A 455,014-nucleotide genomic window follows, 5' to 3' on the forward strand; every position below is an offset into this window, starting at 1 on the left:
TCGCTGAATGATCGCAAACTGGATATCCGCGTCGCGTCGTTCCAATCCGCTGCCCGCCACATGATCCGCACCGTAGAAGAGGACCCCCGCGATCTAACGGGCGCGCGCAAATATTTGGGCGTGTACCTAATGGGTGCCCGCGATGCCGCCGTCAAATTCGCGGACCTTTATAAACGGGCCAAAGACGAAGATGCGCGGTCCAGCTTTGAACAATTGCTGACGGATCTCGAGAGCAATTTCGCCGCCAAAACCAACAAGATGCTGAATGATGATCGCACGGACATGGATATTGAAATCAAAGTCCTGCGCGACCGACTGAAACGAGAGGGCGTAAAGCCCGAGTGATGGAGAACACCATGTCCCAAGACGTACGTACCAAAGCCGAAGCGACTTTGGCCGAAGTTGAAAAAGTAACCGCTGTAGTGCTGCCGGAACCGGGCACTGACATCGTCCCGCTGGAAACCGCAGACGAACCAACGGGCGCAGAAATCGCCAAACGCATGGGCGAACTGGATATGTCCGACACGAATTCGATCGTGCGTTTCGGGTCCGCCGCGCAGGCAGAGCTTCAGGATATTTCGCAATCGATGCTGACCGGCGTCCGCAACAAAGATGTCGGTCCTGCTGGCGATTCATTGCGTGACATCGTGACCACCATCCGTGGGTTTTCGGTGTCCGAACTGGACGTGCGCCGCGAACGGACGTTCTGGGAAAAACTGCTGGGCCGCGCTGCGCCAATGGCGAAATTCGCCGCGCGTTTTGAAACAGTTCAGGGCCAGATCGACAAAATCACCGAAGACCTGCTGCGTCACGAACACGTCCTGCTGAAAGACATCGAAAGCCTGGATGTGCTGTATGATAAAACGCTGACGTTCTATGACGAACTGGCGCTGTACATCGCCGCTGGCGAAGCAAAGCTGAAAGAGCTGGACGAGACCACCATTCCAGCGAAAGAGGCCGAAGTCGCCGCCGCGCCAGAGGAAGAGGGCGTCATGAAAGCGCAAGAACTGCGCGATCTGCGTGCGGCCCGTGACGATCTGGAACGCCGCGTCCACGATCTGAAACTGACCCGTCAGGTGACGATGCAGTCGCTGCCTTCGATCCGTCTGGTTCAGGAAAACGACAAGTCGCTGGTGACCAAAATCAACTCGACCATGGTGAACACCGTTCCTCTTTGGGAAACCCAGTTGGCGCAGGCCGTCACCATCCAGCGTTCCGCCGAAGCAGCCAAAGCCGTACGCGAAGCAAACGACCTGACCAACGAACTGCTAACCGCAAACGCAGACAACCTGCGCCAAGCGAACAAAGCGATCCGTACCGAAATGGAACGCGGCGTGTTTGATATCAACGCAGTGAAACAGGCGAATGAAACGCTGATCGCGACGATCAACGAAAGCCTAGCCATCGCGGACGAAGGCAAACGCAAACGCGCCGAAGCCGAAAAAGAACTGCAAAACATGGAAGCCGAACTCAAGGCAACACTTGCAAGTGCCAAAGCACGCGGCGATGCTGCGGGATATAACGTAGGCACTGCAACAGGCGAATAAATGACAATTGGGTGGCGGTCGGTTTTGCTGGGTTTGGCTGCGGTGTCTTTGACCGCTTGCGACCTATTTCCGCCCGCCCCCGATGACGTGCCCGCGCCCGAGGCTCGTCCAAATGAGTTAGTACTACCCGAACCAAAGCCGGCAGAGGTGTCTGATTATAGCCGTATGTTGGAACAGCGTTATGCGCGGCTTCAGCAAGATTTGCTGGTACAGGGCCTGATGCGTACCAACGGCGGTGGGATAGAGGCACCGTTCGATGCTGACGATTTGGTACGAAATTTTGTGCAGATCGCGCTTTTTGATGAATACAGCGCACAGTCGGGTCGCCTGCGTGCGCAGCAAACGGAATCGTCACTGCGCCGTTGGGAACAACCTGTGCGCATGTCAGTCAAATTTGGCGCTTCGGTAGGTGCCGATCGCCGCGTGACGGATAGGAATTACATCCGCGCCTATGGCAGTCGCCTGTCGCGGCTAACTGGCGTGCCTATCACCTATTCCCATGACGACGCCAATTTCCACGTTCTTATCCTGAACCACGATGATCTACGCGCTTCTGCGCCGCTGCTGCGGTCGATTATGCCGGGTGTCGAAGAAACGTCGATCGATTATGCCGTGAACCTGCCGCGCGATCAGCTGTGTTTGGTGATCGGAACATTTGGCCCTGACGGTGTGCGCTACCGTCGCGCGGTGGCGATAATTCGCGCCGAACATCCCGATCTGATGCGCCAGTCCTGCGTTCACGAAGAGCTGGCCCAAGGCATGGGGCTGGCCAATGACAGCCCAAGGGCGCGTCCTTCGATTTTCAACGACGACGAAGAATACGCCTATCTGACAACGCATGACGAACTGTTGTTGAAAATTTTGTATGATGATCGCCTATCAGTTGGCATGACTGCTGATCAGGCGACGCCAATTGTCCGCCAAATCGCAAACGAATTGCTAGGCGGATCGAGTTAATAACGAAGGAGCCATAGTTATGGGCATTCTGGATTTTCTGTCGGGTCAGTTTATCGACGTCATTCACTGGACGGACGATACCCGTGACACGATGGTCTGGCGTTTTGAACGCGAAGGCCATGAAATCAAATACGGTGCGAAACTGACCGTTCGCGAAGGCCAAGCCGCTGTATTCGTGCATGAAGGTCAGTTGGCCGACGTATTCGCGCCGGGTCTGTACATGTTGGAAACCAACAATATGCCGATCATGACGTCGCTTCAGCATTGGGACCACGGTTTCAAATCGCCGTTCAAATCGGAAATCTACTACGTCAACACAACCCGTTTTTCGAACCTGAAATGGGGCACGAAAAATCCGATCATGATCCGCGACCCTGAATTCGGCCCAACCCGTGTTCGCGCGTTTGGCACATACACAATCAAAGTGTCTGATCCTGCGTTGTTCATGACCGAAGTCGTCGGCACGGACGGCGAATTCACAATGGATGAAATCAGTTTCCAGATCCGCAATATCATCGTTCAGGAATTCAGCCGCGCGATCGCGGCCAGCGGTATCCCTGTTCTGGATATGGCCGCGAACACGGGCGACGTGGCAACATTGGTGAACAAAGCCATTGCGCCGACCATCGCGGCCTATGGTTTGGAAATCCCTGAATTCTACATCGAAAACATCAGCCTACCCGAAGCGGTCGAAAAGGCATTGGATGCGCGCACCAGCCGCGGCATCGCGGGCAATCTGGACGACCACATGAAATGGCGCGCAGCCGAGGCGATGGGCAATCCTGCATCCGGCGCGGGCCAAGCCATGGCGACTGGCATGGGCGCAGGCATGGGCATGGCCATGGGCAATATGATGACCGGCCCTTGGGGCGCTGTGCCGCAACAACAGCCGCAATATGCGCCTGCTGCGGCCCCTGTTGCGCCTCCGCCTCCGCCTGTTGAACACGTTTGGCACATCGCAGAAAACGGCGCGACCAAAGGCCCGTTTTCCAAGGCCGCTATGGGCCGCATGGCCGCTGCTGGCGAACTGTCGCGCGAAACTCTGGTCTGGACCCAAGGTCAGGACGGATGGAAAGCCGCAGCTGACACCGAATTGGCGCAGCTGTTCACCGTGGCGCCGCCGCCTCCGCCGCCACCAGCCATGTAATCAACAATCGGGGCGGCCACGGTCGCCCCACCCATTTTCAGACCGACCGAATTTCCATGACCGTAGAAGAACACCGTTTTCCATGTGAACAATGTGGCGCCGATATGCGCTTTGACCCAGGTGCGGATCAGCTGATCTGTGATTTCTGCGGTCACACCGAAGCCCTGCACCACGACACCCCCGCAGCGGTCGAAGCGATCCGCGAATTGGATTTCCTAGCGGCTGTGAAAAACGAACTGCCGCAGGCGGATATGGAAACGACCCGCGTCACGCGCTGTGACAATTGCGGGGCAGAGGTCGAATTCGACGGTGTCACCCACGCCGACGAATGCCCGTTTTGCGCGACCCCCATTGTGACCGACACAGGCACCCATCGTCACATCAAACCCAAAGGTTTACTGCCCTTTAGTATCGATGAAAAATCAGCCAAGGATTCAATGAACGCTTGGCTAGGGCGTTTGTGGTTTGCGCCCAATGGGTTGCAGGAATACGCGCGCAAGGGTCGCAAAATGAACGGTATTTACGTACCGTATTGGACCTATGACGCGGATACCAAATCCGCCTATGTCGGCGAACGCGGCGATTATTATTACGAAACGCGGACGGTCACGCGGAACGGCAAACGTGAAACGCAGCGGGTTCGCAAAACGCGTTGGCGGCGGAAATCGGGCCGCGTTGCACGGTTCTTTGACGATGTTCTGGTGCTGGCGTCCAATTCGCTGCCGAAAAAATACACCGATAATTTGCAGCCGTGGAACCTGTCTGAGTTGAAACCCTATAGCCCTGATTTTCTGGCCGGTTTCCGCGCCGAAGGGTATCAGGTGCAGCTGGACGCCGGTTTTGACGAGGCGCGCGAATACATGGACCGCATGATCCTTCGCGACGTGCGGTTTGACATCGGCGGCGACACGCAGCGGGTGCATAACGTCGATACAAAGGTCAGCGATGTGACGTTCAAACACGTTCTGCTGCCTGTGTGGTTGGCCGCCTATAAATATCGCGGCAAAACCTACCGTTTTGTTGTGAACGGCCAAACGGGCAAAGTGCAGGGCGAACGCCCGTATTCGGCATGGAAAATCGCCTTTGCGGTTGTTTTGGGGCTGATTGTGGCCGCTGCGATCGGATATGTTGCTGCGCAAAGCCAGTGATGGGTTGACTAAACGGCATTTTCGCGGCACCCAACTGCGCAACGTTATCGCTAACAATTGAGGCCCGAAATGATCCTGTGCTGTGGTGAAGCCCTAATCGACATGCTTCCGCGTACCTCTACCGAAGGCGAGGCATGTTACGCCCCCTACGCAGGTGGTGCGGTGTTCAACACAGCAATCGCCTTGGGTCGTTTGGGCGCGAATGTCGGGTTCTTTTCGGGCATTGCGAACGACATGATGGGCGAAGTTCTGATGAACAGCCTAAAAGAAAGCCACGTTGATACCTCGCTGGTGAACCTGTCGGACCGTCCGTCCACCGTCGCGTTCGTGAAACTGGTTGATGGCCACGCGACCTATGCTTTCTACGACGAAGGCACCGCTGGCCGCATGCTGTCGCCGGATGATCTGCCTGCTACCGTTGACGCTGATGCGATGTTCTTTGGTGGGATCTCTTTGCCAGTTGAGCCATGCGGTTCCACGTATGAGGCGCTGATGATGCGCGAATCCGCGACCCGCGTCACGATGATCGACCCGAACATCCGCCCGTCGTTCATCAAAGATGAAACCGCCTATCGTGCACGCATTGACCGCATGATGGCCGCTGCGGACATCGTCAAACTGTCGGACGAAGATCTGGCTTGGCTGGTTGGCGAAGGAGACATCGTCACCGCCGCACGTAAAATCATCGCCATGGGCGCGAAATTGGTCTGCATTACCGAAGGCGCAAAAGGCGCGCACGGCATCACCGCAGATCAGCATGTGTTCGTCGACGCAACGCGGGTCGAAGTTGTCGATACCGTCGGCGCAGGCGATACGTTCAACGCGGGCGTTCTGGCATTGCTACAAGACGCGGGCCTGCTGACCAAAGACGCCGTTGCCAACCTGTCTGAGGCGCAGATCGCCAGCGCTCTGTCACTGGGCACCCGTTCGGCGGCAGTGACCGTTAGCCGCGCAGGCGCAAATCCGCCTTGGGCTAAAGAGCTATGAGAGCGTTAATCCAACGCGTTTCCGAAGCCGCCGTTCGTGTGGATGGCGAGGTTATCGGACAGATCGGGCAGGGCATGCTGGTTCTGGTCTGCGCTATGGACGGCGACACCGATGACAAGGCGGCGAAACTGGCCGCCAAACTGTCCAAAGTCCGAATCTTTGCCGACGAAGACGGTCGTATGAACAAGTCTCTGATGGACATTGGCGGTAGCGCTTTGGTTGTCAGCCAGTTCACTTTGGCCGCTGATACGTCCCGCGGGAACCGCCCTGGGTTTTCTTCTGCGGCCCGTCCGGACGAAGGCGAACGCCTGTATGAACTGTTCAAATCAGAGGTTCAAAACCTAAATATTCCAATGGCTTGCGGTAAATTCGGCGCCGACATGAAAGTGTCTCTGATCAACGATGGCCCCGTGACCATTTGGATGGACGTGTAACGCGCCGCGCAAAAAATTCTTGCCAAACGCGAAAACGGCCTGCTAACAACCGCCCCATGATGATCCTAGTGAACAAAACCATGAAGACCAAGATGACCACCGCTCTTGCGGGGGATGTTTTGGTATGGGCTACGATCTAAACCAAACCAACCCCGCCGGAACGGTCGGGGTTGCACATCAAAATCACAGCATTCCCCGACGTTTCTGCCCGCAAAGCAAAGAGACCGACCATGAATGCCCCAGTTTCCCAATTTGTCCCTGAACCGCCCGTCGTCGCCATCGTCGGCGCAACCGGTGTTGTTGGCCGCGAAGTGCTGCAGTGCCTAGAGGATCGCGGCACCCCCGTTGCGTCGATCCGTCTGCTCGCCTCGGCTCGTTCGGCAGGTCAGACCCTGTCGTTCAAAGGCGCGCATTTGCCCGTCGAAGAAGTCGCCGACCACCAGTTCGACGGCGTGAACATCGTGTTTTTCTGCGCCGGCGCGACCGTGTCCCGCCGTTACGCGCCTGTTGCGGCCAAAGCAGGGGCCGTGGTGGTCGACAATTCGTCGGCGTTCCGCATGGACCCAACCGTTCCGCTGATCGTACCCGAGGCGAACGGTAGCCAGATCGTGCCGCACGCAGGCATCATCGCGAACCCGAACTGCGTTGCCGCCATCGCGACGGTCGTTTTGGCGGCGCTGCAGCGGTGCTGGTCGATCAGCCGTTTGAATTTGGTCACCTATCAATCTGCTTCGGGCGGCGGCGCGGCGGCGATGGACGAACTGCGCGATGCGACCAGTGCGAAACTGAACGGTGACGATTACGCGCCGAACGCCATGCCGCATCCCTATGCGTTCAATCTGTTCAGCCACAATTCTGATGTGGATGGCGAAACGGGCTACAATGGCGAAGAACTAAAGGTCATCGAAGAAACTCGCCGTATCCTATCGCAGCCGAAACTGCCGATCGGCGTGACTTGTGTGCGTGTCCCTGTTCTGCGCGCGCATTCGATCGCCCTGTCCGTGCGGTTCGACCATTTTGTGGACGTGGAACAGGTGCGCGCGCGTCTGGAAAATGCCCCCGGCGTGCGTTTGGTGGATGACCGCGACTCCAACCATTTTCCAATGCCGTCCGAAGCAACAGGCGAATATGACGTGCTGGTGGGCCGTATCCGCCGCGATCTGGGCGACCCAACAGGCCACACCATCGCGATGTTCATCTGCGGCGATCAGTTGCTAAAAGGTGCGGCGCTGAACGCGGTGCAAATCGCGGAAACCTTGTTGGCGCTGGGTGCCGCACAAGAGGCGGCCTAGGTCGCTGGGTATCTGGCGGCCAGATCGGTCGCCAGCGCCATATCCCACGCATCCAGCGGCCCTGTCGCGCCTTGTCGGTGGCGCAAACGGAACGCGGATAGGCGGGTGTCTGCATCCGCAGTGGGGTATCCAATCTGGGTCAGGGCCGTGTCAAAACGGGCCTGATCTGCGGCAATCGGGGCCTGCGCCTGCGCGCGGATCGCCAAACCTTGTCGTGCAAGCCGCGTCCAATCAAACCGCGCACCAGGATCGATTTTACGGCCAGGTGCCATGTCAGAATGGCCGATCACTCGTTCGGGCGGGATTGACCATCGGTTCATGATTTCAGGCAGCAGAGTTTCCAGCGCATCCATCAAAGGGGCCGAAAATGGGGCTGTGCCGATGTTTGACATTTCGATCCCTATGGACCGTGAATTGACGTCCGTGACCGATCCCCATGACCCTGCGCCTGCGTGCCACGCGCGTTGATCTTCGTCCACCAATTGGGTGACGGTGCCGTTGGGGGCGATCAGATAGTGGGCTGAAACTTCGCGTTCGGGGGTGCATAAAACGCGCTGAGCTGCATCGCAATCGGCCATCGCGGTGTAATGCAGCACGATGATATCAGGCACCGCGCCATCGCGGCGCGGCCCGAAATTAGGCGATGGAAATTGAACGATCAGTTGCCCGAGGCCGCAGCGCGGGCCGCCTGAATGAATGGGGCAGGGTTCCAGTCACATGCGAAACCGTCGCCGTCAGGGTCGATACCTTTGGGGTCACGTTCTGGGCCGCCACGCGATAGGAAATCGCTTTGGGCTTCGTCTGCGCTGGTGTATTTGGCGCAGTTGCGTTCAAAGCGGCCCTGGCCCGAATACATGAAACGGCTGTACCATTCCTGACCCAGACTGTTTGGCGCATTCAACGCGTATGCAATGATGTTTGGGCCGGTCGATTCACGGGTCGGCAAATCGGTTGGCTGAACAACTTGATATTGCGATGCGAGCGCTGCGCGTCGTTCCGCGTCAGACTCAATCGTTTCGCGCGATGTCACGGCAGCAAAGCTTTGTTCATCCGACAATCCCGGATGATTGTACAGCGTTGGCGCAGCGTTGGATGGCGATGCCTCTACGCCGCCTTCGCGGATGAAAATGGTCTGCCCGTCTGAGCTGCTTTCTGGTGTGATGCCGCCGCTGTAAACAGGGGCTGCAGCTGCCGTTGACGTGGTGGTCGTTGTAGCGGCAGGGGCCAAAGGTGCAGCGGTGACAGGAACGCCCGTTAGCGCGGCTTCGCGCTGGGCGCGTTCCCATTCTGCGTAGTCAGAGAAACCTGGACCATTGCTGGCGGGGACATCATTGGCCCCACAAGCTGAAAGAACTGCGAAAGCGGCACTCACCAACAATATACGTTTCACGCGGTCTCTCCGACACTTGGTTGTTTTGGAACCGTTACCACCACTTTTGCGGTTTTGCTACAAAACCAGCGGAATGTTCGACCGAATGCGCGATATTCAGCAAATCGGCTTCTTCCCATGGGCGACCAATCAGCTGCAGGCCCAGCGGCAGACCGTTCGACGACATGCCTGTTGGCACGGCGATACCGGGCAGACCAGCTAGGTTCAGCGTCACGGTAAAGACGTCGTTCAGGTACATTTCCACAGGGTTTGCATCGGACACTTCGCCAATCCCGAACGCAGGGGTCGGGGTTGCAGGAGCTAAAATCGCATCCACGCCATCTGCAAACACGTTTTCAAAGTCGCGTTTGATCAGCGTGCGGACCTTGCGGGCGCGGTTGTAGTACGCATCGTAGAAGCCGGCGGAAAGAACGTAAGTGCCGACCATGATGCGGCGCTGCGTTTCTGGGCCAAAACCTGCAGCGCGGGTTTTTTCGTACATTTCGTTGATGCCGTCACCAGCGCCCAGCGGCGCGCGTTCGCCAAAACGAACGCCGTCATAGCGGGCTAGGTTCGACGACGCTTCGGCCGATGCGATAACGTAGTATGCTGGCAGCGCGTATTTCGAATGCGGCAGGGATACATCACGCACTTCGGCACCTGCAGCGCGCAGCATTTCCGCGCCTTCGTCCCACAGTTTGGTGATTTCTTCGTTCAGGCCGTCCAGACGGTATTCACGCGGGATACCGATGACTTTGCCTTTGATGTCGCCGGTTAGCGCGGCTTCGAAATCAGGAACAGCCAGATCTGCGCTGGTCGAATCTTTCATGTCGTGACCTGCCATCGCGGACAGCATGATGGCGCTGTCGCGGACGGTTTTGGTCATTGGGCCAGCCTGATCCAGCGACGACGCATAGGCGATGATGCCCCAGCGCGAACAACGGCCATAGGTTGGTTTGATGCCGACGGTGCCAGTGAATGCGGCAGGCTGACGGATCGAACCACCGGTATCGGTGCCGGTCGCGCCGAGACATAGATCCGCCGCAACAGCCGCTGCCGACCCGCCCGAGGACCCACCCGGTGTCAGGTTGCGATCATCGACTTTCCAAGGGTTCACCGCAGGACCGTAGGCCGAAGATTCGTTCGACGAACCCATGGCGAATTCGTCCATGTTCAGTTTGCCCAGCATCACCGCGCCGTTGTCGAACAGTTTGGTGGTGACGGTCGATTCGTATTCTGGTTTGAAACCCTTGAGGATGCCAGATGCTGCTTGGCTATCGACGCCTTTGGTGCAGAACAGATCCTTGATGCCCAGCGGGATACCGTTCAGGGCAGGGGCGTCAGCATAGCCGCGTGCGTCTGCAGCAGCAGCCTGTTCCAGCGCGATTTCTGGCGTTTTGTGAACGAATGCGTTCAATGCGCCCGATGCGTCAATCGCGTCGATGCAGGCTTGGGTCAGTTCAACCGAATTTACGTCGCCTTTTTTCAGGGCGTCGCGTGCGTCGGCAATCGTCAGTTTGTTCAGATCGGTCATTATTCCACCACCTTCGGCACGGCAAAGAACCCTTCGCGCGCGTCGGGCGCGTTTTTCAGCACTGCTTCTTGCTGGTTGCCATCGGTTACCACGTCTTCGCGGCGTTTCAGGCGCTGCGGGGTCACGGACGTCATTGGTTCGATGCCGTCTACGTCGACTTCCTCTAGCTGTTCGATAAAGCCAAGGATCGCGTTGAATTCCTGTGCCAGCGCGGGCAGTGCGTCTTCTTCCACCTTGATGCGGGCCAATTTGGCTACGCGGCGGGCGGTATCCGTGTCGATGGACATGGGCCTCTCCGATATATTGGGTCGGTCACGCGTTTACCGCCCCGCGCCCCGCCCTGCAAGGCTGGCCGGCAAAAACGGACCGATAATCGCTGTATTTTCGGGCAGGTTGGCCGCGTTTGTTACGCAGCCAGACCTTTGTTACCCATCGCTAGGAATTTTTTGCGGCGGTTCGAACGAATTTCATCGCCCGATTGTCCGTCCATTTCGCCCAGCATCTTTTCGATCTCTGCACCTACGGCAGCAATCGCTGCGCCTGCGTCGCGGTGTGCGCCGCCCAGTGGTTCAGGGATGATACGGTCGATAACGCCCAATTCGTTCAGGTTCTGCGCGGTCAGGCGCAGCGCTTCGGCGGCTTCGCGCATTTTTTCTGCGTCCTTCCATAGGATCGATGCGCAGCCTTCGGGCGAAATCACGGAATAAACGGAATGTTCCAGCATTGCGACACGGTTTGCGGTCGCGAACGCAACAGCGCCGCCCGATCCACCTTCGCCGATGATGACCGAAACCATTGGGACCTTCAGCGACAGGCATTTTTCCGTGGAACGCGCAATCGCTTCGGATTGGCCGCGTTCTTCGGCGCCTTTGCCGGGATATGCGCCGGGGGTGTCGACCAGCGTCACGACAGGCAGGCCGAAACGGTCAGCCAGATCCATTAGGCGGATCGCTTTGCGGTAGCCTTCGGGGCGGGCCATGCCAAAATTGCGTTCGATACGGCTTTTGGTGTCGTTGCCTTTTTCGTGGCCGATCACAACAACCGCGCGGCCATTGAAACGTGCCAAACCGCCCATCACGGCGTTGTCTTCGGCAAAGTTTCGGTCACCCGCCAATGGGGTGTAATCGGTGAACAGCGCGTTGATGTAATCGCGGCAATGCGGACGGTCAGCGTGACGTGCGACCTGACATTTACGCCAAGGTGTCAGCGAACCGTATAGCTGTTTCAGCAGGTCTTCGGCCTTTTTATCTAGGCCTTGTGCCTCTTTTTCGACGTCCATTTCTGGGTTCGAACGGGCCAGAGCGCGCAGCTCTTCTGCTTTGCCTTCAATCTCGGCGAGTGGTTTTTCGAATTCGAGGTAAATCGTCATGTCTCGCCTCTTTTGGGGCTATTGGTCTTAGCGGGATATAAGGCCGCAATGTGGGTGTTTGCAACTCGGCTATCAAAAAAGCTGACCTTGGGGCACAATTTCTTTGAAAATCAATGTCGCGACAGGGCATGGTTTAGGCAGTTTTCAAATTTTGCACGTTGTCGGCTGCGGACCCAAGGGGGAAATTATGCGTCATCTGGTCAAACTTGTCTCTCTTTGTGTTGCAACCGCGCTGCCACTGAATGCGCAATCCATCCAGTTTGGTGATGATGCAAGCCAGTGGTCGAATGATGGTGAATGTGACGATCCAAGATTTCAAGGTGCGGGAATGACGACGACCCCGCTGCTGGATGACGACATAATGCACGATGCATCCGATTGCCGCGCGGCGTTTGATGCGGGGACGATCACATTGCGCAGCGGGTCGACCAAATCGGACGGTAAAAAGTCGGTGGACCTGATCGTGGATGGTATCAATTTCGGTACGGACAGCGGTGAATGGGCCGCAGATGGCGAATGTGATGATCGCCGGTTTAGTGGTCCGGCGCGTTCGGTATTGCTGTCGTGGGAATATCTGGGCACGGACGCGACCGATTGCGCCGCGGCGTATAATGCGGGTCTGGTTTACCTTTGGAACCCGATCGATGCAGCCGAAGCGACACAATGCAACATGATCGACTTTGGTGACGATTCCGGCGAGTTTCCTGATGATCTGGAATGCGACGATCCGCGGTTCGAAGGTCAAGGTTCGTCAATGGCACTGGGCATTGAAAACGCCTATGGCGATGCGACGGACTGTAAACGAATGTGTGACTACGGCATTGTTTTCTTGCGAGAATACCAGTGACGCCTAAACCAAGATTGTAAGTGATTTAAATCTGGTTTTTTTCACCCTTCTTTTACAGGTGAAATAAAATATGTCCCTGCGGCAACCGCGTGCTGACGCGAACGTAACGTTGCTAATAAGGGTAAATCGAGTGTTCAACATTTCGATAAAGGAGATGTTTCCACGTCATTTGGCGTGTCTGAAACATGAGGAGGATTCCGCTCAATCGGATCGCGTTGCTGCGGCCGAGAAAGCCATTTCTGATCAAGACCTATGGCGCGTATGCGGCATGATGGTCGCGACCTATGACCAAAACTCGGCTGCGGGCCATGACCTATCCGATCAATCGAATGTTGGCTGGTTATTGCTGGACAGGGCAGACGTGGATGATCCGCTGGACGTCGTCATGTTGCCTGGCGGGCGCTATGCAGTGCTGCGCCATGTCGGCCCCTACGGAAATCTAACGATTGCGTATGATTATCTATACAACGAATGGCTGGACGAAAGCGGCGAGACGCTGCGCAATGGTCCGACTTTTGAAATGTATCTGAACACGCCAGAGCAAGTGGCTCCAGAGGAACTGATCACATTGATCTATGTCCCTCTGGAAAGTGCGTGATTTACGAACCGGCGATCATTTCGGCCTGACGTACGATAACCTCGGCCTGTTTGATGGACGCGATGTCGACCAGACGGCCTTTGTAAACGGTTGCGCCTTCGCCGCGGGCTTTGGCGTCTTCCATTGCGGCTAGGATTTCGCGCGCTTCGGTGACTTTCGCCTCGGATGGGGTGAAGACTTCGTTCGCCAGCGCGATCTGTTTCGGGTGGATCGCCCATTTGCCAACCATGCCCAGCGTGGCCGAGCGTTTCGATTGAGCGATATATCCTTCGTCATCGGAAAAATCGCCAAACGGGCCGTCAACTGGTAGCAGGCCATGGGTGCGGCAGGCCGCGACGATAGCGGTTTGCGCCCAGTGCCATGGATCGGACCAGTATTTTTCGCCTTCGCGCAGCATATAGTAGTCTTCTTGCGTGCCGCCGATACCGGTTGTCTGCATACCCATCGACGCGGCAAAGTCAGCGGCGCCTAGGCTGATCGCCTGCATACGTGGCGACGAGGCTGCGATTTCTTCGACGTGGGCGATGCCTGCGGCGGATTCGATGATGACTTCGAAAGAAATCGGCTTGGTGCGGCCTTTGGCGCGTTCAATCGCGGTGACCAGCGCGTCTACGGCGTAAATGTCTTCGGCGCAGCCAACTTTGGGGATCATGATCTGATCCAGACGGTCGCCAGCCTGTTCCATCACGTCCACAACATCGCGGTACCAATATGGTGTATCCAGACCGTTGATACGGATGGACACATATTTGTTGCCCCAGTCGATGGTATTGATCGCCTCGATCGCATTGGCGCGCGCCATGTCTTTGTCAGACGGAGCAACGGAATCTTCTAGGTCGATGTTGATAACATCAGCCGCCGATGCGGCCATTTTGGCGAACAGTTTGGTGTTCGATGCTGGGCCGAACAGTTGGCAACGGTTTGGGCGGGCAGGGGCGGCGGGTTGGATACGGAACGACATGCGCGATTCCTTTCGGTAATGAAATTACGTTTCAGGTTGTTAATTGGTTAGGAAATTGCGCTGCGGTGCGCAAGGTAATTTTGCACATGCAGCAATTTAACGTCGCGAGGTAAATCGTCGCGGGCTTGACGGCGGGGCATCATTGACCCAAAACCAATCCGTCATTTTGAGGAGAAACGCCATGACCCGTACCGTCTACGTCAACGGTGAATATGTACCCGAAACCGAAGCCAAGGTTTCCATTTTCGACCGTGCGTTCCTGATGGCGGACGGCGTTTACGAGGTGACCTCGGTCATCGATGGCAAGCTGGTCGATTTCGAAGGTCACGCCGTGCGTCTGGAGCGTTCGCTGAACGAACTGGAAATGCGCAACCCAGTGACCAAAGACGAACTGCTGCAGATCCACCGCGATCTGATCGAAAAGAACGATCTGACCGAAGGCGGCATTTACTTGCAGATCACGCGCGGCGCGCCTGCTGATCGTGATTTCGCTTGGCCAAACCCTGACGAAACTCCATCGGGCATCGTGCTGTTCACATTCGCCAAAAATCTGGTGGAAATGCCATCGGTGAAAACCGGTATCAAAGTCATCTCGATCGAGGACATCCGTTGGGGCCGTCGCGATATCAAAACCGTTCAGCTGCTGTACCCGTCGATGGGAAAAATGATGGCGAAAAAAGCGGGCTGTGATGACGCGTGGATGGTCGAGGACGGTTTCGTGACCGAAGGCACGTCCAACAACGCCTATATTGTCAAAGGCAACAAAATCATCACTCGCGCCCTGTCGAACGACATCCTGCACGGTATCACCCGCGCTGCTGTCCTGCGTTTCGCAGCCGAAGCACAGATGGAAGTCGAAGAGCGCAACTTTACCATCGAAGAAGCGCAAGCTGCGGACGAGGCATTCATCACCTCGGCTACGACATTCGTTCAGCCAGTTGTTGAAATCGACGGCGCACAGGTTGGCGAAGGCGTCCCAGGTAAACTGGCCCTACGCCTGCGCGAAATCTACATCGAGGAAAGCATGAAGACTGCGGTCTAATTAGGCCGTCGCGGTCAGCAGAACCAAATCGTCCAGTGTAAGAGCGGAATAGCCTTGCACTGTGACGATCAAGGTTCCGTCAAACAATACGTGCGATCCGTCCTCGGTCACTTCGATTGTGATCTCGGGCGAATGTCCTGCCTGTAGGGTGATGGCGATCAAATCGTCCTCGGGTGTGAAATCAGTGATGGTGGTTACATCCGCTGTTTCACCTTCAGGAATTTCATCCTCGGCGCACATCAATACATTGAACAGGTCCTCGCCTTCGCCGCCAATGGCGACGGCACCCTGTTTCATATGGATCAGATCGTTGCCATCATCACCGTATAGTGTGCTGTCTGTGCCGCCACGGATCAGGTCATCGCCCGCGCCGCCGTGCAACGTATTCGCACCAAACACATCGATGACTTTGTCGTTGCCTTCGCCGCCGTAAATCAGGTCGATTCCAGCACCGCCATAGATAATGTCGTTACCATCATCGCCATGCAGGGTGTCGTTGGCGTTTCCGCCGTGGATTAGATCATCGCCGGTGCCGCCGTAGATGATATCGCAGCCTTCTTCGCCTTTTAGGTTGTCGTTTCCGTCATCACCGGTGATCCAGTCGGCGTTTTTGCCGCCCATGATGCGGTCATCGCCTTCGTTTCCGATCAGGATGTCATTTCCGGGGCCGCCAATCAGCATGTCGTCGCCTAGACCGCCGGTGGCTGTATCGTCACCTTCGCCTAAAAACAGGCAGTCGTCGCCTAACTCTCCGGTTAGGCTATCGTCACCGCCCCACGAGTAGGCGATGTCATCATCATCAGAGCCCACGGCATTGTCATCATCCGCGGGCATTTCATCCAATGGGGACATAGCCCCGCTGAACAGGGCTACGCCAACAGATGCAAGAAGCAAGGCGAGCAGCATTTTAGGTCCCAGACATTATTTGTCATGGTCCGTAACGGCGGCTCGGCGACATATTTTAGAGTCTTTTGAATCTGTTAGGTGCTGTTGGGGTAGGTCTCAGGACTCTTTGCCAACGTTTTCAGCAAATGATGTTTGGAACGCCTTTTTTTGTTCATCAGACGCCTCTGATTGGAATTGATCGCGCCACTGGTCGTACGGCATGCCGTAAAAAACCTCGCGGGCTTCGTCTTTGGTCATGTCGATGTCGCGTTCGTTTGCGGCCTCTTGGTACCAGCGCGACAAACAGTTGCGGCAAAAGCCAGCAAGGTTCATCATGTCGATGTTTTGAACGTCTGTCCGCTTTTCCATCAGGTGTTCACGCAAGGCGCGGAATGCAGCAGCTTCGATTTCGATGCGGGTTTGATCGTCCATTTTGACCTCTGTTCATATTTTTGTGCAGTATGACGTGACATAGCGGTGATGACATCAAAAGCATGATTTTGACACTCTTTCCAATACCACCGTTGAGAATGTCGAGATTTTGCGCAATAAGGCATTTAACTGACCGTTAGCGGTAGACGTTAGCGTTAACGGGTCAAAGTCAGATCTAGAGGATGAGGACTGTATTATGAAACGCCATCGCAACGTAAAAATCGTTGCCACGCTGGGGCCTGCATCCAGCACATACGAAGTTATCCGCGCATTGCACGAAGCTGGCGCAGATGTTTTCCGCCTGAACATGAGCCACGGCGAACACGGTGAAATCCGCGAACGCCACGCGATTATCCGTCAGGTCGAGAAAGACTGCGGCAGCCCGATCGGCATTCTGGCCGACCTTCAGGGGCCAAAATTGCGTTTGGGTAAATTCGCAAATGGCGAAGAAACCATCGAGGTCGGTCAGGATTTCCGCCTAGACCTGTCCGATGAGGACGGCGATGCGACCCGCGTTCAGCTGCCACACAAAGAAATCTTTGACGCGCTGAAACCTGGTGCGTCCCTGCTGGTGAACGACGGTAAAATCCGTCTGAAGGTCAAAGAATGCGGCGGCGATTTCGCAAACTGCGAAGTTGTTGTTGGCGGCGTGATTTCAAACCGCAAAGGCGTGAACGTTCCTGACGTTGTGCTGCCTCTGGCGGCTCTGTCCGAAAAAGACCGCAAGGATCTGGAATTCGTTTGTGATCTGGGCGTTGATTGGCTGGCACTGTCGTTCGTTCAGCGTGCTGCTGACGTCAACGAAGCTCGCGATCTGGCCAAAGGCCGCGCTGCGGTTCTGGCGAAAATCGAAAAACCAGCCGCTGTCGAAGCCTTCGATTCGATCTTGGAAGTGTCGGACGGCATCATGGTTGCTCGTGGTGATTTGGGCGTTGAACTGCCTGTATCGTCCGTTCCACCTATCCAGAAACGCCTGATCCGCAAATGTCGTGCAGCGGCCAAGCCTGTGATCGTTGCGACCCAGATGCTGGAATCGATGATCGAAAGCCCGATGCCAACCCGCGCAGAGGTCTCCGACGTCGCTAACGCGATCTACGAAGGCACCGATGCGATCATGCTGTCGGCAGAATCGGCCGCTGGTCAGTTCCCGATCGAAGCTGTTCGCACCATGGACAACGTTGCAAACGAAGTTGAGAACGACGGCAACTACGTCGAAATCATCGAAGCATCGCGCAAGGTTGACCATTCGACCGTTGCTGACGGTATCGTTGCAGCTGCGCGCGAAATTGCGGAAAAAACCGACGTAAAAGCGATCTGTTGTTATTCGCAGTCCGGCACCACCGCGCTGCGCGTTGCCCGCGAACGTCCGCGCGCGCCAATCATTGCGCTGACCACCGTGGAAACAACCGCACGTCGTCTGTGTCTGTCGTGGGGCATCAACACCGTCATGTCTGACAGCGTTGATCGTTTCAAAACCGCAGTTATCTACGCGATCCGCGCAGCAAAGGCCCAAGGCCTAGCTGAAGAAAAGGATCTGATTGTTGTGACCGCTGGTGTGCCATTCAACACACCAGGTTCGACAAACATCCTGCGTGTCGCACCTTGCGAGGAACGTTTGATTCACAGCGCGGATGCTGATTAATATACCCCCAATGTAATTGGTTAGGGGGCGCACTATGGACGCTGATCTGTTTTTAGTTGTCGGGCTGGTTTTGCTGGCTTTTGCGCTCCCTCCGATTCTTGGTGCTTTCTCCGAAGGCCGCGCCCCACGGGCTGCGGCCATCGTTGTTTTGGTGGGCGGCACGCTGGTTGTGCTGGCCGTCAACGAAAGGCCTTATGAAATTGCCGATATTCCGCATGCTTTTACGCGTGTTGTGGGCAGATTCATTAACTAGCCTATTGCCAAAATCATGGCGCGGTCCTATACGGCGCGCTCTAACCGCGTGACCGGCCACATGTGGCATGCCGAGTCGCGTTAAAACCGCACCCCGCTCAAGGAGACGGAAATGCCCAAGATGAAGACCAAATCGAGCGCCAAAAAGCGCTTCAAAATCACCGCGTCCGGCAAAGTAAAAGCCGGTCAGGCCGGCAAACGCCACGGCATGATCAAACGCACTACCAAGTTCATCCGTGATGCACGTGGTACCACGACTCTTTCCGCGCCAGACGCGAAGATCGTGAAATCCTACATGCCATACGACCGCTAAGGAGGCCTGATCAATGTCGCGCACTAAAGGTGGTACCGTTACCCATCGTCGTCACAAGAAAGTCCTAGACGCTGCTAAAGGTTATTACGACCGCCGCAGCCGTACTTTCAAAGTTGCACGTCAGGCTGTTGATAAAGCCAACCAATACGCAACTCGTGACCGTAAAGTTCGTAAGCGGAATTTCCGTTCGTTGTGGATCCAGCGTATCAACGCTGCTGTTCGCGCGTTCGACGAAACCCTGACCTACTCGAAATTCATCAACGGCCTGTCCAAAGCTGGCATCGAAGTTGACCGCAAGGTTCTGGCTGATCTGGCCGTTCACGAACCAGAAGCATTCAACGCGATCGCTGAAAAGGCTCGCGCTGCACTGAACTAAGTTCACGCAGACTGAATTTTCCGAAAGGCCGTCCCAATTTGGGGCGGCCTTTTGTCTTTGGACGTGTTGCTGTGCTTGCCCCTTTGCGCTGCACGGGTTAATCCCCTTGCGACCAGACTTTAAAGGGCGAAAACATGGACGACCTGAAAGCAAAATATCTGGACCAGATCGCCGCCGCCGCTGACGAAGCCGCGATCGAAGAGGTCCGCCTTGCCGCTGTTGGCAAAAAGGGTGAAATCAGCCTGAAAATGCGCGAACTGGGCAAAATGACCCCAGAAGAACGCCAAGTCGCTGGCCCTGCGCTGAATGCGCTGAAAGACGAAATTAACTCGGCTCTGGCCGCGAAAAAGGTCGCACTAGCCGACGCCGCGCTAGAGGCCCGTTTGGCCGGCGAATGGCTGGACGTAACCCTGCCGACGCGTCCGCGCCGCACGGGCACCATCCACCCGATTTCCCAAGTGACCGAAGAGGTCATGGCGATTTTCGCAGACATGGGTTTTTCGGTGGCCGAAGGTCCGCAGATCGAAACCGATTGGTATAACTTTGACGCGCTGAACATTCCGGGTCACCACCCTGCACGCGCCGAAATGGATACCTTTTACATGAAATCCAAAGGCGACGAACGTCCGCCTGTTTTGCGTACCCACACGTCGCCCGTGCAGATCCGTACGCTGGAAAAACACGGCGCTCCGATCCGCGTGATTGCGCCGGGCCGTGTGTACCGTGCGGATTACGACCAGACCCACACCCCGATGTTCAACCAGGTCGAAGGTCTGGCCATCGGCAAAGACATCTCCATGGCGAACCTGAAATGGACGCTAGAGGAATTCCTGTCCGCCTATTTCGGCAAACGCGTGAAAACCCGTTTCCGCGCATCGCATTTCCCGTTCACCGAACCATCGGCCGAAGTCGACGTGCAGTGCAAATGGGAAGACGGCAAAGTCACCGTGGGCGAGGGCGACGATTGGCTAGAGATTTTGGGCTCTGGCATGGTGCACCCGAAAGTTCTACAAAATGCAGGCATCGACCCGAACGAATGGCAAGGTTTCGCATTCGGCATCGGTATCGACCGTATCGCCATGCTGAAATACGGCATTCCTGATTTGCGCGCGTTCTTTGACAGCGACCTGCGTTGGCTGCGCCATTACGGCTTTGCTTCGCTGGACGTTCCGACGCTGCACGGCGGCCTGAGCCGCTAAGGAGATAAGACAATGAAATTCACACTCTCTTGGCTCAAAGAGCATCTGGAAACAGACGCGACCGTTGACGAAATCACCGACACCCTGACCGATCTGGGTCTAGAGGTCGAAGGCGTCGAAAACCCTGCTGACCGCCTGAAGGCGTTCAAAATCGGCAAAGTTGTCAGCGCCGAACAGCACCCTGACGCAGACCGTCTGCGCCTGTGCAAAGTCGCAACGGACGAAGGCGAACTGCAGATCGTTTGCGGCGCACCGAACGCCCGCGAAGGCATCACCGTGGTTGTCGCAAAACCGGGCGATTACGTGCCTGGCATCGACGTGACCCTGTCGGTCGGTAAAATCCGCGGCGTTGAATCGCACGGCATGATGTGTTCCGAACGTGAATTGGAACTGTCCGACGAACACAACGGCATTATCGAATTGCCTGCGGGCGAAATCGGCCAGCCGTTCGTTGATTATCTGGCGGAAACCGATCCTTCCAAGGTCGACCCAGTGATCGAAATCGCGATCACGCCAAACCGTGGTGACGCATTGGGCGTTCACGGTATTGCACGCGATTTGGCTGCTCGTGGTTTGGGAAAACTGAAGCCAGTGTCGGTTGACGCTGTCGAGGCAGGCTTTGAATCGGAACTGACCGTTTCGATCGACGAAGACACCACCGATGGCTGCCCTGTATTCTTTGGTCGTCTGATCAAAGGCGTGAAAAACGGCCCATCCCCGCAATGGCTGCAGGACCGTCTGACGGCAATCGGCCTGCGTCCGATTTCGTTTCTTGTCGACGTTACGAATTTCTTCTCGTACGACCTGAACCGTCCTTTGCACGTGTTTGACGCGGATAAGGTCGCTGGTAACCTGCGCGTTCACCGCGCGGCTGGCGGCGAAGAAATCGTTGCGCTGGACGAAAAATCCTACACCCTGCCTGCTGGCGCAATGGTCATTTCCGATGATAACGGCGTTCAGTCGATCGCGGGCATCATGGGCGGCGATGCAACGGGCTGCACCGAAGAAACCGTCAACGTGTTCGTTGAATCGGCATGGTGGGATCCTGTTCAGATCGCAAACGCGGGCCGTGCGCTGAAAATTAACTCGGACGCGCGGTATCGTTTTGAACGCACCGTTGATCCTGAATTCACCGGTCTGGGTCTGGAACATGCCGTGCGCATGATCGTGGACGTAGCAGGCGGCGAAGCATCCGAGGTTGTCGTTGCGGGCAAAATCCCGAACTTTAACCGTTCCTACCGTTTGGACGCGAAACGCGTGTCGTCACTGGTTGGTATGGACATTCCAGAAAGCGAACAGCGCCAGACGCTGACCGCGCTGGGTTTCCGTATGGAAGGCGAACAAGCGCATGTTCCGTCGTGGCGCTCGGACGTTCAGGGCGAAGCTGATCTGGTCGAAGAAGTGGCGCGTATCGCGTCCCTGACGAAACTAGAGGGCAAACCGCTGCCGCGGCTGACCACTGGCGTGCCAAAGCCGATCCTGACGCCTTTGCAGGTTCGTTCGTCGACCGCACGCCGCACCGCTGCGTCGCTGGGGTACAACGAATGTGTCACCTACACCTTTATCGATCAGCCCGCTGCGGCACTGTTCGATGGCGGGACCGAAGCGACCGAACTGGAAAACCCGATTTCCAGCGACATGAGCCATATGCGCCCTGATCTGCTGCCTGCGCTGCTGCGCGCAGCGGCCCGCAATCAGGCGCGTGGCTTCAACGATCTGGCCCTGTTCGAGGTCGGCCACGCATTCCACGGCGGCAAACCAGAACAGCAGCACCTACAGGTGTCGGGCGTTCTGATCGGCGCAACTGGCCCCAAAGACGTGCACGGCGCATCCCGCCCTGTCGACGTCTATGACGCCAAAGCCGACGCAGAGGCGATCCTTGCATCGATGGGCGCGCCAGAACGCGTGCAAATCCTGCGCGGCGGCCCTGCATGGTTCCACCCTGGTCGTCACGGCAAAATCTGTCTGGGCCCGAAAAAGGTTCTGGCGATCTTTGGCGAATTGCACCCGAAAATCCTGCGCGAGATGGACATCAAAGGCCCAGCTGTTGCCTTTACCATCTTCCCCGAGGAAATCCCGCTGCCGAAAAAGGCATCCGTTGCCCGCGCTGCGATGGATATTTCGGAACTGCAAGCGGTCGAACGTGACTTTGCATTCGTTGTGGATGCCGATGTTGAGGCGCTGACGCTGGTCAACGCGGCACAAGGCGCAGACAAAGCGTTGATTACCGAAGTGCGCGTATTCGATGAATTCATCGGTGGCAGCTTGGGCGAAGGTAAAAAATCGCTGGCGATTACGGTGCGTTTGCAACCCAAAGACGCAACGCTGAAAGACAAAGACATCGAAGCGGTCGGCGCGAAAATCGTCGAAAAGGTCACCAAGGCAACGGGTGGCGCCCTTCGCGGATAAAACAAAAGGCGGCCCAAGTGGCCGCCTTTTTCGTTAGCTTTGAGGGCGTTCGGCCCAGCCGGCGAATATTTTTTCCAGAGCTACAACGGCGTAGTACAAAACGATCCCCAACACGGCCAAGGCAATCAGGACCGCGAACATCAGCGGATAGTTCGCATTGGTTTCACCCGATTTGAACAACGCGCCTAAACCGCGCCCGTGTGGGGATACGATCTCTACCAGATTGGTGCCGATAAAGGCCAAAGTCACAGCGACCTTTAGCGCGCCAAAGAATTCAGGCAGCGTTTTCGGCAACGCGATTTTCCAGAAAATCGTGACCTTTGACGCGCCCAAGGCCCGCAGAATGTCGCGGTATTCAGGCTCTAACGTGGATAGGCCAATGCCGACCGACACGGCGATCGGGAAAAAGCTGATGAGGAAGGCCATTAGCACTGTGTTGAAATCGTGCTGACCGATAAACAACAGCGCGATCACGGGAACCAGCGTCGCCTTTGGGATTGCGTTGAATCCGACCAATAGGGGATAGAGCGCATCGCGCGCGATTTTGCTGAACCCCATCGCCATGCCCAGCAGCGTGCCAAACACAACGGCTATCAGCAGGCCCAGCACCGTGCGCCACAGCGTTTGCCAGCCCATGATCAGGAACAAATCCCAAAAACGGATGTAGGCGGCGGGCAGGTCCGATGGAGACGCCATTACGTAATTGGGCCAGCCATTGACCCAGACGATAAATTCCCAGAACAGGCCAAAAGCGACCAGCGCAAGGATAGGGACACCGATTTTTTGTAGCTTTTCCATCAGTGTGCCTCGCGTCCTTGGGCGATGCGGATTTGATCGCGCAAAATGTGCAACATATCCACGGCCTGTTTTTCGTACAGAATTTCGATGGTGCGGTCGGCGGGCAAATCCACGTCCAGCACGTATTGAGTGCGGGCAGGGCGGCCCGATAGAACGACCACTTGGTCACCCAAAAACACGCTTTCGCGCAGGTCGTGGGTGATCAGAATGCAGGTGAATGGCTCTTTGGCACGCAGGTCGCGCATGGTTTGCCACAGGTCTTCGCGGGTGAAATTGTCCAGCGCACCAAAGGGTTCGTCCATGATCAGCACGTCGGGTTTATGCACAATCGCGCGGCACAAGGATGCCCGTTGGCGCATGCCGCCCGACAATTCGCTGGGGCGTTTGTGTTCGAACCCTTTCAGGCCGACCAGTTCCAACAGTTCCATCGCGCGGGCGGTTTTATCGGCCTTGGACATGCCGTTTGCCACGATTTCCAGCGGCAGCATCACGTTTTCAATGATCGACCGCCATTCCAGCATGACAGGGTTTTGAAACGCCATGCCGACTGTTTTGCGCGGGGATTTCACCAATTCGCCGTGCAGCCAGACCTCGCCTTCGTCGGGTTTCATCAGGCCTGCGACCAGACGGGTCAGGGTGGATTTGCCGCAGCCGGATGGGCCGACAACAGCGCAAAATTCACCTTTGGGAACGGATAGGTTCAGCCCGTCCAGCACGGGTAAAGGCCCCGATTTTGTGGAATAGGCGTGCCGCACATCGCGGATGTCGATCAGATTTTCCATGGGAGCCTGCAGTGTAATTGCCCCCGCCGATGTTTCGGCAGGGGCTAGGTGTTTTATTCGACGGCAAATGCGCCTGTTGCAGGCAAATAGCTGCTGTCGAAATACAGCGATGCGTCTGGTTCGGACTGGAATTCATAGACCGATTTGGTCTGTTCAATCGCGTTCGCCATACGGTCCGCATCGATGCCGCCCAGACCGTTTTCCATGACGTAGTCGGTCATGACGTTGTCTTCGATCGCCATCATCAGGCGCTCTTTTTCCAGATCAAAGTCTGCTGCTGGGTTGCGTTCCAGAAGGGCAGTAACGGCCGCGTCAGGATCAGCAACAGCGCCGTTCCAGCCCATTGCGATGGACGAAAGGAAACCGCTGATAACTTCGGGGTTTTCGGCTGCGTAGTCGGTGTTCACGATGATCGCATTGCCGTACAGATCGACGCCGTAGTCGGTCATCAGCAGCACCGAAATGTCATCCTCTCGCACGCCCAGACGTTTCAGGTTCAGTGTGGACGAGAACGAGAAACCAGTAACCGACGCGACTTCGCCAGAGGCCAGCATAGGTTCGCGGGTTGGGAAACCAACGGGTTCGACGGTGATCGATTCCATATCCAATCCGGTTTCAGCGGCAAAGATCGGGAACTGAGCCCATGCACCATCAGGTGGCGGAGCGCCCAAAACACTGCCGTTCAGGTCGGCAGGTTCCGAAATGCCCAACGATTTGCGGCCTACGACAGCAAAGGGTGGCGCATCATAGATCATCATGGCTGCGGTCACGGGTGCGCCCGGGTTTTGATCCAGGAAACGCATCAGCGAGTTGATATCCGCGAAACCAACTGGGAAGGCGCCTGTTGCGACCTTTGGAATGGCGTCCAATGATCCAGCGCCTTCGGTGATTTCTACGGACAGATCATTCGCAGCGAAATAGCCAGCGTCGATCGCTAGGAAATAAGGGGCCGATGGGCCTTCGAATTTCCAATCAAGGGCAAAAGCAAGATCAGTTTCTGCCAGTGCGGGCGCTGCAACGCCTGCTAGGGCGGTGGCGGTAATTAGGGATTTGTGAAACACCGTTTGACACTCCGTTTGTTCAGTCGCGGACTGTCGTACTGTGATCAAGCATCAAAAGGTCGTCATGCTTTGCTGTGCTTGGTATCAGGTGTTTCCGTTGTTCTGATTAAATATTGGGCGAAAATTGTATACATGGTGCAAATTTAACCAATTGGTCTACAGTTCCATCCTGTATCTGTAAAAGCCGTCCATTGATGGCGACACTGGCTGAACGTTCAACGGGCTGTCGCCCAATAGATGTGCAGATGCGTTTGGGGACGTGTCAAACACGACCGTTGCGCCCAGTGGCACGTAGCCCCAAACCTTCGGGCAACGACGCGGGAGTGGTTCCGCCAGTCGCGCAGCGATCGCTGATTGAAGTGGTCTGCCCGAAGTCCAAATTTTTTGCGTGTCGGGCAGCATGGTAAAACCGCCACCGCCGTGCGCGCGGTAGCTGTTCGTAAGCACCACGAATTGATCCAAGGCTTGGACGCTTTTGCCTTCGTGGCATAGATTTTTGACCCGTTCGCCTGTGGGGCGTGACAAATCAAAGTCGTAGGTGACGCCAAACAAGGTATCTAGATTGTAGGAAACTGTTGTGTCGTCGAATAGCAACGTGTCGGTCGCGTTCGGTGTGACCAGTTTAAAATGCGCTGCGGATTGCTCTAGCCATTCTCGTAATATCGTGCCTGAAACCAGCAGCGCGACTGTTTGGTTTGGAAATGGATACAGCTGGGCGGCGTGTCGGTTGGTGGCGGGACCTGCATCAATGTCGATATAAGCATCTGGACCGCCGCGCCCGCCGCAGCGAAACGGCGATGTTGCTGAAAGGCGCGGCAGCTCGGCATAGTCCGACGCGTCCAGCGCCTCACGCGCTGAATCTAGTTGCGCCTGTGCGGTTATGAATTGGGCCAAATCTGGCTGCACGCGGGCGAAATAGCTGTGCAAGGGCCCTGTAAACGTGCCCAACTGTTTTTGCGTGAAAGCAAGGGTTTTCGCGTGACGATCTGCGACGATTTCTTTGATCTGAGTGTCAGCTTGTTCCGATGGGGTGATAAGATCGGCAGAGCCGCTTTCGGTTGCCCAACCCCGGTCGGATCGCCGTAAGTTCAGCGTAATGCGGCCAATATTTTTTCCATAGGCAGCAGGCAACGCTATCGGGGTGCGTCCGATTTTTCCTGCAAATGGAAGGTGCGTGTGGCCAGCGAAAACAGCGTCTATGCCGGAAATGGCCGCAATTGCGCTGGCAAAATGTTCGTGTGTCGTATCGACCTGCGTTTCGATCCCGCCATGGCACAGCGCGACAATAACCTCTGCCCCTTTGGATTTCAGCGACTGAACGGCAGTTTCTGCGGTTGATATTGGGGCGGTCGCATCAATTTTACCCGCCGTATGAAATTGATCCCACGTCAGGATCATCGCGGGCGTGAACCCCATGACGCCTATTTTAATCGGAAATTTGCGCCCAAACGCTGTGGTGATGACCCTGTCTAAAATCACTGCGGTCTTGAATGGCCAATCGCCACCGTCGACCCGGGTGATGTTTGTCGACACAACGGGAAATTTTGTTTGTTTATAGACGTTAACTAATGGATCGATGCCAAAGTTGAATTCGTGGTTGCCCAGCGTCGCGCAGTCATAATCCATCGCGTTCAGGCAAGCGATGGCGGGGTGCGGATGATTTTCATCGTCCAGCCAAAGGTCAGTTAATGGGGGGCCTTGGATCAGGTCACCGTTGTCAAAAAATAAACTGTTGCTAGTGGTAGAGCGTATGTCCCGTATCGTCGACGCAATATTGGCGAAACCAACAGTTGTTTCAGTATCTGAATAGTAGTCAAAGCTATTCAGATTCATGTGCAAATCCGACGTCGCGACAAGGGTGAGTTTCGCCTGAGTCGTTTGTGAGAATAATTTCATATAAGAATCAGCAATCGATAGAGCTCTTAATAAAACGATCGAAAGCTAATAAGTCGTAATGAGGTGCACAATTTGCCAAAAAGGTCAGGTATTTCATGAGTAGTTTTGCTTTCGCAGGTGTCGGATACGATCGCGCCGCCCATTTACGTAGCGACATAGAAACTCATTTGGCGGATCACGACAGCTGTAGCATTGTGTTATGGAAGGGTAAAGTTTTGTACGGTAGCGGCACGTTGGTGCGATTGCCCCTATCGCATCCTGTACTGAACGACGGCCGAAAACCCATTTTCATGGGGCTTGCGCCCAAGGCTGTGCTCGCCACGGATATTTCTGATTGGGAACCCGACGGGGGTGAGGCACCAGCAAGTGACGAATTCTGGGCCCCTGATGAACAACCGCATCCATTGGTTCCAGACGCAGCTTTTGTTGAGTTGCGATCGGTGATGACGCAGCTGTCAGCGTTGGATGCTGAATTGGCGGCGACAGCGAGGTCCATCACAGGCTGGCACCACAGTCACCGCTTTTGTTCGCGGTGCGGTGTTGCGTCTGAACCCACATCGGCAGGATGGCAAAGAACCTGTCCTGACTGTGGGGCGCATCATTTTCCACGCACCGACCCAGTTGTGATCATGTTGGTAACGCATAAAGATAAGGTTCTGCTGGGCCGCTCTCCGCATTTTCCGCAAGGTATGTATTCAACCTTGGCCGGCTTCGTAGAGCCTGGCGAAACCATAGAGGCCGCTGTTCGCCGCGAGGTGAAGGAGGAGGTGAATGTTGAAATCGGCAAGGTGACTTACATGGCTAGCCAGCCATGGCCGTTCCCATCGTCTTTGATGATCGGCTGCCATGCCGAAGCAACCACAACCGACATAACAAACGATCCCGAAGAAATCGAAGACGCCTTGTGGTTGAACCTAGACGAGATGCGTCAAGTATTTGAAGGTACACATAATATTGTCGCGCCTCCTCGCAAAGGTGCGATTGCGGAATGGATGTTAACAACTTGGGTTGCGCAATCTGGTGAATAATTTAGGTTCGCCAGATATCACTCATCGGACAAAGGGGTCAGTCGGTGCGATTTAGCTCTCGGGAAGATATCGAAGCGCCAATCGAGCATGTTTATGGCAAGCTGACTGATTTCTATGGTTTTGAACGGTCTGCAATGCGCCGCGGCGTAAAGGCCGAACGCGAAGATCCCTCCGCGCCTATCGGTGTTGGCACAATTTGGCACGTTCGTTTCAAATTTCGCGGCAAACCTCGCGCAGCGGACGTGGAATTGGTCAAGCTAGATGAAAATGACGGGTTTGAGATGTCCTTCAAATCCGGCGGCATCGATGGTTTGACGACTTTGGAATTGGTTCCGCTGTCGCCGCACCGCACGCGAATGATTTTAAAATTGGATCTATCGGCGAAAACATTGGCCGCGCGATTGTTGCTGCAGTCGCTGAAGTTGGCGAAATCAAACCTGACGCATCGGTTCAAAACACGTGTGGCCGATTACGCCGAAGAAATCGAAACGTCCTATACAGGCGTTTAACGCAGCGATTGGCGGATCGGCGCGGCTGGGAACACACCCATCAGTTTCACGTAGTCGGTGAAGTAATCCAATTCTTCCATCGCCAGTTTGACGTTAGCGTCGTCGGGGTGACCTTCGATTTCGGAATAGAATTCGGTCGCGGTGAATTCGCTGCCGACCATATAGCTTTCCAATTTTGTCATGTTGACGCCGTTCGTCGCGAAACCGCCCATCGCTTTGTACAGGGCGGCAGGGATGTTGCGGACGCGGAAAATGAAGCTGGTCATCATTTCCCCTGACCCACGGCGAGTCAGGTCGGTATCGCGCGCCATAACTAAGAATCGGGTCGTGTTGTTCGAATGGTCTTCGATCTGGCGGGCCAAAACGTCCAGTCCATAGATGTCGGCAGCCAGTTCGCTGGCCAAAGCGCCTTGGGATTTGTCGCCGCCTTCGGCTACTTCGCGTGCGGCGCGTGCGTTGTCAGAGCTGACACGACCAGTGATTCCATTTTCTTTTAGGAAATTGGAACATTGCGGCAGAATAACAGGATGACCGTGGGCATCTTTCACGTCGGCCACCGTTGCGCCTGGAACGCCCAATAGGTTCACGTGAACACGCACGAAAGCTTCGTCCACGATATGTAGACCTGATTTTGGCAGCAGGGCGTGAACGTCGGCGACGCGGCCGTAGGTCGAGTTTTCGACGGCAATCATACCCAAATCGGCGGTGCCAGAACGGACGGCCTCCATCGCGTCATCAAAGGTTGCACATGGAAATGGTTCGAAATCGGGGCGTGTTTCTGCACATGCCTGATGCCCATAAGCGCCCAGTTCACCCTGAAATGCGATTTTCTTTGTCATTTCCACCCCTCCAAAAAGGTCTTTTATGCCCCTTTGGGCAATAAGTCGCGGTTCTACAGCTTGCAAGACCGTACAAGAAACTAGTAGATAGCCGCGAAACTGTGAACGGAATGGAACGCGACATGTTCGACACAATGACAATGACCAAAGTGCTGGGCGGCGTTTGCGGCACTTTTCTTGTATTCTTGCTAGGTGGCTGGGCTGCCGACATCGTATATTCGGCTGGCGAAGGTGGCCACGGCGACGTAGCCACGGCTTACGTCATCGCATCGGAAGATTCTGGTGAAGTGGTCGTCGAAGAAGGCCCAAGCTTTATGGAAGTATACGCAACCGCTGATGCTGGCGCAGGCGAACGCGTATTCCGCAAATGTGCAGCTTGCCACGCTGTAGAAGACGGCGCAAACGGCACCGGCCCACACCTGTACGGTGTTGTAGACCGCGCTGTTGGTTCGGTTGACGGCTATGCCTATTCGGGTGCGCTGGTTGCTGTTGCACAACAGTGGGACCCAGAAACTCTGAGCGGTTTCTTGGAAAACCCAAAAGGTTACGCACCAGGCACCGCGATGTCTTTCTCGGGGCTGTCGAAGATCCAAGATCGTGCAGACGTCATTGCATATCTGAATTCGATCGGCGGCTAATTTAGCTGCACAGAATTTGACAGGCCGTCCCATTGGGGCGGCCTTTTTCGTTGAGATGACATCTGTTCACGGAAACTCAACTTGAAACTTTGGCATTCGCCCCGTTAGCTTGTTGGTAACACAGGGATATCAGGAGAATGCCATGTACAACCGCTCCGCTGCTGCCGCAGTCGCCCGCGCTAAACCGCGCAACAATGTTCTGGGTATGTTGGTTGGCGGAACGGCGCTGATCGTTGGTGTGATGTGGTCTGGGTCTGTTTGGGCGCAAGACGCGATCATCGAAAGCCATGCGATTTCGACCTTTGGATCGCCTGTTTACGCCGATCCTGATTTCCCACATTTGAACTATGTGAACCCAGATGCGCCCAAGGGAGGTGAGATCGCTGTTTGGAATACGGGCGGTTTTGACAACCTGAACCCTTATGCCACGCAAGAAGGCAAGCCAGCTTATCTATCTTCATCAATGTACGAATCGGTTCTGGTCAACACTGCTGATGATCCCGATGCTGTCTATTGTTACATGTGCACGACGCTGGAATATCCAGAATCCAAAGATTGGGTGATTTTCCACCTGCGTGATGATGTCGTGTTTTCCGATGGTACGCCAATGACGGCTTATGACATGGAATTCAGCCATAAATTGATGATCGAACAGGCGACCGAATCCTACCGATTTGCTGTTGCGCAGATGGTCGACAGTGTCGAGGTGATCGACGATTACACCATCAAATTCAATTTTGCCGCTGATTACCCGAAAAATTCGGTCATCGAAACGGTGGGCGCGACCCCGATCTTTTCCCAAAAATGGTACGAAGAATCCGGTGCCCGCCTGGATGAAAGCCGTATGGAAACGGGAATTGGTACGGGCGCCTATTTCCTATCCGACTACTCGATAAACCAGCAATTGATCTACAGCCGTAACCCGAATTTCTGGGGCGATGATCATCCGATCAACATCGGTCGGAATAACTTTGACACGATCCGCGTTGAATATTTCGACGACACCACCGCCGCATTCGAAGGTTTCAAGGCCGGCGAATTCACATTCCGTCAGGAAAATTCGTCGCTGTCGTGGGCCACGGCTTATGATTTTCCTGCGCTGAACAACGGCTGGGTTGTAAAAGAAGAATTGCCCGATGGCAGTGTTCCAAATGCGCTAGGGTTCATGTTCAACATGAAAAACCCGAAATTCAGCGACCTGCGCGTCCGTCAGGCAATTGCGCTGATGTATAATTTCACATGGACGAACACCGAACTGCAGTACGGTATTTTCCAACAACGCGAAAGTTTCTGGCAGAATTCGGATCTGGCCGCTGTGGGCGTCCCAACGGGCCGCGAATTGGAAATTCTGGAAACCGTTGCGGATCTGATTGACCCGTCCATCCTAACCGATGAAGTCACCATGCCGCACACCTCTGGCGACCGTCAGTTGGACCGCCGTAATCTGCGTCAGGCATTGGCCCTGATGGAGGAAGCAGGCTGGACCCCCGGCGATGACGGGATGCTGCGCGATGCGAACGGCAATAGCTTTGATCTGGAGTTTCTTGGTTATAGCCCTACCTTTGACCGCATTATGTTGCCTTATGTCGATAATCTGAAACGGCTAGGGGTAAATGCGGAATGGAACCGCGTTGACCCGCCTCAATACACTGAACGGACCCGTAATTTCGATTACGACATGATCTATTCAGGCTATACGTCTGGCCCGATCGAAGGCGAAGGCATCATTCAAAAATACGGCAGCGAAGGTTTGGGCGACGTGTTCAACCCAGCGTACTATTCGAACCCAGCTGTGGATCAGATCATTGAATTCGTGCGCAATGCCGAAACATATGAAGAAATGACGGCCTCGGTCCGTGCGATTGACCGTATCATGCGCCGCGATTTGTTCATCGTGCCATCATGGTATCTGGGTAAACATTTGGTCGCGTATTACGACATGTTCGAATACCCCGAAAACCTGCCACCCTATGCTCTGGGGCAGTTGGATTTCTGGTGGTATAACCAAGATAAAGCAGACGCTTTGGTCGCCGCTGGTGCATTGCGTCAATAAAAGGCAGATAAATGGGCGCGTATATTATCAGGCGGCTGCTATTGGTTATTCCAACGCTGCTGGGCATTATGATCCTGAACTTTGCGATCACGCAGTTTATGCCGGGTGGTCCGGTCGAACAAATGATCGCGCGCGCCCAAGGTCAGGGTGATGTTTTTGAAAACATCACTGGCGGGGTGGGCGACATTGAAACGGAAATGTCGAACGCCAATTCCAGCTACCCTGGCGCCCAAGGTCTGGACCCGCGCTACATAGCAGAGCTGGAAAAGCGGTTCGGTTTCGATAAACCACCGTTGGAACGGTTCCTAAACATGATGTGGAACTACCTCCGCTTTGATTTTGGAGAGAGCTATTTCCGCAAAATTACCGTGGTCGATCTGGTGCTGGAAAAGATGCCGGTGTCGATCACCTTGGGCCTGTGGTCCACGTTGATCGCCTATATGGTTTCGATACCTTTGGGCATTCGCAAGGCTGTGCGGGACGGGTCGAAATTCGACACTTGGACCTCAGGCGCAATCATTGTGGCCTATGCCGTACCTGGGTTCCTGTTCGCGATTTTCTTGGTCATCATGTTCGCAGGCGGCAGTTATTTTCGGATATTCCCGCTGCGCGGCTTGGTCAGTCCGAATTTCGAAGAACTGTCCATGTGGGGTAAGGTCGTTGACTACTTATGGCACATCACGCTGCCTGTTCTGGCGACCACGATTTCATCCTTTGCCGTTCTGACCTTGCTGACCAAGAACAGTTTTCTGGACGAGATTAAAAAGCATTATGTCATCACCGCCCGCGCCAAAGGTCTGGCCGAAAACCGCGTGATGTACGGCCATGTGTTCCGCAATGCGATGTTGATCGTGATCTCTGGCTTTCCTGCGTTGTTCATTTCGGTGTTCTTTTCAGGGTCGGTGATTATCGAATACCTGTTCAGCTTGGACGGTTTGGGCCGATTGGGATACGAGGCCGCGTTGCAACGTGATTATCCAGTGGTGTTTGGCACTCTCTACACGTTTTCTCTTATGGGATTGATCGTAGGGATTATCACCGACATCACCTATGTGTTCGTCGATCCGCGTATCGATTTCGAAAGCAGGGGGTAGGCCATGAAACTGTCCCCCCTGAACCAGCGCCGCTGGACGAATTTCAAACGCAATAAACGCGCGCTGTGGTCGCTGATCGTGCTGGGCACGCTGTTTTTCATCAGCCTGTTCGCCGAATTTCTGGCCAACGATAAACCGATTTTGGTCAGCTACCGCGGTGAACTGCGCAGCCCCGTCATGTCGTTCTATTCGGAACAGGATTTCGGCGGCGATTTCCGGACCGAGGCGATTTATTCGTCGATCGAAGTCAAATGCCTGATCGTCACAGGCGGATCGCTGGATTGTTGGGATGACCCCGAAGGCATCTATGAAACCGTCGAAAACGGCGGCACACCCGAGATTGAAGATTTCCAGCGCGGTTGGATGATCTGGCCCGTCATTCCCTATTCCTATGACACGATTGTCGACATCCCCGGCGTCGCGCCGGGTGCGCCAAATGACACCAACTGGCTGGGCACCGATGACACGAAACGCGATGTCAGCGCGCGCGTGATCTATGGGTTTAGGTTGTCGATCTTCTTTGCGATGATCGTTGTGACGATCAGTTCTGTGATCGGGATCATAGCAGGTGCGATACAGGGGTATTTCGGCGGCTGGATCGATCTGGTGTTCCAGCGTTTCATCGAAATCTGGGGATCAATGCCGTCGCTATATATGATGATCATCCTGATCGCGATTCTGGGCAAATCATTCTGGCTGTTGGTCTTTATGACCGTGTTGTTTGGCTGGACAGCGTTGGTCGGGCTGGTGCGCGCCGAATTCCTGCGGGCCCGCAATTTTGAATACGTCCGCGCGGCAAAAGCGCTGGGCGTGTCCGACCGCGTGATCATGTTCCGCCACGTGCTGCCAAACGCGATGATCGCAACGCTGACTATGCTGCCGTTCCTGATCACGGGCGCAATTGGTACGCTGGCATCGCTCGATTTTCTGGGCTTTGGTTTGCCATCGTCCGCGCCGTCGCTGGGCGATCTGACTATTCAGGCGAAACGCAATCCCGCCGCGCCGTGGCTGGGCCTGACCGCGTTCTTTACCTTTGCATTCATGCTGACGCTGCTTGTTTTCATTTTCGAAGGCGTGCGCGATGCATTTGATCCGAGAAAGACTTTCAAATGACGCTTTTGAACGTGTCGAACCTGACCGTTGATTTTCGTCAGGACAGTGTCACCACCCACGCCGTACGCGGCGTCTCCTTTAAGGTGGAAAAGGGCGAAACCGTCGCGCTGGTGGGCGAATCTGGGTCGGGTAAATCCATCACCGCGCTATCCACGGTGAACCTGCTGCCCGATAGCGCTCAGTTGGCGGGATCGATCACCTATAACGGCCAAGAATTGGTTGGTGCATCGGACAAGGTTCTGCGCGGCGTGCGCGGCAATGACATTAGTTTCATTTTTCAGGAACCGATGACCTCGCTGAACCCGCTGCACACGATCGAAAAACAGTTGGCTGAATCGATCGAATTGCATCAGGGCCTGCGTGGTCCTGCGGTGCGCGAACGGATCGTTGATCTGCTAGACCGCGTTGGTATCCGCGACGCGGAATCGCGGCTAACCAGCTATCCGCACGAATTGTCAGGCGGTCAACGTCAGCGTGTTATGATCGCGATGGCGCTGGCAAACGGGCCCGAATTGTTAATCGCGGACGAACCGACAACGGCGCTGGACGTCACCATTCAGGCGCAAATTTTGGACCTGTTAGAGGATCTGAAACGCGACAGCGCCATGTCGATGCTGTTTATCACCCACGACCTGACCATCGTGCGCAAAATCGCCGACCGCGTTTGCGTGATGAAGGATGGCGAGATCGTCGAAACCGGCCCGACCGATCAGATTTTCGCGAACCCGCAGCATCCTTATACCCAGATGCTCATCGCGGCAGAGGCGTCAGGGCAGGCGGCCCCAGTCCCTGATGATGCGCCTGTGATGGCCGAAACGGAAAACCTGCGGATTTGGTTCCCGATCAAACGCGGGCTGCTGCGCCGCACGGCAGGGTACGTAAAGGCCGTCAATGACGCGACGCTGACCGTGAGGGCAGGGGAAACGCTGGGCATCGTGGGCGAATCCGGGTCGGGCAAAACGACGCTGGCTATGGCGATCATGCGTCTGATCAACTCCACTGGCCGCATCGCGTTTGTTGGAAATGATATTCACGAACTGAACCAGAAACAAATGCGCCCGCTGCGTAGCGATATGCAGATCGTGTTTCAGGACCCGTTCGGATCGCTTTCGCCGCGGATGACCGTCGAACAGATCGTGACCGAAGGTTTGGACATCCATCGCGCGGGCGAAAAGATCGACAAAAAACAGTTGGTCGCTGATATCCTGACCGAGGTCGGTTTGGACCCTGCATTGATGTCTCGCTATCCGCATGAATTTTCGGGTGGCCAACGCCAGCGGATCGCGATTGCGCGGGCGATGATTTTGCGCCCCAAATTGGTTGTGCTGGATGAACCGACATCGGCACTGGATATGACGGTACAGGCGCAGATCGTTGATCTGCTGCGCGATCTGCAACAGAAATACGGGCTGGCCTATATCTTTATCTCGCACGACCTAAAGGTCGTTCGCGCGCTAAGCCATAAGATGATGGTGATGCGGGCAGGGGATGTGGTTGAAGCGGGCAGCGTTGCGGATGTGTTTGATAACCCGCAAACTGATTATACCCGCGAACTGCTTGCTGCGGCGTTCGAAGGCCGCAGCATCGCATAGTATCAGCTATCTTGGCCGATCATGAAACAGGTCATGTCGCGCGCCTGTAGGCGGCGGCAGGCCAGATCGGCCATTTCGCGGGTCATACCCATAAAATTCGCATCATACCCACGCGATCCTTCGACAACGCGGCGCAGGGATCCGTCGAGCGTCGCCATTTCGTTCAGCGCGATGCGGACTAGGATGCGTTCGGCTTCATAGCGGGAGCCATAGCGGCCCACGTTGATGCCCCAGTGGCGACCACCAGATGTAGACACGCGGGTGACGACCTCTGGCTGGGCTTTGGTGGCGGCGGCGACGGCCAGTGCCACTTCGTCTGCGTCAGTAGATGGGATCGCGACTGCGGTGACTTCGGCGACAACAGCAGGAGGGCGTGCAACAGGGCGGCTGGCAGATGCCAGAACAACCTGATCAGTGGTTGCCACAGCGACGGCTTGATCAGTTGCGTTTGCAACCTCCATCGCGGTTTCCAATGCTTGTTCAATGTTTCCCGCATCAGCCACGATAAGCGCTGGAGCTTCGGGTGCGGGCCGAGAAGTCGGGCGCGGCGATCGGGTGACTGCACCTGTGACGCGGATGGTGCGTCCCGCAGCACCGCTGTAGGTGGTCGTATTTGCGGACAACATCAGCGGCTCGTCTGCGGTGCTGCTACCCGGTTGGTAGGCGGGCAATGGTGGGCGCTGGATGCGTGCATTACGTGGAGCGCGGGAAAATCCCATATCCAGCAATTCGGCTGCACGGTTGTTGCGGGCGGTCACAGAGGATTCACCAAAGATGGTTGCAATAATGCGCACGCCATTGCGTTCGGCCGAGGCAACTAGGTTATAGCCAGCCGCCGATGTGAAACCTGTTTTGATGCCGTCAGCCCCGCGATAGGCGGCCAGAAAACGGCGGTTCGTGTTGTATACTTCGGCCATGCCAGCATCGGTCGAACGGCGCGAAAAGATGTTATAATATTCTGGGAAATCATAGATCATGTGACGCCCAAGGATCGTCATGTCACGGGCGGTCGACATGTGGCCCGATTCGGTCAGACCATTTGCATTGCGGAACGTCGTGCGCGTCATGCCCATAGACTGCGCCATGCGATTCATCCGGCGGGCAAAGGCCGCTTCGGACCCTTCTAGCGCGATACCAATGGCCGTGGCTGCATCATTGGCGGATTTCACGGCGGCGGCGCGGATCAGATACCGCAGGCGAATTTCTTGCCCCGTGCGTAGGCCCAATTTGCTGGGTGGCTCGGCTGCGGCTTCGCGCGTGATTGTCACAACCGTATCGGCGCTGATTTCACCACGTTCGATGGCCTGAAACGCGATATACAGCGTCATCATCTTGGTCAGCGACGCTGGATGCAATGGTGTGTTTGCGTTGTAGGAATCGATGATTTCACCCGTTCGGGCGTCCATCACCATCGTTGCTCCCGGACCTGCCAATGCGGACTGGGGGACGATAAAAGATAGCCACAATACTGCGCTTACGAATAGCCCAAAAGGGCCCCGAAATTTCGGACGACCTGCCACGGTTTGCCTCGTTCTGCCTCATGGCCCCGATCTATGCCGAGTGCCTATTGATTTTGTACAACCGTAGCACGCGTTCTGGTTTGCGAAAATACCTTATTTTTCAGGCAAATTGGGGCGTGGCTTTCGCGCATAACCATATGTTGTGGTCTCTTGCGCTTGTGCCTCTACATCCGCGAGGTGTAGGATTTTGCAAAGGCGGATTAGTGTAAACTGGCTATCAATTCGGGTAGCTGTCCAAGGCTTTCGATTTTGTAGAATCGGGGATGATCGGGTTCTTGTGCCAGCTCGTGGGCCCAGGTTGTTTCAAATGGCACATGCACACCCCAGGCTCCTGCGTCGATTGCGGGGATCACATCAGACCGCAAAGAATTGCCGACCATCATGACCCGCGCGGTATCAAATTGCGCAAAAATACGCTGGTAGACAGTGGCGGTTTTGTCTGACACGATTTCAACGACGTCGAAAAAATCACCAAGCCCTGATTGGGCCAATTTGTTTTCCTGATGCAGCAAATCGCCCTTGGTAATCAGCGCGATTTTCGCGTCCTCAGACAATGTTTCGATGACATCGCGAACATGCGGCAGCAATTCTACAGGATGATCCAGCATGTCACGGCCCATATCCACCAATTCGCGGATAACTGTCTGAGGAACCTTGTTATTTGTGACCTCTAGCGCCGTTTCGATCATCGACAGAGTGAACCCTTTGACGCCATACCCATAGAATTTGATGTTGCGTTCTTCGGCGGCGAATAGTTGCGCCTCTAGGGTTTGGGGATCGGCGTGATCAACCAGCAGTTCAAAGAAACGATCCTGCGTTAATTGGAAAAACGTTTCATTATGCCAAAGCGTGTCGTCAGCATCAAAAGCGATGGTCCAGCGTTGCGGCATAACGTGCTCCGACTATGTGGGGGTTTTCTTATAGGTCTTACCGACTATATAACGTGGTCAGACACAGCGACCAATGGTTCAGATGACAAAAGCTCCGCTACATATGATGGCAGATGATGCCGACGGTGATGATGGTGATATCGGCGTCAAACTAGACACGCGCCCGAAAACCAAACGTCCGCCGATGTACAAAGTTCTGATTCTGAACGATGACTACACGCCGATGGAGTTTGTGGTTCAGGTCCTGGAACGTTTCTTTGGAATGACTCACGCGCAGGCTTTTGAAATTATGCTGACGGTCCACAAAAAGGGCGTCGCGGTTGTCGGTGTTTATTCCTATGAAATCGCTGAAACAAAGGTGGCTCAAGTGATGGATTTTTCGCAACGCCACCAGCATCCGTTGCAATGCACGATGGAGAAAGAGTGACGCGTCCCGTCACCTGATTGATATGTCGAAATCTCGTCTTACCACGGCGCTGAACGAAGGCCTGTTGGACCTTCCTTCTGGCGCCATTCGCGTTATGCGCCCCACTGCGGGCTATGATTTGTCCGCATTGCCACGCGATGTTGTCCGCGTTGATACCGGATTTAAACCGGACGCTACCGTTTGGGAAAATGCAGGTTACGTCCTGTCATCCGAGGCTGCGCCAGTCACGCTTGTTGTGTTGCCTCGGGCCAAAAAACTGGCGCGAGCGATGGTGGCAGAGGCTGCGAAGCAGGGTTTGGTCATTGTCGATGGTCAGAAAACCGATGGCATCGACAGCATTTACAAAGACTGCCGCAAAGCGCTGGGCGATCTGCCGTGCGTGACCAAATCGCACGGCCGTTTGTTCTGGTTCGACGGCGCAAACCAATTCGCTGATTGGGCAGTTGCTGATCCGGAAAAGGGTCCGCACGGCTATTTCACCACGGCAGGCGTGTTTTCAGATGGCGAAATCGACCGTGGGTCAAAGCTGTTGGTGGATTGCCTCCCCGATAAATTACCCAAACGCATGGCTGATTTCGGCGCTGGTTGGGGGTATTTGTCTGCTGCCGTGCTGCAAAATCCCGCCGTACAATCCATTGATCTGATCGAAGCAGAGCAAGCGGCGCTAGATTGCGCGCGATTGAACGTGGTCGATGATCGTGCGTCATTCCATTGGGCTGATGCGACGACGTGGAAATCTGATGGCTATGCAGGCATCGTTATGAACCCACCTTTCCACACAGGAGGTGATGCGACCCCTGCGTTGGGCCGTGCTTTTATCGCGAATGCTGCGAAAAATCTCTTAGCTTCGGGCCAGATGTGGATGGTAGCGAACCGACACTTGCCTTATGAGGCGGCACTTCGCGAATATTTTCGCAATGTTGATGAAATTGGTGGCGATGGTGCATTCAAAGTGTTCCACGCAACTAGGCCGATCCGCTAACCGTCGATACGGTCAAGCTGGGCAATAGGGGATAAGACATGTCTTTTTCTATCGAAGGTAAAACCGCAATCGTGACCGGCGCTGCGAATGGTGTGGGTTTGGCGATTGGCCGCCATTTCGTCGAACAGGGTGCAAATGTGATGTTCGCTGACATGGACGAGGCTGCCTTGGCCCGTGAAGTCGTGTGCGAAATGACAGACGAAGGCCCGATGCGTATCTTCGCGGGCGATTTACGCAAAAAACTGGCGGTGAAAAACCTGCTGTCGGCCACTGTGGATGCGTTCGAACGTATCGATATTTTGGTGAACGCGGCCCGTCAGGTGCAGCACACCGATCCGCTGGACCCAGATGATGATACGGTATCGACGCTGCTAGAACAGAACATGTTCGCTGCCTTGCGTCTTAGCCAGGCAACTGCCCGCCGTATGATCAAGCAATCCGAAGGAAGCACCAAAGGCCCTGTTGGGACGATCATCAATCTGTCGTCCATTGCGGCCCGCCGTACGCACCCAGACCTGATGGCCTATTCGATCGCAACCGCTGCTGCGGATCAGGCAACGCGTTCATTGGCGGTCGCCTTGGCGCCCCAAGGCATCCGCGTGAATTCGGTCGCGTTCGGTAGCGTCATGAGCGCGAGCCTGAAAGGTGCGTTGAAGGAACATGACGAATATCGCGAAGATATTCTAAGCCACACGCCTCTACAGCGGATCGCGTCACCCAGTGAAGTTTGCGATGCGGTTCAGTATTTGGCGTCTGATGCGTCCAATTTCGTGACCGGACAAGTCATCACCGTGGACGGTGGCCGGACCTTGATCGATCCGGCCGGTTGTGCGGCGCACTGATTATTCTGGGTTCGCCGCGATACACTGCTGGATATTCTCCTGTAGGTTTTCATCAATCGCAGCGCGGCGTTCTAACAGCGAATGTAGCTTTGCCTCTTCGGCGTTCAGGTCGATGGCCACGGGTGTGCGCACTGTATGCGTGACGACTTCGTCACATGGGAAACGAATGGTTTCGCCGCTTTCTAGCGTACGTTCACAGCGTTTATTGATGACGTCGACTTCTTCGTGTTCGGCGATGGCGTAGCCGCGTGCGATGTTGACGCGCGTTTCAGCGATGAGCGCGTCAATTGTGCGGGCGTTTGCCGACACTTGAGAAATGCAGCGTTCTTGGGGCGTTGCACAAGCAGCTAAAGCAATGAATGGTACAAATAAAATGGCGCGGTACATCGTGACTCCGTCAATTGGTCACAGCGGTTGCTGTGGTTTTGCCCAGCATTCAATGGTAAGGGGCGTTGATATTCAATAACAGCCCGTAAACGAGGTTCAGATGTCCGATACGATGGTTCACGAAAAGGCAACGGCCTCTGATTGGTTCCGTAGTTTGCGCGATGAAATCGTAGCAGCCTTTGAAGCATTAGAGGATAGTCAGGAGACCGGCCCATTTGCCGATCAACCGGCAGGCCGATTTGAGGTCACCGAAACCAAACGCCACAGCGATGACGGCAGTGATGCAGGCGGCGGTTTGATGAGCGTGATGCGCGGCGGCCGCGTGTTTGAAAAGGTTGGCGTGAATGTGTCCACTGTTTACGGGACATTGGGTGTGGCAGCGCAGAAATCTATGGCCGCACGCGGTGTGGCTGGGGTCGAGGAAGACCCGCGTTTTTGGGCGTCGGGCATTTCGTTGGTTGCGCATATGCAAAACCCGCATTGCCCTGCGGTGCATATGAATACGCGCATGTTCTGGACCCCTGCAGCGTGGTGGTTCGGCGGCGGCTCCGACTTGAACCCGTGTATCGAATATGACGAGGACACTGCGCATTTCCACAACGTGCAAAAGGCCCATTTGGACCCGCACGGTGAAGAGTTGTACCCAGAGCTAAAGGCTTGGGCGGATGAATATTTCTACATCCCGCACCGCAACCGTGCGCGCGGCGTTGGGGGGGTGTTTATGGATGACCGCAACACAGGCGATTGGGCTGCGGATTTTGCACTGACCCAGAACATTGGCCGCGCCTTTTTGCCGGCGTATCTGCCGCTAATCGAAAAACGCCGCGTTCAGGATTGGACTGACGCCGACAAAGAGGCGCAGTTGGTCCACCGTGGTTTGTATGCAGAATATAACCTTGTCTATGACCGCGGGACGAAATTCGGCCTAGCCACGGGTCACGATGCGAACGCGGTTCTGATGAGCCTGCCGCCGCTGGCGAAATGGATCTAACCACCGCTATCTTTGAATTTGCTCTGGCGTCGTTTCTGATCGAACTGACGCCGGGGCCAAACATGGCCTATTTGGCAATTGTTGCCGCAACGGAAGGCCGCCGCTTCGGCTTTGCCGCGGTGGCAGGGGTCGCGTTGGGGTTGGCTATTGTAGGTGTGATCGCTGCCTTGGGCGTTGGTGCGATAATCACAGCGTCGCCATTCCTATATCAAGCGCTGCGCTGGGGCGGGGTGATCTATTTGTTCTGGCTGGCCTATGACGGCTGGCGGGATGCTGATGAAACGATTGAACATGCGGACCTAGGATCGCCCATGGCGCTGTTTTTTCGGCGGGGGTTGATCACCAACCTGTTGAATCCAAAAGCCGCCGTTTTCTATATCGCTGTTTTGCCGGGGTTTGTTGTCCAAGGGACAGATGTGTTGCCGCAAACGATTACTCTGTCTGCCGTTTATGTCGCGGTTGCGACTGCGATCCATGCGGCGATTGTTGGGCTAGCAGGCACAGCCCAAACGTTGCTGGAAGATCAGAAAAAAAGGGTGTTTTTGCGGCAGGCGTTGTCAATCGCGCTGGCGTTGATCGCGGTTTGGTTCGCGTGGAAAACCCGCTGATAAAAGGAACGGGGGCCAATGGCCCCCGCGTTGTTTTTGCCTCGCGCCTTTTGGGGCGCTCAGGCGCCAGAACGCACCGTGTCGATCATCAGTTGAACGTTGTCGGGGCTGGCGTCTGGGGTGATGCCGTGACCTAGGTTAAAGATGTGTGGGCCGCCTTTGAACGCGTCGACTACGGCGCGGGTTTCGCGGATCAGGTCTTCGCCGCCTGTGACCATATGCGACGATTTCAGGTTACCTTGAACACAGCCGCCTGTTTGGACGTTCGCCGCAGCCCATTCAGGCGTCACGCCGTCATCCAGCGCAATACAATCCGCGCCGATTGCAGCGTGCAGGCCGACGTATTTTTCGCCTGCGCCGCGCGGGAATGCGATCACGGGGGTGTTCGGGTGGCGCTGCTTCAGGGCGGCGGTGATTTTGCGGGCGGGTTCGACGGCGAAATCGATGAAGTCTTGACCCTGTAGGCTGCCTGCCCAGCTGTCGAAAATTTTGACGACTTCGGCGCCAGCGTCGATCTGTTTCGACAAGTATTCGACCGTTGCGTCGGTCAGCAGGTCGATCAGCGCGGAAAATGTCGCGCGGTCGGTGTTTTTCAGTGCGTGAGCGGGGCCCTGATCTGGTGTGCCGCGGCCAGCGATCATGTAGGTCGCAACGGTCCAAGGGGCGCCTGCGAAACCGATCAGCGTGGTTTCGGATGGCAGTTCGCGCGACAGGATGCGGACGGTTTCGTAGACTGGGTTTAGCACTTCGTCGATTTCATCGATCGGTTTCAGCGCTTCCAGCCCCGATTTGTCGGTGATGGTGGACAGGCGTGGGCCTTCGCCAGTGACGAACCATAGATCAGCGCCTAGAGCCTGAGGCAGAAGCAGAATATCGGCGAACAGAATCGCGGCGTCAAAACCGTAACGGCGGATCGGTTGCAGCGTAACCTCGGCCGCGAGTTCGGGATTGTAGCACAAGGACAGGAAATCGCCTGCTTGGGCGCGGGTTGCACGGTATTCAGGCAAATAGCGGCCTGCCTGACGCATCATCCAGATTGGTGGCGTCGGAAGGGTTTCACCAGCAAGGGCGCGCAGGATCGTTTTTGTCATTGGCTTTCCTTTTTGTGTGCAAAAGGGTGGTCGCTAATGACGCAGCCCAAGTCAAGCCATTGCCCGAACGAAATACCGCGACTAGAAAGCGCATATGACAGTGAATTTGCCCACACCCGCCCAACCGCTGAAAATCGGCACTCGGGGATCGCCCCTAGCGCTGGCGCAGGCCAATGAAACCCGCGACCGTTTGGCGACCGCGTTCAACGTCCCGTTCGAGGCGTTCCAGATCGTGGTGATCCGCACGACGGGCGATAACCGTGCGATGATTGATGCCGACCGTCCGCTCAAGGAAATCGGGAACAAGGGCCTGTTCACGAAAGAGATCGAAGAACAGTTGATCGCGGGCGATATCGACATCGCTGTGCATTCGTCCAAAGACATGCCAACGGTGCAGCCTGAGGGGTTGGTTCTGGATTGTTACCTGCCACGCGAAGATGTGCGCGACGCGTTCGTTTCGCTAAAGGGGCAGGGGATCGCGGATTTGCCGCAGGGCGCTGTGGTGGGCACGTCGTCTTTGCGGCGTAAGGCGCAGTTGCTGTATCGCCGTCCTGACCTGCAGGTGGTGGAATTCCGTGGTAACGTGCAGACACGATTGCAGAAATTGGCGAACGGTGTGGCAGAGGCGACATTCCTAGCCATGGCAGGTCTGAACCGTTTGGGCATGGATGATGTGCCTTATACCCCGATTTCGGTGGATGATATGTTGCCTGCGGTCGCGCAGGGGGCGATCGGGATCGAACGCCGTGAAGGCGATAGCAATGTCGCTGAAATGTTGGCGGCCTTGCATCACGAAGAAACGGGTATTCGGATCAAATGCGAACGCGCATTTATGGCGCGTTTGGATGGATCGTGCGAAACGCCGATTGGTGGTTTGGCGGAAATCCAAGATGATAAAATCCGCCTACGCGGAGAGATTCTGGCAACCGATGGATCGGCCGCATTCAGCGACGAAGGCACCGCCCCAATCGACGATGGCGAAAAGCTGGGCCGTGAATTGGCGGAACGCTTATTGGCCGCTGCGGGGCCGGATTTTCTGAAACGCTAATAAACGAAGGGGCCGCCAGACATCTGCGCGGCCCCTTAATTTTTCGTTGTGCAAAAAAATGTGCAGGTTGATGAAAAAACCTGATCAGACCCTCTTGACCCCGCTCTCTACTCAGAATATTTCGCCCTCACTTTCGGCGGTATAGCTCAGTTGGTTAGAGCAGAGGAATCATAATCCTTGTGTCCGGGGTTCAAGTCCCTGTACCGCCACCATTCCCCCCCCACTAGAAACAGTGACTGTTCGTGTTAGGCACGAAAAGGGCCATCCGCGTTTTGCTGTAGCGTTTTGCACTGGCTGTGTGCCCAGGACGCTTTGGGCTGCCAATTCGTACGCCTGTAGGTCCTGTGCGGGGTGATCCAGCCAATACCAGATCGCGATTAGACCACGGCGTTGTCGAATCCGATCGCGTTCAGCGCGTCCTGAATTGTATTCAGCGGTTTGTCTGTGTGGATAGAGATTTGTTTAGCGTCCATATCAAAATCAACTTTCGCGGTGCTGTCCAATGCCTCGATCGCGTTCGAAATGGACGTTTTGCAGTGGCCACAAGACATTTCGGGAACGGATAGTTTCATTTGTATCTCCTTTGTTTGCACGAACAGATAGTCGTTCCACCTACTGGAAGGTCAATAGGGCCTTGACGTTCCAGTAGCTGGAATACCTATGTAGAGGTCAAACGGAAAAATTGGACGACATACAGTCATGGAAAAAACGGTTCGTTTCGATGTCGAAGGCATGTCCTGCGCAGCATGTGTCGCGCGGGTGGAAAAGATCCTGAACAACAACGCTGGCATCGAAAACGCGGCTGTGAACCTTGCCACGCAGACCGTTCAATTTGAAACCGACTTGCGGGATCTAGAACCGGTCATGACTCAGCTAGGTGCAGCAGGGTATCCGGCCAAATTCGCATCTGCCGACCGTCCGATGCAGTCTGAGGTGCGAGAGTTAGAAGCCACCGAAGTTTGGCAACGTATCGTTTTCGCTGGGGCATTAACCATCCCTGTTTTTGTCGCCGAAATGGGGGGGCACCTGTTCCCCGTGATCCATGATTGGCTGCACGGCCTGCTGACAATGCGTGGTCTGTGGGTGGTGGAATTTATTCTGGCGACGGTTTTATTGGCAGTTCCTGGACGCGAATTTTTCCAAAAAGGCATCCCCGCATTGATGGCTCGTGCGCCCAATATGAATTCATTGGTGGCTTTGGGCGCTGGGGCGGCATGGCTGTATTCGACCTTGGCCACATTCGTGCCGGTGATATTTCCTGATGGGGCATTGGCTGTCTACTTCGAAGCGGCGATGATGATTGTTACCCTGATCTTGTTGGGACGCTATTTCGAGGCCCGCGCCAAAGGCCGTACAGGCGCAGCGATCGAAGCGTTGATTAAATTGCGCCCAGAAACAGCGAATCAGATCGTCGATGGCGAAGAAAAGACAGTTCCCATCGCAACAATACGTGTTGGTGATGTTTTACGCATTCGTCCAGGCGAACGGGTTTCGGTGGATGGCATCGTGATTGACGGCAATTCGCTGGTAGATGAATCGATGTTAACGGGTGAACCCGTGCCAGTGGTCAAAGACATTGGTGATGAAGTCATCGGTGGCACAATCAATGCAGACGGAACGTTTTGTATCGAGGTCCGTGCAACGGGCACTGATACGATTCTGGCGCGTATTGTTCGCATGGTTGAAAACGCGCAGGCTGAAAAATTACCGATCCAAGCCACTGTTGATAAGGTCGTAGGTGTGTTTGTGCCTGTGATCATGGCGATCTCGGCGCTGACTGCGCTGATTTGGTTATTATTGGGCGGTGGCCTGTCCCACGCCATGGTGGCGGCTGTGTCTGTTTTGATCATTGCATGCCCTTGCGCCATGGGGCTGGCGACACCAACGTCCATCTTGGTCGGAACGGGCCGCGCAGCATCGCTGGGCGTTTTGTTCCGCAAAGGCGATGCTCTGCAAAAATTGAACGAGGTCACAACCGTTGCGTTCGACAAAACAGGCACCTTGACCGAAGGCCAACCGCGCGTTGTCACCATTTACAGCCAAGACCGCCGCGAAGCCTTGCGTTTCGCTGCCGCAGTAGAGGCGATGTCAGAACACCCCATGGCCCGCAGTATCCTGCGCGAAGCCGCAGAACAGGGGATCGATATCGAACCTGTGAGTGATTTCAAATCCCATGCTGGTATGGGCGTCGAAGGCGTTGTTGCCAGCCGCCGCGTTTTGATTGGCGCGGATCGATTCATGCAAAGCCGTAGCGTGTCTATCGCGAACTACCAAGCCCGCGCAGCATCCTTGGCTCAAGACGGGCAAACACCGTTTTTTGTGGCCGTGGATGGTGAAATGTTCGCTTTGATTGGCGTCGCGGATCCCATCAAATCGGGCGCGCGTGATGTCGTAACGCAGCTGCAAAACCGCGGTATGCGCGTTGCGATGATCACAGGCGATAACGCCGCTACCGCTGATAGTATCGCGCGCCGTTTGGGGATTGATCTGGTCGAAAGCGAGGTCATGCCAGAGGGCAAGGTTGACGCTGTGATCGCCCTTCGTGGCAACGGCAGCATTGCGTTCTTTGGCGACGGTGTGAATGACGCACCTGCCTTGGCTGCTGCGGATGTTGGGATCGCAATGGGCACCGGCACCGATGTCGCGATCGAAACCGCTGATGTGGTGTTGATGCGTGGGGATTTGAACGGCGCGGTCGCGGCAATCCGGCTTAGCCGCGCAGTGATGCGCAACATTCGGCAAAACCTGTTCTGGGCCTTCGCCTATAATACGGCGCTGGTGCCTGTTGCGGCAGGTATTTTGTACCCTGGACTGGGGGTTTTGTTATCACCGGTTCTGGCCGCTGCTGCGATGGCCTTTAGTTCGGTATTTGTGGTGACCAATGCGCTACGACTGCGCAACTACACAGCGGGGCGTGCCGCATGAATATCAAAGACGCATCCAAACACACCGGCCTGCCGTCAAAAACGATCCGCTATTACGAAGATATTGGATTGGTAGAGCCTGCGCGACTGGCGAATGGCTACCGTGATTTTTCCGATAATGATCTAGAAAAATTGGCGTTCATCGGGCGTGGTCGGGCGCTGGGGTTCTCCATTGATGAATGCCGCAGTCTGTTGGCCCTATACGAGGACCGCACCCATACGCATTCCGAAGTGCGATCTATCGCGCGGGCTCACCTGAAACGGATCGATCAAAAGATAAAAGAGATGCAGCAGATGCGCGCAACTCTGAATGATTTGGTCAAACGATGTAACAATGATGACCGTCCCGATTGTCCAATCCTGCTGGGTTTGGCTGGCGATTAAATCGTGATTGTGACGGGGGTGATATCCACCTCTTCTAGGTTTGGCGTGTCGCCGATACGGTCGATCACTGCAAACAGCCCAGGTTCGTGCAGCGGCGTTAAAACGCCATGCCACGTCCCGCGGTGGAAATTGATCGCCTGACCCGCCGCGCTGACAAAGGCGACAGGATCAGCAGGTTTACCGCCCGCATCGGGCGCGACGATGATCAAAAACGAGTCCATAGACATCGGCACAAAGGCCTGTGATCCGTCGGGGTGGCGTTCCAAAAGATCGCAAACATACGGGATGTCGCGCGGGATAGCGCGGAACAGGCTAATGCCCGCCCGCCCGTCAGGCCCGAAATCCAGCTTTGCGCGGTCATGAAACCGCCCGCACATCCCGCGATTGATGATTTTATCGGGGTCACCAGCGGTTTCTAATACATCGCCGTAGGGCGCGAAATTTTCGGCCGTTAGGGGCTGCGCTTTGATCTGCATTTACAGGGTCAGTTCCACGTGTCGGTTGACGTCTTTGTACAGCAAGTAACGGAAATTCGTATCGCCTGTTGCGATGCATGCCTGCGGGCAGAATGCGCGTAGCCACATGAAATCACCGGGGCCAACATCGACCCAGCGTTCATTCAGCAGGTATTTTGCGGTGCCTTCTAGAACATACAGCCCGTGTTCCATCACGTGGGTTTCAGCAAATGGGATGCGACCACCCGGTTTAAAGGTGACGATATTCACATGCATATCGTGGCGCATGTCGTCTGGCGATACAAAGCGCGTGGTGCCCCAGTTTTGATCGTCGTTCATCCAGTTGATCGGAACCTCTTGGTCCGCAGTGACGAATGGCGATGGATCGTCATAGGGATCCGCATGAACATATTTGCGGCGGATCCAGTGAAATTTCAGCGGGACCGTACCTGCGTTGCGCAATGTCCAGCGGCTGCGCGGCGGGATATAGGCGTATCCACCTTCGCGCAAAATATGGGTTTGGCCTGCTACGATCAGCTCCATCGATCCTTTGGCAATGAACAAAACGGCTTCGGCATCGCGGTCGGGTTCGGGATTGTCGGACCCGCCATCGGGCGCGACCTCTACCGCGTATTGTGCAAAGGTTTCGGCAAAGCCCGTCATGGGCCGTGCGATGATCCATGCGCGGGTTTCAAACCAACGCGGTAGCAAAGACGCCGTGATATCGCGCATCGTACTGGCAGGGATAAAGGCATAGCTGTCTGTGAAATGCGCCCCGTTCGATGCGGGATCATCGGTCATTTCTGGCATGCCGCCCGGCGGGAAAGCATAAGTCGTCATGGAAGCAAAGCCTTTAGTCTGTGGTACGCGATCCGCTCGACCTGTTGGCAAGCGGTGCCGAATTCGACATCAGTGTCATTGTTCAGCCTATCTTTGAAAGCGGCTAGAATCCCAGATTTGTTATGGTCTCGGACTGCGATAATGAACGGAAAGCCATGTTTTTCGGTGTATTTGGCGTTCAATTCGGTGAATTCCGCGCGCTCGGCATCGGTTAGGGCGTCTAATCCAGCGCTGGCCTGTTCTGATGTGCTGTCGGCGGTCAGGCGTTTCGCTGCCGCCAATTTGCCCGCCAAATCGGGGTGCGCGGTCAAAACGCCCATGCGTTCATCGGATGTGGCCGAACGGAATATACGGCACAGCGCATTGTGCAGACCCACGGCTGTGTCATGTGCTGGCCCCAGTTCCAGATCAAACGCGCGGTCGGCAATCCACGGCGAATGTTCGAATATCCCGCCATACGCCCCGACAAAGGTGTCGCGGTCCATCGCCGTTGGGCGGTCGTAATGCACAGGCGGATGGTGTTCGCGCCAATGGTTGGCGATGTCGATACGGCGTGGGAACCAGACGTCATCAAACTGCGCGACATAATCCAGAAATTTGATCAGCCCAGCGATTTTACCCGGACGCCCGATCAAACGGCAGTGCAGGCCGATGGACATCATTTTTGCTTTGCCTGCCGCGCCTTCGGCATACAGAACGTCAAAGGCGTCTTTCAGATAGGTGTAGAATTGTTCACCCGTGATGTAGCCGGGCGCGGTGGCGAACCGCATGTCGTTCGCCTCTAGCGTATAGGGGATGACCAGCTGATCACGGCCGCCCGCGTCGATCCAATAGGGCAGGTCGTCGTCATAAGTGTCGCTGACCCAATCAAACCCAGCCTCGCCCGTTAGGCGCACGGTGTTTTCGCTGCATCGGCCCGTGTACCATCCTGTCGGGCGGCTGCCTGTGACTTCGGTATGGAGGCGGATAGCTTCGGCGATTTGGGCGCGCTCTTCGTCCTCTGGCATGTCTTTGTGTTCGACCCATTTCAGGCCGTGGGATGCGATTTCCCAATCCGCGTCGATCATCGCGGCAACCTGTTCAGGACTGCGCGCCAAGGCCGAGGCGACGCCATAGATCGTCACCGGAATGTCGCGCGACGTGAACAGATCGTGCAAACGCCAGAACCCTGCGCGCGCGCCGTATTCGTAAATTGATTCCATGTTCCAGTGGCGTTTGTTCGGCCACTGGGCCGCGCCCGCGATGTCGGACAGGAATGCCTCTGACTGGCCATCACCGTGCAAGGTGCAGTTTTCACCGCCTTCTTCGTAGTTCAGAACCATGGAAATTGCGACTTTGGCGCCGTTCGGCCATGCGGCATTTGGGGCACGGGGGCCATAGCCGATCATGTTGCGCGGATATCTATTCATGCTTGCCTCTTGAGCATTTGGTCAAAACTATGGTGTTGTGAAAGGCAAGGAAGTGCAAGGCGTCCCCGTATCTTTGGTGCGTACTGGATTATTTTCGTCCGTGCGTTCAGACCTTGAGTAATCAAAACGCTTGGAGACTAGGCATGACTGGCGGTTTTTTGACCACCCATGTGTTGGATACGGCCCTTGGCACCCCAGCCGAGGGTTTGAAAATCGAACTGTATGATTTGTCGGGCGATGCGCCCGCTTTGATCGCAACTAAAATTACAAATGCGGATGGCCGCACCGACGGGCCGATCCTACCGACCGAAGATTTCAAAACGGGCCAATACGAGTTGGTGTTCTACGCAGGCGATTATCTGCGCGGGCAAGGCGGCGAATTGCCCGAGCCGTTGTTTCTGGACCTGATCCCGATCCGGTTCGGCATGGCGCAGGATGACCATTACCATGTGCCGCTGCTGCTATCGCCCTTTGGGTTTTCGACGTATCGGGGCAGCTGATGATTTATCTATTCCTAGACTGGATCGAATTTGCGGTCCGATGGCTGCATGTCATCACAGCAATCGCGTGGATCGGATCGTCGTTCTATTTCATCGCATTGGATTTGGGCCTGCACCGCGACCGCAATCTGGCAACAGGTGCGGACGGCGAAGAATGGCAGGTGCACGGCGGCGGCTTTTACCACATCCAGAAATATCTGGTCGCGCCCGACTCGATGCCTTCGGACCTGATCTGGCACAAATGGCAAAGCTATTCGACATGGCTGTCAGGCTTTGCCCTGTTGTTCGTGGTCTATTATCTGGGCGGCGATTTGTATCTGGTTGATCCGTCCAAATTGGACATCCCCGTTTGGCAGGCAGCAGGCATTTCGGTCGCGTCACTGGCCGTGGGGTGGGTGCTGTACGACACAATCTGTAAATCGAAATTCGGTGATAACAACACGCGGCTGATGTTGCTGCTGTATGTCATTTTGGTCGTGATGGCGTGGGGCTATACCCAAATCTTCACGAACCGCGCCGCGCTGCTGCATCTGGGTGCGTTCACCGCTACGATCATGTCGGCGAATGTGTTTTTCATTATCATCCCGAACCAGAAAATCGTGGTCGCAGACCTGATTGCGGGCCGCACGCCTGATGCGAAATACGGCAAGATCGCAAAGCAAAGGTCGACGCATAACAACTATCTGACGTTGCCCGTGATTTTCCTGATGTTGTCGAACCATTATCCACTGGCGTTCGGTACGGAATATGCGTGGGTGATTGCGTCGCTTGTGTTCCTGATGGGCGTCACGATCCGCCACTATTTTAATTCGATCCACGCGCGCAAAGGCAACCCGCATTGGACTTGGGCCATTACGGTGATTTTGTTCATTTGCATCATGTGGCTGTCCACATCCGCGCGCTGGGATTACGAAACCGAAAGCGCGATGTCAGATACAGCCCACGATTACGCCATGGCGGCAGAGTTCGAGGACGTGACCAACATCGTTTTGGGCAACTGTTCGATGTGCCACGCGTCCGAACCCAGCTGGCCGGGGATCAACGTGCCGCCCAAAGGCGTCATTTTGGAAAACCCGCAGCAGATCGCGAACCACGCCAAACAGATCTACACCCAAGCAGGCGTTAGCCATGCGATGCCGCCGCCCTCGGCCAGTTTTATCTACCCCGAGGACCGCGCAACTCTAATCCGCTGGTTCGAAGGCGTCAGCGGCTAAACCGCCATTCGACCTCTTGGGTCCAAACGCCCCCCGCAGGCACGTTGATCTTTGGAAAGCGTGCCTCGTGCGGGGCGTTCGGCCAAAACTGCGGCTCAAACGCCAGACCTGCGTAATCCGCACGGCCCGTTTTCGACGATCCGCGCGCGTCATACACCTGAATGCCGGGCATGTCGGTGGCCATGACCATCGTCAGATCGCCGCCTTTGAACGTCAGTACATCCCGCAGATCGGTACGTCCGCGCGACAGGCAAAAATTGTGGTCCAGATCAGGTTCGCCCGGGATCACATCGCGCAAGCTGCGGAAATCATAGGGCGTATCTTCGACGCGTTCGATATGCGTCGGCAGGTTGTCATCATCGGTCGGCAAATATTCATCCGCACGGATTTGCAGCTGATGCCCCACAATATTTGGCGCGCCTGTCAGGTTCCAATAGCTGTGGTTGCAGATATTGATGATGCTGTCTTCGTCCGTTTTTGCGGTCACCTCTAGGCGTAGCACGTTGTCGGCCATAATAGCGAAATGCACCATAACGTACTGATTGCCGGGGAAACCAGCCTCTCCATCAGGTAGGCGGACAGACAAGGTTACGGTGTCTTCGGTCTGATCCTCAATCGTCCATAGCTTGCGCTGGCTGCCTGCTTCGGCAGAGTGCAGGATATGGCGGCCTTGGTTCGGGGTCAGCATGTGTTCAATGCCCGCGATCCGCGCCCGCGCGCCAGCGATGCGGTTACCAACCGGCGCAATGATCGGACCGAAATGCGCCATTGTGGTCAGGTAATCGTCCAGATTTTCGGACCCGATGGTCAGGCTGTGATTCACACCTTTCAAACGCACGTCCTGCAGGATCGCACCATAGGTCAGGATGCTGGCCGACAGATCGCCGTTTGTGATTGTCACGCGTTCAACGTTGCGGCCATCGGGCAAAGTGCCAAAGATCATTTGTTCATTCCTTTAAACACAGCCGTCAAACCGGCCAAGGTGGTGTCTGTCGTGGTCGAAACCGGCGCGGATTGCGCCGCCAGCGCCTGCGCATAGGCATCAGCAATCGGGCCGCTGCCGACAACGGTCACCTGCTGGCCCAGCCAATAGGCGCGGGCGGATTTCAGGTCGGTTCCCGTTAGAATGCCCAACGCTTGGCCCGCGCGCTGCGCTGCCGTCAGGTCCATCGCGTCCAGCGCAGCCAAATGCGCCATCATCCGTTCAGGGCGATCCAGCCCCAGCGCAACACCCGCGCTAAACGCATCCGCATCGGGGGCATCAACGGCATAGGGCGCGTAAATCTGCGGCAGGGCCGAGGATTGAAAACTGATGATTTCGCCCGCGCTGACGTGGATCCAATGTACCTGACCCGTGACCCAAATCATGACGCCATCCCAACGGTCGTCCATCGCGACCAACCCCGCAACAGCCGCCGTGTGCGGCAATTGCGCCTGCGGGTTGGTTTGGCGGACGCGGGGGAATGCCCCGTTTTCGGGGGTGGCTTTGCACGGCACATCCAGCACAGGCGCATCGGGCAGGCCTGCAATGACTTGCGGCCCTGTCCAGTCGCCGATCAGTTCCGCGGGGGTTGACCCTGTGCGGGTCTCAATTGGGCTATGCCCGTCCATTTTCCACGCGCGCTGCGTGGTTAAATCGATTGCGATCCATTGCATGTGTCACCTCTTTGGGCCTTTTCAATCACGAAAGACCCAAAGAGGCAAAGCCCAGTTTACGCCATCACCCGCGTTAGCGCCTGATCAACAGCATCTGTGATCGCATCAATGTCGTCCGCACCGGCAATTAGGGCAGGGGCGAATAGCAGCGTGTTATTGAACCCTGGCATCGACCGGTTCGACGCGCCGATAATCACGCCCTGTTTTAGACAGTCGGCCACAACCGCCATGACGCGTTTTTCGTCCATCGGTTCGCGGGTTTCGCGCGATTGCACCAGTTCGGCGCCTTGGAACAGACCCATGCCGCGGACTTCGCCGATGCAGGCGTGTTTATCCATCAGCGCCTTTAGGTTGTCGTTCATCCGCTGGCCCATCGCGGTCGAATTATCGCATAGGTTTTCGTCTTCGATGATTTTCATGTTTTCCAGCGCCGCCACAGGGCCAGAGGTACAGCCGCCAAACGTCGAAATATCGCGGAAATAGCCCATTTTGTCGGTGTCATCCTTGAACATGTCAAAGACGCGTTCGGTGGTCACGCAGCAGGAAATCGCGGCATAGCCCGACGCCACACCTTTGGCCATGGTCACGATGTCGGGCTGGATGCCGAATTGTTGGTACCCGAACCAAGTGCCAGTGCGGCCCAGACCGCAAACGACTTCGTCGATATGCAGCAGGATATCGTATTTACGGCAGATTTCCTGAACGCGTTCCCAGTATCCTTTGGGCGGAACGATGATGCCGCCGCCTGCGGTAATCGGTTCCAGACACAGCGCGCCGATGGTGTCGGGGCCTTCGTGCAGGATGACATCCTCGATCGCTTGGGCGGCGCGTTCACCGTATCCTTCGCCCGGATTGTCGGCCTGATATTCCAGACAGTGGGGGACCTCGACGAAACCGGGGGCAAAGGGGCCGTATTGGGCGTTACGTTCCTGTTGGCCGCCCGCCGATAGGCACGCGATGGTCGTGCCGTGATAATCGCGGTCGCGGTACAGGATTTTATGTTTCTTGCCGCCGTAATGTTTGTGCGAAATCTGGCGGACCATTTTGAACGCTTTTTCATTCGCTTCGGACCCAGAGTTTGCGTAGTAAACCCGCGACAGACCAGGCATTTTTCCGATCAAACGTTCCGCAAATTGCGCGCCCGGAATAGTGCCTTTGGCCCCCGCGAAATAGCACATTTTCACCAGCTGATCGCGCACGGCGTCCGCAATTTCGGTGCGGCCATAGCCAACGTTCACTGTCCAAACACCGCCCGACACGGCGTCCAGATGTTCCTTGCCGGTGATGTCCCAAACGCGCATGCCTTTGCCTTCGACAATGATCTGCGGGTCGATGGTTTCAAAGGGTTTGTGTTGCACCAAGTGGTGCCAAACATGGGCGCGATCGGCCTCGATGATTGTGGCGGGGTCATTCATGGCAAGGGACATTTTGGGCCTCGGCGGAATTTGATCATATTTCCGTCAGTTGAGCCAAAATAGACCACTTGGTCAAGCATAGAGTTGGTTTATTCGTCCGCCATCATGTCTTCGACCAACTCGGTCAGCTCTGCACGGGTGGTATCCCACAATTCGCGCATTTCGGGGGCTTTATCGCGCATTTTTTCGGCGCTTTGTGTTTTGCCGATCGTTTCCAAGGACCGAAGCAGGCTGCTGAAGCTGACTGTGCCAAACATCGACGAAGAACCCGCCAATTTGTGGATTTCAGCGATCATTTGAACGTCGTCTTCTGGTGGCGTTTCGACCAGATGTTCAACCATCGTATCGGTTTCCGTCACAAAGGTTGATATGAGGTTTGATGCCATCTGGGGGCCAAGGTCCTCAATCAGGTTCGCCAACATTTCGCTGTCCACGGCATCTACGGCAGTGGGCGCTTCGGGTTTTGGCGTTGGTGTTGCCTCTGGCGCCGCCGCCGTTGTTGGCGCGTTCAAAGTCGGCGCTGTTGGTGTCACAGAAACTGTGCGGGCCAGTTTGGAACGGGAAATGGGTTTGATCAGGACATCGTTCATGCCGGCTTCTTTGAACCGTTCGATATCTTCGGGCAGGGCGTTTGCAGTCAGCGCAATGATCCGCGAATTTCTGTTGGGCCCGTCCCCGTTGCGGATTGCGACACACGCCGCGATCCCGTCCATCCGCGGCATCGAGATATCCATCAGGATCAGGTCAAAATATTGTTCCGCCGCTTTATCCACGCCTTCGCGTCCATCATTCGCCAAGGTCACGCGGTGACCATCTTTGGTCAGCATTTCTTCGACGACCAATTGATTGATCTGGTTATCTTCGACCACCAGAATATCCATAGAGTTCGAGATCTCTAACTCTTTGCTTTCAGAGGTCGGCAGCAATTCGGTGGATTTGGATTTCGCCAAAATTGGCAAAGGAATGCGGAACCAGAAAAGGCTGCCATCACCTGGTTCGCTTTCGGCGCCGATGGTGCCGTTCATTGATTCAACCAGTCTCTTCGCAATCCCAAGGCCCAACCCAGTACCGCCAAATTCGCGGGCATAGGAGCTGTCCAATGTTACGAAATCTTCGAAAATGCGGCTGAGGTCATCATCATGGATGCCGATGCCAGTGTCTGAAACGCGGAATTCGACAACATCGCTATCGCCGATTTGTTCGGCTTCGATCATGACGGTACCGCCACGTGTGAATTTAATCGCGTTTGAAAGCAGGTTCATAATCACCTGACGCAGCCGTTTTTCATCGCCCAATACGATGGGGGACCCCAGATCGGATAGATTGCAATGGACTGCGGTGTCATTGGTCGCAGAAATGCCATGCTGGCTGTCGATGATTTCTGCGATCATCTGGGACAGGTCAAATGGGTTGCGTTCGGCCACAACTTTGTCCGAGTCGAGCCGAGCAACGTCCAGAACATCATTCACATGATGCAGCAGCAAGCGGCCAGAGGTTTCCATAATCTTTAGGAAATTCTGCTGTTTTTCGGTTAGGTCAGTGTCGTTCAACAACTCGATCGTGCCCAACATCCCGTTCAGCGGGGTCCGCATCTCGTGGCTCATGACGGCCATAAAGTCGGCTTTGGCTTTTTCGCCTGCCAAGGCTTCGTCGCGGGCAGCCAAAAGTTCGCGTTCGGCCGCAACCTGCGCCGAATTATCGCGCAAGAAGGCAACAAACAGGATGCCGTTTTTTGTATTTGCACGAGCGATCGAAAATTCGCATGGGAACAATTCGCCGTTTTTGCGCAGGGCATCCATTTGCACGCGGCCACGTCCGACAACGTGGTAGGTTCCGTCGCGCAGGTGCCGTTTCATTCCTTCTAGGTGCGCTTTGCGGTGCTTCAGCGGGATGATCATATCGACCAACGGTGCGCCTATCGCTTCGACGCGGCTATAGCCAAAGATCGATTCTGCAGAACCATTGAATTCAACGACTCTGCCAGCTTCGTTGATGACGATCACAGCATCTAATGTGGATGACACCATCGCCTCTAATCGGGCCGAGGCCGCGCTGATTTCGTCGGCGTTGCGTTGTGCGTAGCGGTACAGTTGGAACAGAACGATTGACAATATGGCCAGTGCCAAAACCAACGCCATGGTCAGCGCCGCAACCCGCATCAGCGTAAGCCAAACGACATGTCTACTGCTGTCAGATACGTTGGCAAAAAAGTCGATGCCGATTAATGCCATTTGGCGAATTGGTGTTCCAAGCGTTTCCAATTCGCTTTGTAATTCTGGCAAAGATTGGCTCAGCACCTCGTCTGGTGCGTCTATTGTCGGAATAAGGGCATTTAGGGTTGATGAAATTCCGCCCAAACGCGCCGCAAAGTCGATATCATTGCGCAGACTTTCGTAGGCTGTGCCGGTTTCGAACGTCGATAAACGGCTGTACAGAACATCAAACCGCAGCCTGATATTGGAAACGTCACCTGTTTCTTCGTGATCATCAATTGCGGATAAAAGGCCGAGGTATTCGACCTCGACCTGTGACAAAACCCATTGGATGTTGTCGGAATTTGCTGCGGCCTGTTCGTCAATCTTGCGGTTGACCTCTAGCGCCAGAATAGCAATTGCGCCAAAACAAATGATTAGCACGGCACCCAGAATGCTGAGCTTAGCCCATCCTAGGGGCCGCTTTTCTGTAATCAATGTTTGCAAGGCTAATCCTGCTATACAGGGCTATGACGCTCTACAGGTTCAATCAAGAACCTCTATCCTGTCAAGTTGCCAGATGCTCCGAGAATAGATGACTTCTTTTTGAAAGTCAGTTGAGCTGTCGTATGGGAATACTACCCAAAGGGGCCCTTTGTCGCGGACGCTCATCGTGTTTCCGTTATTCTCGTACGCGACCAAGGCGCCGCCGGGAAATACCTCGGCTGTAGGGATTTCAATTGCATAGTCATTGATAGCCGTAGCGCGGATCGATTCGCCGTTGGCGCCGACATATTCTAGGAATGCGTGCAGCTCGACACCGGTAAAGGTTTGTACCCCTTCGGTCCAAATCGTCGATGTTTCGATTGTCGTTGCGGGCAGGGCGCGCAGCATTTCAAGATCGAAAATCGCGGTGTCACCTGCGTTCGTGTTGGTGATGTCGCCGGAAACGGTTAGGAGCGTAACACCCTGAGGAGCCGCCATTTCTTGCGCTGTTGCGTTCGTCCCTATGGCAATCGCGATAACCGCAGCAGCGGTAGCAAAGGACCGTAGTCCAAAGGTGTGCGTGGTCATGGAATCAGCTCCTTGGTCAAATATTCACTCGCTACTTTTTGCACCATTCAGTCTATCATGCGACATCGCAAAGGCATACGGTTTTATACGAAAGTATAGCTTAGTGCGCCTTGTGATTACCCAGTTATACGTTCGTTAGGGTACGTCATCGCAAGGTTGTGCGGTATCCATTCTAAGGTAGCGTTAGGCGAACGCGAAATTGAATGGTGAGAAAAAATGTATAACGATAATTTACAGGGCACCGGTCAAGGTGCCAGATCGATTGGAACGGGAACTTTCGGACAGACCGGTCCAATCCGAAGAGAGACGGAGCCGACAATGCGAGTATTGATTGCAGACGACCACGATCTGGTTAGGGAAACGGTAGCGGCATTCCTTTTGGCCGAAGGCGTTGTCGAGGTGAAAACCGCCGCTTCGCTGGACGAAGCGCTATCCATCACCGACGAAACAGGCAGCTTTGACGTTGTTCTTTTGGATTACAACATGCCAGGTATGAACGGCCTGGACGGACTGACACGAATGAAGGACGCCAACGACGGACGCCCAGTTGCGATCCTGTCGGGCACAGCCACGCGGGATGTGGCTGATGCGGCGCTGAAAGCAGGTGCAGCGGGCTTTGTTCCCAAAACGCTGGCATCTAAATCGATGGTTACCGCGATCCGTTTCATGGCAGCGGGCGAAACCTATGCACCATTCGGGTTCATGCAAGAAGCCCCAGCAGCAGGCGATGGCCTGTTGACCAAACGCGAAACCGATGTGCTGCGCGGGATTTGCGAAGGTAAATCGAACAAAGAAATCGCGCGTGATCTGGACCTACAAGAGGTCACAGTGAAACTGCACGTTAAAACACTGAGCCGTAAATTGGATGCACGCAACCGTACCCAAGCGGCTATGATTGCACGAGATCGCAACCTGGTCTGATTTAGACGATCACCATTCACGCCACTCATGAACAAAAGGCGGGCCAAGCAGCCCGCCTTTTTTATTCGTCCCAATCGCCGAAACTATCGCCCAATTGGTCAAACAGTGCCGAGTCTGCAGATAGTGAATCCAAGTCGGCCACCTGAGGTGCGGCTTTTTTCGGTTTCGTAGGTTCCTTGGCCGTCTCTGGTTCTGGCGCAACTTCAGTTTCGGCCGATTGCTCTGCCTCTGGTTCAGGCGCTGTATCTTCGGTTGGTTTCGTGTCCGAAGTGTCGTCCGCGAACGGATCCCAATCGTCCAGCGCGCTTGCCTCTGCTGAAACGTCTGTCGTGGTGTCCGTTTTGGGCGCTGCTGCTGGTTCGTCGTCAGCGAATGGATCCCAATCATCGGACAGAACATCAACCTTGGCGGTTTCAGCTTCTTCTGGGGCGTTTGTTTCGGCCACCTCTGTCGTTTCGGTCGGGGTCGCGTCTTCAGTCGCGCCAGCGGCGGCGGGCTCTGCTGCGCTGTCGTCCATTTCGGCAAAGGGATCCCAATCGTCATTGGACATGTCCGCCGCTGGCGATGGGGTCGTAGGTTCGAAAGCCGCTGGATCAGGTGACGCAGTTTCGCCAGCGTCTTCGGCTAAGGCGTTGGTGACCTCTGCCGCGACTTCTTCGTCGGATGGCGCGTTTAGGTTGTTCAGATCGTCGAGTGCACCCACATCAATCGAAGCGGGCTCTTCGACCTCTGGTTCAGGATCATTCTCTGGATAAACGGTTTCTTCTTCCTCCGCGCCACCGAACTGCAACATCATGGTCGCATCGCTAAGGTCCAGCGACATCATCGACGCTTCTTTTTTCGGCTTTTCCGGCTTGGGCGGCGGCGCGGGCTCTGGTGCTGGTTCCGGTTCTGGAACAGGTTCTGGTTCTGGTTCGGGCAGTTTGGTTGGCTTAAAAGCAGGTGCCTTGGGCGGTTCGGTCACCAACAATTCCATCAGGATCGACCGCAGTAAACGGCGATCTGGGCCAGCATCTGCCATCGCATATTCGTTTTGCAGCAATTCCAATTCGGCAGGCGTGATAGGGTTTGACGCCTTGCGCACAACGGTTCTGGCCGCTTTTTTGCGTGTGGGGTTTCGCGGTAGATATTGGTCTTTCGGCATTTCGACTCCGGTTTCAGCGAAACTTGGCACAGGCTTTGCATGACATGGCCCGAAGGACGGTTTTCCCGTTGAAGGACCAGACAATGACAATGACGACAGGTTTACGAGAAGGTTTAGGTATCCACACAGAGGCGTTGGTTCTGCGTGGAAAACGCAATGATCTGCTGGCATCCAACATCGCGAACGCAGCGACCCCCGGTTACAAAGCGCGCGATATCGATTTTGACTCTGTTCTGGCATCACAAACCCAGATGGGCGGTAATCTGCGCACCAGCGCAGACCGTCACATGTCGATTTCGACTGTTCACGGGCCAGATCAGACGGGCTACCGCGTGCCGACCCAGCCATCTTTGGATGGAAACACGGTCGATATGGCCGTCGAACAGATGGAATTTTCCGAAAACACCGTCCGCTATCAAACCAGCCTTGAACTGCTGAACCGTCGCATCAGCGGCCTTATGAACGTGATCCGAGGTGAATGATGACCAATAGTCTGAATAATATCTTTGATGTCGGTGCGCGGTCCATGTCCGCGCAGATGGTGCGTATGAACACCTTGGCGTCAAACATCGCCAACGCAGGCAGCGTCGCATCTACCCCAGAGGAAGCGTATCAGGCACGTCGCGCCGTTTTTGAAACGCAGTATTCGGGCGCTGTGCGTGACATTGATACATTGTCCACGACACAAGCGACCGAAATCGTCGATTTGGCCCGCGACCCCGAAGCAAAATATCGCCCCGACCATCCAAAGGCGGATGAAAACGGGTTCATCTATCAATCCACCGTCAACGTCGAAGAAGAGATGGTCGAGATGATGGAGGCCAGCCGTCAATACCAGAACGTATTGGAAACAGTGTCCACCATGCGCACGCTCATGTCGCGCACGGTTACAATGGGCAAATGAGGTAAATCATGACCGAAGTCACAGCCACCACTGGTAACCCGTTTTACCTGAACCAGATCGGAGAGGTCACAACATCCGAAGCCAGCAACGGCATGCTGGCCCAAGAGGATTTTTTGACCCTTTTGACCACCCAGCTACAAAACCAAGACCCCCTGTCGCCTATGGATAACGCCGAATTCTTGGGCCAGATGGCGCAGTTTTCCACCGTTGAAGGTATCGAAGACGTCAATGCAGGGATTGAGGCCCTGACCGAAGCCGTATCGAACAATCAGGTTCAAACGGCTGCTGGTTTTCTAGGCCGGTCTGTCCTGGCCTCGGGCAATATCGCACGTCCAGGTAATGACGGGGCAGTGCGCGGCATGGCCGAATTGCAGGCCGCAGTTTCAGACGTCACCGTGACTTACACCGACCCAACCACAGGCGACATTCTGCATACCCAAGAATTGGGCGCCCATTCTGACGGTTGGATGTCGTTTGATTGGGAAGATGTCCCAACAGAAATCGCAGATAGCCGCAGCCCAGTGATGGTTACCGTCACTGGCACGTCGGAAACTGGCACGATTAGTGCACCAGTGTCCGTGTTCGCCCGTGTCGAAAGCGCATTGGGCGGCCCTGCAACGCCGAATATCACATTGCTGGTCGAGGATTATGGCGCTCTCGACAGCTTAGAAGTCAGCGCCTTCCGTTAATTATCAGCCTCGGAGAAGATAAAGATGAGTATGACCACCGCCCTGTCCGGGCTGATTGCCGCACAGCAGGACATTTCGACCACTTCGCACAACATCGCAAACGTGGGCACCAACGCGTTCCGCAAAAGCCGCGCGGAATTCCAAGATGACTACTACACCACACCGATGGATAGTTTCCGCACTGTGGTCGGTTCTGGTACCCACATGAGCCGAGTTGCCGTTCAGTTTGAACAGGGTAACTTTGTTGCGACGGGTCAGACGTTGGATATGGCGATCCAAGGCGCAGGTTTCTTTGCGGTTTCTCCGCAATTGGATTTGCAGGGTAAACCGACCGAAATTCAATACACCCGAAACGGTGCGTTCAGTTTGGACGCAAGCGGCCAGATCGCAGACAGCGCAGGTCGCCCATTGATGACGTGGCCAGTGGCCCAAGATGGGTCGATGCTGGATAGCAATACGTCGGCTTTGTCGCCTGTGCAGATCCCGCTCACACGCGGCGAATTTACAGCGACAACGGACATGACGCTGGACCTGAATTTCCCTGTCGATGATGCGATGCTGAACAACCAGGATGCGGTTCCGCCGACCAACGCGTTTGATCCAGATGATTCCACGACATACGCATTTTCGACACCAGTCCCAGTCATGGACGGAAACGGTGAATCGGTAGAAGCGCGCGCCTATTTCATTAAAACCAAATCGCCTGATCCTTTGGACGATACAACTGTTTATGAAATGCGCATGACCGTTGACGGCCTAGAGGTCCCATCGGCAAATGCACCAGCGACCGAAACGATTACCTTTGACACGCTTGGCCGTGTTACCGCGACATCGGGAACAATGGAATTTGGGGATGGTGCCGTCGAATACACAATCGACCCAAGCGCATCTAGCCTATCCGAAGACCCTTTTGCGGTGATGGCTGCAAATCATAATGGTGAAAACCCAATCGGCCTGTCGAACCTAGAGGTCGACCAAATGGGCGTCATCTGGGCGAACTATGGATCGGACGAACGTATCGCGCTGGCACGTGTTGCTGTTGCTAATTTCTCGAACCCACAAGGCCTGCGTCAGACTGGTAACGCCAGTTTCGAAGCCGCCGCTGAATCGGGCGAACCAATGCACACCGCACCAGGCGAAGACGGACTGGGTCAATTGCAGTCGGGTATGTTGGAACGTTCTAACGTCGATCTGACCGAAGAATTGGTAAACCTGATCACGGCTCAGCGGAACTATCAGGCAAACGCCAAGGCGATGGAAACATCGTCGTCCCTGATGCAGACCATCATGAACATCCGTAACTAATCGGATTTTCTAAGGTAAAGGAGACGCAGAAATGGATCGTATGATTTACACGATGATGAATACTTTGGATTCATCGCGCACTCAGCACACCATTTCTGCCAACAACCTTGCAAACATGAACGTGCCGGGTTTCCGGCGCGATTTGCCAACCTTTGAAGGTTCGGCACAGCTTCAGGATAATACGAGTTTTGAAAGCCGCCTGTTTCAGCTGGAATCCGAACGGTCTTCGTTTTCGAATGACACGGGTTTCATGGATCAAACGGGCGACCCGTTTGACGTCGCCATTATGGAAGACGGTTTTTTCTATGTCCGCGAAGGAAATGGAGAAGTCGGCCTAACCCGCCGTGGTGATCTGGCGACAGATGCACAAGGCCGATTGGTCAACGGTGCTAACGAACTGATGCTGAACGCGGGGTTTGAACCGATCGTCGTTCCGCCTTATCGATCCATCCAGATCACTGAGGTAGGGCAGGTCATCATCGAACCAATAGGCGGCGGCGAAGGCGAAAAGATCGAAGTCGGTCTGTTGGCCACAGTCGTGCCTGACGGCGAACAACTGTCCAAAAGCGAAGACGCCCTGATCCGCCGCGTCGATGGAACGGTGCCAGAACCTAATCAGATGGCGATCGTTCGGCAGGGCGTTCTAGAAGGATCGAACGTCAACGCCACCGAAGAATTGCTGGCGACGATTGATATTCAGCGCGGGTTCGAGATGAACATGAAAATGATCACCACCGCAAAAGAACTGGACGAGGCCGGCGCGTCATTAATGCGGCCCCCAGGCGAATAATTTCCTAAACAATTGGTGCCCCGTGCCGTAAGGTTGGCACGCCCTTTGCAGCATAGACATCAACAGAGCCACCGATGATGGAGCCTTACGATGTCTACCGATGCAATGCACGTCGCGAAAACCGGCCTGAACGCGCAGCAAACCCGCCTTCAGGTGATCGCCAACAACTTGGCGAACGTGAATACCACCGGTTTCAAACGCGACCGCGCCAATTTTGAATCCCTGCTGTATCAGGTCGAACGCCCCGGCGGCGACCAAACGTCAGAGGCGACAAACCTAACCTCGGCATTGGCCATTGGTACGGGCGTTCGTGTTGTAAGCACCGACAAACTCTACAGCCAAGGCGCATTGACCGACACGGGCAACGCGCTGGACGTGGCGATCAACGGGCAGGGTTTCTTTCAGGTTCTGATGCCTGATGGCCGCATTGGTTATACCCGTGATGGTTCGTTTTCCATGAACCAAGAAGGCACGCTGACCACCGCATCGGGTTATGTAGTGCAGCCTGAAATGCAGATCCCCGCAGGGGCATCGCAAATCAGCATCTCAAACGACGGCATTGTCAGTGTGATCATGCCCGGTCAGACCCAACCCGAAGAGGTCGGCCAGATCACTTTGGCCAACTTTGCGAACCCGCGTGGTTTGGAACCAATTGGCGAAAACTTTCTGGTGGAAACTTTGGCCAGCGGCGAACCAGTTGTCTCCGCCCCTCAGGCCGAAGGTGCAGGTCAGCTGACCCAAGGGATGCTCGAGGCGTCGAACGTGAACGTGGTGCAGGAATTGGTCGATATGATCGAAACCCAGCGCGCCTATGAAATCAATTCAAAATCAATCTCGGCTGCGGACGAAATGCTTCGCTACATGTCGAATAAAATGGGTTAATCGTCATGCGTATTTTGTCCCTAATTGCTGGTCTTTCCTTGGTCGCTGGATGCACATCCACCTACGTCCAAGAAGTCACATCCGCCAGCTACGAACCCGTTTATCCGGTCGAAGCATCCTATCAACCAGAGCGCAATCCAACAGGTGGTATCTATTCCGCTGCTGCGCAGGGTTTGTTTGTACAGGATCGCCGCGCATCCCAAGTTGGCGATGTTCTGACCGTCGAATTGTCCGAACGTTTTTCGGCGTCAAAATCGCAAAGCGCCAGCAATGGCCGTTCGTCGTCCTACAGCGCGGATTTGCCCGGTTTCTTGGGTGCATTGGACGATAGCGCGCTGACCACCAGTTCGTCGCAATCGTTCTCTGGCAATGGTGCTGCGGCGCAATCGAATTCGCTGCGGGGCCGTATGACGGTACAGGTCGCGCGAGTTCTGCCAGGTGGGCTGCTGGAAATCATGGGCGAAAAACGTCTGACCCTGAACACAGGCAACGAATATATTCGCGTCACGGGCATTATCCGCCAAGAGGATATTACTGCCGAAAACACAGTCGACAGTGATCGTATCGCCAACGCCGACATTCAATACGTCGGTGCCGGCCAGACCGCAGACACTGCACGTCCAGGTTGGCTGGGTCGTGCTATGACAGTGGCGGCGCCGCTATGATCCGCGCGCTGGTAATGATCGCGGCGCTGGTATTCAGCGCGGGCGCGGCCCAAGCGGACCGCCTAAAAGATATGACAACCATTTCCGGCGTTCGGTCAAACCCGCTGGTTGGTTACGGCATTGTCGTGGGTTTGTCGGGGACAGGTGACGGTAATTCGGGCCTGACCTTGCAATCCATGCAGTCGATGTTGTCGCGCATGGGGCTGGCGGTTGAGGTAGGTGACATCAATGCCAAAAACGCCGCCGCTGTGATGGTTACCGCTGAACTGGGCCCATTCCTGAAAGAGGGTCAAGAAATCGACGTCACCGTTGCGACCGTTGGTCAGGCGAAATCGCTGCAGGGCGGTACGCTGCTTATGACGCCTCTTATGGGCGCAGACGGCGAAATCTATGCCATTGCGCAGGGCAACCTGATCGTTGGTGGTTTGGGCGTGCAGGGCGCGGACGGCAGTTCGGTGACAGTGAATATTCCGACCGTTGGCCGTATCCCCAATGGTGCGTCTGTCGAACGTATGGTCGATAGCCCGTTTCAGGACGGTGACTATCTGATGATGAACCTCAACCGCGGAGATTTTTCCACGGCCGCTGCAACAGCCGAAGCCATTAACGAAGTATTTGGCCCAGACGTCGCTGTTGCGTTGGACGGCACCACCATTCGCGTCCGTGCGCCCGCCGATCCCGATCAGCGTGTGTCGTTCGTGGGGCTTTTGGAAAACATCGAAGTCACTCCAGATCCACCCGCTGCCAAAGTGGTCGTAAATTCCCGTACTGGCACCGTTGTCATCGGTGGAGAGGTTCTGGTCACGCCCGCAGCTGTCACCCACGGCGGTCTGACGGTCACGGTAAACGAAGATTACGATGTGCAGCAGCAGGCGACCGTTGCAATGAACGGGGACACCACTGTCATTCAGCCCGATGAACCCATCGTGACGCCGGACAGCCAGCTGTACATCAACGAAGACCCCGCAAAGGCATTTCTATTCGATCCTGGTGTATCGCTTGCATCGTTGGTCGACGCCATCAACGCTGTCGGCGCATCCCCTGGCGATCTGGTCGCCATCCTAGAAGCTTTGCGCGAAGCAGGCGCACTGCGTGCCGAACTGGTCGTGATCTAAGGAAAGTCCAATGGATATCAACGCACCTGCATCACTGTATTCCGTCAATCAAACGCAGGCCCCCAGCCTGAACAACAGCGGCCGCGCGACCGAGCAAGACCTACGCGACGCGGCAGACGGATTTGAATCGCTCTTTGTGACGATGATGCTCAAGGCGGGGCGCGCAGCCAGTTTCGGCGACGAACTGACGGGCGGCAAGGGCGTTGAAATGGCCCAAGGCCTGTTTGACAGCAAAGTCGCCGAAGTCACCGCAAACCGCACAAATCTGGGCATCTCAGATGCCATTTTCCGTCAATTCGGCGGACACACATACAGGTAACAGATAGATGCCCAACCTTCTTGATATCGGCACTTCGGCCCTGATGGCCTATCGCACGGCGCTGACGACAACAGGCGAGAACATCGCCAACGCAGCGACCGATGGGTACAGCCGCCGTGATACAGTCGTCAAAGAAATCGCTGGCGGTCAGATGACCGTAACCAGCCAGAATTCAGGCGGGCAGGGCGTTATTGTTGATCAGGTGCGCCGCGCATTCGACGGTTTTCTGGCCGAACGCGTTCGCACGACAGCGGGGGAATATACCTCGGCTGAAACATTCCAGACGATCAGCAGTGCGATCGAAGATCTGTTTTTGCCATCCGTCGGCGGGATCGCGACTGGTCTGGACCGTTTCTTTAGCGGCCTGTCCACCTTGTCGGGCAACCCTGCTGATACTGCGCTGCGTCAGGCGGCGATGGAATCTGCCAATTCTTTGGCCACGTCGATCGCGGATGTTGCGGTGGGCCTACAGTCGTTGCGCGCCGATGTTGTGACGCAGGCGAATACGGCAAATGATCTGCTGAATGAAAAAATGTCCGCATTGGCCGAATTGCAGGACGGTATGACGGGCGCATCCAACGACAACGGCGGTTTGAACCCGTTGATGGATGAACGCGACCGACTGCTGCGCGATATTTCGGAAATCGTTGGCAATAAGGTCAAATTGGACGAATTCGGCCGTGCCAAAGTGTACTTGGGCGACAACGAAGGTGGCCCAATCCTGGTCGATACTGGAGAAGCTGTACGTAGCGAGCTGGACACCGACGAAGACCTGCGCATGGTTCTGACCCGCGATGGCGTATCCAAAGAAAGCACACAAATCACAGGCGGCCTGATCGAAGGCTACCGCGCCGCCTTGGCAGCGATTGACGAAGCAGCGGTACAGCTGGACGCTTTTGCGCGCCGTATCGCGACCGATGTGAACACGCTGCATTCGTCAGGTTTGGATAAGAACGGTGATTTCGGTGGCGAGCTGTTTTCGATGGACGGCTGGGACGTAAAACCCGACTTGGTCAATCAGGGTTCCGCTTTTGTCGAATTTGCGGTCACGGATGACGAATTGGCCGGTGACCTACAAACTTTTACCCTGACCCGCGATGACGCGGCAGGTGAATGGATCGCCAAGGATCAAGCGGGGGATGAAATCGGGCGCGGCGCGTCTGTTTTGACATTGTCGGGTGTAACGCTGACCCTGACCGGAACCTTTGTCGATGGCGATCGTCTGACGATTTCGCCGCGTACGGGCAAGGCGATTGATATGAAGATGGCGCTGAATGATCCGGCTGAATTTGCCGCATCTGCCGCCAATCTGGTTGCGCCATTGGCCAGCAATTCGGGCACCGCAGATGCTGTTATGGCGCTGGTTCCCGCATCAGAACCTGCCGTTCCTGACCTATCGACCATTTTGCCGGTCTCTGGGTCGGGTGCTGACGCGGCGAATTTGCTGTCGTCGGGCGTTGTTGGCTATGTACCTGCCTCTGCATCATCTTTGTCGTTGGCGGCCATGGGGCAGCAATCGACGCAGGATTTTGTCGTATCAGACGCTCAGGCGGCATCGGCGACGGCTCTGAATTTTTCCATTGCGGGTACGGCGTATAGTTTTGATCTATCCGCTGTTGGCGCGGCAGATGCGTCCGATTTGGCGGCTGCGCTAAATGCTGGCACGGTACAAACCGCGGCGGGCGAAACATTGGCCGATCTGGGTGTTCATGCAGCGGGCACCTCAGGGGCGCTGTCGTTGTCGCTGGGTGTCGGCGATTTCGATGCGGCGGCAACGCTGTCATCGGGCGCAGGGGCGTCTTCGGGCGCGCTGATCCCTGCGCAATCGGGCGGCGGCCAGATCCAGATTTTCACCCGCAACGGCGTACAGTTGGCAGGTCCAGCGCTGGATGCAACTGCGGCGGCTGCTTTGTTGACCGAAGACAACGGTTTCTTTGATGGAGCCACCTATATCCGTGACTACCTGTATGGAGATGACGCGAATGGCTATCGCGGTCTGACGCGCAATGAACAGAACATTCCAGGGGCTCAGGCGGTTAATCTAACGCTTTCTGCGCCAATCACATGGACATCGCCAGCGCAGCGCCCGTTGTCGGACGCTGAAACGCTGTCGATCGGCTATATGCTGGGCGAAGATCAGGAAATTAATTTGCCTCAGGGCGCTTCGGCGGCGCGGGCAGCGGCGATGATCGCGCCCAATATCACAGGCATGTCTGTCGATGCGGATACCAGCGCGGGACTGACCATTAGCGCCGATGGCAATGTGTCCTTTGTCATAGAAGGCACGAATGTCGAACCATTGTCGATCAATGGTTTGGTGTCTGGCGGACGGATGGACAGCATCGCGGCGGCTATCAATGCGCGCACCGCTGCCACGGGCATCACCGCAAGTCTGGCTCAGGACGGATCGCGGATTGTTCTAAACCACCCAGACGGCGAAAACATTGCGATTTCGGCCTTTACCCATTCGGCAGGCGGCACGATGGACATCACCCCAGCGGGTGCAGATGGATTGCCCAGCGGCACAGCTACGACCATCGGGGCGGGCGTTGACGGCATCTCGGTCACTGGAACGCTGACGTTCAATGCGCCTACTGCATTTGGTTTGGGCTACGATTCCGTCATGTATAGTTCTGCCGTTGATACAAATGGCGGCGGGCTGGTGTCGCAGTCCTATGGGCAGGCTGGTGCAGTCCAGACATTTACCTTTAGCCCGATAGATGATTTTGACGCGGGCGCTGCATCGGTCGACGGCCTTACGGCCCAAGCGCCTAGCACGCAATACACGCTGAACATGTCGGGTCAAACTGTGACCTATGCTGGGGCTGATCCAGCGGCTGGACTTGCCGCAGCATTGCGCAGCGAAGCCCCTCAAGCCGCCATGACAGGCGCAGCATTGGCCAGCCTGCCGCCCGCCGGTGCGGCCACATCCGTGAAATTGGGCGAAGACACTTATGTTCTGCGTATGACGACCAGCGGTATCACCGTCTCTGGTCCTGAAGAGGGGCGTTTGACCGCCAGCTTTGACGGATCAAACCGCCTGAATATCTCGGTCAATGACGGCACGTTGGATGGCGCGGCATTGTATGTGCCGTTGGGCACATCTGGCGCGGGTGATTTCGGCATCGCACAATCGCAGTCGCCAACGTCAACCTTGACTGGTCAAACGATGGACCCCGCAGGGTTGCCTTCGTCGATGGATATTGATGTGAACGGCACGATCTACACCGTGCCTGTTTCGACAGGCGGTGCCGCAGTTCCGACGGGGTTCCCAGGATCGGCCGCAATGGTCGGCGGTCAGATCGAATTCACTTTTGATCCTGGCACGGGTCCTGTCAGCATCGAACCGTCGGCAGGCGCAACTGCGGCAGGGTTTGGCGTTTTGGGTATGACGGCAAAAGTGTCGGGCGATGAACTGACGTTCAAATCGTCCACTGGCGTTTCAATCGATGCTGATATCACGGTTACATCAGCCGCCAGCCAACGGATCACACTGGATGACCTACCCGAAGAAGATCTGATCATCGTCATGTCGGGTGCGACCCCGATGCGACTGGGCGGCGGGTACGAAGCGGGCGAATTGACTGGCTATTCGCCGTCCGTGCGCGTTGATGTCGCCGATGCCGAAGCTGGCGTTGTGCGACTGGTCGATAACGACACTGGTCACACGATTGCAGAGCGTACCCTAGATGACAGCAATGCGGCTGAATTTGGCACCGTCCAGTTTTCGCTGTCCGGATCGGCACAAGATGGTGACGGGTTCGTCATGATGGCGAATGAAGGTTTTATTAACGACAGCCGCAACATCAACGCGATGGCCGCATTGCGCAACGCTGATCCAACATCGGGCGAAGGCGGCTTTGGCCGTATCCTAGCGGCGCTACAGGCCCAAAAAGGAGCGATGGTTTCCGCAGCCGAAGCGCGCGTTGAAGTCACCGACGCCAACCGCGAAAGCGCTGAGCGCGTCTATGCCGACCGCACCGCCGTTGATCTGGACGAAGAGGCCGCGCGCCTGATCGACCAACAGCAGGCCTATCAGGCCTCTGCTCGTATCCTGACCGTGGCGAACGAATTGTTCGACACATTGCTAAATTCACTCTGAGGGTCCCATGAGTATCGGTAACGTCCTATTTACAGAATTCGCAACACGCGGTTTTGCCCGTGTGCAGGATGATATTTCAGAACTTCAGGCACTGATTTCGTCGGGTAAAAACGATCCTCGGTCTTCGGCTGATCAAATGCGGGCGGCTCAGCTGTCTGCGTTCAAAGAGCAAGAGGCAGCCGTTGCACACTTTTCAAATGCCGCTGAACAGGCATCCAGCCGTGTGGCGTTGTCGGATCAGGCAATCGGGGATGCGGCGGTCATCATGCGCCGGATGCAGGAATTGGCTATCACAGCGGGCAATGACACGCTGACCGGCGCTGGGCTTGCTGGTCTGCGGGCCGAGGCAGAGACGCTGCGGTCGTCGCTGGTAGAAATCGCAAACCGTGTTGATGGTCTGGGGCAGCCGCTGTTTTCGGGCTATTCGCCCAGCCCCGCGTTCACCGAAACCAAAGAAGGCGTAATTTACAACGGTGACGAAGGTCGGCCTTCGCAACGGTTGTCGGAAACCCTGACGTTGCCCGTCGGTGTGAATGGCAGTGAATTATTTGGCGCCGTCGATGGAGGGGCCGAAGGCATGTTCGACATGATCGACGGGCTGATCGCGAGCTTTGGTCAGGCCATGTACAACGCCCGCCCAAAACTAGAAGTCGCCGAAAAAGCCGAGTTAAAATTGAACGCGGATCGCACAGAAAAAACCGTGACGATGACGATTGAGGGGCCAACAGGCGCTGTCGAAGTGTCCGCGCCCGTTGTCGCGGGACTGCATGGACCGATGATCGACGCCATCAATGCGGAAACCGCAAATACGGGCATTACCGCATCGTTGGCCGATGATGGCGAAGGCATCATTTTAGAAGCCGCAGGTTACATGACCGTTTCACAGATGTCGCGCAGTGACGAACCGAATGCGCCAATTGGATCTCTTCAGCAGCTTCAGACGAACAGCGCTAATCTACAGGATCCGATTTTGATACGTACTCAGGACAAATCGCAGGACGCGATGATCGCAAATGTCGATCGCGCTCTTGATCATCTGGCCGAAAAACGTGCCGAGGTTGGCGCAATGGGCGCAACCGTGGATTCCCAAAAAGAAGCTTTGGATACCCGCAGCCTGAATATTGCCGAGGCGATTTCAGGATTAGAAGATTTGGATGTCGCGGCGGCTGTCACGCGATTGCAGTCTCTGTTGCTAACGCGGGATGCATCGCAGCAGACATTCGTGAAAATCACGCAGACATCGTTGTTCGATTACCTGCGTTAATTGGCGCGATGATTGCAGGGGTAGGGCATGATGAAATTCGTCCTGCCCCTTTTTATTGCAATCGCCGCGCCTGCAGCAGCATCTGTTCCTGATTGCGAACGGATCGCCCGTGAACATGCATCACGCGTTGGCGCGCCACCCGATTTGGTTGTTGCGGTGGCCCGCCATGAATCTGGCTACGATCCGAATGGCGTGGATAAACGTGCGTGGCCATGGGCCGTGAATTTCAATGGCGAAGGCCATTATTTCGACACCCGCCAAGAGGCGTTGGCGTTTATCACGCGTATATCCACAGCGGGGGCCGTGAATTTCGATGTCGGCTGTATGCAGATCAATTACCGCTGGCATGGGGACCAATTTTCCGATCTGAACCAGATGTTAGATCCTGATCACAATGTCGCCTATGGCGCTGATTATCTGGCATCATTGGCGGCAGAAACTGGTGATTGGCAATCGGCGGTTGGGCGATATCACAGTAGGGACGATACCCGCGCGACCGAATATGCCGCTGCCGTGTCGACGATTGCAGATTTCAGTCCCGCGGCGTCTGAATTTTCCGATCCGGGTCCACTAATAGGATTTGATGTGTCACAAACCGAAATGGCAGGTCCGCAGCACGTCCCACCACGCTTGCGCGTTCAGTGGGACAAGGTGCAACATTTCCGCGCGCTGCTTGCCCAGCGCTAAACGGTGTGCAGCTGTAGCCTTTTGTCTGGAACAGCGACCTGAATTTCCACCATGCATAAGGGCTCTTCGCCGACATTGGTGATGGAATATTCATGTGCCTTTGGGATCAGCATACGGTCGTTTGGTCCCAACGATCGTGGCAGCCCGTCAATTTGTGCCCGCGCGGCACCTTTGACCACAATCAACGTTCCGGTTTGTTCGCGGTGAACCCGAGGGGGCGTGCTGCAATCAGGCAATAGCGTGATCCAGCGGACGCGTGCGCCATCTTCGCTGCGTAAAACATCAACTGTTCCCCAATTTTGGTTTGCGCTGGCCAGAACAGGGGCAATTGGTTCGGCGTCCTCTGACGGGCGCTGCGGTGTTATGGGTAAATTCACCACATACCCAGCAGCCAATGGCCAAAGTTGCGTTTCGAAATCCAATTCGTCGGCATTGGCGTAGTCGGCGCCTGGAATGGTGATGTTTTGGCGTGTCCGCGAATTTTTGATGGACCGCCGTACAGCAGCCCGCAATGGCGCTGCAAAACGGCCGAAAAATCCACGCAACGTTTTCGCTGTCGTCAGAACCAAACCCGCTGAATATTGATACTGCTGTGTGGCAAGAGCAGCAGTGACCTGTTCCGGCGTTAACCCCTGAACAATCTGTTTGATGGGTTGCGCTGAAGTGGATGCAATGGTGCCTTGCGCCATTTCAATCAAGGTATCGCCGTCGCCCTTTGTTGCGCCCAGCGTGACGATTTCACCTGCTTGAACCATCGGCAGTGTGGCAGCGATCGATTTAATCAGGGTTTTGTTCATCGTCGGCAACGTGCCGTTCATTAAAATGACCAGAACAGCATCTGGATCGATCAGGCAGACATGTTCAACGACGGCACATATTGCAGCAGCAGATCCGCGATCCGATGGTAGCTGTATCAGTTCAGCGTCTGGTTCCGCAAAGGGTGTGGGATGAGCAATAATCGGTGCGTCAAACCCGTCAGGCCATGGCGTGTTTGTCGCTACATGTGGGTGCAGAATGACAGGGCGTAGAGATAGATCGAGCATATCTTTTTCAGTCGTTCGTTTCTGCCCCCGTAAACCTTAGATGGAGCTTTCTATGTAAAAAGTCGATTATTCATAGGCATAGGGTTCATATCCTCAGCGCTTGAATGGGTTACCAGTCCGATTCGGAGATTCGTCTAGAAACCTGATAAAAGACGACTAAACCTAAGGGTGATCCAAACCTACATATTGTGGACAGGTTTAAGTACACACATAGGCTGCACTGCCTTCGGGCAAGAATGCCGCCCCTATTGCGCAGGGCCACCTATACTTTCGCGTTACAAACTAACCCAGTTCACATCTCTCTAACGGCGGCGTGAGCGGGTAGTTTAGTCAATAAGTTGACATGGCGAGTGACGGTTACACGGAAGGGTTAAATATGACAACACATTGGGCTCCTATGGTTGAATTGGTAGAAACCGTTTCCGTTGGTAAATCAAAGGCTTGCGATATCATTGTTGGTGAAACGCCGATTATGCGTCATGTCAAAAATCATATCGAATTGATTGGTCGTTCTGATGCACCGGTTCTGGTTCAGGGTGAAACAGGTACGGGCAAAGAATTGGTTGCCGAAGCGCTGCATGCCGTATCCGGGCGCGACGGTCAGCTGGTTGCTGTGAACTGTGCAGCTATTCCAGCGGACCTTTTGGAGTCCGAACTGTTCGGTCACGAAAAGGGCGCGTTCACTGGTGCTGACAGCCGCAAGATCGGCCGTTTCGAACAGGCACATGGCGGCACGCTGTTTCTGGATGAAATCGGTGATATGCCCGCAGCGCTGCAGGTGAAACTGCTGCGTGTTCTAGAAACCCGCAAGGTCCGGCGCATTGGTTCGATGGAGGAAATCGACGTTGATTTCCGTCTGGTGACTGCAACCCACCGCGATCTGATTTCCGGTACCGAAGTTGATTTCCGCGAAGACCTGTTTTTCCGTGTCGCCGTGTTCCAGCTAGAGCTGCCAGCGTTGTCGCAGCGGACGTCGGATATTCCTTTGATTTTGGAACGGATGCTTCAGGACGTTGTGAAAAAAGACCCAAACATTGCGGTGCCGCATTTTGACCCGACCGCTGTTCGCGCGTTGGCTGCGCACCCATGGCGCGGAAACGTACGTGAATTGCGCAATACGCTGATCCGCGCGACGGTTCTGTTCCCAGGTCAGATGATCAACGGCGAAATGGTCAAGTCGTACCTTCTGAACGCGGCATTACCTGATCTGGCGGATGGCGTACGCGTCACTGATGCGACCCTGCCAGAGGCCCAAGGCCTGCCCGATCCCGAAGATTTCCGTAAACTGGGCGAAGACGCTGCTGATCTGGATGTACGCCGTTACCTGCGTGACATTGAAATCGCACTGATCGAGGCCGCATTGGATCGTACGTCGGGCTGTGTGAGCCGCGCAGCAGACGCGCTGCGCCTGCGTCGCACAACACTGATCGAAAAGATCAAAAAATACGGTCTGCAGCGCGATTAATCAGTCGCTATTCCAGCTTTCCACCATGTTTGTCAGGTAGTTTCCAGTGCTGTTTAGTTCGGAAATTGCCTGCTCCATCGCTGCGAATTTGGCAGTATAGCGCGCCTCTAGAACCGCGGCTTTTTCTTCCAGAATTTCCATTTCGGCATCTTGTTCAGCGACAATACCGTTGAAATACAATTCGCGTGAATCAATGGTGCCGTTGGTTTGCAGGGCTTCGTCCAGAAACAGCTGGATTTTAGAAACCATAGAGCGGCCAAAACCAACGTCAGCTGATTGCGCAGTTGCGGACGATGTCAGTTTGGCGCCGGCCATATTGCCCGTGATCGCGACAAAGCTCATTGTTCCGTCACTCAGCGCCGACGCAAGCAGCGGCGTGCCGTCCAACGTTGCGGTGGCTGTGTCAGGGTCGAATTCAAACCGGTAGGTGCCTGGCATCGTTGAATCGTTGGGGGTGCCGCTGATTTTTACGCCGGGATCATCTGAACGGAATGTGTTTTGGAAAACGGCCTCGAACGCGGCGGGTTTTGTGTCGAACGATTGTTCGAACAGCGGTTTGTTGATGTACAGAGACCCGTTCCGCGAAGTCTGGATGCCTAAATCGGACAGGTAAACGGGTTTGTCTGAATGCCCCGCAATCGGTTCGTTCAGGATTTTCTGAAAATCCGTAATCATGCGCTGAACGGTGCGATCGTTGTATAATTCGCCTGCTTCGCTGTCTTCGGTCGCATAGGCGGTCATGCTTTTCAAATTTGTCAGCGTTTCGTTGACCGAATTTACAAAAGCGTCCAGCACCTCTTGGGCCAAATCAGCGTCGCGGGACACAGATACGGTGGTAGCATATTCTGTCGGGCTATTCAGTGTCAGGGTTAGTCCATCGATGGCATCATCGATTGTGTTGGAGGGGCGGAAAATGGTCACGCCGTCCACTGTCAGCATAGCGTCTGCTGCGGCCTGAACCTGTTTGGTGCCGTTTGTCGTGGTGTTGTCGAAATTTTCCAAACCACCCGCAGCATCCGCGCTGGCAGTCATGCGAATGGCATTTCCTGCGCCTTCTTCGCTGACAACGCCCAAGGTGTATGTGCCGTCACCACGGTCTAGAACGCGGGCTGTCACACCGTCCAACGATGATAGCGCCTGTGCTAGTTCGTCCAGCGTTGCACCTTCGCCGATGGTAATAGAATTCGTTGTTTTGTCGGGATTGACGGCGAATGTCGTTTCATCGGCCCAGACACCGATTTCGATAGTCAATTCGCCGGTGCCAATAACGTCGTCAGGGCTGGTGAAACCGGTAAATTCCAACACCTGACGCTGCGCGATGTTTATCACATCGACAGAAGAGTTTTGTTCCTGAACTGCAGAACGATCCGTCACTTCGACCGAAATACCGCTGTTCGCGCTGGTCGCGGACAAAACGGATGTGCCTGACAAAATGTCAAGCGCGCCATCCAAATCTTCGAACATTGACCGCAACGTGCCATAGGCCGAGATTGAGGTTTCGGCGCTGGTTTTTGCGCGTTCTGCTGAATTCAATTTCGGCGCGATATCCGCTTGTACCAAGCTGGTCGTCAGGTCCGAAATATTCAGGCCCGATCCATTTTTATTCAATGCACTTAGATAATCCACGGCACTCACACCTTACAGTTGTTATCTAACGGAACGACAGGTTTTGCGAATTGTTTACTCGCCACTGTAGTTGATTTCGATTTCGATCCGGCGGTTTTCCTCGCGGCCCGCAGCGGTATTGTTGTCAGCAACGGGTTCGCTTTCGCCCTTTGACACGGCCAGCAGACGAGATGGGTCGATCAGGCCAGAACCGCCAAGTTCGCGAACAACGGAAGAGGCACGGCCTGCAGCAAGGCCCCAGTTGTCGGTGAATTGGCCACCCGACAAAGGCACGTTATCCGTATGGCCCGTCACGGTAATCTGGCTGTCGCCGCCCGCAGCGCCCAAGGCCAATCCCGCCATGATTTCACGGGCCTGAGCTGTTAGATCAGCCGAACCAGACGAAAACGCGCCGCCAGCACCAACGGTGATGAACACTTTGTCGTCTTCGCGCTGAACATCAACCAGACCTTGATCAATCTGTTCTTGTAGCGCGACGCGCATTTTGGCTTCGGCGATTTCTGCACGGCGGTTGGCGGCGGCTTGATCCCCAGATGTTGGACCATCGCCTTGACCACCAATCGCTTCGGCAAGATCGCCCATAACGTCGGATAGGCCAGTGACCTGTACGTCATTACCGGTTGCGCCTGCTTGTTCCATCGCTTGTGCGGCTTGCGCCATTTTTTCAGCAACTTCTTCGATTGGCTCGTCTGCGGTGCCTTCGGGGAATTTAATCGTGACTTGATCGCCTTCCATTTCGACCGTCAGATCGCTGCCCATTTCGTCCAGCGCTTCTTGCATGTCTTCCATCATTTCCTGCTGTTCAGGTGTTGGATCAGGCTGGTCGTTTTCAGAAACCTCTTGGGGTTCGGTGATGTCGGTATCTTCGCGGTCACGATCGGTTGTTTGCTGAGTCATCTCTTGCGTCACCGAAGGTTGCGGCGACGGCGAGAAATTCATTTCGATGATTTGCTGACCTTCTGGGGCTTCCATTACGGGCACCAGGCGTTGCACACCGAATGCTTCGCGCAGGGAGCCGGCGATCATTTTGAAACGTGGCTGGTTAAATTCAGCGAACGACAAAATCAGAACAAAGAATGCCATTAGCAGGGTTGCCATGTCCGCAAAGGTGGCCATCCAAGCGGGCGCACCAACAGGCGGACATTTCGGGCATTCCTGTTCTTCTTCCTCGGGCGGAGGCGGCGGCGGGGGAGGGGGAGCTGGTTTCTTTGCCATGGTTTATGCCGCTGCCGCCGCCATCTTCGCCTGATCTTTTGGCGCAAGGGCGGTCATCATGACGTCCTGAATGTTACGGCTGCTTTCGCCTTTGGCGATGCCGCTCAGGCCTTCGATTACCAGTTCGCGATAGGTGATTTCTTCGGCTGTGTAACCTTCCAGTTTTGTCAGCATCGGCGCAAACAAAACGTTCGCAAGGAACGCACCATAAAGCGTTGTCAAAAGCGCAACCGCCATCGCGGGACCAATCGCTTTTGGGTCAGCCATGTTACCAAGCATCAGAACCAGACCAACCAGCGTGCCGATCATGCCCATTGCAGGGCCAATGTCGATCCAGGCTTTTACAACGCCGTGGTTTGCCTCGTGGCGGGCTTTCATAGCTTTGATTTCTTTTTTCATCGCGGACGACATTTTTTCTTCGTCTGCGCCGTCGACCAGCATTTGCAGGCCTTTTTCAAAAAACTTGTCGGGCACTTCCTGACCTTCTAGGGCCATCATGCCGTCTTTGCGGGCAAGATTCGCCAGTTCGACCATTTTTTCGATCAGGTCTGTTTGGCTTTTGACAGGTGGCAAAAATGCTTTGGACATAGCGCCAAAGCTGCCTAGGAATGTGCCCATCGGCGCAGTGTACATAACAGCGAAAAATGTGCCGCCGAAAACAATCAGGATGGATGGCACGTCAATAAAGGGCGCAAGCCCCCCGCCCGAGATCATAGCCCCGACAATAAATCCAATCGCGCCAATTAGGCCGACGAGTGATGCGATATCCATTGCGTACTCCGCAGTTGTTCAACTGGGGTAACGGCAAGGTTCGTGCCAGTTTAGGAAAAAAATGAAACTGTCGCACAACCCCGAGGAATGGCACGGAAAAAAGAATTAGAAAAATATCACTATATATATGGGGGCGAAAAAACTGGGGTCTGAACCAAAGAAAATTCACATCGATGCTAAACAAATTCCTGAGAGGCCGTTGAGGAGGACAAGCGCTGCACAGCGCACCCCACAAACTGCCCAGTTTTCTAGGAGGCAACGATGACTACAATTAACACCAACATTGGCGCCCTAAACGCACAAGCGAACATGTCGCGCGTTAATGACGAATTCAACACTGCAATGACCCGCCTATCGACCGGTCTGCGCGTTAACGCTGCAAAAGACGACGCAGCGGGTATGGCAATCGGCGAAAAAATGACCGCACAGGTCATGGGTCTGAACCAAGCGATCCGTAACGCATCCGACGGTAAAAACCTGGTGGACACCACTGAAGGTGCACACGTTGAGGTGTCGAACATGCTGCAGCGTCTGCGCGAACTGTCTGTTCAGTCCGCAAACGACACCAACACCGCATCGGACCGTGGCTCGCTGATGGCAGAAGCCAAACAGCTGGTTTCGGAAATCGACCGCGTTGCAGAAACCACCACCTTCAACGGCATGAACATCCTTGACGGTACCTTCAAAGGCAAACAGCTGCAGATCGGCGCTGATGCTGGCACCAACATGGAAATCAACGTTGACTCGGCAAAAGCGACCGACATCGGCGCACACTCTGTAACATCGGAATCCGACATTGCTAACTTCTCGTCGGAAACCGTGACCATCTCGGGCCACCGTGGTTCGGAAAGCGTCACAACCGCTGCGACCGACTCGGCGAAAGATATCGCTGCACGCATCAACGGCGTAACTGCTGGTACCGGCGTATCGGCAACCGCAGAAACCAAAGCTGTTCTGGAAGGTCCAGAAGTTGGTGGTACTGCTGCTGCATCGACCGTTCAGTTCTCGATCAACGGTGTTTCGACCAAAGCAGTTGCTGTTCCTGCAGCAGACCCAGCTGGCGGCGAACGTCTGGCATCGCTGCGTGACGCAATCAACGACCTGTCCTCGCAGACTGGTGTGACCGCTGCGATCAACGACGACGGCAACATCGAACTGACTGACACAGACGGCGACGACATCGCAATCACCGGCTTCTCGTCCTCGACTGCTACTTCGTCGATGACCATCACCACTGGTGACGGCGCAGCGACTGACGATCTGGACGGCACCACCACGTCGGTGACAATGAAAGGTCAGGTAGAGATGTCTTCGACCCAGACTTTCTCGGTCGCGACTGACGCAACTGGTGCAGCTGCAACCGAAACATCGTTCATGGCGGTAGACACCGGTGTTGAACACTTCTCGTCCTCGCTGGACGCAGTGTCGGACATCGACATCACCACCGCTGAAGGTGCAGAGGCAGCGATCAAAGTGATCGACTCGGCTCTGTCGAAGATCTCGGACAGCCGTTCTGATCTGGGTGCGGTTTCCAACCGTCTGGACTCGGTTATCTCGAACCTGACCAACATCTCGACTTCGGTACAAGCTGCTAAGTCGCAGGTTATGGACGCAGACTTCGCTCAGGAATCGACCAACCTGGCCCGCGGCCAGATCCTGAGCCAGGCAGCGACTGCGATGCTGGCACAGGCGAACTCCTCGAAACAGGGTGTCCTGCAGCTGCTACGTGGCTAATAGGTCGTCGGTTTTTCGACAATATACGAAAGTATCTCTGCCGTCTCAGATGGCAGAGATTTTTTGTTTTCAATGGCTTAAAAGGTGTACGTCTTATTTCCGACACGGCGTTTCCGTCATTTTAGGCCTGTCAAATTGATTTTTTTCATTTTCTGCAGAATCGCGGCACCTTGAATGCAAGGAGAACGTGAACCATGCAGCTTTCTACATCTCAAATACTCAGTCAGCGCCAGTCGCTTGTCGTAACCGCCCAGCTTCAGCAGGCGATCCAATTGCTCCAGATGGGCAACCATGATCTGCTGTCGTTTATCGAAGAACAGGCCGAACAAAACCCGTTCGTCGAGGTCAAAGTTCCAGCCCAAGCGCCACTGCCCACCGGTGTTGCCGGCGCGCGAGGCGGGGACGATTGGGATCGTATCGCTGCGTTGGCAGAAGAGGGTCCATCCCTGTACGCCCATGCAACAGCCGAAGTTGACCGTTTGGGCCTATCGCCTGAACACCGCCAAGCTGCCGAAGCGTTTCTGGACGCATTAGAGCCGTCGGGCTGGCTGGGTCAACCGTTGGATCTGATCGCCATGGCTGGCGGCATCGATCTGGACACAGCAGAGGAAATTTTGGCGCAGCTGCATGGCGTCGAACCTGCTGGTCTGTTCGCACGTGATCTGGCCGAATGCCTGCGTTTGCAAGCAATCGAAAACGAAATTTTGACGCCGCTGTTTGATGCGGTCCTGAAAAACCTGCCATTGCTGGCTGCCGCCGATCTAAAAGGTCTGGCACGCGCCTGCGATACAGACATGGACGCCCTGCGCCCAGTTCTGCGCCAACTGCGCAGCTTGAACCCTAAACCCGGTGCGATTTTCGAAGGTTCGACATCGGGCCAACGTCCGCCAGACCTGATCGTGACCAAGGGCGACGACGGCTGGAACGTCGATCTGAACCGTTCGACCCTGCCAACTGTGCATGTTCGCCGCAATGAAACGATCAAACAGTTGCGCACCACCGAAGAAGGGAAAACCTACACCGAGGACCGCATCAACGTGGCGCGTTGGTTGCAGCGAGCGGTCGAACACCGCAACATGACCACGCTAAAGGTCGGTGCCGAGGTCGTAAAACGCCAGTCCGCGTTTTTGGAACATGGCGCATCGCATTTGCGTCCAATGATCCTACGAGAAATTGCAGATGCAATCGGCGTACACGAAAGCACCGTTAGCCGCGTCACAACCGGTATGTTGATCCAGACCCCGCAAGGCACGCTGCCGCTAAAGGCATTCTTTAACGCGGCGTTGGGCAACAAAGGCGACGAATCCAATTCCGCAGCCGCCGTGCGTCACAAAATCAAACAGATGGTCGCAGCCGAAAACCCGAACCGCCCATTGTCTGACGATACTATCGTTAAGATGATGAAAGAGGACGGCATCGATCTGGCGCGCCGTACTGTCGCAAAATACCGCGAGATGCTGAACATCCCATCGTCGGTACAGCGTCGTCGTCAGGCTGTTGTGTCTGGCGCGGCTTAATCCGCGATTTCCAATTCTTCCTCTGAAATCGGCTCTTGGGCGGCGGCATACACAAACCGCCCCCGAGGGTCGATTTTTCCGTATGCAGCATGTGCGCCTGCTTCGGTTGTGGCCGCGACAATCGCGTAGGGCTGCATACCCAGATTGATGCGGTCCAAACGGAACAAGGTTGTTCCTGTGCGCTGAATAATCACGCCACAAGCCACATAAATGAACGGGAATAGGACCCACCAGATTGCAGTGGCGATGGCAATAACAGCTACGATAGCGGCCGTTGGAACCCACAACCGATTTTGTAGCAGCCAGAAAGGCGGACACAGTAGAGCCATCATGCCAACTTCTAACGGTTGGATATCATAGGCACCGTCTGGACCCCGCAGGATTTCCCAATTGCGCATCATGTCTGGATCCGTACGGTCGTCGGTCCAGTTTTGGATGGCGGCGGTCAGCTCCCATTTGCCCAGATCAGGGTGCAGGGCCAAAACAGTGATATCCACCTCGCCACGGCGAAAGGTCAGCGCAACAGGCCGCCCGCCCGCGTGTGTAAACCGTTCGTTTAACGCGGCCGCATTCCCAACAAAGGCTTTGCCATTGATAGCGGCAAGCGTGTCGCCGATTTTCAGGCCGAGCGCCGTGCCTGCGGCCGTTAGTTTACGGCCTGTCAGGCGCAGAGTTTGCGGGGCGTTTGGTGTTTGATCTGTTTCGACGTCTGCCATGTGCGTTTACGGAAAACTATATGGGTTTGGTTCAGGTGCTGCACGGGTCGCCGCAGGGCGCGCCGCCGGACGCGACGTACCAGAGGACGTCGAGGATGACCGCGATGCGTTCGATGATGTGCTGCTAGATTGCGCCGCATTGCGGGTTGCCATCGCGGCGGCGGTTTGGGCTTCGGCCATGGCGACACGTAATTCACCGACCAATGTGGTCAGTTCGTCCATCGTTTCAGGCGGCATACCCGATGCGGATGCCTGCACCATACCTGTTAGCGTGAGTTCCAGGTCAGCAATCGCACCCATGATATCGTCGCGCAAGCTGGTCATCTGATCGGACATTTCATCGTTCATGCCAGATGCCATTTGTGGCTGAAACCCAGCCATTTCGGCGGCATATCCCGCGACATCAGTTGCTACGGTTGCGATCTCAGTCGATAGGCGGTCGCGTACTTCGCGGACCTCTGCGTTGATTTCGCGGACGATTGTGCCTTGTTGGTTGCCTGCTTGAACGACGACCTCTTCCAACGCGGCGGTCTGTGATAGCAGTTCGGCCAACAGTTGCGCCTGAAGTTCGGCGTTTTCGCGCAAGTCGCCCACGGATCGGAAATAGACCAAACCCGACAGGGTCATCGCGACAGCAGCACCTGCAAACGCACCCAGCGATAGGGCGGTCAGTTTTTTGCTGGTCGATTGGACCTTTTCTATGACCTTTTCGTTTTCAGTGCGGATCGCTTGGATGTCGTCGGCGGCATCATCCGCCAGACGGGCAGCGTCCAGTGCCTTGGTCATTGCGTCAGACAAAGCGTCTGTTTCGCTGGTTTCTGGCTCTTCGGCTTTGGTGGCGCGTTTGCCTTTGCGGGTTGTCATGTCAATCTCCGGATATCCTTTGTATCCACTACGGCAAAAACCGTGCCATCCTTAGCGGCGTAACCAGTCAGCGAACTGCTGCAAAGGGAACCGAATGGCCCCAAGCGCTGATAAAAATGCGCAAAGGAACAGCGTAATTTTGGCCAAGGTCGATCCTTGCCAGATCAGCGCCTCGGACGTGATCCAGACGGCCATGCCAGCGTAGACAAAGGTGGAAATCATTTCCCCCGTTGAACGGGTGCGATATTTGCGGTTGGACATCATTCATCATCTCCTTCCAATGGGCGGCCAAATTCGTTGAACCGCAGCTCTTCGGGTAGATCGACCTCTGGCACGTCGTCGGCATAACCGCCGCGATCCAGATGGTAGACATAGCCCAGCAGCGTCGCGACTGCGGTAAACAGGCGTTCATCAATTTCCATGCCAATTTGCGTGGTGAAATACAGCGCACGTGCCAACACAGGGATGCGGACGTTTTGGATGCCCGAACTGGCTGCGATGCGGATGATTTCATGGGCCATATGGCCTTTGCCCGATGCGATAACGACCGGAGCGGACATTTCGCCCGGAACATAGCGTAGCGCCACGGCAAAGTGCGTCGGGTTGGTAACGATCGCGGTGGCTTTGGGTACATCGGCCAGTGCGGCCCGTTCTTTGGCACTGCGGCGCGACATTTCCATTTGTTTCTGACGCATTTTGCCTTTGACCTCGGGGTTGCCGTTGGTTTCTTTGGCTTCGTCTTTGACCTCTTTCAGGGTCATCATCAGGCTTTCGCGCATCGAATACATCTGCCATCCCAGATCCAGCGCACCGATGATCGCCAGAACGACCGTAAGTCCCGCGAGCAAAATGGTCATATCTTGCAAAATGATGGACATGGCGGATCCAGCGTCGGCCGATGCTAGTTTGTCGATCCGCGGCAGCATTCCATACAGCAGACCGAACGCGACAGAGGCAAGGAACGCCACCTTCAGGACACTTTTGACCAATTCAACGACGGATTGTTTGGAAAACATCCGTTTGAACCCTGCAATCGGGTTGATTTTGTCAGGTTTGAAACCCAGCGCTTTGGGGGCAAACTGGATACCGCCAATGCCGGCTTGTAACAGCAAAACAGTTGCGCCGACGGGCAACGCCACGATCAGCGAGGCAGTCAGAAAATGCCGCCATGCTGTGTCCAACTGGACCAACATATAGCTGTCCAAATCGGCGCCGGCAGGCACTGCCAGATAGCTGGCCCAAATGCCGCCGATTGTAGACATGCTGTTTTGCAGAAGGCCGATCATCAGCGTGCCCATGGCAAGGCTGGCAAACACAAACATCTCTTTGGATGTGACGACTTTGCCTTCTTCTCGGGCTTGTTCGCGTTTTCGCGCGGTGGGTTCTTCGGTCTTTTCTTGGCCGTCTTCGTTCTCAGCCATTTGCGGCCTCCGTATAGATGTCGACCAGCATGTTCAGCCCGTCTTGTAGCAGGCGGTCGAATGCATCGGCCGTGCCTGGAACGGTTAGGAACAATAGCACCAGCGTTGCGCTGATAGTGATCGGAAAACCAAAGGAAAATACGTTCAACTGCGGCGCGGATCGGGTAAAGACACCGACCATCATGTTCAGCAGCAATAGGGTCGCCACTACGGGCAACATGATTTTCATGCCCAGCGTGAACATCTGCATTCCGGCGGTCAGGCCGCCCGCTATCAGCGCTGCAGGATTGGGAATGTCGCCAGGTGGCAGGTACAGATAGCTATCCAGAACGATACGAAACGCGACCAGATGGCTGTCTGTTGAGACAAAGATCATCAACAGAAACATACCGAAAATCTGTGCGATAACGGGGACTTGGGCGCCTGCGGATGGGTCCATTTGCGCGGCAAAGCCCAAACCCGCGGTGTTCGCGATACGGTCGCCAGCAAGCGCAGCAGCGGCGAACAGGATTGTTAGGGTCAAACCGCCCGATAATCCGATGATGAGTTCGTTTAGGATCAGGTGAAACGCGGCCAGCTGCGCGATTTCTGCGGCGGGTGGTACGTCAACGCGGCCCATCAGGGGCAAAGTCAAAACCATGGTCGCGACAATGCGGATCGGCAGCGGCACATAACGGCCACCAAATCCCGGTCCAGCCAGCAAAAACGCCCCGATCCGTAAGGACAGGAAAAAGAACTGAGTCATCCAGTCGATGATCAGTGTCAGTTCCAAACCTGGGATGACGGGCGTTTCCATGAGTATCAGTCCATCGACGCGATAGATTCAAAAACGAATGTGAAATAGTCGGACATGGTGGTCAGCATGAACCCTGACGACACCGCCATAGTCAGCATGACGATCACCAATTTGGGTACGAACGACAGTGTCTGTTCGTTGATCGATGTCGCGGCTTGCAGCACACCGATCACCAGACCCACGGCCAAAGCCACGGCTAGAACGGGGCCGCCTGTCATCAGCATATTCCAATAGGCGATGCGCAGGTGTTCGACGTTGGCGTCAAAGTCCATGTTAGCCTCCTAGGCTGTAGGTGGATGCAAGGGATGCGATGGTCAGGGCCCAGCCGTCGACCAAAACAAACAGCAACAGTTTGAATGGCAGCGACACCAGAACAGGCGAAAGCATCATCATACCAAGGCTCATCAGGATCGATGCGATGACAAGGTCGATCACCAGAAACGGTAGGAAAATCAGGAACCCGATCTGAAACGCCGACTTTAGTTCGGACGTCATGTAAGATGGCAGCAATACCGACCATGGCACGTCTTGGGGATCTTCGAACGGGCCAGCGCCGACCATGTCGGAAAACATCAGCAGGTCATTCTGGCGCGTGTTTTCGACCAGAAAACCTTTCATGATATCGCCGCCGATTTGTATCGCGGACTCGGGGTCCAAGGCGCCGTCCAGATAGGGGGAAAGGGCCGCTGTGTACACTTCGGACAGGATCGGGTTCATGATGTAGAACGTCAAAAACAACGCGAGCGCGATCAGAACCTGATTGGGCGGGGTCTGCTGCGTACCCATTGCCTGTCGAAGAATTGACAAAACGATGATGATCCGCGTGAAAGCCGTCATTCCCAGCACCAAAGACGGTAGAACCGTCAGCGCGGTCATTAGGATCAGGATTTGGAATGACAGCGAATATGTGGTGCCATCCGCGCCTTCGGTCAGCGACAGTGCTGGCAGCCCTTGGGGCAGGGCAGGCGACGCGATTAGGATCAGCAAAAGGGCAGGCAGAATGCGTTTCACGCTGCGTCCTCCGGTTTGGTGATTTCGGTTAGGACGGGCGCTACGCCTTTGGATTTTATGACGAAAAATTCGCGATCATCGACGCGCATAATCATGGCGCGGTCTTGCGGGGAAATCGCTGTCACTTCTTGGACGGTGATGCGTTTGCCTGCGCGGACTTTGGCGCCCAAACCCTGACGGTTTACGCGTACAAACACCCACGCAAGCGCGAGCAGTCCTAAAAACAGGACGATTGTCAGTATCTGATCTGGGCGTATGAAATCCATCGGCAGTCCTTTGGGTTGGTCTGCCGATATTCGTGCAAAAGATGTGCCAGTCTGTCCGCTTGCGCGTCAAACGCTTTCGGCACGTTTTTCCGGATCGATGATTTCGCCAACGCGAATGCCGAAACGTTCGCCGACGACCACGACTTCGCCTTTGGCGATCGCGGTGCCATTGACCAGTACATCCAGCGGATCACCCGCCAAACGGTCCAGTTCGATGATCGATCCTTCGGACAATCGCAGCAGGTCGCGGATGGTCAATTCGGTGCGACCGACTTCGACCGTCAGTTTGACTTCGATCGTTTCAAGTAGTTTCAGACTTTCGGCCGTTTCGACCGTTGCTTCATCCGTCATGGGTGCGGCCTTTCTGTAATTTGGTTGGGTCCAGTTTTTTCGTCAGGTGCAGGGCCGATTTGCCGGTCAGTTCGCCTGCTTGGGCTTCGAACAGGGGCATACCTTCGATGCGGACCTGAACGCGGTCATCTAAATGGGTTGGGACGATGTCCCCATCTTTGAGCGACTTGAGCTTGCGCAGCGACATCGTCGGCTCGGCCAACTGGGCGGTAACCTCTAGCGGGATCGACAGGATCGCGCGGGTCAGGCGTTCACGCCAAGATTTGTCATCCGCCACATAGTCCGATTGCATACGGCTGCGCAGTTGGCTGGAAATGGGTTTCAGTGTTTGCAGCGGATACAAAATATCGAAACTGGCCGGTTCCAGATCGGGCAGCTGCACCATGAACGAACAGTTCACGATCATTTCGTCGCCATCCACAAAGGCGGCGAATTGCAAATTCTCTTCGCGGCTAACCAGATTAAAGGTCAACGGCATCAAGTCGCGCCATGCAAGGCGTAGCGCCTGAATGAGGTTATCCGACACGATTTCGATCACCCGCTGTTCGGTCGCGGTGAATTCATTGCGCGATTGTTTCAGCGAACGGATCGCACCACCGTAATAGGCGTCGGTCAGCAGCGAAATGAACGACGGCGGGATGACCAGCAATTGGTTGCCGCGCAGTTCTTCGATGCGGTTGGTCGTCATCGACAGGAATGGGTCCTGGCTGTCGCGATAGTCGTCAAAATTACGGATTTCGGGCGGGAACGATGAAATCCTTGGCTGGAACCGCAGCATCGGCATGAAAACCGAACGAGCAATACGGCAAAAGCGGTCGTTGATCATGCGCAGGGCGTGGAATTCGCCAAGCAGCGATAGGTCATCCGATCCAAATTGATAAGATCGGTAGGATACGCCTTCTTCACCGTCTGGCGCATCCAGATCCATCAGGCCGCCGACAAGAGCGGCGACTTCGTTTGATGAAAGTTTACGCGGTGATTTCACTTGAGTGATCCCTATTGCAAGACGAACGAGGTAAAGAAGACGTCCTCGACACCGCCGAACCCTTCGAGCCCTTCGAGGCGGGCGTTGACGACATTTTTGATAGCCAAGGCCAGTTCATCACGGCCCGCTGCATCGGATACGGTTTCTTCGCTGAAATCGCCCATGATGTTCAGGATGTCAGACCGGATCGCGACCTTGTGGGTTTCGACGTTGGTCATGACCTGTTCGCCGTATTGGGTCGACATACCAATGCCGACCTGCATATAGCGGCGCGATCCCATCAGGTTCGTCGTGAGCGGTTCTTCCATCTGGTAGTAGGAAGTTTCGAACATCGCAGTTTCGGGCAATTCGCGTGGAATGCGTTCAGGCAGGCCGTCGCCTTCGCCCTCTCCTTCGCCTTCGGCGGCTTCGCCTTCGGTTTCGGGTTCAGGGGCAAGCAGCGACAGCGCATTTTGCGCAGGCGACATAGGGTTGGCGAAATAGAACCAACCACCAGCAAAACCAACACCAAGCAGAATGGCGGCAATAACCAGCCGCACGATCAGTTTGATGATCTTGCTGACAATACCCGGTTCTTTTGGTGCGTCTTCGGTTGCGTCGGCCATTTTGGTCCTCAGGCGATCAGATTAACAAGGCTACTAGATAGTTTTACGGTTGGGGCAGGTGCGTCATTACCATCACCCGATTGGCCATTGGCAAAGCCGTGGCCGTTTTGACCCTGACCCTGGCCGCCATTGCCGTCACGGCGCTGGCCAGCGCTGGCATCTTGGCCGGTAAGGGTCAGGCCATTTTTGGACATCATCTCACTTAGCCGCTGTTCGTTTTGGTTGAACAGTTTGGCGGCTTCGGATGTGTCCGTCAAAATCGTGACATGTGCGGCGCCGTCGCGGACTTCCATCCGGATCCGCAAACCACCCAAATTTTCGGGTGTGAGCGCGATATCAATATCGCCGCCGTCTTCGGTAAAGCTGGCTTCGATCTGGTTGGCCAGTTCGTCCATCCACGCTTCTTGGGTGGTGTCGATGGTCGCAGTTTCAGCCTGCGTTTCTGTGGCAGTTTCGCTCGTTAGCCCGGTTTGCTCGATAGGTTGGCCCGATGCGTCAACGTTTTGCGGTTGAGCGGGCTGCGCGGCCTGCACTTTGGTCGCTTCGGCCAGCATATTTTCAAACTTTGCCGTCGGCATTGTCGTGTCTGTCATGGCCGCGCCAGTGTGGGATGGACGCAGTGCAGCACGACGTTTTGCAGGCGTCACATCAATCGCGTCGCTGCTGTCGCTGTCCGAAACGGTTTCGGAATCTGAATTAGTTTGCGATGCAGGACCAATCGTTGGTTGGGGGTTCTCAGATGGAGTTGATTGGGCCTGCATCGCGCCCATAGGCGTTTTTGCCACACCCGAAGGTGCCGCAGAACGCCCTGCAACCGGTTTCGACGCTGTGCCAGATGTCTGGGACGCTGTTGCCTCTGCTTGCGCATTGGCGGCGACAATCTGGGCTGGTTGCTGTTGGGATTCGATAATTTGTTTTGGTTGGACGGCTTGCATTTCGGCAGCGTCGGTTGTTGCGATCTGGTCTGTCGCAGCATCGCTGTTTTCTAGATCGGTGATTTCGGTGGTGCCATCCGCACTCAGAGCCGTCGCGGCTGCTGCCGCAGCAACGGGTGTAGCCACAATCGCGGCTGGGATCATGGTCGCGGGGCCGTCCGTAGCGTCGGTTGTTTCCGCGCCTGTGTCGGCAATATCCAGTTCTGCACCTGGAATAACCTGCGGTTTGTCGGTGGACTGCGCGACGATTTTGACTGGCAGATTCACATTGGCCGCTGTGCGATTGAATAATGCGGGATCAATGTCTGCCTCGGCCTCTTGGGATTCCAAAAGAGCCAGAATTTCGGGCATGTCGGTCGGCAACGCTTCACCGTCCGCCGAAGGCGATCCATCGGCCAAATCAAATTCTGTCAGGCCGTCACCCAGTGTAGGCATTCCCAACAGATCGGCGGATTCACCAGTTTCACCGACAGGGGCGACTGTCGCCATAAGGCGATCAAAAAGGGCTGTTTGGCTGTTCGTTTTGCCAGCTTTGCCCGATGTTGCGGGAACAAGGCTGTTTGATTTTGAGTCAGCTATGTTGATCGGTTCCATGGTAAGCCTTTTTTCAATCGCTTCGGAGCATTGATTGCAAAGTCTGTGCCAACTATCGGCGCGGGACGGGGCGCGATGCCATTTCGCGCGCTTCGCGTTCGTCTTCTTCTTCGGCGCGGGCTTGTGCGGCCGCATTCACTAGGTATTGGGTCTTGTAATCTTGCCGCGCAAATTCTGTACGAGACTGTTCTAGCTTTTTGGAAAGCTCGACCTTGCGTTCGGATTGTACCGCGGCTTCGGCAGCGATTTTGGTGTTCAGCGATGATGCACTGCGCAATTGGGCGGCCAATACGGGGCCTTTGACCTGACGTTCATCCAAAATGGTGCGCAACCGTTCAGACAGCATTTCTGCCTGATTATGCGCTGCCGTGATATTGCGCAGCTCACGCATTTTTTCGGCTTTGGTGGCGGCCTCTTTCTTTGCCATCAGAGTGTATAGGTCACTACGATTGCGCATTTGCGGTTCCTGCTGGTTTTGTTAGGGCGATGGCGGCTTCGACGCTTTGGGCGTAGGGGGATGGATCGTGCGGGTCTTGGCGGATCAGGGCCTGCATTGCGGGCCATAGGCGAACGGCTTCGTCCAGATCGGGGTCTTGGCCTGGCGTGTAGCCGCCCATCAGCATCAGATCGCGGTTGTCCATGTAGAGCGAAATGAGCTGGCGGATACGTGCGCCAGCGGCCCGATGTTCTGGGGTGACAACATCGTTCATAACGCGGCTGATCGATTGCGGAATATCGACCGCAGGGTACAAACCCATCTGTGTTTGGCGGCGGGACAATACGATGTGGCCGTCCAAAATGGCACGCGCCGTATCAACGACGGGGTCGTTTGTCGTGTCATCACCATCTGCCAGAACGGTATAGATCGCAGTAATCGCCCCCTGTCCTGGCAAACCAGGGCCGGTGCGTTCAATCAAATTCGGGATCATCGAAACGACCGAAGGTGGATACCCTTTAGCGGTTGGTTGTTCACCCAGCGCCAGACCGATTTCGCGCTGTGCGTGGGCAACGCGGGTCAGGCTGTCCATAATCAACAGTACCTGTTTGCCTTGCGAACGGAAATATTCGGCAATTGCCGTCGCGCGGCGCGCAGCACGCAGACGCAGCAGCGGGGAACGGTCTGCGGGTACTGCGACCATGCACAGTTTGTTGGCCGCTTCACCTGCCATCAGGCTGCGGGCAAAGGCGCCAACTTCGCGGGCACGTTCGCCGATCAGGCCGACGACGACAACGTCAGCTTCGGTAAAGCGGGTCATCATTTCGATCAGCACGGATTTACCCACGCCAGATCCCGCGACAATGCCAACGCGCTGGCCTTGGCCAACGGTCAAGCACGCGTTCAGAATTCGCACGCCGACGTCCAACGGTTTGGTCACGCCTGTACGGGCCAGCGGGTTCATCACTTTGCCTGCAAGGGGCCATTCATCGGTGCAAAACGGTTCGGGGCGATCGTCCAAAGGATTACCTTCGGCGTCAATCACACGACCCAGCAGCGCATCGCCAACAGCGACCATACGCCCGCCATTACGTAATCGCACAGACGCCCCCGCGATAATCGCAGCGCCGGGGGTATCCAGAAACACAAGGTTACGGCCATCCGCGAACCCAATGATTTCGCCCTGCACAGGGTCACCTGTTTCCGCGTCGATTTCGCACAACGCGCCCGGAGTTGCAGGAAAACCCGAGGTTTCAACGATCAAGCCATCATATTTCAAAACGCGGCCTGTGATGTGCGTGGACATGGCATCAGCGTTGGCCACACGGCCCGCAATTTGCTGGATTAACGGGTTCATGTGTCGGACCCCGATGATTTTTTCGGTGCAGGATTTGCGGTTGGTGCGCGGCCACTGTTTTCGGCAGCAGCTTTTTCATTCGCAGGCTGGGCCGTCAGATCATTCGGGGCGATCACGTCCTCTAGCCGAACAGCATCGGACCGCACGATCACATCGCCGCGTCCCAAACCCAGATCAATCGACAGCATGTCGGGATCAATGGTTTCGCTGGTGCCGATGTAAGGTTCAATCGCTGCAAAATCGCCAGGGTTCAGGCGGATTTTGACAGAACGGATGCCTTGGGACACGCGGTCTGCGATGGCTTCGATCCGTGTTAGAAAGGGTAGGGGCATGATGTCGATTTCCATGCCTGCGCGTTCACTTGCCAAACGGCGGATTGCGATGTCCAACGTGTCGACAATCTGGGCGCTGTCTTCGGGGTGTAGTTCGGATAGGCGCGCCACGGCGCGTTCAAACGCGGCTTTTGCGTCTTGAAGTTGGGCGCGTTCTTCGTTGATTTCGCCCTCTAGCCGTGCGCGTTCTTCGGCGATGCCTTCGGCTTTTGCGGCAGCGCGGGCAGCGGCGATACGGTGTTCAACTTCGGCTTCGGGAATGCCTTGAACCAGCGCTTCGGTGACGGGGGCAATGTTTTCCGCGTCTTCGATAACAGTCGCGCTGTCGGCGATCGTTTTTGCCGCGAATTTAGTTGCATCCGCCGGTTCGCGAAAATTGCGTTCGACAAATCCCTGTTCCGCATTGGAACGGATCATTTCCAAAATATCGGCAGGGCGGATTTTGCGTGGTTCTGGCTGAGTCATAGTTTACACCATCTGTTCGCCGCCACGGCCTGCCAGCACGATTGTGCCTTCGTCGGCCATGCGCCGCGCGACTGCGACGATCTGTTTTTGTGCCTCTTGAACTTCGGTCAGGCGCACTGGGCCCATTGCCTCCATTTCGTCGCGGATGTTTGCGGCGGCACGGGTGGACATGCAGGACAGCAGTTTCGCTTGCAGTTCTTCGTCCGCACCTTTCAGCGCCAGAACCAGCAGTTCGGCTTCGACCGAACGCATCAGGGTCTGCATCGAACGGTCGTCGGATTTGATCAGGTTGTCGAAGACGAACATGTTGTCTTCGATCGACTGCATAAGCGTTTTGTCTTCTTTGCGCAGGTTGCCCAGAATACGCTGTTCCATGTCGGAACGGGTAAAGTTCAGGATGCGAGCCGCCGCCTTTACGCCGCCAATCTGGCTGGCGCGCATAGTGGACGATTGTTTGAACTTGCGCTGCATGACCTGTTCCAGATCCTTTAGCGGTTCTGGCTGCACGGTATTCAGTGCCGCGATGCGGTGCACCAGATCGCCCTGTAATTCGTCAGGCAGCAAACCCAGAACTTCGGCTGCTAGGCCATAATCTAGACAAGCAATAACCAGCGCCATAATCTGAGGGTGTTCATCCGCGATCAGCTCTGCGATTGCGCGGGCGTCCATCCAATCCAGAATTTCGATCGGTTTGTTGGTATCCATCGGGTTGATACGCGACAGCACGGATTGCGCTTTGTCATCGCCCAAGGCCTCGGTCATGATGTTCTGAATGTAGCCAGGCGCACCCAAACCAATGCCAGATTCTTTGCGCAGAGCGATCAGGAACTCTTCGATGATTTCGTCCAGCGTGTCATTATCGATATCATTGACTTGATACATGGCCGAACCCAGATGCTGCACTTCGCGCGGGGCAAGGTTGCGCAAGATGTCTGCCGCGGCCTTTTCGCCGAATAGCATCATCAGAACAGCGGCCTTTTGGGTTTTGGTGACTGAAGTTGTTGCCATGTTACGATACCTGGTCGATTTCGTCGGACATCATACGGTGCAGAACCGATGCGATACGTGCGGGGTCTTCGGCAGCGAGCTGTCGCATGACTTCGAATTTTTCGTCGCGGCTGACATCACCACCAATGGCGGCTTCGGCCAATTCCATGCGGCGGCTGTTCAGGCGTTTTTGGACGTCTGTCAGGCTTTCGCCTTCGCCGACTTCGATTGCGGTCGAACCCATTGGTTGTGCGGCTTCGATAGCGGTGTTGGCTGGAACAAGGACACGATCCAGAATTGGACGGACGACACCCAAACCGATCACAGCCAGTGCGACGACAATGGCGACTTGGCGCAGGACATCAGGTAACCACGTGACGCTTTTGATTGGGGAACCAGAGGCGATTTCCATCGGTTGGAACGATTGCGCCATGACGGTTACGCTGTCGCCGCGTTCTGCGTTAAATCCGATCGCGCTGCGGGCCAATTGTTCTAGGCTTGTCAGATCGGGGCCAGCTGCGCCTTCTTCGCCTTCGGCAGCAGGTTCGGCGTGGACCAGAACAGCTGCGCTGATGCGAACGACACGTGCGCCTGGGGCTTGAGTTGCGGTGACGGTGCGGCTGACTTCGTAGTTGCGCGTGGTCGATGTCGAACGATTGGTCGGACCCGTTGTTTCGGTGGCGGTGGTTTCTTCGCCATCAGCCAAAGTGTTCAACTCTGCCGCTGGAGGGGGAGCGTTCGATACCGCACCCGGAATGCCGCGCGCTTGTCCTTCGGAGGTTTCAGACAGCGACTCTTGTTCCGATAGAACGACCGATCCGTTCGGATCCAGCATTTCCGATGTGGTTTCCATGCGGGTGAAATCCATTTCGACGGTGACTTGAACGGACATGTTGTCTGGGCCGACGACTGGGGCCAGCAGCGATTCAATGCGGTTGCGATATAGGCCTTCTAGTTGGACGCGGTGTTCCAATTCGCGGTCCGACAACATCAGACCGGTTTCATCTGCGCCGCGCGACAATAGGCGGCCCATTTGGTCAACGACGGTCACATCCTGACGTGCCATGCCGGGAACAGAGGAAGACACCAGATTCACGATGGCATCGACCTGACCACGGTCCAACGAACGGCCAGCAGCCAGTTGCAGGAAAACCGATGCGCGGGGCGGGGCGGTATCGCGCAGGAATGCCGACCGTTCAGGCAGTGCCAGATGAACGCGGGCGCCTTGCACAATGCCGATTTCAGAGATGGAGCGGGCCAGATCGTATTCTTGGGCCTGACGCAAACGCGCGCCTTCGACACTGCGCGATGCGCCCATTGGCAGGTCGGTGATCATGTCGCCGCCTGTTGGCACGCTTTGTGGCAGGCCAGCGGATGCCAGCGCCATGCGGGCTGAATAATAATCTTTGGATGCGACCATGACATCGCCGGTGCCATTGTCGATTGTCACATCAATGCCAGTGGCGCGCAGGGTTTCGACGACTTGGGATTTGTCATTTTCTGCCATGCCTGGATACAGCGCCGTACGCGATGGTTCGGACAGCAGTGCCCAAGCCAGAAATCCAACCACCAGCATGCCGACGATCATGATTGCAGGCATAGCGCGCTGGATCGCGGGTTGTCGCATCATGACCCCGACGTTCGACAGCGCACCGCTGGCGGTTGCCGCGAGTGAACGGTTCTGATCGGTTGGGTTGGTATTTGCCACAGACATTTATGTTCGCCTTAAACGGGGGCGGTCGTTAGACCGGCATGTTCATGATGTCGCGATACGCGGACAAAGCTTTGTTTCGGACCTGAAGCGTCAGCTGCATCGAAAGCGATGAGACCTGTTGGTCGACCATCACGGATGCCAGATCATTTTCCTGGCCCAGTTCGAACGCAGTAGCGCTGGCACGCGCATTGGCTTGAGCCTCGTTCAGATCATCGACTGCGCCTTTTATACGTTCGCCGAAGTCGGGACCGTTGGCGGCAGGCGTTTGGGCTTCGGCTTTGGCCGATTGCAGCGCCTGAAGCGGGGAAGGTACAGAATTGATGCCAGAGATGCTCATTGGTCAGTCCTTAGACAGCGTGTGCCATTTCGGGCAGAACCAGCGTTTCGCCTGCGTCGATGATCAGATCGTCGGCGGTGATACGGCTATCTTCGCACAGAACCAGAGCGCGCTGGATGACGTTTTCCAATTCGCGGACGTTACCAGGCCATGCGTGCGACTGCAGCGCAGCCATTGCATCAGGGGTGATCATCGGCAGCGCCATATCCGATGGGCAGTGGCGTGCAGCCAGAACCATCGCCAGAACGGGCACGTCTTCGGTGCGCATGTTCAACGCTTGGGTTGCCAGTGGGAATACGTTTAGACGGTAGTACAGGTCTTCGCGGAAGTTACCCAGTTTCACCTCTTGCGGCATGTTGCGGTTCGAGGTGGCAACTACGCGGATGTCTACTGGTACTTCTTTTTGCGAACCGATCGGGGTCACAGCGCGTTCTTGCAGCACGCGCAGCAGTTTTGATTGCAGGCCCATCGGCATTTCCGACACTTCGTCCAGCAGCAGGGTGCCGCCGTCAGCTGCGCGAATGATACCTTTGTTGCCGGTCGATGCGCCGGTAAAGGCACCTTTTTCGTGACCGAACAGAATTGCCTCTAGCATGTTTTCTGGGATCGCAGCGCAGTTGATCGCAACGAATGGTGCGTCAGCGCGGCGGGACGATGCGTGGATCTGGCGGGCCAGAACCTCTTTGCCGGAACCGGTTGGGCCGTTGATAAAGACTGTTACGTCTGTTTTCGCAACGCGGCGGGCCAGATCAATCAGTTTACCGGTGGATGCGGTTGCCAGCGCCATTGCGCCAACGGTGCCGCCAACAACATTCGCCAGCGTCAGCAGCGGCGCATTATGTAGTGTCGGCGCGTCCGAGGCAGGCAGGGCGATACGGATCAGACGACCACCCATTTCCTGTGCCTCGGTGTAAAAGCCTGCATTCTCTGCCACGATGATGACGGTCTTTGCGCCGCATTTACGTACAGTGTCGATTAGACCGCGCGTGCCGCCCAGTTTTGCTTCGGTCGCGGCAGAGGCAACAACAACTTCTGCTTCGGCGCCTTCAATTGGGCCACATACAGAAGTTACGCGTCGACGCAGCAGCAGATCGTTTAGGGCTGGGCCTGCGGTGAAATCGTCTGCGATGATATGGATCTGCGTCATTTGCTGTCTCCTTGTTTCGGGTTCGAAACTGGAAAAGCAGGGACCGTGCCAACTTGATTAAAAAAAATGAAAATAAATTTAAAACCCCACTAAAATGGGGAAATTGGCTGCCGTTCTATGGGGTGCAGGACCAAGATGTCGGGAATCCGTCTGTTGTCAAAGGCAGGATTCAGGCATCTCGTTTTTTTCTGACACTTCTTTTGGGCAGGTACGAATTTCCAACCGTATGGTTTGGTATTCCGATTGGTGAAAAACCACGTTTTTTCAAGGTTTTTTACAAATACATACTTTAGGATACATCACATTTCGGCAGTTTGCTCCGTTCACAATCCCGAGACACTCGAAGGACCAGGGGCCGACATGCTTTCTAAAACATACCACCTTAAGTTCCCTAATCTTGATGCAGCACAAGTGGCAGCGCCATTCGTGATCGAGGCAATGGGTAATGCCATTCCTAGCTGCAACTTGAATGGGCTGAATGTCGTCATTTCGAAAGAAGGTGACGTCGCTATCAACGTATTCTTTGGAAACGTCGGTGACCTGAAATCGTTTGAGAAACAGCACGGCGGTTTCCTCGACTCTATGAAGAAGACGTTTTTGTTCAAATCCACCGGGTTTGACGGCGTTTGTATCTACAACTTTGAACGCGGAGATGACGAGGCCGCGTAAACCCATGTTCGGGTTGGCCCGCCTTTTGCAAGAGGCAGGGCGGATATGCCTCGGGTTCCTATCAGGGCCATTGTTAAGTTGTAATCAAGGACACGACGAATGAGCGCACAAGCAGAGACGACGAATGATACCGGACTGGTCCGGGTGTCGTCCGAAAAAATTGGTCGGCTTATGGATCTGGTCGGGGAATTGTCCCTATCAGTTTCGGAAACAGTACATTCCCCTGATCTTCAGGGGTTGGATCTGGCGTCGTTTGACGCAGCCGTACACCGATTGACGATGATCGTGCGCGAAGTTCAGGACGTGGCGACCGAACTGCGCCTTGTTCCTATGGACGACGTGTTCAAACGCTTGCGCCGTATGATCCGCGAATTGGAACGTCAGACCGGCAAAAAGATCGATCTGGTGATCGAAGGTGGCGACACCGCGATCGATAAAATGGTTGCCGATAAACTGTACGATCCTCTGCTACACGTCATTCGTAACTCTGCTGACCACGGTCTAGAGGGTCAGGAAGAGCGCGTCGAAAATGGCAAAAACCCCAAGGGCCGTATTCTATTGTCCGCATCCCAGATCGGGTCCGAGGTACGTATTGTTGTCGAAGATGACGGTCGTGGCCTGAACCGGTCCAAGATTTTGGGCAAAGCGCGTGAGCGTGGTTTCTTTGGTCCAGAGGAAGAGCCAGAGCCCTCGATGCTGTGGCGCGTCATTTTTGAACCTGGTTTTTCGACCGCTGACACCGTCAGCAACCTATCGGGTCGTGGCGTAGGTATGGACGTTTTGAACAGCACCATGACGTCGCTGCGTGGCCGTATCACGGTTGACAGCTGGGAAAATAAAGGCACGCGCGTTGCGCTGTTTATTCCTGTGTCGCTGGCATTCCTTGATTGTATCATCCTGCGTCTGGGCAAAACTTTGTTCGCAGTTCCGATCGACGTGGTGTCGGAAATTGCGCGTCCCGAAGGCGACGAGCTGATGAATGTATCGGCTGATAGCAAACGCGAGCTGTTGAAATTGCGCGGGTCGATGATCCCGATTGTGCGGCTCGATCAATTCTTTAACGAAGTGGATGCAGACGCCGAACGCAAACCGGTGCCACCCATCTTGGTCGTGTTCAACACAGCGACAGGATCGATCGCGATCCCCGTCGATGAAGTTTTGGACCGCCAGCAGGTCGTGATGAAACCGCTCGTCGGACGGCTGGCATCGGTTCGCGCCAGCTGGGGCTGTGCTTTGCTGGGAACAGGCGAAGTTGCCTTGGTACTTGATTGTGAACGTCTGGCATCCGGAGCAGCGAAATGATGCACGAAGAAGTCGGTTTCGAACAGATCCGTACATGGCTGAACCAGCGGTGCGGTATCAACTACACGGACCAGAAAAAAGATCTGTTGTTGCAGCGTTTAGGTCGCGTTCAGCGGTCGTTCGGTATCGAGCGTCTGGCCGATATGTCGCGCCGCCTGAACGACAGCCAAGAACACGATCTGCAATTGGCCGTGATGCACGCTGCATCGACCAACCACACGTATTTTTTCCGCGAACAGGATGTGTTGGATAAATTCCGCGACACTATTCTGCCGACCATTGCGAACCGTAACGAAATTCGCATCTGGTCTGCGGCCTGTTCTTCGGGTGACGAAGCGTACACTTTGGCCATCATCATCGCCGAAGCGTTGGGTATGGACGCGCTGCGCCGCGTATCGATTTTGGGAACAGATATTTCCGCGCCGGTCGTAGAACGCGCCGAAGAGGGTATTTTTGGCGCGCGCCAGCTGGAGCAGGTGCCGCACGAATACCTGCAGAAATATTTCAAACCAATCGGCATGGGCCAGTATCAGGTTATTGACGCTATTCGGAACCGTTGCACGTTCCGTCGTCTAAACCTTATGACGCGCCCATATCCGTTCAAAAATGACTTCCAAGTCGTATTTTGTCGCAACATTCTGTACTATTTTGACATCAAAGATCAGTCGGCAACGGTTGATGCGATCTATGATGTGACTGAACCGAATGGTTGGCTGATCACATCCGTGACCGAAAGCGTCCGTGATTTGTCTACCCGTTGGACCCCTGTTGGCACCAGCATGAGCCGCCGTCCTGGGGGCTCAGCATGATCGTGAATAAGAAAATTCGCGTTCTGATCGTCGACGATAGCGCGATGATCCGCCGCGTTTTGGCGATGGGCATCGAACGCGATCCCGAATTGGAAGTGGTCGGTTTCGCGTCGAATGGCGAACAAGCCTTTGACATGATGACGCGCCTACGTCCGGACGTGATTACGCTGGATCTGGAAATGCCGAACATGGACGGTCTGACGTTCATGCGTAGCTACATGAAAACGCGCCCCGTTCCGACGGTGGTTATTTCGTCGGCAACGACCGAAAACCGCAGCGTTGCGTTTCAGGCCGTCGAAGCGGGCGCCGTCGATATCATCTCGAAACCCAAAATGGGCACGAATGCGGGTCTTGCGGGTATGATGGTTGATGTTTGTAGCCGTTTGAAAGAGGCCGCAACATCGCGCCCCGGTGTCGATCGCGCAAAAATCCTGAACAAAGCTGTCAGTGGCAATGCCGCATTCGAAGTGCCGCGCGGCCGTGCCAGTGGCTGGATCCACGCAATTGGCGCGTCGACCGGTGGTATTCAGGCGCTGAGCTCTATGTTGCCTTTGTTCCCAGCGGAATCCCCCGGCATTGTGATCGTTCAGCACATGCCTGAAGGGTTCACAGCATCCTTTGCAGGGCGTTTGGACACCATCTGCCCAATGGAAGTCCGCGAAGCGCGCGATGGCGACGTTGTTCAGCCTGGTCGCATTTTGCTGGCACCGGGCGGGAACAAACACATGGTCCTGCTGAAGCACGGCGTTGGATACCGCGTTGCGCTGATTGACGGCGAACCTGTGTGTTATTCGCGCCCAGCGGTGGACGTTTTGTTCAAATCCGTCGCCAAATTGGCGGGCCGCCGCTGTTCCGCTGCGATCCTGACCGGCATGGGCCGTGATGGCGCCGAAGGCATGTTGGAAATCCGCAAAGCAGGCGGTGCGACATTCGCCCAGAACGAAGATTCTTGTGTGGTCTACGGCATGCCGCAGGCTGCGCATAACATGGGGGCGACTGATACGCTCCTGCCTCTTGAAACCATTCCGTCGAAAATGACCGAAGCCATGGCGCCGTCCGATAACCGGTCGCGCGCACCAAAGTTGTAACCGCGAGGACTTCACCATGAACCAAGCTGCAGAAGTAACCGAAGACGCCATGACCGCGGCAGCCGCCCGTGGTGAGGCCGCATTCAACGACGCTGATAACGTCGATGATATGTACCTTACGTTTGCCCTAGCCGACGAAGAATACGGCGTAGGCATCGGCGTTGTGACCGAAATCGTTGGCATGCAACGGATTATGTCCGTGCCTGATATGCCCCACTACATCAAAGGCGTGATCAACCTGCGTGGTAAAGTGATCCCCCTGATGGATGCGCGCCTGCGCTTTGGCATGTCGGAACGCCCCTATGACGACCGTACGGTTGTGATTGTAATGGACGTCGAAGACGCCTTGATCGGATTGATCGTCGATGGCGTTTCCGAAGTTTTGGAAATTCCACCAACTCAGGTGGATGCACACGGCCAATTCGGCAAAGGCGGCAAATCCGTCATTTCCGGAATTGGTAAAGTCGGCGACCGCGTGTCGATCCTGTTGGATACCGGTGTTCTGGTGTCTGACAGCGATGTGACCCTGCCGCCGGACCTGCTGTGAGGCTGAACCCATGAATGCAAAAAAGAACAACAAGACCGCAAAAGCGGACACTCCTGAGGCAAGCGCCAACACTCCTGAAAGGACCAATGAAATGGTTACTACTACGATGAATAAAGATGCCCAGGCAGTGATCGGTGGCCTGGACTCCGCTCAAATGCTGGACATGATGGGTACGCCCGTCACGATCGCTGACAAAGACATGGTTATCCGTTACGCAAACGAAGCAGCGGTCGACATGTTCAAGAAAATGGAAGGCGATATTCGTAACGATCTGCCGAATTTCCGCGCAAGCAAAATTGTAGGCACCTGCGTTGACGATTTCCACAAAGACCCATCCCACCAGCGTGGCATGGTCGGCGGTCTGGACGGCCGTTACGACGGCGCGCTGTCTGTTGGCGGTCACCACTTTGATTTCATTGCAGTGCCGCGTTTCGACGAAAACGGCGACCTGCAAGCTGTGATCGTTGAATGGTCCGACCAGACCGACGCGAAAAACGCAACCTCCGAAGCGTTCCGCATGGTCGAAGAAATCGAAAAAATGTCGAACGCACATGATGCGGGTGACATTGATGTTGTCTGCGACGAAGCCGCATTCTCTGGCGAATTCGCCAAAGCGCTGCACGCCGTGAACTACATGGTCAACCAGCACATCGAGACCAAGAAAAAAGCAATTGGTTTCGCCGTTGAATTGGGCAAAGGCAACTATGACGCCGAGCTGGAAACATTCCCGCGCAAAAAGGTCTTTATCAACGAAGCCATGGAAAACATGCGCACCATTTTGCGTGACAACGCGCATAACGTTGACACTCTGTTGACCGAAATCCGCCAGATGGCCGAAGCGCACGATCTGGGCGACATCGATCACATCGTCGACACCAGCAAACTGTCGGGCACCTTGGCCGACGTTGGTGGCCGCGTGAATGACATGGTGAACCAGCACATCGAGACCAAGAAAAAAGCGATTGGTTTTGCTGTTGAACTGGGCAAAGGCAACTTTGACGCTGAACTGGAACGTTTCCCACGCAAAAAAGCGTTCATCAACGATGCGATGGATGATGTTAAAGCCGTACTGCAGGACAACGCGAAAAACGTTGATGCGCTGCTGGGCGAAATCCGCAACATGGCCAAGTCGCACGATCTGGGCGATATCGACGTTGTTGTTGATACCGAAAAACTGACTGGCACATTCGAAGATGTGGGTCGCCGCGTGAATGACATGGTGAACCAGCACATCGAAACCAAGAAAAAGGCAATCGCCTTTGTTCTGGAACTGGCGAACGGCAACTTTGATGCTGAACTGGAACAGTTCCCACGTCAAAAAGCGTTCATCAACAACGCGATGGAACAGGTGCGCGGCAACTTTAAAAACGTTGTTTCGTCGGTCGAAGGCATCGCACAGAGCCTTGTTGACGGTAACTTTGACATCGATGTGAACCCATCCGACTTTAACGGTGCGTTCCGTGACGTGATCAACACCATGATGTCGATCAGCACCAACTTTAACGAGGTGATCGCAGAAATCGAACGCCTGTCGAACGGCATCGTTCAGGGCAAACTGGACACCACCGTGAACACCGCAGAATTCCGCGGGTCCTACGGTTCGATCATGCGAGCATTCGAAGCAGCCTTTACCAGCCTGAACGCTGCATTTGGCACCATCACCAGCCAGGTCAAACAGATCACGACCACTGTCGAACAGATGTCGCAGTCGTCGCAGGCCTTGGCAACCAACAGCCAGATCCAGTCGTCTTCGGTGGACGAGGTATCGTCCTCGACCGAAGAAACTGAAAGCCAAGTTAAATCGAACGCGACCGCAGCATCTGCTGCCCGCGATCTGGTGGTCGGCGCGTCGACTGTTGCGGCTGACGGTAAGGTCAAGATCGGTGAAATGGTTACCGCAATGGACGGTATCCGCGCATCGAGCCAAGATATCGCCAAGATCATCAAGGTCATCGACGAAATCGCATTCCAGACCAACCTGCTGGCATTGAACGCCGCTGTCGAGGCAGCACGTGCAGGCCAACACGGTCGCGGTTTCGCAGTCGTTGCCCAAGAGGTTCGCAACTTGGCAGGACGTTCCGCAAAAGCGGCACGCGAAACCAGCGAACTGATCGAAAGCGCATCGACCCGCGTTCAGGATGGTGTGCGTATCGCAGACGAAACATCCAGCGCGTTCACCTCGATCGTCGAAGACATCGAAAAGGTCCGCACTCTGGTTGGCGATATCGCAACTGCATCGGACGAACAGTCCCGCGGTGTGGCACAGATCAACGTGGCTGTTTCGGAAATCGCGAAATCGGCACTGGCAACCAGCCAGCAGGCAGATGAGCTGGCGGCGTCCGCTGCTCAGATGCAGTCCGCGACCGAAAGCATGCGCAACGAAGTTAACCGCTTTGACCTGCGTAGCACCGTCAGCTCAATGCCTTCGATGCCTGGCCTAGATGGCGTGTCGCCTGAAATGATGGCGCAGATCCAGCAGATGCTGGCAGCCCAAGGCAACGCCAACATGGCACCTATGGCACCAGCACGCACCGGCACGATGAACCGCAATAGCGATCGTGACGAACGCGGCTTTGGCAACTTCTAATCGAGTATTTGGGTCGGTGACGGCGTTATCGACCCAACCTTTTCTACAGGAGAAAACGAAATGACACACAACGTAATGATCGTCGATGATGCTGCGATGATGCGCTTGTACATCGCCAGCTTTATCAAGACCCTACCTGACTTCAAAGTAGCAGCGCAGGCATCCAACGGCCAAGAAGCCCTGGATAAACTGTCCGAAGTTCCGAACATCGACCTGATCCTGCTGGATATCGAGATGCCGGTCATGGACGGTCTGGAATTCCTGCGTCACGCGAAACTGAAAACCCGCGCAAAAATCGTCATGCTGTCGTCGGTTGCTGTATCGGGTTCGGCCCACGCTGCCAAAGCCCGCGAATTGGGTGCAGATGGCGTTGTTGCAAAACCATCGGGCACCGTTTCGCACGACCTAGAAGAAAAAGCAGGCGATGAACTGGCGCGCGTGATGCGCGAACAATTCGCCAACGCGTGATTTAGGCACGCTTATTGCTCTTTCTTTGCTGCCAACTACAACCTTGAAGTGAGATAGCTATGTCTGACGAAATGGACGAAATTTGGGCTCTCTATCTGGACGACGGTGCGCAATCGCTCGACCAGATGGAAAACGCTCTGCTTGCCCTGCAAGAAGGGGATGAAGCATCTGCTGGCGAACACGTCAGTGCCCTGTTCCGAGCTGTGCACACCTTCAAGGGCAACAGCCGCGTTCTGGGTCTGGCGACCGTCGAAAGCCGCGCACACCTGTCAGAAGATTTGATCGGTCTGGTCCGCGACGAAGGCGTGCCGCTGGACGAAGAAATCATCGATATCCTGCTGTACGCAGGCGATGTGTTGCGCGAAATGTTGGAACAGACGTCCGCCAATCGCGCAGACGTTGATGGCAGCAGCTCCGAAGAGTTGATGGACCAGTTGCGCGACAAGATCGCGCGCTGCAAAGGTGAAGACCCCGCAGCTGCGGCTGGTGGCGATGCTGCCCCAGCCGAGGCAGAGGAAGCCGTAGCCGAACCAGTCGCTGAAGCCGAACCAGAAACGGTCGCGGAAGACGCACCTGCCGAAGAACCTGTAGCCGAAGCAGAGCCCGAAGAGCCTGTGGCAGAAGAAGCTGCAGAGACAGAGGTTGCCGCAGAAGAGCCGCAGGCCGAACCCGAAGCGGTTGATGAGCCAGAAGAAGCTGCCGCAGAAGCAGTTGAAGAGGCTGAAATGCCGGTACAGGCTGCATCAAAACGCCTGATCGACGACCCCAGCTATCGCGATATTTTCAGCGGCATGTCCGAAGGCGCGATTGCGAAATTCCGCCAGTTCATGACCGACTACCCCGGTGATGTATCGGGCACCTACGCGGCTGCAAAGCGCGAGGCAGACAACCTGCATCACGCCGCCGGACAGATGGGTCTAGATGAATGGGCTGAAACGCTATCGGCGTTTATGGAGCAACCGGAATCCAATGCCGAAACAGGCGTCGAATTGCTAGCGGCCCTTGTTCTGCGCCTAGAAGAGTTGACCCGTCTGGACCTGACAGACGAGGTCATCACCGAAAACACCTCTGACGCGACATTCTTTGAAGCGATCAAGGATGCTTTGGGCATATTGTCCGATATCGGAACGAACTGGAGCGTTGGAGAAGAGCCAAACCCAGAGCGTGTTGCCACAGCCGCTGCGCACATCCGCGAAGTCAGTGATGGCCGCGGCCTTATCCGTGTTGGTGACGCCACCAAACGGATCGAAGAAGCAACCAACACCAAAGAATATCGCGCTGCCGAACTGTATCTGTATGAAGAACTGGCAGCCGTTGAAGGTGTATTGAAAGACGAAGCCGCTGCATCGTCGATCAGCCCGTCCGAATTGCTGCGTGCATGGTGTGCCGAACATGCCTTTGACACGCTGGCAGCAGTTGATGGCGCCCTGATCGGTCTGAAAAAAGGCGGCGAAGTCGATAAACATTACAGCGCGTTTTCGCGCAACATGCGCCTGATTTTCCACGCTTGTATCTATCACAAACTAGATACAGCTGGTCAGTTGGCTATGTCGCTGATCGACTTGTTCGGCCGCGTTCAAACATCGCATTCCGCGCCAGATAGCATCCTGATGCACATCGCGCGCGGGTTCACCGACACAATCGAATTGGTTTTCGACGCGTTAGAGCAGGGCGAAATTCCAGACACTGAAAATCTGGATATCCTGTTTGAACAGGCATCGAATGCGGCGTTCGCCCAAGAAGGCACAATGACCGCGACGGCGATTGAACGTCGCCTGCGTCTGCCTGATCGTTTCCACCGCGTTTTGTCGCCCGAAAGCGTGCGTGCAGCGTCTGCGTCGATCGAAGCGAGCCATCATTTCATTATTATCCGCACAGACATCAACAGCGATGTCGAATTGGCGGAAAAGTTTCTGGAATGGATCAGCGCGCCAAATATTCATTCGATCACCAACGTCACCGTTTTCCGTGACGAAGAAACGCTGTTCGATTTCTTGATCGCATCGCCTTTGGACGAAACCGAGGTTCTTTCGGCGCTGACCGAAATGGATCCGTCCGGTAAATTGCTATCCATCGACGAAGCGCTAGAGGACCACGCTGCCGAAGTATCGGAAGACGAAGGTTCGCTTGCTGGTGATGTGGATCAGCCAATCAGCCAAGGTCCAGGCCTGACCTCTGAAATGTTGGAAAGCATTTCCGAAGTCGCCGCAAGCCAAGCGATGGTGAACCATATGCTGTCTGATCTGGCGGAAACTGGATTGGCAGAAAGCGTCGAAGCCGCGCTGCGCATGGCAGACAAAGACCTTGAAGGTAGCAGTTCGACCATCCGCAAGGTGGTGTCTGAATTTACCTCGCGTCTGCAAGAGGCCGCGCAGGTCGAAGCGCAGTTGGTCAGCCAGATGGCGCATCTGCAAGAACAGACCGTTGCGATCCGTTCGCGTCCTTTGGATATGCTGATCCGCCCACTAGAGGCACTGGTTGGCACTCTGTCGCGTAAAAATAAGACAGAGGCGAAAATGACCAGCGCAGGCGGTCAGATGTCGATCGACGTGACGCTGATGGAACATTTGCGTAAAATGCTGCGCGTGTTGCTGACGGAACGTCTGTCCGACGATAAAGCGCCGCAGAACATCCACATGTCGTTCCATCGCGATGATGAACGCGTTTTGGTGACAATCGAAGACGATGGTCAGCCAATGGACGAAGCGGGCCTACGGACCCAGCTGGATATGCATCTGAAATCGACATCCAGCGATCTGCGCCTGATCGAGTTGCCAGGCAACAAAGGCATGCGGTTCCACATTTCGATGCCTTTGGCGATGGTCGTGCTAGAAGGCATGGTCGTGGGCATTGGCGGCATCCGGTATGTGATCCCTGTCGATACGATCCAGTCGATCGTGCAGCCACGCGAATCCGCACTGCGTCCGATTTCCGCTGCGAATGGCCGTATGGTGCTGCGTATGGAAGACGGCAGCATGATCAGCGTACATTGTATGGATGATCGCAAAGCCACCAGCATGCGTGATGCAGATGCCAACGGAAACCGCCGCGTGTTCGTGGTGCTGGGCGTTGGTGATAAAACACTGGCTGTGCCTGTCGACGAACTGCTGGGTCAGCAGCTTGTGCTGTTGCGTCCGCTGCGCGGGGTGCTGCGGCAGATGCGAAACCTGACCGGTATCGCGCTTTTAGCAGGGGGCGAGGTCGGAATGGTGCTTTCGACAAACTCTTTAATGTCAGATGCGGTCGAAGCGGCATGACTTTTGCAAACGGCGTCCTAGGGGCGCCGTTTTTCGTTGGCGTCCCAGACTAACATTTTTCTGGATCTGACGTTCTTTAACTTAACCACGAGGAAACGCGGACCCATGTCAGGAGAGGTGTCGAGATGACATTTGCAAACGCCAGATCGTCCTATCGAAAGGCCGAAACGATCAAACCGGTCGAACCTACCGATCCGCACGAAATCATTGGCGTGACATTGCGCGAACTGGAAAAATCCTTGCGGGTGATGGCAGCGGCCAAAGCCAATGGTGGGGCCTATCCTTCGCAGCACGTCAACCGCGCGTTTACCGCGATCTATATTCTGCAAAGCAGTCTGGATTTCGACAAAGGCGGAGAGATCGCAACCAACCTGTTCCGCGTTTACGAATTCTGCCGTCTTCAGGTCGCAGAGGCATTCGCCAAGAACCCTGATGCGCAGCTGGAACAAGGCGCAGAGCATATCGCAGGTATCCTGTCCGCGTGGGATGAAATCGGCGGACAGGCAAAGGCGCCGGAGTGATCCACATGGACCTGAAACGCGCTCATGTCGAACGTCCAGCCATGTTGGCCATCCTGATGGGTGGTTTAGGCCATGACGTTTTGGATGCCGCGAAAAAAGGCGAAAACGAACTGGTGATGGAGCTAAGCAATCGCCTACGTTACATGGCCGACCGTATGCAGGGTTGCGCCATGACCGAAGGTGATAAGGCGACGCTCAGACAGGCTCTGCTGGCCGCAGAGCGCACCGTACGCACCGCCGAGGACATCCTAAAAGATAAACTGCGTGGGCAGCGCCTGGGCGATAGAAACCGCCCTGCGTATCGCCGTACTGAATCGGTACGCCCCATGCCAGGTGGGCGGTCATGACCGCCTGCCGTCTATGCCTGTTTTTACGGGTGTTTCTGCCGTCTGCTGCTGCCCTGATATTCTTGATCGGGTTTATGCCCGACATCGCCACACCTTTTGGTGCAATAACGCCGACACCGATGACGATCGCAATGATCGTACCGATTGTCGGCGTTCCAGGTTTTTTCGTGAAATACTGGATGTGGCGGAAAACCCGGCACTAGGCCGGGTTATTTAGCGTCATTCAAATAGTCAGACACCGGAACGTGCCGCGTGGTTTCGCGCCCGTGGTCATCGAACGATGTGATTTCGATCATAACTGTACCCGCTTGCGGGGCAGGGGCCGGTGCAGGCCGAACGGGAACAGCGCGGGTAAGGGTGCGTGGTTGGGTATTCATGGCAGGCTCCTTTACTGGGTCACAGTCTCAGAGCAAATTTCATGCCATCATTGCATCGCGTAAGAGGTAATCAATACTTCGCGGACGGGGCTGGGGTCTTCGTCAGTTCCTACCTGTAGGTTCACCGCATGACGAACCATTGTGGGGATAAGGCGGCGCAATTGCTGTGTGTCGCGCGCCTGAAGGCCTGCCTCTTCGATCGCCTGAGTGATAACGGCATCTAAACGTCCATCGCGGTTACCGATGGATTCCCACAGACCTTCTGCGATTGGAGTGCCTTGATCCACCATGAAGGACAGGCCCACAGCGACCTTGCGATCAAATTGCGGAATGCTGACCGTCATTTGCGGATAGGCGATATAGTCTGGCGTCCCCATCGCGACAGGTTCCGTCACGGCGACCTCTGGTTCTTCGACCACAATTTCCGGCGCACCAGATAGCGTGCCGGACAGCCCCATGCCAAAAGGCACCATGACCATGATAAAGCCGACAAAGCTGATGATTTTGTTGCTGTCCATGATGGGTCCGAAATTGAAAATCTGTATATTCAGTTACGGATGAAATTGCGATTTTGTTGCTGTACCAAAGCCCAAATCGTCAAAATCAAAAGGATAGTTTTTTTGACAAAAACTATGCCATCGGAACTAACATAATCGCGCAAGTTGCCGTTTTGATCTGTAACAGGTTTACCCTTTATGGATCACGACCCGATGAATACTCCGACCAGCCGCGCATTGGTGCCGTTCAACAACACGCTACCAGCCCGCGCGACACAAACAGAAACCAATGCCCAAACGGCCTATGACCAGCACGAACCCGCGCCGGTTGATTTTGCATTGGTACGTCGGGAAACCCATTTGAAAGATAAGGCAGATGTTGAAAAATATTTGCCAGATATCTTGGGTCGCGCGTTGGCGCGGATTTGGATCGATAACCAGTTTCGCGACCGTTTCGCAGCTGGGCCAGTTGAAACTTTGGCCGCTTATGGCGTGTACCTGCCGCGCACCATTTCGATTGATTTTGTGACCGTCGGTACGCCGCGCCCGCAGATCGTTGTTTATGAACAGCGGTTCCCCGGCGCGCCGCGTCGCAAGTTGCTGTATTTACGTCTATCGATGGTTGCGGGGCGCTGATGAAACGGCTGTTCGTCATATCATCTGTAATGGCCTGTCTGGCTGCCGCCGCCCCTGCATCTAGTTTGCAAGAGGCGATGGATATGTATGCCGCTGGCGATCCTGCTGGCGCAGCTGCGGCATATAGCGAATTGGCACACGGCGGAAATGCCCGCGCGCAGTTCAATTTGGCGCTCATGTTCTATGCAGGCCAAGGCGTGCCGCAGAATTACAGCGATGCTTTTGTTTGGGCATGGCGGGCAAAACTGCAAGGCGTCCAGCAAGCTGAGGTGCTGATCGGGCGCGTTGTGGATTCTATTTCGCGCGACGAACGTACCGCATTGGTGGATGTTCTATCGGCGGAATTGGCACCAAAAATTGCGCAGGGCGACGCCAAAGCGATGCTTGCAATGTCCATAATCCAATCGGATTTGTTGCCGCGCCCTGATTTGGTGCAAACCTATGTGTGGCAATCGCTGTCTGTCGTGGCGGGACTGGATGCCGCTGCAACGCTGCGCGATGAAACGTTCCGCGGCCTGTCAGCACGCGATCAAGTCAAAGCCCAGACTGAGGCACGCGTTGCGTTTGATAACTGGTGCGAAACAGCAACCGTTCCACAACCTGCCTGCCGCGTAATCCGCTAACCCACAAAATGCGAAACCCTGTCAAATGACAGGGCCGCATTTAGATGGTCAAACTTGAAAAATTTTAGTGTTTGCGAAACCGTGCGATGGTTTCTGCATCTTCGACGCTCAGACCCAATTCGGTGCTGATGTGCGACGCGCTTTGGCCTGTGCGGGCCATTGCAATGGCTTCCTCGATCATACGTTCGCCGGCCAGCCAATCCATATCGGATTGCAGATTGCGGATGTCGTCATGGACGCGGTGGATCAGGTCCGCCTGATGGGCTTCGATCCGGTTTGCGACGCCTGACAGGCGTTCATCGATCTGTGCGATCAGATCCACGTTTTCTGTTGGGCTGCATGCGGCAGCCTTCGCTTTGCGAACACGCAGGGTGTAAAACGCAATCACGAAAGCCCCGAGCAGGGCAACGGCGGCGTATAGGACCGTCGGCGTCATCAATCCAGGCAAAGTCATGCCGTGCTCTCCGGTGTAGTCAAGAATTCAGTTCGAGGTAGCTTTCAAACAGGCTATCCGTGATCGCGTCCAGATCGATCGGATAGTCTCCATTCGCAATCTGTTCCTGCAACTTGGTCACCAAAGCCAATTCGATCGGCGGTTGCTTGAGCTCCTGAGGAACGCTCACAATCGCTGATTTGATTTCCATAGTGTCACCCGCCGGCGCGCCAGCAACTGGCGACGCTGGAACAGCCGTTCCGGCGGATTTATTACCTTTTAGACGTGCCGCGCTCGCGGCGTCGTCTGCAGCGCGCTTTAACTGCGGGGCGCCACCCGAGTTAATTGAGTCAACCATCTGAGACCTCCATTCGTGGCCAGTAACGGCAGGTAATTAAGGAATGTTAGGGCGTAGAATGACAGAGTTTTCGCCATTTACGATTCCGTTCACAATTTCCCCGGACGATAGATTTCGAAGCTCGATAACATCGCCCAACCTTCCATTTTCTAGTGCTTCACCAGGGGCAACCACTGAAATCGCCCCAACTGATACTTGTAGTGCAAGAGGCGTGCCGCTTTGGACCAGCCAGTCGGGTTCTAGGTGACGTAGGTGCAAAATTTGTTCGGCACCCAACGTGGATTTCAGTCTGCGACCGATAACCAATTGTGGATCAACAAAAATATCTGCCGCTGATCGTGTTGATCGGGGCACCAATGTCACGTCTGCAGGGCCGATCATTTCGCCGATTTGCATGGATCGTTTCAACGCAACGACCATCATCTGATCAACATCGGGCGAAACCGCACGGGTCGGGCGGTCGGCTGGTTGAAACTGCGGAGCCGGTAAATTTGTGCGCATCGCGCGGGTCCAGCGCGGGTTTGGGCACGAAATTTCTGCTGTCGCCCAACCGCCGTTTAACGGGGCGATAGATGGCGTCGCGTTACATGCTGGAAATGGGCGGATTGGGGCATTCGGGCGCGGGTTCTGAATACCTGTTGCGCGCATGGCATCGGCCACCAGCTCTGCGGCCTGAGTGCCGGATATGCCGCGACTGTAATCGGTTTGCGCCATTGCTGGTGATGCCAGCAGGGCAATGATCCATAACGCCCGCATCTGTTACAGACCTGTTTCCAAAAACCGCACGGGGCGGCCAACCAATTGCGATGCGGATACGGTTGGGTCCATTGGGCGCAAGGTTGCGTTACGGTTTGCGATCGATACGATTTCCAACATTTGGACGCTATGCCCATGGTCGGCTGTAAATGCGACGGCACCACGTGTCAGGCCCTGACGCGCACCAACATCGACCGACAGATAGTCACCGGACGCTGCTAGAACAGAGGTCAGCGGGGAACAGGATTGAATGCTAAGCAAATCATCGAATTCTTGTGCCAAACCTTGGGATAGATCAGTGATCATCTGACCACGCGTGCGCTGGGTTATGGCGGTTGCATTGCCTAAAACATTAGGGCCTGGGATTGGGGTTTGGCGAATAACATCGTGGCGGGTCACGTTGCCGTCGGAATGGACCAGCGCCAGCGCCATGGTCAATTGTGCGAAATTGCGGCGGCCTTGCGCCACGACATCAACGCGGATATCAGGGGCAAAGCCGAAATCACCCGAGGTCAGCCGAACGTCGCCTTGGGTCAGAACGGTGTAATCGCGGGCGGCACGGGCATCAGACAGGCCGACAGGCATCGCGCGGTCGGTGATCCGCAGCGTTTCGACCGCGCGGTGGCGATCCAATACACCATACAGCTGTTGCACCACGTCATAGGCCACCTGTTCCGTCCAGAACGGGGCATTCGGCGATACGGATATGCGCGGCTGGTACGTGATGATATGCAACCTGTTCGCCGCCTGACAGGATGTCAGTGCGTCATTGCCAACCATCGCCTGAATGCGCACGGTCCAAACGTGACCATTCAGAGATTGGTGAATGATATTGTGCTGTAACACGCGGCCCGTTGGGCGCACGATCAGCAGATCGCGCTCAATGCGGCCCATGTTAGCGACGCTGTGCGCCTTTATCGCGGCTCCGCCCGCCAAAGAGGCGTTCAGCAGCGCATCCATCAACGCGCGTCTGCGTGCGGATTCTGTGTCGTTACTGCCGGTGACAAATCCGAAACCTTCGGCTTCGACGCGAATGGCGTCTTGTGCCGAGGCCGTTTGGGCCAGCACCAATAGCGAAGTGATCAGGATCAGAAACCGGCGCAGCATCACAGGGCTCCTTGGGCGGCGCGAACGATATAAGCGACCGTGTCGGCGTCCAGCGCGAGTTTAACTTCGTAGCCGTCAGAGCCTTTGGGATTAATAGATACGGTACGGGCGCCGCGGATGGTGCCATCGACCGATGCAGACAGGGTATCGCTGATCACACGGGCCTGACCAACGGTGGTCGACGCGTTGATATGAATGCCATGTACCTGTTCTGTCAGGTCACGCAGCGCATCCAGACGTGCGGCGCGCAGAGCCATCAGACGTTTTTGATTTGTCGTTGCGCCAGGCTGATTTGCGATTTGGGCAAACCCCAGACCTTCGATCATAAATGGCATCGCGACAGTTGTATCCGGCGCGGTAGCGGTTGGTTGGCCGTCGGCGGTATGAACTACCACAGGGGCCGCGACGCGGGTTGGTTCTGCGATCGTTGTGCCCGCAGTTTCCAGTGTTTGCAGATCGTCACGCAGTTGCGCGATTTCTGCGCTGTAGGCGCTGGGATCTTCGGGCAGGGCGTCTTGGGCTGTCATGTTGGTATCCATGCAGGCCGCCAACAGTGGCGCAACGGCAAGGCCGATCAGCGCGGGGCGTTTGTACTGTCTTAGTGTCACGGGTTCGGCTCCTAGAGGGCGGGTTCGATTTGCCCTTGGGTCTGCAAACCCCGTGCCAAGTTTTCAGCGCCCTCAACCGTACAAACTGGCACGGCCTTTGCAGATCAACGTCCGAATGAAATCGACAATCGGACCTGACACCCAATGCGATCCCAGATCCTGAATACATCTAAAGGTTTATCATAATGGCGACAGTTGCGCGTACATCTATGTTGGGCCGTTTGGGCGACATGACATTGCCAATCGGCATCTTGGCGATCATGGCGATGATGGTTCTGCCACTGCCTGTTGTGCTGCTGGATACGTTTTTCGTGTCCAATATCGTTCTGTCCCTGTTGGTACTGATGGTAGCGCTGCACAGCTACCGACCACTAGATTTTTCTAGCTTTCCCAGCATCTTGCTGATCGCGACCGTTCTACGTCTGGCACTGAACGTAGCATCGACCCGCATCGTTCTAAGTGAAGGCCATTCAGGTAGCGCGGCGGCGGGTAAGGTGATCCAAGCCTTCGGTGAATTCGTGATCGCGGGGAATTTCCTTGTTGGTCTTTTGGTGTTTGCAATCCTTGTGATTATCAACCTTGTGGTGATTACCAAAGGTGCGGGCCGCGTATCCGAAGTGTCCGCACGTTTCACTTTGGACGCGATGCCTGGCAAACAGATGGCCATTGATGCCGACCTGAATGCCGGACTTTTGACACCCGAAGACGCCAAAGTGCGTCGGGCTGACGTCGCTGCCGAGGCAGATTTCTACGGTGCGATGGACGGTGCGTCGAAATTTGTCAAAGGCGACGCGATTGCCGGTATCCTTATTTTGGTCATCAACGTGCTGGGCGGCATCCTGATCGGCACCATCCAGCATGGCCTGTCGGCAGGGGATGCGGCGCAAACCTATATCCTGCTGTCCATCGGTGACGGTCTGGTCGCACAGATCCCATCCTTGCTGCTGTCGATTGCAACTGCGGTGATCGTGACCCGTGTATCGTCCAGCCACGACATGGCCGACCTGATCGGTAAACAGATGAGCCTGCGCCGCGCGTGGGTGCCTGTGGCGGGCGTTATGGCGCTGCTTGGTATGGTGCCTGGTATGCCGAATGTCCTGTTCCTGCTGGCTGCTGCTGGCGCTGGCGCTATGGCGTATTTTTCCCGTGAAGACGGGGATGAGGCGGTCGAAGGCGAAGTTATGCCAGGGGCTGCGCCTCAGGCGGGCGGCGCTGCGGCGGCTCCAGCTGGTGGTGATGAATCCAGCGAAGGTATCGTACCCGAAGACGTCACCGACAATGCTCCGATTTCGCTCCAGATCGGCTATGGCCTGATCCAGATGGCGGGCGGCGAAAATGGTGCGCTGGTGTCGCGTATCACTGGCATCCGCAAAGATCTGTCCAAGGCGATGGGCTTTGTCGTGCCGGGCGTGCGTATCCGCGATGACCTGAGCCTTCCGCCTAATTCCTATCGCATCCGTATAGGCCACCGCATTGTTGGCGAAGATCAGGTTTATCCTGACCGCAAGCTGGCATTGCCCGGTGGTGCATCGGTCCGCAAACTGCGCGGGATCGAAGTGAGAGACCCATCGTTCGGTATGGACGCCATCTGGATCCTACCGCAGCAGGTGACCGAAGCGGAATCCGACGACTATGTGGTTGTAGAACCTGAATCGGTGATCGCAACGCACCTAAGCCAAGTCGTGACATCCAACGCGGCGGACCTGATTGGCCCTGATGACGTTCAGGCGCTGCTGGATAACCTGTCCAAGGTAACGCCAACTTTGGTCACTTCGGTTGTGCCGAAACTGGTGCCTTTGCACACGCTGACGGCTGTTCTGCGTCATCTACTGGCGGGCCGTATCCCGATTTCCGACCTGCGCCGCATCTTGGAAGGTCTGGCCGAACTATCGGGCCGCAATCTGCCGCCTATTGAAATGGCCGAAGCGTTGCGCCCATCCCTGACGCCGCTTTTGTTGCAGCAGCTGGGGTCGATTACGCAGCCTTTGCCGCTGATCACACTGGACCCCGAACTAGAACAGATCCTGATCCGCGCCCGTCAGGCGGGTGATCTGGATGGTGGTCTCGTGGTGGACAATGGTCTGGCATCGACGGTGATCACGTCGATCTCCGAAGCTGCCGACAAAGCCGCAGGCGAAGGTCGCACACCTGTGATCGTGGTCGCCAGCCCGCTGCGCCGTTCGTTCGCCGCGTTCCTGCGCCCGCACATGCCTGATGCCATCGTGATTGGCATCAATGAACTACCCGATACCCGTCGAGTCGAGGTCGTCGCCGTTATCGGCGGTCAGGCCGGCATTCCCGCCCCTAATGGCGCCCGTTGAGTGAGGTAAACCATGTCTACTATTGTTGTACGCGCATCTGATACTGCCCTTGCCATGGACGAGGTCGTCAAACGACTGGGGCAAGACGCCTATATCCTATCGACCAAACAAAAAAACGGTCAGGTCGAGGTTCGCGCCACGACCGAAGCGCCCAAACGCCGCAAACCGCCGCGCATGACGCCAATGAACAAAACCTTTGGCGAGGTATTGGCGGAACGTTCAGGACAGCCCGTTGGCCCTGATCCGCGCGACATCCGTGATAACAACCCACACCAGCCAGCGTTCCGCCCGACAATGACGAAATCGTCTGGTGGATGGCCAGGTTTGGCGCCCGGGTTTGTGGCAGACCTGTGGGTCGAACTAGGCCAGCCCGCTGGCCAAGAGGACGGGTTCCTTAGCGACATATGCGGCGCTGTTCTGGATGAAAATTACCTTGCTGGCCGCACAGCGCGGACGCTGATCGTTGGCCCGCAGGGCGCTGGTAAATCCACGTTGGCGGCCCGCATGGCGACGTTGATGATGACCGAACGGACACACGTGGTGCCGCGCCTAATTGCCCCGCGCAAGGCACGTCTGATGTCCGAAGATCGTCTAACAGGGCAGGCGCGTTTGCTAGGGCTGAACGTCGAACGCCCATTGGTCAATGAAATCCGCCTACGCCCAGATTGGGGGCTGGTCGATCCAGCTGCTCCGCAAATTTTTGATCTGGATGTTACCTGTGCGGGATTGGCTGAAACGTTGATGATCGAAGGCCAAACCGAAATCATCCTGTGCTTGCCAACTGGGATGCATCCCGCGCTGTTGGCACGCCATTTGAAAGAGTGGTCCCATCTGAGCCCGCGCGTGTGTTTCACACGTGTCGATGAATGGGCACCGATGCCCGAAGAATTCTGCGCCATCGCGGCGGCTGGTCTGAAACTGTCCCTGTGGGGGCAGGGTGCAGGGCTGGTTGACGCTTTGCAGCGGCCATGCCGCGCGGACATCCGCGCCATCGCCAATGGATGGCTGACCCCAGTGTCAGGAGGCCGCTGATGACGAAACTACGTACCCAACCCGCCAAAAAGGGAGTACGCAAATGCTGCTAACCAAAGGCTATTCCGAACAGACCATTTCGCCTGATAAACTGGTCGCGGACCACATGCACATCGTGCGCAAAATCGCGTGGCATATGTATGGCCGCGTTGGCCGCATGGTCGAAGTCGATGATTTGTTGCAGGTCGGTTATATGGGCCTGATTGATGCCAGCCGTCGCTACAAACCAAAGGCGGGCGCGTCATTCGGGTCCTATGCCGCGATCCGCGTGCGTGGATCGATCGTGGACTTTTTGCGCGATAACGCCAGTGTTTGCCGCAGCACGATTGTGATGCAGCAAAAGGTGCGCGCGGCAACGGCCAAGTTGGAACAAGCGCTGATGCGCGCGCCCGAAAAAGAAGAAGTCGCCGAAGAGCTGGGGATCGAAGTTGGCCAGCTAGAGGAATGGGAAACCCGTTTCGCCGCCAGCCAAGTCAAATCGCTGGACGAGCTGTACACGGACCAATCCAAGCTGTTTTCGGACGGTGCGCATACGGTCGAAGACAAACTGCAAAACCAGCAGATGAAAGCGATGTTGCGTCGTGCGCTGGGCCAACTGCCTGAACGCGAAGCCTTGTTGTTGCAGCTGTATTACGTCGAAGAATTGAACGTCTACGAGATTGCCAAAGTGTTGGGCGTCACGACGGGTCGCGTCAGCCAAATCAAAAAGGCTGCCGTTGAACGCTTGCGTAAATTTATCGCAGAAATGGAAGAGGGCGAGTAATTCACCCGCCCTCTAAAATTCTACCGATGTGATCAGCGATCAAATGTTGAACGCCGGCATCACCATCGCGCCCGCAGCCAGACGTAGCGACCATTCTTTGATGTCATCGGCAAAGCGTTCGGATGCATTTGGAACGGCCGTCAGCAAAGCTTTAACAGCGATCTGCGACATGTCTTCTTCGCGGTCCAAGCCTTCGATATCCAGCTCTGTCCAATCGATACCGCCGACGCGGGTTTCGCATTTGTCGTCAGAAAAACGGATGAACCATTCAAATCCGAACAATTCAAACAGAACAGTGTTTTCACCGACCTGCGCATTGCGGCGGTGGATCATGTGCATCCGAATGTAATCATGCGTCGTATCGCGTGTAGCTGCGATGATTTCAGCGGCAATTTCGGACCAGCCTTCTTCGACTGTGTTTTTCAGGTGTGTCCATTCCAGATCGGTTTCCAGACGATACGCCAGCATGTTCAGGTCAGAAAGTTCACCGATCATGTAATCGGTACCGCCGATGTTCAGACGTGCCAGCGGTTCTGGTTCACCACCCGCATTCAGATAATCAGTGGTATCTTCTGGTTCGGCAACAGCGGGGCGCTGTTCGGTGCGGTCGGTCATTTCGCCGTCGAATTGGCCAGTGCTGAAACACTGCAGCAAATCTGTGGCTTCGTCAGTCAGGTTGAATTCAGTGCCGTTCAATTCAGCAAGCCCTGCAATACGCAATGCCGTTTGTTCAACAGGGGATGCCGTGCCGCGGGTTGCCATGCGCAACAGACCCATCAGGGTATGAGATGCAGCGCCTGGGTCGTAACCTCGCAGGGCGTTGATCAGGTCTAGAAAATCGCCCGTGGTATAATACCGATGGGGAACGTGCGGCTTTGTCGCGGCCGTTTCGGTCGAGGTTTGCATGGCGTCCCTTGCTAGTTGAGTTACTATCTGAAACCTAAACGTAGCGGGGCAGGTATTGTTTAGATGCCAGTGGAGTTTTCACGCATCGACTAGCCGTTTGGAACCAAACCCGTCCGAAAGAAAAGCGGCCCCGAAGGGCCGCCCGTTTAATTAAACCGAGTCTTTGTAATTTACCGATTTTATATCGTCGCCCGGCGCCGATTTTTCGCGGCGCACAATCAGGCGGTTGATCGCGTTGATATAGGCCTTGGCCGAGGCAACCACTGTGTCGGTATCTGCCGATTGGCCCGTAGCGATGCGGCCGTCCTCTTCCAATTTAACGGAAACGGTGGCTTGGGCGTCGGTGCCTTTGGTCACGGCGTGCACCTGATACAGGTCCAGACGTCCGCCGTGCGGGTAGATTTCTTTGACCGCGTTGAATGTCGCGTCAACAGGGCCATCGCCAGTTGCAGTGACCGATTTTTCGACGCCTTCAACGGTCATCACCAGATCAGCGGTTTGCGGGCCATCGGTGCCGCAGACAACGCGCAGGGATTTCAGTTTCAGGACGTCCTCGACCGTGTCGTTCTGACGGATCAGTGCAACGATGTCGTCGTCGAACACCTCTTTCTTGCGGTCGGCCAGATCTTTGAAACGGACGAACAGGTCGTTCAACTGGTTGTCCGCCATGGTGTAACCCAGCGTGTCCAGTTTCGCGCGCAGCGCCGCGCGGCCCGAATGTTTGCCCAGTGGCAACGATGTGCCTGCCAGACCTACGTCCTCGGGGCGCATGATTTCGAACGTTTCCGCGTTTTTCAGCATGCCGTCTTGGTGAATGCCGGATTCATGCGCGAATGCGTTTTTACCAACGATCGCTTTGTTGAACTGTACTGGGAAACCCGAAGCAGTCGCAACGCGGCGCGAGATGTTCATGATCTTGGTCGTGTCGATGCCAGTGCTGAACGGCATGATGTCGTTGCGCACTTTCAGTGCCATTACGACCTCTTCCAACGCGGTGTTGCCCGCGCGTTCGCCCAAACCGTTGACGGTACATTCGATCTGACGCGCACCGCCCGCAACAGCGGCCAGAGCGTTCGCAGTCGCCATGCCCAAATCGTTGTGGCAGTGGGTCGCGAAAATCACATCATCCGCACCCGGTACAGTTTCGATCAGACGTTTGATCAGGTCGGCGGATTCCGCAGGGGCGGTGTAGCCAACGGTGTCAGGGATGTTGATCGTGGTTGCGCCTGCTTTGATCGCGATTTCGATCACGCGGCACAGGTAATCCCATTCCGTGCGGGTCGCATCCATTGGCGACCATTGAACGTTGTCACACAGGTTGCGCGCATGGCTGACGGTTTCGTGGATTTTATCCGCCATTTCATCCATGGTCAGGTTCGGGATCGCTCGGTGCAATGGCGATGTACCGATGAACGTGTGAATGCGGCCGGAACCTGCGTCTTTGATTGCTTCAGCGCAGCGGTCGATATCTTTGAAATTGGCACGGGCCAGACCACAGATCGTCGAATTTTTCGAACGCTGTGCAATTTCGGATACGGCGCGAAAATCACCTTCGGAGGCGATCGGGAAACCTGCTTCGATCACGTCGACGCCCATGTCGTCCAGCATCTCTGCGATTTCCAGTTTTTCGTCGTGGGTCATTGTTGCGCCTGGCGACTGTTCGCCGTCACGCAAGGTTGTGTCGAAAATCAACACGCGGTCTTTGGTCATGTCTGTATTCCTTGTCTTTTCTTAGCTTTGCCCGACGCTAGAACACCCCTGAGCGGTCGCGCCGGAAGGCACGCTCAGAGGCTGCTAAGAAGTAGAAGGCCGCGCGAAGGCACAGCACGGCAGTTGCCGGCATCGGTGGTGATATGTGTCAAGCGCGTCATGGCGTCGGACTATACCCATGATTCCCATGATGAAAAGGCCGAATTGACGCGGTTTGAATGATTTTCTGTCTGGAACAGGGCGGGGCGGGCTCTATTTCCGCAACATGAAACGGAATCTGGTGATAGGCGCATCAGGCGGCATCGGCGCGGCCATGGTGCAAGCGATGGATGGCGACACGATTGGGCTGTCGCGGTCGGTCAATGGTTTGGACGTCTGTGATGACGCCGGCGTGGCGCGTTTGATCGGCGATCTTGACGGCCCGTTTGACCGCATTTTTGTGGCGGTTGGCATTCTGGCCCCAGAAGGAGCAGCGCCCGAAAAATCACTGGCAGCCATTGATCCAGATGTGATGGCGCGGGTGTTTGCGGTGAACACCATCGGCGTGGCGACTGTGTTGAAACATGCCGCACGGAAACTGGCCGCGAACGGGCGGTTGGGCGTTTTAACAGCGCGGGTCGGGTCGATTGGCGATAACAATTTGGGCGGTTGGCACAGTTACCGCGCGTCCAAGGCCGCCGCGAACCAGATCATCCGCGGCGCGGCGCTGGAAATGAAACGTACCCACCGCGACGCCGTCGTGTTGGCGCTGCATCCCGGCACTGTTGAGACATCATTCACCGCCAATTACAAAGCTAAGAAATTACAGCCAACGGAATCCGCACAGATGCTGCTGGACGTTCTGGATAGCGCCACCGAAACGGGTGGTTTCTATGACTACGCTGGAAAACCGATCCCATGGTGAAACTGGTTTTGGTGCTGGGGGATCAACTGTCGCCCGATTTGTCCGCCTTGCGCGAAGCGGACATCGATACAGACATCGTCGTCATGGCCGAGGTCATGGGCGAGGCGACCTATGTCAAACACCACCCAAAGAAAATCGCGCTGATCCTGTCGGCCATGCGGAAATTTGCGGCCCGTTTGCGCGATGACGGGTGGACAGTGGCCTATTCCGAACTGGATGATCCTGAAAATTCGGGGACGATCACGGGCGAATTGCTGCGCTATGCGTCGCAGTATGAAGCGGATGAAATCATCGCCACCGAACCGGGGGAATGGCGCCTGATTTCTGCGCTCGAGGATATGCCGATCCCTGTGCATCAGTTCGGTGATGATCGTTTCGTTGCTACCCATTCGGATTTTGAAACGTGGGCCGACGATCGCAAGGCGCTGCGGATGGAATATTTCTACCGCGACATACGCCGCAAGACGGGGCTGCTCATGGACGGCGACCAGCCCGAGGGTGGTAAATGGAACTACGACCACGACAATCGCAAACCCGCCCCCGATCAGGTCGATTTCAACGGCCCAATGAATTTCTCGCCCGATGAAACGGTGAACGCCGTTCTTGATCTGGTCGAGGCAAAGTTCGACGACCATTTTGGCGATCTACGCCCGTTCTGGTTTGCGGCGGATACAGAACAGGCGCGGCGGCAGTTGACCCATTGGGTCAAAGGCGGATTGCCCAAATTCGGCGATTTTCAGGACGCGATGCTGACGGGGCAGCGGTTTCTGTGGCATTCGATCATTTCGATGTACATCAACATCGGTCTGCTATCCCCGTTAGAGGCCTGTCAGGCCGCCGAAGATGCCTACCGCAACGGCGATGCCCCGCTAAACGCTGTCGAAGGGTTTATTCGTCAGATCATCGGTTGGCGTGAATATGTGCGGGGCATCTATTTCCTGCACGGGCCCGATTATGTGGACCGCAACGCGCTGGGTCATCACCGCGATTTGCCGTGGTTTTACTGGGGTGGCGACACAAAAATGCATTGCATTTCACAGGCCGTCGAACAAACCCGCACGGATGCCTATGCTCACCATATCCAGCGCCTGATGGTCACGGGTAATTTTGGCCTACTGGCGGGGATCGATCCGCATCAACTGCATGAATGGTATTTGTCGGTCTATGCAGATGCCTTTGAATGGGTCGAGGCGCCTAACACCATAGGGATGAGCCAGTTTGCCGATGGCGGCGTGATCGCGTCGAAACCCTATGTCAGTAGCGGCAATTACATCGACAAGATGTCGGACTACTGCAAATCCTGCGACTACAAGGTCAAAGATAAAACAGGCCCCGATGCGTGTCCGTTTAACCTGCTGTATTGGCATTTTCTGGATCGTCACCGCGACAGGTTCAAAGATAACCACCGCATGGGCAATATCTATCGCACGTGGGACCGCATGGACGAAGACCGCCAAAAGGCGGTCCTGTCTGATGCGGAAAACTGGCTGTCGAAACTGGACGCTGGCGACGTGATCTAAGGCCGTCAGGCCTTAGTTCGCTGTGGTTTCTTCGGTCGCTTCGCCGTCGGTGGTGTCTTCGGCGACGTATAAATCATCGTTCCATTCACCAGCTTCCACCTCGCCCGAGGCATAGGTCATCGTGCCTGCGCCCTGACGGCGGCCCGATACGAACATGCCTTCGTATTTGTCGCCGTTGGAATATGTCGCAACGCCAAAGCCCGCGATTTCGCCGTTTTGCCAATCCCCAGTGTAGGTAAAGGTTTCATCGGTTTCGGTCGCTGGGTTGTCGGGAATGGTGATTGTGCCTGTACCCGTACGCTGGCCGCCTGCAAATTCGCCATCATAGACGGACCCGTCGGCATAGGTGGCAATGCCTTTGCCTTCGCGTTGACCGTTGGCCCATTCGCCTTCGTAGGTGTAACCATCGCCGTAGCGCATAATGCCAAAGCCGTGGTTTTTGGCGGCTTTGAATTCGCCTTCGTAGACCAGACCGTTGGTGTAGGTGGCGATGCCTTGGCCGTCGATGACGCCATTGGCCCAGCCGCCTTCGTAGGTTGAACCGTCGGGATACGTAATTTTGCCAGTGCCGTTTGGCAGATCGTCAGCAAATTCGCCGACGTAGACCGATCCGTCGGCATAGGTGACTTGCGCCTGCCCCGACATCGCGCCGTTTTCCCACGATCCAACGTATACATATCCATCGGTGCCGCGGAACGTGCCCTGGCCGTGGCGGCGGTCGTCCGCAAATCCGCCCTGATAAATATCGCCGTTGGAATAGGTGACGGTGCCTGTGCCTTCGCGGCGGCCCGCGACCAGATCACCTTCGTAGATGTCGCCATTGGGTTGGACCAAACGGCCTGTGCCTTCGATCTGGCCCGCGACCCACGTGCCTTCGTACACAGTGCCGTCCGGCATGGTCAGCTTGCCTGCGCCTTCGCGGTCATCGCGCGCCAATTCGCCTTCGTAGACCGTGCCATCGGGGTAGGTGATGGTGCCGCTGCCGTCTTTGACACCGTTGACCCAAGTGCCGACATAGGAATAGCCGTTTGTTGCGGTCATCGTGCCCATGCCGTGGTGCATTGCGTTGCGGAATTCGCCTTCGTAGGTTACGCCATTTGCGTATTGGGCAATGCCCGACCCCGTGATGTTACCATCAACCCAATCACCTTCGTAGGTGCCGCCATCAGCAAAGGTGATTTTGCCGGTTCCGCTGGGTTTACCTTCGGTGAATTGGCCTTCGTAAACCGATCCGTTGGGGAAACGTGCGGTTCCCATGCCTTGGATGCGGCCATCGACCCATTCACCTGTGTATTCATAACCATTAGGCAGGCGATACGTGCCAATGCCCTGCTGTTTACCATCGACGAATTCGCCTTCGTAGACGCCGCCGTCCTCGTACTGTTTTGTTTGGATGTCCTGAGCCATGGACGCCCCTGCCATCAAGGCAAATGCAACCCCGCCTACCAGCGCAACGTTCCGAGTCATTGTGGTCTTCCCTGTTTCAGCACCGCAGACGTTAATCGACATGGGCATATCTTACAACGCTTTAGCTAGCTGTTGGCGTCAAACGGCTTTCCCTTGCCTGTGGTTCTGCTAAATCTAGGCCCAACTGATTGATAGGCTGCACATGACCGACACTTTCCGCATCACCATGGCCCAGTTGAATCCGACCGTGGGCGACATCGAAGGCAACGCCGCCAAAGCGCGCGCCGCGTGGGAAACCGCCCGTGATGCAGGCAGCGATATGATCGCGTTTCCTGAAATGTTTATCGCAGGCTATTCGACCCAAGATCTGGTGATGAAACCCGCGTTCCACGATGCTTGCCTAAGACGGATCGAGGCATTGGCCGCCGAATGCGCGGACGGTCCCATTTTGGCCATCGGCGGCCCGCTGAAACGCGATGACCGTCTGTATAATGCCTATTTCATCTGCAAAAAGGGCCAGATCGCGGCCGTGCAGCTGAAACATTTCCTGCCGAACTACAACGTGTTCGACGAAGTGCGCCAATTTAATCGCGGCGCTATTCAAGGCCCATATGATGCGGGTCCGCTGCGGATCGGATCGCCCATTTGCGAAGACGCATGGTTCCGCGATGTCGCCGAAACCATGTGCGAAAGCGGCGCTGAAATGTTGGTCGTGCCTAACGGATCGCCCTATTACCGTGGTAAATTTGATCGCCGCATGTCCCATATGGTGGCGCGCGTTGTCGAAAACGATGTGCCGATGGTCTATGTGAACACCGTTGGCGGCCAAGACGATCAGGCGTTTGACGGCGGATCGTTCGTTCTGAACCGCGGCGGTAAATTGGCGGTTCAGCTGCCCCTGTTCGAAGAATGCGTTGAACACGTTGATTTCACCCGCACCGCCGACGGGTGGGAGGCAACCCCTGGCCTTATGGCCGTCTATGGCGATGACTGGGAACGCGATTACCACGCGATGGTGATCACCTTGCGCGATTACATGCGTAAAACGGGGTTCAAAAAGGTGCTGCTAGGTCTGTCGGGCGGTATCGATTCCGCGCTGGTTGCGACGATTGCGGTTGATGCGCTGGGCGCAGAAAACGTGCGCTGCGTTATGCTACCGTCCGAATATACGTCCCAAGGGTCGCTGGACGACGCCGAAGATATCGCAAAACGTTTGGGCGTTCATTATGACTATGTCCCGATCAAAGAAGGCCGCGACGCGATCACCAATACTCTGGCCCCGTTGTTCGCGGGCCGCGACGCTGACCTGACCGAAGAAAACGTTCAGTCCCGTTTGCGGGGCCTGCTGTTGATGGCGCTGTCGAACAAATTCGGTGAAATGCTGCTGACCACGGGCAATAAATCCGAAGTCGCCGTGGGCTATTGCACCATCTATGGCGATATGAACGGCGGCTATAATCCGATCAAAGACCTGTACAAAACGCGCGTCTTTGAAACCTGCCGCTGGCGGAACGCGAACCACCGCCCGTGGATGGACGGCCCAGCGGGCGAGGTGATCCCAGTGTCGATCATCAATAAACCGCCCAGCGCCGAATTGCGCCCCGACCAAAAAGACGAAGACAGCTTGCCACCCTATGACATTCTGGACGCGATCCTAGAAGGTTTGGTCGATCAAGAATCCAGCGTCGCCGATCTGGTCGCACGCGGCTACGACTATGATACCGTCAAACGGGTCGAACACCTGATTTACATCAGCGAATATAAACGGTTCCAATCTGCGCCGGGTACGCGTTTGACAAAGCGGGCATTTTGGATGGACCGCCGTTATCCGATTGTGAACAGGTTCCGCGATAGTTCCATGTGATCACCGGATCGTGAATGTCGGTCACGGCTAAGTTAGGGCGCGGAACGGTTTCGCGCCCTTTCGTGTTCTCCTTTCAAATCAGCGGCACTGTCGTCGCTTTGAAAGGAGTTCGAAATGAAACCGATCAAAACTGCTCTTATGGGGTCTGCAATCGCGCTAATGGCTGCAGCACCTGCCACGGCTCAATCGCTATCCGCAACCGCAGCAACCGACCTGAATGTTCGTTCGGGACCAGGTGCATGGTATGAACCTGTAACTGTTATTCCAGGTGGCGAAATGGCAATGGTTGACGGTTGTTTGTCCAACGCTGAATGGTGCGAAGTTACCTACGATGGCGTGCAGGGCTGGTCCTATGCCCCTTACCTGACCATCAACGAAGGCGAAGAGTTCGTGACTCTGCCACAGGCAACGGTAACGACTGTTGAAACCATTGAAATGGTCGATGTTGAAGCCACCGAAGCTGAAGAAACCGGCGCTGGCCTTGCTGGCGGTGCGGTCGGCGCGCTGATCGCATATGGTTTGGGTGGCCCTGTTGGCGTGATCGCCGCAACGGGTATGATGGGTGCTGCCGCTGGTGCTGCGACTGTTGAACCAACGACAGAAACCATCACCTACATCGAAACTAACCCAGTTGAGGCTGTATGGCTGAACGGTGAAGTTGTTGTTGGTGCGGGTATCCCTGAAACCGTGACGACCTATGACACGCCAGAGGTCGCCTTTGACTATCTGAACGTCAATGGTCAGACCGTTGTGATTGACGCCGAAACCAACGTGATTGTCGACGTTATCGGCTAATGTCGCCTAATTAATTGACGAAACGGCGCGGGTTTTCCTGCGCCGTTTTTTGTTGTGAACCATCTGGTTTTGGATCAGACATCATGGGTGCAGAATGAAAGACATGCTATGACCTCGCACCGCGCCCCCATCACCGAAGCCGAAGCTTTTCTAGACGCTTATCCAGATGTATCGGCCATCGATATTGTGTTGACTGACCTAAACGGGATCGGGCGGGGGAAAATCATTCGCCGTCACGAACTGCTGCCGTTGTTCAAATCGGGCCGCGGGATGCCTGCGACCTTGTTTGCGCAGGACGTATCGGGCCACGACGTGGATGACGCGATTGATTGCGTGACAGGCGGCACGGGCGATAGCCGCTGTTGGCCCGTTGCGGGAACCTTGGGGTTTATGCCTGCCACAGGACGCGGGCAGGTTTTGTTGCAGATGGAGGCGGAAAACGGCGCACCGCACCCCATTGATCCGCGCGGCGCATTGCTGCGTCAGGTCGCGCGGGCGCAGGCCGCAGGTTTCACCCCCATGGGCGCGATGGAGCTAGAGTTTTATCTTATCGACCGCGACCGCGATGCCCATGGCCGCGTTCAACCCGCACGCGCTGCGATGACGGGGCGGCGGTTGTCGGGCACCAACTGCATGTCCGTCGATGAACTGGACGAAATGGCGCCGTTCTTTGACGATGTTTATGCGGGCGCTGCGGCGATGGATCTGCCGCTGGAAACCGTTATTTCCGAATATGCTGTGGGCCAATTTGAACTGACCTTGCGCTATCGCGATCTGATTTCCGCGGCGGATGATATTATCCGCGCCAAACGCCTGATCCGCATGACTGCGCGTCGATACGATATGGACGCCTGTTTTATGTCGAAACCTTTTGGCGAAAGCTCGGGTTCGGGCATGCATTTGCATTTGTCGCTGGCGGACGAAAACGGCGCGAACCTGTTTGCCGATCAGGGGGATGACCTGTCGCCGCTGATGCTGTCGGCGATTGGCGGCATCCGCGCGTCGATGGCAGATAGCATGTTGGTATTTGCGCCTGTTCTGAATTCTTGGCGTCGGTTCGCGCGCAAGGTCTATTCGCCCGCCACGAATACTTGGGCTGTCGAAGATCGCGGCGTTGCCCTGCGCGTCCCTGCAGGTAGCCCCAAATCCCGCCATTTCGAACACCGTATCGGCGGCGTGGATGCGAACCCGTATCTGGTTGCAGCCGTGACTTTGGGCGCTGCATTGGACGGGATCGAACGTGGCATCGGGGCAGGGGCCGAAGGTCCTGATGGCGGCGTGGACTATCCCACTCTACCAACCAGCTGGGATCAGGCGATTGATCTGTTCGCCGCATCCAATCCGATGAAATCCATTCTGGGCGCCGATTTGCACGCCACATATTCGGCAGTGAAAAAGGGCGAATGGGAAACACTCGCCCTTTGGGTCACGGATGCCGAATGGCAGCTATATGGGCCGAATTTATAACAGCTGGTAGCTGTGCGGCACGAAATGGAACCCGTTTTCCGATCGCGTGTCGATGTAACCCAGTCCGGGGAACGGCATGTGATAGCCCACAACAGGAATACGGTCTGCGGCTGCCATCCCCAAAATACGCTTGCGGGTTTCGGCGGCGGCAGTTTTGTCCATGTCAAAACGGACTTCCCATTCGGGGTGCTGTAGCGACCAGACATAGTGATTGGTCGTATCGGCCATCAGCAGCAGTTGGCTGCCATTCGATTCCAGCATGTAACCCATATGACCGGGCGTGTGCCCATGCGCAGCAACGGCAGTGATGCCTGACCGCACCGAACCACCATCCCCAAGGAATGTCATCTTTTCAGCCAGTGGGCGCACCTTTGCGTCAAAACCATCGTTCCCAGCTGCGGCCCAATGGTCATATTCGACCTGACCCGTGACATAGGCCGCATTGGCAAAGGTCACGCCAGCATCGCCCGACAAACCGCCAATGTGGTCGCCGTGCATGTGGGTCAGCACAACATGGGTGATGTCATCTGCCGAATAACCCGCCCCAGCCAAGGCCGAGGTGATCCCGTCAGCCGATAGGCCCGTGTCGAACAGGATAACTTCGGACCCTGTGTTCACGACCGTGGGGGTAAAGAAATTCACGCTGCGGTCGGCAGGGATAAAGTTTTCGGCGGAGGCCGCTTCGAATTCTTCGGCGCTGGCGTTCATGCCAAAGGTGCCTTGGGGGTTATCCATCGGGCGGCTGCCCGCCAGCAGGGTTGTTACCTCGAATTCGCCCAGATTGAATGTGCGGTGGGTGATCGGTGTGGGTTCAGGCGACGTCGCGTGCCCAGCGGCGGATGCGTTCATGGCAAAGCTCGCGATAGGTAGAGTTGCGCCAGTTAATAGCGCCTGTCGGCGTGTAATGGTCATTAATAGTCTCCCTATTTCAATAATTAAGTGAGATAGGGCGGCTGCTATGGCGGGTTAGTCAAACTATCGTGAGTGGATTATTCCCACCAGCGATCAATCGTTGCGATCTGATCATCGGTCCAACCGAAATGATGCGCAAATTCGTGGGTGGTGACATGGGCGACCAGTTCGGCAAAGGTCACGTCCCCGCGTTCGGCCCATTCATCAATGATCGGACGGCGGAACAACCAAACGGTGTCATCCACGCTTTCGGCGAACCCTTTTTGCGTCAGTGGCACACCGACATACAGCCCCGTCAGAGTGTATGGATCGTCCTCTTCGTCGTCCTCGGGCCAGTCATCGACGCAAATCGCGACAGCGCGGGCGTGTTCGTTAAACGGCGCAGGGAAATGATCGGCCGTTTTGCGGGCCAATTCGGCGATTTGATCGTTGGTGGGGGCGGTATAGTCCATAACCCCGATATGGACATTTATAGCCCAATATGAAAGAGGCAGAACGAACAGGAGATGAACATGACAACAACCCGTTTTGCCCCGTCCCCAACTGGCTGGATGCACATTGGTAACCTGCGCGCAGCGCTGATGAACTTTTGCATTGCAAAGCAACAGGGTGGTACGTTCATCCTGCGGATCGACGACACCGATCAGGAACGTTCCAAACAGGAATATGTCGACGGGATCATGGATGCGCTGGAATGGCTGGGCATCACCTATGACCGCGTTGAATATCAATCCAAACGTCTGGATCGTTACACCGCAGCCAAAGACAAACTGATCGAAATGGGTCGTTTGTACGAATGCTTTGAAACGCCGACCGAATTGGACCTGAAACGCAAGAAACAGCTGAACATGGGCAAACCGCCTGTGTACGACCGTTCTGCTCTGGCCCTGTCTGACGATGAAAAGGATCGCCTGCGCGAAGAACGCGGCGGATCGCACTGGCGTTTCAAACTGGACTGGGAACGCATCGAATGGACTGACGGGATTTTGGGCGACATTTCGATCGACGCATCGTCCGTATCCGACCCTGTTCTGATCAAAGATTCCGGTCAATTCCTGTACACGCTGGCGTCCGTTGTTGATGACACTGAAATGGGCATCACCAACGTTGTGCGCGGGTCCGACCACGTGACCAACACCGCAACGCAAATCCAGATGATCAAGGCGCTTGGCGGCACCGTGCCTACCTTTGCCCACCATTCGCTGCTGACCGGCCCACAAGGCGAGGCACTGTCGAAACGTCTGGGCACTCTGTCGCTAAAGGACATGAAGGGCGAAGGCGTCGAACCAATGGCGATCATGTCGCTGATGGCGCGTTTGGGCACATCCGACCCTGTTGAGCTGCGCGACACCGTGCAAGAGGTGATCGACGGTTTCGACGTGTCGAAATTCGGCGTGGCCCCGACCAAATTCGATGTCGAGGATCTGAAGCCTCTGACCGCGCGCATCAACGCTGCGAAACCGTTTGACGCCGTGAAAGCCGATGTTCTGGCGCTGGGTGTTCCCGAACATCTGGCCGAAACGTTCTGGTCGGTTGTCCGTGAAAACATCACGTTCCTGTCCGACATGCAGGACTGGTGGACCCTGTTCCGCGATGGCGCCCCTGCGCTGGTCGCTGAAGAGGACCGCGAAATGATTGACACCGCGCTGGGTCTGTTGGGCGAACCGCCATACACTGCAGACACTTGGGGCGAATGGACGTCCGCAGTGAAAGAGGCAACAGGCCGCAAAGGCAAGGGTCTGTTCATGCCGCTGCGCAAGGCCGTCACAGGCCGCGAACGCGGCCCGGACATGGGCAATGTCATGCAGCTGATGCAGGTGAAACCGCGCCTGTAATCAGTCCTGCGGCTGACCCAATTTCGCTAAATATTCGTTGACCGTCGCCGTCTGTGCGGCGGTCAATTTTCTTGCGCGGGGGTAACGCGGGTCGGCGCGGTCATTCAGGACCGGACCCCAATTGTGCGTCGTGTCAAAGAAATGCTGCGCACCTTCATCGCCGAACATATCCATGTACCCCTGAACGACGACATCCAGATACGACAACAGGATTGGATTGACCGAAGGCGCCTGATAATGCCGTGCCTCAACCTCATAAACGGCGGTCGGCATCTGCGCCCCGTCAATCAGGTGGGTCACGTCTTTGCGCTGATATCCCGACTCTCGTTCATCTAAAGCGACCCAATCTCCATGCGGTACCTGCGCTGTGACGCCCAGCAATACCGTTTCGTCGCATGGTTCCACCGATAGGAATGCGGGCTCTTGGATCGAGGTGTGACGCCATACACGCCGCCAACCCTTTAGCGTGGCGGTCTGTGGGTCGGGGTATTCATGAGTGGTCAGGTTAACAAGGCTGCCGTAGCCGAAAAATCGCGGGTGGGTCATTGGGGTCTCTTACTTGGTTACCCGTCATATAGAGTGGTCATGACCAATAATCGACCGTCAGTATCCTTCGCCTTTTAGGATGGCGCGGTAACTGTAGTAGGGTTTGATGTTTTGCCCTGGTTCGTCGATGTAATTGGGATCTTGTGGCACACAATGGTGACCGCAGATTTGATAAGCGATCATTTCGGATGAATCCACATACCACAGCCGCCCACCTGGGGTCGCGATCCATCCATCGATGCCAGATGCCTCGTCCGATTCCATATCGGTCGATGATGGCACTTCGGAATTATATTCGGGGCTATATGTGCTGTGGGTGTGGAATGACGCGATAACGTCGAATTTCGTAGGCCAGTGGGGCAGGGTGCATCCAGCTTCTGAACCGGTGCTTAAACGGCTACTGACCAAACGGCCTGCATCATTGCGTCCGATATAGCCGCAAATCTCCCTGTTCAGTGCAAAAGAACGCGGCTGAATTTTTTCGAAAATTTTGACGATATAGGCCTGTTCCTCGGCCACGGGGCTGATCGTTTGTCCAATCACTGGGTTGGCAAACGCGATCAGGCTAAAACAAATAGACGCAAAAAACTTCATGGGCACAGCATTCCTGCGCCCATGAAATAAATCAACCTAAATCAGATCAGCTGTAGATCGATTGCAGATTCGCGACCGTCGCGGCCGGACTGCAGTTCAAAGCTGACTTTCTGGTTTTCATTCAGACCCTGCAGACCCGAACGCTCGACTGCGGAAATGTGAACGAAAATGTCCTTGGAACCGCCATCAGGGGCGATAAAGCCGTAGCCTTTGGTAGTGTTGAACCATTTCACGGTGCCAGTGGCCATCGTGAGACTCCTTGTAGTAGTGTCCGCTCGCGGTATTGCAGCGGCTCGGCTTGTCAGTACTGGATCGAAGAACTGGGCCGAAAAAGGAGACAGTGTCGAAAAAGGTCGTAACTCGCAGGCTATAGCATGGCATGAAGTTGAAATTAATCAAGTAAAGCTTTTGACACTGTGGGTTGTGTCGGATCTTAACACATCTTATATCCCTTATGTTTCGCAAGCAGGAGAGCGCAAATGGCTGGAATGAAAATCACCTGTCTGGACTGTGGTCAGGTCAACCGCGTGCCTGAAGACAAATTGGGGGCCACTCCGAAATGTGCGACCTGCGGCAGCAAACTGATGAATTCCAAACCTGTCGAACTCGATCTGACGACGTTACAAAAGGCCGCGCGCAATGACGATGTGCCGCTGATTGTGGATTTCTGGGCGCCGTGGTGCGGGCCGTGTCGTGCGATGGCACCAGAGTTTTCAAAAACCGCCGCAGCGATGGCGGGAAAGGTGCGTTTGGCCAAGCTGAATACCGACCAACACCGTGCAGCCAATACAAAATATCGGATAAGCGGCATCCCGACGATGATCTATTTCGCCAAAGGCAAAGAGGTCAAACGCCAGCCAGGCGCAATGCGCGGGCCAGATATTATGCGTTGGATTAACGGATAATTAGAACGGAGCTTGTTCAGCGATCGTTTTGGCGCGGGTTGGTTTCATCTGATTAACAATGGCCCATAACGGCAGGGCGATGCCCAGCCCTAGATACAATGCGAACGCAGGCACAATCGGCAAGTGTAGGAAACTCATTGCGCCGATTGCCACCATGAGGCCCAGAAAGCTGCTGGTCAGAAAAAGAATGATCATTTGGCCTTGTCCTCTATGTTCATGGTGTACTCGTTAAAGGCGATAAGTATTGATATTCCGTTTTCAGATTGCAGAGTCGGTCGCGTATTCCTCTGGCGTGTAATCTATCCCTTTGGATCGCCTGAAATTCGATTTTGTGGATAATTTTTCGCACAGGCGTTAAATTTCGGGCCAGAAATGGTCGAATCGCATGTGATTTTGATAGGTAATATCTATCGTTTAACGGTTCTTTGATATTGATCGATCGGGTAATTGCGCGCATTTTGCGTCAAATTACCGGAGCTCCAGATGTCGCAGACAATCCAGACCGTTTCCGAAATCATCGCAAGGCATGCCCATCTAGAGGGCCCTTTACTGCCGATGCTGCATGATATTCAGGCCGAATTGGGTCATATCCCCGAAACCGCAGTGCCCGAACTGGCCGCCGCCCTGAATATTGGCCGCGCCGAGGTGCACGGCGTCATCAGTTTCTATCATGATTTCCGCAAATCCCCTGCGGGCAAACATGTGGTCAAAGTCTGCCGCGCAGAGGCCTGTCAGGCCGTTGGCGCGAATGCGCTGTCGGATCGGGCATTGGCTCTGCTGGGCGGCGATTGGCATGGTAAAACGGCGGGCGGTGTGACGATCGAACCGGTTTATTGTCTGGGTCTGTGCGCCTGCGGACCTGCTGTGATGGTCGACGGCCAACTAGAGGGCCGCGTCGATACGGCCCGTTTCGATGAAATCCTGAAAGAGGTCGGCGCATGAAAATCTACATTCCCCGCGACGCCGCTGCCAAAGCCTTGGGCGCTGACCGCATTGCTGCGGCTGTTCAGGCTGAAATCGCCGAACGCGGCATTGATGCGACCATCATCCGCAACGGCACGCGCGGCATGATCTGGTTAGAACCTTTGGTCGAAATCGAAACGGATCAGGGTCGTATTGGCTATGGTCCCGTGACTGTTGCCGACGTCAAAGCGATCTTTGAAGGTGACAGCGACAAATCACTGGGCGACGTCGAACAGCTACCGTTTTTTGCGGCCCAGACGCGTTTGACGTTTGCGCGGGTGGGTAAAATCGACCCGCTGTCGTTGGATGATTATCAGGCGCATGGCGGTTTGGCTGGCCTGCGCCGCGCTATCGCGATGACGCCAGAAACCATCGTAGACGAGGTGAAAACGTCGGGCCTGCGCGGACGCGGTGGTGCGGGTTTCCCGACGGGTATCAAATGGGACACGGTTCGATTGGCCCACGCCCCGCAGAAATACATCGTTTGCAACGCGGACGAAGGTGACAGCGGCACCTTTGCCGACCGCATGATCATGGAGGGCGACCCCTTTACCCTTATCGAAGGCATGGCCATCGCGGGTATCGGCGTCGGCGCGACCAAAGGGTTCGTGTATATCCGTTCAGAATATCCAGACGCCATCGAACAGATGAATGACGCCTGCGATATCGCCCGTAAAAACGGCGTTTTGGGCGACGTTCTGGGGTCTGGCCATCAGTTTGACATCGAAATCCGCGTCGGCGCGGGAGCCTATGTCTGCGGCGAAGAAACGTCGTTGCTGAACAGTCTAGAGGGCAAGCGCGGCACGGTACGGGCCAAGCCGCCTCTGCCCGCGCTCGAGGGGTTCATGGGCCGTCCGACGGTCGTAAACAACGTCATTTCGCTGGCGACCGTACCTGTGATTTTCGAAAAGGGCGCGCAGCATTACGCCGATTTCGGGCTGGGCCGATCCAAAGGCACCATGCCGATCCAGATCGCGGGCAATGTGAAATTCGGCGGGCTGTTTGAGATGGCTTTCGGCATGCCTTTGGGTGATCTGGTGAATGAAATCGGGGGCGGCACCGCATCGGGTCGTCCGGTCAAGGCGGTGCAGGTCGGCGGCCCGTTGGGTGCCTATATGCCCGTGTCCAAATTCGACACGCCGTTCGGGTACGAAGAGTTCGACCGCCAAGGCGGATTGATCGGCCACGCAGGGATCGTCGTCTTTGATGATACCGCCGATATGCTGGGCATGGCGCGATTTGCGATGGAATTCTGCGCGGTAGAAAGCTGTGGCAAATGCACGCCGTGCCGCATTGGGGCCGTGCGCGGTGTCGAAACCATCGACCGCATTGCGCAGGGCGATACGGACGCGATCGATCTGTTGACCGATCTTTGTGATACAATGAAAGACGGATCGCTATGCGCGCTGGGTGGGTTCACGCCGTACCCTGTGATGTCGGCGCTGCAAAACTTTCCCGACGAATTTCAATCCGCAAAGGAGGCAGCGGAATGAAGGACTTTATCATCCCATGGGGCGACGACCGTGATCTGGGAACCCCTGCGTCGAAATCCGATAAAACCGTCACGCTAAAAATTGACGGATTTGATGTGACCGTGCCTGCGGGTACGTCGGTCATGCGGGCCTCTGCGCTGGCGGGGATTGATATCCCGAAGCTATGCGCGTCCGATAATCTAGAGGCGTTCGGATCCTGCCGTCTATGCGTCGTTGAAATCGAAGGCCGCCGTGGCACGCCCGCGTCCTGCACCACGCCCGTTGCCGACGGTATGGTTGTCAAAACCCAATCGCCAAAGGTGCAAAAACTGCGCAAAGGCGTGATGGAATTATACATTTCCGATCACCCGCTGGATTGTTTGACCTGCGCGGCGAATGGCGATTGTGAATTGCAAGATCAAGCGGGCATCGTCGGTCTGCGCGACGTGCGGTATCATCCCAAACAAACCCATTTCAATGTGCGTCAAAACGGCGAAGCGAACCCTCAGTTCATTCCCAAAGACGACAGCAACCCGTATTTCACTTATGACCCTGCGAAATGCATCGTCTGTTCCCGCTGCGTCCGCGCCTGCGAAGAGGTGCAGGGAACATTCGCCCTAACCATCGAAGGACGCGGTTTCGACAGCCGCGTGTCTGCAGGCGCTGCGGGCGATGATTTCCTATCGTCCGATTGCGTATCCTGCGGCGCCTGTGTTCAGGCCTGCCCGACGGCGACGTTGCAAGAAAAATCCGTGATCGAAATGGGCACGCCTACCAAATCGGTTGTGACCACCTGCGCCTATTGCGGTGTCGGCTGTTCGTTCAAGGCCGAAATGCGCGGCGACGAATTGGTGCGCATGACGCCTTATAAACACGGCAAAGCGAACCGCGGCCATTCCTGCGTCAAAGGCCGCTTTGCCTATGGATACGCCAAACACAAAGACCGTATTCTGAACCCGATGATCCGCGACAGCGTCGATCAGCCGTGGAAAGAGGTATCGTGGGACGAGGCGCTGACCTTCGCCGCGACCAAGATGCGCGGATTGCAGGAAAAATACGGTCAGAAATCGATTGGCGTGATCACGTCTTCGCGCTGCACGAATGAGGAAACCTATCTGGTTCAAAAACTGACCCGTGCGGTGTTCGGAAATAACAACACCGACACTTGCGCGCGCGTCTGCCATTCGCCGACGGGCTATGGTTTGGGGCAGACCTTTGGCACCTCGGCCGGGACGCAAGATTTCGACAGTGTCGAAGAAACCGATTGCGCGATGATCATCGGTGCGAACCCGACCGATGGGCACCCCGTGTTTGCCAGCCGTTTGAAAAAACGCATCCGTCAGGGCGCAAAGCTGATCGTTGTCGATCCGCGCCGTACGGATATGGTGAAATCGAACCACATTCAGGCCGATCACCATTTGCCTTTGCGCCCAGGCACGAACGTCGCCGTTGTCACCGCCATGGCGCATGTAATTGTCACCGAAAACCTGATCGACCAATCCTACGTGCGCACGCGCTGTGACTGGGATGAATATCTAGCCTATGCCGATTTCGTCAGTGACCCACGCCATTCGCCCGAGGCAACCGAACTGCTGACCGGCGTTCCCGCAGAGGATCTGCGGGCCGCCGCGCGGTTATATGCGACAGTGGGGAAATCTTCGATCTACTACGGATTGGGCGTGACAGAACATTCCCAAGGATCGACCACTGTTATCGCGATTGCGAACCTTGCCATGCTGACGGGCAACGTGGGAATTAACGGGGCGGGCGTGAACCCATTGCGCGGTCAAAATAACGTGCAGGGGTCGTGCGACATGGGATCGTTCCCGCATGAATTGCCCGGCTATCGCCATGTGAAAAACGCGGACGTGCGCGAAGTGTTCGAAAACGCTTGGGGCGTGCCGATCGATCCTGAACCGGGTCTGCGTATTCCCAACATGCTGGACGCGGCCGTCGAAGGCACGTTCAAAGGCCTGTATTGTCAGGGCGAAGACATCCTGCAATCCGATCCAGACACCAAACATGTCGCTGCTGGTCTGGCGGCAATGGAATGCGTGATCGTCCACGATCTGTTTCTGAACGAAACCGCAAACTACGCCCATGTGTTCCTGCCCGGATCGTCGTTCTTGGAAAAGGACGGCACGTTCACCAACGCCGAACGCCGCATCAACCGCGTGCGCAAGGTGATGGCGCCGCCGAACGGCTATGCGGACTGGGAAATTACTCAGATGTTGGCCAACGCCATGGGCGCGAACTGGACCTATACGCATCCTAGCCAGATCATGGATGAAATCGCGGCCACCACGCCAAGCTTCGCCAACGTCAGCTATGAGGCGCTAGAGGAAAAGGGATCGATCCAGTGGCCGTGCAATGACGCGCACCCAGAGGGCACTCCGCTGATGCACGTTGACGGGTTTGTACGCGGCAAAGGCCGTTTGATCGTCACCGAATATGTGGCGACGGACGAAAAAACGGGGCCGCGTTTCCCTCTGCTGCTGACCACGGGGCGTATTCTGTCGCAATACAACGTGGGTGCGCAGACGCGCCGCACGGAAAACTCTGTCTGGCACGATCAGGACGTTCTGGAGATCCATCCGCACGACGCCGAATTGCGCGGGGTCAAGGACGGCGACTGGATCAAACTGGCGTCGCGTTCTGGCGAAACGTCGCTGCGGGCGCAGATCACGGATCGGGTCAGCACGGGCGTTGTGTATACGACGTTCCACCACCCTGATACGCAGGCCAACGTGATAACCACCGATTTCAGCGACTGGGCCACCAATTGCCCTGAATACAAGGTAACAGCGGTGCAGGTCAGCCTGTCCAATGGCCCGACCGATTGGCAAGAGGATTACAACGCCCAAGCGGCGGCCTCGCGCCGCATTTTGCCCGCTGCCGAATGACACGGGTGTTGCCGCAAGAAGTCCCCGTTGCGATCGTGTTTAACGGCACGACGCAGGCGGTGATGATGGCAACGCCCGATAAACTCGATGCCTTTGGGATCGGTTTCGCGCTGACCGAAGGCACAGTGACGCGCGGCGATGAAATCGAAACGCTAGAGGTCATCAGACACGCCAAAGGGTACGAGGTCCGCATGTGGGTTTCAGACGCGGCGGCGGATCGTATGGCAGAACGGCGGCGTTCGATGATGGGGCCTGTGGGCTGCGGTCTATGCGGGATCGACAGTCTGGATCAGGCCGTGCGCGATGTGCCGCGTGTGATATCGGATTTCGCCATGACCACCGAACAGGTCCGCGCCGCGACCGCTGATTTGCGTAATCACCAGCCGTTGCATGACCAAACCCGCGCGGTACATGGCGCAGCGTTCTGGCAGGGCGACATCATCGCCGCGTGCGAGGATGTGGGGCGGCACAATGCGTTGGATAAACTGATCGGCACCTTGATGCAGAGGGGCATCGACCCCGAACAGGGCGCGATTGTGCTGACCAGCCGCGTGTCGATTGATATGGTGCAAAAGGTCGCTATCTTAGGTGCGCCTATCCTGATCGCGGTATCGGCCCCAACTGCGCAGGCCATTGAAATCGCGGACAAATCGAACCTGACCGTCGCGGCATTGTCGCGGGGGGATCATTTTGAAACTTTCACTCACCCTGAACGGATACGCCCATGAAAACGGAAAAGATGGTTTATATGGTCAACCAGATCGCGACCTTTTTCGAAACGCAGCCGGGTGATGATCAGGCGGACCGCGTGGCGGATCATCTGCATGATTTTTGGGAACCACGCATGCGCGAACAACTGGCCGCGCATCTGGATGCGGGCGGCGAAGGTTTGTCGCCATTGGCCTACAAAGGTGCAAAGCTGCTATTCCAAAAAGCGTAAGCTATCGCCGTTGCGCTGGTTTGCATACATTTGTATACAAACCGCAAAGTCATTAGCCTAACGGATTTGTCGTGCCACTGAACCAGCCCAGCTCTGCCCTATTGAACGCTAGCTGGAAACGCATCCTGATTTCCCACGTGATAGGTGCCGCAGGGGGCGCGATTTTCTATTATTTCAGCCTGCCGTTGCCGTGGATGTTGGGCGCGATGCTGTTCACTTTTACCGCTGTTATGCTGGGTCTGCCCGCGCAGACGATCCACAAACTGCGCACGCCCGTGATCGCCATTATCGGTGTCATGCTGGGATCAGGTTTCACGGCCGAAATTTTGGCCAGCGCAGGTGGCTGGATCGTGTCGCTGGCGTTTCTGGCGTTTTATATGGCGGTCGCAGCGGCGCTGCTGGTGCCGATTTACACCCGTATCGGCGGCTATGACCGCAACACGGCCTATTTCGCGGCGATGCCGGGCGGCGTGAACGATATGGTCATCATTGGTGAGGCGATGGGCGCAGACGGTCGCCGCATCGCATTGGCCCATGCCGCGCGGATCGTGATCACGATTGCCGTCGTGGCGTTCTGGTTCCGCGTTGTTCTGGGGCTCGAGGTGTCGGGAAATCTGTCGAACGGGAATTACGACCCTATGGGGCTGTGTGATTTTCTGTTGATGACGGGCTGCGCGGTGTTTGGCACGATCATGGGCAAGAAACTGAAATTCCCCGCCCACGCGCTATTGGGGCCGATGGTTTTGTCGGCGCTGGTGCATGTGACAGACCTGACCCATTCGGTGCCGCCATCGTTGTTGGTTAATATTTGCCAAGTCTTTCTAGGCACCGCATTGGGCGTGCGTTTCGTCGGTACGCCAAAGGGAATGGTGGCGCGGTCCATGCGTCTGTCGTTCGTTGCGACGCTGATCACGCTGGCGTTGACCCTGATTTTCGCGGTCGCATTCCACACGCTGTTCGACCAGACGACCGAACAGGTCATTCTGGCCTACGCCCCCGGCGGTTTGACGGAAATGAGCCTTGTCGCACTGTCGATGGGCGCGGATGTTGCCTATATTTCGGTGCATCATTTGGCGCGAATAACGATGGTGATCGCCTTCGCGCCAATCATTTTGAAACTGATGCTGCGCCGCGGGATTTAACAGATCCGCGGCAGCTGTTCGCCCACCAGCATATCTACGATGCGGCTGCCGCCAAATGCGGTTTTCATGGTGACCATGGGCGTGCCTGCCTTGGCCCGTCCGATGATCGCGGCATCGCGGCCCGTGTCGACCGACCGCATCGCCGCCAGCGCCGCATCAGCGTGTTCTGGTGCCACGAACAGAACCAACGTCCCTTCGTTGGCCAGATACAGCGGATCAAGGCCTAGGATTTCGCAGGTGCCTTTGACCTCTGCGCGCAAGGGCAGGGTGGTTTCGTCCAATTCGATGGATAGGCCTGCGGCCTCGGCCATTTCGTTTAGGGAACTGGCGATGCCGCCGCGCGTGGCATCACGGCAGGCGCGGACGGGTACGGCGTGGCAGACGGCCTCCATCAGGTGGCCCAGTGCGGCGCAATCGGATTGCAGGTCGGACATCAGCATCATGTCGCCGCGCGCGGCCAGAATGGTTGCGCCGTGATCGCCCAACACGCCGTTCACAATGGCAACGTCGCCGTCCTGTATGCTGTCTGCGCGGATATCGCGATCGGCGGGGATGACACCCACGCCAGACGAGGTGATGAACACCTGATCTGCACTGCCGCGACCGACGACTTTGGTATCGCCGGTGACGATCTTAACGCCCGCTTTGTCCGCCTCGGCCTTCATCGATGCAACGATGCGGCGCAATAAGGCGATTTCGGTGCCTTCTTCGATGATGAACGCCGCCGACAGCCACAGCGGTTTCGCCCCACCAACGGCCAGATCGTTGACCGTACCGCAGACCGCGATTTTGCCGATATCGCCACCCGGAAATTCGACCGGAGTCACCACATAGCTATCGGTCGTAAACGCCAGTTTCGCGCCCTTTTCCAGCAGCGCATCAGACATCAAACGGGCCTGATCTTCGCTGCTTTCGGGTTCGAAAACGTCGGTGAAAACGGATTGGATCAGATCGCGCATCGCCTTGCCGCCGCCGCCGTGGGATAGGGTGACACGTTCGTCGCGTAGCATTTTGTTCATTCTGCTGCCTCCACCGCGCGGCGTCCGCCATATTGCCAATAAGCGGCACAAGCGCCTTCGGAACTGACCATCAGAGCGCCCAGCGGCATTTCTGGGGTGCAGCCATTGCCGAATTTCGGGCAGGCGGTTGGTTTGATACGGCCCGTCATCACGGCCCCGCATTCACAGCCGTCAGGTTCCTGAACGCTGCGCTGGCCCGCCGCGTACCCAATGCCAAATTTTTCTTCGGCGTCAAAGGCTTTGTACTGGTCGCGGATACGCAGGCCGGAACTGTCGATTTCGCCCAATCCGCGCCATTCAAACGATGGACGGCGTTGATATACATCGGCCATTGCGGCGATGGATACAGGGTTGCCGTGTTCGGGCACGATACGGGCGTATTGGTTTTCAACCTCGGCCCGTCCATCGCGGATTTGTTCCAGAACCATCAGAACGGATTGCAACAGGTCCAGCGGTTCAAAGCCAGCCACTACAATCGGTTTTCCGTAATCCTGCGCGATGAAATCATAGGGGTGGATGCCGATCACCATCGACACATGACCTGGCCCGACGAAACCGTCCAGTACCATGTATGGGTCGTCCAGCAGCACCTTGATCGGTTCCGGCACGGTGATGTGGTTACAGAAAACGCTGAAATTGGGTAGACCTTCGCGCGCGGCCTGTTGGATGGACAGAGCCGTGGACGGCGTGGTGGTTTCGAACCCTAGGCCGAAAAATACGACCTCTTTGTCTGGGTTGCGGCGGGCCAGTTCCAGCGCGTCGAGCGGGGAATAGACCATGCGGATGTCTGCGCCGTCGGCCTTGGCCTGCAGCAATGATTTACGGGTGCCGGGCACGCGCATCGCATCGCCAAAGGTGGTGAAAATCACGTTGTCCTTTTCCGCGATCTGAACGCATTCATCGACGCGCGACATGGGCAGAACGCAGACAGGGCAACCGGGGCCGTGGATGAATTCGATGCCTTCGGGCGTGAGGCGATCCAGACCATAGCGGAAAATCGCGTGGGTGTGCCCGCCGCAGATTTCCATGATGTGGATTGGTTTTTCTTTGGTCGCGCCGATTTCGGCGGTGACCTTTTCGATTTTCGACAGAAGAGCTTTGGCTGCCTGCGGGTCGCGGAATTCTTCTACGTATCTCATGCGAACGCTTTCGCCCCCTCTGCCATGTTTTCCAATTCCTCTTGAGCCTCGCCCAAATCGCGCAGAGCCTCTAGCGTTGCGGCGGCCTCATCTTCGTCGATGATCGCCATCGCGAAACCAACGTGGATCAACGCCCATTTGCCGACCAGATCAGCAGGGTCGCCCGTCAGAACAGGGGCATAGGACACTTCGCGTTTGACGCCCGACACATCGGCCATGGCCATCATGCGCGGCTCGTCGGTAATGGCCACCAATTGGCCGGGGATACCTAAACACATTGGCTAGTCCTCTTCTTGGGATTGGCGAGTTTGCGGGTTGATGCCATAGCGATCCAGTTTCGCCCGTAGACCCACGCGCGACAGGCCCAGTTCGGCAGCAGCGCGGCTTTTGTTCCATTTCAGGCGGGTCAGCGTTTCGCGCAGGATACGCATCTCGATCAGCTCTACGCGGTCTTTTAACGTGCCTTCGGCGGTCAAAACCTCTTCGGCGCGGCGGTCATCGCCGTCACCGGATGGGTCAGCTTGTAGGATGTTTCGCGAAATCAACTCAGGGCCCAAAATGCGATCTTGGGCGAAGATAAGCATGCGGGTGACTTCGTTTTCCAGTTCTTTCAGGTTGCCGGGCCAGTCGTAGTTTTCCAGAAACTCTAGCGCCTGATCGGACAGGCCATGCACGGGTTTGCCATGACGCTGTGCGGCTTCGAACAGTAGGTGCTGTGCCAGAACGGCAATGTCACCGGGGCGTCCGCGCAGGGGCGGGATGTTCAGTTCGGTGACCGACAGCGCGTAATACAGATCCGCGCGGAACAACCCATCAGCGACGCGGGCGCGCAGGTCCACATGGCTGCCCGTCAGCAGACGCATGTTCGTGGTCATGGTTTCGTGCCCGCCCAGCGGCTGAAACGCGCCTTCGGTCACTACGCGCAGCAGGTTCAGCTGCAATTCAGGCGACAGGGTTTCGATCCCGTTCAGGAATAGGGTGCCGCGATCTGCCTTTTGCAGTAGGCCGATTTTGTTCGACTGGATGCCTGCGATTGCACCGCGTTTGGCACCGAACAGTTCCAGTTCGATCATCTCGGGCGTCATGCCCGTGCAGTTCAGTTCGAAAAACGACCGATCAGACCGCAGCGACGTGTAATGCATCGCGCGCGCAATTTGGGTCTTGCCGCTGCCAGCCTCACCAATTAGCAAAACAGGCACATCAAATGATGCGTATTGGCGCGCTGCCGTCAAAATAGGATTTAAGGGCGAATTAGGCGCACGCAGTACGTTTTCGAAACCTAGACCTTCGCGCAGGGCTTTGCGCTGTTGTTCTAGGCGGCCCTCCATCGTTTGGCCCAGATATTTCTGTTCCAGCGACATGCGTTCGTTTTCGCGGGCCAGTTCAAACAGATGCGACGCGTTTTTTGCGGCCATCAGCAACTGGTCAGGATGCCACGGTTTGGTGACAAACTGATAGATGCCCGCGTCATTGATCGCGGCGATCATATCGTTGGTTTCAGTATAGCCGGTGATGATGATCCGCACGGTTTCTGGCCAGCGGTCGCGAACATCCGTCAGAAATTCCACGCCTGATTTTCCGGGCATGCGCTGGTCACAGAAAATGACCTGCACATAGTTGTCTTCCATCAGGGCGGCGGCCTCTTCGGCGTTGTTGGCGGTCAGACAATCGAAATCATCCTCTAGCGCCATACGCATCGCCGAAAGGCTGTGCGGTTCGTCATCAACCAATAGGACCGTGGGTAGGGTCATTCGGCTGCCCTCGGTTGGGATTTTTCAGCGCGGCGTGCGTTCAGCCAGCCAATCCATTGATCCATGCCTTCGCCTGTGCGGGCCGACACGGGAATGATTTCGATCGAAGGGTTCACGCGGCGCAGGTTTTCGACATAGAGGTCCAAATCCACATCACAATGCGGCGCCAGATCGACCTTGTTCAAAATCGCAACGCGGGCGGCGGTGAACATATCGGGGTATTTCAGCGGCTTATCTTCGCCTTCGGTCACGGACAGGATCGCGACTTTGCAATCTTCGCCCAGATCAAAGGACGCGGGGCAGACAAGGTTGCCGACGTTTTCGATAAACAGGAACGACCCGGTCGCAAGGTTCAAATGTTCCATCGCGTGACCAACCATGTGGCCGTCCAAATGGCAGCCTTTGCCAGTGTTGACCTGAATGGCGGCAGCGCCTGTTGCGCGGATGCGGTCGGCGTCATTGGCGGTTTGCTGGTCGCCTTCGATCACGGCCAGTGGGGCATCGCCCAAAGCTTCGATCGTTTTGCACAGAAGGGTGGTTTTGCCCGAACCGGGCGAGGACACAAGGTTGATCGCGAATGATTCCAGCCCTGCCAGCACGGCGCGGTTTGCATCGGCGTAGCGATCGTTTTTGGCCAGAATGTCGGTCTCGATCTCGATCAACCGTTCTTGGGACATGCCTGGCACTTCGACGCCAGCGGGGCCGTGGCCGAAATGGATGTCGCCGTGGTGGTGATGGTGGTGGTGGTGATGACCGTGATCATGGGAATGACCGTGGTCATGATGGTGGTCTTCGATTTTGGCGTCACCGCATCCACAAACAGTACACATCACTTTACCTCCAGATCTTTAATTCGCATTTCGTCCCCGCCTTGGGGCATAAGTTTCCCGCCGCCGCAGTCGGGGCAGGGGTCTAAACGGTGGTCGATTTCGACCTCTTTCATGCAGTCATAGCACAGCGCGCGGCCGGGCAGATCGATCATGATCAGTTCGGCGCCTTCGGCTACTGATCCACGCATCACAACGTCAAAGGCGAATGACAGCGCATCCTTTTCAACGCCCGCAAATTTGCCGATTTCAACGCGGACCTTGGTCACGGGGCGGTCTGTTGCGCCTTCGATCATGTTGCGGATGCCTTCGCATAGGGACATTTCATGCATGGTTGGCCTCTTTCACTGTGATTGGGGTGCAGGGGTCCAGAATGTCCATCAAAAGCGGCAGTTTGGATGGATCGGGCAGGATGTGCAGCGATCGTTCCAAAATACCGTCTGGGGTGGTCAGATGATCGGTCGGCGTGATCCGTTCGATATCCGTAATTTGATCGGTTTCGCACGAAATGCGCAATCCATAAACGCCACGCGGGGCCGTCACAATCGCTCCAAAGGGCGTATCGCGGTATTCGGGTTCGTGGTGCAGATCCAGCAGGCGGGCGGTGACGCGCCATAGTGGGCCGTGGCCGTAATGATCGGCGATGGCCTGCATCAGCGGGTGATCTGCATGGCGGCCCGCGACCGAATTTTCCATCGGGGCGCGACTGAATAGCATATCGTCCGTCGCGGGGTGTAGCAGGCCCGTATCGCAGGCGCGGTTGGGAAAAGCCGCATCAATGGCCGCAAAAATGGGCGCGAGGCCCTTGCTAGACCGCATCCAAGCCTGAAAGTCATCCAGTGTTTTCGGAATAGCGCCAATTGCGTGGGTTAGAATAACATCGGGTTTGCCAGCCCAAGTCGCGGGCATATCAACCGAAACGCCCAATCGCTGAGGTAGAGCTACATACAAGCGCAGCACGTGGTCGCGTAATGCTTCCTCTTGTGCGGTTTGGGAAAGTTTGGCGGGCACATCGGTGCCTGTCGCTATACGTGCCGCAATATCCTGCGCCCCGCGGCACAGGTTAAACAGGCGCGGCAGAACGGTCACCGCATCATGACGTGTTTTGCCCACAAACAACCGCTGCAATGGCAAAGGTTGCGGCGCGGCCACGTGATATGTGATGCGGTGATCCAGCATTTATTCAGCCTCGGCCGATAGACCCGCGGTGATCACCTTGCGGCGCGACGGGGTGGCGTCGATTTCGGTTTCTTCTTCCGGTGCCTCGGCTGCGGCGATTTCAGCCTCGCGGGCGGCACGGATGTCTTCGCGGCGGTCGGTTTCGGCGCGGTTTTCATCCTTGAACAGTTCGACCATCACAGCGCGGGCCACATCGACGGCCTGTGCCTGCGTGTTGAAATCACCCATCGGCGAAAACAGCGAACAGGCTTTGTACCCGCCCGATTGTTCGCGGACGTTATGGATGAATTCGTAATCGCCCGATGGGAAACCAATCGTTTCCTTTTCACCCGCGACCAGATTGGACCAATCTTCGCCCTCTTTCGGCAGTAGGAACAGGTTCATGAACCATGGCGTGATCAAGATGCCCAAGGGGCGTTCGTTCCAGTATTGGAACCCGACGGCCTGAACGTGCAGCACCTTGTTCACCAATGGAACGTCACGCATTTTGGCGTGCCAAACCTCGCGGAAATCGGATTCCAGACGTTTCGCCAATTCATCCAATTCGCGGGCCTGAACCATGGATTCCGCGCCTGGGTCCTCTAGCACCATGAACTGTTCCTTGGGTGCCGAACAGTTGGGGCAGGACCAGTCATCGGGCAGCGCGGTGAACGCTGTGCCCGGTTCGACCTGACGGTAATCGTCGCCATCTGCAGGATCGTAGGGCGTCCAGCAGATTTTGCATTCCATGATCGCTAGCGGACTGATTTTGTCAGTCGCGCCTAAGAAAGATCCCTCGAACCCGCTCATTTGATTGTCTCCATCACGTCGCGGATGCGTGCGTCGCTGTCGCGCAGGTCTTCGTCTGCGGCCAATGCGACCTCTGGCATGTCGGTGACTTCGAACGTGTCCAAAATCAGCGTGTCCATCGAGTTGTAGAACTGAACGCGCCAGACGTTTGCCAATGCCGTCGCGGTGACGCGGCAGTTGCCGTAGCCGCGCGACAGAACAGTGACCGCGCCTTCGCCCAGTGCGGCATCCAGCCATTCCAGATCAGGTTCGGTATGCGGCAGCAGGGTCAGGTTGATGACGTGTGGCACCATGCCTTTTTGATAGCTGGCGGATTTGTCGATCAGTTCGGCCAGCAGCGCAGGCGCGTTTGCGATGCCCGCAGGTTTCGGCGCAGCGGTCAACAGGGCAGGGCGGTGCGCGTCATGGGCGCGGGTCAGGGCCAGCGCTGGAATCGGAGCGACCTCGACACGGTTCACGCCTTCGCCCTTTAGCAGCCAAACGCCCGCAAAGAACGATTCCTGTGCGCGAACAGCAGGGATGCCGCGCAGACGCAGGGAAACTTCGCCTTCGCCCAATGTATCGGCGATAAACGCGCGGTTGGTGTCGTCAAAGCCCGACAAATCAAAGCTGTAGGACTGCATATCAACCGCGCATTTCGCGCAGGCCGCTGCCACCTCGTGCATGAATTGCGTGCCTGCCGCGACGTCGGATGCGTCTTTGAATTCAGGGGTATGCGGCGCATAGGTGCGCATATCCTGCGGCATGATCGTGTACTGCAGTTCGTCGTCTTCTGCTAAAGGCTGCGAACCAGGGCCAAAGCCGGTCGGGGGCATTACAAAGTTCGACATATCAGACTCCTTCAGGCTTGAGCGCTAGGATTTGCGGGATGCGGGTCATGTATTCGCTCCAGTCGCGAACTTTTGGGATCGATCCGATGACCTGACCATCGCGGTAGAAAACCAGCGAAGGCGTTTTGAACACGCCCGTTGCGGTTTTCGCGTCGGTTTCAAATGCGTCAGCGGTCACGGCGCAGTCGAATTTGCCCTGAAACGTCATTTTCAGTTCAGGCAGAACAACGGCCACATCAGGGGTTTCTAGGTTGCGGGTCGCGTCGCCTGGGATGAACACGCAATGCGCGCCTTCGCGGGATGTGAATTCGGTCAGGTCGTTTGCGTTTGACAAAACGGGATAGCCGAATTCGGTCGTCAGTCGGTCAATTAACGGATGGGTCATTGCAGCCTCATGCGGTGGTTTTGCCAGCGGCTGCAGCAGCCGCGAGATGTGGTGGGAGCTGTGGGCCGCGCGATTCCAGATCGGCGAACGCATCGCCCAGATCGCCGCCCGCCATTAGCGAGCGCAGGCCTTCCAGCGCGGCGGTGATTTTATGTGCTTCGTCTTCGGTGATGATTTCGCGGGCCGCGCCCAGAAACGTCAGCAGCCACGTGCCATCGGGCACAGGGCCGACCAGCGATAGATCAACGATTTCATGCAAATCGCCCGATTGGCACTGGGCCACGATACCGGTCGATCCGATGACCTGCATTGGTACGCCGACGCACATTATTTCGCGCTCAGCGTTAGGAAACGGTCATCGCCCTTGCGATAGGCCTCTTCTTCGGATGGGCGCCCATCCTCGTACGCGCTGCGCAGGATCGACGGATCAGCAAGGTTGGATTTGTCGCCTTCGCCGCGAGTCGGTGTGATCTGCAGTTCGGCCAGACGATCCAGCGCGATTTCGATCGCCGCAGGGATTTGCGCCGCCACAACGTCGCGTAGGCCGCCGCCGTAATCCTCGAGCTCTTCGGGTTGGCAACCGATCAGCAGCAGTTCGTCAGGGCAGTAGCCCATCAGTTGCGCCGTTGCGATCACGTCCTGAAACCCTGTCTGGTGCAGCGACATTTTCTTGGCGCCCATGAATGCGGGCACTTCTTCGTTTTTGACGATTTTCATTGTGCCGGGCGTCAGGCCGTAATCAACCGCGTCGAAAACGATCAGGACGTCGGCCTCCTCCAGAAACGGTAAAAGGTACAGGCCCTGCGTGCCGCCATCCAGTAGTTTCACATTGTCAGGAAAGGACCACTGGTCCGCCAGAGTTTCCACGCAGCGCACACCGAAACCTTCGTCGGCCCACAGCACGTTGCCAATGCCCAAGATAAGCACCTGTTGTGCCATATGTCCCCCCTAGTCGTTGCCTGTGACGGAATTTGCGTTTCCGCCCCTTGGTTTAACTGACAATAAAGTTGTCGGTTTTCCGGTGGCAGAAAAACGTACACTTATGAGAAAATTCGCTAACCCCCTGTCCAAATGGCACTTTTTTGTATGCAATGGGATGCCGCGTAGCAGCATATTGAGATATTAACTTTCATAATAGCTTCAAATTGAAAGGTTAGTTTGCACTATGAATGTAGCGCAACAAAAAACGGGCACCGAAGTGCCCGTTTGAATCGCCGATAACCTAATGGGAGAGTTATTCGGGACGATCGTCTTTGAATGTCCGTGTGCCAGAAATCATGGTCGAAACCATGGACTGGCGGGACATGATGTCTTCGCGGATGGCGACGTAGATGTGGATGATCATAAAGATGATGATGAACCACATGCCCAGATGGTGCACACTGTGCAGGATCTGCGTGTTACCGACCCAACCGATCAACCATCCCATGACGTTATGCGACAGCGAACCGGCTTGCGCGCCTTCGGCGTATAGCGCCCAGCCTGTGATGATCATGAACGACAGGCCCAGAGTCATGAAGAAAAACATCGCTACCTGTGCCAGCGGGTTGTGACCCACGTATTTCTTGGGCTCTTTTTCCAAGAACAGATACCAACGAATTTCGAACGCGATCTCTTTCCACCATTCTTTGTTAGTCAGCGGTAAATAAAACAGCTGTTTGGAATGGTGGTTGCCGACAATCGCCCAATAGATACGGCCGAAAAAGGCAACGGTCATGATCTGAGCCGCCGCAAAGTGACCGAACCGCATATAGCCCATGACAAACTGATACGTGGCTTCGGCGAAATTCATCGACGGCAGCGGCGACGCAATGAACCAACCTGTAAAGATCAGCACCACGATGCACAGCGCATTCAGCCAGTGCCACAGACGCACGGGCCATTCGTAAACGAATACGGAGGTGCGAACGCGGATGCTTTCGATGTCTTCGGCAGTCGCGTCACCGGTCAACTGCGAAGTGCGCAGCGGATCGACGTCACGGTTGGGGGTGTGAATGGACTGGTCTGACATGGATCACTCCTTTTGAAAGAAGGTGCGGATACCAAACAGAACAGCGGCCAATGCGATCACGCCCAGCCCGTGCAGCGGCGATAGGGTCCAGTGTGCAACGCCCGAAAGCGCTGCATCATGGCCCGAGTGTGCTGCCGCGGACGTCGCGGACAGCATCAGGATCGAGGTTGCGATTTTTTTCATGTGTACGGTCTCCTCTTACCGGACTTTGACGGTGGTCAGCTCTTCGCCGTCTGGCGACATCACGTGGGTCGAACACGCAAGGCATGGGTCAAAGCTGTGCAGGGTGCGCAGGATTTCGACGGGTTCTTCTGGACGTTCCATTTGGGTGTCCAGCAGCGACGCTTCGAATGCGCCGATGTTGCCTTCGGTGTCGCGTGGCGAACCGTTCCAAGTTGTTGGAACAACACACTGGTAGTTTTCGATGCGACCGTCTTTGATTTTGATCCAGTGACCCAATGCGCCGCGTGGCGCTTCGGTCATGCCAACACCGATTGCTTCTTTGGGCCACGTGCTTGGGTCCCATTTCGCAACGTTTGCTGTGCTTTCGTCACCGTTTTTGATGTTTGTGACCAGTTTATCAAAGAAGTGTTTCTGCAAACGGCCACAGTATTCCGATTCCAGCGCACGCGCCGCAGTACGGCCCAGCGTCGAGAACAGCGCGTCAAACGGCAGATCCATGGTGCGCAGCAAGCCGTCGACCTGATCTTTGATGTCTTCGTGGCCTTTGGCGTAACCGATGACGTAACGCGCCAGAGGACCAACCTCCATCGCGTGACCGCGCCAACGAGGAGCCTTGATCCACGAATATTTCGCAGCCTCGTCCAGCTCTTGGATGTTGGTGCGGGTGCCTTTGGTGTTCGGGCCCAGTTCGTATTTCGCTTGGGTCACGCCATCCCATGGGTGTAGACCTTTGCCTGGTTCGTCGTATTCATACCACGAATGGTCAACGAATTCCTGAACCTGTTCTGGGTCGCGCACGTCAACATCGTGAACTTCGTTCAGGTTACCGTTGATGATTGCGCCGCGTGGCAGATGCAGCTGATCCGGCGAGAAATCGTTCGGATTTTCAGGAATATCGCCATAAGCCAGACAGGCTTTGGACGACAGGCCGCCACCGTACAGCCAGTTTTTGTAGAAACCGCCGATGGCGATCACGTCTGGCAGATATACGTTTTTGTTGAATTCGATACATTTGTCGATGATCGAAGACACAAGGTTCAGGCGTTCCATATTGATCGCGCCAACCGCACCGGTCGAATGGACGTTGATCGGGCAAGGTACGCCGCCAACCAGCCAGTTCGGGTGAGGGTTCTTACCACCAAAGATGGTGTGAACTTTCACGATCTCTTTTTGTAGGTCCAGGGCCTCTAGGTAGTGGGTGGTTGCCATCAGGTCTGCCTCGGGCGGCAGTTTGTAGGCAGGGTTATCCCAGTAACCGTTTTTGAAAATGCCCAGCTGACCCGATTCAACGAATTGTTTCAGGCGGTTCTGAACGTCGCGGAAATAGCCCGGGCTGGACAGTGGGTGGTTTGGACCAACCATCTGCTGCAGTTCGGATGTCGCTTTGGGGTCAGCGCGCAGGGCGTTGACAGGGTTGACCCAGTCCAGCGCGTGCAGGTGATAGAAATGCACAACGTGGTCGTGGATTTCTAGGTTCAGCTGCATGATGTTACGGATGGAGTTCGCGTTGTCTGGGATTTCGATACCCAGCGCGTCCTCTACCGCGCGAACCGAGGTCAGCGCGTGCGTACCGGTGCAAACGCCGCAGATCCGTTCGGTGAACGCCCACGCATCGCGTGGATCGCGGCCCTTTAGGATCACTTCCAACCCGCGCCACATGGTGCCGGTCGATACTGCGTTACGGATAACGCCGTTTTCGTCAACGTTCACTTCGCAACGCATGTGACCTTCGATACGGGTCACTGGGTCAACGACGATACGCTGGCCCGTGTTGTCGATGTTAAAGCCGTTAGGAGTCGTGACCATGCCTTATGCCTCCTCTTTCTTGTCTTGAGTTTTTCGTTGGGCGGCTTTCAGCGCGGAAATCGCGGCATGGGCGGCAACGCCTGCGCCAACGACGCCAGCGGCAGCGGTGCCGATTTGGTCAGCGTTCTTTTCAATGCCGAATTGGGTCAGATCGGTGACGCGGTCGTAGAAGGACCCCTGATCCCAGAACCCGTCTTCGGAACAGCCGATACAGCCGTGACCCGATTGAATCGGGAACGACACGCCTTCGTTCCAGCGAACGGTCGAACATGCGTTGTAGGTGGTCGGGCCTTTGCAGCCCATTTTGTATAGGCAGTACCCTTTACGGGCGTTTTCGTCGTCCCATGTTTCGACAAACTGACCAGCGTCGAAATGCGGACGGCGGTAGCATTTGTCGTGAATACGCTGACCATAGAACATCGCAGGGCGGCCCTGACGGTCTAGTTCTGGCAGACGGTCAAAGGTCAGCATGTAGGTGATAACACCTGTCATAACTTCAGCGATTGGCGGGCAGCCTGGAACTTTGATGATCGGTTTGTCCGTGATCACCTTGTGAACTGGGGTCGCCTGTGTCGGGTTCGGTTTCGCAGCCTGAACGCAGCCATAAGACGCACACGCGCCCCACGAAATCACGGCTTTTGCGTGTTTCGCAGCGTGTTTCAGCTGTTCAACGAATGGCTTACCACCAACGATACAGAACATGCCGTCTTCGTTCAGGGGTGGGTTGCCTTCGACCGCTAGGATGTAGTTGCCTTTGTATTTCTCGATGGTTTCTTCCAGCGCGGCTTCGGCGTGGTGACCTGCAGCGGCCATCAGCGTTTCCGAATAGTCCAAGCTGATCATCGACAGAACAACGTCTTTGGCCAGTGGGTGTGCACCGCGGATGAACGATTCCGAACAGCAGGTACATTCCAGACCGTTCACCCAGATAACAGGCGTACGTGGTTTGGTTTCCATAGCATGCGCGATTTGCGGTACAAAGCTTGGGCCCAATCCCAATGCCGAGGCCGTCAACGAGCAGTATTTCATGAAGGAGCGGCGGGTAATACCCTGCTTACGCATCACTTCGTAGAACGTTTCAATTTGCGACAATTGTCCCTCCCGTTTGATTCAGGCCCCGTGGCGCGGACGCACTAAGGGCATTGTGTTTCTAAAAATGCGGGGGAGGCAGCGGTAAGAATACCGCATTGTGGCGGTTATCGCATACAATGGGATACAGTATTTAATTCAATGGGTTATGGGGGTGTTGCTGCGGCTGCAAGCGGTTGTTTGCTAACCGACTTTCTGTCTGGATGGTTAGATGGTTTTCGCCGCTGCAATCATTGCCTGACCAAAGGCCAACCCGCCATCATTGGCAGGGATACGGCGATGAATCAGAACGGGTAGGTCGTCCAAAGCATTGCAAACCATCTGCAAAAGCGCTGCGTTTTGAAAACATCCACCCGACAATGCGATTGCCTGTGCTTGGCCCGATTGAACCAAGTCTCGCGCCTGTGCGGCAAAAACCTTCGCCAGCCCCAGATGGAACCGTGCGGCAATTTTTTCGCGCGAGGTATCTGCGCGCAGGTCATCGTTGATCTGCTGCCAGATCGGCGCAGGATCAATCTGTCGGTTGCTGACCCGAAACGCATATCCGTGCTTTTCGGCTGGATCGATCAGTGCTTCTAGCCGCATCGCGGCTTCGCCTTCGAATGACTGACCCATCGGGCAGATCCCTAACACCGCAGCGACAGCATCAAACAGGCGTCCGGCGCTGGATGACATCGGCGCGTTCAGGCCCTTTGCCACCGCGTGGCGCAAAATATCCCTAGGCGCGTTGGGGAATAGATTATCGGCCCAGTCGGACAGCCCCGCCTGATCCAGCCGCACCATCGCGTTTCGCCATGGTTCACGCGCCGCCATATCGCCGCCCGCCAATGGCGCAGGGGAAAGACCGCCCATGTGGTCAAATCCACGATAGTCGCCCAGCAATATTTCACCGCCCCATAGCGTGCCATCAGGGCCCAGCCCTGTACCGTCCATGATCAGCCCAACGACTTTGCCGCCGTCCAGCGGCCATAGGTTTTCGCCCATGCAGGCCGCCATATGGGCGTGGTGGTGCCACACCTCGATCTGCTCTACGCTTTGGGTCTGCGCAAATTGGGTCGATCGATATCCCGCATGGGCGTCAACAGCCGCGAAAGCAGGGGAATGATCGAACAGGGCTGAATAATCCGCAACGGCCTTTTCAAATTCGATCCCGCATAGCAGATCGTCCAGGTCGCCCATGTGGTGACCCAACAAAGCCTGCCCGTTTTTCGTCAAACAGATCGCGGACTTCATCTGCCCGCCGTATGCAATGATGGGCTTTGATTGTTCAAAGCCGGGGGGGAGCGGAAATGTCCCCGGCACACGCCCTCGCGCGCGGCGCAGAACCATCGGCGGATCGGCCCGTTCGACGCTATCATCCAGCCGCCGCTGAATGTCACGGTTATGCATGACAAAGGCATCGGCAAATTGGCCTAGCTTTTCGCGCGCTTCGTCATTGCCGATGACCTGCGGTTCACCCGACAGGTTACCAGACGTCATGACCAGCGGGCGCTGGATCGCGTCCAATATCAAGTGGTGGAGCGGCGTATAGGGCAGCATCCATCCCAACTGCGTCTGACCGGGTGCAAGGCCGTCTGGCAGCGGCGCGGCCTTGTTCAACAACACAATCGGGGCGGCTGGGTCGCTGATCAATTCACGGGCTGAATCGCTGATCCGCGCATAGGTTTCGATCACGTCGATGGGTCCCATCAGCGCCAGTGGTTTGGTCGGGCGATGTTTGCGACGGCGCAATTCTGCAATGGCGTCGGGATTGGTCGCGTCACAACACAGGTGAAACCCGCCCAAACCTTTGATCGCGATGATTTGCCCGTCCAACAATCGGCGCGCAGCATCGGCGATTGGGTCCACTGCCGCTGGTTCGATCAAGACATGCGGCCCGCACGCAGGGCAGGCGATGGGCTGTGCGTGAAACCGCCTGTCAGCAGGATTGCCATATTCGGCGGCGCAATCATCGCACATGTCGAATGTTGCCATGGACGTTTGCGCACGATCATAGGGCAGCTGTTTCAATATCGTGAAACGCGGCCCGCAATGTGTGCAATTGGTAAAGGCATATCCGTGCCTGCGACCCGCGCTGCGGATTTCCGTGACGCAATCGGGGCAGGTGGCTGCATCCGGCGTTACGCGTGTTTCTGCACCTTTTGCGCCACTTTGGGCGATGGTAAACCCTTTTCCCAATGCCGCATCAATCTCTGACACCTCAACCGCGTCGATCCGCGCTAGCTGAGGAGTTTCCGCCCGTATCGCATTCAGAAACCCATCATCGACGCAGACGCAACGGATCAATACGCCTTCGGCATCGTTGCGCACGTCCCCTTCAATGCCAAAACGCTGGGCGAGCTGCCAGATAAAGGGCCGAAACCCGACGCCTTGGACTTGGCCCCGAATGCGGATTTGAAACGCCATCAGTGGACCGTGCACACCATACAAGGGTCAAAGCTGCGCACGATGTGCTGCACGGCGATGGGGGTTTCTTCGCCGTCGCCAACGGGCGCGCCGACCAGCGCCGCCTCTAACGGGCCGGGGTTGCCTGCCGCATCGCGTGGGCCGAAATTCCAAGTGGTGGGGGCGATGATCTGATAGCCCGTGATCTTGCCATTATCGAACTTTGTCCAATGGCCCAAGGCGCCACGGGCGGCTTCGACCAGCCCTTGGCCTTGGCCCGATTTAGGCATGTCCCAGTGACCCATAAAACGATCCTTTGGGTCAATTTGCGCGGCCAAATCCTCTAGCAACATTTGGGTGCGTGCGATTTCGATCAGGCGGCCAACAACGCGGGCCATGGCCGATGGACGATCTGCCAAATCACGGGCCAGCGGATTGCCATCGATGATCTGACGGGCAAAGGCCCCCGTTTCGATGGTCTGCCCGTTCAGTCGCGGAGCCTTACACCAGCTGTAGGCATCGTCGCGCATGTCCTCATCAGGGGCTGTGCGCCCATCAGCGGGGTGGGCCGTTTCGCCCAGCATCCACGCGTGACTGATATCTTCGGTGATTTGGGCGGTGTCGACGTCATGCAGTCCTCCATCCCACATACCCGCCGCAAAGGCACGTTTTCCGGGCAGAGGATAGGCGCCAAAGGACATGAAACGCCCAGGTCCCATTCCGATATCATCCAGCCCAGTATCTGCGGCTATTCTTAAAAACAGGCCCGCGTCCCCAGCCGTCCAGTCCATCAGGCTGTCGCGTGCGCTAAGCGCGGCAAACTGTTCCGTTGGCGCGCCGAACAAGGTGGTTTCCAGATATCGGCGGCAACTGCGTAGCGCGGTTTGAATGCGGACTTTGTCAGACAGGGTGGGCGCTTTGGTCACGCCGGCGGGTTGGATCGCCAATGTGTGGGGCCATTTGCCGCCCAATAGGCCGACGATATGCAGCAGTTCGGCGCGGGCAGTAACAGCGTCGCGGGCGGCGGAGCCCTGTTGTGCTGTGAACCGCGCGACGGCCTGATCGTGCCACGTGCGGTCCGCGTAAACGGGGCGGGCGAAATCGGGCATGAAGAAAAGGTTGAAATGGGTCAGGTGATCGGCAAGGTTTTCGACCGCATGCAGGATCGCCGCGATCAACATCCCCTGATCGGGCATTTCTGCCCAAGCCGCATCCGCCAGCGCAAATGCCGCCGCCGCCGATTGGCTGATCGAACAGATCCCGCAAATGCGCGGCGTGATGGTCAGCGCGTCGCGTGGGTCTTTACCCAGCATCATCATTTCAAACCCGCGAAACAGCGGCGAATTGGTGTAGGCCGCCGCGACTGCGCCATCGCGGACGTCTAGACGGACCTCTAGGTCGCCTTCGACACGGTTGAAGGGGCCAACAAGCAAATTTCGGTCGGTCATGATTTGGGTACACGCAAGGTTGGAGGCACGTCGATCCGGTCGCTTTCGGCGTTTGTGGCGATGCGGTTGGGTGTCGCGGCCTTGGACAGGGACGCCAGCGCCATGAACCACGCTTTGGGCATGTCGGTGGGCAGGCCCACGGGAATGCCCGCGATTTTAGGCGTTTCGGTAAAGCTATGGCGCGGTTCTTCGAATTCGGGGGCGGTGCAGTTAATGCAGGGATATCCGCCGCGCGTACACGATCCTGATCCGTTCCACGGGCGGATGTTGCAATCGCCCACGGCTTGGGTCCCAACACAGCCCAGATGTTCCATCATGCAGCCGATCTGGCTTAGCTCTCGGGCAGAGGCCTTGTATTCGTAGAATTCGTTTTTTGAACAGCCGTGATGCACCAGATGATCGGCAAATAAACGGGGGCGGCCCATTCCGTCCAGATCAGCGGCGGTTAGGCTGTTATCGGCCAGCATCAGGAACGTTTCGGTGACCCAATCGGGGTGCATCGGACAGCCAGAGATGTTGATGACGGGCAGCCCGCCGTGCGCACGGAAATCGGCGTCGAAAATCCCGCCCTGATGCGATCCGTCGAATTGCAGACCAACAGCATCGGACGGATTGCCGCCCGCCGTCGTCACACCGCCATAGGCCGCACAGCTGCCCACAGCCACCACGTGTTTTGCGCGCGGGGCCAGCGATGTCACCCAGTCCAGCAGGGAACGGCCCGTACCCGACAGCATTTGGTATTTGCCCGTGTTGCGCGGGCCGCGTGCGATCGCGCCTTCGACGCATAAGATATCAATCTGGGTGCGGCCCTGTTCGATGTCGTCCAATAGCGCGCGGACCTCGTGTCCCGTTTCGACGGACAGGGCAGGGTGCCAGACGAATTCGATTCCAGCCGAGCCCAGCAGATCGAACACATTGGGATTTTCCGCGCACAGCAGCGACATAGTGCAGCCGCCGCAGCCAGAGGCCTGAAGCCATAGGACTTTCATCAATTGCCCCCTTTTAGGCTCAGCCGGAAACAGGCGCCTTTGTCCGATGGGATCAGCGCCAGATTTCCGCCATGCTCTTCGGCGATTTTGTGGGAAATGGACAGGCCCAGCCCCGTGCCTTTGCCAACGGGTTTGGTGGTAAAGAACGGGTCGAAAATGGATTGCGCAATATCAGGGCCAATGCCGGGGCCGTTGTCTGCGACCTCGACAAATACCATGTCGCCGCGTTGGCCCGCACGAATGTGGATTTCGGCGCCGTCCATGCCTTCGACAGCGTCCAGCGCGTTTTGGACAAGGTTCATGATCACCTGTTGGATATGCCCGTCACGCCCCATCGCGGTCAGTTTTAGCGGCATTTCGGTGTGGATCGGTGCGTGGCTTTTCATGCCGCGCACGACCCAATGAGTGGCAACGCGGGTGGTTTCGACCAGATCAAAGGGCGCAAAATCGCCCGTGCCGTCCGCCGATAGCCTGCGCAAATCTTCGACGATGTCGCGCACGCGTTCCGCGCCATCACGGGCGCCATCAATCGCGGTGCGCATATTCGATAATTCGCGGCCCAGTCGCAGGTCTTGGCGCAGGGCGATCAGGTCCTGACGGGACGCGCCGTTTTCGACGGCTTCGAAATAGGTGACGAAACGGGATACGTATTTTTCCAGCGCGTGGGTGTTGGCGTAAACGAACGAAATTGGGTTGTTCAGTTCATGCGCAACGCCCGCCAGCAGTCGGCCAAGTGATGCCAGTTTTTCGTTGCGCACCAGATGGGTCTGCGCCTCTTGCAGGGCGCGGTGGCTGTCCTCAAGCTCTGAATACGCATGACGCAGTTCCCCAACGGGGCGACCAATCAGAACTGCGCCCAGACTTTTGCCGCGGTCGCCAAAACGGGGTGCGATGGACATGTCCAGCGGGGTGGGGCCGTCGGGCGTGGGTAGGTCAATTTCCGCGCGGGCGGCCATGCGGGTATGGATCACACTTTTGACGGCGTCATGCAGGCGCGGGTCATTTCCGATGGTCGATAGGGGCTGGCCCTGCACGTCGGCGGGGCGGATGCCCAACAGCGCCTCGAATGATCCTGCGGCCTGTTCCACGGTGCCATAGCGGTCAACAACGATCAAAACGTCCGATACTGATGCGAAAACGGACGCCATAAAGCTGCGCATTTCGTCCAGTTCGGCGTTTCGCGCCTCTAGCTGGGTTTGATAGTCGACCAGTTCCGCATAGGTCCTGTCGACAGCGCGCATCACATCCACCCATGTTTCGTCTGAAACATCGGCCATACCAGCAGAGATGGATGGATCGTGGGTCACGTTAGGCTCCTCTGGGTGACTAACGTAACCACTTTTGGTTGTTGATCAATCAGCTAGATCAGAAATCGGGGGTCACGCCCGGCAGATTCAGTTCTTTGATCAGTTCGCGCAATTCCTGACGGGCTGCCAGATTCGAAATGTTCAGGTTGGTCACACCCACATCGCGCAGGTCCAACAAAGTCAGGCCGCGCGGGAACAATTCGCGGAAAATCACGCGTTCATTGAAACCGGGCGCGGTGCGGAAACCGATGCGTTTGGACAGTTTCGCCAGCGCGGCTTCCATCTTTTGTTTGTTGACCATGGCCTGTGCGCCCAAGCGGTTGCGCACAACGATCCAGTCGATCGGTTTTAGGCCAGCCTGAGCGCGCAGCTGTCGGGCGCTCCAGACCATTTCGGAATAGACGGACGGGCCTGTGATGGTTTCTCCGTCCGATTTGATATGCGCCAGTAGGTCGAAATCAACAAAGCTGTCGTTCAGCGGCGTGATCAGCGTATCCGCCAGCGAATGGGCAACTTGGCTAAGCCGTGTGTGCGATCCAGGGCAGTCGATCAGGATGAAATCGCAGGACTGTTCCAGATCCGCGACCGCCATCGACAGGCGGCGGTCGAACGCGTTTTCACCTGGTTCCAGTTGGGATTGGTCTATTTCTGGCAGATCGCGATATTGCGGCATCGCCAAATCCAGGCCTTCGGATTCCGCGAATTTCGCGCGGTTATCCAGATAGCGGCCCATGGATTTCTGACGCAGGTCCAGATCAATCGCGCCGATTTTGTGCCCCATACGGGCCAGCGCTGTGGCCACATGCATGGAAACAGTGGATTTTCCGGCCCCACCTTTTTCGTTACCGACGACAATAATATGCGCCACGCGACTACCCCAATGTTGTTTGTTATCGGCACTATATGGCCGACTATGGGTAAGGAAAAGACGCCAAAGCGCGATTTCCTGTGGATGATTGCCCCATTGACTTGTGCAGTGAAATGCTGCATGTGCAGCACACGATACATGCCGACCCGCGTGAGGTCTGCGCCGATAAATAGGGCGCAACGCAGTATCCCAACAGGTTCCCAACATCACGCAAGGGGCCGCGCAGTTCCGGCATTATGGCATTCGGCCCGATGCGAGCGACCCGCGCAACTCTTGCAACGCCGGTTCGCCGGCCAATAGCGCCCGCATTGCGTGGCGCGGAACAGGATTATTATGGATTTCGATATGCTGGGGCTGGCCCCCCGCCTGATCAATAAACTTGCCGAAATGGGTATCACCGAACCGACCCCCATTCAGGCCCAAGCCATCCCGCACGCCATGAACGGCAAAGACGTGATGGGTCTAGCACAAACCGGCACCGGTAAAACCGCTGCTTTTGGTCTGCCTATGCTGGACGCGCTGTTGAAAAACGGCACCAAAAACAAACCCAAAACCGCACGTGCGCTGATTTTGGCCCCAACCCGTGAATTGGCGAAACAGATCGCCGATAGCCTTGCGGCGTTTTCCAAAGACACGCACCTGAAAACGGTTCTGGTCGTTGGCGGCGCTGGCATTTCGGGTCAGGCACGCCGTCTGGAAAAAGGCACCGCCGTTCTGGTGGCGACCCCGGGCCGTCTGCTGGACCTGATCGACCGCGGCGCTGTGACCCTGTCCGACACCGAATTTCTGGTACTAGACGAAGCCGACCAGATGCTGGACCTAGGGTTCATCCATTCGCTGCGCAAAATCGCGACCATGCTGCCAGCCGAACGTCAAACCATGCTGTTTTCGGCGACCATGCCAAAGCAGATGTCGGAAATCGCTGCCAGCTATCTGAACAACCCTGTCCGTATTCAGGTTAACCCTCCGGGCCAAGCGGCGGAAAAGATCGACCAGTCTGTCCATTTCATCGCCAAAGCGGCCAAAGTTGACCTGCTGATTGAACTGCTGGACCAACACCGCGATGAACTGGCGCTGGTTTTTGGCCGCACCAAACATGGCATGGAAAAACTGGCTCGTATTCTGGACAGCAAAGGCTTTGCCGTTGCCGCGATCCACGGCAACAAATCCCAAGGTCAGCGTGATCGCGCGATCAAGGATTTCAAAGCTGGCAAAGTGCGTATTCTGGTAGCAACCGATGTGGCGGCACGCGGCATCGACATTCCGGGCGTGAAACACGTTTATAACTACGAACTGCCAAACGTGCCTGATCAATACGTTCACCGCATCGGCCGTACCGCACGTGCGGGCGCGGATGGCGCGGCGATTGCGTTCTGTGCACCTGACGAAATGTCCGAACTGCGCGACATCGAAAAAACGCTCAAGGCGTCGATCCCTGTGGCGTCGGGTCGTCCGTGGGAAACGGACGAGCCTGCACCAAAACGCGGCGGCGGTCGTCGTTTCGGCAAAGGCGGGGGCGGCGGTGGCCGTGGTCGCGGCAAACCGCGTGACGGCAAACCCCAAGGCGCAGCGCCAGCGGCCAAACCAAACGGCGGTCAGCGTCGCCGTAAACCGCAGCAAAAACGCAGCAACGGATAAAATCAAAACGCAGGCCCCGCGGCCTGCGTTTTTTTATACGCCCAGACAAAACAAAAACGCCGCGCAAAACCTGCGCGGCGTTTCCGTTAAATCCGTAAGGAATGGGATTAGAAGCCCAGACCTGCGTATTTGTTTTTGAACTTGGATACACGGCCGCCCTGGTCCATCAGACGCGACGAACCACCGTTCCATGCTGGGTGCACGGATGGGTCGATGTCGAGAGCCAGCATTTCGCCTTCTTTGCCCCAAGTGGATTTCATCACAACGGTCGAACCGTCGGTCATTTTTACTTCGATGAAGTGGTAATCTGGGTGGATGTCTTTTTTCATCTCGCCGTCTCCTTACGCGTCTGCGCCGTTGTTCAGCGGCTTGTAATTGGTCTGCTCGGCAATACGTGCCGATTTACCGCGACGCGAACGCAGGTAGTACAGTTTCGCGCGACGTACTTTACCACGACGTACAACTTCGATGGTTTCGATGTTGGTCGAGTACAGTGGGAATACGCGCTCTACGCCTTCGCCGAACGAGATTTTGCGAACGGTGAACGAACCAGCAATGCCCGAACCGTTTTTACGGCTGATGCAAACGCCTTCGTAGTTCTGAACACGGCTACGCGAACCTTCGGTTACTTTGTAACCAACGCGGATGGTGTCACCCGCTTTGAAATCTGGGATGTTTTTACCCAGAGAAGCGATTTGTTCCGCTTCGATTTGTGCGATCAGATCCATCTGATGCTCCTATCAATGCTTGTGGTTAGTCCCACAAAGTTTCTTACGTCCCCAGAGCTCTTGGTCTTCTTTCGGGTTCACCGCAGTGCCCGCCAGAGGGTTCAGGTCGTGTTGCTTTGGTTCATTTCCCACCGCCAAATCCGCGCCCGAAGAAAACCGCGTAAGGCAATAGAAAAAGGTCTAGTGGAATCAAAGATACCCTAGACACCGCGCGTATAGGCGATTGGGGGGCAGGGGGCAAGGATTAGATGGGGAGTTTTCGGACTTGGGCTAGTTGCATTTCCACAGGGACATCAATTGCACGCAACTTGGAAATCCCAATTGATCGCTGTCCATTTTTTTGCATGGTGCTGCAGTTGTCCCAAACCAATGAACCTGGGCCGTTATAGGCCAATATAGCAGAGTTGCGCGGGGTCCGTTGGATAACGATTAGGTGTTGGGGTTCGTGTCTGAGAGCGACGCGATCTATTTGGGTGAACTTGATTTCAACCTGCACGCCCGATGGGCTGACTGCATCAAACCCTTTGTTCGATGCAGTGACCAAATCTAATTCAAAGGCATAAGCTGCGATTGCCTCGCCAATGCTGCCGACAAGGTGCCCATCAGGCCGAAAACTGCGACCTTCGAACATTTGTTCTAATTTTTCGCAGGCGCTATAGATCGCGTCCAATTGTTCTTTAACAATTGCCCAATCAGCGGTCATTTGGGGTCCGTAGACTTATAGCTTTCCCACATGTCAGGCCGACGTTCTTTGGTCAGGTCCTCGGCCTTCTCCCTACGCCATTTTTCGATGTTGCCGTGGTGGCCAGAGGTGAGGACTTCGGGGATTTCTAATCCGCGCCACGTTTGCGGGCGGGTGTATTGGGGGTGTTCCAGCAGGCCGTTGGAATGGCTTTCGTCCTCGATGCTTTCGGCGTTGCCCAGCACGCCGGGGATCAGGCGGACGGTGGCGTCGATCATGGCTTGGGCCGCCAATTCCCCGCCTGTCATGACGAAATCGCCTAGCGATACCTCTTGGATGCGGTAGGCGTCGATCACGCGTTGGTCGATGCCTTCGAAACGGCCACAAATCATGGTCAGACCGTCATAAGACGCCCATTCACGCGCCATCGCCTGATCAAACCGTTTGCCGCGTGGCGACAGGTAGATCAGAGGCATATTCCCGCGCGCAAATTGGCCCGCGTGCTGGATCGCGTCGTCCAGAACGTCGGGGCGGATGACCATGCCCGCGCCGCCGCCCGCAGGCGTATCATCGACGTTTTTATGTTTGCCGACCCCGAAATCGCGCAAATTGATCGTGCGCAGCGCCCATTTGCTGTCTTTCAACGCGCGGCCCGTCAGGCTTTCGCCCAGAACGCCTGGAAAGGCATCAGGCATCAGCGTGATGATTTGCGCCGTCCACGTGCCGACCCATTCGGGTTTTTCCGTCAACAGATCGGTCGGTTTCAGTGTCGGGCGAATAACCTTGCGGCCAAGAGCGCGGGGTTTTGGGGTATCGTCGGTCATGTCAGCGTCATAAGCAAAATTCAGGTCCTGCGCCAGCCGCCAAGCTGGGCCTTTTGTGCCAACGTATCTTTGGCATCGCGCAGGGCGTCATCGGATAGGTCAGATCGGTTGAGCGTTAGGAATTCGGACCACAGCGACTGCTCTGGCCCCTGATTGCCGCGCCCAACAGGGGTAAATCCCGTCAGATCGGTCCAGCCAAATAGGTTCAGCAGCGCCCCGCCCGGACCAAAGGCGTGGGTTTGGGAGTGTTCCAGCGGCAGGTCTGTCACGCAGTCGCCCAATGCGCCGCGCAGTTGGGAAAACACAGGGGCAAAATCCGTAGATGCGGCATAGCGGGTGCGATAGTCATCCCAGTCCAGCGTCAAACGCTGGCCTTTCAGGTGGTGACGGTAGGCTGAGAAAAGCCAATCATCTGCGCCGCGCGTTGTCAGAACGATTTCTAGGTGTTTGGTCTGGAACCGGTCCTTTAGAAATTCGGCGGTGTAGTCGATGATAACAGGCGCTGCGACATAGGTGTCGACTTTGGGCCAGCCGGGTAGGTGGCCGCACAACGCTTCGCAACTGATTAGAATATCGCGGTCATCGTCGGGCGTTTCTGCAAAAACGTCTGTCAGGCGGTCCACCAGATCGGCAAGCTCTAGCGGGTTACCCGTGCGTGAATAGCGGTGCGCGATCTGGGTCGCAGGTTTCATATGGCGCAGCATGAACAGATGCGCGCGTTCGTGGATCAGATCGCGGTTGAGCCAAAAGAAATGCTGGATCGAACTGGTGCCCGTTTTGTGAAATCCGGGGTGCAGTAAAATCCGGCGCGGTTTAGGCATCTGGGAACAAACCTTCGGGCGGATCGGCGATGATGCGGCCCGCGGTCAGATCCACAGTCGGCACGTTCGCCATGGTAAACGGCAGTAGGATCGTGGTTTTGTATCCTGCCTTGTGCACCTCTAGCAGATCGGTCGCGCCGTGGTTTTGCACCGCGCGCACTGCGCCCAGCAGGGTGCCGCCGGTGTCGAACACCTCTAGCCCGATCAGGTCGGCGTGGTAGAATTCGTCGTCAGGCAGCGTCGGCAAGACATGGCGTTCGGCATAGAGCGATGTGCCTTTTAACGCGTCGGCGTCCTCTTTCGTCACGATGCCGTCCATCCGTGCGGTCAGGCCGTTTTTGGTCATGCCAGTCAGGACGATCACGGGAAATGCGCGGCCGTCTTCGGTGTAAAGAGGCGTGTATTCGGCGATATCTTCTGGATTGGTGCAGTAGGATTTCAGGCGCACTTCGCCTTTGACACCAAAGGCACCAGCAATTGCACCAACGATCACACGGTCAGTCATGGTAGGCTCCTTGGCGAAATCTTGGGGTTAAGATTTGGCAAAACAGCCACAAAATCAATAGGAAACCGTTCGGCCCGCGTGGGGCCGAACGGTCTGTGCTGATTATTCTTCAGCAGCTTCTTCTGCAGCGGCAGCAGCTTTTTCAGCTTTTGCAGCAGCGCGTTCCTGTGCAGCTTTGCCTGGAACAGCTTTTTTCGGGTTGTTGCGCTCTTTCTTAGCAACAACGCCTGCAGCTTCTAGGAAACGCGATACACGGTCGGTAGGCTGTGCGCCTTGGTCCAGCCAGTACTGAACGCGTTCCATGTTCAGCTGAACGCGGTCTTCGCTGTCTTTTGCCAGCAGTGGGTTGTAGGTGCCCAGTTTTTCGATGAAACGGCCGTCGCGTGGCATGCGCGAGTCAGCTGCAACAACTGCGTAGTGAGGGCGTTTTTTCGAACCACCGCGAGCGAGACGGATTTTCATAGCCATGGGTTAATCTCCTTGAATGGCGTGGTAACGGCGCAGCGCCGTTAGGATTGGTGTTGTTTGTGGTGTTGGATCACTTCCTGAATGACGAAATTCAGGAATTTCTTAGCGAATTCAGGGTCCAGATCGGCCTGTTCCGCAAGGTCGGTCAACCGTTTGATCTGTGCCTCTTCGCGCACGGGATCAGACGGAGGAAGTTCGTTTTCAGCCTTTAGAACGCCCACCGCTTGGGTGTGTTTGAAACGTTCGGCCAAGGTAAACACAAGGATCGCATCCAGACGGTCGATGCTTTCGCGGTGGCCGCGCAGCAGAGCGGCAGCTTTTTCAACGGTGTCGGTCATTTACAGATCCTCTGGTTTCGGGTGGCGATACACCCAAACGGCTTTGCCTTCGGGTTGGGCGGCGGTTTCATCCAGAACTGCGCCTAGCTTTTCTGCCAGACGGGCGGAACGGGTGTTGCCGATGCCCACATAGCTGACCATCGTATCCCAATCCAGAACGCGCCATGCGTGATCGATGGCGGCGGCGGCGGCTTCGGTTGCGATGCCTGTGCCTTCTAGATTTGGATCCCAAATGGTCCAGCCAATTTCGTTTTCAGGCCAGTCACCCGGCGTCCATGGGCCGATCATGCCCAATGGGGTGTCGTCGCCTTTGCGGGTGACGATCCACATGCCATGGCCCAACATCGCCCAGTGACCGCATTCTGTCGCAAACATCCGCCACGCCCGACCATAGTCCAGCGGGCCGCCGATACCGGCAGCGCGGTCGGACATGAAAAATTCGATCGCAGTGTCGATGTCCGAAAGTTTGGGTTCGCGCAGAATAAGGCGCTGGGTTTCGATGGTTTCCATCGATTATTTCTTTTTCCCAAAGCCGGACAGACCGCCCGGTAGGCCGCCCATTCCGCCCATGCCAGGCATGCCGCCACCCAGACCGGGCAGTTTGCCGCCCAATGCTTTGGCCGCTTGTTCCATTGCCTTTGGGTCGTTCATGTCGGGCATGCCTTCGGGCATTCCGCCTTTGCCGAACATCTGTTTTACAGCCTGTTTCAGCGCGCCGCCTTTGCCCATTTTGCCCATCTTTTTCATGACGTCGGCCATCTGTTTCTGCTGTTTCAGCAGTTTGTTCAGTTCCGACACCTCTAGGCCTGCGCCTTTGGCAACGCGTTTTTTGCGGCTGGCCTGCATCAGTTCAGGGTTGGCGCGTTCTTTTTTGGTCATGGAATTGATCAGCGCGATCTGGCGACGCAGCATGATGTCGTCAAAGCCAGCCTCTTTGATCTTGCCAGCGTGTTTCGCCATGCCGGGCATCATGCCCATCAGGCTGTCCATGCCGCCCATCTTGATCATCTGTTCCAGCTGCATTTTCAGGTCGTTCATGTTGAAACGGCCTTTCTGGAACCGTTTCATCATGCGTTCGGCCTGTTCGACCTCTAGCGTCGCCTGCGCCTTTTCAACCAGCGCAACGATGTCGCCCATGCCCAGAATGCGGCCTGCGATACGTTCTGCTTCGAAGGTTTCGATCGCGTCCAGTTTTTCGCCCAGACCTACGAAACGGATCGGTTTGCCGGTGATCGCGCGCATCGATAGCGCCGCACCGCCACGGCCGTCACCGTCCATACGGGTCAGAACTACGCCCGACACGCCGATTTTGTCGTCGAATTCGGTCGCTACGTTCACGGCGTCCTGACCTGTCAGGCCGTCAACAACCAGCAGGGTTTCACGCGGGTTCACAACGTCGCGGACATCTGCGGCCTGTTGGATCAGTTCGGCATCGATGTGCAAACGACCCGCGGTATCTAGCATATAGATGTCATAGCCACCCAGCGACGCCTGTGTTTTCGCGCGTTTCGCAATGGCTACGGGGTCTTCGCCTTTGACGATCGGCAGGGTGTCGACGCCGATTTGCTGACCCAAGATCGCCAGCTGTTCCATCGCCGCAGGGCGGTTAACGTCCAGCGATGCCATCAGCACGCGTTTGCCGTCACGTTCTTTGAAACGTTTGGCCAATTTCGCGGTGGTGGTGGTTTTACCCGAACCTTGCAGACCAACCATCAGGATCGGCGCAGGTGGGGTGTCGACCTTTAGGCGGTCGTCGCCTTCGTCGCCGGACAGAACCGAAATCAGTTCGTCGTGAACGATTTTCACAACCTGCTGGCCGGGCGTGATCGATTTGGTGACCGCGCTGCCAGTGGCTTTGGATTCAACGGATTTGATGAACGACCGGACGACAGGCAGGGAAACGTCAGCCTCTAGCAGGGCAACGCGTACTTCGCGTAGGGCGGTTTTTACATCATCAGCGGACAGCGCGCCCTGTTTCGTCAGACGGTCAAAGACCCCGCCAAGGCGTTCGGATAGATTTTCAAACATGCCATGGCCCTCCAAAGACCTGTATAACTCACATGACCGACAGATAGGTGCCGACCGCTCAAACCACAATCGCGCCCATGGGCGCAACGCGCTGATGGACGGCGATCCCCCCATATAGGGAAGGGACCGGAAGACTCGGCTTCCGGGGGATTTGGGGGTCTGTTACGCCCGTATCACATTTGAGTCAAGCCAGCATGGGCTCTTGCGGGTGCTGGCAAAGCGCATAGATTAGAGCCAATTCAGAAAAGAGGCCGATTGTGATGGATCATTGGGACGAAGTGCGCACCGCATATCAAGTTGCGCGATTGGGCACGGTTAGCGGCGCCGCAGATGTTTTGGGCGTACACCATGCAACAGTCATTCGTCATATCGACGCGCTGGAGCAACGTCTGGGCGTAAAACTGTTTCAACGGCACGCGCGCGGATACAACCCGACCGAAGCTGGCAATGATCTGTTAAAGGTCGCCCAAGCCACCGATGATCAGTTTAGCCAATTGGGCGCGCGACTGCGCGGTCAGGGCGATGGCGTGTCGGGCGATCTGACTGTTACATCCTTGGCGTCTTTTTCCACGATGCTGACGCCAGTGTTGGTGAAATTCCAACAAGCTAACCCTGATTTGCGGGTGCGCTATCTAACAGGTGACCGTCTGTTCCGCCTGGAATACGGCGAAGCCCATGTCGCGATCCGCGCGGGCGCCGCACCAGATCAGCCTGATAACGTCGTGCAAAAGTTCATTAACCAACGGACCGCAATGGTCGCGTCCCAATCCTATATTGATCGCAAAGGCATGCCGACGTCAGACGAAGATTTGGTGAACCACGACTTCGTTAGCCACGACGACGACGCCAGCCGTGCGCCGTTCCATCAGTGGCTGATGAGCAAGGTGCCGTTGGATCGGATTGTCTATCGCACGATGGATAACCGTTCGATGCGCGATGCAATCGCGGCAGGGGCCGGCATCGGGTTTTTGCCGACATACGAAGTCCCGATGATGCCGGGTATCGTCAAAGTCATGGATGCACGCGACGAATGGTCGGCCGATCTATGGCTGGTGACGCATGTTGACTTGCACCGTACACCAAAGGTCAAACAGTTCCTGTCATTCTTGAAAGAGCAGGCTGGCACTTGGGACTAAAACTATCGGCCCAGATGCAGGGCCACGCCGCGATGTTGCTATTTTCGTTCGTCGTGGCGGGGTCTTTTTCGCTGGGCGGTAGTGTCGCGAATGATATCGCGCCAACGGCGTTCAATGCGATCCGGTTCTGGATCGCGGCGATTATATTAGGTGCGATAGCGATATATCAGGGCAACGCGGGTCGCGAACATTTTGCCAAACCGTGGCGCTATCTGGGCCTAGGGTCCATGTATGTGGCCTATTTCGTGCTGATGTTCGTGGGTCTGAAAACCGCGCCGCCCGTTAATGCGTCTGCTGTTTTCACGCTGACCCCGATTTTGGCGGCGATCTTTGGCATCTTTATCGTGCAGCAGGTCGTGTCGCGGCGGATCGCGATAGCTCTGGCCTTTGGCGGGGCGGGGGCGATCTGGGTTATCTTTCGCGGGGATATCGACGCGCTGATGGCGTTTCAGATCGGCAAAGGCGAAGCGATCTATTTCATCGGGGTTGTCAGCCACGCATTCTATACGCCCTTTGCCCGCCGATGGAATTTCGGCACGCCCGTGATCACGTATACGTTCGGCACGCTTTTGACTTCGGCGGTTTTGATCACGATTTACGCCTGGAATGATCTGATGGCGACCGATTGGGCCGCGCTGCGTCCGTTGGTTTGGGTCACGCTAATATATATCGCGGTGTTTGCGACGTCGCTTTCGTCACTGCTATTATTATTCGCCGCAATGCGCCTGCCGTCGTCCAAGGTGATGGCCTACACTTATTTGGTGCCGTCTTGGGTGATTGTGTGGGAAATGGTCCGCCACGGGTATCTGCCGCCTGTCATCGTGCTGGCAGGGGTGGGACTTACTCTGCTTGCGCTTCTGCTTCTTCTTCGGGAATGACGCCTTCGGACGCAAGGAACTGTTCGAACGCGTCCAAATCCAGTTCGTCCATCTGACCAAAGCCCTGCATCCAAACGCTAGCTTCGCGCAGGGCGTCGGGTTCCAGTTTGCACCATTTCACGCGGCCCCGTTTTTCCTGCGAAATCAACCCCGCATCCGCCAAAACGGTCAGGTGTTTGGAAATCGCGGCTAGCGACACGTCAAACGGTTCGGCTACGTCCGTGACGGCCATATCGTCCTCTAGCAGCATGGACAGGATCCTGCGGCGGGTAGGGTCGGCCAAAGCCATAAAGATGGTATCAAGTGATGCAGCCATAACAGCGATAAATGACACCCCGCGCAAAAGGTCAACCGATTGGTTGAATAACGCATTTGGGGCCCAATCAGGGCGTTTGGCGCGGCTTGACCGATTGTGGATAACCTTGGTGTTTGTGAAAGGTTATATTTATCAGTGGGTTAAGGTGCGACAATTTCGTGTTCACGGGTTGTTGACTCATTGCCCATCTCGCCATAGCAAGGCGCCAACCGAATGTGGGGCGAAACGTGACTACAGAACCTAAAGATCAGGATCGATTGAAGGCTCTGGAAAAACGGATCGAAGAGGCCAAGGCGGAAACGTCCGAAAGCCACCACATGAAGAAAGACTATTCCCAAGCGCAACACGCGTGGCGGATGGTTACCGAACTAGTGGCCGGTCTATTGATCGGTTTCGTCATCGGGTACGGATTGGACTACGCTTTTGGCACCAAGCCGATATTCCTGGTGATTTTCATTTTGCTGGGCTTTGCCGCCGGGGTGAAAACCGTGATTGGCTCTGCTCAGGAACTACAGACGCAACTGTTGGACAAAGAGTCCGGCAAAAACGGGGAAAAGTGACGTGGCAGACGCAGCACCAGGCGAAATCGTAATCAAGCCGTTTGACCAATTCATCGTGAAGCCACTGTTTGGCGGCACCGAAGTGCACTGGTACACGATCACCAATGTAACACTGTGGATGGCGCTGGCTGTTCTGTGCGTTGTCGGTCTGTTCGTTCTGGGCAGCCGCGGTCGTGCGATCGTACCATCGCGCAGCCAGTCGATCGGCGAACTGTTCTACGGTTTCATCTACAAAATGGTTGAAGACATCGCCGGCCACGACGGCGTGAAGTATTTCCCATACATCTTCACTGTTTTCCTGTTCATCTTCTTTGCGAACTTCCTTGGCCTGCTGCCAATGTCGTTCACGACAACCTCGCACATCGCAGTAACGGCTGTTCTGGGCTTTGGCGTGTTCATCATCGTGACCGTGATCGGTTTCGTGAAAAACGGCGCTGGCTTCTTGGGCCTGTTCTGGCCATCCGAAGCGCCAATGGCGCTGCGTCCGATCATCGCCGTGATCGAGGTTATTTCCTACTTCGTACGCCCTGTCAGCCACTCGATCCGTCTTGCCGGTAACATCACCGCAGGCCACGCAATGATCAAAGTGTTCGCAGGTTTCGCCGCTATCGCAGCTGTTGCTCCGCTGTCGGTTGTTGCTATCGCAGCAGTCTATGGCCTGGAAGTTCTGGTTGCAGGCATCCAAGCGTATGTATTCACCATTCTGACCTGCATCTATCTGAAAGATGCGCTGCACCCAGCGCACTAAGATAACCGCAAGTCTGAATTCACTATCCAGCCAATTCCATCGTAAGGAGATACAATCATGGAAGGCAATATCGCACAATTGGGTCAGTTCATCGGTGCTGGCCTGGGCGCAATCGGTTCCGGCTTGGCAGCTATCGGTGTTGGTAACGTTGCTGCAAACTACCTGTCGGGCGCTCTGCGCAACCCTTCGGCAGCTGCATCGCAGACCGCAACTCTGTTCATCGGTCTGGCATTCGCAGAAGCACTGGGCATCTTCTCGTTCCTGGTTGCTCTGCTGCTGATGTTCGCAGTCTAATCATCTGACGCATCCTTACGGTCGGGGCGCGCAGATCCTGCGCCCCCGATATTAACTAGGGTCCGACGGAGAGAGACGAGATGGCAGACACTACCACAGCGGTCGAACACGGTGGCGGCGCAGCAATGCCGCAGCTGGATCCATCGACCTTTTCGAACCAGATTTTCTGGCTTCTGGTCACGCTCGTCGTGATCTACTTCGTGCTGTCCCGCATTGCACTGCCGCGCATCAGCGCGGTTCTGGCAGAGCGGTCCGGAACGATCACTAACGATCTTGCTGCTGCTGAAGAGCTGAAAGCCAAAGCTGTTGAGGCCGAACAGGCATACAACAAAGCGCTGGCCGACGCCCGTGCAGAAGCATCCCGCATCGTTGACGAAACCAAAGCGCAAATTCAGGAAGACCTGAAAGCCGAGATGGCAAAAGCAGACGAGCAAATCTCTGCCAAAGCTGCCGAAGGCGAAAAGGCAATTGCTGAAATCCGCGCAAACGCACTGAATAGCGTTTCCGAAGTTGCCAAGGCTACGGCTGCGGAACTGGTCGCTGCGATGGGCGGTAAAGCTGACGACAAAGCGATTGACGCTGCTGTCGCTGAACAAGTGAAAGGCTGAGATTATGAAAAAGTTTCTGATCCCTGCTTTTGCTTTGATGGCGCAGCCTGCATTGGCCGCTAGCAAGAACCCATTTTCGGCAGATTTCTATTCGCTGTCGAACAGTGATCTGATCGTAACGCTGGCGTTTTTGCTGTTCGTTGGTGTTTTGGTCTACTTTAAGGTTCCTGGCAAAATCGGCGAAATGCTGGATGGCCGCGCTGACTCGATCAGCAAGGAACTGAACGAAGCCAAAGCCATTCGCGAAGAAGCTCAAGCCCTGCTGGCATCTTACGAGCGCAAGCAACAAGAAGTGCAGGAACAATCCGCACGTATCGTTGCAACCGCAAAAGAAGAAGCTGAAAAGGCTGCTGCTCAAGCGAAACTGGACATTGCTGAATCCGTTCAGCGCCGTCTGACTGCTGCACAAGAACAGATCGCAAACGCCGAAGCTTCGGCCGTGCGCGAAGTTCGCGACAGCGCAATCAACGTAGCTGTTTCTGCAGCACGTGACGTTGTGGCAAAGCAGATGACCGCTGCTTCGGCAAACAAACTGATCGACGACGCAATCGCAACCGTAGACGCAAAACTGCACTAAGGTTCGGTCGCTCCGATTTGAATGACCCCGTTGGTTCGCCCAGCGGGGTTTTTCGTTTGTTCGGTCCCATAAAAAAGGCCGCCCCAAAAGGGACGGCCGATGTTTTGGCGAAGGGTCTGATTAACCGTTCGGGATGATGACGATTTCCACGCGGCGGTTCTGTGCGCGGCCTGTTGGCGTCAGGTTGTCAGCTACAGGTGCGTCTTCGCCGCGGCCAAAGGCCTGAATGCGGTTTGCCGGCACGCCAGCGTTGATCAGAACCGAGGTCACAGCCTGTGCACGGCGTACAGACAGCTGTTGGTTATAGGATGCAGCGCCTGTGTTGTCGGTGTGGCCGACAACCTGAACGGTGGTGTTCGGATAGGCGTTGATCGAACGCGCAACGGTAAACAGGTCGTTTTGTAGCGCACCGGTTAGTGTGGCGCTGTCGGTTGCGAACAGGATGTCCTGTGGCATCGTCACGATCAGCTGTTCGCCAGTGTTCACGATAGACGCTTGGTTACCAAGTTGCGAACGCAGCTCTGCCTCTTGTTTGTCTAGGCTTGCGCCGCCAACAGCGCCCAAACCACCACCGATAGCAGCGCCCAAAATAGCGTTGCGGCGGCGTTCTTCGACGTTGTCACCAGATGCGATCCCGACGAGAGCGCCAAGGCCAGCACCAACAACAGCGCCGGTCTGGGTGTTACGGTTTGGGTTGTTTGGGTCGGTCATGGTACATGCCGAAACACCAACCAACGCTACGGTCGCAAAAGCAAGCGAAGTACGAGCAATCATAATAGGTCTTTCCAATCCAATCTGAGACGCAGGATTCCTGCGTCAATTGCCAAATCTATATGGTGCAAACGCGATTGTTATCCAATATCGCGCTGGTTTTACCCCCTGATTAGACGGTTTTCCGCCCATTGGACGCTTGCTTGATCCTGATGCTGGGGGCATACCCGATGGCATGGTTAAACAGCTTGATTACAAAACGATCCGCGAAATCTTTACTCGGTTTCAAGAGGCCGAGGCCGAACCGAAAGGCGAATTGGATCACGTGAACGCCTATACGCTGGTCGTTGCGGTGGCTTTGTCCGCGCAGGCGACCGACAAAGGCGTGAACCGCGCTACGGCCGAATTGTTCAAAATCGCCGATACCCCGCAAAAGATGCTGGAACTGGGCGAGGAACAGTTGATCGAACACATTAAAACGATCGGGCTGTATCGGAACAAGGCAAAGAACGTCATCAAGCTGAGCAAAATTTTGGTCGATGACTACGGCGGAGAGGTCCCAAATTCCCGCGCCGCATTGGAAAGCCTACCGGGGGTAGGGCGCAAAACCGCGAACGTTGTGCTGAACATGTGGTGGCATTATCCGTCGCAGGCCGTGGACACGCATATCTTTCGGTTTGGCAATCGGTCGGGCGTTGCCGTGGGTAAAGACGTTGTTGCCGTTGAACGTGCAATCGAAGACCACATCCCCGTCGATTTTTCGCTGCACGCTCACCACTGGATGATCTTGCACGGGCGGTATACTTGCACCGCCAGAAAACCCAAATGCGCGGCATGTCTGGTCCGCGATCTATGTATGTTTGAGGATAAAAACCTATGAAAAAGTTTCAGGTCGTCGGTATCGGCAACGCTATGGTTGACGTGTTGACCCGCGCCGAAGACGCATTTCTGGCCGATGCTGGCATTGAAAAAGGCATCATGCAGCTGATCGATATGGACCGCGCTGTCGATCTATATTCGCGTGTCGGCCCCGCCAAAGAGGTATCGGGCGGATCGGCAGCCAATACCATCGCGGGCATCGCGCATTTGGGCGGTAAAACGGCCTATGTGGGTAAGGTCAAAGACGACCAGCTGGGCGCGATCTTTGCCCACGACCTGCGTGCGCAGGGCGCTGTGTATGAAACCAAACTGGCGGGCAAAGACGCGCCGCAGGAAACGGGCCGCTGCATCGTGATCGTGACGCCAGACGGCGAACGGTCGATGAACACCTACTTGGGCGTGACCGAATTTTTGGAACCGTCGGACATCGACGAATCCATGATGGCGGACGCCGAATGGATTTACCTAGAGGGCTACCGTTTCGACGGTCCTGCCAGTCACGAAGCCTTTGCCAAAGCCATCGCAGCCTGCAAAGGCGCGGGCGGCAAGGTGTCGATCACTCTGTCCGATCCGTTCTGCGTCAGCCGTCACCGCGACGCGTTCCGCACCATGATCCAGAACGATGTGGATCTGTTGTTCTGTAACCGCGCGGAAATGTTGTCGATGTACGAAACCGATGATTTCGACGCAGCACTGGCGATGGCCGCGAAAGAGGTTGAAATCGTTGCCTGCACCGACAGCGAACATGGCGCGCATATCCTGTCGGGTGATCAGCGTTGGCTGGCCCCTGCGGTGCCGACCGATATTCAGGACGCGACAGGCGCGGGCGATCTGTTTGCGGGCGCCTTCCTGTGGGGTCTGACCAATGGTCATGATCTGGAAACCTGCGGCCGTATGGGCTGTGTCGCGGCAAGCGAAGTCATTAGCCACATCGGCGCACGTCCTGAAAGCGATCTAAAGGAATTGTTCACTAAGCACGGTCTATTGTGATTCCATCGCTCAGTTACTTGGTTCCGCCCTCGTCCGATCAATTCGGGCGGGGGCTTTTTCGTAAATAGGCTCTGGCACATGTGCGGGTGCGGGCCTACGTTCTGTGTAACGATTAGGAGTTTTCGATGACCAACCCACTGCTAGCTGACTGGAATACGCCATTTGGTTTGCCGCCCTTTGACCAGATTTCTGATGATGATTTCACGGCGGCGGTAGACGTCGCACTGGCCGATGCGCGTGCCAATTTCGCCGCGATCACCGCAAACCCTGATGTGACGTTTGAAAACACGATCGAAGCGACCGAAACCGCCACCGCAATGTTGGACCGCGTGATGGGCGCATTCTATGCGCTGGCAGGGGCCGATGCGAACGACAAACGGGAATCGCTGATGCGCGACTTTTCCCCGAAAATGTCCGAATTCTGGTCCGAGGTCACATCGAACGAAGCCCTATTCGCGCGGGTTCAACAACTGTGGGATCAGCGCGATGACCTAGACTTAACCGACGAACAACAGCGTCTGTTGTACCTGTCGCATCGCGGGTTCGTACGGGCGGGCGCGCAGCTGACTGGCGCGGATGCTGATCGGTTGAAAGAGGTGAAAACGCGTCTGTCCGTGCTGGGCACGCAGTTCACTCAAAACCTGCTGGCTGATGAACGGTCGTGGTTCATGCCCGTGTCTGAAACCCAAATCGCGGATATGCCCGATTACGTCAAATCGGCCCTACGTGCGGCGGGCAAGGACAAAGACCAGGATGGCCCTGTTGTGACCCTGTCTCGTTCGGTCATCGTGCCGTTCCTGCAAACCTGTCCAGACCGCGAATTGCGCCGCAAAGCGTATGAGGCATGGACGGCCCGCGGCGCCAACGGCGGGGAAACCGACAACCGCGCAATTGCTGCCGAAATTCTGGCCTTGCGCAAGGAACGCGCGAACCTGCTGGGCTACGTCGATTTCGCCCATTACAAACTGGAAACCGAAATGGCGGGCACGCCCGATGCCGTGCGCGATCTGCTGATGAACGTGTGGGAACCAGCCAAGGCCGCTGCCACCAGCGACGCCGCCGTTTTGGAAACCATGCTGCACAACGATGGCAATCAGGGCCCGTTAGAGGCTTGGGATTGGCATTACTACTCCGCCATTCGCCGCAAAGCCGAACATGATTTGGACGAGGCAGAGGTCAAACCCTATTTCCAGCTAGACCGCATGATCGAAGCGCAGTTTGCCTGTGCCAACCGTTTGTTCGGTCTGGAATTCGCCGCCGTTGACGGCCCGAAATACCACCCCGATGTGCGCCTGTTTGAAGTAACCCGCAACGGCGAACATGTGGCGCTGTTCTTGGGTGATTATTTCGCGCGCGGATCGAAACGGTCGGGCGCGTGGTGTAGCGCGATGCGGTCTCAGCAAAAATTGGCGGGGGATATCCGCCCGATTGTGATCAACGTCTGCAACTTTGCCAAACCAGCGGACGGCGAACCCGCGCTGTTGTCCTATGACGATGCGCGCACCCTGTTCCACGAATTCGGTCACGCGTTGCACCAGATGCTGTCGAACGTAACCTACGAATCCATGTCGGGCACCAGCGTGGCACGTGATTTCGTGGAATTGCCCAGTCAGCTGTATGAACACTGGTTAGAAGTGCCAGAGGTTCTGGCCGAATTCGCCGTGAACCCAGCAGGGGACGCGATGCCGCAGGATTTGCTGGATAAAGTGTTGGGCGCTGCGACCTATGACATGGGGTTCCAAACAGTGGAATATGTCGCCTCGGCCATTGTGGATCTGGAATTCCATTTGGGCGATCCGCCCGCCGATCCGATGCAAAAACAGGCCGAAGTATTGGAAAATATCGGAATGCCATCCGCTATCCGAATGCGCCACGCGACCCCGCATTTCGCGCATGTATTTTCAGGCGATGGATATTCCAGCGGCTACTACAGCTACATGTGGTCCGAGGTGATGGACGCAGACGCCTTTGCCGCGTTCGAAGAGGCCGGAAACCCGTTCGATCCCGACACCGCCAAATCGCTAGAGGCGAACATTCTGTCCGTTGGCGGCACGGTGGATGCAGCCGACCTATACACGCGGTTCCGTGGCCGTTTGCCGGGGGTAGAGGCTCTGCTTAAGGGCAGGGGCCTGGTCGCGGCGTGATGCGCCGTTGGATCATCGCCCTCTTCGTCGTTCTTGGCGTTGCGGCTTGTTCGCAGCGCCCTGATTTCGATGTCTTAAACCCGATTGATCCAGGCGATGCCGAAACTGAAATCGTGCGCGTCTACGTTGCCACGACCCGTGCCCGCGACGTGGATACGGGCCAATGGAACGGTAATCCGGACTATGTCGTGCGGCACATGTATTATGATGTTTCAGTGCCAGAAAACCGCGCGGACGGAGAGATTAATTTCCCATCCGATTTTCCCGATTTAACAAATGAATACGCCGTTGTCGGGCAGGGCGATCTGGATGCGGATACGTTTTACCGCGCTGTGAAAACCGCAAAGGCGCAAAGCGATACCCAAGAGGTTGGCGTTTTCGTTCACGGCTATAATGCACGGTTTCAAGAGGCGGTTTACAGGTTGGCCCAGTTGTCCGCCGATGCCGGCGAAGGCGGCGTTCCGATCCTGTTCACTTGGCCATCTGCGGGCAATCCGCTTGAATATATCGGCGATAGGCAGGCAGCGTTATTTTCCCGCGATGCCTTGGCCGATTTGATGGATGAATTGACCGATCAAACGGGGCAAACCATGGTCTTTGCGCATTCCATGGGTAGTTTTCTAACGATGGAGGCGCTGCGCACGTTGCGATTGGAAAACGACGCGGCGACGTTGGATCGTTTGAACATTATTATGGCCGCGCCTGATATTGATCCCTTTGTCTTTGCACAGCAGATGCAGACCGTTGGTCGGATGCGTGAACCGTTGGTTTTGTTGGTCTCGCCCGAAGATCGGGCATTGGGCCTATCGGCGCAAATCAGCGGTGGGCGTGATCGTTTAGGGCGGTTGGCTGTGGATGATCCGACGATTGCCTCTGCACCGTGGTTTGATCAGGTTGTGGTCATCGACATCACTGCAGTGAATTCTGATCCAATGGGGCACAGCCGTTTTATTAACGTTGCCAGCCTGTATTCAGATTTGCAGGGCAACGATACAGGTAGGCCGGATTTGTCGACCGGCACGGCCTTTGTGTTCAATCAATTCGGTGGCGGTGCGCTGCGGCAGGTCGTGTTTGGTCAGTGATGGCGTGTGTCGTCTGGATGGGGCTGCACGCCGATGGGGTCTTTGTGGATCAGCACATCAGCGTTGGGATGTGCCTCGACTATTTTGCGGCGCAAGGCCGCGCCGATGGCGTGGGCGTCTTCTAGCGACTGTTTACCGTCCAATTCGATATGCAGGTTCACGAAGACGCGGCTCCCTGCTTTGCGGGTTTTTAGATCATGAAACCCGTGTACACCTGCGAAATTGCCGGCGATGCCTGCAATAGAGGCAACCGTGTCATCATCAGCGGCGCGATCCATCAGGGCATCCCATGCACCTTTGCCGATTTTAACGGCGCCGCCGATCATAATCAGCGCGGCCAAAACAGCGACGACATTATCAATGTAGCCGATCCCGAACTGGCGATTGGCCCACAGCGCGATGATCGCCCCAATGGCTGGGATCAAATCGCCAATGTAGTGCAGGCTATCGGCGGCAACGACGCGGTTGCCCGTCCGTTTTGACACGAATGCCTGATAACTGACCAAGGCGACCGTCAAAACGATCGATAGAACCATCACAGACATGCCTGCCATTTCATTTTCAATCGCACCGCTGCTGCCTGACATGAACCGCACACCTGCGGCTGCCAAGATCGCAAAGGCAGACACGATGATGAATGCCGATTGCCCCAATGCGGCTAGATCTTCGGCGCTAGAATGTCCAAAGGCATGATCGTAGTCGGCAGGTTTTGCCGCATAGGCAATGGCAGCCAAACCGCCCATCGACATCAGCAGGTCTAAGGCGCTGTCGGCCAAAGTCGCTGCAATCGACAGCGACCCTGTCTGGCTAAGCGCCCATAGTTTTGCCAGCACCAAACTGACTGCGACACAGACGGAAAAGACCCCTGCAGACAGGTTTAATCGGTTCGGATTGGACATGGGCCGCGTCCTTTTTTCAGGGGGTATGTTTCAGACTTAGTCTAAAACTTCGTCTTCTCCAACGCCCCAAAGCGCGGTTTTTGGTGCCCATCCACGATAACCGCCTGTTCGAATTTTGCACCAATCCAATGTGCATTCGTCGATGCGGGCGACCACGCCGGATTCCAGCAATGCGTTCTGCGGGCTGGTTTCATCAGGGCGCGCGAATAGGGGCTGCATGTCCGTGTCTATGATGACGGTGCGTACGCCAGACAGCATGATGTAGTGAACCCAGCCGCCCATACCGTCACGGTCCACAACGCGGCGCCAGTTTTCATATTCGGCTGTGACGCGCAGCGGCATATCGCGGCGGGTGAACACCCAATCAATGCGGTGCGTGGTCGATGGACCGCGACGGACGTTGGCTTCGTTCGCTTTGAGCGACACAAATCGCGGCATCGGCAGGCCTGTGATGGGGCCAGTTTCCGTCCCGATTTCTAGATTTTCGGATTGGCCAACCGCAGGTAGTGCAAGAATAATCGCCAAAGCGGTCATAAAACCGCGCAAAACACTGAACATTCTGTCACCTGTATGATTGTTGCTGCGCTGCGGCAGGTTGCTGCTCTTGTATCGCGCCGATCATACGGGCAATCTGCCATTAACCGCAGCAATTGAAAAGCAGCAGAAAGGGCGAAGATGCCGGGTAAACAATTGAGTGTTGTTGTCACGCGACGGTTGCCCGAAGCTGTCGAGGCCCGCATGTCCGAATTATTCGATGTGCGTTTGCGTAACGACGACACTTGGCTGTCGCGGTCAGAGTTACTGGCGCGGGTCAGAGGTGTGGACATTCTGGTGCCGACCCTTACTGACACAATCGATGCCGAGGTTTTGGATGCGGCAGGGCCATCGTTAAAACTGATCGCCAACTATGGCGCAGGCGTTGATCACATCGACGTCGAAGGCGCGCGCAGCCGCGGCATCATGGTAACCAACACGCCCGACGTGATGACCGAAGATACCGCCGATATGGCGTTGGCGCTGATCCTATCGGTCGTGCGCCGCATCCCCGAAGGCATGGCGCAAATGCAAAAGGGCGATTGGAACGGCTGGTCCCCGACCGCGATGATGGGCGGGCGCATCGGTGGGCGCAAATTGGGTATCTTAGGTATGGGGCGTATTGGTCAGGCGCTGGCGCGGCGGGCGTCCGCTTTGGGCATGTCGATCTATTATCACAACCGCCGCCGACTGCGCACGGAAACCGAACAGGCGTTGGGCGCGACCTACTGGGAAAGCCTGGATCAAATGGTGGCCAATATGGACGTTATTTCGATTAACTGCCCCCACACCCCCGGGACGTTTCATCTGATGAACGCGCGCCGTTTGAAACTGATGAAACCGTCGGCTGTGATCGTGAATACCTCGCGCGGCGAAGTCATTGATGAAAACGCGCTGACCCGCATGTTACGCGCGGGCGAAATCGCGGGTGCCGGTCTGGATGTGTTCGAACATGGCACCGAAGTGAACCCGCGTCTGCGCGAACTGCAAAATGTTGTGCTGCTACCCCATATGGGATCGGCCACCGTCGAAGGGCGGATTGAAATGGGCGAACGAGTGATCCTAAACGCCTATACGTTTGCCGACGGTCACAGGCCGCCCGATATGGTTCTGCCCGAAATGATCTAACCTGAACAAAGTTGGAGGAGCGATGTTCACAGGAGAGGTAAAAACAGCCATAGACCGCGCGGTTCTATGTTGGCTGGCGACGGTTGACAATCAAGGTCAGCCAAATGTGAGCCCCAAGGAAATTTTCTGCGCCCCATCCGAAACAGAGCTCATGATCGCCGAAATTGCGAGCCCTGTTTCCCATCGGAACATCGGCCAGAACAGCAAGGTTTGCGTCAGTTTCGTCGATGTGTTTCGTCAAAAAGGGTACAAGGTGTATGGGGATGCGCGGCTGATTGCGGCGGATACGCCGGAATATGATGATCGCGCAGCGCCACTGATCGCGATGGCGGGGCCCAATTTCAAAGTGCGGTCGATCATTTTAGTCGATGCCATCCGCGTTTCGCCGATTGTCGCGCCGAGTTATACAAAATTCCCTGACACGTCCGAGGCGCAGAAAATTAAGGAAGCGTTTAAAACCTACGGTGTGCGGGCCGTTGATTAGGCCGACCCATTGGGGCGGGTCAAAATATAGGTTGCTGCCCCGATCAAACAGACCGCTTGGGCCGTTAGTGCCGTGGCGGGCAAGCGCAAATATAGGCTAAGCCCGAACGCAGCCGCCATCATTGATAATCCCATGGCTTTGTAGCGTGGGGCGATCGCACCGTTCTTGCGCCAATCCAAAATCATCGGGCCAAAGGTGCGGTGATTGATAAGCCATAGTTCCACCGTGCGGCTGCCTTTGCCAAATAAAAAAGCGGCTAAAATGATAAAGGGTGTCGTTGGGACAATTGGCAAGACCACGCCGATCAGCCCCGCGATCAACGCAAGCGACCCCAGCGCCATCCAGATCAGGCGCATCATAGGGTTTCGGGATAGGGGGCGGGGATCAACTGTCATACTAGACAGTATAGAACGGCCCCCGCATTTTTGCAGGGGCCGAAGTGTGCGATTTCGCAGGTATTAGTTCTGCAATTGACGCAGAAGGCGTTCGCCGGGCAAATCAGCGCCCAACACCTGCACGCGGGCGTCGCGCGCAAAGCCGTTGATCAAGGCGCGATAATACCCTTCGCCTGAATTGATGGCGCTACTGACCAAAGCGCCCGTTGTGGTTTGCGACGGATCGCCGACGGCAACCTGAATGGCGTATGTACCCAACAATGCGTCGCCATCGACAACACGGACGGAACCCGACAGGGTCGACTGGTCGCGCCCGAATGCTGTGGTTGTCGATCCCGCTACATTCAAACGCGCCACGTCTACAATCATCTGAACACCGCTAGGGTCCATTCGGTCCACGAATTCAGTTTCCAGAACGGTGCGTAGATCACCAGATAGGGCGCTGCTGTAATTCGCGGCGCGGTTGCTATCAAAAGCAGTGCCTTGAGTGTTCACGGTCACGCTGCTGAATTGCAGGGTTTGGCGCAATTCGCGTGCGATCGGGTTGCTGCTGGCTAGGGGCGTACAGGCGGAAATCGCAATGGCGGAGGCGAGGGCAAAGAATGCTCTGCGGTTCATTTATAAATACCTTTCTTATCTACCCGAGAGGGTAGTGCAGCATCCACAAATGACAAAAAGGCCCCACATACAATGGGGCCCTTTTCACGAACTATTACGATGCGTGTCAGACTAGCGGTAAACCTGATCTTCGGTCGGGAAGGCGCGGGATTTCACGTCCTCGGCGTAGCGTTTTACGCTGTCTTCGATCATCGGGCCTAACTGTCCGTAAACTTTGACGAATTTCGGGGTCCACGGGTTCAGGCCCAGCATGTCCTCTAGCACCAGAATTTGGCCGTCACAGTCAGCCGATGCGCCGATGCCAATGGTCGGGATGTCGATCTGTTTAGTGATCTTGGCGGCCAATGGTTCGACCATGCCCTCTAGAACGACGGCAAAGGCGCCAGCCTCGGCCACGGCTTTGGCGTCTTCTTCGTGTAGGGGCCAGCTGTCTTCTTCGCGGCCTTGAGTTTTGAACCCGCCCATGACGTGCGACGATTGCGGCGTCAGGCCGATGTGCGCCATCACAGGAATGCCGCGTTCGACCAAAAAGCGGATGGTTTCCGCCATGCGTTTGCCGCCCTCAAGTTTCACCGCGCCGCAGCCAGTTTCTTTCATGATTTTGGCAGCGTTACGGAAGGCGACGTTTGGGCTTTCCTCGTAGGTGCCGAATGGCATGTCGACGACGATCAGAGCCTTTTGCGTGCCGCGAACGACCGCTTTGCCGTGCATGATCATCAGGTCCAGCGGGACGCCAACGGTGGATTCCATGCCGTGCATGACCATGCCCAGACTGTCGCCCACCAGAATGAAATCCGCGAATTTATCGACGATGGCCGCTGTGTGCGCGTGATAGCTGGTCAGGGACACGATCGGATCGCCGCCTTTGCGGCGGGCGATTTGCGGCACCGTATTGCGGCGGATGGTTTCGGTCTGAGCGCTCATAGGGTGATCTCCCTTTGGTCAATAAGCATGATGGGATCATCTTCGGGTCCAAAAATGGCCGAGATCATAATCCCGATGGTCCCGTTCGGTTTGCCGTCGATAGGGGCAAGCGTCAGGGCCTGAACGATGTCCACGACCAGATCGCGGGCTCGTGGTTCGCGGGCGACGGTATCACGGATTGCGGTTTCAATCCCAGCGACATCATGCCCCGCCAGCGCAGCCGCATCAGCCGCAGCCAGCGATTGCGATAATACGACAGCCGCAGCGCGGTCCTGCGGTGTCAGGCGCATATTGCGCGACGACATGGCCAGCCCGTCGTCTTCGCGGACTGTTGGAACGCCGTGGACGGATAGGGGCATGTCTAGATCAATCGCCATGCGGCGGATAACCTGTAGCTGCTGGTAATCCTTTTCGCCGAAATAGGCGTTGTCGGGTTGCACGATATTGAACAGTTTGGTCACAACCGTGCATACGCCGCGGTAGTGCCCAGGACGCACCTGACCGTGCAGCATATTCGCCAGTTTCGTGGTTTCCACGATGGTTTCGGCGCCAGCAGGGTACATCACATCAACCGACGGCAGAAATAGGATATCAACGCCAGCGGAGGTCAGTAGGGCCTGATCGGCCTCTTCGGTGCGGGGGTAGTTATCTAGATCAGCCGATGCCCCAAATTGGGTCGGGTTGACGAAAATCGACACCACGACCGCGTCGTTCGCCGATTTAGCGGCGGCCACCAGCGACATATGCCCCGCATGCAGCGCGCCCATCGTTGGGACAAACCCCACGGTTTCGCCCGCACTGCGTTTCAAACGCACCGCCTGTCGCAAGTCACTGATCGTGCGGCAAATCTGCATTGTTCCCCCCAGTGTTTGGTGCAGGTTTATCCGCCCCGCCGCGATGCGGCAAGTTGGACGATCGGGGAATATCGCTAACGGTACGTCATAACCTGTCGGTTTTGTGCGTTTGTGTGTCGTCTGGTTCAATTGCGCCGCGCCGATTTGGGGCATTGTGGCCCCAAGTCCAATCGGGAGTCGCTTTTATGAAAACCCATGTTCGTGCTCTAGTCGTCGGTGGCGGCGCCATCGGCACTTCGATCGCTTATCACCTTGCCAAGGCTGGCTGGGACGATGTCATGTTGCTGGAACGGGACGAATTGACGTCCGGTTCGACGTGGCACGCGGCTGGCCTGTTGCCTTTGTTCAACATGTCCTATGCGACAACCCATATCCACAAATACTCGGTCGATCTGTATAAGACGCTAGAGGAAGAAACCGGCCTGAACGCTGGTTTTTCGATTTGCGGCAACCTGCGTATGGCTCAGACCCAAGAGCGCATGGATGAATACATGCTGTATTCGTCGGTCGCGGAAACTGCAGACGTTTACCACGAATTTATGACTCCTGCGCAGATCAAAGAACGCTGGCCTTTGGTCCGGACTGAGGACCTGAAAGGTGCGCTGTTCCACCCGCAGGACGGTTACATCAACCCCGCAGACGTCACCATGGCAATGGCCAAAGGTGCCCGTCAGCGCGGCGTTCTGATCGAACGTAAATGGCAGGTTGATGGCTACAAATGGGTTGGCGACCATTGGGAAGTCACTGTCACCAAAATGGGCGAACGCGGCGGTAACCTAGTTCCGACCGAAGAACAGACCGTGATCCACGCAGAACACGTTGTAACCGCGACGGGTAACCACGCGCAGCGCACTGCAAAACTGCTGGGCATCAAAATCCCTGCAATCCCTGTGGAACACCAGTTCATCGTGACCGAACCAGACCCAGAGCTGGTCGCCTACCGCGAAGCTGGCAATCCAGAGCACCCAGTTCTGCGCGATGCTGACGCGAAATGGTACGTTCGCGAAGAGCGCGGCGGCTGGATCCTAGGCCCGTATGAGCGCAACGCGCCTGCCTGTTTCCAATACGGCGTGCCTGATAGTTTCCGCGCGGACCTGTTCCCGCTGGATCTGGAACGTATCGAAGAAGAATACATGTCCATGATCCACCGTATTCCGTCGTCGGAAACGGTCGGCCTAAAAGACGATTTCAACGGCCCGATCTGCTATACGCCTGACGGTAACCCTCTGGTTGGTCCTGCACCGGGCCTGCGCAACATGTGGCTGGCCGAAGGGTTCAGCTTTGGCATTACCGCAGCGGGCGGTACGGGGTATTATCTGGCGCAAATGATGGTCGAAGGCGAAGCCGAGATCGACATGGCGTCGCTTGATCCGAAACGCTACGGCAGCTGGATGACCACCGAATACGGCGTGAAAAAGAACGAAGAGTGCTATGAGCACGTCTACATTCTGCACCACCCAGATGAGGAACGCGAAGCGGCCCGCCCATTGCGCACCGCACCAGCATATGACCGTCAAAAAGCCAAAGGCGCGCAATTCGGTCAGGTCAATGGTTGGGAACGCCCGAACTATTACGGCCCGCTGGATGCGCCTGAATCGTTCGACCATGACAGCCGTAGCTTCCGCCGCGGTGAATGGTGGCAGTACGCGATGGAAGAGGCGAAAGCCGTCCGCGAAACCGCTGGTCTGATCGACGCAACTGCGTTCACCAAACACATCGTCAAAGGCCCAGGCGCGACCCAATTCTTGGATTGGTTCACCTGTAACAAACTGCCCAAAGTGGGCCGTATCAACCTGACCTACGCGCTGACCGATGCGGGCACCACCCGCACCGAATACACCATCGTGCGTTTGGCCGAGGATGAATATTACCTTGTGTCCGCTGGAGCATGGACTGACTACGACGCTGATTTCCTGCGCAAAGCGGCAGAAGATAAGGCGCCTGAATTCGGCTACATCGAAATCCAGAACGTCACGACGCAGTGGGGCGTGTTCGCCATCGCAGGTCCAAAATCGCGCGACATTCTGAAAGAGGTTCTACGCGACGCGGACGTCGAAACGGCGCTGTCGAACAAACGGTTCCCATGGCTGTCGGCTCGTCAGATCGAACTGGGCATGTGCCCAGTGAACGCGATCCGCGTGGCCTATACAGGCGAATTGGGTTGGGAATTGCACCACCCGATCGAAATGCAGAACTACCTGTGGGATCTGCTGGTGCCTGTGCTGGAAAAACACGGCGGTAAACTGGTTGGCGCGCGTGCGCAAAACTGGCTGCGTCAGGAAAAATCCTACCGTGCGTTCGGCACCGAACTGGGCCGCGATGCGACCCCGCTAGAGGCTGACCTGCCGCGCTTTGTTGACCTGTCCAAGGAATTCAACGGCAAGGCCGCGATGGAAGCCAAAGGTATCCGTTCGAAATGCGTTACATTGCTGATCGACGGTCCCGCAGACGCCGACCCGTGGGGCAAAGAAGCGCTGCGTGATGCGAATGGCGATTACGCTGGTCGTCTGACCTCGGGCGGGTATTCCGTGCACTTTGGCAAACAGATCGGCATGGGCTACGTGAAACCCGAACTGGCCGAACTGGGCACCAAACTAAAGGTCAAAATCATGGGCGAACTGTATGACGCGGAAATCGTCGAAGACAGCCCCTATGATCCAAAGAACGCAAACATCCGCGTGGATGGCTAAAACGAAAAGGGCGCCCAATCGGGCGCCCTTTGATTTTGTACGGCTAGGGATCGATTAGGACGGAATGTCGCCTTCGATGCCTTCGACGTAAAAGAACATGCCAGCCAGATCGCCATCGTTTGCGACCTCACCTTCGGCCAACCAAACGGTGCCGTCTTGTTTGGTGATTGGGCCAGTGAACGGGTGGTAATCGCCCGTTGCGATCGCGTCGCGCATGGCTTCTGCTTCGGCTTTGTATTCTGCTGGAACGACGTCGGATACTTCGCCGATGCCAACCATGCCGGTGCCGATACCATCCCAAGTGTTGGTCGACGTCCAAGTGCCGTCGATAACAGCTTGAACGCGGTCGATGTAGTATGGTGCCCAGTTGTCGATGATCGACGAAATGCGCGGCATTGGGCCGTATTCTGCCATGTCAGCCGCCTGACCGAATGTGTAAACGCCACCAGCCTCTTTCGCGGCTTGATGCGGCGCGGTGGAATCGGTGTGCTGCAGAACAACGTCACAGCCCTGTTCAATCAGCGCTTTGGCTGCGTCTGCTTCTTTCGCTGGGTTCAGCCATTCAAAGATCCAGATGATCTTGAATTCGACGTCTGGGTTGACCTTTTTCGCGTGCAGATAGGATGCGTTGATGCCGCGAATAACCTCTGGGATCGGCACGGATGCGATGTAGCCGATTTTGTTGGTTTGGGTCACGCGGCCAGCCAGCGTACCTTGGATTGCGCGGCCTTCGTAGAAACGCGCCGAATAGACCGACACGTTATCTGCCTGTTTGTAGCCGGTTGCGTGTTCAAACACGGTGTTCGGGAAATTGGCCGCAACGTTGATGGTTGGGTCCATGAAACCAAACGAGGTGGTGAAAATGATGTCAGCACCCGAACGTGCCATTTGGGTGATCGCGCGTTCTGCGTCTGGGCCCTCTGGCACGGATTCTTGGTACATGAATTCGATGGCGTCACCGAAATGCTCTACCATTTCCATGGCCGAATGGTGGTGGTGCTGGGTCCAGCCGCCATCATTGATTGGGCCAACGTAGATGAAACCAACTTTGGTTTTTTCCTGTGCGCGAGCTGGCAGGCCAGTCACAGCAGCCATCGCTGCGGCAGCACCCGAGGCAAGTAGCGTTCTGCGTTTCATATTTCAAACTCCCAAGTAGGACATTGTTTTTGGTTTTTGATCCACCCGTCACGACGACGGATGAAAGGTTTTGCCAAGCGACGCAGCAGCGCCGCCCGATCGTAGACCCACCAGAACCGCGATGGTCGCAAGGTAGGGTAGCATGGACAGATACTCGACAGGGATAGTTTCCATGCCTAGCAATCTGAGCAAAGCGTAAAGCGCCGCAATTCCAATGATGGACAGGGGCACGATATTGTCACGAACATCGAAACGGGCCGTTTTGATGGCGCGGTAAATGGCGTAGCCGATGGTCAGGGCCGCGACGACAATGATTATCAGATCCAGCAGCGCCAGCGTTCCATCCGCCTGTAGGTTTAATTGCAGAACGGTCACGCCGCCAAACAGGTAGGCACCCGCAATTAGGCGCCAAGGTTTCCAGCTGGCGAACACAACGATGGCAAGCGCGATCCATCCGGCACCTGCGGTGATGCCGTCGATCCACTGGGGCACGCGGACGAGGCTGATGTAGGCCCCCGCCAAACCCGCACAGGCTCCGCCGAACACAATCGCTCCAACGCGGACCAGTCGCACGTGATATCCCAGCGCATGCGCCGCGCCGTGGTTTTCGCCGACAGCGCGTAGGATCAGCCCCGCGCGGGTGCGCGACAGGAAATACCAAACGCCCGCAACGATGCCGATGCTAAGGTACACAATCGCGTCGTGCTGGAACAGGATTGGGCCGATGAACGGGATGTCCGACAGCAGGGGAATGGGCAGTTTCGGCAGGCTAAGGTCTGTGGTGCCCACAGCCGATTGACCGATCAGCGACGACAGGCCCAGACCAAACATCGTCAGGCCCAGCCCCGTAGCGACCTGATTGGTCAGCAGGTATTGGGTTAACACGGCGAAAATCAGCGATACCGCCGCGCCCGCCAGTGCGGCACCTGTGAACCCCATGAACATGCTGCCGCTGTTGTGGCCCGCGATAAACCCGCAGACCGCGCCGACGATCATCATGCCTTCGACGCCCAAATTCAAAACGCCCGCGCGTTCGACGACCAATTCGCCGATTGCAGCCAGCAGGATCGGGGTAGACGCAACCATCAGCGCCGCAAGGATCAAGATTGGATTGATGTCCATTAGCGTACCTCTGCCCCTGCGAATTTAAAGCGATAGTTGGTCAATACGTCCACTGCCAATAGCGAAAACAGCAGCATGCCCTGAAACGTCAGGATCGCCGCCGAAGGCAGGTTCAGCGTCAGCTCCGCCGTTTCGCCGCCGATGTAGGTCAACGCCATCAGCAAACCCGCCAGTAGGATCCCGATGGGATGCAGCCGCCCAAGGAACGCCACGATGATCGCGGTGAACCCGTAGAACGACGGGAACGATCCCATGATTTGGCCTGCGGGGCCTGACACCTCGAACATACCCGCGACGCCGGCCAAAGCGCCCGACAATAGCAGGCAGCGCATGACCAAACGGTTCGCGTTGACTCCTGCGAACCCTGCGGCCCGCGGGCTTTGCCCTGCTAGGCGGACGTTGAACCCGAATTGGTGACGCGTGAACAGGATGTAGGCGACGATCACGGCAAAGACGGCGGTGATCGCGCCCCAGTGCATGCCTGTGCCTGCAATGACTTCGTTATTCGCGGCGGATGCGTATTGGCGCAGGTTGCGCGATCCAGGCATGCCGAACCCGTCGGGGTTGCGCAGCAAGCCTATTGAGAACGCTTTGATCAGAACCTCGGCCACGTAGACCAGCATCAGCGACACTAGGATTTCGTTGGTTTTGAAATAGACACGCAGGATCGCGGGGATCAGCGCCCATAACAATCCGCCCAGCAGGCCCGCGATGATCATCAGCGGGAAAATCAGCCAGCGGGCTTCGGTTGGGTAGAACGCAAGTGCAACGCCCGCGCCGCAGATCGCGCCGATGATGTATTGGCCTTCGGCGCCGATGTTCCAAATGCCCGCGCGGAAACCGAACGACAGACCAATGGCGATTAGGATCAGGGGGGCGGCTTTTTTGATCACCTCGGGGCGGTCCATATAGGCAAATTCGCCGAACACGGGGTCCCAAAAGATGGTTTTGATCGACAGGATTGGATCGTTGCCCAGAAACGCGAACAATCCCATGCCCAGAACGATGGTGATGACCACGGCTAGCAAAGGCGCGGCATAGGTCCAGAATTTCGACGGCTGCGGGCGTTTTTCTAGCTTAAGCATGTGCCGCCTCCTGTTCTGTTGCGCCGCCCAGCATGAGGCCGATTTTTTCCATGGTCAGACCTTGAGTCGGGACGGGGGCAGATAGGCGGCCTTCGTTCAGGGCGGCAAAGCTGTCTGCGATTTCCAAAATTTCGTCCAAGTCTTGGGAAATGACGACGACGGCGGACCCTTGATCCGCCAAATCTAGCAACGCCTGCCTGATAGACGCCGCTGCTGCCGCATCCACGCCCCAAGTCGGCTGGTTCACGATCAGAACCTTTGGGTTTTGCATGATCTCTCGGCCCACCACGAATTTTTGTAGGTTTCCGCCTGACAGCGCGCGCGCGGCTGTTTCGGTGCTGGGGGTGCGGACGTCAAATTTTTCGATGATCTGGGCGGCGAAATCGCGGGCTTTGTGCCAGTTCAGGAACCCGTTTTTCGACAGGTCCATGCGGGTGTTGCCCGTCATCAAAGCGTTTTCGGTCAGGGACATATCGGGGGCTGCGGCGTGGCCGTTGCGTTCCTCGGGCGCGGCACATAGGCCAGCGGCGCGGCGGGCGTTCGGTGGCAGGGTGCCGATGGGCTGGCCCGACAGGCAGACCATGTCGCCTTTGGTCTTGGTTTCACCCGATAGGGCCGCGACCAATTCGTCCTGTCCGTTACCCGCAACGCCGCCGATGCCATAGACTTGGCCCGCGCTGACGGTCATGGAAATATCGCGCAGCGCAGTGCCAAACCGATGGGGGGCAGGGGCCGACAGGCCGCGCAGTTCCAACACGGTTTCGCCCGTGCTGTCCGATGCCTTTTTGGGGGTCGACAACGCAAAGCCGACCATCATTTCGGCCATCGCGCTGCTGGTGGTTTCGCGCGGGTTGCAAGTGCCGACGACTTTGCCCAATCGCAGGATCGTCGCGTGGTGACACAAGGCGCGGATTTCATCCAGTTTGTGCGAGATATACAGGATGGATGTGCCTTCATCCGCCAGTTTGCGCAATGTGCCGAACAGGGTTTCAACTTCGCCCGGGGTTAGAACGCTGGTCGGTTCGTCCATGATCAGCAGTTTGGGGTTTTGCAGCAGACAGCGGATGATTTCGACGCGCTGACGTTCACCTGCGGAAAGATCGCCCACGATGCTGTCAGGGGACAAAGGCAGGCCGTAGTCATTCGATACGCTGGTGATCTGCGCGCTTAGGTCCCGCGGCGATGGCGGGTTTTCCATGCCAAGCGCGATGTTTTCGGCAACCGACAGGGCGTCAAACAGCGAAAAATGCTGGAATACCATAGCGATGCCCGCGGATCGGGCTTCTCGCGGGTTTTGCGGGGTGAATGGGGCGCCGTTCAGCGACATCGCACCCGCATCAGGTTTCACCAACCCGTAGATCGTTTTCACCAGCGTTGATTTGCCCGCGCCGTTTTCGCCCAGCAGCGCGTGGATTTCGCCCTTACCCACGGCAAAGCTGATGTCGTCATTTGCGACAACGCCGGGATAGGCTTTGGTCAGTCCTGATAGGTTTAATAACGTCACGCTGTCCCCGTCTTTGGTGTCGTTGTTGTCGCATTTTGCGCCAATAATGCAGCCCCGACCCCCAGTGCAATAGCCTGAGGATGTTTGCCCAGATTAGGGTCGCCAATCGGGCAAGCAATGCGCGAAATGGATTGTCGGTCATGGCCCAGCTGCATCAGTCGATTGGTGAACCGCGCCCATTTCGTCGCCGACCCTATCAGCCCCGCGGCGTCAAACCCATGGTGCAAAAGTCCATGGCAAAGCGCAAAGTCGATATCGTGGTCGTGGGTCAGGATAATATGTTCGGCATCGCGCGGGCAATTGGCGACCATACGGGCGGGATCAGCGGCGATGATCTGCATCACGCCGTCTGTGATGTGATCCGGAAAACGATCCGCCGAAATGTCGACCCAGTGGATTTTGAAATCAGGCAACGGAGCAAGGGTATTGATCAGAGCGCGCCCAACATGGCCCGCGCCCCAAACCCACAGATTGCGTACCGCTGGCGGGGCCGTTTCAATCAGCCAGTGATCTATCGAAATGGGTCGTTCTGTTGGCTGTAACCGTGTTGCTTTCTGCGCGATGCGCGGTGGGATCGGAGCGGCGCCTGATACGGACCTGACATACGGCAGGTTAGGTAGGGTTTGCGCGGTGAAAACTTCGGTCATTGTGGTGACGGACCCGCCGCAGCATTGGCCCAGTCGCGGGCCCAGCGGGTAAACATGTTCGGCGATGGTGCCATGGACCAACAGATCGCGGGCGCGGGCGATTGCGTCGAATTCCAGACGTCCGCCGCCAATGGTGCCTTGGGTTTTGTCGGCCCAGACATACATTGCGGTGCCAGCCTCGCGCGGGGTTGAACCTGCGACACGGGTGATGACCACACGGGCGACGGGGCCGCGTTCGGTGGCCTTGGTCAATGTGTCCAGATCAATCGCCATCGCGCACCTTTTGGACGGCTTTCAAAATGCGTTCGGGCGTGGCGGGGGCGTTCAGGTCGGGATAGGCGGCACCGCATGCTGCCACAGCATCCGACAACGCCAGCAGGGCAGAGATACCCAGCATAAAGGGCGGTTCGCCCACGGCCTTGGATCGATAGATCGTCGCCTCGGGGTTTTCGGTGTTCATCAGATCGACGTTGAACACCTGCGGGCGATCCGAACAGGCGGGGATTTTATAGGTGCTGGGCGCGTGGGTTTTCAAAACGCCTGCGTCATTCCATACCAGTTCTTCGGTCGTGAGCCACCCTGCGCCTTGAACATAACCGCCTTCGACTTGGCCTTTGTCGATGGCGGGGTTCAGGGACGCGCCAGCATCATGCAGGACATCCGCCCGAAGGATACGGTTTTCGCCTGTCAGCGTGTCGATCACCACCTCGGTTACGGCGCAGCCATGAGCGAAATAGAAAAACGGGCGGCCTGTGCCGGCGTCGCGGTCCCATGACAGGTCGGGCGTTTTGTAAAAACCCGTGGCCGATAGGCTGACGCGATTGGCATAACAGCGCTGGGCGGCGTCTTCGAAACTGATGTCTTCATCTGCCCATTTCACGCGGCCATTTTCAAACGTGACAGGTGCGCCGCCGTCCAAATGTTCGGCCATACGGGCGCGGATTTTGTTGCAGGCGTCCAGCACAGCCATGCCGTTCAAATCGGAGCCCGACGATGCAGCAGTGGCCGAGGTATTGGGCACCTTGGCCGTATCAGTCGCGGTGATTTTCACGCGGTCGGTGGTGACGCCAAAACGGTGGGCGGCGACTTGGGCGACCTTTTGAAACAGGCCTTGACCCATTTCCGTGCCGCCGTGGTTCAGCATAATCGACCCGTCGGCGTATAGGTGGACCAGTGCGCCTGCTTGGTTCAGGTGGGTCAGCGTGAACGAGATGCCGAATTTCACAGGGCTAAACGCGATCCCGCGTTTCAGGATCGGAGATGTGGCGTTCCAGTCTGCAATCGCCGCGCGTCTGGCCGCATAGTCGGACGTTTCCATCAACTGATCCGTCATCTGGTTCAGGATGAAATCTTTGACCTCCATATTATAAGGGGTCGTGTTGGGCTGCGCGGGGGTGGTGCCCATTTCGGCGTAGTAATTTGCGCGGCGTACCTCGACAGGATCGCGGCCCAGATGGTGAGCGATGTGGTCGATCACGCGTTCGATGCCCACAACGCCCTGAGGCCCGCCGAACCCGCGATAGGCCGTGGCCGATTGCATGTTGGTTTTCAAACGGTGCGAGGTGATTTTCGCATTCGGCAACAGATAGGCGTTATCGGCGTGCATCATCGCGCGATCCGCCACCGCAGCGGTCAGATCCTGTGCCCAGCCACCGCGCGTGTACTGATCGAATATGATCCCTTGAATACGGCCCTGATCGTCAAACCCGACCTCATAATCGATCCGGAAATCATGGCGTTTTCCCGTGATGGTCATGTCGTCATCACGGTCATATCGCATTTTGCACGGGCGGCCCGTTTGTGCGGCTGCCACGGCGCAGGCGACGGCCAGGGCGTTGCCTTGGCTTTCTTTGCCGCCAAAACCGCCACCCATCCGGCGGCATTCGACGCGGACACCGTGCATCGGCAGGCCCAAAGCTTCGGCCACTTTGTGTTGAATTTCGGTGGGGTGCTGGGTCGAACTATGGACCAGCATATCACCGTTTTCTTGGGGCAGAGCGGCGGCGGCTTGGCCTTCGAGGTAGAAATGTTCCTGACCGCCCATTGCAATACGGCCCGATAGTTTATGGCGGGCGGATTTGATGGCGGGTTTGGCTTTGCCTTTTTCCCACGTGCGCGGGCCGCCTTCGAAATAGGATTTCGCGGCGATGGCGTCATCATAGGACAGGATGGGCGTACGTTCCGCGATGTCGAATTTTGCCAGCCGCGCGGCCTTGCGCGCGTTCAGGTGGCTATCGGCGACGACCAAAAACACGGGCTGACCGATGTAATGCACGGTACCCGTGGCGAGCAGCGGTTCGTCATGGATTGATGGGCTGACATCATTTGCGTGGGGCAGATCTTCGGCGGTTAGAACTGCAACGACGCCAGAGGCGGCGCGGACCGCCGTTAGGTCCAGCGATTTGATCACGCCATGTGCAACTGGCGATTGGCCGAAACATAGGTGCAGCGTTGTGGGCGGCATGGGGATGTCATCGACATAACGCGCGGCGCCCGACACATGCATGGACCCGCTGTCATGCGGCAAAGGTTTGGTGACGGTCATACGCGTAGCTCCAACAAATTGGTGGGCACGCCTTGGGTCTGGGCGTAATAGCGGCGCAGCATGTTCGCGGCGGTGTCCAGTCGGTACTGGGCAGAGGCGCGCATGTCGGACAGCGGTGTGAAATCATCGGCGAATTTGGCGCAAGCGGCATCAATCGTGGCCTGATCCCACGGCTGACCAATCAGCGATTTCATGACGGTTTTCGCCAGTTTCGGCGTGCCTGCCATGCCGCCAAATGCAATACGCGCAGCGGTCACGGTGCCATCCGTTACGGTGATGTTAAAACACCCACAAACGGCCGAGATATCCTGATCAAACCGTTTCGACAGTTTATAGCACTGCAAATCGGGCGCGGATTTTGGGATCGTGATGCCTGTCACGAATTCTCCGGGGCGGCGGTCTTGTTTGCCGTAGTCGATAAAGAATTCCTCGATCGGCAATTCGCGGCGCACGTTACCGCGGCGTAGATGCAGCGTCGCACCCAGCGCGATCAGCGCAGGAGGGTTATCCCCGATGGGCGATCCATTCGCCACATTGCCGCCGATTGTGGCGGCGTTGCGCACCTGCACGGATGCATAACGGCGGATCAGTTCGCCGTAGCTGGGCAGGTGTTCGTCGATCACGGGGTGCAGGTCTGACATTGTGACGCCTGCGCCGATATGGATCGCGTCAGCGCCCACAGTTATCTGTTTCAGTTCCGCACATTTGTTCAGGAACACAGGCGTTTTCAGGTCGCGCAGTTGTTTGGTCACCCACAGACCCACATCGGTTGCGCCTGCGATGATGGTCGCATTTGGGTTCTCCATCAGGATCTGCGCCAGTTCATCGACGGTTGTCGGGGCAGGGGCCGCGTTTGTGGCCCATTCGCGGTCGGTGTCCAGCCAGTCGGGTTTGGGCGCGCCTGTCGTTGCCTCTGCCGCGCGGATGATCGGGGCATAGCCGGTGCAGCGGCACAGGTTGCCCGCCAAAACGTTGTCATGATCGGTGCGGCCATTGGCGTGACCAGCGACCATCGATGCGACGATGCCGGGGGTACAGAACCCGCATTGCGATCCGTGGTGTTCGACCATCGCGGTTTGCGCGGGGTGATTGCCGCCGAAACCTTCGACGGTGCGGATGGCCATGCCGTCGATCTGGGGCATGAATAGGATACAGGCGTTCAGCGCACGAACGCCGCTGGTGTCCAGCACCACGACGGTACAGGCGCCGCAGTCGCCTTCGTTGCAGCCTTCTTTGGTGCCCGTCAGGTGTTTTTCTTGTCGTAGCCAATCCATCAAAGTCAGCGTTGGCGGCGCTGACATTGTGACAGTCTCTCCGTTCAGAAGAAACGTAATGTTCATCGGTGAAACCCGCCGCCTTACCAAAAATCCGTCTTGGGCGTGTCCTGTCGTCGATGCGGCGTAGACGGCGGACCCCCAATTTGTCCCGTTGATCAAATCCCGACTGACCGCCCAAAGCAAGACCTGAACCCAAATTTCCCGCACGTTAACGCGCCATTTGCCGAAAAAATATGCATCACGACAAAGTTGGGGATGAATGTTCGGTCCCTGTTCCCCTAGGCGGCGGGATTGGATAGCTTTGGCGCATGACCGACTCTGCACGTTTTATCCATCTGCGCACCCACACCGAATATTCCCTGCTAGAGGGGGCAGTGAAGGTGAAAAAGCTGGCCGGTATGGTCGAACAGCTAAACATGCCTGCTGTGGCTGTGACCGATACGAACAATATGTTCTGTGCGCTGGAATTTTCCGAATACATGTCGGGGGCGGGCATTCAGCCGATTATCGGCTGTCAGGTGGATATGTGTTTTATCGAACCCGAACCCGGTAAACGCCCCGAAGACCCCGCGCCAATCGTTCTGCTGGCGCAGAATGAACGCGGGTACGAAAACCTGATGAAGCTGAACAGCGTCCTCTATGTGGATGCGGGTGGGCGGTTGCCTCAGGTCGAATTGGACGATTTGCGCCGCCATAACGAAGGCCTGATTTGTCTGTCAGGCGGCCCTGACGGCCCCGTTGGTCGTCTTCTGCGCATGGGTCAACGCGGCAAAGCCGAAGAATTGATGCAGGCATTCAAGTCGATCTTTGCCGATCGTTTGTATGTCGAACTTCAGCGTCACCCAGGCGAAGACGGCGCACCAGAGGCGGAACACCTGTCTGAACGCGGGTTCGTTGAAATGGCTTACGGCATGGATATTCCGTTGGTCGCGACCAACGATGTCTATTTCTATAAACCCGATATTTACGAGGCCCACGACGCGCTGATCTGTATCGCCGAAGGTGCCTATGTCGACCAAAACGAACCGCGCCGCCGTCTGACGCCTCAGCACTATTTCAAATCGGCCGAGGAAATGATCACGCTGTTCGCGGATTTGCCCGAGGCGATCGAAAACACCGTCGAAATCGCCAAACGCTGTGCGTTCAAGGCGTATAAACGCGCGCCGATCCTGCCCAAATTTGCCGATGACGAAGTCGCAGAGCTGCGCCGTCAGGCGAATGACGGTCTGCAAAAACGTCTGGCCGTGATCCCCCATGCAGTCACGCCCGAGGAATATCAGGAACGTCTGGATTTCGAATTAGACATCATCGAAGGCATGGGGTTCCCCGGTTACTTTCTGATCGTTGCGGACTTTATCCAGTGGGGCAAAGATAACGGTATCCCCGTTGGGCCGGGCCGTGGTTCGGGTGCGGGTAGTCTGGTGGCTTATGCGCTGACGATTACCGACCTTGATCCCCTGCGTTATTCGCTGCTGTTCGAACGTTTCCTAAACCCTGAACGTGTGTCGATGCCTGACTTCGACATCGACTTTTGCATGGATCGCCGCGAAGAGGTGATTCAATACGTGCAGGAAAAATACGGTCGTGACCGTGTGGCGCAGATCATCACGTTCGGTGCGCTGTTGTCCAAGGCAGCAGTGCGCGACGTTGGCCGCGTGTTGCAATTGCCGTTCGGGCAGGTGGACCGCCTGTCGAAAATGATCCCCGTCGAAGGCGTCAAACCCGTTTCTATCGAACAGGCCCTGATCCAAGAGGACCGCCTACGCGAAGAGGCGCGCAATGACGAAACCGTGGATCGCCTGCTGACCTACGGCCAAAAGATCGAAGGCCTGTTGCGGAACGCATCGACCCACGCGGCGGGTGTGGTTATCGCCGACCGTCCGACCGACGAATTGGTCCCGCTTTATCAGGATCCCCGTTCGGACATGCCTGCAACCCAGTTCAACATGAAATGGGTGGAACAGGCGGGTCTAGTTAAATTCGACTTTCTGGGTTTGAAAACGCTGACGGTTATTCAGTCGGCGATGAACCTGATATTCAAATCGGGTCGCCCATTGCATGTCGCTGCAGACGGCACGCAACTGTATGAACCTGCGCACGGTGCGGAAAACGAAATCAACGCCATCCCGTTGGATGACGAAAAGACGTACAAACTCTATTCCGCTGCGAAAACGGTCGCTGTGTTTCAGGTGGAATCGACGGGCATGATGGACGCGCTAAAGCGCATGAAACCAACATGTATCGAAGACGTCGTTGCGCTGGTGGCGCTGTATCGTCCGGGTCCGATGGAAAACATCCCCGTTTATTGCGATGTGAAACACGGCCGCAAAGAATTGGAATCCGTCCACCCGACGATCGACCACATTCTGGCCGAAACCCAAGGCATCATCGTTTATCAGGAACAGGTGATGCAGATCGCGCAGGTCATGGCGGGCTACAGCCTTGGTGGCGCTGACCTTTTGCGTCGTGCGATGGGTAAAAAGATCAAAGAGGCGATGGACGCCGAACGCCCCAAATTCGAAGAGGGCGCCGCCAAGAATGGCGTGGACAAGAAAAAAGCGTCCGAAGTGTTCGACCTCTTGGAAAAATTCGCGAACTACGGTTTCAACAAATCGCACGCGGCGGCCTATGCGGTGGTGTCGTATCAGACCGCGTGGCTCAAGGCGAACCACCCAGTGGAATTCATGGCGGGCGTCATGAACTGCGATATCCACTTGACCGAAAAACTGACCGTCTATTTCCAAGAGGTCAAAAAGGGTCTGGGCATCGAATATATCCCGCCCTGTGTGAACCGTTCGCTGGCAACATTCGATGTGGTCGATCAGAAACTGGTCTATGCGCTGGGCGCGTTGAAAAACGTGGGCGCGGATGCGATGAATTTGGTGGTCGAAGGGCGCGGTGATAAACCATTTGCGACTTTGTTCGATTTCGCACGCCGCGTGGATTTGAAACGAGTGGGTAAACGTCCGCTGGAAATGCTGGCCCGTGCGGGTGCGTTTGACCAGCTGGATAGCAACCGCAAACGCGTGTTCGAAAGCCTTGAATCCTTGGTCGGGTATTCTGCGGCGATCCACGAACAGAAAAATTCCAATCAGGTGTCGCTGTTTGGCGAAGCGGGCGATGATTTGCCCGAACCGCGTTTGGTCAACACCCCTGATTGGCTGCCCGCGCAGCGCCTGACCGAAGAATACAAAGCGATCGGTTTCTATCTGTCTGGTCACCCGCTGGACGATTACATGACTGCGCTGAAACGCCAGAAAATCCTAACGCTGGACGAAGTCACCGCCAAAGCCGCCAATAGTCCCGGCGTGATGCGTATGGCGGGCCATGTTGCGGGGCGTCAGGAACGTAAATCGGCACGCGGGAACCGTTTCGCCTTTGCTCAATTGTCGGACCCAACGGGCGCTTACGAGGTGACGATTTTTTCGGACACGCTAGAGGCTTGCCGCGATCATCTGGAAACGGGCAACCGCGTTGTTTTGAATGTCGAGGCAACGATGGAATCCGATCAGCTTAAATTGTTGGCGCGGTCCATTTCGCCGATTGATACTGTCGTCGCTGATGTGAACGAGGCCGCGCTGCAGGTCTATATCAACGAACCGCAAGCGATCACCTATATCTCGGCCGTGCTAGAGGACGCCCGCAAACAAAAACTGCGCGGCGCACGGGGGCCTGTCACACTGACGATTTTGAACGACGGTGACGAGTTGAGCGAAATTGACGTGGAACTGAACGAAGATTTCCCGATCAACCCCGAAATCAAAGGGGCGCTGCGGTCTTTGGATGGCGTGATGGACGTGGTCGAAGCATAGGCGCATCGCCGCCAAGTCACTGTCTTTGCACTGGACGGATATTGGGCGCGCCGTTATTGCGTGTGTATGAAAATGCTTCGTTTATCAGCACGTTTTGGCGTCCTCCTAGGCGCGTTCGCTTTGTCGGGTTGTCTGTCATTGAAACCCGTACCGACCGTTGATGACGTTGATCTACCTGATGTCCAATCCGAGGCGGCGCTGATCGAAACCGACGCGCCTGATACGGGTGCCATTCGTCGTGGGTTGTCGTCGATGTTCCGCGGCAATCGCGCACAAACGGTGGATCGCAATGTCGAACTCGTCGATCAAGGCGTGTTTCTGGAATACGGTGATGTCGCTGCGGTGTGCGGTCTATCGAACCGCGACCTTGGGCAGAAAGTCGAAACAAAGTCTGGATACACCCTATACGATGCTGGGGGTGATCCTGCATCGCCGCGTACCCATTATCTAACGGGATTTGCGGATGGCTGTGCACGTCAGTTCACGGCGGCTATGGTGATTTTTGCCGACGTCGGCACCCATGAATTTGTCCGTTATCAAAGCGCGACTGCAAATGACGACTATACCGAAACGGACAAAGCCTATGAGGTCATCAAGGCACGATTTTGCCGTGCAGGACATGGGGATCCGTGCGGGGCGAAATTAGACGCTTTGGCAGGTCGCACCACGTTTTTGACGCTCTACGAACGGTTCGGCACAAACCCGCATTGGATCAACATTTTGCTGTCTGATGGTGTTGTGTCTGCCGTGGATGCGCACGATCACTGATATTGCTTTTCTGTCGCAGATGAATGGCTGGCTTTGAACACGCTGCAATGTTACATTTCATTATCTTGATGTAATTTTGGGGCTTGAAATGTTTTCGACAAATGTAGGCAGTATCGACCGTATTCTTCGCATTGTTGTTGGGTTGGCGCTGTTGGCTGGCTTTTTCATGAACGCGGACGCGCAATATCGCTGGCTGTACCTGATCGGTATCGTGCCACTGGCGACGGGTCTGATGAAAACCTGTCCGTTGTATTCGATTTTCGGTATCAATACCTGCCCGCGCGGTTAATCCGCAGGGCTCGTTCGTTTTACCAATGCGGGGGACGTTGATCCGCCAGCGGAATACCGTCACCCACATCCAATTCGCGTTCTGCTTCGCGTTGCATCAACATGGCGACGCGGCGGGTTAGAACGTCGATCTCTTTGCCTTGGGATGCGACGACATCCGACAGTTCCTCGACCGTGCGGGTGAGGTGGGCAATTTTTTCTTCTAGGGCGGTTAGATCAGTCATGAATTCGCGATAGCATGTCCCGTTTCGTCATACCAGCGCGACATAATCAACCTATCCGTTGCCCTTGGGGCCTGTCCGCTATAAACGCGGGGGCGAATTCAAATCCCGAGGAACCAGATGGCCAAGGTTAAAAAACAACCCCGCCCAAAGGCAGTCACGCCCAAAGGCTTTCGTGATTATTTCGGTGCAGAGGTAACAGAGCGTTCGCATATGTTGTCTCAGATCGCCGAAGTGTATCATCGATACGGGTTTGAGGCGCTGGAAACATCGGCTGTGGAAACGGTCGAAGCTTTGGGTAAATTCCTGCCTGATGTGGATCGCCCGAACGAAGGCGTGTTCGCATGGCAAGAGGATGAAAAGGACTGGGTCGCCCTGCGTTACGACCTGACCGCGCCGCTGGCGCGTGTCGCGGCGCAGTACCGAAACGACCTGCCGTCGCCTTATCGCCGGTATGCGATGGGCCCCGTTTGGCGCAACGAAAAACCTGGTCCAGGCCGTTTCCGTCAATTTTATCAATGCGATGCGGATACCGTAGGATCGCCCACCGTTGCTGCGGATGCGGAAATCTGCGCGATGCTGTCGGACACTTTGGAAACCGTCGGCATCCCGCGCGGCGACTACATTGTGCGCGTCAACAACCGCAAGGTTCTGAACGGCGTGATGGAGGTCGCGGGCGTGCTGGACCCGAACGATCCAGACGCAATGGAAACCGAACGCGGCATCGTTCTGCGCGCCATTGATAAGTTCGACAAATTTGGCGAAGAGGGCGTTCGCCTGCTGATTGGCGCGGGCCGCATGGACGAAAGCGGCGACTTTACCAAAGGCGCGGGTCTGTCGGACGAACAGGCCGATATCGTTATGGGCTTCATGAATGCCCGCCGCGAATCTGGTGCGGCCACGGCTGCGCGTTTGCGCGAATTGGTCGGCGCTAGCAAAACTGGTCAGGACGGCGTGAACGAATTGGAAACCATCGCCGAACTGCTGGACGCCCAAGGATACGGCGGCGACCGTATTCTGATTGACCCTTCGGTCGTGCGCGGTTTGGGCTATTACACTGGCCCCGTGTTTGAGGCAGAGCTGACCTTTGAAATTCTAGACGAAAAAGGCCGCCCGCGTCAGTTTGGTTCGGTTTCTGGCGGTGGTCGTTACGACGATCTGGTGAAACGTTTCACCGGCCAAGAGGTCCCAGCAACGGGCGTATCCATCGGCGTTGACCGTCTGCTGGCCGCCCTACGTGCCAAGGGCCGCATGTCATCCGTGGAAACCGGCCCTGTTGTTGTCACCGTGATGGACCGCGACCGTATGGCCGATTATCAGGCAATGGTGGCGGAACTGCGCAACGCTGGCATCCGTTCCGAGGTGTATCTGGGTAACCCCAAAAACTTTGGCAACCAGCTGAAATACGCAGACAAACGCAACAGCCCGATCGCGATCATCGAAGGTGGCAGCGAAAAGGAAAATGGTGTTATCCAGATCAAGGACCTGATCCTTGGCGCTCAGATTGCGCAAAACGCGACGCTGGACGAATGGAAAGAACGCCCCAGCCAGTACGAAGTGCCGCGCGGCGATCTGGTCGCGAAAGTGCGTGAAATTCTGGAAAGCCAGAAACAATGACAGGCCTAGTTCAAACCAACGCTGAAGCCCTGCGCATACGTGCGCTGTTCGAGGCGAAGGGCGCGCAACTGGTAGAAACGGATATCCTTCAACCTGCGGAAACTCTGCTGGATCTGTATGGCGAAGACATCCGCGGCCGCGCCTATGTGACCCACGACGGGCTACGCGGTGAAATGATGCTGCGCCCTGATTTCACGGTGCCTGTTGTGCAATGGCATATGGAAACCAATGCCGAACCTGCCCGATACACCTATTCGGGCAAGGTGTTCCGCATGCAAGAAGACGACGACCGTCGCCCCAACGAATACCTGCAAGTCGGGTACGAAGTGTTCGACGGCAAATCGCCGTCCACCGCTGATGCCGAGGTATTCACGACGATCGCCGATGCTCTGTCCGGTTTGCCCGTACGTGCGGCGACGGGCGATTTGGGCATTCTGATGGCGGCTGTGCGCGGGTTGGATACAACCGACGCCCGCAAAGCGGCTTTGCTGCGCCACGTCTGGCGCCCGCGCCGTTTCCGCAATCTGCTGGACCGTTTTGGCGGCAAAACTCCTGCGCCTGCATCGCGCACCGCTCTGTTGGCCCAATCCGATCCGCTGGCTGGGGTCGAACCACATGGTCTGCGTTCAGTGGCCGAGGTTGAGGCCCGCATCACAGCTTTGCGCGCGGATGCCTCAGCTGCGCCGATTGCGTCGGAACAAATCCGTTTGCTGGACGAACTTCTATCGCTGCGCGAAACTTGCCCGAATGTGTTGTCGAACCTGCGTGATATCGCGGTCGATATGCCGTCGATTTCCGATGCCGTTTCCCGATTTGCGGAGCGTTTGGACGCTTTGTCTGCGGCGGGTGTTGATGTGGACACGCTGGAATACGAAGGCAACTTTGGCCGTACCACGCTGGAATATTACGACGGATTTGTATTTGGGTTCTATTCAACCCAGCGCCCCGATTTGCCCCCTGTGGCGACCGGCGGGCGCTATGACGCGCTGACTTCGGTTCTGGGCGGCGGCCGCGCTGTGCCAGCCGTGGGCGGCGTGATCCGCCCCGAAATCACCATCGCGCTAAAGGATCAGGCATGACCGTAAAATTGGGTATCCCGTCCAAAGGGCGGTTGATGGACAAAACTTTTGACTGGTTCGAAGAACGCGGTCTGACCCTGAAAAAGACAGGCAGCGAACGCGAATATTCGGGCGCTGTCGAAGGCATCGATGGCGTCGAATTGGTGCTGTTGTCGGCAGGCGAAATTCCGCGCGAATTGGCCGCTGGCCGCATTCATCTGGGCGTCACCGGGTCCGATTTGGTCCGTGAAAAGGTCCCTAGCTGGGAAACCCGCGTCATGGAATTGGCGCAGATGGGGTTCGGCGGTGCGGACCTGATCATCGCGGTGCCTAGCGCTTGGGTCGACGTGGATACGCTGGACGATCTGGACGCGGTGGCAGCGCAGTTCCGTAAAAACCACGGGTTCCGTTTGCGCATCGCCACGAAATACCACCGTCTGGTGCGCGATTACCTGCGCGAACACGGCGTTGCGGATTACCAACTGGTCGATAGCCAAGGCGCGACCGAAGGCACCGTGCGCAACGAAACCGCCGAGGCCGTGGCAGATATCACATCCACTGGTGAAACTCTGCGAGCGAACAACCTGAAAATCTTGTCGGACGCACTGGTGCATTCGTCGCAGGCGACGTTGTTCAAGTCGCGCGCGGCGGATTGGTCGGGTGACAATCGAAATACGCTGATGGCGCTCGAGAATATGCTGGGTCTGTAACGGGCCTAGCGGACACCGATTTCGGCCAGCGCAGCAGATAGGGACGGGGGCAGTTCGTCTTCGTCCTCTTTCGCCACACCCAGATCGGCGGGGGCGTCTTCGGGTTTTAGATAGCGCCACCCTTGAAACGCACGTTTCTGCGTCGGTTCCACGCGGATCAATTCAGGGTCCAGCACAATCGCGCAGCGGCGGATGCCGTCATCGCCTATGACTTCGTCCAGTCGCATAATTTTTTGGCGGGCGGTGATGACGCCTTTGATCACCCAATAGATCGACCCGCCATTCAGAATCTCGGCCTCTTTTTTTGGCCACATGCGGGTGACGTGCCGTGGCAAACCGTCTGGCATCCGCGCCGAAAAAGATTTTTGCCAACGAGCTAAGTCACTTAGCCCTTCGGTGCCGACCGACAGCTTGATCAGGTGGGTGATTTTGGTCATAGTGGGCCTCTCTTCAGCGTCCTTATGTAGTGTGCTTTTTCGGACGGGCAAGTGAATTTTCTACTACATTTAGCTTGCTGAATTGCGTCTGGCACAATATCCAGATGCGCATCCAACTATAGTCTATACAGCCAGAGGATTCGATCCATGACGCGTTTCGCCGTGCCTATCGCAGAACAGATTTGGGACATGAAGTACCGATTCAAGGATGCGGACGGCAAACCAATTGACGGAACCGTCGAGGATTCGTGGCGCCGTATTGCCCGCGCGCTGGCTGCTGTCGAAAAAGACCCCAAAAAGTGGGAAGATAAATTCTACTCCGCTTTGGAAGATTTCAAATATCTGCCAGCGGGCCGCATCACCGCAGGGGCAGGGACCGCGCGTTCCGTGACCCTGTTCAACTGTTTCGTCATGGGCACCGTGCCGGATTCGATGGGCGGCATTTTCGACATGCTGAAAGAGGCAGCCCTGACCATGCAGCAAGGCGGCGGCATCGGCTATGATTTTTCGACCATCCGCCCCAAAGGCGCATTGGTCAAAGGTGTGGCGGCTGACGCATCGGGCCCGCTGTCGTTCATGGATGTGTGGGACGCGATGTGCCGCACCATCATGTCGGCTGGTTCGCGCCGTGGTGCGATGATGGCCACCATGCGTTGCGATCACCCAGATATCGAACAGTTTATCACCGCGAAATCTGACCCAGCGCGCCTGCGCATGTTCAACATGTCCGTTCTGGTCACCGATCCATTCATGGAAGCGGTCAAAGCGGACGGCCCATGGGAACTGGTGTTCGACGACAAAGTTTACAAAACCGTTCAGGCCCGTGATCTGTGGAACCAGATCATGCAGTCGACCTATGATTTCGCCGAACCAGGCGTGATTTTCATCGACCGTATCAACGGCATGAACAACCTGAACTACTGCGAAACCATCGCGGCGACCAACCCCTGTGGCGAACAGCCTCTGCCGCCTTATGGCGCATGTCTGCTGGGGTCGATCAACCTTGCGCGTCTGGTCGAAAATGCGTTCGACAAAGGCGCACGCATGGACGTCGAAGCGCTGGATGATCTGGTCGCGACCGCTGTGCGCATGATGGACAACGTTGTTGATGCGTCCCGTTTCCCGCTAGAGGCACAGGCCCAAGAAGCCGCTGCAAAGCGCCGCATCGGTCTGGGCGTTACCGGTTTGGCGGATGCCTTGCTTATGGTTGGCTTGAAATACGGCACGCCAGAGGCAGCAGCACAGACCGAAGCGTGGATGAAACAAATCGCCCGCGCGTCCTATTTGGCGTCGGTGGAACTGGCCAGAGAAAAAGGCGCGTTCCCACTGTTCGACAAAGACAAATATCTGGCTGCTGGCAACATGATGCAGATGGACGACGATGTCCGCGCAGCGATTGCGGAACACGGTATCCGTAACGCTCTGCTGACGTCGATCGCGCCAACGGGCACCATTTCGCTGTATGCGGGCAACGTGTCGTCGGGCATCGAACCTGTGTTCGCCTACGCCTACACACGCAAGGTTCTGCAAAAAGACGGATCGCGCACCGAAGAGGAAGTCGTCGATTACGCCGTCAAAATGTACCGCGATAAATTCGGCGCGGATGCTGAACTGCCTGACTATTTCGTCAACGCCCAAACGCTAGAGCCTTTGGCCCACGTTCGCATGCAGGCAGCGGCGCAGAAATGGATCGACAGCTCGATTTCGAAAACCATCAACTGCCCAGAAGACATCGACTTTGAAACCTTCAAAGATGTCTACATGGAAGCCTATGAAACCGGCTGTAAGGGCTGCACCACCTACCGTCCAAACGACGTGACCGGTTCGGTTCTGTCGGTATCGGAATCGTCGGAAAAAACGCCGTCCGAGGCACCCCAGACCGCAACCGACGCCGAAGTCATCTATATGTCTGAACCGCTGGACCGCCCAGCGGCGCTAGAGGGCAACACCTACAAGGTCAAATGGCCAGACAGCGAACACGCCCTGTACATCACCGTCAACGACGTGGTGATCGCAGGCCACCGCCGTCCGTTTGAGGTGTTCATCAACTCCAAAAACATGGAGCATTTCGCCTGGACCGTTGCGCTGACCCGCATGATTTCGGCCGTGTTCCGCCGCGGTGGTGACGTGTCGTTCGTGGTCGAAGAACTGAAAGCGGTATTCGACCCACGCGGCGGCGCATGGATGAAAGGCAAATACGTCCCATCCATTTTGGCAGCTATCGGCGGCGTTCTGGAACAGCACATGGTCGCCATCGGCTTCATCGAAGGCGAAGGCATGGGCCTGAAAGTAGACCCACAAGCCGAAGCCGTCGCAGTCGGCGAACGCCCCAAAGGCAAACCATGCCCATCGTGCGGTGAATACGGAATGAAGATGGAATCGGGATGCAATTCCTGCCCATCCTGTGGTTACAGCAAATGTGGCTGACCTGAATTGGAATTAGAGCAGCCAGATGTCGTCCGACATCGGAATCAGGGTTTTGCGACAAAAGCTGTGTTTTTGAACCGGCCGCGGGCAGAGCCTGAAATCTGAACTGGAAGAACGAAAAAGGGCGGTGCCAAATGGCGCCGCCCTTTACTTATTCGTGATTTTGACGATTAGTCGGCCAGTGCTGCCTCAACTTCGGTTTTCAGGTATACTGGGCCGAAGTCGATACCATCGATGTTGAACGTGCTGACACCAGCATTGCGTAACTGGCGGGCTAGGGACTGCCATGTTTGACCTTTGGTCCGCGCCAGAATCCGCAATGTAATGAATTGCTCGTGAAAGGTGGAAGCGTCTTTGGTGGCGATATAGCGTTGAAGAATCTTTGTGCGTGGATTCCGCATCTCTGACGTAGAAACGTAGCCATGCTGAACCAGTCGATTAAGGTAGACTGGGTTAGCTATGCCCACGGTCTTGGCGAACATCTCAAGGGACATGGCCGATGGCTGTTCTTTCGCGAGGACTTGAGCCACTTCGTCATGGTAGACATGGATAGAGGCATAGCCTTCAAATTGGACGTTTCGCGCAACGAGCTGAATGCGACCGTCCCAAATAGCTTTTATGATTTCGCCGGGTCGCAACTGCAGACGCTGCGTAGCCTTGCCGATCGTTTCCCAACCATGTTGGGCTTGTTGAATGATCTCTCCTCCGACTAGGAGGCGGTACACCAAATCGCGCCCCTTGCGAGGATCCCAGATGTACTTTGTTGTGGCATCTTGCAGCGATGGCTGCACAATGCCGTCCTCAACAAGCAAGTTGAATTGCGAGCGTCCGATGTGGTGCATCTCATAAAATTGCTTTGCGGACACAAAGGTTAGCAAAGAGTCCATCATCGTCTTGGCGTTTTTGGCATCGAACACGGCCCAATTGTCAGGCAGGCCTGCATCGATCATGTTCGCGGCTTCCAACATCTTGCGTAGACGTCTGATATCGATTCCGGTTTCGTTGGCCGCAGTCCTGACAGAATGAAGTTTGCGTTCGGTGACTGGCGTACCGAGTAAATCATCTCCTGGCCCCAAGGGCCAACTCTCCATCAAGTGCCGTGCCAATACCTCGCGGTAGACCGCAAAGTCTGTGTCCTCAACATGCTCCCGTGACAGACGGTCGTACAGGACGGGGAAGACCGCCTTTGGGCCGAGGCGGGGTTCGGCGAGTTGGTTAAGCCTACGCAGCTCTTTGAGAATTGCCTCTTCGCCATGCCGCGCGGTTTCAAAGCCAAGGTGGTAGCAGGCCCATTCAGATCCCGGCCGCAGATCTGATAGGCGAAGGTCGTGCAATTTTAGAAGCGCTATGCCCAAAAGTCGGCAGAAAACGGCCGCGGCATGCAACGGGTGATCATCCAGCCACGTGGTTTCATGAGGTTGGCCAGAAAGTCTTTGATCGAACCAGATTTCAAAGGGTGTCGGATCCCGTCGCTCGAAAGGAGCATCATCGGCGATAATGCGATCCGCGATATTGGCAAACTGCGCCGCTGTGTCGTACCGCAGGCTGGGCGCGGCCTCTTTCCACAAAGTCTCAAGGGGACGCTTGTGGCGGATGCAAAGCGTGACGTGATGGACAAGCCAATGCGATCGAAACGTCATGGCGCGGTGCGCAGATAGAGCAGATTGCTGAACGTCGTCTTGCAGGCAACTTGGACAGCCGCGAACCTCGGAGGTCAGCGTCGGCCTTACAGGAAAGAGGTGACCGTTTATCTCGCGCTTGGTTTTGCCTTCAGGCAAAGGCGTCCAGCGGCCAAGAGCCGAACTTTCGATGCCAGTGATGGCTGCAATTTCATCCAGCGTCTTGGCATCTCCCCGCAGGACCCGGGCAAGTGGGACCCCTATGTCTTGCCCGAAATCCACGGCGGACACGCCCCCAGTCGCTGCAAGACGTGACACGATGGCGAAGGTCGGCTCGCGATCGCGAGCTTTCGTTTGCAGGGGAGAGTTGGCATGGTTTTGCTTCATGCTACTCAGGTATGAGCCGAAAATTGGTCTGTCAAATGCCCAATAGGGAGAAAAGCGCGCCGCTCATGAATTCGGCTGATTTGGGCGGGAAGCGGACATTCGCTGCATTTCAGTTTAATGGCCGCTTCCAATAGAGGCAGGTCGTGTAAGCTTTCATCTGTAGATAGGCAGTTTGCTGGACGCCTTCATTTCCTTGAGCGATAGGTTCGAACGAATACTGGTCACGCCAGGCAAGCGGCGCAGGGTGCTGTCAACGAAGGCGCTGTAGTCGTCGAGATCGCGGGCGACGACGATCAGCAGGAAATCGTCTGCGCCGGTGGTGTTGTGGCAAGCGAGAATGTTCGGTGTCACCTCGATGATGCGTTGGAATTCGGCGGTGGCTGCCTGATCGTGCTCCGAGCAGCTTAGCTGTACAAAGGCCATGACCCCGAGGCCCAGCTTGCGGCGATTGAGTTGGGCTTGGTAGCCTTCGATGATACCCGTCTCTTCCAGTTTCTTAAGTCGTCGCCAAGACGGTGTTTCGCTCATGTTCAGGTGTTCGGCGAGCTTGGAATTGCTCATGCGCCCGTCGCTTTGCAACAGTTCGAGAATTTGTGCGTTGACTGCGTCGATGGCCGGCATGGGAAGACCTTCCTCAAAAATTCCAGGATAAGAGAGATTACTGCCCAAAAAGTTCACAAATGGGGGCAGAATGGCAAGGCTATTTCTTGTCCACGTGATAGATTTCCCTCAACTCTCCAATTCAACCGAAAGACTCCGCCATGAAAGCTGTCCTGTTCGAGAAGTTCCAAGAAGCCCCGAAAGTCGTCACCGTCGCTGACCCGACGCCTGAACCACATGGTGTCGTGCTGAAGGTCGAGGCCACGGGTGTGTGCCGCAGTGATTGGCACGGCTGGATGGGGCACGATAGTGACATCGACCTACCACACATCCCCGGTCATGAACTGGCGGGGGTGGTCGAGGCGGTCGGCAAGGACGTGAAAAACTGGAAGGTTGGCGATCGGGTCACAGTGCCGTTCATCTGTGGCTGCGGGTCGTGCAGTGAATGTCATGCAGGCCATCAGCAAGTATGCCTACATCAGGAGCAGCCCGGCTTCACCCATTGGGGCAGCTTTGCGGAATATGTGCCGATCCATCAGGCTGACCTGAACGTGGTCGCTTTGCCCGAGACGATGGATTTTGCCACAGCCGCCAGTCTGGGGTGTCGGTTCGCGACGTCATTCCGTGCGGTGATCGACCAAGGCAAGGTAAGCGCGGGCCAGTGGGTTGCCGTGCATGGTTGCGGCGGTGTCGGCCTCTCGGCGGTGATGATCGCCAGTGCGGCTGGGGCGAATGTCATCGGGGTAGACCTTGATCCGGGTAAACTGGCGCTGGCCAAAGACCTTGGTGCGGTCGCAGTTGTTGATGGCAAAGGTGACGTGGTGGAGGCGATCCAAGAGATTACGAAGGGTGGCGCGCACGTCTCGCTCGACGCGCTTGGCCATCCTGCGACAATGACCAACTCCATCCTCTGCCTGCGGCCACGGGGCAAACATATTCAGGTCGGCCTTATGCTAGGCGATCACGCGGCCCCTGCGGTTCCGATGCCCAAGATCGTGGGCCAAGAGATCGAGCTGCTCGGCTCCCATGGGATGCAGGCGCATCGCTATGGGGCGATGCTGGATATGGTCGAAAACGGCAAGCTCGATCCCGCGCGGCTGGTCGGCGACAAGATTAGTCTGGAACAAGCACCCGACGCCCTGATGAACATGGACAAGTTCCAGTCCGTCGGCGCGACGGTCATCACGAGGTTCTAAGTCATGGAAAACATAGCATTCATCGGCGGCGGCAATATGGCGTCGGCCATCATTGGCGGTTTGGTGGCAAGCGGATGGGGGCCGTCTCGGATCACGGTTATTGACCCAATTGCAGAACAGCGGAAGTGGCTCGAACATGAACATGGCGTCCACACCACTGGGGACGTCGCGAGTGCCGAGCAAGCAGACATCATCGTGCTGGCTGTCAAACCTCAGGTCATTGCCGCTGTGGCTGCCCAATTGGACGCGGACCTCTCTGGCAAGCTGATCATTAGCATTGCCGCAGGTGTGACAATTGCCGCGCTGGAGGGCCACTTTGGCCCTGTGGCCATCGCTCGGACCATGCCCAACACACCCGCCTTGCTGGGACTTGGGGCAACGGGGCTATTCGTCAACGCGCGTACAAGCGAAGCACACCTCATGACCGCCCAGTCAATCATCGAGGCCTTCGGCATTTGCGTCACGGTCGATCGTGAAGAGCTTTTGGATGCCGTCACGGCCGTGTCAGGCAGCGGCCCCGCTTATTACTTCCTGATGATCGAGGAGATGATCCGCGCCGGAACCGCCCTCGGTCTGTCTGAGCAGGATGCCAAGGCGCTTACGCTTCAGACGGCCCTCGGCGCTGCCACGATGGCCATGCAAGGCGACGCACCAGAAGACCTCCGTGCCCGTGTCACGTCCCCTAACGGCACGACCCATGCGGCCATTGTGTCGATGCAGGAAAACGGCTTTGGAAACGTGATCGCAAAAGCCATGACCGCCTGCAAGAATCGCGCCGTCGAATTGGGGCAAAGCTGACCCAGTTATAGCGACTTACATTACACCAAAGCTGCCCTTCGACGTAGAAGGCGGTGAACGGCAGCTTTGGGCCGTCAGCGTCCGCCTTCCTGTTGCGACAGAGCGCGGGTCCCGCAGCGCCGCAGCAGCACCGCTTCGAGCCCGAACCGTCACTTGCGGAACGCGCGGCTCGACACCTGGATTGAGTTCTTGGATGGGTCTTTTGCATTGGCAAACTCATAGCCGTCAGCCCTGTGGATTTTGCCAAAATCAAGCCCGTCAGCCCTTGTTGCATCGCAAAAGGCTGACACGTCCTCAACGTCGAACACAAGTTTCACCAAGACTTGCCCTTCCTTCTGCTTTGACGCTGCCGGGTGCAAAAGCAGCGCCATGCCGGACGTTTGCGGCTTAAGCTCAACGATGCGGTCGCCCTCAGCACGCACTACCGAGAAGCCAAAAAACTTGGCGTAAAAGTCCGCCATTTGATCGATCTTGCTTGTGTAAATGACCAGTTGGCCGAGTGATGCTGACATTCTGCTTCCTATGGCACTCTCTGAATCTGACAACGTTATCACGGAATGAGACGACACGGCAGCTTTGTCCCGCACTTTACCATTTCGCAGATGGCTCGAATTTGCGGACGCAGCGAAAGACAGTAAAGTGGGTTGCGACCGCAGCATTTTGACCTGTCGCTGAAAGGCAGCTTTGGGCCGTTCGTGTCGGTCGGATTGAGGCCGTTGGGCAGGATTGTGGTGACGCAGCGAAGGTCTGGATTAGAGCCCAACTTGCCCATTCAAAATCCATGCCCTATTGGTGATTTAGATACTGATTGGAGCTGATGCATTATGTCCAAAATTTGGGTGGGCTATTCTGAAAGCCTGGGCTTTCGAGATTTGATCATTACGTACATCGATCCGTATTTTGGACCAGTTGAAGGGGATGATGACGAACCCGTCGGTCTGTTGGAGCTTGAGTTTGGGGCCTCACGAAATGGTCCAGGCTCTTTTGAAGTCTATGAAAAGACGCCAGAAAATGAAAACCAGTTTTGTTTTGACCACGTTCTGGCTTGGTTCCCATTTGAAGAAGTGCCCCTTGGCTTGCGCACCATCAATTGGAGTAAAACAAAAACTGTCTTCTTCATCATGAACGACAAAGAACCAAAACGAGCAACTGATGGGCGCGTTTGGATCACAGATGTTATGAACGTCAAATTCGAGTGGGAGTAAACGGCAGCTTTGTCCCGCGGAGCTGACCTTGGCGTGCCAGACCTTGCTGAACGATGCCACTAATGGCCGCTTTGGAGAAGCCGCGCTGTAGCGGAGCGAGCTTGGCGAATGTCAGGTAGGGGCCGCTCTCAACCTCAGTCCGACTGAATAGCCCCGCGTATTGTGGACGCATTCTTCGCTAACTTTGAGGCAAGGAGGCCATGATGGGCACAGGGAATTTCACAGTCGATTTCAAGCGCGATGCGGTCGCGCATTTCGCAGCATCGAATAAAATGGGCTTGAAGCGGTCCTGCGGCGGCGCGGCGGGACCCGCGCTCTGACGCAACAGGATGGCGGACGCTGACGGCCCATTGCTGCCGTTCAATTCGTCTGTTAACGCTGCACCGCAGCTAAGCTTATCCAACTGCATTTAAGGTATTTCGTTAAAGCCTCAGGATCGGCACATACTTGAGGGTATGGCTTTAGAACTCAACGTTCGCGTGGGCAGTTCTATCGTACTGTAGCGACGCGAATATTGTTTGTGCTACCGATCTGGCCGAATGGAACGCCAGATAGGACTACCATTTTTTCACCAGACTCTGGTTGCAATAGCTGTCGACATTCTGCCTTGGCTGTTTCTACCATGCTGTCGTAATCGACGGCTGAGGCTTCCAAGACAGATCGCGCGCCCCAGACCAACGCCATGCGACGTGCCACACATAGATCGCGGGTCATGATCACGAGGGGCAATTTCGGGCGGCGCGCAGAGACCCGCAGCCCTGTTAAACCGGTCATTGAATAGGCCGTGATGCAGACAGCATTCAAGGCGCAGGCCAGTGTCGCACCCGTGTCGGCAATCGCATCTGCATCGCTTAGGCAGGCTTCGCGCGATGAAGACATGGCCGCCGCGTAAAAACTATGCCCCTCGGTCGAGCGAATGATCCGATCCATCACTTCGACAGCTTCTGAGGGGAAGTCACCTGTAGCACTTTCGGCCGATAACATTACCGCGTCGGCGCCGTCGTAAATGGCCGTGGCCACGTCTGACGCTTCGGCACGGGTCGGTGTCGGGGAAGTAACCATAGATTCGAGCATCTGCGTCGCCACAATGACCGGGCGGCAGGCGCGTCGACACAGAGCGATGATTTCTTTTTGTCGAGCGGGCACGTCCTCAGGAGGTATTTCGACGCCAAGGTCGCCCCGCGCAATCATGATCGCGTCAGATTTATCAACGATCCCTTCAATTTCTTCCAGTGCGGAGGGCTTTTCTATTTTCGAGATCAAGCCAGCACGGCCGTCGATAATTGCAGTAATTTCATCAAGGTCAGTGGCTTTTTGCACAAAAGACAACGCCACCCAATCCACACCGTTGTCCAGCCCAAATTGAAGGTCGGCGCGGTCCTTCTCGGTCAGGACGGGCAAATCCAAGATACAATCAGGCAGGTTGACCCCCTTGCGATCGCTGACCTTTCCTCCCTCCAGAACTTCGGCCTCAATCCAGCCCACCTGCTTGTCCGAGATCCTGAGGCGGATCCGACCATCATCAATGAAAAGACGGTGGCCCGGTTCAATGGCATCAAAAATTTCTGGGTGCGGGAGGGGTAAGCATGTTTCGTCCTCAACCGTTTCCGATGGCAGGAAACAGACCTTCTCGTGCCGGTCCAGAATGCGTGATCCGCTTTTGATGCGTCCAAGCCTGATCTTTGGTCCCTGCAAGTCCTGCAAAATACCAATGGGCGCTCCAATTTCGTTTTCCAGCTTGCGTATGGCCGCAATTGTTGCGGCATGAATGTCATGTTCACCGTGGCTGAAGTTCAGGCGAAACGTGTCGACGCCTGCGTTAAACAGGTTGCGCAACATGAACGGCGAAGCGCTGGCTGGGCCAACTGTGGCAACGATCTTGGCACGTCTGGAACGGATCATGGGGTGTCCTTTGGGGTGGGTCGTTAGGAGATGTCAACGAACAAGCACAGCGCGAAAATCATTGACATTGGTAAGGGTTGGTCCGGTTCGGATCAGATCGCCCGTGGCGTCAAACAGGGTGTAACTGTCGTGTCGCACCAGATGGTGCTTAGGGCTCATGCCAACCCGTTGGGCCCGGGCCAGCGTGTCCGGCCCGATGATGGCTCCAGCTGCGTCTTCAGTGCCGTCGATACCGTCGGTGTCTGCCGCCAGCGCATGAATGTTGGCGTGCCCGTTCAGCGCGACCGCAAGGCTGAGAAGAAATTCGGTGTTCCGCCCCCCCCGACCAGGCTTTTTACCGCCGATTGAAACGGTCGTTTCACCGCCCGACAGCAAAATAGCCGGAGGGGATGAAGGCGCTTTTTGACGTGCGATCCATGTCGCCATCCCCGCCATTGCAATGCCCAATTCACGCGCCTCTCCTTCAAGGGCGTCGCCAAGGATAGTCGGCGCCAGACCAGCCTCGCGGGCGACACGGGCTGCGGCCTCAAGTGACAGTTGGGGCGTGGCGATAAGCCGGTAGTCCACATCAAAGGGTGTCTGCTCTTTTGTGGGCGTCAGCAGGATACTGCGCGCGACGTGGGGCAGATCCGGGCCAAGGCGGTCGACAATAGGGCTAAGATCTTCGCCCGCAGTCGGGTCCGGAACCGTGGGACCCGATGCAATTGCGGCTGGATCGTCGCCCGGGACATCCGATATTGCCAAGGTAACCAATTTGGCTGGATGCACCGCACGGGCAAGCCCACCGCCTTTGACTAGTGAAAGCCGGCGTCGAACCTTGTTCATGTCTTCAATCGTCAGTCCCGACGAAAGCAGCATTTTGTTGACGATGATCTTTTCATTCAAGGTCAGCGGGGCAACCGGCATTGGCATCAGCGAGGACCCACCCCCTGATATCAACGCGATCACAAGGTCGCCTTCGCCAGCCGCGGCCGCAGTCTCCATAATTTCGCGGGCGGCGGCCAGACCGGCCGCGTCAGGTACCGGATGGGCGGCCTCACGAACTGTGATCTTCTTAGTCGGCACAGCGTGTTCGTAGCGCGTGACGACGACGCCTGAGATGTCGACGTCGGGCCAGGCCGTCTCAAGAGCCTGGGCCATGGCTGCGGCGGATTTACCTGCGCCGACAACGATGCAGCGGCCTGTTGGTTTCTCTGGGAGGTGCGCGGCCAGAACAGCCGCCGGATCAGCAGCCTCAATGGCAGCCGCCATCATTCGACGCAAAAGCGCCGTTGCATCGTCATCGGTCATATGTCTGCCTTTAGATATTTTCGCCGCGGATCGCTTCGCAGACCGCATCAGTGACGTCCTGCGTTTTCGCCGTGCCACCCACATCGGGGGTCATGATACCATCGGCACAAACCTTTTCGACCGCCCGCATCAGGCGTTGTGCAGCCGCGCTTTCACCCAGATGTTCTAACATCTGGCTGGCAGTCCAGAACGTTGCGACTGGGTTGGCGATGCCTTTGCCCGTGATATCAAAGGCCGAGCCGTGGATCGGTTCAAACATCGAAGGAAAGCGGCGTTCGGGGTCGATGTTGGCTGTTGGCGCCACACCAAGCGAGCCCGCCAAGGCGCCAGCCAGATCTGACAAGATGTCTGCATGCAGGTTGGTGGCAACGATCGTATCAAGAGATTTGGGGTCTTTGACCATGCGCACGGTCATTGCATCTACCAGCATCTTATCCCATTCCACATCAGGGAAGTCCTTGGACACTTCCATTGCAATTTCGTCCCACATGACCATGCCGTGACGTTGCGCGTTGGACTTGGTTACAACGGTCAGGAACTTGCGGGGACGGGATTGCGCCAGCTTGAACGCATATCGCATGATCCGCTCAACCCCGACGCGGGTAAAGATCGAAACTTCGGTCGCGACCTCTTCGGGCATACCTTTGTGGGCACGGCCACCGACACCAGAATACTCCCCTTCGGAGTTTTCGCGCACAATCACCCAGTCCAGATCGCCGGGGCCTACACCCTCTAGCGGGGCGGAAATACCGGGCAGAATACGCGTGGGGCGCACGTTGGCGTATTGATCAAACCCTTGGCAGATCGGGAGGCGCAGCCCCCAAAGTGTCAGGTGATCCGGCACATCCGGCGCACCAACCGCGCCGAAAAATATTGCGTCGAACGCCTTTAGTTGTTCGGTCCCGTCTTCAGGCATCAGCGCGCCTGTGCGCTTATAACGCTCTGAACTCCAATCAAACTCAGTGACATCAAACGCAAAACCACCATCGCGGCGCGCAAGTGCCTCGAGCGCTTGGTGACCTGCGGCGATAACTTCCGGCCCGATACCATCAGCAGGAATTGAAGCGATCTTGTATGTTTTCATGGCGTTCTTCCGATCTAATAAGTTCTGCGCGACAACGGATTGACGATTGAGAACGAAAGCCACACGGTCTTCGTGTTGCCTTCGATCTGTGATGTCTGTCCGGCACCTGTCGTGAAGCTACCTTTCCTAAATCGTTGCGCTCAATCGACACAGGATTATATACTGATGTGAAATAGTGCTGTGGGGACCTGGCTTTGGACATTACGCAAATCAAAAGTTTTCTTGCCGTGGCCGAGACCCTTCATTTTGGCAGGGCAGCGCAGTCTCTCGATATATTGCCAGCCTCTTTGGGGCGTCAAATTCGTCTGCTCGAAGACAAGCTCGAGACCCGCCTCTTTGTGCGTACCACCCGGTCGGTCTCGCTGACGGAGGCCGGCAACAGCATTCTGGAAGACGCCAGAGCTTTGGTCGCGCAAGCCGAACGTCTTGAGACCAAGATCAGGGATGTCAGAAAGTCCGAAACGCCTGTCCTAAGGGTCGGTGCAATCGACAGTGCCGCAGCGGGGCTAATGCCGCAACTGCTAAAGATGGTACGCGAGGAGCTTCCGGATCTTGATATCCAGTTGTTCGAGCAAAAGACGATTCACCTTCTGCCCAAACTGTTGAGCGGGTCCATTGATATTGCGTTTTGTCGCCCACCAGATGTGCGCGATCAGCGGCTTAACTTTCGAACGCTGTTTTTCGAAACGGCCGTCGTTGCTTTGCCGGTGTCACACCGTTTGGCAGACAAAGACTCTATTGCGATTTCTGATTTGGCTGATGAACCACTTATCGTCCCCGATCGCCGGTCACGCCCGCATTCACACGACCTTACGATCAAGTTGTTCGTTGACGTCGGCTTGACCGCTCGGATCGCGCAGATCGCCGAGGAAAAGCAGACAATTGTTAACCTTGTGGCCGCAGGCACGGGGCTCGCGATTGTACCACGCTGGACGTCGCGATTTCAGGTGCCTGGCGTCGCTTTTGTGCCGCTTTCAATCCCGCAGGGTACGACCCGCTCAAAACTAATCTTAGCTGCGGCCTGGACACGTGGCACCCGCGACGAAAGGCGGGATGCCTTTCTTTCTATTCTCGATAAGAAGTTGCCCGAACTAGAACGCACTGCTTGATTGTATCAGTTTTGAATATAAATTCTGGCGCATAGCGATATGACGTGGTTCTTCCCATCATGCTGATAGATGCATTCCGTATCCGGAGGCGCATTGGAGGATATACCTTGGAGGAGGAACACCCATGAAATTCGCAACTTTTACAGCAGCGGCTCTTTGTGCTGCCATCGCGTTGCCCGTATCCGCGCAGGATCGTGACGGATGGCCGAACAGCCTGACAATCGGCACTGGTAGCCAAGGTGGCACATACTTTACTTACGGCAGTGGTTTCGGCGCCATGATCAGCGAAGCGCTGAACCTGAATGCCGGCGTCGAGATCACCGGTGGCCCTGTTCAGAACGTTACTCTGGTTGAGACAGGCGAACATCAAATGGGCTTCGTAACCCTTGGGCCCGCCGACGAAGCCCGCCGCGGCGAAAGCCCGCTGATGCCAGGTGTTCCGCATGAAAACGTACGTGCGCTGTTCCCGATGTACCAGACACCGTTGCAGGCGGCTGTCCTTGCTAGCTCTGACATTATGAGCTTTCAGGATATGGCTGGGCAGCGCGTTGGTGTTGGCCCTGCTGGCGGCACATCTGCAACCTACTGGACACGCTTCTTTGAAAACGCTGAAGGCTACGATGGCGTAACCATTTCCAACGCAGGTGGTTCAGATACAGCTGGGCAGCTAAAAGACGGCCTGATCGATGCTTTCGTTTATGCTGCGGGCTTGCCAACAGGTGCCTATGCACAGCTGGCTGTCGAGAATGACGTGCGCTTCATTTCAATGGATGAAGAGACATTGGATCAAATGATGCAAATCGTGCCTGCTATGGCTCCGTTCACCATTCCTGCAGACACTTATGAGGATCAGCCAGAGGATCTACAGACTGTATCCCTTTGGAACTTCGCCATCGCTCACCAGGACATGCCAGAAAGCTTGGCCTACGAGATTACAGCACTGGCCATGGAAAACCACGACCGTATGGTTCAAAACCACGCCGCCGCCCGTGAGACACTGGCAGAAAACGTCGTGAAGAACGCTGTTGTTCCCTTCCACCCCGGTGCTGTGCGCTGGTTTGAAGAGAACGGCTATGAGATCGCTGACGAACTGAAATAATCAGTTTTCGATCTGATTTTGACGCGGGCGGTTGAACTTTTTCCCGCCCGCGTTTTTCTTCCACCCCTTTTTCGGGCCGCCCAAAATGACAAACTCCCCAGACGCCGACCTATCTGTAATCGAACAGGAAACCGCAAAGGCAAAAGTAGATGAAGAGGCTTTGACAAGAAATCAACGGGACTTTGGAGGAACACGCAACATGGTCGTCGCTGGACTATGCGTCGCCTATTCCGTCTTTCACCTCTTGGTCATGAACGTCTACCCGCTTGAGACATGGGCCTACCGCCTTAGTCATGTGGGCGGCGGCCTGTTTCTTGGTTTTCTGCTGTTCGGTGCAACATCCATGTCAGGGTCTAGCGCTGAAAAGGCTCGCAGTCCTCTATCGCTTGGGCTACTGGCGCTGGCTGGCGCGGGTATCCTTTATGGTGCTGTCGCTGTTGCCGCGATCTGGATCAACGGTCGCGCTATGGGCAATGCCCTACCGCCTGCTTGGGCCATGTCGACGTTTGGGATTCCTTTGGTCTTGGGCTCCGCTCTGGCGGTCTTGCATGGATGGTTTTTCCCGCAGCGTGATCGTCGCCAGTTCGCAATCGCTGACATCCTTCTGGCCGTGGCCGCCGTTGTCGCGACCGCTTACCTGATCTTCTTCGCCCGCCAACTCCAGTTGCGCGCTGGTATGCCTATGGCCTTGCCCGGTGATATGTGGGCGGCTGTGACCGGCGTGATCCTGATCATCGAGCTGACACGACGTTTGGCCGGTATGGCATTGGTCATCATTGCCGGTGTTTTCGTGGCCTATGCCTTCCTTGGCCCATGGTTGCCCGGCATCTTTGAACACCGTGGCTACGACGCCAAACGCTTCTTTTCCTATATATACACCGACAACGGCATCTTGGGCGCGCCGATTGCGATTTCGTCGACCTATATCATCCTATTCGTGATCTTTGCAGCCTTTTTGCAAACCACCCGTGTTGGTGAATACTTCGTCAACCTCGCCTTTGCTGCCGCCGGTCACAAACGTGGCGGCCCTGCCAAAGTGGCGATCTTTGCATCCGGCCTGATGGGCATGATCAACGGCACATCCGCGGGCAACGTAGTGGCCACAGGGTCCCTGACGATCCCGATGATGAAAAAGGTCGGCTACAAGCCCCAGACCGCAGCTTCGGTCGAGGCTGCGGCCTCGACTGGTGGGCAAATCATGCCGCCGATTATGGGCGCTGGTGCGTTCATCATGGCTGAAATTACCGGTATTTCGTACATGGCCATTGTTTCCGCCGCGATCATCCCCGCCGCGCTGTATTTCATCTCGGTTTACTTCATGATCGATCTAGCCGCGCAAAAAGCGAACCTGAAAGGTCTGCCGCGTGACCAACTGCCAAAGTTCGGCGTACTGGTGCGTCAAATTTATCTACTGACGCCGATCATCGTTCTGATTTCCGCGCTTTTTGCGGGCTATTCCGTCATTCGCTGCGGCACGCTCGCCATGATGACTGCGGCTGTTGTGTCGTGGCTGACACCGCACAAAATGGGGCCAAAGCAGCTTTTCCACGCGCTGGACAATGGTGCGAGGATGGTTTTGCAACTTGTCGCGGTTTGCGCGACGGCAGGTATCATCGTCGGGGTCATCGCTTTGACAGGGATTGGGTCACGGTTCTCGACAGTCTTGTTGACGCTTGCGGATCAAAGCCAGCTTCTGGCGCTGTTCTTTGCGATGGTGGTCTCCATCGTATTGGGGATGGGGATGCCAACAACAGCCGCTTACGCTGTTGCGGCCAGTGTCATCGCACCGGGTGTAGTTAACCTTGGCGTCGAACCGCTTATTGCGCACTTGTTCATCTTCTACTTTGCAGTCATGTCAGCCATCACACCGCCTGTGGCTTTGGCAGCCTACGCCGGTTCCGCACTGGCGGGGTCAGACCCTGTTAAAACCAGCGTCGAGAGCTTCAAGATCGGTCTCGCGGCCTTCGTGGTGCCCTACATGTTCTTCTATTCTCCGGCGATGCTGTTGCAGGGCAGCTGGATTGAAATCATCCACATTGCCATAACAGCAGTGATTGGCGTCTATCTGCTTTCGTGCGCTGTGCAGGGTTGGCTGGTGAGACACGCCAATACCGCTGTCCGCGTCCTTGTGCTGGTCGCAGGGCTGTTCATGATCGCAGGCGGATGGTCGACGGACGCCATAGGCTTGGGCGTCGCAACCCTGCTGGTTGTCTATCAAAGGCGCAATGCGGCCACAAACGCGGCCTCGTGATGATGAAAGACTACAGAGGCGGCCAGCTGCGACTGCGGCTGCCTCAAGCTCCCAACAGCTTCAGATCTGAGCGACGAAACTGTCTTACCCAACTGGTATCTTCGCCTCTATTAGAGCGTCACTGAGGTGTCGGTACCGTCGACACCGGCGAGCAGACCATAGCAACAGTCTATTCTCCGCATAGCGGCGAACGACCGCTTTCCGCCCTAAGCTGACGTTCCCGCCGAGCGCGGCCAATGGCTTCCTTTGCTCCGAAGCATACCTCACAAATCTCACACGAGTTTATTCGCTTCCCGCTTTTCAGATTTTTTCTAACTGAGCTAAAAATTGGGAATTCGGCGTACTTCCCTTCATTGAATTGACGCAATTCGCGACGAGCTGAAGGTTATGCGCTGTATAGTGGCCATCGCTTTCTATGCGATCCGGACTCACACACCAGTCTCCTTTGGTGAGTGACATTTGAACTTGCGATAATGCACACATACCTTTTTGCCTATGATTAAGATCCTCCAAGTGATCCGCCATGGCATCAGCACTTTTAAAGCCAAACTCCTTCCACTTGCTAATTGTTGTTTTTTCTCTGCCTGCCTCCTGAGTTGTACGCTCAGCTCTATAGGCGATAGTGAGTAGCGCTTTGCGTAAACCTTCGGACCTGGCACCAGCAAAGCGTTCTTCATCAGGCCCCAATGCGGATGTCGGGACCTCGGTCATTTCTTCGGTTAATTCGAAGGAAACGGTCGCCCTTTCGCCGTTGCACGTTAATTTCTCATCAAGATGCCCGATGCGATAAATGCCAAGATAGCTATCCCGAGCCCTCGTTTCGACGCCATCTTCGACTTTCCCTTTTTGCACAACCGCGTAGCCATTTTCGAAAGCAGACAACCAACGATGATATTTTTTGCTGATTTTCTTAAATTCATCGAAATAAACAGGGGGGTCTTGGGTCCAGTCTACTCGAGAATTATAGCAGGCAGGAATTTCCAAGCCGTTTTCTGTTAGAACGGTCCAAGTTCCGCGAGAACCTTTCAACTTTGGCTGCTGGCGCCGAAAATCGCGATAGACGTTTGCTGCTTGGGTAAAGGCTGTCCAGTGAACGACACCGGCATCAATTGCGCGGTCTCGACCCTCAGCTTCGGTTAACCCTTGCTTCGTTGCTTTGATTAGAATTGCTCTCGCAGCTTCCACGGGCTCTGGAATAGTTGACGAAGATCTATAGGCTTTATGGCGCGTCTTTCGCCAAAAGTGCGAACCGCAGTCACCGTTGATCGTTTATCATCTTGAACAAGCTCGTCGATTGTAGCTTCGGAGTTGGCGTTGAGCGCGGCGAAGACCCGCTCGTTAATTGTAACTTTTGACACTTATTAATCCGTAAACAGCAATGAGGTTCTCGGATTAGAACATAAAACGACCAACTTTATTGGCGCAATCCGAAACATGCTTTCATTCTTATCTTCGTTTTGAACAGAATCTATTCTGAAGCGACTTACTGCTACTCATCGACAGTCCCGCCAACGGCGGTTTTTGCCTAAATTACTTGTTCCATTCAGGTCGCAGGAATGCCCGCTCACCGCCCAAAGCTACAGATTTTCTGCAATGCAAAAAGCGAAGGTCGCGTCTATTTTGAATGCAAAGGTTTTGACTTTTGCTAGGTTGGAGTTGTCATGAAACGTACGCCAGTACTATCCGCGGCACCTCCGCAGAAACATCTTGAAGCGCTGGCCAAATACTGTGCCACAGTGTGTGAGATAGAATGTTGTGGACTGGATGCGTGCGACTTTTCTCCGGTCCACATCGCCTCATATTATATGAGTAGAAATGTTCGTTCCCCATCACGTGTTGCGCAGGAAATCATTGAACAAGCCAAAACACTGAAATCAAATTTTGGATCAAATGGCGCGAGTGCTCGCGGTGTTGCTATCCATGAACTAAACGAGCGTATGACAGCTCGGAGAGTCGATATTTTGGCTGAAATGCTCGAGCGTCAAGTGGCTTTAGCGGAAAGCCATTCTCGAGACCGAGCAGACGGATGAGCGCGATCCAGTTTTCGTTTGGGAAGATCGCCGAGCTTCTGACGTTCTGAACGAAGATTGATTAGGCCCGTGACCTAAACGGCAGCTTCGGGCCGTCTGTTACGACGACCTAAGGCGTTCAGATATCCACCGCCTCTGCGATGGTCAGCGCATCTTCGAGTTCAACGCCGAGATAGCGAACCGTGCTATCCATTTTCGTATGGCCCAACAAAAGCTGAACCGCGCGCAGGTTGCCGGTTTTGCGGTATATCTGCGCCACCTTGGTCCGCCGCATGGAGTGGGTGCCATATGCGCTCGGCTCCAGGCCGATTGAGGTCACCCATTCACGCACTAGGTGAGCGTATTGCCTCGTAGAAATATGAAAGCGCTCGTGGAAGCGGCCCGGCCACAAGTGTTCCGATCCTAACATTAACGGCTCTTCGAGCCATGTTGCGACGGTCTTCCGCGTTCCCTCGGTGATCTCGAAGCTGACCGGTTTACGCGTCTTGCTTTGGACGATGTAAGCGCGGTGCTTGACCTGTCCGGCAGCATAGACGTCAGCGACCGTTAGTTTCACCAAGTCGCAGCCCCGTAACTTGCTGTTGATGGCAAGATTGAATAGCGCCAGCTCTCGGACTTTCTGCGCGACCTCAAGGCGAACCCGGATCGCCCATACATTTTTTTGGCGCAAGCGGTCGCTTCTGTCTGACGATCCGCCCCTTGTTCCAAGCTGGGCGACATGCACGACTGGCAGGCAGGTTTGTAGTTGTCATAGTGGTTACTCCCAGCCACCACGCCCACCACGTCTTCGGCAGTATGCCGATACCCGATCATACCACACTCGCCACGCTTAAAGGCGATCAAGTCGAACAAAGCGTGCCGCGGCGCCGTATGGCCGGTTTAAGCCCTTCTTGCAATGTGCTGCGCCGCGCGCGAATGACTGTTCTGGAGCCTACGCGCGCGGCGCCTTTTGGGCCACGAGGCAATAACTCATCGGGATCTGAGCCGCACGCCCGTCGTAGATGTCATATTCCGGCTCTCGGATGGTGTGCGCAAATTCCTTGAGTTCGTCGATGCCAAGCCCTGACCGCGCACAGGCGGTGACGATTTCGCCGAGCGGGTGAATGAACCAGTAACCTGTCTCGCCTTTGCCATGGTCCCTGCCGTCATAAGTGATCGCTTCCGTCACCTCCTGCGGGTGCCGCTCGAAATAGCTGAAGGCGGGTTCGAAGGGCGTGGCGCTCGCCGGATCGAAAACCTCGAGAAACGGATGCGTCTCGTAGATCACCAGCCGCCCGCCTGGTGCAAGAAGTCCGGAGGTGATGCGGAAGAATTCGGGCAAGTCCGGCATCCAATTGAGAACGCCGATTGTGATAAGAACTAGGTCAAATTGGCCGACGCCAGAAGGCAAGTCGTAGACATCTGCTTCAAGCAGTTGGAGATCTAGGTCGGCTGCATCCGCAAGCCGCTTTGCCTGGGCAAGAAAACCGCTTGCCTGATCGATGCCCATTTCGGGTCGGATGCCGAGCGAAGCAAGGGAAATCAGCTCACGGGCATTGTTGCAGCCGATCTGCACGGCGGACTTTCCCTTGAGATCAAGCCCTTCCAGTATGGCCGTGAGAAACGGGTCGAGCACCGAAAAGCCGGGTTGCGCCGCATGTTCAAGAAGCTGCTGCCACTGATCGCCTTCTCCGTGCAAAGGCGCCGAAGCGTTCCACGCAGCTCGGTTCGCTGCGGTGATCTCCTTACGAGTGATTTCTGACATCGAGCGCACCGTTGGTTAAAGCATTGATCTTGCGATAGCATATAGTAGACCTTCAAGAGGTCACGTTGAAAGGCAACAAAGTCCCGCACTGACGAAACAGTCGGGGGAGGGCAATTCGGGACACGGATCCTGAGTGTTGTCGTTCCTGGTCGCTCGACGGTGAAGGAAACCCTCAATGCCATTTTGCGCGAGCTGGGGCATCCTGCACGTGGTCGTCGGGACGAAGATTACCTGTCCGACTTGGTGATAAACTATCTCAGGGAATGTGGCGTTGCCGCAGTTCACCTCGACGAGGTCCAGGACAGTGGTCGTTATAAGACCAAGGACAGCGTGGATCCGTTCCTGAAAATCTTCCGCAACATGTTGCAGCACAAGGAATGGCCGGTCTGCTTGATCATGACCGCGACGCCGGAAGACAGAGAATTGCTCAATCGCGACAAGACCCTCCTGCGCCGGTTGAGGCCCATGGAAATGCGACCGATGACGTTCAAGGACGATGGCAAGGCACTGCGTGAAACCCTCGGGAAACTGTTTGAAGATGCTGATCTCACTGACCCCGGCATGCTTTCGATGGACGAGTTTGTCGGGATTCTGATCCACGCGTCCGCTGGGCGTTTCGGAGTGGCGGTGGAAATGTCCATCGAAGCGATTGGCGAATGCTTGGCGGAGGGCGAAAAGGAGATCGGACGGGGCATTTTGCAGATGCCTACGAAATGCGGATGGATTGCGACGAAGAGCTCAATCCATTTGTCTCGGAAAATTGGAAGCTCATCGACACCATGACCGCGCTTCAGCGGTACGAGGAAGAACGCCAGGTCAAGCGCCGTCGGAAGAGGTAAGTTTCGACACCGACTACAAACCAACTCGAAAAGGCCGCCCAATCGGGCGGCCTTTTTACTGTTTCGGTAGTCCTACGGTTGCGGCAAATGCCTATTCTGGGTCGCCTTTTTCGTGACGCAAGTTGCGAAATCCATGTCGGAAACTGCATCGTCAAATGTCGCGCGTTTACCTAAGTTATTGACTTTATTTATGCGGATTTTGCCTCAGTCTCGACTATCTATGTCGGACGACAAAATTAAAGCCCCTTCTATTTTTGAAGGGAATTTTATATATGAATAAGATACTTGAATTTCTGACAAAATAACTCAGATAATAGGGCATCTGAAGCTTATTGTTGCTAAATAGCGGGGTTAGCCCGTTGTTCAGTTAGGAAATTACCATGTCATCCATCGAAATTGATGAACCCTATATCGATCGGCAGCGCCATGAATTGCACCGCCGGACTTTGACCGTTGTGGATCGCATCGAACTAACACCGCATATGTTGCGGTTCACATTGACCAGCGAGGATCTGGGTAATTTTGTCAGTGCATCGCCAGATGACCATGTAAAGCTGTTCTTTCAAACCAAAGGCGGCGACCGCGAGATGCGGGATTATACGCCGCGGGCGTTTGATACAGAAAAACGCCAATTGGTTCTGGATTTCGCTGTTCACGAGGCAGGGCCTGCAACGGATTGGGCCCAAAAGGCTCAGGTTGGCGATACGTTGAACATCGGCGGTCCACGTGGATCTCAGGTTATCCGCAACGTGCGCAATTGGCTGTTGATTGGTGATGAAACAGCCCTGCCAGCGATTGGTCGCCGCATCGAGGAAATGGAAAAAGGCGACTCGGTGCATGCCATCATTGCGATACCAGATGCCGCTGACCAGCAGACGTTTGAAACTCAGGCGGCGCAAACGATTGATTATATTGTTCGTCCTGTCGATCAGGCCGCCGATGCTGAACCTCTGCTTAAGGCGCTAAAAGCCGTTAGTTTGGCTGCTGATTGTTTTGTGTGGATCGCGGCGGAATCGTTGGTGACGCGTACTCTACGGACTTATCTGTTAGAAAACGGTTGGCCGAAAAACCGGATCAAAGCAGCGGGATATTGGACCAAAGGCGTTGCCGATGCTGCGGAAAAATTTGTCGATTAAAAATAGAAAAGGCGGCCAAATTGGCCGCCCGTTTCGCGCATTTTGAAATGTTTTAGATCAGCGCAGCAGCGCGTGCTTCGATCTGGTCGCGGTTCATGCCCAGCGATGCCAGTTCGGTGTCAGTCAGTTCGTTTAGTGCGCGGCGCATTGCCGAACGCTGCAGTGCTTTACCGAATGCAGCAAAGCCGTTTGCCACTGCGGTGAAAACCGACGATTTGTTTGCGAATTCATTGGCGTTTGCGAAAGTAGCCATTGTCGTATCCTGACGTATCATCTGTATCAAACTATGCAGGCTGTTGCCCGCCGTTGATCCAAATATAGGGTGTCTAGGATCATGCCGCTACGCAGCATTTGGAAATGCCGTCATGCAGCAATTGCAAGCCGTTGCGCTAAAATGCATTGCCGCTATGCAAATCGGTCAGGGTTAGATCGCTGTCTAGCGCTATGAATTGGTCGATCGGCCTATCGATCGGATCGATAGGCAGCAATCCGATCGCCATGCGCGGATTGTCTGTGGCCATGGCAATGCACTCTGCCAGCGTGACATCTACGCTCTGGTGCAGATTGCGCAGCGCCGTGACCATATCCAAATGCGCCCCTGCCAAAGCGCCTTCGTCATTGATCAAACGACCGTTTTGAATAGTGATCCGTTTTCCGTAGAGGTCGAAATGATCTGGTCCACCGACTGTGGCCATCGCGTCAGAGACCAAGAACATTTTGTTGGCTGCGGGGCGGGCCGCGATGGCAATTTGCAACATGTCCCAGCTGACGTGGATTCCGTCGGCGATCAGTCCGCAATAGGCATTCGACAAAATCGCCGCGCCTACAATGCCGGGTGCGCGTGATTTCATCTGGGGCATTGCATTGAACAGATGGGTGAACACGGTCACACCGTGATCCATGGCATCGCGCGTTTGCTCTGCCGATGCGTTGGAGTGTCCGGCTGACAGGATAACGCCCAGTTTTGACAATGCGTCCAATTGTTCTGGGCTGGCCAATTCGGGGGCTAGTGTCAGCACCACCGTCACGCCTGCTTGCCTTAGGCGAACCAGCGTCGCCAAGGTCCGATCGTCCAGGGGGCGAATATAGTCGGCATTATGGGTGCCACGTTTTTCCACGTCAATGTGCGGCCCTTCGATATGAAGGCCTAATTGGTTGGGATCATCACGCACGGCAATTGCCGCATCCGCCGCGGCATCAATCACATCGGGGGTATCTGTGATGACCGTGGGCATGATCGCCGTTGTTCCCAATGTCGCATGGGCGGCTGCAATTTTTCGCAGGCCTTCTGGCGATGGGTCAGAATTGACCATGACACCGCCGCCGCCGTTGACCTGTATGTCATGACACCCAGGCATCAGGATGTAGGGTGATTGATCGGCGATACTGGTTGCCGCTGAAATTTCGCGGATGATCCCGTCAGTGACAGTGATCGCTTTGCCGGTTAGCAGCCGTCCTGCGTGATAGAAATATTTTGGCGTTATTACGGTCATGCGGCAGCTGCCTTTTGCGCTGCAATTGCAGCCCCGCGTGCGCCAGAACTGTCGCCGTGTTGAGCCAAGGCAATTGTTGGGGCAGGGATGTCTGCGAACCGCAAATCTTCGAATTGATCGTAAATCATGTCGATGACGCCAGCGATGCGTGATACGCCGCCGCCCAGAATGATCGCGCTGGGATCCAGCATGAACTGTGCGGTGTAGATACATTCCGCAGCAATATCAGCCCATATTTTCATGATCTGATCACATGACGAATGGTCGGAAATTTCAGGCGCAGCGATTTTGGATCCAGTTAGGTGCTTCGCCAGATTTTCTAGCCCACGACCAGAGATATAGGTTTCGTAGCAGCCCGATTTTCCGCAGCCGCACGGTAAGCTGGGCAAGCCATTGCGATCTAGCGCCCGTGCAGGCACGCCTATGTGACCGATTTCAACAGACAGTCCGTTGTACCGAAAAGCGGCGTCGCCGGATAGGACATACCCGCCGCCGATACCTGTTCCCATAATTAGGCCGAATACGGATTGCGCGCCGTGGCCTGCGCCGTGGTGGGCCTCGGACATGGTAAAGGCCATAGCATCGTTTAGAACGGGCAATGTTTTGCCCAATTTGTGATGCAGCGCATCCTGAATAGACTGCCCGTTACAAGGAATATTGGCTGCGTGACACGCGCCACTGCGCGGATCAATGACGCCTGGCATACAAACGCCAACGGGGATGTCTTGGCCAGCTTGGCCCCATAGCCAGTGAATCTGTTCAATCAGCGCGGCGACCATAGCGTCAAAACTATCGGTCGGGGTGTCGATACGGTGAAAGCTGTGGCTTTCGACCTGCGGGCCAGTAAATAGACGTGCTTCGATCTTTGTGCCGCCTAGATCAATTCCACCGCAGAACGTCGTCATGCTGTTGCCTTTGTAAAAACTGTTTTCGGCAATAGCATAGAATTTCGCGGTTGGTCAGGGGGATGCTGTCAAATGCGCGGCGCTGCGAGCGATTAAGCTATCGGTTGGGATCGGGATCGTTGGAAGCGGGCGGTTCGCGATGGTTTCGGCTTCGGCTTCGGATAGGCCCATCATACGCAATAATGCGGCGATGTAAGGTTCGGCATCAACGTGGCCGTTTTCTATCTGACGGCGCATGATTGATAGGCCTATCGCCTCTAGAATATCGATTGCGGTCTGTTCTGGCATTTCATTGAAACGACCCGTTTCTATTCCCGCGCGGATTACCTGCGGCGCTGTGGTGCGGATATAGCTGCCTTCGCCTAATCCGCGCGTGCCCAGTTTGGTCGAAAACTGCAAAAAGATAGGATAGTCCAACGCGATTTTCACGAACCCGCCCATGCCGATCGCCAGTTGTTCTGCTGGATCGGTTTTGGTGAGCGCAACTTGCGTCACGATCTGGATCATCTGTTGGGCAAGTTCCCGTTTGGCTGTTTCCAACAGTTCTTCGATAGACCGAAAATAGTTATAAAAACTACCGCGAGAGACACCAGCCTGTAGCACGATATGGTCTATCACTGTGTTTTCAGGCCCGCGTTCGGCAAAAACCAATGTCGCTGCATCAATCAGGCGATCACGCATTTTTTCGCGGCGCTTTTTGGTGGCTATCAGCCGCGCATCAATGCCTGTCCGATTTTTGATCATTGGGTGTCACCTCTTGGGGGATGTTAGACCGTATACCGCGCAATATAGGGCAGGCACGAACAAAAGGGTAATCAACGTGCCGGCAATGATCCCGCCCATCATGGCATAGGCCATTGGACCCCAGAAAATCTGGTGGCTGATCGGGATCAGCGCCAATGACGCGGCTGCTGCGGTCAGCAAGATTGGACGCGCACGGTGTTCGGATGCTTCGGTCACTGCATCCCATTGCGATTTGCCCAATGCGCGTAAATCTTCGATCGCTTGGACAAGGATAATGGAATTGCGGATCAGAATTCCGACCAATGCCAGAACGCCCAATATCGCGACAAAACCCAGCGGTGCACCCGATAGCAATAGCGCGGCCACGACACCGATCAGGCCCAATGGCGCAACCGCCAAGACGATGAACATGAGCCTAAAGCTTTGGACTTGGGCCATGACCAAGATCAGTAGGACCACCAGCATAATCGGCACCACAGCTATGATGGGGGCTTGGCTTTCGGCACTGGATTCGACAGGGCCGCCGACCTCTACCTTATATCCGTTTGGCAGGCTGGCCGCATAATCTGCCAATTGAGGCGCAAGCGCATTCACAATCGTGGCAGGCTGATCGTCCGTGTTAATCGCCGCGGATACGGTGATCGTTGGAACGCGGCCTTCTTGTTTGATCATGGGCGGTTCGGTTGTCCATTCCAACGTGGCAAAGGACGCCAGTGGCACCAGCGTTCCATCTGCGCCTGCAACTTGCAGGTTTTCCAGCGCGCTAAGGGTTTGGCGGGTATCTTCGGTGCCGCGAACAACGACATCAACCAGAGCAGTTCCATCCCGCAGTTGAGTGACTGTTGTGCCTTCGTACAAAGACAACAGCAGCGACCCTACGTCCGCTTTGGTCAATCCCAACTGCCGCAGTCGCGCCTGGTTCAGGTCGATCTTGATGGTTCGTGTTGGTTCATTCCAATCCAGCCCGATGCTAGCCAAACGGTCATCTTGTTCCATGATTGCGGCCAACCGACGCGCATGATCGCGCAGTTGATCATAATCTGGCCCTGCCACGCGGTATTGGACGGGTTTCCCAGATGGCGGCCCTAGCGAAATAAAGGTTGGGAAAAACTCAGCCGCCGGGTTGGCGTCAGAGTATTCACCTACCGCATCTGCAAGCGTGTTGCGATCGGCGATGCTGCCTGTCTGGATGACGATTTGTCCTGTCGATGGCGACGCAGTTGGCCCCTGTAGGGTTAAGACAAAACGTGGCGCAGGTTCGCCTACATAGGTTGTCCAAAACACCGGTTCTGGCCGTTCGGACAACCACGTTTCAAAATCGCGCATGGCATCGTCGGTGGCATTAATGCTGGCGTTTTGGCGCAGGGTGACGTCGACCAATACCTCGGGTCTGTCACCGGTCGGGAAAAACTGCTGTTCCACATATTTCATGCCGAATAGCGACAGGCCAAACGCGGCAGCAGTGATCGCAATGGTGAGCCATTTTGCACGCATGGCCCAGTTCAATACGCTGCGGAACATGCGGCGTAGTCGACCGGGTTCGTCCGTATGATGTTTCATCTGCGCTGGCAGGAACGCGACCCCCAAAATAGGGGCGAATAGAACGGCGACGAACCATGAAATGACCAATGAAACTGCGATCACCCAGAACAGCGAATTTGTGTATTCGCCTGCTTGGCTGTCGTTCAGGCCGATGGGAATAAAACCGGCCACGGTGACCAATGTGCCCGTCAACATTGGGAATGCAATCGACGTCCATGCATAGGATGCAGCTTTGGTCAGTGAATCGCCGACCTCTAGTCGTGAAATCATAGTTTCAATTGCGATCATCGCATCATCAACCAATAGCCCTAGCGCGATGATCAATGCCCCCAGTGAAATGCGCTGAAGCGTGATGCCCATTGCGTCCAGAATGACAAAAGTTACCGCCAGCACCAAAGGAATGGTCAGGGTCACAACAAATCCCGCCCGCATTCCCAAAGATACAAAACTCACCGCTAGAACAATTGCGACCGCTTCGATCAGGGCCTTAACGAAATGCCCGATGGATTCTTCGACAACATGGGGCTGGTCCGCGACGTGGTGTACGTCGATCCCGATGGGGAGGGCGGCGATTTCCTGTTCCATTAGAGCGTTTAACTCTGCCCCAAAATCCAAGATGTTTTCGCCGCCACGCATCCCGATTGTCAGGGCGATTGCCTGTTGGCCGTTGTATCGAAACAGCGAACTGGGCGGGTTTTCATAGCCTTCGATTACATTCGCAACATCCGACAGCGTGAAAAACGTGTCGCCTGATCGCAAAGGCGCTGATGCCAGTTGTGCGGCGTTATCAAATTGCCCGTTGATACGGATTGCGATGCGTTCGTGCGACGTATCAATCGTGCCGGATGGTACAATCTGATTTTGCGCGGCCAAAGTGTTCAGAACGGTTTGTGCATCCAGTCCCAGCGCGGCAAGGCGGCTATCGGAAAATTCAACAAACACCTTGCGTTCTTGCAGGCCGACCAATTCGACACGCCCCGCCGCGTCCAGCAGTTGAACGTTGTCGGCGATGTTTTCGACGTAGGTTTTAACCTCGTCCGATGTGTAGCCGTCCCACGTAAAGGCATAGATGTTCCCGAACACATCCCCGAAATTGTCGTTGAAAACGAAACCTTTGAATTCGGATGGAAATTCCCCGCGGATGTCGGACATCATGGCACGTACTTTGGTCCATGATTGTTCAATTTCTGCACCGCGAACAGTTTCCAGCAAATCAACGTAAACAACCGCATGACCCGCGTAAGTCACCGAACGGGTCGCATCTAGCGTGTCCAGTTGTTCCAGCTTTTTCTCAATGCGGTCTGTGACTTGGGTCAGGGTTTCCGATGCTGTTGCACCGGGCATGACGCCTGTGACCACCATGGTGCGGATGGTGAAATCGGGGTCTTCTTCGCGGCCCATTGACGTATAGGCGAATAGCCCTGCAACAGTTGATAGGATCATCAGAAACCAGACAAAGGATTTGTGGTTTAGCGCCCAGTCGGACAGGTTGAAACCTTTCATTGGATGCGGTCTCCGATGTGTTGGCCAATGCTGACGGATGATGCGCCGCGCGTGATAATTTCGTCGTTGATGTCGATACCTGCGGTGATTGTAATCCGATCCCCAATTTCGGTTGAAACTGTCACAGGTGCGAATTCGGCGGTGCGATCTGGTGTGATCCGCCAAACCCCTAATTGGCCGTCCAGCGTCGTTAGGGCCGACTGGGGTAGGGTAATTGTAGGCGTCTGCTGGGCCAGCGGGCGGGCAAGTACCAGTGCGCCGATGCGGTAATCTGCTGGAGGATCGATCAAAGTCAAACGCATGCGGCGGGTGTCTAATTTGCCTTCGGTCACGGGATCGACGCTACGCAATGTTGCACGGATTGGATCGACGCCAGGAACCTGATGCGTGATTTCAAATTGCGACGTAGTAGTCAGCGTTTCAAATAGCGGTTCTGGAACGTCGATAACCGCTTCGATCTCTGATCCGCCAGTGATGGACAGAACCGATGTCCCTGCGGCGATGTAGCTGCCTACTTCGGCGTTGGTGGTTAGGATAACGCCATCGACGGGCGCGGTTAGATTGCCATAGTGGGCCGCCTCGCGGGCCTGAACTTCGGTCGCGATGGCGTTGTTCAGCTGAGCTCGCGCAGCGTCAGAACTGGTCTGTAATTGCTCCAGTTGGGCCTGCGAATAGACGCCGCGATCAATCAACGCCGTCCCGCGTTCCAATTGCGCAGCTGCAAGATCTGCTGCCGCACGGGCGGATACAACTGCGGCGCTGGCGGCGTCTAGATCCTGTTGCAACGTGATTTGATCGAGGCTGGCTAATACTGAGCCTTGGCTCACACGGTCGCCTGTTTCGACAGATATTCGCGCCAATCTGCCCCCTGTACGGAACGCCAGGTCGATCTGGTCGCGCGGTTCAATTACCCCGTCAAAGCTGCGCATAATGGCAGAATCCGCGCGCACGATTTCAGAAATAACAGGCCGAGGCGCCGCGTTTTCCGTGTCAGCGACAACGGGCGTTGCCATTGCCAGCAACGCAGAAAGTAGAATAGGGCGGATCATTTGTCGGCTCCCGTCGTGATGATACGGCCATCGAATAGGGTGTGCGCACCGCGGCCCACGATCAGGTCGCCTGCGACCAGTCCATCGCTGATGTAAATAGAGGTTTCGTCGTAGCGTGAAATGCTGACTTGACGCGCGGAAACCGCATTGGTGTTCGGGTCCACAACCCAAACTGCAGGATTGCCTGCGGATAGGGCCAATGCCTCGGCTGGGACAATGAAATCGCCTGTGCTGGGAAATGTAACCTGAATGCGAACGAGCGTTCCAATCGCGATGTCGGTGTTATCTGGCAGCAAGGCGGTGACAGAAACGGTTCCAGCGCTGCTCACAACCGGAGAGATTTCGCTAATCCGTGCCGTGATTTCTGATCCACCGTCGATGGGTATGATGGTGACGGGTAGCTGCGATAGTTGGTCCAATCCTGCCGTGTCAGGCACATCAATCTGAACCTCTAAGCGCGAGTCCGAGGCCAATTCGGCAACGGTCGTGCCTGCACCCACTATTTCGCCTGCATTGGCAAAACGGTCTATCACGATGACGGCTTCGTCAGCTCTGATTTCAGTGTCATCTACCGCCTGTTGTGCCTTTGATAGTTCCGTTTCAGCCTGACGATAAGCGGATTGAGCTGCGATAAAGGCCTGTTGCGCCCGATCCAAATCCGATTGCGTGGCAGTCCCACGATCCAGCGACCCTTGAGTGCGGTCCCGCGTTGTTTCGGCTTGGGTTCGTTGCGCCAAAGCAGCCTCTAGGTTTGCAGTTGCGGCGTCACGTTGTGCCATCGCGGTCACATTTTCCAACCGCGCAATTAGATCACCCTGTTCTAGGTGGTCCCCGATTTCAGCCGCGATTTCGGCGATCATGCCGCCAGTTCGAAAGGACACGGGATAATCGTCTTGGGCTTGGACCGTCCCGACCAAACTGCGTTCGATTGTTTGGGCTGATTTTTGTACTTCAACGATTTCCACTAAAACCGGTTGGTCCGAAAATGCAGCAATAGGCAGCGTGAACAGCGCGCAAGTGGCGGCGATAAGGCGAAACATTTCAATTCCCGATTTGCTATTGGTCGCATCTGCAAAGGTTTTGACAATACTGTCAATAAAAAACTAAACTAAACTGTTTATTTTATTAATTATAACGCCTGAGGGTTGTTTGTCGCCGTGCGGCGCGCTTACCTAAGGCTGAGTATCAAAGGGGATTTCCATGACCAGTTTGTATGACCCTCAAAGTTACCAAAGTTTTATGACGGCCGATAACGTGCGGATTGCCTACAAAATTTCGGGCAAAGGTTTGCCTGTTTTGGCATTGGCGGGTTTGACCCGCGATGGTCGCGACTTTGATTTTATGGCGCAGGCGTTGCCGTTTGATTGTCAGCTGATCCGTCCCGACAGCCGTGGGCGCGGGGCATCAGGCTGGGCCGATCCGACGTCCTACACGATTTTGCAAGAAACGCAGGACGTCATCGCGCTCATGGATCATTTGGGCATCGAAAAGGGCGCTATCATTGGGACCTCTCGGGGTGGTCTGATTGCGATGGTCATGGCGATGATGGTGCCCGACCGGTTGGCAGGCGTGTTTTTTAATGACATCGGGCCAGAGCTGGACCCAATCGGCCTGTCCCGCATCGATACCTATCTGGGGGTGCAGCCAAAGGCGAAAACGCTAGAGGACATGGCGGTCGCTTTGTCGAAAACGAGTGGTTTTGAGGATGTGCCGATGGATCGTTGGCGCGATCAGGCCGCGCGTCAGTTCGAACAAACATATAATGGGCTGAAGCTAAGTTATGATCCTGATTTGCGGGTCGCCTTTGAAATGGGGCAGAGCCAGCCGCAGCCAGATTTGTGGCCCATGTTCGATGCCTGTTTAGGGCGCCCATTGGCGGTTGTTCGGGGAGAAAATTCGGATCTCATGTCGGCAGACACCGTTGGAAAGATGGCTGAACGATGCCCTGATCTGGTGACTGCGATTGCGGCAGGGCGTGGGCATGTTCCGTTTTTGGACGAACCGGAATCAACTGCGGCGCTGTCGGAGTGGTTTTCGCGATTTAACGGTCAATACTGACCGCTTTGATGACGGCGTGAACTGTCTGCCCAACTGTTAGACCCAACGCCGTCAAAGATCGTTGGGTGATCCGCGCAAGGAACGGTGCGCCACCTGTTTCCAATTGGACCAACGCGCCTGGTCCATCGCCTTTGCGGATGGCGGTGATCGTGGCGGGCAGGGTGTTTAATGCCGAAATCCCCGACAAAGGCGCGGTAGCAATCATGACGTCTTGTGCCGCGATCCTTAGGCGCAGGTCGGTCCCAACAGGCGCATCGCAATTGGGTACGATTAAGTTGGATGCTCCAATCGACAGCACCGTTAGTCCGTCGTCATCATGGGTCACTACGCGGGCTTGCATCACTGCGCCTGCTGACCGAACGCCAGTTGGGGTGACGGTTGGATCGGATAGAACGGTTTCAGCCGAACCAGCATGGGTCACGCGGCCTTTGTTCAGGACGACAACGGTGGTCGCGAGCCGCGCAACTTCGTTTGCGGAATGGCTGACGTATAAAATCGGTACTTTCGCATGATCGCGTAGTTTTTCGAAATAGGGCAGAATTTCGGATTTGCGGGCCTCGTCCAGCGCGGCAAGCGGTTCGTCAGCAAGAATAAGATCGGGGTTCGATAGAAGTGCGCGACCAATCGCGACGCGTTGTGCTTCTCCGCCAGAGAGTTTCGCAGGGCGGCGGCCTAGCAGGCTATCCAATCCCAGCATATCCACCACCGCGTCAATGGGTCCTGTCGGGCGGCCATAAGTCAGGTTTTGGCGGACGGTCATATGTGGAAACAGGCGCGCGTCTTGAAAAATATACCCGATTTTTCGTTTGTTGGGCGGTGTGTTGACGCCTGTTTTGCTATCAAACAGGACGCGCCCATCCACAACAATGCGACCGTTCTGCGGTGCCAGCAGCCCAGCAACGGCGTTGATGATCGTGGTTTTGCCTGATCCAGATGCGCCGAACAGGGCTGTCACGCCTTTTGGGGCATCAAATCGGGCAGCCAGATCAAACCCATCGAAGGCGTGGCGTATGTTGATCTGTACCGTCATTGGCCGCGCACCTTTCGGGCGATGATTTTCGACAAATACTCAGACAAAATCAGTGCCGTCATTGAAATAACAATCGCGATCGCAACCAGCCGTATCGCCGAACTTTCGCCGCCGGGCACCTGCAAGAATGAATAGATCGCTGACGGTAGCGTTTGTGTCTGGCCGGGAATGTTGGAAACGAATGTGATGGTCGCGCCGAATTCGCCCATTGCTTTGGCGTAACCCAAAACCGCGCCTGCTATGATCCCAGGAAGGGCGAGAGGCAGGGTGATTGTCGCAAACACGCGGGCGTTCCCAGCGCCCAATGTACGCGCCGCATGTTCTAGTTTAGGGTCGACAGCTTCGATTGATAACCGAATGGCGCGCACCACCAGTGGAAAGGCCATGATCGCAGCAGCCAATGCCGCACCCGTCCATTGAAAGGCAAATGTGAACCCGAAAGTTTGTTCCAGAAACATCCCAACAGGTGCGCGCCGTCCAAATGTCATGAGCAGCAGATACCCAGTCACAACAGGGGGCAGGACCAACGGCAGATGGACAAGGCCGTTCAGAACCTGTTTTCCGACAAATTCCCAACGGGCCAAGGCATGGGCGACGAAAATAGCGAACGGTAAACTTAGCAGCACAGCCCAAATTGCGACGCGCAAGGATAGCGCGACGGCTTGCCATTCGGCGGGGGATAACCACTCTGCCACTTAGTTCAGTACCTTAAATCCGTTTTCGGTAAATATGCGTGCGGCAGAGGAGCCGGTCAACGTATCGAAAAAAGCACGGCCATTTTCCGTCAGCAACGCGGCTGGATATGTAATCGGCGGATGGCTGTTTTCCGGAAACTTTGCGACCACGGACACGTCGGGTTCTGCCGCCGCGTCGGTTGCATAGACAACGCCAAAGGGGGCTTCGCCCAAAGCGACGAGCGCTAGCGCCGCGCGCACATTATCGGTTTGCGCAACATTGGGAGCGATATCGTCCCATAGTCCAAAATGTTCAAAGGCTGCTTTGCCGTATTGGCCAGCTGGAACAGCGTTGACCAGCGCCATGGCTAGTTTTTCGTTTCCCAATAGGATCGGAAGATCTGTAATTTCAATTGGGTCTTGGTTGCCACCTGCGACGATCACCAGTTCGTTTGATAACAGGTCGATCTGCGCGATCGAATAGTCTGATGTGGCGTTCATCCATTGCATGTTGGCCGAAATGAACACATCCGCAGGGGCGCCTTGGCGGATTTGCTGTGCCAATGCGCCCGATCCAGCGTAGGATACGATAACGACATCATCGTGTGATGCATTCCACTCCGCCACGATGTCATCCAGTGCGGTTTTCAAACTCGCCGCAGCAAAAGCAACAATGTTTTCGGCAGAGGCTGGCGTTGCCAATAACGCGAATGCAATGGAAATGGTGCGGATCATGGCCTGACTATTGCGCCCCGTCGGTCTTTGGGCAACCCGCAATACCCGTTTGCACCCAATCAATAAATAACCGCGCCGTCTGCGACATGCCACCAACTGGCGTGATCATTGTGTAGTGATCCCCAGTTTCAAAATGCCGTTTCGTTGCCATAGCCAAATCACCGCGATCCAACGCTGGCTGTGCGATGATATCAGGGACAATGGCCAAACCCATCCCCGCGATGGCGGCATCTACGACCATATCGAAATGATCCATCCGCGCCCCACGCAAGGCGCGGCGTGGGTCTGTGTCGTGGCTTTTGAACCAATCTAACCATAACGTCGGGCGGGTCGATTGTTGTAATAAGGGCAGGTTCAATAGCGATTGATCGTCCAAATCCGACCTGTCGCCTAAAATAAATGGGGCGGCTACCACAACCAATTTTTCTGGCATGATTGGTATGGTTTCAGCAAAGGGCGGTATATGCGATGTACGCATAATCGCTATGTCGATTGTATCGGTCGAAAAGTCGACTGGCGATAGACGCGCGGTTAGGTCGATACGAATGCCGCTATGTTGTTTTAGAAACGGCGCAAGTTTTGGCAGTAACCAAGCGCGTCCAAAACTGGGTAATGCAGCGATCCTTAGCACTGTTTCACCGCCGCCAAACGCCATGATGCCGACCGCTGCGTCATCTAATGATGCCAATATGGACTGGGCTTTGGGCAGAAATGCGTGCCCAGCAGGCGAAAGAGTCAGGCGTTTGCGTACACGTTCAAATAAAATCACGCCCAACCGTTGCTCTAGCGATGCAACACTGCGGGAGATCGCGCTTTGCGTCAGGTTCAAATTCGACGCAGCCATGGTTGTGGTGCCGTGCTGCGCGCAAGCGATAAAAGCACGTAATTCAGGAACGGATGGCGTGTAAGATTGGCGCATTTCATGAGTATAACTCATTAACTGGTGCTTTTAAATCGTTTGCTTGACCTTACGTGGCGGCGGTAGAGTCGGGCAAAATTGTTTGATAGGTAGGCACAGAATGACGTTGAAACCCAAAGATGCCCCAGATCTATCCAGCTTTGACTGGGCGGACCCGTTGCGCATGGATGCGCAGCTGACCGAAGATGAACGAATGATGGCCGAATCCGCCCGCAGCTATGCGCAGGCAAAACTGCAAACGCGAGTCACGGATGCCTATCTGACGGAAACCACGGACCCGTCGATTTTCCGCGAAATGGGGGAAATGGGGCTACTGGGCGTGACCATCCCTGAACAGTACGGCGGACTGGGCGGGTCGTATGTTGCCTACGGTCTGGTCGCGCGGGAAATCGAGCGGGTCGACAGCGGCTATCGGTCGATGATGTCCGTGCAGTCGTCGCTGGTGATGTATCCGATTTATGCCTATGGCACCGAAGAACAGCGCCAGAAATACCTGCCCAAATTGGCCAGCGGCGAATGGATCGGCTGCTTTGGCCTGACCGAACCTGACGCTGGATCGGACCCAGCTGGCATGAATACCCGCGCTGAAAAAATCGACGGTGGCTATCGCCTGACCGGATCGAAAATGTGGATCAGCAACGCGCCGATCGCCGATGTGTTTGTCGTTTGGGCGAAATCCGATGCGCACGGCGGCAAGATCAAAGGCTTTGTTCTGGACAAAGGGACCAAAGGCCTGAGCGCGCCCAAGGTGGATAATAAACTGTCCCTACGCGCATCGATCACGGGCGAAATCGTGTTGGACGGGGTCGAGGTAGGAGAGGATGCCCTGTTGCCCAACGTGGCTGGCCTAAAGGGGCCGTTTGGCTGTTTGAATCGCGCCCGTTACGGGATCGCGTGGGGCGTTATGGGATCGGCTGAATTCTGTTGGCACGCGGCACGTCAGTACGGACTGGACCGCACGCAATTTGGCAAACCGCTTGCGCAAACGCAGCTGTTCCAGAAAAAACTTGCGGATATGCAAACGGAAATCACGCTGGGTTTGCAGGCCGCATTGCAAGTTGGCCGCCTGATGGACACGGCCCAAGCCGCGCCAGAAATGATCAGCCTGATCAAACGCAATAACTGCGGCAAGGCGCTGGATGTGGCCCGCAACGCCCGTGATATGCACGGCGGAAACGGGATATCGGCTGAATTCGGCGTGATCCGCCACATGGTCAATCTGGAAACCGTGAACACGTACGAAGGCACGCACGACATTCACGCGCTGATCTTGGGGCGTGCGCAAACGGGCCTTCAGGCGTTTTTCTGATGCATCCGCTGCAAGGTATCAAAGTTGTGGAATTGGCTCGCATCCTTGCTGGGCCATGGGCGGGGCAGACTCTCGCTGATTTGGGCGCCGACGTCATCAAGGTCGAAAGCCCAGACGGCGACGACACCCGCCGTTGGGGGCCGCCGTTCGTGGAGGATGGAACGGCGGCCTATTACCACAGCTGCAACGCCGGTAAACAGGTCGTCCGCGCCGATTTTCGTACCGAAGAGGGGCGACAAACGGTGCTAGATCTGATCCGCGGTGCCGATGTTTTGATCGAAAATTTCAAAGTTGGCGGGCTGGAAAAATACGGGTTGGATTACGACAGCCTGCGCCGCATCAACCCGCGGCTAGTCTATTGTTCTATCACAGGGTTTGGTCAGGATGGACCATACGCGGCCCGCGCGGGGTATGATTTCCTGATCCAAGGCATGGCTGGATGGATGCATCTGACGGGCGAACCTGATGGGGCACCGCAGAAAACGGGCGTTGCCTTTGCCGATATTTTCACGGGGCTATACGCCGTGATCGGTATTCAGGCCGCATTGCATGCGCGCGAAACCACAGGGCAGGGGCAGTTTGTTGATATGGCCCTGCTGGATTGCGCGGTGGGCGTGTTGGGCAATCAGGCGATGAATTATCTGGTGTCGGGCCAATCGCCGCGCCGCATGGGGAATGCCCATCCTAATATCACGCCCTATGACGCGTTTCAGGTGTCGGATGGAGCGCTGATCGTGGCGGTTGGCAACGATGGTCAGTTCGAACGGTTTTGTGCCGTGGTCGGGTTGCCGATGGATGATCGTTTCGCCCGCAACGACGGCCGCATCACGCATCGGGCAGAGCTGAAGTCGAAAATCACCGCCCTGCTAGCCGACTGGAAACGCGATGATCTGCTGACCGCATTAGAACAGGCAACGGTGCCCGCAGGCCCCATCAATGACATTGAACAGGTGTTCAAAGATCCGCAGGTTCAGGCGCGGGGAATGCAGGTAACGCAAAACGGAATTCCGTCTGTCCGCACGCCCATCCGCCTGTCGGATACACCGCTGAGACGTTAACGGATTATCGGCTCTAGCGGGTCATACATCGGGGCGTCATCATCGCCCCACGCAACAGCGGCCAGACTATCAGGCTTGACCCGCATCCTTGCCATCTCGTCGCGGGTGACCCATTTGCGGTGGCTTACGATGCCTTCGGGATCGGTCCATTCGCCATGTGGATCGCCAGAGGCAATCGTGCAGCGGAAATAGATATCCACCTGATGAAACGGCCCGTTTGGGTCGTGAAATTCGTTAATGAGGCAAGGTTTGCCGACCTTCACGATCAGTCCGGTTTCTTCGTACACTTCGCGCGATAGGTTGGCGGGCAGGCTAGAGTGTGGTTCGGCCCCGCCGCCCGGAGCGCACCACAAATGATCGCGATTTTTCCACGCGTTTACCAACAGCAAACGGTCGTTATGTAGGATGATGGCGCGGGTCGCGATGCGTATGGACATTTTACCAGACTGGCGGGTTCGCGCCTAACGTACAAGCCTTGTTGCGATTGATTGCATGCAACCTGCGCCCTATGTGATCGGCATGAAATACTTTGCCTCGGCCATTGCTCTGTTATTCGCGACCCCTGCATCGGCGGACTGTGTGGTTTTACTGCACGGGCTTGCCCGATCCGAAGTGTCATTATTCGTCATGCAAACCGTGTTGGATGCCGAAGGGTACAAAACGGTTAACCGTGGCTACCCGTCGACCAGCAAACCGATTGATGACCTGTTGCAAGACGTAACAGACGATGTCGCGGCCTGCGGGGATGATACCGTTCATTTTGTGACCCATTCGATGGGAGGTATTCTGGTGCGTGCGTGGCTGGCGCAGAACACGGTGGAAAATATGGGCCGCGTTGTGATGCTGGCTCCGCCGAACCAAGGGTCTGAATTGGTTGACGTATTTGGCGACTGGCCGCCGTTTGAATGGCTGAACGGTCCTGCGGGCGAACAGTTGGGGACAGGGGCCGATAGCGTCCCGTTGGAATTGGGCACCCCAGATTACCCCGTGGGCATCATCGCGGGTTCCCAATCGCTGAACCCTGTTTATTCGGCCCTGATAGACGGCGAAGACGATGGCAAAGTCTCGGTCGAATCCACGAAACTTGACGGGATGACCGATCACATCGTTCTGCCAGTTACACATACGTTCATGATGAACAACGCCGTCGTGATCGCAGAAACGGTCGCCTTTATAGAAGAGGGCGCCTTTTTCAGAGAGGCGCCCATCTTAGGTGATGATTTTATCGTGGATTAATTGGCAGGGCCTGTAACGCGGTTCACGTGGCCCATTTTGCGGCCCGGTTTCGCGTCGGCTTTGCCATATAGGTGGATCGCGTCGCCCGATTTGGCGATTTCGGGAATGCCGTCTACGTCATCGCCGATCAGGTTTTCCATGACCACATTCGAATGGCGTTTGCCATCGCCCAGCGGCCAACCGGCAACAGCGCGGATGTGCTGTTCGAACTGATCCACGGTACATCCGTTCTGCGTCCAGTGACCCGAATTGTGCACGCGTGGTGCGATTTCGTTGACGATCAGGCCCTGACGGGTGACGAATAGTTCGACCCCCATAACGCCGACATAATCCAGTTTGTTCAGGATCTTACCCGCCAACAGAACCGCATCGGCGGTTTGCATGCCGGTCAGGTTTGCAGGCACGGTGGTCGTGTCCAGTATGCCGTTTTTGTGGACGTTTTCGCCCGGATCGAAACAGCAAACTTCGCCCGTTAGACCGCGCGCTGCGATCACCGATACTTCGTGGCTGAAATCAACGAAACCTTCCAAAATGGCTGGTGCGCCCGCCATATCAGCCAAAGCGGCCTCTGCGTCATCAGGCGACATGATCCGCGCCTGACCTTTGCCATCGTACCCGAAACGGCGGGTTTTCAGGATCGCAGGCGTGCCGATTTCGGCAATCGCTTCTGCCAGATCGGTGGCGTCATCAACGGCGGCAAAAGGCGCAGTTTTCAGGCCCAGTTCGTTCAAGAACGCCTTTTCCACCAGACGGTCCTGCGACACGGCCAGAGTTTTGCGGTTCGGGCGAATTGGTTTGATGGCTTCGATCACGTCCAACGCTTCGGTCGGGATGTTTTCGAATTCATAGGTCACAACGTCGACCGACTCCGCGAATTTACGCAGGGCATCGTGGTCGTCGTAGGACGCTTGGAAATGGTAGTTCGCAACGTGGCTGGCAGGGCAGTCGCCCGCAGGTTCAAAAATGCAGGTTTTGAACCCCAGACGGGACGCCGCGACAGACAGCATACGGCCCAATTGACCGCCGCCCAGAATACCGATTGTTGCGCCGGTTGTTAGCATATCACTCATCGACAGGCTCATCAGCGATAGAGGCGGACAAAGCTTCGCGCCATGCGTCCAGACGGGCGGCCAAATCGGCGTCTTGTAGCGCCAGAATACCAGCGGCCATCAGGCCCGCGTTGGATGCGCCAGCCGCACCGATTGCCATGGTGGCAACAGGGAAACCTTTGGGCATCTGAACGATGGAATACAGGCTGTCTACGCCAGATAGGGCGCGGGTTTGCACTGGCACGCCAATCACAGGCACGCGGGTTTTCGATGCCATCATGCCGGGCAAGTGGGCCGCGCCACCAGCGCCCGCGATGATCACTTGCAGGCCGCGGCCTGCTGCCTCTTTGCCGTAGGTCCACAGACGATCTGGCGTGCGGTGGGCGCTGACGATTTTCTTTTCATAAGAAATGCCCAGCTCGTCCAGAATATCGGCGGCCAGTTTCATGGTCGGCCAATCCGATTGGCTGCCCATAATGATACCGACAGAAGGTGTGGTCATGGCTAAATACCCGCAGTTAAATTGAAGCGGCACTATAGCGGCGCAGTGGTCAGGTGCAATTGCCCGACGCCCGCTTTAGGCGATGATATCGGGAAAAATACGGTCCTCTAGCGCGACAATTTTGTCTTTGAGGCCCAGTTTCTGTTTTTTAAGACGCCGAATGGTCAGCATATCAGCTGATCCCTTTTCTTCGAGCGCGGAAATCGCTTCGTCCAGGTCGCGGTGTTCGCGTTTCAGGACTTCGAGTTCGACCCGAAGAACTTCGGTTGTGTCCATCCGTGTGGATTTGTTCATTGGAATTCCTGGCTCGTCTTGCGCGGATACCAACCATCTTAGCAATTCCCATCGATTCCGCCTAGCCCTTGCGAAGCTGCGAATAGCCCCCCATATTAAATTTGTGGTCGCCGAACGCGGGGCCATTACCAGACGGTCGCTAATACAGGACGTGTCATATGACGAAATTAACTTTGGGGACGCACCCGTTTTTGCTGGGGTTTGAACAATTGGAACGATTGGTGGAACGCACAGCGAAATCAGGAAACGAAGGGTATCCCCCTTATAACATCGAACAGACCTCGGAACGGTCGTATCGGATCACTCTGGCGGTTGCCGGTTTTTCGGAATCCGATCTGTCGATCACGGTCGAGGATAGTTCGCTGGTTATCCGTGGACGTCAAAAAGACGAAAACGAAGGCCGCATTTTCCTACATCGCGGCATTGCTGCCCGCCAATTCCAACGGTCATTCGTTTTGGCCGACGGGGTCGAAGTAGGCGAGGCAAGCATGGAAAACGGGCTGTTGCATGTCGATCTGACCCGCAAAGTGCCTGAAACGGTGGTGCAGACCATCAAAATCAAAAGGAGTGAATGAATGAACACCAAATATGATTTTGAAAAAGACCAAGACCGCATCGTTTACGTGAAATCCGTAGCGGTCGCCGATCTGCCAGTCGAAGTTCAGGAACAAGCCGAAGGTCTGGATCATCTGTTCGCGGTTCACAAATCCGACGGTGAACAACTGGCGCTGGTGGCGGATCGCAAAATGGCGTTTCTGCTGGCGCGTGAACACGAATATCAGCCGATGACCGTGCATTAACCGCACCCTTTATCGCCGAATTTTTGAAAGCGTCCTGAAAATTCAGGGCGCTTTTTTCGACGGAAACGGTAGGCTGGATCGTATCAGCCCAAAGGAATTTTAGCCAAAGGTGTTTCTATGTCTCAGCCAGACCGTTTTTCGCGGCCGCAAATGATCCTGCATTGGGTCGTCGCCGTGTTGTTTTTGTTCAACTATTTTGTCTCTGACGGATTAGGCCGCGCAGCAGGGATGTATGCACGTGGCGAAGATTACAGCCAATATTTCGCGGCGATCGTGCACCCCTGGGTCGGGGTGGCGTTATTGGCCGCGGTTCTGGCGCGTATCGTTTTGCGGTTCACCGTGGGCGCGCCCGCCGAGCCGGAAATGCCAGCGTGGATGTCGTGGGCGGCGAAACTGACCCACGGCGCGATTTATGCGTCATTGCTGGTTTTGTGTGCCTCGGGCATCGCGCGTTGGTTTTTCGGCGTCCGTGACGCGGGCGACGTACACGAGGTGATGGTAAACCTCACCGTTACCCTGATCGTCGTTCACATCGGTGCGGCGCTGTATCATCAGTTTATCCTCAAGGATAATTTGCTGGCACGGATGCGCTAACGCAAAAGCCCCGACCGAAAGGCCGGGGCTTTTTATTTGGTGCTGGTTTCGGGCTTATTTGCCCGAGATGAGGCCCATGCTTTCCAGTTTCAGCAGAACCTGATGTGCGCAGTTGTCGACTTCGACGTTTTCGGTTTCGACAACCAGTTCTGCGTTCGTTGGGGTCTCGTATGGGTCAGAGATACCGGTGAACTCTTTGATTTTGCCTTCGCGAGCCAGTTTATACAGGCCCTTGCGGTCGCGGCGTTCGCATTCCTCGATCGTGGTCGCAACGTGGACTTCGACGAAAGCACCGTATTGTTCGATGTCTTCACGAACCGCGCGGCGGGTTGCGGTGTAAGGCGCGATTGGCGCACAGATCGCGATACCACCGTTTTTGGTGATTTCGGACGCAACATAGCCGATGCGGCGGATGTTCAGGTCGCGGTGCTCTTTCGAGAAGCCCAGCTCAGACGACAGGTTTTTACGAACAATATCACCGTCCAGCAGGGTCACAGGGCGGCCGCCCATTTCCATCAGTTTCACCATCAGCGCGTTCGCAATAGTCGATTTACCCGAGCCCGAGAAACCGGTGAAGAACACGGTGAAGCCCTGTTTCGAACGTGGCGGTTTGGTTTTGCGCAGTTCGGTCACAACCTCGGGGAAGCTGAACCATTCTGGGATTTCCAGACCTTCGGCCAGACGGCGACGCAGCTCGGTGCCCGAGATGTTCAGGATGGTCACGTCGTCTTTGTCTGCGATTTCGTCCGCTGGTTCGTATTGCGCGCGTTCCTGCACGTAAACCATATGTTTGAAGTCGACCATTTCGATGCCGATTTCTTCTTGGTGTTCGCGGAACAGATCCTGCGCGTCATATGGACCGTAGAAATCCTCACCAGCCGAGTTTTTGCCCGGGCCAGCGTGGTCGCGACCAACGATAAAGTGGGTGCAGCCGTGATTTTTACGGATCAGGCCGTGCCAGACAGCCTCGCGCGGGCCTGCCATACGCATCGCTAGGTTCAGCAGCGACATGGTGGTGGTGGCTGCTGGGTATTTGTCCAGAACCGCCTCGTAGCAGCGCACGCGGGTAAAGTGGTCAACGTCGCCCGGTTTGGTCATGCCAACAACAGGGTGGATCAGCAGGTTGGCCTGCGCTTCGCGTGCGGCGCGGAAGGTCAGTTCCTGGTGTGCGCGGTGCAGCGGGTTGCGGGTTTGGAACGCAACAACCTTGCGCCAGCCCATTTTGCGGAAATAGGCGCGCAGTTCGTTTGGCGTGTCGCGGCGACCGCGGAAATCATAGTGAACAGGCTGCTGGATGCCGGTGACAGGGCCGCCCAGATAGATTTTGCCAGCCGTGTTGTGCAGGTAGTTCACCGCAGGGTGGGCCAGATCGTCCGCGCCGAACACTTTTTCAGCTTCGCGCGATTTGTTTGGTTCCCATTTGTCGGTGACGGTCATGGTCGCCAGAATGACGCCCTCTTGGTCACGCAGAGCAATGTCCTGACCCAGTTCGATTTTCGATGCGAAATCTTCGGTCACGTCCAAGGTGATCGGCATCGGCCACAGCTGGCCGTCCGCCAAGCGCATGTTTTCGACAACGCCGTTGTAGTCTTCTTCCGACAGGAAACCTTTCAGCGGGTTGAAGCCGCCGTTCATCAACAGCTCCAGATCGCAAATCTGGCGCGGCGTCAGGTCGTGGCTGGTCAACTCGCCAGCTTCGATTTTCAGTTTCTGGGCAGAGTCGTACGATACATACAGCTCGGGGATCGGGGCTAGGTCCATCGTCATAATAGTGTTCCGGCGTTGAAATATACACTTGGCTGATTTGCGCCCGACCTACGCCCCCAATGCACCCTGTTTCAAGCCTAATTGCCAGATATCGACCCAAAAGGGATGCTGTGTGGGCAAAACGGCGCAATCTGGACTGTAAAAGCACGTTTTTCGATGCATCGGGAACATTTGTTCCGTCCTATCGCCTCTATTGGGAAATAGACCTGCAAAATCAGATTTTTTGTTTCGATATCGGAACGAAAAAGCGCCGCAAAATTTGCGGCGCTTCGGGTCGATGTGTCTGGAATGCTGTGAATTAGGATTCGAGTGCAGCCAGATAGTGTTCCGCGTCCAGCGCAGCCATACAGCCCATACCCGCCGAGGTAACGGCCTGACGGTATTTGTCGTCGGTCAAATCGCCTGCTGCGAACACGCCAGGGATCGAGGTTTCAGTCGTGCCTGGTTTCACTTTGACGTAGCCGCCGTTGTAGGTTTCCAGCTGGTCTTTGACCAATTCAGAGGCTGGTGCGTGGCCGATAGCTATGAACACGCCCTTGGCTGGCACGTCCACGATTTCGCCTGTTTTCACGTTTTTGGCTTTCACACCCGAAACACCTTTGGGGTCGCCTTCGCCAACGACTTCTTCCAACTGGTGGTCCCACATGATTTCGACCTTGGGGTGGTTGAACAGGCGGTCCTGCAGAACTTTTTCGGCGCGCAATGAATCGCGGCGGTGGATCAATGTCACTTTGGTTGCAAAGTTGGTCAGGAACAGTGCCTCTTCGACGGCTGTGTTGCCGCCGCCAACAACAACGATTTCCTGTCCGCGGTAAAAGAAACCGTCACAGGTTGCACACGCCGAAACGCCGAAACCTTTGTAGGCTTCTTCGGAGTCCAGACCCAACCATTTCGCACGTGCTCCCGTTGCCAGAATAACAGCGTCTGCGGTGTAGGTGGTGCCTGTGTCGCCTTTGGCAACGAACGGACGCTGTTGCAGGTCCAGTTCGCTGATCATGTCCATCACGATTTCACAGCCCATTTCGCGAGCGTGCTCTTCCATGTTGACCATCAACTGCGGGCCTTGGATCGCTTTTTCACCGGGCCAGTTTTCAACGTCGGTGGTGGTGGTCAGCTGGCCGCCAGGTTCCATGCCCTGTACCAGAATAGGGTTCAGCATTGCGCGGCTTGCGTAAACGCCTGCGGTGTAACCTGCAGGGCCGGAACCGATGATCAATACTTTGGTGTGGCGCGTCTCAGACATGGCAGCCCTCTTTTCATTATCTGTTTGCCCCGATATAGCCATGCGGCCCGAGTCCTGAAAGGGGGCAAAGGCAACTCATATCCATTCGTGATGTAAAATTCTCTGCGTAATGATCTTGCGCAGATGTGAAATAATGTTGCGCAGATGCGGCTTTGGTCGTAGTGTTTGCGAAACTTTCTTTTGGGGTAGGCAATGCCAGGCAGCAAACTCGACGAAATCGATCGTATGATCCTAGCTGAATTGCAGGCGGACGGTCGAATGACCAACGTTGAATTAGCCAAACGTGTTGGAATTTCCGCGCCTCCGTGCCTGCGCCGTGTGCGTACTTTGGAAGAACAGGGTTACATTCGCGGATATCATGCCGACGTCGATAGCCGCGAGTTGGGTTTCGAGGTGCAGGTGTTCGCGATGGTCGGCCTGCATAAACAGGCTGAATCCGATTTGTCGGCCTTCGAAGAAAAATGCCGTCATTGGCCGCTGGTTCGCGAATGCCACATGTTGAACGGTGAAGTTGATTTCATCCTAAAATGTGTGGCCCCAGATCTGCGTACATTCCAAAGTTTTCTAACGGGTGAATTGCTGACTGCGGACAACGTTGCGAACGTAAAAACATCGCTTGTCATCCGCGGTGCTAAGGATGAACCGGGCGTGCCTTTCGATGTATTGGAAGAGCGGCTGGCGCGCGACGCCTAAGCCGCTTTGGCTAACCTAGATTGGGCGGGTCCGAAATCGGACCAACGTTCGATATGGGGAAATAGCTCTAAAAATAGCGATAAACGCGGCCCTTGTAGGCCAAAGCTGTGCCGCGCCCCAGGGTGATAGCTGTGCAGTGCGATGCCTTGGGCATCGATGGCGCATTGCCTGTCGAACACAAGGTGAAACAGTTGTGTTGGGCGCATCGGTGTGATGTCGATGACGCCGCTGTCATCAATCAGATCATTTGCGGCTTTTTCCGAACCATCCGCTAGTCGTGCGGCGGGGCCCACCATTATGTCGTTTGATGGGCGCATCGGCCCGAGACTGTCTGCGGTAATACGGACCAGATGTTTTGTTTGGTTTTCTTGCGGAACGACTGTAATCGCGCCTTTCCAGCGCAGCTCGTGGAAATGCCCGTCAACATCGCGTACCTCATCTCCGGGCAGCAAGTCTTCGATCGCGACAGCGCCATAGCGAGTCGTTAACACCAATCCGCGGGCAAATGCCGAAAAGGCAGTTTCAAATATAGGGATTGCAGGCGCGAGCCGCTGAAAGGTTTCAATGTCACCAGAAGAGGTCAGATAGGCGACTTCGTAAGTGCGCATAAGAGGCCGGTTGCGCTGAAGTCGCCCGTCTTTCCGAGCGATCCGGTCCTGAGAAACCGGAGAGGTATGCTGATAACCGATAATGCGGTTGTCCGAGGGCGTGTACATGGGATCACCTAAATGGTTCACCCGCTGTCGGCCCCCACCGACAACATCGGGTCGCTTAACTTGCTGACAATGTGGCAGAAATTGGCCCGACTTGTCAAATCTGGCTTTGATTGCAGGCTTCTGGTGGATCAATCTAGGGCTGTGGGTGGCTATTGTTCTGCAACGGCGGGGTAATTGGCCACATTTGGACGCGCTCGGCCGCGAATCAATAAACGAAAAAAGGCGGCCAATGGCCGCCCAAGTTTCACGAGGGGAGAGTAATTGATTAAGCAGCGCGCGCTTTAGGGGCGGCCTCTTTGGCATTGCGACGGGCGATCATGGCTTCGCGGCGCAGTCCGCGTTCCCATGGCATACGAACGGTGGTGTCTTCGGATGCTTTGATCATGTTTTCCAACCAACGTTTGTTTTTCATCGCTCTGTCCTCTGCTTTGTTTGCTGTGCCGTTTGCGGCGTTGAGATTAATTTGCCCCCAACACGCGGCAGCACTAGGGCAGGAATATGCAAAACCGATAAAAATTCAGAAAATGCAGTGGGTATTTTCTAAGTCATTGAATTTTATTGATAATATTTAAATGTGGAAACAATGCGCCAACAAAAACGGGTATTGTTTTCGTCAAATAAGGCAGCTTTGCCCCAATTATAGCCGAATAACCGAAATCAATCGGCCATAATCTGCCTCTTGGTTATGGGTCGTTCTGCGGAAGCTGTAGAATCGTTCTGGATCAGAATAGGTGCAGTGCCGCGTCCATTCCGCATGGCCGACCCCTGCGTCCCGTAGGCGCATCAATCCAAAGGCGGGCAGGTCAAACATATACTTGCCGTCTTTTGTGCCATTCACAAAGAAACGGGTGTATTCGGGATCTTCATCGGCGAATTTGTCGAAAAACTCTTGTCCGACTTCATAGGCGCGCTGGCTGATGCTGGGGCCGATGATTGCGGTGATAGAGTCGCGTTTCGCACCAAGCTCCAACATCGCATCAACGGTACGGTCCAAAACGCCCGATAGCGCGCCTTTCCATCCGGCATGTGCCGCGCCGATGACGCCGTTTTCGGTATCGGCGAATAAAACCGGTTGGCAATCTGCGGTCAGGATCGAAATGGCGATACCCGGCGTTGCAGTGACGATCGCGTCTGCTTCGGGTTTTTCGGTCGTGAATTCAGTGATGGTCGCAACATCGGCGGAATGCACCTGATGGACGCCCACCAATGCGTCAACGCCCATGGCATCGGCCACGCGTGATCGGTTTATTGTGACGCATTCCATTTGGTCACTGCTGCCACCGCCACAGTTGAGGCCCGCGAAAACCCCCGATGATGCGCCACCCTTACGGGTAAAGAACCCGTGCATCACTGGGGCCAATCTGTCGTGGGTGATGATTTCCAGCGTCATAATTCTAAACCAGCAATAGCAGGGGCGTTGTTCGGCAAAATGCCAATCACTTTGAACAGGTCACCCATTTCTGCAGGGTGGGTCAAGCGTCGATGCGCCGCGATATGCGATTGCAGCTTATCGCCGCTCATAGTTTGCGCAAGGGCCTGCGCTCGGGCGGTAATACCTAGACGTTCCAGAAATACGCCTTGCGTTGATAGGCGCGTGTGACGGGCAGGTGAACAGGCCGCTGCAATAGTTTCAAAATCAACATGCGCTGTCAGGTCTGCCGAACCCGGTGCGGTCAATGGATCGATCGTTTCGTGATCCTTTAGCGCTTGGAACGTGTCACCCAATGACCGCCAATCACCGTAATCGATGATAATCGCAGCTCCACCGTGTTGTGCGATGCGGTTGCCAATGTCTTGCGTGATTGGCGCTGCACTTGGGCAGATTTCAACTAAATCGCCGTCTTTGGTGTCGTCTAAACGGTGTTCTAGCATGGCCAACGGGGCAGGGGATGACAGGCCGAATGCAAGCGCGCCATCGGTTAGGCCGACCATTCGTTCGCGCCAGCTATTTCCGTCGCGTATAAACTGACGGATCGGTAGGGCGTCGAAAAATTCGTTGGCAATTAGGAACAAGGGCGCATCCGGCAGATCAGCGGCGCGGGCATGGGACTGAACAACGGGCAGTCGCGCCGCTTGTGCTTCGGCTAGAACGGGCGATGCCTCTACCAAATGCAGATCCAACGCGTCGTGAAACCCTGGCACGGCTTTGGTCGCGCGCAGGACGTCGTGCATCAGCGTTCCACGTCCGGGGCCCAATTCTGCCAGCACGCCTTTGGGGCGGCCTTGGTCGATCCACGCTTGCGCCAGACACAGTCCGATCATTTCGCCGAACATCTGACTGATCTCGGGCGCTGTTACGAAATCACCCGCCGCTCCAAGCGGGTCGCGGGTGGTGTAATAGCCGTGTTCGGGGTGCAGCAACGCCTCGGTCATATAATCGGCGATGGTGATCGGGCCGGTGGTCGCAATCCGCCGTTTCAGTATATCTGTCAGAGCGGTCATTTGCGTGCCCTCAGGATCAGGGTCGCGCCAATTGCGATCATCGGGATCGTCAGGATTTGCCCCATGGTCAGGCCATAACCGCCCACCTGCAATGCCAATCCTAGTGGATTATCCACCGTTTGGAACTGCGCATCGGGCTGGCGGAAAAATTCCACGATAAAACGCGAGATGCCATACCCCGCAAAGAATATCCCCGTGACCAACCACGGTTTGCCCAATCCACCTTTGCGGAACACGGTCCACAGGATCACGCTGCCTAAAATCAGGCCTTCCAATGCGGCCTCATACAGCTGCGATGGGTGACGCGCACAGATGGGCAGCAGGCATGATTGCGCCGCTTCGCCTGGGAAAACAACGGCCCACGGCACGTCCGTGACGCGGCCCCACAATTCGGCGTTAATGAAATTGGCCAAACGGCCCAGCATCAGGCCAATTGGCGCGGCCATTGCCATGCAGTCTGCGACCGACCCCAGCCGCAGGCCTTTGACTCGCGCATAGATGGCGGTTGCGACGATAACGCCCAGAAACCCGCCGTGGAATGACATGCCGCCTTGCCAGACCTGCAAAATCTCTGACGGGTTCGCCATGTAATAGCTGAACCTGTAAAACAGCACGTACCCCAAACGGCCGCCCAAAATCACGCCGATGATGATGTAGGTCGACAGGTCCTCTAACTGTTTGCCTGTCATGGGCGGGTCGTATTTGCCCCACAGCGCAGGACGGGCCAGCGCGCGCAGGATCAACCACCATCCAATCGCGATTCCAACGATATAGGCCAGCGCGTACCAACGCAGCGCAAATTCGAATCCGAATATCGGGAATGAAATCAACTCAGGAGAGATATTGGGAAAGGCAAGTGCAGCAAACATGGGCAATGTCTGCTGCGCCAAATCGTTAGAGTCAACCTGTCATGGGGTTGTTCCTTTCGCGGCGACACTCCATATAGGTGACAACACTGATCGGAGGCTGACATGCAGACCCGCAATAAATTTCTGGACGATATGTCCCAATTGATGACCAACGCGATGGGCGTCGCCCAAGGTGCCAAGGATGAGGCGCAAAACGCGATGAAATCCATGTTGGATCGTTGGCTGGCCGACCGCGATTTCGTAACGCGCGAAGAATTTGACGCTGTCCGCGCAATGGCCCAGAAAGCCCGCGAAGAGAACGAGGCGCTCAAGGCGCGGCTCGACGCTCTCGAAGCCGATAAATAATTTCCCGCGCCGTCCGATCTGGGCGGCGTTTTTACATGGCGCATCATGTCAATGACTTCCTCTAAACCCGCTTTGCGGTACTTTACGCTTGCCTTTGCTGTGACCGCGGGCGGTTTAGTTCTATCTGCCTTTTTGGGGTGGTCCGTTCACCGCACTGTCAGCGGTATGTTGAACGTGTTGTTCATCACGGCGGTTCTGTCTGTCCTTGAAATATCGCTGTCCTTCGACAATGCGATCGTGAACGCCAACAAACTGCGGGATATGTCCCACAAATGGCAGCAGAGGTTTTTGACGTGGGGCATTTTGATCGCTGTCTTTGGTATGCGCATTGTTTTCCCGCTGGCAGTGGTCTGCATCGCCGCGAAAATCGGCCCTTGGGCGGCAATCGAACTGGCTTGGGCCCGCCCCGAACAATACGCCCACATAATGGAGGGCGCCCGCATCCCGATCAGCGCCTTTGGCGGCACGTTCCTGATGATGGTCGCGCTGTCCTATTTCTTTGACCCCGACAAAGATGTGAACTGGCTGCCCGGTGTTGAACGCCTGATGGTCAAAGTCGCGGGGGCGAAGCTGCTGGTCGTCACCATCGTGATCGGTGTGATTACCATCCTGTCGAACCTTTTCGATGACCGCACAGGGATCGTGTTCCTGCAATCGGCGATCTGGGGGCTGCTGACGTTCTTGTTGGTCGATGTTCTGGGGCAATATCTGGACAATCACGCCGGCAAAAAAGCCGTCGGTCAGGCCGGTCTGGGCGCGTTTTTGTACCTAGAGGTACTGGACGCATCGTTCAGTTTCGATGGCGTGATCGGAGCTTTCGCTTTGACACAGAACCTGTTCATTATCGCGATTGGTCTAGGCATCGGCGCGATGTACGTACGTTCGATGACGATCATGCTGGTCGAAAAAGGCACTTTGAACGAATTCAAATACCTTGAAAACGGTGCGTTCTGGTCGATCCTTGTTTTGGCTTTGGTCATGTTCGCCCACGTCGAATTCCACGTGCCAGAGGCTTTCACTGGCCTGATCGGCGCCGTTCTAATCGGCGCGTCGTTCTGGGCATCACTGCAGGCGAATAAACATGAAGCCTGATCGGATTGTAGATGCCATTGGCCTTTTGTGCCCGCTGCCCGTTTTGCGCGCGCGAAAGGTGCTGAACGACATGGCGGTGGGGGAAATCCTGCAAATCACCGCAACCGACGCGATGGCTCAAATCGATATGCCTTCATTCTGCCGCGAAGCAGGCCATGAACTACTGTCATGTACGGACACGGATCAGGGGCAGGTCTACCTAATCCGCCGCGGCTAAATCCTCGGGGGTGTTGAAATTGCGGAAATAGTCGCCCTCGAACCGCACCTCGGTCGCGCCGACGGCGCTGGCCCATTTCATCACGCGGCGATCCCCCGCGATTAACCGTTCGGCCAAATTCGCCGCTAAATCGGTTGGCCAAATGCCTATCGTCGGATGCGCCCGCCATTCATCACCCTGATACGACGCTGCATATGCTGGCCCTGTCCCCAAGCGCGCCGTCAGATCGCGCGGCAGGCGGATGGTGTCACCCGCAACCACCAGCACGTGCCGCGCCTGCGATGCCCATTGCATCGCAGTGTGAATGCCTGACAATGGCCCGCAATCGGCAATCGTATCAGGCACGACCTGCAATCCAAAACGGTCCCATTGCGGCCCGTGTTGCGCATTTATCGCGATGGGCCCCGCCATGCCGCGCAGATCGTCCAGAACCCAATCAATCAAATCCCGCCCGCGCCATTCCAGCAGCGGTTTATCCCCGCCGCCCATTCGGGTTGCGCTGCCACCGGCAAGGATCATGGCGGGTAGGGTCATCTTTGGCTTTCCAAATCGGTTTTGCGCTGGCATCGTGCCGCATGTATGCGAAAGGGACAATATGCTCGGCTACGTCATTGCAACGAAAACAGTCACCGCCAACCCGACTCTTGTTCATGTCGCGCAAGAGCTGACAGGCGATGGCGTGCGCGTTGCGGGGGCTTGCCAGATCAATGACGACCCTCAAGACGGATCGCCCTATCATATGGATCTGCATATAATCCCGTCGGGGCAGATCATTCGCATCAGTCAGGACCTTGGGCCGCTTTCTTCTGGTTGCCGTTTGGATGCCAGCGCATTGGAAGAGGCCGTTGGCATCGCTCAGTCGTCACTGGATGGCGCTACATTCCTGCTGGCTAATAAGTTCGGCAAACAAGAGGCCGATGGCCGCGGGTTCCGCCCCATTGTGGCCGAAGCACTGGCCCGCGATATCCCCGTTCTGATGGCGGTGCGTGATGAAACACTGCCTGCGTTTCACGAATTCACCGGCGGTATTGGCGAAGAGCTACCAAACGATCCTGCGGCGGTCCTAGATTGGGCCCGCCGCATTATTCGCGGTTAACCCGCCATTTTTTCATCGCGCAAACGTTGGGCAATCTGACGTTTGTTGATGACGGAAAACGTGATGACGCCAATTGTCACGATACCGATCATGATGGTCGAAAGCGCATTGATTTCAGGCGAAACGCCCAAACGCACAGCCGAAAAAATCTTGATCGGCAGGGTTGTTGCGCCTGGACCCGTAACAAAAGACGCGATCACCAGATCGTCCAGTGACAGGGTAAACGCCAGCAACCAACCCGACAAAACCGCAGGGAAAATGATTGGCAATGTCACCGATTTGAACGTGTCGAACGCGGTTGCGCCTAGATCAGCGGCGGCTTCTTCAATCGAACGGTCGAACGACATCAGGCGCGATGACACTACGACGGATACGTAACACATCGCGAATGTGGTGTGCGCGAGGATCACGGTCGTCATGCCCATGCTGCTGAACATGGTTTTGAACAGCAGCAACAGCGATAGACCCAAAATCACGTCTGGCATCACCAACGGCGCATAGGCCATCCCTGCAAACAACGTGCGGCCCATAAACCGTCCGCCGCGTACCAGAACATACCCCGCCAACGTGCCCAGCACAGTAGCTAGGGTGGCTGTCGCAACGGCCACGCGCAGGGTTACCCATGCTGCATCCAGAAACGCTTCGTTCGATAACAGTTCACCGTACCATTTCGTGGAAAACCCCGCCCATACGGTGACCAACCGGCCTCCGTTGAACGAATAGGCGATCAGCACCAGCATGGGGATGTACAAAAACGCAAACCCCAAAGTCAGCGACGTGATATTGAACCAACTTGGCTTTTTCATTGGTCCGCCTCCATCTGTTTTTGCTGGTTGCGTTGAAACAGGATGATCGGAACGATCAAGATCATAAGCAGAACTACAGCCACCGCCGACGCCAATGGCCAGTCGCGGTTGGCAAAGAATTCGTCCCACAGGACCTTACCAATCATTAGCGTATCCGAACCGCCCAATAGCGATGGGATCACGAATTCACCCAAGGCTGGGATAAAGACCAGAAAACAGCCTGCAATCACGCCCGGCAGGGATAGCGGCGCGGTGATCAGCCAGAACGCTTGGGCACGGGTAGAGCCCAAATCCTCGGCCGCTTCGATCAGGGACATGTCCAGTTTTTCCAGCGTCGAATAGATCGGCAGGATCATGAACGGCAGATAGGTGTAAACGATGCCGATATAGACCGCGATATTGGTGTTCAGGATGGTCAGAGGTTCATCAATAATGCCGATCCACATCAGCACCATGTTTAGGAAACCTTCTTTCCCTAGAATACCGACCCACGCGTATACGCGGATCAGGAACGACGTCCAGAACGGCAGGATGACCAGCATCATCAGGGTAGGGCGCCATTGTTCAGGCGCGCGGGCCATTCCGTAGGCCATCGGAAACGCGACCAGCAATGTCAGCATCGTCGAAATAACCGCGATCTTTAGCGACGATAGATAGGCCGTGTAATACAGCGGATCGAGCGTCAGGAAGGTGAAGTTGTCGAAATCCAACTGCCCAAAGAACGATTTGATCCCCGCCCAGCCGCTAGATGGGTCCAGCGTCGGAGTATAAGGCGGAATGGCAATCGCAGGGTCAGACAGCGATAGTTTCAGGACGACGATAAACGGGACCAGAAAAAACAGCAGCAGCCATGAAAAAGGTATGGCGATCAGGATGAAACGGCGCAGGGTCATGGTTTACTCCGTCAGGACGACGCCGGCGGTGTCGGTCCATGATAGCCAAACTTCGTCCTCCCACGTGAAATCACGGCGGGCCAAACGGCGCGAGTTGGTCATCAGCGCGCTGACCAATTGCCCAGACGGCAGGCGCACGTGATAGGTGGATACGTTGCCCAGATAACCGATGTCTTCGACCTTGCCTTTGACGTGGTTGGCGCGGTCCGCCAAAGGTTCACGATCGACCGAGATTTTTTCGGGGCGCACCGCATAGGATACGCGTTGTCCATCAGTGATCGGTTTGTCTGTCACCGCGTGGATCGGATCGACGCCTTCGGCAAAATGGACATCAACCTTTTCGCCGCTGACGGATGCGTTGCCTTCGATGATGTTAACGTCACCGATGAAATCGGCCACATAGACGCTGTTCGGCGCCTCATATATCCCTGCGGGGGTATCGACCTGAATCATTTTGCCCGCGTCCATAACGGCGACGCGCGATGCGACGGTCATTGCCTCTTCTTGGTCGTGGGTGACGATGACGAATGTGGTGCCCGTCTTTTCCTGAATGTCCATCAGTTCGAACTGAGTGTCATTGCGCAGCTTTTTATCCAGCGCGCCCAATGGTTCATCCAGAAGCAACAGTTTCGGCGCTTTGGCCAGCGAACGGGCCAGCGCAACGCGTTGACGCTGACCGCCTGAAATTTGGTGCGGTTTGCGTTTCGCGAATTTTTCCATGCGGGTCAGGCGCAGCATTTCCGCCACGCGGTCGCCAATCTGGTCTTTGGGCATATCGCTGCGTTTCAGGCCAAAGGCGATGTTTTCCCAAACCGACAAATGCGGGAACAGCGCATAGGACTGGAACATCATGTTCACGGGGCGCTGGTTTGGCGGGACAGGCACAATGTTTTTGCCGCCCAACAGAATCTCCCCGTGGGTCGGATTTTCAAACCCTGCCAGCATCCGCATCAACGTGGTTTTGCCGCAGCCAGATGGCCCAAGCAGCGCAAAGAATTCGCGTTCATAAATGTTGATCGTCAAATCATCGACGGCGGTAAAATCGCCGAATTGTTTGGTCACATTTTTAAACTGGATCAGCGGCTGTGCGGTCGGGTCAGTCCACGGTGCGAAAACGGTCTGGGCTGACGCGGGACGGGTCGGTTGGGCCATGAAAATGTCCTGTAGAAAATAATGTGCCCCGCGCGATCTGGTCGCGCGGGGCTAATAGTTAGGCCGAATTAGACGCCGGATTTAACCTTGGTCCACAGGCGTGTGAGCAGGCGCTGCTCTGCTGGGCCGAATGGGGTGACTGTGTACAGCTCTTCTAGGGTATCTGCATCTGGGTAGATTGCAGTATCGCCGCTGACATCTTCGATCAGGAATTCCTGAGACGCTAGGTTGCCGTTTGCGTAATAAACATAGTTCGACGCAGCAGCCATGTTTTCAGCATCCATGATAAAGTTCAGGAATGCGTGCGCGCCTTCGGGGTTCGGCGCATCAACAGGAATTGCCATTTGGTCGAACCACATTAGCGACCCCTCAACTGGGGCGTTGTAGGCGATTTCGATGCCGTTATCGGCTTCCCATGCACGGTCGCGCGCTTGCAGAACGTCACCCGACCAACCGACAGCCACACAGATTTCGCCGTTCGCCAATGCGTTGATGTATTCGGACGAATGGAATTTCTGGATGTAAGGGCGGATCGCCATCAGAACTTCTTCTGCTTTGGCGAGCGATTCAGGGTCTTTGGCGTCTGGGTCCAGACCGGCATAAGCCAGCGCCGCTGGGATGATCTCGGTTGGTGCGTCCAGCAATTGAATGCCGCACTCTGCCAGTTTTTCCGCATTGGCAGGATCGAAAATCAGCGAAAGGCTGTTGATCGGGGCGTCTTCGCCCAGAATTTCGGCCACTTTGCCAGTGTTCACGCCGATACCTGTGGTGCCCCACATGTAGTTGATCGAATAGGCGTTGTCAGGGTCGTAGGTCGCGGTGCGTGCCTCGATATCGGCCCACATGTTTTCGATGTTCGGCAGTTGCGATTTATCCAGCGGCTGGAATGCGCCTGCTGTGATCTGACGCTGAAGGAAGGTGCCAGTAGGAACAACAATGTCGTAACCCGAACCGCCAGCCAGCATTTTGGTTTCCAACACTTCGTTCGAATCGAACACGTCATAGATCAGTTCGTAACCCGTCTCTTCTTCGAATTGGGTCAGCAGTTCTTCGTCGATATAGTCCGACCAGTTATAAACGCGGACTTCTTCGGCGGATGCGGTCGATGCGATGATCGCTGCAGCAGCCGTCATAGGTAGCCAGATGTGTTTCATTATATACTCCCAAGTTGGACGCCCTTTTTGTGGGCTTTTTCCTAATTTGATCAAAATTAGCCTAGCCTGCAAGTTTTCTGTCGTGCAGGGCCCGAATTCATCCCGCCACGTTGTGACGAAAAAAACAAGGAGCGGTGATGAAATGTTTTGCACATTGCGGGTAGTTGGCTGAAAAAACGGGCGTTTATAGCCTTGGTTTCCTATCGCGATGCGGATTTTGAAAGCTTTGTTTTACAATGGAATCTTTGGATCGTTTGGCGCGAAATTGCACAGCGTGCGGGTAGTTTGTTCAAAATTCAGTAAAATTTATGGCGAATCTTTAAACGCGCGTGGGTAGGGAAAATTGGCAATTTGATCAAAATCCCTTGACCCTGTTTCTGGCCATTCCTATGGTCCAAGGTGAACCGCAGTCGAACGCTGCGGAGTTTCCCATTTTTCAGGCGACCACACGTCCGGAGGCCGACATGACCCTAATCAGTACCCAAACCCCAACTGCCGAATTGCAAGCGCTGGATAGCGCCCACCACATGCACCCATTTACCCAAGGCGCTGGCCTTGCTGAAAAAGGCGCGCGCGTGATCACCCGCGCTGAAGGTGTTTGGCTGACCGATAGCGAAGGTCACCGCATTCTGGACGCCATGGCTGGTCTGTGGTGCGTGAACATCGGTTATGGTCACGATAGCCTGGCCGAGGTCGCAGCCCAGCAGATGAAAGAGCTGCCTTACTACAACACGTTCTTTCAAACGACCCACGTGCCAGTCATCCAACTGGCGAATAAACTGGCCGAAATCGCGCCGGGTGATCTGAACCACGTGTTCTTTGCGAACTCTGGTTCCGAAGCGAACGATACAAATCTGCGCATGGTCCGCGCTTATTGGCACGCCAAGGGCGAACCAGATCGTCAGGTCGTGATCAGCCGTAAAAACGCCTACCATGGATCGACCATGGCGGGCATGAGCCTTGGCGGTATGGCGGGCATGCATTCGCAGGGCGGCATCATTCAGGGCATCCACCACATCAACCAGCCGAACTACTGGTTGGAAGGTGGCGATATGACCCCAGAAGAATTCGGTCTGGCCCGTGCCCGCGAATTGGAAGACGCCATCTTGGAAATCGGCCCAGAAAAGGTTGCCGCATTTATTGGTGAACCCGTGCAGGGTGCAGGCGGCGTGATCGTTGCACCTGACACCTATTGGCCTGAAGTCCAGCGTATTATCGACAAATACGGCATCCTGTTCATCTCGGACGAGGTGATCTGCGGTTTCGGCCGCACAGGTAACTGGTTTGGTTTCGAATACTACGGCACCAAACCTGACATCATCACCACGGCTAAGGGTTTGTCATCTGGCTATATCCCGATCGCTGCTTCGATTGTGTCGGACAAGGTCGCGTCGGTCATCGACACCGTAGAATTCAACCACGGCTATACCTATTCGGGTCACCCTGTGGCGGCGGCTGTTGCGCTGGAAAACCTGCGCATCATGGAAGACATGAATCTGGTCGATTACGTGAAAAACGACATCGCGCCTTATCTGGCTGAACAGTGGCACGCGCTGGGCGATCACCCGATGGTGGGCGATACGAAAATCGTTGGTATGATGGCGTCGCTGGCGCTGACCCCGAACAAAGACACCCGCGCAGTGTTCAAATCGCCAGCAGGCACCATCGGTTACATGACCCGCGAATGCTGTTTCGGCAACGACCTGATCATGCGCCACGTGGGCGACCGTATGGTTGTATCGCCTCCGTTGGTTATCACCCGCGACGAAGTCGATGAACTGATCAAACGCGCTCGCAAATCGCTGGACGAAGCGTATGAGAAAATCAAAGCAGCCGGATTGTTCGAGGCTGCATAATGGATGTGCTGACTGCCAACGACCGGCCGGGTGAATATCCGGCCAGTTACTATGCCGCGACCTCTGAACCGCTGGCGCCTTTTCCATCCGCGCAGGGCGACCTGACGGCAGATGTCTGCGTGATCGGGGCGGGGTTTATGGGCCTGTCCACAGCGCTGCATCTAGCCAAACGTGGTTATCAGGTGACAGTGATCGAGGCGCAGCGCATAGGCTTTGGCGCATCGGGCCGCAATGGCGGGCAGGTGTCTGGCGGTCAGCGTATCCATCAGGACGAATTGGAAAAACTGGTCGGCCGCGATATGGCCCGTCAGCTGTGGGACATTAGTCAGGAATCCGTGCGCGTGTTGCGGGATCTGGATGCCGAATATGATTGCGGCGCGGGCTGGGTTGATGGCGTGATCGAGGCTGACCACCGAGCCCGTTTCGTTGCCGATACCCACGCCTACGTCGACAAAATCAACGCTGAATACGGCTATGACAAGCTGCGGAAATTGGACCGCGACGAACTGTATGACCTATGTCGTTCGCCTGCCTATCATGGCGGCGCCATCGATATGGGCGGCGGGCATATCCACCCGCTGCGGTTTGCGCTCGGCCTTGCGCGGGCCTGCGTCGATCTGGGCGTGACGTTCTATGAACAATCCCGCGTGTCCTATGTCGAAGAAGGCGATCCAGCCATCGTTCACACGGACGCCGCTAAAATCCGCGCGAAATTCGTGGTGATGGGCTGTAACGGCTATCTGGGCAAAATGCAGTCGCAGGTTGCCGCGCGGGTCATGCCGATCAATAACTTTATCATCGCGACCGAGCCGTTGGACGATCCTGACGCGGTGCTGAAAAACAATCACTGCGTCGCAGACAGCAAATACGTCATCAACTATTTCCGTCTGTCGGATGATAATCGTATGCTGTTCGGTGGTGGCGAAAGCTATGGGTATAAATTCCCTGCCGACATCGCCTCGACCGTTCGTCAACCGATGTCGCAGATTTTCCCGCAACTGGCGGACGCGCGGATCGATTACGCGTGGGGCGGAACGTTGGGCATCACGATGAACCGTCTGCCGCATGTCGAACGTCTGTCTGGAAATGTGCTGTCGTTATCAGGGTTCAGCGGTCATGGCGTGGCGCTGGCCACCATGTCGGGCAAAGTCGCTGCGGCAGCCATCGCAGGGCAGGCCGAACAGTTTGACGTCATGGCACAGGTGCCAACCCCGCAGTTTCCAGGGGGCGCGTCATTGCGCAAACCGCTATTGGTGCTGGGGATGGTGTGGTTTGGTCTGATGGACAAACTGTGATCCGTCTGGCAACGCAGGGCGATTTGCCCGCGATCCAGCACATCGTGCGCGACGCCTTTTCCCCCTACATCGTGGACATTGGGCGCGAACCTGCACCCATGACCGATGACTATGCGGCCCTGATCAATCAAGGGATCGTTTGGTTGATCGATGATTGCGGCGTCATGGTTTTGAAACGCCACGATGATCATCTAGAGGTGAAAACCATCGCCGTGTCTCCAGCGGCCCAAGGGCAGGGGTACGGACGCCAGATCATGCAGCATTGCGATGACGTGGCGGGCGGCAAACCCATCCGTCTGCTGACCAATGCCAAGATGATCCGCAACATCAGGTTCTATCAGGCCTGCGGGTATCGGATCACCGACAAACGGTCCGAGGACGGGTTCGACCGTATCTATTTCGAAAAACCTTAGTCTTTTAGCGACAGGCGGATCTGGTTGAACCCTTGTTCAATGTCCAAACGGATCGCGGTTGCGACGCCTGCTGTATCGCCGTCCTTTAGCGCGGCAATGGCGTCTGCGTGTCTGTCATCCAATGTCGCCGTGCCGAAACGTCCACGCATGACGCGCAGCGATGGACCCATACGAAGCCACAACGCATCCGCCAGTGCCATCACCGTTTCAGCCTGCGACACGGCATAGAGCGTGCGATGGAAATGGTAGTTCTGGATCAGATACGTCTGAATATCACCACGGTCGATTGCGCGGTTCAAATCACTGTCGATCGCCTCTAGCGCGGCAATATCGTCGGCCGTGGCTTTTTCGGCGGCCCATTCGGCCAGTTGCGGTTCCAGTGCCAACCGCGCAAAGGCGATTTGATCAATTTCTGTGCGGCTCAGGATCGGTAGGCCAACGCGGCGGTTGCCTTTGAATTCCAGCGCGTGTTCGGATGTCAGGCGGCGGATCGCTTCGCGGACGGGGGTCATGCCTGCGTCCAGTTCGGCCACCAAACCTTGGATCGTAACTGCTTGGCCTGGTTCCATTTCCCCGCATAGGATCATGTCGCGCAATCGGCGGTAAACGATCTGGTGAGCGGGTTCTTTGACCTGATCTTGTGTCACGCGGGGTGGCTCCTGTTGGCTGTCGGTTAATCTTGCCCGACAACTACACAATGATCAAATCGAATATCACTCAATCCCGTCAGCGCCGTATTTCAAGATGACCGGAACGACCAATTCTTCTTCGTCTACCAAATGGCGGTCTAAATCGCGGGTTACAACTGCCAATTCTTTGTGCAATGCACCCGCCCCGTCTATCAGTTTTGGCCCTTCAAGAGATTTGAGCGCTAGGTTGGCGACGTCAACAAAGCTGGCAAGGATGGGATCGATTTCGTGGTGGTCTTTGTCCAGAATATCAAATCCCCGCACCAATCGCGCGTCTTTTTGTACCAATATCGGAAAATAGTGCATGTCTTCGATCTGATGGTGCCCGTGCAACTGCTGAACAAACGTAGACCCGTATTGCGAAATCGCAGCGGCAAAACGATTGGGGTCACCTTTGTCTAATACATCTTCGGTCGCGGTGGTCATGGCGGACAAAAGGCGGCGGAACATGATGTGACGATCCAGCCAGAAACTAACCAGTCCGTGAAAATTGGGATCGGTTGCCCACATATCACGCGGATAGTCGCGGTACAAAACGCGCAGGGCGTCGGGCAGAGCTTCCCTTGATTTAAGGTCAAGTTTTTCCATCAATAATCCCTTTCGAAAAAGACACCGATAGAGGTTTCTCCATCCGATCCGAACCCACCTTTGGCGGTGATATCGCTGGTGATGTCCAGATTCAGGTTCACTTCGGTTTCGCCGGCGGCATCGACCGTTACATCGGTGTAGACGTTGTCGCTGATGTATTTACCGGCGCTGACAGCGGCGTTGCCGTCTTCGTCGGTCGTGACGTCTAGATCATCTAAACCGGCACCTTTGCGGATCGCGCCTACGATCCCTTCGCCACCACGTCCGGCCAAGGTATTCACGGCATTGGCCAATTGTAGCGCCTGAAACGCACTGATCGACGATAGATCGCGGCCAAAGATCAGTTGGGATAGTACTTCGTCTTGGGGCAGCTCTGGGCTGCTTTCAAAACTGACTTCGGGTGCGCTGGCTGGGCCTTCGATCACGACGCTTACGGTGGTATCCGTTGCTGTCTGGGTCGTTGCGACGAACCGCAGCACAGGAACAAAGTCGCCCTGCATCCGCACGTTGCCTTCGGTCAGGTTAAAACGCTGTTGCAAGATATCCAATCGACCACGGATAAGGCTGAACTGTCCCGCTGGAATAACCTGATCCGTGGTACCCGATAGGGTTAATTGCCCGCCCAATTCTGCGTCTAGGCCGCGGCCGCGCACAAAGATTTGGCTGGGTGCATTGATCACCAGGTTCAACGGATAGGCTGCGCCGCCCGAACTGTTCGTAGATGCCTCTTGGCCGGTTGCGGTCAGGCCTGCACGGTCCAGCGTTTGACGGACCACTGTTGATGCGCCGACATGCGTCACATCAGGTAAATCGCCCAATGATCCAACGGTTGAGGACGGCACCTGTACTTCGGTTTCGTCTAGATTGATAGCGCCTGTGATGGATGCGCCGCCTGCCAATGGGCCGTCGATCGCAATTGTTCCCGTGGCGGTGGTTTCGTATAGCGTTGGGTCGCGCAGAACCAGATTGCGCAAATCAACGGTCAGTGCCGCCGGATAAGTACCAGTCATGCCAATGCGTCCGCGTGCGTCTAACCTGCCGCCGTTCGACGAACGTCCGGTTAGGTCAAGGCGTACAGCTTCGCCCGATAGGTTGGCGGTGCCTGCAACATTGGTGAGCGATTGCCCCAGCGTTGGGGCTGATAATTCGCCCTCGGAAATTGTGATCGTTCCGGCAAGCGATGACAGCTCTGCGGGGCCATTAATGGATAGGTTGAACCCGGCTGTGCCTGCCAATCGGCGCGGCTCTAACACGCCGTTCAGCAAGGCGAGCGGCAGTGACCCGCGTGCGGTCATCGCCAAGTCAGTTCCGTTGACCTGACCTGAAACGTCCGCATTCGTTCCGCCCGGACCAGTGAGCGCCGTGTCGATCACCCAACGGTTGGGTGAAACCATTTGCGCGGTGCCTGATGCTGTCGCGGCGCCAGAAAAATCGGGTGTGAATAGGCCAATGTCGGCAAGGCGCGCATTGTAATTGGCCGTACCCGTTTCGCCGTCGGTGGACAGATTGCCTGTCGCTGTGACGTTCGGAAAGGCCACATTCAGGTTCGTCAGATCAATTTGATCGCCATCGCGGGCGACCTGAACAGAGACAGAGCCTGAACCGCTCAGCAACGTATCAACCGCATTTGTCCCAATCGCGGCGTTGCGCGTGTTTGCTTTGATCTGTGCTGTCAGGGCGGCAAAATCTGATGATGCTGTACCTTCGGCAGTGATGTCAGCAGCGCCATTCAGATCCAGCCCAGTAATTTGTGCGAATTGCGACAGGTCCGACATGTCAGCAGTGATTGCAAACGGCCCCGTACCAGTGGCGGGCAAATCCAACTGCGCTGTGATTGTGTCGTTGTTTAACGTCACATCAGCGGTTGCTGTTATCGCGCCTTCGGTTGTACGGGCACCTTTCGCGACGGCGCTGATGGTGCCGGTTGCGCCTGGCAATAGGTTGGATGTAATTGTGCTAAACGCCGCGTCGCCCGTCACGCCGTCTGTTGTCAATTCGGCGTTCGCGGCCAATTCGGTGTCCGGCGTTGTAATGTTTAGGTTTTCAATCCGCGTGCTTTGGGTGTCGCGGATGAAACGGGCGGCAATGTTACCTTGACCTGATAACATTTGGTCCAGCTGTTCGATGCCGATCGTCAGGTCATTGGTTTGGCCCGAAATCGACAAATCCGCTGCCGAGGTTAAGGGGAGGATGTCGCCGGTGACTGCAACCGATGCGTCTCCGCTAAGGTCAGGCATTTCGACCAAAGAGGCGAAACGCGACAGGCCCGAAACGGTGATTTGTGAATCCGTTGTGATGACAGGGTTTTCGCCAAATGTCGCAGTCGCGGAAATATTGGCATCGACACCAGCCCCGATCAACGTCAAGCGATCCACGGACAGCGGCCCATCTGGTTCGTAGTTCAGGATCAATTCACCGGATGCGGTGGACCCAACAGCCTGCGACATGGCCCCGTCATCAAAGGAAATGCCTTCTGCCGCATAATCGATATCGGCAGTGATACGACCTGATTGCGCGATTGTACCGCCACCCGTCAGCGCGATTTCGGGAATGGTGATGCCAGTGCGTTCAAAGTCTGAGGCAATAATGTTGGCAGTCCATTCGTCGCCTTTTTCAGCATCAAAACCAATGTTGATCGATGCAGAGGAAAGGTAAGTTTTGTCGCCGCTGATCGGCATAAGTAGCGGTAGGTCATCATCGCGTCCCAACTGGCCAACCAGCGCAAAGCGATCGGGCAGACCTGATGCGCCAATTTCAGCGGATCCAACCAGCTGCATCGATTGGGTGTTCAGCGCCAGTGTGGTTAGGTCGAACCCACCGTCCTCTGTATGCCCAGCGGCGCGTAGCGATACCTCTGACCCAAAGAAGTCGCGGTATTCAGGCAAAAATAGCGCGGTCACATCACCGTTCAGATCGACATCGAAACTGCGGGTCGATGCTGCGGTTTCGTCGGTTGTCGTGATCAAGGTGACATCGCCGGTCAGTCGGCGTTCGCCATTGGTGTCCAGTGACATGTTGGCGGCAAAGTCGGTGATTGGTGCATCGCCTGTTATCGATAGATCAACAGACGGCAGATCGGGCAAATCCAGTAGTCGTGCGGCAATGCCTGCTTCGCCTTCGGATAGGGTCAGGTTTAGGGCCAAGTTGCGGGTGTCATTGGAAAACGCACCTTCGAATACCATCACGCCAACCGCGCCATCCACACGCGACGCGGTCAATGCGGCTGATCCTTCGCCATTGGCAAGCGCGGCGTCGCCTTCGACATTCAGGGCAATCGCTTCGCCCAAAATTGGGGCGCCTAAATTTAGGGTGTCGATCAGCAGTCTGTCTACGTTCACCGATACGGGCAAGTCGGGTAAGGCGAATGGGGTTGTGCTGGCCGTGGCTGAAACATCAGTCGGTTCGGTTTCGGATATGGGGGCACGTTCGACCGTGATTGCGTCCGCGGATAGGTCGGCAATTTCAATGCGGCCGGTCAAAAGGGCGGAACGGTCCCAGTCCAAAATCAACCCTTCGGCGGTCAGCCAGATGCCTTGATCATCTGCGATGGTCAGACGTTCAATTTCTGCCTTACTGCTAAGCGCGCCTGAAAAACCGTAGATCGAAACCTGACGGCCAGCGCCGGATAGGTTGTCCTGCAAAAACGATGCGATCAGACCGCGATCAGATTCTTGGTCTTGGGCAGGTGCGACGGTCGGCAAAAGGCAGACCAGAATAATAGGGATATAACGCATTAGAAAGCCTGCCCGATACCAACATAAACTGAAAGGGATTTACCCGCATTGTCGCCCGATGCAGCGGTTGCAAGGTCCAGTCGGATGGGGCCAATTCCTGTGTAGTACCGTAGTCCAACGCCAGCGCCCGATTGCCATTCGCCATCTTCGAACGGGATTTCGGTTTCGCCAACAAATCCCGTGTCATAAAATCCGACAACGCCGATTGTATCTGTAATGTCGACGCGGGTTTCCAATGACACGGCCGCAAAGCTTAGCCCGCCAGTGGTCACGCCGTTTTGCGTCACGCCCAGCGATTTATAACCTTCGCCGCGGACGCTATCGCCGCCACCTGAATAAAACAGATAGTCAGGTGGTGCATTATTCGCATCCACGCCCAGAACGGATCCCAGTTGCCCGCGCAAAGCAAAGGTGACGTTTTGTTGTTCGCCAACAGATCGGTAAATGCGGCCATCGAAATAGGCGCGCCCACCTGATCCAACATCGCCTGTACCTAAAAACGGGGTCAGTTCCAGCGTTGAAAACTGACCTGATTTTGGGTTCAACGTATCATCGCGGCGGTCAATTGTGCCGGTCATGGGGAAGGTTAGCATCGAGTAATGGCGTACGCCTGATGCCTCTTCGGATCGGGCCATTACGAAACCAACACCAACGCTGTAGTCTGTGTCATTTTCCAACAGACGGGTGACGGTGACATCGCCCGAAAACTGGTCCAGCAGATAATTTGGTTCGTCTTCGTGGTTTAGGGCCAAGGACGCCGTCAGTTCGGTATCAATTGCAAACGGGCGTGGAACGGAAAGCGACACACCTGTTGAATAATCAATGCCGCCGGTTTCACCTGCTATGCCTGATACTTCGCCTTCGACGCGGAAACGCTGTGCGCCGCCCAAAAAGTTGCGGTGCATCCAGTACCCCGACACAGTCAGGCCGTCTACGGTTGAGAGCTCTAGCCCGAACCCGACACGGCGCGGGGCGGCTTCGGCGACTTCGATTTCGACGGGCAGTTGTCCGTCAATCACGGTGTCCGATTCAACCATCGCCACCGATGAAAACGCGCCCGTGCGGCGCAAACGTTCAGCGACCTGTTCCAAAGTTTGCGGCGAAAATTCCGCGCCTTCGGGGTAACCGATAATACGGCGAATGGCCCGTTCGCGAACGGCGTCATTCCCGCTGACGGTGAGCGGGCCGAAAACAGCATTAGGCCCAGGATCAATGCCGATAGTCGCGTTTATGATCCGATCTGTATGACGGGCGGTGATTTGTTGTGCGCTTACGGCCGCGACTGGATGACCTGCGTCTCGCCAGCCAGAAATCGCAGCAGATGCTGCATCACCAATTGCACCGGAACGGGCGCGTTCACCTGTTGCAAATGTGTCGGGCAGCTCTGTTGTGTCTGTTGTTGGCGCGATGTCCGCTGTACCAAATCGAAACGCTGGGCCGGTCGTGATGTCGAAGCGGACTTTTTCAATCGTGTCGGGCGCATCCAGCGGGGCGACGTTTGATGCCTCTTGACCATCGATAAGGATTGAAACGGTCCCTGCGTAATAGCCTTCGGAATATAGACCAGTCAGAATGCGGCGGTAATCTGCACGCGCGGCGGCGATGATATCTTGCGTGCTCGCGTCTTCTTCGTTGTCGATGATTGTCGCAACCAATGATGCGCTACGCAGCACGTCTTTGATGTCTGCGCCATCGACTTTGATCGACAAAGATTGCGCCATGGCTGGGACGGCAAGGCCGATAATCGCGGCGCCGGTTGCCAAGGGTAGTTTAAAATTCACGTCTTTTCCGCCTTTAGTGCAGCCCGTTTATCGGACGCTTTGTTCGGGGTCTATATGATCTGTACCGTATTCAAAATGATTGTTTCAGACTGTGGCCCGAACATTCAAAGGTTCAAGTCCGTCTAAGGTTTATTAGGCGATATTTTGCGCGAGTTGTTTCAGGTTCGTGATCGGATAGCTTGCCTTTGGGGATCGCAAAAAGGTATCTGATCCAAATGATCAAAACAGCCCGTCGCAAATCAATCGGATCGCAGCGCAACCCTGAAACTCGCATCGCCGTGCTGCAGGCCGCGCGGGATATCATGGCAAATGGCGGCATCGCCAAATTTTCCATCGAAGCGGTCGCGCGTGAGGCCCGCGCGGGCAAACCCACGATTTACAAATGGTGGAATGGCAAAGCGGGGCTGCTGCTGGACCTGCATCAATCGACAGCACCTGAGATCGAGGCGACGAATACTGGTTCGCTGCGCGAGGATATCGCGGGTTTTCTGGTGAATTTAATCGATCATTGGCACAGCGATGATGCGGGCGATATTTTCCGCGCCGTGATTGCCGAAGCGCAGGTCGACCAAAAATCTCGAACGGCATTTGGTGACTATATCGCAGGGCGCCGCGCGGTGCTGTCGGGCATGGTCGATGCGGCGGTCTCGCGCGGCGAAATCAGCGGCGGCGCGGATATCGACGTTTTATGTGACATCCTGTCGGGCCTGGCATTGCAGCGGTTGTTATCGGGCCGTGATCTATCGGTAAAAGAGGCGGGCGCGATTGCCGATGTCGTCATCGACGGGATCGTGGGTCAGTCGAACGGCGCGTCTTTGTAACCGACACCAGCTAGGTACAGGCCTTCGGGCGGGCAAACGGGGCCGCAGGCGGAGCGGTCGCATGCCTCTAGCGCTGTGGTCACATCGTCAGGTGTCCAAGCACCTGCGCCGACGCGTTCTAGTGTGCCGACGAAAGACCGTACCTGATTGTGTAAGAAAGACCGCGCGCGGACGTGGAAATGGAATTCCTGACCATTCGGGCGTTCGATTTCCACCACGCGCAATTCGTCCAGCGTTTTCACGGGGCTTTCGGCCTGACAGATAGACGAACGGAAAGTCGTGAAATCATGCAGGCCCAGTAGGCGATCCGCACCTGCCTGCATCGCGGCGCCATCTAGGCGGTGTTTTACCTGCCACACGAGCCCCGCATCATGCGCTAGCGGCGCGCGGCGCGTAACCAGCCGGAATAGATACCGCCGTTCGTGAGCCGAAAAGCGGGCGTGCCAATCGTCCGCAACCTTGGCCGCCTGAACGATCGCGACGGGCAGCGGTTTGAGGTGATAATTCAGCGCCTCTGACAGTCGAAAAGGGTCCCAGTCGCGTTCCATGTCGCAATGGGCGACCTGATGGGTGGCGTGCACGCCTGAATCCGTGCGCCCCGCCGCCGCAATAGTGTGATCGCGCGGTTCCAGTTTCGATAGCGCGGTTTCAATCGCGCCCTGAACAGAGGGTTGGTCAGCCTGCCTTTGCCATCCGGCAAAGGGGGCTCCGTGGTATTCGACCTGAAGTGCATAGCGTGGCATGGCGTTCGGATATGACGGTGCGGGGTGAAAATCAATCCGTCCTCTACACATGGGCGCGGTGAATGCCTATCTAGGATGCGAAGTTTTAGGAGATTGTTTTGCGCCTTTCTGATTTGGCCGATGGTGTTGTGCGCAGCGTAGAAACTGTTGCTGATACCGTCATACAGCCGTTTTCCGATCCAGTTATTCGTTTGGGTGTTACGGGGCTCAGCCGTGCGGGCAAAACGGTTTTCATCACGTCTTTGGTCGCGAATTTGATGGATCGCGGGCGTATGCCGCAGTTTTTGCCAGCTGCGAATGGGGCGATCCGAACGGCGTATCTGCAGCCGCAGCCTGACGATACGATCCCCCGTTTCCCGTTCGAAGATCACTTGTCCAAACTGACTTCCCCAACGCCCGTTTGGCCCGAAGGGACGCGGAACGTGTCCGAGCTGCGCCTGTCGTTGCGTGTTCAGCCAACGGGCATGATTGCAGGGCTGACGGGACCGCGGACGGTACACATTGATATTGTGGATTACCCCGGTGAATGGCTGCTGGATTTGGGGCTGCTGGATAAATCCTACCGCCAGTGGTCGGATGAAACGCTGGCGCGGATGCAGGGTCGCGATTTGGCGGCGGATGCGTTGGCTGCGGTGAACAGCGCTGACGGATCGGCTGTGTTGGATGAACCCAGCGCTGGGCAACTGGCGGGTGTCTTCACCGACTATCTGAATGCCGCGCGGGATGCGGGGTATTCGGATTTGTCGCCCGGTCGGTTCCTGCTGCCCGGCGATCTGAAAGGATCGCCCGTTTTGACCTTTGCGCCATTGCCAGAGGGTGACAAACCGCGTGGATCTTTGGCACGCGAATTCGAACGGCGGTACGAGGCGTACAAACGTCAGGTCGTAAAACCGTTTTTCCAGAACCATTTTGCTAAAATAGACCGCCAGATTGTGTTGATCGATGTGCTGGGCGCGATCCACCACGGCCCCAAAGCGGTCGAGGATTTGCGCACCGCCATGGCCGATATTCTGGCAGCTTTCCGTCCGGGGCGGAACGCTTGGCTGACGCGTCTATTGGGCGGACGGCGCGTGGATAAAATCCTGTTCGCCGCGACCAAAGCGGACCATCTGCATCACCACCAGCATCCAAAGCTGACGAATATCACCCGCGCGCTGGTCCGTGATGCGATTGACCGCGCGGATTTTGCGGGCGCGCAGACCGATGCCATGTCGATTGCCGCCCTGCGCACCACGACCGAAGATACGGTTGCCCATGATGGAGCGTCGCTGGACGTTGTGCGCGGCGCGCTGATCGACGGGCGGCAGGCGGCGTTTTATCCGGGCGCTTTGCCTGATGATCCGTCGGTGTTGTTGTCGCCCGCGCGTGATGGTGTGGAAAAATGGTTGGATCAGGATTATTCGGTCATGAATTTCGCCCCCGCGCCGCTGACACGCAGGGCAGGGGACGGGCCGCCGCATATCCGTATTGACCGCGCAGCGCAGTTTTTATTGGGGGATCGCCTATGACCAAAGGCCCCGTTCTGATCGATCTGGATCAGCCCGCTCCGAACCCGTCTGACGCTCCGATGATCGAGGATCAGCCAGTCGGCCAACCCGTGGCGATGCAACAGCTGGCCGCGCTGTCTCAGCGCAAACCGTCACGTGTCGCGAAATGGTTTTGGTCGATCCTAACGGCGACCATCGGGTTTGTTGTGTCGCTGGCCGCATGGGATTACGTCAACGCGTTGATCGACCGTTCGACGATTTTGGGCGGGATCATAACGGCTCTGTTTGCCGCGATGGTGTTCGTTCTGGCCATCGTTGCGCTACGCGAATTGGCGGCGTTCGGGCGGATGCGCAAGGTCGATCACATCCACAAACTGGCGCAAGAGGCGACCGCGAACCATGATCTGAAACAGGCTCGCAAGGTGGTCGATCAACTGCAATCGCTATACGCCCGTCGCGATGATCTGGAATGGGGGCGCCGCCGCCTAAAGGAACAGGAAAAGGACGTGTTCGACGCCGATGGCCTGCTGGGGGTGGCGGAAACGACTCTACTGGCCCCGCTGGACGCGCGTGCGCAAAAGGAAATCGAGGCCGCAAGCCGTCAGGTCGCCACCGTCACAGCGATTGTGCCGCTTGCGCTGGCTGATCTGTTCACGGCGCTGGCGTCGAACCTGCGGATGATCCGCCGTATCGCAGAAATCTATGGCGGTCGGTCGGGCACGCTGGGCAGTTGGCGTTTGGTGCGTAGCGTTTTGGCGCATCTGGTGGCCACGGGCGCTGTGGCCGTGGGTGATGACCTGATCGGGTCCGTCGCAGGCGGCAGCGCATTGTCCAAAGTGTCTCGCCGTTTTGGCGAAGGCGTTATTAACGGCGCACTAACCGCCCGTGTTGGTGTTGCCGCGCTAGAGGTCTGCCGCCCATTGCCGTTCAACACTCAAGCAAAGCCCAGCGTCACAGGCATCGTACGCCGCGCACTGATCGGATTGTTCGGCGGCGCGAAAGGTTAATCCACAGCTTTTTGGTCTGGGCTGCTCGCGGTGGCCTAGACTCGGCCCCTGCGAAGACCGATATTAACGTCATGAGTCTGCCCCCTGGATTTTTAGATGAACTGCGTACCCGCCTGTCGTTGACACAGGTTGTCGGGCGCAAAGTCATGTGGGACACCCGCAAATCCAATCAGGGCAAAGGCGACATGTGGGCACCATGCCCGTTCCATCAGGAAAAAAGCGCATCGTTCCACGTCGATGATCGCAAGGGGTATTACTACTGCTTTGGTTGTCACGCCAAAGGAGACGCCATTTCATTCGTGCGCGAAACCGAAAACGTCAGTTTTATGGAGGCGGTCGAAATCCTAGCGGGCGAAGCTGGGATGCCGATGCCCAAACGCGATCCGCGTGCGCAGGAAAAAACCGATCTTCGCGCGCAACTGTCCGAAGTGATGGAAGAGGCGGTCAAATTCTACCGCTTGCAATTGCGCACAGGGCTGGCGGCGGATGCGCGCGCCTATCTGGCGAAACGTGGCCTGTCCGAAGACGCACAAAACCGTTGGGAAATCGGGTTTGCGCCTGCGGGATGGCAGAACCTGTATGACGCGCTAAAGGCAAAGGGCATTGATGACAAACTGATCATCGGCGCGGGTCTGGCTAAACCATCGGACAAAGGCAAACGCCCGTATGATGTGTTCCGTAATCGGATCATGTTTCCTATCCGCGATGCCCGTGGCCGCGCGATTGCGTTCGGTGGCCGCGCGATGGACCCCAATGACAACGCCAAATATTTGAACAGCCCAGAAACCGCGCTGTTTGATAAGGGCCGCAACCTGTATAATCACAAAGCTGCGCGCGAAGCCGCCGGTAAAGGCCAGCCCTTGATCGTGGCCGAAGGGTACATGGACGTCATCGCCATGTCCGAGGCTGGGTTTGGCGCAACCGTCGCACCGCTGGGCACCGCGATTACGGATAACCAGCTGCATCTGTTGTGGCGTATTTCGGATGAACCGATCATCGCGCTGGACGGTGACACCGCTGGTATCCGCGCGGCGATGCGTGTGATCGATCTGGCCTTGCCGCTGCTAGAGGCGCCGAAATCCGTGCGCTTTGCCATCATGCCCGAAGGCCAAGACCCCGATGATCTGATCCGCGCAAAGGGCGCGCAGGCCGTGCAGGACGTGTTGGACAAGGCGATGCCGATGGTAAAATTGCTGTGGCAGCGCGAAACCGAAGGCAAAGTGTTCGACAGCCCCGAGCGCCGCGCCGCGCTGGATAAAATCCTGCGCGAAAAGATCAAAGTGATTCAAGACCCGTCGCTGCGCCATCACTACGGCGAAGCGATCAAGGAAATGCGCTATGACCTGTTTGGTCCGAAACGCAAACAGGGCGGCGGTTTCCAGCGCCGTCCATGGACACCGCGCGGGGCTGTGCCTGTTGCACCGCTGATGACGACGAAATCGTCGGCGATGGGGTCGGGGCAATTGAACGACGATAAACTGCGCGAAGCGGTCATTCTGGCGATCCTGATTTCTAACCCGACCGAAGTGTTGGCGTTCGAGCCTGATCTGGAACGCCTGAAATGCTGTGACCCGCTGCACTCCGATATCCGTGATGCGATCCTGCGTTACGTGGGCGAAGACGACCTGCGCGACCGCGTGGCCGAAGAAATCGGTCACATGGCCCTTGAAACCTTCTTTGCGGATCGCCATTTCCCGTTGATCCCTGCAATCCGCCGCGCTGGCGACAGTGAATTGGCCTATAATTCCCTACGCGAAGAATTCGCGAAGTTGGAAGCGCGCCGCGGGCATCAGGCCGAAATGGCCGAAGCATGGGAAGAATTTGAAACCTCAGAGGAGGAGGGGCTGACATGGCGTTTGGGCACATCTGCGATTGCCGCCGACCCAACCACCTCTAGATCTGTCGAAGACACATCCGAAATGGTCGTCGCTCAGAACGGGCTGGCGGTCAAAAAAGACGAAAGTGATAGCCTGCGAAAACTGGTTGAAGCCCTAAACGCGCAAAACGTCGGGCAAAAAAAGCAGGGTTCGTAACTGTTATCGATAAAAAACATAGCGTAGTGGTTGCGAATCGCGCCGCGAAACCGTTGATTCGTATAAACGCGAATCGGTGATTCTAGCTGAAGCTTTGAGGAACATTGCATGGCCGCCAAAGATAACGACGACTCCAAGGTCGAAGACAAAGACGACGAAATGTCCATGGATGTCAGTCAGGCTGCCGTCAAACGGATGATCTCCGAGGCGCGCGAGCGTGGTTACATTACCTACGACCAGCTGAACGCCGTTCTGCCACCTGATCAGGTATCTTCGGACCAAATCGAAGACGTGATGTCGATGTTGTCCGAAATGGGAATTCAGGTGACCGAGGATGAAGAATCCGAAGAGGTTGAAGAAAACAAAGGCGGCACCGATCTGGTGACCACTGGCGGCAACCGCGAGGTTGCCTTGTCCAGCGGTGATACCGAAAAGCTGGATCGCACAGACGACCCGGTTCGCATGTACCTGCGTGAAATGGGCAGTGTCGAACTGCTGTCGCGCGAAGGCGAAATTGCAATCGCAAAACGCATCGAGGCTGGCCGCAACACAATGATCGCGGGCCTCTGCGAAAGCCCGCTGACATTCCAAGCGATCACCATCTGGCGTGACGAATTGCTGTCCGAAGACATTCTGCTGCGCGACGTGATCGACCTAGAGGCGACATTCGGCAACCAGTTGGGTGACGAAGACGACGAACAGCCAGTAGTGGATACGTCAGCAGCGGCCGCTCCATCGGAAAAGCCGAAAGAGCAGGAACTGGATGCCGACGGCAATCCAATCCGCACCGACGACGATGACGATGATGATGAACAAGCCAACATGTCGTTGGCGGCGATGGAAACTGCGCTAAAGCCGCAGGTTTTGGAAACGCTGGAAATCATCGCACGCGATTTCTATACCCTGTCTGAAATGCAGGATGCCCGCATATCGGCCACCCTGAACGAAGACGGATCGTTCTCGGATACGGACGAAGATACCTATCAGAAACTGCGGTCCGAAATCGTTGTTATGGTGAATTCCCTTCACCTGCATAACAACCGTATCGAAGCGCTGATCGACCAGTTGTATGGTATCAACCGCCGTATCATGTCGATCGACTCGTCCATGGTTAAACTGGCTGACCAAGCTCGCATCAACCGCCGTGAATTCATCGACGCCTATCGTGGCGCCGAACTGGATCCGACCTGGATGGAACGCATGGGCGAAAAATCTGGTCGTGGCTGGCAGATGTTCTGCGATAAATTTGCAGACAAAGTCGAGGACCTGCGCAACGACATGGCCCAAGTTGGTCAGTACGTCGGTGTGGACATCAGCGAATTCCGCCGCATTGTTCAGCAGGTTCAAAAGGGCGAAAAAGAAGCCCGCCAAGCCAAAAAAGAAATGGTCGAGGCGAACCTGCGTCTGGTTATCTCGATCGCGAAAAAATACACAAACCGTGGTCTGCAATTCCTTGACCTTATTCAGGAAGGTAACATCGGCCTGATGAAGGCGGTGGATAAATTCGAATACCGCCGTGGTTACAAATTCTCGACCTACGCGACATGGTGGATCCGTCAGGCGATCACCCGTTCGATCGCAGATCAGGCGCGCACCATCCGTATTCCAGTTCACATGATCGAAACGATCAACAAACTGGTGCGTACGGGTCGTCAGATGCTGCACGAAATTGGCCGCGAACCAACCCCAGAGGAATTGGCAGAAAAGCTGCAAATGCCGCTGGAAAAAGTCCGCAAGGTCATGAAAATCGCGAAAGAGCCAATCTCTTTGGAAACGCCAATCGGCGACGAGGAAGATTCGCAGCTGGGCGATTTCATCGAAGACAAGAACGCGATCCTGCCGCTGGATTCCGCAATTCAGGAAAATCTGAAGGAAACCACGACCCGCGTTCTGGCATCCCTGACCCCGCGCGAAGAACGCGTTCTGCGTATGCGTTTCGGCATCGGCATGAACACCGACCACACGTTGGAAGAGGTCGGTCAACAGTTCAGCGTGACCCGCGAACGTATCCGTCAGATCGAAGCGAAAGCGCTACGGAAGCTAAAACACCCAAGCCGCAGCCGCAAACTGCGCAGCTTCTTGGATCAATAAATCAAAGCGCCCTTCGGGGCGCTTTTTTATTACGGCCCCTGGGGAAAGAGTAATGATCAAATCGGTTTTTCTGGCTGTATCAATGATGGTTCCCACGATTGCAGCCGCGAATTGTTACGGGGCAGGACAGACATTGTTTTCCTGTGGGTTTTCGAACGGCAAATCGGTTCATGTCTGCCTGTCGAAATCCGACGAGGTAACGTACCGTTTTGGCGTAAAAGGCGAAGAGCCTGAACTGGAGCTAGTTCGCCAAGCCTCCGATGTGCATATGCAGCCGTGGCACGGTGTCGGACGCGCGATCTGGGAAGTCATTCGCGTTACGAACAGCGGATACGCGTATGAAATGTCGTACTCTATCGACCGAATGGACGAAACCATCCCGATCTATGGCAGCCTGACAGTTCTACGCGGCGATGAAACGCTGGCGATTTTGGAATGCGTCGAAGGCACCGTCGCGAGGCACGATTTCTCCCCCCTCTTTGAGGCAAAAGAACAGGCTGGTCAAAATTGGTGCGCCAACGAACAAACCTGGTCATTTAAGGACTGCCAATAAAAAAACGCCCCGAAGGGCGTTTTGATTAGGATTTGTACAGCGATGCCAATTCTTTCTTGAGCGGGCCAAGGAACTGGTCATAGCGTTTCCAGCGCCCGATGGACGAACTGTAGATTGGCTGGCGCACTTGCCATGTGGAAATAGTGCGGGCCGCGTTATCGTTGTTTTGATAATTCAGGCAGGCCTCGTCCCAATCCAGACTCAGTGCCGAAATCGTGGATTTCGCAGTCGTTTCCAAGTCGTTCACCATGTCCTCGTACCGGACGGTGGCGATTTGCAGCGGCAGCACCGATTTCCAATGCTGCATCAGGCCCAAATGGTATTTGTAATAACGGCCCAGCTGGTCCAGCGATTGGGTGTACCCGTGATTGCCCGATAGGGGGCTCATGTAGCAGGATGTGCAAGTGTCCATCGGGTCACGTACTGCGTGAATGACGCGCGCTTTGGGGAATAATTTCGCAATCAGGCCCAGACGTTCGAAGTTATGAAGAAACTTATCAACCCCGCGCAGCGCGCCGTCAGGCAGGCGTGATTTCATGTGGGTCAGATAGTCACCTGCGGCCCGCGCGGATGTTTCCGAATTGATACCACGGATTACATCAACCATGCGTTTGCCGTCGTAGATGCCCAATTTCAAACGGCTGCTGATGTCGTTCATCGCCAAGCTTTCGCCGATGCCGCCGATCTGTGGATGCGCGGTCAACACCTGTTCCAGCAGCGTGCTGCCACTGCGCGGCATACCAACGATGAATACAGGCGTTTCGTCGTTCGATCCTGTTGCGCCAAAGAAATCAGCGCGGGTCAGGTTTTGCGTTTGGCTTTGAACAAAATGGACATATCGTTTTTCATCAAAACGGGCAGGGGCCGCAGCTTTGGCCATGTGAACCAATTTGAACGCATCGTCGTGGTTGCCCAAATCGGTTTCGATTTTCGACACTAGTCTCGCACCTCTGGCAAAGGTCAGTCGGTCCGTTTTCTGTAGGAGCGGTAATAGACGTTCTTTGGCATCTACATAGATCGGATTGTCGGCGGTGATTTTGTTGGCGGTCGAATAGAGCGAAAGGCCGCTTAGGTCGTTTGGGAAATCCTTTGCCAGGTCTTCGGCAATTTTGGTTGCGCCGTCCAAATCGCCTGTGTTTACGAGCAGGCGGCCCAATTCGCGGCGGGCGAATTTGTGGTTTGGTTTGGATTTGATCACTGCGTCCAATAGGGGGCGAGCGGCGGCTTCGTCACCTGATTTGCGCAAAATGACTGCATAGATGTATTGGATTTCAGTGTTCTTGCGATCGAGCTTGTGCGCTTTTTCCGCCAATTTGACAGCGGTTTGTAGCTGATTTTGTTCGGCTTCGACCTGCGCGGCAAGGATCAGTGCCTTTGACGATTTATTGGTATTTGCAACCAACTGTTTCGCAAACGCAGATGCAAATCGCGCCCCACCTGGGCGGCGCAGATAAAATTCTGTGATCGCGGTTAGGGCAGGGGGCGATTTGGGATCTTTTTGAACCAACTGGCGCAAAAGTTTCTCTGCGCCAGTGATGTCACCGGATTGTTCCAGTTTTGCAGCGTCTTTGATCGCGTTTGCCATGCGTGCCTCCAAGTTTGGGCGACACAGACCATAGGTCGCGGCCCTTGGCAAGCGTAGGGTCGATCAGGCTAATACATCAGCCAATGGCGTGGTTTTTCGACCGATCAGCTGCGACAGGGTGTGGCTGTCGTCGAATAGCCATCCGTCGGCTGCGCGCGCATCGCTGTCGGCCAAAACGCCTGCGAAACCTTCGGGTAGGCCCGCATCGACCAGTACCGATCTATAAGCGTCTTCGGGCAGGTTGACGTATTCAACGGCAGTGCCTTTTGCGGCAGTCACAGCATCGGCAAAATCGGACAGTGTGAACGCGGTATCGCCTGCCAGTTCGTAGGTTTTGCCAGCGTGATCCGACCCTGCCAAAACGGTCGCAGCCGCCGCCGCATAATCGGCACGGGTTGCTGCGGCGAATTTGCCGTCACCTGCGGCGCCAAAATGTTTACCCATTCCGACCGCTTGTTCGGTTTGGCCGCTGATGTTTTCGATGTACCACCCGTTGCGCAGCAACGTGTAAGGAATGCGAGATGCTTTGATCGCGGTTTCGGTTGCTTTGTGTTCTGCGGCCAATGCCATTGGGCTTTCTTCGGCGCGCAGGATGGACGTGTAGGCGATATAGCCGACGCCAGCCTGTTTCGCGGCTTCGATGACGGCGGTATGTTGGCGGACGCGTTCCCCAACGGCCGAGCTAGAGATCAGCAGTAGTTTATTAACGCCCTCGAACGCGGGCGCCAGAGTTTCAGGTTTATCGTAGTCGCCGATGCGTGTCGCGATGCCTTTATCCGCGTATAATTTTGCGGCATCGTCAGAACGGACCAGCGCGATGATGTCATCTTTGTTCACCAGCGTTGCTAGGTGGTCGATCACTAGTTGGCCCAATTGGCCGGAAGCGCCTGTAATTAGGTGTGTCATTGTCGTCTCCAGTTTAGAATCGGTTGCTAGTCTCATTTAGAGACCTTATGTCTGATCCGTAAGGAGGCAGGTTTTTTGCCATAGGTTACGAAAAGGGAACCGCCATGCGTGACGTGCAGCAAAACAGATTGGACGAATGGAAGGCGCAGGGGTTTGATCCCACGGCCTGTCCTGTGCGGCAGGTGTTGGACCACGTCGCTGCGAAATGGACCATGCTGATCCTGCTGGAACTGGCGAACGGACCCGCGCGGTTTAATGCGCTGGGGCGGGCGTTGCCGGATATTTCCAAACGGATGCTGACCCAAACATTGCGCGATCTGGAACGCGACGGTTTGGTCACACGCGAAGTGTTCCCGACCAAGCCGCCTTCGGTCGAATATACGCTGTCGCCCATGGGCCAGTCTTTGCTATCCGCGATGGATGGGCTGTTTGATTGGGCCAACGACAATTTCGATCACATCAAACAGGCGCGCGACGTATACGCTCAGGGGTAGGTGATGACACATCAATTGATTAACGTTCCGACCAACGGACAGGGTTTGTACGAATTCACGCGCAGCGTTCAGCAATTCGTTCATGGGCGCGGGGATGGGCTGCTGACTTTGTTCGTGCGGCACACGTCCTGTTCCCTGTTGATCCAGGAAAATCACGACCCAGAGGTGCGTGTGGACATGCGCGAGTTTTTCCACAGGCTGGTGCCACCAACCACGGACCCGTCGATGTCATATCTGACCCACACATACGAAGGCCCAGATGATATGCCCGCCCATATCAAGGCGGCGCTGCTGCCTGTCAGCTTGTCAATTCCCGTCATTTCAGGACGTGCTATGTTGGGAACGTGGCAAGGTGTTTACCTTTTCGAACATCGGGACCGACCTCATGATCGTCAGGTCGTTGCGCAGCTTTTGACTGAATCTTGATTGCCACATCATATGGTGGGGCAAAATTGACTCTATCCAAATGTAGCGGAGGCCCCTATAGTACCTGTGGATAACTGGTGGATAAACCAGATTTAGGCGGTAAGGGGACAGGTCTATGCGTTGCCCATTTTGCGGAAACGTCGATACGCAGGTAAAAGACAGCCGTCCGGCTGAAGATCACGTAGCCATTCGTCGTCGGCGTTTCTGCCCGGCTTGTGGTGGTCGTTTCACAACATATGAACGGGTCCAGTTGCGGGATCTGGTGGTGATCAAATCCAACGGTCGCCGCGAAGATTTTGATCGCGACAAACTGGAACGATCAATCCGTATTGCACTCCAGAAACGTCCTGTCGAACCGGAACGTATGGATCAGATGATTTCTGGTATCGTACGCCGTTTGGAAAGCATGGGCGAAACCGACATTCCGTCGAAAACCATTGGCGAGATCGTGATGGAGGCTTTGGCCCGCATTGATACCGTTGCCTATGTGCGTTTCGCGAGCGTGTACAAGAATTTCCAAGCAGCCGATGATTTCGATAAATTCATCGACGAACTGCGGCCTGACGTTCCACCAAACTCGTGAATTTTACGGCAAGTGACGAACGATACATGCGTCTTGCGCTGTCTTTGGGGCGGCGCGGGATGGGGCGTGTTTGGCCGAACCCTGCGGTTGGATGCGTAATCGTTCAAGGCGACATTATCGTTGGTCGTGGTCGCACCGCTGATGGCGGGCGGCCCCATGCGGAACCCGTTGCGTTGGGGCAGGCAGAGGACCGTGCGCGCGGCGCAACCGCCTATGTCACACTGGAACCCTGTGCCCATTTTGGCAAAACACCGCCCTGCGCGAATGCGTTGATTGAAGCAGGCGTTGCGCGTGTAGTTATTGCTTGCACGGACCCTGACCCGCGCGTGTCAGGGCAGGGCATCGCGATGCTCCGTGCGGCTGGGATCACAGTTGATGTGGGACTATGCGAGGCTGAAGCGCAGCGCGATCACGCCGGATTTTTCGGTCGCATCACCAATAACCGCCCTTGGGTGACCTTGAAACTTGCCTGCACGTTGGATGGCCGGATCGCAACGGCGACGGGTGAAAGCCAGTGGATCACAGGGCCAGAGGCGCGCCGCATGGTCCATGCGCAACGTGCGCGGCATGATGCGGTTATGGTTGGGGCAGGGACTGTTCGTGCAGACGACCCATCATTGACTGTGCGTGATATGGGCGTTGATCGCCAACCTGTACGTGTTGTTGTGTCGCGACAGATGGATTTGCCGACCGATTGCACGTTGACGCGGACGGCGCGCGATATTCCCGTTTGGGTCTGCAACGCAGCATCGGACACGCAGGTTGCGCCGTGGGTCGATGCGGGGGCTGTATCCCTGCCTTGTGCTGTGACCGATGGTCAGATTGATGTGACATCTGCGTTGGCAGCTTTGGCGCAAAATGGGCTGACGCGGGTGTTTTGCGAAGGCGGCGGCGCTTTGGCGGCGTCTTTGTTGCAGGCCGATTGTGTCGACGAATTGGTCGTGTTCACAGCGGGTATGGGGATCGGGGCCGAAGGTCTGGCTGGATTGGGTCCAATGGGTATTTCGCACCTATCAGACGCGCCCCGTTTCGATCTAATTGAGGTTACACCTGTCGGCGCGGATATCATGTCGCGTTGGCAACGGCGTTAACGCCACAAGAACGCAAAGCTGGAAAATACCCCTTGTAGTTTTGACAGCAGGTTCAGCATAGGTGGCCCGTTCGGTATGTCGTCCGCCTCTAGCCTGTCTAGAATAACCTCGATCGGGCAGGGTAACCCTGTTACGGGGTCGAAATAGCGTGGGTATTCGATCAGACAGGCATGGACAAAGGTTTCCAGATCGGGGCGCGCTGCCCGCCGTTCTATTGGCATTCCGCGATCCAGCGTCAGGCCCCAGCCCGCATAAAACGGCTGTCCAAATGTCACCACCCGTTTGCCGCGTAGCAAGGCTTCGAACCCAATTGTCGAGGTCATCGTCCAGACTTCGTCTACGATTTCCAATGCGGCATGTGCGCTGACATTCGTTAGGATCGCATCGGCAAAATCGGCTGCATTCGGTACGTGACCTTTGCGCAGGCCAGCTTCTACATCGGGATGTGGTTTGAATAGGATCGTGGCGGCGGGATTTGCTTTGCGCGTCGCCTCTAGCAATTGGGCGTTCGTGTGGATTTCTGCGGTGCCAAGTCTAATCGATGCGTCGTCTTCGACTTGACCGGGAACCAATATGCGCCGACCAGTGGGTAGATCGGTGGGGATATCGTCAACGCCCATATTATATTTGCTGATCCCCGCACGGTTCAGTCGCGCAATCACTTTGCCAGCGCGGACCAGATCGTGGGCATGGGGCGTGTGCGAATTCAGGATATGTTCCAATCGTGACGGCCGCGACGGATCGTAATAGATCCCCATGTCATCCAGAACGAGGCTAAGTGGCGGTGTCAGAGCCGCCCCCAATCCACGTGATCGCACAAAGCCGTCTTCGACCCTAACAGCGCCAGCGGCATCTAACTGGTCCGTGGTGTTTCCAGCCCAGACCATGATTGGTCTGCCCGATCGTTCGGATTTGGCGATCGTATTTTTATCGGCAAAAATAACGGGCTGATACCGACCAAATGCCTTTTGTAGCGGGCCACGTTTCCATAGCCGCATACCTGAAGCGATCCATCCGTGACTGTCTTCTTGGTAACTGCGGGCCTCGGCCTCTATCGCGGCTAGGGCGGTTTCGAAATCGCACAGGCAATCGCGGAACGGATCATACCATGCAGGATACAATAGCATCGCGGCTGCGAATAACTGGGCGCGGGTCAGGGGGCGCTGTCTGCGTGCGATTGGGTGTTCGTCCTGCGTCAGCCCCCATCCAGCATAAAACGGTTGGCCGAAAACACGCGGTTTATGGCCTGCGATGATTGCCTCGAACCCCAATTGGGATGACACGGTATAAACCGCAATCGCACCATCTAATAAAGCCTGAGGGCTAATCGCATCATCGTATAATTCGATCCCGTCCGTGCAGTCCTTGTCCCGATAATGGCCTTCGCGGTGGCCAGCGGTGGTTTCGGGATGGGTTTTAATGAGGATGCGCGCGTTTGGGTGTTCTTCGCGGGCGATGAACAGCATTTCGCGGAACGTGTTACGATTGGCGCGACTGGCTGTGACGCTTGCGTCTTTGGCCGTTTGATCAACGACCAATACATAGCCAGGCTCGGGGGCAGTAACACGCGGATCGTGGTTGTTGTATTTCGATAGATGATTGCGTCGAATGCGGTCCATGCCCGACCGTGCCCGCGACAATAGCGCGGCGTCGTCTAACGGGTGTTCCTTTAGGATTTGTTCCAATCGGGATGGCGTTTCGGGATCAAAGTGCACGCCCATATCATCAATGCACAGCCCAATGGGCAAAGCGCCGTCGCGTCCCAGCCCAACTGATCGAATGAACGCGTCCTCAACGCGCAAAATCGGGGCATCGCGTTTGGTTGCAACAGCTTCGCCGCGGGGTGATGTCGGGCTTTGCCCCCAGACGCCGACCATGTCGCCATCAGAAGGGGCGCCTATGCTGATATCGTAACCGCATAGGTCCAGAATACGGCGCAACCGTTTTTGCGTTAAAAAGCCACCGTTATAAACATACAGCCGCCGCGGGGATATCCCTGCGGCGGCTGGAGTCCATTCAGGAGCGTGCATTACTGGAACGCGGACCGTGCGGTATCCGCTGCGGTCAACGAACCAGTCGCTGCGGCAACGGCTTTGTTGAACTGAACGAATGGTGCTTCGGTCACGTAAACGGTGTCTTGGTCGCGGATCGCAAAATCGCGGGCCATGAACATGCCATTCGGGCGCGTTAGGTCCAAAACGTAGATGATGCGCTGATCGCCGACCAGATCGTTGCGCGCCAGCAATTGGTTCGCGATTTCAGCGGGTTCATTGCGGAATACGAAAACGCCTGTTGGGTCGGCTAGGTTGGATGACAGGCCGCCGACCGTTGCGATTGCTTCGATCGCAGAGATCGCTTTGGATTCGAACGGGATTCGGTTTTGCGCGCCTGTTGCGCCAAGCGCGGTAAAGGTGCGGCTGTCTTCGGTGACATAGATTTTGTCGCCCGCACGCAGTGCAATGTCCGCGGCTGGGTGTTCAAATAGGTCTTCGTACCAGATTGTGCCGCTGGTGCTGCCACGTTGAACGGTCACTTGTGCGATCTCTGGCTGGACGGCAACACCACCCGCTGCGGCCAGCATTGCGGCCAGTGTACGCGTCGGGCGCTCAATCGGGTAGACACCTTGGCCGCCGACGGCACCAGATACAGATACGGTCGCGCCATCGCCTGCCAAACGACGTACCTGAACCTGCGGTTCTGGCGTTTGTTCGGCCAATTTTTCGGTAATGATCTGGCGGATACGTTCAGGGCTATTACCAGCTGCGCGAATGCGGCCCGCGTATGGAACAAAGATAAACCCGTTCCCGTCCACCTGAATTTCGTTCAGCACGGTTGCTGGTTGTCCCTGAGGAACAAGCAAACCGTCATCAACGTTTTCCCAAATGGTCAGGCCCAGAATGTCGCCAGGCTGCACTGTGTCAGATCCGACGATGCCAGCGTTTTCTAGTGACGCGGCAAAGCCAAGGGCGGGGGACACCGATGCAATGCGGTTGATGCGGTCATCAACGATCAGCACGAAAGCATCGCCTTCGCGCATGACAGAGCCCGCATAAATTTCGGACTTATTCGGGCCCGAACGCGGAAGTCCACAGGACGCCAACGCGGTCACTGCGGCAATCACGGCCACGCCTCGGGCTAGGCGTAAACTCAGGGTGGTCACTGCTACGGTCTCCTCGACCTATTATTTTTGCCTCGCATTTTGACACGAACGTAACCTGCGTTGCATCAAAAATCCAGTATTTACAAAAATCTGGGGCGACATGTTGCAGTGCCGCCAGAACGTTAATGTCGGTAAACGGTCTAGTTGACGACACGCAATGATTGCCGAGGCGCAATTTTACCCGACCGCAGCGCGTCATATGGGTCTTCGTTGTCCAGCATCATGTCGACAATTTGGCGCATTAACTGGCGGCGGCCGCGTGATGAATAGAACCCGCCGGGCACTTGGGATGTTTCCAGCAGAAACCTGCGATAGTCGCGATAGGCACGATTATCAGGGCGACCGGGCTGGGCAAAAAACTGTGGCAAAGGCAGCGTCGATACGAATTCAGGTTTATCGTAAACGGCGGCCCCAAATACCTTGAGCGGGATAGACCGCCACAACACCTGCTGCGCTGCCGTGGAATTTACTGTTACCGCTGTCCGCGCATGATCCAGAAGTCGCGCCAATTTGCCGCCGCGGATATAATGAATGCGATCCGCAACACCCAGCTCCGCAGCGATGCGTTTGATATTTTTGCGGGTTGGGGATTTGTCGTTTTCTAAGGGGTGCGCTTTGAACACCAAATGGTGGTGGTGCGGGGCACCTTTGGCAAACCCGTCGATCACAACGCGCAGAAATTCCTCCATAGTCGCAAAGGGCGAATGGCGTTGAAAATTCGAGTCATGTTCCAGTTGCAGCAAAACCAGATGATAGGGAAAGCCGCCAAAGCGTACTCGCGTGGTCGAAATCATTCGATCCAACGCGATCAGAGGCATCAGCAGCAAGCGTTTGGTGTATAGCGCTGCTTCGCGAGTGACCGGCAATTCACGATGCGGGCGGAAATTGCGGAATTCGCGGTTACGGAACATGACGAACCAATGATACAGCGCGCCGTAAAACACATGCTGCCGCATATCGCCCCAATGGGCTGGGGGTTCGGGGATGTCCATGTCGGACCGTTCCAGATCCTTGCGCATGTCGTCGATCGACATTTGCATCAGGCGTGAATTGCCGTTCGTGCCGCCACGTTCATAGGTGACCCAGTAGGGACGCATGTATCCTTCTTCGAATACGTGGATGGTCAGCCCTTGGTCGCGGGCGATATCAACCGCTTGGGCGTGGATCGGGCGGACGTCGCCGTAAAGCACGATATCGGTGATCCCGCGATCATTAACCAGGTGCTTGAAATAATCGGCCCACTCATCTGGCGTTCCCGTGTATGGAATAAACCCTGCATCACCAAACGAAAATGCGCGGTCGCCTGCATTGAACCCAACGCGCCAGACTTTCGCCCCAGCCGCGCGAAGCATCTGCCCAAGCCGATGGAAAAACGGTCCATGCGGTCCCTGCAAAAACAGAAAATGGCGGTTGGCGTAATTGGTCACTCGATACACTTTGATCCGTTAAGGTTAAGATAGTCTAACCGCAGGCTTTGGCAGAATTAAGGCCTAAAATAGGACAGGTTCTTGTCTATTAGTAGTCAGAGAGATACCTCTGTTCCGGAATTGGAAAGGATTGCACATGTTCACAGGCATCATCACCGACGTCGGCGAGGTTCTAGAACTAGAACAGCGCGGCGATTTGCGGGCGCGGATCGGCACGGTTTACGACGTGGATGGCATTGATATCGGTGCATCTATTGCCTGTAACGGGTGCTGTCTGACCGTTGTTGCGCTGGGCCGTGAACCGCGCAATTGGTTCGATGTGGAAATCAGCGCCGAAAGCGTGGACAAAACCAATATTGGCGACTGGGCCGTTGGCAAACCGATCAATCTGGAGCGCGCGCTCAAGGTGGGCGACGAACTGGGCGGTCACATCGTATCTGGCCATGTCGATGGCGTTGCGGAATTGATCGACCTCAAAGACGAAGGCGACAGCACGCGTATGACGTTCCGTGCGCCGGATGAACTGGCGAAATTTATTGCGCCCAAAGGATCGGTTGCGTTGAACGGAACGTCTTTGACTGTGAACGATGTGGATGGTGCCACCTTTGGGATCAACGTGATCCCGCACACCAAAGAGGTCACCACTTGGGGCGATGTCGCAGTAGGCGACCGCATCAACCTCGAGATCGACACCATGGCCCGTTACGTCGCGCGTTTGCGCGAGTGGGATTGATCCGGCGCGGAAAAGGAAAACCCAATGTCCGAAAATTATGAAAACGCTGGCCCAGTAGAGCGGGAATTGCGCGACGCGATTTCCAGCATCGAAGAAATCATCGACGACGCCCGCAATGGCCGCATGTTCATTCTGGTCGATCATGAAGACCGCGAAAACGAAGGCGATTTGGTGATCCCCGCGCAAATGGCAACGCCTGATGCAATCAATTTCATGGCGACCCACGGGCGCGGGTTGATCTGCCTGACACTTGCGTCGGAACGGATCGAACAGCTGGGCTTACCGCTGATGGCGACCAACAATTCGTCGCGCCACGAAACGGCCTTTACCGTATCGATCGAAGCCCGCGAAGGCGTCAGTACAGGCATTTCCGCCGCTGACCGCGCGCGCACCATTTCGGTGGCAATCGATGCGTCCAAAGGCGCGCAGGATATCGCAACGCCTGGTCACGTGTTCCCTCTGCGTGCCCGTGACGGCGGGGTTTTGGTTCGCGCGGGCCATACCGAAGCCGCGACCGATATTTCCCGCCTTGCTGGTTTGAACCCTTCGGGCGTGATCTGCGAGATCATGAAAGAAGACGGCGAAATGGCCCGCCTGCCTGATCTGGTGGCTTTCGCGCAATTGCATGGTCTGAAAATCGGAACCATCGCTGATCTGATCGCCTATCGTCGTCGCCATGACAATCTGGTTATGGTGACAGATGAACAGTCCATTACGTCGGAATTCGGCGGTGATTGGACGATGAAGGTGTACACCGACAAAACCCAAGGGTCGGAACATTTGGCGCTGGTCAAAGGTGATATTTCTGGCGACGATCCTGTGCTGGTGCGTATGCATTCGCTGGACCCGATGCTGGATATGGTCGGGGCCGGTGACGCGGGCCGCGCGTTTGAATTTTCGACATCGATGAAAATGATTGCCGAACAGGGGCGCGGTGTTGTGGTTCTGCTGCGCGATCTAGAAATGAAAATCACCTCGACCGAAGAACAGCACCCCAGCACCTTGCGCCAATATGGTTTGGGCGCGCAGATTCTGTCAAACCTTGGGCTGTCGAAAATCATCCTTTTGACGAACAGCCCGAAACCCAAAGTCGTCGGTCTGGACGCCTATGGTCTGGAAATCGCGGGCACCCGCAAAATCAACGGAGACGCCTAATGGCCGGTATTTCGCATCACATTCTGCCGCGTCCTGAATTCGACAAGGCTGTGAAAATCTGCATCGTCGTTGCGCCTTATTACAAAGATATCGCCGACCAACTGGTTGCCGGCGCGAAGGCCGAGATCGAGGCCGCTGGCGGCACATACGAAGTGGTCGAGGTTCCCGGCGCGTTAGAAATTCCTACCGCTATTGGCATCGCGGCGCGTATGTCGAATTTTGACGGCTATGTCGCGCTGGGCTGTGTGATCCGTGGTGAAACCACCCACTATGACACCGTCTGCAACGATTCGAGCCGCGCCATTACATTGTTGGGCCTGCAGGGGCATTGCATTGGCAATGGTATCCTGACGGTTGAAAACTATGAACAGGCGGCGGTGCGTGCTGATGTGAATGATCAAAACAAAGGTGGCGGCGCTGCTGCTGCGGCCTTGCACCTGATCGCATTGGGCCGTAAGTGGGGGCCTTCTGGAAAACTCGGATTCACGTCTGACATTCTGCTGGCCCGCGAAGGCTAAGGATATCTGCCCAATGACCATGTCGAACAACCAACGCCGCAAACTGAAATCTGCGTCCCGCTTTTTCGCGGTTCAGGCGCTGTTCCAGATGGAGCTGTCGGGCCAAACGGTCGAGGCAGTGACTAAGGAATTTATCGATTTCCGTTTTGCCGAAGAATTCGACGACGTGGAAATGCAGGACGGCGATCCGGGCATGTTCCGCGCGTTGGTCGATAATGCTGTGAATAATCAGGCGAAAATCGACCAAATGACCGACCGCGCGTTGGTGGAAAAATGGCCTCTGGGCCGTATTGATTCCACCCTGCGTGCGTTGTTCCGTGCGGCGGGCGCTGAACTGATCGAAGGTGAAACGCCGCCCAAAGTGGTCATTGTTGAATTCGTTCAGATCGCCGAAGCGTTCCACCCAGAAAGCAAAGAGCCAAAGTTCGTGAATGCGGTGCTTGATCACATGGCACGTGAAGCGCGACCAGAAGAATTTTAAGCGCTTTTTGTCTCATCCGATTATTATCGGCTTGCAGATCGCTAAATAGGGCCTACGTTACTATTAGGTAAACACGAAAGGTGGACGCTATGAACGGTATTAAAATGATCGCACGCACTGTTGTTTCGGCAATCGACGCGGCTCTATCGTTCCTCGTCCCTGATGTACGCGAACCCGCACGCATCAAAGTCGCCCAAGAACCAAAGCGCCGTTACAACGCGCGCAACCTGTAAGGTGCGATGTGGCTGGTCTGCCGCAAAACAACAGCTTTGACCGCCCAAAATTTGCAAGGTTCCGCCGCCATTTCATTTGGGCGGGGCTTTGCCTGATCGCGATTGGTATATTGTCGATCACCTTTCCATTTATTTTCAGCATCCTGACCAAATTCTTGATTGGCATCGTCTTTGTGATGGTTGGTGCTGTTTTCCTATATGAGTCCGTTTGGTCCCGCACGATTGCGGATACGACCGTTCATGGTGTGATCGCGCTGTTGTATTTGGTGTTGGGTGTCTACCTGTTGGCGCAACCGACCACGGGGTTGGTTGGTATGACCGTTTTCATCACCGCGACATTATTGATCGAAGGTTTCGGTAAGATGTTTTTTGCCCAGCGTCGCCGCCCTAGGCGGGGTTGGGCGTGGATGATGGCCAGCGGGGTCGCTGCGGTATTTGTTGGCGTGATGCTGATGATCTTGCTACCCGATTCAGCGCATTGGGCGATTGGTATGGCACTGGGGGCGAACGCGATGGCAACTGGCGTTGCCCTGACCGCTATTGCCTACGGCATGCGGACCTAAGGTAGGCGAGAACCACAGCGACCGTGCCACCCTTTATTCCCGAGGACCTGATATTTCAGGTGGGCGCCAGATAACTAGACCAGGATCCAGACAGAGCCAGCTCCCTCGGATTTGCTTAAGGCCACTGGAATGTAAGAGCTTAAGGCACGTGAAGAGCAGAAACTCGCCTGATCCGTCATCTAGTATTGAGCGCCGTTGCATTCAAGGGGGCAGGGCGCACTTGACCGATGTTCACGTATTGTTCATGATCCCCATATGGCTGATATTTCCCCAGATGACCGCATCATGATGCCCGGCCAGATTTTGGCCCGGGGTGTCTGCCGCCACCTTTTGTCCCATGATTTCGTCACGGTCGAAGAATTGGTTCCGACCCGCGGTTTGCGTGTGGATGTGATGGCGCTGGGGCCAAAGGGCGAAATTTGGGTGGTCGAATGCAAATCGTCCCGCGCTGATTTTCAATCAGACAGCAAATGGCAGGGCTATTTGGAATGGTGTGATCGGTTTTTCTGGGCGGTTGATGCCGATTTCCCGACCGAATTGCTGCCTGCCGAAACCGGTCTGATCATTGCGGATGGATACGGCGGTGAAATCGTTCGTATGTCGCCTGAGTCGAAACTTGCGCCTGCGCGGCGCAAGGTCATGATCCAAAAATTTGCGCGTCACGCCGCGATCAGACAGATGGCGGCGCGTGATCCGCAATTTAACGTCGCGTTTTAGGGGCCGACCCACGGGCCGCCATTGCCGCTGCGCGGATTTCTTCGGCGATTTCTTCGGCTTCCTCGGGTTCAAAATCCATTGGGATTTCGATTCCCGTAGCTTCGATAAACAAGCGTACCATGCCCGCATCGGTCGGGCCGATTTGCAGGTTCGCTTCGATGTCGCGTTCGTCGTTGATCCCCATGACATTCTCCTAAGCTGGCGATGGGGGTGACTATCGCGTTCTGCATAAAAGTTTCAAGGTGATTGCAAAAAACGGACAAAGGCGGCTTGCATTCAGATCGCACTGGGGCTAAATCGCCCGCAGTGCCGCCTTAGCTCAGTTGGTTAGAGCGCCTGATTGTGGATCAGGAGGTCCCCCGTTCGAGCCGGGGAGGTGGTACCACTCTCATCCAGAGAAACAAAAAGGTCCGCAGCATCCGCTACGGGCCTTTTGTTTTTGGGCCTAATGCCTGTGCCACCTTGCTCCTGCGCACAGTTTCCACTAGGCCGATACCGATTTATTTTGCCACGACGGATCGAAACATGCGCCTCTCCCGCTATTTTCTGCCGGTTTTAAAAGAAAACCCAGCCGAAGCCCAAATCGTATCGCACCGCCTGATGCTGCGCGCGGGCATGATCAAACAGCAATCCGCTGGTATCTATTCCTGGTTGCCGCTGGGTTTCAAAGTGCTGCGCAAGATCGAAGATATTGTTCACGATGAACAAATCCGCGCAGGGCACATCCCGATGCAGATGCCAACCCTGCAAACGGCTGATCTGTGGCGCGAGTCTGGCCGCTATGACGCTTACGGCCCTGAAATGCTGCGCATGAAAGACCGTCATGACCGCGACATGCTGTTTTCGCCAACCGCCGAGGAAATGTTCACCGACGTATTCCGCGCACATGTCAGCAGCTACAAAGACCTGCCGCTGACGCTGTACCAAATCCAGTGGAAATTCCGCGACGAAGTGCGCCCGCGTTTCGGTGTGATGCGTGGCCGTGAATTTTACATGAAAGACGGTTATAACTTTGACCTGACCAAAGAGGATGCGCTGCACGCTTATAACCGCCACTTGGTCAGCTATCTGCGCACCTATGAACGTATGGGTTTGCAGGCGATTCCAATGCGTGCAGATTCCGGCCCGATTGGCGGCGATGACACCCACGAATTCCTAGTTTTGGCTGAAACAGGCGAATCCGAAGTGTTCTATGACGCCCAGATCACCGATCTGACCTTTGGCGACCGTGAAATTGACTATGACGATCGCGCAGCCTGTCAGGGTGTGTTGGAAGAGTTCACCAGCCGCTATGCGCGCACTGATGAAACGCACGACGAAGCCGCATTTAACGAAGTGCCAGAAGAGCGCCGCCGCGTTGCCCGCGGTATCGAGGTTGGCCAGATCTTCTATTTCGGCACCAAATATTCCGAAGCGATGAACGCCACCGTAGTGGACAGCGAAGGCAATAAAGTGCCTGTTCACATGGGATCGCACGGTATCGGTGTGTCCCGTCTGCTGGGCGCGATCATTGAGGCGAACCACGACGACAATGGCATCATCTGGCCAGAAGGTGTGACGCCATTCCACGTCGGTATCGTGAACCTGAAGCAAGGCGATGAAGAAGCGGATGCTGCCTGTGAAGCGTTGTACAAAGAGTTTGAGGCTGCTGGCCTAGAACCACTTTATGATGACCGCAAAGAACGTGCTGGCGGCAAATTCGCGACTATGGATCTGATTGGTCTGCCATGGCGCATTACCGTTGGCCCACGCGGCCTGAAGAACGGTGTTGTCGAGCTTACCAGCCGCCGCACTGGCGAAAGCGTCGAGCTATCGCCTGCAGATGCAGTTGCAAAAATCAAAGAGATTTACGCGAAGCACCCCGATCCAAAGGGCGCATGATTTTCGCCTGTTGTTAAAATGCAAAGCCCCGCCAGTGTGCGGGGCTTTATTTTTATATGCGCCTTGCGGCGCGGTGGGCGCCCGGGGCTGCCGGTAAGCGCATTGTTGTGCGGCCTGATATTGCTCTTGGGGGCGGGGGGGCGTAAAGCAGGACCATGAAAATACTTTTCCTTGGCGATGTGGTTGGCCGCGGCGGACGTGCGGCTGTTGTTGAACGGCTTGCGAAGATGCGTGAGGCGTGGAAGTTGGATTTTGTCGTTGTGAACGGCGAAAACGCCACGCGCGGGATGGGGCTGTCCGGCGAACACGCCAAGGCATTATTGGATGCGGGTGCTGACGTGATCACGCTGGGCGATCACGCGTTCGATCAAAAGGACATGATGAGCTTTTGCGAACAAGAGCCGCGCATCATCCGTCCGATTAACTTTTCCAAAGTCGCGCCGGGCAAAGGCGCACGGGTTTTCACAACCACTCGTGGTCAAAAAGTGTTGGTCGCGCAGGTACTGGGCCAAGTGTTCATGAAGCGTGCCTTTGACGATCCGTTTTCGGCCATGGATCAGGTGCTGCGCCAGTTTCCTTTGGGCGGTTTGGTGCAGGCGGCATTGGTTGATGTGCATTGCGAGGCGACATCCGAAAAAATGGCAATGGGCCATTTCTGCGACGGCAAGGCTAGCGTCGTTGTGGGCACACATACCCATGTACCGACAGGCGACGCGCAGATTTTGCCGAACGGCACCGCGTTCCAGTCTGATGCGGGCATGTGCGGCGACTATGACAGCGTCATCGGCATGAACAAAGCCGAACCTATGCGCCGTTTCGTGACAGGCATGTCCAAGGGCCGTTTCGAACCCGCCATGGGCGAGGCGACCCTGTCGGGGCTATACGTGGAAACTGATGACCGCACCGGCAAAGCAACGCGCGTAGAAATGGTGCGCAATGGTGGCCGTTTGGCGCAATCTGGCCCTAGTCCGCTGTAAGTTTGGCGAAATATACTTGCGCGTAGAAATGCCTATGGCAAATATGCCTTGCTAATAACGCGAGGATTCACATGGTTGAATATTTAAACCTGTCCCAGACAGGTGAGGCGATAGTCGCGATTGCGATCGTTATCGGCATGTTCATCATGTTTTTACGCGAAACTTATCCGACCGAAGTGGTCGCGATAACGGGCGTTGCGGTCATGTTGGCGGTTGGTGTGCTGCCGTATGACGTGGCGGTTGCATCGCTGTCGAACCCCGCGCCATGGACAATTGCCGCGATGTTTATCGTGATGGGCGCGTTGGTTCGCACGGGGGCGTTGTCGCGGATGACGCAGTTTGCGCAAACCAATGCCGCAACCAATCCAAAATTAACGCTCGCAGGGTTGATGTTGTTCGTCGTTGTGGCCTCGGCGTTTGTGAATAACACACCTGTTGTTGTTGTGATGCTGCCGGTCTTTGTTCAATTGGCTGGCACGTTGGGTGTTTCTGCATCCAAACTGCTGATCCCATTATCCTACGCGGCTATCGTGGGCGGGACGACGACTTTGATCGGAACCTCTACCAACCTGCTGGTGGATGGCGTGGCGCGACAATCGGGGCTAGAGCCTTTCGGCATTTTCGAAGTGACCCCAATCGGTGTCATTATCGCGCTATATACCTTGGGCTATTTGTATTTCTTCGGTCGTCACATGTTGCCAGACCGGACCAGCATGGCGTCGATGTTGTCGAAAAATGACAAATCGAAAATGCGGTTCTTTACCGAGGCCGTTATTCCGCCGGAATCCAACCTGATCGGCCGCGAAGTGTTGTCGGTTCAGTTGTTCAAACGTGATGGTGTCCGTCTGATTGACGTTGTGCGCGGCGATGAATCGTTGCGCCGTGATTTGCAAAATGTACAGCTGCAGGTGGGTGACCGCGTGGTTCTGCGGACCCAAATCACTGAATTATTGTCGCTTCAGCGGAATAAATCCCTGCGCCGTGTGGATCAGCTATCAGCGGTTGAAACCTCGACCGTAGAGGTTCTGATCACGCCAGAATCTAAAATGGTTGGCCGCCGTTTAGGCCAGATGCGTCTGCGCCGCCGTTATGGTGTTTATGTGCTGGCTGTGCACCGCCGCGACAAAAACATTGGCCGTCAGATTGATGATTTGGTCGTGCGTGTCGGTGATACCCTGCTGCTTGAAGGTGCGCCCGAAGATGTTCAGCGTCTGGCGGACGACATGAGCCTTGGCGATGTGTCCAAACCTTCGGCGCGTGCCTATCGTCGCAACCATGCCCCAATCGCCATTGCGGCAATGATCGGCGTGGTCGCTTTGGCGGCGTTCAACGTCGCGCCGATTTTGCTGCTGGCGGTTATCGCCGTGGCTGTTGTTTTATTGACGGGCTGTATCGACGCAGAAGAGGCGTTCGAACATGTCGATGCGTCGTTACTGGCGCTGATATTCGGGATGCTCGCGGTTGGTGCTGCGTTAGAACATTCGGGCGCGGTTGCGCTCATTGGTAATGGCGTCGCGCCGTTCCTTATGGACCTGCCGCCATTTTTGATTGTGTTCTGCGTGTATACTCTGTCGATGATTTTGACTGAACTGGTGTCGAACAATGCAGTGGGCGTTGTTATGACGCCGATCGCAATTGGTCTGGGGCAGGCGTTGGGGGTGGACCCGCGTCCATTGGTGGTGGCCGTAATGGTTGCGGCATCTGCCAGCTTTTCAACGCCTATCGGGTATCAGACAAACACGCTGGTCTACGGCCCAGGCGGATATAAATTTTCCGATTTCTTGCGCGTGGGTGTGCCGTTGAATGCGTCGCTTGCGTTCTTGTGTTCGGCGATTATCCCTATTTTCTGGCCGCTTTAGGCCAGAAATGCCCCCTCAGGCTTGCAGGCAGCCCGCGCCCTGACATATAGAGACGCGAACTGTCCAAAGACATAAAACAAAGAGGTCCCCATGGCCGGCCATAGTAAATGGGCGAACATTCAGCACCGCAAAGGTCGTCAAGACGCGGCGCGTTCGAAACTGTTCTCGAAACTGTCCAAAGAAATCACCGTCGCTGCGAAAATGGGCGACCCTGATCCAGAAAAAAACCCGCGTCTGCGTCTGGCTGTTAAAGCTGCGAAATCGCAGTCGGTTCCAAAGGACGTGATCGACCGCGCGATTAAAAAATCGCAGGCAGGTGACGGCGACGATTACACCGAAATCCGTTACGAAGGTTACGGCCCATCGGGCATCGCGATCATTGTCGAAGTGATGACCGACAACATCAACCGTTCGGCATCGAATGTGCGTTCGATCTTCACCAAAGCGGGCGGTAATCTGGGCACCACCGGTTCGGTTTCGTTCATGTTCGATCGCGTTGGCGAAATCGTCTATGATGCATCCGTTGGTGATGCTGACACCGTCATGATGGCCGCCCTAGAGGCAGGCGCAGAGGACGTAGAGTCGGACGAAGAAGGTCACTGGATCTACTGCGCGATGGAAGATTTCGCAGACGTGTCGGACGCCTTGGAAAAAGAGCTGGGCGAAGCAAAAGACACCAAACTTATCTGGAAACCTCAGAACCGCACCGATGTGGATCTGGAAACCGCGCAAAAGCTGATGAAGCTAATCGACACGCTGGAAGACGACGATGACGTACAGACAGTCACCGCCAATTTCGACGTGCCAGAGGATGTCGCGGCGCAGCTGGGCTAATCACAGCAAAATCAATTCTAAACGGCGTCCATTCGGGCGCCGTTTTTTATTGTCTGGTCGAAAATGGCGCGATAGGCAGTCGTATGGAATTTTGGATTGGTCTACGTACAGGGATCGCCCTGATCTTGGCGATTGGCGCACAGAACGCGTTTGTATTGCGTCAGGGCGTGCGCCGCGAACATGTGCTGGCTGTTGTTTTGGTCTGCGCGATTTCGGACGCGTTGCTGATTGCCGCAGGTGTCGCAGGCATCGGCGCACTGGTCGAGGCCGCACCTTGGGCGCTAGAGGTGCTACGCTGGGGCGGCGTTGCGTTTTTGACATGGTACGGCGTCAAAGCGTTCCGCGCGGCCTATCTGGGCGGCGAAACGATGGAGGCCGCAGGCGGTGCCAAGGCATCCCTGAAAAAAGTCATCACGACCTGTGTCGCACTGACGTGGCTGAACCCGCATGTCTATCTGGACACGGTCGTTCTGCTAGGGTCCATTTCGGCGCAATTTCCGGGGCGTGAATGGGTGTTCGGGGCAGGGGCCATGCTGGGGTCTGTCCTGTTTTTCAGCGCGCTTGGCTTTGGCGCGCGTCTGCTGGCCCCTGTATTCCGCAACCCGACAGCGTGGCGCATTCTGGATGTGTTGGTTGGGCTATTGATGTGGTCGGTCGCGCTGAAACTGGCTTTTTTGAAAATCTGATCAAATTTTCATTGCGCCCGCCTGATCGCAGGGTCATGACTGGCGCATGACGACTCTTACAGATCAATCGCGGCCCGTTCAGGGCGTTTTATGGATGTTGGCGACGGGCCTATGCTTTGTCGTGGTGAACGGGATTGTGCGTTATTTGGGCACAGCGTTACCCGCGCCGCAGTCTGCATTCATTCGATTTTTGTGGGGGTTCGTTTTCCTGCTGCCGGTATTGGCGCCCGTGTTAAAACGCGGCCTGTCGACCGAGGCTTGGCAGCGTTTCACCTTGCGAGCTTTGCTGCATACTTTGGCCGTCAGCTTATGGTTTTACGCCATGGCGCGGATTTCTTTGGCCGAGGTGACGGCGATCGGATACCTCAACCCGATTGTTGTGACCGTGGGCGCTGCGCTGATTTTCGGTGAAGGGTTCGCATGGCGGCGCATGATGGCGATTTCGGTCGCGATTATCGGTGCGCTGGTCGTCCTACGGCCTGGTTTGCGGGAACTGTCATCGGGTCATTTTGCACAGTTGGGGGCGGCTTTGTCCTTTGGCGCGTCCTATCTGGTGGCGAAAACATTGACCCGCTACGCGCCAGCTGGGGCGGTGGTCGCAATGTTGTCTGCAATGGTCACCATCGCGCTCGCCCCTCTGGCGATATGGCTGTGGGAACCTGTGACGTTGGTTCAGGTGCTGTGGCTGGGCGGGGTCGCGGCCTTTGCCACGGCGGGGCATTATTGCATGACGCGCGCCTTTGCCGCCGCGCCCATGACCGTGACGCAGCCCGTGACGTTCCTACAGCTGGTTTGGGCCAGTTTGATGGGTTGGATCGTGTTCCACGAATCCATTGACCCCTATGTGCTGCTGGGCGGCGGTATGATTATCGCGGCGATCAGTTACATGACCATCCGCGAGGCGCAGCTGCGCCGCCGCATTACCCCAGCGCCCAATCAGGCGAAAATCTGATCAGTTGATCGTGACCGTTTGGGTCAACGCACCCGTGCCGCGATCATAAATCAGGATCGTATCGGCGTCCGTTGTCACCGCGAACCAATCGGTGCCTTGGGTGAAGCTGACGGCGGAAACACCGTCTGGCAGGCTAATTTGTTCGGGCAAGGGCAAAGGATCTGCGTTCAAACGGATGACAAGCGTCAGAATAAGGACTACGAACCCCGCAATCATGACCACGGCCATCGCAGTCACCAGACGTTTCAAATACGTCACCAGCGGAGGGTCGATTTCGTTTTCAGGAGCCTGATCCATGGCCGAGACCTTTGTCGAATTTATCATCGCGGAAAACCCGCCTGCGCGCCTTGATAAGGCTCTTTCGCGCGATGTACCAGCAGAGGCTGACCTAAGCCGGTCGCGTTTGTCTAAACTGATCGAACAGGGCGCTGTTCTGGTGAACGGTGCCGTCGTCGAAAACCCGCGCCACAAGGCCGAAGAGGGCGACCAGATCAAAATCACGGTCGAGGTCGCCATCGAAAGCCATATCGAAGGTGAAGATATTCCCCTGAATGTGGTGTACGAGGATGACGACCTGATCGTTGTCGACAAACCCGTTGGCATGGTCGTGCATCCGGCACCCGGTACGCCGAACGGCACGTTGGTGAATGCGTTGATCCATCATTGCGGAGATAGCCTGTCGGGTGTTGGCGGCGAAAAACGCCCCGGTGTTGTCCATCGCATCGACAAAGACACCAGCGGTCTGATGGTTGCCGCGAAATCGGACAAGGCGCACCACGGGCTGGCCGCGCAGTTCGAAAAACACACTGTAAATCGTCGCTATCTGGCGGTCTGCTATGGTGCGCCGGATCAGAATGACCCGCGTATTCACGGCATTCGCGGGACGAATTTTGAATCGGGCAATATCCTGAAAATTCAGACGTTCCTTGCCCGTCATAAAACTGACCGTCAGAAACAGGCCGTTTATTTTGATACAGGCCGTCACGCTGTGACCCGCGCGCGGATCGTGCAGGATCTGGGCACGCCGCCCGCCGCTGCGCTGATTGAATGTTGGTTGGAAACGGGCCGCACGCACCAAATTCGCGTTCACATGGCACATGTTGGCCATTCTTTGATCGGCGATCCCGTCTATGGCGGCAAACGCAAGATGAACACCCGATCAGTCGGCGAAAAAGGCGCTGCGGCCGCCGCGGCATTCTCGCGTCAGGCACTGCATGCCGCGACGTTGGGTTTTGAACACCCAGTCACTGGCGAATGGTTGGAATTTGATTCCCCGTTGCCTGCAGATATGGCCGAATTGGTTACTGCTTTGGGCGGCGAGGCTTGATCCAAATGCGTGTTGTGATGTAACCTATGGTGGCAGAACGCCGGGGCCACGGCGCTGTGAACATTCGGAACATTATGACAAATACCTTGATGCGGTTTGCTCATCTAGAGCAGCGTTTAAAGTGGATGGCCTTTGCCCTAGGGCTAGGCAGCGCGGTTTGCGTGGTTTTCGACAATCAATTGGGCGCAATGCTGCTTAGCCTGCCATTCTGCCTGATCTGGATTTATTGCGCGTGGCTGCACGGTGAACGGCAGCTGAAATATATCAACATGCTGTTTACGGCTCTCTATATTTACGGGCTGTGGCGGTATTACGATCTGCATCTAGCTGCGCTGTAATAAAGGTTCCCATGTGCGTGAAAGCGCGCAAAATCCACTGGCACAGCGACGGAGCGGCGTTACATTCCCGTATAACTGTTAATTCGGATCTCTTGAAACGGGGTCTGGGCGTTCCTATTTGGAATGTTAAGCCCTTAAACATTATAAGAAAGGGGATTGGGAATGAGTAATTATCAAAACCTTCCGGCACCGTCTCCGGAACAGGGTTTGAACCGCTATCTGCAGGAAATTCGCAAATTTCCTATGCTGGAACCCGAAGAAGAATACATGCTGGCCAAACGCTGGGTCGATCACGAAGACAGCAATTCGGCCCATAAACTGGTGACATCGCACCTGCGTTTGGCCGCCAAAATCGCCATGGGCTATCGCGGCTATGGTCTGCCGCAAGCCGAGGTGATTTCCGAAGCAAACGTTGGTCTAATGCAGGCCGTCAAACGGTTCGATCCAGAAAAGGGTTTCCGTCTTGCGACCTACGCAATGTGGTGGATCCGTGCGTCGATTCAGGAATATATCCTGCGGTCATGGAGCCTAGTGAAACTGGGCACGACATCCGCGCAGAAAAAACTGTTCTTTAACCTGCGCAAAGCAAAGAACCGCATCGGTGCGTTAGAGGACGGCGATCTGCGTCCTGAAAACGTGAAAAAGATCGCCACAGATTTGGGCGTGACCGAAGACGAAGTGATTTCGATGAACCGCCGTATGTCCGGCGGTGACGCATCGCTGAATGCTACGGTTGGGTCGGATGACGAAGGTTCGGCGCAGTGGCAAGACTGGCTCGAAGATGAAGATGCCGATCAAGCTGCAGATTACGAAGCGCGCGATGAATTGGACACGCGCCGCGAATTGCTGGCCGAAGCCATGTCCGTGCTAAATGATCGCGAAAAGGATATTCTGGTTCAGCGCCGTTTGTCGGACGAAACCGTTACCCTAGAGGATCTATCGGGCCAATACGAAGTCAGCCGCGAACGTATCCGCCAGATCGAAGTCCGCGCCTTTGAAAAGCTACAAAAAAGGATGCAGGAATTGGCAGTCGAAAAAGGGCTGCTGATCCAAGCAGAATAAAACCAAAGGCGGCCACCTGTGCCGCCTTTTTTAATCGATAATCGGCTTATTCAGTTGTTGCCGGTCTTATTCCTGCCTAGCCTTCGCGCGTGGGTAGGAACAGGAGATTGCAAAATGAAACCGGTCAAATGGGGCGTTTTGGGCGCCGCTAAATTCGCGCGTGAACACATGGCCCGCGCGATTCATGCCGCAGAAGGCGCAGAGTTTTATGCAATCGCGACGTCATCCGAGGATAAAGCTGCGCCGTTTCAGGCATTTCAACCAAATCTAAAGGTGTTTACGGACTACGATCAGCTGCTTGCCGATCCAGACATCGACGCAGTTTATATTCCGCTGCCCAATCATTTGCATGTGGAATGGACGATCAAGGCGCTCGAGGCGGGTAAACATGTTTTGTGTGAAAAACCCATCGCTATGGGCGAGGCGGAGTTTGATCGTTTGATCGCTGCGCGCGACAGTTCAGGAAAATTCGCAGCCGAGGCGTTTATGATTGCGCATCATCCGCAATTCACCCGTGCCAAAGAGGTACTGCAGTCGGGCGTTTTGGGCGATCTGGTGCTGGTCGATACTGTGTTCAGTTTCAATAACGGCGCAGACAAAGACAATATTCGCAATCGTCCCGAAACGGCTGGGGGCGCGCTGGGTGATATCGGTGTCTACGCCTTTGGGTCGGTTCGATTGGTGACGGGCGAAGAACCCGTCCAGATCCGCGCCGCCAACATCCGCCGCGAAAATGGCGTGGACGTATTCTCGCAAACCTTGGCAGAGTTCCCATCGTTCGATTACCAAGGCACTGTGTCGATGCGTATGGCAAACCGCCAGCATCTGACATTCCACGGCACCAAGGGCCACATGACCCTATCTGCGCCGTATAACGCAGGCGTTTATGATATTGCAGAGCTGACGGTGGAAGCGCCAGCAATGGAACGGCACGTTGAACGCTGGCCTGCCGTTAATCACTATGTCCTACAGGTACAAAATTTCTGTGCGACAGTCCGTGAGGGCGCTGAATATCCAGTTCCGTTGGAGTTTAGCCGTGGCACGCAGGCAATGACCGATATGGTGATTGATAAAGAACACAAAGCCTGACACTGACAACCGGTATCGCTTTGGCCAACTGCGACCCAAGTTATTGGGTCGCGATCAGCCGAGGGTCAGTTTAACCGTGCACGCAATACGCGGATCATATTTCCGCCCATAACTTTTGCGATCTGGTCGTCCGTCAGGCCCGCATTAATCAATGCGTGGGTCAGCGCGGGCAATTCGGATGTGTCAAACGCGGTTTCCACTGATCCGTCAAAGTCAGATCCCAGTGATACGTGATCTTCGCCGACCTCGGCGATGGCGGTCGTGATCATTTTGGCGATTGCATCTGGGCTAGGGTGTTCGCAGACAACATCAGCCCAATACCCCATGCCAATCACGCCGCCGGTCGCTGCAATGTCGCGCATCAGGTCATCGGGGAAATTGCGCTTTACGGGGCAATGGCCATGCACGCCTCCGTGGCTAACAATGATCGGTACATCTGTCATTTCCAGCACATCACGGGCGACTTGCTCCGAGCTATGGGCAATGTCGATGATCCACCCTTCGGTCGCGGCGCGGGCAACGACTGCACGTCCAAAATCCGTCAGGCCTTTGTTGCCAACGCCGTGCAAAGACCCGCCCAGTTCATTGTCAAAGAAATGCTGCAACCCGATCAATCGATAACCTGCGTTCCACAGAACGTCCATGTTGTCGATATCGCCCTCTAACGGGTGCGCGCCTTCGATGCCCAAAATGCCTGCCGTTACATTAGAACCCGCGGTGCGGTCGGCCAGTACCGCGTCTAGGCCGGCCTCATTGGTGACAATGCGCAACGCATCTGGCGCGCGGTGTTCGAAACGGTGCAGCTTTTCCGACTGATACACCGCGCGTTCCAACAAACTATTCCAAGTGCGCAAGGGCCACAGCTGCCCGATGGCAAGCAGGGTTATGTTATCGAACGCATCATCGCTGTTTTCATCGTAATTCTGACCAGCTGGGGATTTCGTGACGGCGGTGAAAACCTGAACAGCCACGTTGCCTTCTGTCAGGCGGGGTAGGTCGACCTGACCGTAATCACCACGTTTTGTCAGGTCGCGATTCCACAGCAAACTATCCGCATGCCAGTCACCGACAATTAGGTTTGCGTGCAATTCGGCGGCCTGCGGCGATACGGGGTAGGGATCGTGCGCGATGACATTGTTACGGCCTTTTTCCACTATCTTTGGCGCGAAAATGAAAAAGGTTGCGGCCGCGATGACGATGAGGCCAAAGACAGCGGCTAAGAATTTTTTGAACATTGATAATTCCCCTACCTATGACCTCAGACTGGCACGAGTTAGGGATTCTTTCCAATAGGCTGCGTGACGTCAGCCCAAATGCTCCATGGGGCTCCATGCGGTCACGACAGAGGTTTCGGCCGACCAAGCATAAAAGCTACCTGCGGTGTCTGGCGATATATCTATGCCCGTTAATTTGCTGCGCAACACAGTGCCGACATAGGGGTGGCCGATAAACAGTGTGTTGTCGGGCGCGGTACGCATGATGGCTGATACCTCGGCGACGATGCGGGACTGTAGATCGGTGTCGTCGTCCGAAACTTCATTCAAACGCGGTCGGATCAGGATCGGGCAGCCCAATGCGCCCGCGATGATCGCGCCTGTTTCTACGGCTTTGGTTTCGGCGCTGGTGACCACCTGTTTGATATGGGCCACTGCGCCTGACTGAACGATGTCCTGCGTCCTGTCCCGCCCACGCTGCGACAAACGCCATAGGGCGGGATCGCAGGTGGGGTCTGGTGTCACCTCTGGGTGGGACAGGTAGTAGAACATAATATCTAAATCGGCCCCGAGGGTCGGGACCGCCCATTTTAGTTTTCCATGGCCTCCAGTTCGTCGATCATACCTTCGATCATCGACAAACCTTTGGACCAGAACGCAGGATCCGACGCGTCCAAACCGAATGGTTCCAACAGATCCTTGTGGTGTTTCGATCCGCCCGCTTTCAGCATTGCAAAGTATTTGTCTTTGAATTCTTCGCCGGACTGTTCGTACACAGCATAAAGTGCGTTCACGAGTCCATCACCGAATGCATATGCGTACACATAGAACGGAGAATGGACAAAATGCGGGATATACGCCCAGAATGTTTCGTATCCGGGCATAAACTCGAACACGTCACCTAGGCTTTCGCCCTGAACGGACATCCACAGATTGTTGATGTCGTCGGGTGTCAATTCACCTTGGGCGCGGGCGGCGTGCAGTTTGCATTCGAAATCATAGAACGCGATCTGACGGACGACCGTGTTGATCATATCCTCGACCTTGCCAGCAAGCAGGACCTTTTTCTCAGTCTCGGATTTGGCGTTTTTCAGCAGCGCACGGAAGGTCAGCATTTCGCCAAACACCGATGCCGTTTCGGCCAGCGTCAGCGGGGTCGACGACAGCATTTCACCTTGTTCCGCGGCCAACACCTGATGCACGCCATGACCCAATTCGTGGGCCAGAGTCATCACATCGCGCGGTTTGCCCAGATAGTTCAACATCACATAAGGGTGCACGGTGGTGACCGTTGGGTGCGCGAATGCGCCTGGCGCTTTGCCCGGCTTTACAGGGGCGTCGATCCAACCTTTTTCAAAGAACGGTTTGGCAAGATCAGCCATGCGCGGATCGAAATCGCCATAGGCGTCCATGACGATCTTTTCGGCCTCGGGCCAATCAACGATACGGTCCGTTTCGATTGGCAGAGGCGCGTTGCGGTCCCAGACCTGCATTGTGTCTAGGCCCAGCCATTTGGCCTTTAGTTTGTAATAGCGATGGGACAGGCGCGGATAGGCGTCGACCACGGCGTTGCGCAGGGCTTCGACCACTTCGGCTTCGACGTGGTTGGATAGGTGGCGGGCCATCTGCGGGGTTTCAAATCCGCGCCAGCGGTCCTCGACCTCTTTTTCTTTGGCTAGCGTGTTGTGAACGCGAGCAAAGGTCTTGATGTTCGCGCCAAAAACGCGGGCCAGTTCGCGGGCCGCGGCTTCGCGTTTGGAACGGTCCTGTTCGGACAGGAAATTCAGCGTGCCTTCGATATTGTGTTCGGTGCCATCGACGGTGAACGTCAGGCCAGCGATGGTTTCATCGAACAGTTTGTTCCACGCCGTCGAACCAACAACCGAATTGTCGTGCAGGAATTTTTCCAACTCGTCCGACAGCTGGTACGGTTTCATCGCGCGCATACGGTCTAGCACGGGGCGATAGCGCGCCAGTTGTTCATTTTCCGACATCAGCTGCGCATAGCGGTCATTGTCGATGCGGTTGAATTCCAGCGACCAGAACACCAGCGGGGTTGTGTAGGTGGTGATTTTGTCCTGACAGTCGGACATAAATTTCGCGCGGTCGGCGTCGGTGGTCAGTTGGTAATACCGCAGGCCCGCATAGGACATGATGCGCCCAGCCACGGTGTCGATACGTTCATAGCGCAGGATCGCCTCTAGCAGGTCAGAGGAGCCCAGATCAGCCAGTTTGCCTTCGTAATCGGCGGCAAAGGATGCGCAGGCCTGTTCCAGCCAATCCATATCGCGTTTGAATTCGGCGCTATCGGCAGCGGGGTACAGATCGGTCAGATCCCATTCGGGCAGGTCGCCCAGATCAGCGCCGCCATTCGCATTCGCGTCCCACAAAGGCTGTTTGGTAAACATTGTTGCGTCCTTTCAAATCGTCTTGCCACAACAGATAGTGCGGCAAGGGGCGGGATGAAAGGTTTAGCTGGCGTGAGCGCGGAAATGTTCGGCGATACGGTCGAATGCATCGGTGCGGATTTCGGGGCGTTCCATCAGGATTTCGTGCAGGCCGCCGTCATATTCCACCAGCGCCTGACCCGGCCATTTACTGGCGACATGGCGCACGCATTTGGAGTCGACGATTTTTTCGTCGCTGCCTAACAGGACAATCGCGGGGGTATCCGGCGCGGGCATGGCCCGCAGTTTGTACATTTCGTTCAGCGCCTGAAACAGCCATCCAAATGTGGGGCCGCCAAGTGCTAAATCGGGCTGTGCGCGCAACTGATCGCGCATGTAATTGTACATATCTTCGTCAGTCGTCAGGTTATTACCCGCAAACGGGTTGACGGCGACATAGGTGTCTTCGGATTGACCAAAGGCCAAAGTGCCGTTGATCCCCAAAGGTCGCGCCATTGACGATATGGCCCATGCCACAGGGCGAATGGCCGCGCCCAGATTGATACCCCACATCGGGGCCGAAAACGCGGCGGCGCATACGGGCAGGGCGTTGTGCAACGCCCGCAGGCCAATGCAGCCGCCCATCGAATGCCCGATCAGGAAAAACGGTTCGGGCAATTTGATACGGCGGGCATAATCCACCATCGCCTGCACATCGCGCTGATAGTCTGTGAAACGGTCCACGTGACCCAACATGCGATTGTCCAACAGACGATCTGCAATGCCCTGACCACGCCAATCAATGGTCAGCACGTTAAAGCCGCGATCGGTCAAAGACACGGCATCGCGGCCATATTTTTCAATGTATTCGGTGCGCCCTGGAAATAGCAGAATCGTGCCAATCGCGTTGTCGGTCGTCCAGTGGGCCACGCGTACGCGCACCCCGTCGGACGTGGTCAACCATTCGGCGTGACCACCGTTTGGGCCTTGGGCGATGTCTGCGAAATAGGGCGCGCCGGACATTAGGCCAGAACGCCTGCCAGTTTCATCGCGGTGCCCATGTCGCCGTCGACGGACAGTTTACCGGTCATGAATGCGGTGGTTGGGTTTTCTTCGCCTTCTAGAATGGCTTGGAATGTTTCTGCGGTCGCAGTCAGGGTCACATCGGCATCATCGTCGCCTGCATGTACGCCAGCACCGTCGATCATGATCGCGCCTTCGCCTTCGATTACGAATTTCGCCGATCCGTCAAAACCGCCGTCGATTTTTTCGCCCAACGCTTCGACTGCTTTAGTCACGATTTCGCTCATTTGACTTCCTCTCTTCGATGTTTGTACGCCGCCACTGGTGGTCAGCGCATTTTACGCTACATTCATGTTATGGGCACGATTACGCAAACGTACAAACCTATCGTTACGGCATTCGCAATTGTCATGGGCGGCAGCCTAGCTGCTTGGGCGCAGACGGCAACCGTCGACGATCTATTTGAACGTCTACAAGATGCGGAAGAGGCAGAAGTATCACGGCTCGAATCGCAAATCATGACAGAGTGGAGCAAATCTGGCTCTCCTGCGGTCGATTTTCTGCTGCAACGCGGGCAAGAGGCGATTGGGGCGGGCGATTTCCCGACCGCTGTGGACCATTTTACCGCTGCGATAAATTATGCCCCTGATTTTGCCGAAGCTTACAATGGTCGTGCAACGGCGTTTTTCATGATGGGGGAATTGGGGCCGTCAATTGATGATATTCGTCAAACGCTTGTACTCAATCCACGTCATTTTGGGGCGCTTATGGGGTTTGGCGCTATCCTAGAGATGGTGGGGCAGCCTGATCGGGCTCTTGAAGTTTACGAGAAAATTCAGGACATGATCCCCGAGGATCCAAACGCCAATGCGGCGATTGATCGTTTAACACTAGACTTGCAGGGTCAGACGCTCTGATCGCTGTTCCAATCGGGGATAGGCACCATGGACGCGCGCGTCACGGCTGTATTGGGCCCGACCAATACCGGTAAAACCCACTACGCCATAGAACGGATGCTGGCCTATCCAACGGGCATCATCGGCCTGCCGCTGCGGTTGCTGGCGCGCGAAGTCTACGACCGCATTGTCGCCATTCGCGGCCCGTCTGTTGTGGCGCTGATCACGGGCGAAGAACGCATCATGCCGCCTCGCGCCAAATATTGGGTCTGCACAGTCGAAGCGATGCCCGAAGGCATGGGCTGTGATTTCCTAGCCGTCGACGAAATTCAGCTATGTGCCGATCCCGAACGTGGCCACGTGTTTACGGACCGATTGCTGAACGCGCGCGGGCTAAAGGAAACGGTGTTCCTGGGGTCTGACACCATGCGTCAGGCGATTGCGGACAACGTGCGCGATGTTCAGTTCATCCGTCGCGAACGCATGTCCACGCTGACCTACGCAGGTTCGAAAAAGATAAATCGAATGCCCGGACGCACCGCAATCGTCGGGTTTTCTGTTGAAAATGTATATGCCATCGCCGAACTTCTGCGCCGTACCAAAGGCGGCGCTGCGGTGGTTATGGGCGCTTTGTCGCCGCGTACGCGCAACGCGCAGGTCGATATGTATCAGAACGGGGATGTCGATTATCTGGTGGCGACTGACGCCATCGGTATGGGTCTGAACCTAGACATCGATCACGTTGGATTTTCCGCGCTGACCAAATTTGACGGACGGCGGATGCGGTATCTGGAGCCGGACGAATTGGCCCAGATCGCAGGCCGCGCAGGGCGACACATGTCACACGGCACATTCGGCGTCACGGGCGAGGCGCACGAACTGGACGAAGCCGTGGTTGCCGCCATCGAAAACCACCAATTCAAGCCCGTCAAAAAACTGCAGTGGCGCAACGGGCGTCTGCAATTTGGCAGCGTGGGGCGTTTGATCCAGACGCTGGAACAACGCACCGATGACCCATGGCTGACCCGTGTTCGCGAATCCGACGATCTGGCCGCGCTGAAAAATCTGTCTAACGATGCCGAGGTTATGGCTCGTGCATCTGATGGCCAGTCTGTGCGTTTGCTGTGGGATGTTTGCCGAATCCCTGATTTCCGCGGGATCAGTCAGGGTGAACATGCGAACCTTTTGCGCGACATTTTCGGATTTTTGCACCAACATGGTCACGTTCCCGAAGATTGGTTCGCCCGTCAGGTGAAACGCATTGATCGCAAGGATGGTGATATTGACACATTATCCAAACGATTGGCCTTTATCCGCACTTGGACCTATGTGGCTCAGCGTAAAGGGTGGTTAAAAGACGAAAACCATTGGCGCGATGCGACTCGCGCTGTAGAAGACCGATTGTCAGATGCCTTGCACGAAGGCCTGACCCAAAGATTTGTGGACCGGCGGACGAGCGTTCTCCTTCGCCGGCTCAAGCAGAAGGAGGGCCTTGTGGCCGAAGTAAACGATCAGGGTGAAGTGACTGTCGACGGCGAATACGTCGGCAAGTTGGAAGGTTTCCGTTTCCGCATGGACAAAACAGGGAGCCCCGATGAGGCGAAAACCCTGCGCCAAGCGTCCGTTCAGGCGTTGGCGCCGCAGTTCCATCTGCGCGCGGACCGTTTCTATAACGCGCCGGACACCGAAATTGACTACACCGAACAGGGTGGTCTGATGTGGGGTGAACACGCAGTTGGTAAGCTGGTCGCGACGCAAGACCCGCTGAAACCGCAAGTTCAGGCGTTCGTCGATGACGAAGCAGGCGACGACGTGGCCCAAAAAGTCCAGCGCCGTTTGCAGCATTTCATCGACCGCAAAATTGCGGCGCTGTTTGAACCGATGCTGAACATGCAGCGCGACGAAGCGCTAGCCGGTCTGGCCAAAGGTTTTGCCTTCCGTCTGGTCGAAGGTTTCGGTGTGATTTCGCGCGGCGAAATTGCAAGCGAAGTCAAAGAATTGGATCAGGATGCTCGTGGCGCGCTGCGCAAACACGGCGTTCGTTTTGGCCAGTTCACCATCTTTATGCCTTTGCTGTTGAAACCTGCGCCGACCCGTTTGCGTCTGGTTCTGTGGTCGCTGGCAAATAAACTGGATGAATTCCCCGAAGCTCCGCCCCCAGGTCTGGTGACCGTTCCTGCGATTTCGGACATGCCTCAGGGCTATTTCACAATGGCAGGCTACCGCGCCGCTGGTGAACGCGCAATCCGCATCGACATGCTGGAACGTCTGGCTGACATGCTGCGCGACAAAGACAGCCGTGGTGGTTTCGAAGCGAACCCAGACATGCTGTCGATCACAGGTATGACGCTGGAACAGTTTGCTGATCTGATGCAGGGCCTAGGCTACCGCGCAGAAAAAGGCGAACGCACCAAGGTAAAAGCCGTTGATCAGGTTGTTCCTGCGGCTGCTGGTGGCGACGAAACCGCCGCTGCAGATAGCGTTCCTGTTGCTGATGCGATCATCGACGAAGGCGTTGCGCCAATTGCTGAAACCCCAGCAGAAGACGGGCCAGCAGAACCAGTTGCTGAAGTTGCAGAAAACGAAACCGCTACCGGCGCTGCCGCTGATGCGGGCGTTGAAACGGCTGAAACCGAAGTGTTCTACACCTTTACTTGGGGCGGACGTCAGGGCGGCAACAACCGCCGTCAGGGTGGCAAACCCGCTGGTAAACCACGTCAGGGCGGTAAACCGAGCGCGAAGGGTAAAGGCAAAGGTCCAAAGGGCGGCAACAAAGCCAAATCCTTTGAGGCGAAACCAAAGCGGGAAAAACAGATTGATCCTGATAACCCGTTTGCCGCTGCATTGTCTGGTTTCAAAGCCAAATAATGGACGACACACGCCCCACGATCCGGGTTGATAAATGGCTATGGCATGCGCGTTTTTTCAAGACGCGCACGCTGGCTGCCACGATTGTCAAACAGGGCAAGGTGCGTGTGGACAGCAATCCAATCAGTAAACCGGCCCGCACTGTCGGGCCGGGTGACGTTTTGACCTTTGTTCAGGCGACCAACGTGCGCGTAGTGCGAATCTTGGATATTGGTGAACGCCGCGGCCCAGCCCCCGAAGCGCAGGCGCTGTACGAAGATTTATCTCCGCCAGAAGAGAAATCCGTAGAAAAAGCTTCTAAAAATCCATCATTTGATGGGAAAGGACGCCCAGGAAAGCGCGAGAGACGGAACATGGCGTCGCATCTTGGGGGCGATGGGCCATTCGGGCTTGAATGATTGTGCCCACAGGTCTAGCTAATGGCCCGAACAAATTAGGACCGCCCACATGACTTATGTCGTTACCGAAAACTGTATTGCCTGCAAATACACGGACTGTGTCGAAGTTTGCCCAGTAGATTGTTTCTATGAGGGTGAAAACACATTGGTGATCCATCCTGACGAATGCATCGACTGCGGCGTTTGCGAACCTGAATGCCCTGCCGATGCGATCCGTCCGGACACCGAACCAGACATGGAAAAATGGGTCGAATTCAACCGCAAGTATTCGGAAATGTGGCCGGTCATCACAGCCAAAAAAGACCCGCTTCCGACCGCCGAAGAAATGGACGGCAAACCAGGCAAGCTGGAGCTGTTGTCCGAAGTGCCAGGCGAAGGCGATTAATCTGATTCGATTGTAATACGAATCTAGGACGGCTCTGATGCTTCAGGGTCGTTTTTTCGTTGAAAACCACGGTTTTCGGGCGAATCGATGCCGTACTTCCACGAGGCGCATTTTTGTGGTATGACTACATCAATGTTGCCGAAAAATTGACCCATCCCAGTTCACCAGACACCCCGACGGAGGCGTAGTGCCCCGCCGGTTTTATTGTCTTTTGGGGCGGGTTTCAGAGGAAGGATAATCATGACTAAATCGAACGACTTCAATCCTGATGATTACGTTGTTTACCCAGCTCACGGTGTGGGCCAGATCGTTTCGATCGAAAAGCAAGAGGTTGCTGGCTTTGAGCTAGAGCTTTTCGTGATTTCCTTTGAAAAGGACAAAATGACCCTGCGCGTTCCTACGAACAAAGCAGAAGAAGTCGGTATGCGTGGCCTGTCGTCGCCTGACGTTGTGGCGCACGCGATGAAAACCCTAAAGGGCAAAGCCAAGGTCAAAAAGGCCATGTGGTCGCGTCGCGCACAGGAATATGAACAGAAAATCAACTCGGGCGATCTGATCGCAATTGCCGAAGTTGTCCGCGACCTGCACCGCGCAGACGATCAGCGTGAACAGTCCTATTCCGAACGTCAGCTGTACGAAGCTGCGCTGGAACGCCTGACTCGCGAAATCGCTGCAGTTGGCGGCAATGACGAAAAAGAAGCTGCGAAAGAAATCGACAGCGTTCTGGTCAGCCGCGCAGCGTAATCTGCGACACATCCAAAAAGAAAGCCGCGCTAATCTAGCGCGGCTTTTGTTATTTTGGCGGGCGCTTATAGGGCGCGCCAGCCGATGTCGTTGCGATAGAACCCTTCGGGCCAATCGATCTGTTTGATCATCTCGTAGGCTTTGGCGTGGGCTTCGGCCAATGTCGCGCCGCGCGCGGTGATGTTCAGAACGCGGCCACCCGTTGCGGTGATATCGCCGTTCGATTCCGTGGTGCCCGCGTGGAACGTGTAGGCATCAGTGGTTTCTGGCAGAGCAGCCAGACCGCGGATAACGGTCCCTTTTTCGTACGCACCCGGATAGCCGTTCGACGCCATAACGATGGTCATTGCGTGATCGTCAGCCCATTGAGCCTGAACTTGGTCCAGACGGCCTTCGGCGCAGGCCAGCATCAGATCCAATGCTTGACCGCCCAGACGCATCATCAGCACCTGACATTCAGGGTCGCCAAAGCGGCAGTTGTATTCGACCAGACGTGGTTGGCCGTCTTTGATCATCAGGCCCGCGTACAGGACGCCCTGATATGGCATGCCCTGTTTCGCCATTTCGCGCATGGTCGGAATGACGATTTCGTTCAGCGCTTTGTCCGCGATTTCGTCGGACAGGACAGGAGCAGGGGAATAGGCACCCATGCCGCCAGTGTTCGGACCAGTGTCGCCATCGCCCACGCGTTTGTGGTCTTGGGCGGTGCCGATCGGCAGCACGTTTTCACCGTCAACTAGGATGAAATACGATGCCTCTTCGCCTTCCATGAACTCTTCGATCACGACTTCGGCGCCAGCGGATCCGAATTCACCGCCGAACATATCGTCGATGGCGTCTAGCGCGTCTTGTTCGTTCATCGCAACGATCACGCCTTTGCCTGCGGCCAGACCGTCAGCTTTGACAACGATTGGGGCGCCTTGTTCGCGGATATATGCCTTGGCTGGTTCAGCTTCGGTGAAACGGGCGTAAGCGGCGGTGGGGGCGTTTGCGGCGTCGCAGATCGCTTTGGTGAATGCCTTGGATGCCTCTAGCTGGGCGGCAGCTTGGGATGGGCCGAACACGGTCAGGCCAGCGGCGCGCAGTTGGTCGGCAACGCCAGCAGCCAGAGGGGCCTCTGGGCCGATGATCACGAAATCAATGGCGTTTTCTTCGGCAAAGGTTGCAACCGCATCGCCCGACAGGATGTCGATGTTTGCGCATTCCGCAATCGATGCGATCCCTGCGTTTCCGGGTGCCACGATCAGGCGATCACATTTCGGGTTCTGTTTTACAGCCCATGCAAGGCTGTGTTCACGCCCGCCGCTGCCTAGAATCAGGATGTTCATGGTGCCCTCCGCTTGGCCTTTTGTTTGCGGCGTTCTAAGGTTGGTAGGCAAATATAACAAGGCCGACCGACAATGGATCTGTTTGAAGACCCACAAGACAACGCACACGAGTTTTCCGTTTCCGAAATTTCGGGGGCAGTAAAGAAGACGTTAGAGAACGAATTCGGCTTTGTTCGCGTCCGCGGAGAGGTGGGCCGCGTGGTCATTGCGCGCACAGGTCATATGTATTTTGACCTCAAAGATGATCGTTCTGTTTTGGCGTCGGTCAGTTGGAAAGGGCAGGTAGCCAAACTGGCCCACCGTCCTGAAGAGGGGATGGAAGTCATCGCCACAGGCCGTTTGACGACATTCGGGCCGCAGTCGAAATACCAGCTAAACGTCGAAGACGTGCGCCCCGCAGGGGCTGGCGCGTTGATGGCGATGCTGGAAAAACGCAAGGCCGCGCTGCAGGCCGAAGGTCTGTTCGCCCCCGAACGCAAACGCCCGCTGCCGTATTTGCCCGAAATCATCGGTGTTGTGACGTCGCCCACAGGTGCCGTTATCCGCGATATTCTGCACCGTTTGCGGGATCGTTTTCCGCGCAAGGTATTGGTCTGGCCCGTTGCCGTTCAGGGCCGCGATTGCGCCGCCCAAGTCGCCCACGCGATCGAAGGGTTCAACCGCCTGACGCCCGGCGGCGCACTACCGCGTCCTGACGTGATCATCGTCGCCCGTGGCGGCGGCAGTATCGAAGACCTCTGGGGCTTTAACGAAGAAATCGTTGTTCGCGCGGCGGCCGCATCGCAAATCCCGCTGATTTCGGCGGTGGGGCATGAAACGGATACGACCCTGATCGATTATGCGTCCGACCTGCGCGCGCCGACGCCAACGGCTGCGGCCGAACATGCGGTGCCCGTGCGGTTAGAGCTGATCAACTGGGTCGATAATAAGGGCGCGCGCCTGTCTCGTGCTGCGACGCAAATGGTGGGGCTGCGCCGTCAGCGGCTAAATGATCTGTCCCGCGCATTGCCCCGCAAAGAGGAATTACTGGACACCCCGCGTCAGCGTTTGGACATGTTGTCGGAAAAACTGGATGGGGCGCTGCGCGGCTATACGGCCCGCAAACGGATCGCGCTGACCGAAACGGCGGGGCATTTGCGCCCCAGCCTGTTGTCGGTGCGTGTGGGCAATTTCCGCAGAACCGTTGATGATCGTGCCGCGCGTCTAAAACCAGCGCTATCCCGCAGCGTGGCGACCGTGCGCCGCGATGTCGATAAAATGCAGGCCGAACGCCGATTGTCGGATGGATGGGCGCGTATTGTCGAGCGTCGCAAATCACAGCTGGATAGCCTTGCGCGGTTGCATTCGACGCTGGGGTACAAGGCGACGCTGAAACGAGGCTATGCGGTTGTGCGCAGCGGTGATGCGATTATCACCGACACGAAATCGGCAAAACAGGCGGGCAGCCTAGAGATCGAATTCGCAGACGGAAAATTCGCGGTTGGCGGCGCTGCGCCGAAGGCCAAAAAGGTCAAAACCGACGACGGACCAGATCAGGGCAGTTTGTTTTAGGAATTACATTCCAAAATTATCACAAACCAACTCGCGGTTGATCGGGCTAAGCTGATATATGCCACCGCTATCGTCGTCCTGTAGGATGGCCAGCGTATTGGCGCCTTCGGCGAAATACAGCCAGCAATGCGGATCGGGATCAAAATCATAGACGAAGCAGATGGATGGCCCTTCGGCGTACCATTTGCCTGCTTCGCATTGGCCGTCGCCCCAGCTCCAAATCACTTTGTTATCGGGCAAATATCGTTCGATGCCATAAGGCGCAGAGCCAACGTATCCAAAATCAAAGGTTTCACCCAAAACCCGCGCTTCAAATTCGGACGGTGTCAGGGGTGATTGTGCGACAAGCGGCGTTGCCAAAATGGACAAAAACAAAGCGTAAACTCTCATGCGCGCAATATCGGCGAACGCGAGAGGCTGCGCCAGAGTTTTCTGATTAAAGTGCGGTTTCCTGCCATTTCGCGACACGTGGATTCATCACACGGCGCCACAGCGGCGGAACCAACGCGACACACGCCATAACAGGTAGTGATCTTGGCAGCATTGGCGCGTCAGGCAATTGCAAGGCAGGGTAGATGGTCATGGGTGATACATGGTGATCTGAATGGCGCGGCGCATTCAACATGAGCGCCGAAGAAAACCAATGCGGACTATTCCAGCTGTGTTTGGCAGCAATAGGTTCGGGTTTGCCGGCATCATCAACCATGCGGGTCAGGCCATAGTGCTGAACGTAATCTGACAGCATAAGCTGGATCTGGGCAAAAAACGCTAAGGCAAGATAGGCCCCGATCCCCGCTGCGCCGCCAATGGCACCTGCGATGCAGACCATCGCAATTGCGCCGCCAATGTAGGTAACGAATGGATGGGACCATTTTGGCTTGCCTGCTCGGACCATTCTTTTTGTTTCTGCTGCATAGGATTTGCGCACAGACCCGCGCCATGCGCGACCAAAGAAACGATAAAAGCTTTCGTTCAGGCGCGAAGTGTTCGGATCGTTTTTTGTGCCGACATGTATGTGATGCACTAAAACATGGGCGGATGTGTGATGACCAAACAGTACCGAAATATAGGCCCATTTGCCCAAATGGCGCAAAAAACGGCTGGAGCGGTGAATGAGTTCATGTGCGTTCGAATTGCCGACCTGCCCGATATACAGGCCCGCAGCGATAAACACGCCAATTTTGGCGGGCACGGCCAGATCAGAGGTTAGGGCGAACACGGTCGCAGCGATGATAGCGAATTGCCCAAGGGCGATGGTGGTGGACAGGGCGTTTGCCACTGGAAATTCTGCGCCTGATGTGGCTGGCGTAACGCGGTCCACCCATTCGTCCAAGACGGCTGTCACGACTGTCATGTACAATGGCGCGGTCAACGCCCAAACCCCGCCAGAAAATGCGGCGATCAGAATTAAGGGTATTGGAATAAGCGTCGCAGTTGCAAAAAGGATCATCGGCGGCATTGGAAGCTCCTGTCGGGGCAGAGTTTAGTGGGCGCAGACGGGGCTTTCCATCCTTTGGCTTAGGTATTAGGTGATAAGAAAGCTTTGCAAAGGCCAATTCATGTCGTTTTTCAAAAAACTCCGCGATCGTCTTACCAAATCTTCGTCAAAGTTGGACGAAGGGTTAGAGGCCATCGTCGAGGAAGGCGCGGATGCTGCGCCGGACGAACCCGATGTCGCAGTTGATTCCGCGCCAGAGCCCGAGCGCGTAGAGGTTGATGTGACCCCCATCGCGATTGAGGAAACCGTTGAGGATGAGGCCCCGAAGAAGGGCATTATTGATCGGTTGGTGGGGCGCGATACATCCCCGCGCCGCGTTTTGGACGACGAGATGGTCGAACAGTTGGAAGAGCTGTTGATCAGCGCGGATATGGGCGTGGATACGGCCCTTCGCGTGACGTCGAATATGGCTGAGGGGCGTATCGGCAAAAAGCTGTCTGTGGATGAGATTAAATCGCTGCTGGCCGAAGAGGTTGCGCGGATCATGGAGCCTGTGGCGCGGCCATTGCCTTTGTATGCAAAGAAGCCTCAGGTTGTTTTGGTTGTTGGCGTGAATGGCGCAGGCAAGACCACGACCATCGGTAAATTGGCGAGCCAGTTCCGTGCGGCAGGGAAATCCGTTGTGATTGCCGCGGGCGATACATTCCGCGCGGCTGCGGTAGAGCAGCTGCAGATTTGGGGCGAACGCGCGGGCGTGCCTGTGTTGACCGCGCCCGAAGGGTCGGACCCTGCCAGCCTTGCGTTTGATGCGATGACCAAAGCGCAAGAGGACGGCGCGGATCTGTTGATGATCGACACCGCAGGCCGTTTGCAGAACCGTCAGGACCTGATGGAAGAACTGGCCAAGATCGTGCGGGTTATTCGCAAGAAAGATCCCGATGCGCCGCACAACACGTTGTTGGTGCTAGATGCGACTACAGGCCAGAATGCGGTTAATCAGGTGGATGCGTTCCAGAAATTGGCGGATGTGTCTGGTCTGGTCATGACGAAATTGGACGGCACGGCAAAGGGCGGCGTTCTGGTAGCGCTGGCGGATAAATTCGGTCTGCCTATCCACGCGATTGGCGTTGGCGAACAGATCGACGATCTGGCTCCATTCGATCCCGAAGATTACGCGAACGCTTTGGTCGGGCGCGGGTAATGAAAGCGAAACAGCATGGGTGAGTGGCTCGTCTCTGTTTCGGGCACCCCGTTTGGTGCCCATCTGGCGACTATTCTGGCGCTGACGGCGGCGATTGCTCATGCCGTGTTCGGTGCGCTGCAAAAGGGCAAACACAACCCTTGGGTGGCGCGCGGGTCGATTGATCTGTGGTTCACAATCCTGTCCGCGCCTTTCGCGCTGTTCGTCTTTCCCTTGCCCGAAGGCGACATGTGGCTGATCCTGGTCGGGGTCGTCATCATCCATTTTATCTATAAACTGCTGATGGCGCTGGCCTATGAATACGCGGCCTATACGGTCGTTTATCCGGTGGTGCGGGGTACGGGGCCACTGATCACGGTTATCTTTGCGTCCATTGTGTTTCACGAACCCTATTCGTTTATGCAGTGGGTCGGCGTTGGCTGTTTGTCGGGCGGTATTTTGCTGCTGGCGCTACGCAATCTGGCCGAAGAAACGATTGCAAAACAACGGGTCAAGATCGCGCTGATCTGGGCGGCGCTGTGCGGTGTGATGGTGGCGGTCTACACGACCTATGACGCGTGGGGCATCCGTCAGGCGGCGGATCCGTTCACGTTCCTTGCGTGGTTCTTTTTCCTAAGCGGTATCGACATGCCGCTGATTGCCTATGTGAAAACGCGCCGTTCTGGGCTGAAGGTCGATTTGGCGCCTTTGATGTGGCGCGGGGCGCTGGGCGCGGTGATCGGCTGGGTCAGCTTTGGCGGCGTGATGATCGCGACTCGTTTGGATAAAGTCGGCGAAGCCGCGGTTCTACGCGAAACGTCGACCGTCTTTGCGGCCTTGATCGGGTGGTTTATTTTAGGCGAAAAGGTCGGGCCGCGGCGTTTGTTCCTGATGGCTTTGATCGCGCTGGGCGCCGTAATTGTTGAGGTAGGTGGCTAAATGGCTGAAAAACAAATCAATCCGCTGTTGAAACAGGTGCTGGAACTGGGCCCAACGGTCGCGTTTTTCCTGCTGTACGTTAAGATCAAGGATAACACCTATACCTTTGCGGGCACCGAATATTCGGGGTTCATCGTTTCGGCCGTTGTGTTTATCCCGATCCTGCTGGCCGCAATGGGCGCGCTGTGGGTTCTGACGGGGAAACTGTCGCGGATGCAGGTGTTTACCGCGTTCATGGTGATCTTTTTCGGCGGCCTGACCGCATGGTTCAACAACGAGGCGTTTTTCAAAATGAAAACGTCTATCGTCTACGGGCTATTTGCGCTGCTGCTGGGGATTGGCCTGCTGCGCGGTCAAAGCTGGCTGGAATATGTGATGGGCGAACTCCTACCGATGGAGCGCGAGGGCTGGATGATCCTGACCCGCCGTCTGTGCGCGTTTTTCGCGGCCCTAGCCGTAGCCAACGAAATCATTTGGCGGACGCAGTCGGATGAATTGTGGGTCACGCTGGAAACCTTTGTGTTCCCAGCGGTCATGTTCCTGTTTTTGTGGTCTCAGATCGTGAGCCTGCAAAAATACCTGATCGAAGAGCCTACACAATAAAATCGGCCGCGATGCGCGTGTCGCGTAGCGGGCGGACGATATCGATGGATTCTTGATACAATGGGTGCGCCTTGTAGGCGGCCAATTGGTCTTCGTCTTCAAACTCCCCGTAGACAACAAAGTCCGGGCCGTCTGGGCTAATCGGGTCTTTGTTCATGTTGTACCGGATTTCCAGGCGGATACTGTGCGGAATGGTTTCCAGACGTTTCAGGCCATTGAAAATCGTTTCCCGATATTCGGGTTTCTGAGCGGTGAAAAAGACGATGTGACGGATCATTGTTGTTTGAACAGGCGTTCCATTTGTTCTTTGGTGTAACCCTTCTGGCGCAGTTCGTTGGCGAGTTCCATCCCCCTTTTTACCGCAGGGCGGGCAGCCAACCGATCCAGCCACGCGGCAAGGTGTGGTTTGTCATCTAGAGTTTGCTGCTGACCTTCCCAACCTGCGGCCCATGGATAAATTGCGATATCCGCGATGGAAAATTGGCCGCAAACATAGTCGCGCCCGTTCAGACGTTTGTTCAGCACGCCGTATAGGCGCCCAACTTCGTTGCGATAACGGTCTTGGGCATAGGGCAGGACGTGGGGCGGATCCATGACGGGGGCGTATTTCAGGAAATGATGCGCTTGGCCCGCCATAGGGCCCACGCCGCCCATTTGCCACATCAGCCATTGGTCAATTTCAATCCGGTCGCGTTCCGTGCTGCCGTACAATTGCCCTGTCTTGCGGGCGAAATACTGCAGGATCGCACCCGATTCAAAAATGGAAATCGGTTCGCCGTCTGGGCCATCTGGGTCGATGATCGCGGGGATGCGGTTGTTTGGTGCGATGGCCAGAAAATCGGGCGCGAATTGGTCGCCTGCGCCGATGTCAATCAGGTGGGCCTGATAGGGTAGGGACAGTTCCTCTAGCAGGATGCTGATCTTTTTGCCGTTGGGCGTTGGCCAGTAGTACAATTCAATTTCAGACATCGGGCACCTAATTCATAGCTAGGTGGAACAATGGGGTTTTGTCTGCTGCGTTCAACCCCTGTTTTTCTTGACCTATCGCGACACGAGGCGTATCCGCGTGTCTGTGGTGATTTGAACCGGATTGCGGACCACGTAAAACAAACCGCTAAACAGGAAACAGGCCAAACCCTGCTGCCTATTTCCGGTATCAGGGTTTTTTATTAGGTCGAAAGGACGACAGACATGGACAAACTATCCAAACGTACCCGCGCCGTACATTCGGGCGTTCGCCGCAGCAAATATAACGAGCTGTCCGAGGCGATGTTCCTGACCCAAGGGTTTGTCTATGAAACCGCCGAACAGGCCGAGGCCCGTTTTGTTGCGCTGGGTGACGACGAATTCATCTATGCCCGCTACGGCAACCCAACCACCGCAATGCTAGAGGACCGTCTGGCAGACCTAGAGGGCGTCGAGGCAGGCTTTGCCACCGCATCGGGTATGGCTGCGGTCAACGGCGCGCTGATGGCGCTGCTAAAGGCAGGCGATCACGTTGTATCCAGCCGTGCGCTATTCGGGTCGTGCCTGTACATCCTAGAAGAAATCTTGGTCCGTTTCGGCGTTGAGCTGACGTTGGTCGATGGCCGCGATCTGGACGAATGGAAATCCGCAATTCGCCCTGACACCGCGCTGGTTTTCTTTGAATCGATTTCGAACCCAACGCTCGAAGTCATCGACATGAAAGCCGTCATCGATCTTGCCCATGCAAATGGTGCCAAGGTGGTCGTGGATAACGCGATGGCGACACCGATCTATTCAATTGCGGGCGAATTGGGGGCAGACCTGATCGTTTATTCGACGACCAAACACGTCGACGGGCAGGGTCGCTGTCTGGGCGGTATCGTACTGGGATCCAAAGAATTGGTTCGCGGCCCCGTAGAGGCGTACCTGAAACACACCGGCGGCGCGATGAGCCCATTTAACGCGTGGGTCATGCTGAAATCCATGGACACGCTGTTCCTGCGTGTTGGGCATCAATCGCAGTCGGCATTGAAAATTGTGGACGCGCTTCAAGGTCACGAAAAACTGAACTCGATCAGCTATCCGCTGCACCCTAGCCACCCACAATACGAACTGGCCGCAGCGCAGTACGAAGGTGCGGGCACCGTGTTTGCCATCGATATCAAGGGCGGCAAAGATGAATGTTTCCGTTTCCTGAACGCGTTGGAAATTTTCACGATCACCAACAATTTTGCGGACAGTAAGTCGCTCGTGACGCATCCAGCGACGACTACGCACCAGCGTCTGCCGCAGGATCAAAAGGACACGCTGGGCATCACGCCTGGTCTGGTACGAATTTCGTGCGGTCTAGAAGATGCTGACGATTTGTTGGCTGATCTGAAACAAGCATTGGACGCGATCTGATGACTGATCCGCGCGACGGGTACAAACGTATTCCTTTCGAACGTTATGGAAAACCGTCGCGCGCATCCCATATTGAGGATCAGACGCGACAGGGCGGAGACCTCGAAATGAACATTCATAATCAGGACATGGAACGCGAACCTACTCGGGAAGAGGCAGAGGCCGCATTGGCGCTGTTGCGCCGTTGGGCCAAAGACGTGACCGCAGAAGAGGTCGCAACGCTGGACCCACTGGTGTCGCGCCTGATCCCTGGCCAAGAGGTGTCGAACTATCCGGCGCTGGCCCGCGCATATCCCGAAGATTTCGAAGTCGACGATGCGTACAAAGCATCGATGCCCGATTTGCAGAACGGTCCGTCCAGCCTGATCCGCGGCGCGAAACAGCAAATCCAGCACGTCGGCATTTCGAATTTCCGCCTGCCAATCCGGTTTCACACCCGCGACAATGGCGATGTGACGCTGGAAACCTCTGTCACCGGTACGGTCAGCCTAGAGGCGGAAAAGAAGGGCATTAACATGTCCCGTATCATGCGGTCCTTCTACAAACACGCCTCTGATACCTTTAGTTTCGAAGTGATGGAAACCGCCCTAGACGCGTACAAAGCTGACCTAGAAAGCTTTGACGCGCGCATTCAAATGCGTTTCCGTTTCCCGATGAAAGTGGCATCCCTGCGGTCGGGATTAGAAGGGTACCAGTACTACGACATCGCGCTGGAACTGGTTGAAAAGGCGGGTGTTCGCAAGAAAATCATCCATCTGGATTATGTCTATTCGTCGACCTGCCCATGTTCGCTGGAACTGTCCGAACATGCGCGTCAGTTCCGCGGCCAATTGGCGACTCCGCATTCGCAGCGGTCCGTATCGCGTCTGTCCGCCGTGATCGAAGATGGCGAGATGCTGTGGTTTGAAGATCTGATCGACATGGCCCGCGATGCGGTGCCGACAGAAACTCAGGTTATGGTGAAACGCGAAGACGAACAGGCGTTTGCGGAACTAAACGCCGCCAACCCCATCTTTGTCGAAGACGCAGCACGACTGTTCTGTGAACAGCTGCAAAATGATCCGCGCGTCGGTGATTTCCGCGTTATCGCCAGCCATCAAGAAAGCCTGCACAGCCATGATGCGGTATCTGTCCTGACCGAAGGCGACACCTTTGACAGCGAGAGTTTGGATCCGCGAATGTTCAGCACGCTGATCCATGTTGGATAAGGCAACAAAGTTGACTTGCTTTGCGTCTATGTAAATGCTGCGTTGCAGTATTGGCGCTACACGCAAGGCAGGTTTTGCCCTAAGTTTGGATCAAGGGGGGAAACAACCGAATTAACGGAGTTTCCAAAATGGCCAATCTGGCAGTCAACGTTCACCTACCTGAACTACACGTCGCAGACGCATTCAAATCGTTCTTCAAATCCATCGCGCATGGTTTGGAACTATATATGGAGCGCAAATCGCGTTTCGCGGAAATGCAGTCATTGCAGTCCAAAACAGACGAAGAACTGGCTGAAATGGGCATCCGCCGCGATAAAATCGCTGTGCACGTGTTCAACGACCTGTTCTACGTTTAATCGATTTTCGATGCTGGCGGGGCTAACCCGCTGGCACCGCTTGACTTAGCCGCCTAGGCAAGCCAAGCCTTCGTCCATGATGGACTTGCGACCAGTTGGATATGTTATCGGTTTGCTGACCGCAGTCTTGGGCTGCGCGATGATCGGACCCTTGTTGTTCGATCTCGCTCATGGTGATCCTGAATGGCACACGTTTATGCAAAGTGCCGTTATCACCATATCCGCAGGGTTATTTACATCGTTGGCTTGTGCGAATGGCAAAGGCCACGGTCTGAACCTGCGCCAAAGCTTTATCCTGACAACAGGCGTCTGGATTGCACTGCCCACTTTCGGGGCGATTCCGTTTATTATCGGTGAAACACAATTATCGCTGGTCGATGCGATGTTCGAATCCATGTCGGGCATGACCACGACGGGTGCCACGGCGATCGAAGGTTTGGAAACGCATTCCTATGGTATTCTGCTTTGGCGTGCGATTTTGCAGTGGCTTGGCGGTCTCGGGATCGTCATCGTTGCGATGATTTTCCTGCCTGTGATGAAAGTCGGCGGGATGCAGTTTTTCCAATCCGAAGGTTTCGACACGCTGGGTAAATCGTTGCCCCGCGCGTTGGATATCGCAAAGGGTTTGTTGCAGATTTATATCGGGCTGACGATTGTTTGCGCCTTGGGCTATATCGTGTCGGGCATGTCGACATTGGAAAGTATTGTGCATTCCTTTACCACGATTGCGACAGGTGGGTATTCGACGACAGATGCGTCCTTTGCGGCATTTCCGGGCGCGCCGCAATATGTGGCCAGCCTGTTCATGTTTTTGGCCTCGGTCCCATTTATTCGTTTCTTGCAAATGATTGTTGGCGATCCAAAACCATTGTTTCAGGACATGCAGTTGCGCGGTTACCTGACATGGAGCGCATATGCCGTTGCTTTGATCGTGGTGTATCGCATGAGCCTAGAGGGCGAATTCACTGAGGAAATGTTCCGATCAACCCTGTTTAATGTCGTGTCGATTTTTTCGGGCACTGGGTACGGCGATGGCGATGTTATGGCATGGGGGCCGTTTGCCTTTGCGATCTTGTTTTGCGTTGGCATGATTGGCGGTTGTTCTGGATCGACTGGCTGTTCGATCAAAGTGTTCCGTTATCAAATCATGCTGCGGGCGATTTCGGCGCAGATCAAACGCTTGTACAGCCCGAACCGCGTTGTGTCTGTTCGTTTCGAAGGCCGTTCTGTGTCGGACGATGTTATGTCGTCGATCATGCTGCTGTTCACATGCTTTGTCCTGACCTTTGGTATCTTGATCGTTTTGATGGGTATGACGGGCATCAGTTTTCTGGCCGCTGTGACAGGGGCTTGGACATCAATTTTCAACATTGGTCCCGTTTTCGGACCCGAAGTTGGCCCCTCTGGCGCGATACATTTGTTTCCTGACACCGCGAAATGGTTGATGATCGTGGGAATGCTGTTGGGACGTTTGGAAATTGTATCCGTGCTGGTGCTGGTACTGCCGCGTTTCTGGCGCGCATAAAAAAAACCGGCCCAAATCAGGCCGGCTTTTATTCGTTTGGCTTGAACGCCTGATTACCAGCAATTCACCAAAACTGTGACATCGGAAGCGGCAGAGGTCAGCGTTTCAGGTGCCATATAACCGCTGCTGGTCGATTGATCGGCGCGAACCGAAGCTTCGGCAAGGGCGCTAAGGATTGCACCAGCGTTTGCTGCAAAGGCCACGTTTTCAGGCAGCATTTGACCGTTATTCGCTGGGGTTGGAACAAGAACGCCCACAACAGCGCCGCTGGCATCAAATACGGGGCCACCAACGTCGCCTTGGGTCGTGGTTAGGTTCAGGCGCAGTTTGCTGGCATCGCCTGTCAGATCAGAACCATCTGCGACAGTGCCGAACGTCACCGTCGGCAATGCCAATGCGCCGCCATATGGGTATCCGCCCACTGCGATTGTCGCATCGCGATTTGCGGCTTGGGTTTGGATGACCGCGTGACCTAGCGGTGCCAGCGCCGTTTCAGGGGTCAGCACGGCCAATGTGCCATCATTGAACACGACGTTTGCTGGATAATCTCCACCGGCAACTGTCACGCGTTCACATTGATCAACGTTGGCAGCAGCAGTGACGGTCGTGCCGCGCGCATCAACAAAGAACCCCGAGGCCGAGTTTTTCGGCGTGCGAATGGCCAGACCAGATACCATATCAACCGAACTATCGGCAGGGGCTGCCGCAGGGCTCAGCAGTCCATCAATTGCAACAAAGCTGTTTTTCATCTCCGACAGGACGCGATTGCGGCGTTCGTTATCGCCTGCCGGCCAAACCAGAACAAAGCCTTTGATCTCGCCGTTTTCGTGGCGTGCGGTCGCGTAGCTATGGCGCGTTTCGGATAGGCCTTCGATTTCAAAACTGTCGCTGCCGCGTTCCCGTGGGCCCTCTAGCGGCATGATTTCCAGCGTTTGCAGGATTTCGTATAGGCCATACAGGCGGGTGCGGTCGCCTGGTTGGGAAATGACCAAAACCTGAACACCTGAATCGTCGGTGGCAGTATAGCGGGCGAAAGGCGATTCATTGGCGTCAAACTGGACCAAACCCATTGGAATTTGCATCGCTACGCCCGTGTTCGCGTCTTCGATCAGTGTCAGGTCTGTGCCTTCTAGGATCGCGTTGTACTGGCTGCGCAGTTCAGCGCGTTGCGCGGTGGTCAGAATGCCGGTCACTTCATAGCCGTTCGCCTCTTGCCATGCGGCCATGGAATTGCGGGTGCCGCGACCAAACGAACCGTCGATGCCAGCGTTATAAAAACCGGCCCATTGCAGCATCACCTGCAGGTCCATTTTCTGTTCGCGGGTCAGCTGAGCTTCTGATGCGCGCGCCTCGGCGGGTGTTTCATCAGGCAGCGTTGGTTCAGGTGCTGCGATCGGTTCGGCGTCTTCGGGCGCCATTGGCGGCTCGATCTGGGTTGTGTCGGTGGGAGGCTCGGATGGCAGGGGTTTGGGCGTATTGCTGATGCCAACGCCTACGGGCCAGAATTGTTGGCCGTATCGCTGACCGTCGCTGACAAATGAATCGCGCGGAATTTGACCTGTGCGGCGCAGTTGACGCAGTAGGTTTTCGGCATCTTGTTCGGAATATGGGCCCAAAGCTACGCCGTACCAATTGGACCCCAGATGAAACCCGACGACATCATCCAATTGCGCCGAAAATTTTCGCGCTGCGTCTTGGGCTGCCGATAGGGTGGGGTGCGCCTCGATCTGGAGCCAGCTTGCGCTTTGTGCATGGGCCTGCACAGCGATTACAGCCGCGAAAACAATTCCCAGAAGTCGTTTTAACATAGTCTTTCCAAAATCCGAACTTTACCAATTGTGTGTCTATCGCACCTGATGCCGCATGAACATAGCCCCGAAACGGTTCAAAAACAGTGCGAATGGGTAAATGTGACCTGCATGCCCCAATTGACCCCATGCCCCATGCATCATATTCAGGCGCGGAACCGAAAAGAGGGCGACCATGGCCGATAAACCCCGTTCTTTCCAAGAGATCATCCTGCGACTCCAGAATTACTGGGCAGCAAAAGGATGCGCAGTGCTGCAACCCTACGATATGGAGGTCGGCGCTGGTACGTTCCACCCCGCGACCACCCTGCGTTCGCTGGGCGACCGTGCATGGGCCGCAGCCTATGTTCAGCCGTCGCGCCGTCCGACCGATGGTCGCTATGGTGAAAACCCGAACCGTTTGCAGCACTACTACCAGTACCAAGTGCTGATCAAACCATCGCCGCCCGATCTGCAGGACCTGTATTTGGGTTCGCTCGAGGCGATTGGCATCGACAGTTCGCTGCATGACATCCGTTTCGTCGAAGACGACTGGGAATCCCCAACGCTGGGCGCATGGGGTTTGGGTTGGGAAGTCTGGTGTGACGGCATGGAAGTGTCGCAGTTCACCTATTTCCAACAGGTTGGCGGCCACGACTGTAAACCTGTGTCGGGCGAATTGACCTATGGTCTGGAACGTTTGGCGATGTACGTATTGGGCGTGGATCACGTCATGGACATGCCGTTCAACGATCCTGAATCGCCAATCGCACTGAAATATGGCGATGTCTTCCGTCAAACCGAAGAAGAATATTCGCGCCATAACTTTGACGTGGCCGACACCGATCAGCTGTTACAGCATTTCATCGACGCAGAGGCCGAATGCCAACGCATTCTGGACAACCCTGCCGTTGATCCGAAAACGGGCAAACGCATCGTCATGGCGCACCCCGCCTATGACCAGTGCATAAAAGCATCGCACCTGTTCAACCTGCTGGACGCGCGCGGCGTGATTTCGGTCACCGAACGTCAGGCTTATATTGGCCGTGTCCGCGCGCTGGCGAAACTATGTGCTGACGCCTTTGTTCAGACCGAGGCAGGCGGCTATGTGGCCGAGGCTGCGGAATGAAACCGGTTCAAATGGCAATCACGGCAATTGTTGTGTCCGCCGCCGCTGCGGGTGGGCTGATGTATTACAATCAGGTCTACGCGTTCTATGACCGCGTGGATGCGGCTGATTTTGGCCAGATCGAACTGACTTCGACCATCACTGGGCTGCCAGAACCGATCCTGACCAATGATTTTCAGGCCATCGATAGCGAAAGCTCTCCGATCCGGTTTCGTGCGTGTTTTACCACGCCGATCAGTCTGGGTACTTTGACCGATACCTATGAAATCTATGAAACGGCTGAACCGCTGAACGGCCCCGGTTGGTTTGATTGCTACGACGCCCGCACCGTGGGTCAGGCGATTGAACGCGGCGACATGATCGCATTCATGGGCACCGAAAACATTCAATACGGCATCGACCGCGTTGTCGCGTTTGATCAGGCTGGCAATGGCTATGTCTGGGAACAGATCAACGCATGTGGCGAAGCGAAATTTCAGGGTGACCCGCTGCCATCGGGCTGCGAACCCGCACCAGAGGGGGGCAACTAATGCCAAACCTGCTAATCGAATTATTCTCCGAAGAAATCCCAGCGCGCATGCAGGCGAAAGCCGCTGATGATCTGCGCAAAATGGTCACTGATGGGCTGGTGGACGCAGGCCTGACCTATGCGGGCGCTGCCGCATTCGCAACGCCGCGCCGTTTGACCCTGTCGATCGATGACCTGCTGGCTGAATCAAAACCCGTCCGCGAAGAACGCAAAGGCCCAGCAACCTCGGCCCCTGAAAAGGCGCTAGAGGGTTTCTTGCGTTCCACTGGCCTGACCAAAGATCAGCTGGAAATCCGCGACGTGAAAAAAGGCCAAGCCTATTTCGCCGTGATCGAAAAACCAGGCCGCAAGGCGGCTGACGTGATCGCAGAGGTTTTGGAAAACACCGTTCGCAATTTCCCATGGCCGAAATCCATGCGCTGGGGCGCGGGCCCGCTGCGTTGGGTGCGTCCTTTGCATTCGATCATCTGCCTGTTGACCACCGATGACGGCAGCGAAGTTGTCGAACTGGACATCGACGGCATCAAATCGGGCAAAACCACCCGTGGTCACCGTTTCCTGTCGTCCGGCGAAATCTCGGTCAACAATTTCGACGACTACGAATCCAAACTGAAACAGGCCCGCGTGGTGCTGCGTGCAGACGAACGCGCCGATCACATCTGGCATGACGCAACCAACATGGCGTTCGCCGCTGGTTTGGAAGTGGTCGAAGATAAAGGCCTGCTGGCCGAAGTGTCTGGTCTGGTCGAATGGCCTGTTGTTCTGATGGGTTCCATCGACGATCAATTCCTTGGCCTGCCGCCAGAGGTTCTGCAAACCTCGATGAAAGAGCACCAAAAGTTCTTCTCGGTTCGGAATCCGAAAACGGGCCGTATCGAAAAATTCATTACCGTTGCGAATAATGAAACCGCCGATAATGGCGCGACGATCCTTGCGGGTAACCAAAAGGTGCTGTCGGCGCGTCTGTCGGATGCGCTGTTCTTCTGGAACAACGACCTGCGCACCGTTGAACGTAACGGGTTCGAGGCAATGGGCGCCCCATTGGCGAACGTGACCTTCCACAACAAACTGGGATCGCAGGCTGAACGCATCGCGCGCATCGCGGCGCTGGCGTCTAAAGTTGCCCCAGTTGTCGGCGCAGACGCGACCGAGGCAGAGCTGGCCGCCAAGGTCGCAAAATGCGACCTGTCATCGGAAATGGTATATGAATTCCCTGAATTGCAGGGGATCATGGGCCGTTATTACGCGAAAAGTGCAAGTCTGTCTGACGCCGTTGCTGACGCCTGCCGCGATCATTACAGCCCACTGGGCCCATCGGACGACGTGCCAACCGATCCCGTTTCTGTCGCTGTCGCGCTGTCCGATAAAATCGACACGCTGACTGGTTTCTGGGCGATCGACGAAAAACCAACGGGGTCGAAAGACCCGTTCGCCCTGCGCCGCGCGGCATTGGGTGTGATCCGTTTGATTTTGGAAAACGATCTGACGCTGTCGTTGACCGAATATTTCGGCGCTGCGAATACGGATGCTGATGCGGCTGACCTGCTGTCGTTCTTTCACGACCGTCTAAAGGTGTTCCTGCGCGATCAGGGTATCCGTCACGACGTGATTGATGCGTGTTTGGCGATGCCGGGCAACGACGACATGACCCTACTGGTGAAACGCGCCCGCGCCTTGCAGGATTTCATGGCGACCGAAGACGGCGAAAACCTGATCCAAGGTTACAAACGCGCGTCCAACATTCTGGCCCAAGCCGAAGAAAAAGACGGCGTTGAATATTCGTTCGGCGCGGACGTGAAATTTGCCGAAGGCGACGAAGAAAAGGCGCTATTCGCAGCGCTGGATAAAGCCGAGGCAGAGATCACCCCAGCGATGAACGCCGAAGATTTCGGTGCGGCAATGGCGGCCATGGCATCGCTGCGTGCGCCGATCGACGGTTTCTTTGACGCGGTGCAGGTGAATTCGGACAACGAAATCATCCGTCGCAACCGTTTGAACCTGCTGTCGCGCATCCGCACGATCTGTTCGTCGGTCGCGGATATTTCACGCATCGAAGGTTAAGAATTACGCCTTCCCCCCCTTGCTGCGATTGTCGCTTTGTCTAAAGTGAACCGCAGCAAGGAGATGCCGCAGTGCAGCAAGAAAAACGATTTGATCCAGTTACGCTGATCACACCCACTGCGGCGATGTCGCCTTCGGTCCATGGTGGCCGTGCGAAATGTTTGCAGCGGTTGATCCGTCTGGACATGCCTGTTCCGACAACTGTGGCATTGTCTTTTGCCGCTGTGCGCAAAATTGCACGTGGTCAAATGCCTGATATGGCTGGGATTTTAGACCCGTTCGGCGCAAATCCATTGTTGTCTGTGCGGCCGTCCAGCCAAGATCCCGATTGGGGCGGTCCATCGGCAATTTTGAACATTGGAATGAACGACACACGCTATGCCCAGCTGATAGACAGTTTGGGTGCAGACGCCGCTACGTCAATCTATTTGCGGTTCATTCAATCCTACGCGGTTCAAGTCGCGCGTTTGGATCCTGAACCTTTCCACCTGCCAGATACACCGACCGAAGAATCGCTTCGGGCGATGCTGGATGCCTATGAATACGAAACCGACGAAGTGTTCCCCCAAGACCCTGCCGAACAACTGGGGCAGGTGCTGCGTTCGATGGCGCGGGCATGGGATGGCACGACGGCCCGTTTGCTGCGTCAGGCCAAAGGTGCGCCTGCAGATGCAGGGTTGGGGCTGGTCGTGCAGTCTATGGCTCTGGGTGTCGGTGAAGGCACGTCCGGGGCGGGCGTCATCCAATTTGTCGATGACGCGACAGGCGAACGTCGGATCAAAGGCCGATACCTAAGCCAGAGTCAGGGCCGTGATGCACTGACCGTTGCCAAGGGCGCGTTGTTCCTATGCAAAGACGGTCGCGGCCCTTCTGTCGAAGAAGAATTGCCCGAAGTCTTTGAGCAACTCCGCAATTACGGGGACCTATGCCGTATTCGTCTGCGCGAAGAAATGCAGATCGAATTCACGATTGAAAACGGTCAATTGCACATTCTGGACGCGGTGCGCGTACAGCGGTCTAATCGCGCGTCTGTGCGTATTGCCGTAGCCTTGGCCGAGGATCAGGTCATCCCAACGGACGAAGCCGTTATGCGCGTCGATCCCGCTGTTCTCTCCGAACTGTTGCACCGTCAGGTCGACAGCGTTTCGCCACGTGATCGCATCGTACGCGGTATCGCCGCCAGTCCAGGCGCAGCGGTGGGGCGTATTGTGTTCACCGCAAACGAAGCCCAAGCCAGCGCAGCGCGGTCAGAGCCATGTATTCTGGTGCGCCGCGAAACAACGCCCGAAGATATCAGAGGAATGCACGCAGCGGCCGCCGTTGTGACCGTTCGCGGCGGGATCACCAGCCATGCTGCGGTGATTGGCCGTGGTTTGGGTCTACCTTGTGTGGTTGGGGCCTCTGATCTGGTTATTGATCGCAAGGGTAAGCGCCTGATTGCGCCTGATGGCCGTAAATTCCACGAAGGTGACATGATCACAGTCGACGGGACGTCTGGTGATGTGTTGGCTGGCGCGGCGCCATTGTTGGAACCCGCGCTTGATGGTGCGTTCCAGCAGTTGCTGCAATGGGCGGATCAATATCGCGATATTGGTGTGCGTGCGAACGCGGATACGCCAGCCGATGCCCAGACCGCGCGTAATTTTATGGCGCAGGGCATTGGGTTGTGCCGCACTGAACATATGTTCTTTGAGGGCGATCGTTTGGGCATGATGCGCGAAATGATATTCGCGGATACGGTCACGGAACGACAGGCTGTTCTGGATCGCTTGTTGCCGATGCAACGCGGTGATTTCGCCGAATTGTTCCATATCATGCAGGGGCAGCCTGTTTGCATCCGACTGTTTGACCCGCCTTTGCACGAGTTTTTGCCTGCGGATAAATCGGGCCACCGCGAATTGGCGGAACAGCTTTCTTTGCCCCTGTCCGAAGTTCACGCGCGGGTCGAAGCTTTGTCCGAATATAACCCCATGCTGGGGATGCGCGGTGTACGTTTAGGTCTGACCTATCCTGAAATCTATGACATGCAGGCGCGCGCTATTTTCGAAGCAACCGTCGAGGCGAGCCGTTCCGGTGATCCTGTGGTGCCAGAGATTATGATCCCACTGGTCAGCGCTATGCGCGAGGTGGAATTGGTCAAAGCACGCATTGACGCCGTTGCTGGCCACGTCCGGGCAGAGACAGGCGTTCAGTTCAATTACCGCTATGGCGTGATGGTCGAAACGCCCCGCGCCGCCTTACGTGCCGAAGATATCGCGCAATACGCGGCATTCTTGTCGTTCGGTACAAACGATTTGACCCAGATGACGTATGGGTTGTCGCGCGATGACGCTGGTCGTTTCATGTCAGCCTATGTGAACGCGCATGTCTACGAAGAGGATCCGTTTCACACGTTAGACGTCGATGGCGTTGGCGAATTGTTGAAAATGGGCGCTGAACGAGGCCGCGCTGGACGCAGCGATGTGGTGTTGTCCATCTGCGGCGAACATGGCGGCAGTCGGTCTGCAATTGATTTTTGCCGCAAGCAGAATTTCAATTACGTGTCTTGTTCGCCGTTCCGTGTACCCGCCGCACGGTTGTCGGCCGCGCAGCTGGCAATTTCGGACGCTCGGGCCGAATTGCGTTAACTAAAACCTAGGATTGTATGCGGTAGGCGCAACTAAACACCCATTTGTGTAGGAGCTGCTACAAAAAGGTGGGTGGACTCTATTTGTGAAAATCTTGTAACACCCCGCCCGCTAGCGTGGGGCAAGCCGCGTGTATCCGGAGTTGGGCGATGTTGCATTCGTTCGTCACTAAAATGACCAAGACCGCCGCGGCGGTTTTGTGTTTTGTATCGGCTGGCACCTTTGTGTCCGCGCAGGATCTGACCTCTGTTCGTCTGTCGTCTTTGTTGGGCGAATTCAGCACCGAGGTTCAGGAAATCCCATCGGTACAACTGGCGTTTTTGACGACCATTCCATCGCCTGCTGATCGTGACATTCAGACCGTGCCACGTGACCTTTACGACCGCGAAAAAATCGCGGCCATGCCCGAAGCGACCGGTGGTTCCCAATGGGAATGTTTGGCAGAAGCCCTTTATTTTGAGGCACGTGGCGAATCCGTGCGCGGTATGTTTGCCGTTGGCGAGGTTATTTTGAACCGTGTCGATAGCGCCCGTTTCCCTGACACCGTATGTGATGTGGTGAACCAAGGTACAGGCCGCCGCTACGCCTGCCAATTCACCTACACCTGTGATGGACATGCCGAAGTCATCAGCGAACCCCGTGCATGGGAACGCGTGGGTAAAATTGCCCGCCTATTGATCGATGGTGCACCGCGTGAATTGACCAACGGCGCGACCCACTATCACACCCGTGCTGTGAACCCATCATGGGCCCGTGTGTTTACCCGCACAGCCGCGATTGATTCGCACCTTTTCTACCGTCAGCCGGTCAGAACCGCGTCGAACGGCTAGTCGCTTTCAAAAAAGATATGGCCGCGGCTGGTCGCTTGTTCCTTTGTCCCTCAGCTAGTATGCGGGGACACGACAGATGAAAGAGCGACCATGAATAACGACATCCGCATGGCTTTTGCCCATCCCGCCGAACGTGCCGAGGCCAGCGCGACCCAGCCGTGCGACCGTATTTCCCTAAGCGATTATGTCGTCGAGGTTGAAATCGGTGCGTTCCAACAGGAACGTGGCCATCTGCAACGCGTGCGGTTTAATGTTGTGGTCGAGGTTGCCCCGCAAACTGGTGACATTGATGACGACGTTGATCGTATCCTTTCATATGACACGATCACAGAATCCATTCAGATCGAGCTGGGTGCAGAGCGTATCAATCTGTTGGAAACGCTCGCAGCGCGGGTTGCGGAACGCATTTTATCCGAACCATTGGCGCAGCGCGTTTTTGTGCGTATCGAAAAACTAGATCGCGGTCCTTTTTCCTTAGGCGTCGAGATTGTTCGTGCCAAGGGCGAAGTTGCGAGCAAAGGCCAAGACCACGTTCAAATTCCGCATCCACGCGTGGTTTTCATGTCGAATGCGGCGATCGGCTCTGACAATTTGAAAACATGGATTGATCAGTTGGCAGCCGATCCGATGCCGCTGATCATCTGTGTCGGTGCCGACGATACGCCAGCGCCGCGATCCGGTGCCGCACTTGCGCAGCGCCGCATTGATTTGTTGGCGATTGAACAGAACGCTTGGGTTTTGGCGGGGCGCGACAAACGCTGTATGGTTGTTGGAACGCGCACCGAACTGGATTGGGCGATGAAACATGACCAGATTTGCGTCTGGGCACCGTCCAAAATTGTTTTGGATGCGGTCGAAAGTCCCTCTGCAGGTCCCGATGATGCGGCGGCGTTGTGCGCGTGGTTTGCGGAACATATGGAAGCGGCCGAATTGCTGTTGATCGGGGATGATGCACCGCAAACAAAACTCCCCGTGCGGTCTGTGAAAGTTGGCACTATAGACGTCGTATGACGACGCAATATTTCCGACCTATTCCGATGATGGATGCCGCGCGCCCTGCAAGTGCGCTTACGATCGCTGGCGGCTGGTGCTGGTTTGACCGAGTTGAGGTTTTAGAACGCGGCAGGAAACCCCAGATCATTTCGGACTCTGACGTACCGCAATGGGCGTTGGATGCGATCACCGCGCCTCGCGCTGATATCGCCGGGCTGTCGCTGGCCAAGCCGCAGATGATGGGCATTCTGAATGTTACGCCCGACAGTTTTAGTGATGGTGGGCAATTTGATGCGCCCGTAGCGGCGTTGGCCCAGGCCGCAGCCATGGCGGAACATGGCGCATCCATCATTGATATAGGCGGCGAAAGCACTCGGCCTGGCGCTGTTGAAGTGGCCGTTGATCAAGAAATAGAGCGCACGCAAGGCATTATCGCCCAAGTGGCCGGAACTGGAACGGTCGTTTCAATTGATACGCGCAAAGCGCCTGTAGCCAAAGCGGCAGCAGATGCTGGTGCGCTGATCTTGAATGATGTGTCGGCCATGGAATTTGATCCCGAAATGTCGAACGTTGCGGCCCAAACGCAATTGCCGATCTGTTTGATGCACGCGCAAGGATTGCCAGAGTTCATGCAAGACGATCCGCGCTACGATGATGTTTTGCTGGATGTTTACGATTACTTAGCTGGCCGCATTGATGCGGCCGTCGCGGCTGGTGTTGATCGGTCGCGCATTATTACCGATCCCGGCATCGGTTTTGGGAAAACCAAGGGGCACAATTTGGCGCTGCTGCGCAGGTTGTCGCTGTTTCACACTTTGGGCTGTCCGATATTGCTGGGCGCCAGCCGCAAACGTTTCATTGGTGAAATATCCAATGCGCAGGATGCTGCCGAAAGAGCGTCAGGATCGGTATCCGTCGCGTTGGACGGCATTCGCCACGGCGTGCAGATCGTGCGCGTACATGATACGTTAGAGACCAAACAGGCGCTAAGCCTGATGTTCGCAGTAAATGGGGTAGGGCATGACTCGTAAGCTTTTCGGTACAGATGGAGTGCGCGGGACCGCAAACCAGTATCCAATGACCGCTGATATGGCGCTGAAAATTGGCGCTGCCGCTGGTCGTTATTTCCGTAATGACGGATCTAATGGCCACCGCGTGGTGATCGGCAAAGATACCCGTTTGTCTGGTTATATGTTTGAAAATGCGCTGACCGCTGGTTTGACCAGTACGGGTATGAATGCGCTATTGCTGGGCCCTGTGCCGACGCCTGCCGTGGGGATGCTGACGACGTCCATGCGTGCGGATCTGGGTATTATGATTTCGGCCAGCCACAACCCGCACCATGACAACGGCATCAAATTCTTTGGCCCAGACGGTTTTAAATTGTCGGATGACGCCGAGGCAGAAATCGAAGAAATGGTTTTTGCCGATATTCAGCCCGCGCAGGCGCTGAACATCGGGCGTGCGCGGCGTATTGATGATGGTCGTTTCCGTTACGCCGAACGTGTCAAATCCACTTTGCCCGCTGGCGTTGACCTAAAAGGTCTAAAGGTTGTTATTGATTGCGCCAATGGCGCTGCGCACCGTGTTGCCCCCGAAGTGCTGTGGGAATTGGGTGCGGATGTTGTGACCGTAGGGACCAATCCCAATGGCTATAACATCAATGAAAATTGCGGTTCGACGTCCCCGCGCACGGCAGCCGAAACCATTGTCAGCCATGGCGCTGATGTTGGCATCTGTCTGGACGGCGATGCGGATCGCGTGATGATCTTGGACGAAAACGGCCGCGTTGCAGACGGCGATCAGATCATGGCGCTGATGGCAGATCGTTGGGCGACTGAGGGGCGGCTCAAGGGCGGCGCATTGGTCGCGACTGTGATGTCGAATCTTGGACTTGAACGTTTCCTTGATGGCCGCGGCCTATCGTTAGAGCGGACAAAAGTGGGCGACCGCTATGTTGTTGAACGTATGCGTCAGGGCGGTTTCAATCTGGGTGGCGAACAATCGGGTCACATTGTGATGACCGACTACGCGACAACCGGTGATGGTCTGCTGGCTGGTTTGCAATTTCTAGCTGCAATGGTTTGCACCGGCAAAAAAGCCAGCGAATTGACCCAAGTCTTTGAAACTGTTCCGCAAATGTTGAAAAACGTGCGCTACGGCGGCGGTGTGGATCCGTTAGACAACGCAGAGGTGAAAAAAGCGATTTCTGATGCAGAAATCAAACTGACAGGGCAGGGGCGGTTGCTCATCCGTAAGTCAGGTACAGAGCCTTTGATTCGCGTTATGGCGGAATGTGAGGATGACAATCTGCTAGGTTTGGTTGTGGATGGCATCGTCGATGTCATTCAAAAGGTCGCTTAATATATCCTTTTGGAATCTAAATTAGCCGTCTGAGTCCGCTGCTATTTCTGTCGGATCAGTTACCTTGTGATTGTGTAAATGGTGCTTCACGAGGTGGTTAATGATTTCCTTGATTGAGTATGGGCGATCTTTGGCCGGTTTGGTTCGCAAAGGCGAAGACAATCGGTGGGAGAAGGAAACGTATGATCCGAAGGCTCGGATCATTCCGTTCAGCGCCTTAGATAAAAATCGTGAACGTTAAAAAAAGCGCCCCGAAATTCGGGGCGCTTTTCGTTTCGGTAGGTGGCGGGCACTGCCCGCCAAATCCAAATTAGTTTTTCGCTTTGTCGACCATTTTGCCTTTGGAGATCCAAGGCATCATTTCGCGCAGTTTTGCACCGGTCTCTTCGATCATGTGCTCGTCGTTTGCACGACGCGACGCTTTGATGGTTGGCTGACCAACAGCGTTTTCCAGCATGAAGTCACGAACGAATTTGCCCTGCTGGATGTCTTCCAGAACGGCTTTCATTGCTGCTTTGGTCTGCTCGTATGGCAGGATGCGTGGGCCGGTGACGTACTGACCGTATTCAGCAGTGTTCGAGATCGAGTAGTCCATGGTTGCGATGCCGCCTTCGTAGATCAGGTCTACGATCAGCTTCACTTCGTGCAGACATTCGAAGTAGGCCATTTCTGGTGCGTAGCCAGCTTCGACCAGAGTTTCGAAACCACAACGGATCAGTTCAACCAGACCGCCGCACAGAACAGCTTGTTCGCCGAACAGGTCGGTTTCGCATTCTTCGCGGAAGTTGGTTTCGATGATGCCCGAACGACCGCCGCCGATAGCGGAGCAGTAGGATTTACCGATTTCCAGCGCTTTGCCGGTTGCGTCCTGGTGAACTGCGACCAAGCAAGGAACGCCGCCGCCTTTGGTGTATTCGCCGCGAACGGTGTGACCTGGGCCTTTTGGCGCCATCATGATCACGTCAACGCCTGCTGGCGCTTCGATTAGACCAAAGTGAACGTTCAGACCGTGAGCGAAAGCGATCGCTGCGCCTTCTTTCAGGTTGTCTTTGACGTATTTGTTGTAGGTGTCAGCCTGCAGTTCGTCTGGCATGGTGAACATGATCACGTCACACCATGCAGCTGCTTCTGCGATACCCATTACTTGCAGGCCTTCGCCTTCAGCTTTTTTCGCCGATGGGGAACCTTCGCGAAGAGCGATAACAACGTTTTTCGCACCCGAGTCACGCAGGTTCAGTGCGTGTGCGTGGCCTTGCGAACCATAGCCCAGAATCGCGACTTTCATTTCCTTGATCAGGTTTACGTCGCAGTCTTGATCGTAATAAACGCGCATTTTGGCGGTCCTTACTGTTAGCGTTTCAATTGGGCGCAGAATAAGGAAATGGGCATGCAATGGCGATGGTTGTTTCGTTATTTTTTGCGATATTTTCGGGATAGTTATTCTCTCGATAATAAATTATTGTGTTTTTTATGCTTGATGATGTTGATCGACGAATATTGCGCCTAATGCAGGCTGATCCTGAAATGCCTTTGCCAGATTTGGCAGAAGCGTGCGGACTGACGGTTGGCCGCCTGACCCGCAGGATCGAAAAGCTGCGCGAAGCAGGCATTCTAATGGGGCAAGAGGCGATCATCGACTGGACCGCGCTAGGGTTCGCTGTCGCGGTGTCTTTGCGTTGCACGTTAGATAAAACCGTCCCGCGTGCGTTCGATGATTTCATGGACGCCGCCCGACAGGTTCCCGAAGTCATCGAGATCCAAACATTTTTAGGCCGCGTGGACGTTCGTTTGCACATCGTGGCGCGGGATTTGGCGCATTGGCAGGCAATCTATCGTGATCGGGTTCTTACGTTGCCACATATTGCCGAACTTGAATCATTGCTGACAATCGCCACCCTCAAACGCGAAGAAGTACTGCCTGTATGATTGATCTGGATGATATTGACCGTGATATCCTGCGGGCCATGCAAAAGGATGCTACGCAATCCGCCAGTCAGTTGGGGCGACGTTTTGGGATGTCTCAGCCCGCAATGTGGCGTCGTATCAAAAGGTTGCAGGACGCTGGCGTGATTGCTGGGCGACGCGTGGTTTTGGACAAAGACAAACTGGGATTTGGCGTCACCGTTTTTCTGGGCGTAAAACTCGCCGCGAAAGGGCGCGTGAGCCTAGAGGATTTTGAACGGGCAGTATCAGCAATCCGCGAGGTTCAGACCGTCGAACATGTGTTGGGACTGTACGACTATCGTTTGCGTGTGGTCGCAACGGATATTGCAGATTTCGAACGGGTGTTGCGGCGGCGCATTATGACGCTGCCCGGTGTTGGCAACGTCGAAGCGAACGTTTTGTTGACCGAAGAACGGTTGCCCGGCCCGTTATAACATATTCGTAAGTTGTAATGTTTATGGCCTCTGCTATGGTCCGCCAAAGTGTTGGAGGTCCCATGAAATTTGCCGTATTTGCCGCTATTCTATCCATTGCTACGCCTTCTTTTGCGCAGATGCATGGACATGAAGTAGATGAAAACGGCAATCTGATTCACGACATGCGAGGTATGCCCGGCCTACAGGGACGGAACGCTGAACCGCACGAAAGTGAAGAGCTGGCGATCATGTTCAACAAATTCAACACGCTGTCGCGCACCGTTGAAAATCTGCCCAACGGTATTCGAACCCTGACGACCAGTTCCGACCGCGAGGTGATGGATGCGCTGGTGAGTCATGTCGTTGGAATGATCGGTCGCGTTGAGGCCAAAGACGACCCGCAGATTTTCATCCAAAGCCCGACCTTGGACATCTTTTTCGAACGGTCAGAAAAGATCGAAACGACCATTGATGTGACGGATGAAGGCATCGTCGTGGTGCAGACCACTGACGACCCCGAACTGATCGAAGCGATGCACATTCATGCCGCCGAAGTATCTGACATGGCCGCGCGTGGTATGCAGGCTGTCCACGAACAGATGATGGGACGGATGCACTAGGCGCTATCGCGCGCCTAGACCCATTTCCATCAATGCTTTGCGCACGGGTTTGACCGAATATAGCGTTTCAACCGCCTTGGCCCTAAGATCGCGGACGCCTTGCGCACCAGCAATGGATGCGCGGTTCAATGCATCTACGCCTCGGACACGTAGCGCGATTTCGGAATGACGGCGGCGTTGGTATTCATCCAGCATTTTCGGACTGCCGATGTTTTCTGGATCTGCCTTTGCCAATTCCAATAGGCAGGTCATATCGCCCATCGACATGTTTAACCCTTGGGCGCCAATGGGTGGGACGACATGCGCGGCCTCTGCCACCAGCGCCGTGCGCTGCGCGGTCAGGCGGTCAGCGATTTGGGAAATAATGGGCCACGCTTGGCGTTTGCTACACAGCGTCAATTCGCCATAAACCCCAGCGGATCGAGTTGTTACGGCAGTGTTGAATTCGGCCTCTGGCATATCGCGAATATCCAACGCGGTCGGGCCATGTTCCATCCACACGACAGCAGACCGTGGTTTTCCATCCAGATCTGGCAATGGCACTAATGTGAACGGGCCGCCAGAACGGTGAACTTCGGTCGAAATATTGTTGTGGGGCTGGTCATGCGTTACGGCAAATACAACTGCCTTTTGTCCGTAGCGCGTTGTTTTGACATCGATGCCAGCGGCTTGTCGGACTGCAGAATTTCGCCCATCGGCACCGATCACCAATTTACAGCGAGCTTGGGTGCCGTCGGACAGCATGACGATCGCTTCGCCAGTGCGGGTGGTCATTGATTTGAAACCAACCCCAGCGCGGAAATCGACGTTAGGCAATTCCGTCAGCCGCGCGACCATTTCGCGCCGTAGCAGCCAGTTCGGTAAGTTCCAACCAAAGGGCAGATCCGAAATGTCAGAGGCGTCGAAATCTTTGATAACTCGGGGTTCTGGTTCAACGCCGCCGGCATCAACGATCCGCATCACCTGTAGCGCAGCGGCGTGGTCTGTCAAACGGTCCCAAATGCTAGCATCTGCCAGAAATTGTTGTGACCCTTGGAAAAAGGCTGTGGTGCGGTGGTCGGTGCCATCGCTGTTCACATCTGTGACAGGCGGCGTTGGATCCACGCATAGCACCGAAAATCCGGCCGTTCCAAAGGCAGCAGCGCAGGACAAACCTGCAACGCCGCCACCTGCGATCACTACGTCTGGGGTAATTCTTTCCATACGCCAGACATAGGCCTGTCTGCAGGCTTGGGAAAGGGTGGTCAGACGACCTGCGACAGAAAATCCGTCAAGTCATCGGTGTGATGATGAATATGGGGGGCAGGGTCGGGGTTGGGGCCGACCAGTACAGTGCGCATACCCAGCGCATGTGGCACCGACAGGTTGCGAACGTCATCTTCGAAAAACGCCCCTTTTTCGGGGGCCACACCGTCTAATGCAAAGACAGCCTCAAACGCGGCTTGATCCGGTTTGGGGCGGTATCCCGCATGTTCCACGCCATACACTGCGTCGAACACATCCGACAGACCGCGTGCCTTTAACACTTGATGCGCATAGGGTCGCGTGCCGTTGGTGTAGACGATTTTTCGGCCAGGTAGGGCCGCGATGTTCGCGGCTAAATCTGGCGCTGTCTGTAGATGTGAAAAGTCGATTTGGTGAACTTGTTCTAGAAACGGGTCGGGGTCGATGAAATGTTCCCGCATCAACCCGTTCAGGGTGGTGCCGTATATTTTCCAGTATTTCCGACGCAGTTCGTCCGCAGCGTTAGGTTCCATGCCCAGATGATCGCAAATGTATTGGGTCATTTTGATTTCGATCTGCGCAAATAATGCGGAATCTGGCGGATATAATGTGTGATCCAGATCGAAAACCCAGACGCGAACATGTGAAAAAGATGCAGCAACCATAGTTATTTGGTAGATACAGAATGACGCAAGCGCAACTGTTTGGGTTGATTGTTGCGCACACCCGAGTAGGGTGTGGCGATTAATTTGATGAAGATAGACATGCTAGATCCGAAATCCCCGCAAAAAGACGCCTATCAACTGATCCTAGAGGCCATTGATAGTCACATCTACAAACCAGGCGATCGTCTGGTGGAAAGCGACCTAGCGGATCGTTTTGGCATGTCGCGCACTCCTATCCGCGAGGCGCTGCAACGTCTGGAAACCCAGAGCCTGTTGACCCGTGATGGACGTTCTTTGATCGTCGCATCGCTGGATCATACGCAAATGGCGGAACTATATGTCGTGCGCGGAGAGCTAGAAGGCTTAGCCGCCCGATTGGCCGCACGCCACGCCACGCCCGAAGAGGTCCGCGTTTTGCGGGATATGGTCGAGGCGGATCGCAGTCTATTGGGTGATCCAGCGGCTCTGGCGCGGGCGAACAAACGGTTCCATAAACAAATCCATCTAGCCTCTCATAACCGGTTCTTGGTGCAGCAGTTGGATCTGGTGCACCGTTCGATGGCGCTATTGGCAACAACGTCATTGGCGGCTGATGGTCGTGGGGATGACGCGTTGGCGGAACACGACGCCATCGTACGCGCAATCGAAGAAGGCAATGGTGACGCCGCTGACAAGGCATTGCGCGATCACATTTCAAAGGCCTTTGTGACCCGCCTGAAACTGGATGCCGTGGCCGACGAGGCCTAGTGTTTATCAAAAATACCGTGGCTGGTTTTATCCCAGTAAAATGGGCTGTGTAGCAGTTCCCATAACCCTTTGTACGCGGCCAGCGAGGCAAGGGGGAAATAGAATTGCAATGTCGGTATCCAGACCGCCAGCCATCTGCGATCGGCCGCATTGATACCCCGCCATGCCGCAAAGATATTCACCGCCTCACACCCAATAAATATTAACGCAAGGGCGGTAATCGCGGCATCTGGTAGGACGGAAGAGACAGGGTGCCAAATACCAAACGGGATCAGCCAAAGTGACCACAGCAAAGGCGCCGTCACAAATTGGCACAAGGCGCCCAAAAACTGCACCTGAAGCCCCAGAAATTTTCGTAGCCCAAGGTCGCGCAATAACTGGCTAGGCCGCCGCATGTGAACGCCATAGGTTATGGCATATCCCTTTAACCAGCGGGATCGTTGTTTAACCCATGGCCATGGACGGCAATTGGCTTCTTCGTATGTCGTGGTGCGCACGATGCGGGTTTCAAACCCCGCACGGGCCAACCGGATGCCTAGATCAGCATCTTCTGTGACGTTATGGGCATCCCAGCCGCCCAACGTTTCCAAAATGTGCTTGCGGAAAAATAGCGTTGTTCCGCCCAAGGGGATAACGAGCCCGAGCCGTTCTAAACCGGGCAAAATGACCCGAAACCACGTTGCATATTCCATCGTGAAACAGCGCGACATCCAGTTGGTGCGCGCGTTGTAGAAATCTAATCGCCCTTGTAGGCAGGCAACCCGGCTGCTGCATTGTGCGAAAGTGGAGACGACCCGTTTTATCTGGTCGGTTTCTGGGGCATCTTCGGCGTCGTAGATGCCAATGATCGACCCGCGCGCAAAATTTAGGCCATAGTTCATGGCTCTTGGCTTTGTTTTTAGCGCGCCATGTGGAACGACGATTGCCCGCATGAACCGCGGCAAGTTGGCGGATTTGAGGGCCAGCCGCGTCATGTGATCGTCTTCTTCCAACAGCAGGCAAACATCCAACAATTCGGGCGGGTAATCCAATGCGGAGACCCGATCAATCAACCGCGTTGCGATTTCGCTTTCGCGGTACATCGGCAGCATAATGGTCACGATTGGCAGTTTTTCGGGTAACTTTATCGGGGCCGACGGCAGGTAATCTGGTGGTTTTCCTAGTAATGTCAGCGCCTTTAATGCGGTATTTACGCATGTCCAAAAAATGGGAAAGGCGATAACCGCAAATGTCGTCCAAACCGGCCAGATCATCAGTAGGATTGCAATAAGAACCGCACACATGCCCACGATTAATCCAGCGCGCCGCGTATTCCAATCGCGGCAACTTTGATCCGCTGACACTTTAGTTTCGGCGGCAAGGCGCAATTCTGTGACGCCGTTCGCGCAAAGTGCCCGTTCGATATCTGCTAACGGGCAAATGGTCATGCGGACGGGTCCGAAGATTTCGGTCAAATCGGGAAGGTGTTTGTCAAATTCTTCGGGTTTGGCGGTGAGTACGACGACTTCGCCCGAAACCCGACGCCATGGCATAATCCCGCGGGTAAGGCAGTTTAGAACCCCAAACTCTGATAACAACCGCAGGTCGGGCGGCGTATTTTTCAGATCAATACGGTCTGATTGATAAAGCGTGGACTGAATATCGGTAAAGACCGATGGGGGAACAGACAGACTGCGGCGCAGGGCAGTGGGCACATGGTCGCCGCACCTATTTGCACGATGTTCGATGTCGCAAATGCGGGTTGCCGATCCAAAACCGCGACGCAAAAGTTCCCGCCCCAATGCGGTTGTTGGTCCTGCCTGTTTTGCGGACTTAATCGTTGTCCAATCGACGTGCTGCAAAAGAAAACTCCCAACCCTTGCGGATCAGGAGTTTCGGTAACTTTAGTTAAAACCGCGTTAACGGTTAGGCTTTGCGAGCTTCCATTGCTTCGGCAAAGCGTTCAAACAGATAGAAGCTGTCTTGTGGGCCTGGCGATGCTTCTGGGTGGTATTGAACCGAGAAGACAGGGCGGTCAGCCACGCGGATACCACAGTTCGAACCGTCAAACAGGGACACGTGAGTTTCCACAACGTTTTCAGGCAGCGATTGGCTGTCCACGGTAAAGCCGTGGTTCATCGACGTGATTTCAACCTTGCCCGTATCGTGGTCTTTGACAGGGTGGTTTGCGCCGTGGTGGCCGTGGTTCATTTTCACAGTGCTTGCGCCCAGTGCCAGTGCCAGCATTTGGTGGCCCAGACAGATCCCGAATACAGGCAGGTCGGTGGTTTCCAGAACCTGTTTGATCATCGGAACCGCGTATTCGCCCGTCGCGGCCGGGTCGCCAGGACCGTTCGACAGGAACACGCCGTCAGGATTATGTGCCAGAACTTCTTCGGCGGTGGCGGTTGCTGGCAGAACGGTGACGTCACAGCCAGCCGATGCCAGACAACGCAGGATGTTGCGTTTCGCGCCGAAATCGACGGCGACAACCTTGTGTTTCGGCGCAAGGTTCGGCGCATAGCCATCAGGCCAAGCCCAACGCATTTCGTTCCATTTGTACGATTGTGCGCAGGTGACCTCTTTGGCTAGGTCCAAACCAACCAGACCTTTGAAACCGCGTGCCGCAGCAACCAGTTCTTCAGCGTCAAAGTTGCCTTCTGGATCAAAAGCCAATGCAACGTGCGGCGCGCCTTGCTGGCGGATTGCGCGGGTCAGGCGGCGGGTGTCGATACCACCGATACCGATGCGGCCCTTGCTTTCCAGCCACGCAGTCAGTTCTTCGGTCGCGCGCCAGTTGGATGGTTCGGTCGGATCCCATTTGACGACCATACCTGCCGAAACTGGATCGTTGGTTTCATCGTCTTCGGCGGTGACGCCGGTGTTCCCAATGTGCGGGAAGGTAAAGGTCACGATCTGGCCCGCATAGGACGGGTCGGTCATGATTTCCTGATAGCCTGTCATCGCCGTGTTAAAGCAAAGTTCGGCGGTGGTCATACCGGGGGCGCCAAAGCCCTTGCCGTAAAACAGCGTGCCGTCAGCCAAAGCAAGACAAGCGGTCGGTTTTTCGTTGGTTCCGTGCGGCATGACAGCGACTCCCCTAATGGCCAAATTGATGCGGTATTAGGCAGGTCACGACATAGGGTCAAGGCGTAACCTGACAATGGTTTGTGAAGGTTGCCCCTAAAGTGATCTAAGGGTAAAGCTGAGCACTGTTATCGTTCGCAACCGGATGGGGATATCATGCGCGACCGGCTGAATACGGCCTTGAAAGAGGCTATGAAAGCAAAAGACGCGGGGCGTTTGTCGACCCTTCGTCTGATTAACGCTGCGATCAAAGACCGCGAAATTGCGGCTCGCGGCGAAGGTGATGAGACCGATATCACCAACGACGAAATTCTGGCGATCTTGGGCAAGATGGTCAAACAGCGCCAAGAAAGCGCCCGCCAATACGAAGAGGCTGGCCGTCTGGAGCTGGCTGAAAAAGAACGCGCTGAAATCAAAGTGATCGAAGATTTCTTGCCGCGTCAGTTGGATGATGACGAAGTGTCGGCTGCGATCGACGCTGCGATCACCGAAGTTGGCGCAGAATCGATCCGCGACATGGGCAAGGTCATGGGCGCGCTGAAAGCCAAATACACAGGCCAAATGGATTTCGGCGCAGTAGGCCCGATCGTGAAATCCAAGTTGGGTTAAACATTTTGGCTCGTCCGTTTCAACGGGCGGGCCGTTTCGTTTAGTTTGATCGCGGACTATGAAACGCGATGTTCAATTCACTAAACAGTTGCTGGCGTTCTTCGGCGGATAGAAAACTGCCTATCTCGACCTCGCGCACCGACTTTCCTTTTAGCGTTAGATAATGCGGTACAGGACCGCCTGTGTCGTGCTGCGTCACGCGCACCCAATAGGGATTCGCGGTCCACGTTTGCACCGGCTTTTTATGCGATGCGCGGGTGAGGATGACCTCTTCGTCCCAGATGCGCAGAATCTCCAGAATATCACCATCACGATAGCTCCGCTGTAGGGCGGCCCAAATCGCCCAAGTCACCAGTAGGATAAACGGCAGTAGCCCCCATAAAACCGGAGTGCCTAAAACGGCGCTAATCGGAAATAGGAACATAATCGCCGTGATGCCAATAAACCGGACAAAACCGGTTTTGGGCAAACTACGGTATGGCCAAAGATGCAGTTCGGCGCGGGGCGGCGTATCGCCGTCAGCGGGTTCTATCCATTCATAAGGCATGTGTGTCGTCTGATCTGTTCGCTGGATTGCAATCTAGCGGCAGGGCAGGGCGCGACAAGGTACAGGACGTCGCACTATCCCAAAGAAAAACCCCGGCGCAGTGGCCGGGGTTTTCGTTATTTTAGTGAGCTGGTTGTTTGTCCCAGTCTTCGCGCTTTGGCAGCTGTTCGAACGTATGTTCTGGCGGTGGCGAAGGCAGTGTCCATTCCAGCGTGTCAGCGAATTCGCCCCATGGGTTCGGACGGGTTTCGCGGCGACCAGCCAGCAGAGTGTATGCCAACACACCGATGAAGAATACGAACGAGGCAAATGCTAGGAACGCACCGTAGGACGATACTTTGTTCCACAGAGCGAATGCGTCTGGGTATTCGATGTAGCGACGTGGCATGCCCTGACGACCCAAGAAGTGCTGTGGGAAGAAGGTCAGGTTCGCGCCGATGAACATCATCCAGAAGTGCAGTTTTGCAGCCCATTCAGGTGCAGCGCGGCCCGAGAATTTTGGCAGGTAGAAGTAGATACCAGCAAAAATCGCGAACACAGCACCCAGCGACATCACGTAGTGGAAGTGAGCAACCACATAGTAGGTGTCGTGGTAAGCGCGGTCGACTGCAGCTTGCGACAGAACGATACCGGTTACACCACCAACGGTGAAGAGGAACAAGAAGCCGAAAGCCCAAACCATTGGCGATTTGAATTCAACCGAACCGCCCCACATGGTCGCGATCCAAGAGAAGATTTTAACGCCAGTTGGAACCGCGATGACCATCGTTGCCAGCATGAAGTAGGACTGCTGGGTCAGCGACATACCAACGGTGTACATGTGGTGTGCCCAAACAACAAAGCCCAGAACACCGATTGCAACCATTGCGTAGACCATTGGCAGGTAACCAAAGATCGGCTTTTTCGAGAAGGTCGAAATGATGTGGCTGATGATGCCGAAGCCAGGAATGATGATGATGTACACTTCTGGGTGGCCGAAGAACCACAGGATGTGCTGATACAGGATTGGGTCACCACCGCCAGCAGGCTGGAAGAACGAGGTGCCAAAGTTACGGTCCATCAGCAGCATGGTGATTGCGCCAGCCAGAACAGGCAGCGACAGAAGGATCAGCCATGCGGTTACAAACACCGACCATGCGAACAGTGGTACTTTGTGCAGGGTCATGCCCGGCGTACGCATGTTCAGGAAGGTTGTGATGATGTTGATCGCACCCAGAATGGACGATGCACCCGATACGTGGACAGCAAAGATTGCCAAGTCCATCGAGTAGCCGCCCTCGGAGGTGGACAGAGGTGGGTAAAGAACCCAGCCAACACCCGAACCCAGCTGACCGTTACCGCCTGGTGCCAGCAGCGATGCAACACCCAGTGCAACACCAGCAACATACATCCAGAACGACAGGTTGTTCATACGTGGGAACGACATGTCAGGAGCGCCGATCTGCAGTGGCATCAGGTAGTTACCAAAACCACCGAACAGTGCAGGGATAACCACGAAGAACATCATCAGAACACCGTGGTAGGTGATCATTACGTTCCACAGGTGGCCGTTTGGCGTACATGGTGCCGAAGGATCGGCAATGAAACGTGCGCCTTCTAGGCACATGTATTGTACACCTGGATCCATCAGCTCTAGGCGCATGTACACGGTAAATGCGACAGAGATGAAACCTACGATACCTGCAACGAACAGGTACATGATCCCGATGTCTTTGTGGTTGGTGGACATGAACCAACGGGTGAAGAACCCCCGGTTGTCTTCGTGTTCATGGCCATGGATGGCTGCATCTGCCATTTGGCTCTCCCATTATTTGAATTCCACAAACGGGGCCGAGTCAGACTCGTCCCGCAGCTTTGGTGGTGGTTCTAGTGCCAAACCGCCCTATCGGCAATATCCGAAAGGCCTAATGTTATGGGGTATTTTGGCGCACCCCATCCAACGGGGAGACAATGACGAAGCGCGCCTAAGGCCTTGTTTGTCCTAAAAATCGGGGGCTTACTTTGAGATAGGTCAAATACCGCGCCGAAATTTAGAAAAATGTAGGCGCGGCAATATGACCAAAGTCCTATTCGCAATAGGGCGTCACTACCCGATCGAAGGTAGATTTGAGTGCAACATCAACGTCTTCCATTGTCACAGGCAGGCCCAAATCAACCAAAGACGTCACGCCGTGCCCTGAAATCCCGCAGGGGACGATTCCGCCGAAATGGGACAGGTCGGGTTCTACGTTGATCGACAGGCCGTGAAAGCTCACCCATTTTTTCAGGCGAATGCCGAGCGCCGCGATTTTGTCTTCGCGGACAGATCCGTCAAATAGCAACGGTTTTTCGGGGCGGGGCACCCAAACACCCACGCGTCCATCACGGATTTCGCCGTGAACGTTAAATTCTGCGAGTGCGGCGATCACCCATTGTTCCATGTCGCGCACAAAACAGCGCACATCGCGGCCGCGTTTGCCAACGTCCAGCATCACATAGGCTACACGTTGCCCCGGACCGTGATAAGTATACTGTCCGCCGCGTTTTGATTGGTAGACAGGGAACCGATCCGGTTCCAACAGGTCCGCCACCTTTGCAGAGGTGCCAGCCGTATACAAAGGCGGATGTTCGACCAACCAAATCGCCTCTTCTGCGGTGCCATCATGAATGGCGGCTGCGCGCGCTTCCATGAAATCAACGGCGTCTTGATAATCGGTCAGACCCGTCGAGGTGATCCATTCAACCATATCTTACGCGGGCAGTAGCCCGGCCTCTTTGATCGTGGGGATGTAGCTGCGGCTGACAGGAATATCCGTGCCGTGGGTCATCGTTAATATGGCGCGATCACCTTTGCGCTCGGCGCGCGTCACGGCACGTATCGCGACCCAATGTGATCGATGCACCTGAAGCCCGTCTGTATCGCCGGTTTCGCGGATCGCATCGGACAGGCGCATCAGCACGACAGCTTCCCCTTTTTCTGTTCGTATGCGGACATAATGATCTTCGACCGAAATTGCGACTAGGGGCGCACGTTTTTCCAATTCGATGCGATCTAGGATAGGTATGCCTCGCGATACCTCGGGGGGCGGCTGGTCATCAGATTGGGCGAAATGCAAACTGACATGGGTGATCGTCGCGGTCACCACCGCTGATATTGTAAACATTGACAGCGCAGTGGGAATAAAGGTGTCGGCTGTGACCCATGGCCCAAAGACGGCATGGTTCAGGCCGAAAATGAAACAGGTTAATGCGGCAGCAACGATACAGGCCAGCTGTATGGTCTTTGCTATCGACATATCGGATGGAGTTTTGGGGCCGATGATGGTGCGCGACAATAAAAAACCGATGCTATAGCCGCCAAAGGTCACAAACGCCCAATATCCCAACCGTGGCAAAAACCGCATGACCGAAGCCGTGTCGAACGGACCTGATATGGTCAGCACGATTGTGACACCAATCAAAGCATAAATCGTAATTGGCTTTGAAAATTGGCGCCGCCATTCACGTAGCGCGAAATGCGATCGGGCGTTGGTCACGAATGCCTCGGTGTGGTTTGCGTATCAATGGTTGAGCCATCAATACCCGTCAGGCACGAAAATTTCCAGATCGACATTGTTTAGGCGAAAGGGAAATTACCATGACGTTGCAGCCATTTATCGACGCAGGGTGGGTCATTCAAATTCACGCGGTCAGCGCAACGATTGCGCTGGTGCTTGGGCCGCTTGCGATTTATCGGCGCAAACGCGATCAGGTGCATAAGGTCGCGGGCTATATCTGGGTCGTCGCAATGGCGCTGACGGCGATGTCGTCATTTTGGATTCATGATTTTGCAATCGTCTGGATCCTTAGCCCTATCCATGGGCTGGCGGTGCTGGCGCTATGGTCGTTGTTTGTTGGGATGCGTCATATTTTTCAGGGTAGGGTAGCCCAACACCGCGCTGTTTTCCGTAGTTTATATTGGAATGGCGCCTTGGTCGCGGGGCTCTTTAATTTCCTGCCGGGGCGCGTGGTGAACCGCATCTTTTTCGACGATTATCGTACGGCTGGTGTCTATGTGATTTTGATCGGCGCGACGCTCTTGGGCCTACGTTTGGTGCGGCAATTAGAGCAGCGAAAATCGATGCTACCGGCTCAGAGTTAGGTCTTGTCTAGGTCAGGGTCTTCGGTTAGAGACCACCCACCATGTCAGGGCGTGCGGTCGTGGCGGAATGGTAGACGCGCAGCGTTGAGGTCGCTGTGGGGTAACACCCGTGGAAGTTCGAGTCTTCTCGACCGCACCAATTTTCCAAGAAATCCCTGCGTATTACGCAAAAGACAATGCCGATCGTATAGGTTTCGGTCTTGGTCGTATAGTTTTTGGAATAACGGCTAAACACCGTCAGTCAGGTCCCGTTTTCACGCTTTACCAGCAGTGTGAAAGAGTGGGTTATGGCTGTTTATACGATTTATGGTTTTGGACCGGACGACCTGAACGGGTATTCAGGTGGGTTCCCGCAAGTCGGCACGACCATTACACTTGATGCAGACTGGTCAGCCTCTACCGACGCATATCGATTTGATATCGAAGACGCAGACCTGTTGCTGCTGGTGGAGACAACCGACGATTTTTTCAGCGGGGACGGATCAAACCAAGAAGTCGGTGACGATAGTTACAAGCAGACGCTGACTTTGCGTGACCCTAGTGGCAACGTTGTCGCGTCTGGGCGTGCGTATCTAGAAGACAAGATGACTCTGACCGGCTCTGACGGGTCGGTGATTGATGTTTATACTGTCGAAATCGGCGGCGTTTATGTTGGGTCGATCGCGACGGGCCAGATGCAACCGGGTGTCACTTACGAAGTGACGGCATCGGGAAATACCAATGGCGCACCCTACAGCAGCTTTGTCGATCAAACGTTCGACTTGAACGCTGATAACGAATTCACGGGCGAGGACAACGTCAACGACACACTGTACGGTGGTGGCGGAAATGATAAATTGTCGGGCCTTTCGGGCGACGACGTCCTGTATGGTGGCGCAGACAATGACATCATTGTCGGGAGCGAAGGAAACGACCAGCTGTTTGGTGGGACTGGTGCCGATCAGATCGTCGGTGACGGACAGCTATATGATTTATCGTTTCATGCCTCTGGCACGCCAGTAACGCCCACAACGCTGACTATCACGAACAGCTCTGATGGACCGATAACGCTTAGCCAAATTGGTACAGATGGATCTTCGACCAACATCTATGTCTTGGCCGAAGGTGAAACCTACGTCTTGGCCACCCACGCAGAGACGAATTTCGTCCTGCGTGACGAAAACGGTTACTTTCTGGACAGTATCGAGGGCGGCCTAAACCTGAACGTCACCTATACGGGAACGTTCAATGACACGATCTACGGTGAAGATGGCACTGACGACCTGCGCGGTCAGATGGGTAACGATATTATCTACGGCGGCAATGACACGGATACCGTTTATGGCGGCGCGGGCGATGACCAGTTGCATGGCGACGCAGGGACCGACACGATCTATGGCGGGGATGACGCTGATACTATTTTCCAATTGGGCGCTGACATCATTGACGGTGGGTCGGGCGGAAACGATTGGGATACATTGGAGATGTCCGATGGTGGGGTGTCTATCACCTATTCATCGAATGAAACCGGTACCTTTAGCGACGACGGTGGTCTAACCACAGGGACCTTTTCCGATATCGAACGTGTCTTTGGCGGCGAAGGGGCCGACGCTATTGATGCCTCTGCGACGACAGGTTGGGTGAGCGTTTATGGCGGCGGCGGCGATGATACGATCACTGGCAGCAACAACACTGATGTCATCGACAGCGGTGATGGGACCGATACGATCTATGCCGGTGGTGGCGACGACACCATCTATTTCCAATCTGGTAACGACGTTGTTTACGCCGGCGACGGCAATGACGTTATTGATGACGTTCCTGGGACCGAACTAGACGGCAATAACACCATCTACGGCGGCGCAGGGAATGATAGCGTTTGGACGGGCCGCGGCAGCGACACCATTTTCGGTGGTGATGGCGACGATTGGCTTTACGGCGAAGACGGCAATGACGTTCTGAACGGCGACGGCGGCAATGACGTTTTAGTCGGCGGGGCAGGGGATGACACTTTTGTCGTATCGTCGGGGTATAACTATGTCGGTGATTTCGACATGGGTGATGCCAATGCCGATGGTTTTACCAATGACCAATTGGACGTCAGCGGAATTACCGATGCCGACGGAAACTCGATTGACCATAACGATGTGAGCGTTGGCGTTGATCCGAACACCGGCTTTGCGATGCTAACCTTTCCGAACGGAGAGGTCATGGTCTTGTACAACATTACGGCGGATCAGGTTGATACCGGCCCCGAAATGTTCAAGATCGGCATCCCTTGTTTCACCACTGGTACAATGATCCTAACGCCAACTGGCGAAGTTCCGGTTGAAATGTTGCGTCCGGGCGATCTGGTAGTGACCCGTGATAATGGACCACAGCCGATTGTATGGGCAGGCGCACGCCAACTACAGGAAAATGAACTGCGTTCAATGCCGTCGTTACGCCCCGTTTTGATTCAGCCCGGTGATTGGGCGGGGGATCGTGGGTTGCTGGTGTCGCCTCAGCACGCGATATCAGCGCGCCATTCGGACGGGTCCGAACGTTTCATCCGCGCGACACATTTGGCGCGTATGAAAGGTGGCAAGGTGCGCAACGCAAACGGGGTTAGGTCGGTCACCTATGTTCATCTGATGTTCGAACAGCATCAGGTTATTTTCGGAAACGGTATCGCATCCGAAAGCTTTTACCCTGGACGGTTTGGTCTGACTGCACTAGGTCGCGAGTCGCTGACTGAAGTGCTGCAACTTTTCCCCGATGTTGGGCGACTCGGTGCGGTTGATGGCTATGGTCAAATGGCTCGCCCAATCGCGCGATTTAACGACCTACCAAGACATATTCGCGACTTGTCCTTGGATACCATCTAAAGGACAGCCGCCCACCGTTGCATGGGTAAGTGTCCGATTTTCCTGTAATCGCGTGATTTTGCGATGAAAAAGATCGCCATTTTGCCCTCTGGCGGGCATTTGTCTGTATATTGTGCGAATTCGGCGCTAAATCGGTTTAACATGTTGCAATATATATGAACCACGGCTTTAGTTTGATGAGAACAGGCGGGCAAACCGCCGTAATCATCAGGGAGTGCCGTTTTGGCCGCAAGCGCAACGGACAAAGCGTTCGTCGAATTCGAACGTGTACAAAAAAGTTATGATGGCGAAACGCTCGTCGTCAAAGATCTCAACCTGACCATGCCGAAAGGCGAGTTTTTGACCATGCTTGGGCCTTCGGGTTCGGGTAAAACCACGTGTCTGATGATGCTGGCTGGTTTTGAAACCGCGACGCATGGTGACATCCGCATCGGGGGCACGTCGATCAACAACATCCCGCCGCATAAACGCGGCATCGGGATGGTGTTTCAGAACTACGCCTTGTTCCCGCACATGACGGTTGCTGAAAATTTGGCCTTTCCGTTGGAAGTGCGGAAGATTGGCAAATCCGAACGCGAAGAAAAGGTAAAGCGCGCATTGGATATGGTTCAGATGGGCCAATTCGGTGGGCGTCGTCCTGCGCAGCTATCGGGTGGTCAACAGCAGCGTATCGCGTTGGCCCGTGCGCTGGTGTTCCAGCCCGAATTGGTGCTGATGGACGAACCGCTGGGCGCGTTGGATAAACAGCTGCGCGAACATATGCAGTTTGAAATCACCCGTCTGGCGCATGAATTGGGTATCACCACCGTTTACGTGACCCACGACCAGACCGAAGCCTTGACCATGTCCGACCGCGTTGCCGTGTTCAACGATGGTCGCATTCAGCAGCTGGCTCCGCCTGATAAACTGTACGAAGCGCCTGAAAACAGCTTCGTTGCCCAGTTTATTGGTGAAAACAACACATTGACGGGCAAGGTCGAAACCCTTTCGGGCGAACGCTGCACCGTGCGTTTGGACAGCGGCGAACTGATTGATGCCCGCGCTGTGAATGTCAGCGCAGTGGGCGATCGTACCAAAGTGTCGATCCGTCCTGAACGCGTTGAAATCAACAAAGACCGTTTGTCGCCAGATGCTCATACGCTGAAAGCCGAAGTTCTGGAGTTCATCTATATGGGCGACATTTTCCGCACGCGTCTGCGCGTTGCGGGAACCGACGAATTCGTCATTAAAACCCGCAACGCCCCTGATCAGGTTCGCCTAGAGCGCGGACAGCAGATCGAAATTGGTTGGCTTGCGGAAGATTGCCACGCTTTGGACGCCTAATCAGGCGTCCTTTGCGTATCAAAACGCGCCGTTCTTACCCGGGAGGGGCGGCGCAAATAAATCAACCGGGAACTTACGGGAGTTATGATTATGAAACTGACGAAAACCCTACTTGCAACTTCGGCTCTGACCGTTGCTGCGGGCGCCGCAATGGCCGAAGGCCACATGGCATCCGACATGACCCTGGTATCCTGGGGCGGCGCGTACCAGTCGTCGCAGATCAACGCGTATTCGGACCCATATTTGGCGATGAACGACGGCGTATCGATCGTTTGGGATGAATCCTCGGCCGAGGCAGTTGCGAAACTGCGTGCGATGGCAGAATCTGGCAACATCACCTGGGACCTGGTCGACGTAGAAGCCGCTGACGCAATCCGTCTGTGTGACGAAGGTCTGGCGATGGAAATCGACCACGACGAAATGCTGGCAGCTGGCGACGACGGTTCGTCCGCATCGGACGACTTTGGCGACTCGATCATTTCGGATTGCTTTATTCCGCAGATCGTATTCTCGACCACCGTTGGTTACCGCACCGACATGGTTGGTGACACCGCACCAGAATCCATCTGTGCGATTTTCGACACCGATGCATACCCAGGCAAGCGCGCGCTGAACAAACGTCCGCTGGCAAACATGGAATGGGCGCTGCTGTGTGACGGCGTTGCGAAAGACGAAATCTATGACGTTCTGGCAACCGAAGAAGGTCAGGACCAAGCGTTCGCAAAACTGGACACCATCAAAGACGACGTGATCTGGTGGACCGCTGCTGCGGAAACTCCACAGCTGTTGGCTGACGGCGAAATCGTCATGGGTTCGACCTATAACGGTCGTCTGTTCGCTGCAATCGCAGAGCAAGACCAGCCAATCGGTATGCTGTGGGACGCACAGATGCTGGACTTTGACGGCTGGGTGATCCCTGCTGACCTACCAGAAGACCGTCTGGCACGCGTAATGGATTTCGTATCCTTCGCAACCGACACCCAGCGTCTGGCTGATCAGGCTGCATACATTTCGTATGGTCCAGCACGCGCATCGTCGGCACCTCTGGTTGGTACCCACGCAACTCTGGGCATCGAAATGGCGCCACACATGCCAACCGATCCTGCAAACTCGCAGAACGTATTCGTAACCCAGTACGATTTCTGGGCTGATTACCGCGACGATCTGGATGCAAAATTCCAGGCGTGGCTGGCACAATAATCTGACCTGACAAACCTTTTGGGTTTGTAACGAATACACCATGCCCCCTGACAACGGGGGGCATGGTCACCGGACAGGACTATTTCATGACAGACCAGACCTCGGGCGCCGATCTGCTGACGACAGCAGACGGGAAATCGCTCAAATCCAGTTTGAACCGAGCATTGCGCCGACAGAAAATTCGCGCGCTGATGCTGATCGCGCCTTTGCTGCTATTCATCCTGATCAGCTTTATTGCGCCGATCTTTGACATGCTTTTGCGGTCGGTCGAAAACCAGATCGTTCCCGATACCATCCCGCGCACCATCGAAGCGCTAGAAGAATGGGACGCTGACACAGGCGAAGCACCGTCGGAAGAGGTTTTCGCAGCCTTTTACACTGACCTTGCGATTGCCGAAGAATACAAAACGCACACCCGTTTGGGATCGCGTTTGAACTATGAAAAAACCGGTATTTCGTCGATGTTCCGTTCGACCGGCCGCCGTGTTGGCCGTTTCGATACCGACGCATATACCGATGGCTTTACCGATGCGGATGCCGCATTTGCCGATCCGGCGCAGTGGGCCGCGTGGATGGCGGATGACGCAGTACGCGCATCGCTGCCACTGACCACGGATGCCTATGACGCTTGGGCGCTGCTAACGGTCGAAGAAAACAACGACATCCCCGCCGAAGAAGACCCCGCCGATTTCGTCTACACCGCGCTGTATCGCGACCTGATGAACGGCAATACCGCTGCGGCCATGCCTGCCGTGGACGTGTCCGCGTGGGAACCTGTCGTCATCAGCGAACAGTTTATTGACGCTAACGACGGCTGGGCCGACCCAGAGGTTTGGGCAACGATCAAAACCTATGGCGGTACTTACACCTCGGGGTACTTCCTGAACTCGGTCGATTTGCAGCTGACCCCAGATGGCGTCGAAACCCGCCCCGAAGACGAACGCATCTACATCACGCTGTTTATCCGCACGATCGTTTTGTCGATCCTGATCACGGGCAGCTGTATTTTGCTGGGCTATCCTATAGCCTATCTGCTGGCCAACCTACCACTGCGCAGCGCAAACGTGCTGATGATCCTTGTGCTGTTGCCGTTCTGGACATCGCTGTTGGTTCGTACATCCGCGTGGAAAGTTCTGCTGCAAAATCAGGGTGTTATTAACGATATCCTCGTGTGGATTGGCATCGTTGCGGACGACAACCGGCTAGAACTGATCAACAACGCAACAGGTACGATCATCGCGATGACCCACATCCTGCTGCCGTTCATGATCCTGCCGCTGTATTCGGTGATGAAAACGATCAACCCGTCCTATGTGCGTGCGGCAAAATCCATGGGTGCAACGGATTGGACAGCGTTCTGGCGCGTCTATTTCCCGAACTCCATACCAGGTATTGGGGCAGGGTCGATCCTCGTGTTCATCCTTGCGATTGGTTACTACATCACTCCCGAACTTGTCGGCGGCACAAAGGGCGTGTTCATTTCGAACCGTATTGCCTACCATATCTCCAGCTCTTTGAACTGGGGTCTGGCGGCGGCTTTGGGCAGCATCCTTCTGGTGCTCGTTCTGGCGCTGTACTGGCTCTATGACCGTCTTGTCGGCATCGATAACGTGAAACTCGGAGGCTAAAAGACATGTCCGCACTCCCCCCATATGCAAGCACAGGTCAACGCGCGTGGTTCTATAGCTACCGCGTGATCTGCGGGCTGATCTTTTTCTTCTTGATCGCGCCGATCCTTGTGATCATTCCGCTGTCGTTCAACGCGCAGGATTTCTTTACCTTTACGCCTGAAATGCTGCGTTTGGACCCAGAGGGTTATTCGCTGAAACACTATCAGGATTTCCTGACGAACTCTGACTGGCAGTTGGCGCTGAGCAACTCGCTCAAGATCGCGCCGATCGCGACGTTGATTTCTGTATCGCTGGGCACGCTGGCAGCCATCGGTCTGTCGCAGTCCCACGTACCAGGCCGCCGCGCGATTATGGCGATCATGATTTCGCCAATGATCGTGCCGCTGATCATTTCGGCAACGGGCATGTACTTCTTTTACTCGAACCCATACATCCCAACGCCATTTGGCAAAGTGTACCTGCCATTTACCCTGACGGGCACCTATGCGGGCGTTGTTCTGGCGCACGCTGCACTGGGTATTCCGTTTGTGATCATCACCGTGACCGCAACGCTTGTTGGTTTCGACAAGTCACTGACCCGCGCGTCGGCCATGATGGGCGCAAATCCTGTCACCACGTTTTTCCGCGTGCAGATGCCGCTGATTTTGCCCGGCGTTATTTCGGGTGGCCTGTTCGCCTTCATCACATCGTTTGACGAAGTCGTGGTGGTGTTGTTCGTTGGGTCCGCCCAGCAGAAAACGCTGCCTTGGCAGATGTTTACGGGCCTTCGTGAACAGATCAGTCCGACCATTTTGGCGGTGGCAACGATCTTGGTCTTTATCTCGATCTGTTTGCTGACAACGCTGGAAATTCTGCGGCGGCGGTCTGAACGGCTCCGCGGGATGAGCCCAGGTTAAAAGAAAGGCGGCCATTGGCCGCCTTTTTCTATGGTAGGATCGTGAGCCAGATCGACGCCGTTACCACCGTTGCGGCTGTCCCGATCAACACGGCAGATGCAGCGACCCTTTGGGCGTGGCCGTACATCGACGCGAATAGAAACGCATTCACCCCCGGCGCCATCGCGGCGGTGACCACAGCGGACCGGAAACTGTCGGTCGGCAGGTTAAATGCGCCACCCAGCAAGTAAACGACCACAGGGTGCACGATCAGGGACACGCCGACGATATAGGCGACGGTCAGCATGTCGCCTTCGGGTTTGTAGCGGTACAACACGCCGCCCAATCCGAACAGAGCGGTCGGCAGCGCCGCGCGGGCCATCAGGTCTACGGCTTCGGTGAATACGGTTGGTAGGGGCAGGTTGGTCACGTTCACCGCGATACCCGCCAGAATGCCCACAATCAGCGCGTTATGCAGCATCGCGTTGGCGACCTTGCCCGGAAGTTTCGCCAGCGACCCGCCACGGTTTTTCACGATCTCCATCGCCGTGATCCCTACGGCGTAGCAGAACGGCGAATGGATCGCGATGATGGCATAGTTCGCGGCCAGTGCGTCGGCCCCATATGCGCGTTCGGTGATCGGCAGACCCAGCAACAGGGAATTCGAAAACAACCCGATAAAGCCGATGGCAATGCAGTCTTCCCATTCGCGTTTGAACAGGAACCGCGCGCCGATAATCCCAGCGGCGAAACCGGACAGCGCGCCCGTATAAAACGCACCCCATAGCGCAGGGTCAAAGCTGGCCGCCAGATCAAGTTGCGTCATGGACCGAAACAGCAGCATCGGGATGGCGAAACCTTGGGCAAAGGTCATCAGCGCATCAACGGCGGCTTTGCTGAAATATTCGCGCCACGCGGCTGCGTAGCCAAAGGCAATAACGATGAAAACAGGTAAAACGACCTGCAGCAGGGTGGCCATATTGGGCTCCTTCGGCGGAGCCCGCCGGACATTAAATATTAAACGACAGCTTTAGCCCGTCATAAGCGGGGATAATATGGTCAGGCGTTTCCGCTGCAACCGTTTCATAATCAAGGTCGATATGCATGTTGGTCAATACGGCCTGTTTCGGCTGCACGCGGTCGATCCATTCCAGCGTTTGCGCCAGATGCGAATGGGTCGGGTGCGGATCGCGGCGCAAAGCATCAACAATCCAGCAATCCAGATTGTTCAGGATATCCCACGCATCATCATAGATCGTCGCAACATCAGGCAGGTAGGCCACATCGCCAATCCGGAACCCCAGCGCGTCGATCGACCCGTGGTTCACGCGGAACGGGGTCAAAACGATGTCACCGCCAGCGCCTGGAACTGTCACATCACCGTCGATGTAATTCAGTTCCAAAATAGGCGGGTAGGGCGACCCTTTGGGTTGGACAAAGGCATAGCCGAACCGCGACAGCAGGCTTTCGGACGTATCGCCGTCCGCCCAAACCTGAAGCCGTTGGCGCGTGTTAAACACCACCTGACGCAGGTCATCCAACCCGTGGGTATGGTCGGCGTGGGAATGGGTGAAAACGACGCCGTCCAGTGTTCCTGCGCCCGCATCAACCAACTGGTCTTTCATATCGGGGGAGGTGTCGATCAACACGCGCGTCACGGCGTCGCCGTCAAAACGTTCGACCAGAATGGAACAGCGACGGCGGCGGTTTTTCGGGTTGGCTGGATCGCAGTCACCCCAGTTGCCGCCGATACGCGGCACACCGCCCGACGACCCACAGCCCAAGATGGTGATATCCAGCCGCGCCATCACAGATGCGCCTTTGTGAACAGTCGGTCAAAGTTCGCGGTCGTGGCGGCGGCGAAATCATCATAGGTCATGCCGAACACATCCGCGCCAACTTGGGCCGTGTGGATGGTATAGCCAGGTTCGTTGCGTTTGCCGCGAAACGGTTTCGGGGCAAGGTACGGGCTGTCCGTTTCGACCAGAATGCGGTCAAGCGGGGCGGCTGCGAAAATATCGCGGACCTCTTGGGATTTGGGGAAGGTCGCGATGCCCGACATCGACAGATAAAACCCCATGTCCAGCGCAGCGCGGGCCAGTTCAGGCCCCGACGAATAGCAATGCATGACGCAGGTGTAGGCGCCGTTGTCCATACCTTCGCGCAGGATTTGGGCCATGTCGTCATCCGCGTTGCGGCTGTGAATGATTAGCGGAAGGCCTGTTTCGCGGGCGGCATCAATATGGATGCGCAGCGATTGTTTTTGGATGTCGGCGCTGTCGGGCGTGTAGTGGTAATCCAGACCCGTTTCGCCGATGCCCACCATTTTGGGGTGTTTGGCGTAGTCCGCCAATTGATCAACGCTGACCAAAGGTTGATCTGCGGCGCTCATTGGGTGGATGCCGACCGCGTAGAAAACGGGGTCAAAGGTTTCGGCGATTTCGCGGACCTTTGGTTCGTTGTGCAGCTTTGTGCAGATGGTCACCATGCGTTCGACGCCCGCATCGACGGCGCGCTGGATCACCTCGGCGCGTTCTTCGTCAAAGTCGGGAAAGTCTAGGTGACAATGGCTATCTACGATGGCTGCGGTCATGGGTGCCTCAGGTTGCGGCGGTGCTGCGCGCCGTTTCTTCGATCTTGAAAATCATATCTAGGATCAATGCAGCAGGGTCAAGGTTCACCGCCCGTCCGCGACGCACCTTGAGGCTCAGCTGCTGTTGCAGGTCGGCCCATTTGCGGGCGGCCTGATCGTGGGGGGCTAGGCGAGCCAGCAGGCGGGCTTCGCCGTTTGCGCCTTGGGAATGGGGTTCGCCCAGCAGGCCCGCGCGGGCGGTGCGGGCAAGGAACAGGTCAATCAGGTCCAGCGCCATTTCAAACCGCACTTCGGCAGTTTTGCCGGTGCAGCTTTCGGCCAGTTTTAATGCTGCACTGCGGTCTACGGTTGGCAGGCGGTCGAACAGGTGAACCAATTCGCGATACAGCTGCAGCCCATCGTGGTTGATCAAACGGATCGCTTCGCCGACCGATCCGCCTGATAATGTGGCAAGGCTTTCGGTTTCGTCCACGTGAATGTCCGCTTGGGCCAATGCGTCGTTCATATCGTCCGCGTTTAACGTGGTGCAGCGCAATTCGCGGCAACGGGACCGGATGGTCGGCAGTAATTTTGACGGCTGGTGCGATAGCAACAGGATCGTGGTGCGCGCGGGCGGCTCTTCTAGTTCTTTCAGGATCGAGTTTGCGGCGGTGACGTTCATTTCATCAGCTGCGTCCACGATCACCACGCGGCGTCCGCCATCGGTTGATGACATGTGAAAGAATTTCTTTAGGTCGCGAACAGGATCGGCTGTGATTTCGGTTTTCAGCTTGCCCGTCTTTTCGTCGACGGGGCGGCGCACGATGGTCAGGCGCGGGTGGCTGCCCGCGCGGATCAGGCGCAGATCGGGGTGTTCTTCGCCAATGTCCAAAGTCGTCGGCAGGGGCGGGGCGTCGCCAAATAGGCCCGCATTTCCGTCAGGGTTTTCCGCCAACAAAAAGGCCGCGATTTTATAGGCTAGGGTTGCTTTGCCGATCCCTTTGGGCCCTGTGATCATCCAACCCGAATGCAGACGTCCCGAATTATAGGCCTCTAGAAACGCTTCTTCGGCGCGGGATTGCCCGATCAACCGCGCGGTTTCACGCGGATGCGGTGCGCCTTCGATCCGATCCGGTTCTGGCAGAGCGTCGTCGCTCATGCGCGGTCCTCGAATATCGCTAGGATTTCGGCGCTGACCTGTTCGGGCGTGCGGTTGCCATCTACGATGATGCAGCGGTCTTTGGCGCTATGCGCGATGGATAGAAACCCGTGACGCACGGTTTCCTGAAACGCCAGACCCATGTTTTCAAACCGCTCTTCTGCACCGACACGGGCAAGGCCACGATTCAGCGCGATTTCTGGGTCCATATCAATGATAAAGGTCAGGTCAGGTTCGTGTCCGATCATCAGCTCGTGCAACTTGTCGACCACCGATCGTAGGTCGCCTCGGGTCGCACCTTGATAAACACGGGTGCTATCCGCGAAACGGTCGCAGACCACGATCTGACCGGCCTCGATGGCCGGAAGGATCGTTTTTTCCAGATGGTCGCGGCGGGCCGCGGTGAATAGCAGGATTTCGGTTTCTGCTGACCAACGATCCGCATCGCCATTCAGGATCAGGGCGCGGATTTCTTCGGCGCCAGTGCTGCCGCCCGGTTCGCGGGTATGGATTACGTCGTGCCCTTTGGCGCGAAGGCGTTCCACCAACATGCGCGCTTGGGTCGATTTTCCGGACCCGTCGATCCCTTCGAATGTGATCAATTGTCCGGTCATAATCAGGCCTTAGGAATTGTCGGCAGAAGCTTCGGTTGGTTCTTGCACGATTTTATCCAAAAGAACCAGAGCAGCCGTTTTGACACGGGTCGTAAACCCACCGCGAGCGACATCGGACTCGGCGATCAAAGGAAAACGACGTTCGGGTAGGTTATCGAGTTTGATCACCAGTTCGCCAACTTCTTGGCCTGCTACAATTGGCGCTTCTAGAGGAGCGCTGAATTCCACATCACCTGCGACTTCGCCTTGGTTCAGAATCGGGATCAACATGGAAACATCTTCTGCGACGGTCAGGCCGACTGTTTCGGATTGGCCCATCCAAACATCTGCTTCGGCAACGCGCGTACCGGCTGCGATCACGTCCTTTTGTGCGAATTGCCGAAAGGCCCAGTTCAGGATGCGTTCGGATTCTTCGGCGCGTGATGCTGCGCTTTCCAGACCCGTGATGACAAAAATTACGCGGCGGTCACCTTGTTTAGCTGAACCAACCAATCCATATCCCGCCTCTTGGGTATGGCCGGTTTTCAATCCGTCCGCACCTAGGCCCAGACCCAAGATCGGGTTGCGGTTCTGGCTGTTCGACGGAACGCGCCCGTCGAAAGCAAAGCTTTCTTCGGAAAAGATTGGGTAGAAGGTCGGGAAATCGCGGATGATCGCATTGGCAAGGATGCCCAAATCTTCGACCGACATACGCTGTAAAGGATGTGGCCAGCCGTTAGAGTTTGCAAAAGTCGAATTGACCATACCCATCTGCTGGGCACGGGTCGTCATCATTTGGGCAAAACCTGCCTCGGTTCCGTCTGGCGATAGGTTTTCCGCCAATACCGCGCTGGCATCGTTCCCTGATAGAACGATCACGCCGCGGATCAGGTCCTCGACGCTGACGCGTTCGCCAGCCCGAAGAAACATGGACGAGCCTTGGTAATCCATTGCGTGCTGAGACACGAGCAGTTCGTCGTCGATGCTCAAACGTCCGTCTGCGATAGCCTCGAATGCCATGTAAATGGTCATGAGCTTCGACATCGACGCAGGAGGCAGCGCGGTTTGCGCGTTTTTCGACAGCAGGACGGTGCCGGTCGATACGTCATAGACATAAGCGGCACGCGCCGGCGTTTCGAACGTTTGTGCATGGGCGGATGCTGCAAATACGCCAAAGGTCAGCGCGGTCAGCAGTCGGGAAAGAATGCGGAACATAGGGACCTCTTAGTTCGTGACGGGGTAGGCGTCTTCGAAACCCAACCCTTTGATACGGTTTAGCAATGCGCTGCGTTCGTCGCTGGTTTGCGAAGGGCCAACAACCACGCGCCAGAACGCGCGCCCTGATGTTTCACCCGTCAGTACAGATGGCGTAATGCCGTTCGATGACAGCAATTGCGCGGTCCGATCTGCATTTTCTTTAATCGAAAAGATACCGATTTGAATGAAGGGTTTGGTCAAGCTGCTGCTGACGGGGGCAGGGGGCGTTGATGCTTGCTCTGCTTCGGCGTTTGCAATTGCAGCTTCGGCATTCGCGATCGGGTCAAGCGACATGGTTTCGACGGCAGGGGCTTCTAACGCTTCGGCTTCGTCGAAGTTTGCAATGGGCGCAGGGGCTTCGATAGGTGCTTCTTCGCGGCGCAGTGCGGTCACTTGCAAAGGCGTCGGTGCACCAGCCAGCAAATCAAGCGCAAGCGCTGCGTCCGATGACACCTGCAACGCTGGTCCCGGTTGCGCACGTTCGCGCCGGAACAATGCGCCGATCACAAATTTGCCGTTTGATTGGTTTCGAATGATGACCCGTTCAGGTTCGGCAACATCTGGGTGGGCAACCCAAACACCGCCCAGCGATGGGCGACCGTCCCACAGGCCTGATTCAGTCACCTGAAATACTTCTGGCGCTTCGACATCGCGTTCAACCAGTTGAACACTTTGGCCGCTGTCGTCTAGTTGCGCTTCTGCGCCGCCGAATTGCGGCATCTGAAACGCTCCGGTTTCATCGCATCCTGCTAACGCCACCATGACGACCGCACCAATCACGCTGCTGCGTAACATGCCTTGAATGCCTGCCATTGCCTATGCCCCTTTATTGAAACGATTTTCCGTTTGCCTGTACGTCGAAAATCGAGCCTGTTTTGTTTGTCTGTGACACTTTAGCCGTGAGAATACCGTTTTTGAAGCCTCCGCGGATAAGCATCGGCGGTTTTCCTCTTTTAGAATCGGAGCGGGGTATTTATGCACACCGAACGGTCGGAGGAGTGGCAGAGTGGTTTAATGCACCGGTCTTGAAAACCGACGTACGTGGAAGCGTACCGTGGGTTCGAATCCCACCTCCTCCGCCATTTCCAAAGTCGCAAATTTGGTGTTTGCCCTTGTAAATAAGGGATTTTCGCTCTTGTTTGTGCGTTCGGGAAAATCGCCGCCGTTGTTTTGCTATACATTTTGCTATACATATCGCTGACACCAATGGGCTGGGGGCGGTATGAAAGGTTTGAAGAAACGCCGATCGACGTGGCATTTAGTGCGCCGCGTTCCGACCGATTTTCATGATGTTGAACCGCGCCGTTTACTTACGCTTAGTCTTAGGACCGATTCCAAAAAGCTTGCCGCCGAAAAGGCCACGCAGGTGTGGGACAATTTGTTAGAGGGCTGGCAGGCTCTGAAAGATGGCCGTTCTGACGATGCCGATGTTCGGTTTAAGGCCGCCCAACGTATTTGTGCAAACAAAGGTTTTCAATATCTGCCCGTGGCCGAGGTCGCCGACCTGCCACTGGTCGATCTGCTTAAACGGGTAGAGGCCGCCATTCAGTCGAACGGTCATGTCGATGCTGATGTGGCAGCGGCAACGCTGGGAACGGTATCAGAGCCACAGTTATTACTTTCACAGCTGGTAGATCACGTTGAAGGCCTGTCCGCGCATGAAAATCGGTTCAAAAATGATGCTCAGTTAAAGGCATGGCGTAATCCACGCAAACGCGCGGTTAAAAACCTAACGGCAGCGATTGGAGGTGACAAACCTGTAGCGCAATTGACGCGCGCTGACGTGCTGTTGCACCGTCGGTATTGGCAGGAACGCATCAAACAGCGCGGGTTGGATATCGAAACGGCCAACAAAGATTTTACGAACATGTCCGGGATGCTGTCACGCTATTATGACGATTTGGGGGTCGAGGATCCACCGCGTATCTACAACGGCGTTAATCTGACTGATCGACACAAAAAAAACACGCGCAAGGACGAAGTGCCTGTAGCATTTATTTTGGAAAAATGGTTTGCAAATGGCGCGCTGGATTGCTTGAATACCGAAGCGCGCGACATTCTGTTAATCAGCATTGAAACAGGTTGTCGCCAAAGCGAAATCTACAACCTGCCAGCGTCCGCGTTTCAGTTAGATGCGCCCATCCCCCACATCGTCATCAAAAACGAAGAGGGCGTGCGCGAGATCAAGAACAAGCATTCCGCGAGATTGGTGCCGTTGTTTGGCGTGGCGCTCGCGGCGGCCAAACGAAACCCGAATGGGTTTCCGCGCTATCACGGCAAAACGAGCTACAGCAATGGGGTTCATAAAACGCTGCGCAAAAATGGATTGTTGCCCCGCGGTATTACAGTGGGCGGTTTGCGGCATACGTTCGAAAGCCGATTGAAAGGCGTCGAAGTGCAGTCGGATGACCGTGGTGAGCTGATGGGCCACTCTGTTGCCAATATCCGTGGTCGCGAATGGTATGGGGATGAAATGCATTTAGAACAGCGCGCCGCGATCATGCAGGCTATTGCATTTCCGGTTCCAGACTATCTGAAGTGATTGCCGGTCGGTTTGCATCAACGATACGCCGCGCTTGCGCAAGCAGGTCGCGCTTTGCATGCATGGCAGAGAGTTCGTTGTTTAGTCTTTCGAAAATCGGCAGATAGGCTTCGTTTTCCAACGCCAGCTCTGCGATAGTGACCAATGCGCGTTCTAACTGCGCTGTGGTGATTTCCCCTGCTGTCACCATCCCGAATAGACCCCCTGCGAATAGGGGGCTGCATCGAAATACAGCTTCTTGGGGGGATTGATCATTATGGCCTTTGTCGCGTTTTTTTCCGAAACTGATCAGATAGAGGAGTTTTGATTTGCGAATGCAAGACAATTCCCCAACTTTTCTGGTTTCCACGTTTCTTTTTCGAAATCAGTGTCGATCGGGGTGGTGAAAGTGCAAAACACTATCTCTGGCAAAAAATGTCGGCGATTGAGTTGAAATAGAAATCGCGAGCCATTATTATTCGATTATGCAAAGACAGGCCCTCATATCCGCGTAACGCACACTCCGTTCGTTTTTCGCGATATATGAAGGTATTCCATGACTGTTTTTCGTGTTCAGCGCCTTTTGGCGCCCATCCGATATTCTGCAAGACTGCTAAAATCTGCGACTGACCTGTACGAGGTCGGCAGCAGCTGTTTTGAAATCACCACAGCGTTCTGGGGGTGGTTCAATGACCTATTATGAACCGCAGGACTTTATGGCAGGGTCAGGCGGCGACGATGATTTACTGGTAGATTCTGTGGGGATGGCGATGTGGCGCATGGCCGGTCACCTTGTCCAGATGGCGGAACCTGTGTCGCGCATTGGTATGAACCGATCGGATCAGCCGAGGAGTTGGTCCGTGCATTAACGCAAGAGGCATTGCGGAACGATCTATCTCTGCGCGCTTTGTTGCGTATTGCAACAACAGTCATTCACGATGCTGGTGTGGCGTTGCACCGATGGCCGTCTTTTGTGGAAAACGTCACCTGCTTTTCTGCTTTGTTTCTATACGTTCCAATCAGTACATCACTACAATACTACCATCAGATCTAGGAAATAAATTATCCCAAATTCATGTCCGATATAGGATCTGGAGATGTTAGCAAAATTAACTGAATTGTTGTCAGATCGAATTGGTTCGATAAATCAAAGACCTGATATTTTATTTCCCAAGAATTTCGCAGTTTCGCCGAAAAAACAGTTTGTAATGCGTGTTCGCGCGACCTTCATTTGTTTCAAATCGAACAACGAAGGTACTGGAATGACGATCAGGTTCACGACATTTACGAGCGAAGCCCCGAAGCGGCTGACAAAGCATATCACTCTGCAGGACGGGGCACTGGTGACCGAGGCTGGCGGTTACATGACGCGCGGTATGTATGTGGTGGATGAATGTGCGAACATCTCTGAATTCGGGGACCATATCGCTTCATTGCGTACCAATCAGGCCCTGTCCTATGGCCTGCCCAAGGGTGCAGAAATGGGCATGGTCGTGACGCGCGCAGTGTATGAGGCGCTGCCCGTTGAACAGCGGGAGGGGCGTATCGCGCGGATCAACGACCATTTCGAATGGCCTGACGGTCCCGGCATTTTCATGATCGATATTGATCCACCCAAAGATGCGTCGGCTTTGACGAAGTCCGAGGCGATCAACTTGATCCGCGGCGTTGCGCCTGAACTCAAGGATGTGCCCATGCTTTGGTATCCGTCATCCAGTAGCATGATCTATGCAGACGATGGCACTGAAATGTCAGGTCTGCGGGGGCAAAGGTTCTATGTTCCCGTGACCGATGCAAAGCAGATACCGGAGTTTGCGGAACATCTATGGGTGCGGTGCTGGGCGGCGGGTCATGGGTATATCGCCATCAGCAAATCGGGCAGTATCCTGAAGCGGACGATTTTTGACAAAAGCGTCTATCAGCCCAGCCGCCTGGATTTTGCAGCGGGGGCGAGTACGGGCCCCCATTTGATCCAGCGCCGCGGCCAGCCGGAGGTAGTGTAATGGGCGCGATGATCGATGATTTTCTGAATGTTGCCTCTGTCATGGTCGAAGAGGCATCAAAGGCCGAAGCGAAAAAGCGCGAGGATGAAGCGGCGCAGGCGGCTACAGATGACGCAGCTACGCAGCGCAAAATCTGGTTGGCGGAACGCCGCGATGAAATCATGCGCAAGCACGGTTTGACCGCAGCTGTCGCAGATCAAATTCTGCTCCGCGCCGCCGATCAGCTGGAGTTGTCCGGAGAGTTTGAACTACATGTCGTCGATCCGAAAACCTTTGAGCCGGAAGTCGTAACGGTTCGGGACGTGCTGGAAAACCCGGACACATATCACAATCGCACGACGTTGGACCCGCTAGAACCAGAGTACTGCGATTACAAAAGCGTCGGTGTTTTGTTCCTGAAGGGTAGGGCGCCCAAACTTGTTTCGCAGGCTCATGGCGGCGCGACTTACGCATTGGTGCGCGGGATGTCCGAAAACACGATCGAGCGTATCCGGATTGAATTCACGCCTGACAACCCTGCCGGTTTTGTCGATCGCTGTGTCGAGGCGTTGAGGGCCACTGGTCTGTATTACACGTCAGGATCGACGACGGTGTGCCGCAATGGTCAGCAATTCAAACCTGTCCGGACGGAACGTTTGGACTACGACCTGTCGCGGATCGTCGCGCCATTCAAATACGAGATGACTAAAAAAGGCCCCGCGCGCAAATCCATCGACATTCCGCGTCGGTTGCTGTTGCAGGTCGAAACGTTATGTGACGGCAAATTGCCGAAATTGGCGGGCACGTCGGACCATCCACTGTGCCGCTTGGATGGAACCCTGATTGCCGATGCTGGCTATGATGACAAAACAGGCGTGTTTATTTTCAACGGGACCGACGCGGTGCCCGAGATTTCTCGCTCGTTCGACGCGCCCGCAATGAAAGCGGCGGTCGAAACCTGCCTGACACCATTTCGCGCCTATCATTTTCCGGACAAGGTGTTGGGGCGTACAGCGCTTCTTGCCGCTGTGATGACGGCCGTTTTGCGTCCGGCGTTAGATACCGCACCGATGATCGCTGTCAGCAGTCCCGAAGTTGGCGTGGGTAAATCGTTCATCGCGCAGGCGCTTGGCGTGCTGGCGACTGGCGAATTGCCCCGTATGAAGAGCGTGGAAAGATCTGGCAGCGCGGAGATGCGCAAACTGCTGCACGCGGATCTGCTCGAACAAAATCCGGTGATTATCTATGACAACATGGACGGCAATTTCCGGAACGAGGTGCTGACCAGCTTTATCGCGTCGCCGATTTGGTCAGACCGCATTCTGGGCGAAAGCCGGACAGGCGGTTCGATCCGTAACACCGCGCTATTGATTTCAAATGGCGTGAACATGACGTTTCCGCGTGGGATGAACCGTCGGTATCTGTTGATCGACCTCTTGCCAGCTTGCGACGATCACATCACTGCAGATTTCGGTTTCACGCCGCAGAGCGAGGCTAAACGCATGCGCGCAGACATCATCTCGGCGGCATTGTCGATTGCGGTCGCGGCCCGCCCGGACAAAGCGTTGTCCGGAACTTTGGGATCGTTCGAAGGCTGGACACGCATGGTTAGGGACCCGATCCTGCGTCTGTCGCGGGAAATTCCCGAGCTGGGCCTTTGCGATCCACTGGACCTGTTCAAACAGGCAATCAGTGATGCATCCGAAGTCGAAACCTATCATTCGTTCCTGTTCTCCTTGGCCGAAAAGTTCGGCCCAGAGGATTTCACGGCCGATCAAGTCCGCACTGCGATTTTCGCTGATGAGATGCTGGAACGCCTGTGCCGTGAAATCTCGGACTCTGATCCGTCGCTGTCGGTCCGAAGCGTAGCCGCGCTCATGTCGAAATTGAAAGGCGTCAACTATAACGGAGCCAAACTAACCGCCCGCAAAAGGGCAGGAACCAACCTATGGCGCATCGAAGTGGAGGCGCCGAAAGCGATTATGAAGATCGTTTAATAATGGAGACCATGTAAAATGCGCCCTTTTTACTGACGCGAAAGGGCGCATTTTCTGTCTGATATTCGGTCAGTTCAAATTTGGCTTCGATCGCGTGTGATTTGTCGAATTTCAACCGCATCGCTTGCCGCCAGGTTACGTTGATTGTCCCGTCAGGTATACATCACGAAGCAGGTGCATTTTATGCGAAGGGCACCCGCAGTCGTTTCCTTTCGGAACCAAGCCCTTGTGGAAGTGCTTCCCATGCTTGTCATGGTTGAAAAAATTGGTTTAAGTGAATGCATATTTTATAAGGTTTATTTATGCATTCTACACATACCCCGATCCCCGAGCTGTATGTATCGTACGACTCTGCCCAGAAACTGAAAGTCGAAGCTGCTGATCTGACCAGCCACGACCTGACGCCGCGCCAGATTTGCGATCTGGAGCTGTTGATGAACGGCGGTTTCAACCCGCTGAAAGGTTTCCTGTCGGAAGAAGATTACAACGGCGTCGTGGAAAACATGCGCTTGGCAGACGGCCAGCTGTGGCCAATGCCGATCACTCTGGACGTGACCGAAGATTTCGCATCGAAAATCGAACTGGGTCAGGACATCGCCCTGCGTGACCAAGAAGGCGTCATTCTGGCGACCATGACTGTCACCGACAAATGGGAACCAAACAAATCGCGCGAAGCTGAAAAAGTATTCGGCGCGGACGATCTGGCGCACCCTGCGGTCAACTATCTGCACAACACCGCTGGTAAAATCTATCTGGGCGGCCCTGTCACCGGCATTCAGCAGCCCGTTCACTATGATTTCCGCGGTCGCCGCGACACGCCAAACGAACTGCGCGCCTATTTCCGCAAAATGGGCTGGCGCAAGGTTGTTGCGTTCCAAACCCGTAACCCTCTGCACCGCGCGCACCAGGAACTGACGTTCCGCGCCGCACGCGAAGCGCAGGCCAACCTGCTGATCCACCCTGTTGTCGGCATGACCAAACCGGGCGACGTGGACCATTTCACCCGCGTGCGCTGCTACGAAGCGGTTCTGGACAAATACCCAGCGGCCACCACCACCATGTCGCTGCTGAACCTTGCTATGCGTATGGCTGGCCCGCGCGAAGCTGTCTGGCACGGCCTGATCCGTAAAAACCACGGCTGTACCCACTTTATCGTTGGTCGCGACCACGCTGGCCCTGGCAAAAACTCGGCTGGCGAAGATTTCTACGGCCCATATGACGCGCAGGATCTGTTCCGCGAACACCAGTCCGAAATCGGCATCGAAATGGTCGACTTCAAACACATGGTTTACGTGCAGGAACGCGCACAATACGAACCAGCGGACGAGATCGCAGACAAAGACGACGTGACCATCCTGAACATCTCGGGCACCGAACTGCGTCGCCGTCTGGCCGAAGGTCTGGAAATTCCGGAATGGTTCAGCTTCCCCGAGGTTGTGACCGAACTACGCAAAACCAAACCGCCACGTTCGAAACAAGGCTTTACCGTGTTCTTCACCGGTTTCTCGGGCTCGGGCAAATCGACCATCGCGAACGCGCTGATGGTGAAACTGATGGAAATGGGCGGCCGCCCTGTGACCCTGCTGGACGGTGACATCGTTCGTAAGAACCTGTCGTCGGAACTGGGCTTCTCGAAAGAGCACCGCGACCTGAACATCCGCCGCATCGGCTATGTAGCGTCCGAGATCACCAAAAACGGTGGTATCGCGATCTGTGCGCCTATCGCGCCATACACCGCAACCCGCCGCGCTGTTCGTGAAGACATCGAACAATACGGTGCCTTTGTCGAAGTCCACGTTGCGACCACGATCGAAGAATGCGAACGCCGTGACCGCAAAGGCCTGTATAAACTGGCACGCGAAGGCAAAATCAAAGAGTTCACCGGTATCTCTGACCCATACGAGACCCCAACGAACGCAGAACTGGTTGTCGAAACCGAAAACGTCGAAGTCGACAACTGCGCACATCAGGTTCTGCTGAAACTGGAAAGCATGGGTCTGATCTCGGGCAAATAAGCCCCAGACCGACATAAAAACAAAAGCCCCGGCCTTTCGGTCGGGGATTTGGCGTTAGCGAGTTTTCCCTGTCGTGGTGTGGCCTGAGCCCCTGAAACACATCGAGTCTTGTGTAGAGTCAGTCCTGATATATGAAACAAGGTTCACCGACGAATAGATTACTCAAATGATCAAGTAGCAGGATGGGCTTGTGCCGTTTAAGTTCCGATCCTTTTGTGCAATATGTAGCCTTTCGTTCGAAGGCCAAGGGGCTTTTGTATGAGCTACCCCCCATTTATCGGATATTGAATAGCCCCGTGTATTGTGGACGCCTTCTTCGCTAACTTTGAGGCAAGGAGGCCATGATGGGCACAGGAAATTTCACAGACGATTTCAAGCGCGATGCGGTCGCGCAGATTACTGAACGAGGCTATCCGGTGAAGGAAGTTTCGGAACGGTTGGGTGTCAGCACGCATTCTCTCTATGCGTGGAAGCGCAAGTTTGCGGAGTCGGTGTCCGGCGACAGCGAGAAGGACGCCGAGATCCGCAGGCTGAAGCGCGAGCTGCTTCGTGTGACGGAAGAGCGGGATATCTTAAAAAAGGTCACCGCGTATTTCGCCAGGGATGCAAAGTGAGTGGAGCCATTGTGGCGCCATTGGTTCGAGCCAAATGGCGACCGCGTTCGTTGCCGAGCATCGCGAACTATTCTCAGTTCGTGCGATGTGCCGTTGTCTGAGGATACAGCCGAGTGGGTTCTATGCGTGGCTGAAGGCCCCGTTGAGACGACGGGCCATTGAAGACCAACGCCAGACTGCGATGCTGCAAGAGGCGTGGGTGGAAAGCTGTAAGGTCTACGGATATCGCAAGCTGCATGACGACCTGCTCGAGCAAGGTGAAAGTGTCTGCCTGAACCGTGTGGCCCGTCTGACCCGACTGGCCGGGATCAAAGCGCAAATTGGCTACAAGCGCCGCCCCCGCAGGTATGGTGGCAAGCCATCATTCATCGTGGATAACATACTGGACCGGCAATTCGACGTGGCCGCCGCCGACCAAGCCTGGGTCACCGATATTACCTATATCCGCACACACGAAGGCTTTGCGTATCTGGCTGTCGTCATCGACCTCTATTCTCGGCTGGTCGTCGGATGGTCGATGCAAAGCAGGCAGACGACCGATATCGTCCTGCAAGCACTGCTGATGGCGATCTGGCGTCGCAAACCCCGCGACAAGGTCCTGATCCACTCAGACCAGGGCAGCCAATTCACCAGCATGGATTGGGCTGCATTCCTCCGCACCCACAAACTGGAACATTCGATGAGCCGGAGAGGTAATTGCCACGATAACGCCGTTGCCGAGAGCTTCTTCAACCTGCTCAACCGCGAACGGATCCGGCGGCGGACATACCGCACACGCGCAGAAGCAAGGCAGGATGTGTTCGACTACATCGAAATGTTCTACAATCCGAAACGCAAGCACGCGCATAACGACATGCTGTCGCCGATTGAGTTCGAACGGCAACAGAAACTGAAAAACCAAGGCGTCTAAGAAACGCGGGGGGTAATCCCCCCGTTTTTGCGGGGGCTTGGTCGTAGAATTTACGCGGCCATTCTCAGTTTTTGGGCAGGGGTCATCCCGCCGTTGCCCATGTTGGGACGTTCGTTGTTGTAGGACCAGAGCCACTCGGTGGCAATATGCTGCACCTGGTCGATGCTCTCGAAGATATGTAGGTCCAGCCATTCGTGCCTGACCGTTCGATTGTAGCGCTCGACATAGGCGTTCTGCTGGGGTTTGCTGGGCTGGATGTGGGCCAGGGCGATGCCCTTGTGCTCTGCCCATTCCATGAGGGTGCCGCTGATGTATTCCGGGCCGTTGTCGACCCTGATCGTCTTGGGCGCACCGCGCCATTCGATGATCTGGTTCAACGCCCGGACGACCCGCTCGGCAGGCAGCGAGAAGTCGATCTCGATGCCCAGGCCCTCGCGATTGAAGTCGTCCAGCACGTTCAGCAGCCGGAACTGGCGCCCATCCCCCAGCCTGTCGGCCATGAAATCCATGGACCAGACCTCATTCGCAGCTTCCGGAACCGCCAGGGCCTCGGGCTTGTCCCGCTTCAAACGCTTGCGGGGCTTGATCCTGAGGTTCAGTTCCAGCTCGCGGTAGATCCGGTAGACCCGCTTGTGGTTCCAGCCATGTCCCTGGACGTTGCGCAGGTACAGAAAGCACAGGCCGAAGCCCCAGGTCTTCTTCGCCGTCGTCAGTCCGAGCAGCAGATCGGCGATCTGCTCGTTCTCTTCGTCCAGCTTGGGGCTGTACCGATAGCACGTCTCACTGACGTCGAGCGCCCGGCACGCCAGCGCTATGCTGACGCCCTTCATCGCCAGCGCTTTCACGGCCAACTCTCGGCGCTGAGCTGGCCGTCTCATTTTTTTCCGAGCGCCTCCTTCAGGAGGTCATTCTGCATGCTGACGTCGGCATACATGCGCTTCAGGCGGCGGTTCTCCTCCGCCATCGACTTCATCTCGCTGATCAGGCTGGCGTCCATCCCACCGTACTTCGCCCGCCATTTGTACAGTGTAGCACTGCTCATCCCGTGCTCACGGCACAGCTCGGCTGCAGGTACTCCGCCTTCCATCTGGCGCAGCACAGTCATGATCTGCGCTTCGGTAAATCGTGTCTTCTTCATCAGAATCTCCTCGTTCATCCTGCCGAGAAAATTCTACTTCCGCATCCCCTTAAGATCGGGGGGGATTACCTGACCATCCGGTTGCGATTTGCAATTGCTTCAACATAAATATCTTCAATCAATTTGAGATTCGTTTCGGCGCTATAAAGGCCTTCAAACCGTTCGCGCGCATTAACTGATTTTCTCTGTAGATCGCCGTTCAGTAGCGTCGCAGCATTTTTAATAAGAGCCAGCGAGTCATCAGATTTATAAAGCGCTCCACATTTTTCATCGTTGAGGATTTCATGTGCCGCACCAATATTTGCCGCAAGTATAGGCGTCCCGCAAGCGAGTGCTTCCGCGATTGTCATTGGGAAGCCTTCGTACCAAATCGAAGGAAAAACTAACAGACGTGCATTTTGTAATTTTTCAATGACCTGATTTCTAGGCTTAGCTCCCAAAATGGAAACATGTGGTGGTGCGTTTTCACGAAGCCAATTTTCTTCAGGACCACTTCCTACTATGTCTAACGGCACGTCTGGTAAAGATTTCCATGCTTCCACTAGACGCCTAACCCCTTTTTCGGAAGATAGCCTCCCGACAAATAAAGCACTACCTTGCCGATCTTGTATAGGAGGGCCTGGGTCGATGCTTGAGACAAAGTTGGGCTTAACTGCTATCTTCGTTGGCGGTAGACCACCTTGGATAAATTTACTTTTTCCGAATTCCGTTAAAGCAATGAACTTATCCACCGAACTTAACCAGTTTTCGGAGCCTAATGTAGCTCTTTGCATTGCAACCACTGCTGCGGAAGCGATTTTGCTGTCACGATAACAACTATTTTTGATGGCTGCCAAGCGACTATTTCCGAGGCAGTCCTCGCAAACGACTCCATCGCGTAGAAACATTGCCCCTGCGCAAAGTAAACGAAAATTATGTAGGGTCTGAACAACTGCTGCACCACTCTTTGCAGCCGCAATATGGGCTGCTGGTGAAAGCAGCGGAAAAAAGTTGTGTATATGTACGACATCTGGTTTGAATTCTTCACAGATATTTATAACTTCTCGAACAGATTTGTGGTTCTTTTGGATCGAAGCGAAAGTTATAATTTTTTGAATATTTCCTGAGATACTATCATTTGAAAATCTGAAAGACTTCACTTCATGATCGCCTGATTTAAGTAGTTGTTCTTCTTGTTCAACCACCGTATCTTCGCCGCCGCGTTGTTTGTAAGAGTTGTGCAAAATAAGAATTTTCATTTTATGCTTTTTAATAAAATTTATTATCTAAATGTGGTGCTCTTAGGAGGGCGATGAATACCAGCCAGAACACAAAGTAGGTTAAGACATTGTCTGTCATGAATAGTATTGAAGTGTAAGTTGAAAAATTTGATGATAGTCGGTCTTTGATGGCCAGTTTTAGTAAAAACAAAACCCCCACGAAAAGTCCTATGAGGCCGTAGTCTGAGAACATTCGGAGGAAGTCATTGTGAAGTAAAGGATAGTGTTTATCGAGAAGAAGGGATGATTCTCCCAAAAAGTATGTGGAATAACCCGCTCCGTTTCCAAAAAGGATAGTTGTAGTTGTGAGATTTTCAATTAAATTGTCTGTAAAAACAGACAAGGCAAAATATCTGCCGGATGAAAGATGATCTGGCGATACATAATTTCCAGTTGTGTTGTAGTATATATTTGATATTATTTGATAAAATTCGGTGGGGAATAATCCAATTGTAGCCGTTGTTAAAATTATTGAAATCTTAACGGTTGTGGCGGCGCTATGTGAAATTTTTAATTTTTTGAAGTAAGTATACTGCAGTGTGTCTATTAATAGTACAGTTAGTAGTGCGACAAGGCCAATTCTTTTGAACATTAGGACCGTTACAATGATAGCAAGAAAACCTAATACTCTTTGGCCTTTTGTGAACAGGAAGATTGCAACGAGTGGGGTGATTAAGCCTAAAGAAGTTTCTGTACCAATGTTAGATGATGCGAGGCCGAATTTTATTTCGGAAAGGGATAATCCATTGATCAAGCCTCGGATAGCAACGGTGATCAAGCAAGAAAATAGAAAATATGTCGGAAACCATTTTGGAGTTTTGAAGGCAATTGTGGCAACCGTTAGGCTTAATATTAGGAATACAGCTTCCTTTGTGTGTGCTTCTGTGTTGTTCGCTGAGTAGGGAAAGAAAAAAGTTAAGTAGATAATTAAAGTGGAAAGTAAATACGGTTTCAGTCGCAGCGATCCTCGTAGGGTTAACTCAAATGCAACTGTTGCCGGTAGGATGTATATCAGTGGTCGAAGTGGATTTTGATCAGTAAAGCCGAAGTAAAGAATGTAAATAACGAGTATGATAAAAAATGATACGCTTGCAACATCCTTTGACGGGTAATGTTCGTTGTTTGCGCTGCCGTCGTATGTTGTTAATGGATGCGTCATTTTGAAACTCAACGATTCCTTCTCACGTTGTTCGATTGTTTGTGGGTAAAATAGCCGTGGTTTTCGACTTTGTGAAAGCGGTGTATCAAAGCTTTGGTGTGTTTTATATTTGATAATAAGTTGATGGTACTGTTCGTTGCATTCTAATGTCGATGATTCAGGTTGAATAATAATGGGACATGGCTGACTGCGTTGCATCTTCAATTTTTGTAATTTGTTTTGCGTTTAGAACATTTTTCCATTCATCGATTCGTCCGGACCGAAAGGTGGGGCTTGCGGCTGAGAAGGCGTTTTCTACAATTATATCTATTTGTTCTGGTTTGAGATCTATTCCCGCATGGTTGGCAATATCGACTACTGTTTTCTCCCGGTTTGGCCCAACTAGATCTTCAAATCTAACGGAGAAAATTTCAGGTTGTTTTGTCCACCCAGCGAATAGGTTCATGTTTGTTATGAAGTTCTCTCCGTTATCTTCTGGTTTTTCGTTGATTAAAAGATTAATCGCTTCTTCTACGCTCAAATTTTTAAGGCGCTGATGTTCCGCATGATCTGCTCTTTTTTGTACGTAATGCACATAGGAAAGCACCATGGCCCTTGGGTCTCGAGTCATGGCAAATGATCTAACTTGTTTTTGTGATAATTTTTGTGCCCAGTCAGGATGAAAGTGAAGGTGTGAAACTATCAGTCTTCCATGAATAGCTGATTCAGCTATATTTTCGAAGCCTCCATATCTGCCAAGGTTATGTTCGTTTACGGTTCTCATTATAGGGCGATAAATGCCAGGCATTAAGCATAAAACGCGTTCTAGTAAGTGGGTCCCGCTCTTTGGTTGAGAGGTGATGAAAAAACCGTGGTCAGGTGTATTGAGTAATAGGCGTTCTTTTAAGATTTGTGGCGATAGGCCAAAGCGCCGTAAGTTCCAGGATAGCTTTGAATTTGACATTTCGTTTCCAAATTTGATTAATTTTTTTTGCGATTGAAGTAGAGGAAGGCCGATATTGACGATAGGTTGCCGATTGTTAAAGCGATAGGAACAGAAATCTCAATGAGTAGTTCTGCTAAAGCGAATGTTGAAAATATTGAAAGCATTGCGCCAAATATGTTGATGTGGAAAATACTTTTTGTTTGTTCGAATGTGTACAGTTTGACGTTCATTATTTGGCGGATTAATGATAATAATGTGGAGGCGCCAAAGAAAATCAATATGATCTTCGTGTTTGGCGATTCTAGCTTCATCCAATTGTTTATTATTAATTCAGAAAGGGATGCTAGCGTTAGTATTCCAACAATTATAAGCGCCGTAGATGCTATTGCGACTTTTAATAGGAAGACTTTTAATTTATGTTCACCATGTTCAAATAATTGACGTGCAGCTATTGATGGAAGTATCTGTGAAAGTGTGTTAACCGGCAAATTTAAGAGGTTTGTGACTTGCTGGATTGCTCGCACTGTTCCAAGTGCGGAGGGTCCCATTATCGCCCCAAATATCATCATAGGGCCAGATCCGTGTAGGGAATCGAGTGCAGTTGCAGGCAGCATCCACTTGCTGAATTTCCAATGTCGCATCCACATTAATTTGAAGAATTGTCTTTTGTGCTTTAGTGTCCCATATCTAATGGTGCCCAAAATGACACCAAATAGGTTTGAGAATGCTAGCAAGTTTAGAGCGATAGCAACGTTCATTGGGTTGCTTGGTAATAAAAGATAAATTGTAATTGCGAATAGTTGGGTTGTGTTTCTAGTTAGGTCGATAAAAAAGGAAAATCCGGGTGATTGATAAACTACGTAATAACGTCTGAAAAAGTCTGATGCATTTGTAAGTGCGTTGGTGACCGCTAGTGTTATTGTAATTGAAGTAAGCCATTCGTAACCATTTAGCGAAGACAGAAGAGAAGCTAGCAACCCGATTGCTAAACTGGAGATTAGAAAAAATGCGGTTGCGTATATTAAGATGAAGCTTCGATACGCTGGCTCACTTATTTTATTTAATTTGGGTGCGAGCGCGGACATGGGTGCTAAAACCATGGTATTAAGAAAGTTCCGCACAATCATTATTGTGAGAAAAGTTAATGTGTACTGACCGAATTCCTCTAGTCCCAGCATGCGCACGAGTAAAATAGCACTAATGAAATTTGTCCCGCTTGTTATCAATTGACTTGAGAGGCCCCAAATCGCTTGTTTCCTAATGCTGGAGCGAGGTTTGTTGAGAGAGTTAATCGTCATCTGGTTTCGCGCGATTCATCGGCATTTTCTTTCTTTTCACCAATGGTGATGCGCCAAACAAAACGTGGGGCCATAATTAAATATCGTCGCCATAGTCGGCTTGGTTCACTACATAATCTGTGTAAAAACTCTAAGCCGCTCCGCTGCATCCACTTCGGTGCTCGCTTTATACTTCCTGAGTGAAAATCAAATGCGGCTCCAACTCCAATCATCGTCGCCTGGGTTTTATGCGCATTTTGTGCCATCCAGATGTCTTGTTTGGGTGAAGAAATTCCAACCCAGACCACATCTGCACCACTTGCCTTAATTTTTTCCAGAACAGCTTCATTTTCTTCATTGGTTAGTTCACGGAATGGTGGGCAGTGAGTCCCCACTACTTGTAATTGGTCGCTTCGTTTTGAAAATTTTTGCTTTAGAATATCTGCAACGCCTTCTTTCCCGCCGTAAAAGAAATGCTTGAGTGAAACGCCCGGTTCCTGGGTTAAAAGCTGTTCCATCAGGTCAGGGCCGCATGTTCGGGAAACATTCAATCCACGTCTTCTCCCGATCCAAACTAAGGGCATTCCATCAGGCACATTCATTGCTGCTCCCCGAGCAACGTTCAGGAGCTCCGAAGTTTCAGATAGTGCAACTGTGCTGGCAACCTCTCGAACACCGACATAGCGCCCGATTTTATCATTGGACCAATCGGCAATTAATTCAGACGCTTTATCGAGTGAAACTGCCATAATTGGAATGCCTAAAACTTCAAATGTTTCGTATGGCGGTTGTTCTAGCGGGGATTTTTTATTTCGATCAGGCGACATCCTTAAAAACCTTATAGGTGTGTAAAATGCCTTCTTCTAACGACCGCGCCTTGTCCCAGCCGAGCCGATGTAGCCGAGAGCTATCCATTAATTTTCGCGGTGTACCGTCGGGTTTGGTGTTATCGAAAACCAATTCGGCTTCATAGCCGACTACCTTAGCGATTGTCTCTGCTAATTCTCGGATTGTTACTTCAACACCTGAGCCGATGTTTATATGTTCAAAGTCGGAGTATTCTCGAAATACATATATGAGTGCATCGGCTAGGTCGTCTGCGTGGAGAAATTCTCTTAAAGGTGTACCTGATCCCCATATTGTGACTGATGGCAGCCCAGTTAACTTTGCCTCATGAAATTTGCGTAATAATGCAGGTAAAACATGCGATGAATTTAAGTCGTAGTTGTCGCCCGGCCCGTAAAGGTTGGTTGGCATTGCTGAAATCCAGTCTCGACCAAACTGCTTTCTGTACGCTTGAACCATTTTTATGCCAGCAATTTTGGCAACAGCATACCACTCGTTTGTTGGTTCAAGTGATCCTGTTAAAAGGCTCTCTTCAAGAATTGGTTGAGGTGCAAGTTTGGGATAAATGCATGAGGAGCCAAGGAACAGGAAACGTTCCACATTCGCTTCATGAGCGGCTGCGCAAATATTAGTTTGAATCTGCAAATTCTGAACTAAAAAGTCTACTGGATGTGTGTCATTCGCCAGAATTCCTCCTACTTTAGCGGCTGCCATAATAATCGCATTTGGCCGATGTTCCGCCATCCAATCTTTGACTTGTGATTGGTTAGTGAGGTCGACGGTGTCGCGCCCTACTGTGAGTATCTCACAATTCTCTGTCGCTAGTCGTCGAACAACTGCGCTTCCAACCATTCCGCGATGCCCAGCGACCCATATGCGTTTGCCTTCTAAGTTATAGGTCATGTTATCCCTCCAAAGAAACCGGCAGATCTAAACCATGTTCTTTTAATAAGCGGTAGCGACGAGCTGTTTTCAGGTCCTCGGAGACCATTTCTGCACACATTTCTTGTGCTGTAATTTCTGGTACCCAACCCAGCTTTTCTTTAGCTTTGCTGGGGTCGCCTAACAGAGTGTCAACTTCGGCAGGGCGGAAATAGCGTGGGTCGATACGGACAATGACATCGCCCACCTTTACTGATGGGGCGTTGTCGCCAGTGATAGATGCAACTGTTGCAACCTCATCGACGCCTTCTCCTGAAAACTCTAGCTCAATGCCCAGCTCGCGCGCAGACCACGTGATGAATTCTCGCACCGAGTATTGTACGCCCGTCGCGATGACGAAGTCATCTGGCTGCTCCTGCTGTAGCATCATCCACTGCATACGGACGTAATCTTTGGCGTGGCCCCAGTCGCGTAGGCTGTCGATATTGCCCATGTATAGGCACTGTTCGAGGCCTTGTGCTATGTTCGCCATCCCCCTGGTAATCTTTCGGGTCACGAAGGTTTCGCCTCGACGAGGAGACTCGTGATTGAATAGGATACCATTGCAGGCGTACATGTCGTAACTCTCGCGGTAGTTTACCGTGATCCAGTACGCATACATCTTTGCAACAGCGTAAGGGGAGCGTGGATAGAACGGCGTGGTCTCTTTCTGAGGTGTTTCTTGGACGAGGCCGAAAAGTTCAGAGGTCGATGCCTGATAAAAACGTGACTTCTTTTCCAGCCCAAGAAAACGGATCGCTTCGAGGATACGTAGCGCCCCAGTTGCATCCACGTCCGCCGTGTATTCGGGTGCTTCGAATGAGACAGCAACGTGGCTCTGTGCGCCCAGGTTGTAAACTTCGTCGGGTTCAATGTCGCGCAGCAGACGGGTGAGGTTTGAGGTATCTGTTAGGTCCCCATAGTGAAGCTTGAAGTTCGCATTGTCAGTGTGGGGATCTTCATAGATGTGATCAATCCGCTGAGTATTGAAAAGTGATGCACGGCGTTTGATCCCGTGAACTTCATACCCTTTTTCGAGAAGGAATTCAGCCAAGTAAGAGCCGTCTTGGCCCGTAACACCGGTGATGAGTGCTTTTTTCTTCATTTGTATTACCTAATTAACCTTTTGCGCCTTGTCCGCGCGAATAAACGTCTTCGTATCTAATAATGTCGTCTTCACCGAGGTAGCTGCCGGTCTGAACCTCGATCAGTACCATTGGAACTTTGCCTGGGTTGCGCATTCTGTGAACTGCACCAAGCGGGATAAACACGGATTGGTTCTCGGTAACCAATTGTACCTTGTCATCTATTGTGACTTCTGCCGTACCTGACACGACGATCCAGTGTTCCGCACGGTGATGGTGCGATTGCAGCGAAAGAGCGGCGCCTGGGTGGACGTGAATTCGTTTCACCTGAAAGCGATCGCCGATGACTAGGCTTTCAAACCAACCCCAAGGGCGGTGATCTTTGGGGAACATTGTTGCCTGATCGGCATTTTTCGCCTTAAGGGCTTCGACAGCTTTTTTGACGTCTTGGGCGCGTGACATGTCTGCGACCAAAACAGCGTCGTTCATAGCGACGGCCATAATATTTTTTAGGCCAATACCAACCACTTCGAGGCGTTCGCTATCTGAACGCAAAAGTGTGTCTTCGCAGTCGATGGCAGTGGCCTCACCGGAAGTTAAGACGCCGTTGTCACCCTTTGGACTTTCGCGCCAGACTGCATCCCAACCACCAAGGTCGGACCAGCCGCTATTAAATGGCACAACCGATAGGTTGTCGGCCTTTTCCATCACTGCATAATCGATCGAAATGTCTTCCGCCTCAGACCATGCATCTGGCCCAAGTCTGCAGAAGCCTAAGTCCACGTGGCCCGTTTCCATTGCTTGCGCTACTGGCGGCAATAGGTCAGGTGAATGTTGTTCGAACGCAGCGATAATGTCTTTCACGCTGAATAGGAAAATACCTGCGTTCCAAAGATAATTTCCCGCGTCCAACATTTCCTGCGCCCGAATTTCATTCGGTTTTTCAACGAACTGCTTGAGAGCGACTGGATCACCATCGCTTTGGGTCGTTAGTTCCAAATAACCATATGCAGTTTCAGCGTGGGTCGGGGTAATGCCAAAGGTTACCAGTTTGCCTTCTTTCACAGCCTTCATGCCGGCGGCAACAGCGGCTTGGAACGCTTTAGTATCAGGTACGACGTGATCTGATGGTGCGACCAACATCACGGCATCGGGATCATTTTTTTGCAAATAAAGAGCGGCAGCTAAAACGGCAGGCGCGGTGTTGCGGCCTTCGGGCTCAATCAGGATAGCACCGGGATCGATACCGACTGCTTGCAGTTGTTCTGTAACGATGAATCGAAAATCGCTGTTCGTGATAACAACAGGTTTAGCAAACTGGTCGCCCTTCATTCGTACGGCTGAACCTTGGAAAAGTGTTTGTTCACCAACAAGTGGAACGAATTGCTTGGGGTATGACTTGCGGGAAAGAGGCCATAGGCGAGTTCCTGAGCCGCCGCACAGGATCACTGGAGTAATCATTTCAAAATATCCAAAAGGCTTAAAAATATACCAAACGGGTAACTTATGGGCGCTATTTTTTCAAGTCTCGTGAGCCTCATGACGCGTCGCCGCTGTAACTTTCGCTACTTTGCATAAAAAATGGACGCTTCTCGCGCAGGGGGCTCACATATGGGCGGTTTAGTTTTGCAAGGTGTCTTCGACTTTGCCGAGCATCGATTTCAGTAGAACCGAAGCGGCGTCTTTGGTTTTTGCTTGGGTGTAAACGCGGAATTCGGGCGCATTGCCTGACGGCCTAAGGTGGACCACTTCACCCGTTTCACCGAATTCGACCCGTATGCCATCGGTAAGGTCTGTTGCTGAGATTGGGCCGACGAATCGAAAAAAGTCGGCCTTGATTGTTTCGTCGGTAATCAGTCGCTCCAGAAAAGCGGCTGCTTTTTCTTTGTCGATATTCTTGAGCCGATCGGCAGCAGTAAAGCATGGGGGTAAGGCATTCACCAATGTCACGAGTGATTGGCCTTGCGATTTTGCTGCGGCAAGCGAGGCAATGATTGGCAGCATGCAGTCGCGAGTGGGTAGAGGGGATAGCGGTTCTTTTAGCTGGGCGGTGAAGCCCAGTAGGTAGCCACCATTTGCCTCGAAACCTACTACATTTTTGTTGCTGAAATTTTGCATTCCAGCAATTACGAAAGGGGATCCAATTCGCGTCAGGTCGACTTTCTCGAATTCAGGAATTTGACGGACCATGTCATTCGACGAGACTGGCGTGACAACGTGGGTGGCGCCAAGGAATTTCGAGGTAATTACGCCCAAGATATCGCCGGGGATTACAGTGCCTGTCGCATCGCATAGCATCGGTCGATCGGCGTCACCATCTGTTGAAGCAATGGCGTCTAATTTGAACTCTTCGCACCAAGATTGCAGCAGAGTCCGCGTTTCGGGATCCACGGCTTCGGTGTCTACCGGAATGAAAGTGTCTGAATGTGCCAATGGAACGATTTCGGCACCCAGTCCTTTGAAGATCGCCTCCATTGTGTCTCTTGCGACTGATGAATGGCGGTAAACGCCGACACGTAGGCCACTCAGGGCGTCCGTTCCAAATGCTGAAATGTACCGATCGATGTAACGTTTTTCGGCTTCTGGCATTTCTGCTAGCGTGCCAACCGATTTGGTCGGCCTTTTGGCTTTCATCGAATAGGCTTGGGTGATTTTGGCTTCGTCGTCCTTTAGCACCTCACCGTGCGGCAGGTAGAATTTGAGCCCGTTGCGATCCGCTGGAATGTGGCTACCTGTGATCATAATGGCCGCGGCACCTGCATTCATTGACGACAGCGCAAGGGCAGGGGTTCCCAGTGCGCCGCAGTCGACAACATCTACACCCGCTGACAGCGCAGTCTTGCAGACGACCGAGGAAATTTCCGGAGAAGACGGACGTAAGTCGCGCCCAACATAGAGTGTGTCGCAGTCGACTGTGGTTAAAAACGCATTCACGTAGTCCGAAACCAATTCATCCGTCAGTTCGGTAACTAGCCCGCGAAGCCCGCTCGTGCCAAAAGCTGGTGCCATGGGTAAATTCCCCTAAATTTTGTGACCAGAAGATTGTGAACGCAAGTCTGGCCTGAAAAATAAATCAAATATGCACAAGGGGTACATTGATCGGGCTCAACAAAACAAGGCCTTTCTTGAGTTAAAGTCCTGATTTGCGACGAGGTGGTGCAGTTCTCTTGCGGTATAGCTGCGCGACCTTTAGGTTGTTTTCACAACTACCAAGACGTTCGGTTTATGGCACTTTTCAAATTTCTTCGTACCCAGCAGAATGATGATAGATCCCTGTTGGAAAAGTGTTTGTCGGTTGATTTAGAGGTCAATCCCAAAACGGCGAAGGTCTTTGATCTGGCGGCCGTGGCATATGGCGACGGGCCAGCGGTTGTGGCGCCTAAATCCGGTCTGGAAGCTGGACTGACTAAGCTCGAGAAAAGCCTCACCAACTATCCGTTTATTGTGGGCCACAATGTGTTGCGGCACGATATTGAACATCTGTTGGTTTCGCGTCGAGAACTGCGAGCCAAAATGGATGCGCCAATCGATACCTTGTGGCTTAACCCATTGGCGTTTCCACGAAATCCATATCACCACCTTGTCAAACATTATCACGATGGGCGGCTGCAAGCGGGGCACATCAATGATCCGGAACTGGACGCTAGATTGGTGTTTGATGTGCTGGAATATCAGTTGCAGGCTTTGCGTGATCTAAATCATGCAAACAAAGATACGCTGATCGCCTATCATTATCTTTGTACGCTGTCTGATCGATCGGCTGGTTTTGACGCTGTCTTTGCAGACGTGCGAAAGGATAAACGCCCTAAACGGGACGCCGCAATTGAAGCAATCCAAAATCTTCTTCGGGATCAGGGTTGCACAGCACAGATTGGCCGCGTCATTGGTCGGCTCAATGATACCCGGATGGGGTGGCCGCTTGCTTATGCCTTGGCTTGGATATCGGTTTCAGGCGGCAATTCGGTTATGCCGCCATGGGTCCGGCAATCATTTCCCGAGGCCGCAGATTTGGTGCGTGAACTGCGCGATACCAACTGTAACGATGCAAACTGTCAGTGGTGTGCGCATCAAAACGACCCAGTAGGGGCGTTGAAAAAATGGTTCCGTTTCGAACAGTTCAGGCCGCAGCCTGTAGATGTCGACGGCAACCCGCTGCAACAGGTTATCGTCGACCAATCCATGCGTCGGGAAAACGTGCTGGGCATTTTGCCAACGGGCACAGGTAAATCCGTTTGTTATCAGGTGCCCGCGCTGAGCCTTTATGAAAAGACAGGTGCGCTGACTGTCGTGATATCTCCGCTGGTTGCATTGATGGTTGATCAGGTTCAGGGGCTGGAACGTGTTGGAATTTCATCGTCGGTGACGATCAACGGTTTGCTGTCCATGCCCGAAAGACAAGAGGCGCTGGACCGAGTGCGCATGGGTGGGGCGTCGATCCTTATTATTTCGCCCGAACAGCTCCGCAGTGTATCGGTTAGGTCGGTTCTGCAACAGCGCGAAGTTGGCATGTGGGTGCTGGACGAAGCGCACTGCGTTTCCAAATGGGGACACGATTTCAGGCCCGATTATCGGTATATCGCGCGTTTTATCAAAGACTTCTCTGGTGATCGTAAACCTGCGCCTTTGCTTTGTTTGACAGCAACGGCCAAACCCGAAGTCGTTCAAGACATTACCGATCATTTTATGGGCGGACTGGGTGTCGAGCTGGGTTTGTTTGATGGCGGTGCTAGTCGGTCGAACCTGACGTTCAACGTGCAGCCCACCAACAAAGGCAGCAAATTGGGCGATATTTTGAACGTCCTGAACGAAAAGATGGAGCCAGACGCAAAATCAGGAGCGATTGTCTACTGTGCGACCCGCGGTGAAACCGAACGTGTGGCTGCTTTCCTAAAGGCTCAGGGGTTGTCGGCAGAGCATTTCCATGCGGGCCTCACGGCTGACGATAAACAAATAGTTCAAGAACGGTTTCGTGTTGGCGATCTGCGGATCATTGCCGCGACCAACGCGTTTGGTATGGGCATTGATAAACCAGACATTCGGTTGGTTGTTCATGCTGACGTACCCGGATCGTTGGAAAATTATCTTCAAGAGGCGGGCAGGGCTGGCCGTGATCGCGGCCCAGCTGAATGCGTTCTGCTTTATCATTCTGACGATGTTGAACGGCAGTTTTCATTGGCTGCGCGGTCGCGACTGGAAAGACATGAAATTGGCGCAATATTAAAGGCACTGCGCCGTATTGATGAACACACGCGCAACAGTGGCAAGATTGTCGCCACACCAGGAGAGATCGTCCGAGAGGAAAAGGATCGCGAATTCCTGCGTGACAGCACGACCGAAGATACGCGGGTCAAAACAGCCGTTTCGTGGTTAGAAGAGGCAAAGCTGCTATCGCGCGAAGAAAACCGTGTTCAGGTGTTTCCTTCGTCTTTGCTTGTCCGGACAATGGCCGAAGCAGAAGAAAAATTAGCCAAAGCACAAATTGCCGAGGCGCATCGCAATCGTCTGCGGGCCATTGTCGTGCATGTGATGAACACGCCTTCGGATCAGGGAATTTCGACAGATGAACTGACGGGCGTCAGCGGAATGTCGCATCGCGAATTGTCCAAAGCGATGGCCGATCTGGAAACCTTGGGAATTGCGCGAAACGATATTGCGATCACTGTTTCGGTTCATATCGGCATCGAAAATCAATCAAAACAGCGTTTGTCGAAAGCTATGGCGCTGGAAACCGCGCTGATCGCTTCGATGCGTGAATATGCCCCTGATGTGGACGTTGGTGAAGGCGCCCAGATCGATATTAATTCGGCAAGTCAGATGTTGCGTGAAAAGGGTCACGAAAACGGTAGCCCCCACATAATTGACCGTTTGCTGCGCAGTATCGAACGCGACGGGCGTGACAGTGATGGCGGTTTCGGCAACGTCCGCTTGCGTAAACTTACACACAAAACTCACGAGGTGATCCTGCAACGATCATGGAAGGTTATCGAACAAACCTCGACCATCCGCCATGCGGCTGCGGATATACTCTTGGATTTCTTGGTCAAAGCAGCGCCAATAGGATCGCGCGGCAAAGACATTCAGGTGGAAACCACGATCGGTGATTTGCTGGGCGTGCTGTCCAACAATGCAGTTTTCAAAGCCGCGGGCGTCAAAGATATGACCAAACTAATGGAGCGCGCGCTGCTGTGGTTGCACGAACAGCAAGTCGTCACGTTGGGCAAAGGTCTGACCGTTTTCCGTTCTGCGATGACGATTTATTTGAACCAAACCCGCGCCAGTTTCACGAAAAAGGATTTCTCGCCGTTAGAAGAACACTATCGCGAACAAACGATTCAAACCCATGTCATGGCGGAATACGCGACCAAGGGTTTGGATAACATCAACGATGCGATCAGGTTATCCAAAGACTATTTTGAACTGGACCAAGATCGATTCTTGCAGCGATGGATGCCGAAACGGGGCGTGGAAATACGGCGCCGTACAACAGGCAAAGCGTGGAAAGAAATCGTCGAAAACCTGAACAACCCTGTACAACAAGCCATCGTTGCCGACGATCGCGAAGAAACGAACGTTTTGGTTCTGGCCGGGCCTGGCTCTGGCAAGACAAGGGTGTTGGTGCATCGCATTGCCTATCTGCTGCGTGTGCGCCGCGAAAATCCGCGTGAAATTTTGGTCATGACCTATAACCGCCACGCCGCTGCAGAAATCAGGGCGCGGCTGCGGCACCTTGTTGGGGACGACGCATCGTTTGTCACGGTCACCACATGCCATTCGTTGGCGATGCGGCTGGTCGGAGCAAGCTTTACCGGCACATCGAACGAAGAACGCGATTTCGATGGCATTATCATGGAGGCTGTGCGGCTGCTTGATTGCGAAGGGTTGAGCAAATCTGAAGCCGAGGCCCAACGCGAAGCTTTGATCCAAGGATATCGGTGGATCTTGGTTGATGAATATCAGGACATAGGCGCCGAAGAATACGCCTTGATTTCAGCCGTGGCAGGGCGGTCACTTGAAGATGCAGATCAAAAACTCAGTCTGTTTGCGGTCGGCGATGACGACCAGAACATCTATTCGTTTACCGGTGCATCGGTATCTTTTATCCGCCAATTCGAAGAAGACTACCGCGCCAAACCTGTCTTCCTGACCGAAAACTATCGATCCACAAAGTTCATAGTAGACGCGTCCAATCAGGTCATTGAACCCGCGCGCGACCGCATGAAGAAAGATCATCCGATCAGCGTCGATAAGGCCCGCATGTTGGAAATGGGCGGCGGCGCAATGGCAAATCACGATCCAATCGGGCAGGGGCGTGTTCAATTCCTAGACGTAGAAAGCAACCCTACAGTCCAAGCGATGGCAGCGGTTGATGAAATGGTTCGTTTGTCGCGACTGGATCCTGATTTCAATTGGACTCGTTGTGCAATCATTTCGCGCGATTGGAAAAGTCTAGGCCCTGTTCGGGCATATGCAGAGCAGCTGGGACTTGCCGTAGAAATGGCCAATGAAAAACTGCCCAGCGTATGGCGATTGCGCGAGATGCAGCGGTTCATCGCGCGCCTGCGGCAGAACCCGACAGCGATGCTGTCGGTGACCGATTTGCTGATGGTTCTGAATGAACAGCCATCGAACCGCTGGATAGAACTGATCGTTGATGGGATCGCAGACCTAGCCCGCGAGCTAGAAAAAAAGACGATGCCCGTACCAGACGTTATCGAATGGCTGGCTGAATGGGCGCAAGATGTCCGCGGGACGCAACGTGGCCTATTGTTGCTGACTGCGCACCGATCCAAAGGTTTGGAATTCGATCATGTAGTCATATTGAATGGCGGCTGGCAGTCCATCTCTCGCGGTGAAGACGGAGAGGCGCCGCGCCGCCTGTTCTATGTCGCCATGACACGCGCAATGAAGAGTCTGTCTGTCGTGGTCAGCGGCGAACACCCGTTTGTGTTGGCTGATAGTGAAAGTGAATTGCTGCGTAAGATTGAACCGCCGAAAAAACACGATTTACCTAATCCTGACCAATACCAGCTCCCCGATATGTCGACCGTAAATCTATCTTACGCGGGTCGGTTAAAGGAGGGCAATAAAACGCTGGCGGCTATTTCCAAAGCGACAGTTGATGATCCGCTGTGGATAGAAAAACAGTCAGGAAAGTGGCTTTTGATTGATAGTCAGGGCGTCGTGATCGGTCAAATGGCGGCAAAATGGGAACCGCCGGCAGGGCATGTTTTGGTTTCTGGAAAAGTCGGCGCAATTATTCGATGGCGTAAAGCTGACAACGAAGAGAAGTTCCAAACATCCATTAAACGTGATGATTGGGAAACGGTTTTGCCTGAGTTTATTTTTAGGAGTGATGCTTAAGTGATTGTGCTAACAGATTAAATTGGAAGGTGACTGGACCTGTCGCGGTTTGATGCCGCTCCTTTGCTAGCATTTGCTGCAACAAAGGAGGCGAATTATGGGACTGAAACGAACGGACGAATTCCGCGCTGATGCGGTGCGTATCGCGCTGACAAGTGGGCTTACGCGCAAGCAAGTGGCTGACGATCTGGGTGTCGGGATGTCGACGCTGAAAAATGGATCGCCGCGCATCGAGACACTGATGTGGTGTCGAAAGAAGATTTAGAACTCGTCAAAGGGAATGACCGACTTCGGCGGGAGATCAAGCTCCTCAAGGAGGAGAGGGATATCTTAAAACTGTTCCGAGCCGTCGCCCGCCTGTGCGCGGTAGAAACAGCCCGTGCTATGGTGTGATCGAAGGGCAGTTGCCGATAGCTTATTGGTGGGTCAGACCCCGTTAAAAAACGTGGCACATGGACTGATGCGCACGTGAGAGTGGCGACACTGTTCGGCAGTGATCCCGGTTAGGAAGATGACGAACTTGCATGGTCCACGCCCTTCGATTTGAACGGAGGTGTTAACATGACGAAGTGTAAGACCGGCAGCCACCCGGATCTGAAAATGGTCAATCCCAATGCGGCTGCAATCGATATCGGCTCAACATTGCATATGGCCGCCGTCAACCCCTGACGCGGACGTCAAGCCGGTGTGGGCCTTCGGGACATTCACTCTGGATCTGCATGATCTGGCCGATTGGTTCCGGTCTTGTGGCGTCACCACCGTGGCGATGGAATCTACAGGCGTTTACTGGATACCTGCCTTCGAGGTTTTGGAGGCGCATGGTCTCGAAGTGATCCTGGTGAACGCCCGGTACGCCAAGAATGTGCCGGGCCGCAAAACCGACGTGAGTGATGCAAGTTGGCTGCGGCAATGCGGCTGTTTAGACCTTCTTCAAAACGATCAAGGCCGAGCTGATCTGGAGACGATCATGGGAAACAAGGCGACAAGCTGAGATGGCGATCTTCGAGTACATCAACGGCTTCTATAACCCGAGACGTCGCCACTCAGCACTGGGATGGAAAAGTCCGGTCGCTATCGAACGGAAGGTAGCCTAAACGAGCGCGAGGGGCGGCACAAAAGCGGGAAAGGTCCAGGCATTGTCCAGGCTTCGTGCCGAATGCGATGTTTCCGCGTCAGCGGCGTTCGCTCTTGCCCACATCGGTGGGCTACTTTTCCCGCTCAGGCGGGAATGGACCGAACTGCGAACTTGTTTCGCACGAGGGTTTTCCCATTCAGGTGGGATCGCAGGCCTGGTGGAGTTTCATGCAAATGAGCTCCACCAATCCTGCACTTATAGAGCCAGTTCAGGTTGCAGGCATGTGCCCGCAAAAAATCTGAAAAAAGTGCGCAGAGGCTATTGTGTTGAAAATCTCGTGGCATGTCTGCGCCTGAGAACGAGCGGTTGGCATCGCATTTTACCCGCACAGGCGGGAATGGACCGTGAGGAGTTGAGACGTCGCCGATAAGGCTTTGTCAGGCTTCGTGCCGAATGCGATGTTTCCGCGTCAGCGGCGCTCGTTCTTGCCCACATCGGTGGGCTACTTTTCCCGCTTGAGGCGGGAATGGACCGAACTGCGAACCTGTTTCGCAAGAGGGTTTTCCCACTCAGGTGGGATCGCAGGCCTGGTGGAGTTTCATGTGAATGATCTCCGCTAGGCCTTTTCAATTTGTCAGATCAGATGCGCTCCACCCGCTCCGAGATCGTTTAACAATGACACTCGGCTGGCCTACGTTATTAAACGATCGGGCTGAGCGGGCTTCATCTGGGTCGTCACACTCTTTCAGATGGATCGCAGAGGGGAGTCATTTTTTCTTCGAGCCCTCTTGTATGCGCAAAAAGCCGACCCTACTTTTGGCTGACCATGACACAAAACCGCACCCACACCATACGCTGATCAAATCAGCAAGTTTCCCTTCCACGGGAGGCAGCACGGGTGTGCGGTCGGAATTTATACTCCCGAATGTGGCGCCAGATTAGCGCGTACCGTCGGGTTCGAGTCCCGAGCCTCCTACCAAATTATGGTGGTTATCATGGTTATCATCTCGAAATTGCAATTCGTGGCTGTCGCGTTGGCGAATGCCGTGGTTCTCGCTGGCGATCTCGTTGAAACGCTGACAGATCTCGTGAGCGGCGATCTGATTGCCGCGGCTCAGAGCCTCATCCTCGGTTTGGTCTGAGGAGACAAAACATGCGTATCCCGTTTGTTAACATCCTTTTCCGAATACGAAGGGCGCCCGCCCTTCGCGACATCTCATGCTTGAATTTCCATTCGCAACAGGACCACCCATGGCCAATCTTCTTTTTATTGCCGTCTCCCTGTCGGGGTATGCTGTCATCGCCGCCGCCATTGCCGCCGTTGACTCCGGACACGCAAATCCGCTTCTCTATGCCGTTTTCGCTCTAGGGATGATCGCACGCGTGCTTTTGATCATGCGTGCCGAGTTCGACGCCAACGATACGGTCACGCGTATTTTCATGATCCCGCTTCTGCTTGAGCTGGTCTTCTCAATGATCGTCGGGGGTATGTTTTCGTTCGTTTTGCTGCTCGGCATGGGTATGTCGGGTGCAACGGTTGAGGGCGTGATGGTGCTGCTCTGGACGTTCGCGACCGGTATGGTTTTTGCGTCTTACTCAGCTGCAGCGGCAGGGTGAACGAAATGATCTTGAACCTGCCGAGCCGTCAGATTCCCTGCTCCATTCCTGATGACACTGAGCTGTTCATTATCGGCGACATCCATGGCCGCAGCCTTGCGTTATCGCGGTGTCTGTCCGAGATCGCGCGGACCCCGACGGTTGCCGACACGCGCCGCATCATCGTTCTACTTGGTGATCTCATCGATCGGGGACCAGACAGTCTGGGTGTGATCCAGCAGGCGATGGAGGCGCATAACTACGCTGATTTGGTCCACATCTTGCCGGGAAACCACGAACTGATGATGCTGGACGTCCTTGATGGTAGCCGCAATAGCCTTTGGCTTCTGAACGGGGGAATGGCGGTTTTGGACGAACTCAATCCGGAATGGCGGGGAATGGCATGGCGGAATGTGATCAAGATGGTCCGCGACGGGCTGCCCGATGGATTTGAACAACGGCTCCGGGATGCTCCGTCTCATCTTGTGATCGGTGACCTGCTCTGTGTTCATGCTGGCTTGCATCCCGACCGATTGCCTGAACAGCATTTGCTGCGGGATCGGCCTCATGCCACCCCTGATCATTGGGCAACGATCCGTTATCCCGCGCTGAACTGGCGCGGCGGCTGGGATTGGAACGGTCGTTATTATACCTGGGGCAATCGCGTGGTTATCCATGGCCATACCCCAGCTGTGCGTTGTGCCGTTCTCGATGACCCCAAGGTCCTGCGGGACTGCGATGGGATCGACGAATATCGCGCACTTTGCCTTGACGGAGGGGCCAGCGCCTATGATCAGATCGCATGGGCGCGCATCTGGCGAGATGGTGGCGAGACACGGTTGCAGATCTATGCGGCCAGCGGCGCACCCCGTGCCGATGGTGATCTGTATGGGGAGAATTTTGATGCGAATTGATGACAGTCAGCGCCACGCGGTGCTCTGCGCTGTGCAGAGGGTTTTGTCTGACCAATTTGCAGGACAGAAATTCGACGTGACGGCGCAGGTCCATGAGGCCGACTGCGGAAACATGACCCTCGCCCATGTCGGGATCCTATCAGATATGGCGCGTGAGGACCGCTTGGTGCTGAGCCATCTCGCACAGGCGCTGGTTCAGGCCTGCGGAATCGACGTGCATCTGCATCCGATGCGCGATGTGCGCCTGTTGCATCCCGATCCGCGCGACACGGTACCCGAAGAGATCTCTCAGTATGAGTTGGTCCTGCAGAGGTTCATCCGCGAAAACTGGGCCCGTCTCATGGTCGAGGCCGAGGCCTACCGCGCTCGGCGTTTGGCAGAAGCCAAGCGCCCACGCGCCGTGTGTTTCGATCTCGTGGGTGCGTTGCTGGAACCGCTGGACCTGTCCGGTGACACCGCCGCCAATAATACCGCCTTCCGGATGTCGCAGCAGGGCGCAGGACTGTGGGAAGCTGCGTACGCAGCCGGGCTTCCCATCGCAATCTTTGCCAACCTGACCGAAGACCATCTCGCCCTTGCGCTGGCGATCTTGCCTGCCAAACCTGCAGTCGTGGTCCTGAACGGTGCCGACGGTCGGGGGCAACCCGAGCAGACCTTCCTTGCGCAGATTGTATCAGCGCTGCGCATTCCGCGAGATCGCATTCTCTGTGTCGGTACGCCTGCGACGGATGACCTCGCTGCAGCGCGCGCATTCGGTATGCAGACCTGTTTCGCCCACGACGCGCTGACGCGATTAAGCGACCTCGACCCAGACCAGATTGGCAGCGCCCGATGACGGGGCTGCTTTACCTTCGCCCCATCGGAGCACAGACTACCTGTATGACCCAACAGGCCTCCCTTTTCCTGCATCGCATATGACGGCATCGCGCTGCGCGACGCTGTCTGACCGATCACACCCTAGTCGACATCCTGTTGGCGGGTCCAGGAAACCGTTGCGCGTCTTCGCGTGACGAATAGGAGATTTTACGTGGATTACACCACATGCTTGCCTCATGCGCCCGCGCGCACTCATACCGTCTATACTATTCCACGCGACCTGACCTGGCATGCCACACAACGTATGCCAGCGGTGATCGAGACCGCCCTGCAGAGCAAGATTTCCGAGCTTTGCATGCTGTTTTGCGAAGCGGGGCTGTACTTTGATCCGCTCGTTTCGCTGACGTTTTGCCCGGACGAAATGGGGGCACGTGTCACTTGCGATTTTAGCCATGTCGCGGTTGAACCGCTGAAGCAACTCGTCTTTCAGTTGGCCAAACGTTTCGAACACGATCTGAAAGTCGCCAACTACCTGGTCGCTGAGGATGCAGATCGCGGCGCTCTGGAGTACCATATTCAGAGCCTCATCCAGCAACAGCTGGTCTTGCTCAAGCCCCATTACCAGCGACTGCTGCGAAAGCAGGAGGATATTGCACGTCGGGAAATTCCGCCGCACCTGCTGGCTACTGCTGCGCGCAAAAATGATCGAAGCGACTGGGTGTCTGAGCTGGAAGTCGGCGAGGGCGCGCTTCCTCTTGGCGGGCCGACTGACCATCATGGGATCGACGAGTTGATCGCAGATGTTTTTGCCAAAGCACCATGGATGGATGCGCCGTTGCGCCGTATCTGGGATTTGATGAAGACCAGCAGCGAAGGGGGGCTTGGATTTCCGCCGATCTTACTGCACGGCCCAGGCGGCACTGGAAAATCTATGCTCGCGCGATTGATCTCCGAGGCCTCTGGGGTTGCCTGCCACGAAATGGATGGCTCGGCCGGTGCAGCCGCATTTCGGGTCGCTGGACTTGAAGCGGGGTGGGCAGGATCGCGCCTTGGCGAACCGCTGCGTTTTATTGGCGCGCAGCGCTGCCCGAACCCGATCATGGTCATCAACGAATTGGATAAAGCGACTGGCGGAGCCCGCTCGGACAAAGGGGCAGAGAGCAGCCTGATCAATGCTCTGCTGCCTTTGCTGGACCCGCATTCCGCTGCCAGCTGGCGCTGCCCCGTCAGCGGCATGGTCTGCGACATGTCGCGCATCAACTGGGTTTTCACCGCCAATCAGCTCGATGGCCTGTCGCAACCGTTCCTCAGTCGGCTCGAGGTGATCCATGTCCCTGCGTTGACCGAGGTGCAGTATATGCAAGCGGTCGAGGTGATGTGCCCCAATGACGAGCTTGTCCGGGAAACCGCACGGCGGTTTGTTCAAGAAGAATGGCGGCGCCCTCAGTTTTCGCTGCGGCTCCTATCCCGGACAATCAAACGCCTGTCCGCAGATCAACGACCGGAGTTTCATTGATGTCCGGCAATCGACAGAAATATTCCAATTTCAAGGCCCGCCGTGCCCGCTCATCGACACCTGGAACTCACGTTGGCGCAGGCGCTTTTAATAATCGTGAGAGCAGTATTGGCTACCGCGATCCGTTTGATTGATACAGTCATTGGGCGATTGCATTAGTGAGATCGGCATCTACGCAGCTCTGATCGTGAGGTGCCGCTAAATCCTGTTGCTGACCGCCCAACGTTCGTCTGTTTTGCTGGACAATATGCCATCAACAGAGCGGCTCTAAATTGCGACAGGTCCAAACCGCACACGCCGGAGGTTTTGGTTTCTGGAGAAGTCGACACAATTATTCGTTGGCGTAAAATTGATAACGAAGAGTAATTCCAAAATACTCAAGATGGATAATTGGAAAACGGTTTCTCCTGAATTTATTCTTAGAAAAGATGTTTAATTAATTGTGTTAATCAATTAAATTGGGTGGTGACGCTGCGTGGCGGATTGCTATACATTTTGCTACACAAAGCTAACTTTGGCTAAGTGCTGAAGTTCTGTTAAGGTACTGATTTCCTTTGAATTTTTGCGTGTTTTTGTTTCTGGTTGGAATCTCACCTCCTCTTTGGTGTGCTATGAGAGGTCGGGCGATGGCCTATAAGGAATGATTTAATTTTTCGTTAATTGAAGTAAATTTTATTTTTAAAGGAGGTAACTTTCGATTAACATTTTTGAATGACCTTTTAACGGCGTCAGGATTGCCATTGGAAGGTTTGATTTTTAAAGGTGGCTGAACTTTCCGGCGCAACGTTTTTTGCGCTGGAGGGATCATGGATATCAGAAGTCCGAAGCGAATTTCAGATTTGCTTGACCAAGTTCGTAGTGTGCGTTGTGAGGAGGGGGTGAAAGCATTATTTCAGGAGATGAAAGCTCCATCTGGGGTACTGACCGTAGCCTTCATAAATGCGCATGCAGTCAATATGTGCTGGAAGTGTGATAAGATATCAGCCGATTTTAGCAGTGTAGATATTTTACTGAGAGATGGAAAAGGTGTTGAGGTTCTTTTTAAGTCGATCGGAAAAGATCCGGGACTGAATTTGAATGGAACTGATCTTATTCCAGAGTTTTTGCGTTCTTGGAAAGGCAGCCGGATATCGGTTTATGGAACCTCCGAACCCTGGTTGTTGCGCGCGTGTAGGAAACTGGCATTGGAAGGTCACGAAATCATTTCACAAATCGATGGTTTCAAAACTGAATCGGATTATCTTGCAGATGCGATTGAGAATGAACCTCAAATTATTTTGTTGGCTATGGGAATGCCCAAGCAGGAAAAAGTCGCGCGCTTTCTACGTGAAAACCTAGTCGACTGTAATATCACGATTATATGTGGAGGAGCTATTGTTGATTTTTTTGCTGGGAGGTTCCCCCGCGCACCAGAATGGATGCGGAAAAGGGGGCTTGAGTGGCTATTCAGGTTCCTTCAGGAGCCGATGCGTCTGTGTAAACGCTATCTTTTGGGAAACGTGTTGTTCTTATCGCGAATTCATAAGGTAAAGAGGGTGCTCAACCTTTAGCACCCTTTAAGTCGATCAGCCCGATTAGAGTGCGCTATTGTAGATGTCGAGGTCGTCTTGAGACAGCTTGTTTAAGATACGTTTTTCGATCGTATCTAAGTTGCCGCCATTCACTATTTTTCGAGGTTGTTTGGTGACACCTCTTTTCAAAATGCTGTGTGCTGAGTTTGGGATCAAAGGTTCAACATGGTTTTGAAAGAATGGTGATGATCGCAGATATCTTGCCCAAGGGGTCCAGTTTCTACGGTCGCCCGCAGTATTTCTGACCTTTTGGGTATCAATTTCGGGCATCTTTGCACTGTCGGCTCCTAGAAATTTCAGTATTTCGTCGATATAGGCCTGTCTTTTTTTGACAAGATTTTCAAACTTAATGATCAGAATATTTTCTTTAGGGAAAATATCGAAGTAGGGCTTTAGCTGTTTGGAGTATTGGCTGAGTTCGATCATAGATGAGTGATTATCTACGGCCTCTGATAGTGTGGGTATGTCTATTTCACAGTGTTGAAATTCGTGCCCGTATTGACTGATCGCGCGTTTAACCGGATCTCTAACAACGTATATCAGTTTAATGTTCGGTCCTAGCGTTTTATAAATATTTTCTGCTGCGTTTGGTAGAGAGGGCAGTTTTGTATAGTGGGTAGAGCTTTCGCCACATATTTTATTGTTTGGTACGTTTTTAAATATTTTTTCATACTCACCACGTCGTGCCGCCTTGAGCGGAAATTTTGATGGCCCACCAAAATCGGGACCAACAAAATACCCAGGCTCTTTCCACCCAGACATTACGATATCAGGGTGGAGGTTTAGGTCCTCGTGCAGTGTCGTTGTACCAGATTTCATTGCGCCGATGATGATAAAGTCAGGCATACGAATTTCGTTGTTCTTCATTGGGATATTCTTCGTTGGTTCAAAAAGGCGTATAAAATTGCGACCGAAATTGACCAGAAGATCCAGCTAGGTCGGGCGAATTGAAACGCGGGGCTTTCAAAAACGGATCGCAATGTAGAGAAAACAATAATCGCGAAACATAGTGGCACTGGTTCAGGGTTTAGGGTGCTGCCGATGCTGATGGTTTTCGCGACTGGTAAGACGACCAATCCGAGCGCCATAAGAAACAAACCGATAAGCCCAGTGCCTATCATCGTTTGAAGGTATGAACTGTGTGGATGTGGTGCGATCGCAGCAAAAGGTGTGACGGCATCACCGATTAAATTCGGACTGTCGTCACCAAATATGCTTCTGAAACCAAATCCTAGCCAAGGCCGTTCGCTCCAGACAGATATGGCGGTGCGCCATATGCCGACCCGACCAGTGAAGTTATACGGATCATTAAACAGCCAATATTGTATTTCGGCGTTGGACAATGCCATGGCGATGACTGAGGTGCCCAGAATTGAATAGAAACCTACGACGGCGCGCCCATATCCGCCAGCATACCAGCGGCGGATAAATAGTAATGCCATATAAGCAATAACGGTGAGTAGGAGGGCTGTTCTGGATTGCGTCCCCCATAGAAAGACAATTGATGCGATAGCTATGGTAAAGTTGAGCTTTGATTTCCTGCGTAGCCAAGCGTCGGTAAAGATTATGGTCGCAACAGCGCCGACAGCGCCAGCTTCGTTTTTGTGGTTGTACAACCCGCGCCATGAACCAGCGATCAAAGGATCATAGATTGAATGGACTGCATGGTCCCACAACAGGACTGCAATCAGGCTGGCCACGATTGAGACTGCCAAGCACCTTTTAAATAGGGTCCAGGCGCGATGGCTGGGCATAGAGCCAATAAGAAGTATCAGAATGAATGCTGGCAGTGTGCCGCGCAGGGCCAAATGTAATGTAACTAAAGGGGTAAATGACCAGTAGGACGAAGCGATGCAAATAGCCATCGCAAGGCCGATCCATATCGGGATACCGTACCATTTCCGTGGGACGTCGGAAGTGACATGCACCAAAACTGAAATCGGCAGCAAAAGCAGTGAAAAGACATAACTCAGTGAGTTGCTACCGATGAATAAAGTCGGAATGAGGGCGATTACGAATAGAATTTCGACGCCCTTTTTACTCCCGTCTGTTCGGATTTCGTTGCCGAAATATGGGGGGTAGGGTGGTTTCATACGCCGTCCACTTTGTATTCGTGGACGCGATAGCGTGCAAAACCGCTGAAATACCCGATAGAACGCCAAAGCCGAAGTCGCGCGTCTAATCGTCGAACTGGGCTGCGGCAACCCAAGAACCAGAACGCGGGAAAACTGCAAATTCCAACAAGACCGAATAGAACTAAACGTGTAATAGATTTTAATTTTTCAGGCCGCTGAGTTGCCCGCCAAGCAGTCGTTGATCCACGTCGAAAGTTTCGTTTTAGCGCCCATTGGGCCGTGCTGCGTGATGCTGGAATTGCCTCGAGTATTTCTGCATCGTCAGCCCAAGCGAAGGTCGCCCCGCTTCGTTTGGCTCGATAGAAAAAGTCCGCGTCTTCACCGCCCGTTGTGGCAAAGACGGGATCAAACCAAGGTTTTGGAATCGTCCCTAAAATCGAAAACTTTAGCAGGGCGTTTTCGGTCGAAAGCACAACTGGGACAGGCCCTGTCTGGTTCCTTTTGCGTCTGAACTGTTCGCAATGAACTACACAAGGTGGCGTTTCGTTTTCGAAAACAGATTGAACGGGGCCGCCGACGACATCGGCTTTTGTCTGAAACGCGGTTTCTTCTAGCTTCGTTAACCATTGTCGCGATGGCCATTCATCATCGTCAATCATTGCGATGTAGTCACAATTTTCTTTCGTCGCGATGTGTTCGAACAATGCGTTCCGGGCGTACGATAGCCCCTGTTTCGGTTCCGATATGCACTCAAGCTTGAACCGATAGCCTTTCGCTAATCTTGCCTCGACGATCTTTTTCCCTGCTTGTTCCTGCCCGTCATTGTCGCAAATCAGAACCGTCACGACAGCGGCTGTTTCCAGCGCTTCGATATGGTCAAGCAGGCGTGACAAACCTGAAGGTCGTCGAAAGGTTGCCGCGGCGATGGTAATTCGTGTGAATCGTGTCATTTTGTGATCCAGCTGTTTGGCCCGATCACGGCGGGTCCGCCCAATGCGACTTTTTTAATGAGCTGTCGGTCCAGTTCGTACGTTTGTGAAATACGACTGCGGAGTTGATCTGAAATCGACGCCCTCAATGTAGGGGTATGCGCCGATAGGTGCCGCAATGGGGTATCTATGCCCCTGTTGCTAATCAGGCCAAGGCGCCGCTTTATGCGCCTAAGGTATTTGCGGATAACGGTTGCGGTGACCGAACTGATCTCTTGGCGTGTATTCTGTGGCGTCAGGTCGACTTTGGTCTGTTCGATATCCAAAAATGTACAGATTTCGGACCAAATTCTGTCTGGTGCCTGTATAATCTGTTCGAAATCTACAATTAGGATGTGTTCGCGCTGTATGCTTTTTATAGCGCGTATGAGCTGGTGACCCATTTTTGCGCGCTCTTCATAGTCGATCTTTTTGGGTTCAGGACGCGTGATTGGGATTTTGCGGCCCAAGCGGCGTTGCGGTGACAAAGCGAATGCTTTTTCGAAATCAGATTCCAATTCGTTGCCGCTGATAAGTTCCTGTTGATGTATGGAAAACAGTAGGTCTGCGTGGTTGCGCACTGCGACGATAAAGCGAGCCTGAGGCGCTATTTTTACAATTGAGTTGATCGCGTTTTCGGATGCTAAGTAGTCAACTGTCGCATCACAAAACCATGTCTTGGGCAGGCTGGATTGAAACAGTGAGCGATATTGTTTTGGCCTCCTGCGAAAGTGCCCGTCTTTGTAGTCGTCGTTGAAAAAACCAGGCTCTTTGGGGTTGCTGACCAAAACAGAAGGGTGTTGTGACAGCCAAGACGCGATAGAGGTCGTGCCGCATTTGGGGGCGCCTAAAATAAATAAGTTCGGCCAGCGGCCATCTTTTTGACCGGAATTCATTTTTTGATCGCCTTTTGTGAAAAGATCGCAGTTCGGATGCCGCTGATGTGTTTGACGCTGTGGATCTTGAATAAATGAATATTCAGGCGTTTCGCGCAAAGAGTGGTGCACCAAACGTTCCAAAGTATGGTGGCAATTGTTGAGCCGATTGCGGCCCCGATCAGCCCATACAATGTGATGCCAATCGCCGTGCAGAGGATGTTTGCTATCCCGGCGACGATTGAAATAAACAGCGTCGCCTTTTCTTGTCCTGCAAGGTTCAATAGATGCCCGTTAGGGCCGCAGGCGGCATTCACAAGCTGTCCAAATGCAAGGCAAATCAAAACGATATGGGCGTCGCTGAATGCGGGATCAAACTGTGCCAACAGCCAAGCGCCCCAAACAGAGTAGAAACCAAACCCAATCAGCGAAAAGGTTAGGGCGGCAACGCTAACAGTCGTCATAACGCTCTGAAGTCGTTGAAATTGTCCTGCATGCCAGCTGCGCGCGATGATAGGGCCGGAGACCTGATTGGTCCCAATCAATCCAATAGACAGAAGATTTGATAGCCGCTGAGCCGCGAAAAAAGCACCTGCCGAAACTGGTCCCAACATAATCGCGACAACGAAAGTGGCGGCTTGTTGCAGCCATTGACGGGAAATTTCGCCGCCGCACAGCGCCCATTCGGCGCGTTTCATCGCCGCTATTTCGCCGAGAGGCGGCGACGTGATGTCCCTAAGCGATCCAATCGCGCGGAACATGCGCATAATTTGGACCAAAGTGACAACTGATAGGCTCAGCGCCACGATAGACAGGGCCTGCACTCCGGTTAATTCGGAACAGAAACCTGCGATTATGATGACCAGTAGCCGCCAAAGGATGTCCTTGGGGAGTATGGACCAATGAAGCATACCCTGGGCACGAAGCGCAAACGCAGAGAATTGCGATGCGCCCAGCGCGACGGCGAATAAGGCCGTCCAAATGACCATGCCGCCTGTAAATTCAGTCATGCCTAGCGAAGGCACAACTAGGTTTAATAAAACAAAACCGCCTATTACGACCGCACCGCTGCCAATTACTATCTTCAGCGCGCGTAGCAGTACAAAATTTGCAGTCGCGACGTCATAGCGATCGGAAAATGTGGGCCAAAAACGAACGGCGAGTGTTGATTGTCCCGCGGTCACAAAAGGCCAGACAAGGCTGGCGATAGTGAAGCCGATTGAATAGAGGCCAAACTCAACGGCATTCGTTTTCATGGCCAAGAAAAGTACAACGGTAAACCCCAGTCCAGTCCCAACCAATTTATACAACCCACCCAATCCGGAACGCAGGATTATGCGCCTATTCTGGGTATTAAAATCTACGACTTTGTCGGGGTGCATCGCGGTCTGTTGATTAACTGTGTTTACGGGTGGGCCGACCGCTCTTTGTCCCGTCGGGCCAGTCAGCGGAAGGCTTTCGTAAAAGTTTAATCAGATTGATTAATTTTCAGTTAAGGCCTGTTAACAATTAATCTTTTCGACACACGATGGTTGTTCGTTGATAACGCGTCGCCGGCAAAATGCTTTGCCGGCAACACATTTGGAAACGCGCTATTTAGTTTTTGGACCAGAAAGATCTGATAACCTGGATGATGTTTTCGACCTCTTCGTTGGTCATGTTGGATCCTGATGGCAAGCAGATCCCTGTTTCAAATAGTGATTTTGAAACAGCAGGCTGGCTTTCGTCATGTTTCACCACCGAATAGTCACCGAAGACAGGTTGCAGGTGCATAGGTTTCCAAAGGGGGCGAGCTTCGATCAGGTGGTCGAAGAGATAGGTGATCAATGCAGAGGCCGTCTTGGGGCCGTTTTGGGCATCAATCAGTGCACAGGATAGCCAACGGTTCGAATAGCTCCAATCGGGTTCGGGCATAAACGAAATGGCGTCGATATCTGACAGGCCAGATTTGTAGATTTCATTGATTTCGCGGCGGCGCGCGATGCGATCGTTTAAAACGCGTAGCTGACCCCTGCCGATACCCGCCAGAATATTGCTCATCCGGTAGTTATAGCCCAGTTCTATGTGTTCGTAGTGAACCGCTGGTTCGCGGGCTTGGGTTGATAGCTTTTTCGCTTTGTCGATTAGCGATTTGTCATTGCTTACCATCATGCCGCCACCCGAAGTGGTGATGATCTTGTTGCCGTTAAACGAAAAAACTCCGATCTTTCCTATCGTCCCGCTCTGGCGTCCATCGTAGGAAGCGCCCAAGGATTCAGCGGCATCCTCCAAAATCGGAACGCCGTATTCGTCACAAATTTCTAGAATAGGGCCCATGTTCGCGCTTTGGCCGTACAAGTTCACGACAATAACGGCCTTTGGCATTTTTCCAGCTTCCTGAGCTTGTTCAAATGCACGACGCAAGGCGACGGGCGACATGTTCCAAGTTTCGGGATCACTGTCGATAAACACCGGCGTCGCGTGTTGGTACATCACAGGGGCGGCGCTGGCGATGAATGTGAAGTCCGAAACAAACACTGTATCGCCAGGTTTGACGCCTAAGGTGACGAGCCCCAAATGGAGGCCTGCCGTGCCCGAAGAAACTGCGCAGGCGTATTTTGCGCCGACCAATTCGCAGATTTCTTTTTCAAAATTGTCGATATTTGGGCCAACAGGCGCGATCCAGTTTGTACGGAACGCTTCGTTGACGAATTCGATTTCGTAGTCGCCCAAATGCGGCGTGGACAGCAAAATCTGGTTTTGAATGTCGGCACGATGCACGATATTTGTCGGGTTTCCATTGGCATCGACCACAGGCACCTGGTTGATCCCGTTGGCATGTAACATTTCTAGCAATTGACGAGGCGTGGTTGTTTCGTCGGCTTTGATGGACGTGTGAACGGGCAGTGTCGCCAGTTTGTCGTCGATGCTACCGCCGTTCAACAATTGGCGGCGCAGGTCACCATCTGTGACTGTGCATAGAAATTTCTCATCGTCATCAACACGAATGGCCATGCCAAGTGCCGTTTCATCCAAAGCTGCCAACGCATCTTTGATTGTGTTGGAGTTGGACAGTGTAACGAATTTGTTTTGCTTAAACATGTGTCTGCCGATGTCAGTGCGAAAAGTTCTTTTTTAGAACGTTTCTTGAAAGGTCTAAGGATTTGATAACTTCTACGATACGAGATGCGCAGCCGCCATGATCGTATTGGTTGTCGAAATTCCCGTCGTAGGAAAGGGATTGTTTTAGCGCATCCGCAATTGCGGTTTTGTCTACAGCAGCGTCAAAGACGCTGTCGTTTCGATCACGCGCGTTTTGGCGATCACCAATATTCACCACAGGAGTGCGTAGTGTCGCTGCTTCGATGATGCCAGACGAAGAGTTTCCAACCAGCACGTCAGACCTTTGAATAAGCCAAAGGTAATTATCGCGGGCGAGGTGAGTGAGCCAAATGAATTGCGCTTTTGATCCAGCGTCAGCCAAGGTCTGTCGCGCCGTTTCGAAATAGCGTGCGATACCTGCGGAACCTGCATCAGAATTCGGCGCTAGAACGACCACTTTGCCAGAAAAACCAACTGATAAAGTCTCGATCAACGTTTGTGCCTGATTAGCGGCGTCATGCGCATCTTGAACGACAGGGTGAAACACAACTGTTGCGACCTTGTCATCGGGTGCAATGCCTAACGTGTCTGCAATATCGGGTTCTGCTTTGAACGTCGTCAGACCATCTAGACCAGGTGCGCCCAAGGTGCGAATGGTCAACGGATCTTCGCCCATCGCAATGAGCCTATCACGCGCTGCGTCATTCGCAGGGAAATGGTAATGCGCAAGGCTCGTAATGACTCGTCTAAACTGGTCGTCCACCGTTCCCGACCTGTCACCACCATGGAAATGTGCGGATACGATGCCTAAAAATACGCACGCCATACCCGCGGCGACCATTTCACCACGATCACCCAGTAACAGGACTATATCTGGCGCATCATTAGAAAAATGGTCAATAATTTGTTGCATAGCAGTTGCAACAACGTGGCCCATTTCTGCGCCTGTTTCACCGGGCATATCTAGTGCGGGTAGTCGGTGTACGGCTAGGCCGCTGGCTTCGATGTCTTCGATAGTATTCCCGTATCGAGGGTCCAGATGTTGACCCATAGCCAACACGCTGACATCGAAACTCGGTTCGATATCCAGCGCCCGCAACGTCCGCTCCATGAGGCCGAAATCGGCACGCGTACCCGATACATAACAGATTTTCACGGTGGCGATCCCTTATAGGTCGTCCATGGTGAATGGGTCACCATTTTTGATGTCGCGTTTTGCCGCCTTGCCAATCAGGTCAAATGCGTATTTCGGTTCGATGCCCGATGCTGGCCGCAACATGATTAGATCACTGGCCGAAATGATCTGACCTTTTGCCAAATCTTTTGCAGCGAAAACACTGCGACGAACCAGATCACGCGCTTGCAATTCGCAAGGCTGGGGTTCTTTGATGCCCGTTCCTAGCATTTTTTCGGCGCGACGGATCGCGTCGATCATCGTTTTCAATTCTTCAGGTTCCAACGATGCCTTATGGTCAGGGCCGGGCAGATTTCGATCGACGGTAAAGTGTTTTTCATAAACGGTCGCACCTAAAGCGACTGCCAGATACCCAGCCTCTAAGCCGCCGGAATGGTCCGAATATCCTGCAGCACATTCAAACGCATTTGCGATGGTTGTAATGGCCCGAAGGTTCAATTGGTCGTTTGGTGTTGGATAGGCGCTTGTGCAGTGTAGGATGCTTAGCTTTTCCTTTGGGGTGTCACCCAAACCCATCTCTTGGCGGGTTTCGCGGATCAGATCATATGCCTCTTTGATTTCATCCATATTGCACATGCCTGTCGATAGGATGATCGGCAGGTCAAACTGGACCAAATGTTTGATAAAAGGCAGGTTGGTCAACTCGCCCGATGGAATTTTGATGCGGGAAATGCCGACGGATGCGAGGAAATTTGCACATTCTTCGTCAAAGGCAGTCGACATGAATTCTATGCCGCGCTCCTTGCAACGTTGTGCGATGGTGTAATGGTCTTCTTCGCTCAACTCTAGACGGCGCAACAGCTCTTGTTGGTCATCTTGTTCTGCGTTGACCTTTTGGTATTCGACTGTTTTTGTACCGGTTCGAACGGTTTTGTCGGCTTTGAAGGTCTGAAATTTGACCGCATCGGCACCTGCGTCAGCCGCGATGTCGACGAGTTTAAGGGCAAGATCAATGTCACCGTTGTGGTTAACACCTGCTTCAGCAATGAAAAACAATCGTCTATCTCTTTACTACAGTTGTTTGACTGGACAGCCCGCATAGGTGCCTGCCTCAGTAATATTGCGGATTACGACGCTACCCGCGCCGATCGTTATGTTGTCGGCAATAGAGACTAACTCTCGGATTGTCGAATTTGCGCCGACTGTTGTTTGAGAACCGATTTTCACTGCACCCGCCAACGTTGCGCTGGGACAGATATGGGTCGATTTTTTGATCATGCAATCGTGTTCTACAACGGCTGCGGTATTGATAATACACGCCGCGCCAATCTTTGCGCGGGCATTAATGACCGCTCTGGCAGAAACAAAGCTTCCCTGTTCAATGGATGCTGATGGGCTTACCCACGCAGTTGGATGAATAACCGTGGCCAATTTGAAACCCGCGTTTTCTAGCCACTGCGTTAACGTCGCGCGGACTTGGTTATTTCCGATAGCGACGATCGCTTGTGTGGTGGCGTTGTCAAAATTTTCTGGATCGGGGCGCCCTTGGGAAATTGGCAAGCCCAAAATCCGGTCGGTTTTGGGCGCTTCATCAAAAACCAAGATTTCCACACCAGGCCATGCCGCTTGCGCAGCGTCAATGACCACCGATGCATGACCTCCTGCGCCAAGTACGATTAGTTTTTGCATCTCAACGTCTAACATTGTCGCCTTGTGCCAATGGCTTCGCCTCGTTAGGACTTAGAGCAGCTTTGTTAGCTGGTAAATATAAACTTTTTTGGTCGAGCTCTACATATGAAAGCCCTTTGTGTTGTTCCTGCGCGCGGTGGTTCAAAGCGACTGCCTAGAAAAAATGTACTGGATTTGTGTGGAAAGCCTTTAGTGGGGTGGAGCATCGAATTCGCAAAGTCTTCAGGGTTGTTTACCAAAACGGTCATCTCCTCAGATGATCAGGAAATCACCGATGTTGCTCTGCAATTCGGGGCTGAAACACATGGGTTGCGACCTTCAGATTTGTCTGGTGACACTGCGAGTTCAATTGATGTTGTACGCTATGAATTAGATCAGGCTGAAAAGGACGGGGAAAAATATGACTTCGTCGCCTTGATGCAGCCAACGACCCCGTATCGTGATCTGTCGCGGTGGATTGAGGCATTTGATATCCTGAAGAATAATGAAACCGTTCCATCTGTAATTGGCGTGCGCGAGGTCGAAGAAACACCTTACCACATGTTTGATTTGGGCGCGGACGGCGAAATAAGGGCGCTATTCCCGGACGGTTTAAAAATGCGAAGCCAAGATTTGCCTCGGACAGTGGTCATCACTGGCTCGATGTATATCGTACGGGCTGATGCGCTGCGTCGTGAGCATTCATTGTTTTTTCCCACATCCCGCGCGATCATCTGTCAGAGCGATCTGGAGAGCATCGATATTGATACAGCAGATGATTTCGCAAACGCGGAACTGCTGCTGGCGAACGAGACGGCTTAAAATAACAACCCGTCGTCCGCGTCGATCTCTGCAGTTTCATTGATGCTACCGATGTTGATCGGTTTTGAATTGTTAATTGCCAATGCTTCGTTGATATTATCAGTAATCGTCGCTTTTTGGTCCGCGACTACGATTGCTTTGGTGCAGATTGCTTTGACAACTTGTGTTTGTTTCGGCGTCAATAGAACCGTTTTTGCCTTCGCCTTTGCCCTCAATAGGCCGATGATATTACGAGAAAAATCTACATCCTCTGGGAAGGCGAGGTTGGTGTCTATTAGGTAAATGTCAAAATCCGCCACTAGTGCCAACAGCAGGCTAAATTTTAGTTTGATTTGGGTTGGCCAATTTACAATAGGCTTCCAGAGAAGCTCGTATTGGCCAAGGTGTTCTTTGACGAATTCGATGCCGAAATTTCTGTCAAATCCATACAAGATCGAAAAATGCGATATGGCATTGATGCCGGTAACAACGCTTGAAAATACGCCCATTCGTCCGATGGGCCACGAGATGTTCCCTCTTATCCGGCAGAAACCATTTTGTAATTCCGATTTGCCACATAGCAGATCAAGAAAAGCAATAGTGTGAAGGCGAGACGAACCAGACAGAAGGTACCAGCCAGGGTCAGCGGCAGTCGTGCTGTTGGCCAGAATTTGATGCACGGTTCCTGAATTGCGTACAAAATAGGTCGCATTTTGAATTTCGATCGGCTTCATGCGCGTACATTTTCCACTTTGCTGCGGTTCCGCATGTGCATTGCTAACCCCGTTGCAATCAAAGTCAGTGACGCGAAGAATAGGTAAAACAAGCTCGCGTCAGAGGATTTGTATTCGTAAAACCAATAACTTCGTGCGAACTGCACAGAATGCAGCAGCGGGTTCATCAGGACAATCTGGCGCAGCGTGTCGGGTAATTGCTCGGAAATGTAAAAGGTGCCTGATGACAGCGCAATAAAGCGTATGGTGAACCCATTGATCCTGCGAAACCCCGAATAGATACCGATTAGCGCATGAAAAATCGTTCCGTAGGCAAGGCCGATGCACCAATTTAATACCAGAAATAGCAGTACTATCGGTAAGTTGGCCGGTAGGTCACCGCGGCCGAAAAGGACGATGAGTGACATTAGAAAAATTCCGATCAATGTGTAGACTGCTAATGAATGCAATGCGCGCGCAACGATCACGTCAAATCTAGATACCGTTGGGTGATCTAGTTGCGGCAACAGTGCGCCACCGCCTGACATTGCACCTGTAGCCGCCATGCGAAATGTCATTAAAAAACATGCCCCGATCACACCGAAGGGCAAAACTGGCATGTCATCAACCGTGTCTGAATGTAGAAAAAAAGGGATCGCACAGATGATCAATACGTGGATCATCGGATCGGCTAATAACCATAGGTAACCGATCCGATCCATGGTTCCATCTCGGTGGGTCGATTGTATCCATAGACTCCAGATTTTTAACAGCCAGTTCTTGGGGCGGCTGTTTTTCGCAATCTTGGGGGGGGCGGTTTTTGTATCAGGATGCCCATCGTTTAGCGCGAAATAGGGTGAGTTTGGATCATACAGCTCCCAAACCGTTTCGGGTCCGTCGTCCGAAAGATTTTCGCGGCTTATTTCGCGTTGCCGTTCGGCGATCGCGAATTCGATCGCCAACCTGTTTTGGTAGTCTTTCGGTGAACTAATCAGTCCACGATCTTCCGCGGAGTCTCTTAATTCGTTGAACGCGATTAGCCGTGCTTCTGCATCAAGGTCAGAAGGACAATTCGAGCGCAGATAAGAACGCACCTGTTCGTTCGTTTCTCGCGTCGACATCAAATTATCTCGCTTTGGGCGGTTCGTTGGGATTGGTTAATCATGTGATCTAATCCGTCAAGGATAGACTTGTTCCCGGGTAGATGACGAAGAGCGTAGAAACCCAACTCGATGTTTTTTTCGTTTGAGGGAAGTTGTTCAAAAATACGAGCGAGCGTTAGCCATTTTCGTTTTTCAGTGTCGCTATCTGATGGAGTGAAACCGTCAAGACATTGCGCAACACTAGTGGCTGGCAAGTCTATAACTGCAGCGTCAGTCCAACTGTCGAACAAGGCTGGCGCAAATTCGGTGTCGTCGCTGAGGTGCAGAAAAATGTGCCACGCTTTCTCAAGCTCTCCTGATTTGATGAGTGCCTTGCAGTGGGCGTTGAGCGATTTGCGCGTAGCTGAAGCGAACGCCGAAATGGATGGGATGTCAGGGAATGCTTTTGCGAGCGATTGAGCTTCAAGATAAGCAACATCAAATTGCCTGGCCCTAAATTTTGACTGAGCTTCGCGCAATTCGGCACTTGGGTCGCGGTCATGTTCAGTCATTTGTGCCTGTCGCTCGTCATCGATTTCAAAATCGGTTTGTACTAAAGGTGTAAATTGTAGCAAACATCGGGTCAATTCTTTCACCGATGTCACCAGGGGCACTGCCTGAAAAATGACAGATTTAAGATCTCCAACAGTGTCGATAGTGACACCTGCGTACAATGCCGAAAATGTCATCAGTCAATGCTACGCTTCCATCGCGGCACAGACCCTAACGAAATGGGAATGGATCGTTGTTGATGATGGATCGATAGATCGAACCAAAGCATTAGTTGATGCAATCATGCAATCTGATCCACGAGTTCAATTTGTCTCTTTGGATAGGAACCAAGGCGCTGCGGTTGCGCGGAATCGTGCGCTTGAAGCTGTGATTGGTAGGTATGTCGCGTTTTTAGATGCTGATGATTACTGGTATCCGGAAAAGCTCGAACGGCAGGTGAACTTTATGATCCGGTCAGGCGAAGTTTTCACGTATTCTTCCTATGGCGTCGAAGATACTTCGGGAATTCGGGTTGCTACGTACATTCCGCCGACGCGGACAACTTATGATGAACTATTAAAGACAAACGTCATCGGCTGTTTAACAGCAATGTATGATCGTGCTTATTTTGGGCATGTTCAAATGCCCCTGTTGCGCAAGCGCCAAGACTATGGGCTTTGGTTGGAGTTGTTGAGGAACGTCGATCACGCTGCCGCAATACCTGAGGTGTTGGCTGTTTATCGCAAACAGAAAAAATCGGTCTCTTCAAATAAATTGACAGCAATTCCCTACACTTGGGCAGTGTACCGCAAGGTTGCCCATTTAAACATATGTGACAGCACATTTTATTTGGCACATCAGCTTGTTTCAGGATTGTGGGCTCGCTTGCACAGACGGCGTTAGTGCGTGAATTTACGGACCCGATCGCCGAAACCTTTACCGCCCAACATCGATAGGGCTATTTTTAGATCGAGTTTTAGGCTCCAGTTCTTGATGTAAATGCTGTCATATCGCGATAGCTTGACGGGCGTCGACATATCCACACCGTAAACTTGAGCGAGCCCAGCGATGCCTGGTTTCACGCAAAAAATGTGCCGTTTTTCGCGTTCGGCAATGATTGTATCCTGTGTTGTCAGGCATGGACGAGGTCCAATCAAGGACATTTCCCCGCGCAGAATGTTCAAAATTTGAGGAAGCTCGTCAATCTTTGTCCTGCGCAAAAAGCGGCCCAGAGGCGTTACATAGTCTCCGCGGATTTCGTGAGTGCTAACGTTTGGGGTATCTATGGTCATTGTTCGGAATTTGATACATTCGAAAACGGCTTTGTCTTTGCCCACCCGAAGTTGACGGAAAAGTACAGGACCTTCGCTAGTTAGTTTGATTGCAATCGCTACCAATGGATAGAACCAGATCAAGATGAGTAGCAGCAGGATTGCGGCTGCATAATCAACAAAAGTTTTAGTACGGTTCATCCGGTAACACTTCAAAATTAATGAGCCGCATTCGCGATTTGATCTGCAAACTGCGTTAACTTTGGTTGAGACACAATGCCCGAGTTGCGCCCGGGTGTCGATAATCCGCCTGCAACCAGTAGTTATGTAGATTTACGTGCGTTTTCTGTTATAGCGATTCACGGTTTGATTAGTGATCTCCATGACCGACCTAAATGAAAACTCTGCGAACTTTGAGAAAACGGCGACAGCGGTCCAATCGACTTTGGTCAAATTCTGGGGGCAACAGAGTTATCAAGGATTTCAAGCAAGGCTATTGTCAGGTGTTACTGCATCTGCTGCAACATGCATCGGGCGTGGGCTTAAATATAATCTCGTAAGCAAAATCACGTGGGCATTGCTTTTGATGTCGCTTCGTAACTTGCCAAGAATTGAAAAGGGTTCCCCCTTGGTGTTTGCACCGACAGCTACCAATGTCAGAGCTGTACAGCGTGTGCTGGAATTATTGCAGGATGGTGTTGCTGAATTCGACCCTTGCATTGGCAGTGCGTCAATCTGGTCGCGTCTCAGTGCTTTTAAATTAAGAGGCTTTCAGCATGATTTGCGCGCTTTAGATCCGTTTGTGCGCATTCAATGCGTGACGGGTCATGCGGCGGTTTCCTATTTCTGGAATGCTTTTCTGAAGTGTCCGCCTTCGTCCGTTGTCGTGGCTAATGATCACAGTCCGATCTCTGTTGCTTTGATGTATGTAAGCAAAGAAATGGGCGTACCGCTTGTTTATGTTCAGCATGCGCCGGTAAATGACAACTACCCTGAATTGATTGCTGACCTTTCAATCCTTTTTGATCAGCATTCGCTTGATATATATTCAGCGATTGGTGGAAGCTGCCGGGATGTCGCGATTTTGTCGCCATTCGATCCAGTTGGCAGGCCAGTTGCTGTTCAGCATTCGCTGGAGTGCTGGGGAATTCTGTTGTCACGGGTTCCCGACATTGCTGGTGTAAGCACTGTGATACGTGACCTCAAAACGCGTTTTTCATCTGTACGAATTGTAATTCGGCCACACCCAGCTGTCGGGCAAGTTCCCGATGGCATCATGATTGATCAAAAGGTGACGGTTCATTCGGGGCCGATGAACGAATTCGCTAGATTAGTTGATGTTGTGGTTGCTCCCGGCTCTGGCGCCATTGCTGAACTGCTTCATGAGGGTACTCCTGTTATATATAGATCCGACTTAGATGGAGTAGGCTTTGACCCTCATGGATTGGTCAGAGATGGGATTGTGCTGGATGGGACGAATATCGCTTTGTCCGATATTCCCCAAAGGCTCTGTGATTTTTATGATGAGGACTGGCACGCGCGTTTGAGCCAAAAACTGGATGCCCAAGATATAAAATCACAGGAGCGTGTGGTGCGGGATAAGTTGCATGCGCTGTTAGATGTGTTGCCATGAGGTGCAGGTCAGATATACGGTGGCCATCAAAAGGTAAGGGCAGTCGGAAAAAGTCGTAGTTTGAATAAAATGAAATACACGCCCCTCAAAACTCTTTTTACGGCTGCAGTGTTCGGTTTGAATTTTGCTTTGTCGGGGTGTTCATTTTTGGCGGGTGTCGGTCCGCTAACAGCTGGTGTTACTAGTGAAAGTCAGAAAGAGGATGCGGGGTATCACCTCGTGCCTGTATCTGATGCTGTGGTTCAGTTTCTCGCTGACGCAGGTGAGCCAAGCTTGAGCGAGAGCTTTGAGGTGCGATCAGCTCCTGTGGAGCAGCGGATCGTCGTTGGTGACCGGCTGGGGATTACAATATTTGAAAGCGCTCCTGGCGGGTTGTTCTTTAATGGCATTCCTGGCGAAGTCAGCGGTGCGCGTCAGGTTGTGTTGCCAACACAAACCGTCGATCAAAATGGTATGATCGAAGTGCCCTACGCAGGGCGGTTTAAAGCCTCGGGAAATTCACCCAGTGTTCTGTCCGAGTTAATTGAAGAACGTTTGTCTGACCGTGCGATTGACCCACAGGTCATAATTGGTTTGGACAGTTATTCTGCCAACTCCGCAACCGTTTTGGGTGAAGTCAGTGGAACGGGTTCGGTGGAGCTGTCTCCTCGAGGTGATCGATTGTTGACCGTGCTAGGCAACGCAGGGTTGGCAGCGAACGAAACAGAAGCTGTAATTCGCTTGGTTCGAGACGATTATATCGTCACGGTGCCTTTGCGCACGATCATCAATAACCCCGCAGAAAACATCTATGTCGCGCCAGGCGATACGATTTTTGTGCTAAGTAAGCCACAAGTTTTCAATGCCTTAGGTGCTGTTGCTACGCCGGGCCAATATACGATCACGTTTGCCGAACAATCTATTGCGGGGGCGTTGTCTGTAGCTGGTGGATTATCTAGTGCGTTGGCAGACCGTAGCGGTGTGTTTTTGTTCCGGTTTGAAAATCCTGAAGTCGCGAGGGGGCTCGTTTCAGATGATCAAGAGCTTCGTGTAACAAGGTCCGGCGTTCCTATTGTTTATCAGATCAATATGTCTGATCCTAATTCGTTCTTTTGGCTAGAACAGATGACAGTGCGCGACTCTGATATGATCTATGTTGCTCAGACCATTACGACAGAGTTGGACCAATTTGCTTCGATTGTTGCGCGTGGCCGCTTATTCGGTCTTTAACCGTGTTAAATCAAAGTGTGTCCGACACTTAAGACAGGAAAAATTATGAAGATTTGGTTGGTTGGTGCAGGGCCTATGGCGGGCTTCCATGCCGAGGTTTTGCGAGATTTGGACCACGAAGTCACCATTATTGCGACGAGCAAGACGCGCGCCGCACCGATGGCCGAAAAATTTGGAATGAAATTTTCAGATCACGGTCTGTCGGGGGCGTTAGAGCAGGTAGGGCCGCCAGATGCTGCTGTGGTCGCTTTGCCTGTCGATATGCTGGCACAGGCTGCATTGGAATTATTGAATGGTGGCGTTAAAAAAATCCTCTTGGAAAAGCCAGGCGGACTGAATGAAAACGAGTTGGCGAATGTCTCTGATCTGGCACGCGAAAAAGGTGCTGATGTGTACATCGCGTACAATCGCCGGTTCTTGTCGTCGACAATAGAGGCGAAAAAGCGGATCGAGGCAGCGGGTGGTGCTTTGTCGGTCGCTTTCGAGTTTTGCGAGAATGCGCCCCGCATTGAAGAGCTGCCAACACCAGCCAACATCAAAGAGAAATGGCTGATCGCCAATAGTACTCATGTTATCGATATGGCCTTTTATTTGTGTGGTTTTCCAATCGATCTGCAGACCAAAACCGTAGGTGCATTGTCGTGGCACCCTTCGGGGGCATATTTTTCGGGGCAGGGTGTAACAGACCAGCAAACAGCCTTTTCTTACAATGCTGACTGGCGGGGGCCTGGTCGCTGGGGCATTGAAATTGTGCTGCCTGAAGAAAGAGTGGTTTTGCGACCGATCGAACAGCTGCAGGTCATGCCAAAAGGTAAGTTCCAGACCGAGGTCGTTGAAATCGATGATGAACTGGATACTAAGTATAAGCCAGGTCTTTACCTGCAGATGCAAGCCTTTTTAACAGATGGGGCTGGGTTGGTAACTGCGCAGGATCAATGCGACGCTATCGCAAATGTATACAATAAAATTGCAAATTACTGAGTAAGAAAATGACGACTGTAGTATTGATCGGTGGTGGCCGTATGGGCCATCGTTTTTCCCAAGCTATCCGAGAAGCGGGTCATAAGTTGTCCATGCTTTTCGATCCAAGCGAGAAACCTTTCGCGGTCGAAACAGAAGCGGCATTGGCAGATGTGCATGAACGTGATTTTGAAAATGTTCTGTCTAGCGATGCGGATTGCTTCGTCATTTGCACAACAGCTGACCTTCATGTTCCGATTGTCCAGCAACTCATCGAAGCAGGGAAGAAACGGATCGTCGTAGAAAAACCGCTATCTCAAAGCGCTAAAGATGCAATTGAATTGCGAGAATTAGCTACCCAAAATGGCGTGCGTATGATCGTGAACCATGGTCGGCGTTATTGTGCGAACATCCAAATGTTGAAAGAAATGGATGGTTCGCCAGAACTTGGCAGCCTGCGTTCTGTTATTGTAAAGGTCGGCGGCGGATCGCTGGGCTGCGTGGGTACACATTGGATTGATATGTGCAATAACCTAATGGGCGGTATGCCCAAATCGGTTTACGCCGAATTGAGCGACGAGACCCCATCGAATACCCGAGGAACAAAGTTTGATGATCCAGGTGGCGTCGTTCTGATGCGTTATGATGGTGGTCGTCGCGCTGTGATTGAAGCTGGCGATGATGTAGGAATTGTTATTGGCACTGATTTCATTTTCGAACGTGGCGTCGTGAATTGGGTTGCTGAAGGTGGCGTTTGGACGTTGCGATGCCGTCGGGCTGAAGATCGCGAAAAGCCGCTGTTTTTGTATGGCTTACCGCTAGAGCAGAGTGATCTGGAAATTACGCCGCCGAACCTGATTTCATATGCCAAAGCTGTATTGGCGGATGCATTCAGTTCAGAAACGCCGATCAGCGGTCTGGATCAAGCTTGCGACACAATGAACGTCTATGCGGGTTTGCGCGCGTCAGCCGCCAATCGCACGCCAGTGACTTTCCCATTGGGTGATGACGATGTTTCGGCGCACTATCCGATCCCATAAACTACGAATTACAGTTTAGGTGTGAAAATGCAAAAGGCTCGGTCGCGAATTAGTTTGGTTACGTTGTTATTCATTGTCGTCGTGATAGTTCCGACGTTTGTGACCGGTTATTACGCATTGGTTACCAAAGCACCGCTATTCAGATCGCAAACGCAGTTTGCGGTCGAAGATAGACAGCAGGGTTCATCGAAAATGTTGGGCGGCCTAGCAACTGCTATCGGTATCGTAAGCGGCGAGCCTAGCGCGATCTATTCAGTAAAAAGGTTTATTGAATCGCCTGATGCTTTAAACGCTTTGGAGGAGGTCTTCGGTTTTGCTGAATATTATCGGGCCCCTTATGGTGATTACTTCACGCAGTTGCCTGATAGTGCTTCATCCGATGCTATATTGGCATACTACCAACGCCATGTCGTCGCGCGTGTTTCTAGCAAGGAAAACATTATATCGCTCGAGGTTTCTGCGTTCGACGCGGCAACGGCACAGGCAATCGCGGATAACCTGCTACGCATCGTAGAAGCTTTTGTGAATGACCTTAATGCGCGTGCGTTAAATGATCAGGTTCGTTTTCAGCAGGCAAACGTTGAAGCCGCTCAGCAGAACGTTCTAGACGCACGCCTTGCGCTTACAGAGTGGCGAAACCGAAATGGTGCTGTAGACCCGATGGCGCAGGTTCAGATGCTTCAAGGGATGATTGGAAATCTGGAAACTGAACTGTCATCGGTTCAGTCCGATCTTTCGCTGCTTGAAGAGTCAGAAGATGCGGACAGGTTTAAGCCGCGCATAGATGCATTGCAGGATCAAGAGCGCATTATTTTACGACAAATATCATCTGCCAGAGATAGATTGGCCAGTTCTGCTGAAGGCGCAGTTTCGATGCAAATCGATGAGTATGAACGCCTGTATGCTGCTTTGGAGTTCGCAGCAAATGATTTGGAACTTGCAACTATGTCGCTGGAAACAGCGCGTCAGGTTATTTTACAGCAGCAAAAATACTTGCTTATTATTTCGAACCCGTCGCTGCCAAGTGATCGAACATTTCCAATTTTGACTAAACATGTTCCAATTGTTTTCGTGGCCTGTATGCTGATTTTTGCAATTATTGCATTGTTCGCCAATGTGACACGTGATTACCGCCGCGTTTAACGGCGATGTATGAAAGTTTCTGAATGCGTATTTTCACACACAAAGCTACGCTCGCATTGCGCCGCCTTCAGTTCACCTTTCGGTTAAAAAAATCTACGCTTGAAGTCGTAAAATATCGGCCAAATGCGCCGTATCGCACGATCGTGTATGGTCTAGATAAAGATAAATGGGCGTATTTTGATGCAGCTTATCCAGAATTTCAGAAATATTTTGTTCCGATAAATGTCCATGTGGCAGATCTGCGAAATATGCTATTGCGTCGTCACATGGGCGTCGTACTGTTTCAGGATTACTCACGGCGCCGTTTTGATTTGGCGGCGAATGGACTTTCACCCGTCATTTTTTACGGCGCTGACGCGCCCTTTTCTGTTCTTGAAAAAGGCGAAAAAGATGCTGTCGGGTTCGTGTTGGATAGTATGGCAGACTGGACGTTGGCACGCCGTCAACTGGAAATCGACATAATGCTCCAAGGGTTTGATTTTGAAGAACATCCAGACCTTTTGGATCAGGCATCAAGCTTTCTAGATAGAGCTAACGATGTCATATCAGATGGTGATAAATGCCTGATTATTCCAAATATAAAAGATATATCGGCTACGTCAGAACTTTCATCCAACGAAAGAAAAGAGTTTGCAGCTGCTATTGCAAAGTTAAAGCCTGGCCAAGAGTTGACCGTTTTTCGACCGCTGCCGTCCGAGGATGTAAGGCTACAGGATAATTTTGCGCACTTTCTACAGCATTTGAAGCGGTGTAATACGGTTATTGTAAAGGATCATGCTTTGGGTTTAGTGGCGGCACTTTGTGGTCGTCGAGTGATCGTAACCGGCCGACCATTTTGGGCAGGCTATGGAATTACCGAAGATCTAATTCAGATATATCGATCACGTGAATTGACGCAGGACGAAATGGCAGCAATTATTATTGCGATACAGTCAAGGTACGGTACGGCCTTTGGTGAAAAAGTTGAGCCATTTGATGGTTGGTCGATGCCACTGGTGGGATAGTCGATCGAATGGATCGTTCCGTAATCTTTTCGGGCAAAGCAAAGCATTATCGTAGCGATTTATGTTCGCTGCCAAAAGTTCTGCGTGCTTTTGGTGAAATCAATGCAGACCTACCTTTCGGTCTCTTGATCGAAGTTAGCAGAAATTTATACGCGCATGTTGCTGCTGGCGATGATGCTCCATTTATTATGGAGACAAGGCAGGGTCAAATCAGAGCAAAGCTGTCTTTACAGGCGACTGACTTATTGGTGTCGCCGACTTGCGAAGGATGGTTGATCACCGGTGAAAACCATAAAGGTGTATCAAAGTCTAAAAGCTGGTTGCCTTTAGAGCGTCGGTCGGTTGCGAATATTGAGCCGGTCTATCGATCGTTCAATCGTCATAGAGAAAATATAATAAATTATCTTTATGAAACTACAATAAATGATCTGGAAACCGCATCACGTACTGTCGATGCTAGTTCTGCCAAAAAGGCAAAACTTTATCATGTTTGCAGAAGTCTATTACCACAGGCAAAACAGGATTTTTCTTGGAAAAAATTATATTTGGCGATTGTTACTCGCTGGCAAGGCCTCTTCGCACGTGACTTAAGAGAATATTCGGTCAATTATTGGGCAAGGAATATTCATAGTAAACGAGATCGTGGCGCGACAACCGCAATACTTGCCTCATTAATATACTCTATTCGTAGCATTAACCATGACGGAACCCGTTTCGGTGGTCATCAAGCTCGAAACAATGCTAAAAAAATTGTAGATAGTTGGAACTTTGAACCCCGTAGACGAACAACTAAGAAATGGCTTGAGAATATCCAAAGGAGGTTTTTTCGACCTGAGATTCAGAAAAATTTTGTCGATCGTTTTTTGTTGGACCTAGAGAAATCTTCTAAAGATTCATCAGGAGTAATATCTGGTGGTTGGGTGAAGTCTGATTTACCGCCTCCGACCTACGTTTTGCTAAAACGATACGCCAAATCACAACCTGATCTTGCTGGTATTATTGCTATTTTATTGTTGAAAAGAGGGCTTGATTCAGGGACTCCTGAGATGTTGCTCACTGTTCATAGATTAATCAGCGGTACGAATTTTTCAAAGGACTTCATGAATGCAATTCGTAACGTAGTAAATGCTACAGTTGAAACGGATTTGTCTTACTTTGATCTTGAACCAGTCAGGGTTTTTGCTCGGCTATCTGGTATTTCGTTTGATTGCCCGATAGATGACGCGCTTTTGCTTTGCCCTCAACTCGAAAACCTAGAGTACAATCTAGTAAGTTTGATTGGCCAAAAAAAAACTCAGGATACGATTGGTCGTTTTGATACAGCATTCGTTACAACTATTAACCCTGATATTGGACCGGCCCAACTTGCGTTTGATACGTCGGGCGCTACGTTCTTACCTGCAACTTTATCTACTAAAAGGGTCGATTGGTTTGAGAATTGCTCGTCTTTTGCTGACTTAAGAGTAGCAGCCTACAGCGTTACCGAAGAGGAATTGAGTTCTCATACCGAGAGCTTAGCGTCACTCTTAATCGATGAGTTAAAGGCAATAATTGGTGACGATCTGTCTCAGACTTGGTTGGATTCCCTAAAGTTGCCTTTAGATGATGCGTTGTTCGCAGCGTCGATTGACTTTTGGAGCATTATAAATTCACACGAGCTGCAGAGTTCGAAACGCGCTTTGGTTGTTTGTGATACTGCACAACTTGCAACCGCCTATCAAATAGCTCTTGAGAGTCTTTCAGTTGATACTGATGTTGTTTTTGCAACTAAAGGGTCGACAAGTTTTGAAGCAGATTACATTCCTCCCATCCAATCCAATACCGAAGCAGGTTTAGTCCGGGATGCTATATCACATTTGATTGGTGATGCGGGGGTCACGAATGGATCTGATATGACCTCCAGCACGGCGTTGTTGGTAGGGAGGAGTTTCGATCGAAATTACAAGACCGACCTTCTTTTTTTAGGGAAGGAGCTCCAAAAAACCGGTACGGTGCATTTTGCTTTGACTGCGGGTAAGCGTGGTTTGTCTAACTTACCTGATTTTTTAAAATCCTATGCAGATTTGTGGTTTGATAAACTATCGATCTCACCGCTGCTGCGTTTGTTTGTTCCTCCCGCTGATCTGCCAGAAGTGTTTCAGTCCGGCTTGGCAGATTTGCTTATTGCTCGCATTTGGCAGCGAGATTTGTTGACGCCTACTAATCTTGCGCTGTTGATGGCAGCAAAACCCAGAATAGATGCTTTTTTCAATGTCCGTTTGCCGCGTCTAGTTTTGGCTGGGGCTGATGTCGTTCGTTTGGTTGAAAAGACCAGACCTAAGCAGATCGTTTTGTTACCCGGGCGCGATTACATTTCACAAGTCGCGGCGTTCTGCGGGCGTGAGACTGGCGCGAAAAGTTTCGATGTTCAAACTGTTTTCGTTGGGCCTCGATCTCGGTATAAGGCATCGGTTGCTGATTATCAGTTTGTGATAGAAACCTATTCTGAAAAGATTTTTGAAGACTTTTTTAAAGTTCCAAAAGAAAAGTTGGTACTGACTGGTAATTCAAAGGTTGGTGGTGTTCAGGCCCAAATTCGCAAGTTGGATCGGAAAAGTTGTAGAAACAAGGCGAAGTTACACGAAGATTTCCTAATCACATTCGCTTGTTCGCCAATATTGCAAGACGATAAGGATGTGATTGATACGTTGGCGTTGGTCGTCGGGGATATACCCGGTGCTAGGTTGGCGTTTCGTTACCATCCCACGGCACATCAGGAATACTTCGACTACTGTGACGCGATTGTCGGGAAAAATGACGCCATTTTCGTTGCCGATATGTTGGATCTGCCAGAAACATTGCTTGCTTCTGATCTGATCGTCACGCGGTTCTCTAACGTGGGCTTAGAGGCTGCTTTGGCAGGTCGGAATGTTATTTCGTGTAATTTTACTGGAAAACGTTTTCCAATTAGTTTGGATGAAATGGGTGTCGCAACGTTGGTTGATGAACAGGCAAACCTATTGCAAACCATTTTGGATATTCAGAAGCAGGGCGTCCTTTGGGAAAAACTACAACAAACGCGCCAAGCTTATATCGAAGCCAACCCGCAACTTTATCACGATAATCCGCCAAAAGCGATGTGTGAGTTTATGCAGTCCGTTAGCGGATAGAGTTACGCCCGGCATTTTGCCGGGCGTATTTTTGTTTAGCCGAACATGTCAGCCGTGATCCCGTCGTACCAGCCAACGGATTCTTCATATGTTGCCTGACGGGTGGATGCGTCTTCACCTGTGCTAGAGATGAACCCATCAACTTTGGCGATCTTTTCGTCGGTTGCTTCATAGGTTGCGCCGACTTTGACGCCGTCGTTGGTGTCGATCAACGACCAGCAGGTGTTCGCGAAGCGGGCAGGGAACACTGCCGAACCTGTCAGCGCGCCGCGAACGGCCATTGCGCAAACTTTAGCTTGGCTGTTGGCCGAGAAACCCGATTTCGGCATGTCACCTTGCGCACAAGCATCACCCAGAACGTGGATGTTTGGATCGATTTTCGACGACAGATCGATCGCATTCACGGGTGCCCAGTTGCCATCAGTGACGCCTGCGATTTCCGCAATACGGCCTGCTTTCATAGCTGGGATGACGTTGCAAACATCGACTTTGTTCACGTCGCCGTCGATATCGACAGTCATCGCCGATGGGTCGACGGTTACATTTGTGCCGCCAAAATCTGGACCGATACGTTCGATCATACCCGAATAATGTGCGTTCCAGCCTTCTTCGAACAACGCCTGTTTCGAGAATTTCTCTTTCGGGTCAGCAATTAGGATTTTTGCGGTTGGGTTCACCTGTTTCAGGCGGTGGGCAACCATGCTGACGCGTTCGTATGGGCCAGGAGGGCAGCGATACGGGTTGGGCGGTGCGACCATGGCAAAGACGCCGCCCTGAGGCATTGCATCGATCTGCGCACGCAACAGTTCGGTTTGCGAACCTGCTTTGTATGCATGTGGCATGGCGTTTTGTGCCGAAACATCCCAACCCTGAACCGATCCATCGATGAAATCGATACCTGGGCTGATGACCAGACGATCATAAGGCAGGGTGTAACCGCCCGCAGTTGTCACTGTTTTTGCGTCGCGGTCTACGCCGACTGCCCAATCGTGCAGAACGTTGATGCCGTATTCAGACGCAAGCGTGCCATAGGAATGGCCCAAGCTGTTCATCTCGCGCAAACCACCCAAATACAGGTTTGAGAAGAAACAGGTGTAATATTCGCGGCTAGGTTCGATCAGCGTGACATCAATCGCGCCTTCGCTGTCCTTTGCAATATAACGAGCGGCGGTCGCACCACCTGCGCCGCCGCCAATTACGACTACTTTTGGTTTGCCGTGACCGGCACCCATCACCATTGGTGCGGATAATGTGCCTGTGACCGCTACTGCGGTCCCCAGGAATGTACGTCTGTTTAGTTTCATGGTTCTCCTCCCTAAGAACACACCCCGATTATTCGAGGCTTTCGAAATACGCTGCGAGGGCTGCAATCTCCTCGTAGGACAAACGCGATGCCATCATTTCCATGGCCTGATTTTCACGCATGCCGATTTTGAAATCGTGCATGGCCAGCATGAATGTTTCGCGCGGCCAGCCTAGAATACTGGGGATATTGGATGCGCTTCCCGACAATTGGTGACAGGAAGTGCAATCGCCCGACAGATATTCGCCGTAGGCTGGGTCGCCCTGAATATTCAAAAACGCATATTCAGGATCGTGCTCTTTCACTGGTTCGACCGAGGCCTCCTCGGTCTCAGCCGGCTCCTCTTCGGCGGCCTCCTCACCGCCTTCGGATCCGTCATCTGGTGTTACGTCCAGAACGGTCGCGCGCATCGTGATTGTCACACTATCCTTACAATCGGTCATGCAAACGTCACCCGCAAAAATCGGGTATTCTGTCGTCGCACGGTCATCCATGTAGAAATTTGGTTCGTTCGGCAGACGAACTTCAAGGAAGTTGTCATTCGACAGTTCGAAATCGTCGTCGACCAGATCGTTGACGTACAGAAGGTACGCGGTGATCGCATAGACTTCGTCGTTTGTCAGCGATTGGGCCATGCCGAATGGCATTGCGCGGTTGATGTAGTCATAGACTGTCGACAGATAGGGCCAGTAGGAACCAATGGTTTTTACCGGATCTTCGTCGGACAGAGTATTGTGTCCGCCCGCCAGAACAGGCCAGCGGCCGACAGCTTCGCCAAAGTCGCCGTGGCACATGGCGCATTTTTCAACGAATACCTCTTCGCCGGTCCATACGTCACCAGACCCAGCAGGTAGGCCTGCACCATCTGGACGTACGTCAATGTCCCATGCTGCGATTTCGACAGGCAACGCGTCGCGGCCCAAACCAAAACCAGCGGTTTGCGGGGCAGGGGCGCCTGAAACGAATGCGCCTGCCTCGGCTGCGACTTTGATCGCGTCCAACGATAGCGCGGCAGCAGCAGCCTCGGCTTCGGTTGCCTCGGCTTGCGCGATTGCTTGTGCCGCGATCCGTTCATTGTTGGCTGCGATCTGAGCCTGATATTGCATCGTCGGCAAAGCATAGGCCAAACCGCAAATCGCTGTTACGCCGCCCAGGCCAGGGATCATAATGCTTGACAGTTTTGTCATCTGATTTCCCCCTTATTCAAAAGTTGCCAGATAGGCGATGATAGCGTCGATTTCCTCTTGGCTGCGTAGCCCGCGGAACGCCATTTTGGTGCCCGGCATTGCGCCGCGTGGATCGGCAAGGAATGCACCCAGAACGTCAGCGCTCCATTCGCCACCCACATCCAGCAGAGTATTGGAATAGCGGAACCCATCAACACTACCGATTGGGCGATCGACCACGCCATTCAGGTGAGGACCTACGCCATTGCCTGCGCCATCACCGACTTGGTGACAGGATTTACACTGACGGAATAGCGCTTCGCCTTCTGCGGCCAGATCGACCTCAGGTTCTGCCGCGGCTGCGACAACTGTGGCGTCTTCCTGCGCTGCGTTTTCATCCTCTGGCGTTACATCCAGAACCGACGCGTGCATCGTGATTTCAACGCTATCCTTACAGTTTTCCATGCAAGGTTCGACGCTGAAAATGGGATATTCGGCTGTCGCGCGATCATCCATAAAGAAGTTCGGCTCGTTCGGCAGGCGAACTTCTAGGAAGTTTTCGTTCGACAGTTCAAAATCGTCGTCCACCAGATCGTTAACGTACAAAAGATACGCGGTGATCGCATAGACTTCGTCATTCGTCAGTGATTGTGCCATGCCGAATGGCATCGCGCGGTTGATGTAGTCATAAACTGTCGACAGATAGGGCCAGTAGGAGCCAATCGTTTTTACCGGATCTTCGTCGGACAGAGTATTGTGTCCGCCCGCCAGAACAGGCCAACGGCCGACGGCTTCACCGAAATCGCCGTGGCACATGGCGCATTTTTCAACGAATACCTCTTCGCCGGTCCATACGTCACCTGACCCAGCAGGCAGGCCCGCACCATCCGGACGTACGTCAATATCCCATGCGGCGATTTCGACCGGCAGAGCGTCGCGGCCCAAACCGAAACCAGCGGTTTCAGCGACAGGCGCACCCGTACTCAAAGGTTGGGCAGCCAAAGTATTGATTAGGTCGGTCGCAGCAGCCTGAGTATCGGCAATTGCGGCCTGCGCTGCGGCAGCGCGGTCTTCGGCTGCTTGGGCGGTGGCTTGCGCCGTTTCAATCACGTCGCTTTGGTGGTTGCTGGAGTTAACGGCGACGCCAATGCCGACGCCGATCCCAGCAATCCCCAGTACTGTGTACAGGCCGTTAGGAGATTTCGACATTCTCGGCCTCTCCTTTTTCGTTCACAGCCCAAGTTTGGATGCTGTTGTTGTGATAAATCGAATTTTCACCGCGAACGTGGCGAAGTTGCTCTTTGGTTGGCTGAACGTATCCGGTGCTGTCATGCGCGCGGCTTTGTAGCAGCATTGGTTTGCCGTCCCATTCGACATCCAAATAGAAACGGTGCATCGATTTGTTCAGCGATGGGCCAGACATACGGGCCTGTTGCCACGTAATGCCACCGTCGATGGTTACATCTACGCGTGGGATCGTGCCGCGACCCGACCATGCAACGCCCGTGATGACCAATGGGCCAGGGCCTTGGGTGATAGGGGCCTGCGGGCTAGGCGATGTGATGACCGATTTCGCGTCCATTTCCCATGTGAAGCGGCGCGCCTGACCGTCGGCCAGAAGATCGGTATATTTTGATGTTTCTTCGCGGTGGTGCCATGGCTGATCGCCCACTTCGATACGGCGCAACCATTTGATCCACATGTTGCCTTCCCAGCCGGGGACAACCAGACGAACGGGATAACCCTGTTCAGGGCGCAGCGCTTCGCCGTTCATTTTGAACGCGACCAAACAGTCGTCCAGCGCTTTTTCAATCGGGATCGAACGGGTCATGCCGGATGCATCTGCACCTTCTGGCATGATCCATTTGCCAGTTGTCTTAACACCAGCTTCTTGCAGCAGCAGGCGCAGCGGGACGCCTGTATACATGACGTTGTGGATCATACCGTGGGTGAACTGGCAGCCGTTCAGCTGCGCGCCAGCCCATTCCATGCCGGTATTCGCAGCACATTCTAGGAAATAAACGTGGTTTTCACGTGGGAAACGCATCAGGTCTTCCATGGTGAAAACCAGCGGGCGGTCCACCAGACCGTTAATCATCAGGCGGTGTTCAGCTGGATCGACTTCGGCGATACCGGCGTGGTGACGTTCAAAGCACAGGCCGTTTGGCGTGATGATCCCGTCCAGTTCGTGCAGCGGGGTAAAGTTTACCGACGACACAGGGTCAGCAGTCAGCCAAGGCACATCCTGACGGCGCACGTGGGATTCAAACTGGGATGGCATACCATAGGGGCGGGCATCGACGCCTTCGCCCAGATATTGGTTCCATTCTTGTTTGTTGATGATCGCTGGATCACCTTCAGCGTTTGCAGCTTTGGCGGAAACCATTGCAACACCGCTTGCGGCTGCTCCTGTTAGGAAGCTGCGGCGGGTGGGTTTCATGCCTTTGTAAATTTTGGTCATGATGAGTGTCCTTTTGCTGGGGCAGGGGCGGTTAAGCGCCCACAACCTGAACAGAGGTATTCGGAGCGACAGAGACAGTGCCCTGACGGCGGATGTAATTTTCGACAACGTCCCAAATGGCGGGGCCTTCGGTGCCTTCGTTGACCGAAGCCCACCCTGCGACCACATAGGTTTTTGCAGGATCAATCAGCTCGCCTGTTTTCAGCAGCGTCATTTCGGAAATGCGGCTACCGATAGGTTTGGTGATGTCGATTTTGTATCCCATGCCACCAACGCGAACCATGTCGCCGCCTTGCTGGTAATAGGGGTCTTCGTTGAACAGGTTGTCGGCCACGTCTTCCATGATGGTGTGGATAAATTCACCTGTCATTTCAGTGCGATAGGCGTTCGGATAGGTCATCGATGTGACGTTCCACAGGTCTTCGCGAGTGATTTCCTGACCTGGCAGGACCGATGGTCCCCAACGCACGCCTGGAGACATGGAAATGTCGGCATCGCGTTCGTCGATCAGGGCCTGACAAATCAGGTCGTCCCACGATCCGTTGAAATTGCCGCGACGGTACAGCAGCGTATCTTCAGCAGTTTTGCCGATGACTTCGTTCAACTGATCAGCAAAAGGCGCACGTTCCGCATCAATTGCAGCAGCTACGTCAGCGTCAGGTGTTATAACGTCGGCGAAGATCGGGATCAGTTTGTGTTTGAAACCCATCATACGCCCGTCGCGGATGTCGAGGTCGACGCGGGATACGAATTTGCCGTTAGAACCAGAGGCAACAACGATGGTCTCATTGACCAGATAGGGTTCGGGCAGGGCATCATGCGTGTGGCCTGATAGGATCACATCAATGCCCTGAACACGCGATGCCATCGCCTTGTCCACGTCGAAACCATTGTGGGACAGGACGACGACCACGTCTGCGCCCATGCCGCGTACTTCGTTCACCATTTCCTGCATACGTTCGTCGCGAATGCCGAACGAATATTCTGGGAACATCCAACCGGGGTTGGCGATGGGCATATATGGGAACGCTTGGCCAATGACCGCAACCTTTGCACCGCCACGTTCAAAGAATTTGTAGGGCGCGAAATCTTCGGCGGGTTCGTCCCATTCGCTGTCGAAAATGTTCTGCCCCAAGGCTGCATAGGGCAGGTTGGACAGGTGTTCACGTACACGTTCGCTGCCCAGCGTAAATTCCCAGTGGAATGTCATCGCGTCTGGTTTCAGCATATTCATGACGTTCACAACGTCCTGACCTTGGGTGTGGTAGCAGGTGTAGGACCCATGCCATGTATCACCGCCGTCCAGCAGGATCGCATCAGGGCGGTCACCGCGGATTGCATTGACCACAGTTGCGACGCGGTCGATCCCGCCCAAGCGGCCATATCCGCGGGCAAGGGATGTAAAATCGTTATAAGTCAGTGCGTAATGCGACGGGCTGCCGTCTTCGATACCGTATGCGCGACGGAAATCTGCGCCCGTGATGTGCGGTACAGCGCCTTTGTTGTCACCAACGCCCAAGTTAATTTCGGGTTCGCGGAACCAGATCGGTTTCAGCTGCGCGTGGATGTCTGTGATGTGGATCAGGGTCACATTGCCGAACGTATCGAATTCCAACAGTTGATCCTGCGTCAGCAATTGCTGAGCCGCCAATTTGCCCCACTGTCCGAAACCGGACGCGCCAACGATGGCACTGGCAGCCATACTGGCCTGCAAAAAATCCCGACGAGAGATCATAAAACTACTCCATTTGCAGGCACGGGTGGTGACTGCAGTCATTGAGGTTGAAATTTGATTGAAAAGTTTGGGCGGCGCGGACGCCGCCCAGGAGGAGGCTGTTACGCGACCGCGATGTCTTTGGTTTCGGTGTAGACGCTGCCGTCGTCATCGTTCCAAGTGAAGGTAAAGGTTCCCGATTCAGGAACTGTCGCTTGGAATTCGAAATACGGGTTGGTCGAAATCGCAGGCTCTAGAACAACGTCGATGACGTTCTGACCATTAAAGTCACATGTGAAGTGATTGATGATCGAACGTGGGATCGGGTTGCCGTCGCCGTCTTTGCGCTGACCCGATTCCATTGGGTGCGAAATCAGCGTTTTGATGGTGATAACCTCGCCTGCGGATGCTTCGCGGGGTACACGTACGCGTGGTGTTACATTGTCTGCCATGGTTTTATCCCCTTATGCCTTAGCCGCCGCAGCCGCCGATGGTTACTTTGACTTCCTGACTTGCACGGACAAAGCTGCCGTCAGGCATTTGCGCGATGGCGATCACGTCTTGGGTGCCGGCCAAACGCATACGGGTGGACGCGGAATGCGAACCAGCCAGCGGGCCAAAGGTAAAGGTTGCGACCTCTGGGGTCGGGTTGCCGCCAGCAAAAACAGCGATCATGGTCGCGCCTGGTGCATTCACTTCGATCGGAACGGTGTTGCCGTTTTCTGCGATCTCAGGTGCGATAAGGGTCAAGCCTTCAGAGCCAGCTTCGGCGCCATTCAGCAGCGCGTCAATGGCGGCGTCGGCGTTTGCCATTGCCTTGAATGGGACAGCCGCAGCGATCGCGGTCCCCACTGTCATCAGCAGCGTATTTCTACGAGTAATCTGCATGGATACTCCTCCTCCAGATGTGCGGCCACGTCGATGTGTGACCGACCTACAGTTCCAAATCTTGCCCAGCTTGGGCGCGAAAGTTGTCAAAGAGTTTCATGCAAAGCCGACCGTATCAGCTGCTTGCACCAGATGCGTTCCTCCAAAAACGCGTCTGCCTCTCCCCTCTGGTGTACCGTAGCGTACCAAAGCGGATTCTCGCAATAATAAAATCAAAAATTTGAATATGTAATTTTGATTATTTTATTAGTCGTTATTTTTCAGGCGTTTGGGTGGGGTAGTGTTGCTATACTTTCGGGTTAAAGTAGTCGGGATAATGACGGCGCAACCATGAGTAACCACGCCGCAATGCGTTCGACCGACCCTGTTCCGATCAAAATCGCAAACACGATCAAGACGGCCCCCATGACCTTTTCGGTGTAACGCATCAGGGAACGATGGCGGTCAATCCAGCCAAGGAACGGTCGTGCGAATAGGGCCGCAAAAATGAATGGTGCCGTCATTCCGATCCCATAGGAAAATAGCAGTGCTGCACCTTTCCAAACGTCATCATAGCTGCCTGCGACAATCAAAACGCCGGTTAGGGCAGGGCCCACACAGGGCGTCCAGCCAAAGCCAAACGCCAAACCAGTCATATACCCGCCGATCAGGCCAGTGGCGGGTAGGCGGCTGTGAATGCGTGCTTCACGGTAAAACAACGGGATTTTAAATAGACCCAGAAAATGCAGGCCGAACAGGGCAAGCACGACCGCGGCAACGATTTGTAGCGTGCCTTTCCATTGCGCAAAGGCCGTGCCGATTGCGGTCGCGCCCATGCCTAACAAGACAAAGATTGTGGTCACGCCTAATGCGAAACTGATGGCGCTGATTATCAAACGGACGTGAATCCCCACTGTTTCATGGCCACCGCCGCGAATCTGTCCCACCGAGATGCCGGCCATATAACTCAGGTAGAAAGGAACCAGCGGCAGCACGCAGGGCGTAAAGAATGATAAAAACCCTGCAAAAGCAGCGCCTAGATGGCTGATTTCGGGCATTCGAAGATTCCTTGAAAATTAGTGCATTCATATTAAAATAATTGAATGTTTAGATTTTTGGCTATCCCCTTTCTGATGTTCGCCCCGATTTCGGCCTTGGCCGAGGTCCAGATGATGATGGCCGAAAGGCCGGGGTGTCAGTGGTGTTTGGCATGGGACCAAGAGATTGGTCCGATCTATCCCGTCACAAACGAAGGCAAAGCGGCCCCGCTGCGCAAGGTGGATGTGACCGATGGTATGCCAGAAGATATTACATTGGCGCGGCCCGTTGTGTTTACCCCGACATTTGTTCTGTTGGTCGATGGGGCAGAGGTGAACCGCCTAGAGGGATACCCAGGGGATGATTTTTTCTGGGGGCTGATCGCAAATATGCTACGCGATGGTGGGGTGCAGATCGCACATGACTGATCTGGCCGATATCGCATTTAAGCCAAAGGTCGTAACGACCTGTGGCATATTGCGGTATGGTAATGAGATGGTTGTTGCACTAAACCTACAGAAAGCCTCAGTTTTAGGGGGCAATGTTTTTTGATGCAGCCGCCTTTTAATATGAATATCCCCGTCCTTGATCCAGATATGTCCGACGCCGAAATTACGGCGATTATGGAAAACGCGACCAAAGCCACCAATTACCTAAAGGCTATCGGTCACGAAGGCCGATTGATGATCCTATGTCATCTGGTGTCGGGTGAAAAATCGGTTACCGAACTAGAAGATCTGCTCGCCTCTCGGCAGGCGGCGGTATCCCAACAGCTAAGCCGCCTACGCCTAGAGGGATTGGTCCAACCCCGCCGCGACGGAAAAACGATCTATTACAGCTTGACGGATGATCGCGCGAAACAGATCATATCGCTGTTGTTTGATTTGTTCTGTAAATAGCCCCTTCGTTTCCGGGGCATCGACACAAGCATGGGGAGGATGCGAATGGTCGAACTGCTGGGCGAAGGTAACTTTGCGGCGCTGATAGGTGGTGTTGGCGGGATCCTTTTGGGGCTTGCTGCGCGTCTGGGCCGGTTTTGCACGTTAGGCGCTATCGAAGATCACGTTTATTCCAGCAATGACACGCGTTTGCGCATGTGGGGTATGGCAATTGGCCTATCTGTTTGCGCGACCTTTGTTTTGTCGGCGTTGGGTTTGGTGGCTGAAACCCAAACCTTTTATTTACAGATAGAAGCGCAACCAATCGTATCGATTATCGGCGGTTTGATTTTTGGCTATGGCATGGCGATCGCAGGGAACTGCGGATACGGCGCATTGGCCCGATTGGGCGGGGGCGACCTGCGAAATTTTGTGATCGTGGCCGTGATCGGCGTTGCGACATATGCAACATTTTCGGGACCGATTGCCTGGGCCCGTCTGGCGATCTTTCCCGACCGAACCGAGGCTGCTGCTCCCGCTGGGATTGCTCATGTTTTGTCTGGCGCGACAGGTATTCCCACGTCTGCAATCGGCATCGTCATTGGTTTAGCGGTCGTTGCTATAACGCTGTCATCAAACGATTTTCGCCGCGATTCAAAGGCCCTGTTTTGGAGCGCGGTCGTCGCATTGGCCATCGTCACAGCATGGGTCGGCATGACCTTTGTGAACCGCGTTGGATTTGATGATCTGACCATTGTGTCTCACACATTCGCCGCACCAATCGGTGAGACGATCCTTTATGCAATGACGGCAACGGGGCAAACGCTTAGCTTTGGGATCGGGTCAATCGCGGGTGTTTGGGTCGGTGCATTTGTAGGTAGCCTGATAAAAGGTCATTTCCGTTGGGAAGCTTGCGAAGACCCGCGTGAATTGCGCCGCCAGATCATCGGCGCTGGGCTGATGGGCGTCGGTGCAGCGCTATCACTGGGCTGCAGTTTTGGCCAAGGCCTATCCGCGATGTCTGTGCTGGCATTGTCCGCGCCCCTGACGCTGGCAGGCATCTATTTGGGTGCGCGGCTGGGGCTGAAACAGCTGGTCGAAGGGCGGCTGGCTTGGGGGCTATAAGCCCCCGTCGGCATTCCGCGCACGAGCCGGCAGATCATAGACCAACAGTTCAAACAATTTGTGTTTGTCCAAAGGTTTAGCAAGCAGCGGGATATCGATCTCTCGGCATTCGCGCTGTAGCTCTGTGGAACGGTTGGCTGACAATATTGCTGCTTTAACTTTGCCATAGCGTTTGGTGAAAGTGCGATAGAATTCAACACCGCTCATTCCGCTACCTAATTGATAATCCAGCAATAACCCGTCTGGGATCAGTTGGATTTCTTCCAGCAGATCGAGTGCTTCCTCAGCGCTATGCGCGATCAGAACCTCGGCTCCGTGTTCTTCGACCATCAATGTGATCGCGGCTGATAGCGGGATATCGTTTTCGACCAGCAACAAAACCTGTCCAGTCAGTTCCTTGCCCCATGTTCGCGGTGTTTCTAACGGTGTTTCTGGGTGTTTGGACACATCGCACAGCGGCACGTTCAATGAAAAACAGCTACCCACATCGGGTTGTGACCAAATGCCCAAAGGATGCCCCAATCCCGCAGCGGCTCGTTCCACGATAGCAAGCCCAAGGCCTAAGCCCGTATTATCGGCAGGTCCGTCGCGACGTTCGAATTCCTGAAAAATTGCTTTCTGGTCTTCTTCGGCAATGCCGCGGCCCGTATCCCAAACTTCGATCCGCGCCGATTTCCCGTAGCGGCGAACGCCGACCAGAATACGCCCCTGATCAGTGTACTTAATCGCATTTTCCATCAGGTTCTGCACGATGCGCCGCAGATAGGCGGGATCACTCATCACCGTCAGATCGGCGGTCACCATGCGCAGTTCCAACCCTTTGGCAGCGGCAGTGGGTGTCAATTCATCGCGCAGTGGTTCCAGAATTGCCGACAGGCGCACCGGCTGCACCTTGAACGTGGCTTTGCCGGCGTCCAGGCGCGAAATGTCCAGCAAAGCCTCGATGATCTTTTCGACGCTGAATAGGGCGGTTTCAGCTTTGGCCAGTACCCCGCGCGATGCGTCGTCTGACAGGCGGTCGGATAGCGATGACATAAACAGTTTCGCGGCCGAAAGGGGCTGTAACAGATCGTGGCTTGCTGCGGCCACAAAACGCGATTTCGATGCATTGGCACGTTCCGCCTCGGCCAAGGCAACGCCCAATTCAGCGGTGCGATCGCGCACGCCCTGTTCTAGACGTTCGTTAATCTCTGCCATGGCGCGTGCGGCGTCGACCTCGGCTGTGACGTCGGTAAAGCTGATCACGAAACCGCGGTCTGGCATTTCCTGACAAAAGACGCGCAAGGTGCGACCGTCTTTGCGCGTCGCTTCGAATTTCAGCGGACGACGGCGCTGACGTTGTTTCGCCCATTTGATCAGGCGAGAGACGCTTTGGCCGTCAGAATATTTTACCCCATCATCAAAGCTGTCCAGCAATTCGTGAAATTGCAACCGATGCACCGCGCGGCGCGGCGGCAAAGACAGCAACCCCTCGACATTCGTGTTCCAGCCGACCAAAGCTAGCGTGTGATCGAAAATACAGATACCTTGATCCAGATGGTCCAATGTTGCTTGCAAAGTTCGGGCCTGCTGATCGCGCAGTTTATTCCGCTCTTCGCGTTCGTTTTGCATGATTTCGGTGACATCCGTTTGCAAGATAACGGTGCCACCGCGCGCGGTTCGATGTTCTGAGACCTGAATCCAGCGCCCCCAGCGAACGGCGACGTTGAAAACCACGTGGCTTTCGGAATGTAATGCCATGCGTTCGGCAGACCATTGCGCGCGGGTTTGATCGGCGGGCAGGGCCAACGCTTTGCTATGTGCAACCATATCGACATAATCGCCAAAGCTTAGGCCTTCGGTCAGGTTGGACATAACGTCATGCATGTCGCGGCAAAACCGGCTATTGAACAGCACGAGTTTTTCATCGGGATCGAACAGCGCAAAACCGTCATTCACAGTTTCAATCGCTTCGGCCAGATTTGTTCTTGCCGCTTCGGTTTCTGCATTCGCGGTTTCCAGCCGCGCATTGGATTCCTGAAGCAGGTCGAGCGTACGTTCTAATTCAATCGTCCGTTCGCGCACCTGCGTTTCTAGTAGCGCGGCGCGTTCGAATTGCTGATACGCTAGGCCCGTGTGTTCGCTTTTCTGTTCAACCCGCTTCATCAACGCTTGGGCGATGTTCAGCAGTTTTTCGTTTTGCCGTTCCAGACTGTCTTCGGGGTTAACAAGCGACATTATGGGTTCCTAGGGCGCGTTACGATAAAATGCCACGCCGGTCATGGTGTGGTTCACATGTAGGGGGCCGATTTGTTCCCCATAGGTCGATAGGCCTAGAACTTTATTCTCGGCCATAATTTCTGACAGTTGGCGGGTTAATTGGGTCTGTTCTGCCTCTATCCGGCGCAGAATACAGTCGAAACTGATGATGTGATCCGGTTTTGATTTGGACGACAATTCGGCCATTTTTGCGTTCAGGTGATCGACCATATTGTCGGCTGTCGCGACGGTTAGAACCATGCCTTCGTCGATCGCAGAAAAGAAAACCAATTCGCCAGCATCATTGACCTGTTGAATGGCGCGGACATGGTGTTTGCCGCCCAGGCGCACCACCACGGGATGCGATGCAAAGGTGAAACGGTCCAACTGTTCGGGATCTTTGCCGACGATCCGCGCGTATTCACGGGCAGCGGGTTCTGCGTTGATGGATTTCACGATGCGGCGTTCGGGGTCGGCTTCGGTGACGACCATTTTCTGGTCGGTTGGGACCAGATGATCTAGCGTGAATACTTTGATCTCGGCTGAACTGCGCAGAATATTCAGGACGGCCGCGTTTTTCATGACCTTGCCATTATAGGCGATCAGCGTTTCGCTAAAGCGCGTGCCATCACCAGCGGACGCCCCCAGTAATGGCGTATCACGCAAGGCAGGGGAAATTGTGGCGGTTAACACGTCTTCGCGCAGCGACAGGCCATCGATTGTGAGCAAGGCAAACCCATAGGATTTGTCTTCGTGCTTTTCTTGTAGGCTGACGCGTTGTTGCGCGATCCGGTCGCTTAGGGCCTGCGCATCGAAATCAGCCAAATTTTCAACGATCACCGCGCTGCTAGCAAATGTTTCGGCGGGGAAACCGATGGCGATGATTTGGCCTTCTTCGTATCCTTTCTGGCCAATTTCACCTGCGGTCGTGCAAGCGACGATTTGGGTGTCTGGATACCGTTTCATCAACGCATCGACGATCGCCCGAAAATCGGCTTGCGCGGTGATATATACCGACAGCAAAGCCATAGGCGTTTGCCCGATTTGGTCAGCGATTTTTGAAATAGGGTCCTGCACATTACAACACACTTGCGCTGTGCGCAGTACATCGGCGCGCACAATATCCGACCCAACAGCCATAGCTGTTACATCTTCGTTCCTAGCCATAAGTCTCTCTCCCTACCCAACACGATAGGGGGCTTATGTTTCTTTTGGCAAGGGCTTTGAGAACTTTGCTTCTTGCGCAACTAGCACTGCTTGTGTGCGGCTTTGGACGTTCAACTTTCGCATGATCGAAGTGACGTGCGCTTTAACTGTTGCCTCTGCAATGGACAGATCATAGGCGATTTGTTTGTTCAATTTGCCTTCGCAAATCAGCTCAAGAATCCGTGCCTGTTGGTTCGTAAGCGACGACAAACGGGCAATCGCGAGCGTCTCTTCGTCGTCCTCTTGGCCTTCGACGAAACCTTGAGGTGTGTAAATGTTACCTGCGCCGATCTGTTCGATAGCGTCGCGGAACACGTTGCGTGCGGAATGTTTGGGAACGAAGCCTGAGGAGCCAGCCGCGATTGCGCCTTTGATGATGTTATTATCGGTCATAGATGACACGATGATGATCGGCGTTTTGGACGCGGATCGTTTCAGGCGGATCAATCCATCCAATCCGTTTACGTCCGGCAAATTCAGATCCAGCAGGATCAGGGCAGGGGCGCTGTTGGATGCGTCCAGTTTTGCCAAAGCCGCCTCTAGGCAATCGGCTGTCTGCACTTCGCTAAAGTTTTGAAGGGATTTCAGGGTCAGTTCCAACGCGTCGCAAAACAGCGGGTGATCATCAACCACCAAAGCCCAGCCACTGGACTGTGGCATTACAGTTGGCGCTGTATCTGTCATTTTTTCAGTTTCCATAACCATACGGTAGCACCCCCTGTTGTCTCCTCCTACTTAGCCTAAAGACTATAATAGAAAATGCGCCCCCGACTATGGTCGGAGGCGCATCTATTTTTAGGTCAGCGTTTTAATTACTGAACTGATGCCAGCTGCTGTGGCAGACGGAATGTCCAAACCATGCCGCCTTGGTTCAGGTAGTTAACTTCTTTGGCAACTTCGCCGCCCCACAGAGGAACCGCGCCGCCCCAACCGGAAACAACCGAAACGTACTGTTCGCCGTTCTGCTCCCAAGTGACAGGCTGACCAACGATGCCCGAACCTGTCTGGAACGACCACAGTTCTTCGCCGGTTTCCGCGTCAAACGCTAGGAATTCGCCTTCTGGGTTGCCGGTGAATACCAGACCGCCAGCAGTTGCCATCACGCCACCCCACAGAGGTGCACCGTTCTGGTATTCCCAAACGATCTCGCCCGTGTCTGGGTCAATCGCTTTCAACGAACCGATGTGGTCTTCGTAGTTTGGTTTGATGGTGAAACCAGCGCCAAGGTATGCAGCGCCCTGTTTGTAGGTGATTGGCTCGTTCCAGATGTCCATGCCCCATTCGTTCGATGGAACGTAGAACAGACCGGTTTCTGGCGAGTGCGCCATTGGCATCCAGTTTTTGCCGCCCAAGAACGATGGCGATGCGAATACAACTTCGCCTTGGCCGCCGTCTGCTGCGTCTGCTGGGTTACCTGGACGGTTGTCTTCGTTATAGATCGGACGACCGTTTTCATCGATGCCGCTAGCCCAAGAGATGTCTTTGACGAATGGGGTCGCGGATACGAATGCACCGTCTTCGCGGTTCAGAACGTAGAAGAAACCGTTACGGTCAGCGGTTGCGAAACGGTCGTTACCTTCGCGGTCGGTGTATGCGACCACTTCGTTCACGCCGTCATAGTCCCAACCTTCGCGCGGGGTCGTCTGGAAGTGCCATTTGATTTCGCCGGTCGCAGGGTCGATGCCCAGACGCGATGCTGCGTACAGGTTGTCGCCTGCATTGCCTTCAACTGGGGTGCCAGCGTTGCGCAGGTGGCTGTTCCAAGGTGCAGGGTTACCTGTGCCGAATACCAGTGTGTCGGTGTCCGCGTCGTAGGAACCGCCCAACCATGTTGCACCGCCGCCTGTTTTCCACATGTCGCCTGGCCAGGTTGCGTTCAGCGTACCGGTCATGGTCGATTCTTCGCCGTTCAGCGTGCCCATGTGGCCTTCGATCACGGGGCGATCCCAGATCAATTCGCCGGTTTCAGCGTCGCGTGCCTGAACCGCACCTACGATACCGAATTCACCGCCAGAGTTGCCGGTGATGACCATGCCGTCAACGATCAAAGGCGCAGCGGTCATCGAATAACCAGCCTTATAGTCGGCGACTTTTTTGTTCCAAACGACGTCACCGGTTTTCAGGTCCAGCGCAACGATACGTGCGTCCAGCGTGCCGAAATAGATGTTGTTGCCATAGATCGCGCCACCACGGTTGATCACGTCACAGCAAGGCAGGATGCCTTCTGGTAGGCGTGCGTCGTACTGCCAGATTTCTTGGCCGGTCATGACGTCGATCGCGAACATACGCGAATACGAACCGGTGATGTACATGATGCCGTCGTGGATCAGCGGCTGGGTTTCTTGACCGCGCTGTTTTTCGCCGCCCAGCGAAAACGCCCAAGCAGGCACCAGATTTTCGACGTTGTCGGTGTTCAAGGTGTCCAGTGGCGAAAAACGCTGAAGGTGACGGCCCATGCCGTTTGTCAAAATGTCACCAACAGAGTCGGTGTCATTCAGCAGCATTTCTTCGGTTACTTCGGCGTTTGCTGCGCCCCCAATCAGTAGTGTTGCAGTGACTGCGGCTACGAACCTGTTCATTTCGGCTCCTCCCTATGGCCAGTTGAAATGGATCAGGGCGAGTCAGTCCCCGATCGGTCTGGGCCAAGTATTCAGCGAAATTGAGTTCACGAGATATTGAACGATAGTCGTACGACCTTTTCGGGCTTGACCGATTAGGAGGCTAGGCTTTGGTCGTATTTCGGCCCGTTCCGAAATCGGGTCTGATCTGACCAAGCGAGGGAGGATCACATGACATTCATAAAACCACTGGGCGCGGCGATGGTCGCGCTGTGCACAGCAACAACGGTTTGGGCTGAAACGCCGAATTTGCGCGCTGCGGTGTTGGAATTTGGGACAGTAAATTGGGAATTGGACACCATCCAACATCATGAACTGGACACAGCTAATGGGTTTGAATTGCAGGTTATGGGCGTTGGCGGCGGGTCCGCTGCGCAAGTCGCGTTTCAGGGCGGCGAAGCAGATGTGATCGTTTCCGATTGGCTGTGGGTCGCGCGGCAACGTGCGGCGGGACATGACTATGTGTTTATCCCTTATTCCTTGGCCGTTGGCGGCGTTATGGTTGCGGCGGATAGTGACGCCCAAACGCTGGCCGATCTGCGTGGGAAATCCATCGGCATCGCCGGTGGTCCATTGGATAAAAGTTGGCTGATCTTACGTGCCTATGCCGAAAAAAATTATGACATGGATTTGGTTGCTGAAACCGAACAGGTGTTTGGTGCGCCCCCATTGATTTTCGGATCGGCAACGTCGGGCGAATTGGATGCGGCCATTAATTTCTGGCATTTCATGGCAAAAATGCAGGCTGCTGGAATGCGTGAACTGATTTCTGTGTCTGATGCCGCAACCGATTTGGGGTTGGATCCAGAAACGCCGTTGCTGGGGTATGTCGTGCGTGGTGAGCTTTTGGCAGAACATCCCGATTTGGTTCAGGGATTGGCCGATGCGTCGCGCGGCGCCAAGGATATTTTGGCAACCGACGATGCAGAATGGGACCGTCTGCGTCCGCGGATGAACGCCAAAACCGATGCGCAATTCGAAGCGCTGGTCGCTGGATTTCGCGCGGGTATTCCATCTGCTGATCCCGTTGACGAAGACGCCGCCGCGCGCATGTTGGATCTGATGATCGAATTGGGCGGAGAGGAATTGGTCGGGTCCGTCACCTCTATGCCCGAGGGCGTGTTTTACAACGGCAATTGACCATGCAGCCCCAGATCGCACCCATACCTAAACCTCATGTTGACCGTTCGGCAGTGCTGTCGTTGCAATTGACTGGGTTCGGCTATGGCACCGCGCAGATTTTAGGGGCGATTGAATTAAAAATCCAGCGCGGCGAAACGGTCGCGCTGGTTGGGCCATCGGGCGGTGGTAAATCATCAATTTTGCGTATTTGTGCGGGGCTTGAACAACCCAGCGGCGCGAAATGCCGATTGCGCGGACGCGTCAGTATAGTGTTCCAAGAACCCACATTATTACCTTGGCGATCATTGGTGGAAAATCTGACGCTTACAACCGGCATTACACGAGGTGCCGCGCGCGATGCACTGGCCGCTGTCGGATTGGCAGGGCGCGAAAATGATTTTCCGGGTCAAATGTCATTGGGCCAGCAGCGGCGATTAGCCTTGGCCCGCGCGTTGGCCGTGCGGCCTGATCTGCTGTTGCTGGACGAACCTTTCGTTTCGCTGGACCCGCAAACGACCAGCGATATGATGGACCTTTACGACAAGCTACGCGATGATTACGATTTGACGACCATCATCGTCACCCACGCCGCGTCCGAAGCCGAAAGGCTCGCAACCCGCATTGTGACTTTGGGCGGGTCGCCAGCCGTCATAACGAGCGATCAGAACACAGGCGCATAACGCCAGTTATCGGCGTCTGGTGTGACTTCCTCTAGGTCATAATCCGCACCTTGCAGACGTTTAGCGATGGGCAACCCTGCTTCGGCGGCTTCATCTACCAGTGCGCGACCGGCGGCTTCGTCTTGTGCGACACCGTATCCGCGCATAAGGCTGATACCGTAGTTGAATTTACCAACGGGATCGCCCAGTTCCGCCGCCATACGATCCCATTCAGCCGCCGCATCAGGATCGTATTCACCGCCCAAACCATTGTTTTCCAGTTGGCTCATCCACGTCATTGCGCCTGTGTACCCATCACGCGTGCAGTTTAGGAACAACCTCCGCGCTTCTTCGTGGCGGCCCGATTTCGTCAACAGATAGCCGGTGGAACAAATGACCATCCCTGTTTCACCGCGTTCGGCCCGATCCAAAACGGATTCCCATGTCATTTCATCTGGGTTCAACGTGCCCAAATCGTCGTCTTCGGCTGCGGCGATGCTGGCGGTTGCGACCACTAGTGACGCGAATACTCTTTTCATGGCTTTCCCCATTATGATTTGGACGAGCGGGCAGAGTTGTAACCCCACAGCGCGAGCGCGGTAAAAATTGCGGTCGAAAAAACGGTCCATCCCAGTGCTGGAAAATTCCACTTCAAATAGGCGGCGAAACGGATCAGCTCGACGCCGTGGGTGAATGGATTGGCGGCACAGATGTTATGCAAAAGGACCGAGCTTTCGGCCATTTTCCACAACGGGTACAAGGCAGACGACAGAAAAAACATTGGGAAGATGACAAAGTTCATCACTCCAGAAAAGTTTTCCAATTGTTTGATAAAGCTGGATAAAAACAAACCCAATGCGCCCAGCATTAATCCTGTGATCATCAGGGCAGGCGCTATGGCTACGTAGCCGAATGCGGGTAATTTGATACCGAACCCTGCGGCAACTGCTAGAAACGCGTAGACCTGCAACACCGAAATCATGGTCGCGCCGATCAGTTTCGATAACAGCAGCCACCAACGCGGCAAAGGGCAAGTCAAAAGCAATTTCATCGACCCTAATTCGCGATCAATGATCAGGCTGAGGGATGATTGCATTCCGTTAAACAGCAGGATCATGCCGCATAGCCCCGGCACGATGTAAGTTTGATAGGTGATATAGGTTTGGTACGGCGGGATTATCGACAGCCCCAGTGCGGCCCTAAACCCTGCGGCGAAGACCAACAGCCAAATTAGCGGGCGGACCAATGCAGCGACAAACCGTTCGCGTTGATGAATGAACCGCAACGCTTCGCGCCAGACGATGGCCTGTAGGGCAGTCCAGTAAATCATGGCGACACCATTGATAGAAACGCATCGTTCAGGTTGCGCGGACCTCGGATGACACCTGCGGTCCCATCGGCCAAAACGCGCGATTGATGCAGGACGACCAACCGATCCGCATCCCAAATTTCATCGGGCAAATGCGTGGCCCATAAGACGGTTGTGCCATCAATCGTCAGATCGTGGACGTGATCGGTGATTGCCTTGCGGCTTTGCGCGTCCAAACCAACTGTGGGTTCATCCAGCAGCAAAACTTTGGGATCGTGCAACAGCGCTCGTGCGATTTCAGTACGGCGGCGGTGTCCACCATTCAGGGAACGTGTTTTGTCATCAGCGCGATCTGTTATGAACAAACGTTCTAATACCGCATCAATGCGTTTCGCGCGTTCCTTGCCGCGAATGCCGTGCAGGGCGGCAAAGTAGGATAGGTTTTGTCGGACGGTCAGATCCAGATCCAGCGTTGGCTGCTGAAACACGATGCCCAGTTGTGCCAATGCTGCCCGTCGATGCGTGGCAATGTCGTGACCCGCAATTGTTACATGGCCCGTATCTGTCGGGCGCAAGCCGGTTAGGATGGAAAACAGGGTCGATTTGCCCGCGCCGTTTGGCCCCAATAACGCGCAAAATCGACCCCGCCCGATATCAAAGCTGACGTCAGACAGTGCAGTGCGCGTGCCATAGGAAAACGTCAGCCCTGATACGGTAATCCCGTTCATTCGATGGTGATCTCCATCCGTTGGGTTTCACCCGTGGTGCCAGGGATTTTGATGTAGTACTGGCCTGGTTTGATCGCGACGAATCCGATCTCCATTTCGCCTGCTTCGTCAAATTCGATGCTATCCAAACCCAGCGGGCGGATTTCCAACCCTTCGACGACGATTTCATCGATCCAGATGGCGCGGAAAAATTCCGGACCTACCAGAGCCAGTTCCTGACTGCCATCGCCGATGATTTCGAATTCGTAATAGGCGCCCGATTTCAGAACCCAAGGGGCTTCGGAAATTGGCATCCCAGCGGTCAAAGTGATCGGGGGCAGGTCGTTTTGATTGCTACCCGATAGCAAACCAGCCGCGCCGAAACCTGTATCATCATCGTCCGCGAACGCGGCGGTGGCTGCGCAAATGGCGAATGCGGTAATTAGGTGTTTCATAGTCTCCCTCTTAGTTCGTTGGTCTGTACGCCGCGCCCCACGGGAAACGGCCGACTTTGATCGTTTTGATGGCTTCGCGGCTGGCGACGTCGATCACGGTGACATCGCCCGACACGCCGTTCGTGGTGAACAGCTGTGATTTGTCGCCATTGAACGCCATGTGCCAAACGCGGCGACCGACAAGGATGTAATCCTCGACCTCAAACGTTTCGGCGTTTACGGCGGCGATATGGTTGGCTGGCCCCAATGCGACAAAGACGGTTTCGTCGCCTTCGGAAAATTCAAATCCCACGGGCTGAACACGGTCGGGGTGGATGCCTGCGATTTCGAACTCCATCTTGCCAATCTCTGTCTGGGTTTCGACGTCGAACACGGTCACCGTGCCGCCAATTTCGGAACTGACCCACATCTGTTTGCCGTCACGGGTGAATTCGGCGTGGCGCGGGCGGCTATCGACCAGAGTGTTTGCGAACAGCTCTTGGGTTTCGGTATCGATCCAATGAGCCATGTTTGTGGTTTCGGATGTGGTGATGGCGATTTTGCCATCGGGCGATACGGCCATGCCTTCGGGTTCGACGCCCACGTCGATTTGGGCGACCACGCGGCGGGTTTCGACGTCAACCACGGTGGTGATCGCATCGTCTTCGTTCGCGATGTATAGATGTACGTCATCAGGGTGCAGCACGAATTGTTCGGGATCTTCGCCCGACGGCAGATCGTGCAGGATTTCGCCCGTGTTCGGGTCCATCACCTGAACCGAGTTGCTGTCAGACGCGCAAATATAAAGGCGGCTGAAATCGTGGCTGAACGTGATCCCGCGGGGGCGTTCGCCGGTTGGGTAGGTTTGGATGACCTCTAATGTGTCAACGTCGATCACCGAAACGGTGTCGTCTTTTTCGTTGGTGACCCAGATTTCATCGGACCACGCAGCCGACGACAGTAGCGACAGGAAAAGTGCGGAACGTAGTATCATTCAAAGGCCTCGCATTGGCTTTCGGGGCGGTCCAGGCCCAGTGAATCAAGTTCGTTGATATGGTGCAGAAACCCATCCAGTGGCGCGGTCGCGACCAAGGCGCGTGGGTGGGCGATGGCGATGGGTTGGCGCAATTGACCGTTCCAAGCGCGGTAAGTTAGGGGGCGGCCCTTGAACCCTGCCAGTTCGAAATCATCCGACAGGATGTAGGCGCGCAAGGTGTCGAAATCGCCCGAATTCGTGCGGGTGACAGCCTCGCCCACTGTGCGGACGGCGGCCCACGCGGCGTAGTCCACAGGGGCCATAGCGCGGTCATGGGCTTCGGTGAAACGGCTTTGTAGTTGGGCCGCGCCCCATTGTTCGATCACAGGTGCCCAAGCGGTGGCTGTTAGCCCTTCGGATCCCGCGACTGGGCGCGGCTCCCATGTGTTATATAGAATATAGCGACCAAAATCGTGCACTTCATCCGCGACAACCATGACGTCATAGTCACCGAAATCTTGGGTAAATAGGGGCACCTCGGCTGATGCGGCGCGGCGCATGTCGGCGTCAAAGGCCCATGTTTTTTCATCGCCCATCCGCATGCCAAATTTCCGAACCGAATTGCGCATCGCCTCGGCATAGGCAGTGTCAGCGGGGTAGGTGCCCGCAATCATCACAATGTCATCCCAACGGCGGCTGACAAAAAGTTGTGCCAAGGCATCTGTTTCCATCGCATTTGATGGAATTGTGTGCAGTAGGTTTGCGCGGCAGTCGGTGCTGCGCAGCGATTGATCTTGGGCCGACGCGTTGAAGAGCATGGCACCTTGGGCTGATGGTAGGTCAGCAATTGCGATCAAAGCATCCATAGGTGCGTCGATCACAAGGTAAGGGGACGCAGCCAATAGATCCGCCGCCGCCGCCAAATAATCGCCGTCGATGTCGACTGCAGTTTGATTAAGGCTGTAGTTGTGGTTGAGAAAACGGCCTGTTGTTTGGTTGTCTTCAATGCCGGTGATGGCACCAGCAGACCCGAGGTTTTCAGGTATTTCGTCCAGTCGAGACAGAGTCGGCGGCGGCGGCGTGATGACGGATAGATATCCGATAGTTACATCGACATCGGCCAAAACCGATGTGCCCCACAGCGCAGCAAAGATAGCGGCGCTAATATGTGTCCTCCCTTTCATCATGCCTCCACGCTAGATGATCGTTTCCCCTGATCCGTATTGGACATTGGTATCAGTTGTTGCGGTACCCCAACCAAAGTCGAATACCGTCCGGAAACCGCGTTGATGTAGGCATTGGAAAACCACATCTGGAGGAGACACCCGATGACCACTCAAATGCGTAGCCGCTTGATTGCAGCCGCCGCGTTTTCCATGCTGGCAGGTTTTGCCAATGCGCATGGTGACGTTGCGCCTCAGGCCGTTGATACCACTGGTTTGCCTGAAACGGGCGACGAATGGCTGATCGAAAACCCGTATCGCGCGGACAAAGTCGGCGAAGAAACATGGCTGCGCGCCATTCAAATCGGTTCGTCCGGTTACAACCAGAACTGCGCACGCTGTCACGGGCTCGAGGTTGTTTCGGGCGGTCTGGCACCGGACCTGCGGTTCCTAGAAGCCGAAGAATACGGCGACGAATGGTACGTTGAACGTTTCCGTTTCGGTTACACGCAGAACGGCATCACCAAAATGCCTGGTTTTGGTGACTTGCTGGGCCAAGACGCGGCTTGGGCGATCCGTACCTACATTGAAACCCGTCCAGATTCTTACGCGATGGAGGAATACGCAGACGAACTGAAAGCGCTGCGCGACCAGATGGCAGGTTATGGCGAAAACGCGGATGGCGCAGACGCCGAAGCGATCAAAGCACGCCTATCGGAAATCGCTGCTGCGGTTCCAACGATGTCGGGCGCGCCGGTTGCTGACAGCATCGCATCGCGCGCTGTGGTTCAAATCGACGGTTCTGCCGAAGGTTACACCAAAGCGGCCGAGACTCTGACCATCGGTCTGTCGGCGGCGCACTAAACATGAAAGGGCGTCTAGGGAAATTCACCCTGGGCGTTCTGGGCCTGCTCTTTGCTGGGCAGGCCTATGCGGCCGACCCTTGTGCCGACTATGTGCCGCAAGAACGCCCCCAGAATGTTGGCCGCGATATCGTGGGCCAAGAACTGGATACGATTATCGAACAGGGCAGCATGTTGTTTGCCGTGTACGAAGATTACCCGCCCTACAGTTGGGAAGAGGGCGGTCAGGCCAAAGGTGTTGATGTAGACATTGCACGTTTGATTGCCGAAGAATTGGGTGTCGAGGCCCATTTCAACTTTGTCCAAGCTGGCGAAAACCTAGAGGCAGACCTGCGAAACAACATCTGGAAAGGCCCCATCGTAGGTGGGCGCGTATCCAATGTCATGATGCGCGTGCCTTATAATTCGTCGTTTAAGTGTCGCGTCGAACAGGTTGTATTTACAGGGCAATATGCCAGTGAATCGATCGCCATCGGTTTTGACAAAGACAGCTATCCAGACGAAAAACCGGTCCCTGCCTATTTCCGTTTCGATACAGTTGCCGTTCAAAACGACACGATTGCGGATTTCTATCTGTCCGCTTTTCCTGGCGGACAATTGGGCGGGAATATCCAACGCTATGTCGATATGCGTCAGGCAATGGGCGCAATGGAGCGTGGGGATGCGATGGCCGTTATGGGGCCTTTGGGTCAGATCGAATATAGCCTGACGGATGCGTCGGGTGTGCATCAACCGCCTTTGCCTGGGTTTGCGGTTGGCGAATGGACGTTGGGAGTTGCCGTGAATTTCCGCTATCGCCCGTTGGCCTATGCCGTTGATGATGCGATTTATGCCGGCCTATCTGACGGACGCATTCACGGTATTTTCGAAAGCTATGGCCTGACGTTCCAGCCGCCAGAGCGCTAATAATCAGATCGTGGACAGATCGCCGTGTTTGTCCACGATCACTATACGGCGGATCGCAGGGTGCTGCGCAGCCGCGTTAATTTCATCCAAATTTGCCAAACACAGCGCTGTCGAAAATGCATCGGCAATGGTTGCTGCGTCAGCTTCGACCGAAATGGTTGACCACTTTGCCGTGCGGGCTGGATGCATGATATGCGTCTGCGCCCCCACAAATAGGGCCGCCGGCGACGACGTTGCGATGGCCGCACCTGAGAGCTGCCGGCGGCCAATCACCCCGTGGCGCGGGTCACTAAGCCCGAGCTGAAACGGCCCGCCAAGCG

The 455,014-nt window shown here is 55.0% G+C and carries 445 protein-coding genes, 4 tRNA genes, 4 pseudogenes and 1 riboswitch (2 of these 454 running past the window's edge); of the genes and pseudogenes, 220 read left to right on the forward strand and 233 right to left on the reverse strand.

Annotated features, from left to right (window positions below; translation table 11 throughout):
- The 8 genes from BVC71_RS00855 to BVC71_RS00890 form a co-directional block, all read left to right on the forward strand.
- Positions 1-345: the 3' end of a 5-bromo-4-chloroindolyl phosphate hydrolysis family protein gene (locus BVC71_RS00855; RefSeq protein ID WP_086449752.1), read on the forward strand. Its footprint begins 543 nt before the window's first position; 345 of the gene's 888 nt are visible here — the last part of the coding sequence; its start codon lies off the left edge, out of view; it ends in the stop codon at positions 343-345.
- Positions 346-356: 11 nt separating this feature from the next.
- Entirely contained in the window at positions 357-1,547 is a 1,191-nt protein-coding gene (locus BVC71_RS00860; RefSeq protein WP_086450621.1) for a toxic anion resistance protein, read from the forward strand.
- Positions 1,548-2,504, forward strand: a complete 957-nt coding sequence (locus tag BVC71_RS00865) for a DUF2927 domain-containing protein (RefSeq protein ID WP_086449753.1) — start codon at positions 1,548-1,550, stop codon at positions 2,502-2,504.
- A gap of 19 nt (positions 2,505-2,523) precedes the next feature.
- Positions 2,524-3,651, forward strand: coding sequence for an SPFH domain-containing protein (locus BVC71_RS00870; RefSeq protein WP_086449754.1), 1,128 nt, complete (start codon positions 2,524-2,526; stop codon positions 3,649-3,651).
- Positions 3,652-3,707: 56 nt separating this feature from the next.
- Positions 3,708-4,799, forward strand: a complete 1,092-nt coding sequence (locus BVC71_RS00875) for a TFIIB-type zinc ribbon-containing protein (RefSeq protein WP_086449755.1) — start codon at positions 3,708-3,710, stop codon at positions 4,797-4,799.
- A gap of 69 nt (positions 4,800-4,868) precedes the next feature.
- Positions 4,869-5,786, forward strand: coding sequence for a carbohydrate kinase family protein (locus tag BVC71_RS00880; protein ID WP_086449756.1), 918 nt, complete (start codon positions 4,869-4,871; stop codon positions 5,784-5,786).
- On the forward strand, positions 5,783-6,220 hold the full coding sequence (dtd, locus tag BVC71_RS00885) for a D-aminoacyl-tRNA deacylase (RefSeq protein WP_086449757.1): 438 nt from the start codon (positions 5,783-5,785) through the stop codon (positions 6,218-6,220). The genes BVC71_RS00880 and dtd overlap by 4 nt, the downstream gene beginning before the upstream one ends.
- A 230-nt stretch (positions 6,221-6,450) precedes the next feature.
- Positions 6,451-7,512, forward strand: coding sequence for an aspartate-semialdehyde dehydrogenase (locus BVC71_RS00890; protein WP_086449758.1), 1,062 nt, complete (start codon positions 6,451-6,453; stop codon positions 7,510-7,512).
- Here BVC71_RS00890 and BVC71_RS00895 read toward each other — a convergent pair.
- From BVC71_RS00895 to BVC71_RS00915, 5 genes are all read right to left on the reverse strand, one after another.
- Positions 7,509-8,123: an N-acetylmuramoyl-L-alanine amidase gene (locus BVC71_RS00895; protein WP_240516741.1), complete on the reverse strand. Its 615-nt coding sequence runs from the start codon at positions 8,121-8,123 to the stop codon at positions 7,509-7,511. The two genes, BVC71_RS00890 and BVC71_RS00895, sit on opposite strands and share 4 nt — an antisense overlap.
- Before the next feature lie 47 nt (positions 8,124-8,170).
- Positions 8,171-8,902, reverse strand: coding sequence for a hypothetical protein (locus BVC71_RS00900; RefSeq protein WP_086449759.1), 732 nt, complete (start codon positions 8,900-8,902; stop codon positions 8,171-8,173).
- Positions 8,903-8,936: 34 nt separating this feature from the next.
- Complete coding sequence (gene gatA / locus BVC71_RS00905) at positions 8,937-10,415, reverse strand: Asp-tRNA(Asn)/Glu-tRNA(Gln) amidotransferase subunit GatA (RefSeq protein WP_086449760.1); 1,479 nt, start codon at positions 10,413-10,415, stop codon at positions 8,937-8,939.
- Positions 10,415-10,702, reverse strand: coding sequence for an Asp-tRNA(Asn)/Glu-tRNA(Gln) amidotransferase subunit GatC (gene gatC, locus BVC71_RS00910; RefSeq protein WP_086449761.1), 288 nt, complete (start codon positions 10,700-10,702; stop codon positions 10,415-10,417). Before gatC ends, gatA begins: the two co-directional genes overlap by 1 nt.
- Positions 10,703-10,821: 119 nt before the next feature.
- Positions 10,822-11,784, reverse strand: a complete 963-nt coding sequence (locus tag BVC71_RS00915) for an acetyl-CoA carboxylase carboxyltransferase subunit alpha (RefSeq protein WP_086449762.1) — start codon at positions 11,782-11,784, stop codon at positions 10,822-10,824.
- A 187-nt stretch (positions 11,785-11,971) separates the two neighbouring features.
- Between BVC71_RS00915 and BVC71_RS00920 the strand changes: the two genes are divergently transcribed.
- Together BVC71_RS00920 and BVC71_RS00925 are read left to right on the forward strand one after the other, a co-directional pair.
- Positions 11,972-12,631: a hypothetical protein gene (locus tag BVC71_RS00920; RefSeq protein ID WP_086449763.1), complete on the forward strand. Its 660-nt coding sequence runs from the start codon at positions 11,972-11,974 to the stop codon at positions 12,629-12,631.
- 70 nt (positions 12,632-12,701) lie between these two features.
- Complete coding sequence (locus tag BVC71_RS00925) at positions 12,702-13,229, forward strand: AraC family transcriptional regulator (RefSeq protein WP_086449764.1); 528 nt, start codon at positions 12,702-12,704, stop codon at positions 13,227-13,229.
- 1 nt (position 13,230) lies between these two features.
- On the opposite strand, the gene BVC71_RS00930 is transcribed toward BVC71_RS00925, so the two are convergent.
- On the reverse strand, positions 13,231-14,190 hold the full coding sequence (locus BVC71_RS00930; protein WP_086449765.1) for an L-malyl-CoA/beta-methylmalyl-CoA lyase: 960 nt from the start codon (positions 14,188-14,190) through the stop codon (positions 13,231-13,233).
- Between the two features lie 181 nt (positions 14,191-14,371).
- Here BVC71_RS00930 and BVC71_RS00935 point away from each other — a divergent pair, with 181 nt between their 5' ends.
- Positions 14,372-15,232: a D-amino-acid transaminase gene (locus BVC71_RS00935; RefSeq protein ID WP_086449766.1), complete on the forward strand. Its 861-nt coding sequence runs from the start codon at positions 14,372-14,374 to the stop codon at positions 15,230-15,232.
- Here the strand turns inward: BVC71_RS00935 and BVC71_RS00940 are convergent, their stop codons facing one another.
- Positions 15,233-16,138, reverse strand: coding sequence for a calcium-binding protein (locus BVC71_RS00940; protein WP_086449767.1), 906 nt, complete (start codon positions 16,136-16,138; stop codon positions 15,233-15,235).
- Between the two features lie 96 nt (positions 16,139-16,234).
- On the reverse strand, positions 16,235-16,549 hold the full coding sequence (locus BVC71_RS00945) for a DUF1244 domain-containing protein (RefSeq protein WP_086449768.1): 315 nt from the start codon (positions 16,547-16,549) through the stop codon (positions 16,235-16,237).
- Between the two features lie 196 nt (positions 16,550-16,745).
- Between BVC71_RS00945 and pyk (BVC71_RS00950) the strand changes: the two genes are divergently transcribed.
- The 6 genes from pyk (BVC71_RS00950) to pheT all read left to right on the forward strand — a co-directional run bounded on the left by pyk (BVC71_RS00950) (position 16,746) and on the right by pheT (position 22,740).
- The gene (gene pyk / locus BVC71_RS00950) at positions 16,746-18,191 is read left to right on the forward strand and encodes a pyruvate kinase (RefSeq protein ID WP_086449769.1); all 1,446 of its coding nucleotides are present in this window, start codon (positions 16,746-16,748) and stop codon (positions 18,189-18,191) included.
- Positions 18,192-18,225: 34 nt separating this feature from the next.
- Positions 18,226-18,444 carry a hypothetical protein gene (locus tag BVC71_RS00955; protein ID WP_086449770.1) on the forward strand — a complete coding sequence of 73 codons (219 nt, stop codon included), beginning with the start codon at positions 18,226-18,228 and terminating at the stop codon, positions 18,442-18,444.
- Between the two features lie 111 nt (positions 18,445-18,555).
- The gene (gene rpmI, locus BVC71_RS00960) at positions 18,556-18,756 is read left to right on the forward strand and encodes a 50S ribosomal protein L35 (RefSeq protein ID WP_086449771.1); all 201 of its coding nucleotides are present in this window, start codon (positions 18,556-18,558) and stop codon (positions 18,754-18,756) included.
- Positions 18,757-18,769: 13 nt separating this feature from the next.
- Positions 18,770-19,132 (forward strand): 50S ribosomal protein L20, encoded by a 363-nt coding sequence (gene rplT / locus BVC71_RS00965; RefSeq protein WP_086449772.1) that lies wholly within the window; start codon positions 18,770-18,772, stop codon positions 19,130-19,132.
- Between the two features lie 134 nt (positions 19,133-19,266).
- Positions 19,267-20,331, forward strand: a complete 1,065-nt coding sequence (gene pheS, locus BVC71_RS00970; protein ID WP_086449773.1) for a phenylalanine--tRNA ligase subunit alpha — start codon at positions 19,267-19,269, stop codon at positions 20,329-20,331.
- A 12-nt stretch (positions 20,332-20,343) separates the two neighbouring features.
- A complete protein-coding gene (pheT, locus tag BVC71_RS00975) occupies positions 20,344-22,740 on the forward strand; it encodes a phenylalanine--tRNA ligase subunit beta (protein WP_086449774.1) in 2,397 nt (798 codons plus the stop codon).
- A gap of 33 nt (positions 22,741-22,773) precedes the next feature.
- Here the strand turns inward: pheT and BVC71_RS00980 are convergent, their stop codons facing one another.
- The 4 genes from BVC71_RS00980 to BVC71_RS00995 all read right to left on the reverse strand — a co-directional run bounded on the left by BVC71_RS00980 (position 22,774) and on the right by BVC71_RS00995 (position 27,277).
- Entirely contained in the window at positions 22,774-23,538 is a 765-nt protein-coding gene (locus BVC71_RS00980; RefSeq protein ID WP_086449775.1) for an ABC transporter permease, read from the reverse strand.
- A complete protein-coding gene (locus BVC71_RS00985) occupies positions 23,538-24,320 on the reverse strand; it encodes an ABC transporter ATP-binding protein (RefSeq protein WP_086449776.1) in 783 nt (260 codons plus the stop codon). Before BVC71_RS00985 ends, BVC71_RS00980 begins: the two co-directional genes overlap by 1 nt.
- 53 nt (positions 24,321-24,373) lie before the next feature.
- On the reverse strand, positions 24,374-25,381 hold the full coding sequence (locus tag BVC71_RS00990) for an ABC transporter substrate-binding protein (protein WP_086450623.1): 1,008 nt from the start codon (positions 25,379-25,381) through the stop codon (positions 24,374-24,376).
- A gap of 156 nt (positions 25,382-25,537) precedes the next feature.
- A complete protein-coding gene (locus BVC71_RS00995) occupies positions 25,538-27,277 on the reverse strand; it encodes a 5'-nucleotidase C-terminal domain-containing protein (RefSeq protein WP_086449777.1) in 1,740 nt (579 codons plus the stop codon).
- A 95-nt stretch (positions 27,278-27,372) separates the two neighbouring features.
- Between BVC71_RS00995 and nudC the strand changes: the two genes are divergently transcribed.
- Complete coding sequence (gene nudC / locus BVC71_RS01000; RefSeq protein ID WP_086449778.1) at positions 27,373-28,305, forward strand: NAD(+) diphosphatase; 933 nt, start codon at positions 27,373-27,375, stop codon at positions 28,303-28,305.
- Between the two features lie 44 nt (positions 28,306-28,349).
- The gene (locus BVC71_RS01005) at positions 28,350-28,814 is read left to right on the forward strand and encodes an SRPBCC family protein (protein WP_086449779.1); all 465 of its coding nucleotides are present in this window, start codon (positions 28,350-28,352) and stop codon (positions 28,812-28,814) included.
- Here the strand turns inward: BVC71_RS01005 and BVC71_RS01010 are convergent.
- On the reverse strand, positions 28,811-29,653 hold the full coding sequence (locus BVC71_RS01010) for a prephenate dehydratase (RefSeq protein ID WP_086449780.1): 843 nt from the start codon (positions 29,651-29,653) through the stop codon (positions 28,811-28,813). The genes BVC71_RS01005 and BVC71_RS01010 overlap by 4 nt on opposite strands.
- 122 nt (positions 29,654-29,775) lie before the next feature.
- On the opposite strand from BVC71_RS01010, the gene BVC71_RS01015 reads away from it, so the two are divergent.
- The 5 genes from BVC71_RS01015 to BVC71_RS01035 all read left to right on the forward strand — a co-directional run bounded on the left by BVC71_RS01015 (position 29,776) and on the right by BVC71_RS01035 (position 36,143).
- On the forward strand, positions 29,776-30,291 hold the full coding sequence (locus BVC71_RS01015) for a c-type cytochrome (protein ID WP_086450624.1): 516 nt from the start codon (positions 29,776-29,778) through the stop codon (positions 30,289-30,291).
- Between the two features lie 142 nt (positions 30,292-30,433).
- The gene (locus BVC71_RS01020) at positions 30,434-32,344 is read left to right on the forward strand and encodes an extracellular solute-binding protein (protein WP_086449781.1); all 1,911 of its coding nucleotides are present in this window, start codon (positions 30,434-30,436) and stop codon (positions 32,342-32,344) included.
- Between the two features lie 11 nt (positions 32,345-32,355).
- Positions 32,356-33,438, forward strand: coding sequence for a microcin C ABC transporter permease YejB (locus tag BVC71_RS01025; protein WP_086449782.1), 1,083 nt, complete (start codon positions 32,356-32,358; stop codon positions 33,436-33,438).
- Between the two features lie 3 nt (positions 33,439-33,441).
- Complete coding sequence (locus tag BVC71_RS01030; RefSeq protein ID WP_086449783.1) at positions 33,442-34,551, forward strand: ABC transporter permease; 1,110 nt, start codon at positions 33,442-33,444, stop codon at positions 34,549-34,551.
- Entirely contained in the window at positions 34,548-36,143 is a 1,596-nt protein-coding gene (locus tag BVC71_RS01035) for an ABC transporter ATP-binding protein (protein WP_086449784.1), read from the forward strand. Before BVC71_RS01030 ends, BVC71_RS01035 begins: the two co-directional genes overlap by 4 nt.
- A gap of 2 nt (positions 36,144-36,145) precedes the next feature.
- Here the strand turns inward: BVC71_RS01035 and BVC71_RS01040 are convergent, their stop codons facing one another.
- Together BVC71_RS01040 and BVC71_RS01045 are read right to left on the reverse strand one after the other, a co-directional pair.
- A complete protein-coding gene (locus tag BVC71_RS01040) occupies positions 36,146-37,555 on the reverse strand; it encodes a D-alanyl-D-alanine carboxypeptidase family protein (RefSeq protein ID WP_086449785.1) in 1,410 nt (469 codons plus the stop codon).
- A gap of 308 nt (positions 37,556-37,863) precedes the next feature.
- Complete coding sequence (locus tag BVC71_RS01045) at positions 37,864-38,553, reverse strand: HAD family hydrolase (protein WP_086449786.1); 690 nt, start codon at positions 38,551-38,553, stop codon at positions 37,864-37,866.
- A gap of 82 nt (positions 38,554-38,635) precedes the next feature.
- Here BVC71_RS01045 and clpS point away from each other — a divergent pair, with 82 nt between their 5' ends.
- From clpS to BVC71_RS01060, 3 genes are read left to right on the forward strand one after another with little or no spacing between them, the layout of a single operon-like run.
- A complete protein-coding gene (clpS, locus tag BVC71_RS01050; protein ID WP_086450625.1) occupies positions 38,636-38,980 on the forward strand; it encodes an ATP-dependent Clp protease adapter ClpS in 345 nt (114 codons plus the stop codon).
- Positions 38,981-39,002: 22 nt separating this feature from the next.
- Positions 39,003-39,962, forward strand: a complete 960-nt coding sequence (locus BVC71_RS01055) for a class I SAM-dependent methyltransferase (protein ID WP_086449787.1) — start codon at positions 39,003-39,005, stop codon at positions 39,960-39,962.
- Between the two features lie 38 nt (positions 39,963-40,000).
- A complete protein-coding gene (locus BVC71_RS01060; protein WP_086449788.1) occupies positions 40,001-40,804 on the forward strand; it encodes an SDR family NAD(P)-dependent oxidoreductase in 804 nt (267 codons plus the stop codon).
- Here the strand turns inward: BVC71_RS01060 and BVC71_RS01065 are convergent, their stop codons facing one another.
- A complete protein-coding gene (locus tag BVC71_RS01065; RefSeq protein ID WP_086449789.1) occupies positions 40,805-41,191 on the reverse strand; it encodes a hypothetical protein in 387 nt (128 codons plus the stop codon).
- Between the two features lie 100 nt (positions 41,192-41,291).
- Here BVC71_RS01065 and hemF point away from each other — a divergent pair, with 100 nt between their 5' ends.
- Both hemF and BVC71_RS01075 read left to right on the forward strand, forming a co-directional pair.
- Positions 41,292-42,182 (forward strand): oxygen-dependent coproporphyrinogen oxidase, encoded by an 891-nt coding sequence (gene hemF / locus BVC71_RS01070; RefSeq protein ID WP_086449790.1) that lies wholly within the window; start codon positions 41,292-41,294, stop codon positions 42,180-42,182.
- Positions 42,173-42,790 (forward strand): LysE family translocator, encoded by a 618-nt coding sequence (locus tag BVC71_RS01075; protein ID WP_086449791.1) that lies wholly within the window; start codon positions 42,173-42,175, stop codon positions 42,788-42,790. The genes hemF and BVC71_RS01075 overlap by 10 nt, the downstream gene beginning before the upstream one ends.
- 59 nt (positions 42,791-42,849) lie before the next feature.
- Here BVC71_RS01075 and hemE read toward each other — a convergent pair whose 3' ends face one another.
- The gene (gene hemE, locus BVC71_RS01080; RefSeq protein WP_086449792.1) at positions 42,850-43,881 is read right to left on the reverse strand and encodes a uroporphyrinogen decarboxylase; all 1,032 of its coding nucleotides are present in this window, start codon (positions 43,879-43,881) and stop codon (positions 42,850-42,852) included.
- Positions 43,882-43,975: 94 nt separating this feature from the next.
- Here hemE and hemC point away from each other — a divergent pair, with 94 nt between their 5' ends.
- A complete protein-coding gene (hemC, locus tag BVC71_RS01085; protein ID WP_086449793.1) occupies positions 43,976-44,929 on the forward strand; it encodes a hydroxymethylbilane synthase in 954 nt (317 codons plus the stop codon).
- A 135-nt stretch (positions 44,930-45,064) separates the two neighbouring features.
- Positions 45,065-45,141, forward strand: a tRNA-Met gene (locus tag BVC71_RS01090).
- Positions 45,142-45,306: 165 nt separating this feature from the next.
- Here BVC71_RS01090 and BVC71_RS01095 read toward each other — a convergent pair.
- Positions 45,307-45,501, reverse strand: coding sequence for a heavy-metal-associated domain-containing protein (locus BVC71_RS01095; protein ID WP_086449794.1), 195 nt, complete (start codon positions 45,499-45,501; stop codon positions 45,307-45,309).
- Between the two features lie 127 nt (positions 45,502-45,628).
- Here BVC71_RS01095 and BVC71_RS01100 point away from each other — a divergent pair, with 127 nt between their 5' ends.
- Positions 45,629-47,854, forward strand: coding sequence for a heavy metal translocating P-type ATPase (locus BVC71_RS01100; protein ID WP_086449795.1), 2,226 nt, complete (start codon positions 45,629-45,631; stop codon positions 47,852-47,854).
- Positions 47,851-48,237 (forward strand): MerR family DNA-binding protein, encoded by a 387-nt coding sequence (locus tag BVC71_RS01105; protein WP_086449796.1) that lies wholly within the window; start codon positions 47,851-47,853, stop codon positions 48,235-48,237. Before BVC71_RS01100 ends, BVC71_RS01105 begins: the two co-directional genes overlap by 4 nt.
- Here the strand turns inward: BVC71_RS01105 and BVC71_RS01110 are convergent.
- The 3 genes from BVC71_RS01110 to puuE are packed head-to-tail and all read right to left on the reverse strand — an operon-like array spanning position 48,234 to position 50,941.
- The gene (locus tag BVC71_RS01110; RefSeq protein ID WP_086449797.1) at positions 48,234-48,713 is read right to left on the reverse strand and encodes an ureidoglycolate lyase; all 480 of its coding nucleotides are present in this window, start codon (positions 48,711-48,713) and stop codon (positions 48,234-48,236) included. The genes BVC71_RS01105 and BVC71_RS01110 overlap by 4 nt on opposite strands.
- Positions 48,714-49,532 carry a bifunctional allantoicase/(S)-ureidoglycine aminohydrolase gene (locus BVC71_RS01115; RefSeq protein ID WP_086449798.1) on the reverse strand — a complete coding sequence of 273 codons (819 nt, stop codon included), beginning with the start codon at positions 49,530-49,532 and terminating at the stop codon, positions 48,714-48,716.
- Positions 49,529-50,941 carry an allantoinase PuuE gene (puuE, locus tag BVC71_RS01120; RefSeq protein ID WP_086449799.1) on the reverse strand — a complete coding sequence of 471 codons (1,413 nt, stop codon included), beginning with the start codon at positions 50,939-50,941 and terminating at the stop codon, positions 49,529-49,531. Before puuE ends, BVC71_RS01115 begins: the two co-directional genes overlap by 4 nt.
- A gap of 143 nt (positions 50,942-51,084) precedes the next feature.
- Here puuE and uraH point away from each other — a divergent pair, with 143 nt between their 5' ends.
- Both uraH and BVC71_RS01130 read left to right on the forward strand, forming a co-directional pair.
- Positions 51,085-51,441 (forward strand): hydroxyisourate hydrolase, encoded by a 357-nt coding sequence (uraH, locus tag BVC71_RS01125; protein ID WP_086449800.1) that lies wholly within the window; start codon positions 51,085-51,087, stop codon positions 51,439-51,441.
- Positions 51,441-52,655 carry a urate hydroxylase PuuD gene (locus tag BVC71_RS01130; protein WP_086449801.1) on the forward strand — a complete coding sequence of 405 codons (1,215 nt, stop codon included), beginning with the start codon at positions 51,441-51,443 and terminating at the stop codon, positions 52,653-52,655. The genes uraH and BVC71_RS01130 overlap by 1 nt, the downstream gene beginning before the upstream one ends.
- Here the strand turns inward: BVC71_RS01130 and BVC71_RS01135 are convergent.
- The 5 genes from BVC71_RS01135 to BVC71_RS01155 form a co-directional block, all read right to left on the reverse strand.
- Entirely contained in the window at positions 52,645-53,598 is a 954-nt protein-coding gene (locus BVC71_RS01135) for an aldose epimerase family protein (protein ID WP_086449802.1), read from the reverse strand. The two genes, BVC71_RS01130 and BVC71_RS01135, sit on opposite strands and share 11 nt — an antisense overlap.
- On the reverse strand, positions 53,595-54,311 hold the full coding sequence (locus BVC71_RS01140; protein WP_086449803.1) for a 2-dehydro-3-deoxygalactonokinase: 717 nt from the start codon (positions 54,309-54,311) through the stop codon (positions 53,595-53,597). The genes BVC71_RS01135 and BVC71_RS01140 overlap by 4 nt, the downstream gene beginning before the upstream one ends.
- Positions 54,312-54,367: 56 nt before the next feature.
- Positions 54,368-55,738 (reverse strand): aminotransferase family protein, encoded by a 1,371-nt coding sequence (locus BVC71_RS01145; RefSeq protein WP_086449804.1) that lies wholly within the window; start codon positions 55,736-55,738, stop codon positions 54,368-54,370.
- Between the two features lie 77 nt (positions 55,739-55,815).
- Complete coding sequence (locus BVC71_RS01150) at positions 55,816-58,362, reverse strand: hybrid sensor histidine kinase/response regulator (RefSeq protein WP_086449805.1); 2,547 nt, start codon at positions 58,360-58,362, stop codon at positions 55,816-55,818.
- Between the two features lie 102 nt (positions 58,363-58,464).
- Positions 58,465-58,992 carry a putative pterin-binding protein gene (locus tag BVC71_RS01155; RefSeq protein WP_086449806.1) on the reverse strand — a complete coding sequence of 176 codons (528 nt, stop codon included), beginning with the start codon at positions 58,990-58,992 and terminating at the stop codon, positions 58,465-58,467.
- A gap of 318 nt (positions 58,993-59,310) precedes the next feature.
- Here BVC71_RS01155 and BVC71_RS01160 point away from each other — a divergent pair, with 318 nt between their 5' ends.
- Positions 59,311-59,913 carry a response regulator transcription factor gene (locus BVC71_RS01160; protein ID WP_086449807.1) on the forward strand — a complete coding sequence of 201 codons (603 nt, stop codon included), beginning with the start codon at positions 59,311-59,313 and terminating at the stop codon, positions 59,911-59,913.
- 61 nt (positions 59,914-59,974) lie between these two features.
- Here the strand turns inward: BVC71_RS01160 and BVC71_RS01165 are convergent, their stop codons facing one another.
- Positions 59,975-61,057: a hypothetical protein gene (locus BVC71_RS01165; RefSeq protein ID WP_086449808.1), complete on the reverse strand. Its 1,083-nt coding sequence runs from the start codon at positions 61,055-61,057 to the stop codon at positions 59,975-59,977.
- A gap of 89 nt (positions 61,058-61,146) precedes the next feature.
- Here BVC71_RS01165 and flgB point away from each other — a divergent pair, with 89 nt between their 5' ends.
- The 12 genes from flgB (at position 61,147) to BVC71_RS01225 (ending at position 73,779) form a co-directional block, all read left to right on the forward strand.
- Positions 61,147-61,539 carry a flagellar basal body rod protein FlgB gene (gene flgB / locus BVC71_RS01170; protein ID WP_086450626.1) on the forward strand — a complete coding sequence of 131 codons (393 nt, stop codon included), beginning with the start codon at positions 61,147-61,149 and terminating at the stop codon, positions 61,537-61,539.
- Entirely contained in the window at positions 61,539-61,961 is a 423-nt protein-coding gene (gene flgC, locus BVC71_RS01175; protein WP_086450627.1) for a flagellar basal body rod protein FlgC, read from the forward strand. Before flgB ends, flgC begins: the two co-directional genes overlap by 1 nt.
- Before the next feature lie 8 nt (positions 61,962-61,969).
- Positions 61,970-62,650, forward strand: a complete 681-nt coding sequence (locus BVC71_RS01180; protein ID WP_086449809.1) for a flagellar hook assembly protein FlgD — start codon at positions 61,970-61,972, stop codon at positions 62,648-62,650.
- Positions 62,651-62,674: 24 nt separating this feature from the next.
- Entirely contained in the window at positions 62,675-63,955 is a 1,281-nt protein-coding gene (locus BVC71_RS01185) for a flagellar hook protein FlgE (RefSeq protein WP_086449810.1), read from the forward strand.
- Between the two features lie 31 nt (positions 63,956-63,986).
- The gene (locus BVC71_RS01190) at positions 63,987-64,745 is read left to right on the forward strand and encodes a flagellar basal body rod protein FlgF (protein WP_086449811.1); all 759 of its coding nucleotides are present in this window, start codon (positions 63,987-63,989) and stop codon (positions 64,743-64,745) included.
- Between the two features lie 90 nt (positions 64,746-64,835).
- Positions 64,836-65,627, forward strand: a complete 792-nt coding sequence (gene flgG / locus BVC71_RS01195; protein ID WP_086449812.1) for a flagellar basal-body rod protein FlgG — start codon at positions 64,836-64,838, stop codon at positions 65,625-65,627.
- A gap of 5 nt (positions 65,628-65,632) precedes the next feature.
- Positions 65,633-66,292 carry a flagellar basal body L-ring protein FlgH gene (locus tag BVC71_RS01200; RefSeq protein ID WP_086449813.1) on the forward strand — a complete coding sequence of 220 codons (660 nt, stop codon included), beginning with the start codon at positions 65,633-65,635 and terminating at the stop codon, positions 66,290-66,292.
- Positions 66,289-67,407: a flagellar basal body P-ring protein FlgI gene (locus tag BVC71_RS01205; RefSeq protein WP_205905945.1), complete on the forward strand. Its 1,119-nt coding sequence runs from the start codon at positions 66,289-66,291 to the stop codon at positions 67,405-67,407. The genes BVC71_RS01200 and BVC71_RS01205 overlap by 4 nt, the downstream gene beginning before the upstream one ends.
- A 10-nt stretch (positions 67,408-67,417) precedes the next feature.
- Positions 67,418-67,726, forward strand: coding sequence for a rod-binding protein (locus tag BVC71_RS01210; RefSeq protein WP_086449814.1), 309 nt, complete (start codon positions 67,418-67,420; stop codon positions 67,724-67,726).
- 7 nt (positions 67,727-67,733) lie between these two features.
- Positions 67,734-71,828, forward strand: a complete 4,095-nt coding sequence (flgK, locus tag BVC71_RS01215) for a flagellar hook-associated protein FlgK (protein WP_086449815.1) — start codon at positions 67,734-67,736, stop codon at positions 71,826-71,828.
- Between the two features lie 7 nt (positions 71,829-71,835).
- Positions 71,836-73,092 (forward strand): flagellar hook-associated protein FlgL, encoded by a 1,257-nt coding sequence (gene flgL / locus BVC71_RS01220; RefSeq protein ID WP_086449816.1) that lies wholly within the window; start codon positions 71,836-71,838, stop codon positions 73,090-73,092.
- 27 nt (positions 73,093-73,119) lie between these two features.
- Positions 73,120-73,779, forward strand: a complete 660-nt coding sequence (locus tag BVC71_RS01225) for a transglycosylase SLT domain-containing protein (RefSeq protein ID WP_086449817.1) — start codon at positions 73,120-73,122, stop codon at positions 73,777-73,779.
- On the opposite strand, the gene BVC71_RS01230 is transcribed toward BVC71_RS01225, so the two are convergent.
- Positions 73,776-74,822, reverse strand: a complete 1,047-nt coding sequence (locus tag BVC71_RS01230) for a cupin domain-containing protein (RefSeq protein ID WP_086449818.1) — start codon at positions 74,820-74,822, stop codon at positions 73,776-73,778. The genes BVC71_RS01225 and BVC71_RS01230 overlap by 4 nt on opposite strands.
- Before the next feature lie 376 nt (positions 74,823-75,198).
- Here BVC71_RS01230 and BVC71_RS01235 point away from each other — a divergent pair, with 376 nt between their 5' ends.
- Entirely contained in the window at positions 75,199-76,287 is a 1,089-nt protein-coding gene (locus tag BVC71_RS01235; RefSeq protein ID WP_086450629.1) for a sigma-54 interaction domain-containing protein, read from the forward strand.
- On the opposite strand, the gene fliD is transcribed toward BVC71_RS01235, so the two are convergent.
- From fliD to BVC71_RS01250, 3 genes are read right to left on the reverse strand one after another with little or no spacing between them, the layout of a single operon-like run.
- Positions 76,288-77,913, reverse strand: coding sequence for a flagellar filament capping protein FliD (gene fliD, locus BVC71_RS01240; protein WP_165767697.1), 1,626 nt, complete (start codon positions 77,911-77,913; stop codon positions 76,288-76,290).
- A 54-nt stretch (positions 77,914-77,967) separates the two neighbouring features.
- Entirely contained in the window at positions 77,968-79,128 is a 1,161-nt protein-coding gene (locus BVC71_RS01245) for an OmpA family protein (protein WP_086449820.1), read from the reverse strand.
- A gap of 3 nt (positions 79,129-79,131) precedes the next feature.
- A complete protein-coding gene (locus BVC71_RS01250; protein WP_086449821.1) occupies positions 79,132-79,899 on the reverse strand; it encodes a motility protein A in 768 nt (255 codons plus the stop codon).
- A gap of 261 nt (positions 79,900-80,160) precedes the next feature.
- On the opposite strand from BVC71_RS01250, the gene BVC71_RS01255 reads away from it, so the two are divergent.
- Both BVC71_RS01255 and rpoN read left to right on the forward strand, forming a co-directional pair.
- On the forward strand, positions 80,161-81,633 hold the full coding sequence (locus tag BVC71_RS01255; RefSeq protein ID WP_086449822.1) for a flagellin N-terminal helical domain-containing protein: 1,473 nt from the start codon (positions 80,161-80,163) through the stop codon (positions 81,631-81,633).
- A gap of 194 nt (positions 81,634-81,827) precedes the next feature.
- The gene (gene rpoN, locus BVC71_RS01260; RefSeq protein WP_086449823.1) at positions 81,828-83,150 is read left to right on the forward strand and encodes an RNA polymerase factor sigma-54; all 1,323 of its coding nucleotides are present in this window, start codon (positions 81,828-81,830) and stop codon (positions 83,148-83,150) included.
- On the opposite strand, the gene BVC71_RS01265 is transcribed toward rpoN, so the two are convergent.
- From BVC71_RS01265 to BVC71_RS01355, 19 genes are all read right to left on the reverse strand, one after another.
- Positions 83,147-83,866 (reverse strand): hypothetical protein, encoded by a 720-nt coding sequence (locus BVC71_RS01265; RefSeq protein ID WP_086449824.1) that lies wholly within the window; start codon positions 83,864-83,866, stop codon positions 83,147-83,149. The two genes, rpoN and BVC71_RS01265, sit on opposite strands and share 4 nt — an antisense overlap.
- A gap of 6 nt (positions 83,867-83,872) precedes the next feature.
- Complete coding sequence (locus BVC71_RS01270; RefSeq protein WP_086449825.1) at positions 83,873-84,730, reverse strand: hypothetical protein; 858 nt, start codon at positions 84,728-84,730, stop codon at positions 83,873-83,875.
- A 51-nt stretch (positions 84,731-84,781) separates the two neighbouring features.
- Positions 84,782-84,994, reverse strand: a complete 213-nt coding sequence (locus BVC71_RS01275) for a hypothetical protein (protein WP_086449826.1) — start codon at positions 84,992-84,994, stop codon at positions 84,782-84,784.
- Complete coding sequence (locus BVC71_RS01280) at positions 84,991-86,151, reverse strand: EscU/YscU/HrcU family type III secretion system export apparatus switch protein (RefSeq protein WP_086449827.1); 1,161 nt, start codon at positions 86,149-86,151, stop codon at positions 84,991-84,993. Before BVC71_RS01280 ends, BVC71_RS01275 begins: the two co-directional genes overlap by 4 nt.
- Complete coding sequence (gene fliR / locus BVC71_RS01285; RefSeq protein WP_086449828.1) at positions 86,144-86,947, reverse strand: flagellar biosynthetic protein FliR; 804 nt, start codon at positions 86,945-86,947, stop codon at positions 86,144-86,146. The genes BVC71_RS01280 and fliR overlap by 8 nt, the downstream gene beginning before the upstream one ends.
- 5 nt (positions 86,948-86,952) lie before the next feature.
- Positions 86,953-87,219 (reverse strand): flagellar biosynthesis protein FliQ, encoded by a 267-nt coding sequence (gene fliQ / locus BVC71_RS01290; RefSeq protein ID WP_086449829.1) that lies wholly within the window; start codon positions 87,217-87,219, stop codon positions 86,953-86,955.
- A gap of 1 nt (position 87,220) precedes the next feature.
- A complete protein-coding gene (gene fliP / locus BVC71_RS01295) occupies positions 87,221-87,958 on the reverse strand; it encodes a flagellar type III secretion system pore protein FliP (RefSeq protein WP_086449830.1) in 738 nt (245 codons plus the stop codon).
- Entirely contained in the window at positions 87,955-88,224 is a 270-nt protein-coding gene (locus tag BVC71_RS01300; protein WP_086449831.1) for a hypothetical protein, read from the reverse strand. Before BVC71_RS01300 ends, fliP begins: the two co-directional genes overlap by 4 nt.
- A gap of 66 nt (positions 88,225-88,290) precedes the next feature.
- Complete coding sequence (gene fliN, locus BVC71_RS01305; RefSeq protein ID WP_086449832.1) at positions 88,291-88,575, reverse strand: flagellar motor switch protein FliN; 285 nt, start codon at positions 88,573-88,575, stop codon at positions 88,291-88,293.
- Positions 88,565-89,560: a flagellar motor switch protein FliM gene (gene fliM / locus BVC71_RS01310; protein ID WP_086449833.1), complete on the reverse strand. Its 996-nt coding sequence runs from the start codon at positions 89,558-89,560 to the stop codon at positions 88,565-88,567. The genes fliN and fliM overlap by 11 nt, the downstream gene beginning before the upstream one ends.
- A gap of 11 nt (positions 89,561-89,571) precedes the next feature.
- Positions 89,572-90,165, reverse strand: a complete 594-nt coding sequence (locus BVC71_RS01315) for a flagellar basal body-associated FliL family protein (protein ID WP_086449834.1) — start codon at positions 90,163-90,165, stop codon at positions 89,572-89,574.
- An 8-nt stretch (positions 90,166-90,173) separates the two neighbouring features.
- On the reverse strand, positions 90,174-91,694 hold the full coding sequence (locus BVC71_RS01320) for a flagellar hook-length control protein FliK (RefSeq protein ID WP_165767698.1): 1,521 nt from the start codon (positions 91,692-91,694) through the stop codon (positions 90,174-90,176).
- A gap of 52 nt (positions 91,695-91,746) precedes the next feature.
- Positions 91,747-92,151, reverse strand: a complete 405-nt coding sequence (locus BVC71_RS01325) for a hypothetical protein (protein WP_133064470.1) — start codon at positions 92,149-92,151, stop codon at positions 91,747-91,749.
- A complete protein-coding gene (locus BVC71_RS01330) occupies positions 92,138-93,487 on the reverse strand; it encodes a FliI/YscN family ATPase (RefSeq protein ID WP_086449837.1) in 1,350 nt (449 codons plus the stop codon). Before BVC71_RS01330 ends, BVC71_RS01325 begins: the two co-directional genes overlap by 14 nt.
- Positions 93,484-94,284 carry a FliH/SctL family protein gene (locus BVC71_RS01335; protein WP_086449838.1) on the reverse strand — a complete coding sequence of 267 codons (801 nt, stop codon included), beginning with the start codon at positions 94,282-94,284 and terminating at the stop codon, positions 93,484-93,486. Before BVC71_RS01335 ends, BVC71_RS01330 begins: the two co-directional genes overlap by 4 nt.
- Positions 94,285-94,287: 3 nt before the next feature.
- Positions 94,288-95,292 (reverse strand): flagellar motor switch protein FliG, encoded by a 1,005-nt coding sequence (gene fliG, locus BVC71_RS01340; protein WP_086449839.1) that lies wholly within the window; start codon positions 95,290-95,292, stop codon positions 94,288-94,290.
- Position 95,293: 1 nt separating this feature from the next.
- Positions 95,294-96,985, reverse strand: coding sequence for a flagellar basal-body MS-ring/collar protein FliF (fliF, locus tag BVC71_RS01345; protein ID WP_240516742.1), 1,692 nt, complete (start codon positions 96,983-96,985; stop codon positions 95,294-95,296).
- Between the two features lie 28 nt (positions 96,986-97,013).
- A complete protein-coding gene (fliE, locus tag BVC71_RS01350) occupies positions 97,014-97,322 on the reverse strand; it encodes a flagellar hook-basal body complex protein FliE (RefSeq protein WP_086449840.1) in 309 nt (102 codons plus the stop codon).
- Positions 97,323-97,332: 10 nt separating this feature from the next.
- Positions 97,333-98,469, reverse strand: a complete 1,137-nt coding sequence (locus BVC71_RS01355) for a sigma-54 interaction domain-containing protein (RefSeq protein WP_086449841.1) — start codon at positions 98,467-98,469, stop codon at positions 97,333-97,335.
- A 360-nt stretch (positions 98,470-98,829) separates the two neighbouring features.
- Here BVC71_RS01355 and BVC71_RS01365 point away from each other — a divergent pair, with 360 nt between their 5' ends.
- From BVC71_RS01365 to BVC71_RS01415, 11 genes are all read left to right on the forward strand, one after another.
- Positions 98,830-99,138 carry a hypothetical protein gene (locus BVC71_RS01365; protein WP_086449843.1) on the forward strand — a complete coding sequence of 103 codons (309 nt, stop codon included), beginning with the start codon at positions 98,830-98,832 and terminating at the stop codon, positions 99,136-99,138.
- A 99-nt stretch (positions 99,139-99,237) separates the two neighbouring features.
- Entirely contained in the window at positions 99,238-100,440 is a 1,203-nt protein-coding gene (locus BVC71_RS01370) for a chemotaxis protein CheA (protein WP_086449844.1), read from the forward strand.
- Positions 100,437-101,249, forward strand: a complete 813-nt coding sequence (locus BVC71_RS01375; protein ID WP_086449845.1) for a CheR family methyltransferase — start codon at positions 100,437-100,439, stop codon at positions 101,247-101,249. The genes BVC71_RS01370 and BVC71_RS01375 overlap by 4 nt, the downstream gene beginning before the upstream one ends.
- The gene (locus BVC71_RS01380; RefSeq protein WP_086449846.1) at positions 101,246-102,337 is read left to right on the forward strand and encodes a protein-glutamate methylesterase/protein-glutamine glutaminase; all 1,092 of its coding nucleotides are present in this window, start codon (positions 101,246-101,248) and stop codon (positions 102,335-102,337) included. The genes BVC71_RS01375 and BVC71_RS01380 overlap by 4 nt, the downstream gene beginning before the upstream one ends.
- 16 nt (positions 102,338-102,353) lie before the next feature.
- Positions 102,354-102,884 (forward strand): chemotaxis protein CheW, encoded by a 531-nt coding sequence (locus BVC71_RS01385; protein ID WP_240516743.1) that lies wholly within the window; start codon positions 102,354-102,356, stop codon positions 102,882-102,884.
- A 91-nt stretch (positions 102,885-102,975) separates the two neighbouring features.
- On the forward strand, positions 102,976-105,471 hold the full coding sequence (locus BVC71_RS01390; protein ID WP_165767699.1) for a methyl-accepting chemotaxis protein: 2,496 nt from the start codon (positions 102,976-102,978) through the stop codon (positions 105,469-105,471).
- Positions 105,472-105,531: 60 nt separating this feature from the next.
- On the forward strand, positions 105,532-105,939 hold the full coding sequence (locus BVC71_RS01395; RefSeq protein ID WP_086449847.1) for a response regulator: 408 nt from the start codon (positions 105,532-105,534) through the stop codon (positions 105,937-105,939).
- Between the two features lie 59 nt (positions 105,940-105,998).
- Positions 105,999-109,196 carry an Hpt domain-containing protein gene (locus BVC71_RS01400; protein ID WP_086449848.1) on the forward strand — a complete coding sequence of 1,066 codons (3,198 nt, stop codon included), beginning with the start codon at positions 105,999-106,001 and terminating at the stop codon, positions 109,194-109,196.
- A gap of 125 nt (positions 109,197-109,321) precedes the next feature.
- Positions 109,322-109,717 (forward strand): flagellar export chaperone FliS, encoded by a 396-nt coding sequence (locus BVC71_RS01405; RefSeq protein WP_086449849.1) that lies wholly within the window; start codon positions 109,322-109,324, stop codon positions 109,715-109,717.
- Positions 109,718-109,722: 5 nt separating this feature from the next.
- Positions 109,723-110,064 carry a hypothetical protein gene (locus tag BVC71_RS01410; RefSeq protein ID WP_086449850.1) on the forward strand — a complete coding sequence of 114 codons (342 nt, stop codon included), beginning with the start codon at positions 109,723-109,725 and terminating at the stop codon, positions 110,062-110,064.
- Positions 110,061-110,267, forward strand: coding sequence for a hypothetical protein (locus BVC71_RS01415; RefSeq protein ID WP_086449851.1), 207 nt, complete (start codon positions 110,061-110,063; stop codon positions 110,265-110,267). Before BVC71_RS01410 ends, BVC71_RS01415 begins: the two co-directional genes overlap by 4 nt.
- A gap of 6 nt (positions 110,268-110,273) precedes the next feature.
- On the opposite strand, the gene BVC71_RS15405 is transcribed toward BVC71_RS01415, so the two are convergent.
- Together BVC71_RS15405 and BVC71_RS01420 are read right to left on the reverse strand one after the other, a co-directional pair.
- Positions 110,274-110,441, reverse strand: a complete 168-nt coding sequence (locus tag BVC71_RS15405; RefSeq protein ID WP_165767700.1) for a hypothetical protein — start codon at positions 110,439-110,441, stop codon at positions 110,274-110,276.
- A gap of 47 nt (positions 110,442-110,488) precedes the next feature.
- Positions 110,489-110,959 carry a hypothetical protein gene (locus BVC71_RS01420; RefSeq protein ID WP_086449852.1) on the reverse strand — a complete coding sequence of 157 codons (471 nt, stop codon included), beginning with the start codon at positions 110,957-110,959 and terminating at the stop codon, positions 110,489-110,491.
- 177 nt (positions 110,960-111,136) lie between these two features.
- On the opposite strand from BVC71_RS01420, the gene BVC71_RS01425 reads away from it, so the two are divergent.
- Together BVC71_RS01425 and BVC71_RS01430 are read left to right on the forward strand one after the other, a co-directional pair.
- Complete coding sequence (locus BVC71_RS01425) at positions 111,137-111,574, forward strand: hypothetical protein (protein WP_086449853.1); 438 nt, start codon at positions 111,137-111,139, stop codon at positions 111,572-111,574.
- Positions 111,574-112,197, forward strand: a complete 624-nt coding sequence (locus BVC71_RS01430; RefSeq protein ID WP_086449854.1) for an SEL1-like repeat protein — start codon at positions 111,574-111,576, stop codon at positions 112,195-112,197. The genes BVC71_RS01425 and BVC71_RS01430 overlap by 1 nt, the downstream gene beginning before the upstream one ends.
- A 64-nt stretch (positions 112,198-112,261) precedes the next feature.
- Here the strand turns inward: BVC71_RS01430 and BVC71_RS01435 are convergent, their stop codons facing one another.
- The 5 genes from BVC71_RS01435 to BVC71_RS01455 are packed head-to-tail and all read right to left on the reverse strand — an operon-like array spanning position 112,262 to position 115,459.
- Positions 112,262-112,651: a hypothetical protein gene (locus BVC71_RS01435; protein WP_086449855.1), complete on the reverse strand. Its 390-nt coding sequence runs from the start codon at positions 112,649-112,651 to the stop codon at positions 112,262-112,264.
- A 19-nt stretch (positions 112,652-112,670) separates the two neighbouring features.
- Positions 112,671-112,988, reverse strand: a complete 318-nt coding sequence (locus BVC71_RS01440) for a flagellar biosynthesis anti-sigma factor FlgM (protein WP_086449856.1) — start codon at positions 112,986-112,988, stop codon at positions 112,671-112,673.
- Positions 112,989-113,024: 36 nt separating this feature from the next.
- Entirely contained in the window at positions 113,025-113,744 is a 720-nt protein-coding gene (gene flgA / locus BVC71_RS01445; RefSeq protein ID WP_086449857.1) for a flagellar basal body P-ring formation chaperone FlgA, read from the reverse strand.
- A gap of 3 nt (positions 113,745-113,747) precedes the next feature.
- Positions 113,748-114,851 carry a hypothetical protein gene (locus BVC71_RS01450; RefSeq protein WP_086449858.1) on the reverse strand — a complete coding sequence of 368 codons (1,104 nt, stop codon included), beginning with the start codon at positions 114,849-114,851 and terminating at the stop codon, positions 113,748-113,750.
- Complete coding sequence (locus tag BVC71_RS01455) at positions 114,851-115,459, reverse strand: LPP20 family lipoprotein (protein ID WP_240516744.1); 609 nt, start codon at positions 115,457-115,459, stop codon at positions 114,851-114,853. The genes BVC71_RS01450 and BVC71_RS01455 overlap by 1 nt, the downstream gene beginning before the upstream one ends.
- Positions 115,460-115,641: 182 nt before the next feature.
- Here BVC71_RS01455 and flhA point away from each other — a divergent pair, with 182 nt between their 5' ends.
- From flhA to BVC71_RS01470, 3 genes are read left to right on the forward strand one after another with little or no spacing between them, the layout of a single operon-like run.
- The gene (gene flhA / locus BVC71_RS01460; protein WP_420845596.1) at positions 115,642-117,780 is read left to right on the forward strand and encodes a flagellar biosynthesis protein FlhA; all 2,139 of its coding nucleotides are present in this window, start codon (positions 115,642-115,644) and stop codon (positions 117,778-117,780) included.
- A gap of 12 nt (positions 117,781-117,792) precedes the next feature.
- Positions 117,793-118,812: a P-loop NTPase family protein gene (locus BVC71_RS01465; RefSeq protein WP_133064473.1), complete on the forward strand. Its 1,020-nt coding sequence runs from the start codon at positions 117,793-117,795 to the stop codon at positions 118,810-118,812.
- Between the two features lie 43 nt (positions 118,813-118,855).
- Positions 118,856-119,575: a sigma-70 family RNA polymerase sigma factor gene (locus BVC71_RS01470; RefSeq protein ID WP_086449861.1), complete on the forward strand. Its 720-nt coding sequence runs from the start codon at positions 118,856-118,858 to the stop codon at positions 119,573-119,575.
- Positions 119,576-119,614: 39 nt separating this feature from the next.
- On the opposite strand, the gene BVC71_RS01475 is transcribed toward BVC71_RS01470, so the two are convergent.
- Together BVC71_RS01475 and BVC71_RS01480 are read right to left on the reverse strand one after the other, a co-directional pair.
- Complete coding sequence (locus BVC71_RS01475; RefSeq protein ID WP_086449862.1) at positions 119,615-120,481, reverse strand: hypothetical protein; 867 nt, start codon at positions 120,479-120,481, stop codon at positions 119,615-119,617.
- A 150-nt stretch (positions 120,482-120,631) separates the two neighbouring features.
- Positions 120,632-122,191: a 2-isopropylmalate synthase gene (locus BVC71_RS01480; protein WP_086449863.1), complete on the reverse strand. Its 1,560-nt coding sequence runs from the start codon at positions 122,189-122,191 to the stop codon at positions 120,632-120,634.
- 265 nt (positions 122,192-122,456) lie between these two features.
- Between BVC71_RS01480 and BVC71_RS01485 the strand changes: the two genes are divergently transcribed.
- Together BVC71_RS01485 and BVC71_RS01490 are read left to right on the forward strand one after the other, a co-directional pair.
- The gene (locus BVC71_RS01485) at positions 122,457-123,095 is read left to right on the forward strand and encodes an SDR family NAD(P)-dependent oxidoreductase (RefSeq protein ID WP_086449864.1); all 639 of its coding nucleotides are present in this window, start codon (positions 122,457-122,459) and stop codon (positions 123,093-123,095) included.
- Positions 123,089-124,615 (forward strand): cryptochrome/photolyase family protein, encoded by a 1,527-nt coding sequence (locus BVC71_RS01490; protein ID WP_086449865.1) that lies wholly within the window; start codon positions 123,089-123,091, stop codon positions 124,613-124,615. The genes BVC71_RS01485 and BVC71_RS01490 overlap by 7 nt, the downstream gene beginning before the upstream one ends.
- Positions 124,616-124,627: 12 nt before the next feature.
- Here BVC71_RS01490 and BVC71_RS01495 read toward each other — a convergent pair whose 3' ends face one another.
- A complete protein-coding gene (locus BVC71_RS01495; RefSeq protein ID WP_086450634.1) occupies positions 124,628-126,082 on the reverse strand; it encodes an MORN repeat-containing protein in 1,455 nt (484 codons plus the stop codon).
- A 142-nt stretch (positions 126,083-126,224) separates the two neighbouring features.
- Between BVC71_RS01495 and BVC71_RS01500 the strand changes: the two genes are divergently transcribed.
- From BVC71_RS01500 to BVC71_RS01510, 3 genes are all read left to right on the forward strand, one after another.
- On the forward strand, positions 126,225-127,886 hold the full coding sequence (locus BVC71_RS01500) for an NAD+ synthase (protein ID WP_086449866.1): 1,662 nt from the start codon (positions 126,225-126,227) through the stop codon (positions 127,884-127,886).
- Between the two features lie 114 nt (positions 127,887-128,000).
- The gene (locus tag BVC71_RS01505; RefSeq protein WP_086449867.1) at positions 128,001-128,681 is read left to right on the forward strand and encodes a DUF1236 domain-containing protein; all 681 of its coding nucleotides are present in this window, start codon (positions 128,001-128,003) and stop codon (positions 128,679-128,681) included.
- Between the two features lie 108 nt (positions 128,682-128,789).
- Positions 128,790-130,148 (forward strand): glutamine synthetase family protein, encoded by a 1,359-nt coding sequence (locus BVC71_RS01510; RefSeq protein ID WP_086449868.1) that lies wholly within the window; start codon positions 128,790-128,792, stop codon positions 130,146-130,148.
- Here the strand turns inward: BVC71_RS01510 and BVC71_RS01515 are convergent.
- Both BVC71_RS01515 and BVC71_RS01520 read right to left on the reverse strand, forming a co-directional pair.
- Positions 130,143-131,060 (reverse strand): MBL fold metallo-hydrolase, encoded by a 918-nt coding sequence (locus tag BVC71_RS01515; protein WP_086449869.1) that lies wholly within the window; start codon positions 131,058-131,060, stop codon positions 130,143-130,145. The genes BVC71_RS01510 and BVC71_RS01515 overlap by 6 nt on opposite strands.
- Before the next feature lie 77 nt (positions 131,061-131,137).
- A complete protein-coding gene (locus BVC71_RS01520) occupies positions 131,138-131,512 on the reverse strand; it encodes a metallopeptidase family protein (RefSeq protein ID WP_086449870.1) in 375 nt (124 codons plus the stop codon).
- Positions 131,513-131,572: 60 nt separating this feature from the next.
- Here BVC71_RS01520 and gltX point away from each other — a divergent pair, with 60 nt between their 5' ends.
- On the forward strand, positions 131,573-132,895 hold the full coding sequence (gene gltX, locus BVC71_RS01525) for a glutamate--tRNA ligase (protein WP_086450635.1): 1,323 nt from the start codon (positions 131,573-131,575) through the stop codon (positions 132,893-132,895).
- On the opposite strand, the gene BVC71_RS01530 is transcribed toward gltX, so the two are convergent.
- Genes BVC71_RS01530 through BVC71_RS01540 form a run of 3 tightly spaced genes read right to left on the reverse strand, consistent with a single transcriptional unit; the run spans position 132,896 to position 134,283 of the window.
- Positions 132,896-133,441, reverse strand: a complete 546-nt coding sequence (locus tag BVC71_RS01530) for a gamma-glutamylcyclotransferase family protein (RefSeq protein WP_086449871.1) — start codon at positions 133,439-133,441, stop codon at positions 132,896-132,898. It lies immediately after the preceding gene.
- 57 nt (positions 133,442-133,498) lie between these two features.
- A complete protein-coding gene (locus BVC71_RS01535) occupies positions 133,499-134,035 on the reverse strand; it encodes a DUF4329 domain-containing protein (protein ID WP_086449872.1) in 537 nt (178 codons plus the stop codon).
- Positions 134,036-134,076: 41 nt separating this feature from the next.
- Complete coding sequence (locus BVC71_RS01540) at positions 134,077-134,283, reverse strand: cold-shock protein (protein WP_086449873.1); 207 nt, start codon at positions 134,281-134,283, stop codon at positions 134,077-134,079.
- 231 nt (positions 134,284-134,514) lie between these two features.
- Here BVC71_RS01540 and trxC point away from each other — a divergent pair, with 231 nt between their 5' ends.
- Complete coding sequence (trxC, locus tag BVC71_RS01545; RefSeq protein ID WP_086449874.1) at positions 134,515-134,940, forward strand: thioredoxin TrxC; 426 nt, start codon at positions 134,515-134,517, stop codon at positions 134,938-134,940.
- Here trxC and BVC71_RS01550 read toward each other — a convergent pair whose 3' ends face one another.
- On the reverse strand, positions 134,941-135,135 hold the full coding sequence (locus BVC71_RS01550; RefSeq protein ID WP_086449875.1) for a hypothetical protein: 195 nt from the start codon (positions 135,133-135,135) through the stop codon (positions 134,941-134,943).
- A gap of 288 nt (positions 135,136-135,423) precedes the next feature.
- On the opposite strand from BVC71_RS01550, the gene BVC71_RS01555 reads away from it, so the two are divergent.
- From BVC71_RS01555 to BVC71_RS01580, 6 genes are all read left to right on the forward strand, one after another.
- Entirely contained in the window at positions 135,424-135,882 is a 459-nt protein-coding gene (locus tag BVC71_RS01555; protein WP_086449876.1) for a formate dehydrogenase subunit gamma, read from the forward strand.
- Positions 135,879-137,396, forward strand: a complete 1,518-nt coding sequence (locus BVC71_RS01560) for a formate dehydrogenase beta subunit (RefSeq protein ID WP_086449877.1) — start codon at positions 135,879-135,881, stop codon at positions 137,394-137,396. The genes BVC71_RS01555 and BVC71_RS01560 overlap by 4 nt, the downstream gene beginning before the upstream one ends.
- Positions 137,393-140,278, forward strand: a complete 2,886-nt coding sequence (fdhF, locus tag BVC71_RS01565) for a formate dehydrogenase subunit alpha (RefSeq protein WP_086449878.1) — start codon at positions 137,393-137,395, stop codon at positions 140,276-140,278. The genes BVC71_RS01560 and fdhF overlap by 4 nt, the downstream gene beginning before the upstream one ends.
- The gene (gene fdhD / locus BVC71_RS01570; protein WP_086449879.1) at positions 140,275-141,006 is read left to right on the forward strand and encodes a formate dehydrogenase accessory sulfurtransferase FdhD; all 732 of its coding nucleotides are present in this window, start codon (positions 140,275-140,277) and stop codon (positions 141,004-141,006) included. Before fdhF ends, fdhD begins: the two co-directional genes overlap by 4 nt.
- Entirely contained in the window at positions 141,003-141,218 is a 216-nt protein-coding gene (locus BVC71_RS01575; protein ID WP_086449880.1) for a formate dehydrogenase subunit delta, read from the forward strand. The genes fdhD and BVC71_RS01575 overlap by 4 nt, the downstream gene beginning before the upstream one ends.
- Before the next feature lie 71 nt (positions 141,219-141,289).
- On the forward strand, positions 141,290-142,360 hold the full coding sequence (locus BVC71_RS01580) for an AbrB family transcriptional regulator (RefSeq protein ID WP_086449881.1): 1,071 nt from the start codon (positions 141,290-141,292) through the stop codon (positions 142,358-142,360).
- Here the strand turns inward: BVC71_RS01580 and hypE are convergent.
- From hypE to BVC71_RS01685, 21 genes are all read right to left on the reverse strand, one after another.
- Complete coding sequence (hypE, locus tag BVC71_RS01585) at positions 142,357-143,379, reverse strand: hydrogenase expression/formation protein HypE (protein WP_086449882.1); 1,023 nt, start codon at positions 143,377-143,379, stop codon at positions 142,357-142,359. The genes BVC71_RS01580 and hypE overlap by 4 nt on opposite strands.
- Complete coding sequence (gene hypD / locus BVC71_RS01590) at positions 143,376-144,518, reverse strand: hydrogenase formation protein HypD (RefSeq protein ID WP_086449883.1); 1,143 nt, start codon at positions 144,516-144,518, stop codon at positions 143,376-143,378. The genes hypE and hypD overlap by 4 nt, the downstream gene beginning before the upstream one ends.
- Positions 144,515-144,796 (reverse strand): HypC/HybG/HupF family hydrogenase formation chaperone, encoded by a 282-nt coding sequence (gene hypC / locus BVC71_RS01595; RefSeq protein WP_086449884.1) that lies wholly within the window; start codon positions 144,794-144,796, stop codon positions 144,515-144,517. The genes hypD and hypC overlap by 4 nt, the downstream gene beginning before the upstream one ends.
- A 3-nt stretch (positions 144,797-144,799) precedes the next feature.
- Entirely contained in the window at positions 144,800-146,269 is a 1,470-nt protein-coding gene (locus tag BVC71_RS01600; protein ID WP_086449885.1) for a sigma-54-dependent transcriptional regulator, read from the reverse strand.
- Positions 146,266-147,099: a hydrogenase nickel incorporation protein HypB gene (gene hypB / locus BVC71_RS01605; protein WP_086449886.1), complete on the reverse strand. Its 834-nt coding sequence runs from the start codon at positions 147,097-147,099 to the stop codon at positions 146,266-146,268. Before hypB ends, BVC71_RS01600 begins: the two co-directional genes overlap by 4 nt.
- A complete protein-coding gene (locus BVC71_RS01610) occupies positions 147,099-147,428 on the reverse strand; it encodes a hydrogenase maturation nickel metallochaperone HypA/HybF (protein WP_086449887.1) in 330 nt (109 codons plus the stop codon). The genes hypB and BVC71_RS01610 overlap by 1 nt, the downstream gene beginning before the upstream one ends.
- Positions 147,421-148,275, reverse strand: coding sequence for a hypothetical protein (locus BVC71_RS01615; protein WP_086449888.1), 855 nt, complete (start codon positions 148,273-148,275; stop codon positions 147,421-147,423). Before BVC71_RS01615 ends, BVC71_RS01610 begins: the two co-directional genes overlap by 8 nt.
- Positions 148,276-149,064: a [NiFe]-hydrogenase assembly chaperone HybE gene (gene hybE / locus BVC71_RS01620; RefSeq protein WP_086449889.1), complete on the reverse strand. Its 789-nt coding sequence runs from the start codon at positions 149,062-149,064 to the stop codon at positions 148,276-148,278.
- Positions 149,061-149,894 (reverse strand): hydrogenase expression/formation protein, encoded by an 834-nt coding sequence (locus BVC71_RS01625; RefSeq protein ID WP_086449890.1) that lies wholly within the window; start codon positions 149,892-149,894, stop codon positions 149,061-149,063. The genes hybE and BVC71_RS01625 overlap by 4 nt, the downstream gene beginning before the upstream one ends.
- 1 nt (position 149,895) lies before the next feature.
- Positions 149,896-150,279 (reverse strand): thioredoxin domain-containing protein, encoded by a 384-nt coding sequence (locus BVC71_RS01630; protein WP_086449891.1) that lies wholly within the window; start codon positions 150,277-150,279, stop codon positions 149,896-149,898.
- A 7-nt stretch (positions 150,280-150,286) separates the two neighbouring features.
- Positions 150,287-150,607 (reverse strand): HypC/HybG/HupF family hydrogenase formation chaperone, encoded by a 321-nt coding sequence (locus BVC71_RS01635; protein ID WP_086449892.1) that lies wholly within the window; start codon positions 150,605-150,607, stop codon positions 150,287-150,289.
- On the reverse strand, positions 150,607-151,218 hold the full coding sequence (locus tag BVC71_RS01640) for a HyaD/HybD family hydrogenase maturation endopeptidase (protein ID WP_086449893.1): 612 nt from the start codon (positions 151,216-151,218) through the stop codon (positions 150,607-150,609). Before BVC71_RS01640 ends, BVC71_RS01635 begins: the two co-directional genes overlap by 1 nt.
- Positions 151,219-151,513: 295 nt before the next feature.
- Positions 151,514-152,290 carry a Ni/Fe-hydrogenase, b-type cytochrome subunit gene (gene cybH / locus BVC71_RS01645; RefSeq protein WP_086449894.1) on the reverse strand — a complete coding sequence of 259 codons (777 nt, stop codon included), beginning with the start codon at positions 152,288-152,290 and terminating at the stop codon, positions 151,514-151,516.
- Between the two features lie 3 nt (positions 152,291-152,293).
- The gene (locus tag BVC71_RS01650; RefSeq protein WP_086449895.1) at positions 152,294-152,473 is read right to left on the reverse strand and encodes a DUF6732 family protein; all 180 of its coding nucleotides are present in this window, start codon (positions 152,471-152,473) and stop codon (positions 152,294-152,296) included.
- 15 nt (positions 152,474-152,488) lie between these two features.
- On the reverse strand, positions 152,489-154,279 hold the full coding sequence (locus BVC71_RS01655; RefSeq protein ID WP_086449896.1) for a nickel-dependent hydrogenase large subunit: 1,791 nt from the start codon (positions 154,277-154,279) through the stop codon (positions 152,489-152,491).
- 3 nt (positions 154,280-154,282) lie between these two features.
- Positions 154,283-155,371 (reverse strand): hydrogenase small subunit, encoded by a 1,089-nt coding sequence (locus tag BVC71_RS01660; protein ID WP_086449897.1) that lies wholly within the window; start codon positions 155,369-155,371, stop codon positions 154,283-154,285.
- A gap of 204 nt (positions 155,372-155,575) precedes the next feature.
- Positions 155,576-157,774: a carbamoyltransferase HypF gene (gene hypF / locus BVC71_RS01665; protein WP_086449898.1), complete on the reverse strand. Its 2,199-nt coding sequence runs from the start codon at positions 157,772-157,774 to the stop codon at positions 155,576-155,578.
- On the reverse strand, positions 157,774-159,201 hold the full coding sequence (locus BVC71_RS01670) for a nickel-dependent hydrogenase large subunit (RefSeq protein ID WP_086449899.1): 1,428 nt from the start codon (positions 159,199-159,201) through the stop codon (positions 157,774-157,776). The genes hypF and BVC71_RS01670 overlap by 1 nt, the downstream gene beginning before the upstream one ends.
- A complete protein-coding gene (locus tag BVC71_RS01675; RefSeq protein WP_086449900.1) occupies positions 159,198-160,190 on the reverse strand; it encodes an NADH-quinone oxidoreductase subunit B family protein in 993 nt (330 codons plus the stop codon). The genes BVC71_RS01670 and BVC71_RS01675 overlap by 4 nt, the downstream gene beginning before the upstream one ends.
- Positions 160,190-161,467 (reverse strand): sensor histidine kinase, encoded by a 1,278-nt coding sequence (locus BVC71_RS01680; RefSeq protein WP_086449901.1) that lies wholly within the window; start codon positions 161,465-161,467, stop codon positions 160,190-160,192. Before BVC71_RS01680 ends, BVC71_RS01675 begins: the two co-directional genes overlap by 1 nt.
- A gap of 88 nt (positions 161,468-161,555) precedes the next feature.
- A complete protein-coding gene (locus BVC71_RS01685; protein WP_086449902.1) occupies positions 161,556-162,365 on the reverse strand; it encodes a division plane positioning ATPase MipZ in 810 nt (269 codons plus the stop codon).
- Between the two features lie 333 nt (positions 162,366-162,698).
- On the opposite strand from BVC71_RS01685, the gene BVC71_RS01690 reads away from it, so the two are divergent.
- Positions 162,699-164,003, forward strand: coding sequence for a DEAD/DEAH box helicase (locus BVC71_RS01690; protein WP_086449903.1), 1,305 nt, complete (start codon positions 162,699-162,701; stop codon positions 164,001-164,003).
- 107 nt (positions 164,004-164,110) lie between these two features.
- Here BVC71_RS01690 and rpmE read toward each other — a convergent pair whose 3' ends face one another.
- From rpmE to ffh, 10 genes are all read right to left on the reverse strand, one after another.
- Positions 164,111-164,332: a 50S ribosomal protein L31 gene (rpmE, locus tag BVC71_RS01695; protein WP_086449904.1), complete on the reverse strand. Its 222-nt coding sequence runs from the start codon at positions 164,330-164,332 to the stop codon at positions 164,111-164,113.
- 12 nt (positions 164,333-164,344) lie between these two features.
- Positions 164,345-164,731, reverse strand: a complete 387-nt coding sequence (gene rplS / locus BVC71_RS01700) for a 50S ribosomal protein L19 (RefSeq protein WP_086449905.1) — start codon at positions 164,729-164,731, stop codon at positions 164,345-164,347.
- Between the two features lie 244 nt (positions 164,732-164,975).
- Positions 164,976-165,434, reverse strand: a complete 459-nt coding sequence (locus tag BVC71_RS01705; RefSeq protein ID WP_086449906.1) for a DUF6998 domain-containing protein — start codon at positions 165,432-165,434, stop codon at positions 164,976-164,978.
- Complete coding sequence (gene trmD / locus BVC71_RS01710) at positions 165,431-166,237, reverse strand: tRNA (guanosine(37)-N1)-methyltransferase TrmD (protein WP_086449907.1); 807 nt, start codon at positions 166,235-166,237, stop codon at positions 165,431-165,433. Before trmD ends, BVC71_RS01705 begins: the two co-directional genes overlap by 4 nt.
- Positions 166,238-166,257: 20 nt before the next feature.
- A complete protein-coding gene (locus BVC71_RS01715) occupies positions 166,258-167,058 on the reverse strand; it encodes a hypothetical protein (RefSeq protein ID WP_086449908.1) in 801 nt (266 codons plus the stop codon).
- Complete coding sequence (rimM, locus tag BVC71_RS01720; protein ID WP_086449909.1) at positions 167,051-167,563, reverse strand: ribosome maturation factor RimM; 513 nt, start codon at positions 167,561-167,563, stop codon at positions 167,051-167,053. The genes BVC71_RS01715 and rimM overlap by 8 nt, the downstream gene beginning before the upstream one ends.
- 102 nt (positions 167,564-167,665) lie before the next feature.
- Positions 167,666-168,031, reverse strand: a complete 366-nt coding sequence (gene rpsP, locus BVC71_RS01725) for a 30S ribosomal protein S16 (protein ID WP_086449910.1) — start codon at positions 168,029-168,031, stop codon at positions 167,666-167,668.
- Between the two features lie 41 nt (positions 168,032-168,072).
- Positions 168,073-168,369: a chorismate mutase gene (locus tag BVC71_RS01730; protein ID WP_086449911.1), complete on the reverse strand. Its 297-nt coding sequence runs from the start codon at positions 168,367-168,369 to the stop codon at positions 168,073-168,075.
- Positions 168,370-168,879 carry a GNAT family N-acetyltransferase gene (locus tag BVC71_RS01735; protein ID WP_086449912.1) on the reverse strand — a complete coding sequence of 170 codons (510 nt, stop codon included), beginning with the start codon at positions 168,877-168,879 and terminating at the stop codon, positions 168,370-168,372.
- A gap of 3 nt (positions 168,880-168,882) precedes the next feature.
- Positions 168,883-170,397 (reverse strand): signal recognition particle protein, encoded by a 1,515-nt coding sequence (gene ffh, locus BVC71_RS01740; RefSeq protein ID WP_086449913.1) that lies wholly within the window; start codon positions 170,395-170,397, stop codon positions 168,883-168,885.
- A 260-nt stretch (positions 170,398-170,657) separates the two neighbouring features.
- Between ffh and BVC71_RS01745 the strand changes: the two genes are divergently transcribed.
- Together BVC71_RS01745 and BVC71_RS01750 are read left to right on the forward strand one after the other, a co-directional pair.
- Complete coding sequence (locus BVC71_RS01745) at positions 170,658-171,533, forward strand: LysR family transcriptional regulator (RefSeq protein WP_086449914.1); 876 nt, start codon at positions 170,658-170,660, stop codon at positions 171,531-171,533.
- Positions 171,524-172,411, forward strand: a complete 888-nt coding sequence (locus tag BVC71_RS01750) for a DMT family transporter (RefSeq protein WP_338036446.1) — start codon at positions 171,524-171,526, stop codon at positions 172,409-172,411. Before BVC71_RS01745 ends, BVC71_RS01750 begins: the two co-directional genes overlap by 10 nt.
- Here BVC71_RS01750 and BVC71_RS01755 read toward each other — a convergent pair.
- Positions 172,374-172,727 (reverse strand): ArsR/SmtB family transcription factor, encoded by a 354-nt coding sequence (locus BVC71_RS01755; protein ID WP_165767701.1) that lies wholly within the window; start codon positions 172,725-172,727, stop codon positions 172,374-172,376. The two genes, BVC71_RS01750 and BVC71_RS01755, sit on opposite strands and share 38 nt — an antisense overlap.
- Before the next feature lie 227 nt (positions 172,728-172,954).
- On the opposite strand from BVC71_RS01755, the gene BVC71_RS01760 reads away from it, so the two are divergent.
- From BVC71_RS01760 to BVC71_RS01780, 5 genes are all read left to right on the forward strand, one after another.
- On the forward strand, positions 172,955-173,287 hold the full coding sequence (locus tag BVC71_RS01760) for an AtpZ/AtpI family protein (protein ID WP_240516746.1): 333 nt from the start codon (positions 172,955-172,957) through the stop codon (positions 173,285-173,287).
- A 1-nt stretch (position 173,288) separates the two neighbouring features.
- Entirely contained in the window at positions 173,289-174,035 is a 747-nt protein-coding gene (locus tag BVC71_RS01765; protein WP_086449916.1) for a F0F1 ATP synthase subunit A, read from the forward strand.
- Positions 174,036-174,092: 57 nt separating this feature from the next.
- Positions 174,093-174,329, forward strand: coding sequence for a F0F1 ATP synthase subunit C (locus tag BVC71_RS01770; protein ID WP_067550029.1), 237 nt, complete (start codon positions 174,093-174,095; stop codon positions 174,327-174,329).
- Positions 174,330-174,409: 80 nt separating this feature from the next.
- Positions 174,410-174,937: a F0F1 ATP synthase subunit B' gene (locus BVC71_RS01775; RefSeq protein WP_086449917.1), complete on the forward strand. Its 528-nt coding sequence runs from the start codon at positions 174,410-174,412 to the stop codon at positions 174,935-174,937.
- A 4-nt stretch (positions 174,938-174,941) separates the two neighbouring features.
- Positions 174,942-175,514, forward strand: a complete 573-nt coding sequence (locus tag BVC71_RS01780) for a F0F1 ATP synthase subunit B (protein ID WP_086449918.1) — start codon at positions 174,942-174,944, stop codon at positions 175,512-175,514.
- 120 nt (positions 175,515-175,634) lie between these two features.
- On the opposite strand, the gene BVC71_RS01785 is transcribed toward BVC71_RS01780, so the two are convergent.
- Positions 175,635-176,288, reverse strand: coding sequence for a YiaD family glycine zipper/OmpA-like lipoprotein (locus tag BVC71_RS01785; protein ID WP_086449919.1), 654 nt, complete (start codon positions 176,286-176,288; stop codon positions 175,635-175,637).
- A gap of 172 nt (positions 176,289-176,460) precedes the next feature.
- On the opposite strand from BVC71_RS01785, the gene nth reads away from it, so the two are divergent.
- From nth to BVC71_RS01805, 4 genes are all read left to right on the forward strand, one after another.
- Positions 176,461-177,105, forward strand: coding sequence for an endonuclease III (nth, locus tag BVC71_RS01790; protein WP_086449920.1), 645 nt, complete (start codon positions 176,461-176,463; stop codon positions 177,103-177,105).
- Positions 177,102-178,094 carry an adenosine kinase gene (locus BVC71_RS01795; protein WP_086449921.1) on the forward strand — a complete coding sequence of 331 codons (993 nt, stop codon included), beginning with the start codon at positions 177,102-177,104 and terminating at the stop codon, positions 178,092-178,094. The genes nth and BVC71_RS01795 overlap by 4 nt, the downstream gene beginning before the upstream one ends.
- Before the next feature lie 125 nt (positions 178,095-178,219).
- Complete coding sequence (locus tag BVC71_RS01800; RefSeq protein WP_086449922.1) at positions 178,220-180,238, forward strand: M3 family metallopeptidase; 2,019 nt, start codon at positions 178,220-178,222, stop codon at positions 180,236-180,238.
- Positions 180,238-181,320 carry an alpha/beta hydrolase gene (locus BVC71_RS01805; RefSeq protein ID WP_086449923.1) on the forward strand — a complete coding sequence of 361 codons (1,083 nt, stop codon included), beginning with the start codon at positions 180,238-180,240 and terminating at the stop codon, positions 181,318-181,320. Before BVC71_RS01800 ends, BVC71_RS01805 begins: the two co-directional genes overlap by 1 nt.
- Here BVC71_RS01805 and BVC71_RS01810 read toward each other — a convergent pair.
- Both BVC71_RS01810 and BVC71_RS01815 read right to left on the reverse strand, forming a co-directional pair.
- Positions 181,314-182,219: a cation diffusion facilitator family transporter gene (locus BVC71_RS01810; RefSeq protein WP_086449924.1), complete on the reverse strand. Its 906-nt coding sequence runs from the start codon at positions 182,217-182,219 to the stop codon at positions 181,314-181,316. The two genes, BVC71_RS01805 and BVC71_RS01810, sit on opposite strands and share 7 nt — an antisense overlap.
- Positions 182,220-182,255: 36 nt before the next feature.
- The gene (locus tag BVC71_RS01815; protein ID WP_086449925.1) at positions 182,256-182,777 is read right to left on the reverse strand and encodes an SH3 domain-containing protein; all 522 of its coding nucleotides are present in this window, start codon (positions 182,775-182,777) and stop codon (positions 182,256-182,258) included.
- Between the two features lie 117 nt (positions 182,778-182,894).
- Here BVC71_RS01815 and BVC71_RS01820 point away from each other — a divergent pair, with 117 nt between their 5' ends.
- The gene (locus BVC71_RS01820) at positions 182,895-183,881 is read left to right on the forward strand and encodes a 2-hydroxyacid dehydrogenase (RefSeq protein WP_086449926.1); all 987 of its coding nucleotides are present in this window, start codon (positions 182,895-182,897) and stop codon (positions 183,879-183,881) included.
- A 22-nt stretch (positions 183,882-183,903) separates the two neighbouring features.
- Positions 183,904-184,365: a pyridoxamine 5'-phosphate oxidase family protein gene (locus BVC71_RS01825; RefSeq protein WP_086449927.1), complete on the forward strand. Its 462-nt coding sequence runs from the start codon at positions 183,904-183,906 to the stop codon at positions 184,363-184,365.
- Here BVC71_RS01825 and BVC71_RS01830 read toward each other — a convergent pair.
- The 4 genes from BVC71_RS01830 to panC form a co-directional block, all read right to left on the reverse strand.
- Positions 184,362-184,760, reverse strand: coding sequence for a YbaN family protein (locus BVC71_RS01830; RefSeq protein ID WP_240516747.1), 399 nt, complete (start codon positions 184,758-184,760; stop codon positions 184,362-184,364). The two genes, BVC71_RS01825 and BVC71_RS01830, sit on opposite strands and share 4 nt — an antisense overlap.
- 63 nt (positions 184,761-184,823) lie before the next feature.
- The gene (locus BVC71_RS01835) at positions 184,824-185,378 is read right to left on the reverse strand and encodes a hypothetical protein (RefSeq protein ID WP_086449928.1); all 555 of its coding nucleotides are present in this window, start codon (positions 185,376-185,378) and stop codon (positions 184,824-184,826) included.
- Between the two features lie 111 nt (positions 185,379-185,489).
- Positions 185,490-186,302 (reverse strand): 3-methyl-2-oxobutanoate hydroxymethyltransferase, encoded by an 813-nt coding sequence (gene panB, locus BVC71_RS01840; RefSeq protein ID WP_086449929.1) that lies wholly within the window; start codon positions 186,300-186,302, stop codon positions 185,490-185,492.
- Positions 186,299-187,309, reverse strand: a complete 1,011-nt coding sequence (gene panC, locus BVC71_RS01845) for a pantoate--beta-alanine ligase (RefSeq protein ID WP_338036447.1) — start codon at positions 187,307-187,309, stop codon at positions 186,299-186,301. Before panC ends, panB begins: the two co-directional genes overlap by 4 nt.
- Positions 187,310-187,341: 32 nt before the next feature.
- Between panC and BVC71_RS01850 the strand changes: the two genes are divergently transcribed.
- A complete protein-coding gene (locus BVC71_RS01850) occupies positions 187,342-189,846 on the forward strand; it encodes a GcvT family protein (RefSeq protein ID WP_086449930.1) in 2,505 nt (834 codons plus the stop codon).
- 54 nt (positions 189,847-189,900) lie between these two features.
- Here the strand turns inward: BVC71_RS01850 and BVC71_RS01855 are convergent, their stop codons facing one another.
- The 7 genes from BVC71_RS01855 to xdhA are packed head-to-tail and all read right to left on the reverse strand — an operon-like array spanning position 189,901 to position 199,226.
- A complete protein-coding gene (locus tag BVC71_RS01855) occupies positions 189,901-190,983 on the reverse strand; it encodes a BMP family ABC transporter substrate-binding protein (protein ID WP_086449931.1) in 1,083 nt (360 codons plus the stop codon).
- A gap of 48 nt (positions 190,984-191,031) precedes the next feature.
- A complete protein-coding gene (locus BVC71_RS01860; protein ID WP_086449932.1) occupies positions 191,032-192,105 on the reverse strand; it encodes an ABC transporter permease in 1,074 nt (357 codons plus the stop codon).
- Positions 192,105-193,190 carry an ABC transporter permease gene (locus tag BVC71_RS01865; RefSeq protein WP_086449933.1) on the reverse strand — a complete coding sequence of 362 codons (1,086 nt, stop codon included), beginning with the start codon at positions 193,188-193,190 and terminating at the stop codon, positions 192,105-192,107. Before BVC71_RS01865 ends, BVC71_RS01860 begins: the two co-directional genes overlap by 1 nt.
- On the reverse strand, positions 193,183-194,694 hold the full coding sequence (locus BVC71_RS01870) for an ABC transporter ATP-binding protein (RefSeq protein ID WP_086449934.1): 1,512 nt from the start codon (positions 194,692-194,694) through the stop codon (positions 193,183-193,185). The genes BVC71_RS01865 and BVC71_RS01870 overlap by 8 nt, the downstream gene beginning before the upstream one ends.
- Entirely contained in the window at positions 194,691-195,614 is a 924-nt protein-coding gene (gene xdhC, locus BVC71_RS01875) for a xanthine dehydrogenase accessory protein XdhC (RefSeq protein WP_086449935.1), read from the reverse strand. The genes BVC71_RS01870 and xdhC overlap by 4 nt, the downstream gene beginning before the upstream one ends.
- The gene (xdhB, locus tag BVC71_RS01880; RefSeq protein ID WP_086449936.1) at positions 195,604-197,886 is read right to left on the reverse strand and encodes a xanthine dehydrogenase molybdopterin binding subunit; all 2,283 of its coding nucleotides are present in this window, start codon (positions 197,884-197,886) and stop codon (positions 195,604-195,606) included. The genes xdhC and xdhB overlap by 11 nt, the downstream gene beginning before the upstream one ends.
- Positions 197,883-199,226, reverse strand: a complete 1,344-nt coding sequence (xdhA, locus tag BVC71_RS01885) for a xanthine dehydrogenase small subunit (protein ID WP_086449937.1) — start codon at positions 199,224-199,226, stop codon at positions 197,883-197,885. The genes xdhB and xdhA overlap by 4 nt, the downstream gene beginning before the upstream one ends.
- A 245-nt stretch (positions 199,227-199,471) precedes the next feature.
- Here xdhA and dnaE point away from each other — a divergent pair, with 245 nt between their 5' ends.
- The 3 genes from dnaE to BVC71_RS01900 all read left to right on the forward strand — a co-directional run bounded on the left by dnaE (position 199,472) and on the right by BVC71_RS01900 (position 204,032).
- Positions 199,472-202,975 carry a DNA polymerase III subunit alpha gene (gene dnaE / locus BVC71_RS01890; RefSeq protein ID WP_086449938.1) on the forward strand — a complete coding sequence of 1,168 codons (3,504 nt, stop codon included), beginning with the start codon at positions 199,472-199,474 and terminating at the stop codon, positions 202,973-202,975.
- 66 nt (positions 202,976-203,041) lie between these two features.
- Positions 203,042-203,743, forward strand: a complete 702-nt coding sequence (locus BVC71_RS01895) for a hypothetical protein (protein WP_086449939.1) — start codon at positions 203,042-203,044, stop codon at positions 203,741-203,743.
- An 88-nt stretch (positions 203,744-203,831) separates the two neighbouring features.
- Complete coding sequence (locus tag BVC71_RS01900; protein WP_086449940.1) at positions 203,832-204,032, forward strand: YgaP family membrane protein; 201 nt, start codon at positions 203,832-203,834, stop codon at positions 204,030-204,032.
- A gap of 19 nt (positions 204,033-204,051) precedes the next feature.
- Here the strand turns inward: BVC71_RS01900 and BVC71_RS01905 are convergent, their stop codons facing one another.
- Positions 204,052-204,255, reverse strand: coding sequence for a SlyX family protein (locus tag BVC71_RS01905; RefSeq protein WP_086449941.1), 204 nt, complete (start codon positions 204,253-204,255; stop codon positions 204,052-204,054).
- Between the two features lie 117 nt (positions 204,256-204,372).
- Here BVC71_RS01905 and hisS point away from each other — a divergent pair, with 117 nt between their 5' ends.
- From hisS to hisG, 3 genes are read left to right on the forward strand one after another with little or no spacing between them, the layout of a single operon-like run.
- Complete coding sequence (gene hisS, locus BVC71_RS01910) at positions 204,373-205,869, forward strand: histidine--tRNA ligase (RefSeq protein WP_086449942.1); 1,497 nt, start codon at positions 204,373-204,375, stop codon at positions 205,867-205,869.
- Positions 205,866-206,948 (forward strand): ATP phosphoribosyltransferase regulatory subunit, encoded by a 1,083-nt coding sequence (locus BVC71_RS01915; protein WP_086449943.1) that lies wholly within the window; start codon positions 205,866-205,868, stop codon positions 206,946-206,948. The genes hisS and BVC71_RS01915 overlap by 4 nt, the downstream gene beginning before the upstream one ends.
- A complete protein-coding gene (gene hisG, locus BVC71_RS01920) occupies positions 206,945-207,637 on the forward strand; it encodes an ATP phosphoribosyltransferase (RefSeq protein ID WP_086449944.1) in 693 nt (230 codons plus the stop codon). The genes BVC71_RS01915 and hisG overlap by 4 nt, the downstream gene beginning before the upstream one ends.
- 5 nt (positions 207,638-207,642) lie before the next feature.
- Here the strand turns inward: hisG and BVC71_RS01925 are convergent, their stop codons facing one another.
- Positions 207,643-208,074: a DUF1489 family protein gene (locus BVC71_RS01925; RefSeq protein ID WP_086449945.1), complete on the reverse strand. Its 432-nt coding sequence runs from the start codon at positions 208,072-208,074 to the stop codon at positions 207,643-207,645.
- Positions 208,075-208,221: 147 nt separating this feature from the next.
- On the opposite strand from BVC71_RS01925, the gene BVC71_RS01930 reads away from it, so the two are divergent.
- Entirely contained in the window at positions 208,222-210,501 is a 2,280-nt protein-coding gene (locus tag BVC71_RS01930) for an adenosylcobalamin-dependent ribonucleoside-diphosphate reductase (protein WP_086449946.1), read from the forward strand.
- A 170-nt stretch (positions 210,502-210,671) separates the two neighbouring features.
- Here the strand turns inward: BVC71_RS01930 and BVC71_RS01935 are convergent, their stop codons facing one another.
- Both BVC71_RS01935 and BVC71_RS01940 read right to left on the reverse strand, forming a co-directional pair.
- Positions 210,672-212,507 carry a TniQ family protein gene (locus BVC71_RS01935; RefSeq protein ID WP_086449947.1) on the reverse strand — a complete coding sequence of 612 codons (1,836 nt, stop codon included), beginning with the start codon at positions 212,505-212,507 and terminating at the stop codon, positions 210,672-210,674.
- Positions 212,508-212,660: 153 nt separating this feature from the next.
- Positions 212,661-213,128 carry an Lrp/AsnC family transcriptional regulator gene (locus BVC71_RS01940; protein WP_086449948.1) on the reverse strand — a complete coding sequence of 156 codons (468 nt, stop codon included), beginning with the start codon at positions 213,126-213,128 and terminating at the stop codon, positions 212,661-212,663.
- A gap of 140 nt (positions 213,129-213,268) precedes the next feature.
- Here BVC71_RS01940 and BVC71_RS01945 point away from each other — a divergent pair, with 140 nt between their 5' ends.
- Both BVC71_RS01945 and proC read left to right on the forward strand, forming a co-directional pair.
- Positions 213,269-214,303: a zinc-dependent alcohol dehydrogenase family protein gene (locus BVC71_RS01945; RefSeq protein ID WP_086449949.1), complete on the forward strand. Its 1,035-nt coding sequence runs from the start codon at positions 213,269-213,271 to the stop codon at positions 214,301-214,303.
- Positions 214,304-214,306: 3 nt separating this feature from the next.
- Positions 214,307-215,101: a pyrroline-5-carboxylate reductase gene (gene proC / locus BVC71_RS01950; protein ID WP_086449950.1), complete on the forward strand. Its 795-nt coding sequence runs from the start codon at positions 214,307-214,309 to the stop codon at positions 215,099-215,101.
- 149 nt (positions 215,102-215,250) lie between these two features.
- Here the strand turns inward: proC and BVC71_RS01955 are convergent, their stop codons facing one another.
- Positions 215,251-215,613, reverse strand: coding sequence for a VOC family protein (locus BVC71_RS01955; protein ID WP_086449951.1), 363 nt, complete (start codon positions 215,611-215,613; stop codon positions 215,251-215,253).
- 312 nt (positions 215,614-215,925) lie between these two features.
- Here BVC71_RS01955 and BVC71_RS01960 point away from each other — a divergent pair, with 312 nt between their 5' ends.
- On the forward strand, positions 215,926-216,306 hold the full coding sequence (locus BVC71_RS01960; RefSeq protein WP_086449952.1) for a hypothetical protein: 381 nt from the start codon (positions 215,926-215,928) through the stop codon (positions 216,304-216,306).
- 489 nt (positions 216,307-216,795) lie between these two features.
- Here BVC71_RS01960 and pyk (BVC71_RS01970) read toward each other — a convergent pair whose 3' ends face one another.
- From pyk (BVC71_RS01970) to BVC71_RS01980, 3 genes are read right to left on the reverse strand one after another with little or no spacing between them, the layout of a single operon-like run.
- A complete protein-coding gene (pyk, locus tag BVC71_RS01970) occupies positions 216,796-218,208 on the reverse strand; it encodes a pyruvate kinase (protein ID WP_086449954.1) in 1,413 nt (470 codons plus the stop codon).
- Between the two features lie 33 nt (positions 218,209-218,241).
- Positions 218,242-219,498, reverse strand: a complete 1,257-nt coding sequence (locus BVC71_RS01975; protein WP_086449955.1) for a glycerate kinase type-2 family protein — start codon at positions 219,496-219,498, stop codon at positions 218,242-218,244.
- A gap of 10 nt (positions 219,499-219,508) precedes the next feature.
- Positions 219,509-220,582, reverse strand: coding sequence for a tartrate dehydrogenase (locus tag BVC71_RS01980; protein WP_086449956.1), 1,074 nt, complete (start codon positions 220,580-220,582; stop codon positions 219,509-219,511).
- Positions 220,583-220,776: 194 nt separating this feature from the next.
- Here BVC71_RS01980 and BVC71_RS01985 point away from each other — a divergent pair, with 194 nt between their 5' ends.
- The 3 genes from BVC71_RS01985 to BVC71_RS01995 all read left to right on the forward strand — a co-directional run bounded on the left by BVC71_RS01985 (position 220,777) and on the right by BVC71_RS01995 (position 225,041).
- Positions 220,777-221,691, forward strand: coding sequence for a LysR family transcriptional regulator (locus BVC71_RS01985; RefSeq protein WP_086449957.1), 915 nt, complete (start codon positions 220,777-220,779; stop codon positions 221,689-221,691).
- 124 nt (positions 221,692-221,815) lie between these two features.
- Positions 221,816-222,790, forward strand: coding sequence for a TAXI family TRAP transporter solute-binding subunit (locus tag BVC71_RS01990; protein WP_086449958.1), 975 nt, complete (start codon positions 221,816-221,818; stop codon positions 222,788-222,790).
- 85 nt (positions 222,791-222,875) lie between these two features.
- Positions 222,876-225,041 (forward strand): TRAP transporter permease, encoded by a 2,166-nt coding sequence (locus BVC71_RS01995; protein WP_086449959.1) that lies wholly within the window; start codon positions 222,876-222,878, stop codon positions 225,039-225,041.
- A 300-nt stretch (positions 225,042-225,341) separates the two neighbouring features.
- Here BVC71_RS01995 and BVC71_RS02000 read toward each other — a convergent pair whose 3' ends face one another.
- Positions 225,342-226,226 carry a hypothetical protein gene (locus BVC71_RS02000; protein WP_086449960.1) on the reverse strand — a complete coding sequence of 295 codons (885 nt, stop codon included), beginning with the start codon at positions 226,224-226,226 and terminating at the stop codon, positions 225,342-225,344.
- 476 nt (positions 226,227-226,702) lie between these two features.
- Here BVC71_RS02000 and BVC71_RS15315 point away from each other — a divergent pair, with 476 nt between their 5' ends.
- The gene (locus tag BVC71_RS15315) at positions 226,703-227,071 is read left to right on the forward strand and encodes a DUF6331 family protein (RefSeq protein WP_133064475.1); all 369 of its coding nucleotides are present in this window, start codon (positions 226,703-226,705) and stop codon (positions 227,069-227,071) included.
- A 118-nt stretch (positions 227,072-227,189) separates the two neighbouring features.
- Here BVC71_RS15315 and BVC71_RS02005 read toward each other — a convergent pair.
- Together BVC71_RS02005 and BVC71_RS02010 are read right to left on the reverse strand one after the other, a co-directional pair.
- A pseudogene (locus BVC71_RS02005) lies at positions 227,190-227,823 on the reverse strand (tyrosine-type recombinase/integrase).
- 179 nt (positions 227,824-228,002) lie between these two features.
- Positions 228,003-228,815 (reverse strand): class I SAM-dependent methyltransferase, encoded by an 813-nt coding sequence (locus BVC71_RS02010; protein ID WP_086449961.1) that lies wholly within the window; start codon positions 228,813-228,815, stop codon positions 228,003-228,005.
- Between the two features lie 129 nt (positions 228,816-228,944).
- On the opposite strand from BVC71_RS02010, the gene BVC71_RS02015 reads away from it, so the two are divergent.
- Together BVC71_RS02015 and BVC71_RS02020 are read left to right on the forward strand one after the other, a co-directional pair.
- On the forward strand, positions 228,945-229,598 hold the full coding sequence (locus BVC71_RS02015) for a TniB family NTP-binding protein (protein ID WP_276267618.1): 654 nt from the start codon (positions 228,945-228,947) through the stop codon (positions 229,596-229,598).
- Between the two features lie 436 nt (positions 229,599-230,034).
- Entirely contained in the window at positions 230,035-230,790 is a 756-nt protein-coding gene (locus BVC71_RS02020) for a siderophore-interacting protein (RefSeq protein WP_086449963.1), read from the forward strand.
- Between the two features lie 52 nt (positions 230,791-230,842).
- Here BVC71_RS02020 and BVC71_RS02025 read toward each other — a convergent pair whose 3' ends face one another.
- The 7 genes from BVC71_RS02025 to BVC71_RS02055 all read right to left on the reverse strand — a co-directional run bounded on the left by BVC71_RS02025 (position 230,843) and on the right by BVC71_RS02055 (position 239,066).
- Complete coding sequence (locus tag BVC71_RS02025) at positions 230,843-231,043, reverse strand: DUF1127 domain-containing protein (protein WP_165767703.1); 201 nt, start codon at positions 231,041-231,043, stop codon at positions 230,843-230,845.
- A gap of 136 nt (positions 231,044-231,179) precedes the next feature.
- Positions 231,180-232,283 carry an N-acetylglucosamine-6-phosphate deacetylase gene (gene nagA, locus BVC71_RS02030; RefSeq protein ID WP_086449965.1) on the reverse strand — a complete coding sequence of 368 codons (1,104 nt, stop codon included), beginning with the start codon at positions 232,281-232,283 and terminating at the stop codon, positions 231,180-231,182.
- The gene (locus BVC71_RS02035; protein ID WP_086449966.1) at positions 232,280-233,188 is read right to left on the reverse strand and encodes an ROK family protein; all 909 of its coding nucleotides are present in this window, start codon (positions 233,186-233,188) and stop codon (positions 232,280-232,282) included. Before BVC71_RS02035 ends, nagA begins: the two co-directional genes overlap by 4 nt.
- A 54-nt stretch (positions 233,189-233,242) precedes the next feature.
- On the reverse strand, positions 233,243-233,932 hold the full coding sequence (locus tag BVC71_RS02040; RefSeq protein ID WP_086449967.1) for a TetR/AcrR family transcriptional regulator: 690 nt from the start codon (positions 233,930-233,932) through the stop codon (positions 233,243-233,245).
- 6 nt (positions 233,933-233,938) lie between these two features.
- Positions 233,939-236,977, reverse strand: a complete 3,039-nt coding sequence (locus BVC71_RS02045; RefSeq protein ID WP_086449968.1) for an efflux RND transporter permease subunit — start codon at positions 236,975-236,977, stop codon at positions 233,939-233,941.
- Positions 236,974-238,026 (reverse strand): efflux RND transporter periplasmic adaptor subunit, encoded by a 1,053-nt coding sequence (locus tag BVC71_RS02050; protein ID WP_086449969.1) that lies wholly within the window; start codon positions 238,024-238,026, stop codon positions 236,974-236,976. Before BVC71_RS02050 ends, BVC71_RS02045 begins: the two co-directional genes overlap by 4 nt.
- Positions 238,023-239,066: an efflux RND transporter periplasmic adaptor subunit gene (locus tag BVC71_RS02055; RefSeq protein WP_086449970.1), complete on the reverse strand. Its 1,044-nt coding sequence runs from the start codon at positions 239,064-239,066 to the stop codon at positions 238,023-238,025. Before BVC71_RS02055 ends, BVC71_RS02050 begins: the two co-directional genes overlap by 4 nt.
- Positions 239,067-239,226: 160 nt before the next feature.
- Here BVC71_RS02055 and BVC71_RS02060 point away from each other — a divergent pair, with 160 nt between their 5' ends.
- The gene (locus BVC71_RS02060; RefSeq protein WP_240516748.1) at positions 239,227-240,084 is read left to right on the forward strand and encodes an alpha/beta fold hydrolase; all 858 of its coding nucleotides are present in this window, start codon (positions 239,227-239,229) and stop codon (positions 240,082-240,084) included.
- Here BVC71_RS02060 and modC read toward each other — a convergent pair.
- From modC to BVC71_RS02080, 4 genes are read right to left on the reverse strand one after another with little or no spacing between them, the layout of a single operon-like run.
- Complete coding sequence (modC, locus tag BVC71_RS02065) at positions 240,068-241,114, reverse strand: molybdenum ABC transporter ATP-binding protein (protein ID WP_086449972.1); 1,047 nt, start codon at positions 241,112-241,114, stop codon at positions 240,068-240,070. The genes BVC71_RS02060 and modC overlap by 17 nt on opposite strands.
- Entirely contained in the window at positions 241,111-241,809 is a 699-nt protein-coding gene (modB, locus tag BVC71_RS02070) for a molybdate ABC transporter permease subunit (protein ID WP_086449973.1), read from the reverse strand. Before modB ends, modC begins: the two co-directional genes overlap by 4 nt.
- Positions 241,810-242,523, reverse strand: a complete 714-nt coding sequence (gene modA, locus BVC71_RS02075; RefSeq protein WP_086449974.1) for a molybdate ABC transporter substrate-binding protein — start codon at positions 242,521-242,523, stop codon at positions 241,810-241,812.
- Between the two features lie 7 nt (positions 242,524-242,530).
- Positions 242,531-243,460, reverse strand: coding sequence for a LysR substrate-binding domain-containing protein (locus BVC71_RS02080; RefSeq protein WP_240516749.1), 930 nt, complete (start codon positions 243,458-243,460; stop codon positions 242,531-242,533).
- A gap of 82 nt (positions 243,461-243,542) precedes the next feature.
- On the opposite strand from BVC71_RS02080, the gene BVC71_RS02085 reads away from it, so the two are divergent.
- Both BVC71_RS02085 and BVC71_RS02090 read left to right on the forward strand, forming a co-directional pair.
- Positions 243,543-244,751 (forward strand): acyl-CoA dehydrogenase, encoded by a 1,209-nt coding sequence (locus BVC71_RS02085; RefSeq protein ID WP_086449976.1) that lies wholly within the window; start codon positions 243,543-243,545, stop codon positions 244,749-244,751.
- Positions 244,751-245,809 (forward strand): CaiB/BaiF CoA transferase family protein, encoded by a 1,059-nt coding sequence (locus tag BVC71_RS02090; RefSeq protein ID WP_086449977.1) that lies wholly within the window; start codon positions 244,751-244,753, stop codon positions 245,807-245,809. The genes BVC71_RS02085 and BVC71_RS02090 overlap by 1 nt, the downstream gene beginning before the upstream one ends.
- Here the strand turns inward: BVC71_RS02090 and BVC71_RS02095 are convergent.
- Positions 245,806-246,246, reverse strand: a complete 441-nt coding sequence (locus tag BVC71_RS02095; RefSeq protein WP_086449978.1) for an NUDIX domain-containing protein — start codon at positions 246,244-246,246, stop codon at positions 245,806-245,808. The two genes, BVC71_RS02090 and BVC71_RS02095, sit on opposite strands and share 4 nt — an antisense overlap.
- 82 nt (positions 246,247-246,328) lie before the next feature.
- Between BVC71_RS02095 and BVC71_RS02100 the strand changes: the two genes are divergently transcribed.
- A complete protein-coding gene (locus BVC71_RS02100) occupies positions 246,329-247,045 on the forward strand; it encodes an esterase/lipase family protein (protein ID WP_086450640.1) in 717 nt (238 codons plus the stop codon).
- On the opposite strand, the gene BVC71_RS02105 is transcribed toward BVC71_RS02100, so the two are convergent.
- The 3 genes from BVC71_RS02105 to BVC71_RS02115 form a co-directional block, all read right to left on the reverse strand.
- The gene (locus BVC71_RS02105; protein ID WP_086449979.1) at positions 247,042-248,115 is read right to left on the reverse strand and encodes a 5-(carboxyamino)imidazole ribonucleotide synthase; all 1,074 of its coding nucleotides are present in this window, start codon (positions 248,113-248,115) and stop codon (positions 247,042-247,044) included. The two genes, BVC71_RS02100 and BVC71_RS02105, sit on opposite strands and share 4 nt — an antisense overlap.
- The gene (purE, locus tag BVC71_RS02110) at positions 248,108-248,596 is read right to left on the reverse strand and encodes a 5-(carboxyamino)imidazole ribonucleotide mutase (protein WP_086449980.1); all 489 of its coding nucleotides are present in this window, start codon (positions 248,594-248,596) and stop codon (positions 248,108-248,110) included. Before purE ends, BVC71_RS02105 begins: the two co-directional genes overlap by 8 nt.
- A 75-nt stretch (positions 248,597-248,671) precedes the next feature.
- Entirely contained in the window at positions 248,672-248,890 is a 219-nt protein-coding gene (locus BVC71_RS02115; RefSeq protein WP_086449981.1) for a YdcH family protein, read from the reverse strand.
- Positions 248,891-249,048: 158 nt separating this feature from the next.
- Here BVC71_RS02115 and BVC71_RS02120 point away from each other — a divergent pair, with 158 nt between their 5' ends.
- The 3 genes from BVC71_RS02120 (at position 249,049) to BVC71_RS02130 (ending at position 250,284) form a co-directional block, all read left to right on the forward strand.
- Entirely contained in the window at positions 249,049-249,465 is a 417-nt protein-coding gene (locus tag BVC71_RS02120) for an Hsp20 family protein (protein WP_086449982.1), read from the forward strand.
- A complete protein-coding gene (locus BVC71_RS02125) occupies positions 249,466-249,690 on the forward strand; it encodes a DUF1150 family protein (protein WP_086449983.1) in 225 nt (74 codons plus the stop codon).
- A 117-nt stretch (positions 249,691-249,807) separates the two neighbouring features.
- Positions 249,808-250,284 (forward strand): cytochrome b, encoded by a 477-nt coding sequence (locus BVC71_RS02130; protein ID WP_086449984.1) that lies wholly within the window; start codon positions 249,808-249,810, stop codon positions 250,282-250,284.
- Positions 250,285-250,338: 54 nt separating this feature from the next.
- Here the strand turns inward: BVC71_RS02130 and BVC71_RS02135 are convergent, their stop codons facing one another.
- Both BVC71_RS02135 and trxB read right to left on the reverse strand, forming a co-directional pair.
- Positions 250,339-252,051: a bifunctional sulfate adenylyltransferase/adenylylsulfate kinase gene (locus tag BVC71_RS02135; protein WP_086449985.1), complete on the reverse strand. Its 1,713-nt coding sequence runs from the start codon at positions 252,049-252,051 to the stop codon at positions 250,339-250,341.
- 298 nt (positions 252,052-252,349) lie between these two features.
- Entirely contained in the window at positions 252,350-253,294 is a 945-nt protein-coding gene (trxB, locus tag BVC71_RS02145) for a thioredoxin-disulfide reductase (protein ID WP_086449987.1), read from the reverse strand.
- 192 nt (positions 253,295-253,486) lie between these two features.
- Here trxB and BVC71_RS02150 point away from each other — a divergent pair, with 192 nt between their 5' ends.
- Positions 253,487-253,987, forward strand: a complete 501-nt coding sequence (locus BVC71_RS02150; protein ID WP_086449988.1) for an Lrp/AsnC family transcriptional regulator — start codon at positions 253,487-253,489, stop codon at positions 253,985-253,987.
- On the opposite strand, the gene BVC71_RS02155 is transcribed toward BVC71_RS02150, so the two are convergent.
- From BVC71_RS02155 to lgt, 5 genes are all read right to left on the reverse strand, one after another.
- The gene (locus BVC71_RS02155; RefSeq protein ID WP_165767704.1) at positions 253,984-254,703 is read right to left on the reverse strand and encodes a Hint domain-containing protein; all 720 of its coding nucleotides are present in this window, start codon (positions 254,701-254,703) and stop codon (positions 253,984-253,986) included. The two genes, BVC71_RS02150 and BVC71_RS02155, sit on opposite strands and share 4 nt — an antisense overlap.
- Before the next feature lie 265 nt (positions 254,704-254,968).
- A complete protein-coding gene (locus BVC71_RS15410) occupies positions 254,969-255,115 on the reverse strand; it encodes a hypothetical protein (RefSeq protein ID WP_165767705.1) in 147 nt (48 codons plus the stop codon).
- A gap of 225 nt (positions 255,116-255,340) precedes the next feature.
- Entirely contained in the window at positions 255,341-256,093 is a 753-nt protein-coding gene (gene pgeF, locus BVC71_RS02160; protein ID WP_086449990.1) for a peptidoglycan editing factor PgeF, read from the reverse strand.
- Positions 256,090-257,145, reverse strand: a complete 1,056-nt coding sequence (locus BVC71_RS02165) for a class I SAM-dependent methyltransferase (protein ID WP_086449991.1) — start codon at positions 257,143-257,145, stop codon at positions 256,090-256,092. The genes pgeF and BVC71_RS02165 overlap by 4 nt, the downstream gene beginning before the upstream one ends.
- Positions 257,142-258,014: a prolipoprotein diacylglyceryl transferase gene (gene lgt / locus BVC71_RS02170; protein ID WP_086449992.1), complete on the reverse strand. Its 873-nt coding sequence runs from the start codon at positions 258,012-258,014 to the stop codon at positions 257,142-257,144. The genes BVC71_RS02165 and lgt overlap by 4 nt, the downstream gene beginning before the upstream one ends.
- A 102-nt stretch (positions 258,015-258,116) precedes the next feature.
- Here lgt and BVC71_RS02175 point away from each other — a divergent pair, with 102 nt between their 5' ends.
- The 3 genes from BVC71_RS02175 to BVC71_RS02185 are packed head-to-tail and all read left to right on the forward strand — an operon-like array spanning position 258,117 to position 259,668.
- A complete protein-coding gene (locus BVC71_RS02175; RefSeq protein WP_086449993.1) occupies positions 258,117-258,359 on the forward strand; it encodes an accessory factor UbiK family protein in 243 nt (80 codons plus the stop codon).
- A gap of 45 nt (positions 258,360-258,404) precedes the next feature.
- Positions 258,405-259,451, forward strand: coding sequence for a DUF475 domain-containing protein (locus tag BVC71_RS02180; RefSeq protein WP_086449994.1), 1,047 nt, complete (start codon positions 258,405-258,407; stop codon positions 259,449-259,451).
- On the forward strand, positions 259,441-259,668 hold the full coding sequence (locus tag BVC71_RS02185) for a sulfurtransferase TusA family protein (protein ID WP_086449995.1): 228 nt from the start codon (positions 259,441-259,443) through the stop codon (positions 259,666-259,668). Before BVC71_RS02180 ends, BVC71_RS02185 begins: the two co-directional genes overlap by 11 nt.
- On the opposite strand, the gene mobA is transcribed toward BVC71_RS02185, so the two are convergent.
- Entirely contained in the window at positions 259,651-260,202 is a 552-nt protein-coding gene (gene mobA, locus BVC71_RS02190) for a molybdenum cofactor guanylyltransferase (protein WP_240516750.1), read from the reverse strand. The two genes, BVC71_RS02185 and mobA, sit on opposite strands and share 18 nt — an antisense overlap.
- Positions 260,203-260,263: 61 nt before the next feature.
- Here mobA and BVC71_RS02195 point away from each other — a divergent pair, with 61 nt between their 5' ends.
- Complete coding sequence (locus BVC71_RS02195) at positions 260,264-260,764, forward strand: DUF2478 domain-containing protein (RefSeq protein ID WP_086450641.1); 501 nt, start codon at positions 260,264-260,266, stop codon at positions 260,762-260,764.
- On the opposite strand, the gene BVC71_RS02200 is transcribed toward BVC71_RS02195, so the two are convergent.
- The 4 genes from BVC71_RS02200 to BVC71_RS02215 form a co-directional block, all read right to left on the reverse strand.
- Positions 260,761-261,570 carry an ABC transporter permease gene (locus tag BVC71_RS02200; protein ID WP_086449997.1) on the reverse strand — a complete coding sequence of 270 codons (810 nt, stop codon included), beginning with the start codon at positions 261,568-261,570 and terminating at the stop codon, positions 260,761-260,763. The two genes, BVC71_RS02195 and BVC71_RS02200, sit on opposite strands and share 4 nt — an antisense overlap.
- On the reverse strand, positions 261,567-262,457 hold the full coding sequence (locus BVC71_RS02205; RefSeq protein WP_086450642.1) for an ABC transporter permease subunit: 891 nt from the start codon (positions 262,455-262,457) through the stop codon (positions 261,567-261,569). The genes BVC71_RS02200 and BVC71_RS02205 overlap by 4 nt, the downstream gene beginning before the upstream one ends.
- Before the next feature lie 9 nt (positions 262,458-262,466).
- Positions 262,467-263,615, reverse strand: coding sequence for an ABC transporter ATP-binding protein (locus tag BVC71_RS02210; RefSeq protein ID WP_086449998.1), 1,149 nt, complete (start codon positions 263,613-263,615; stop codon positions 262,467-262,469).
- Positions 263,616-263,683: 68 nt separating this feature from the next.
- On the reverse strand, positions 263,684-264,769 hold the full coding sequence (locus BVC71_RS02215) for a polyamine ABC transporter substrate-binding protein (RefSeq protein WP_086449999.1): 1,086 nt from the start codon (positions 264,767-264,769) through the stop codon (positions 263,684-263,686).
- A gap of 464 nt (positions 264,770-265,233) precedes the next feature.
- Here BVC71_RS02215 and BVC71_RS02220 point away from each other — a divergent pair, with 464 nt between their 5' ends.
- From BVC71_RS02220 to BVC71_RS02230, 3 genes are read left to right on the forward strand one after another with little or no spacing between them, the layout of a single operon-like run.
- Entirely contained in the window at positions 265,234-266,625 is a 1,392-nt protein-coding gene (locus BVC71_RS02220) for an aspartate aminotransferase family protein (RefSeq protein WP_086450643.1), read from the forward strand.
- A complete protein-coding gene (locus BVC71_RS02225; RefSeq protein ID WP_086450000.1) occupies positions 266,625-267,920 on the forward strand; it encodes an NAD(P)/FAD-dependent oxidoreductase in 1,296 nt (431 codons plus the stop codon). Before BVC71_RS02220 ends, BVC71_RS02225 begins: the two co-directional genes overlap by 1 nt.
- Positions 267,917-268,333: a GNAT family N-acetyltransferase gene (locus tag BVC71_RS02230; RefSeq protein ID WP_086450001.1), complete on the forward strand. Its 417-nt coding sequence runs from the start codon at positions 267,917-267,919 to the stop codon at positions 268,331-268,333. The genes BVC71_RS02225 and BVC71_RS02230 overlap by 4 nt, the downstream gene beginning before the upstream one ends.
- On the opposite strand, the gene BVC71_RS02235 is transcribed toward BVC71_RS02230, so the two are convergent.
- The 4 genes from BVC71_RS02235 to BVC71_RS02250 all read right to left on the reverse strand — a co-directional run bounded on the left by BVC71_RS02235 (position 268,330) and on the right by BVC71_RS02250 (position 275,125).
- On the reverse strand, positions 268,330-268,980 hold the full coding sequence (locus BVC71_RS02235) for a GntR family transcriptional regulator (protein WP_240516751.1): 651 nt from the start codon (positions 268,978-268,980) through the stop codon (positions 268,330-268,332). The two genes, BVC71_RS02230 and BVC71_RS02235, sit on opposite strands and share 4 nt — an antisense overlap.
- A gap of 66 nt (positions 268,981-269,046) precedes the next feature.
- Positions 269,047-269,610 (reverse strand): hemerythrin domain-containing protein, encoded by a 564-nt coding sequence (locus tag BVC71_RS02240; RefSeq protein ID WP_086450002.1) that lies wholly within the window; start codon positions 269,608-269,610, stop codon positions 269,047-269,049.
- A complete protein-coding gene (locus BVC71_RS02245) occupies positions 269,610-273,344 on the reverse strand; it encodes a translocation/assembly module TamB domain-containing protein (RefSeq protein ID WP_086450003.1) in 3,735 nt (1,244 codons plus the stop codon). The genes BVC71_RS02240 and BVC71_RS02245 overlap by 1 nt, the downstream gene beginning before the upstream one ends.
- A complete protein-coding gene (locus BVC71_RS02250; protein ID WP_133064477.1) occupies positions 273,344-275,125 on the reverse strand; it encodes an autotransporter assembly complex protein TamA in 1,782 nt (593 codons plus the stop codon). Before BVC71_RS02250 ends, BVC71_RS02245 begins: the two co-directional genes overlap by 1 nt.
- A gap of 215 nt (positions 275,126-275,340) precedes the next feature.
- Here BVC71_RS02250 and BVC71_RS02255 point away from each other — a divergent pair, with 215 nt between their 5' ends.
- Positions 275,341-275,946 (forward strand): TetR/AcrR family transcriptional regulator, encoded by a 606-nt coding sequence (locus BVC71_RS02255; RefSeq protein ID WP_086450005.1) that lies wholly within the window; start codon positions 275,341-275,343, stop codon positions 275,944-275,946.
- Here the strand turns inward: BVC71_RS02255 and truA are convergent.
- Complete coding sequence (gene truA, locus BVC71_RS02260) at positions 275,922-276,689, reverse strand: tRNA pseudouridine(38-40) synthase TruA (RefSeq protein WP_086450006.1); 768 nt, start codon at positions 276,687-276,689, stop codon at positions 275,922-275,924. The genes BVC71_RS02255 and truA overlap by 25 nt on opposite strands.
- A gap of 98 nt (positions 276,690-276,787) precedes the next feature.
- Between truA and BVC71_RS02265 the strand changes: the two genes are divergently transcribed.
- The 5 genes from BVC71_RS02265 to BVC71_RS02285 all read left to right on the forward strand — a co-directional run bounded on the left by BVC71_RS02265 (position 276,788) and on the right by BVC71_RS02285 (position 283,860).
- On the forward strand, positions 276,788-278,197 hold the full coding sequence (locus BVC71_RS02265) for a YcjX family GTP-binding protein (protein WP_086450007.1): 1,410 nt from the start codon (positions 276,788-276,790) through the stop codon (positions 278,195-278,197).
- Positions 278,194-279,183, forward strand: a complete 990-nt coding sequence (locus BVC71_RS02270) for a YcjF family protein (RefSeq protein WP_086450008.1) — start codon at positions 278,194-278,196, stop codon at positions 279,181-279,183. Before BVC71_RS02265 ends, BVC71_RS02270 begins: the two co-directional genes overlap by 4 nt.
- Positions 279,184-279,254: 71 nt before the next feature.
- Positions 279,255-281,216 (forward strand): DNA primase, encoded by a 1,962-nt coding sequence (gene dnaG / locus BVC71_RS02275; protein ID WP_086450009.1) that lies wholly within the window; start codon positions 279,255-279,257, stop codon positions 281,214-281,216.
- Positions 281,217-281,324: 108 nt separating this feature from the next.
- Positions 281,325-283,307, forward strand: a complete 1,983-nt coding sequence (gene rpoD, locus BVC71_RS02280; protein WP_086450010.1) for an RNA polymerase sigma factor RpoD — start codon at positions 281,325-281,327, stop codon at positions 283,305-283,307.
- Positions 283,308-283,359: 52 nt separating this feature from the next.
- Positions 283,360-283,860 carry a hypothetical protein gene (locus BVC71_RS02285; RefSeq protein ID WP_086450011.1) on the forward strand — a complete coding sequence of 167 codons (501 nt, stop codon included), beginning with the start codon at positions 283,360-283,362 and terminating at the stop codon, positions 283,858-283,860.
- A 25-nt stretch (positions 283,861-283,885) separates the two neighbouring features.
- Here the strand turns inward: BVC71_RS02285 and BVC71_RS02290 are convergent, their stop codons facing one another.
- Entirely contained in the window at positions 283,886-285,445 is a 1,560-nt protein-coding gene (locus BVC71_RS02290) for a tetratricopeptide repeat-containing sulfotransferase family protein (RefSeq protein WP_086450012.1), read from the reverse strand.
- Positions 285,446-285,508: 63 nt separating this feature from the next.
- Positions 285,509-286,351 carry an SDR family oxidoreductase gene (locus BVC71_RS02295; RefSeq protein WP_086450013.1) on the reverse strand — a complete coding sequence of 281 codons (843 nt, stop codon included), beginning with the start codon at positions 286,349-286,351 and terminating at the stop codon, positions 285,509-285,511.
- Positions 286,352-286,455: 104 nt separating this feature from the next.
- On the opposite strand from BVC71_RS02295, the gene BVC71_RS02300 reads away from it, so the two are divergent.
- From BVC71_RS02300 to ribD, 4 genes are all read left to right on the forward strand, one after another.
- Positions 286,456-286,845, forward strand: coding sequence for a winged helix-turn-helix transcriptional regulator (locus tag BVC71_RS02300; protein WP_086450014.1), 390 nt, complete (start codon positions 286,456-286,458; stop codon positions 286,843-286,845).
- Between the two features lie 3 nt (positions 286,846-286,848).
- A complete protein-coding gene (locus tag BVC71_RS02305) occupies positions 286,849-287,271 on the forward strand; it encodes a secondary thiamine-phosphate synthase enzyme YjbQ (RefSeq protein WP_086450015.1) in 423 nt (140 codons plus the stop codon).
- A 115-nt stretch (positions 287,272-287,386) separates the two neighbouring features.
- Positions 287,387-287,854 (forward strand): transcriptional regulator NrdR, encoded by a 468-nt coding sequence (nrdR, locus tag BVC71_RS02310; protein ID WP_086450016.1) that lies wholly within the window; start codon positions 287,387-287,389, stop codon positions 287,852-287,854.
- Positions 287,851-288,945 (forward strand): bifunctional diaminohydroxyphosphoribosylaminopyrimidine deaminase/5-amino-6-(5-phosphoribosylamino)uracil reductase RibD, encoded by a 1,095-nt coding sequence (gene ribD / locus BVC71_RS02315; RefSeq protein ID WP_276267259.1) that lies wholly within the window; start codon positions 287,851-287,853, stop codon positions 288,943-288,945. The genes nrdR and ribD overlap by 4 nt, the downstream gene beginning before the upstream one ends.
- On the opposite strand, the gene BVC71_RS02320 is transcribed toward ribD, so the two are convergent.
- The 3 genes from BVC71_RS02320 to BVC71_RS02330 all read right to left on the reverse strand — a co-directional run bounded on the left by BVC71_RS02320 (position 288,942) and on the right by BVC71_RS02330 (position 293,532).
- Positions 288,942-290,975, reverse strand: a complete 2,034-nt coding sequence (locus BVC71_RS02320) for a capsular polysaccharide biosynthesis protein (RefSeq protein ID WP_086450018.1) — start codon at positions 290,973-290,975, stop codon at positions 288,942-288,944. The genes ribD and BVC71_RS02320 overlap by 4 nt on opposite strands.
- The gene (locus tag BVC71_RS02325) at positions 290,975-292,105 is read right to left on the reverse strand and encodes a polysaccharide biosynthesis/export family protein (protein WP_240516752.1); all 1,131 of its coding nucleotides are present in this window, start codon (positions 292,103-292,105) and stop codon (positions 290,975-290,977) included. Before BVC71_RS02325 ends, BVC71_RS02320 begins: the two co-directional genes overlap by 1 nt.
- A gap of 140 nt (positions 292,106-292,245) precedes the next feature.
- On the reverse strand, positions 292,246-293,532 hold the full coding sequence (locus BVC71_RS02330) for a capsule biosynthesis protein (RefSeq protein WP_240516753.1): 1,287 nt from the start codon (positions 293,530-293,532) through the stop codon (positions 292,246-292,248).
- A 136-nt stretch (positions 293,533-293,668) separates the two neighbouring features.
- On the opposite strand from BVC71_RS02330, the gene BVC71_RS02335 reads away from it, so the two are divergent.
- The 7 genes from BVC71_RS02335 (at position 293,669) to BVC71_RS02360 (ending at position 297,932) form a co-directional block, all read left to right on the forward strand.
- Positions 293,669-294,265, forward strand: a complete 597-nt coding sequence (locus BVC71_RS02335; RefSeq protein WP_086450021.1) for a riboflavin synthase — start codon at positions 293,669-293,671, stop codon at positions 294,263-294,265.
- 24 nt (positions 294,266-294,289) lie between these two features.
- Positions 294,290-295,420 (forward strand): 3,4-dihydroxy-2-butanone-4-phosphate synthase, encoded by a 1,131-nt coding sequence (gene ribB, locus BVC71_RS02340; protein WP_086450022.1) that lies wholly within the window; start codon positions 294,290-294,292, stop codon positions 295,418-295,420.
- Positions 295,420-295,938: a 6,7-dimethyl-8-ribityllumazine synthase gene (locus BVC71_RS02345; RefSeq protein WP_086450023.1), complete on the forward strand. Its 519-nt coding sequence runs from the start codon at positions 295,420-295,422 to the stop codon at positions 295,936-295,938. Before ribB ends, BVC71_RS02345 begins: the two co-directional genes overlap by 1 nt.
- Before the next feature lie 13 nt (positions 295,939-295,951).
- Positions 295,952-296,419 carry a transcription antitermination factor NusB gene (nusB, locus tag BVC71_RS02350; RefSeq protein ID WP_086450024.1) on the forward strand — a complete coding sequence of 156 codons (468 nt, stop codon included), beginning with the start codon at positions 295,952-295,954 and terminating at the stop codon, positions 296,417-296,419.
- An 89-nt stretch (positions 296,420-296,508) separates the two neighbouring features.
- Positions 296,509-296,652 carry a hypothetical protein gene (locus tag BVC71_RS15415; RefSeq protein ID WP_165767706.1) on the forward strand — a complete coding sequence of 48 codons (144 nt, stop codon included), beginning with the start codon at positions 296,509-296,511 and terminating at the stop codon, positions 296,650-296,652.
- 8 nt (positions 296,653-296,660) lie between these two features.
- Positions 296,661-297,215 carry an HdeD family acid-resistance protein gene (locus BVC71_RS02355; RefSeq protein ID WP_086450025.1) on the forward strand — a complete coding sequence of 185 codons (555 nt, stop codon included), beginning with the start codon at positions 296,661-296,663 and terminating at the stop codon, positions 297,213-297,215.
- 255 nt (positions 297,216-297,470) lie between these two features.
- Positions 297,471-297,932, forward strand: coding sequence for an MmcB family DNA repair protein (locus BVC71_RS02360; RefSeq protein ID WP_086450026.1), 462 nt, complete (start codon positions 297,471-297,473; stop codon positions 297,930-297,932).
- Here BVC71_RS02360 and BVC71_RS02365 read toward each other — a convergent pair.
- Positions 297,916-298,116 carry a DUF6324 family protein gene (locus BVC71_RS02365; RefSeq protein ID WP_086450027.1) on the reverse strand — a complete coding sequence of 67 codons (201 nt, stop codon included), beginning with the start codon at positions 298,114-298,116 and terminating at the stop codon, positions 297,916-297,918. The two genes, BVC71_RS02360 and BVC71_RS02365, sit on opposite strands and share 17 nt — an antisense overlap.
- A 124-nt stretch (positions 298,117-298,240) precedes the next feature.
- Between BVC71_RS02365 and BVC71_RS02370 the strand changes: the two genes are divergently transcribed.
- The 7 genes from BVC71_RS02370 (at position 298,241) to BVC71_RS02400 (ending at position 305,121) form a co-directional block, all read left to right on the forward strand.
- Positions 298,241-298,317 (forward strand) — tRNA-His (locus BVC71_RS02370).
- A gap of 140 nt (positions 298,318-298,457) precedes the next feature.
- Positions 298,458-299,813, forward strand: coding sequence for a proline--tRNA ligase (gene proS / locus BVC71_RS02375; protein WP_086450028.1), 1,356 nt, complete (start codon positions 298,458-298,460; stop codon positions 299,811-299,813).
- 155 nt (positions 299,814-299,968) lie between these two features.
- On the forward strand, positions 299,969-300,790 hold the full coding sequence (locus tag BVC71_RS02380) for a TIGR00282 family metallophosphoesterase (protein ID WP_086450029.1): 822 nt from the start codon (positions 299,969-299,971) through the stop codon (positions 300,788-300,790).
- Positions 300,791-300,861: 71 nt separating this feature from the next.
- Entirely contained in the window at positions 300,862-302,649 is a 1,788-nt protein-coding gene (locus tag BVC71_RS02385; RefSeq protein ID WP_086450030.1) for an SLC13 family permease, read from the forward strand.
- 90 nt (positions 302,650-302,739) lie between these two features.
- A complete protein-coding gene (locus tag BVC71_RS02390) occupies positions 302,740-303,483 on the forward strand; it encodes a YebC/PmpR family DNA-binding transcriptional regulator (protein WP_086450031.1) in 744 nt (247 codons plus the stop codon).
- Between the two features lie 83 nt (positions 303,484-303,566).
- On the forward strand, positions 303,567-304,169 hold the full coding sequence (locus tag BVC71_RS02395; RefSeq protein ID WP_086450032.1) for a LysE/ArgO family amino acid transporter: 603 nt from the start codon (positions 303,567-303,569) through the stop codon (positions 304,167-304,169).
- A 46-nt stretch (positions 304,170-304,215) separates the two neighbouring features.
- Positions 304,216-305,121, forward strand: coding sequence for a DMT family transporter (locus BVC71_RS02400; RefSeq protein ID WP_240516754.1), 906 nt, complete (start codon positions 304,216-304,218; stop codon positions 305,119-305,121).
- Here BVC71_RS02400 and BVC71_RS02405 read toward each other — a convergent pair whose 3' ends face one another.
- Positions 305,122-305,418: a DUF6476 family protein gene (locus tag BVC71_RS02405; RefSeq protein WP_086450033.1), complete on the reverse strand. Its 297-nt coding sequence runs from the start codon at positions 305,416-305,418 to the stop codon at positions 305,122-305,124.
- Here BVC71_RS02405 and BVC71_RS02410 point away from each other — a divergent pair.
- From BVC71_RS02410 to BVC71_RS02425, 4 genes are all read left to right on the forward strand, one after another.
- Complete coding sequence (locus BVC71_RS02410) at positions 305,417-306,448, forward strand: RluA family pseudouridine synthase (RefSeq protein WP_086450034.1); 1,032 nt, start codon at positions 305,417-305,419, stop codon at positions 306,446-306,448. The two genes, BVC71_RS02405 and BVC71_RS02410, sit on opposite strands and share 2 nt — an antisense overlap.
- Before the next feature lie 74 nt (positions 306,449-306,522).
- On the forward strand, positions 306,523-306,786 hold the full coding sequence (locus BVC71_RS02415; protein ID WP_205905946.1) for a peptidase: 264 nt from the start codon (positions 306,523-306,525) through the stop codon (positions 306,784-306,786).
- Between the two features lie 162 nt (positions 306,787-306,948).
- Positions 306,949-307,848, forward strand: a complete 900-nt coding sequence (rpoH, locus tag BVC71_RS02420; protein WP_086450035.1) for an RNA polymerase sigma factor RpoH — start codon at positions 306,949-306,951, stop codon at positions 307,846-307,848.
- Between the two features lie 114 nt (positions 307,849-307,962).
- Positions 307,963-308,937, forward strand: coding sequence for a Gfo/Idh/MocA family protein (locus tag BVC71_RS02425; protein WP_086450036.1), 975 nt, complete (start codon positions 307,963-307,965; stop codon positions 308,935-308,937).
- A gap of 65 nt (positions 308,938-309,002) precedes the next feature.
- Here the strand turns inward: BVC71_RS02425 and BVC71_RS02430 are convergent, their stop codons facing one another.
- The 5 genes from BVC71_RS02430 to BVC71_RS02450 all read right to left on the reverse strand — a co-directional run bounded on the left by BVC71_RS02430 (position 309,003) and on the right by BVC71_RS02450 (position 313,848).
- The gene (locus BVC71_RS02430) at positions 309,003-310,172 is read right to left on the reverse strand and encodes a dipeptidase (RefSeq protein WP_086450037.1); all 1,170 of its coding nucleotides are present in this window, start codon (positions 310,170-310,172) and stop codon (positions 309,003-309,005) included.
- Positions 310,173-310,241: 69 nt separating this feature from the next.
- Positions 310,242-310,703, reverse strand: coding sequence for a histidine phosphatase family protein (locus BVC71_RS02435; RefSeq protein ID WP_086450038.1), 462 nt, complete (start codon positions 310,701-310,703; stop codon positions 310,242-310,244).
- Positions 310,704-310,741: 38 nt separating this feature from the next.
- Complete coding sequence (locus BVC71_RS02440; protein WP_086450039.1) at positions 310,742-312,559, reverse strand: M3 family oligoendopeptidase; 1,818 nt, start codon at positions 312,557-312,559, stop codon at positions 310,742-310,744.
- Positions 312,560-312,622: 63 nt separating this feature from the next.
- Positions 312,623-313,561 carry an alpha/beta fold hydrolase gene (locus BVC71_RS02445; protein WP_086450040.1) on the reverse strand — a complete coding sequence of 313 codons (939 nt, stop codon included), beginning with the start codon at positions 313,559-313,561 and terminating at the stop codon, positions 312,623-312,625.
- Positions 313,561-313,848, reverse strand: a complete 288-nt coding sequence (locus BVC71_RS02450; RefSeq protein WP_086450041.1) for an SCP2 sterol-binding domain-containing protein — start codon at positions 313,846-313,848, stop codon at positions 313,561-313,563. Before BVC71_RS02450 ends, BVC71_RS02445 begins: the two co-directional genes overlap by 1 nt.
- A gap of 69 nt (positions 313,849-313,917) precedes the next feature.
- Between BVC71_RS02450 and BVC71_RS02455 the strand changes: the two genes are divergently transcribed.
- From BVC71_RS02455 to BVC71_RS02475, 5 genes are all read left to right on the forward strand, one after another.
- Entirely contained in the window at positions 313,918-314,478 is a 561-nt protein-coding gene (locus BVC71_RS02455; protein ID WP_240516755.1) for a tetratricopeptide repeat protein, read from the forward strand.
- A gap of 27 nt (positions 314,479-314,505) precedes the next feature.
- Positions 314,506-317,325 (forward strand): helicase-related protein, encoded by a 2,820-nt coding sequence (locus tag BVC71_RS02460; RefSeq protein WP_086450042.1) that lies wholly within the window; start codon positions 314,506-314,508, stop codon positions 317,323-317,325.
- Positions 317,325-317,723, forward strand: a complete 399-nt coding sequence (locus tag BVC71_RS02465) for an RNA-binding S4 domain-containing protein (protein ID WP_165767707.1) — start codon at positions 317,325-317,327, stop codon at positions 317,721-317,723. Before BVC71_RS02460 ends, BVC71_RS02465 begins: the two co-directional genes overlap by 1 nt.
- A gap of 49 nt (positions 317,724-317,772) precedes the next feature.
- Entirely contained in the window at positions 317,773-318,108 is a 336-nt protein-coding gene (fdxA, locus tag BVC71_RS02470; RefSeq protein WP_086450044.1) for a ferredoxin FdxA, read from the forward strand.
- A gap of 240 nt (positions 318,109-318,348) precedes the next feature.
- Positions 318,349-318,852 (forward strand): CarD family transcriptional regulator, encoded by a 504-nt coding sequence (locus BVC71_RS02475; RefSeq protein ID WP_086450045.1) that lies wholly within the window; start codon positions 318,349-318,351, stop codon positions 318,850-318,852.
- A 65-nt stretch (positions 318,853-318,917) separates the two neighbouring features.
- Here the strand turns inward: BVC71_RS02475 and purD are convergent, their stop codons facing one another.
- Positions 318,918-320,180, reverse strand: coding sequence for a phosphoribosylamine--glycine ligase (purD, locus tag BVC71_RS02480; RefSeq protein WP_086450046.1), 1,263 nt, complete (start codon positions 320,178-320,180; stop codon positions 318,918-318,920).
- 72 nt (positions 320,181-320,252) lie between these two features.
- Here purD and xseA point away from each other — a divergent pair, with 72 nt between their 5' ends.
- On the forward strand, positions 320,253-321,731 hold the full coding sequence (xseA, locus tag BVC71_RS02485; protein ID WP_086450047.1) for an exodeoxyribonuclease VII large subunit: 1,479 nt from the start codon (positions 320,253-320,255) through the stop codon (positions 321,729-321,731).
- Between the two features lie 3 nt (positions 321,732-321,734).
- On the opposite strand, the gene BVC71_RS02490 is transcribed toward xseA, so the two are convergent.
- Positions 321,735-322,106, reverse strand: a complete 372-nt coding sequence (locus BVC71_RS02490; RefSeq protein WP_165767708.1) for a hypothetical protein — start codon at positions 322,104-322,106, stop codon at positions 321,735-321,737.
- A 61-nt stretch (positions 322,107-322,167) separates the two neighbouring features.
- A complete protein-coding gene (locus BVC71_RS02495) occupies positions 322,168-323,190 on the reverse strand; it encodes an alkane 1-monooxygenase (protein ID WP_240516756.1) in 1,023 nt (340 codons plus the stop codon).
- A 100-nt stretch (positions 323,191-323,290) separates the two neighbouring features.
- Here BVC71_RS02495 and ftsY point away from each other — a divergent pair, with 100 nt between their 5' ends.
- Genes ftsY through BVC71_RS02510 form a run of 3 tightly spaced genes read left to right on the forward strand, consistent with a single transcriptional unit; the run spans position 323,291 to position 325,891 of the window.
- Positions 323,291-324,370, forward strand: a complete 1,080-nt coding sequence (ftsY, locus tag BVC71_RS02500; protein ID WP_086450050.1) for a signal recognition particle-docking protein FtsY — start codon at positions 323,291-323,293, stop codon at positions 324,368-324,370.
- A 15-nt stretch (positions 324,371-324,385) separates the two neighbouring features.
- Positions 324,386-325,288 carry a DMT family transporter gene (locus BVC71_RS02505; protein WP_086450051.1) on the forward strand — a complete coding sequence of 301 codons (903 nt, stop codon included), beginning with the start codon at positions 324,386-324,388 and terminating at the stop codon, positions 325,286-325,288.
- Entirely contained in the window at positions 325,289-325,891 is a 603-nt protein-coding gene (locus BVC71_RS02510; protein ID WP_086450052.1) for an inner membrane-spanning protein YciB, read from the forward strand.
- On the opposite strand, the gene BVC71_RS02515 is transcribed toward BVC71_RS02510, so the two are convergent.
- Positions 325,881-326,168, reverse strand: coding sequence for a Dabb family protein (locus BVC71_RS02515; RefSeq protein ID WP_086450053.1), 288 nt, complete (start codon positions 326,166-326,168; stop codon positions 325,881-325,883). The genes BVC71_RS02510 and BVC71_RS02515 overlap by 11 nt on opposite strands.
- On the reverse strand, positions 326,165-326,860 hold the full coding sequence (locus BVC71_RS02520) for a glutathione S-transferase family protein (protein WP_086450054.1): 696 nt from the start codon (positions 326,858-326,860) through the stop codon (positions 326,165-326,167). The genes BVC71_RS02515 and BVC71_RS02520 overlap by 4 nt, the downstream gene beginning before the upstream one ends.
- A 93-nt stretch (positions 326,861-326,953) precedes the next feature.
- Positions 326,954-327,030, forward strand: a riboswitch (SAM riboswitch).
- 52 nt (positions 327,031-327,082) lie between these two features.
- Here BVC71_RS02520 and metZ point away from each other — a divergent pair.
- The 4 genes from metZ (at position 327,083) to BVC71_RS02540 (ending at position 331,350) form a co-directional block, all read left to right on the forward strand.
- Positions 327,083-328,261: an O-succinylhomoserine sulfhydrylase gene (gene metZ / locus BVC71_RS02525; protein ID WP_086450055.1), complete on the forward strand. Its 1,179-nt coding sequence runs from the start codon at positions 327,083-327,085 to the stop codon at positions 328,259-328,261.
- Between the two features lie 107 nt (positions 328,262-328,368).
- Complete coding sequence (gene folE2 / locus BVC71_RS02530; RefSeq protein ID WP_086450648.1) at positions 328,369-329,469, forward strand: GTP cyclohydrolase FolE2; 1,101 nt, start codon at positions 328,369-328,371, stop codon at positions 329,467-329,469.
- Between the two features lie 128 nt (positions 329,470-329,597).
- The gene (locus BVC71_RS02535; protein ID WP_086450056.1) at positions 329,598-329,825 is read left to right on the forward strand and encodes a hypothetical protein; all 228 of its coding nucleotides are present in this window, start codon (positions 329,598-329,600) and stop codon (positions 329,823-329,825) included.
- 76 nt (positions 329,826-329,901) lie between these two features.
- Positions 329,902-331,350, forward strand: a complete 1,449-nt coding sequence (locus tag BVC71_RS02540) for a TrkH family potassium uptake protein (RefSeq protein WP_086450057.1) — start codon at positions 329,902-329,904, stop codon at positions 331,348-331,350.
- 53 nt (positions 331,351-331,403) lie between these two features.
- Here the strand turns inward: BVC71_RS02540 and BVC71_RS02545 are convergent, their stop codons facing one another.
- Positions 331,404-333,158, reverse strand: coding sequence for a trypsin-like peptidase domain-containing protein (locus BVC71_RS02545; protein WP_086450058.1), 1,755 nt, complete (start codon positions 333,156-333,158; stop codon positions 331,404-331,406).
- A 175-nt stretch (positions 333,159-333,333) separates the two neighbouring features.
- Here BVC71_RS02545 and BVC71_RS02550 point away from each other — a divergent pair, with 175 nt between their 5' ends.
- The 8 genes from BVC71_RS02550 to glmM all read left to right on the forward strand — a co-directional run bounded on the left by BVC71_RS02550 (position 333,334) and on the right by glmM (position 343,670).
- The gene (locus BVC71_RS02550) at positions 333,334-334,266 is read left to right on the forward strand and encodes a glycine--tRNA ligase subunit alpha (RefSeq protein WP_086450059.1); all 933 of its coding nucleotides are present in this window, start codon (positions 333,334-333,336) and stop codon (positions 334,264-334,266) included.
- Positions 334,263-334,796 carry a DUF6446 family protein gene (locus BVC71_RS02555; protein ID WP_205905947.1) on the forward strand — a complete coding sequence of 178 codons (534 nt, stop codon included), beginning with the start codon at positions 334,263-334,265 and terminating at the stop codon, positions 334,794-334,796. Before BVC71_RS02550 ends, BVC71_RS02555 begins: the two co-directional genes overlap by 4 nt.
- Positions 334,796-336,856, forward strand: a complete 2,061-nt coding sequence (gene glyS / locus BVC71_RS02560) for a glycine--tRNA ligase subunit beta (RefSeq protein WP_086450060.1) — start codon at positions 334,796-334,798, stop codon at positions 336,854-336,856. The genes BVC71_RS02555 and glyS overlap by 1 nt, the downstream gene beginning before the upstream one ends.
- A 71-nt stretch (positions 336,857-336,927) precedes the next feature.
- Positions 336,928-339,483, forward strand: a complete 2,556-nt coding sequence (locus tag BVC71_RS02565; RefSeq protein WP_240516757.1) for a putative PEP-binding protein — start codon at positions 336,928-336,930, stop codon at positions 339,481-339,483.
- 173 nt (positions 339,484-339,656) lie between these two features.
- Positions 339,657-340,313 (forward strand): cell wall hydrolase, encoded by a 657-nt coding sequence (locus BVC71_RS02570; RefSeq protein WP_240516758.1) that lies wholly within the window; start codon positions 339,657-339,659, stop codon positions 340,311-340,313.
- Between the two features lie 90 nt (positions 340,314-340,403).
- Positions 340,404-341,324, forward strand: coding sequence for a dihydroneopterin aldolase (locus tag BVC71_RS02575; RefSeq protein ID WP_086450062.1), 921 nt, complete (start codon positions 340,404-340,406; stop codon positions 341,322-341,324).
- On the forward strand, positions 341,321-342,337 hold the full coding sequence (gene folP, locus BVC71_RS02580) for a dihydropteroate synthase (protein WP_086450063.1): 1,017 nt from the start codon (positions 341,321-341,323) through the stop codon (positions 342,335-342,337). The genes BVC71_RS02575 and folP overlap by 4 nt, the downstream gene beginning before the upstream one ends.
- Complete coding sequence (gene glmM / locus BVC71_RS02585) at positions 342,327-343,670, forward strand: phosphoglucosamine mutase (RefSeq protein WP_086450064.1); 1,344 nt, start codon at positions 342,327-342,329, stop codon at positions 343,668-343,670. The genes folP and glmM overlap by 11 nt, the downstream gene beginning before the upstream one ends.
- 310 nt (positions 343,671-343,980) lie before the next feature.
- On the opposite strand, the gene ilvC is transcribed toward glmM, so the two are convergent.
- Positions 343,981-345,033: a ketol-acid reductoisomerase gene (gene ilvC, locus BVC71_RS02590; RefSeq protein ID WP_276267622.1), complete on the reverse strand. Its 1,053-nt coding sequence runs from the start codon at positions 345,031-345,033 to the stop codon at positions 343,981-343,983.
- 107 nt (positions 345,034-345,140) lie between these two features.
- Between ilvC and BVC71_RS02595 the strand changes: the two genes are divergently transcribed.
- The 3 genes from BVC71_RS02595 to BVC71_RS02605 all read left to right on the forward strand — a co-directional run bounded on the left by BVC71_RS02595 (position 345,141) and on the right by BVC71_RS02605 (position 346,650).
- Complete coding sequence (locus BVC71_RS02595) at positions 345,141-345,596, forward strand: Lrp/AsnC family transcriptional regulator (RefSeq protein WP_086450651.1); 456 nt, start codon at positions 345,141-345,143, stop codon at positions 345,594-345,596.
- Positions 345,593-346,048 carry an Lrp/AsnC family transcriptional regulator gene (locus tag BVC71_RS02600; protein WP_086450066.1) on the forward strand — a complete coding sequence of 152 codons (456 nt, stop codon included), beginning with the start codon at positions 345,593-345,595 and terminating at the stop codon, positions 346,046-346,048. The genes BVC71_RS02595 and BVC71_RS02600 overlap by 4 nt, the downstream gene beginning before the upstream one ends.
- 62 nt (positions 346,049-346,110) lie before the next feature.
- Positions 346,111-346,650, forward strand: a complete 540-nt coding sequence (locus BVC71_RS02605) for a hypothetical protein (protein WP_240516759.1) — start codon at positions 346,111-346,113, stop codon at positions 346,648-346,650.
- Between the two features lie 3 nt (positions 346,651-346,653).
- Here the strand turns inward: BVC71_RS02605 and BVC71_RS02610 are convergent, their stop codons facing one another.
- Positions 346,654-347,853 carry a UbiH/UbiF family hydroxylase gene (locus BVC71_RS02610; RefSeq protein ID WP_086450067.1) on the reverse strand — a complete coding sequence of 400 codons (1,200 nt, stop codon included), beginning with the start codon at positions 347,851-347,853 and terminating at the stop codon, positions 346,654-346,656.
- A gap of 41 nt (positions 347,854-347,894) precedes the next feature.
- On the reverse strand, positions 347,895-348,539 hold the full coding sequence (locus BVC71_RS02615; protein ID WP_086450068.1) for a pyrimidine 5'-nucleotidase: 645 nt from the start codon (positions 348,537-348,539) through the stop codon (positions 347,895-347,897).
- 99 nt (positions 348,540-348,638) lie between these two features.
- Here BVC71_RS02615 and BVC71_RS02620 point away from each other — a divergent pair, with 99 nt between their 5' ends.
- On the forward strand, positions 348,639-349,286 hold the full coding sequence (locus BVC71_RS02620) for a GntR family transcriptional regulator (RefSeq protein ID WP_086450069.1): 648 nt from the start codon (positions 348,639-348,641) through the stop codon (positions 349,284-349,286).
- On the opposite strand, the gene BVC71_RS02625 is transcribed toward BVC71_RS02620, so the two are convergent.
- Together BVC71_RS02625 and carA are read right to left on the reverse strand one after the other, a co-directional pair.
- Positions 349,283-351,127, reverse strand: coding sequence for a glycosyltransferase (locus BVC71_RS02625; protein ID WP_086450070.1), 1,845 nt, complete (start codon positions 351,125-351,127; stop codon positions 349,283-349,285). The two genes, BVC71_RS02620 and BVC71_RS02625, sit on opposite strands and share 4 nt — an antisense overlap.
- Before the next feature lie 64 nt (positions 351,128-351,191).
- The gene (gene carA, locus BVC71_RS02630; protein WP_086450071.1) at positions 351,192-352,352 is read right to left on the reverse strand and encodes a glutamine-hydrolyzing carbamoyl-phosphate synthase small subunit; all 1,161 of its coding nucleotides are present in this window, start codon (positions 352,350-352,352) and stop codon (positions 351,192-351,194) included.
- 156 nt (positions 352,353-352,508) lie between these two features.
- Here carA and BVC71_RS02635 point away from each other — a divergent pair, with 156 nt between their 5' ends.
- Positions 352,509-352,961 (forward strand): GatB/YqeY domain-containing protein, encoded by a 453-nt coding sequence (locus BVC71_RS02635; RefSeq protein ID WP_086450072.1) that lies wholly within the window; start codon positions 352,509-352,511, stop codon positions 352,959-352,961.
- A gap of 40 nt (positions 352,962-353,001) precedes the next feature.
- Here the strand turns inward: BVC71_RS02635 and BVC71_RS02640 are convergent, their stop codons facing one another.
- The 4 genes from BVC71_RS02640 to BVC71_RS02655 all read right to left on the reverse strand — a co-directional run bounded on the left by BVC71_RS02640 (position 353,002) and on the right by BVC71_RS02655 (position 357,023).
- Entirely contained in the window at positions 353,002-353,508 is a 507-nt protein-coding gene (locus BVC71_RS02640) for a DUF2244 domain-containing protein (protein ID WP_086450073.1), read from the reverse strand.
- Positions 353,509-353,629: 121 nt separating this feature from the next.
- Positions 353,630-355,303 carry a cytochrome c oxidase subunit I gene (locus BVC71_RS02645; RefSeq protein WP_086450074.1) on the reverse strand — a complete coding sequence of 558 codons (1,674 nt, stop codon included), beginning with the start codon at positions 355,301-355,303 and terminating at the stop codon, positions 353,630-353,632.
- Positions 355,304-355,574: 271 nt separating this feature from the next.
- Positions 355,575-356,234: a lipoyl(octanoyl) transferase LipB gene (lipB, locus tag BVC71_RS02650; RefSeq protein ID WP_086450075.1), complete on the reverse strand. Its 660-nt coding sequence runs from the start codon at positions 356,232-356,234 to the stop codon at positions 355,575-355,577.
- A 3-nt stretch (positions 356,235-356,237) separates the two neighbouring features.
- A complete protein-coding gene (locus BVC71_RS02655; RefSeq protein WP_086450076.1) occupies positions 356,238-357,023 on the reverse strand; it encodes a LytTR family DNA-binding domain-containing protein in 786 nt (261 codons plus the stop codon).
- 101 nt (positions 357,024-357,124) lie between these two features.
- Here BVC71_RS02655 and BVC71_RS02660 point away from each other — a divergent pair, with 101 nt between their 5' ends.
- From BVC71_RS02660 to BVC71_RS02690, 7 genes are all read left to right on the forward strand, one after another.
- A complete protein-coding gene (locus tag BVC71_RS02660; RefSeq protein ID WP_086450077.1) occupies positions 357,125-357,628 on the forward strand; it encodes a DUF2306 domain-containing protein in 504 nt (167 codons plus the stop codon).
- Positions 357,629-357,681: 53 nt separating this feature from the next.
- A tRNA-Leu gene (locus BVC71_RS02665) sits at positions 357,682-357,767 on the forward strand.
- A 148-nt stretch (positions 357,768-357,915) separates the two neighbouring features.
- Positions 357,916-360,474, forward strand: a complete 2,559-nt coding sequence (locus BVC71_RS02670) for a Hint domain-containing protein (RefSeq protein ID WP_086450078.1) — start codon at positions 357,916-357,918, stop codon at positions 360,472-360,474.
- Positions 360,475-360,696: 222 nt separating this feature from the next.
- On the forward strand, positions 360,697-361,797 hold the full coding sequence (locus BVC71_RS02675; protein ID WP_086450079.1) for an ABC transporter ATP-binding protein: 1,101 nt from the start codon (positions 360,697-360,699) through the stop codon (positions 361,795-361,797).
- A gap of 90 nt (positions 361,798-361,887) precedes the next feature.
- Entirely contained in the window at positions 361,888-362,997 is a 1,110-nt protein-coding gene (locus tag BVC71_RS02680; protein WP_086450653.1) for an extracellular solute-binding protein, read from the forward strand.
- Positions 362,998-363,083: 86 nt separating this feature from the next.
- Positions 363,084-364,625, forward strand: a complete 1,542-nt coding sequence (locus BVC71_RS02685; RefSeq protein ID WP_086450654.1) for an ABC transporter permease — start codon at positions 363,084-363,086, stop codon at positions 364,623-364,625.
- A 5-nt stretch (positions 364,626-364,630) separates the two neighbouring features.
- Complete coding sequence (locus BVC71_RS02690; protein WP_086450080.1) at positions 364,631-365,524, forward strand: ABC transporter permease; 894 nt, start codon at positions 364,631-364,633, stop codon at positions 365,522-365,524.
- A gap of 28 nt (positions 365,525-365,552) precedes the next feature.
- On the opposite strand, the gene BVC71_RS02695 is transcribed toward BVC71_RS02690, so the two are convergent.
- The 7 genes from BVC71_RS02695 to BVC71_RS02725 are packed head-to-tail and all read right to left on the reverse strand — an operon-like array spanning position 365,553 to position 371,897.
- Positions 365,553-366,482, reverse strand: a complete 930-nt coding sequence (locus BVC71_RS02695; RefSeq protein ID WP_086450081.1) for an AEC family transporter — start codon at positions 366,480-366,482, stop codon at positions 365,553-365,555.
- Positions 366,483-366,513: 31 nt separating this feature from the next.
- Positions 366,514-367,311: an MBL fold metallo-hydrolase gene (locus tag BVC71_RS02700; protein ID WP_086450082.1), complete on the reverse strand. Its 798-nt coding sequence runs from the start codon at positions 367,309-367,311 to the stop codon at positions 366,514-366,516.
- On the reverse strand, positions 367,311-368,096 hold the full coding sequence (locus BVC71_RS02705) for a TatD family hydrolase (RefSeq protein ID WP_086450083.1): 786 nt from the start codon (positions 368,094-368,096) through the stop codon (positions 367,311-367,313). Before BVC71_RS02705 ends, BVC71_RS02700 begins: the two co-directional genes overlap by 1 nt.
- Before the next feature lie 7 nt (positions 368,097-368,103).
- The gene (locus BVC71_RS02710; RefSeq protein WP_086450084.1) at positions 368,104-369,234 is read right to left on the reverse strand and encodes a DNA polymerase III subunit delta'; all 1,131 of its coding nucleotides are present in this window, start codon (positions 369,232-369,234) and stop codon (positions 368,104-368,106) included.
- Positions 369,231-369,848: a dTMP kinase gene (gene tmk / locus BVC71_RS02715; RefSeq protein WP_086450085.1), complete on the reverse strand. Its 618-nt coding sequence runs from the start codon at positions 369,846-369,848 to the stop codon at positions 369,231-369,233. Before tmk ends, BVC71_RS02710 begins: the two co-directional genes overlap by 4 nt.
- 9 nt (positions 369,849-369,857) lie before the next feature.
- Positions 369,858-371,042: a D-alanyl-D-alanine carboxypeptidase family protein gene (locus BVC71_RS02720; protein ID WP_086450086.1), complete on the reverse strand. Its 1,185-nt coding sequence runs from the start codon at positions 371,040-371,042 to the stop codon at positions 369,858-369,860.
- A gap of 9 nt (positions 371,043-371,051) precedes the next feature.
- Positions 371,052-371,897 carry an SPOR domain-containing protein gene (locus BVC71_RS02725; protein ID WP_086450087.1) on the reverse strand — a complete coding sequence of 282 codons (846 nt, stop codon included), beginning with the start codon at positions 371,895-371,897 and terminating at the stop codon, positions 371,052-371,054.
- Between the two features lie 179 nt (positions 371,898-372,076).
- On the opposite strand from BVC71_RS02725, the gene BVC71_RS02730 reads away from it, so the two are divergent.
- Together BVC71_RS02730 and BVC71_RS02735 are read left to right on the forward strand one after the other, a co-directional pair.
- A tRNA-Ser gene (locus BVC71_RS02730) sits at positions 372,077-372,166 on the forward strand.
- Between the two features lie 140 nt (positions 372,167-372,306).
- Positions 372,307-373,626 carry a site-specific integrase gene (locus BVC71_RS02735; protein WP_086450088.1) on the forward strand — a complete coding sequence of 440 codons (1,320 nt, stop codon included), beginning with the start codon at positions 372,307-372,309 and terminating at the stop codon, positions 373,624-373,626.
- Here the strand turns inward: BVC71_RS02735 and BVC71_RS02740 are convergent.
- Positions 373,592-373,975, reverse strand: a complete 384-nt coding sequence (locus BVC71_RS02740) for a hypothetical protein (protein ID WP_086450089.1) — start codon at positions 373,973-373,975, stop codon at positions 373,592-373,594. The two genes, BVC71_RS02735 and BVC71_RS02740, sit on opposite strands and share 35 nt — an antisense overlap.
- 319 nt (positions 373,976-374,294) lie before the next feature.
- Between BVC71_RS02740 and BVC71_RS02745 the strand changes: the two genes are divergently transcribed.
- The 5 genes from BVC71_RS02745 (at position 374,295) to BVC71_RS02765 (ending at position 381,123) form a co-directional block, all read left to right on the forward strand.
- Entirely contained in the window at positions 374,295-374,474 is a 180-nt protein-coding gene (locus BVC71_RS02745) for a hypothetical protein (protein WP_086450090.1), read from the forward strand.
- Positions 374,475-374,867: 393 nt separating this feature from the next.
- The gene (locus BVC71_RS02750; protein ID WP_165767709.1) at positions 374,868-375,608 is read left to right on the forward strand and encodes a hypothetical protein; all 741 of its coding nucleotides are present in this window, start codon (positions 374,868-374,870) and stop codon (positions 375,606-375,608) included.
- A complete protein-coding gene (locus BVC71_RS02755) occupies positions 375,608-377,584 on the forward strand; it encodes a hypothetical protein (RefSeq protein ID WP_086450092.1) in 1,977 nt (658 codons plus the stop codon). The genes BVC71_RS02750 and BVC71_RS02755 overlap by 1 nt, the downstream gene beginning before the upstream one ends.
- A 302-nt stretch (positions 377,585-377,886) precedes the next feature.
- Positions 377,887-379,599: a bifunctional sulfate adenylyltransferase/adenylylsulfate kinase gene (locus BVC71_RS02760; RefSeq protein WP_086450093.1), complete on the forward strand. Its 1,713-nt coding sequence runs from the start codon at positions 377,887-377,889 to the stop codon at positions 379,597-379,599.
- A gap of 344 nt (positions 379,600-379,943) precedes the next feature.
- Positions 379,944-381,123 (forward strand): IS3 family transposase gene (locus BVC71_RS02765; protein WP_420845594.1). Its coding sequence is split into 2 segments (ribosomal slippage): positions 379,944-380,180 and positions 380,182-381,123, totalling 1,179 coding nucleotides; the frame shifts between segments, so codons are not numbered across the junction.
- Between the two features lie 50 nt (positions 381,124-381,173).
- On the opposite strand, the gene BVC71_RS02770 is transcribed toward BVC71_RS02765, so the two are convergent.
- From BVC71_RS02770 to BVC71_RS02815, 10 genes are all read right to left on the reverse strand, one after another.
- Positions 381,174-382,261, reverse strand: a protein-coding gene (locus BVC71_RS02770; protein ID WP_095531947.1) for an IS3 family transposase whose coding sequence is annotated in 2 segments (ribosomal slippage) — positions 381,174-382,000 and positions 382,000-382,261 — 1,089 coding nt in all. Because the reading frame shifts where the segments join, the coding sequence is not laid out codon by codon here.
- A gap of 65 nt (positions 382,262-382,326) precedes the next feature.
- On the reverse strand, positions 382,327-383,499 hold the full coding sequence (locus tag BVC71_RS02775; RefSeq protein ID WP_086450094.1) for a glycosyltransferase family 4 protein: 1,173 nt from the start codon (positions 383,497-383,499) through the stop codon (positions 382,327-382,329).
- A 10-nt stretch (positions 383,500-383,509) separates the two neighbouring features.
- Positions 383,510-384,877, reverse strand: coding sequence for a hypothetical protein (locus BVC71_RS02780; RefSeq protein ID WP_133064479.1), 1,368 nt, complete (start codon positions 384,875-384,877; stop codon positions 383,510-383,512).
- Entirely contained in the window at positions 384,837-385,622 is a 786-nt protein-coding gene (locus BVC71_RS02785; RefSeq protein WP_086450096.1) for a sulfotransferase domain-containing protein, read from the reverse strand. The genes BVC71_RS02780 and BVC71_RS02785 overlap by 41 nt, the downstream gene beginning before the upstream one ends.
- A gap of 17 nt (positions 385,623-385,639) precedes the next feature.
- Positions 385,640-386,902, reverse strand: a complete 1,263-nt coding sequence (locus tag BVC71_RS02790) for a lipopolysaccharide biosynthesis protein (RefSeq protein WP_086450097.1) — start codon at positions 386,900-386,902, stop codon at positions 385,640-385,642.
- Positions 386,899-387,708, reverse strand: coding sequence for a WecB/TagA/CpsF family glycosyltransferase (locus BVC71_RS02795; protein WP_086450098.1), 810 nt, complete (start codon positions 387,706-387,708; stop codon positions 386,899-386,901). Before BVC71_RS02795 ends, BVC71_RS02790 begins: the two co-directional genes overlap by 4 nt.
- Entirely contained in the window at positions 387,698-388,630 is a 933-nt protein-coding gene (gene fcl, locus BVC71_RS02800) for a GDP-L-fucose synthase (protein ID WP_086450099.1), read from the reverse strand. The genes BVC71_RS02795 and fcl overlap by 11 nt, the downstream gene beginning before the upstream one ends.
- 1 nt (position 388,631) lies before the next feature.
- A complete protein-coding gene (gmd, locus tag BVC71_RS02805; RefSeq protein ID WP_086450100.1) occupies positions 388,632-389,753 on the reverse strand; it encodes a GDP-mannose 4,6-dehydratase in 1,122 nt (373 codons plus the stop codon).
- A 13-nt stretch (positions 389,754-389,766) separates the two neighbouring features.
- On the reverse strand, positions 389,767-391,194 hold the full coding sequence (locus BVC71_RS02810) for a mannose-1-phosphate guanylyltransferase/mannose-6-phosphate isomerase (RefSeq protein ID WP_086450101.1): 1,428 nt from the start codon (positions 391,192-391,194) through the stop codon (positions 389,767-389,769).
- 159 nt (positions 391,195-391,353) lie between these two features.
- Complete coding sequence (locus BVC71_RS02815; RefSeq protein WP_086450102.1) at positions 391,354-392,742, reverse strand: phosphomannomutase; 1,389 nt, start codon at positions 392,740-392,742, stop codon at positions 391,354-391,356.
- 216 nt (positions 392,743-392,958) lie between these two features.
- Here BVC71_RS02815 and BVC71_RS02820 point away from each other — a divergent pair, with 216 nt between their 5' ends.
- From BVC71_RS02820 to BVC71_RS02855, 9 genes and pseudogenes are all read left to right on the forward strand, one after another.
- Entirely contained in the window at positions 392,959-398,094 is a 5,136-nt protein-coding gene (locus tag BVC71_RS02820) for a RecQ family ATP-dependent DNA helicase (protein ID WP_086450103.1), read from the forward strand.
- A gap of 97 nt (positions 398,095-398,191) precedes the next feature.
- Positions 398,192-398,475, forward strand: a pseudogene (locus BVC71_RS02825) (transposase); the annotation flags it as partial.
- Positions 398,476-398,860: 385 nt separating this feature from the next.
- Positions 398,861-399,085: an IS110 family transposase gene (locus BVC71_RS15635; RefSeq protein ID WP_420845597.1), complete on the forward strand. Its 225-nt coding sequence runs from the start codon at positions 398,861-398,863 to the stop codon at positions 399,083-399,085.
- Positions 399,018-399,188: pseudogene (locus tag BVC71_RS02835) on the forward strand (IS3 family transposase); the annotation flags it as partial. The gene BVC71_RS15635 and the pseudogene BVC71_RS02835, both read left to right, overlap by 68 nt.
- A gap of 976 nt (positions 399,189-400,164) precedes the next feature.
- On the forward strand, positions 400,165-400,311 hold the full coding sequence (locus tag BVC71_RS15420) for a hypothetical protein (RefSeq protein WP_165767710.1): 147 nt from the start codon (positions 400,165-400,167) through the stop codon (positions 400,309-400,311).
- A gap of 109 nt (positions 400,312-400,420) precedes the next feature.
- Complete coding sequence (locus BVC71_RS02840; protein WP_086450104.1) at positions 400,421-400,786, forward strand: hypothetical protein; 366 nt, start codon at positions 400,421-400,423, stop codon at positions 400,784-400,786.
- A gap of 5 nt (positions 400,787-400,791) precedes the next feature.
- Positions 400,792-401,679, forward strand: coding sequence for a metallophosphoesterase (locus BVC71_RS02845; protein ID WP_133064480.1), 888 nt, complete (start codon positions 400,792-400,794; stop codon positions 401,677-401,679).
- Positions 401,669-402,514: an HAD hydrolase-like protein gene (locus BVC71_RS02850; RefSeq protein ID WP_086450106.1), complete on the forward strand. Its 846-nt coding sequence runs from the start codon at positions 401,669-401,671 to the stop codon at positions 402,512-402,514. Before BVC71_RS02845 ends, BVC71_RS02850 begins: the two co-directional genes overlap by 11 nt.
- 192 nt (positions 402,515-402,706) lie before the next feature.
- The gene (locus tag BVC71_RS02855) at positions 402,707-404,011 is read left to right on the forward strand and encodes an AAA family ATPase (protein WP_133064481.1); all 1,305 of its coding nucleotides are present in this window, start codon (positions 402,707-402,709) and stop codon (positions 404,009-404,011) included.
- 90 nt (positions 404,012-404,101) lie between these two features.
- On the opposite strand, the pseudogene BVC71_RS15640 reads toward BVC71_RS02855, so the two are convergent.
- Positions 404,102-404,233 (reverse strand): annotated as a pseudogene (locus tag BVC71_RS15640) (IS3 family transposase); the annotation flags it as partial.
- 584 nt (positions 404,234-404,817) lie between these two features.
- On the opposite strand from BVC71_RS15640, the gene BVC71_RS02860 reads away from it, so the two are divergent.
- The gene (locus BVC71_RS02860; protein ID WP_086450108.1) at positions 404,818-405,561 is read left to right on the forward strand and encodes a WecB/TagA/CpsF family glycosyltransferase; all 744 of its coding nucleotides are present in this window, start codon (positions 404,818-404,820) and stop codon (positions 405,559-405,561) included.
- A 24-nt stretch (positions 405,562-405,585) separates the two neighbouring features.
- Here BVC71_RS02860 and BVC71_RS02865 read toward each other — a convergent pair whose 3' ends face one another.
- From BVC71_RS02865 to BVC71_RS02905, 9 genes are all read right to left on the reverse strand, one after another.
- Entirely contained in the window at positions 405,586-406,449 is an 864-nt protein-coding gene (locus BVC71_RS02865; RefSeq protein ID WP_086450109.1) for a sulfotransferase family protein, read from the reverse strand.
- On the reverse strand, positions 406,446-407,675 hold the full coding sequence (locus tag BVC71_RS02870) for an O-antigen ligase family protein (RefSeq protein ID WP_086450110.1): 1,230 nt from the start codon (positions 407,673-407,675) through the stop codon (positions 406,446-406,448). The genes BVC71_RS02865 and BVC71_RS02870 overlap by 4 nt, the downstream gene beginning before the upstream one ends.
- Positions 407,672-408,607, reverse strand: a complete 936-nt coding sequence (locus BVC71_RS02875) for a glycosyltransferase family 2 protein (RefSeq protein ID WP_086450111.1) — start codon at positions 408,605-408,607, stop codon at positions 407,672-407,674. The genes BVC71_RS02870 and BVC71_RS02875 overlap by 4 nt, the downstream gene beginning before the upstream one ends.
- The gene (locus BVC71_RS02880; RefSeq protein ID WP_086450112.1) at positions 408,604-409,521 is read right to left on the reverse strand and encodes a sulfotransferase family protein; all 918 of its coding nucleotides are present in this window, start codon (positions 409,519-409,521) and stop codon (positions 408,604-408,606) included. The genes BVC71_RS02875 and BVC71_RS02880 overlap by 4 nt, the downstream gene beginning before the upstream one ends.
- Positions 409,518-410,198, reverse strand: coding sequence for a lipopolysaccharide biosynthesis protein (locus BVC71_RS15425; RefSeq protein ID WP_165767711.1), 681 nt, complete (start codon positions 410,196-410,198; stop codon positions 409,518-409,520). The genes BVC71_RS02880 and BVC71_RS15425 overlap by 4 nt, the downstream gene beginning before the upstream one ends.
- A gap of 898 nt (positions 410,199-411,096) precedes the next feature.
- The gene (locus BVC71_RS02890; protein ID WP_086450114.1) at positions 411,097-412,581 is read right to left on the reverse strand and encodes an aminotransferase class I/II-fold pyridoxal phosphate-dependent enzyme; all 1,485 of its coding nucleotides are present in this window, start codon (positions 412,579-412,581) and stop codon (positions 411,097-411,099) included.
- Between the two features lie 13 nt (positions 412,582-412,594).
- Entirely contained in the window at positions 412,595-413,737 is a 1,143-nt protein-coding gene (neuC, locus tag BVC71_RS02895) for a UDP-N-acetylglucosamine 2-epimerase (RefSeq protein ID WP_133064482.1), read from the reverse strand.
- Between the two features lie 12 nt (positions 413,738-413,749).
- The gene (gene neuB, locus BVC71_RS02900) at positions 413,750-414,772 is read right to left on the reverse strand and encodes an N-acetylneuraminate synthase (protein ID WP_086450116.1); all 1,023 of its coding nucleotides are present in this window, start codon (positions 414,770-414,772) and stop codon (positions 413,750-413,752) included.
- A gap of 15 nt (positions 414,773-414,787) precedes the next feature.
- Positions 414,788-415,405, reverse strand: coding sequence for an acetyltransferase (locus BVC71_RS02905; RefSeq protein WP_165767712.1), 618 nt, complete (start codon positions 415,403-415,405; stop codon positions 414,788-414,790).
- Positions 415,406-415,510: 105 nt separating this feature from the next.
- Here BVC71_RS02905 and BVC71_RS02910 point away from each other — a divergent pair, with 105 nt between their 5' ends.
- Positions 415,511-416,206 (forward strand): acylneuraminate cytidylyltransferase family protein, encoded by a 696-nt coding sequence (locus tag BVC71_RS02910; RefSeq protein ID WP_086450118.1) that lies wholly within the window; start codon positions 415,511-415,513, stop codon positions 416,204-416,206.
- On the opposite strand, the gene BVC71_RS02915 is transcribed toward BVC71_RS02910, so the two are convergent.
- From BVC71_RS02915 to BVC71_RS02925, 3 genes are read right to left on the reverse strand one after another with little or no spacing between them, the layout of a single operon-like run.
- Complete coding sequence (locus tag BVC71_RS02915; RefSeq protein ID WP_086450119.1) at positions 416,203-416,919, reverse strand: hypothetical protein; 717 nt, start codon at positions 416,917-416,919, stop codon at positions 416,203-416,205. The genes BVC71_RS02910 and BVC71_RS02915 overlap by 4 nt on opposite strands.
- On the reverse strand, positions 416,916-418,019 hold the full coding sequence (locus tag BVC71_RS02920) for an ABC transporter permease (protein ID WP_086450120.1): 1,104 nt from the start codon (positions 418,017-418,019) through the stop codon (positions 416,916-416,918). The genes BVC71_RS02915 and BVC71_RS02920 overlap by 4 nt, the downstream gene beginning before the upstream one ends.
- Entirely contained in the window at positions 418,019-418,636 is a 618-nt protein-coding gene (locus tag BVC71_RS02925) for a hypothetical protein (RefSeq protein ID WP_133064483.1), read from the reverse strand. Before BVC71_RS02925 ends, BVC71_RS02920 begins: the two co-directional genes overlap by 1 nt.
- A gap of 28 nt (positions 418,637-418,664) precedes the next feature.
- Here BVC71_RS02925 and BVC71_RS02930 point away from each other — a divergent pair, with 28 nt between their 5' ends.
- On the forward strand, positions 418,665-419,435 hold the full coding sequence (locus tag BVC71_RS02930) for a glycosyltransferase family 2 protein (protein ID WP_086450122.1): 771 nt from the start codon (positions 418,665-418,667) through the stop codon (positions 419,433-419,435).
- Here the strand turns inward: BVC71_RS02930 and BVC71_RS02935 are convergent.
- Positions 419,432-420,004 carry a sugar transferase gene (locus BVC71_RS02935; protein WP_086450123.1) on the reverse strand — a complete coding sequence of 191 codons (573 nt, stop codon included), beginning with the start codon at positions 420,002-420,004 and terminating at the stop codon, positions 419,432-419,434. The genes BVC71_RS02930 and BVC71_RS02935 overlap by 4 nt on opposite strands.
- A 181-nt stretch (positions 420,005-420,185) precedes the next feature.
- Between BVC71_RS02935 and BVC71_RS02940 the strand changes: the two genes are divergently transcribed.
- The 7 genes from BVC71_RS02940 to BVC71_RS02970 all read left to right on the forward strand — a co-directional run bounded on the left by BVC71_RS02940 (position 420,186) and on the right by BVC71_RS02970 (position 429,941).
- The gene (locus tag BVC71_RS02940; protein WP_086450124.1) at positions 420,186-421,436 is read left to right on the forward strand and encodes a hypothetical protein; all 1,251 of its coding nucleotides are present in this window, start codon (positions 420,186-420,188) and stop codon (positions 421,434-421,436) included.
- Between the two features lie 69 nt (positions 421,437-421,505).
- Positions 421,506-422,645, forward strand: a complete 1,140-nt coding sequence (locus BVC71_RS02945) for a polysaccharide biosynthesis/export family protein (RefSeq protein WP_086450125.1) — start codon at positions 421,506-421,508, stop codon at positions 422,643-422,645.
- Positions 422,646-422,690: 45 nt separating this feature from the next.
- Positions 422,691-423,626, forward strand: a complete 936-nt coding sequence (locus tag BVC71_RS02950) for a Gfo/Idh/MocA family protein (protein WP_086450126.1) — start codon at positions 422,691-422,693, stop codon at positions 423,624-423,626.
- An 8-nt stretch (positions 423,627-423,634) separates the two neighbouring features.
- Positions 423,635-424,645 (forward strand): Gfo/Idh/MocA family protein, encoded by a 1,011-nt coding sequence (locus BVC71_RS02955; protein WP_086450127.1) that lies wholly within the window; start codon positions 423,635-423,637, stop codon positions 424,643-424,645.
- A gap of 27 nt (positions 424,646-424,672) precedes the next feature.
- Entirely contained in the window at positions 424,673-425,788 is a 1,116-nt protein-coding gene (locus tag BVC71_RS02960) for a KpsE/RkpR family capsule polysaccharide export protein (protein ID WP_086450128.1), read from the forward strand.
- A gap of 23 nt (positions 425,789-425,811) precedes the next feature.
- Positions 425,812-426,792 carry a capsular polysaccharide export protein, LipB/KpsS family gene (locus tag BVC71_RS02965; RefSeq protein ID WP_086450129.1) on the forward strand — a complete coding sequence of 327 codons (981 nt, stop codon included), beginning with the start codon at positions 425,812-425,814 and terminating at the stop codon, positions 426,790-426,792.
- Between the two features lie 8 nt (positions 426,793-426,800).
- Entirely contained in the window at positions 426,801-429,941 is a 3,141-nt protein-coding gene (locus BVC71_RS02970) for a hypothetical protein (protein ID WP_133064485.1), read from the forward strand.
- Between the two features lie 35 nt (positions 429,942-429,976).
- On the opposite strand, the gene BVC71_RS02975 is transcribed toward BVC71_RS02970, so the two are convergent.
- The 8 genes from BVC71_RS02975 to BVC71_RS03010 all read right to left on the reverse strand — a co-directional run bounded on the left by BVC71_RS02975 (position 429,977) and on the right by BVC71_RS03010 (position 438,510).
- Positions 429,977-431,245 (reverse strand): NAD(P)/FAD-dependent oxidoreductase, encoded by a 1,269-nt coding sequence (locus BVC71_RS02975; RefSeq protein ID WP_086450131.1) that lies wholly within the window; start codon positions 431,243-431,245, stop codon positions 429,977-429,979.
- A gap of 28 nt (positions 431,246-431,273) precedes the next feature.
- Positions 431,274-432,431 carry a c-type cytochrome gene (locus tag BVC71_RS02980; RefSeq protein WP_240516762.1) on the reverse strand — a complete coding sequence of 386 codons (1,158 nt, stop codon included), beginning with the start codon at positions 432,429-432,431 and terminating at the stop codon, positions 431,274-431,276.
- A 12-nt stretch (positions 432,432-432,443) separates the two neighbouring features.
- Complete coding sequence (locus BVC71_RS02985; RefSeq protein WP_086450132.1) at positions 432,444-433,619, reverse strand: c-type cytochrome; 1,176 nt, start codon at positions 433,617-433,619, stop codon at positions 432,444-432,446.
- Positions 433,603-434,871: a sulfite dehydrogenase gene (gene soxC, locus BVC71_RS02990; RefSeq protein WP_205905948.1), complete on the reverse strand. Its 1,269-nt coding sequence runs from the start codon at positions 434,869-434,871 to the stop codon at positions 433,603-433,605. Before soxC ends, BVC71_RS02985 begins: the two co-directional genes overlap by 17 nt.
- A 31-nt stretch (positions 434,872-434,902) precedes the next feature.
- Positions 434,903-436,606 carry a thiosulfohydrolase SoxB gene (gene soxB, locus BVC71_RS02995; protein ID WP_086450133.1) on the reverse strand — a complete coding sequence of 568 codons (1,704 nt, stop codon included), beginning with the start codon at positions 436,604-436,606 and terminating at the stop codon, positions 434,903-434,905.
- Between the two features lie 101 nt (positions 436,607-436,707).
- A complete protein-coding gene (soxZ, locus tag BVC71_RS03000) occupies positions 436,708-437,037 on the reverse strand; it encodes a thiosulfate oxidation carrier complex protein SoxZ (protein WP_086450134.1) in 330 nt (109 codons plus the stop codon).
- 19 nt (positions 437,038-437,056) lie between these two features.
- Positions 437,057-437,473 (reverse strand): thiosulfate oxidation carrier protein SoxY, encoded by a 417-nt coding sequence (gene soxY, locus BVC71_RS03005; RefSeq protein ID WP_086450135.1) that lies wholly within the window; start codon positions 437,471-437,473, stop codon positions 437,057-437,059.
- Between the two features lie 299 nt (positions 437,474-437,772).
- Positions 437,773-438,510: a cytochrome c biogenesis CcdA family protein gene (locus BVC71_RS03010; RefSeq protein ID WP_086450136.1), complete on the reverse strand. Its 738-nt coding sequence runs from the start codon at positions 438,508-438,510 to the stop codon at positions 437,773-437,775.
- A gap of 45 nt (positions 438,511-438,555) precedes the next feature.
- On the opposite strand from BVC71_RS03010, the gene BVC71_RS03015 reads away from it, so the two are divergent.
- The 3 genes from BVC71_RS03015 to BVC71_RS03025 all read left to right on the forward strand — a co-directional run bounded on the left by BVC71_RS03015 (position 438,556) and on the right by BVC71_RS03025 (position 440,493).
- On the forward strand, positions 438,556-438,918 hold the full coding sequence (locus BVC71_RS03015; RefSeq protein WP_086450137.1) for a hypothetical protein: 363 nt from the start codon (positions 438,556-438,558) through the stop codon (positions 438,916-438,918).
- 141 nt (positions 438,919-439,059) lie between these two features.
- Positions 439,060-439,389 carry an ArsR/SmtB family transcription factor gene (locus BVC71_RS03020; protein ID WP_086450657.1) on the forward strand — a complete coding sequence of 110 codons (330 nt, stop codon included), beginning with the start codon at positions 439,060-439,062 and terminating at the stop codon, positions 439,387-439,389.
- Positions 439,390-439,434: 45 nt separating this feature from the next.
- The gene (locus BVC71_RS03025) at positions 439,435-440,493 is read left to right on the forward strand and encodes a YeeE/YedE family protein (RefSeq protein WP_086450138.1); all 1,059 of its coding nucleotides are present in this window, start codon (positions 439,435-439,437) and stop codon (positions 440,491-440,493) included.
- On the opposite strand, the gene BVC71_RS03030 is transcribed toward BVC71_RS03025, so the two are convergent.
- The 4 genes from BVC71_RS03030 to BVC71_RS03045 form a co-directional block, all read right to left on the reverse strand.
- Positions 440,488-442,710: a hybrid sensor histidine kinase/response regulator gene (locus BVC71_RS03030; protein ID WP_086450139.1), complete on the reverse strand. Its 2,223-nt coding sequence runs from the start codon at positions 442,708-442,710 to the stop codon at positions 440,488-440,490. The genes BVC71_RS03025 and BVC71_RS03030 overlap by 6 nt on opposite strands.
- Before the next feature lie 9 nt (positions 442,711-442,719).
- On the reverse strand, positions 442,720-443,898 hold the full coding sequence (locus tag BVC71_RS03035) for an FIST signal transduction protein (RefSeq protein WP_240516763.1): 1,179 nt from the start codon (positions 443,896-443,898) through the stop codon (positions 442,720-442,722).
- A 33-nt stretch (positions 443,899-443,931) separates the two neighbouring features.
- Positions 443,932-444,621: a response regulator transcription factor gene (locus BVC71_RS03040; protein ID WP_086450659.1), complete on the reverse strand. Its 690-nt coding sequence runs from the start codon at positions 444,619-444,621 to the stop codon at positions 443,932-443,934.
- Positions 444,622-444,749: 128 nt separating this feature from the next.
- The gene (locus BVC71_RS03045) at positions 444,750-446,516 is read right to left on the reverse strand and encodes a PQQ-dependent methanol/ethanol family dehydrogenase (protein ID WP_086450140.1); all 1,767 of its coding nucleotides are present in this window, start codon (positions 446,514-446,516) and stop codon (positions 444,750-444,752) included.
- A gap of 210 nt (positions 446,517-446,726) precedes the next feature.
- Here BVC71_RS03045 and BVC71_RS03050 point away from each other — a divergent pair, with 210 nt between their 5' ends.
- Together BVC71_RS03050 and BVC71_RS03055 are read left to right on the forward strand one after the other, a co-directional pair.
- Positions 446,727-447,695: an ABC transporter substrate-binding protein gene (locus tag BVC71_RS03050; protein ID WP_086450141.1), complete on the forward strand. Its 969-nt coding sequence runs from the start codon at positions 446,727-446,729 to the stop codon at positions 447,693-447,695.
- A gap of 2 nt (positions 447,696-447,697) precedes the next feature.
- The gene (locus tag BVC71_RS03055; RefSeq protein WP_086450142.1) at positions 447,698-448,357 is read left to right on the forward strand and encodes an ATP-binding cassette domain-containing protein; all 660 of its coding nucleotides are present in this window, start codon (positions 447,698-447,700) and stop codon (positions 448,355-448,357) included.
- Here BVC71_RS03055 and BVC71_RS03060 read toward each other — a convergent pair.
- From BVC71_RS03060 to BVC71_RS03085, 6 genes are read right to left on the reverse strand one after another with little or no spacing between them, the layout of a single operon-like run.
- Entirely contained in the window at positions 448,339-448,875 is a 537-nt protein-coding gene (locus BVC71_RS03060; RefSeq protein ID WP_086450660.1) for a tetratricopeptide repeat protein, read from the reverse strand. The genes BVC71_RS03055 and BVC71_RS03060 overlap by 19 nt on opposite strands.
- Before the next feature lie 11 nt (positions 448,876-448,886).
- Positions 448,887-449,666 (reverse strand): ABC transporter permease, encoded by a 780-nt coding sequence (locus BVC71_RS03065; protein ID WP_086450143.1) that lies wholly within the window; start codon positions 449,664-449,666, stop codon positions 448,887-448,889.
- A complete protein-coding gene (locus BVC71_RS03070) occupies positions 449,663-450,373 on the reverse strand; it encodes an ABC transporter ATP-binding protein (protein WP_086450144.1) in 711 nt (236 codons plus the stop codon). The genes BVC71_RS03065 and BVC71_RS03070 overlap by 4 nt, the downstream gene beginning before the upstream one ends.
- A complete protein-coding gene (locus BVC71_RS03075) occupies positions 450,370-450,807 on the reverse strand; it encodes a hypothetical protein (RefSeq protein ID WP_086450145.1) in 438 nt (145 codons plus the stop codon). Before BVC71_RS03075 ends, BVC71_RS03070 begins: the two co-directional genes overlap by 4 nt.
- A 10-nt stretch (positions 450,808-450,817) precedes the next feature.
- Positions 450,818-451,780 carry a YVTN family beta-propeller repeat protein gene (locus BVC71_RS03080; RefSeq protein WP_086450146.1) on the reverse strand — a complete coding sequence of 321 codons (963 nt, stop codon included), beginning with the start codon at positions 451,778-451,780 and terminating at the stop codon, positions 450,818-450,820.
- The gene (locus tag BVC71_RS03085; RefSeq protein ID WP_086450661.1) at positions 451,777-452,946 is read right to left on the reverse strand and encodes an ABC transporter substrate-binding protein; all 1,170 of its coding nucleotides are present in this window, start codon (positions 452,944-452,946) and stop codon (positions 451,777-451,779) included. The genes BVC71_RS03080 and BVC71_RS03085 overlap by 4 nt, the downstream gene beginning before the upstream one ends.
- A 144-nt stretch (positions 452,947-453,090) precedes the next feature.
- Between BVC71_RS03085 and pedF the strand changes: the two genes are divergently transcribed.
- Positions 453,091-453,789 carry a cytochrome c-550 PedF gene (gene pedF, locus BVC71_RS03090; protein WP_086450147.1) on the forward strand — a complete coding sequence of 233 codons (699 nt, stop codon included), beginning with the start codon at positions 453,091-453,093 and terminating at the stop codon, positions 453,787-453,789.
- Between the two features lie 2 nt (positions 453,790-453,791).
- Positions 453,792-454,694, forward strand: coding sequence for a transporter substrate-binding domain-containing protein (locus BVC71_RS03095; RefSeq protein ID WP_086450148.1), 903 nt, complete (start codon positions 453,792-453,794; stop codon positions 454,692-454,694).
- Between the two features lie 3 nt (positions 454,695-454,697).
- Here the strand turns inward: BVC71_RS03095 and BVC71_RS03100 are convergent, their stop codons facing one another.
- A protein-coding gene (locus tag BVC71_RS03100; protein ID WP_165767713.1) for an FAD:protein FMN transferase crosses the window boundary here: on the reverse strand, positions 454,698-455,014 show its end. It continues 550 nt past the right edge of the window; the window shows 317 of its 867 coding nt (coding positions 551-867); its start codon lies beyond the right edge, outside the window; its stop codon occupies positions 454,698-454,700.

This window comes from Marivivens niveibacter, from assembly GCF_002150005.2.
Classification (GTDB): domain Bacteria; phylum Pseudomonadota; class Alphaproteobacteria; order Rhodobacterales; family Rhodobacteraceae; genus Marivivens; species Marivivens niveibacter.

Excerpts from the sequence above, each read along its gene's own strand:
- folP (WP_086450063.1), top strand. The coding sequence starts at position 341,321 with ATGACGACGCAATATTTCCGACCTATTCCGATGATGGATGCCGCGCGC.
- BVC71_RS03070 (WP_086450144.1), bottom strand. The coding sequence starts at position 450,373 with ATGAACGGGATTACCGTATCAGGGCTGACGTTTTCCTATGGCACGCGC.
- BVC71_RS01475 (WP_086449862.1), bottom strand. The coding sequence starts at position 120,481 with ATGCAAACCTCGACCGAAACGGCCGCGACAAAGCCGCACGTTCCCCAT.
- hybE (WP_086449889.1), bottom strand. The coding sequence starts at position 149,064 with ATGAGCGGGTTCGAGGGATCTTTCTTAGGCGCGACTGACAAAATCAGT.
- BVC71_RS02055 (WP_086449970.1), bottom strand. The coding sequence starts at position 239,066 with ATGTTTCGCCTTATCGCCGCCACTTGCGCGCTGTTCACGCTGCCTATT.
- BVC71_RS02860 (WP_086450108.1), top strand. The coding sequence starts at position 404,818 with ATGGATATCAGAAGTCCGAAGCGAATTTCAGATTTGCTTGACCAAGTT.
- BVC71_RS00980 (WP_086449775.1), bottom strand. The coding sequence starts at position 23,538 with ATGGAAAAGCTACAAAAAATCGGTGTCCCTATCCTTGCGCTGGTCGCT.
- BVC71_RS03040 (WP_086450659.1), bottom strand. The coding sequence starts at position 444,621 with ATGACAGATACAGCGCCAACTGTAATGCCACAGTCCAGTGGCTGGGCT.
- BVC71_RS02970 (WP_133064485.1), top strand. The coding sequence starts at position 426,801 with ATGGATCGTTCCGTAATCTTTTCGGGCAAAGCAAAGCATTATCGTAGC.
- soxY (WP_086450135.1), bottom strand. The coding sequence starts at position 437,473 with ATGCAGATTACTCGTAGAAATACGCTGCTGATGACAGTGGGGACCGCG.
- rpsP (WP_086449910.1), bottom strand. The coding sequence starts at position 168,031 with ATGGCTATGAAAATCCGTCTCGCTCGCGGTGGTTCGAAAAAACGCCCT.
- BVC71_RS02755 (WP_086450092.1), top strand. The coding sequence starts at position 375,608 with ATGGGCGCGATGATCGATGATTTTCTGAATGTTGCCTCTGTCATGGTC.
- BVC71_RS01730 (WP_086449911.1), bottom strand. The coding sequence starts at position 168,369 with ATGACCGACACCGTTGAAAAAGCTGCCGCTCTGCTGCGCGGCCACCGC.
- BVC71_RS01795 (WP_086449921.1), top strand. The coding sequence starts at position 177,102 with ATGAAAAAGTTTCAGGTCGTCGGTATCGGCAACGCTATGGTTGACGTG.
- BVC71_RS01940 (WP_086449948.1), bottom strand. The coding sequence starts at position 213,128 with ATGCCGGCCATCGACGCAGTCAACGCACAAATTCTCGAACTGTTGCAA.
- BVC71_RS00995 (WP_086449777.1), bottom strand. The coding sequence starts at position 27,277 with ATGAAATTATTCTCACAAACGACTCAGGCGAAACTCACCCTTGTCGCG.
- BVC71_RS01075 (WP_086449791.1), top strand. The coding sequence starts at position 42,173 with ATGGATCTAACCACCGCTATCTTTGAATTTGCTCTGGCGTCGTTTCTG.
- ribB (WP_086450022.1), top strand. The coding sequence starts at position 294,290 with ATGTCCGAAAATTATGAAAACGCTGGCCCAGTAGAGCGGGAATTGCGC.
- dnaG (WP_086450009.1), top strand. The coding sequence starts at position 279,255 with ATGAGTCTGCCCCCTGGATTTTTAGATGAACTGCGTACCCGCCTGTCG.
- BVC71_RS02450 (WP_086450041.1), bottom strand. The coding sequence starts at position 313,848 with ATGAGCGAAATCGTGACTAAAGCAGTCGAAGCGTTGGGCGAAAAAATC.
- BVC71_RS02465 (WP_165767707.1), top strand. The coding sequence starts at position 317,325 with ATGGACGACACACGCCCCACGATCCGGGTTGATAAATGGCTATGGCAT.
- gatA (WP_086449760.1), bottom strand. The coding sequence starts at position 10,415 with ATGACCGATCTGAACAAACTGACGATTGCCGACGCACGCGACGCCCTG.
- nth (WP_086449920.1), top strand. The coding sequence starts at position 176,461 with ATGGTTAAACAGCTTGATTACAAAACGATCCGCGAAATCTTTACTCGG.
- BVC71_RS02165 (WP_086449991.1), bottom strand. The coding sequence starts at position 257,145 with ATGACCGCTCTGACAGATATACTGAAACGGCGGATTGCGACCACCGGC.
- BVC71_RS03065 (WP_086450143.1), bottom strand. The coding sequence starts at position 449,666 with ATGATTTACTGGACTGCCCTACAGGCCATCGTCTGGCGCGAAGCGTTG.
- BVC71_RS02010 (WP_086449961.1), bottom strand. The coding sequence starts at position 228,815 with ATGTCAGAAATCACTCGTAAGGAGATCACCGCAGCGAACCGAGCTGCG.
- BVC71_RS02425 (WP_086450036.1), top strand. The coding sequence starts at position 307,963 with ATGAAACCGGTCAAATGGGGCGTTTTGGGCGCCGCTAAATTCGCGCGT.
- BVC71_RS02550 (WP_086450059.1), top strand. The coding sequence starts at position 333,334 with ATGGCCGATAAACCCCGTTCTTTCCAAGAGATCATCCTGCGACTCCAG.
- BVC71_RS01865 (WP_086449933.1), bottom strand. The coding sequence starts at position 193,190 with ATGCTTAAGCTAGAAAAACGCCCGCAGCCGTCGAAATTCTGGACCTAT.
- clpS (WP_086450625.1), top strand. The coding sequence starts at position 38,636 with ATGACAAAAGCTCCGCTACATATGATGGCAGATGATGCCGACGGTGAT.
- BVC71_RS02575 (WP_086450062.1), top strand. The coding sequence starts at position 340,404 with ATGAATAACGACATCCGCATGGCTTTTGCCCATCCCGCCGAACGTGCC.
- BVC71_RS01235 (WP_086450629.1), top strand. The coding sequence starts at position 75,199 with ATGACAACACATTGGGCTCCTATGGTTGAATTGGTAGAAACCGTTTCC.
- BVC71_RS01465 (WP_133064473.1), top strand. The coding sequence starts at position 117,793 with ATGTCTACTATTGTTGTACGCGCATCTGATACTGCCCTTGCCATGGAC.
- BVC71_RS01390 (WP_165767699.1), top strand. The coding sequence starts at position 102,976 with ATGGTTACTACTACGATGAATAAAGATGCCCAGGCAGTGATCGGTGGC.
- BVC71_RS00860 (WP_086450621.1), top strand. The coding sequence starts at position 357 with ATGTCCCAAGACGTACGTACCAAAGCCGAAGCGACTTTGGCCGAAGTT.
- BVC71_RS02985 (WP_086450132.1), bottom strand. The coding sequence starts at position 433,619 with ATGTCGAAATCTCCTAACGGCCTGTACACAGTACTGGGGATTGCTGGG.
- flgA (WP_086449857.1), bottom strand. The coding sequence starts at position 113,744 with ATGCGGGCGTTATGGATCATTGCCCTGCTGGCATCACCAGCAATGGCG.
- BVC71_RS01060 (WP_086449788.1), top strand. The coding sequence starts at position 40,001 with ATGTCTTTTTCTATCGAAGGTAAAACCGCAATCGTGACCGGCGCTGCG.
- BVC71_RS01935 (WP_086449947.1), bottom strand. The coding sequence starts at position 212,507 with ATGAAGCAAAACCATGCCAACTCTCCCCTGCAAACGAAAGCTCGCGAT.
- BVC71_RS02955 (WP_086450127.1), top strand. The coding sequence starts at position 423,635 with ATGACGACTGTAGTATTGATCGGTGGTGGCCGTATGGGCCATCGTTTT.
- BVC71_RS02945 (WP_086450125.1), top strand. The coding sequence starts at position 421,506 with ATGAAATACACGCCCCTCAAAACTCTTTTTACGGCTGCAGTGTTCGGT.
- BVC71_RS02930 (WP_086450122.1), top strand. The coding sequence starts at position 418,665 with ATGACAGATTTAAGATCTCCAACAGTGTCGATAGTGACACCTGCGTAC.
- BVC71_RS03095 (WP_086450148.1), top strand. The coding sequence starts at position 453,792 with ATGAAAGGGCGTCTAGGGAAATTCACCCTGGGCGTTCTGGGCCTGCTC.
- BVC71_RS02415 (WP_205905946.1), top strand. The coding sequence starts at position 306,523 with ATGACAAATACCTTGATGCGGTTTGCTCATCTAGAGCAGCGTTTAAAG.
- tmk (WP_086450085.1), bottom strand. The coding sequence starts at position 369,848 with ATGACCGGACAATTGATCACATTCGAAGGGATCGACGGGTCCGGAAAA.
- BVC71_RS01015 (WP_086450624.1), top strand. The coding sequence starts at position 29,776 with ATGTTCGACACAATGACAATGACCAAAGTGCTGGGCGGCGTTTGCGGC.
- hisS (WP_086449942.1), top strand. The coding sequence starts at position 204,373 with ATGGCCAAGGTTAAAAAACAACCCCGCCCAAAGGCAGTCACGCCCAAA.
- metZ (WP_086450055.1), top strand. The coding sequence starts at position 327,083 with ATGGACAAACTATCCAAACGTACCCGCGCCGTACATTCGGGCGTTCGC.
- BVC71_RS02200 (WP_086449997.1), bottom strand. The coding sequence starts at position 261,570 with ATGAAAAAGCCAAGTTGGTTCAATATCACGTCGCTGACTTTGGGGTTT.
- BVC71_RS02180 (WP_086449994.1), top strand. The coding sequence starts at position 258,405 with ATGTCAATGACTTCCTCTAAACCCGCTTTGCGGTACTTTACGCTTGCC.
- BVC71_RS02405 (WP_086450033.1), bottom strand. The coding sequence starts at position 305,418 with ATGGATCAGGCTCCTGAAAACGAAATCGACCCTCCGCTGGTGACGTAT.
- BVC71_RS02840 (WP_086450104.1), top strand. The coding sequence starts at position 400,421 with ATGGCCAATCTTCTTTTTATTGCCGTCTCCCTGTCGGGGTATGCTGTC.
- BVC71_RS01690 (WP_086449903.1), top strand. The coding sequence starts at position 162,699 with ATGGATTTCGATATGCTGGGGCTGGCCCCCCGCCTGATCAATAAACTT.
- BVC71_RS15420 (WP_165767710.1), top strand. The coding sequence starts at position 400,165 with ATGGTTATCATCTCGAAATTGCAATTCGTGGCTGTCGCGTTGGCGAAT.
- BVC71_RS01615 (WP_086449888.1), bottom strand. The coding sequence starts at position 148,275 with ATGCTGGATCACCGCATCACATATCACGTGGCCGCGCCGCAACCTTTG.
- BVC71_RS00865 (WP_086449753.1), top strand. The coding sequence starts at position 1,548 with ATGACAATTGGGTGGCGGTCGGTTTTGCTGGGTTTGGCTGCGGTGTCT.
- BVC71_RS02025 (WP_165767703.1), bottom strand. The coding sequence starts at position 231,043 with ATGGCTACTTTCGCAAACGCCAATGAATTCGCAAACAAATCGTCGGTT.
- BVC71_RS00920 (WP_086449763.1), top strand. The coding sequence starts at position 11,972 with ATGCGTCATCTGGTCAAACTTGTCTCTCTTTGTGTTGCAACCGCGCTG.
- truA (WP_086450006.1), bottom strand. The coding sequence starts at position 276,689 with ATGCCACGCTATGCACTTCAGGTCGAATACCACGGAGCCCCCTTTGCC.
- xdhC (WP_086449935.1), bottom strand. The coding sequence starts at position 195,614 with ATGGCGATTGATCTGGACACATTGACCAAGGCCACCGAACGCGGCCCC.
- fdhF (WP_086449878.1), top strand. The coding sequence starts at position 137,393 with ATGAAGGACTTTATCATCCCATGGGGCGACGACCGTGATCTGGGAACC.
- BVC71_RS02950 (WP_086450126.1), top strand. The coding sequence starts at position 422,691 with ATGAAGATTTGGTTGGTTGGTGCAGGGCCTATGGCGGGCTTCCATGCC.
- BVC71_RS03010 (WP_086450136.1), bottom strand. The coding sequence starts at position 438,510 with ATGCCCGAAATCAGCCATCTAGGCGCTGCTTTTGCAGGGTTTTTATCA.
- BVC71_RS01105 (WP_086449796.1), top strand. The coding sequence starts at position 47,851 with ATGAATATCAAAGACGCATCCAAACACACCGGCCTGCCGTCAAAAACG.
- BVC71_RS02680 (WP_086450653.1), top strand. The coding sequence starts at position 361,888 with ATGAAACTGACGAAAACCCTACTTGCAACTTCGGCTCTGACCGTTGCT.
- BVC71_RS03035 (WP_240516763.1), bottom strand. The coding sequence starts at position 443,898 with ATGGCTAGGAACGAAGATGTAACAGCTATGGCTGTTGGGTCGGATATT.
- BVC71_RS01130 (WP_086449801.1), top strand. The coding sequence starts at position 51,441 with ATGATTTATCTATTCCTAGACTGGATCGAATTTGCGGTCCGATGGCTG.
- BVC71_RS03075 (WP_086450145.1), bottom strand. The coding sequence starts at position 450,807 with ATGAAACACCTAATTACCGCATTCGCCATTTGCGCAGCCACCGCCGCG.
- BVC71_RS01185 (WP_086449810.1), top strand. The coding sequence starts at position 62,675 with ATGAGTATGACCACCGCCCTGTCCGGGCTGATTGCCGCACAGCAGGAC.
- puuE (WP_086449799.1), bottom strand. The coding sequence starts at position 50,941 with ATGAATAGATATCCGCGCAACATGATCGGCTATGGCCCCCGTGCCCCA.
- BVC71_RS03050 (WP_086450141.1), top strand. The coding sequence starts at position 446,727 with ATGACATTCATAAAACCACTGGGCGCGGCGATGGTCGCGCTGTGCACA.
- BVC71_RS02150 (WP_086449988.1), top strand. The coding sequence starts at position 253,487 with ATGCCAGGCAGCAAACTCGACGAAATCGATCGTATGATCCTAGCTGAA.
- rplS (WP_086449905.1), bottom strand. The coding sequence starts at position 164,731 with ATGGATCTGATCGCACAAATCGAAGCGGAACAAATCGCTTCTCTGGGT.
- xdhB (WP_086449936.1), bottom strand. The coding sequence starts at position 197,886 with ATGACCGTCACCAAACCTTTGCCGCATGACAGCGGGTCCATGCATGTG.
- BVC71_RS02305 (WP_086450015.1), top strand. The coding sequence starts at position 286,849 with ATGACACATCAATTGATTAACGTTCCGACCAACGGACAGGGTTTGTAC.
- trxC (WP_086449874.1), top strand. The coding sequence starts at position 134,515 with ATGGCTGGAATGAAAATCACCTGTCTGGACTGTGGTCAGGTCAACCGC.
- BVC71_RS00890 (WP_086449758.1), top strand. The coding sequence starts at position 6,451 with ATGAATGCCCCAGTTTCCCAATTTGTCCCTGAACCGCCCGTCGTCGCC.
- BVC71_RS01335 (WP_086449838.1), bottom strand. The coding sequence starts at position 94,284 with ATGACTCAGCCAGAACCACGCAAAATCCGCCCTGCCGATATTTTGGAA.
- hemF (WP_086449790.1), top strand. The coding sequence starts at position 41,292 with ATGTCCGATACGATGGTTCACGAAAAGGCAACGGCCTCTGATTGGTTC.
- BVC71_RS01505 (WP_086449867.1), top strand. The coding sequence starts at position 128,001 with ATGAAACCGATCAAAACTGCTCTTATGGGGTCTGCAATCGCGCTAATG.
- BVC71_RS01160 (WP_086449807.1), top strand. The coding sequence starts at position 59,311 with ATGCGAGTATTGATTGCAGACGACCACGATCTGGTTAGGGAAACGGTA.
- BVC71_RS01855 (WP_086449931.1), bottom strand. The coding sequence starts at position 190,983 with ATGAAACGCAGAACGCTACTTGCCTCGGGTGCTGCCGCAGCGATGGCT.
- BVC71_RS01230 (WP_086449818.1), bottom strand. The coding sequence starts at position 74,822 with ATGCTCGATCTATCTCTACGCCCTGTCATTCTGCACCCACATGTAGCG.
- BVC71_RS02775 (WP_086450094.1), bottom strand. The coding sequence starts at position 383,499 with ATGAAAATTCTTATTTTGCACAACTCTTACAAACAACGCGGCGGCGAA.
- BVC71_RS01425 (WP_086449853.1), top strand. The coding sequence starts at position 111,137 with ATGGATCACGACCCGATGAATACTCCGACCAGCCGCGCATTGGTGCCG.
- BVC71_RS01575 (WP_086449880.1), top strand. The coding sequence starts at position 141,003 with ATGAAAACGGAAAAGATGGTTTATATGGTCAACCAGATCGCGACCTTT.
- BVC71_RS01945 (WP_086449949.1), top strand. The coding sequence starts at position 213,269 with ATGAAAGCTGTCCTGTTCGAGAAGTTCCAAGAAGCCCCGAAAGTCGTC.
- BVC71_RS02395 (WP_086450032.1), top strand. The coding sequence starts at position 303,567 with ATGGAATTTTGGATTGGTCTACGTACAGGGATCGCCCTGATCTTGGCG.
- BVC71_RS02360 (WP_086450026.1), top strand. The coding sequence starts at position 297,471 with ATGGCTGATATTTCCCCAGATGACCGCATCATGATGCCCGGCCAGATT.
- flgC (WP_086450627.1), top strand. The coding sequence starts at position 61,539 with ATGACCAATAGTCTGAATAATATCTTTGATGTCGGTGCGCGGTCCATG.
- BVC71_RS02445 (WP_086450040.1), bottom strand. The coding sequence starts at position 313,561 with ATGTCCGGCGCGCCCTATTTCGCAGACATCGCCCAAGGCCCAAACGGT.
- BVC71_RS01800 (WP_086449922.1), top strand. The coding sequence starts at position 178,220 with ATGACCAACCCACTGCTAGCTGACTGGAATACGCCATTTGGTTTGCCG.
- BVC71_RS01540 (WP_086449873.1), bottom strand. The coding sequence starts at position 134,283 with ATGGCCACTGGCACCGTGAAATGGTTCAACACTACCAAAGGCTACGGC.
- pedF (WP_086450147.1), top strand. The coding sequence starts at position 453,091 with ATGACCACTCAAATGCGTAGCCGCTTGATTGCAGCCGCCGCGTTTTCC.
- BVC71_RS02195 (WP_086450641.1), top strand. The coding sequence starts at position 260,264 with ATGCTCGGCTACGTCATTGCAACGAAAACAGTCACCGCCAACCCGACT.
- BVC71_RS02810 (WP_086450101.1), bottom strand. The coding sequence starts at position 391,194 with ATGATTACTCCAGTGATCCTGTGCGGCGGCTCAGGAACTCGCCTATGG.
- BVC71_RS02400 (WP_240516754.1), top strand. The coding sequence starts at position 304,216 with ATGACGACTCTTACAGATCAATCGCGGCCCGTTCAGGGCGTTTTATGG.
- BVC71_RS01200 (WP_086449813.1), top strand. The coding sequence starts at position 65,633 with ATGCGTATTTTGTCCCTAATTGCTGGTCTTTCCTTGGTCGCTGGATGC.
- fdhD (WP_086449879.1), top strand. The coding sequence starts at position 140,275 with ATGACACGGGTGTTGCCGCAAGAAGTCCCCGTTGCGATCGTGTTTAAC.
- BVC71_RS02440 (WP_086450039.1), bottom strand. The coding sequence starts at position 312,559 with ATGTTTACCAAACAGCCTTTGTGGGACGCGAATGCGAATGGCGGCGCT.
- BVC71_RS02080 (WP_240516749.1), bottom strand. The coding sequence starts at position 243,460 with ATGAGTTATACTCATGAAATGCGCCAATCTTACACGCCATCCGTTCCT.
- BVC71_RS01530 (WP_086449871.1), bottom strand. The coding sequence starts at position 133,441 with ATGACCCACCCGCGATTTTTCGGCTACGGCAGCCTTGTTAACCTGACC.
- fdxA (WP_086450044.1), top strand. The coding sequence starts at position 317,773 with ATGACTTATGTCGTTACCGAAAACTGTATTGCCTGCAAATACACGGAC.
- BVC71_RS02555 (WP_205905947.1), top strand. The coding sequence starts at position 334,263 with ATGAAACCGGTTCAAATGGCAATCACGGCAATTGTTGTGTCCGCCGCC.
- flgB (WP_086450626.1), top strand. The coding sequence starts at position 61,147 with ATGACGACAGGTTTACGAGAAGGTTTAGGTATCCACACAGAGGCGTTG.
- BVC71_RS02905 (WP_165767712.1), bottom strand. The coding sequence starts at position 415,405 with ATGCAAAAACTAATCGTACTTGGCGCAGGAGGTCATGCATCGGTGGTC.
- BVC71_RS01205 (WP_205905945.1), top strand. The coding sequence starts at position 66,289 with ATGATCCGCGCGCTGGTAATGATCGCGGCGCTGGTATTCAGCGCGGGC.
- hypE (WP_086449882.1), bottom strand. The coding sequence starts at position 143,379 with ATGAACAAAATGCTACGCGACGAACGTGTCACCCTATCCCACGGCGGC.
- BVC71_RS01715 (WP_086449908.1), bottom strand. The coding sequence starts at position 167,058 with ATGCCTAAACCGCGCCGGATTTTACTGCACCCCGGATTTCACAAAACG.
- fliR (WP_086449828.1), bottom strand. The coding sequence starts at position 86,947 with ATGGAAACGCCCGTCATCCCAGGTTTGGAACTGACACTGATCATCGAC.
- hemC (WP_086449793.1), top strand. The coding sequence starts at position 43,976 with ATGACAGTGAATTTGCCCACACCCGCCCAACCGCTGAAAATCGGCACT.
- panB (WP_086449929.1), bottom strand. The coding sequence starts at position 186,302 with ATGAGCGCTCAGACCGAAACCATCCGCCGCAATACGGTGCCGCAAATC.
- BVC71_RS01245 (WP_086449820.1), bottom strand. The coding sequence starts at position 79,128 with ATGGCAAAGAAACCAGCTCCCCCTCCCCCGCCGCCGCCTCCGCCCGAG.
- BVC71_RS02640 (WP_086450073.1), bottom strand. The coding sequence starts at position 353,508 with ATGCCTTATGAATGGATAGAACCCGCTGACGGCGATACGCCGCCCCGC.
- BVC71_RS01315 (WP_086449834.1), bottom strand. The coding sequence starts at position 90,165 with ATGGCCGACGCAACCGAAGACGCACCAAAAGAACCGGGTATTGTCAGC.
- BVC71_RS02515 (WP_086450053.1), bottom strand. The coding sequence starts at position 326,168 with ATGATCCGTCACATCGTCTTTTTCACCGCTCAGAAACCCGAATATCGG.
- BVC71_RS01610 (WP_086449887.1), bottom strand. The coding sequence starts at position 147,428 with ATGCATGAAATGTCCCTATGCGAAGGCATCCGCAACATGATCGAAGGC.
- BVC71_RS02760 (WP_086450093.1), top strand. The coding sequence starts at position 377,887 with ATGCATTCTACACATACCCCGATCCCCGAGCTGTATGTATCGTACGAC.
- BVC71_RS01495 (WP_086450634.1), bottom strand. The coding sequence starts at position 126,082 with ATGACTCGGAACGTTGCGCTGGTAGGCGGGGTTGCATTTGCCTTGATG.
- rpoD (WP_086450010.1), top strand. The coding sequence starts at position 281,325 with ATGGCCGCCAAAGATAACGACGACTCCAAGGTCGAAGACAAAGACGAC.
- BVC71_RS02320 (WP_086450018.1), bottom strand. The coding sequence starts at position 290,975 with ATGCACGCTCCTGAATGGACTCCAGCCGCCGCAGGGATATCCCCGCGG.
- BVC71_RS01025 (WP_086449782.1), top strand. The coding sequence starts at position 32,356 with ATGGGCGCGTATATTATCAGGCGGCTGCTATTGGTTATTCCAACGCTG.
- BVC71_RS02335 (WP_086450021.1), top strand. The coding sequence starts at position 293,669 with ATGTTCACAGGCATCATCACCGACGTCGGCGAGGTTCTAGAACTAGAA.
- BVC71_RS03030 (WP_086450139.1), bottom strand. The coding sequence starts at position 442,710 with ATGTCGCTTGTTAACCCCGAAGACAGTCTGGAACGGCAAAACGAAAAA.
- BVC71_RS01670 (WP_086449899.1), bottom strand. The coding sequence starts at position 159,201 with ATGACCGACCGAAATTTGCTTGTTGGCCCCTTCAACCGTGTCGAAGGC.
- BVC71_RS01420 (WP_086449852.1), bottom strand. The coding sequence starts at position 110,959 with ATGGACAGCAACAAAATCATCAGCTTTGTCGGCTTTATCATGGTCATG.
- BVC71_RS02380 (WP_086450029.1), top strand. The coding sequence starts at position 299,969 with ATGAAAATACTTTTCCTTGGCGATGTGGTTGGCCGCGGCGGACGTGCG.
- nusB (WP_086450024.1), top strand. The coding sequence starts at position 295,952 with ATGACCATGTCGAACAACCAACGCCGCAAACTGAAATCTGCGTCCCGC.
- BVC71_RS02815 (WP_086450102.1), bottom strand. The coding sequence starts at position 392,742 with ATGGCACCAGCTTTTGGCACGAGCGGGCTTCGCGGGCTAGTTACCGAA.
- rpoN (WP_086449823.1), top strand. The coding sequence starts at position 81,828 with ATGCAGCTTTCTACATCTCAAATACTCAGTCAGCGCCAGTCGCTTGTC.
- BVC71_RS02300 (WP_086450014.1), top strand. The coding sequence starts at position 286,456 with ATGCGTGACGTGCAGCAAAACAGATTGGACGAATGGAAGGCGCAGGGG.
- dtd (WP_086449757.1), top strand. The coding sequence starts at position 5,783 with ATGAGAGCGTTAATCCAACGCGTTTCCGAAGCCGCCGTTCGTGTGGAT.
- BVC71_RS02795 (WP_086450098.1), bottom strand. The coding sequence starts at position 387,708 with ATGTCGCCTGATCGAAATAAAAAATCCCCGCTAGAACAACCGCCATAC.
- BVC71_RS02685 (WP_086450654.1), top strand. The coding sequence starts at position 363,084 with ATGACAGACCAGACCTCGGGCGCCGATCTGCTGACGACAGCAGACGGG.
- BVC71_RS15415 (WP_165767706.1), top strand. The coding sequence starts at position 296,509 with ATGAACGGTATTAAAATGATCGCACGCACTGTTGTTTCGGCAATCGAC.
- BVC71_RS01515 (WP_086449869.1), bottom strand. The coding sequence starts at position 131,060 with ATGACCATTACACGCCGACAGGCGCTATTAACTGGCGCAACTCTACCT.
- BVC71_RS03020 (WP_086450657.1), top strand. The coding sequence starts at position 439,060 with ATGAATATCCCCGTCCTTGATCCAGATATGTCCGACGCCGAAATTACG.
- BVC71_RS01225 (WP_086449817.1), top strand. The coding sequence starts at position 73,120 with ATGATGAAATTCGTCCTGCCCCTTTTTATTGCAATCGCCGCGCCTGCA.
- BVC71_RS02705 (WP_086450083.1), bottom strand. The coding sequence starts at position 368,096 with ATGACCGCAGCCATCGTAGATAGCCATTGTCACCTAGACTTTCCCGAC.
- BVC71_RS01975 (WP_086449955.1), bottom strand. The coding sequence starts at position 219,498 with ATGACCGATGACGATGCAACGGCGCTTTTGCGTCGAATGATGGCGGCT.
- hypB (WP_086449886.1), bottom strand. The coding sequence starts at position 147,099 with ATGTGTACTGTTTGTGGATGCGGTGACGCCAAAATCGAAGACCACCAT.
- BVC71_RS02940 (WP_086450124.1), top strand. The coding sequence starts at position 420,186 with ATGACCGACCTAAATGAAAACTCTGCGAACTTTGAGAAAACGGCGACA.
- BVC71_RS02540 (WP_086450057.1), top strand. The coding sequence starts at position 329,902 with ATGATGGACTTGCGACCAGTTGGATATGTTATCGGTTTGCTGACCGCA.
- BVC71_RS02880 (WP_086450112.1), bottom strand. The coding sequence starts at position 409,521 with ATGAATTCCGGTCAAAAAGATGGCCGCTGGCCGAACTTATTTATTTTA.
- BVC71_RS01780 (WP_086449918.1), top strand. The coding sequence starts at position 174,942 with ATGAAAAAGTTTCTGATCCCTGCTTTTGCTTTGATGGCGCAGCCTGCA.
- BVC71_RS01955 (WP_086449951.1), bottom strand. The coding sequence starts at position 215,613 with ATGTCAGCATCACTCGGCCAACTGGTCATTTACACAAGCAAGATCGAT.
- BVC71_RS02115 (WP_086449981.1), bottom strand. The coding sequence starts at position 248,890 with ATGAACAAATCCACACGGATGGACACAACCGAAGTTCTTCGGGTCGAA.
- BVC71_RS01275 (WP_086449826.1), bottom strand. The coding sequence starts at position 84,994 with ATGATGTCCAACCGCAAATATCGCACCCGTTCAACGGGGGAAATGATT.
- BVC71_RS01355 (WP_086449841.1), bottom strand. The coding sequence starts at position 98,469 with ATGACGCAGATCCATATCATCGCAGACGATTTCACCGCAGGCCCAGCC.
- BVC71_RS01895 (WP_086449939.1), top strand. The coding sequence starts at position 203,042 with ATGAAAATGCTTCGTTTATCAGCACGTTTTGGCGTCCTCCTAGGCGCG.
- BVC71_RS01675 (WP_086449900.1), bottom strand. The coding sequence starts at position 160,190 with ATGAAAGTCCTATGGCTTCAGGCCTCTGGCTGCGGCGGCTGCACTATG.
- BVC71_RS02790 (WP_086450097.1), bottom strand. The coding sequence starts at position 386,902 with ATGACGATTAACTCTCTCAACAAACCTCGCTCCAGCATTAGGAAACAA.
- xdhA (WP_086449937.1), bottom strand. The coding sequence starts at position 199,226 with ATGAACATTACGTTTCTTCTGAACGGAGAGACTGTCACAATGTCAGCG.
- BVC71_RS01650 (WP_086449895.1), bottom strand. The coding sequence starts at position 152,473 with ATGAAAAAAATCGCAACCTCGATCCTGATGCTGTCCGCGACGTCCGCG.
- BVC71_RS01775 (WP_086449917.1), top strand. The coding sequence starts at position 174,410 with ATGGCAGACACTACCACAGCGGTCGAACACGGTGGCGGCGCAGCAATG.
- BVC71_RS02615 (WP_086450068.1), bottom strand. The coding sequence starts at position 348,539 with ATGGTTGCTGCATCTTTTTCACATGTTCGCGTCTGGGTTTTCGATCTG.
- BVC71_RS01110 (WP_086449797.1), bottom strand. The coding sequence starts at position 48,713 with ATGCAGATCAAAGCGCAGCCCCTAACGGCCGAAAATTTCGCGCCCTAC.
- BVC71_RS01030 (WP_086449783.1), top strand. The coding sequence starts at position 33,442 with ATGAAACTGTCCCCCCTGAACCAGCGCCGCTGGACGAATTTCAAACGC.
- BVC71_RS01320 (WP_165767698.1), bottom strand. The coding sequence starts at position 91,694 with ATGGAACCGATCAACATAGCTGACTCAAAATCAAACAGCCTTGTTCCC.
- BVC71_RS01705 (WP_086449906.1), bottom strand. The coding sequence starts at position 165,434 with ATGACCGCTGATTGGGCAATTGTTAAAGAACAATTGGACGCGATCTAT.
- BVC71_RS02220 (WP_086450643.1), top strand. The coding sequence starts at position 265,234 with ATGACCCTAATCAGTACCCAAACCCCAACTGCCGAATTGCAAGCGCTG.
- BVC71_RS02085 (WP_086449976.1), top strand. The coding sequence starts at position 243,543 with ATGACGTTGAAACCCAAAGATGCCCCAGATCTATCCAGCTTTGACTGG.
- BVC71_RS03055 (WP_086450142.1), top strand. The coding sequence starts at position 447,698 with ATGCAGCCCCAGATCGCACCCATACCTAAACCTCATGTTGACCGTTCG.
- gmd (WP_086450100.1), bottom strand. The coding sequence starts at position 389,753 with ATGAAGAAAAAAGCACTCATCACCGGTGTTACGGGCCAAGACGGCTCT.
- BVC71_RS01395 (WP_086449847.1), top strand. The coding sequence starts at position 105,532 with ATGACACACAACGTAATGATCGTCGATGATGCTGCGATGATGCGCTTG.
- BVC71_RS02210 (WP_086449998.1), bottom strand. The coding sequence starts at position 263,615 with ATGGCCCAACCGACCCGTCCCGCGTCAGCCCAGACCGTTTTCGCACCG.
- BVC71_RS01270 (WP_086449825.1), bottom strand. The coding sequence starts at position 84,730 with ATGACAACCCGCAAAGGCAAACGCGCCACCAAAGCCGAAGAGCCAGAA.
- BVC71_RS02130 (WP_086449984.1), top strand. The coding sequence starts at position 249,808 with ATGTCTCAGCCAGACCGTTTTTCGCGGCCGCAAATGATCCTGCATTGG.
- BVC71_RS15315 (WP_133064475.1), top strand. The coding sequence starts at position 226,703 with ATGAAACGTACGCCAGTACTATCCGCGGCACCTCCGCAGAAACATCTT.
- BVC71_RS02050 (WP_086449969.1), bottom strand. The coding sequence starts at position 238,026 with ATGATCCGCCCTATTCTACTTTCTGCGTTGCTGGCAATGGCAACGCCC.
- BVC71_RS03015 (WP_086450137.1), top strand. The coding sequence starts at position 438,556 with ATGTTTAGATTTTTGGCTATCCCCTTTCTGATGTTCGCCCCGATTTCG.
- trxB (WP_086449987.1), bottom strand. The coding sequence starts at position 253,294 with ATGTCTGAGACGCGCCACACCAAAGTATTGATCATCGGTTCCGGCCCT.
- BVC71_RS00875 (WP_086449755.1), top strand. The coding sequence starts at position 3,708 with ATGACCGTAGAAGAACACCGTTTTCCATGTGAACAATGTGGCGCCGAT.
- BVC71_RS02865 (WP_086450109.1), bottom strand. The coding sequence starts at position 406,449 with ATGAAGAACAACGAAATTCGTATGCCTGACTTTATCATCATCGGCGCA.
- BVC71_RS02735 (WP_086450088.1), top strand. The coding sequence starts at position 372,307 with ATGAAAGGTTTGAAGAAACGCCGATCGACGTGGCATTTAGTGCGCCGC.
- BVC71_RS01100 (WP_086449795.1), top strand. The coding sequence starts at position 45,629 with ATGGAAAAAACGGTTCGTTTCGATGTCGAAGGCATGTCCTGCGCAGCA.
- BVC71_RS01095 (WP_086449794.1), bottom strand. The coding sequence starts at position 45,501 with ATGAAACTATCCGTTCCCGAAATGTCTTGTGGCCACTGCAAAACGTCC.
- gltX (WP_086450635.1), top strand. The coding sequence starts at position 131,573 with ATGACAACAACCCGTTTTGCCCCGTCCCCAACTGGCTGGATGCACATT.
- ftsY (WP_086450050.1), top strand. The coding sequence starts at position 323,291 with ATGTCGTTTTTCAAAAAACTCCGCGATCGTCTTACCAAATCTTCGTCA.
- hypD (WP_086449883.1), bottom strand. The coding sequence starts at position 144,518 with ATGAGATACGTAGAAGAATTCCGCGACCCGCAGGCAGCCAAAGCTCTT.
- BVC71_RS01930 (WP_086449946.1), top strand. The coding sequence starts at position 208,222 with ATGACGCGTTTCGCCGTGCCTATCGCAGAACAGATTTGGGACATGAAG.
- BVC71_RS02595 (WP_086450651.1), top strand. The coding sequence starts at position 345,141 with ATGCTTGATGATGTTGATCGACGAATATTGCGCCTAATGCAGGCTGAT.
- BVC71_RS02455 (WP_240516755.1), top strand. The coding sequence starts at position 313,918 with ATGGGCACGATTACGCAAACGTACAAACCTATCGTTACGGCATTCGCA.
- BVC71_RS01280 (WP_086449827.1), bottom strand. The coding sequence starts at position 86,151 with ATGGCTGAGAACGAAGACGGCCAAGAAAAGACCGAAGAACCCACCGCG.
- BVC71_RS02390 (WP_086450031.1), top strand. The coding sequence starts at position 302,740 with ATGGCCGGCCATAGTAAATGGGCGAACATTCAGCACCGCAAAGGTCGT.
- BVC71_RS02225 (WP_086450000.1), top strand. The coding sequence starts at position 266,625 with ATGGATGTGCTGACTGCCAACGACCGGCCGGGTGAATATCCGGCCAGT.
- BVC71_RS01300 (WP_086449831.1), bottom strand. The coding sequence starts at position 88,224 with ATGGATTTCATACGCCCAGATCAGATACTGACAATCGTCCTGTTTTTA.
- fliQ (WP_086449829.1), bottom strand. The coding sequence starts at position 87,219 with ATGGACTTTGACGCCAACGTCGAACACCTGCGCATCGCCTATTGGAAT.
- nudC (WP_086449778.1), top strand. The coding sequence starts at position 27,373 with ATGAGTAGTTTTGCTTTCGCAGGTGTCGGATACGATCGCGCCGCCCAT.
- BVC71_RS01385 (WP_240516743.1), top strand. The coding sequence starts at position 102,354 with ATGAACCAAGCTGCAGAAGTAACCGAAGACGCCATGACCGCGGCAGCC.
- BVC71_RS01835 (WP_086449928.1), bottom strand. The coding sequence starts at position 185,378 with ATGAACCGCAGAGCATTCTTTGCCCTCGCCTCCGCCATTGCGATTTCC.
- BVC71_RS02645 (WP_086450074.1), bottom strand. The coding sequence starts at position 355,303 with ATGGCAGATGCAGCCATCCATGGCCATGAACACGAAGACAACCGGGGG.
- purE (WP_086449980.1), bottom strand. The coding sequence starts at position 248,596 with ATGACCACACCTTCTGTCGGTATCATTATGGGCAGCCAATCGGATTGG.
- BVC71_RS01180 (WP_086449809.1), top strand. The coding sequence starts at position 61,970 with ATGACCGAAGTCACAGCCACCACTGGTAACCCGTTTTACCTGAACCAG.
- mobA (WP_240516750.1), bottom strand. The coding sequence starts at position 260,202 with ATGACCCTACCCGCCATGATCCTTGCCGGTGGCAGCGCAACCCGAATG.
- BVC71_RS02430 (WP_086450037.1), bottom strand. The coding sequence starts at position 310,172 with ATGTTCAAAAAATTCTTAGCCGCTGTCTTTGGCCTCATCGTCATCGCG.
- BVC71_RS01555 (WP_086449876.1), top strand. The coding sequence starts at position 135,424 with ATGTCGCAGACAATCCAGACCGTTTCCGAAATCATCGCAAGGCATGCC.
- BVC71_RS02495 (WP_240516756.1), bottom strand. The coding sequence starts at position 323,190 with ATGCCGCCGATGATCCTTTTTGCAACTGCGACGCTTATTCCAATACCC.
- nrdR (WP_086450016.1), top strand. The coding sequence starts at position 287,387 with ATGCGTTGCCCATTTTGCGGAAACGTCGATACGCAGGTAAAAGACAGC.
- BVC71_RS01550 (WP_086449875.1), bottom strand. The coding sequence starts at position 135,135 with ATGATCATTCTTTTTCTGACCAGCAGCTTTCTGGGCCTCATGGTGGCA.
- BVC71_RS01535 (WP_086449872.1), bottom strand. The coding sequence starts at position 134,035 with ATGAAGTTTTTTGCGTCTATTTGTTTTAGCCTGATCGCGTTTGCCAAC.
- soxB (WP_086450133.1), bottom strand. The coding sequence starts at position 436,606 with ATGATCTCTCGTCGGGATTTTTTGCAGGCCAGTATGGCTGCCAGTGCC.
- BVC71_RS01680 (WP_086449901.1), bottom strand. The coding sequence starts at position 161,467 with ATGGCCGATGTTTCAGACGAAACATGGGTGGATGTGATGCGCGCTGTC.
- BVC71_RS02695 (WP_086450081.1), bottom strand. The coding sequence starts at position 366,482 with ATGGCCACCCTGCTGCAGGTCGTTTTACCTGTTTTCATCGTTATTGCC.
- BVC71_RS02960 (WP_086450128.1), top strand. The coding sequence starts at position 424,673 with ATGCAAAAGGCTCGGTCGCGAATTAGTTTGGTTACGTTGTTATTCATT.
- BVC71_RS01330 (WP_086449837.1), bottom strand. The coding sequence starts at position 93,487 with ATGAACCCGTTAATCCAGCAAATTGCGGGCCGTGTGGCCAACGCTGAT.
- BVC71_RS01380 (WP_086449846.1), top strand. The coding sequence starts at position 101,246 with ATGATCGTGAATAAGAAAATTCGCGTTCTGATCGTCGACGATAGCGCG.
- BVC71_RS02245 (WP_086450003.1), bottom strand. The coding sequence starts at position 273,344 with ATGCGTTATATCCCTATTATTCTGGTCTGCCTTTTGCCGACCGTCGCA.
- BVC71_RS01035 (WP_086449784.1), top strand. The coding sequence starts at position 34,548 with ATGACGCTTTTGAACGTGTCGAACCTGACCGTTGATTTTCGTCAGGAC.
- BVC71_RS02660 (WP_086450077.1), top strand. The coding sequence starts at position 357,125 with ATGACGTTGCAGCCATTTATCGACGCAGGGTGGGTCATTCAAATTCAC.
- fliE (WP_086449840.1), bottom strand. The coding sequence starts at position 97,322 with ATGAGCATCTCTGGCATCAATTCTGTACCTTCCCCGCTTCAGGCGCTG.
- BVC71_RS01365 (WP_086449843.1), top strand. The coding sequence starts at position 98,830 with ATGCTTTCTAAAACATACCACCTTAAGTTCCCTAATCTTGATGCAGCA.
- BVC71_RS01755 (WP_165767701.1), bottom strand. The coding sequence starts at position 172,727 with ATGGCTGCATCACTTGATACCATCTTTATGGCTTTGGCCGACCCTACC.
- hypC (WP_086449884.1), bottom strand. The coding sequence starts at position 144,796 with ATGTGTTTAGGTATCCCCGGCCAATTGGTGGCCATTACCGACGAGCCG.
- BVC71_RS03080 (WP_086450146.1), bottom strand. The coding sequence starts at position 451,780 with ATGATACTACGTTCCGCACTTTTCCTGTCGCTACTGTCGTCGGCTGCG.
- proC (WP_086449950.1), top strand. The coding sequence starts at position 214,307 with ATGGAAAACATAGCATTCATCGGCGGCGGCAATATGGCGTCGGCCATC.
- pyk (WP_086449954.1), bottom strand. The coding sequence starts at position 218,208 with ATGATCCGTTCCAGACGTGCCAAGATCGTTGCCACAGTTGGCCCAGCC.
- BVC71_RS02605 (WP_240516759.1), top strand. The coding sequence starts at position 346,111 with ATGAAATTTGCCGTATTTGCCGCTATTCTATCCATTGCTACGCCTTCT.
- BVC71_RS15635 (WP_420845597.1), top strand. The coding sequence starts at position 398,861 with ATGGAATCTACAGGCGTTTACTGGATACCTGCCTTCGAGGTTTTGGAG.
- BVC71_RS03025 (WP_086450138.1), top strand. The coding sequence starts at position 439,435 with ATGGTCGAACTGCTGGGCGAAGGTAACTTTGCGGCGCTGATAGGTGGT.
- hemE (WP_086449792.1), bottom strand. The coding sequence starts at position 43,881 with ATGACAAAAACGATCCTGCGCGCCCTTGCTGGTGAAACCCTTCCGACG.
- BVC71_RS02435 (WP_086450038.1), bottom strand. The coding sequence starts at position 310,703 with ATGTTCTACTACCTGTCCCACCCAGAGGTGACACCAGACCCCACCTGC.
- glyS (WP_086450060.1), top strand. The coding sequence starts at position 334,796 with ATGCCAAACCTGCTAATCGAATTATTCTCCGAAGAAATCCCAGCGCGC.
- rpmE (WP_086449904.1), bottom strand. The coding sequence starts at position 164,332 with ATGAAAAAAGACATCCACCCAGATTACCACTTCATCGAAGTAAAAATG.
- hypF (WP_086449898.1), bottom strand. The coding sequence starts at position 157,774 with ATGGCGTTTCAAATCCGCATTCGGGGCCAAGTCCAAGGCGTCGGGTTT.
- BVC71_RS02785 (WP_086450096.1), bottom strand. The coding sequence starts at position 385,622 with ATGTCAAATTCAAAGCTATCCTGGAACTTACGGCGCTTTGGCCTATCG.
- BVC71_RS02600 (WP_086450066.1), top strand. The coding sequence starts at position 345,593 with ATGATTGATCTGGATGATATTGACCGTGATATCCTGCGGGCCATGCAA.
- BVC71_RS01155 (WP_086449806.1), bottom strand. The coding sequence starts at position 58,992 with ATGACCACGCACACCTTTGGACTACGGTCCTTTGCTACCGCTGCTGCG.
- BVC71_RS02505 (WP_086450051.1), top strand. The coding sequence starts at position 324,386 with ATGGGTGAGTGGCTCGTCTCTGTTTCGGGCACCCCGTTTGGTGCCCAT.
- BVC71_RS02125 (WP_086449983.1), top strand. The coding sequence starts at position 249,466 with ATGAACACCAAATATGATTTTGAAAAAGACCAAGACCGCATCGTTTAC.
- BVC71_RS01410 (WP_086449850.1), top strand. The coding sequence starts at position 109,723 with ATGGACCTGAAACGCGCTCATGTCGAACGTCCAGCCATGTTGGCCATC.
- BVC71_RS02570 (WP_240516758.1), top strand. The coding sequence starts at position 339,657 with ATGACCAAGACCGCCGCGGCGGTTTTGTGTTTTGTATCGGCTGGCACC.
- BVC71_RS01820 (WP_086449926.1), top strand. The coding sequence starts at position 182,895 with ATGCCGGGTAAACAATTGAGTGTTGTTGTCACGCGACGGTTGCCCGAA.
- BVC71_RS01370 (WP_086449844.1), top strand. The coding sequence starts at position 99,238 with ATGAGCGCACAAGCAGAGACGACGAATGATACCGGACTGGTCCGGGTG.
- BVC71_RS01450 (WP_086449858.1), bottom strand. The coding sequence starts at position 114,851 with ATGCTGCGCCGGTTTCTGATCCTGATCACTTCGCTATTGGTGCTGGCC.
- BVC71_RS01655 (WP_086449896.1), bottom strand. The coding sequence starts at position 154,279 with ATGGTCACGACTCCTAACGGCTTTAACATCGACAACACGGGCCAGCGT.
- BVC71_RS01600 (WP_086449885.1), bottom strand. The coding sequence starts at position 146,269 with ATGACCCTACCCACGGTCCTATTGGTTGATGACGAACCGCACAGCCTT.
- BVC71_RS01415 (WP_086449851.1), top strand. The coding sequence starts at position 110,061 with ATGACCGCCTGCCGTCTATGCCTGTTTTTACGGGTGTTTCTGCCGTCT.
- fliF (WP_240516742.1), bottom strand. The coding sequence starts at position 96,985 with ATGTCTGTGGCAAATACCAACCCAACCGATCAGAACCGTTCACTCGCG.
- BVC71_RS01640 (WP_086449893.1), bottom strand. The coding sequence starts at position 151,218 with ATGGCACAACAGGTGCTTATCTTGGGCATTGGCAACGTGCTGTGGGCC.
- BVC71_RS02185 (WP_086449995.1), top strand. The coding sequence starts at position 259,441 with ATGAAGCCTGATCGGATTGTAGATGCCATTGGCCTTTTGTGCCCGCTG.
- BVC71_RS01900 (WP_086449940.1), top strand. The coding sequence starts at position 203,832 with ATGTTTTCGACAAATGTAGGCAGTATCGACCGTATTCTTCGCATTGTT.
- BVC71_RS02980 (WP_240516762.1), bottom strand. The coding sequence starts at position 432,431 with ATGACAAAACTGTCAAGCATTATGATCCCTGGCCTGGGCGGCGTAACA.
- BVC71_RS01045 (WP_086449786.1), bottom strand. The coding sequence starts at position 38,553 with ATGCCGCAACGCTGGACCATCGCTTTTGATGCTGACGACACGCTTTGG.
- BVC71_RS01470 (WP_086449861.1), top strand. The coding sequence starts at position 118,856 with ATGCTGCTAACCAAAGGCTATTCCGAACAGACCATTTCGCCTGATAAA.
- rpmI (WP_086449771.1), top strand. The coding sequence starts at position 18,556 with ATGCCCAAGATGAAGACCAAATCGAGCGCCAAAAAGCGCTTCAAAATC.
- BVC71_RS01770 (WP_067550029.1), top strand. The coding sequence starts at position 174,093 with ATGGAAGGCAATATCGCACAATTGGGTCAGTTCATCGGTGCTGGCCTG.
- flgL (WP_086449816.1), top strand. The coding sequence starts at position 71,836 with ATGAGTATCGGTAACGTCCTATTTACAGAATTCGCAACACGCGGTTTT.
- BVC71_RS01375 (WP_086449845.1), top strand. The coding sequence starts at position 100,437 with ATGATGCACGAAGAAGTCGGTTTCGAACAGATCCGTACATGGCTGAAC.
- BVC71_RS01145 (WP_086449804.1), bottom strand. The coding sequence starts at position 55,738 with ATGTCCCTTGCCATGAATGACCCCGCCACAATCATCGAGGCCGATCGC.
- BVC71_RS02120 (WP_086449982.1), top strand. The coding sequence starts at position 249,049 with ATGACGAAATTAACTTTGGGGACGCACCCGTTTTTGCTGGGGTTTGAA.
- BVC71_RS01915 (WP_086449943.1), top strand. The coding sequence starts at position 205,866 with ATGACAGGCCTAGTTCAAACCAACGCTGAAGCCCTGCGCATACGTGCG.
- BVC71_RS01255 (WP_086449822.1), top strand. The coding sequence starts at position 80,161 with ATGACTACAATTAACACCAACATTGGCGCCCTAAACGCACAAGCGAAC.
- BVC71_RS01135 (WP_086449802.1), bottom strand. The coding sequence starts at position 53,598 with ATGATCTTTGGCACTTTGCCCGATGGCCGCAACGTTGAACGCGTGACA.
- soxZ (WP_086450134.1), bottom strand. The coding sequence starts at position 437,037 with ATGGCAGACAATGTAACACCACGCGTACGTGTACCCCGCGAAGCATCC.
- BVC71_RS01625 (WP_086449890.1), bottom strand. The coding sequence starts at position 149,894 with ATGTCGAACTTTGTAATGCCCCCGACCGGCTTTGGCCCTGGTTCGCAG.
- rimM (WP_086449909.1), bottom strand. The coding sequence starts at position 167,563 with ATGACTGACCGTGTGATCGTTGGTGCAATTGCTGGTGCCTTTGGTGTC.
- BVC71_RS01980 (WP_086449956.1), bottom strand. The coding sequence starts at position 220,582 with ATGAAAACATACAAGATCGCTTCAATTCCTGCTGATGGTATCGGGCCG.
- BVC71_RS02850 (WP_086450106.1), top strand. The coding sequence starts at position 401,669 with ATGCGAATTGATGACAGTCAGCGCCACGCGGTGCTCTGCGCTGTGCAG.
- flgG (WP_086449812.1), top strand. The coding sequence starts at position 64,836 with ATGTCTACCGATGCAATGCACGTCGCGAAAACCGGCCTGAACGCGCAG.
- BVC71_RS02725 (WP_086450087.1), bottom strand. The coding sequence starts at position 371,897 with ATGGCAGGCATTCAAGGCATGTTACGCAGCAGCGTGATTGGTGCGGTC.
- BVC71_RS02870 (WP_086450110.1), bottom strand. The coding sequence starts at position 407,675 with ATGAAACCACCCTACCCCCCATATTTCGGCAACGAAATCCGAACAGAC.
- BVC71_RS01440 (WP_086449856.1), bottom strand. The coding sequence starts at position 112,988 with ATGGTTGACTCAATTAACTCGGGTGGCGCCCCGCAGTTAAAGCGCGCT.
- BVC71_RS02020 (WP_086449963.1), top strand. The coding sequence starts at position 230,035 with ATGTCATCCATCGAAATTGATGAACCCTATATCGATCGGCAGCGCCAT.
- pyk (WP_086449769.1), top strand. The coding sequence starts at position 16,746 with ATGAAACGCCATCGCAACGTAAAAATCGTTGCCACGCTGGGGCCTGCA.
- BVC71_RS02345 (WP_086450023.1), top strand. The coding sequence starts at position 295,420 with ATGGCCGGTATTTCGCATCACATTCTGCCGCGTCCTGAATTCGACAAG.
- BVC71_RS02745 (WP_086450090.1), top strand. The coding sequence starts at position 374,295 with ATGACCTATTATGAACCGCAGGACTTTATGGCAGGGTCAGGCGGCGAC.
- lgt (WP_086449992.1), bottom strand. The coding sequence starts at position 258,014 with ATGTTTGCTGCACTTGCCTTTCCCAATATCTCTCCTGAGTTGATTTCA.
- BVC71_RS02045 (WP_086449968.1), bottom strand. The coding sequence starts at position 236,977 with ATGAAAGGTTTCAACCTGTCCGACTGGGCGCTAAACCACAAATCCTTT.
- BVC71_RS01995 (WP_086449959.1), top strand. The coding sequence starts at position 222,876 with ATGACAAACTCCCCAGACGCCGACCTATCTGTAATCGAACAGGAAACC.
- BVC71_RS00925 (WP_086449764.1), top strand. The coding sequence starts at position 12,702 with ATGTCCCTGCGGCAACCGCGTGCTGACGCGAACGTAACGTTGCTAATA.
- BVC71_RS15410 (WP_165767705.1), bottom strand. The coding sequence starts at position 255,115 with ATGAAAAACAAACGTTGGTTGGAAAACATGATCAAAGCATCCGAAGAC.
- BVC71_RS02290 (WP_086450012.1), bottom strand. The coding sequence starts at position 285,445 with ATGGCAAACGCGATCAAAGACGCTGCAAAACTGGAACAATCCGGTGAC.
- BVC71_RS00930 (WP_086449765.1), bottom strand. The coding sequence starts at position 14,190 with ATGTCGTTCCGTATCCAACCCGCCGCCCCTGCCCGCCCAAACCGTTGC.
- uraH (WP_086449800.1), top strand. The coding sequence starts at position 51,085 with ATGACTGGCGGTTTTTTGACCACCCATGTGTTGGATACGGCCCTTGGC.
- BVC71_RS02780 (WP_133064479.1), bottom strand. The coding sequence starts at position 384,877 with ATGCAACGCAGTCAGCCATGTCCCATTATTATTCAACCTGAATCATCG.
- BVC71_RS02915 (WP_086450119.1), bottom strand. The coding sequence starts at position 416,919 with ATGAAGCCGATCGAAATTCAAAATGCGACCTATTTTGTACGCAATTCA.
- BVC71_RS01055 (WP_086449787.1), top strand. The coding sequence starts at position 39,003 with ATGTCGAAATCTCGTCTTACCACGGCGCTGAACGAAGGCCTGTTGGAC.
- BVC71_RS02910 (WP_086450118.1), top strand. The coding sequence starts at position 415,511 with ATGAAAGCCCTTTGTGTTGTTCCTGCGCGCGGTGGTTCAAAGCGACTG.
- BVC71_RS01805 (WP_086449923.1), top strand. The coding sequence starts at position 180,238 with ATGCGCCGTTGGATCATCGCCCTCTTCGTCGTTCTTGGCGTTGCGGCT.
- glmM (WP_086450064.1), top strand. The coding sequence starts at position 342,327 with ATGACTCGTAAGCTTTTCGGTACAGATGGAGTGCGCGGGACCGCAAAC.
- BVC71_RS02610 (WP_086450067.1), bottom strand. The coding sequence starts at position 347,853 with ATGGAAAGAATTACCCCAGACGTAGTGATCGCAGGTGGCGGCGTTGCA.
- BVC71_RS02510 (WP_086450052.1), top strand. The coding sequence starts at position 325,289 with ATGGCTGAAAAACAAATCAATCCGCTGTTGAAACAGGTGCTGGAACTG.
- BVC71_RS01480 (WP_086449863.1), bottom strand. The coding sequence starts at position 122,191 with ATGACCAAAGACCGCGTGTTGATTTTCGACACAACCTTGCGTGACGGC.
- BVC71_RS02410 (WP_086450034.1), top strand. The coding sequence starts at position 305,417 with ATGGCCGAGACCTTTGTCGAATTTATCATCGCGGAAAACCCGCCTGCG.
- carA (WP_086450071.1), bottom strand. The coding sequence starts at position 352,352 with ATGCCGCACGGAACCAACGAAAAACCGACCGCTTGTCTTGCTTTGGCT.
- BVC71_RS02975 (WP_086450131.1), bottom strand. The coding sequence starts at position 431,245 with ATGAAACTAAACAGACGTACATTCCTGGGGACCGCAGTAGCGGTCACA.
- BVC71_RS03060 (WP_086450660.1), bottom strand. The coding sequence starts at position 448,875 with ATGAAAAGAGTATTCGCGTCACTAGTGGTCGCAACCGCCAGCATCGCC.
- BVC71_RS02965 (WP_086450129.1), top strand. The coding sequence starts at position 425,812 with ATGCGTATTTTCACACACAAAGCTACGCTCGCATTGCGCCGCCTTCAG.
- BVC71_RS02295 (WP_086450013.1), bottom strand. The coding sequence starts at position 286,351 with ATGACACACCTAATTACAGGCGCTTCCGGCCAATTGGGCCAACTAGTG.
- modA (WP_086449974.1), bottom strand. The coding sequence starts at position 242,523 with ATGATCCGCACCATTTCCATTGCATTCGCGTTATTGGCAACGCCAGCC.
- gatC (WP_086449761.1), bottom strand. The coding sequence starts at position 10,702 with ATGTCCATCGACACGGATACCGCCCGCCGCGTAGCCAAATTGGCCCGC.
- BVC71_RS02620 (WP_086450069.1), top strand. The coding sequence starts at position 348,639 with ATGCTAGATCCGAAATCCCCGCAAAAAGACGCCTATCAACTGATCCTA.
- BVC71_RS02720 (WP_086450086.1), bottom strand. The coding sequence starts at position 371,042 with ATGTTCCGCATTCTTTCCCGACTGCTGACCGCGCTGACCTTTGGCGTA.
- BVC71_RS02215 (WP_086449999.1), bottom strand. The coding sequence starts at position 264,769 with ATGAAACACATCTGGCTACCTATGACGGCTGCTGCAGCGATCATCGCA.
- cybH (WP_086449894.1), bottom strand. The coding sequence starts at position 152,290 with ATGTCAGACCAGTCCATTCACACCCCCAACCGTGACGTCGATCCGCTG.
- BVC71_RS02520 (WP_086450054.1), bottom strand. The coding sequence starts at position 326,860 with ATGTCTGAAATTGAATTGTACTACTGGCCAACGCCCAACGGCAAAAAG.
- BVC71_RS01745 (WP_086449914.1), top strand. The coding sequence starts at position 170,658 with ATGGATCATTGGGACGAAGTGCGCACCGCATATCAAGTTGCGCGATTG.
- BVC71_RS01905 (WP_086449941.1), bottom strand. The coding sequence starts at position 204,255 with ATGACTGATCTAACCGCCCTAGAAGAAAAAATTGCCCACCTCACCCGC.
- BVC71_RS02135 (WP_086449985.1), bottom strand. The coding sequence starts at position 252,051 with ATGACGATGGACCTAGCCCCGATCCCCGAGCTGTATGTATCGTACGAC.
- BVC71_RS02820 (WP_086450103.1), top strand. The coding sequence starts at position 392,959 with ATGGCACTTTTCAAATTTCTTCGTACCCAGCAGAATGATGATAGATCC.
- lipB (WP_086450075.1), bottom strand. The coding sequence starts at position 356,234 with ATGGTTGAATGGATCACCTCGACGGGTCTGACCGATTATCAAGACGCC.
- BVC71_RS01630 (WP_086449891.1), bottom strand. The coding sequence starts at position 150,279 with ATGACCCATCCGTTAATTGACCGACTGACGACCGAATTCGGCTATCCC.
- BVC71_RS01490 (WP_086449865.1), top strand. The coding sequence starts at position 123,089 with ATGGTGAAACTGGTTTTGGTGCTGGGGGATCAACTGTCGCCCGATTTG.
- BVC71_RS02750 (WP_165767709.1), top strand. The coding sequence starts at position 374,868 with ATGACGATCAGGTTCACGACATTTACGAGCGAAGCCCCGAAGCGGCTG.
- BVC71_RS00955 (WP_086449770.1), top strand. The coding sequence starts at position 18,226 with ATGGACGCTGATCTGTTTTTAGTTGTCGGGCTGGTTTTGCTGGCTTTT.
- BVC71_RS02240 (WP_086450002.1), bottom strand. The coding sequence starts at position 269,610 with ATGGAAAAACTTGACCTTAAATCAAGGGAAGCTCTGCCCGACGCCCTG.
- BVC71_RS01925 (WP_086449945.1), bottom strand. The coding sequence starts at position 208,074 with ATGACCAAAATCACCCACCTGATCAAGCTGTCGGTCGGCACCGAAGGG.
- BVC71_RS15425 (WP_165767711.1), bottom strand. The coding sequence starts at position 410,198 with ATGAAACGCGCCGAATGGGCGCTGTGCGGCGGCGAAATTTCCCGTCAA.
- BVC71_RS02475 (WP_086450045.1), top strand. The coding sequence starts at position 318,349 with ATGACTAAATCGAACGACTTCAATCCTGATGATTACGTTGTTTACCCA.
- BVC71_RS01785 (WP_086449919.1), bottom strand. The coding sequence starts at position 176,288 with ATGATTGCTCGTACTTCGCTTGCTTTTGCGACCGTAGCGTTGGTTGGT.
- BVC71_RS02385 (WP_086450030.1), top strand. The coding sequence starts at position 300,862 with ATGGTTGAATATTTAAACCTGTCCCAGACAGGTGAGGCGATAGTCGCG.
- xseA (WP_086450047.1), top strand. The coding sequence starts at position 320,253 with ATGGATCTGTTTGAAGACCCACAAGACAACGCACACGAGTTTTCCGTT.
- BVC71_RS01210 (WP_086449814.1), top strand. The coding sequence starts at position 67,418 with ATGGATATCAACGCACCTGCATCACTGTATTCCGTCAATCAAACGCAG.
- BVC71_RS00870 (WP_086449754.1), top strand. The coding sequence starts at position 2,524 with ATGGGCATTCTGGATTTTCTGTCGGGTCAGTTTATCGACGTCATTCAC.
- BVC71_RS02690 (WP_086450080.1), top strand. The coding sequence starts at position 364,631 with ATGTCCGCACTCCCCCCATATGCAAGCACAGGTCAACGCGCGTGGTTC.
- panC (WP_338036447.1), bottom strand. The coding sequence starts at position 187,309 with ATGCCCCAAATCGGCGCGGCGCAATTGAACCAGACGACACACAAACGC.
- BVC71_RS01990 (WP_086449958.1), top strand. The coding sequence starts at position 221,816 with ATGAAATTCGCAACTTTTACAGCAGCGGCTCTTTGTGCTGCCATCGCG.
- BVC71_RS01850 (WP_086449930.1), top strand. The coding sequence starts at position 187,342 with ATGAAAACCCATGTTCGTGCTCTAGTCGTCGGTGGCGGCGCCATCGGC.
- rpoH (WP_086450035.1), top strand. The coding sequence starts at position 306,949 with ATGAGTAATTATCAAAACCTTCCGGCACCGTCTCCGGAACAGGGTTTG.
- BVC71_RS02285 (WP_086450011.1), top strand. The coding sequence starts at position 283,360 with ATGATCAAATCGGTTTTTCTGGCTGTATCAATGATGGTTCCCACGATT.
- BVC71_RS02920 (WP_086450120.1), bottom strand. The coding sequence starts at position 418,019 with ATGTCGACGCGAGAAACGAACGAACAGGTGCGTTCTTATCTGCGCTCG.
- nagA (WP_086449965.1), bottom strand. The coding sequence starts at position 232,283 with ATGACCGTAATAACGCCAAAATATTTCTATCACGCAGGACGGCTGCTA.
- BVC71_RS02255 (WP_086450005.1), top strand. The coding sequence starts at position 275,341 with ATGATCAAAACAGCCCGTCGCAAATCAATCGGATCGCAGCGCAACCCT.
- BVC71_RS01020 (WP_086449781.1), top strand. The coding sequence starts at position 30,434 with ATGTACAACCGCTCCGCTGCTGCCGCAGTCGCCCGCGCTAAACCGCGC.
- fcl (WP_086450099.1), bottom strand. The coding sequence starts at position 388,630 with ATGACCTATAACTTAGAAGGCAAACGCATATGGGTCGCTGGGCATCGC.
- BVC71_RS01165 (WP_086449808.1), bottom strand. The coding sequence starts at position 61,057 with ATGCCGAAAGACCAATATCTACCGCGAAACCCCACACGCAAAAAAGCG.
- BVC71_RS02670 (WP_086450078.1), top strand. The coding sequence starts at position 357,916 with ATGGCTGTTTATACGATTTATGGTTTTGGACCGGACGACCTGAACGGG.
- BVC71_RS01400 (WP_086449848.1), top strand. The coding sequence starts at position 105,999 with ATGTCTGACGAAATGGACGAAATTTGGGCTCTCTATCTGGACGACGGT.
- BVC71_RS01065 (WP_086449789.1), bottom strand. The coding sequence starts at position 41,191 with ATGTACCGCGCCATTTTATTTGTACCATTCATTGCTTTAGCTGCTTGT.
- BVC71_RS01250 (WP_086449821.1), bottom strand. The coding sequence starts at position 79,899 with ATGGATATCGCATCACTCGTCGGCCTAATTGGCGCGATTGGATTTATT.
- BVC71_RS01500 (WP_086449866.1), top strand. The coding sequence starts at position 126,225 with ATGACCGACACTTTCCGCATCACCATGGCCCAGTTGAATCCGACCGTG.
- BVC71_RS02175 (WP_086449993.1), top strand. The coding sequence starts at position 258,117 with ATGCAGACCCGCAATAAATTTCTGGACGATATGTCCCAATTGATGACC.
- BVC71_RS01140 (WP_086449803.1), bottom strand. The coding sequence starts at position 54,311 with ATGCAATGGATCGCAATCGATTTAACCACGCAGCGCGCGTGGAAAATG.
- BVC71_RS01810 (WP_086449924.1), bottom strand. The coding sequence starts at position 182,219 with ATGTCCAATCCGAACCGATTAAACCTGTCTGCAGGGGTCTTTTCCGTC.
- dnaE (WP_086449938.1), top strand. The coding sequence starts at position 199,472 with ATGACCGACTCTGCACGTTTTATCCATCTGCGCACCCACACCGAATAT.
- hisG (WP_086449944.1), top strand. The coding sequence starts at position 206,945 with ATGACCGTAAAATTGGGTATCCCGTCCAAAGGGCGGTTGATGGACAAA.
- fliG (WP_086449839.1), bottom strand. The coding sequence starts at position 95,292 with ATGGCAACAACTTCAGTCACCAAAACCCAAAAGGCCGCTGTTCTGATG.
- pheT (WP_086449774.1), top strand. The coding sequence starts at position 20,344 with ATGAAATTCACACTCTCTTGGCTCAAAGAGCATCTGGAAACAGACGCG.
- BVC71_RS01560 (WP_086449877.1), top strand. The coding sequence starts at position 135,879 with ATGAAAATCTACATTCCCCGCGACGCCGCTGCCAAAGCCTTGGGCGCT.
- BVC71_RS15405 (WP_165767700.1), bottom strand. The coding sequence starts at position 110,441 with ATGAATACCCAACCACGCACCCTTACCCGCGCTGTTCCCGTTCGGCCT.
- BVC71_RS01325 (WP_133064470.1), bottom strand. The coding sequence starts at position 92,151 with ATGCGCAATCGTAGTGACCTATACACTCTGATGGCAAAGAAAGAGGCC.
- BVC71_RS02545 (WP_086450058.1), bottom strand. The coding sequence starts at position 333,158 with ATGTTAAAACGACTTCTGGGAATTGTTTTCGCGGCTGTAATCGCTGTG.
- purD (WP_086450046.1), bottom strand. The coding sequence starts at position 320,180 with ATGAACATCCTGATTCTAGGCAGCGGCGGGCGTGAACACAGCCTTGCA.
- BVC71_RS01635 (WP_086449892.1), bottom strand. The coding sequence starts at position 150,607 with ATGTGCGTCGGCGTACCAATGCAGGTCATCGGATCGACCGGTATCGTG.
- BVC71_RS00935 (WP_086449766.1), top strand. The coding sequence starts at position 14,372 with ATGACCCGTACCGTCTACGTCAACGGTGAATATGTACCCGAAACCGAA.
- BVC71_RS02105 (WP_086449979.1), bottom strand. The coding sequence starts at position 248,115 with ATGAGTGATATGCTAACAACCGGCGCAACAATCGGTATTCTGGGCGGC.
- trmD (WP_086449907.1), bottom strand. The coding sequence starts at position 166,237 with ATGACCGACGATACCCCAAAACCCCGCGCTCTTGGCCGCAAGGTTATT.
- BVC71_RS02095 (WP_086449978.1), bottom strand. The coding sequence starts at position 246,246 with ATGTCCATACGCATCGCGACCCGCGCCATCATCCTACATAACGACCGT.
- BVC71_RS01265 (WP_086449824.1), bottom strand. The coding sequence starts at position 83,866 with ATGGCAGACGTCGAAACAGATCAAACACCAAACGCCCCGCAAACTCTG.
- BVC71_RS00945 (WP_086449768.1), bottom strand. The coding sequence starts at position 16,549 with ATGGACGATCAAACCCGCATCGAAATCGAAGCTGCTGCATTCCGCGCC.
- pgeF (WP_086449990.1), bottom strand. The coding sequence starts at position 256,093 with ATGACGCTGGAAATCATCACCCACGACAGATTGGCCCCAGTGATGCAC.
- BVC71_RS02875 (WP_086450111.1), bottom strand. The coding sequence starts at position 408,607 with ATGACACGATTCACACGAATTACCATCGCCGCGGCAACCTTTCGACGA.
- BVC71_RS01735 (WP_086449912.1), bottom strand. The coding sequence starts at position 168,879 with ATGGAAACCATCGAAACCCAGCGCCTTATTCTGCGCGAACCCAAACTT.
- flgK (WP_086449815.1), top strand. The coding sequence starts at position 67,734 with ATGCCCAACCTTCTTGATATCGGCACTTCGGCCCTGATGGCCTATCGC.
- BVC71_RS01520 (WP_086449870.1), bottom strand. The coding sequence starts at position 131,512 with ATGGACTATACCGCCCCCACCAACGATCAAATCGCCGAATTGGCCCGC.
- BVC71_RS00880 (WP_086449756.1), top strand. The coding sequence starts at position 4,869 with ATGATCCTGTGCTGTGGTGAAGCCCTAATCGACATGCTTCCGCGTACC.
- BVC71_RS02365 (WP_086450027.1), bottom strand. The coding sequence starts at position 298,116 with ATGGGGATCAACGACGAACGCGACATCGAAGCGAACCTGCAAATCGGC.
- BVC71_RS02710 (WP_086450084.1), bottom strand. The coding sequence starts at position 369,234 with ATGAGCGACGACGCTCTGCCAGAACCGGATCGGATCGAAGGCGCACCG.
- BVC71_RS01115 (WP_086449798.1), bottom strand. The coding sequence starts at position 49,532 with ATGACGACTTATGCTTTCCCGCCGGGCGGCATGCCAGAAATGACCGAT.
- BVC71_RS02040 (WP_086449967.1), bottom strand. The coding sequence starts at position 233,932 with ATGATCAAAAATCGGACAGGCATTGATGCGCGGCTGATAGCCACCAAA.
- BVC71_RS03085 (WP_086450661.1), bottom strand. The coding sequence starts at position 452,946 with ATGAAAGGGAGGACACATATTAGCGCCGCTATCTTTGCTGCGCTGTGG.
- BVC71_RS02535 (WP_086450056.1), top strand. The coding sequence starts at position 329,598 with ATGGCCAATCTGGCAGTCAACGTTCACCTACCTGAACTACACGTCGCA.
- BVC71_RS01435 (WP_086449855.1), bottom strand. The coding sequence starts at position 112,651 with ATGACTTTGCCTGGATTGATGACGCCGACGGTCCTATACGCCGCCGTT.
- pheS (WP_086449773.1), top strand. The coding sequence starts at position 19,267 with ATGGACGACCTGAAAGCAAAATATCTGGACCAGATCGCCGCCGCCGCT.
- BVC71_RS01010 (WP_086449780.1), bottom strand. The coding sequence starts at position 29,653 with ATGACAAAGAAAATCGCATTTCAGGGTGAACTGGGCGCTTATGGGCAT.
- BVC71_RS01815 (WP_086449925.1), bottom strand. The coding sequence starts at position 182,777 with ATGTTCAGTGTTTTGCGCGGTTTTATGACCGCTTTGGCGATTATTCTT.
- BVC71_RS02100 (WP_086450640.1), top strand. The coding sequence starts at position 246,329 with ATGAAATACTTTGCCTCGGCCATTGCTCTGTTATTCGCGACCCCTGCA.
- BVC71_RS00985 (WP_086449776.1), bottom strand. The coding sequence starts at position 24,320 with ATGGAAAATCTGATCGACATCCGCGATGTGCGGCACGCCTATTCCACA.
- BVC71_RS01040 (WP_086449785.1), bottom strand. The coding sequence starts at position 37,555 with ATGGTGATGGACGCCCGAACGGGTGAAATCATCGATTCCTACAACGCA.
- BVC71_RS02060 (WP_240516748.1), top strand. The coding sequence starts at position 239,227 with ATGACCAGTTTGTATGACCCTCAAAGTTACCAAAGTTTTATGACGGCC.
- BVC71_RS02890 (WP_086450114.1), bottom strand. The coding sequence starts at position 412,581 with ATGTTTAAGCAAAACAAATTCGTTACACTGTCCAACTCCAACACAATC.
- BVC71_RS03045 (WP_086450140.1), bottom strand. The coding sequence starts at position 446,516 with ATGAACAGGTTCGTAGCCGCAGTCACTGCAACACTACTGATTGGGGGC.
- BVC71_RS02155 (WP_165767704.1), bottom strand. The coding sequence starts at position 254,703 with ATGTACACGCCCTCGGACAACCGCATTATCGGTTATCAGCATACCTCT.
- BVC71_RS02935 (WP_086450123.1), bottom strand. The coding sequence starts at position 420,004 with ATGAACCGTACTAAAACTTTTGTTGATTATGCAGCCGCAATCCTGCTG.
- soxC (WP_205905948.1), bottom strand. The coding sequence starts at position 434,871 with ATGACCAAAATTTACAAAGGCATGAAACCCACCCGCCGCAGCTTCCTA.
- BVC71_RS00915 (WP_086449762.1), bottom strand. The coding sequence starts at position 11,784 with ATGACGATTTACCTCGAATTCGAAAAACCACTCGCCGAGATTGAAGGC.
- folE2 (WP_086450648.1), top strand. The coding sequence starts at position 328,369 with ATGAACATTCATAATCAGGACATGGAACGCGAACCTACTCGGGAAGAG.
- proS (WP_086450028.1), top strand. The coding sequence starts at position 298,458 with ATGCGCCTCTCCCGCTATTTTCTGCCGGTTTTAAAAGAAAACCCAGCC.
- BVC71_RS02700 (WP_086450082.1), bottom strand. The coding sequence starts at position 367,311 with ATGGCGCGGCTGGATATCACCATCTTGGGCTGTGGGTCGTCGGGCGGT.
- BVC71_RS02635 (WP_086450072.1), top strand. The coding sequence starts at position 352,509 with ATGCGCGACCGGCTGAATACGGCCTTGAAAGAGGCTATGAAAGCAAAA.
- BVC71_RS02035 (WP_086449966.1), bottom strand. The coding sequence starts at position 233,188 with ATGACGACGTTCTGCGGTGGAATTGATCTAGGCGGCACAAAGATCGAA.
- BVC71_RS02845 (WP_133064480.1), top strand. The coding sequence starts at position 400,792 with ATGATCTTGAACCTGCCGAGCCGTCAGATTCCCTGCTCCATTCCTGAT.
- BVC71_RS01510 (WP_086449868.1), top strand. The coding sequence starts at position 128,790 with ATGACCTCGCACCGCGCCCCCATCACCGAAGCCGAAGCTTTTCTAGAC.
- BVC71_RS02090 (WP_086449977.1), top strand. The coding sequence starts at position 244,751 with ATGCATCCGCTGCAAGGTATCAAAGTTGTGGAATTGGCTCGCATCCTT.
- rplT (WP_086449772.1), top strand. The coding sequence starts at position 18,770 with ATGTCGCGCACTAAAGGTGGTACCGTTACCCATCGTCGTCACAAGAAA.
- BVC71_RS01830 (WP_240516747.1), bottom strand. The coding sequence starts at position 184,760 with ATGACAGTTGATCCCCGCCCCCTATCCCGAAACCCTATGATGCGCCTG.
- BVC71_RS01430 (WP_086449854.1), top strand. The coding sequence starts at position 111,574 with ATGAAACGGCTGTTCGTCATATCATCTGTAATGGCCTGTCTGGCTGCC.
- BVC71_RS00940 (WP_086449767.1), bottom strand. The coding sequence starts at position 16,138 with ATGCTGCTCGCCTTGCTTCTTGCATCTGTTGGCGTAGCCCTGTTCAGC.
- BVC71_RS01825 (WP_086449927.1), top strand. The coding sequence starts at position 183,904 with ATGTTCACAGGAGAGGTAAAAACAGCCATAGACCGCGCGGTTCTATGT.
- ffh (WP_086449913.1), bottom strand. The coding sequence starts at position 170,397 with ATGTTTGAAAATCTATCCGAACGCCTTGGCGGGGTCTTTGACCGTCTG.
- BVC71_RS02270 (WP_086450008.1), top strand. The coding sequence starts at position 278,194 with ATGACCAAAGGCCCCGTTCTGATCGATCTGGATCAGCCCGCTCCGAAC.
- BVC71_RS01405 (WP_086449849.1), top strand. The coding sequence starts at position 109,322 with ATGACATTTGCAAACGCCAGATCGTCCTATCGAAAGGCCGAAACGATC.
- BVC71_RS01190 (WP_086449811.1), top strand. The coding sequence starts at position 63,987 with ATGGATCGTATGATTTACACGATGATGAATACTTTGGATTCATCGCGC.
- fliN (WP_086449832.1), bottom strand. The coding sequence starts at position 88,575 with ATGACGGATGAAGCAACGGTCGAAACGGCCGAAAGTCTGAAACTACTT.
- BVC71_RS01960 (WP_086449952.1), top strand. The coding sequence starts at position 215,926 with ATGTCCAAAATTTGGGTGGGCTATTCTGAAAGCCTGGGCTTTCGAGAT.
- BVC71_RS01860 (WP_086449932.1), bottom strand. The coding sequence starts at position 192,105 with ATGGACATCAATCCAATCTTGATCCTTGCGGCGCTGATGGTTGCGTCT.
- modC (WP_086449972.1), bottom strand. The coding sequence starts at position 241,114 with ATGACGGTACAGATCAACATACGCCACGCCTTCGATGGGTTTGATCTG.
- BVC71_RS01485 (WP_086449864.1), top strand. The coding sequence starts at position 122,457 with ATGAAACGGAATCTGGTGATAGGCGCATCAGGCGGCATCGGCGCGGCC.
- BVC71_RS02460 (WP_086450042.1), top strand. The coding sequence starts at position 314,506 with ATGGACGCGCGCGTCACGGCTGTATTGGGCCCGACCAATACCGGTAAA.